Origin of the sequence: Pseudovibrio sp. M1P-2-3, assembly GCF_031501865.1 — a bacterium.
GTDB lineage: Bacteria > Pseudomonadota > Alphaproteobacteria > Rhizobiales > Stappiaceae > Pseudovibrio > Pseudovibrio corallicola.
The window spans coordinates 2,386,363-2,847,735 of record NZ_JARRCW010000001.1 but is presented as its reverse complement, the minus strand read 5'-3'; the positions used below and the strand labels follow the sequence as shown (position 1 = coordinate 2,847,735).

Genomic DNA, 461,373 nt, shown 5'->3' with positions numbered 1-461,373 from the left:
AAAACGGCGATCAAGCTGAGCGCCACCAGCGGAAACGCCAGAGACACCACAAGCATGATGAGCATGGCGGCAGGCCAGTGCGGCATGCCCTCCGGCGCTTTGGGGGCAAAGAGCCTGAGGCCACCTTGCTTGGGGCGGCGCACCCACCACATGATAATCCCGCTTATGGACAGGAATATAACCGCAAGGCATGTGAGAGTATTCACAATGACATTCCATCCGCCCATATCACCCTCATGGAACGCGATGCCAACGGCCATTGCTTTGGCCATAAGGGTATAGTCCTTGAACTGAACATCTGCCAGAACTTTTCCCGTGTATTGGTCAATATGAACGGTTCTGTCTGCGGTTGGATTTGGAGCGTCGTTGCTCATGCTATCTTGATTAACAGTCCAGACGCCCGCCTCTCCTTTAGGGAAAGAAACCCTGAAACGCCCCGTGTATCCAAGCTTTTGTGCAAAGTCCGAGACACTGTCAATGTCTACAGGCATCCCTGTGTCTATGCCCAAGCGCCCCGCATCTGAACCGGAGGCGGGGAGGGGCGTTTGTTCCAAAGACCAAGGAACATCTTTCACCGCTCCGTGGTTCATGGATGCATGGATGTCGTCAGATAAGGGAACGTTCTCCCATTTTTCAGCGGGAAACGTATTCCAGGCCTGCACAAACTTCTCTCCCCAAAAACCTGTCCACGAGAGGCCGGATAACAGGAAGAGAAAAAGCAAAATTGAAACGTAAAAACCAACGCTTCGGTGCAGGTTCTTCCATAGGCTACGCCCACCCGAGGAAAGAGTGGGAAAGAAAACGGTGGCAACGTTCTCCTGCCTTGGCCACCAAAGGTATAGGCCCGTCAAAATAAGAACCACCCCGAACCCTGCAGCAATCTCAAGCAGGCGGTCCCCTGTCGTGCCAATGAGTAAGGTGGCATGAATATCGGTTGCAAAGTCATACCAGCCATCTCTGCGAAGCCATGTATTCACTTCTGTGCCTTCAAAGGGGTCAATGGCAATCATGTAGTTTGTGCCCTCTGCGGACACCCGAAACACAGAGGCACCATCGGATGTGGTTGGCTTTACCCATTCAACGATTTTCCCTCCCGAGACAGCTTCAAGAGCCTTTGCAGTCTGCGCGGAAATTTTGAGAGCTTGAGCACCTTGGGGAACAGGAACAGTTATTTTCTCGCCATCGCGCCCCTCAATGAGCGCAATATACATCATAACAAGGCCGGTGACGGACAGTATGATCAGGAATGGGGCCACATACAGGCCGGCATAAAAATGCCAACGCCATGCGGCGGTATAAAATCGGCGTGCATCCCCGGATAGGGGTGTGTTGGCGAGTGCATTTAACTCGTGATTGATACTCGACACGAAAAACTCCAGCAATACTTACGGCTCAGAGCGTTGAAACAAGGCTTTGTCCGTAAAAAGATAATGAGATCTGATTTTTTAAAGAGTGATGGATGCTGGAGGCGCTCTTGCGCCAACGGGCAAGGTTTTCAGCTGATCGAAAATTGCCTCGAATGCATGGACTTGCGGTACTGATAAGCCTGAGGGAACCAAAAGCTTGAGGGGGTCGTTTATGCTGGCGTGCGCTCCAAGGACAGACGAATAGATGCAGGGGTTCCGCTCTTCTTCAGAAATGGGCGGAACTTCTTTGCCATCACTATTCATGGTAATGTGGCGAAGGCCGGAAGAGGTGCATAGTATAACGGTAAACGTTCCGTCCGTGTTGGATCCTGGCATCATGCCTGTGGGGATCAAAGAAGACAAAAGCAGCGCAAACAGCAACAGCCAGCTCACCCATAGCTTTCGCCATAGAGCTGCTTTGTCGCTCTTTGGTTGATATTGAATGCGCATGTCTCCCCCAACTGCACTCACTCCTAAGTCAGTTGAGAATGAGTTTCAATAGTAGCTGCCCACTGGATGATACTGGCGACGTACTCTTGAGCGCGTTACGCTTGATTGAGTTCAATATACTTTTGGTAAAACCTGTAGACAGCAATTTCCTGTCGCGGAACAAAATGACTTCCGGCTCTAATTCGGGACGATATTCAAGATTCTTTGCGAGGTTATACCGGCCACCGCGCCGGTATCCATAATTAATTCTATAGGTTCCCTTGAAGCCTGATTAGTATAAGTGGGCAGAAATATGGCGGATCTTCCCCTGATTTGCTGCCGCGGAAGCGCTTCAAAACATCTCATTACCCTTGAGAAATTAAATTATGGATATAAAATTTGAAGTTTCTCCAATCAAACATATTTGATTATTATTGTACAAGCCGCTGTAAGTACTCCAAATTTCAAAGTTTCCCTAAACGGCATATTATTTCAAAATTTAAGTAAATATTGGAATATTAATGATAGTTAATTTGAAATGTTAGCATGTTGAGCTCACCTTCCACTCGCAGCCCCGCTCTGTCCTGGCTACACTAAATGAAATAGAAGCATATAGGTTAAGCATGTCTACAAAAAATAAGACATTTGGCGATGGCGACAATAACTACACAATTAAAGGTGGTGGAATCGAAGCTCACAAGCAGGTTCACTATAACATTGATATGGGTGGCGGTGATGATACCGTTAATGTGACTTGGAGTAAGATGACGCATGACAGCTCACAGATCGCGGGCTTTAATACAAGGTTGGGCGATGGCAATGATACCATTAAATTTAATTTGCAACACGGTTCATACGCCACCGACTTGCAGTTAAATATTGATAGTGGCTCTGGCGATGATACAATTAATGTCAATAATATTCAGTATGCCCACCACGCAGACGATGTTGATGCTGTTCTGGAAGGTGGAACCGGCGACGACACTATAACGAAAAGTGATAAAAGTAATTTTGACGCAACGATCTATGGGGATGAAAACCCTGACAATCACTCTGCCTTCGACAGTTCTTTAAGCTACAATGATACAATTCATGCGGGAAATGGAAATAACACCATCTTTGGCGGCTTTGGCGATGATAACATTACTGCGGGAGACGGGAATAACATCATCTATGCGGGCTATAGTGACAATACCAGTGAAGCCCATACCGGTTCCAACACAATTACCGTAGGTGATGGAGACAATTCCATTTATGGCGGCAGTGGTGGTGATACAATTACCGCAGGCAACGGGAACGATTTCATTTTCGGTGGAGATGGGAATGACACCATTAATGCTGGTGGTGGCGATAATGTCGTCACCGGAGGTGCGGGGAGTGACACATTTGTCTTTTCCGATACCTGCGAGCCAAGCAGCACAGAGATTACTGACTATGACAGTGGCTCGGATACGCTGATGTTTTCCAGTTCTGATGTAAATTCCATGGATGACCTGACAATCTCTTATGATCAGGATCATGCGTATACCGCAGAGGACGGCTCCACCGCCCATGGAGCAACAACAATCACTGATACCGACGGTAATGCAGTCATCATTGACGGTGTTACACCTGATCACCTTGCTGCGAGCGACTTCATCTTCACATAAAATGTATCGCCGAAAAGTGGATGCCGGTTTCTGGTTAAAGATACGCGCCTAAACAATAGGCTAAAACAAACCGGCACTATCAAAGAATTGCTGCACGCCCTTCCCTTGCGCATATGCCTTGGGTTGGGTGTGCCGCAACTGTTTATAGGACTGGGTTAAAGCCCTGTTATTTTATGAGCATTGCATCTATGAACACGCTTCCTCCCATCACATAGGTGCTGTTTCCTGAACCAAATGCGATAGGCTTGTGATCGTGGCTGAAATGGATCGCCTGCGGGTGGGGTGCTCGTGGATTTTATCCCCTTCTTTATTGAGAGTAACGAACCATGATATTTGTAGAAGGGGACACGTATTTTTGCGAGTTGGTGAGCTACGGTGCCAACAAAAATAAGCGTGCCTGAATTGACTTCTAAGGTGTGGCTGGATATGAGCGCTGTGGCTAAAACTTATAAAGTCAAATGTGCAGGCATGAAGTATGCGGCGCATGGCCGGTTGGGCTATCTGAAAGCAATCCGGCTAAAAAATATTTTCCAGATGCTGCATATTTTTCCATTAAATTCCACAGTATTAAATTGTGTAAATCACACTATATATTGACCCATTCAAATCTAGATGCACTATATGGAGTGTGCTTGGTTCTTGCGGGGCGACTCGCAGGCGAAGAGGGAAGCCGGTGAAAATCTGGCACTGCCCCCGCAACTGTAAGCAGTGAACGGCCTTTTATTTGTACCACTGAAGGAAACTTCGGGAAGGTTAGAAGGGTGTGTTTGAGCTGTGCAGTCAGGAGACCTGCCAAGAGACAATTTGACAACCACGGGCGGAGGGTCCGGGAGCGTTGTGGCTTCGGTGTGCGCAAGTTTTGTGCCCGCAGCCTGCCGTCTCGATCTTCTCCCATGCTAGGCGGACGAAAGCATGAGCATTACCGTATATTCCAAACCTGCCTGTGTGCAGTGTACTGCAACCACGCGCGCGCTCGATAGTGCAGGTATTGCCTACAACGTGATTGACCTTACACAAGATGCGGATGCTCTGGCGCAAGTTGAATCGCTGGGCTATCGTCAGGTTCCTGTCGTCATTGCAGGAGATCAACACTGGGCAGGCTTTCGCCCGGACAAAATCGGCGGCCTCGCCTGATTAATTGAGCAGCCTCGTCTACTTCTCCAGCTCATCTGAAAATACACACCGCTTTGTTGAACGTCTCGGTCTTGAGGCCGAGCGCATTCCGGCCCGCGCATCCCAAAAGATGCTGCAGGTCACACAACCCTTTGTCCTTATCACCCCCACATATGCGGATGGTGAGGGCAGGGGAGCGGTGCACAAGCAAGTGATTGCTTTTTTGAATGATGTAGCAAACCGGTCTTTGCTCAGGGGCGTGATCGCTTCGGGTAACCGAAATTTCGGGGCATTTTTTGCCCATGCAGGCACTGTTATTGCCGCCAAATGTGACTGTCCATGCCTTTACAAGTTCGAACTTGCAGGCACCGACAGCGACGTTGCGCGGGTTCGTCAGGGACTAGATTTATTTTGGAAACAACAACTCTCGAAAAGTCTGTAGCCGCCTATCAGGGGCTGGACTATCACGCACTGAACGCCATGCTGAACCTCTACGATACAGAGGGAAAAATTCAGTTTGACGCGGATCGTCAGGCGGCACGCCAGTATTTTCTGGAGCATGTAAACCAGAATACTGTTTTCTTCCATTCGCTGGAGGAAAAGCTCTCCTATCTGGTGCGCGAGAACTACTATGAAGCCGAGGTTCTGGACCAGTATGATCCGGCCTTTGTGAAATCTATCTTCATCGCCGCCTATGACCGCAAGTTCCGCTTCCCAACCTTCCTCGGGGCCTTCAAGTTTTACACCAGCTACGCGCTGAAAACCTTTGACGGCAAGCGCTACCTTGAGCGCTATGAAGACCGTGTGGTTATGGTGGCCTTAGCTTTGGCGCGCGGCGATGAAAACCTTGCCATGCAGATGATGAATGAAACCATCTCCAACCGGTTTCAGCCAGCCACACCAACATTCTTGAATGCGGGTAAAAAGCAGCGCGGCGAGCTGATCTCCTGTTTCCTTCTGCGTCTTGAAGACAACATGGAATCCATTGGCCGGTCCATCAACTCTGCGCTGCAGCTTTCCAAGCGCGGCGGCGGTGTTGCTTTGCTGCTGACCAACCTGCGTGAAGCTGGCGCGCCGATCAAAGGCGTTGAGAACCAGTCCTCCGGTATTGTGCCGGTGATGAAGCTTTTGGAAGATAGCTTCAGCTATGCCAACCAGCTTGGCGCCCGTCAGGGTGCAGGCGCTGTGTACCTGAACGCCCATCACCCGGACATCCTCAGCTTCCTTGATACCAAGCGCGAGAATGCGGATGAGAAAATCCGTATTAAAACGCTGTCCCTTGGTGTTGTTATTCCCGATATCACGTTCCAGCTGGCCAAGCAGAACGAGGAAATGTACCTGTTCTCGCCGCATGACGTTGAGAAGGTCTACGGTGTTCCGTTCTCTGAAATCTCGGTCACCGAGAAATACCGCGAGATGGTGGACAACCCACAGATCCGCAAAACAAAACTGCGCGCCCGTGAGTTCTTCCAGTTACTGGCTGAAATCCAGTTCGAGAGCGGTTACCCTTATATTCTGTTTGAAGACACAGCCAATAAAGCGAACCCTGTTGAAGGGCGCATTAATATGTCGAACCTGTGCTCTGAGATCTTGCAGGTGAATGAGGCGAGTCTGTTCAATGATGATCTGTCCTATGAGCATCTGGGAGCCGATATCTCCTGTAATCTGGGTTCACTGAACATTGCCAAGGCAATGGATGGTGGTGATCTGGGCGGAACTGTTGAAACAGCCATCCGGTCTTTGACTGCAGTTTCTGAAATGAGTTCCATTGACTCAGTGCCATCCGTGCGCCGTGGCAATGAAGAAAGCCACGCCATTGGCCTTGGTCAAATGAACCTTCACGGGTTTCTCGCACGCGAACTCATTCATTATGGCAGCCCGGAAGCTGTTGATTTTACAAACATCTATTTCTGCACTGTGCTGTTCCATTGCCTGCGCGCCTCCAACGCACTGGCCATTGAGCGGGGCGCGAGCTTCAAAGGCTTTGAGAACTCCGAGTATGCCTCAGGTGTGTTCTTCGACAAGTACGTGGAGCAGGACTGGTTGCCGGAAACACAGCGGGCTACAAGCCTCTTTGAGAAGTTTGGAATTCACATTCCAACCCGTGAAGAGTGGGTGGCTTTGAAAGATGCTGTCATGAAAGACGGCCTGTTCAACCGCAACCTGCAAGCTGTGCCGCCAACAGGTTCAATCAGCTACATCAATAACTCCACCTCCTCGATCCACCCGATCGTGTCCAAAGTGGAAATCCGCAAAGAGGGCAAGATTGGCCGTGTGTACTACCCAGCGCCGTTTATGAATAACGACAATCTGGAATACTACCGCGATGCCTACGAGATTGGCCCGGAAGCGTTGATCGACACCTATGCAGCGGCAACGCAGCATGTGGACCAAGGCTTGTCTTTGACCCTGTTCTTCCCTGATACCGCCACAACGCGCGACATCAACAAGGCGCAGATTTATGCCTGGAAAAAGGGCATCAAGACAATTTATTATATCCGCCTGCGCCAGATGGCACTGGAAGGCACGGAAGTTGAAGGCTGCGTGGCCTGCTCCCTTTAAGTTTGAGGAATAACGATGACAACGAACAGTGCTACTAAGACCGTCGCGCGCGCCGTTAACTGGAACCGCCTGCAGGACGAAAAAGATCTGGAGATCTGGAACCGGCTGACATCCAATTTCTGGTTGCCGGAAAAGGTTCCTCTGTCCAACGACATTCAAAGCTGGGCCTCTTTGAAGCCGGAGGAGCAGCAGCTCACCATCCGTGTGTTCACTGGCCTGACTCTTCTGGATACGATCCAGAATACAGTTGGCGCTCCTACTTTGATGCCGGATGCTGTCACGCCCCATGAAGAAGCGGTGCTTACCAACATTGCGTTTATGGAAGCGGTGCATGCGCGCTCTTATTCCTCCGTGTTCTCGACTTTGTGCCGCACGGCAGAGGTGGATGATGCGTTCCGCTGGTCGGAAGAGAACGAGTTCCTGCAAGCCAAGTCTCGTATTATTCTGGATGAATATAAAGCCACCAGCAGCCCGCTGAAGAAGAAGATTGCCAGCGTGTTTTTGGAGAGCTTCCTGTTCTATTCAGGGTTCTACCTGCCAATGCACTGGTCTAGCCGCGCCAAGCTCACCAACACGGCAGACCTTATTCGTCTGATCATTCGTGATGAAGCGGTGCATGGCTATTACATCGGCTACAAGTTCCAGCGCGGTCTGGAGCGCCTGCCAGAGGCTGAGCGTAAGGAAATCAAAGACTTCGCCTTTTCTCTGCTGTTTGATCTTTATGATCTTGAGATCAAGTACACTGAAGATCTTTATGATCCGCTTGGGCTAACCGAGGATGTGAAGCACTTCTTGCATTACAATGCCAACAAGGCTTTGCAGAACCTTGGCTTTGAAGGTCTGTTCCCTGAAACCATCTGTCAGGTGAACCCGGCCATCATGGCGTCCTTGTCACCAAACGCCGACGAGAACCACGACTTCTTCTCCGGCTCCGGCTCTTCCTACGTCATCGGTAAAGCCGTTGCCACGGAAGATGAAGACTGGGACTTCTAAGAGTACGCTTTCCAGCCCCGCCTCCATTGGCTTCACAGTTACGCCCTTAGCCTCAAGCAAGGTCATCCCGGCCCCCGAGCCGGGATCCAGTTGAGGCTGTAGGTTCGGCAGATGCTGATTGGTGTCAAGGACTGGGAACTGCAAGAAAATAAAACAGGGACACGGCAGTTAAGGCCATGTCCCTGTTTATGCTGCCTTAAAACTTATCCCCCTCCCACAACTCATGCCCTATCATTTTCCCGTGCCCATAAAAACGAGCAGCGGCGGACCGTCCGTCGTCAAGTTATGGGTCGGGATGGGGTGCTTTGGAGAGGTAACGCATCTTCAACGCGCCCGGTGAAATATGTTCAGGCTTTGCTGTAGGGTCTGACGGATACAAGGAGCCCCCCCGGCTTTCGAGAGCAGCGGCAGGAAACTGCACTTTCGACTGCCGTTGGTTACCCCGATATTTCGCATAAAATAATCCCGGGCAAGGCGGAAATGCCGGAGCCGAAGAAATATTTACTTAGTCACTGCGCAGGCCCCAGCCTGCCCGCCTTGCCACTCTCGTTACTAACGAGACCCACCTCGCCCACTGCATGAACCCCGTGCGGTGCTGAAACTGCTTGGCAGTGGGGTAGAGTTGCACAAAGGGAGTAATTTTATAGGAGGAAATAGAAAAAGCGGCCTACACCCCAATGGAACGCAAGCCGCTTCAACGATTAGCAATAGGTCACAAAGCCTCTATCAGTACCACGATGGCTCAAAGCTCCATCAAAATTTATAGCTGAGAGATGCTTTGAAGTTTCGCCCTTTAGCGGGATAAAGGGACATGTAAGGAGTATACTCTTTGTCAAATACATTTTCTACAGAAGCACGTAGTTCAAGGTCTTTAAAGCGACCTTCCTGCGGGGTCCAGCTGGCAAAGATGTCGTGCACGCCGAAACCTTTCGCGTCATCATATCCATCAAAACCATAAACATGGTCAATATCGTCGACAAACTTTGCTTTCCATCCTGCTGTGATATCGTAGTCGGGAACTTTGAAACCAACTATTGTTGTAAGTGTCAGTGGCGATATTTCTGGAACTCTTTCGTTGTTGCTACTGAAAGTATCGTAGACTTCACCATTTATTTCGCCATCCATCCAAGAGAGTGCTAGGCTACCGAAAAGATATCTACTGTCATAATATGCTTCTAATTCAATGCCTTGGGTGTAATACCCTCTCGCGTTAAAGTAGTCTGGCTTAGAACCGTATTCGGCAAAAAAGGCGTTACGATTATCCCTACCATTTAGAAGCTCAATATTTTGCCGAATATCGTTATGGAAATACGAGATACGTGTTTTGAAGATATCCCCTTGTGTAAACAAATTGTCTTTAGTGAAAACCAAACCAACGCGCTTGGCAATGTTTCTTTCAGCTTCCAGTTGTTGCGAGGAGTAGGTGAGACTATCTACTGAGTAAACCTCATCGATAATGGGAGCCCGCATTTTATAGGCGATATCGGCGAATAAGCTTATGTTATTGTTGATCTTTAATAGAGTACTTAAAGAAGGTGACCAACCTGAATATGTTACCGAGCTATAATCGTGCATTCCAGGGAGGTTATAGGCTGGGCTTGGATTTCCGGTACCGTCTAGTTTTATATGGTCATAACGAATTCCAGGTGTGACTTGAAGCACATCATTGTAGTTTATCGAATATTCAGCCCATACGCTTTGACGTACTTCTTGCCCTCCTGGTGAGTAATACAAGGGGTAATTGCCATAGTTGAAGTAGGACAAGTTTTTGTAAGCTTCGGTAAAGGCCCAGCTGTCCCTTTTATGGTGACGCAGTTGAAGGCCGTAATTAATACTGTGCTCAAAATCACCGGTGTTGAATACAGAGGAGTTTTTTATATCTAGATTATAACTTTCATAGGACAACCAGCTTTTATCACCACCCAATGTTGGAGTGGTTACCGGTGCTTGGTATTCGCGGTCATCCTTTTGATCAGTAAGTGCCCAACCAGCATGAATAGACAAATTAACTAGGTCACTGTCGGGGTTGTAATTATATTTAGCGGAGAGTGTGGCATCCCTTGTCAAGCGATCAACGGAAAAGCGCCTAAGGGCCTCGTCCCATCCATATCTGTCGATAATAGAAGAAAGATCAAGTTGGCCGTTTTGATTGTCATAGGGTTCACGGTTATGATTGTAAGAATAGGCTCCGGAAAGTTCAAATGAGTGCGCTTCACGATCAATTGAACCTTTAAAATGGCCACTCCATAACTCTAAGTCTGAGAGTAGCAGTCTTTCACCATCTCCACTTACTAACTTTGCATTGGAGCGCCGAGTGGTGGATATTAGTAGATCAGATCCATACTCATCAGAACGCCCATAGACTGCACCTGTTGTAGACAGTGCATCACCATTTGTACCGTAACCTAACTTTACATAGCTCCCGTAATTTTTATCGCTATCCTCCAGCATATCGTTGGCGGATTTGGAGGTCATCTCCACGGAACCACCAAATGAACCGTACTTTTCTGCTGAAAAGGAGCCTTTGTCGACTTCGATTTTTTTCAGAAGCTCAGGTTCAATATAGATTGATCCTTGCTTGTACTTTTCAAAGTCTTTTTGGACACCATCGAAAGTAACCCGAACATCTTCTTGTTCAGCAAAACCCCAAATGCTGAAAGTCTGGCCTCCAAAGCGTATTCCACCCTCAAGGTTTACATTGGGTAAAGTTGAAAGTGCCTCGACAACGGATGATGACTGTAGGCGTTCTAGTGTTTCAGAGTCCACAGTCGACTTTGCTACGGTTTTTGCTGTGGTCTCCCCAACGATCACCACGACAGGGTCAAGCTCGACTTCTTCAACACTGCCATCTTGGGCGTAGGCGCTACTGGCTAAAAGAAGTGACAGGCCAGCACTGAGAGAACTGGAGGATTTTAATGTGTTTTTGATGCAGATCAGTACTGACCTGTGAGAAGTTCCCTGTGCCCACATAAATGGCCCCACTTACTTTGATTAGTTATTAATTCGTAATGTAAGGGTGGGGGTATTATTCCTGAGGATAATCTTCAAGTTTAAATCTGAGGATTAACTTCATATTATGTGGATAGTGACGTTTACGTTAGGGAATTGGCAGGTGGGAAAGAAAAGGGCATGCCTTAGCATGCCCTCTAAAAAGACGGTGAGTGAAGGAAGACCTTCCCTACAAACGGTGGGGGAGGAGGTTAAGCTTCACTCATAATAATATCAAAGCCTTCAAAATGAGGGCCTTCAAGATAGATGTGTGCTCGGGTCCGGGCGACTTTATGGGAGCGGATAAACTCGTCGGATTTGGTCCAGCCAATAAAGGCTTCTTCGCTCTCCCAAGTGGTGTGGGAGGCATACAAGGTATGGTCTTCGGCCTCTCCACCTTTCAGCATTTGAAATTTTTTGTAGCCGGGAACCTGAGAGAGTAAGCGCTCCCGGTTATCCCAGATGGCTTCAAACTCTTTCTCAGATCCACGCACAACTTTAAAGCGATTCATGGCAATATACATTGTCGGTCCTTATTTATTAACTTGAGTATGTATCTCATATTTAAATATGAAGATAAAAGTCAAGTTATGAGGCACTATCACCTGTTGAATCTATGGGGTTATGGAAAGATTTTGTGGCAGGAAGGCCTCAGTCCTCGCTCTCCAGCCAAACCGATAGAATTTTTGTCAGCTCATCGGGGGCATCTTGTTGCACAAAATGCCCGACATTGGGCAGGGTTTTGAGTGTCAGCGGAGCATTCACCCACTGCCAGAGCCCGTTAAGCCCGCTGGGCAGGGCATAAGGGTCTTCCAGACCATGGATGACCAGAGTTGGCGAGAGAACCGACTGCGGCGGTTCTGTCTTTTCCTCATAGGGCGGGGCAGGGAAACACTTGCGGTAGTAGTTCAGCATAGCATTTGGGTTTGAGCGGGACATGGCCAGCAGATGCCTTTCTTTAAACTCCGGATCTTTTATCCAAGTTGATAACTGGCTGAAATCGAGGCCCAGATGTGCCTGCTCCTGTTGGAACAAACGCACATATGCACTTGCTTGCTGTTGATCTGGATTATTTGCCAACTCGCGGTAAATGGCCCAAGGGTGAGGCATGTTGACGATGGCAAGTTTGGAAAGGTATTCCGGCCTCGTCATGGCAAGCTGCCATGCAACATGGCCGCCCCAGTCATGCCCGACGACAATCGCCTGTTTGTGACCACAATGCTCTATGACACTGAGCACGTCCTGAACCAGATGCCCGGCAGCATAACTTTCAAGTGCATCTGGTTGAGCACTCAGGTTATAGCCTCGCATATCCAGTGCAGCCGTTTGGTAGTTTTGGGAAAGCGCATCCATTTGCTTCCACCATGTTAACCAGTGGTCTGGGAAGCCATGCAGGAAAACGATCAAGGGCCCATCCCCGAGGCTGGCATAGTGAATGGACGTTCCATCTCCTTTAGCAAAGTGGTGGTCCACCTTGGCCTCAAATTGGTCCAAAGTTGTTGGTGTGTTTTGTGTTAACATAAAATATGCCTTATACAACAGCAGGTTGAGTGCGAGAATGGCGAAGAGTGAGAGAAAGAAGCAGACCAATAGCGGCAAGTGCGATGCCCATGAGGGGAGCTCTCTCAATTCCCCAAAGGTCCGCCGCAACACCACCCAAAATAATGCCCAAACCCTGCCCTAGGTAAGTGAATGAGGTGTTTACCGAAAAAGCCAAGGTGGCCTCGCGGGAGACGGATTGAGCGATTTGGGTTTGCATTGTCAGGCCAATGGCAAATTGTGAAGCAGGTCCAGCAAGCACACTTATCACGGTAACTATGAGCCCAACTGTTTCTGCTCTGTGCCAACTGAGGGAAGGAACAATGACAAGTAGTGCCAGTATCATAAGGGCAAAGTACGCGGGCACCTTATAGGGGGCGCCAAAGCTTGAAAGCTTGGCTGCACCGCGAATGCCGATCAAAGCGCTTATGCCCGCCAGAAGCTGTATTGCGGCAACTCCGCCACTGGAAAAACCGGTGAGCAGGCGAACCGTCGGCCCTATCAGGCCAACAAGGGTGAAGAAAGCGGCGGAACTGATAAACGTTATTGCAAAATATATGTAGAGGGAGGGGGCAAGGGCTCCAAGCCCTTTCCCAGTGCTCGCCACGTTCCCTAGCGCCTTTACAGGTGGAACGAAGAGGAAGACAAACAGCCACGCCATTGCGCAAAAAGCCGCCGCAAGCCCAAAGCTCGCCCGCCAGCCAAACATATCGCCAATAAGGGAGCCTGCGGGAATACCAAGAATTAATGCCAAAGGAATACCAGCATAAACTAGTGCGACGGATTTGGCCCGTTCCTCCGGTCTGCCGTTCATAACAGCAAGTGTTGTTGCAAGTGGCAAGGCAATGGATCCAATGCCACCCGTTAACAGGCGCAGTATGAACAGGTTCGAGAAACTTGGCGCTATGCTGGAGGCCCCATTCAACACAACCATAGTGGCGAGTATGGTGAGAATTAGAGTTCTAGGGGCAATTGAGCGCGTGAAATAGGCAAGAAACGGCCCCGCCAACGCGCAGGTTAAAGCAAAGATGGCTTGCAAAGCGGCGGCGGCCCCCAACGAGACCGCCAATTCTTCAGAGATAGGTGTCAGCAAGCCCGCAAACACGAACGCCCCAGTAGTAAAGGCAAAAGGGCAAAGGAGAAGTGCAAGTGATCTCATACCTTGGAAAGCCTGCTAATGAAGCAAGACGTCGTACCCGTGGCAAGCAATTTTCCTTCAAGGCTCTCAATGCGTCCGGTAGCCGTCGCCATGTTTTTTCCTCTGCTTTGGACCTCTGCATAAGCCTTGACCTGTTCAAGCTGAGGAAAGATTGGCCTGATAAATTTTGCATCAGTGGAATGAGTGGCAAATGTCTCTCCGGGATTAAGAGTTGTTTGTATGGCACAGCCTAAAACAGAATCGAGCAGTGTCATGGCCCAGCCGCCATGCACCAGCCCTAAAGGGTTCAGGAATTGTTCCGTCGGGTTGCCAAGAAAGACAGCCCAACCTTCGCCGATCTCATGAATCCACTGCTGTGTGGCCTTTGCAACAGGCGGCGCGGGGATCTCGCCTGTAAGTATAGACTGAAGAAACTGAAGGCCTGTAAGACCTGCGGCTTGTTGTGCCGTTGCCAGACCAAAATTAAAATCGGGAGGAGGAACGATAGATGTTTCCGGTTTCTTTTGTGCAACTGACATTAAACGATCTCCATAGCAATTGCGGTGGCCTCGCCACCTCCGATACACAAGGACGCCACACCGCGCTTTAATCCGCGGTGTTTCAAGGCATAAACAAGGGTTGTGATGATACGAGCGCCACTTGCGCCAATGGGGTGTCCCAGAGCACAGGCGCCGCCATTTACATTTAGCTTTTCTCTGGGAATATGAAGCTCTTTAGCCGCGGCCATGGCAACCACTGCAAAGGCCTCATTAATTTCAAATAGATCCACATCTGATACTTGCCAGCCAACTTCTTTCAGGAGCTTGGAAATGGCCGGAATGGGCGCAGTCGTAAACCATGCGGGGTCTTGACTATGGCCCGCATGTCCAACAATACGCGCTAGAATTGGCAATCCATCACGCAAAGCTGTTTCTTCACGCGCCAGCAGCAGCGCAGCAGCGCCGTCTGCGTTTGCAGAGGAACTGGCAGGTGTTATTGTACCGTTTTTTCCGAATGCTGCTTTGAGTTCCGGAATTTTGACAGGGTTGATCTGGTGGGGGCGCTCATCCCGATTGACTATAATGTCACCCTTGCGTGTACTCACTGTAACTGGTGTACATTCATTATCGAAGGCCCCTTCGCTCACTGCATATTGGGCTCTTCGTAAAGTCTCGGTAGCGTATTGATCTTGAGAGGTGCGATCAAACCCATACTTGGCAGCAGTAGCTTCGCCGAATTCACCCATTGGGCGCCCTTTGTCATAGGCGTCTTCAAGTCCATCGGTGAGCATATGGTCAAGAACTTCAGCGCTTCCTGTCTTCTTCCCCAAACGCAGGTGAGGGAGTAGGTGGGGGGCAGCTGACATAGACTCCATGCCGCCTGCGATAATTACTCCGTCATTGCCAGCTAAAAGGAGGTCATGGGCAAGCATAACCGCCTTCATGCCCGAACCGCAGACCTTATTGATTGTCGTGGCTCCGATACTATCGGGTAGCCCGGCCTTGCGGACGGCTTGTCGTGCTGGGGCTTGTCCTTGTCCTGCACTCAGCACACAGCCCATAAGAACTTCGGATATTTGCATTGGATCGACTTTGGGTTCTGTGAGGCAGGCCGCTATGGCTGCAGCGCCCAGCTGATGGGCTTGCATGTTGGAAAAGGAGCCAAGAAAAGCACCCAAGGGAGTACGTTTGGCGGTGCAGATAACGACAGAACTTGTTTGCATTGGCTTCGAATCTCCTAACAAAACTCAATATAGATTACGATCATAATCTTTATTGTCAATAAAAAGATTATGACTATAATCCTAGTTGGTCGAACAGAGAGAATAATGATGAGATCTTCAAAGGAAGAAGCTGCGCTTAACCGTGAACGTGTCGTTAAGATTGCTAGTGAGAAGTTTCGTGAATATGGCTATGATGGTATTGGAATCGCTGGGCTAATGAAAAGTTCTGGCCTGACCAACGGGGCATTTTATAAGCAGTTCACCAATAAGGAAGCACTCATTGCAGAGGCAACGGATTATGCTTTCAAAAGTAAAATTCAAGGATGGTCCAGACCCAAAAACAAAAATGTTGAAGACCCTAAAAAAGCTATCGCGCAATGGTATTTGAATGAGAAGCACATAGAACATGTCGAACTTGGATGCGCGATAGCCGCGCTGGCGGCAGAAGCCCCTCGTCACGGGAGCGAAGTGCAAACGGTTTTCACAAAAAATATCAAAGCTATTGTTGAAGCTATCAGTCAAAGCTTGAATCAAGATGGAGATGGAGAAGCTGAGGCAATAAAAATTCTTGCAACGCTCGTTGGAGCACTTGTCCTTGCACGGGCGACAGACGATAAAGAGCTCTCACAACGGGTAGTTGATGCGGTTCGACGATAAATAGGTGACTGGTGAATGCATCGTCTGAATTAGAAATCGGAGCAATCCATAACCTAAACTTGTTTCGGAAAGACCACATCACGGCCAAAGCGGAGGCATGCTTTTTTGGAACATTTCACCGCTTCAATCCGTTGTTTTTGAGCATGCCTCCATCTGACGACCGGAAGTCACTTTCGGGCGATGCGTTGCAAGATCGCTAGAGTTAACCAATAGCAAGCCGATTAGCCTTGCTCAAACGCCTGTGAAACCTCACTGCATTGCAAGAGTTCGGTGAGTGTACTGTGAATTCTTTGAGCGGTTTTTTCGCTGTCATACCACCAGTCTGGAGACCAGATACGAAGGATCTCCCACCCAAGGTTGCGCAGAACCTGCTCACGAACTTTGTCTCGGTCACGGGCTGTGGCTGAGCGGTGATAGGTTGCCCCGTCACATTCAATACCAGCTAAGAATGCCCCTGGCTTTGTGGGGTGGACCACACCAAGGTCTATGCGGAATCCGGAAACACCAACTTGTGGCACCACTGTCCACCCAAGTTTTTCAAGCGTGGAGGCAACTGCCTCTTCGAAGGGACTGTCATATCCGCCCATCGAACCTGAAACTGTGGCTGGCAGGGCTTTAGCCCCTTTTTGTGCATAGTCGAGAAATGCCTTCAAATGGCGAACACCCAAGGCCCTTGTTCGGCTGAGGTCAATATTATCGGCTGTAATACCGGAGTATATAACCAGCTCTTCGCGGGCTCTTGTAATGGCAACATTCAACCGCCGCTCACCGCCTTCTTGATTGAGGGCGCCAAAGGACATTGAGAGTTTACCGGCCTGATCGGGTGCGAAAGTGATTGAGAATATAAAAATATCCCGTTCTTCTCCCTGAACATTCTCGAGATTGCGAACGATGACAGGCTCTTCTCTTTCTTCAAGGAAGTACCACTCCAGTTCGGGGGAGCTTCGTAACTCAGCATCCAACAGATCTTGTATAAGGTCCTGCTGTTTTTGGTTGAATGTTATTATTCCAAGTGATGGGCGTTCATTTTGTGGCAAGGTTAACCAACTTCTAAGTCGCTCCGAGGCCGCTTTTACGACCTCTCTTGCTTCTGTTGGGTTGGTGCGGGATTTACCACGATCATAAAAGGCTTCGGGGTTATGTACTAATCGTACAGCATTATCTGTTGTTACGGGAGACGGGAAGGTGATCAATTTGTTCCCATAGTAATGCCAGTTTGAAAAAGCGATCAGGGATTCGTGACGACTGCGATAATGCCAATTGAGTTGTAACTGCGGCAATCCAGAGGCTTTAGCTTCCTCAAGAATACTCTCCAAATCCCGTTCATGCGCTTCCAGCTCTTCTTCGCCTTCCTCTTCGTTTCTTCCAAAGAAATTGGTCGGAGGAAGCTGTTTCGGATCTCCGACAATAATCGTCTGCCTTGCCCGTGCAATGGCCCCCACAGCATCCCATGTTGTGATTTGTGAGGCTTCATCGAAAATAACCACATCAAACTGGGCGTGATCCACCGGTAGGTATTGGGAAATGGAAAGGGGGGACATCAAAAGACATGGAGCAAGCTGGCTGAAAGTGCTTGGCATACCGGATATCATGTCCCGAATGGATTTACTTGGTCGTTTAAGGCCCATCTGATGGCGGAGGTGTCCAAGCTCGGAGCTTTTCGCGACCTCGTGGATCAAAGGCAGGTTATGACCCATTGCCTGCTGCACTTTGGAGGCAGACATCGCTCGTACCTGCTCATCCAACCTGCGAAACTCTTGCAAAAGTTCTTCGTGGTTGAAACGCTTGAATTTGCGTAGTGCAGGAGTGCGGTCTATGGCCGTAGGCAGCCACCAGTTTGCATAGGCTGCCTCAAAACTCTCCTGCAGTTTATCGTGGGAGACCCAGCCATTCTCCACAGCTTGGATGAAGGGCGAGAGGCCATGGTTGAGAGCTTGTTCTTTGACAGAGCACCACTCTGTCCATACTTGCAACTCAGATTTGTTTCGGGCGAGCTCTGCCAGAGTATCTTTAAGAACAGCAATAAAGTCTGGTTCCTCGCAGTTTAAAAGAGCCGGGCCAGCAAATCGGCAGAATACCTCAAGTCGGTCTTGGAAGAGCATGTAACAAGAATGAAATTCTGTTGCTTTTTCGTTTATCGCGGACCTTAAGGGATGGTTTGAGAAATACTCGAGAAGGCGGTTCTTTAAACCTGCTCGTCCTGTCTCGGGTATTCCCAAATTTAGAATTTGAGAGCGCAGATGGGCAGCCTTGGACAAATAATCGGATAGTTGGCCGAGATCAGTGTCAACTCCTCTCCACTCACTGTAGAGTGGTTTAAGGGGGTGCTGGTCTAATACGCTGATAGTTTGCTGCATGATCAGGAGGTGGTCAAGATCTTCAAGCTCCACCGCCCGTTGGGAACTTGCAAATGCCTCCAAACGCTTGCGTACCTTTGCTTTTGCAGAAGAAGATAAGGGCCACATTTTAGCCGTTGCCTGCTTCCAGTCTTGCAAAAGTTGCTGTATCGGGATTGCTGGAATATCTATAGCAAGATAAGCGGCTGCCAACCTTTGTTCCGCTCGGCGATAACGTGAAATCTGCTCTTCCAGTGAACCTGCGGATTTATATAAGGCAGGAAAGTCAGCCTCAAAAATAAGAGAGAAATTTTCTCCATTAAGGCTCGAAATAGCCTGAGCAAATTGAGATAACCGTTGCAAACCGGAGCGGTGCAGACCCGTACTCTGTGAAACGCCACTGGCTTCACGAAATTGAAGACAGAACTTTTCAAGGTTGACTGTCACCTCATGTAGGTCACGCGACCTGTTAAGAAGCTCCTCCTGCCAGCGAACAGACCAGTCTGTAATACTGATATACTCAAGAGCTGGTATGGGTGTAACGTGCTTATGAACCCGCGCAATATCTGTAATAATACTTCTCAGAAGCCGCATTCCCGCTTCACTATGTGTGCGATCTTCCTCCCAATCCAGTTTTGGAAGAGCCTTGTCTGCATTTTTGATTGAGAGCCCGAGTGCACGAAAAACAGATAAACCGTTAGGAGCCTTCTGGTGAAGGGTTTCCACATACTCATTCAAGTGGTCACGATGTATTTCAAGATGTTCGTTTATCAGGCTCCAATCTTCATCGTCATATGGTGGAGTATTGTCCCAAGCCGTTTTCAGCTGGCTGAGAAACTGTTTCCGGTCAGCTTTATTGGAATGCAACTCAAGGCAGTGGTTCCCAAGGCCGTTTTCTTTCAGGCGCCGGTAAACTACGTCCAGTGCTGCTGTTTTTTCCGCAACAAAGAGGACAGTTTTACCGTGAGACAAGCACTGGGCAATGATGTTTGTAATTGTTTGGCTTTTTCCCGTACCTGGAGGTCCAACCAAAATAAAATCCTTGCCCTCATGGGCCGCCATGACTGCTGTTAACTGCGAGGAATCCGTTGGCAAAGGAACAACAATATCATGTGGGCGGTAATACCTGTCGATTTCGCTGGCAACTGGAAGGGCGGTATCGCTGGAACTCTCAAAAGCTTGATCTGGATTGTCAATCAGGTGTTTAACCACTCTGTTTTGGCGAAGCTTCTTGGTACGCGCTACCATATCCTGCCACATGAGATATTTGGCAAACGAGAATGTTGAGAGTGCAGTTTCTTCCAAGACCTCAAACCCCGAAATATCCCGCACAACTCTTCTGATCATTTCCAGAATGAGCGGGACATCCAGAGTACCCTCACTATTGGACAGGTGTTTGTCGAAGGAAGGGAGTTGTAGGGCAAAGTCCCGTTTCAAAAATTCTGCCAAAGTGTCGTTGAAACGAACTTCATCCTCGTGGATTTCTAACGAAAATCGGTTTGTTGTACTTTTGCGCTCCAGCTTGATGGGGATGAGAAGAAGCGGAGCTTTATAGGTGATCTCATCGTCAGCTTGCCGTTTCCAACTCAAAAATCCCATCGCAAGAAAGAGGGTATTGGTTCCTCCCTCATTGATATCGCTTTTGGCGCGGCGAAATAGCTCAATGGTGCGAGCACTCAGTTCTGCTTGTTCCAGTGATGAGATCAGCTCTTTGCGAGTAAGGGCATCCCTTGCTTTGATTTTGTCAAACTTAGTTTCCGTATTGCCACGCCGTTGTTTTTCTCGAAAGGACTTAATCTGCAGTTTTATATTTTGAGTGAGCTGGCTCTCCAAAAGCGATAGGTCTGCACAGAAAAATGGTATGGTCTGCTTGGTTGCCTTGAAGTTCAGTAGCCGGTTTCTGAGTGATAAATCTAGGAGTTTATTTTGCCACCGGGCTACACGATCTTTTGGTGACTGAGTTGATACTTCAATCGTCTCGATTGGAAGATCAGCATAACCGGGTGGCTTCGGCAATGGCAAAGGATTTGCATTTTGCCTGTCATCTGCCTCCGAGGGCTGAGGATTACTGCTATTGGAGGCTTCAAGAGGCATAATCCCGTAGGATCTGGCCTGCGCAATGTCAATTGCGCCGACAAACGAATGTTCACCGTTTTCCTCCAAATACTTCTGGGCTTCAATAACTGCTTTAGGAAACGGCTCCGCGGGCCAATGGGAGACAAAGGATGGATCGAAAACTATTAGCTCTCTTGCGGAAAGAGCTTTCCTCAGTTCTAAGGGGTCCTTTTCCATAGCCCCGCTAAAACCGGTATCAAGTAACCAGAAACCGCAGTAACAGTGAGTATTAGTGAACAGAAGTAGGGGATTAAGACCTGTTGCTTCAAGAGCGGAAGCAAATAGTAATGAACTATCAAGTGGCGTAACCAGCCCTTGATTGTCTATCATTGAGGGAAGGCGGACAGGCTGGCCATTTTTGACAAAGTTCTTTGGTGTGGCTGTATGAAGAAGACCCATAGCAGATATTGCCGACCAAATAGAAGCACCAAGCATATAAGATAGTTTGGGGTCCTCACTTCTATACCCATCTAATGCGGGGGGGTAACCAAATTTTTTAAGTGTTTCGCTTGCGACCTGAAGAATACTTGAGAGCGCAGGGTCATTGGAAGTAACAAAACTAGCTGTTAAGTCGCCCATAGCCTCAAAGCCACCCCAGTGACAACGGGGCAGCAAGTCAATTTTCTTGAAATCTTCAAAAATGCATTCTCCGTCATCAGTCAATAAGCGAAAACATGCAGTTCCAAGTTCATTCTGACCAAGGTTCCTCCAAAAGTTTTGGTCAAAATGAACGAAAAGGTCAGTCAGTTCCAACTGGCCAAATGGCTCAATTTGGCTCACCAAAAAACCTTTAGGAATGGCAAAATCGGGAGAAAAAGATAATTCAACAGTGATGTTGAACACTGAATGGGGAGTGCTATTGATCAGGCAGATTGAGGAAAAAAGTGAGGGCGAATTTTGGAGAGCAGCAAAGTGGAGTGTACTCTCTACAACTGCATCAATAAAAACGGTTGGTTTTACACTTTTTACAGGCGCGGTGATTTGATCTAACACTCTTGTACCCCTTGGATGCAGCAGGCGAACTCTATGTTTTTATTTGATGTTTAGCAGGATCGGGGAAGGATACAAGATACTTTGTACCTATTTTGTTCTTTGAGTGTATGGGATGGAAAGTAGGGTATACAGTTTTAAGTTGGAGTGGATTCCCTTCCTTGTAGGTACTTTTGGTTTGCCTAATGAGTGAGGACTTTTTCGCGGGCTATCGTGGCTACGTGTTTCGCTACAGGCAAAGGGAACAAAAGAATTACAGCCGTCACATCCACCAATACTAATCGGTGCCGTGCAAAAGTTTGAGAGTGTAACTAGTTGAATATATGTAGCTTCTTCGTGATACTTACGGGCTTATGTGTCACTTTAAATATGCGTCAACGATATTCCTACGTGGTTTCTTAAAATGTCTCTGACATTCTTATAGCCTCATGTTGCCCACAGCGACATCTGAGTTTTAGAGAGTGTGGCTTGTGCATGCAGAAAAAAATCAGAAAGAAATCTGTAAAGCCTGCAGGAAACAAGAGTGTAGTTGCTGTTTTTTTTCAAAAAAACAGCAAGTTATGGCTTGTTCTCATGGCCGGATTTGTGGTTTTGATACTGGGAGCACAGTACTTCATCTATCACTCTCTGAGAGACTATGCATATGGGGAGCGCGTCTCCAACGTAGAGCGATCCTTGCATAACCAGCTTGAATTTCTTTTTCATTTGGAAGCTATTGAAGGACGCCTTCTTCCATTTCTTGAAGAGCTCCATGAAAGGTCAAACCTACGCATACCGGGCATACATGGAGACTACCAAGTTAATCGCATCTACATTGATAAAAATCATCTGTCGCGGATGGGGGAGCGTGTTTTTATCGGGGACAAAGCTTATGGGCCCATTCACGATGAGGAAAGGCACTACTCCGGCTTGGTGAGTAAAGTGCTTGGTAAGCACTTAGTTAGTGAAGAACATCATTCGCATGATAAGCATGTTGCCGTTGATGACTTTTTTGGCAATCAACAGAGTACACTTAGTCCAAGTGTCTTGCAAAAGCAGTTTGCAAATCGAAATTTTGACAGTGTTTTGTTTTTGATGAGAGAGCTGGAAAGCGACAGTCAAAGTATAATTGAAGAATTAGCCGTTTTGCCACTTGAGGGGTGGCCAATTATTATGGTGGAGGGTGAGGTTCCGCAAACTGGGCAGTTTGAAGCTATCCAGCAGCGGGCGGCAATTCTATTTGTTTTGTTGACGCTCCTTATTCTTGGGGCGTTGTGGGCTCTCCATTCACGGCGTGTCTCGCAGGCCAATGCGGACTTAAGTGCACTGGAAGAGAAAGAAAGGGCTCAACGACAACTGGTAGAAGAGGCTGTTATCCGCTCACAAGCAAAGGAAGCGCGCATCAATGCCATATTAATGAGTGCGGCAGATGGAATTATCACAACTGATCAAATCGGAAAAATTGATACGGCAAACTATGCGGCGGGCACACTATTTTCGACGAATGCGTCTCGTTTGATTGGAACCCAACTCTCCTCACTTTTTTTTCAATGGGACTATGAAGACCTTTTTAAGAAAAACTCAGGAGAGCTTCTAGGTACTGTGTTAACGGCGGAAGGACAAGCAGTGAATGGGGATACCTTTCCGGCGGAGCTGATTTTTTCCGAATTTATTGCCAATAAAACGCAGTCCTTTTCAGTAATTATTAGAGATATTTCCCAGCGACTGGCTGTTGAGCAAGAGGCTGTGTCTGCTCAGCAGCAGTTGGCCAGTGCAATTAATTATCTTCCCGATGCCTTTGTTTTGTTTGATCGGGAGGACAAACTCCTCATTTGTAACCGTCGTTATCAAGAACTTTACAAGACAAGTGCCGACCTTTTGGTTCCGGGCAATACATTTGAATTTATTATTCGGCAAGGGGCTTTGCGAGGACAATACAATACCAAGGGGATACCTTTGGGAGAATGGATAGAAAAACGACTGGAAGAACACCGCAATCAATCAGGTGAGATGCTTCAGGAGTTGGACGACGGAACCTGGATCCGAGTTTATGAGCGAAAAACTCCAGAAGGGCAAATTGTTGGGTATCGCAGGGATGTGACGGATTTACGCCTGCGTGAAATAGAGGTGGAGCAGCGTACTTCCGAATTGCAGTCGGTTTTTCAAACTGCCAATGATGCAGTTATTGGTGTTAATGTGCGAGATGAGATTGTTGAGTTCAACCCATCCGCCGAGCGTGTATTCGGCCTTAAAAGAGACGATGCGCTGGGCCAGCAAGCCCATACTCTGTTATTTAGGGAAAGTAGTGGAGACCAGTATCTCGAAAATTTGGATCGTTTGAAACGTGATCAGATTACTCAGGCAGGGTCGGAAAGGATGCAAGCCAAGGGGAATTCAATTAAAGGCGAAGAACTTATTATTGAATTCACCATGAGTGCGGCGGATACGATTGACGGTAGGCGTTTCTATTCTTTTATACGTGATATCACCAAGCAGACAAATGATACCCAAGCTTTGCTGATTGCCAGAGATCAAGCGGAAGCCGCCAGCAACGCAAAGGCAAGTTTCCTTGCAATGATGAGCCACGAAATACGTAATCCACTCAATGCGATCATTGGTCTTTTAAACATCATCAAAGAAGACCAGCTTAGCGAACAACATAATAATCTGATTAATACTTCCTTGAACTCTGCCTACGCGCTCCTACAGATTTTAAATGATATTTTAGACCTGTCAAAATTGGAGGCGGGAAAATTGGAGTTTAGGGAGGAGGCGATTTCCCTTCGCCATTTGGTGAATGGCGTTAGAGACCTCTTGATGCCTAAAGCTCGTGATCAAGGATTACAGCTACTGGTCAATATCAATGAGAGTTTACCGGAGTTTATTGCAACTGATGGTGGGAGGCTCAGGCAGGTTCTCATAAACCTTGTTGGCAATGCCCTTAAATTTACGCACGAAGGGTCTGTTACCATGCAGGCGGAAAGTCGTGGTGAAAATAAAGACGGCATAACAATTAGATTTGCAGTTGTTGATACGGGCATAGGAATTCCCTGGGAAAAACAAGCAAGTATTTTTCAAAAGTTTGAAACTATAGATAATTCTCAAGCTCGGAAAACGGATGGAATCGGGCTTGGTCTGGCTGTATCACAAGAGATTGTTGAAGGGATGGGAGGCGAGATCGGTATTCAATCCGTTCCGGGGGAGGGGAGTGTATTTTGGTTTGAGCTACCAATGGTCCATGCAGAGCAACTCCAGAAAGAGGAGAAAATGCAAGAGATTTCTGAGATGGACCGAGAGATTATTCGAGGAACACGTATCTTACTTGCAGAGGATAACAAGACCAATCAGTTGGTTGCTGTTGAGCTTTTGAAGAAAGTTTCCTGTCAGGTGGAGACTGCCAATAATGGGAAGGAGGCGGTTGAAGTGTTGGAGAAGGGGTACTTCCAACTTGTTCTAATGGACTCTACTATGCCGATAATGGGGGGCGAAGAAGCAATTAAGGCCATCCGTTCACGAAGTGATGATTTAGCGAGCGTTCCCATTATAGCCTTAACTGCTCATATTATGAAAGAGCAACATGAAAGGCTTTACAATGTGGGGGCGACCGCCATTTTAACCAAGCCGATAGCGCTGCAGCCCTTGGTCAGGGCGATCTCACAGGCTATTGTGGAGCAGGCCGCCAATACTCGGGGAGATGCAACGCTCGGGACTCTTACTAATGAAGCCAGCAAGTCTGCTTTTGTTGAAACGGAGCAGGGTCCTCATACCAGGCAGCAACGCGTTAATACTCTTAAAAAGTTAAGCAAGGAACATTTGGAATCACTGCAGGCGCAACAGATTTCCAATGAGGACTTTGGAATGAAAGTTCGGGAGATTGTCATGCAGATGAAAAATATATGCTCAGAAGGGCACTACCGACCGTTGTGGGAAAAATATCAAAGTTTACAACTGTTAGATCGGGATGCTCAAGAAAGCTTCCTAAAAGAGATTATTGAGACATGTAATTGCCTTACTTCCGGTTGGAAACGAGGGGTCACGAATGAACTATCGGTAATGGATAAAGACAAAATTTCCCCATCAGGCCAGCAAAAAACATCGTTGCTTTGAAGTGAGCGTCTCACAAAACTTAATGTGCGATCCGCTCGCCGTTTATTGCACTTCTATGAACCTCGGTTTGAAGACTGGTAGTCCGGTTTTGGATGCTCGTTGCCCTATGGTTTCAGTTGAATAACTGCGTCAAGGCCTAGGACGCCGCTGGGCAAGGCTCTGAGTGGGTTAATTTCTGCACTTTCAAGTTGGTTTCCTGCAGTTGCGATTAACTGGGAAAATGCGACAATTGCATCTACCAAGGCACCTTCATTTGCCGGAGGTTGTCCTCGAGCACCTTTTAAGAGAGGCGCGCCCTTTAAGCTTTTTATCATCTCTTTGGCTTCCTTTTGAGTTACAGGGGCCAAGCGGAATGCAACATCCTCTATAACTTCCGTGAATATGCCTCCAAGACCAAAAACAACCACTGGTCCGAAAACGGGGTCAAGTCGAGAGCCAAGAATGCAATCAACTCCATCCTCAATCATTGGGCTAAGTAGAATGCCTTCAATTGTTGCATTTGGTGCCTTGTGGGAGACAACCTCTATTAAGCTTCTACTGACTTCTTCTACTTGTTCAGGTGAGGTGTTTAGAGCAACTCCCCCCACATCGGATTTATGCACGATATCTGGAGAGACGATTTTAAGCGCTAGTACCCCCCCTAGTTCTTCTGCGGCTTTCCTCGCCTCTTTGGGCGTTTTCGCGAAGCGATCCTGAACCATTGGCACACCAGCTTCCGCAAGAATATTTTTTGCCTCTCTTTCTGAAATGGAACCGATAGGTAAAGAGACCTTGGAAGAGAGGTTTGCTTGTCGATCGTGCCACTTTGTTGTGGTTTGGTTGAAAGCCTCTCCAAACCGCATAAGGGTAGCCATGGCGTGAACGGCTCTGGTCGGGTCCTCAAAGACGGGGAAGTGCCCGTCTCCAATTATTTCCTCAAGAACATTGGCGGGATTAACATCATGGAATAACAAATGAGAGGCCTGACCGGCTAATCCTTTATCTACTTCCGCTATACATTTTTTGAGTTTCTCAGGGGTTAGGCTGATTGTAGACCAGTATGCAATGATGGCGTCGTAGGCGCCCTCATTGAACATTGCCCTTATGGTTGGCTCAATGGAGGAGGGATCATTAAGTATATGGGCTGTAACATCCACTGGGTTTCTTGGGGATGCCATCGGGTTCAGGTGTTTGAGCTGCTCTTGGACCGCCTCTGGAAGGGGGGGGACTTCCAACCCTTCATCTTCAGCTGTATCTGCCATGAGTACTCCGCCTCCGCCAGAGATCGTAAAGATTCCAAGGCGTCGGCCAGCTGGATATATTCGAGGAATGGCGGCTTTGGCCACGTCGACCATATGTTCGGTCGATGACATTCTTTGAGCACCAGTTTGCGCAAGGACTGCATCAAAGACGTTGTCCTCACCAGCTAGGGAAGCCGAGTGGGATGCAGCTGCTGTCGCACCAACATCGGAACGGCCAACTTTCATAAACAGAACCGGTTTACGTGCTTCCCGAGCCGCTTCCAATGCTCCTATTAGCTTTGGGCCATCTGAAATGCCCTCGGCATAGCAGCCGATAACATGTGTTAGTGGGTCATCTACAGCCATTTGGATGAAATCCGGAACGCCTAGGTCCGCTTCATTCCCCGTTGATAGCAGCATACCGGGGCGGGCACCATGCTTCAATGCGGCAACATAAGAGTGAGCCCCGTAAGCCCCAGATTGGCTGATTAATGTAAATCCTCCCGGGTTGTCATTGGGGAGAAGAGCAGCTCCTCCGAAGGTTCCCATAAGACCGTTGCGTGCGTTGATGATCCCTAAACAATTGGGCCCAACCAAACGGATGCCGGTTGAGCGACTGATTTGGATGAGTTCTTGCTGCATGTGAAGACCCTGCTCCCCTACTTCAGCAAAACCGGCAGCAAATATCACAGCAACGCGTGCACCTTTGTTGGCCACTTGCCGGACACTCTCGGCAACGAACGGGGCAGGAACGGTTATTATTGCTAGATCAATTGCAGTGTTGATGTCTTCAGCTGAACTATAGGCTTTGAGGCCCTGTACTGTGCTGCGTCTGGGGTTAATGGGTAATAACTCGCCGGAGAATTTGGAACGTAATGTGTAGGCAAGAGGCCGCCCGCCTATTCGGCTGGGATCATCGGACGCGCCAAAGAAAGCAACTTTCTGCGGGCTCGTTAAGGCTCTGAACAGTTCTGCATTTTCATGGTGACTGCTTATATTAGTCAGTGAACTATTCACGTCTTTCTCCTCGATAATACCAGATAAAATTATATTTCTGATACCAGAAAGACATGCTACATACAGAAAATAAATAGGTCTATAGCCTGATAGTTTTTGCCAAGCCTTCCTTTGAAGGATGGTAAACAAGAAAGCCGGAGCTTTTGCTCATCGCGTCTAATTGGGTAGTAGAGACACTTATTGTGCAAAACTATCCTATTGAGTGTTACGGATTTCCGCCGTTTTTCTCCCACTAGATTCTAGAAAATTGTAGTTGCTGTTTCATTGGTTCGATCTTATCGAACAATATGTGGTATGCATGCAACATATGCTAACGCACTATAATATATAGATATAAATATAATGCATGTAGGTTGCATTAATTCATGATCTTGACCTAGGTTCCGTGTCACGGGCGAGCGCTGATGTGAAGGTGCTTCTTAAGCGCATCAATAAACGCATTCAACGTGCATCTGTCCGATTTTTTTTAAAGGGCGTGACTGGTCCAAACAGCCTCGCTCAATCCCTGAATATTGAGAGCTTCTGAAAAGGTCAGGAACTATGAACTTTAAATCTATCGCGCTGGCTGCTGCCGCCGCTGCTGCTGCCACTTCTGCTTCTGCTGCAGACCTTCCTGTTGTTGCCGAGCCTGTAGACTACGTACAGGTTTGTGACGCATACGGTGCTGGTTACTTCATGCTGCCAGGCTCCGACACATGCGTTCGTGTTGGCGGCCGTATCCGTGCCCAAATCGTTTCCGGTAACCTGGATAACGATTCTGAGTACTCTGATCACGATTCTCTGGCTCGCGGTTACGTTCGTCTCTACTCTGCAACTCAGAGCGAAATTGGCCTGATCCGTACGTTCACCGAAATCCGCGGTGATTTTGATGAACAGGCCAACGATAGCGCGACAATTGGTGATGCATACATTCAGTTCTCCAATAACACTGGCGCTCTGACAATTGGTCGTACAACTTCTGCATTTGATGCGTTTACTGGCTACACTGTAGTTGGTGTTGTTGATCAGGCGCTGTCTGATAATGATACTTTGCAGATCTCCTACAACCGTTCTTTCGGTAACGGTGTAACTGCAACCTTGTCTGTAGAAGATTCTGATTACCGTGATGGTGCAAACAACTCTGCCAACGTAATTGCGGCAGTTGGCATTGAGCAGGGTTGGGGCTCTTTCCGTCTGGCCGGTGCGTTGCACAACACTGCAGATATTGCTGGTGAAAAAGCTGACAATGATTACGGTTACGCAATTCAGGGTACAGTAATTGCAAACTTGGATGCAATTGCCTCCGGTACTGAGTTTGCTTTCCAGGCAGCATATGTTGACTCTGCTGTTTCTTACGTGGGTGTAACTGGTGAAGAATACGCTGGCACCGACTATGATGCTGATATGCTGGACACATATGGCGCGAATGGTTTTGCTGTAGCAGCAGGTATCGAGCACAGCCTGACCGAGACTGTGACACTGGCTCTGGATGCTTCTTACCTTTCTCTGGAAACAGAAGAGCATGTTGATCTCGAGCTTGATCGCACAGCTATTGATGCATCAGTTGCTTGGTCTCCGGTATCCGGCCTCGTGCTTGGTGTAGATGCTGGTTGGGCTAACACTGATCTGGAAGTTTCTGGTGCAGATTCCGACGCTGACGACATCCGCGTTGGTACACGTGTTCAGTACACATTCTAATTCATGAGTGTCATTTAAGGCACTTTGGATTGGGAGCCCCGGCATTTTTGTTGGGGCTCTCTTTATTTTCCCTAGGAAGTTTCAAAGGAAATTCGAGATTGCGAGGATATATTTCCACATGCAGTTTTTAAGTATGCAGTATGCATAATAGGTATGCATAAATGTGATGGCTACTATGTATTTCTATAACTAACTGTATTTATTGAATATTTTAATTTGCGCAAATTGCCAATTTTGATGGTTTCCTACAAAAATACCGTGTTGCGATTTTGTTACACACAAAATAACCAGATGTTTTCAATGGGCTATAACAGACCCATTTCTATTGTCCCCTTTCAAAATATTAGTCACATATGGCGCATCGCTTAGGCAGGACTCGCTACTCATTTGAGTAACTGGAGACTGCAGAAGCGCTCGGGGAAAGGGCTCAACGGGTCCAAACCGTTGAATACGCTCTTGTTTGAGAGACTTTTTGGAAGGTCAGGATTTTATTATGAACTTGAAAACTATTGCACTTGCAGCCGCTGCCGCTGCTGCTGCCACATCTGCTTCTGCAGCAGATCTCCCAGTTGTTGCTGAACCAGTAGACTACGTACAGGTTTGTGACGCATACGGCGCTGGCTACTTCCAGCTGCCAGGCTCCGACACATGTATCCGTGTTGCTGGCCGTATTCGCGCAACAATCGTATCTGGCGATTTGGCAGAAGACAACAACGAAGGCTATGAAGATCACGCTTCATATGCCCGCGGTTACATCTACCTGCACTCCCGCACACAGTCTGAAATCGGCCTGATTTCCACATACACAGCTGTGATCGGTAACTACCGTGGTGATGCTTCCGACGATATCGCTCTGGATGACACATATGTTCAAATCTCCAACGATTTGGGTGCATTCACATTCGGTACAACTGAATCTGTATTCTACGGCTTCGATGGTTACTCCATCATCGCTCCAGCTGGCGTTAACGGTGAAGGCGAGAGCCCACTGCAGGTTTCCTACTCCAAAGCCTTCGGTAACGGCGTAACTGCTGCTATCGGTCTGGAAGATTCTTCTTACCGCGCTGGTGAAGACAACTCCATCGACGTAACAGCTGCTGTAACTATTGAGCAGGGTTGGGGTTCCTTCAAGTTGGCTGGTGCGTTGCATAACACAGCAGATCGCCCACTTGTTGACTCTGGTACGGACACAGATGTAGTAACAACGGCAGATGAGGATGATAATGGTGACCTTACCGGTACATATACTTCTGTAATCACGTCAACAGACTGGGAAACTCGTCAGGACAACGATCAAGACTACGGTTTCGCTCTGCAGGCAACTTTCACAACAGGTATGCTGGGCGAAGGTACACAAGTGGCCTTCCAAGCAGCGTATGCTGATAGCGCTCTGAGCTACCTCGGCTTTGGTGGCGGAATCTCCGGACTTGATCTTGGTGACGACGCTGACGAAACAGCAGTTCTTGATGCAGCCGGTACACACGGTTATGCACTCGCATTTGGTATCGAGCATGCGCTTACTGATACTGTAACTGGTACTATTGATGCCTCTTACATGGATCTGGATCTGGGTGACCTTGATGCAGACTACGATCGTACTGCTGTTGATGCTTCCGTATTCTGGACACCAGTTTCCGGTCTCCTGATCGGTGCTGCTGCTGGCTGGGTTAATCACGATTACGACGGTGGTGCTGACGAAGACGAACTCTACGTTGGTTCCCGCGTTCAGTTCTCCTTCTAATCTGATACTTCAGATTTAAAGGTTTCTGCTTTTGGCGGAAAGAGGGCTCCGGTGGCTTAGGCCATCGGGGCCTTTTTGTATTTTGATATAGGTGTTTACCCTGTCAGTGTATCAAAGGGCTGGCTCATAAAGATTACACTTTTCCCACCTGTTACAAATTGGTAAGGTATTGACTGTTGCAATTTTGCGTCATTATGCCTAAATTTGAGGAAGTGACAGACATTGATGTCACACGATATTCTAGCTCTGGTTGGTATGATTAGTCCTGATCTCCAATCAGTCTCTCAAACCCGGCGGCGTCCAACCCGTCGGGTTCCCCTTTTTCAGGGGCAAGCTTTTGCAGCTAACCAAAGAGCCCCCTTAAAAACTCCAATGCTAACTCCCCGCTTGAATTACATTGAGCGTAATCCCCCCGCTTTGTTCCACCTCCTTCAAACTCGTAAGTGTTTCTTATCCGCCAAACCACGGCAATTGCGCAAAAATTGCAATGGCATAATTGTCTAGGTTACGTAATGAGTGCCAGAAAAGACGAGAGCATATTTCCAGTGTTTCTTTAGCGTAATTTGTTTTCTGGGGCTCCAGTCGTGGGGATCAGCTTGGTGGCTTCATCAAGCTGGAGTGACTTTTGAGGAACATTTCATGAAAGCCAAGTTTCTAGCGATTTTCGGGTTGCCTCTGGGAATATCGGCAGGCCAAGCTGCTGACTTATCTACCAGTCCCGAGAGTTTTCAGTATGCAGAGCCAGCGAATTATGTGGAGGTTTGCGATGCTTTCGGGCAGGGGTTCTATTATATTCCCGGAACCAGTACCTGCTTACGGTTAGGGGGGCGGGTGCGTGTAGAGGCGCAAGCACTTAATTTCGGGTCAAAACCAAATAACTGGGATCAGCGCGAGCGAAATGGAATGCGCTTTCGGGCACGCTCCGACTTGATGCTTGAAACTTACACTGATAGTGAGTTTGGCCTAATAAAGGCCTATGCGGAGTTGCAGGCCACAGTGGATTCAACAGAGGCTTGGGCCGCAGGTAATGCAACGAACTCCGACCCAGATCTGCGCCGCGGAGAGCGCACGGATATGCATCTGGAAGCTGCCTACATTCAAATGAATGGGTTTACGTTTGGGCGAACTGCCTCGTTCTTTGACTTTTTTACCGGAGCTACCTACGGGTCGGTGGACCGGAATTGGTCCGATGAAAATACATGGGTAGCTGGCTATACAGCAGCTCTTGGTAATGGTCTGTCCCTGTCTTTATCTGCCGAGGATATGTCAGAGCGTACTAACGGTGTCTATGTTTGGAATGGAGTGAATGGGGCGGGGGGGAGCCGCGCACCTGCCGGAGTAATTGCCATGCGTCTCGATCAAGCGTGGGGTGCCATTCAATTATCTGGTGCGGTTCAGGACGTACGTCCACTTTCCCAAGGAAGACAAAGTAAAGCTGGCTGGGCGATTGGCGCTGGAACCATTATCAACCTGCCTATGTTGGGGGATGGCGACGCTATCGCCTTGCAAGTTCAATATGCGGATGCGGCTCTTCGCTATTTGAATGTGGATGATGTCTTTGATGTCTACTACCTCGATGACCACTCGGGAAAAACTCAGGGTATAGCGGTTTCAGGTGGATATACGCACTATTTCACGCCGGAAGTGCGGGTAGATTTTGATACCAGTTATGTGGATGTGGATACGCCGGAAGGGGCGCCGCAAAACGATTACTCCCGTTGGGCGTTTGACTGGGATGTCGCATGGGCACCGGTTAATGGTCTGGAATTCGGTGTTGATTTCGGAATCGCACGAACAGATGTAAAGCATGAGGACGACTACACCGAAGCCAGTGCTTTGCTCAGAGTTCAGCGTACATTCTAGTACATATAGCCTTCATCTAGAGAGCCGCCAAATCTGGCGGCTTTTTTATCGCCATTACTGAGTGCTTATGTGTGTTTTATCTTATCGATGAGACTTACTTTTATGGCGTTTAGCTAAGTTTTTGAAGAAAAGCTTCGACTCTTTCTTGCGTTTTTGCATCCCAAAGCAATGGGGCATGTCCCTCATCTGTAACAATATGTGTTTCCATATGGGGGTGAGCGTCCTGCTTGGCTGTGATGGCATCTTTTGACAGGAGTGGGGAGTTTGAGCCTGCAACTAACAGATGCTTTAGAGGTTTTAGGCCTGCAAACAGGGGCCAGAATTCTGTATTTAGCGATGGATCATAGGTCTCCCGGGTTGCATCGCCAAGTTTCCTATCATAAGCCAGCGTTACTTCACCCCTTCCATCAGTTGACGAATAGAGTTGCTGAGCAAATCTCACCCAGCCCCTATCGCATAAGCTGGTGAAATATTTTGAATGTAATGACTTTTGGTAGTGAGCTGCCTCGTCAATAGATGCGGCTGTCATATGTGTGCCCACATATTCTACAATATCCGCCAGTCCTAGAGGGTTTAAAACCGGGCCTATATCGTTGAGAATGACCCCCTTCAATTTCTCTGGCATTTTGAGGGAGAGAAGCATGGCGTGAAAGCCGCCCCGTGATGTTCCAAGAATCGAAAACTCATCAATACCCAGTTCTAGTAGTCCAGCTTCAATATCCGCGGATTCCTGCTCAAGAGAATAGCTCTTATAATCTTGAGCATACTGAGATTCTCCCCTTCCACGATAGTCCATGGCGATCACTGTTCTACCACGGGCCTGCAAATACTCTGCTATTGCACCGAAGTCGCGGGAATTTCGCGTCAAACCGCTCAGGCATAACAGGGGCGCGGCTGTCTCGTGTCTGGCTTTCCAAATACGAGCTGCCAACTGCAAACCATCCTCCGCCTTCCAAGTGAAAAGGCTTGGCTGCATAGTCACCAAAGCTTCACCATTGACAATGCGGTTCGTTCCAACATCGAGCCCTCCTGTAACTTTGAAATCCTATTGGCCCCATTGGGAGATCTAGGACTTCAGGAGTCAATCCCTAGGATTTAGAGGGGGGCCAACTCATCAAAATGCTAGCTGAGAGTAGAAAGAAAACTACTGAAGCTATCTAAGAGCTGACCCGTGTAATATCTTCAACAATTGTCAGAGGTTTTTGTTGAAGTTTATGCCTATAAACCTGCAGATTTTCAGTGATGCGTTGGACGTAGCTTCGTGTCTCCCCGTAGGGAATCATCTCTATCCAGTCAATAGGATCAACTTTCGGGTCCCGCGGGTCTCCAAAACGCCTGATCCATTCTTCCACCTTGCCTTTTCCGGCATTGTAGGCAGCAAATGTCAGAATGTAGGATCCATTAAACTTGGCGATAAGTTCATCGAGATGTTTGGCTCCAAGGGTGGCATTATAAGCCGGGTCATTTGTCAGCTTCGACTTTTGGTAGGTTACACCAATTGACTTGGCTGTTTCGCGTGCTGTCCCCGGCATGAGCTGAAGAAGGCCAAGGGCACCTGCGCTGCTTTTTGCTTTAGGGTCAAAAGCGCTTTCTTGCCGAGCAATAGCGTAGACCATAGGCTTTTCAACGCCATCGGTAATAACGGTTTTTGATGGAATTGCGGAGGTCGGATAGGCAAGGGAGTTTGCACTCAAGCGTTTCGCATAGGCCAACTTACCGATCATCAAGGACCAGTTGTAGCGGCCTTTTTCTTCAGCGAGTTGCGTGAGTAATTGAATTTGGCTGTTACTATTAAGCTTTTCAGCCAAGTGCTTATAGAGCAGCAATGTCTCTTGATGGAAGCCTGCTGCATCCATTCGGCGAATGGCCTGCACCAGCTCGTTTTGCTCAAACTGGACTTTTTCAGCAGCTGATGGCTTGGTGTGAACGACCAGAGGAATTGATGTCTCGCTCAATTTGGCAAGTGCCAGCTGACCATAAAATGCAGTACCAAATTTCCCTGCGCTCCTGTAGGCGGAAATCGCGCCATTCACATCTCCCGTAGCTTCCCTTGATCGGCCAATCCAATAATAAGCCTTGGAAAGGGTGATGGGAGTTTTGGCGCGCTTGGTGATATTTTTAAAGTGCTTTTCAGCTACTTGCGGATTGTTTAAGAACCGCAGCGCATACCAACCTGCGTGCCACTCAGCCTCCGTATAACTGCCTGCAGATTGTGCTGAGTGATTTGCTGCAATGGAATAGGCCCGCTTTGCCTCTCCTTTTTCCAAAAGCATACGGGAGACAACCCGTCTTTGAACCCACCATTCATCAGGGTTAACCAGCTTGTCAGGATTGGTTGGTGCTTGATCCAGGTACTTGGCAGCAGATAAATAATCAGAGCGGCTTCTTGCTCTCTTGATCAGTGCAAACAGATAACCGGGTTCAGATTGCATGGACCTCGGTACAGCCGCCAGCTGCTTTTCTGCGTTCTTTGCTTTGCGAATGGATGCAATGCGGGCTTTCATATAGCGCTGATGATTATGGGTGAGATGAGGTAACAACCGCTCAGCAGCTCTGGTTCTGTCCCGATACAGCAGCATTTCAGCCCTTAGGCGATGGTCTTCCTGTGTCAAAACTCTTCCAAAGTTTCGTAGAAAACCAGTTTCCTGCTTCTCGAGCGGGTTTGTTTTCCAAATAGGGGCGATCAGTTCACGCGCTTTAGTGTTTTGACCAGTTGTCACATACGCTTTTGCCAGTGCAATTTTTCCGCTAAAGCTTTCCGGCTGCGATCCTGCAAAAGCGGAAATAACTTGTTGAGGCCGTAAGTTTGCAGCGGCTAGAGATGCCTCTGCTCTTGTGCGAGCAATTTCCGGGGAAGGCCAGTAGGGAGCTTTACCCGCAAACTCAGTAATTAAAGCAATGGGAACCGATGGACCGCCATTCACCATCAGCTGCCACTCTAGAATACGGCGATCCAGCGTATCTGGAAGACTGGCGTGAACATTTAAAGCTTGTTGAATGCGGCCAGACTTCACATCGATAAGGCCTTTTTTCAAAGCTTCCAGTGTTGCGGGGGAACCAGATATAACCTCTTTCTGTGGAAAATAATTTTCGGTTAGCTGTTGTTGTGGGCTTTGATTGGAAACCGCGCCGTGGGCAGGCTCAGCGGCATAAGCAATGGCCTGCTTGGGAGATGCTGGGGCAGTTTCAAGGGCCGACTGTGTTGTTGGTGAGGTGGCTACAATGGGAGGCACTTGTGCCGGTTTGGCTTTTGGAAAATGTCCAGCCTTATCCAGAGAGAGCGTTTGGGATACTCTTTTTTTACTAGTCCCTAGAGGCTTGGAAATAGGCGTAACACTATGAAATTCATTGGTTAAATTTGCTAGTGCAGGATGTGAAGATATCCCAGATAAACAAAATGCTGAGGCTGCTGTGCCCAAATAAATTAACCGACGAATACGCATAGTGCTTAGCGCCCCTCATGTGAGAAGTTCTTTTTACCCGAATATGGAACAATGGGCTGGTCAGCTACTGTTCCATAGTGACTGCCATAGCAGTTATAAATGAACCTTTAGTTTCCCGATGCCGTTAAGTCCACAGGCGGAGTATGTGACAGCAAAAACTAACAGTAACTTATCGACCGAATCTTATGCGATAATATAGGTTGGCCGTTGCTGGATTGAAACAACATGACTATGGTGACGATCCAAGCTAATCACGGTTAGCATATTGTTATTTATAATCTGTCTTCCAATGAGGAACCTGAGATGTTTAAGGGATCTATCACCGCACTAGTCACGCCATTTAAAGGTGGAGTAGTGGATGAGAAAACCTTCCAGGATTTTGTGGACTGGCAGATAAAACAGGGCACCCATGGGCTTGTTCCCGTGGGTACAACTGGTGAAAGTCCAACTCTATCCCATGCAGAGCACAAGCGTGTTATTGAGCTGTGTATTGAAGTTGCGGCAGGGCGCGTCCCGGTAATGGCTGGTGCAGGATCGAATAATACGCAAGAGGCTCTCGACTTCGTTAAACATGCGGAGAATATGGGCGCAAACGGCCTGCTTATTGTAACGCCATATTATAACAAGCCTAATCAGGCTGGTCTAAAAGCGCATTATAAAGCTGTTGCCCAATCTGCAGAACTTCCTATCTATATCTATAACATTCCAGGCCGCTCAGTGATTGACATGACCAGTCAGACAATGGCTGAGCTGCACAAAGAGTGCCCGAATATTGTTGGTGTAAAAGATGCAACTGCCAACATGTCCCGTGTAAGTGAACAGCGCGAGTATTGCGGTAAAGACTTCATTCAATTGTCGGGTGAGGATATCACGGCACTTGGTTTCATGGCCCATGGTGGTCATGGTTGTATTTCAGTTACGGCAAATGTTGCTCCTAATCTGTGCAGCCGTTTTCAAGAGGCCTGTTTAGCAGGAGACTTTGCAACAGCGCTGGAATTGCAAGACAAGCTCGCTCCGCTTCATAATGCTCTGTTTTTGGAGCCAAACCCAACCGGCGTGAAGTATGCGCTTTCGCTTCTTGGGAAAATTGAAAACTCTGTCCGCTTGCCACTGGTTACAGTAAGCGAGGATACTCAGGCTGCTATTCAAAAAGCAATGAAGCATGCCGGTTTGTTGGACTAATTAGTTTAAGGGGCTGCGTGTCAGCAGCCCTGCGCCTATAAGGAAAGAAAATGGCTGCTAAAAAAACAGGCTCTCCAAATCGCAAGGTTGTTGCAGACAACCGGAAGGCCCGTTTCAACTTTGAAATTGAAACTGTGTATGAGGCTGGAATCGAGCTGAAAGGCACAGAAGTTAAATCCTTGCGCGAAGGCAAGGCGAACGTTGCTGAATCCTATGCAGCGGAGGAGGGCGGCGAACTCTGGATCTACAATTTCTATATTCCAGAGTACTTGCAGGGTAACCGCTTTAATCACGAACCTCGCAGACCACGTAAGCTTTTGATGCACAGACGTGAAATTGCGCGTCTCACAGCTGCCGTCCAAAAAGACGGTAAAACCATCGTTCCCTTGAAAGTGTACTTCAATGAAAAAGGGAGAGCGAAAATGGAAGTTGCGCTGGCCAAAGGTAAGAAGCTTCATGACAAACGGCAGACCGAGAAAAATCGGGACTGGGGACGTGAGAAGCAGCGGCTGCTAAAGACCGGTGGTTGATAGCACTTCAATGGGTGATGTTTTGAACTGGTACCTGTTTTGCGCACTGAGTTGAAGAGTGTTTGTCTGCTGGTCCTGTATGATTTGAAAGTATCCAAGGTTAGTCGATGAAAGTTGTTGTCGCCTCTCAAAATCCGGTGAAAGTATCAGCCGTTCAAAAGGCGTTTTCGCTGCAGTTCCCGGAATGTGAAATCCTCATAGATAGTGTCTCTGTGGCGTCTGATGTGCCGGATCAGCCTTTGGGTGAACAGCAAACCAGGCAAGGGGCAGTCAATAGGGTGCATAACGCTCGCGCCAGTACTGCCCAAGCTGACTTCTGGGTGGGGCTAGAAGGTGGCATCTCTACTGTAGAAGACGAAGCCTTCACCTTTGCTTGGATGGCTATTCTTGATAGGAGCGGCAAGTTGTCAACCAGCCGTTCGCTCGCTCTGCCACTGCCCGCAAAAGTAATGGAACGGGTGGGGCTTGGAGAAGAGCTGGGAAATGCTTTGGATACGGTTTTCGGCACCAAAAATATCAAGCACAAAGGTGGTGCCTTTGGCCTCTTGACCGATAATTATCTGACACGGCAATCTGTGTACATAGACACCGTATTTTGTGCCCTTCTTCCTTTCAAAAAAGAAGCCTACCTGTAATCTGATGGCAAGAACCACAGCAAGTAAATTTTAAAATAGAAATGCCATAGTTTCCCAACTATCTGCGGGAAAGGACCCTATGGCAGATCTCCTCAAAATTCTCTCGGTCATGTTTCCCGTTATCTTTGTGGCGAGCTGTGGATTCTTAATCGCAAAGCTGAAACTTCCTTTTGCAACTAATAACATCAACAATATCGTCAATAACTGGGCGATGCCGTCTCTGGTCGTCTCCCATATGGCTGCCCAACATATCTCGTTTGCTCAGTTCTATCATATGATGCTGGCAGCGCTGGTTGCGGTTACCTGCATGCTTCTCATTTCCGCATTTTTCCTCAAAGTGATGGGGTTATCAATTCAAGCATATGTGGGTGGGCTGAGCTTTTCCAATGTGGGGAATATCGGCCTACCTGTTGTTTATTTTGCATTTGGCTCGGTAGGAATGTCCTATGCACTGGCATTCTGGATAGTGGTTATGGTTGCCATCTTCACTGTTGGTATCTGGATTCAGGAGGGGATTTTCAGCTTTTCCAAACTACTCAGGACACCAAATATTTATGCAGCAGTCATTGGTATCTGCCTCATATCAACGGACCTTACTCTACCCAAGTACCTAGAAAATGCCCTCTCGCTTTTGGGAGGGGCCACCATCCCCCTAATGCTTCTGACACTTGGTTTCAGCTTGGCGCATTTACGATTCTTGAACTTGGTGCGGGGGTGCTACCTTTCGGTTTTTCACTTGAGTATGGCTCTGGCGCTTCTTCTCGTGCTTCTCCAGATTTTTACGTTTTCGCCGATAGAAAAGGGGGCGTTTATTCTGGAGATGCTTATGCCGACGTCCGTGTATGCCTATCTGCTGTCCGACAGGTACACGCCACAATATGCTGAGGACGTTGCCAGTATGGTTATGTTCTCAACACTCTTTTCTATTGTCACGTTGCCCATCGCACTTATCGTCGTTCTGTAAGCGCAAAAAACTACACCGAGTTTCCGCTGAATTTGTTTGATTTTGGGAAGCCGTTGGGAGGCAAGCGTCCTGCCTGACCGCGATCTCCAAGCCAGTCTGACATCTCTTCAAGGGTTCTGGTAAAGGTTCTTCCTGAACCATCGATCCAAGTGAGACCTTCTTCGGAATTGAAAATTTTGGCATCAGAAATTCCGCCATCACGATAGCGCTGCAAGCGCACACCTCGGCCACGTCCCATCTCCGCAATCTGAATGCGTGGGAAGATGAGTAGCTTGCGGTTCATTCCGATGACAGCAACATAATCCCCATCTGCAGGGACACATAGTTTTGCCGTTGCAGGAGCCACCACGTTCAGAACCTGCTTGCCTTTACGGGTATTGGCGACGATATCAGTTTCGCTCACAATAAAGCCCCGCGCTTCATTGTTGGAAATGAGCAATTTCCGGCCCGGCTTATGCACGAAGACAGTGATAATATCCTGCCCCTCGTCCATATCGAACATGAGACGGATAGGCTCTCCGTGTCCCCGTCCGCCCGGTAGTTTATCGGCAGTAAGAGTGTAGAACTTACCGCTCGTTGTGAATACCAGAAGCTTGTCTGTTGTCTCCGCATGGAACGAGAGCTTGAGCTTGTCGTCTTGTTTGAAAGTTAAGTTGCCGACGTCCTGTACATGTCCCTTAAGAGCCCGAATCCATCCCTTTTCAGAGATTACTACCGTGATTGGCTCTTTCTCAACCATAGCCTGATGGATCTGATCCAGATTATGCTCTTGTGCCTGACCGAAGTGACTACGGCGTTTTCCAAGCTCAGTTTCAGGGCCATAGGCCTTGCTGATTTCACTGAGCTGCTTGGAGACTCTAGTCCATAGCTTCCGTTCGGATGCCAGAAGGGAAATCAAGCCGTTACGTTCTTTGGAGAGTTTGTCATGCTCCTTGCGGATTTCAATCTCTTCCAGTTTGCGTAAGGAGCGCAGACGCATGTTGAGGACAGCTTCTGCTTGCACTTCGCTCAGCTCAAATGTTTGTATCAAGCATTGCTTTGCTTTGTCCTCTTCACGGATGATGCGGATAACCTCATCGAGATTGAGGAAAGCAATCAGATAGCCTTCAAGTACTTCCAAACGGTGGTTGATTTGATCCAAGCGATGGTTGGATCTGCGGACAAGAACTTCCTTTTGATGGTCAAGCCATTCTTGCAGAACGCTTTTTAGCCCCATAACCTTCGGTACTTTGCCGTGGGAAAGGACGTTCATGTTTAAGGAGAATCTGGATTCAAGGTCTGTTAGCTTGAACAGCGAGGCCATGAGCAGTTCAGGATCAACGTTCTTGTTGCGTGGAACCAGAACCACCCGAACATCTTCAGCAGATTCGTCGCGAATATCGTCCAGCAGAGGGAGCTTACGCGCCATAAGAAGTTCGGCTGTTTTCTCTATGAGGCGCGACTTTTGAACCTGATACGGAATTTCCGTTACAATAATGTTGTAGGAGCCCCGTGGTCCTTCTTCCTTGTGCCATTTAGCCTGTGTGCGGAAGCTGCCTCTTCCGGTTTCATAAGCTTCCAGCAGGCTCTTCTGGTCATTAACAATAATGCCGCCCGTGGGAAAATCGGGCCCCTTCACATACTCCAGCAGCTCCGCTGTTTGCGCATCGGGTTTTTCAATGAGAAACCGGCTGGCCTCGCACAGCTCATAGGCATTGTGCGGGGGAATGGATGTGGCCATGCCCACTGCAATGCCTGTGGAGCCATTTGCCAGAAGGTTTGGAAAATTGCCGGGAAGAACGACGGGCTCTTTGTCCAAACCATCATAGGTCTCGCGGAACTCAACCGCATCCTCGTCCAGCCCATCCAGCACGCGTTTGGCAATATCCGTCATGCGGGCCTCGGTATAACGCATGGCCGCAGCGCTATCGCCGTCGATATTGCCGAAGTTACCTTGCCCGTCCACCATGGGATAGCGAACGGAGAAGTCTTGTGCCAGTCGCACCAAAGCGTCGTAGATAGCTGCATCACCGTGAGGGTGATACTTACCCATCACATCACCGACAACACGTGCGCACTTCTTAAAGCCAGCTCCAGGGTCAAGCTTGAGCAATCGCATGCCATAAAGAATGCGCCGGTGAACTGGTTTGAGCCCATCACGAACATCTGGCAGAGCACGATGCATAATTGTGGTGAGAGCGTAAGAAAGGTAACGCTCTTCCAAAGCATCTTTAAGATTAACGGATTCAGACCCGTTGTTGTCGATCACTTCTTTTCCCATGTATATTTGGTTAGCGCGATGGTCAGCCAGTGGCAATGCTGGGGCGCAATCACATGCTACATTCCTACATGAAACCCACGGTTTTTTAGTCGCGCTCTTCCACAGTACTGCATTTCATTGGCAGAAAACCTCTTTGGCTTGTTTGGCGGCTAAAAAAAGGGGTTTATAGATGCTTGCAGCATACCCATAAAATATGGGGGATTATTTTTCATGTTGTTTATTGTAGTTTTTAGGGGTTACGTAGGGTAATATTGTGTGCGGTGAAAATAATATAGGCTGACATGACAAGAATTCCAAAAGAATGTCCCTATCATCTACCAGTTGCGCTATTTGTGTTTGTCTTGCCTCTTGCTGTCGTGATTCCGCTTGTTATGGGTGGTGGCTCTTTAAAAGGGACGGCATTAAAGGGAAGCAAAGAAAGCGCCGTCGTAACTAAAACTCAAGCGGCCAGAGTATCTGGTGGGCATCCTCTTTCTTTGAATAAAAACAGAAGTAATTCATCTACAAGTGAAGTGGCTATTGAGAACACCGCCTTATCCAAGAATACTAAGGAAAAGAAGGTTCAAGGGCTTAACTTTGAGCCTTTGAAAAACTAGGCTTGGGCTGATGTTTCTACCTGTTTTTTAAGTTCTTTTACGAAACTGTCTCGAGCTAGTGGCCAAGTAATATTACGTGGCTCGTAAATATGCCTGAACAAAAAGTACCCAGTTAAATGGAAGGCATCCTGTACATCTTTTGGCGTCGCATGAGTCCCTATCGTGCTTCGTGAATCGATGTTCCTAAGAAAACTCGGAAGAGGTAGGAGCTTGTCTTTCCATGGAGCCCCCGCTTCTTTATTGACTGCCCGTCCGGATTTTGGGGAAACCCATATAAGGTCTTCAACAGTACCAGTGGCGGCACACTCTGTGAGATCTAGACCGAAACCAAGTTCGTTGAGAAGCTGAAGCTCAAACCGTGCCATGAGGGCGGCAGCCAAATTGTAATCTTCCAGATGATCAAGAACCACATCAAGTGCACTATACAGGGAGGTGTGCGGATCTCTTTCAGGGAGAAGGTGCAGAAGTGCACAAATGGATTGCAGGCCATAAAGGGAGAGGGCGGACTGCATGAGGGTGGCAGCACGCAGATTAATTGGCTCGGCTGTAAAAAAGCCGAGCTGTTCGTGCAGGCGAGCCTTCCAAGTCAGGTGTAACTGGTTGCCCAGCTGCAGGGTAGGCTGTTTTTTTCGAGAGCGCCCACCACGAACGAGGCCAACCCACCGGCCTCTCTCTTTTGTTATAACTTCCAGTAGGAGGTTGGAATTTCCCTGCTTTTTGGTTGCTATAACAATCCCTTCTCCTGACCATTGCATTAAATCGCCTCGAATGCTCCTGCAGTGTACATTCCGCTTTAGAGCGCGTCGCGTTCATTGGCATTCACGCCTCGCACTCTAACTATTATCTTTTAAGCGAATTCTTGTCGTTTGATTGAACCCAATCAAGCGGAAAGTGCTTTAATGCGGGAAATCTAAGCCCATATTCTTGTAGCGTTCCGGATCGTCCGACCAGTTCTCGCGCACCTTAACAAAAACAAACAGGTGGATGTTCTGCTCAAACGCTTCCTTCATCTCTTCACGAGCTTTTTGGGAAATGTTCTTTATGGTCTGACCATTCTTACCTAGAACGATACTTTTCTGGCTGTCTCGCTCCACAAAAATGGTTTGCTCGATACGAACGGACCCATCCTTCTTTTCCTCCCACCTATCAGTCTCGACAGTAGAGATATAAGGAAGTTCCTGATGTAGCCGTAGATATAGTTTTTCACGGGTGATTTCTGCGGCCAGCATGCGTAAAGGGACGTCTGAGGCTTGGTCTTCAGGGTAAAGCCAAGGGCCCTGAGGCATTTTTTTAGCAAAATACTGCATGATGTCCTTGGTGCCGCTACCGTTCAGTGCAGAGACCATGAAGGTATCATCAAAGTTGGTGTATTCATTTGCCTTTTTGGCCAGGTCCAGAAGTTTCTCACGTTTGGTAATATCTACCTTATTGAGAATAAGAACCTTCGGCATTTTGATGTTTTGTAGTTCAACAAGGATCTTTTCTACGGATTCATCAATGCCTTTTTTTGCATCGATCAACACCGCAATGATATCCGCATCCTTGGCGCCGCCCCATGCAGAATCCACCATCGCCCGTTCCAGACGGCGTTTTGGCTGGAAGATTCCGGGGGTGTCGACAAAGATAATCTGGCTGTCGCCTTCAATGGCAACACCGCGAATTAAGGAGCGCGTCGTTTGCACCTTGTGCGTGACAATTGAAACTTTAAGGCCAACCAAGTGGTTAAGGAGGGTGGACTTTCCGGCATTGGGAGCCCCGATTAATGCGACGAAACCAGCACTGGAATTGTCATTGTCTTTAATCGTCGAACCGGGGATGTTGATCTGCCCCATGTTGTCTTTATCGTGATTGTCTTCTGTCATTATTTTTTTACTCGCTCCAAACGCCTTCCCGGCGCAGGATTGTTTCTGCTGCAGACTGCTCTGCGATTCTTTTGGAACTTCCTTCAGCCTCGCCGGGTGCAACACCTTCAACGGAGACTTTCATCCGGAAGCAGGGCGCATGGTCTGGGCCTGTGCGCGCGACAACTTCATAATAAGGTGTCGGGTGCCCTTTTGACTGTGCCCACTCTTGAAGTGTTGTTTTTGCGTCTCTCAGCGGTCCGCTATAGGACTTCATGCGCTCGGCAAAAAAGCGATCAATAAAAGCACTGGCTTCGTCATAGCCACCATCAAGGTAGATGGCGGCAATAATGCTCTCGCACATATCAGCTAGCAATGCACCTTTTTTCCGCCCGCCGCTCTGGCTTTCCGCATCCCCAAGGCGCATGTGGTCGCCCACCTGCAAGACCTTGGCGACCTCCGTGCAAGTTTCGCGTTTCACCAGTTGGTTCAACCGTCTTGCAAGTTCACCTTCATCTGCTTTGGGAAAGGCATTTTCCAGCATGGTTGCGATTGCAAGGCCAAGAACCCGGTCACCAAGAAACTCTAATCTTTGGTAACTTTCCTGGTTTGCACGAGAAGAAGACAGGGCACTTGCGTGTGTGAGTGCCCTGTCCAGCAGGGCTTTGTCTTTGAACTTGTAGCCGATCCGGGCTTCGAGGGAAGCATCGGATTTCTTTTTTGTTTTCTTAGCGTTCATCTAGTGGCTTACATACTGCGCAGCGTGTGCTGCCATAAAACTATAATGGGGTACCGATGCGCGACCAACGTACAGTCCAAGGCCATTTCCAGACCATCCATGCCCGTTGGCCCTCTTCAAGTGAGAAGAAAATAATATCAGCACGGCCAACGAAGTTTTCGAAAGGAACAGGACCTACAGAGCCGACACGACTATCAGCTGAATTATCCCTGTTGTCACCCATCATAAAGTAGTGATTGGCGGGAACCGTATACACCTTGGTATTATCCAAAGATCCTCTGGAAGTAAGATCCAGTGTATCATAGGAAACGCCGTTTGGCAGTGTCTCAACATAACGCGGAACACGGCGAACGTTTCCATAGCTGTCCTTCTCGATATAGTCATCGATACGGCGGCGCTCTACCTGTTCTCCGTTGATATAAAGAATACTGTCTCGAACCTGAATTTTGTCTCCGGGAAGACCAATAACGCGCTTTATATAATCTGTCTTGTTATCAGTGGGCAGTTTAAAGACGGCTACATCCCCCCGCTCGGGGGCGCTAGACCAGACCCGCCCGGAAAATAAGGGCAGTCCGAAGGGGAACGAATAACGGCTGTACCCGTAGCTGAACTTGGAAACAAACAGGTAATCGTTGATCAGAAGCGTGTCCTTCATGGATCCGGAAGGAATTGAAAACGGCTGGAACAAAAATGTTCGCACAACGAGCGCCAATAGAAGGGCCTGTACGATTACCTTTATGGTCTCGTACGTACCGCCTTCCTGTTTTGTCTTCTTTTTGTCAGCGCTCATAATAATCCTTTGTTTTCTAACTTCTTGGCTAACGTTTTAAATAAATCGTGAATCGGTTGAATTGCTTTAAATCCCAAGCACTCTTACCCTCTCAAGAAGCGGGAAGCAATCCATGCAAGACTGGTTTTATGGCTTGGTCAAGGTCTGGAAAGGGAGTTTCAAGGGTAACTTGAGTACATGAGTTCTAGTTTTTATCTGCGTTACACTCTGTCGTCTTTCTTGCGAGAAGCGCTCTTATTTACCCGATCCTTGTGCATGGTTGCCAGCTGTACCGCTTTGTGTCTCAACTGAATTCTGCGTTGACGGGTTTTTTGGTAGGCTTCAACGCCAAAGCGGATAATAAAATAAAAAACAACGCCCGCAATAATACCAAGGGGGATACTCCCCAGTATCATTGGTTTTATGATGGGCCACAGAGCATCGAAAGATTGCCGGATGAATTGGTGCCCGAGTTGTTCTGGCCGTGGGGGATGCCCCGCATATCCATAAAGAAAAAATGTGCCAAGCTTATAGGTGGACGCCCAGATAAAGGGGAACGTGAGTGGGTTACCCACCGAGGTTCCCAGCGCCGCCGCTAAAAAATTTCCGCGGATTATGTAGGCGAGTATGAATGAGAGAATAAAATGGAAGCCGATAAAAGGTGTGAATGAAACTGCAGCTCCGGCGGCAAATCCCAGCGCAATTGTGTGGGGACTCGCGGTAAGGCGCATTACTCTTTTGGCAAGGTATCGGTAGGAACGGGACCAGCTGTGGCGCGGCCAGACAGCGACGCGAAGTTTTTCTATATGTGTCGGTTTATGGCGGCGTTTAAAGAGCATCGTGTTGTGTTAATTTCATTTTCTTGCCTAGAGCAGACAAATCATCGTACCCCTGACGCCTTATCAGGGAGTTATCAAGCCTCTTTTACATGTATCCACCATGCACTGCGTTGACTTTCCTTCCCTGTGAGTAAAAATCCCGTCATTTCCAAGTCGCCATTAGCTCAAAAGCGTAAGTACGGGCCAGCTGAAACGATGATTAAACCGCCAAACGGCCATCATCGCTTCTTGAAACCCTGTTAGCCGTTTACGCGTTTTGCTTTGGAAACGTTTGGTTTGGCGCGTAGCTGGTTTGTTATCTGGTTTAAATGTTTAAGGTCCCAGACTTCCAGATCAATCAGCATTTCATGGAAGTCAGGCGCTTTCCCTACAATTTTTATATTGTCAATGTTTCCATGGCAATCACCGATAACACGGGTGATAGTTGCAAGGGAACCGGGCTCGTTAATGGCTGAAATGGCAATTTGTGCCGGAAAACGGGAGGGACTTTCAGGATCAATGTCCCAGCGGACATCCAGCCAGCGCTCCGGTTGGTCATCAAATTCTTTGAGGTCAGGAGAGTGTATGGGGTAAATAGTAATTCCGATGCCCGGCGTGAGAATGCCAATTATGCGATCACCAGGCACAGCGCCGCCGTTGGGGGCAAAGCGAACTGGTAAGGATCCGGACATTCCTCGTATTGGGAAAGAGGGGCTGTCACCGTCTGTGCCGGGGATTTTAAATTTAACCGAGCTCTCTTTATCTAGGTCGAACCAGCCTTCGGCCTCAGAACCGCTGGGGAGATTCGTCTTGGCTGGATCTGTAGCTGGGCCTGATTTCACATCCGGATAAAGGGCTGCCAGAATGTCGTTGGCTGTGGTTTCACCCTTCCCGACGCTGATCAAAAGGTCTGTGGTTGATGACATGGAAAAGCTATGCAGCAATGACTGTAGAATTGCTTCGTTAAACTCTTTCTCAGCCCTAATAAAAGCTCTATCCAGAAGGTGTCTGCCCAAGTCACTGTACTGCTGGCGAGCAGATGCGCGCGTAGCTCTGCGAATGGCAGCGCGTGCTTTGCCCGTGACGGCAATCTGCTCCCATGCGGGGGGTGGCGTTTGTGCTTCAGAGCGAACGATTTCCACTTCATCACCGTTATGAAGCTCTGTGAGTAGGGAGCTGATGTGCCCGTTGATCTTGCAGCCAACACAGGTGTTGCCCACATCCGTGTGTACGGAATAGGCAAAGTCAATTGGGGTTGCGCCGTTGGGTAGGGCTATCAACCGCCCTTTGGGGGTGAAGCAGAATACCTGATCGTGGAAAAGCTCGAGTTTGGTATGTTCCAGAAACTCTTCGGGTGTATCTCCGTGAGCAAGCAGGTCAATTGTGCCTCTCAGCCACGCGTAGGCGCGGGACTCGGAAGTGTGGCTGGTGATATTGCGCCCGCCTGTAACTCCATCCTTATAAAGAGCATGGGCCGCAATGCCATTTTCAGCAATCAAGTGCATTGCTTTGGTACGTATCTGCAGCTCTACACGCTGGCGTTTAGGGCCAACCACTGTAGTATGAATTGAGCGGTAATCGTTCTGTTTGGGTGTAGAAATATAGTCTTTAAACCGCCCTGGAACGCAAGGCCACATGGTGTGAATAAGGCCCAGAACACGGTAGCAGTTTTCTACCGTTGGCAAGATTACACGAAAGCCGTAGATATCTGATAGTTGTTCAAAGCCGAGGGATTTGCGCTGCATTTTCTTGAAAATGGAATAGGGGCGCTTTTGCCGTCCACTTACCGTAGCTTCAATGCCGCGCTCAGCCAGTCGTTCGGTCAGATCCGCCTCAATATCGGAAATGATGCCTTCATTTTTATGGTGTAACGTCTGGAGCCTTTGCTTGATTGTGTCACAAGCATCAGGATAGAGCGTGGTGAATGAAATATCCTCCAATTCCTCACGCATATCCTGCATACCCATGCGGCCAGCAAGGGGAGCATAGATCTCCATGGTTTCTTCAGCAATGCGTTGCCGCTTCTCGATAGGCATGTGATGAAGGGTGCGCATGTTGTGAAGGCGGTCGGCCAGCTTGACAAGCAATACCCGAACATCATCCGCGATAGCCAACAGGAGCTTACGGAAATTTTCTGCCTGCTTTGCTTTTCTTGAAACAAGATCAAGGCGGCTGATTTTCGTCAGGCCCTCAACAAGCTTGCCGATTTCCTCGCCAAATAGGTGGTCGATTTCAGCGCGGGTTGCATCTGTGTCTTCAATGGTGTCATGCAGAAGGGCAACGGCGATGGTTGCATCATCCAGATTGAGTTCAGTCAGGATTGCGGCAACTTCAAGCGGATGGGAGAAAAAGGGATCGCCAGAGGCACGGGTTTGGGTCCCGTGCTTTTGCATTGCGTATACATATGCTTTATTGAGTAAGGCTTCATCAGCCTGGGGGTTGTAGCGGGTAACCCGCTCAACAAGCTCATACTGGCGCATCATTTGCAGCCGCTCCAAACTTCCAGCAATATGTCTGGCCGGCGTTTAGCTTGAAGGGCGCCGACACTGCCGGCGCCGACCTCAATCTAAATTCAATCAGTAATCGTCGGAACGCTCTGGTGGAACCAGACCTTCAAGACCTTTCAGAAGGTCTTCTTCCGTCATGCGGTCAAATTCCACTTCAGAATCGTCGATCGCATTCATCTGTACAGCATTTGGATCTGAAGGAACCATTGGAGCTGTTTCAGCCTCAGGTTCATCCACTTCAACATATTTTTGCAATGAGTGAATGAGATCTTCTTTCAGATCTTCCGGGCTGACAGTTTCCTCGGCGATTTCACGCAGGGCAACTACTGGGTTTTTGTCATTGTCACGGTCTATCGTCAGCGGCGAGCCACTGGATATCATCCGGGCGCGATGGCTGGCAAGAAGAACCAGCTCGAACCGGTTTTCGACCTTGTCGATACAATCTTCGACGGTCACACGCGCCATACGAATACTCCATTTCTTGGAAACTAATAGGGGGAACTCTTAATTCGCTTTGATCTATAACGCAAGAATATTTGATAATCAATTACCCGCTCAAGGGGGGCAAGATATTTAATCCATTATTTAAACAGGGTATTCGAACTTCCATATATATTATAGTTTCTAGTATTCAGCAAAGAGTTGTGAGCTAAGCAATTTAACGAGGTTTATAGTGTTTACTCGGGAGATGAGGGCAATTTCGCATCATAGAACTTTCGAAATAGAGATCACATCTACTTAAAATTGTTAATTGCCAAGAAAAAAATTACGAAAACTAGTAGACTTTATATTGATTAAAAATATAGAAAGATTTGCGTTGTCGATTGTGTGAAACGCTTTTATTTCACGATTTTTATAGGGCGTTCGACAATTTTTAACGCGTATAGGTGAAAAATATTTAAGTAATGCACTGTGGGTGGAATAAAATGTGCCCATGTAACCAATCTCTCTCTGGGTTTGGGAGAGGTGTCACAAAAGAGCTTTATTTGCGTTCATTTGATGTTTCTACAAATAGCATTGAAAACGAACCCAATGGTTTCTTTCGGGTGACGACTGTTACTGTGCAGCGGAAAGGTAAATAAAATAATGTTTGATCCCCGCGAAAAAGTGGCATTGTTTATTGATGGCGCCAATTTATATTCTACGGCTAAGGCGATTGGTTTTGATATTGATTACAAACGCCTTCTGAAAGAGTTCCAGTCCAAGGGATACCTGTTAAGAGCCTATTATTACACAGCTCTGGTTGAAGAGCAGGAATACTCCTCCATCAGACCTTTAATCGACTGGCTGGATTATAACGGCTACAAAGTCGTGACTAAGCCGGTGAAGGAATTCGTAGATTCTGCGGGCAGACGCAAGGTCAAAGGGAATATGGATATCGAGCTGGCCGTGGATGCCATGCAGCTTGTTGATACCGTTGACCATATTGTTCTGTTTTCTGGAGATGGTGACTTCCGCTCCCTCGTTGAAGCGCTACAGCGGCGTGGTCGTAAGGTTTCTGTAGTATCCACGTTGCAAACCCAGCCCCCAATGATCGCAGATGATTTGCGCCGTCAGGCCGATCACTTTATTGAACTGGCAACCTTGATGTCTCGCGTTGGGCGTGATCCTAGCGAGCGTCCGCAGCGCCTTGAAGATGATCATGATAGCACATCTGGATACTAAATAGTGGGCTTTGAGTTTTACTTTATGGCGTGTTTTAAAGTGCTCAAAGTGTCAGCTGTTTGATAGTATCTTGATCCTGAATTAGATGGTTCCGGCAAATTGCCGGACCATTTTATTTTATAGACCTTTCCCAGCCTTGAGGGCCAAGATGTTCTTGAGGTTGGAAGCGCTGTTTATATGCCATTTTGGGAGACCCTTCCACCCAATAGCCAAGATAGACATAGGGAAGGCCCAAGTGCTGGGCGCGGACGATATGGTCGAGAATCATAAACGTTCCCAAGGCAATCCAATGATGATGTGGGTTGAAAAAAGAGTAAACCATTGAAAGTCCATCGCTGAGCCTGTCAGTCAAGGCAGTGGCAAGAAGCGGGCCTGATCCGGTTCCGGTCAAAAAACTGTCGACACCACGGCGGCGGTATTCGATAACAACGGTTTCCACGTGGGTGTCTTCAACCATCATGGCATAGTCAACAACAGACATCTCTGTCATTCCTCCGCCTTTGTGCCGTGTGCCCAGATACTCCTGAAATAAATCATACTGCTCTGAAGAAGGGCCGGGAGGAAACTCGGTGCCAATCAGATCGTGTCCCTTTTTCCACTGTCTCCTAAGAGATTTGGTCCATTGAAACTCATTGACACACACGCGCACAGATACGCAAGCTTTACAAGCTTCACAGGCGGGGCGGTAGGCAATGTTTTGTGAGCGCCTGAACCCTCCTTGTGTCAGAATATCATTCAGAGCAGCTGCATGATCTCCCACCAGATGGGTAAAGATTTTCCTCTCCTCTTTCCCCTTCAAGTAAGGGCAGGGAGAGGGGGCTGTAAGGTAAAACTGAGGATTTTCCATTGTCTGCTTTGTCACAGACGCATCTCCGTCGGGCTGGTTTGATCCGATAAACTACAATATCCCTATAAGTTATAATAGTAGGGTGCCAAAATTGAGAAGGTCAACCAGATGATAATGGCCAATGGTGTCCCTGCAATTAGAAAATCTCTGAATCGATAATGACCTGGCCCCATAACAATTAGGTTTGTTTGGTAACCAATAGGTGTAGCAAAAGAGCAGTTTGCCGCAAAAATGAGACAGATGATAAAGGGCTCTACGGGTGCGCCCATTCTATTGGCCAAGCTAATGGCAATAGGGGTGAAGAGAACAGCTGTAGCGTTGTTGGAAAGCAGATTTGTCAAAACTGCTATAAGAAGGAAAAATACTGAGAGGACAACAGGGACACTGAGCCCTTCAGTTGCCTCCAGAAGGGCCTGTGCCACAGTAACTGCCCCGCCTGTTGCCTCCAGTGCAACGGAGGCGGCGATTGCGGAGCCAATAAGCATGAATATTCGGCTATCTATTGTGCGAAGGGCTTGGCGCACATTCAAACATCCAGTGGCTACCAACCCAAAGCAGGCTGCAACTGCTGACACAACAATAGGAAGCACTCCTGAAACTGCTGTGATAATCATGAGTGCAAAGATGAGTAAGGCCCGATTGGCGTACTTTCTTTGAGGAACTTCCGTTGCGGACCAGTCCAGCAACAGGACATCTCGGTTGCCCCGTAAACTGTCAATATCTTCCCGGTCTCCCCCTATGAGTAGCACATCACCAGATTCCATTCTAATATCTGTCATTGGCATGCGTGGCATGCGGCTGCGTCGTTGCAAGCCGGTCACAACACATCCGGTATCTGCGTGAAAGCCTGCTTGCGCAATGGTGCGGCCAATAAGTCTGGAGCCGGGAGCAATAACTGCTTCCGCTAAGGTGATGGTGCCGGAGGGGGCAGTTGGTTCATGGGCCTCGGTGACAGTGCTGTGTTCTTCGCTCGTTTCCGTTGTAAGTAGTGGTTTTCTTCGGCTCAAGGCCTTGGTCAGTGTCGTGCGGGTAGCCGCGACGATAACAGTATCCCCGGGGCTGAGTGTAACGTTCTCGAAGGGTGGGAGCAGAGGGCGCTCACCACGCTGGACAAGTCGTACGGTCATGTCTTTTAGCGGAGGAAAAAGACCTGCAACGGCTTGAGTTCCCACCAAGGGGTGGCCATAGCCTATTTGAATTTGGGCTATAAACTGCCGTCCACTTTGCCCTGTAAATTCCTCCGCCATAGTTTTTCTAGGCTTCAGGAGGTAGGGCATTATGAAAATGACATAGAGCGCACCAACACTGGCGATCATCACGCCAAGTTTACTGAAGGTGAAAAAGCCAATGTACACCTCCCCTGTCTCGTTAGCCATGTTGGCCACAAGTAGGTTGGTAGAAGACCCTATCATTGTCGTCATACCACCTAAAATCGTGATAAAAGACAAGGGCATAAGTCGGCGAGCTGGAGATGTTCCATGAGCATGTGCAACGGCGGTCAGAATGGGCAAGGCCATGACGACCACCGGAGTGTTGTTCAAAAAAGCACTGAGCGCGGCAATAAGAAGGAGAAGCGGTGCTTGGGCGAGCCACTTTCGCTTTCTGCTTAAGCGAAGAGTGAGCTGCGAGGGTTTCTCAAGGGCATCGGTATGAAAAAGGGCCTGACCAACAATAAGTAGTGCTATGACGGTAATGAGAGCGGGGTTCGCGAAGCCACTGAGCAGGTCCGCCGGCGTTACCTGTTTTCCATCCAGCGTCTGCGGATAGAAAATAAAAAGCAGCATCAACGAGGTAACGGAACCCAAAGCAATAACTTCAATGGAAAAGCGCTCAGTCGCATAGAGTATAATGGTGGATCCGATGATCATAAATGTCACAATCATCGGAATATTTAAAAACTCCATGCGCTCCCCGTACTGTCTATAAGGTTTTCTCCCTGTTTAGATTGTTAGACAGCTATAGTCACGCGCGGCAATTGAAAATTTTAGAAAAACTAGCTTATTCTACAGGTTTGTTGATGACAACTGTCCCCAATACAAGGTCGTGAAGAAGGCGTTTTTGTCCGTTTAGAAGCGACACCAGCAAAACAAGGGGTGTGAGAAATGTAATGGAGATCCAGAAAAGGATGGCGTAGACGGCAGCTAGAAGAGGGTAAGGCTTGTCTCCATACCAAAGACGCATTTCGATGCCCATGGCTTTCATGCCCGGAGTTGCGGCGTCCGGACCGCCAAGCGTGAAGGCAGTGTAGGTAATGGCAACGGCCTGCCATAAAAACGCATAGAGGAAGAAACCCAGACCAAGGGTAAAGATTCCCAGAAAGAAAACAAAGACAGAGGCAATAACTGTCAAAATTAGTATAGCGATGACGTCAATAAAAAACGCAAAAATGCGTTTGGTGCGCACCCCGTCAAAAAGTGCGGGCTGTAAATAAGGGTCAAATGCGGTCCGTTTCCCTGTGTGCCGCGTTAATCCTTCGCTCATAATTTCTCTCTCCATTCACTTTAAGTGAGAGGTAGGTAATGTTACCCACAATTTCAATCAGATGGAAGTGTAGGCACCGGTTTGATACTGCCCATTGCCTCGCGGTTGAACTTTGATCCCTTTTTCCTCCAGAGTTTGAATAATGGAATGTGCGTGCTTGGTACCTCTGGTTTCGATGGTCACATCCAAGGTTGCCCCCTTGGCTGGAACTTCGAGAAACAGGCGGTGATGCGAGACATCAAGAATATTGCCGCCCAGCTGACCGATTAACGTGGAAATTTCCCCCAAAATTCCCGGCCTGTCGGGAATGGTACAGCGTATGGAGATGATATTTCCATCGCGCACGAGTTCGCGCAGTACGATGCCGGTTAAGAGCCGCTGGTCAATATTGCCGCCACATACAACAAGACCAACTTTTTTTCCCTCAAACTGTTCTTTGTGAGCCAAGAGCGCAGCGAGGCCCGAGGCTCCAGCCCCCTCCGCGATTGTCTTTTGTAATATTAGATAGGTATTGATTGCCTGTTCTATCTGGCTCTCATTTACGAGTACAATTTGGGAAACCAGCTTCTCTACGATTTTGCGTGTGTGTTCACCCACCTTTTGTACGGCAATCCCTTCTGCCACAGTATTGCCGCCACAAGGCAAACTGTGGGAATGCAGAATATTGTACATGGATGGATAAAGTTCTGTTTCTACGCCAATGATGTCGATCGAGGGATTTAAAGCTTTGGCCGCTACCGCGACCCCAGAAATCAAACCGCCACCGCCCACGGGGGTGATGATTGTATCCAGATCAGGCTGATCCTCCAGCATTTCGAGGGCAAGCGTGCCCTGTCCAGCTATAACCAACGGATCATCGAAGGGGTGAACCCAAGTGTAACCGTGGGTTTTCGAAAGGCGATCAGCTTCCCGTTTTGCCTCATCCACATCGGCCCCGGCCAGCACAACCTTGGCGCCGAACTCCTGAGTTGCTGTAATTTTCAAGAGAGGGGTATTTTCCGGCATGACGATAACCGCCAGTATGTCAAGGCGGGTGGCGTGACGGGCAACGGCTTGCGCATGGTTTCCCGCTGACATGGCAATGACGCCCTGCGCTTTTTCAGCTGGAGTTAGCGAGAGAAGTTTTGTCAGGGCGCCGCGTTCTTTAAACGCATTGGTCACCTGCATGTTTTCATATTTCACAAAAACATCAGCACCGGACAGGGCGCTGAGGCGAGGAGCCTCGAGAAAAGGCGTTCTTAAAACCGCGCCCTGAATCTGCCTTGCCGCTGCCCGGATATGCTCAATTGTTACAGTCAATCTATGTACTTTCATCTAGAGAACAGCGACAGGGGGCACTAGCGCCTAGCCAGAATTTTTGCAACTTCTGGCGCGAAATAGGTCAAAACCCCATCAGCACCGGCTCTTTTAAATGCTAAGATACTTTCCATCATGCTGCGGTCATGGTCCAGCCAGCCGTTTTGGGCGGCGGCGCAAATCATGGCATACTCTCCAGATACCTGATAGGCGAAGGTGGGCACCTTAAACTGGTCTTTGAGTTTGGAAACTATATCAAGGTACGGCATGCCGGGTTTAACCATGATCATATCGGCGCCTTCATTGATATCAAACTCCGCCTCACGCAGAGCTTCATCCGTATTGCCGCTGTCCATCTGGTATGTGCGTTTGTCGCCTTGCAAAACGGTGCCTGTGCCCACTGCATCGCGGAACGGGCCGTAAAAGGCAGAGGCATATTTGGCAGAGTATGCCATGATTTGAACAGACTGGTGCCCAGTCTCCTCAAGTGTTTGCCGTATAGCGCCTATGCGGCCGTCCATCATGTCAGAGGGGGCAATAATGTCGGCTCCGGCATCGGCCTGTATCTGAGCCTGCTTGGCCAGTTGGTTGACGGTCTCGTCATTGAGGATAACGTCACCGTCCAAAATTCCGTCGTGACCATGGGAGGTGTACGGGTCCAAGGCCACATCGGTCATCAGTCCAACGGGTATCCCTTCAGCCTTAATCGCCCTGAGAGCCTGACAGGTCAGGTTGTTCGGATTGAGAGCTTCCGAACCATTGTTGTCTTTTAAGGTCGGGTCGGTATTTGGAAAGAGCGCTATTGCGGGTATGCCCAAATTGGCAGCCTCTTCAGCAGCTTTTACAGCCAGATCAATGCTTAGGCGCTCGACGCCGGGCATAGAGGTGACGGCTTCTCTTTTATTGGCTCCATCCATCAAAAAAATAGGCCAGATCAAGTCATTCACGGTTAAGGAAGTTTCCCGCACCATACGGCGAGACCAGTCTGTAGATCTGTTGCGACGTAACCTGCGGCCATTAAGGATGCTGCTCATATCAATTTTTTCTACAGATTTGCTGATCTCTGTCATTTTTGTCCTACTTTCTTTCGTCAGCCGAATCTATTTAAGCTAACCTGACGTCTGGAGCTCGGATGTAAAGAGTTTGAGATCTGATAGCACGAGGGTTGCGGGTGGTTAAACTTAAAAAGTCAAGCACTAACGCTTTAACTACAATCATTTTTCTCAAGTGGCCTGTTTCGTTGGAAGGCCTATGAACTTAAGTTCAATTTTAGGTTCGCCAATGGGGCACTACGGTTTTACTTAGATGGTATTCACCGGTAAATAACAGATCTTGTTTCATAGATCGCAAGCAGTTGGGAGGCTGCGTCCGATGAACTTTGATTTAAATGAAGAACAATCTGCATTCCAGCAAATGGCAGCGAACTTTTCTAAAGATGAGCTGGAGCCCTGCGCAGCTGAATGGGATGAAAACTCCTATTTTCCTCTGGAGGTGATGCGGCGCGGGGCTGCCTTGGGTCTGGCTGGGCTCTATGTAAGCCCGAAATATGGCGGGGCGGGCTTGGGAAGACTGGATGGCACCATCATTTTTGAAGAGCTTTCAAAAGGATGTACCTCAACGGCTGCCTTCTTGACCATTCATAATATGGTTGCGCGATTGATAGAGCAAAACGGAAGCGAAGGCATCAAGGATAGATTTTTATCCAAGCTATGCTCGATGGAACTTGTGGCCAGCTATTGTCTTACAGAGCCCGGTTCCGGTTCTGATGCCGCATCCCTTACAACGAAGGCCGAGCGCACCCGTGATGGCTATGTTCTCAATGGAACAAAAGCTTTTATCTCTGGCGGCGGTGTTTCTGATGTTTATGTGGTTATGGTGCGCACTGGAGAAAGCGGCGCTTCAGGTATTAGCTGTGTACTGGTGGAAAAAGGAACTCCGGGCCTGAGTTTTGGGGCAAACGAAAGAAAAATGGGCTGGAAAAGCCAGCCTACTGCTCAGGTGGTTTTTGAAGACTGTCATATTCCACTGGCAAACTTGGTAGGACAAGAGGGCCAAGGGTTCAAGATTGCCATGCAAGGTCTGGACGGAGGGCGGCTTAATATTGGTGCCTGCTCTTTGGGAGCCGCAGAGGCATGTCTTTCTCAAAGTCTTCAATATATGCAAGAGCGAAAACAGTTTGGCAAAACCCTCTCGCAGTTTCAGGCTCTTCAGTTCAAATTGGCCGACATGACAACTGAGTTGGAAGCGGCACGTCTTTTGCTCCGCAAGGCTGCATCTTTAGTGGACAGGAAGGATGCTTCGGCAACCAAAATGGTGGCCATGGCGAAACTTTTGGCGACAGATACGGGTTTCAAGGTGGTTAATGATGCCCTGCAGCTGCATGGCGGCTATGGTTATTTGAAGGATTATCCACTGGAGCGGTATCTGCGGGATGTGCGGGTACACCAAATTCTGGAGGGAACAAATGAAGTGATGCGCCTGATCATAGCCCGTGAACTGCTAAAGTGACACTTGGAATGAAACAGTTGCAAAACATAAAAACTGACCAGTCCGTTGGTGGGGCAAGGAGAGTTCAGGAAATGAATGAAGCCGTAGTATTTGAAAAGACTGGATATGCCGGGATCATTACCCTTAATCGAGTTAAGGCTCTCAATGCTTTAACGCAGGAGATGGTTCAGGAAATTCAGCAATGCCTTTTGCGCTGGGAGCATGATGGGGATGTTCATCATGTCATCATTAAAAGTGCGAGTGAAAAGGCGTTTTGTGCAGGCGGAGATATCAGGAAAATCTATGATATCGGGCGTGAAAACAGCAAGGATGCTCTTAGTTTTTTCGCTGATGAATACCGCTTAAATGCCTATATGAAAGCCTACCCGAAGCCCCTTATTGCACTGATTGACGGTATTGTTATGGGTGGGGGTGTTGGAATTTCGGTACATGGGGGATACCGGGTTGGAACTGAGCGGACTTTGTTCTCCATGCCTGAAACCGGGATTGGCTTCTTTCCGGATGTAGGCGGAGGGTATTTTCTGCCAAGAATGCCTCATAATATTGGAATGTACTGCGCTTTAACAGCTGAACGCCTGCGGCAGGCGGATTGCTATTGGACCGGAATTTTAACGCACACAGTGCATTCGGATGATATTTCCCAGATTATCAAAGCTCTGGGTGAAGCTCATGATGTCGATGCGGTTCTGTCGCGCTTCACATATGACCCAGGCCCAGCCCCGTTAGCGGCGCAGGCTGATTTGATTGAAAAGTGCTTTCAAGCAGAAACTCCAAAAGAGATATTCAAGTTCCTTGAGAACGCTAGCAATGATGAAGGGAATGACTTTGCGGGTAAGGCCCTTGCCCAGTTGCGACGACGTTCGCCCTCAAGCATAGCGATTACCCATGAGCAATTGAAACGCGGCGCAGAACTGGATATGCCAGCCAACATGCGAATGGAATTCCGAATAGTCGCTAATATTTTGAAGGGGAATGACTTTTATGAGGGGGTTCGTGCTGTCTTGGTGGACAAGGATAATACTCCCCAGTGGCAGCCTTCTTCTCTGTCTGATATAGAAGCCATTAATTTGCAACAGTACTTTGCTGAACCAGATGGGGGAGATCTGAATTTAGCGATCCTCAACATTGTTTCTTAAGGTGGAACATGTGCTGCAATTGGAAAAGTAATAGATTGGTATGAGTTGATGCTTTGGACAGTCGTTGAGTTTTTGAAGAGCGGGTCGACCTTTACGCGCATACTGCATGTATACCTACGCGTTCTTGCTGCTGTTTCGATTGCCTCAGGCATTTACCAATGGTCCCACATTATCGGTCTGAGTAATTGGGATGGCTTGTTTTTTTCTCAAGTGCCAATCGAATTGCAAAGTGCAACAATTTTCTTTGCAGTCTTGAACTTGGTCGCCGCCGTGGGGTTGTGGTTGCTGGCGAACTGGGGGACAGTAATCTGGCTTTTTCTGGCTCTGAGTCAGGTTGTTATGCATACAATGTTTGCGGCAATCTATGGTCGCCAGCCTCTTGAGATTTCATTTTTTATCATAGCTGTGGCTCTATATCTTTTGTTGCTCTATCTTTCAGAAAGAGAGACAAGAGGGTGAGGAGAGCCAAATCTGTTGTCGGGCTCCGTTTTAAATACGCCGATGGAAAGGTGTGTGGAGCCAGATAAACAAGAATGTTTCGGCAAGTTTTAATATGTATGGGGAGAGAGCGATGAGTGGAGCGCCGTTAAAAATCGGATTTATTGGTCTTGGAAATATGGGCGGCCCCATGGCTGTCAACCTGGTCAACGCTGGCCATATTGTTTCTGGCTATGATCTAAGTGAGGAAGCGAGAGATCAGTTTTCTTTGGCGGGAGGAAAGGCTGCCCTTTCATTGGAAGAAACAGTTAAGGATGCCCAAGTGGTCATAACCATGCTGCCAGCTGGCAAGCATGTTAAAGCCGTATACTTAGGTGATAATGGCATTTTTGAGTTAGTGGGTGAGGGGACATTACTTATTGATTCGTCTACCATTGATGTCGAAAGTGCCCGCTATGTTTCGCAAAAGGCATCTGAAGTGGGGCATGATCTAATTGATGCTCCGGTTTCTGGCGGAGTAGCTGGGGCTAGCTCGGGCTCACTTACATTTATGGTGGGTGGTCATGTGCAGGCCGTTGAAAGGGCAAAGCCCATTTTAGAAATTATGGGTAAGTCAATTGTTCATGCGGGTGAGGCTGGCGCTGGGCAAGCTGCCAAAATCTGCAATAACATGCTACTTGGAGTTTCAATGATAGGAACCTGCGAAGCATTTTTGCTAGCAGACAAGTTGGGGCTGGACCGACAAAAGCTTTTTGACATCTCTTCGGCCTCCTCCGGGCAGTGCTGGGCATTGACTTCTTATTGCCCTGTTCCGGGCCCCGTTCCGTCCTCTCCAGCCAATAATGACTATCAAGCGGGATTTAGCGCAGCCATGATGCTTAAAGATTTGCTGTTGGCAAAAGAGGCCTTGGACAAATTAGAGGTGAGTGCTCCTATGGGGCAAAAAGCCGCCGAGACCTATGAAAAATTCTGTTTGGACCTAGGGGAAACTGCGGATTTTTCCGGAATTATAAATTTCTTGCGAAAAGAGGGTAAATAAATTATTAATCGGAAAAGTAGAAAAACTGTTGTGTATTAACTTGAAATTATACTTATATATTAAGTGCTTCTTAGATTCAGTCGTGTAAATTTGCATTAAGTGCTGAATAAAAATACGACTTGCACGGCAATAGGACATAAGGCGCAACCAGATGATCAATACAAATAGGGCAGTTGAGGTCCTGGCACAGGATGAGGATCAAGCAGAATTAAAGCCGGCTTACCTCGAAGCGCTCACACTAATTGAGCGGCTCCATCGCCGTCTCTTGGATGTGATTAAAGATGAATTCGACCGCATGGGTCGTTCAGATGTAAATAGCGTTCAAGCTCTTCTTCTTTTCAATATCGGAGATTCGGAGCTCACAGCAGGCGAACTTCGTACACGCGGATACTACTTGGGATCCAACGTGTCATACAACTTAAAGAAACTTGTCGAAACCGGCTATATCAATCACGAACGGTCCCGCATGGATCGTAGAAGTGTTCGTGTTAGCCTCACGGACAAGGGGCGTGAAATAGCCAAAATCGTAGATGATTTGTATTCAAGACATATTTTGTCTGTTGAGCAAGTCGGGGAAATGTCTGCCCAAAATTTGGTGGAACTCAACCGCAGCCTTCGCCGTCTGGAGCGTTTCTGGACAGATCAGATCCTTTACCGCCTATAGTCCAATCGACTTTACCCCATTTAAAAACACCGCATCTCAGGATTTGCGGTGTTTTTTTTGTATCTACTTCATTACTATAGGTTTTATATTAGTTTGTGTCCGGTGTGTGTAGTCATTTATAGTTAAATATAGGGGTTAGCATGTTTAGTTCTTGCCATATTAAGCTGTTTAATAACTTAAAATGAGTAATTCTATTTTATGGCATTAAAAAATATTTCATGAAAATAATCTATTCTTGATGATGTTATTTTTAATTGAGATGGTAAAGCATGATTAATTATGACAGGTTTAATCGGCAGAGTTCTGTGCTTAAGAGGCTAAATCTGCGAGGGGGAGGGGCTTTGGGGCATATCAGCAACTTATCTAGAGAGCGAGATATCAAACCAAACATAGGAATCTCGGGGTCGCTTGGTAGAGGGAACTATGGGGACGAGCTCTACCTCAAAAACTATCAGTACTGGTTTGGTTCGTGGGCTAGGGTTTTTCTTCTTACTGGCTTGCCTAGGCCCTATTATATGCGGCATTTTTCCGAGAATCTCGTTGATATGATGGATGCAGTCGTTGTAGGTGGCGGGGACTTAATTTGTCCTTACCGACCAAAAGTTGATCAAGATTTTGTCAATAAATTGTTTTTGCGTCGATCAGTACATATTGCAGGAGTGGGTGTGGAGCAAAATCGTTCGGATATTCATCCGGACGTACTTAGTAAGTGGAAGCAGTTTCTTTGCAATGCGAATATAAAGTCGATTTCAACGAGGGATCCGCTGTCTCAGGCTTGGATTGAAAAAAATGTAAAACCTGCTGTTGGTGTTAGAGCGCACTCAGACCTAGCTTGTGCTTTACCGCTGCCAAAAGTGGGTCGCATCCCAAAGGAGCCAATTGTTGGTTTGGTTACTAGGCACATCAAGCACCCTAAAGAGTATTTGTTAATGGCGGAAATCGCTAAGAGGTTAGCCGCTAAGGGCTGGAAGGTTCATCATATTATTGCAGGTGTAGGAAAGCATGGTGAAAAAGACTTTGAGAATGCAAAAGCTTTAAAAGTTCCGGGAAAAAAGACGAAATATACTCAAAGTCTTGACGAAATAAGCCGGAGTATAGGGCAGTGTTCACTTGTTTTGAGTATGAAATTACACGCAACTATTGTTGCGATGATGTATGATGTACCAACCATCAGCTTAAATCCGGTTGTAAAAGCGCGTGCCTTTATGGAATCAGTGGGCCGCGAGTCACTTGTTTTTAAGTGTGATGATAGACAGGTGCTGGAGTGTGTTGAGGCTGGTGTGCCAAGGGTTCCGACGGCTCTGATGCAGCAAAAAACGGCTGAAGCGTCCAGTTATATGCGTCAACTCTGTCAAAATATTTGGAGCGACTTTCTAGTGGCTAATCCCGAACTAAATGGTCACGTTAAGTGTGAGTTGTCATTGCCCTAGCCTTCTTGGTGAAGTCCTAGTTAAGTTGCTTTGCTGTATATAGCCTACTTTTATAGGGTGAGCTGTCAACAAGAGCATCTGTGCTGCCTTTGTTTAAGAACCGACTGCTGTCACAAGCTTGTTTGGCGGACTTAGGAAGTCAGCTCCACATGGCTGCCTACAAACATTCATTAAGTGTCTTTGGATAACGGGCTATAGTCATGTTCAGACACGAAACAGCCATAATAGAATGTGTTAAGCATGCCTCCTGTAGAATGAGGTATGGGTGGTGATATATACTCGTTGTGCTGCTTCGGGGAGTATCAGGCAAACAAGTTCGAATTGAACCTACTGAAGCCTTCGCTGAGAATTGGAAGTTTTGAACGTCCTCTTCCACAGCTAGAGAATACTGCTGGCTGGTTTGCAGTTTGGCAGATGTGAAAGAATTGAAACTAGGGGTACTGCGGTGTCTAAGCACTTTAACCGTTCTCATTTGTCCAGCGTTGCCGGCGCTTTGGCCGTTGGGTGTGCTGCAACAATGTCAACGGCAAGCGTTGCGCAAGTGTTGGTTCGGCCTCTAGCGCCGCTTGTGGAAAATGTTGCTCCGGAAACTCAGAGTATTCCAGCCGGTGTTCCAGCGCTGGATGGGCAGGTTTTTGAAGGGGCTGAATGGGAAGATGGCTTTGATAGCGGTGTACGCAGTGTCAGGGAAATTGACACAGTTTCTCCCATAATTTCTCTGCATACGCAGCTCTATATGGAGCAAGCTATTCCTCGATATCGTCAGATCGTTGCCAATGGTGGCTGGAATATGGTGAGCTATCCGGGAAAACCGCTGAGGATCGGTAAACAGCACGACAGCGTTGTTGAGTTGCGTCAACGTCTGATCATTTCCGGGGATCTGGATGCAGGTGCGGGTCTTTCCAAAATATTCGACAGCTATGTTGATACTGCTGTTCGCCGTTTTCAGTTGAGACATGGCTTGCTTGCAGATGGCATTGTGGGCAAGGGTACAATTGAAGCTTTGAATGTTCCGGCCATCGTGCGGCTGCGCCAGTTGGAAATCAATATGGGCCGGGTTGCAGAACTGGCAGATCAGTTGAACGATACATATGTCATGGTCAACGTTCCAGCTGCTCGAATTGAGGCAGTGGAAGCAGGTCGGGTTCGTTCCCGACATACGGCTGTTGTTGGAAAAATCGATCGCCAGACACCTATTTTGAACTCCAAAATTACAGAGGTGAATTTTAATCCTTACTGGACGGTTCCTGTCAGTATCATCCGCAAGGACTTGATTCCAAAGATGCAGGAGGATCCCAGTTACCTTGAGAAGAACAAGATCAAAATTTTTGATTGGTATGGGAACCAGAAACAGTGGCAGGACATTGACTGGAACACGCAGGAAGCAACCCAATATCGCTTTACGCAGGATCCGGGCGAAAAGAACTCCATGGGAAGTATTCGCATAAACTTTCATAACAAGTTTCAGGTGTATCTACATGACACGCCAGAGCAGTCCTTGTTCGGCAGTGGATACCGTTTTCACTCCTCTGGGTGTGTCCGGGTGCAGAATGTTCGTGAACTGGTTTCTTGGCTCTTGGGAGCAACCACGCCTGGTTGGGATCGGGCTAAGGTAGACGAATCGATTCGCGGTGGTGAGCGCCTTGATGCGAAATTGAAGACACGGATACCCATCTTTCTTTCGTATGTGACAGCTTGGGCGAGCAGTGATGGAGCAGTTCATTTCCGGGATGATATCTACAAAATGGATGGTCTGAGCGACTCTCTGCCCATTCTGTCCGAGGCCGTAAGCAGATAAAATATCCGCCAAATACCCCGATAGGATAGGGGGGTAACTTCGATATATCGTTGATTGCCCCCTTGGTTCAATCCATTGCCTGTGGTAATTGCGGGGCGCCTACCTGAAATATAGGTGGGGTTGCTTAGGAGCTTAGAGGGCTCCTAATTTCTTTTGGTTCCAATGTGAAGAGGCCTTGCCATGTCCCTGACGGATACAACGGTCACCACTCAGCTCTACCCAGAGTTTTTTACAGGTTCCCTCGCTCAGGTCGACCCTGAAATTACAGCTACGATCAAAAGCGAACTCACTCGCCAGCAAAATGAGATCGAACTGATTGCTTCGGAAAATATTGTTTCCAAAGCGGTTCTTGATGCTCAAGGGTCTATTATGACCAATAAGTACGCGGAGGGGTATCCAGGCCGTCGTTACTATGGTGGTTGTGAGCACGTGGATGTGGCAGAAGAGCTTGCCATTAAACGGGCCAAACAGCTCTTTGGGTGTGACTTTGCCAACGTGCAGCCCAATTCCGGTTCTCAGGCGAACCAGTCAGTGATGATGGCGCTTGCTAAACCGGGCGACACATTACTCGGCATGAGCCTTGACGCTGGTGGTCACTTGACACATGGCGCTAAACCGAACATGTCCGGTAAATGGTTCAATGCCATTCAATATGGTCTGGACACGGCAACCGGCCGCATTGATATGGATCAGGTTGCTCAGCTTGCACGCGAGCACAAACCAAAAGTTATTGTTGCTGGCGGTTCTGCATATTCCCGCGAAATCGATTTTGCAGCTTTCCGCGCAATTGCCGATGAAGTAGGTGCCTTCCTGTGGGTGGATATGGCGCACTTAGCAGGTCTGGTGGCCGGTGGTCAGCACCCGAGCCCATTCCCGTACGCCCATGTTGCGACCTCCACCACTCATAAGACTCTGCGTGGTCCGCGCGGTGGTTTGGTGCTCACAAACGATGAAGCTATAGCCAAGAAAATCAATTCTGCCATTTTCCCGGGGCTTCAGGGTGGCCCGTTGATGCATGTAATTGCGGCTAAGGCTGTGGCTTTTGGTGAAGCGCTGCGTCCAGAGTTCAAGATCTACGCAAAGAACGTGATTGAGAATGCAAAAGTCTTGGCTGAAACTCTTCGTGAGGGTGGCTTGGACATTGTGTCTGAAGGTACAGATACGCATTTGATGCTGGTTGATCTGCGTCCAAAGAACCTCACCGGTGTTTCTGCAGAAAAAGCTCTTGAGCGCGCCAATATCACCTGTAACAAAAATGGTGTGCCGCTTGATCCGCAAAAGCCGACAGTAACCTCTGGTATTCGTCTGGGAACTCCCGCGGGTACAACTCGTGGTTTCGGGCCCGCCGAATTCCGCGAAATCGGTTTGTTGATTAATGAAGTGATGGAAGGCTTGCGTGCTTCCAATACGGATGAAGGCAACGCGACCGTTGAAGCAGCTGTAAAAGAGAAAGTTCTCAAGCTAACAGCTCGTTTCCCAATCTATAAAGGCCTTTAAGGAGTTTTAACTCCTTAAAATAACAATAAAGGAGGCACACGCTTATGCGCTGTCCGTTTTGCGGCGGAGATGATACCCAGGTTAAGGACTCCCGTCCTACCGAGGATAACACAACGATCCGTCGTCGCAGGGTCTGCCAAACATGTGGCGGCCGCTTTACCACGTTTGAGCGGGTGCAACTGCGCGAGTTGACGGTAATCAAGCGCAACCAGCGGCGTGTGCCTTTTGATCGCGAGAAACTCATGCGCTCGGTGCTCATAGCAACCCGCAAGCGTCCGGTTGAGCCGGAGCGGGTTGAGCGCATGGTCAGCGGCATTGTGCGCCAGCTGGAAAGCTCGGGAGAGAGTGAAGTGGATGCGGAGGCTATCGGCCATCTGGTGATGGAAGGGCTTAAAGCTCTGGACGATGTTGCTTACGTGCGCTTTGCTTCCGTTTATAAAAATTTCCGCGAGGCGAAGGACTTTGAAGCCCTTCTGGATGAGCTGAGCGACGAAGAGCTGAATTCGCGGCTGGCGGCCCAAAAGAGCTAGTTGGTTTAAGTATGGCTGCATGTGATGAGTATTGGCATGCGCTGTGATCTGGTTGCAGTTGACAGCTTGAGCAAGGCTTTCGTGTTCGGCTGCACTAGATAAACTCATTATGTGTGTCCTGCGGAGCGAGAGGTGGGCTTTGTCTGGAAATCCAAGTTTAAGCTCTAAGCAAAGACATGAAGACGAACGGTTCATGGCGGCAGCGCTCTCATTTGGACAGCGCGCCCGTGGGCGGTCTTGGCCAAACCCTTCTGTTGGAGCGCTGCTCGTAAAAGATGAAGGCTCCGGGCCGGTTGTTGTCGGGCAAGGAGCAACTATGCCCGCAGGTGGAGCGCATGCAGAGGTTCAGGCTCTGGCAAAGGCAGGGGGAAGGGCGAATGGTGCAACGGCCTACGTCACTTTAGAGCCCTGTGCCCACTATGGGCGCACGGGGCCTTGTGCGCTGGCTTTGGTAAAAGCAGGTGTCGCCCGCGTTGTCTTTGGATGTTCTGACCCAAATCCGGAGGTCGGGGGCAAGGGTAAAAAGATTCTGGAAGAAGCTGGTGTTGAAGTTATCTCCGGTATTCTTGAAAGGGAGTGCCGCGCCAGCGTTATTGGCCATATAACGCGGCTGGTGCACGCTCGCCCTCATATCCAACTGAAAATGGCTCTCTCAAACGACGGGTTCATCGGGCAAAAGGGTAAGGGGCAGGTTGCTATAAGCTCCCCTGAAAGCCGCCGCCTTGTTCATGCCATGCGGGCACAGGTTGATGCCATTCTTGTTGGTATTGGTACGGTGCTAGAGGATGATCCGGAGCTGACCTGCCGTCTGGCAGGTCTGGAGCACCTCTCTCCGGTCCGTGTCGTTGTCGATAGTCATGCGCGTTTGCCGCTTAATTCAAAACTTGTGCAAACGAGTGCCTCTACCCCTCTTTGGGTGCTGGTTGGGCAAGGTGCTGTGCCCGAACGCTGCGCTACGCTGGAGGCAGCGGGCGCCAAAGTGCTACGGTGCCAGCAAAGAAACGGGCACGTACACCTACCACATGCCATGAAAGAGCTTGCCACTGCCGGTATTACCAAGGTGATGGTGGAGGGCGGAGCCCATGTGGCGCGGGCGCTTTTGAATGACCGGTTGATAGATGAGGCGATGATCTTTCAAGGCGCAAAAATCATTGGAGCAGATGGCCTTAAACCTTTTGTGGAAGGTAGCCTTGAACTCTTGAATAACAAGGGGCACTTTACCCACGAGCTACTTCGCCGCGTATCCGGCGATATTCTTTGGCGCTATTCTTTTAAGGAGACCTCATAGGTGTTTACTGGAATTGTAACCGATGTGGGCAAAATTGCATCTGTGGAGAAAATCCCGGCGGGCCTGCGAACGCGCATTTTGACCAAATATGACGCGAATGGCATTGATCTGGGCGCGTCCATCGCATGTGGGGGCGTGTGCCACACAGTCACCGCAAAAGGCATTGAGGACGGGCAGAACTGGTTTGAAGTAGAATCAGCTGCTGAAACCCTGCGTTTAACCACTGTTCGCGATTGGCAGGCAGGCATGCGTATCAATCTGGAGCGTTCCCTTGCAATGGGGGATGAGCTGGGCGGGCACCTTGTTCTGGGTCATGCGGATGGAACTGCAAAAATTATCGAATTTGTCCAGCATCCGGAAAGCGTTTACATCAAATTTGAATGTGCAGAGGAATTTGCCCGCTTTATACCAAAAAAAGGCAGTGTTGCGCTGGATGGGACATCCCTTACAGTGAACGAGGCGGAGGGGAATACGTTTTCAGTTTTCCTTATTCCTCATACTTTATCGGTGACAACTTGGTCAGATCGTACAGAAGGTGACCTTGTAAACCTTGAAGTCGATATGATGTCGCGTTATGTGGCGCGGCTAGCAGAATTTACAGGGTAACAGTTCTTTATAAGTTTCTGCTGTTTTGACTGGACAAATGGTGTCGGTCGTGGTTCCTGACGATCAATTAAACGAGTGAAAGAGATCCTGCTATGTCTACAGTTCCCCACATTCTTATCATTGAGGCACGTTTCTATGATGAGTTGGCTGATGCACTTTATGAAGGTGCCAACGAGGTTCTGAAAGATGCAGGTGCCAAGGTATCCCGTATGGAAGTCCCTGGCGTTCTAGAAATTCCTTCCGCGCTTTCCATGGCTTTGGCTGCAATGGAAAACGGCGATGCGGACTTCGACGGCTTCGTGCTTTTGGGCTGCGTTATCCGTGGCGAGACAACACACTACGATATTGTCTCCAATGAATCGGCACGCGCCATTGTGGAACTGACAACGGACGCCTGCATTGCAGTGGGCAATGGCATCCAGACAGTGGAAGATGACGAGCAGGCTTGGGCTCGTTGCGACAAAGACAAGAAGAACAAGGGCGGCGGCGCGGCTGAGGCTTGCCTTCGCATGATTGAAGTGCGCGATCACTTCGGAGTTTAAGATTTAGTATGACGCAAGAACAAAATAATAAGAACAAGGCTGGCGTGCGCCCCGCAAACAAGCGGGGCCTTTCACGTCTTGCTGCGGTTCAGGCGCTTTACCAGATGGAACTGGCTGGCACGGAACTGAGCGATATCGTCGGTGAGTTCAAGCTGTACCGTCTGGGCCAAGAGCTTGACGGCGAAACCTACCGCGAAGCGGACCCCGCATGGTTTCAAGATCTTGTCCATGCTGTTTTTGAAGAGCAAAAAATTATCGATGCCAAGATCCACAGTGGTCTTTCAGAGGATTGGCCGCTGCGCCGGGTCGATAGCACGGTTCGTGCCATTTTACGTGTGGGAGCAGCCGAACTCTTGCGTAAAAAAGATGTGCCTGCCAAGGTTATCATTAACGAATATATTGAGATCTCAAAAGCCTTCTATGAGAAGGATGAGACACGTTTGGTCAACGGTATTATGAACCGTCTGGCCCGCGATATTCGCGCTTCCGAATTCGACGGCTGATATGAGTGGGGGCAGGGCAGGCGAGTTCACTCTGATTGAGCGCTACTTTGCCCCACTGGCGACCCATGCGGGTGCAGCAGGTCTTACCGATGATGCTGCAACACTTACCCCACCAGAAGGGTGTGAGCTGGTTCTTACCAAAGATATGCTCGCCTCTGGTGTCCACTTCTTCCCAGAAGACCCTCCCCAGTCTGTCGCGCGAAAAGCGCTTGGGGTAAACCTCTCCGATTTAGCTGCCAAAGGGGCACGTCCTCTTGGTTACCTCCTCGGCCTTGGTCTTCCTAAGGACTTTGAGGAGGCGTGGGTTCGTGATTTTTGCAAAGGGTTGGAATTGAGCCAGAGGCAATATGGCTGGGCTTTGCTGGGAGGGGATACCATTAAATCACCAGATGGTATTCTCCTGTCTATTACAGCTATTGGATGTACGCCAACTGGCCGCGCTGTAAGGCGGAATACCGCTCCAGTGGGAGCTAGGCTCTATGTGACAGGTACAATTGGAGATGCCGCCTTAGGTTTGATGCTCCGTCTTGCGCCGGAAAATGCGCATAAATGGGGTCTTACTCCCACTGAAGAGGCATTTTTGCTGGAGAGGTACCTTCATCCAAAGCCAAGAGCTCAGGCGGCGCAGACGATTTTGGAGTATGGAGCGGCGTCTATGGATGTTTCCGACGGTCTGCTCGCAGACCTTGCCCATATGTGCCACACCTCCAAGGTTGATGCCCATGTGGATTTGGAAAAAGTACCCCTGAGTGCTGGCGTGCACAGGGCGTGCTCTGCTGAGCGGGAGCTGCTTCACCAAGCGGTCACAGGCGGCGATGATTATGAGATTTTGTGCGCCGTTCCAGAAAATGCATGTGAAGTCTTTGAAAAAGGCCTGAAGGCCTCAGGTTTGCCTTGCTCTCAAATTGGTTATTTCTCAGCGCCAGCGAATTCTGGTAGTGGCGTACCAAACCTGTACCTTCATGGTGAGAGGGTTCTTGGTCACTCATCAAAGGGCTTCGAGCACTTTTAGGGAATATATACCCCAAGGGCGGGTTTGCTCTTTGTCCGTAGGAACTAAAAGATCCAAGTATTGAGAATCGTTTACCTGTGATTCGTAGGTATTTATATTCGTGATGCCATGGGTTTGGGGCAAATTTCTATTTCATCTCCCCATATAACCCGTGAAAACTCACTAGGTGAAAACTATATGGAAGCGGAAACTATCTTTCCCTACAATGGTTTAAGTGATCTCTTGTTTTATGTGGAGATAAAACGCAGAGTACATTGCAGTCTAACCTCCTAAATCTCATGGATATTAGCCTTCTGGAAATAACCTTAAACAGAAAAGACAAATTTAAGGATTTTCGGGGGGGTCAATGACTGAGATTTTCGTAACCATTGCGTGTGGGGTGCTTTCTGTCATCTATGCCATATGGGCCATTCAAAATGTCATGGCTGCCGATAAAGGCACGGCCAAGATGCAGGAAATTGCCGGTGCCATACAAGAAGGGGCACAGGCTTACCTGTCGCGGCAATATACGACCATTGCCTTGGTCGGTATCGTTATATTTGCAATCATTGCCTATCTCCTGTCTGTCACCGTTGCCATTGGCTTTGCAATTGGTGCAATCCTGTCTGGGGCTGCTGGCTTCATCGGTATGCTGGTTTCAGTTCGCGCAAATGTGCGTACAGCGCAAGCGGCCAGCCAAAGCCTTGGAGCAGGGCTCAATATTGCGTTTCGCTCAGGTGCTGTAACGGGCATGTTTGTGGCAGGTCTCGCTCTTTTGGGGGTGGCCGTATATTTTTATATTCTAACGGCCCATCTTGGGTATAGCCCAACATCAAGAACAGTCATTGATGCCTTGGTCTCGTTGGGTTTCGGTGCTTCGCTCATTTCCATATTTGCCCGCCTTGGCGGAGGAATTTTTACCAAGGGAGCCGATGTTGGCGGCGATCTGGTTGGGAAGGTAGAGGCTGGTATTCCAGAGGATGATCCGCGCAACCCCGCCACTATTGCTGATAACGTTGGCGATAATGTGGGCGATTGTGCTGGCATGGCGGCTGATCTGTTTGAAACCTATGCTGTGACCCTTGTGGCAACCATGGTACTGGCATCCATTTACTTCAGAGCCTCACCAGACTTGGCTGCCGTCATGGTTTACCCCATGCTGATTTGCGGTGCATGTAGTGTTGCCTCCATCATTGGCAGTTTCTTCGTTCGCCTTGGCAGTTCAAACTCCATCATGGGAGCGCTCTATAAGGGCTTTATTGCCACTTCAATCATATCTTTGATTGTCCTCTATCCTTTGACCAGCTGGACATTTGGTGGCATGGACAAGGTTCTGGCAATTTCCGACGGTCTGACCTTCACCCCAATGAGCCTGTTTCTCTGCGGTGTCGTTGGCCTTGTGATCACCGGACTGATTATCTGGACAACGGAGTATTACACGGGAACCGGTTTCCGTCCGGTGCGTTCCATTGCGAAGGCCTCAGAAACTGGGCATGGGACCAATGTTATTCAAGGTCTGGCTGTGTCACTGGAGGCGACTGCCGTTCCTGCGTTGATTATTATTCTCGGGATCATCGTAACCTTTAATCTTGCAGGTCTGTTTGGAATTGCCATAGCGGTGACAACCATGTTGGCCTTGGCCGGAATGGTGGTTGCACTGGATGCCTTTGGGCCGGTGACAGACAATGCGGGCGGGATCGCGGAAATGTGTGATCTGCCGGAAGAGGTGAGAAACACCACAGATGCGTTGGATGCTGTTGGTAACACAACGAAAGCGGTCACAAAAGGATATGCGATAGGTTCCGCAGGCTTGGGTGCTCTGGTCCTTTTTGCCGCATACACTGAAGATCTTTTATTCTTCTCTTCCAACTCGGATCAATTCCCATACTTTTCGGGAATGGAAGCCGTCGGGCCAGACTTTTCTCTGTCTAATCCTTATGTTGTTGTCGGCCTGTTCTTTGGTGGCTTGCTCCCGTTCTTGTTTGGCGGAATAGCCATGACAGCCGTTGGCCGTGCTGCCGGATCGGTTGTTGAGGAGGTACGCCGCCAGTTCAAAGACAAGCCGGGTATCATGAAGGGAACGGAGCGCCCAGACTATGGACGTGCGGTGGACATGCTCACCAAAGCGGCCATACGTGAGATGATCATTCCGTCCCTGTTACCTGTTCTTTCTCCGTTGATCTGCTTTTATACCATCGAAGCGATTGCCGGTAAGGCCGATGCCTTTGCGGCACTGGGAGCCATGTTGCTCGGGGTGATCGTCACCGGCCTTTATGTGGCTTTGTCCATGACAGCCGGAGGTGGTGCATGGGACAATGCCAAGAAGCACATTGAAGATGGGAATCATGGCGGAAAAGGGTCCCACGCCCACAAGGCTGCGGTGACCGGAGATACGGTTGGAGATCCCTATAAGGATACTGCGGGGCCCGCAGTCAATCCGATGATTAAAATCACCAATATTGTGGCGCTCATGCTGCTGGCGGTTCTTGCCCACTAATCAAACTGTCCGGGAGGGGTAACCCTCCCGGTTATTATATGACTTCGGTTAGGGAGTGGGGGTCTTAGCCTAAGCCCACCTTGCAAGATGCTGGTTACCTTTAAGTTCATGGTCAGCTCTAGAAAGTTGGTGGAAGCAAAATTCATTGTCCTACTTTCACCCCCTACCATTGAAAGGAAGGATAAAAATGTCAGAAAACAATTTCAGGAGCTTAGTCTCTGTTGTACATGTCGCAGATTATGCAGAAGCTATTGAGTGGTACACGAAGTGGTTGGGGCGCGAACCTGATATCACGCCTACTGAGGGTGTTGGGGAATGGCAGTTGACCGACAATGCCTGGATTCAGATTTCGGTAGCGCCAGACCCAAGCCTTGTTGGTAAGTCGTCCGTCGTTTGCGGTGTCCTTGATCTGGAGGTGCAGTGCAGGGCCTGTCAACAAGCTGGAGTAGCGATTGGCGAAACTCAGGATTATGGGTTCATAAAGCTAGCGAGTGTGAGCGACCCTGCTGGGAATACGGTGGCTTTCGTTCAGGAAGTGGAGCAGGCGTAGATGGTTGTTGGAGGGCGAAGTGGGGCAGGTAAAGGAATAACTGGGTGTTTGAGAAAGTTTTTGAATTCGGACCTCCTTCTTGGAAGGTCCCATTGATGCATAGCTGTTTTGAAAACTAAACTATCTCATTTTTGGAGATGCAGTTTTGCTCATATCACGGTTTAGAATGTTGCTGTAATATATTGATATTAAATTGAAATATACTTCAAAGTAAAGCTACACATTAACTTTACGGGCTCTTTGAAAGCTTTGTGCGGAAAAATCCTATAATTTCATCCACGGCCTTGCGTGTGGGCTCATGTTCCTTGTCAATGAGGTTAATAGTCACCACACTATGAGGTGTTGGAACGTGAGCTTGGAAGAAGGGGGTAACGTTCTTGCCGGCTGCAGAGGTAGGCAAAGTACGCCCCTCAAACCGGTCTCCCAGTGCCTGGGCGTAAGCGGCGAAGCGCTGTGCTTGGCAAAAGTGATCTCCTTCAAATCTGTAGGCAAGGACTGATAGGTCTTCCGATTCCAGCCTTGCGCGCACCGCTGCCAGCTCCTCTGGTGAGCTCTCCAGAGCTTCAGGCTTGTCCAATGGCAGGCTAGGCTGTGAAAGGACCGATGCCAGAACGGATGAGTCCAGCATCATGGAAAGAGCGAAGTTTCCAGTAAAACACATACCAATAGCACCAACGCCAACCCCACCGCATTCTTCATGGGCAAAACGGGCAAGTGCTCTGAGCCATTGGGTTACAGGGCTGGAGCAGTTTCCGGCAAAGGCGCGAAATTCGGCACTGACACAGGCCCGTTTAAAAACTTCTGCTCCCTCATCAGCGTTTGGGGTCGCCCCGTCGTGCCCGAAAAGGGAGGGGATGTAGACGGTAAATCCGGCCTCACATAGCCATCGGGCAAACCGGAGCAATTGCGGGTTAATACCGGGCATTTCGGGCATAACAATCACAGCGGGCCCGGTTCCTGCCATATAAACCCGCTTGACCTGCTCTTGAAGGCATATATCGCGGGATTGAAAATCCTCGATACGCCCAATTGTTTCCGCTGTTTTCATTTTGTTACCTGAGTCTTTATTTTGAACCTAGATAAAATTAGAATATCTATGTCTGTATGTCAAACTCAGATAAGCCGCAGTGCATACGCAAAAGAGCATGGGTACCTAAAGAAGAGTGCCCCATGGCAACAGCCGTAGATACTCTGGGGGACCGCTGGGTCCTCCTGATACTTAGAGAAGCCTTTTATGGGGTTCAAAGGTTCGATGATATTTTACAGGACTTGAATATTCCCAAATCCGTATTGACCGACCGTCTCAAGCGCATGATCGAAAGTGGACTTATGGAGCGTTTCGAATATCAGGAGCCGGGAACCAGAAAGCGCGCCGCCTACGGATTAACGCAAAAGGGGCGGGAACTTGCGCCTGTTATGATTGCGCTAAAAGAGTGGGGGGAAAAACATGCGTTACACGCCCCATCACCCGTGGATATTCAAAGTACGGGTTCAGGAGACTGGCTGCGTCTTCATCCTGTTGACTCGCAAGGGCACCTTATTGCCTGGGAAGATGTGAGGCTTGTAAAAAGAACTGCTTGATTGGCGCTGCAGTGCCAAGAGGCAGCCTTTCTTGAGGTGCAAGCGATCGCATAAAAAAAATCCCGCCGGAATTAAGGCGGGATTTTGTATGTCACACTTGCACAAGCTATTTGGCTTGATGCGTTACAGCAACAAGCCGCTACTCTTGATTAGAGGCTGAACGAAGGTTTCTGCGCGCCTCTTAGGATTTGCGAGAGGAAGCTGTAGTCGGAACCACCGGTTCTTGTCTTACGGTTCAAGTAATCAACAACCCGGCCATCTTCATACCCATAGTTCGCCAAGGACTTCACGAAGCCTTCTTTGTCGAAATAGACGGCAACTACGCGCTGATCCACGATTTGCGGTTCAAGAAACGCCACTGTCTCCTTTTTCTGGGAGATGTAGTAGTAGGCTTCTCCATCAAAATCTGAGGTTGTAGAAGGGGAGCCCAACAAAAGCTCTACTTGTTCACGGCTTGATCCCACATGAATTTCTTCCAGAGTTTCTGGAGAAATTACGTGACCATGATTGATTGTCTGTGTAAAACAGCCACCAAGCGGCAACGATAAACAAAAAAGGAACGCTGTACGGCGCGCAAAAGCAAACATTCAGAATATCCCATTGGCTTGCAGATGCACAAAGCCCCATTGCAAGCGGTTTAATTTCTTCCCATATGTTTGTGCCTAGCCTTTTAGAGGGCACAACGCAACTCCGTATCGCAAAAAGAGGTGCCATGTTCTTTGGCTTTTTACGCAGACGAGGCAATTTTGCAGTCCACGAAATTTATCGTGATATCGTTTCTCAGGCCCGTCAACCTGTCTTCTATCAAAGCTTTGGTGTGCCTGATACCGCCGAAGGGCGCTTTGAAATGATAGTGTTCCACGCTTTTTGCCTGTTCCACCGTCTGCGGCATGAAAACAAACAGGCGGGCGAAGTGGCCCAAAAGGTTTTTGACCTCTTTTTTGTTGATATGGACCAAAGCTTGCGGGAGGCCGGTATTGGAGATGAAGGTGTCCGGCGGCGAATACGGAAAATGAGCGAATCTTTTTATGGTCGTTCTACAACCTATTCGCGAGCGTTGGAGGAGGGGGATAACGGGCAATTGGCTCAGGCCTTTGCCCGCAATTTTCTTTTCACGGCAGATGGGGGGCTTGCGGCAGACCGTTTGGTCGAATACATGCACGCAACACTACTAAAGTTAAACGAAACAAAGACCGAGTGCATTCTCAAAAATGAGTTTGACTGGGTTGAAGTTAAATGGAATGCAGTCGAGGAAGGTGTTGGCAATGGCGAACAGTGAATACCCCTACAGCTTTTTGTTTGATGTAACGCGCTTGGGTAATTCGGCTCACGATGTGACATTGGAACTGGGGCCTGAAGATCTGGTCAAAATGGCCAAACTCTATGATCTGGTGGAACTTGAAAGCCTTAGGGCCCAGTTGCATATCCGGCCATGGAGAAAAAATGGCGCGGCTGTTGAGGGAAGCTTCAAAGCCAAAGCACGGCAGAAATGCGTTGTGACACTGGAAACCATGCAAACCAAGATTGCTGACGAGTTTGAGCGCACCTATGCACCTGCACAAGGGCGCAGGCCAAAGCGCAATGAAGAGGAAACTCTTGAAATTGATCTGGATATGGATGCCAAGGACCCACCAGATGTCTTTGAAGGCAGTACAATTGACCTAGGTGCACTTATCTGCGAACAGTTCGCACTAGTGCTGGATCCATTTCCCCGCTCTCAAAAGGCCAAGGTCGACGAGATCTATCAGCAACAGGATGAAGAAGAGGTGGAGGAAAAACCCTCGCCATTCGCAGCACTTGCAGCCCTGAAAAAAGGTGAAAACCGTTAAAGGGTCAAAAGAGATGCTTATCTGCGGTTGATTGAGTATTGGAAACCTATATCTTCACTTTCGCTTTTTATATTTATACCGGTTAGATATCTCTACCGTATCTAACAGTGGGGCTGCGGACCAGCTGGAACAAGGTTTGATCAGGAATGTCTGAAACAATAAAAATATCTTTGGATGCAATGGGCGGTGACAATGGATTGGAAACAGTGCTGCCCGGTGCTGACCTTGTCTTGGAACGGTGCCCGAATATTGAGTTCTTACTTTTCGGCGATTCAACCCAGATCACTGCGGGGCTGGAAAAATATCCACGCCTGAAAGCTGCAAGCAGTATCATTCATACAGATGTTTCCATTGAAATGGATGAAAAGCCCAGCAAGGCGCTGCGCAAGGGACGTGGAAAGTCGTCCATGTGGCAAGCCATTGCTGCGGTGAAGGCAGGGGATGCGGACGTGGCGGTCTCCGCCGGAAATACCGGCGCGCTTATGGCTATGGCCAAGTTCTGTCTACGGATGATGTCTGGTGTGGAGCGTCCGGCGCTTGCAGCGATCTGGCCGACAATGCGCGGGGAATCAATTGTTCTGGATGTTGGTGCTACTGTTGGCGCGGACGCTCAGCAACTGATTGATTTTGCAATTCTTGGTGGGGCCATGGCTCGCTCCTTGCAAGGGGTTAAACAGCCAACCGTTGGACTTTTAAATATTGGTGTTGAAGAGGTTAAGGGTGTAGAGGAAGTCCGGACCGCAGGCAAAATGCTGCGCGAACTTTCTCCGCCCAACATGATGTATACCGGCTTCGTTGAAGGTGATGACATCGGCAAAGGAACTGTTGACGTTGTTGTTACGGAAGGTTTTGCCGGAAATATCGCACTAAAATCGGCTGAGGGTACTGCAAAACAGCTTGCAGGGTATCTGCGTGCTGCCATGAGCCGGACGTTGATGGCGAAAATTGGCTATCTGTTTGCACGTGGAGCATTTGACAGGCTTCGGGCAAAAATGGACCCGCGTAAAGTGAACGGCGGTGTCTTTCTTGGTCTTAATGGTATTGTGATAAAAAGCCATGGTGGCACAGATGCAGAAGGTTTTGCCTCTGCTGTCGAGCTTGCTCATGATATGGCAAAGAATAAACTTATAAAGAAAATCTCCGAGGATTTGGGCGATTACCATCGTGGTCGCTTTGGTCAAACTGGAGAAAGTGCGGAAGGTTAACACGTGAGTGAACTTCGTTCTGTTGTTTTGGGATCTGGTAGCTACCTGCCGGAAAAGGTCGTACCAAACAAGAAGCTGGAAGAGATTGTAGATACTTCTGACGAATGGATCGTACAACGTAGCGGCATCCATCAGCGTTATATTGCCGCTGACAATGAGGTCACTTCCGATCTGGCTCTTAAAGCCGCAAAAGCTGCTTTGGAGAATGCGGGCGTAGAGGCATCCAGTATTGATTTGATCATTCTGGCCACGGCTACACCGGACAATACTTTCCCGGCCTCCGCAGTAACTGTTCAAGCCGGCCTTGGTATTACTCATGGCGCGGCGTTTGATGTGCAGGCAGTGTGTTCCGGCTTTGTTTATGCGGTTACAACTGCCGATGCGTATTTGCGTGGCGGCTTGGCAAAGCGCGCGCTTGTAATTGGAGCCGAAACGTTCTCCCGCCTTCTGGACTGGGAAGACCGGACCACCTGCGTGCTGTTTGGTGACGGCGCCGGCGCCATTGTTATGGAAGCGCAGGAAGGCAAGCCGGAGATCAATGAAAGTGGCATTTTGACATGCCAGCTGCGTTCCGATGGCCGCCACAAAGAAAAACTCTATGTGGATGGCGGGCCGTCTTCTACCCAGACCACCGGTAAGATTCGCATGCAAGGCCGCGAAGTTTTCAAACATGCTGTAGGTATGGTGACAGATGTGATCATATCCGCATTCGAGGCGACTGGCACCAGCGCGCAGGATTTGGACTGGTTTGTTCCCCATCAGGCCAATGAGCGCATTATTGATGCTTCCGCCAGAAAATTGGGTATCGCTCCTGAAAAAGTTGTCAAGACGGTTGGAAAACACGGAAATACGTCTGCAGCATCGATTCCCCTGGCACTAGATAGTGTTGTACGTGAAGGTAAGGTCAAAAAAGGTGATCTGGTTATGCTGGAAGCCATGGGCGGCGGATTCACATGGGGGGCAGTGCTGCTACGTTGGTAGTAAACTGGGCATCAACAATTTAATGTTGACATAAGATTGCAATTGCCTGTTGACCGAAAAGCTTTAAGTGAATACCGTATCTCCTTGAGAATAATCCTTATTTCTTTGGAATGAAGCTCTCTAAATGGAGTGTGAAATGGGTAATCGTACTATCACACGCGCAGATTTGTGCGAAGCTGTCTATCAGAAGGTCGGTCTTTCAAGAACAGAATCAGCTGAGCTGGTGGAAAAGGTTCTTGGTGAGATTTCTGAAAGTCTTGTGAAAGGGGACACTGTAAAGCTGTCCTCTTTTGGTTCATTTGTTGTTCGTTCAAAAGGCGAGCGTATTGGACGGAACCCGAAGACAGGTGAAGAGGTTCCCATTTCTCCTCGCCGCGTTATGGTCTTCAAACCAAGTAATGTTTTGAAACAACGCATTAATGACGCCCTTGTCGAGGGTGCGTAAGGCACTTTTCCAAATTACATAGATATTAGGCAAGTTATTTCCAGTGACAAAGAGCCAAGACGCTTTCCGTACGATTAGTGAAGTGGCCAGTGATCTGGACCTTCCCCAGCATGTGTTGCGATTTTGGGAAACCAGATTTACACAGATCAGCCCTCTCAAGCGCGGCGGTGGTCGGCGTTACTATCGCCCGGATGACGTCGAGCTATTGAAAGGCATTCGTCACCTTCTTTATGGTGAAGGATATACGATCAAGGGTGTACAACGAATTTTGCGTGAACAGGGCGTAAAATTCGTGATGTCGGCGTCCAACGGAGTCATGCCTACCTTGCCAAAAGGGGTTGCCGGAGTGTCCTCCGACGATTCGTCTATGGAGGACGAGGACTACGGCAGTGAAACTATGACCCAAGCGGGCGTGATGAATGCGCACGTCGGTGAGGAGGGCGGCCATCTTGAGCTGGAAGCTGAAGATCTTTCCGCTGTAGCTGCTGCAATGGAAACCCAGCTGGCCGAGAATGACTATGAAACCGTTCAGGGCGACCCGGACGCTTTGCCGGAGGGGGTGCTGCCTGATGATGCGCCAACTGCCCAGCAAAGCCAATCATCCGGTCCGTTTCGGATCATGGACCGCTTGCGCGGCAATGAAAAGATCGTTGTTCCTACCAATGAGGAGAGCGGCCTTTCAAAAGACGAGGTGCGTAGCCTTCAGGCAACGCTCTTTGAGCTTTTGGAGTGCAAGCGCATGCTGGATCAGGCACGATAGAGACGCCTTAAAGTGTGCCGCCGTAAAGTTGGCACCGGTTTTTGCTTTAAAAACATTAAAGCAATGAGGCGCAACGCTGAATCGATTGGGGATTCCCAATCAGGTTGATTTGTGATTCACTCCTTTTAGGGAGGAGATCACATGGGCCGGCCACTTTCACTTGATTTACGCCTTCGCTTTAAAAGGCTCATTTTATCCGGGATGAGCGGGCGTGAAGCAGCACGCCGCCTGCTGATCTCTCCAGCATCAGGATCTCGCTTGGCCCGTAAAGTTCGGGAGGGGCAGAGTTTAATCCCGGTCAGGACAGGGCGCCCAAAGGGAGGCGGAAAATTGGAGCCCTACCTCTCCTTCTTGCGCGAGCTGGTCAATCAAGACGGAGATATCACGTTGATGGAGTTATGTGATGCACTTTTCATGGCTGAGGGAGTGAGGGTTCACCATACTTCCGTCTCCAAGGCTTTGCGCCGTCTTGGCTACACCTATAAAAAAAATCGTTGGTGGCAACCGAGCGTGGCAAACTCCATGTACAAAATGCCAGAGATGAATGGCGCCACACCCGTCAGCCTATAATGCGTGATCTGCCTGAGAGACTGGTGTTTCTCGATGAAACCAGTGTTAAAACGAATTTAACCCGGCTGCGAGGCCGAGCCTTTAAAGGGGAACGAGCCCTTGACACAGCGCCGTTTGGACGCTGGCAGAACCAGACCTTTATCGCCGGTTTGACCCACGAGGGACTCATTGCGCCCTGGGTTCTGGACGGGGCCATGAATGGCAAGGCATTCACCACTTATATCACGACACAACTGGCTCCATGCTTGCACCCTAAAACGGTGGTCATTCTGGATAACCTGTCCACACACAAAGTTCCAGAAGCCGCAAGGGCCCTCAGACAAAGCGGGTGTTGGTTCCTTTTTCTGCCGCCCTATTCTCCTGATCTCAATCCTATCGAAATGGCGTTTTCCAAGCTCAAAGCACACCTACGCAGAATGAAAGCCAGAACCTTTGAGACCTTGATAAAGGCTCTGGGTGACATATGCGATCTGTTCACACCCCAAGAGTGTTGGAATTACTTCAAGGCAGCTGGATATGTTTCAGTATAAAGGCTCAAGACTATAGGTTAAAGCGCTTATAATCAATGGCTGCCCGTGATATTCCAGATCACGGGCAGCTTTTTTTATTTCAGGCCAAGCTGGTCGGCTGGCCCAAGATTGATGAACTGGGTTTCCCCTGATGCATCATCTACCCCGTCATTGTCCGTTATGATGATCACGGCGCCGTCTATGGTGCGTGCCATGCCTTCAACCTTATCAGGTGTCCAGCCGTTGCTGCGGGACAGCGCGGGAAGCAGGTCCACAACGACATTCTTCTTGAGGACGGGAAGCTTTTGCCCATGGGGCATAAGATCGATACCATCAAGGGAGACTGTGGTGATCTGTTTGATTGCCGCTGCCTGACCGCCTTTGTTGTCTCTTTCAAGAAGTGCGAGGCGGTTATTTCCAAGTGAAATAATTTCAGAAAGACCAACCCAGCCTCCTGCTTTGCTGGCGGGCGTATCAAGTGGGTAGTGGGCAAATGCCCAGCTGTTGTCTTCTAGGGTATAAAAGCCCAGCTTAACAAGCCCTTTTTGATCGTCCTTCCATTCCCGCTGGAAAGCGACAGCGACTTTGGTTTGCCCGTTGTAGCTGAACTCCGCCACACCTTCCAAGGAATAGGAACTTTGCACCTCAAGAAGAGATTGAGGTAGTTGGACTTCTTTAAGAATGGATCCGTCACTTGCAACCTCCAGAAGAAGAGGAGGGCGGTCTTTCGCATTGCCTTCGCTGGCCAGCCAAAAGCCGCCATTGGTGCTTAGGGCAATACCTTCCAAGTCCAAATCAGCGGGCGAGGGAAGAGTGATGTACTCTATAATTTTTGCGGGGCTATGAGACCTGTCAATTTTTAAGATGCGGGCTTCATCATAAAAGCTGTCTGAAACTGCATACAAAATGTTCGGGTCTTGCTTGCTGGCGGTAAGGCCCGAGAGGGCACCCCAGCCTATGGGCGCGTTGGTGCGGTCATCCATGTCAGAGACAAGATGGGGGTAAAAAGGGGTCTTGGCCCCGAACTGATAAAGGCTCAGGTGTGAGCGGACATTGTCCTCAAGGGACTCGCCCTCATTTGCAACGACGAATAGGCCGCGCTTTGGCAGAGCCAGCAAGCCCTCTGGGGCAATATGGGTGGGGAGGAACTGGACAAACTCCGGCGTGCTGCCCGTATCCTTATAAACGGCGACGAAGTTGCCGCGCTCGGAGTTGACAAAAATATATGTCTGTTCGCCGAACTTACCTGTTGCGACACCTTCCGGCTCAACACCCTTCTTGTGAGCGCGTTTGGCTGGATAGTGCCCGTATGACATGGCCAAATGTTCCATGCTGCCACCGCTGTCAAAAAGGACGTCGCCTTTTTTATTCCAGATGGTGAAACCACGGGAACCACCCTTGTAATCGCCCTCATTGGCCGTAACAAAACGTTCGTCGTCGATCCAGGCTACCGCGTCGGGTTCACGGGCGATTGAGTTAATGGAGCCAGAGGCATCACTCATTTTCGCTTTTCTAACGGGGATATTCATAGCAGACGCGTGTCCGGCTGGAAAATGGTTTTGCACCCTACCAGTTTTTAAGTCTACGAGCGCCAGATGGTTGTTTTCCTGCAGCGTTACCACTACGGTATTGTCGTTGTTAATGGAAACAAATTCGGCTTCAGGGTCGGAAGGGGCCACGTGTGCCAACCCGCTCAAACTTGTGCGACGAACGCTATCGCAGTTTTGCAGTTGCCCATTTGTATCCAGATCAAAGGACGCAAGGTAACCGGCTGGAGCTTGCGGAATAACGCCCTCATTCAAATCCTCATCCCGCTCGTTCTCAATGGCCACAGTGAGAAACTTGCGGTCTGGCGAAAGGGCAACGGAATCCGGCTGCCCCCCAAGGTCACATTGGCCTGTTATTGCCAGTGTCTTCACGTCGACAATAGCAAGGTGACCGGAAGGCTGAGTGTAACTTTGGGAGGTATTTACGCCCACATAGGCATAGCCTCCGGCAACCGCGACTGAGGTGGGCTCACCGCTCAAGGCAACGCGCCCTTTGGGAGATGGCTGGTAGATGTCATCAATGCCAAGGAAAACCAGCGCGTGCGCGGGGCTATCGGTGAAAACCAGTGTTTTCTCATCATCAGTTGCGGCAATGATCTCGGCAGATGTCTTGGTGTCCAGCTGCGCGCTTTCCTCCAGAGTTTTATAAACGGGGTAGGTGGCGACACGCTCGAAATAAAGCTGGTCGGCAGCGAGCGTAACCGAGGTACTGCTCAGCGCCAGAGCCGTAAATGTAACTGCGCTGGAAAGCGTGATATATTGTTTTCGCATTCAAGAACTCCATTGGGAAAGCCGAAAAACGCGCTGACGCTAGCGGTGGCATATGGAGGCCCGATGACAGAATTTTGAAACTTATATGACTGGGAAGCTACGTGACGGGGCTGGACTGGGTTACCATGACTTTGTTGGCCTTGATTTTTTTTCTCCCCTAAAGTTTGTTGAGTTCAACTGTTAGATAGTTCGTAGTAGGCCTAAAGTGTAGGTGCGGTAGATAGTCCCCGCGCAACGCTTTTGTGACGTAATGGTCAGGTGAAGGACCTATATTTCTACTCTCTCTAGAATTTTTAGTTTTTAATTTCTTGCGGCGCTATGAACTAATACATGCGTAATTCAGCTTAAAGTCGAAGTATTCCCGCTTTGATTTCCTGTTATATTTTGTGGATCAACTAAAACTACCTACCCGAATGAGCATGTCTCAATTGACAATTCGGGGTGGTATGTGTCGAGTTATGCCATTGAGATTTGTTTGGCTATTATAACTTGGTTGTTATGGCTGACCGAACAATTTTAGGGGTATTGGGAATTCTACCCCGGCGTATTTAGGCTAGGCCCTTGTTTGATGTGTTCAGGTGAGGAGCCGGAAAAAAGGAATGACCATGATTATAGGAGCTCCAAAGGAGGTCCTTGAAGGGGAACAGCGCGTTGCTCTGACGCCTGAGAGTGCCAAGCAATTGGCAAAATTAGGGTATGAGTGCGTAGTTGAAAGTGGTGCCGGTAGTGCTGCTAACTTCTCCGATGAGGACTATGCCGCTGCGGGTGTTAAGGTTGTCGCCGATGCGAAAGCCCTATGGGAAACTGCGGATATTGTTGCCAAAGTCCGTCCGCCAGAAGAAAGTGAACTGGCGCTTTCTCGTTCCGGACAGATTCTAGTTTCCTTCTTCTGGCCTGCTCAAAATGAAGAGCTGTTAAAGAAGTTTGCTGACAAGAACGTCACTGTTCTGGCAATGGACATGGTGCCGCGCATCTCCCGAGCGCAGAAAATGGACGCACTGTCCTCCATGGCGAACATTGGCGGTTATCGTGCTGTCATCGAAGCGGGTAACAATTTCCCACGCTTCTTTACAGGTCAGATCACTGCTGCCGGTAAGGTACCGCCTGCGAAAGTTCTTGTTGTGGGTGCAGGTGTTGCAGGTCTTGCAGCCATTGGCGCCTCTACTTCTCTTGGTGCCATCACTCTTGCATTTGACGTTCGCCCGGAAGTGGCTGAGCAGGTCGAATCCATGGGGGCGGAGTTCGTCTATCTGGACTTTGAAGAAGAGCAGCAGGACGGCGCGTCTTCGGGCGGATATGCCTCCGTTTCTTCGCCAGAGTTCCGCGAGGCGCAGCTTGCCAAATTCCGCGAACTGGCTCCAGAGGTGGACATTGTTATCACCACTGCGCTGATTCCGGGCCGTGAGGCGCCGGAACTGTGGACCGAGGACATGGTTCAGTCCATGAAAGCCGGTTCGGTGATAGTGGATCTTGCCGCTGAAAAAGGCGGGAACTGTAAACTGACCAAACAGGACGAAAAAGTTGTCACTGATAATGGCGTGACCATTATCGGCTACACCGACTTCCCGTCCCGCATGGCCGCACAGTCCTCGACGCTTTATGCGACCAACATCCGCCATATGATGGACGACCTGACCCCTGAAAAAGACGGTCAGCCAAACGTCAACATGGAAGATGATGTGATCCGCGGTGCGACCGTGACGCACGAAGGGGCGGTTACATTCCCGCCACCTCCGCCAAAGATTGCAGCCATTGCCGCGCAAAAGCCAAAGGCACCTGAAAAGACTGCCGAAGAGCTGGCCGCGGAAGAAGCAGCTGCCCATAAAGCGGCAGGCCGTCGCCAGTTTGGCCTTCTGGCCACCGGCGCAGTTGTGATGGGTCTTATCGGCATGTATGCGCCGGCTGACTTCATGCAGCACTTCATCGTGTTTGTTCTGGCTGTGTTCGTGGGCTTTCAGGTTATCTGGGGCGTTGCCCACTCCTTGCACACACCGCTGATGGCGGTCACCAATGCCATTTCCGGCATTATCATTCTGGGCGCCTTGCTGCAGCTGGGATCGCCAAGTTGGATCGTCATGATCTTGGCTGGCATTTCGGTGCTCATTGCAACCATTAACATTGTCGGGGGCTTCATGGTGACACGCCGTATGCTCCAGATGTTCAACAAGTCTTAAGCGGGGAGCGAAGAACTATGTCTATCGGACTTCAAACCGCCGCTTATATTGCGGCCACCGTCCTGTTCATTCTGTCTCTTGGCGGACTTTCCAATCAAGAAAGCGCCAAGCGAGCCGTATGGTTCGGTATTGTCGGTATGGCTATTGCTGTGCTCGCCACCATTTTGGGCACTGGTGTTAATCTTGGCAGCGGCGCAGTTGTCACTGTTTTGATCATCACCATTGTGGTTGGCGCGGTTATCGGTGTCATTGTGGCGCAGCGCGTTGAAATGACGGGCATGCCGCAGCTTGTGGCGGCGCTGCACTCCTTCGTGGGTCTGGCTGCTGTTTTCATCGGCATCAACTCCGACATCAATCCGCCTGAGGGCCTTGTTGGCGCTGCTCAGGTTATTCACGAAGTGGAAATCTTCCTCGGCGTGTTCATCGGTGCGATTACCTTCACAGGTTCCATCATTGCCTATGGCAAGCTGGCTGGAAGCATTGGCGGTAAAGCCCTGATCCTGCCCGGTCGTCACCTGCTCAATGCGGCTATGGTAATCGTCTCTCTTATCCTTCTGGTCATGTATATGAACCATGCTGGATCCTGGACGCTTTACCTGATGACCTTGATCGCGTTTGTGATCGGTGTTCACATGGTTATGGCCATTGGCGGCGCGGATATGCCGGTTGTGGTTTCCATGCTCAACTCCTATTCGGGCTGGGCAGCTGCGGCAACAGGCTTCCTGCTTGGCAACGATCTGCTCATCGTGACAGGTGCTCTTGTAGGCTCTTCCGGTGCGATCCTTTCCTACATCATGTGTAAGGCTATGAACCGCCACTTCCTCTCGGTTATTCTGGGCGGCTTTGGCAACACCTCCGGTCCAGCACAAGAGATCGAAGGGGAAATGGTTCCAACGGACAGTGACTATGTTTCTGAAGCGTTGCACGATGCCGATAGTATCGTGATTGTTCCGGGCTACGGCATGGCTGTTGCGCAGGCACAGCAATCCGTTTCCGAGCTGACCAAACGTCTTCGTGCCAAGGGTAAAGACGTTCGCTTTGCAATCCATCCGGTTGCTGGCCGCTTGCCCGGACACATGAACGTTCTGCTGGCTGAAGCGAAGGTTCCCTACGATATCGTTCTGGAAATGGATGAGATCAACGACGATTTCCCAGAAACGGACGTTGTGATTATCATCGGTGCCAACGACATCGTGAACCCGGCAGCACAGGAAGATCCAAACTCCCCAATCGCCGGTATGCCGGTGCTGGAAGTTTGGAAAGCCAAGAACGTGTTCATCTCCAAGCGCGGTCAGGGCACCGGTTACTCCGGTATCGAAAACCCGCTGTTCTATAAAGAGAACTCCAAGATGTACTACGGCGATGCCAAAGGCTCCATCGACAAGCTGCTCCAGCTAATCGACTAAGTTTAGCATCCCTAGTGAAAATTAGAGGCCCCGCCTAGGATTTGGCGGGGCCTCTTTTATTGGTACGGACCTAAGTACATTTAAGAGATTTTCAGGTCCTACGATACTATTTATTTTGCTATTGCCAGAGACGGAATTATAGAAACACATAGCGGAACACCCCATGAATCTGAGAATCATTGGCGGAGGTATTGTTGGGCTTTGGGTCGCAACTGAGGCGGTTAAGGCAGGTTTTCGCCCTCAAATAGTTGAACAGTTTACCACAGGTCATGATCTGGGCTCCAGTCATGGAGATAGCCGCATTTTCCGCAGTGCCTATTGGGAGGGACTGGAGTATGTCCAGTTAGCCCGTACATCGCTTGATCTTTGGAAATGGCTGGAACACGTTAGTGGTGAAAAGGTTATTGATGAAGTGGGTGCCTATTACCTAGGGAACGAAGCTGGACCACTTATCAAAGGTGTAAAAGCTGCTGTTAAGGCATTCAATATACCGGCACATTGTTTTTCTCCTTTGCAGTTTCATATAAGAGGCGGGGAGAAAGCCAAAATAGTTCTGGAAGATCGGGCCTGTGTAATTCTGGCGAACGTCGCCATTAATGCTCTTAAACAATTTTGTTTGAATGCGGGAGTAGATCTTCTAGAGAACAGCCAGTTCGAAGTCGAAGATGATCACAATATTCCAACTATATATTGCTGTGGACCTTGGCTAGCAGATTGGCCCGAATATAAAGAAACTCTCACAAGCACTCGTGTGTATTGCCACTATTTTTCCTACGACACCCCTATTAAAATTTTTAATAAAATCATTATTATTGAGGGGCGTGACGGACGTATGCTCTACGGAATTCCAACTGGGCCTGATACTATGAAGGTTGGCTGGCATAATTATCTGGATATCCCCATGGCTCCGGGTGTTTGTGAGCGGAGCTGTTCCCGCGAACATATAGAGGAAATTTCCAAAGCTTTGTGTTCAGTGACAGGGGCAGGCTTGGCACATAAGCAAAGCCATGGCTGTTATTATACCAACAGCTTAGACGGAAATTATGTTATAGACCGCCTTGCACCCAAGAAGTGGGTTATTGGTGGTTTGTCAGGCCATGGCTTCAAATTCTCACCCGCTCTTGCCAAGCTGGTTATTGAGGGACTGGCTCGAAATATGATGCCGGAACCACTCCGCGTTTTCAGTTCTAGCCGCTTCAAAAAGGCTAGTGAAGACCCTATCCGAATGTCCAATAAGCCAGAACCGTTGTATTTGGGAGATAAATGGAAAGTTTAGTTGCAGTATGGCAATAGGATTCCCTTACCTTAAGGAAATAGACGTCCTCTTACCCTCCTTGACGAATTTACTGAGCCCATGATGGACGGGTGTGAATGTCTGCTCCCAGCATGGGGCCCGCCAGAAAGTAAACGGCCAGTGTAATTGTCAAAATTCCGACTACATTCATTAAAATACCGGCCCTGATGAAATGGCTGATCTTCAACCTGCCGCTCCCAAAAATAACAGCGTTGGGAGGTGTGGCAACCGGCATCATAAAAGCGTAGGAGGCAGCAAAAGTTGTGGGGAGCATGAGGAGGATCGGGTTTACATTGATGGACGAGCTCAGGCCCACAAGAATTGGCAGCATGACCAAGGTGGTTGCTGTGTTTGATGTAATTTCCGTAAGCAAAGTCATAGCAATGCAAATTACAATGATAATTGCAATGTTTGGCAGTTTGCTCAAAATGGCCAGATGATCCCCCAAATAGTCCGCAAGACCGGTGACAGAAAAACCTTCGGCAAGGGCGAACCCTCCGCCAAACAGAATAATCACGCCCCATGGCAATTTTGAAAAGCAGTTGGAATCCAAGAGGGTAGCGCTAATCCTTCTTGCTGGTTTTGATCTGGTTGGCACAATGAAGAGGATAGAGGCCATTAAAACAGCGACCGTGGCATCATTTATTAGTGCTATGACAGGAAAAGCCTCTGCCCAGCCTTTCAATGTTGCAAATCCAAACTCCAGATCCCTGCGTGTAACCCACAAGAGCGCTGTGATCGAGAAAATGGCGAGTACCCACCACTCTTCGGGGGAGCACTTTCCCAGCTTGAGATAATCCTGATCGATCTCTTCACGGGTCAGGCTGATCCCTTTTCCTGTAGGAAACAACAGTTTCACCAGTATGAGCCAGATAAAGGCTAGCATGACCACCGCAATGGGAAGTGCCATCAAAATCCAGTCAGCAAAGGCGAAGGCAGGGGCGTTGGGATAGTTTTTCTCATAAATACTGAGGAAGGCGAGGTTCGGGGTGGAGCCAATCAATGTGGCCATGCCGCCAACGGAAGCGGCATAGGCTATCGCCAGCATCAAGGCGATTGTAAACGGCTTGATCGCCTCTTTTCCAAATTTCTCCTCCAGTTTGTAGACCATTGAAAGACCAATGGGGAGCAGTAAGAGGGTTGTTGCTGTATTTGTGATCCACATGGACAGGAAGCCTGAACATAGAATAAACCCCAATATGATCCTGTCGGGATGGCCGCCAATGGAGCGGATAATAATAAGGGCGATGCGCTTATGCAGGCCCCATTGCTCCATAGCCAGAGCAATCAAAAATCCGCCGATGAATAAAAACACAATGGTGTTGAAATACTGCTGGGCAGCCTCTGCGGCGGACATGATCCCAAGGATCGGATAGAGGGCGAAGGGGAGAAGGGCTGTCATGGCAAGAGGGATAGCTTCGGTGAACCAGTAAACCCCCATGAACAGAGCAAGAGCCGACATGTTTCTGATTGGAACCATTTGCGGGTCCACAGGCATACAAAGCACACCAAAAAACAGGATTGGCCCGACAAAAAGGCCAATCCACTGCGATCGGTTTCTCTCCTGATACTCGCCGGGCATGTGGCTCCTCTGATTTTCTCCAGTTTTTATGGAGCTACTTGCAGAAAGGTGAACAGGTGCGGCAATCTCAATTAAAACAGTGCTGTGATGGGGCTCACTGTAGAGATTGGGTGAATAGACTCTGTATTTTTCTCCGCATAGTCCTGGGAAAAAAAATGGCTGCGAACAGAGCTGGAAAGCCGCATTTCCTGCCAGCTACAACTTGGAATTATGACTGCAATGATTACAAACTAATCAGTTTATCTACTTTTAGTTGCGCATATTTTGAGCATATTGTAATGCGAATTTTTTGTGCACTCCGTTCTGGCTCAACTTTAAATCATTAGCTTTATCAATGTTTTAACGAAACTTTTCGGCAAAATTTCTCAACTGGCACACCCCTTGCAATCTAATTCGAGGAATTTATTGAATGACAGGAGGGTGACGTGAAAATTTCAGCAGCGGTTAAAGGACTTGGTGTCTCGGTAGGACTTATGGCAGGTACGGTACTTGCTGGAGGTGCGGCAGCTGAAGAGACGATCAAAGTCGGCATCCTTCATTCCCTGTCCGGTACAATGGCAATTTCAGAAACCACTTTGAAAGATGCAATGCTCATGCTCATTGAAGAGCAGAATGAGAAGGGTGGTCTTCTAGGCAAAAAGCTGGAGCCTGTGGTGGTCGATCCCGCCTCCAACTGGCCGCTGTTTGCGGAAAAAGCCCGTGAGCTTCTGGCTGTTCACGAAGTGGATGCGGTGTTTGGAAACTGGACGTCGGTTTCGCGTAAATCCGTCCTTCCTGTTTTTGAAGAGCTGAACGGCATTCTGTTCTATCCCGTTCAATATGAAGGGGAAGAAAGCCAGCGTAATGTATTCTACACAGGTGCATCCCCAAACCAGCAGGCCATTCCGGCGGTAGATTATCTGCTTGAAAACGAAGAGGTGGAACGCTGGGTTCTGGCGGGCACCGACTATGTTTATCCGCGCACAACCAACAAGATTTTGGAGGCTTACCTTCAGTCTAAAGGCGTTGCTGCTGAAGATATCATGATCAACTACACCCCGTTCGGGCATAGTGACTGGCAGACAATTGTCTCTGACATCAAGGCCTTCGGTTCATCGGGCAAGAAAACCGCTGTGGTTTCCACCATCAATGGCGATGCTAATGTGCCTTTCTATAAGGAGCTGGGCAACCAAGGCGTTTCCGCTGAAGATATTCCCGTTGTCGCCTTCTCTGTAGGTGAAGAAGAGCTGGCAGGGCTGGATGCAGAGCCGCTTGTGGGCCACTTGGCAGCTTGGAACTATTTCCAGTCCGTCGATACCGACATTAATGCCGATTTCATCGATACATGGCGCGCTTTTGTTAAAGATGACGAGCGGGTCACCAACGATCCTATGGAAGCGCATTTCATCGGCTTTAACATGTGGGTGAAGGCCGTTGAAAAGGCTGGCACCACAGACGTGGACAGTGTGATTGATGAAATCGTTGGCGTGTCTGTGCCAAACCTTTCTGGCGGCTATTCTACCATGATGCCGAACCACCACATCACCAAGCCGGTGCTGATTGGCGAGATCCAGGAGGATGGCCAGTTTGATATTGTGGCTGAAACCGATGGTCTTGTAGCAGGTGATGCGTGGTCCGACTATCTGCCTGAATCTGCAAAGCTAATTTCCGATTGGCGTAAGCCCATGGAGTGCGGCAACTTCAATGTTGAAACCTCCAAATGTGGTGGTGGAATTTCTACCAATTAGTCATTTCAAATGGTCTGGCGGGTGGCATGGCCCGCCGGACTTTCCATCTTAAAACTGTCGAGTTTTCTATGAAAATTTTTCTCCGCTTCATAGTTGCCGTGACAGTGCTTTTTTCTGCCGGAATAACCTCCGGTAGGGCAGCGCAAAGCCTGCCTGAAATGATTGATGCATTGTCGACCGGAAAAATTAAAGATAGGGCAGGGCAGGTCGAAGCCCTTCTGAAAACGAAAGACCCGCGTCTTGTTCCAGTGTTCCAAGCCCTGACAGAGGGAACACTTTATTATAACCGTAAATCGGGCAAGGTTTATCAGGTCAAGGAGCAGGGAGACACAACGGTCCTGTTGGACCCGCTCTCAGGCGCTGCCACACAAGAGGCGTTCTCCAAGAAGACCTATAAAAAGGTCAAGGTCAACAACAAGCTGCGCCGTATGCTGCGCGGAGCTATGGCCGAGTTGACCTTGTTCAGCCCAGATGAAGCATTGCGCTTCACCGCTGCTCAGGCCCTTGGCAAAGGTGCAAACCCGGACAATTATGAGCTGGTGGCCAAGGCCTTGGCTGAGGAAACCTCAAAGGACGTCCGCCAAGCTCTCGTTATTGCGGGTGCCTCTATGGTGCTTAAAGGCGCCTCGCAAGAGGAAGATGTAATCCTTGCGGCGATCCAAAGCTTGAAAGACGAGGGCACACAGGAAGCCCTTGGCGCCTTGAACAGTTTCGAGGCAAAGGCGGAAGGTGCCCAAAAGCAAGCCGCCCTTGCAGCAATTACAAAAATTGAAAAGAACATCGCGTTCTGGAACAGCCTGCAAAATGTGTGGTACGGCCTGTCACTAGGCTCTGTCCTCCTGCTTGCGGCCATTGGCCTTGCCATCACCTTCGGCGTGATGGGTGTCATCAATATGGCTCATGGGGAAATGGTGATGCTGGGGGCGTACACCACCTATGTGGTGCAGGAGCTGATCCGTACATTTTATCCTGAAGCCTTCAACTACTCTTTGGCACTGGCCCTGCCACTTGCCTTTCTCGTTGCGGGCGCTGTGGGTCTCATCATGGAGCGGGGCATTATCCGCTTTCTTTATGGCAGGCCTTTGGAAACGCTGCTGGCTACATGGGGTGTTTCCCTAGTGCTGCAACAAAGCGTGCGGTCCATTTTTGGTCCAACCAACAAGGAAGTGGGCAACCCCGATTGGATGTCCGGTGCGTTTGAACTGGGCGGGCTTTCGCTCACCGCCAACCGCCTCTGGATCATGGCGTTCTCGCTGGTGGTGTTCGCGGTTCTGCTGTTCGTTCTGAGACGCTCTTTCTTTGGCCTCAAAATGCGCGCTGTGACCCAGAACAGGGCGATGGCCTCGTCTATGGGCATTCGCACCCCGTGGGTGGATGCCTTCACATTCGCTCTTGGCTCGGGCATTGCGGGTATGGCGGGCGTTGCACTTTCGCAAATCTCCAATGTTTCACCCAACTTAGGCCAGACCTACATCATCGACAGTTTCATGGTGGTGGTGTTTGGCGGTGTTGGAAACCTTTGGGGCACACTTGTGGGCGCCTTTACTTTGGGTGTGGCCAACAAGTTCCTAGAGCCCTATTCGGGTGCGGTTTTGGCCAAAATTCTCACACTGGTGTTCATTGTATTGTTTATCCAAAAAAGACCACGTGGCCTGTTTGCCCAAAAAGGGAGGGCCGTTGAGCAATGATCTCCTCCTATCTTTATAAAGCTTTGGATGGCAAAGCGCTTTGGGTAGTGGGCCTGTTGTGCCTTGCAGCGGTGTTTGTGCCTTTTGCCAATCTTGTGCTGCCGGTGGACCACCCTTTCCATATTCCAGATTATATGGTGGGCTTGCTCGGCAAATACCTCACCTATGCCATGCTGGCCTTGGCGCTGGATTTGGTCTGGGGGTACTGCGGCATTCTCTCGCTCGGCCACGGAGCATTCTTCGCGCTTGGTGGCTATGCCATGGGCATGTACCTCATGCGCCAGATTGGATCGCGCGGCGTTTATGCCAACCCCGTCCTGCCGGATTTCATGGTTTTCCTCAATTGGGAAGAGCTGCCGTGGTTCTGGTACGGATTTGACCAGTTCTGGTTTGCGGCCCTCATGGTGCTGTTTGTGCCCGGATGCCTTGCGTTCGTGTTCGGCTGGTTTGCCTTCCGCTCGCGGGTGACGGGAGTTTACCTTTCCATCATCACGCAGGCCATGACCTACGCTCTGTTGCTGGCGTTTTTCAGAAACGACATGGGCTTTGGCGGCAACAATGGCCTGACGGACTTTAAAGACATTCTGGGCTTTTCCCTGCAAAGCGGGGGCACGCGGGCAGCATTGTTTTCAGCCTCCGCCATAGCGCTGGCGCTCACCTTCCTGCTGTGTTCGTCTATCACCCGCTCCACGCTGGGCAAGGTGCTGGTGGCGGTTCGCGATGCGGAAAGCCGCACCCGTTTTATCGGCTACAAAGTGGAGCATGTGAAGCTGTTTGCCTTTGTGGTGTCCGCCATGATCGCGGGGCTTGCAGGCGCGCTTTATGTGCCGCAGGTGGGTATCATCAACCCCGGTGAATTTGCTCCGGCCAATTCCATCGAAGTGGTGATCTGGACCGCCGTCGGCGGGCGGGGAACTCTTGTTGGCCCCATCATCGGTGCACTTCTGGTCAATGGCGGTAAGAGCTATTTCACCGCAGCTTTTCCAGAGTTCTGGCTGTTTATGCTGGGGGCGCTGTTCGTGCTGGTGACCTTGTTTATGCCCAAAGGTATTGTGGGCGTGTTTGCTTCCCTCAAAACTAAGCTGATGACAAAACGGAACTCTGCACCTTCCACCGATGGTGGAAGGGTGCAGCCAGAGGCCGGAACGGGTGTTGCCGTGGCGGAGACGGTTTCCCTTGATCCGGCCTCTCCTTCGCAAGTCTCAGTAGACCAACCCAAGAAGGAGGCAGCAGGATGAGCGTGAAAGGTTTGAAGGACAGAAACCCCCTTCTTTATCTTGATGGTGTGTCCGTCAGCTTTGACGGGTTCAAGGCCATCAACAACCTCTCCCTCGTGGTGGAGAAGGGCGAGATGCGGGCCATCATTGGCCCAAATGGCGCGGGCAAAACCACCATGATGGACATCATCACCGGCAAAACCCGCCCTGATGAAGGAGCTGTGTTCTTTGACGGGGACATTGATCTTACCAAACATGATGAGGCGGACATTGCCCGCCTTGGCATTGGCCGCAAATTTCAAAAGCCCACTGTTTTTGAAAGCCACAGCGTGGAGGACAATCTTGTTCTCTCCCTCGATCGTCCAAGGGGCGTCTTTGCTACTCTGTTCTCGAGCTTGAGCGGGAGTGACCGTGACAAGATTGATGAAATTCTGGAGACCATTCGGCTTTCCCATCGGCGTTCAGAATTGGCCTCTGACCTTTCCCACGGGCAAAAACAGTGGCTGGAAATCGGCATGCTTTTGGCGCAGAACCCCAAGCTTTTGCTGGTGGACGAGCCGGTGGCGGGCATGACGGACGCTGAAACGGTGGAGACCGCTAAACTGCTGCGAAGATTGGCTGAAAAGCATTCGGTCATCGTGGTTGAACACGACATGAGCTTTATTCGTGATCTGGATGTGAAAGTCACCTGCCTTGCAGAAGGCTCGGTGCTTTCTGAAGGAACGCTGGATTTCGTTTCTTCTGATGAAAAGGTCATTGAAAGTTATTTGGGGAGATAACATGCTCACACTCAACGTTGAAAATGTTGACCTGTACTATGGGGCAGCTCAAGCGCTGCGCGGGGTCTCGCTGGAGGCAAAGGCGGGGGAAATTACCTGTGTTCTGGGCAGAAACGGCGTGGGTAAAACCTCCGTTTTGCGAGCGATCACCGGCCACCACGCGATCTCTTCGGGGCAAATTTGCGTGGATGGAAAGCCGCTCAAGGCAACGCCCGCCTATAATCGTGCAACCCAAGGTATAGCTTACGTTCCGCAAGGCCGTGAAATCTTTCCTCTGCTCACAGTCAAAGAGAATCTGGAAACAGGATATGCTTGCCTTAAACGGAAGGAGCGAGTAATACCGGAAGAGGTATATACGCTGTTTCCCGTACTAAAAGATATGCTGGGACGGCGCGGCGGAGACCTGTCTGGCGGGCAGCAACAGCAGCTTGCTATCGGGCGGGCCTTGGTCACAAAACCACGCCTCCTTGTACTAGATGAGCCGACCGAAGGTATTCAGCCTTCCATCATCAAGGATATCGGCAGGGCTATTCGCTACCTTCGCGATGAAACTGGCCTGTCTATCTTGCTGGTCGAGCAATATCTGGATTTTTGCCGTGAACTGGCGGATCAGGTTTATATTCTGGATCGCGGCGAAGTGGTGCACGAGGGGCCAGCAGAAGATTTGGACCGGGATGATGTACGCAAATACCTTACAGTTTGAGGAGGGCCAGAGCGCACCTTTAGGATATTCCAAAATGCAGCGCACCTATGGCAACGGGCGAGCCTCGTTCAAATGGGATGAGCGCAGCGGTATTTCGCGTCTGGATGGTCTTTATCAAGAAGGGGCGGCAAAGATCCGTTTTCCGAGAGTCTATGGCGAGCGGGCAGAGGCCGTACTCATCAATACCAGCGGTGGAATTACCGGAGGGGATGCGCTGCACTGGCAGCTGGAGGCAGGCGATAACACCTGTGTGGATGTGACCACGCAGGCCTGTGAGAAGCTTTATAAATCCAACGGCGGCGTGGCAACTGTCTCCACCGTTCTTAAAGTGGGCGAGGGGGCAGACCTTCACTGGCTGCCACAGGAAACCATCGCCTATAACAATTCCGCTCTCAAGCGAGAGTTGAGCGTCTATATGCACCCGAGCGCCCGCTTTCTGGCTGTTGAAGCCTTTCTTTTGGGAAGGCAAGCTATGGGGGAGACCGTGGAGCAGGGCTCTTTGAAGGATCGCTGGCGGATATTTAAGGGCGAGCGGTTGATCCATGGGGAAGATCTGGATTTGGGGGGAGCGATCTATGAAAGTTCCGGCAAGGCAGCCGTACTTGATGGCGCCCGTGCATTCGCCTCGGTTCTTTATGTAGGGCCTGAAGACGATGAGCAGATGGAAACGCTTCTTTCAAGCATAAAACCCAAGGCACCAGATCTCTCGTTTGGCGTGAGCGTGTTTAACGGAAAAACGACGGCGCGACTGGCGGCTGCAGACGGTATATCCCTCCGGCGAAGTCTTGTTCCTTTCCTGCAAGCAATGCGTGGTGGCACGCCCTTGCCCAAACTTTGGAATTCTTAAAAGCTGAGAAAATTTGCCGAAAGGCTTCATCGCATAACTGCATGATTGAGCGCAGTTTTTATAAATTGTGCTTTAGGAGTAAGAATGAATTTAACGCCAAGAGAAAAAGACAAGCTGCTTATTGCCATGGCGGCCATTGTCTCCCGTAACCGCCTGGAGCGCGGTGTGAAGCTGAACCACCCCGAAGCGATTGCCATCATTACAGACTTTGTCGTGGAAGGCGCGCGCGATGGGCGCACGGTTGCAGACCTCATGGAAGCCGGTGCCCATGTGATCACCAGAGATCAGGTGATGGAAGGCGTGCCGGAGATGATCCACGACATTCAGGTGGAAGCCACATTTCCCGACGGCGTAAAGCTGGTCACAGTTCATGAACCCATTCGCTAGGAAGGCCAACCATGATTCCAGGTGAAGTTATTACCGCCTCTGGCGATATTGAGCTCAACAAGGGCAGCAAAACTCTGGTACTCACCGTTGCCAACTGTGGCGACAGGCCCGTGCAGGTGGGCAGTCACTATCACTTCTTTGAGGTAAATGGTGCTTTGCAGTTTGACCGTGAAAAAGCAGAGGGGATGCGGCTGGATATTGCCGCGGGAACTGCTGTGCGGTTTGAACCGGGGCAAGCGCGGGAAGTGACCTTGATCCCCTTTGGCGGCACGCGAAACATCACAGGTTTCCAGATTAAACATCTTGACAAGGTGGAGGGGTAAACATGGCGAAAAACATTTCACGGGCAGCTTACGCTCACATGTTCGGCCCCACCGTGGGCGACAAAGTACGCCTTGCCGACACCGAACTTTTTATTGAGGTAGAACACGACCTGACCCACTACGGGGAAGAAGTGAAATTTGGTGGCGGCAAAGTCATTCGCGATGGCATGGGGCAAAGCCAGTTCTCAAGGGCAGATGGCGCAGTTGATACAGTCATCACCAACGCACTGATCGTGGACCACACGGGCATTTTTAAGGCTGATGTGGGCTTGCGGGATGGGCGCATTGCCGCCATCGGTAAGGCTGGAAATCCAGATACGCAGGACGACGTGAACATCGTCATCGGGCCGGGAACAGAGGCAATTGCAGCTGAGGGCAAAATTCTCACAGCTGGCGGCATGGATGCCCATATCCATTACATCTGCCCGCAGCAAATTGAAGAAGCTCTCACTTCGGGCATAACCACCATGCTTGGCGGCGGCACCGGCCCAGCCCACGGCACTTTGGCCACAACCTGCACACCGGGCCCGTGGCACATTGGCCGCATGATTCAGGCCGCAGATGCATTCCCCATGAATTTGGCATTCGCTGGCAAGGGAAATGCATCCCATCCAAAAGCACTTGAAGAAATGGTGCTGGGCGGGGCTAGCGCGTTGAAGCTCCATGAAGATTGGGGGACGACCCCCTCGGCCATTGATACGTGCTTGCGCGTTGCCGACCAGCATGATGTTCAGGTGATGATCCACACGGATACGCTCAATGAAAGCGGTTTCGTTGAAAACACCATAGAGGCTTTTGCAGGGCGCACCATCCATTCCTTCCATACTGAAGGAGCAGGGGGCGGCCATGCGCCGGACATCATCAAGATTTGCGGGCTCTCCAACGTCCTGCCATCTTCCACCAACCCAACACGTCCTTACACCAACAACACGGTTGCCGAGCACTTGGATATGCTCATGGTTTGCCACCATCTGGACGCTGACATTCCAGAGGACATAGCCTTTGCAGAAAGCCGTATCCGTAAGGAAACCATTGCGGCGGAAGACATTTTGCATGACATGGGGGCGTTTTCCATCATCTCCTCCGACAGTCAGGCCATGGGCCGTGTGGGCGAGGTGCTTATCCGCACTTGGCAGACAGCAGACAAGATGAAACGCCAGCGCGGCGCTTTACCGAGCGAGACGGGTGACAATGACAATGAGCGGGTGAAACGCTACATTGCCAAGTACACCATCAACCCTGCTATTGCTCACGGCCTTTCCAAGGAAATCGGCTCCATTGAAGTGGGTAAACGGGCTGATCTGGTATTGTGGTCTCCGGCATTCTTTGGCGTGAAACCGGATATGGTTCTGGTGGGCGGCACCATTGCAACGGCCGTGATGGGCGATCCCAATGCCTCGATCCCCACACCCCAACCCGTGCATTACCGTCCCATGTTTGGCGCATACGGCAAGAGCGTTTCAAACTCGTCGGTGACATTTGTCAGCAACGCAGCTTTGAATGACGGCCTTGCTGCAAAGCTCGGGGTTGAAAAGCAAATGGTGGCGGTCTCCAACACCCGCTCCGGCATTTCCAAGGCTTCCATGATCCATAACAATGCCATGCCGCATATGGAGGTGGATCCGGAAACCTATGAAGTGCGGGCCGATGGCGAGTTGCTCACCTGTGAACCGGCGGATGTGGTTCCCATGGCACAAAGGTACTTCTTGTTCTGATGCATGTATCACGAGACTATAAACGAGCGGAGGAGGCGCATGGCTTGAAAGTCATCGCCTCAATGGAACTGGCCTCCCATGAACGTCACTTGCGCCGCAAAGTTCTGATCGCGCAAAGCGGGGAAGAAGTGCTGGTGGAACTGGAACACGCGGCGGCGCTTGGGCACGGAGATGTACTGGTTCTTGAAGATGGTAGAGGTATCCGCATTGAAGCGGTTGTAGAACCTCTTTTTGAAGTGAAGGCAAAGGACACCCTGCACCACATGCAGCTGTGCTGGCACTTGGGAAACCGGCATTTGTCCGCGCAAATCGAGCCCGCTCGTATTCTCATTGTCCGCGATCATGTGATCAAGGATATGCTGGAGGGCCTAGGCGCGGCAGTGAATCCCGTTGAAGAGCGATTCACGCCGGTTCGCGGGGCCTATCATAAGCAAGGCCACCACCACGCCCACGGGCATACTCATGAGTGAGACGGGCCTCTCCCTCAATGCACTCTTGCAACTGCAAACGTGGCTTTCGCCAGCGTTTCCCATCGGTGCGTTTTCCTATAGTCACGGGCTGGAAACTGCTGTGCATTTGGGAAAGGTTCATGAGCGCACATCGGCAGAGGCATGGCTGGAAGCGTTGCTGTTTCACGGCAGCGGCCACAATGATGTGATCATGCTTTGCCAAACATGGCGGGCGGCTTCAAAAGGGGAGTGGGAGGAGGTCCGTCAGGTCAATGATCTGGCCCTTGCCATGGCCCCCAGCAAAGAGCGTTATCAGGAAACCGCGTTCCAAGGGTCTGCATTTTTGAGTGCGGCAGAAGCGTGGATAGACGAGCTTCCCCCTCTCTTAACGTCGGGGCCTGTGGCTTTGCCCGTTGCTGCGGGGGTGGTGACGGCGCACAAAGGCATACCGTTAGAGGCGGCAGCAGGGGCATTTGTACAAGCGTTCATTGCCAATCTGGTGTCCATGTTAGTGCGCCACATGCCGCTGGGCCAAAGTGAGGGGCTTAAACTTCTCCATGCGCTGGAGCCCAAAATTGCGAGGCTGGTGCAGGACACTAAAGACAAAACACTGGATGATCTGGGCGGGGCGGCGATTATTTCCGATATTGCCAGCATGGCCCACGAACTCCTAAGAACCAGGATCTATAAATCATGAGTGCATCATTCGGCCCCTTGCGCATTGGAATTGGCGGACCCGTTGGATCGGGTAAAACCACACTCACAGAGCAGCTTTGCAAAGCGTTGCGGGATGATTATTCCATCGCCGTGGTTACCAATGATATTTACACAAAAGAAGATGCCGAAGCGCTGGTGCGCTCTCAAGCACTCTCCGCTGATCGCATTGTAGGCGTGGAAACAGGTGGTTGCCCGCATACGGCGATCAGGGAAGACGCCAGCATCAATCTTCAAGCCATCGACACTTTGAACCAGCGGTTTCCCGATCTGGATATGGTCCTGATCGAATCTGGGGGCGATAATCTTGCCGCCACCTTTTCACCGGACCTAGCCGACCTCTCAGTCTATGTGATCTCGGTGTGTCAGGGAGAGGAAATTCCGCGCAAAGGCGGACCGGCTATCTCTCGCTCCGACTTCTTAGTGATCAATAAATCTGATCTAGCGCCGCATGTTGGTGCCGATCTTGATGTGATGAAGCGGGATGCAGAGCAGGCCCGCTCTGGAAAACCCTTCGAGTTTACAGACTTGAAGAGAGGCAGGGGGCTGAACGCCGTTATTGACTTCATCCTGAAAACCGGAGGGATAGCGCGCACCGCCTAAGGGTTCTAAAAGAATCCTTTGTGTCTATTTAGTGGCGATGATAGGAGGGGAATGCGGCAGGGCCGGTGTAGAACTGGGGCAAGAGGTTTATATTTCTTCAATTTCAGTGGAATTCCTCACAGATTGCACGGTGAACGCTTGTAAAGTCAGGCTGCTGCATTTTCTATCGGACCACTATTTATTCTTGCGGGCAGCCGGGGTATGGCGCTCGCCTCTCAATTGGTTTGAGTATAAAGGCTAGTAAAATGATAAGAGCGCTGCGCGTCCCTTCGGCCGCTGTTTTAATGCTATCGCTTGCAGCTTGCACAACGACGAACCCTTATACGGGTCAGTCCCAGATCTCCAAAACAGCCGGTGGTGCGGGTATTGGTGCGGCCACTGGTGCTGTTATTGGGGCAATTGCCGGTGGGTCTGACAAGCGTGTTGAAGGCGCTTTGATCGGCGCTGCCGCTGGTGGCCTTGTGGGCGGCGGTATCGGCAATTACATGGACCGTCAGGAAGCACAACTACGCCAGCAGTTGCAGGCCTCCGGCGTTTCCGTTCGCCGTGCCGGCAACCAGATTGTTCTGGTCATGCCCAATGAAATCACCTTCGGTGTGGATCAGGTGGCTCTCAGCCCACGCGCCATGCAGGTGCTCACCTCTGTTGCCTTGGTTGGTAAGAAGTTCGACCGTACTCGCTTGAACGTGGTCGGCCACACGGACAACACCGGTTCTGCCCAGCACAATCTGGAGCTTTCCCAGCGCCGCGCGCAAGTCGTCAGTGCTTACCTGATGAATCAGGGAATTGCACCGCAGCGCCTGTCGTCAGTTGGCTACGGTATGACAAACCCGATTGCCTCCAACAACACAGCAGCCGGACGTGCCGCAAACCGCCGCGTGGAAATCATCCTCACTCCTATGCAGTAGACCGAGGATCATCGTTTTTTGTATCCCAAATGCACGTTCATCTTTAAGCTGGGCGTGCATTTTTATTTATGTATTCGTGTTTTAGATTCCTTAGCACTTCATAAGTGGTCAGTTAATCAAGGGTTTGTAACTTTTTCATATTTTGGGGAGAATTTTATAGTGTGTGACGAGGCACAGAAATTTGAAAACAAACAGATCTGTGTTGGCTGTGTCAGTGAAATATTCCTGCGTGACCATATTGAAAAAGCGCAGTTAACGGGTCAATGCGAATATTGCGAAAGTCAGGATTTGGTCATTTCGATGGGAAATCTATCTGAATTCATTGGAGCGGCATTCACTAAACACTTTTTGCGCACAAACAATGAGCCCGAACCATGGGAGACTATACTGATCAATGATAAGGAGAGCACCTACGTATGGCACCGTGAAGGAGTACCTATAATTGATGCAATTATGGATGAGGCACAGGTTCCCAAAGAAGCTGCCATAGATATTCAGGGCATTTTGGCAGCAAAACACTATATTTCCTGCATGGAAGAAATAGGTGAAGAAGGTGAATTCTCTTCAGATGCTTACTATGAGCAAATAGCGCCGGGAGATAAAGAGTGGCAGGAAGAGTGGAGACGATTTGAAAAAACAATTAAAACTGAATCTCGTTTCTTCAGTCAATCTGCTACTAAGCAGCTCCGTAACTTGTTCGATACACTCGATGAAATGAGAACTTATAATGGGCACCCTCTCATTGTCGATGCAGGACCATGCACGAAGTATACTCATTTATTTCGTGCGCGCGTTTTTCAGAAAGAAGAAACCTTAATAAACTCCTTAAAACGGCCTGACCTAGAGCTGGGAGCCCCTCCCTCTCATTTGGCTAGTTCTGGACGAATGAATTCGCGAGGAATTGCAGTATTTTATGGGGCAACGAGTGTGGGAACAGCACTGGCCGAAGTTCGACCACCCGTTGGAAGTAAAACTACCGCTGCATGTTTTGACATAACTCGCCCTATAAAGTTATTGGACTTAACCGCTCTTGAAAATATCCAAGAGACAGGGAGTCTATTTGATCCAGATTACGCTTACCGAATAGGGCGAATGACGTTTCTGAAAAAGCTTTGCAAACGTATGACTATGCCCATAATGCCCGATGATCAAGAATCTGAGTACCTTACAACTCAAGCTATTGCGGACTTCTTGGCAACAGAAGGAAAAGTTGCCCTTGATGGAATTATATATCCATCAGCTCAAGTGACTAGTAGTGGAACGAACGTCGTTTTATTTCATAAAGCTTCCCGTTGCAAGAAACTGAATATTCCAAAAGGAACAGAGATTCGGGTGCGTACTCTACACGAAGGGGCAGGGGAAGACATTCAAGTGATTGAGGAGCTTCCAAGTGAATTTAAAATGAGTGACGAGATTGGAAATCAACTTGGAACTGCTGGGGTAAGACTAAGAATGTCAGTCAATCACGATATTGATGACCGTATTGAAACATTATCCTTAAATGCGGAAACAATAGAAGTTCATGTGGTAGAGGCAGTCAGGATTGAGACAAGGCCCACTCCAGTCGTACGCACGCATAATAAGAACGAAGAGAACCCATTTTTAAAGGGATTGGCAACTTTCATTTAGGCCAACTTTTCCATAAGTTCAATACGGTTGCCAAAGGGGTCTTCGGTAAACAAACGCCTATAACCCTTTATCTGTTTTTCATGGGCAAACTCGTAGCCCCCCGCTTCAAGCTTGGCCTCCATGTCGGAGAGGCTTTCCACCAGAAAACCGGGATGGGCCTTTCGGGCAGGAACGAAGTCCTCCTGAACACCAACGTGGAGGTTTACAGGCCCCGCCTGAAACCAGGCACCGCCGCGCCCGCGTATTTCCGCAGGCTTGTCCACCTCTTCAAAACCGAGAGTTTGGCCGTAAAAGTGGCGGGTCTTTTCTTCCTCACCCTTGGGCATTGCAATTTGTATATGGTCTAGGCCAATAATGGACATGAGCTTTCCCTCAAAAATTGTGTGTTTAAAGACGGCTCAAAGGCGTTGTTGCACGGTTGCTGTCAAAAGACCGGCACCAATCAGGAAAGAGCCCCCCACCTTGCCCACATAGCGCAGTGACTTGCCGCCGCCCATTTTTCCGCGCATGCCAGCTGCCATATGCGCCCAGATGAGACTGTTCAAAATGGCAAGCCCCACAAAAGTTGCCTCCAAAATGGCAAACTGGGTAAATAAATCCCCATGCGGATCAATGAACTGGGGCACGAATGCGGTAAAGAACATTATCGACTTGGGGTTCAGAGCCGTCACTACAAAAGTGCTGCGGAAAACACGATAGTTGGAGGTCTTTTGCGTGATCCCTTGAATATTTGAAAGAGCAAAGGACTGGGAGCGCCACATCTTGATCCCCAGCCACACAAGGTAAGCAGCGCCCAATAGCTTGAGAATGGTAAAGAGTGTGGCGGACGTTGCCAGAAGCGCACCAGCTCCCATAAGAGACACAGTCATGGCAACAAAGTCGCCAACGGCCGAGCCTGAAACACTTGCGGGGGCCGTTTGTTTTCCCTGTCCAAGTGCGTAGCTGATAATCATGATCACCGTTGGTCCGGGAATGATGAGAACGGCAATGCAGGACACTGCAAACGCTGACCAAAGCTCGAATGACATTCGTTTTCCCTAAAGTTATGCTTGTTTTGCAGGATAATACACGAATATGCGCAGAAGGCGAGATGGGGGATGGCAGGGCGATAAGTGCTGGAAACAACTTACGGAAATTGCATCTAAAAGATCTTGGTCAGAAACCTTTTTGAAGAGTGGCAATGATTACGCCTGCACAAATGAGAAAGCTCCCACCTATACGGTTTATGAGGTGTAAGGTGCTGATATTTTGAAGCTTTTTACGCATTGTTCCCGCTAAATAGGCCCAGCTGCAATTATTGATGACCGCCAAACTAATAAATGTCATTTCCAACAGGGAAAATTGCAGAAAAATATCGCCGGTCGGGTCAATGAACTGGGGCACAATGGTGGTAAAGAAGATGATTGATTTCGGGTTGAACGCCGTCACTAGAAATGAATTGGTGAAGATGTGAGAGCGTGTTGTTTTCAGTGTTATTCCTTGAATATCACCTGGAGAGATTGGCTTGATACGCCACATCCTAAGACCCAACCAGACAAGATAGGCAGCACCAACGAACTTGAGGAACATAAACAGATCAGGGGATGTCACCAAAATCGTACCGGCCCCCATAAGGGAAAGGGTCATCGCTAACAGGTCGCCAAGGGCCGTGCCCGTTACACAGAAAGAAGCCGTATGCCTTCCTTGCCCCAGCGCATAACTAATTATCATTATTACCGTTGGGCCGGGGATAACGAGTAGCACAATACTGGAGAGCGCAAACACCGCCCAAAGTTCCAAAGACATGATGGTTCAATAAGCTTTGTTGGTGGGTAGAAAGCCTATGTAGGTAGGTGGAGGTTAGGTGAATGCCTGAATTCCTACAAGGAGTATAGTCAACCTTATTTAGGAAATCGCTATAGCCAACTTCCTGTATTTGACCAAATTATAAAGAAAGGGGAGCAATGGCGTGAAGTCCGTTTTGGGGACAGTTGATTTGGCTTTTGGGATAGCAACGTAGGCATTTCCAGCTGGCTATAGGAGTTGCTGTGAGAATGCTGTCAGGAGGCCAGTGACAATCATTATGCTTCCACCGATTTTGCCGGCTAGCCGCATTGATGCGGGGTTTTTAAATTTGCGGCGCATGCCATCCGCCACATAAGCCCAGATAATACTGTTAATGGTCGCCAGCCCTACAAATGTTACTTCCAAAATCGTAAACTGCAGAAAAACATCCCCTTGATGAGGGCGCACAAATTGCGGAACAAACGCTGTGAAGAAAATGATGGACTTTGGATTCAGGGCTGTTATCACGAAGGCGCTTATAAAAATACGCGAGTTCGGTGTTTTCTTTTCCAGCACCTGAACGTCCTGAATTGTAACGGGCGTTGATCGCCACATGCTAACCCCGAGCAAGATCAGATAAACCGCACCGAGGGATTTTAGCAGTAAAAATAGCGTGGAAGAGGTTGCCAGTAATACACCTGCGCCCAAAAGTGACGCGCTCATAGCAACAATGTCTCCCAATGCGGTCCCCGAGACGCTGGCTGGGGCCGTTTGTCTGCCCTGCCCAAGAGAGTAGCTGATGATCAGCATGACAGTTGGGCCGGGTATTACGAGCATTGCTATGCAAGCCGTTGAGAACGCTATCCAAAGTTCAAATGACATTATTTGTGGTAGTTTCGTGCTGATTTACTCGGTGAAATATGACACAAAAAACGGTGCAAGGCGATGAGGATCGAAACCTCGTCTTAAAAACGGGAGGCCATATTGAGTGAGCTTTCAGATTCTCAATCTCCCATTTTGTGGTGTGCTATGCCTGCACGGATATGGCAATTACTCCCATGACGATGAGGCAGAACGCCCCAATTCGGTTTGCAACCCGAAGGGCTGTTGGGCTCCTGAGAACCTCAGAGAACTTACCGGACAGAAGGGCCCAAGCCGAATAAATAATAATAGATAATATTATGTAGGTAGCCTCCAGTATGAGTATCTGAAGCATTATATTTCCCGACTTATTCAAGAACTGGGGCGTGAAGCTGGTATAGAACATAAGCGTGTTGGGAGCAGCGATGGATATCAGTAGCGTCGACGAAAATATACCTAAATAACTCATAGGCTTATGTGGGGTGTTTAGTCCAGCGGTGGAGACAGGTCTGGCGCGCCACATTTTATAGCCAAGCCAGACAAGCACAATTGCACCCACAATCTGAAGAATTTCAAATAGGCGGTCTGAGGAGAGGATGAACATGTGAATGGCGAAAAGCGAAGCCGTCATGGCCAGCGCATTGCCCAGAACGGCTCCCACCACTGAGGGGAAAGCTGCGCCATAACCGTATCGAAGGGGAAAGCTTGTAACAACAATCAAGATGGGACCTGGTGCTACAAGCTCAATAATGCTTGCTAAAGCGAAAGCAGACCAAAGTTCGAAAGACATTTTATTGGACCTCAGCCGATATCTGACTTCCCGTTGGCAGGAGAGGTTTCCACTCATCAAACCAATATGGTTATTTAATGAATATGCTTGAGATCGTGAAAAGTGTTTACCGAATCTTTTAGATAAAATTTAAAAAAAACAAGGCTTTATGGAATTAAGGTAAAAATTGAGTCATAGCTGCAAGTGTCACTCGGGCACCATTTCCCGCTGAATGATGAACTGGGTATTGCCCCCGATTGGCTGAACATACCATGTACCACGGTTCACTTCGTAACCCTCCAGCTCGCAGATGAGATCTCGCCCCTCATAACCTATTGGCAGTGCTATGGTACCCGGTGCTGGGTCAATCGTGAATTCCTCTTCAGCTCCGGCAATAAAACAACGTGCTCCGATCGGGTCGGTCACGACTGTGAGGATATAGCCCCCGGGAGGAACCGTCATCAAGGTGGTGAACGCGGGTGTAAGCCGGTTGTCGCTGGACAAACAGCTACCAAGGCTTGCCAAGCCCCCAAGAAGCAAAATCCCTCGTAGCAGCGTCATGTGTCTGTCACCTTCTAGAGCGTATCTTTGAAAAGTGGATACCGGTTTTTGATAAGGATACGGGCAAAACAATAGGTTAAAGCAGTGAGCCGTTCCAATAAAATGCCTCATTGCTTTAGCCCCAGATGCATACACACTAAAAGCGCGGATAGGTGCCGTAATCCCGTGAAATTTTATGGAAACAGCGCGAAGTTTTAATCACCTTCGTCTTGATGGTGGGCGTGAAGGTCATCCAACTTACGCTCATAGGCGTAGTAATCCAGAAAACGATAGAGATCTTCCCGTGTTTGCATGCTTTCAAGCAGCGCTTTTTGTGTGCCGTTGTCCCGGATGCCCTGAAAAACCTCAAGAGCTGCCTTATTCATGGCTCTGAAAGCGGAAAGGGGGTAGAGCGCCAGTTTTATGCCAACCCCCGCCAGCTCTTTCGTTGTAAATAGAGGAGTGCGGCCAAACTCGGTAATGTTGGCCAGCACCGGCACGCGGCAAGAGCGGACAAATTCCTCATACTGCTTGAGTGTTTCCACCGCCTCGGGGAAAATCATATCTGCGCCAGCTTCCACATAGGCTTTTGCGCGGGTGAGTGCGCTCTCCATCCCTTCCACCGCCAAAGCATCCGTTCTGGCCATGATCACAAAATCAGGGTCTGTTCTGGCTTCAACGGCGGCTCTGACCCGCCCTACCATTTCCTTTTGGGAGACCAGAACTTTATGGGGACGGTGCCCGCAGCGTTTATCACTAGACTGATCTTCGATATGAACCGCCGCTGCTCCGGCTTTTTCCAGAGACTGGACCGCACGGGCGATGTTGAAGGGGCCGCCCCAACCACTGTCAATATCAACGAGCAGGGGTGTTTGGCACACACTGGTAATCCGGCGTGCATCCACCAGAACATCCTCAAGGCTGGTAATGCCCAGATCGGGAACCCCGCAAGAACATGCAGCAACGCCGCCGCCAGAAAGATAAAGAGCGCGAAAACCGGAGGACGTTGCCATCAGTGCATGATAGGCATTCACAGCTCCAACCACTTGAAGGGGAGTTTCCTGCTCCAAAGCCTGACGAAACCGCGTGCCTGCGCCCAACATACCGTGCCTTTCTCGCGCTATAATCTCAAGTATGGGTCTAACGCGGGGTGCTGTCAAACCGCACGGAGAAAGGTACTTTTAAAAGACAGTGTTGTCGGGGAAGAGGGGGATAAAAAGGAGCGCCGGGGGAAGACCAGCGCTCAAGTTGGATGCAGCCACTCGGTATGAAATGGCTACTTCAGGGGGAGTTAAACGTCTTCGAGCAAAACCAGCTGAACAGAGGAGAAGGCCTCGTCCCGATCTGGAATAAGGGCTTTGTAAGCCTCAGAGTTGAATACTTCCTCAGCAACTTCGCGTGAGGGGAACTGGGAAGCCATCACCACTTTTCCATCGAACTCGCCGTTTAGAACGTTAACGACTTTCCGCTTGAAAAGAGGAGTGATCCCAACGGCCCCCAAAACCTCCTTGGCGCCTTTTTGGTAGCGTTCCATTGCTGCCGCGCCAGCAGGGTTGGGACTGACAATTGTGAGAAGAGTTGCAGACATGTGTTTTCCTCGCACTCTGGAGCGTATCTTCGAAAAGTAGATATCGTTTCCGGTTCAAGATACGCGCCTAAACAATAAGTTAAAGCAGTGAGCTGTTTCACTAAAACGTCTCACTGCTTTAAGGCCTAGCTCTGTTTATCATCCAAGGCTTTCAGCCATTTGGCGATGCTCTGCCCAATCGCATCAGGTTGATCCTCTTGAATGTAATGAACACCAGGGCCCACACCCACGGTTTCCAAATTCTTCATGTTTCCTTCAAGAAAATCGACAATTGGTTTGGGGTTAATCGCGCCCGGTGTTGCGTAGAGTAACAGTTTTGGAATGTCGCTTTCCAGAACATAGTCCCCGTTTGCCTTGATGACTTCATAAACGTTGGCGGGCTCGCCAGCGACAGGGATCTCACGGGGCCACTGGAGAATTGGCTTGCGGCTCTCTGGAGTTGGGAACGGACGGCGATACTCGTTAAGGACTTCCTCTGAAAGCGGTGTGAACACAGCTTGCTTTGCCAGCGCCTGTTCAATGAATACGTTCTGGTTAAGGACCAGCTCCTCAGCCATTTCCTTGGACCGGACGGCCTGCATGAACTCTTTGTGCGGTCCAAAATCGTCCATGGAGGCAACAGGGAAGAATGGTGGCAACATTGATTCCATAAAGACAATGCCTGATACACGCTCAGGACGGGTGCGGGCATATTCCATTCCGAGGGTAGAGCCCCAGTCGTGAATTACCAGCACGGCATCTTGCAGATCGAGAGAGTCCAGAAGGCCAAACAGATGTGCACGCTGGTCTTCGTAATCGTAGTCGATGTTTGGCTTGCCGCTATCACCCATGCCGATCATGTCTGGTGCGATTGCACGGTAATTATCAGTCACATAGGGGATGATGTTGCGCCAAAGGTAGGATGAAGTCGGGTTGCCATGAAGAAAGACTACAGGGCGTCCTGAGCCTTGGTCCACATAAGCCATTTTGTGGCCTTCGATAGATCTATAGGTTTTGTCCATTGGCTCATTACTTCCAGCTGATACGCTCACAGGCAAAGCGAGTAATGCCACTGCGGTAATGGCAGATTTCATTAGATTTCGGCGGTTCATGATCGGTCCCTCATTTTGGTTGAGCAGACCGTATGTTTAAAAATTTCTTTTCGATAGCGTTCAGAATGCACATGGTGTACAAAATTTAATACATGCTAACGACTTGAAAAGAGACTGAGAATTGCTAAGCATCCGAGCGGCTGACTGGGAGCAGCTCCCGTATTTTCTTGCCGCTGCCAGAACCGGAAGCCTTCGCGCCGCGGCGGATCTGGTTCACACCAACCACGGAACAGTTGATCGCCACATTCGTGCTCTGGAAGCCTTGTATAAGGTGCAGCTGTTCAACCGCACTCGCAACGGAATGAGCCTGACAGAGGCAGGTGAGGCTCTGTTGCCAATGGCTGAAGAAGCAGAGATTCTGGTGCTTCGGGCACAGCGGCGTCTGGAGGGGCTGGATAAAACAGAGGCCGGTACGGTTCGCTTTTCCATGCCCAGTATTCTGGCGCATGATGTCATTGCCCCGATCCTTGCAAGGTTTTCAGAGCAGTACCCTGAAATCGATCTGGAAGTGCGCCTGACGGACCGTATGGAGAACATCAACCGTTTGGAGACGGATGTTTCTCTGCGGGTATCTTATGAGGTGAACGAGGATGTGATCGCCCGCAAACTCTATCAAGTGGTTACCGGCATCTATGCCCATGAAGACTACATAGAAAAGAACTTCAAAAATGCAGGAGAGGGCGGCGAAGGGCTGCGCTGGCTGGGGTGGGGGCCGCTTGCGCCCGCCTCTACATGGATACCCGGTTCCCCCTTTCCACGTGCCGAGGAAAGCCACTCAATTGAAGAGGGGTTGATGCACTTGAGTATGGTCCGCAATAAATGCGGTATGACTGCCTTGCCCGTCATTTTTGAAAAGCTCTATCCTGAACTTCAACGCGTTCCGGGCACCCCGCTCACCGCAAGTCGCCCTATCTGGATATTGCTCCATTCCGATCTCCGCCGGACCACCCGCATTCGCCGCTTTGTGGACTTTTTGGCCAGCGAGCTATTAAAAATTAAAAAGGACATGCAAGGCGAGTTGGTTCCTTAAGCGCCTTTTCATCTCTAAGTTTGAACGCCGGCAGGGGAGCCGGGCATACTTTGGTGCCCTGCTTTGGAGCCAGCCGTCGAGCCTTCGCGCTTAATAAACTGTTATTTTTGAAGCTTCTGCGAACTATATTAAATTTTGGTCAGGTTTAGGACACTTTTCATTACTACCAAACAGGTGGGCACACAGGCAAAAAACCTGTGACAACTGTTGTTTTTCGGCTTTGGGGAAGGTGTTTGAGAAGCGGCAATTGTTGCGTCAAAAATAATTGGACGTAGCAAACATGAATATATTTGGGAAGACTTGGCTGGGTGCATTTGCAGCGGCCTCTGCATTTTGGGCGGTTCCACAATCTGTGGCAGAGGAGAGCAGCAAGGAAGACTGGCGGCCCTTTGCAGCCTCCTATCAGCAAATGCAGTTTATGGCAGATCTGAAGCCTGTCCCGTGGGAGAAAATCAGCGCAGCTTTTAACGAGGACTTGCCGGCTACGCCTGAACATAAATCGGGCCTAGAGCATTTACATGAGATGCTTGGCAAAAATGCGCCGCAGTTGATCTTGGAAATTGAGGGCGCAATTGCGAACAAAGACAAACAAGCGCTGTATGAATCCCTTTCAAAAGCTTTGGTTTTGTCCATTGACACTCAGCTGAATAGCTTGGGCAAGGGAGAGGCTGAACAGATACAAACAGCAAGGCAGCTTTATCGGGCAGTTGAGGAGTTTGTGGTTTTTTCCGATGCGCAGACAGCCTTGAAGCTGTCTACCCTGTGGGATGCGCTGGGCACAAAGAAAGGGAAGGGCGCGAAGGAAGATATTCTGGCCTACCTCCATAGTAACTATGCGCCGCAAGCCTTTGCCTCCAGAGCGTTCAATACGCCTATACCGGAGAGCTCACTTTCAACGTTCAACGCCAAGATGTTACCAATCTGGATTCCGGCGGGCTCCAACTTGGAGGATCAGAACCCGCTTCCACTGCTCACCCTGAATTTCGAGGAAAAGGGCATTGATGAAGCGGATGTGCCATTGATCGCCTATGGAGACATGCTGTTTGATAGCCCGATGATTTTCGGGGAAGTTGCACAGGAGCTGGGCGTTTCCTGTTCCACCTGTCACAACCGCAGTGACGTAAACCGCGATTTCTTCATTCCCGGTGTCAGCGCTCGTCCGGGCGGCGCTGATGTGGATGGTGGATTCTTCAACGGTCATTTCAACGATTTTCGTGATGATGCGGTGGATACTCCATCCCTGCGCGGCATTCGCTTTACAGCGCCATATGGGCGCAATGGCCGTACCGCAAGCCTGCGCGAGTTCACCCGTGATGTGATCGTGCTGGAATTTGGTGGTCAAGAGCCTTCTCAGTTCGTGCTGGATGCTCTGGTTGCCTATCAGAACGAGTTCGATTTCCTACCAAACTCCAAAATCAATAGGTTCGGCCAGTTGGTAGATCGCAATGACGCTTCAGCAGTGCGGGGGGAAGAGCTGTTTAATAAAGCCTTTGCTCAGATGGGCGGAAAATCCTGCAGCTCCTGTCATGTGCCCTCCACGAATTTCACCGATAACCGTATTTATGACATCGGCTCTGAAACTGGTGGTTATGAGGGAAGCCGCGGCGAACAGTTCGAAACACCGACACTGATAAATGTGGCCTTCACGGCTCCATATTTCCACGATGGCTCCCTGCCCACTCTGGCATCGGTCGTCGAGTGGTTCGACAAGGAGTATGCGCTGGGTCTCGATAGGCAGCAAAAGGCAGATTTGAGCGCGTACATAACCGCAATTGGCAGCGCGGATGAGCCCTACGAGGTCTTTGAGGGCAAAAACACCCCGTTTGCACTGGCATTTGCCGAGTTGACCACCTTTGCTTCCACCCTTGAGTTGCTTATTCCCACTCAAGACACATTCCACGCCAATCTTATGTTGGATACGGTGATTGGGGATCTACGGGAAGAAGCTATTGAGCTGACCAATAAACCAATGGCACCCCATGTGGATGCATTGGTGAAGTCTCTCGAAGCGGTGCAAGACAGCGTTCACGCCTCAAATTGGCAAGCAGCAGCTGCACACTTTGAAGATTTTAAAACTATTAAAAAAGCCCACGCAGCCGAAATGTACTAGGTGAATGGAAACGTAAGGGGGCCACTCGTGGTTCCCTTACTATCTAAATCAGTGAGACGTTTAATTGAAATATCTCATTGTTCTGATTTTTTAAATAATTAATATTTATGTAAAGTATGGATTATATGAGCTAAATTGCTATTCTACTCAGTTAATAAAATAGTAATGTTGTATTACATAACTGTAATGATTGATTATTCTAAGTATATCTTTGTGATATATTCTTCACTTGGCTAGTAATATTCAATAAATGTGTAAATTGCTGGGAGGAGAATAAATGAAAACGGCACTGTGTTCAGCAGTATTGGCTCTTTTTCTTACGATGGGTTATACTGGTACAGCAAATGCTTGTGATGAGTATGGTATCGGTACTCCTGAATGTCCCGGAACGGTAGCGGATGCCCCAGTTGCACCAATTGCAGCGGGAATTGCTGGTCTGGCTGTTTTGGGTGGCGGCTTGTATGTTGGTTTGCGTCGCAGAAGAGACCATAAGAAATAAATAAAATACAATACAATGGTATTGGGGGAGCACAATAGGTGTGGCTCCCCATTTCTATGTGTGCTGCTGCTTTAACCTACTGTTTTGCCGCGTATCTTTAACTGAAAACCGGTATCCACGTCTCAAAGATAGGCTCTAAAATGTTAGGGCTAAGATTTCCCTTGGGGAAATTATGGGAGCTACTTCCTATAATAGTATGCGCTGTTGCTGGTAAGAGTTTTTAGTTGCTTGGGTAGCTATTTAAAAGGTAATTGTTACGAATCATTAATATATATTTTGTAATTTGCTTGAGTAAAATAGTATTTAATTCATAGTAATCTTTCGTGATATTTAATATCAATAATAATTGAAGGGAATGTCTTGATGTCTGCAGTTGTTCATATATCCACTGCTATGCTTGTTCTTCTTATAATTGTGGGATTTGTTCAAATGGTTGCTGCGTAGGGGGGGGCTACTTAAAAGATCGGTAGTTTGACTTTGATAGAACCCGTCAAATTTCAAGCTGCTGATAGAAGATATGCGCCATATTTCTACACATTGCATCAAGTGCTTTCCGGTCAATATAAATACCGTCGATGGTCAGGCGGCTGATGCCGTGCAGCGTCCCCCAACTTACTTGCGCATAGCGAAGCGGATCCACATCCTTGGAGATCAACCCCAATTTACGCCAGTGGGACACGCGGGTAACATATTGACGGAACGACTGGTGCGCTGCCTTTTGCAAAGATTCAGTCAGTGTTTTTGACTTCCACAAAGTACCGCCAAACATCAAATCATAGTACTCGGGATTGTTGGTCGCAAAGTCCACGTAGTTTTTAGCAAAGGTATAAATGGTGTCTTCGCTCACCGTATCCCCTTGCGTTTCTTCCCTAGTGTTGGTTGCTGCCATAAACTTGGCAAAGCCTTCCTCTGCTATGGCGCAAAGAAGGCCCTGTTTATCGGAAAAGTAGTGGTAGGCTGCCGTTCTGGAAACATCCACATTGGCCGCCAGCTTGCGCATGGAAAGGCCCGCTTCGCCGCCTTCTTTCAGCATGGTCGCCGCTTCGTCCAGTAATGCTGTACGCAGATCTCCGTGGTGGTAAGCTGATTTTTGTGGTTGTGTTTTTGCATCCATAAGCTGTTCTATATCACTCGATCTTGACACTGTCAAAATCTAGAGTTACAAACTTGACACTGTCTAGTTTTAGCCACTGTAATGGGAGCCAGTCGTGAACTATCCAAAACTAATGGAACCGCTTGACCTTGGGTTTACTACCCTTAAGAACCGTGTGCTCATGGGATCTATGCACACCGGGCTTGAGGAAGCCAAGAATGGTCACGAGCGGATGGCCGAGTTTTTCGCCGAGCGTGCGCGCGGCGGTGTTGGCCTGATTGTCACTGGCGGCTTTGGCCCCAACAAACGGGCGGCAACCCATCCGGGCACAAAGATGCTGTGGTCAGAAGAAGACTGTCCCGGCCACAAGCTCATTACGGACGCTGTTCACAAGGAAGGTGGCAAAATCTGTATGCAGATCCTGCATACGGGTCGTTACGCGTTCAACCCGAACCCAATCGCGCCTTCCGCAATTCAGGCGCCAATCAATCCATTCAAGCCAAAAGCTGCGACTGCAGATGAGGTTGAAGAGCAGATTGAAGACTTTGTGCGCACTTCGAAGCTTGCCCAGCTGGCAGGCTATGACGGCGTGGAGATCATGGGATCGGAAGGTTACTTCCTCAACCAGTTCCTTGCCAAGCGCACCAACCAGCGTGACGACGAATGGGGCGGCAGTTATGAAAACCGCATGCGCCTGCCTGTGGAAGTGGTGCGCCGTGTTCGCGAAGCTGTTGGCGAAAACTTCATCATCATCTACCGTCTGTCCATGCTGGATCTGGTGGAAGGTGGAAGCACCTCAGATGAAATCATCATGCTGGGTAAAGCCATTGAAAAAGCTGGCGCCACCATCATCAACACTGGCATTGGCTGGCACGAAGCGCGTATTCCGACAATTGCCACCAAGGTTCCACGCGCTGCCTTCACATGGGTAACTGCCAAATTCCGTAAAGAACTGTCCGTTCCTGTCATCACCTCCAACCGCATCAACACACCGGAAGTTGCGGAGGAAGTGCTGGAGCGGGGCGATGCGGACATGGTTTCCATGGCCCGTCCATTCCTTGCTGACGCAGAATTCGTGAAAAAGGCTGAAGAAGGCCGCGCGGATGAAATCAACACCTGTATCGGTTGTAACCAAGCTTGTCTCGATCATGTATTCCAAGGCAAGATGACCAGCTGTTTGGTGAACCCACGCGCCTGTCATGAAACCGAGTTGCTCATTGAAGCAACAGAACAGCCGAAAAAGTTTGCTGTTGTAGGCGCTGGCCCTGCCGGTCTTGCTTTTGCAACGACAGCTGCAGAGCGTGGTCACCATGTGACCTTGTTCGATGGTGCCTCCGAGATTGGTGGCCAGTTCAACGTAGCAAAGAAAATTCCGGGCAAAGAAGAGTTCTATGAAACTCTTCGTTACTTCAAGCGCAAGATTGAACTTACCGGTGTTGAACTGAAACTGGGCACCATGGTTGGTCTTGATGACCTGAACAATGGCGATTTCGACGAAGTTGTGCTGGCAACGGGTATCACACCACGTGTACCTCCAATCGCGGGTATCGAGCATAAGAAAGTACTGGGTTACCTTGATGTTCTGCGCGACAAAAAGCCGGTTGGCAAAAAAGTTGCGATCATCGGTGCGGGCGGTATCGGGTTCGATACGGCAGAATACCTCACCCATTCAGGCGAAGCCACCAGCCAGAATATTGAGGCCTTCATGAAAGAGTGGGGCGTTGATATGACCCTGCAGGCCAGAAGTGGTATCGAAGGCATTGAGCCTGTTGTTGAGCCATCCCCGCGTGAAGTTTATCTCCTGCAGCGCAAGAAAAGCAAAGTGGGCGCAAAACTTGGCAAGACAACCGGCTGGATTCACCGCCTTGGCCTGACCAAGAAGCACGTGAATATGATCCCGTCCTGCGAATACATCAAGATTGATGATGAGGGTCTTCATATTCAGGTTGGCGAAGAAACCAAGGTTCTGGACGTGGACAACGTTGTGATCTGTGCAGGGCAGGACCCGCGCCGTGATCTGGAAGAGGGGTTGTCCAAAAAGTACCATCTGATCGGTGGTGCGGATGTGGCATCCGAACTGGATGCCAAGCGGGCAATTGATCAAGGCACCCGATTGGCTGCCGCACTTTAAAACTGTTTGCCACTCTTCTCACTGGAGAGTGGCATTTTTAATTTCTTTGGGAGGAAAAAGCATGGCTGATGATAGACTTGAGAAGTGGCACAAAATCGTTTTTGAGCGGGACAACAAGCTGCTGAGCGAATTGTTGGACGACAACGTGGAGTTCCACTCTCCAACTGTGTGGAACCCCAAAGAAGGCAAACAGATCACCTTCTTTATTCTGACTTCCGTCATTCAAGTATTTCAGGACTTTGAGTACCACCGCGAGCTGGTGGTGGGCAACGACATGTTCCTCGAGTTCTCCGCCAAAGTGGGCGACAAGAACATCAAGGGCATCGACATGATCAAATGGGACGACAACGGCAAGATCGTCCACTTTGAAGTCATGGTCCGCCCGTTCAACGGCCTCAAAGACCTCTACGAAATCATGAATGCCAAAGTGCGTGATTTGATGGCTGGAAAAGTAAGCGCTGCTTAACTTGGAGGTGGGCAAAGAAGGTAGCTGGTTCTTTGCCCTTTTCCATTCGTGTTTTATTCGTTTACATAGAATTTACGTAGGGCAGAGGGCCCCTTGCGTACCATTATGGACAATTGCTTGCGGAAGCTTGGGTTAATGCGATTGCCGTTATAGACCCCGTAGGGTGTTTGCAAAGAGGAAGGGTCCTCCGGCTGCCCCTCGGGAATTCCGCCATAACTGTCTGCAGAGTAACGGCCCTTTAAAAACTCATAGTCATGACGGCAAAAGCGAAGCGCCGCATTGAGCGCCTCTTCTGAAAGGTCATCTGGAGTAACTTTGCGGCCACCGGTTTCTAACCTTGGTAGGCTAAAGTTTTCTCCTGTCAGGCTTTCTACAAGATCCTCAAATTCCGTAAGTTGCTCCTGTTTGAAGAGATGGGCGAACTTGGATAAGTCATTTCCCAAATACCATTGAAATCCCGCCACATGATGGGTGATGGGGCGGGAAGCCCTGCAGTAATCCTCAATGCGGAGCAAAAATGTATTCACATCCGGGTTATAGGGAAGGTTCAGCGCTTCGTGTACTGCGGAATTTGAAGCTCCCAAACTAAGCTCCCTATGGTGTAAAACGCGATTTGAATAGCAGGAAAGAAGCCGCTTTAGAGGGTCTCTGATGACTGCTACCCTTCCTATGCCATTGTCCCGCATGGGCTTGTCTGGTCTGAGGATACGGCTTTGGTAAAGGCGGTGAATGGTGGTTTCTTCTGGTAGGTGAGTGGATCCGGTGTTTAACTGGTGCAGCGCTGTTTTAATGGATGTACAGGCAACTTTTGGGACCGAGTAGTACAGTATTTTTGTATTTTTTATTGGAACAGGCATAAGTGTCCTTGAGTAGATGTAGACTTTAACCTGATTGCCTACTTGCAGTGGGGCACTGGAGTTTTGAAGTTGGGTTAGCGCCCTTCTGAATTAGAACAATCACCAGTCTTACCTTGCAGTACCCATTTAAGACTGGCTGAGATTCAGTTTGAGCTGATAAGTACGGCGCAGGTATGGCGCGTTGTCGGAAGGGGGGGCGCTAAAGCCTCTTGAATTCTCTCAGTTCACAGGAAAATCCTAAAGGGTGCCTCTGAAAAGTATGTGCCGCTTTTCTGCTAAAGATATGTGAAAGCAATATTTTATCGCCTTCGGCGTTTCAATAACACAACTCAAGATTTTGGGCTAAATGCCGATACTGACTGCTTGTCGTGCTATCCAGCAGTCGGCTCAAGGGATTGCTGTTGATCGGATACTGTTCAACCGAGCTTTCCAAGCAGAGCGGGCAATTTTCTGCCTTTAGCACTCAGCAATAAGAAATCGGTTCGGAGTCATAAGCCTTTCAGTTGAGGAGCATGAACCCCAAATATTTGCAGGCCCTGAAGTTATCTCCCTCTTCGCTTGCCCTAGGTGGGTGCTCGCTAGCTCACAGAGCCTCCGGCTTTACACTGCTTTTCCAAAGATTATTAAAACGTTGTCTGGCTTGCGGGTTGATATAGTGACTCCGATACACTTCATAGGGCGTCAAAAGAGAGGAAGGATCTTCAAGATCTCCATCAGGAATCCCTCCGTAGCGTTCCGGTGAATAGTAGTCCTTTAAAAATTCATAGTCATGGCGGCAAAAGCGCAGAGCGGCTTTTAAAGCGCGTTTTGACAGGTCTTCTACTGTCGACTTTGTTTTCACCTTCAAAAGCCAGGGAAGCTCAAGCTTCTGTTCCGTCAGGTCTTGGAAAAACTCTTTGAACTCCCCAAGGTTTTCCATTGTGAAAATATAGTCGAACCTAGAGAGGTCATTGCCTAAAAACCATCGAAAGCTTGAGGCGTGGTGGGTGAGGGGCTGGGAGGCAAGGCAGTACTCTGGTAACTGCAGGATAAAAAGATTGACTTTGGGGTTATAGGGCAGACCATAGTCCTCATGGACATCATTATTTGACAGTTTTCGCCCTAAATATTTATGGGAGTTAACTTTATTGGAGTAGCAGGACAAAAGCCTTTCAAGGGGGTCTCTGAGGATAGCGATTTTTTGAGTACCATCTAGCGGTACAGGTTGGTCTGGCCGGACAATTCGCGCCGGATAGATTTTATGAATGCCGCGTTCTTTTGTTGTCTCACCGCTGCCCATATTAAACAAATGCAGCGCGGTTTTTATGGAAGTACTCGCAACTTTAGGTACGGAATAGTAGAAGGCGCCGGTGTTCAATATGGGAATAGGCATAGCTCGCCCTCCGAAGATGCGTTAGGTATACGTAGATGGCTTATCTGCCTCCTGACATGAGGGAACCGCAGTATGTTTGGTGTCATTTTTAATCGAACCTACCGTCATTTGTTTCTCGCGCAAGTTATCGCGCAAGGGGGAACCGGGCTTGCGACTGTTGGCTTGAGCTTGCTTGCTTATGAGCTCGCGGGAAAAAATGCAGGTCTCGTCTTAGGCACAGCCCTTACTATTAAGATGGTAGCCTATGTGGGGTTGTCACCTGTACTCTCTGCCCTTTGCGTACATCTACCGCGAAAAAAACTGCTCGTCACCCTTGATATTCTGCGGGCAAGTGTTGCTGCATTCCTGCCTTTTGTCAGCGAGATTTGGCAGGTTTACCTCCTCATCTTTGTTCTTCAGTCAGCCTCAGCCGCCTATACTCCGGCCTTGCAGGCCACCATTCCATTGGTGTTGCCTAAGGAGAGTGAGTACACTCAGGCTCTCTCCCTTTCACGCCTTTCTTATGATCTGGAAAGCCTTCTCTCCCCTGGTCTTGCAGCTCTTCTTTTGATGGTGACGAGTTTTCATGGGTTGTTTGTAGGAACCATGCTGGGCTTTGTGGCGTCTGCGCTGCTTGTGGTGAGTGCGCTTGTGCCGAAAAGTGATGTGCCGGTAAAAAAGTTGAGCTGGCGACAGCTAGGGCAGGGGATGCGGGTGTACTTTGCCACACCGCGCTTGCGGGGGGCGCTGCCGCTGTTCTTGTCCGTGGCCGCAGGTGGGGCCATGGTGCTTGTGAATACGGTGGTTATTGTGAAAAGTGAGTTGAGATTAAGCAGTGGTGATGTGGCCCTTGCCCTTGCTGTATTTGGTGGGGGCTCGATGACCTGCGCTTTTCTAGTACCGCTACTTTTAAAGCATTTTCGCGAAAGAACGATCATGCTCAGCGGAGCGCTGTTTCTCTCCTTTGCCTTGTTGATTGGCGCTTTTTTTTCCAGTTTTCGGGGAGTTTTGGTTGTTTGGTTGCTTATGGGGCTTGGCTACTCTGCAGTGCAGACGCCTATGGGGCGTCTTTTGAAGAAATCTGCTGCTGCAGCAAGCTTACCGGATGTCTTTGCTGCCCAGTTTTCACTGTCGCACCTGTGCTGGTTGTTTGCTTATCCGGCTGCAGGGTGGCTGAGCAGTGCAATGGGAATGCAGACCAGCTTTATCATACTTGCCGCCGCTTCATTTGTGGGGCTCACTCTCTCAACTTTCCTGTGGCCAGTGCGAGAGGTGGACGTTCTGGAGCATTCTCATGAAGGCCTGCCCGAAGATCACCCCCATTTGCGGGAAGGCAGCCATTTGAGCGGCAAAAGCCACCAGCACGCCTTCAAGATAGATGAATACCATCCTCATTGGCCTAAGTCCCCATAAGCAAAAGAGGGCAGGAAAGCTTTTTGAGAGTTCACCCGCCTATATACGAAGATATAGGCGGGTTGTTTTGCTCACAGCTTATGGTGTCGTTCTTTGTGGGGCACTGGTGGCTGGCACAACATCGTCGATGAAGTACGGGCCATGCCAGAACAGTGTATAAAGCGGTGAGTAATCCGAGTAATTGGAAGGGTAGGTCTTTGCGGTAATGGGATCACTCCAAGCTGTGGGGATGGCATTACCACGCTCGGTGATGTTATGGCCAAGAGTTTGGAGGCTGCGCTCCAGCCCTACGTTTCCATTTCCGTCAATATACTCATTGTTTTCCACGATCACATCCCGTAACCCCTCAACAGTTCCACTTGATCCATCATCTTGCGGGGCGACTTGGACATGCCAGTCAATAGGGGAGTCGGGCCTGCCGAAAACATTATCATTAATACGCACATACCGTGTAGCGGGGAGAATACGCTCATTTGTTCCGGCGACAAAAAGAGAGTGGTCAGCGGGCCACTCGTCAAGGCCGTTTGCATGAACTTTCAAATCATGCTTACTGTCAAGAATTGCCGGGCCTGTAAGCTTATTATGGCTAACTACGGACTTGTAGGTTCCAAACAGTCTCACGGAATGTTCGCGCACAAGGCCAGAATAATTTCCAAGAACTGCCACGTGATGCGCAAGGCCTGCGATCCTGTTTTCTTGCTCTGGATTTCCCAAGCTGGAAAGGTGATTTTCAACCAAATATATGTGTCCGGGATGCTTCCAGTCTTCTGCGGAAGAATTTCCCCGGCGAGTTGGATCAGCAAACCATGATACCGCTCCTGCGAAGCTGATATAGGCGCTGTTTGAAATGAGCTCGTTTTCGTAAACAAGCAAGTCGTTGAACATGTTGTGTTGCAAAATACTCTCTGTCGCCAGATCTTGAATGACACCATTTTCAGCAGGATTGGCGGCATCATTCACATGCATTGCCAGCATCACCCGCTCAACTTTGGGCTTTGTACCGTCCCCGAAGCTGCCAATCTGGAAATTGCTGCGCCGGTTGACTCTCAATTGCCCAAGAGCTGTGAAATCATCTCCTGCTTTCAACAAGTAGCGCTTGTTGCTTTGAAAGTTCGGCCAGCTGGTCACATTTGCGAGCTGCTGGGCACCTGCTGGAGCGTCGGTGAAGTCTGACCCTGTAGAAAGGACAATCGTATTCGTACCGGCATACGTGATGTCGGGGTCTTCCACAGTGATAGTCACCCACGCGTCCGAGGTGCTGCCATTGGGGTTTTGTGCCCGCAATCCCACTTCATAGGTACCTGCCTCGTCAAAAACGTGGGCTGCCAAGGGGCCTCCTGTTTCAATATTCTTACTCTTGCCGCTGTACTGCCAAGTTCCACTGTTTGGGTCATCAAAATCAAAATAATAACCAAGCTGGCGAAATGGGTCGATAGAGGCATCGCTATCGGTGGTATCTGTGGCATCAAAAAAGACAGCCAGAGGAGCCGGACCGGAAAGGCGGCTTGCGGTAAGGGCGGCAGTGGGGTCTGCCATTGCAACGGAGGAGAGCAGCAGGCAGGCACCTGTGCCCAGCCCCAGACGGGCGATAAATGCCCTTGTTGAACCTAAAAGTTTCATAGGGTTTCCAATTTAATATGGTTAAGGATGTTATGAAGTTCTTTTTTTGTTCTTATATATTTGTAGAGTTATATAACTTTTTGGTTATCGACAATTACCTGAATATGAATGGTATGAATTACGAGGGGTAATGGAGACAAGATCTCCTATTGAAGTGGCGTAGGAATAGGGTGTGAATGAAGAAACCGTTGAAATGCTGCGGTTTAAGCGCTTGAAGCTATTAAAATCTGCACTCCTTACTGGCTAACTGCTTCATACCCAAAGCGTAAGCGCTGGCAATGTTGCGGCTGCAGGCGCGAATATTATCCTCTGCATTTTGTAGTGCAGTTTCCAAACTACATAAACGTGGGTTTACACTAAAGAGAGCGGAAAACCCGTAGGGGGACAAGGTTTGCAGGTCTGTCTCAATAGAGCCTGCTATGGCGATGACGGGTACGCCGTGCTTTTGGGCAAGTCTGGCCACTCCTACGGGGGTCTTTCCAAAAATGCTCTGGCTATCCAGACGTCCTTCACCGGTTATCACAAGATCTGCGGAGCTGATTGTCTCTTCCAGATTGGTGATCTGCGCAATGATATCAAAGCCCGCATACATGTGAGCGTTCAGCACACCAAGCAGCGCAGCGCCCATGCCGCCTGCGGCTCCCGCGCCGGACACATGCGCAATATCACGTTGGAGGTCCCGTGAAACAATCTCAGCAAAATGCAGGAGGTTTTTATCCAGTTTCAAAATATCTTCTTGGCTTGCTCCTTTTTGCGCGCCAAATACATGGGAGGCCCCTTCGGGGCCGCAGAGTGGGTTGGTTACATCACACGCTACTAGAAGTTCAGTTTGTTTCAGTCTCGGGTCCAGTCTCAAAGTATCAATACGCTCGAGCTGCGCCAGAGCTGCGCCGCCTCTTCCAATAGGCTGTCCACCCTTGTTCAGAAGCCTGAACCCCAATGCTTCCAGAAGACCGGCGCCCGCGTCATTGGTGGCGCTGCCTCCCAGACCAATAATCAGCTTTCTTGCACCAGCGTCCAGAGCGGCTTTAACCAGTTGGCCGCTCCCATAGCTGGTGGCGTTAAGGGGGCTTCTGTGTTCCGGCCTTACAAAATGCAGTCCGGAAGCCGCGGCAACTTCAATAATCGCAGTTTTATTGTCTGGTAATAGGGCAAAAAAGGATGGGACTGTTCTGCCAAGAGGATCCATCACTGTTGTGTGGTGAATTTGCCCGCCGACCGCCGAGACGATAGCGTCCACGGTTCCTTCTCCCCCATCAGCCACTGGCCGCAGATCACATTCAGCTTCAGGTAATGCGGGTCTGATACCGTCAGCAATAGCGCCCGCAACCTGCATCGCTGTCAGGCTTTCTTTAAAGGAGTCAGGTGCAACTACAATTTTCAATTCTATATTACCTGTCGCTTAAAGATAAATTGAAAGACTTGCGTAGATATAATGACGAAAAGTTCGAATTAATAGTATTTAAAGCGCAGTAAAAATCAATATAATTATACATAATTCTTGTAAAAAACATCATAAACTATTTTTTGCTTAATTTCAACTTTATGATTCTTGAAAAAACAACAGAAGGAAGGGCAAGGTGATGGCTAACGTGGATGCCCTTCTCATACCCTATGTCATGATTTAAAAGCGATTGATCGACATTTTAGAGACGCTCAGCTTGCTATCCCTAAAAGATTAGAGCGTCATACTCTGTGATTAAAGCGATTAATAAAGCAAATATAGAAAATCTATACTGCAGTTATTATGTTTAAATTGAGCTGAAATGGTGAGTTGAATAGTATTGATGAACTTAAGTTAATATATAAATTACATTCACCTATTTGTTACTTTGTTTGAGTTGAATATATTATGTTTTATATAAATATATTTATTAAAGTATTTGTTTACTTAAAAACTTGAAGTGAGAGGCGCTACTTCACGAAGAGAAGCGTTAAGGGTGAGCCTTTGCCTTCTGGAAAACCTCAAAGTCGAAAACCGGAGAGTATTTGAGGGAAGGGAATAAAAATGTCCAGAAACTGCAGTGTAATGAATCTTCGCCAAGACCTGAAAACTATTGATCGTGAGTTTAGAAAATCGCATTCTTGGTTGAAGTATCAATCCGCAATCGGTTTGACGATTTCGCTGGTATCTGCTGGTGTAATGATAGCTGTGGCCACGCTTTACTATTTTGGAATTGTTCCGGCATTGCTTGCAATTGTTTTAATTGCCTTCTTCCAGTCCTTTCTTCATGAAATCGAACATGACACCTTTCATAATCTCTATTTCAAAAACCAAAGAGGCAAGCAAGCTGCCCTGTTGACGTTTTGCTGGGTGTTCAAGCCAAACACCATGAACCCGTTTATGCGCAAAACTATTCACCTACATCATCATGTTCACTCGGGAACTCCTGAAGACATTGAAGAGAGGTTAATCAGCAATGGGTTGCCTTATAGGGTAAGACGGTTCCTGATCCTTGCCGATATTCTGTTTTGCTTCACCCAGTTTAGGACACTCATTCGAGAAGCCAAAGACTTCAAGCCTTTGACTATCATGACTTGCATTTATCCAATGCATGCCATTTTTACAGCTATCTGGGTGTTGTGGGCCTCGTTCTATGTTGTGGCAGGTCTCAATGCTACGTTCGGTCTGTCCCTTGCAACTTTTTCATTCGTCGCTGGGCATATCGCCATCTTTAACTTTCTGATGGTTGTGTATATTCTCCCTTCTCTGCTCAGGACTTTTAGTCTGCATTTTATGACGACCAGCCTGCACTATTATGGCGGTGTTGATAGTGTGCTGAAGCAAACTCAGGTCTTCGATAAATGGTATTTCTTGCCATTTCAGCTGTTTTGCTGTGCTTTCGGGCAATCCCATGCAATCCATCATATTTATGTTCCGCAGCCTTTCTATATCAGGCATTTAACTCGCAAGGCCAGTCTAGTTAAAATGAAAGAAGCCGGGGTCTGTTTCAATGATATGGGAACCTTTGTGCGGAATAATGCTTACCCTGAAATCGAAGGCACAGCTGCTGAAAGTGATGTGCATGATGGTCATGCAGCTCCCTCCCATTCCTAATGGGAAGATGTTGGCACTTTAATCTCTTCTTGGAGCTTCATCTTGTACTATGCGATAATCGCATGGAACAGGGTGAAGCTCTAGAATGTATGAGGTAAGCCAATGAAAACCAGAACTCTCATCATCGGCGGTGGCCCTGCCGGTTTAAGCGCGGCGCTTACGCTGTCACGCAGCCTTCACCCTTGCATCGTTCTGGATAGCGTTGCGCCCGCCAGAAACCACTCCTGCAAACACATGCATGGGGTTCCGGGGTTTGAAAATTCTTCCCCAACACAGTTCCGTGAGACGTTGCGGCGGGAAATTGATGCCTATGGCTTCACTATCTTTGCAGAGGGTCAGGCGGCGGGTGCTCAAAGAACGGCAGAGGGAGGCTTTTTTGTGAGCCTGACAAACGGAGAGACAATTGAGGCTGAAAGTCTTTTGCTTGCCTGCGGCAAGGAGGATTGTCTTCCTGAGGTGAACGGGTTTGAACAGTTTTGGGGCTCCAGCGTTTTTTACTGTCCGTTCTGTGATGGTTATGAAGTGCGTCACAAACCTTGGGGTGTTGTTGTTAATCGCCCTGAAATGCTGGATGCCGCAGAAATTTACCTGAAGTGGGCGTCTTCCCTTCGCTTCTTCATTGAGCCCCATATTGAGCTGGCGGCACAGCGGGAAGCTGAATTGGTTCAGTTGGGCGTAGACTTGCATCTCGCAAAACTACAGGCCCTCAAGGGCGATGGTGCACAGTTGAGGCAGGTGCGTTTGGTAGATGGAACCAGTGCGGCGTGCGATGCTCTTGTTTGGTGGCCGCAGCAGCAACACGTACCATTTGTACGTTCACTGGAGCTGGATCTCACAAGTACTGGAGATGTGGATGTGGGGTCGGATTACGAAACCACCCGAGCGGGCATCTATGCCACAGGGGACATGATCTACACTTTCCATCAAAATGTTCAAGGTGCACTGTTTCGCGGCGCTGAGGCCGCAGTTTCTATCACTGTAAACTCCTAGGCAATATCAGAGGGGAGAGTTATTCGCTCCCCTAAATCTATGATGGAAAGTCAAAGATACCCTTTGTTATTTTCGGGGGCATACTGAGCCAACTGTTTTTGACACGGGAGCTTCGCAACCCTTTGCCGTAGTCCGGGTGTCTTCATGGGGGAAGGGGTCATGAAAAAGGTGTGCTTGGTTGGTCTGGCGTCCAAGGGCAGGGAGCTGATGCTCTCACTTGTTCAGGCGGGCTATGAGGTTGTTGCCACTGATCTGGATCCAGAGCGGGTAGCCTGGATTAATGCCAGCCAGACGGAGGAGGGGCACTGGGGAAACCCAGAGCTTTTGGCCAAATACAAAGGCGTGATTCGAGCGACAACAGATATTCGCAGCTCTGTGGCCTCAAGTGATATGACGTTTATCACCATGCCCTCCAAACCTTCTGAAAAAAATCCGTTTCGTCTGGAAGAGCTGCTCCACTGCCTTACTGAAATTGGTAGGGGAATTAGTACCGGAGGCAGAGAGCATGTTGTTGTGAACTGTATGCCAGTTCCACCGGGCAGCTCGCAAAATGTTCTGCGCAAAACCTTGGAGCGCGAATCCAAGCGGTTCATCGGTCCAGACCTAGGCTTTTGCTTTTTACCGCTGCCGTCAGGGGCGGGAGACACACTTGCCATTTTAAATGGTGAACTGGCCTGCATTATCGGTTCGGGCCACGTTGACGGGTTTGAACGGACAAAAGGCGTTCTTGAGGCTTTAACGCCTGCAATGAGCCAGTTCACGTCTCTCTCGTTTGTGGATGCGGAACTCTACGCCATTGCGGTGGAGGCAGCCTTTGCACAGCGTCTTGCGTTTTCCAATATCCTTTCCGAAGTTTGCGAGGCGTACCCTGGAGCAGATGAATGGTGGATACAAAAGGCCCTGCAGGCGGATGAACGCTCTTCCTGGCCCGCACCTCTTGGGTTTGGACGTATGGAAACCAAGCAGGCCAATATGGGCTTTACTTTTTTGTGCAGTGCCAACGCCTGCCCGTCCCAGCTGCCCACTGCAGCCTCGTGTGTGGATCATCATCAAGTGGGGCGGCTGTATAGAACTGTCGTGGAACACACGCCCCCTAAAGGCTCCGTGGGAATTCTTGGCTTGGCAAATTGCGAGAGCCCAACCGATATCATGGCCAACAAGAGCATTAGTCTTGCCCAGATGTTGGAGGCTGCCAATTTTGAAGTGGAGCTTCTGGTCGAAAGTAAAGATTTGGTGCCCAGTAATGAAGCTCTCAAGGGTCTACGGTTTTCCAGTGAGCTGACGGAGCTGCTGCTCAAGGTACAGACGCTCATACTTATGGTGCCCACCCCTGAGTTCAGAGCCTTGCCGGTGTCATTTTGCAGGCCGGATACTGTGCTTATTGATCCTTGGCGCCTTTTGCATACGCACCGCCTGCCACAAGGCATGAAGCTCATCCAGTTCGGGGTTGGCCGTGAGCACCAAACCCAGAATAACACTCAAAGCCTTGCCAGCCTTTTTGGCAATGATCCCGCTCTGGAAGTTGGCTGAACGGGTGAGCAGGACTTTCTTCTGCAAAAGTCCCCCTCTTGAAAGGGGGGGGGGCTTTTCTTGTTCTCCCACAATTTGAGGGGGAGATATCTACAGCGCGTTCCGCTTGATTGGATTAAATCAAACGACAAGAATTCGCTTAAACTCTAGACCCCGAATTTGCGGGCGGCATCAACCGCCAGCCCCAAACCAACGGCCCCGAAAACATCCCCTTCCACCAGCTTGGCATGAGACAATGTTTGCTTGAAGCTTGCCCGAAGAGCGGGAACCCGTGTTGTTCCCCCTGTCAGGAAAACCGTGTGAATCTGGTCTGCACGCAGGCCTGCTTGGGAAAGTGCAGTTTTGATTTCCGCGTTGATCCGCGAAACGGAGCGTTCAATGCAGTTATGAAATCCCTGTGCGCTTAAGGGGATATTCAGATCCTCCGTATCCAGCGGCAGGGATAGCTGGGCTTGCTGTGCGCCGGATAGGTCAATTTTGCCCTGTTCCACATAGGTCGCCAGTGCGTGCCCCATACGCCCTTCAATCACTTGAGAGAGGCGGTCCACAAGCTCCGGGCTTGCAGCTTCCCGCCGCACGTCCCGCAGTTCCCTTAGTATCTTGGGGTCATAAAGCTGGTTAATGCAGTGCCATGTGGACAGGTCATGATAGTATTTTGAAGGCAGATTGCGCTTTTTGTCGGTGGTCTGGCTGCCATACCCTAGATGAGGCATCACTTGGGCCATGCTCAAGAGCCGGTCAAAGTCCGTTCCGCCAATGTGAACACCGGTGTTGGCCAGAATATCATCGGCGCGGTCCTGTTTTTTCCCGTTGTCAGGAGAAACACGAACCACGGAAAAATCCGAGGTGCCGCCTCCGATATCGACCACAAGCACCACTTCTTCTTGCGTAACGCTCTGCTCATAGGCTAGGGCTGCGGCAATTGGTTCGTACTGAAACGAAATATGGTCAAACCCCTGACCGCGTGCCATCTCCTCCAGCGTATTTTGTGCTGCCCTGTCAGCCTCTGGGTTATCATCAACAAAAAATACGGGACGGCCCAACACGACATTGGAAATTTCCCGGCCTGCTGCAGTTTCTGCCTGCTCTTTCACATGAGCCAGAAAGTTCCCGATAATTTCCTTAAAGGGCACACGGCGGCCCAAAATAGCAGTCCGCTCTTCCACCAGCGAGGAGCCCAGAACACTCTTGATGGATTGCATCAAGCGCCCTTCGTCACCGCGGATATATTCGGCCTTAGCACGCCTGCCAAAGCGGGTTTTCCTGTCTTCGAAATTGAAGAAAATGGCAGTGGGAATATCTGGGTGCTCTCCCTCCAGTGGAAGCAGACGTGGTCCATCTGCCCCCCAAATGCCGAGGGTGGAGTTGGAAGTGCCAAAGTCTAGGCCGGCTGCCTGAGCGGTAGAAACGGGTGCCATGGGTGAACTCGGATTTCATATATAAGAGAAGGCGCAACACGCGGGGTCGCCCCCTTTACAGGCTTGGCGTTAATACAGCTAGAGAAAACTCATCAATTTTCACAAAATAGTGCAGCTTTTCAACGAGTTTTAGTGGTAGATTAGTGCGGAAAATATAGTATTGGGATGAAAGTTATCCCAAAACAACTCCAGAGTGAGTTGTGAGAACCTGCACCTAATGTCTAAGTATTCTTAAGGGATGAAGCCTTGCTCTTATCTGTAAGGGTGACATAGGATACTTTAAAAATAAAAGTGAGTTATCATGAGCCGCTCAAACTTGTCTGAAAGCTATTGTAGTATTGCAAGAACCATCGCTACTGTGGGGGATGAGTGGTCCCTAATGATTATCCGTGAAATGTTTTTGGGAGGCCCACGGCGTTTTGACCATTTTCAAAAGCATTTGGATGCGTCCACCAACACCATTAGCCAGCGGCTGAAAAAGCTGGAGGTCGATGGGATCATTAGCAGGACTGTTTATAGGGAGCGGCCCGTTCGCCATGAATATTGGCTGACGGAAAAAGGTTTGGGTCTGTGGCCTGTCTTTGTAACAATGAAAAACTGGGGTGATCAGTGGTTGATGGAGGGTCCTCCACTGTTTGAAATAGAGCATAAGGAGTGCGGTCACCTAACTGTTCCGCAACTGTATTGCTCACATTGTTCCAAGCCCATGACGGCCAAAGATGCGAAAGCGAAGTTGAACACGCAGGTTCTGACATCAAAGTCATAATGGAGGAAGTACTATGAAAACACGCATTACCGAAATGTTTGGTATTGAGCATCCGATTATTCAAGGCGGGATGCATTTTGTTGGCTTTGCCGAACTTGCTGCGGCAGTTTCCAATGCGGGTGGTCTTGGCATCATTACCGGTTTGACGCAAAAAAGCCCAGAGGACCTTGCAAACGAGATTGCAAAGTGCCGGAAGCTGACCGACAAACCATTTGGTGTAAACCTGACGTTTCTTCCTGCAGTTTCCACGCCTGATTATCCCGGCTATGTGAAGGCGATCATTGAAGGGGGCGTGAAGGTGGTGGAAACCGCCGGGCGGAACCCTGCGCAGGTTATGCCGTTTTTAAAAGAGGCCGGTGTCAAAGTCATTCATAAATGCACAAGCGTGCGCCATGCCCTGAAAGCCCAAAGCATCGGCTGTGACGCAGCATCTGTAGACGGATTTGAGTGCGGTGGTCATCCGGGCGAAGATGATATTCCAAACATGATTTTGCTGCCACGCGCTGCTGATGAACTGGAAATTCCATTTGTTGCCTCCGGTGGTATGGCAGATGGCCGCTCGTTGGTTGCAGCTCTTTCCATGGGCGCTGAGGGCATGAACATGGGCACCCGCTTCATTGCCACCAAAGAGGCTCCCGTCCACCAGAACGTGAAGGACGCCATTGTTGCTGCGTCCGAGCTTGACACCCGCCTGATCATGCGCGGCCTTCGCAATACCGAGCGCGTTCTGGACAACCCTGCTGTCGATCGCATCTTGGCGAAAGAAAAAGAGATGGGCGATGAACTGCAGTTCCATCATATCCTGAAAGAGGTCGCAGGCGTTTATCCGCGTATCATGATGGAAGGTGATATGGATATTGGCGCTTGGTCCTGCGGCATGGTTGCGGGCCTGATACATGACATTCCAACATGTGAAGAGCTGATTAATAGTATCATGAGCGAAGCGGACACAATTATTCGCAAACGTCTTGAAGGAATGTTAAGCGCTTGAGTATGAATGAAATTGCCTCGTTGGAGGGCATTGGTCTTCCAAAGCATCTGGGATTGAAAACCCTAGACCTGGGCAAGGGGTGGCTGGAAATGGAAATGGAGATCAGCGAGGTGCACATGGCACCCAATGGCTATCTCCATGCCGGATCCGTGGTAACCCTTGCAGACACGGCTTGCGGGTTTGGAACCAGAACCAGTCTGCCGGAAGGTGCGAACGGGTTCACAACCATTGAGTTGAAAACCAACTTTCTGGGAACCGCGCTCAAAGGCACGCTGATTTGCCGCGCAGAAGCGGATCACTTGGGTGGTAAAACTCAAGTCTGGTCTGCAGAGGTTACGCATAAGGATACGGGCAAAGTGATTGCCATGTTCCGCTGCACTCAAATGGTTCTCTACCCCAAATAGGGGCGGATACCACGTGAAATTAAGCCCATCTGTCTTATAAAGGCGGGTGGGCTTTCCTACTATTTATCCAATATTGCTTTTTACAAATATACTCGGCAAGGTTCCCACAGAATTGGTGCGCCTTGTTGGGGCGGTGCCGCTTGTCTATTGCTGGCCATAAAGTTTCACATGCCCCTTTCTTTAAGTGCCTATCTGGTTCTTGGTCTTGCCATTGCGTGCACGCCGTTTATATCGTGGCGGTGGGTGCCTCTGGGCTTGTTTGCAGCCTCTCTTGTGTTGGCTCTCTCAGTGGGAGTGCTGGAGTGGGCAGGGCTTTTGTTTGTTCTATGCTGGGCCGTGGTGAGTGCTTATCTGTTCAAGCAGCACTTCCCCGTTTGGCTCTATTGCCTGATGGTGGGCCTGCTTGTGCTTGCCATACATCTGGTGATGACCCATACAGTGCCCGGCTTTAACAACCTGCAAGTGCTCAAGGGGGTAAAGACCAGCCCTGATGCCGTGCCTTATTCTCTTTACCTCAATTTTGACAAGGCCTCACTGGGCTTCCTGTTGTTCTTCTTTGCCGCTCCGCGCATCAGCTCGTTGAAAGAATGGCGTCGTTGTCTTGTCTGGACCCTGCTGATCTTCATTCCAACAGCAGCCGTACTTATAGGCACCACTTACGCCGCTGGGCTTGTTGTTTTTGAACCCAAGCTCGTGGCCTTCCTGCCAATTTGGATATTTGCAAACCTGTTGTTCACCTGCGTGGCAGAAGAGGTGTTTTTCCGCCAGTTTGTTATGGGGCAGATCATGGAAAAGCTTGGCAACAGTCTATGGGCTGGAGGTGTTGCTCTGGTTCTTTCATCCCTGTTTTTTGCCTACTACCACTTAAGCGGCGGCGTTGCCTATGCTGTGTTTGCCTTCATTGCCGGGCTATTCTATGGAACTGCATTTTGGAAAACAGGCCGCGTGGAGGCAGCCATTGGCGTTCACTTCCTTGTAAACCTCACCCATATTTTACTGTTCACCTATCCGGTGCTTGCAAAATAGAGTGATGGGAGGAACAGGTTCTTTTGAAAAAAGGACTTGGAGGAGACGTACCCCGCACACTGAAACGGCGCGGGGCACGGGTTTTTATGTGCTTTAGAAGCTCAGCTTGTAGCGCACGGAGCCGGAATAGCTCTGTGTGCCTTCAATGCCCAGAGTGCTGGATGCTGCAAGAGACAGTGTGCCGCCATGTGCAAAGGAACGGCTGGCCTGCGCGGAGACAGAGCCCCAAGTCTGTGATGGACGCTCGATGAGCAAACCGCCGGAGTCGAGGTTGATCGGCACTTCCAGATCATCATCATTCAGGTCATGCTCAATGCGTGCGTTGGCAGCGAAGTTCCATTCAGGCGCGCTCAGCGGAGAATAGAACACGGACAGAGATCCGGTCAGACGCTTGGACTCGTAAGATGTCTCGCCATAGGAAAGCGGGAATACATCGCCTTTTTCTGTGAAGGCATCAACCGTCACCTTTTCATAGGTGAAAGAGGCATACGGATTGATTTTCAAGCTGCCACCAACGGGAATCATCGAGCCAAGGCCGATGCGGGCAAAGCCGTAGGTGCCGCCTGTGTCAGATTCGTAGGAAATGGATGTGTTGGTCAGGTCGTATTCGCGGTTGATCTCGTAAAAATCAATGGTCGCACCGCCAACACTACCGTTCACATAGAGATAGTCGTTGTAGTTATAAAGACCGTAGACAGACCCTGAGAATATACGGCTGTAGAAGCTGCCCGCATCCCCTTCAAAGTCCATCTGCTGATGGTCAATAGCAGCACTCACACCAATAATAGCGCTGTCATACACCATCACATCGGCGCCAACGCTGACAGACTCGGTAAAGCCGTCCAGTTCGACACCTGCAACATCATCATCTGCACTGTAGTAGCCAACGTTTGCATCCCCGTAGAGATTAACGTTGCCGGACGCCCGCAAAACTCTCTGCCCCTGCTCATTCACAGTGTAAAGAGCATTGGGGTTCAAGCGGTTTTCCTGCACAATCGCCTGCTGACGCAATGTCTGCATAGTCGCCACAGACATAGCATTCACCTGATAGGCGGCTGGCAGGTAGTTGTAGATGATCTGACCGAGGAGCCTGTTGGCGGCGTCGGTCATGTGAACGCCATCGGCGAAGATGTACTCTTCACTGTTGGCTTCAGCATTGTATTCTTGCACGCAAACAAGGGATGTAGGATCTTCACCTGGTGTAGGGATAGCGTTTGGACAAGCAAAACCCGTATTGCTGACAGTAAAGCCAAATCTCTCAGGATCAGCAATTGCAGCTGACAATATGCTTCCAGTATCTACAAAGACTACATTTTTACCTTCTAAGGACTCTTTTAGGCGTGCATTGTAACTACTGGAAAGTGTACTCGTGACATATGATGATGTGGCGTCCGAGGCAAATCTAGGCGTTTCTCCAATGTCTGGTAGTGACATAACAAAGACTGTTGGTGACCCGGCAGAAAGGAGCCTGTCGACCTGATCAGATAAATTTGCAGCCGCAGTTTCAACTGTTGTTTTTCCAGCCGATAAACTCGTCATAGTACCCGCTGTGATCAAAACATCGTTAGCACCGCCCCATACCGTAATAAGATCGCTTTTGGAGAACGAAGTGTCACTTGCAAGTAGCCGGTCTATTTGTTCTTCCAGAGAGGTCATGGTGATGCCGGTTGAAGCTGTAGGATTATCACCTGTTACAAGAGCACCACCCTGTGCATAGTTTGTTCCACCATCAGGGTTTTCGATTTCGATCGTATTACCACCTGAATCAACTTCTGTATAATATGCTGGAGCAAGCTCTATGCCAAAGTTATCAGCCAAGTAATCGACATATACGCCGGATCCATCATTCGTTCTGCTATTGAGAACGTTCGTCGTGTATTGATAATAAGTTGTCACGGCATCCGGTGCTTGGCCACCTACTACAACCGAATACGTCCCCCCATCACTCAGACTGTCCCCAATCACGTACATATTATTGATGCCGAAGTCTTCGGCTTGTGCACCGGTGCTCATCATCACGGCGGCAATGGCCGTGGTTCCTAATAGTTTCCGCACTTAATCCCCCCATAGGACATTTTTAATTAAATAGGTAAATATACTAGTGGCAAATGTTACCATTTAGTCAACTAATTAAAATGTAGCTTGAAAGTTTTCAGTGGGCATCCATCACAGTAAGTTGTTTGGGGTTTGGTCCTGCCACTTGTTTTGTGTTTCCTTTATAAACCACTGGTTTTATTAGGGCACCTGAACTGCTTTGGCTGGTAGGCTTGGCCAAGGCAGGTTCGGCTTGGACAGGTCAGCGGGTATGCAAAGGGATAGTTTGATGAGCTCATATATTTTTGCCACAGAGCTTTTTGATGGCTCGGGCGCGGCCCCCAAGCTCAACCAGCTCATCGAGATCGATAGGGGGCTTATCTGCTCCTGTGCGCCAGCCACTAAAGAAGAGGCGGAGCGGCAGGGGGCGGTTTGTGCGCCTGTGGTGGCTCCGGGGTTTATCGACCTGCAAATCAACGGTGCCAACGATACATTGTTTAATGATGATCCCAGTGTACAGTCCATCTCGCGTATCGGGGAGGGAGCGCGGCGGGGCGGCACTGCCCATTTTCTTCCTACATTTATCACGGCGCCAGATAAAGCTTACCCCCAAGCCATTGAGGCGGCGGAGCAGGCTTTGGAGCAAGGAGTTACAGGAGTGCTAGGCATCCATCTGGAAGGGCCGTTCCTCAGTCCCGATCGGGCAGGGATACACCCCAAAAGCGCCATCTGCCCCTTGAATGAAGAAGACTTGGAAAATCTCACAGCTCCCTTCGCAGGGTGCATGCTGCTGACCCTTGCACCGGAGCAGCATGAACCACACCAGCTTGAGGCTTTGGTTGAGGCCGGTTTGGTGGTGTTCGCTGGCCATAGTGAGGCTGGAGCCGAGGCTATGAACACGGCACTAGCGGCGGGCCTTTCCGGTGTTACGCATTTATATAATGCCATGTCACAGATGAGTGGCCGTGAGCCGGGCGTGGTGGGCTCAGCTTTATCATCCACCGCCCTTTATGCAGGTATTATCGCCGATGGTATTCATGTTCATCCGGCCAATGTAGCGTTGGCCGCGCGTTTAAAGCCCGATCATCTGTGCCTTGTGAGCGATGCCATGCCCACGCTGGCAGGCACTTGCAAACAATTCAATCTGTATGGAACAAAAATCTACCTAAAGGGAAATAAGCTTTCCAACGGGGAAGGGGTTCTGGCAGGGGCGCACCTTGCCATGGATCAGGCCCTGCGCAACATGCTGGCGTTCTCGAACTGCACTCCCGCACAGGCTTTAAAAATGGCCTCCACCAATCCGGCCCACGCGCTGGGGCTGGAAGAGGAGCTGGGCTATATCAAGAAAGGCTACCGCGCCAGCATGACCTTGCTTGATGAGGATATGCAGGTGCGCGGTGTTATGGTGGATGGGACATTTTATGAGTGAGCCGTGAAACCGGATCACTTTTGCGCCGCACGGCCCAGCCGGTTTATCAACGGATGGGTGCTCAGGCCATGCAAGAAGACGCTCAAGGCAATGGTACAAACGGCGATGGAGGCAAGCGTTGGGCTATTGGGGAGGTTGGCGTCTAAAATGATCACCGTAAACACGATACTTGCCAAGCCACGCGGGCCGAACCAGCCCATAAACAGCTTGTCATAGGTGGAGAGTTTATGACCGGACAGGGAAATGAATACAGGCAGCATGCGCACCACGGTCAGGCTTAAAAGTGAATAGAGGAAAATCTGCCAGCTGAACTCTGTGAAAATCTTGCCCACCACCGAGGCCCCGAAAATGATCCAAGTGCCAAGGGCAAGCGTATCGCCAATTCCTTCCGCGGTGAATACGAGCTTTTTTTGATAGGTCGTGCTGTTCTCGCTCATTGGCATACTGCCAAATGTCAGCCCGCCCACAAAGGCGGCAATGAAACCGCTGCCACCGGAGAGCTGGGCAACTGAAAAACAGCAAATCGCAATCGCCACCACGATCAGTTGCTCCCAACTGCGGGTAATCCAGCCCTTGTGGTGGGCATATTCGATAGATTTTGCCGTAATCATGGCAAGCGAAATACCAATCACAATTCCCATACCGATTTGCTTGACAAAAAGAGTTGCGGCCAGCTGGCTCACGCTTTCAAACTCTGAGCTTTTCAGGGCAACGGCCAGAACTGTGAAAACAATGGGAACACATATGCCATCATTGAGGCCGCTTTCCACGGTTAGCGTCTCGCGGATCGTGGGGGGCACATGCTTATCGGTCACCACAGCTTTGCCAAGGGCCGCGTCAGTGGGTGCCAGCAGAGCCGCCAGTAGAACAATTTCCAAAATGGGGAGACTTGGAAACAAAAGCAGGCCAGCAAATGCACCCAAAATAATGGTCATGGGCAAGCCATAGAGCAAAAGAGATCTGGGGAGGGCAATGTTTTGCGCAAGTGTTTTAAGGTTTGTCTGCGCCGCATCCGTAAACAGCACCACCGCCAGAGCCAGCTCTGCCAGCAGGCGAATGGATTCGGTGGAGATATCCAGCTGCACCCAGCCCAGCCCGTAGGAGCCAAAGGCAAGCCCGACCAGACAAAACAGCAGCGCTCCATTAACGGGCTTTCGCTCCAGCGCCTTACTGGCAATGGAGTAGAAGAAAACCACTGCGAAGATGATAGTCAGGTCCTGATAGATCATGGAGCGTACCCTTTTTCCCAGCTCCACCCTAGCGGGAAAAGGTAAGGAAAACGGTAGCAACCGGCCTTGTCGGTGCTGTTAAAATAATTATAGTGATCACTATGGAAAAGAAAGAAAAACCCAAACGGGGCCGCCCGCGCCATTTTGCCAGAGATGATATGCTGGAAAAGGCCAGTGAACTTTTCTGGCAGCAAGGGTATGAGGGCACCTCCATCAGCGATCTGGTCAGCGCAATGGGCGTCACACCGCCCAGCCTGTATTCCGCGTTCAAATCAAAAGAAAGCCTTTATCTTGAAGTCCTTGATCGCTACGCCGAGCAATACGGCTCCCAAATACTGGCGGGTCTTTTTACGCAGGAGGATGCCTTCCAAAGCATGAAAGCTGTTCTTTACAGCAGCGCCAGAGTGTTCACCCACTCTCCCCATGCGGCAGGGTGTATGATTTCAACGGGCCTTGTCGAGCGGGCGGAAGCGGCAAAGGGCCTTTCTGAAAATTTGAAAGAGCGGCGTAACCAAACCACCGCCGCCATTCAGGCAAAGCTTGAAGATGGCAAAGAGCAGTTACAGCCGCACACGGATGTGCATGCCCTCGCCGCATTCCTCGCCGCAACCATTCAAGGCATGTCCATTCAGGCAAAAGATGGCGCCAGCGAAGCGGACCTGCAAAAACTGGCGGATTTGAGCTTGCAGGTAATCGCGCAGGCTTTAAAGGTCCCGAAGTGCTCTTGACGTTGTGAAATGAAAAGACCCCGGATCAAGTCCGGGGCGAGGGTCTAGATTCTTTGTGAGCTCATACCGGACAAGCCTGCGCTCATCCGGTATCCAGTTTTGGGGCATGCCTCGTGCTTTAGTCAGCAATTTTGACTGTGATTTTTCCCATATGCTGCGCACCGCTCAAAGCTTCATAGGCTTGTTCAATATGTTCCATTGGGAAGCTCTGGTGAATGACGGGTTTGAGATTATGGGAGTGCATAAACTGTGTCACCCGTTCCAGATAGGTTCTGGAACCCACAAGAACGCCGGATAAGCTTGAGTTGTTAAAGATAAGGTGGGAGATGTTTTCCGGCGCGGTGGCCCAGCCGGTGAGCACGCCCACCTGCGCGATGATCCCGTGCGCGGCGACCGCATCAATGGATTTTTCCAGTGTTTCCTTTCCGCCCAGATCAAGGATAATGTCGGCCCCTTTTCCACCGGTGAGCTCGCGTACCCTCTGGTCCCATGCGGGGAACTTTTTGTAGTTCACACCTAGATCAGCGCCCATTTGTCTGGTGCGTTCCAGCTTTTCATCGGATGAGCTGAGCATGATCACCTTTGCACCCGCCGCCTTGGCAAATTGCAGGGCAAAAAGGGCCACGCCGCCAGTTCCTTGTATCAAAACCGTATCTTCCTTTGAAAAGGGGCGGTGGGTTTCAAAAAGGGCGTGCCATGCGGTGACAGCTGCGCAAGGCAATGTGGCAGCCTCTTCAAAGGAAAGGTGTTCGGGAATGCGGACCAAAGTGTCTTCGTGAAAGTTTGCAAACTCGCGCAGCACACCGGCTCTGTCGTGAGAGCTGAGGGCGGATGCCATAAATTCGGGGGCAAAGCGCCCTTCACGCCAGTCTTGGAAAAAGCTTGGCATCACACGCTCGCCCACCTGCCAGCGGGTGACAGCCGAGCCGACTTCGACAATTTCGCCTGCGCCATCGGAAAGCACAACAAGGTCCGCTGGCATTTCGCCGTAACCACCGTTTTTAATCATTAAATCTCGAGAGTTAACCGAAGCTGCAACCATGCGTACACGCACATCCTTGGCCCCCAAGGGCTCTTGTGCTGCCTGCTTGAAGCTCAGCTGTGCGCCGTTCAATACGGCTTGGCGGTGACTGTTCAAAGTGTTTGCATGAATGTTCATAGTAAGTCTCTTAATTAATATAGCGATGACTATATAAATAGGCATCGCCGCCAATCTGTCAATATATAAATATAGTGATCACTATAATAAATAGTGAGGGGTGGTGAGAAATGGCCGTATTCTCCCGAATATCAGCCTTAAGAGAATCGTAATTTTTAGGGGAATAACTTTCCTTAGTCCTGTGACATGATTGTCCGGCTTATAAAAAGAGATGCAGGGGGATAAAATGCGTGAACTGACGGTTTTAACGTTTCAAAGTCTGGATGGGGTGATGCAAGCGCCCATGCAGCCGGAGGAGGATGTAAGTGGAGGCTTTGGACAAGGGGGGTGGGCTTCCCCTTACTTTGAAGAGGTCATGGGGCTCGTGGATGAGTACGCCATGAACCGTGACTACGATATGCTGCTTGGGCGTAAAACCTATGAGTCTTTTGCGCAGTTCTGGACATCGCCCCAAGCAGCAGGACCATATGCGGATAAGTTTACCAAAGCGCGCAAATATGTGGCCACCAACTCGCTCACGGACTCCAAGTGGAACAACTCGGTTTATCTGAAGGGTTCCATTCCTCAGGAAATCTCCCGCTTGAAAGGCGAGAGCGGCCCATTGCTGCAAGTTCACGGCAGCTGGCAGCTGATACAGAGCCTTTTACCCCATGATCTCGTTGATGAGTTTCGCATCTGGACTTTCCCCGTGGTTGTTGGGAAAGGCAAGCGGTTGTTCGGTGAGCAGGCTGTTCCCGCACAGTTGGAGCTTAAAAAACAAAAGGTCACGAAAAACGGGGTCATTATGAGTATTTACCGCCGCCCCGATACCAATCCAGCCGCGGGTTAGGGCCATTTCGGGACTGTCAATATTTGCTCAAGGAGCACCCTGGTGAAGGGCGCATCAATTAAATTTGATGGGTGGAGCACAGGAGCCGTTTTGCTATAATTTTGCCACAAGCTTGTGTCCAGCCTTGTGGCTCTCTTAGCGCGTATTTCGCGTAATGCGGCTCCGCTATACACGCGGAGATATGCGCGGCATACAGTGGAATCAAAGTTCCCTTGCGCTTCACACGACACCTTTCCGATCATGATTGGAACGCTCAATGACACCTGATGAATTTAAAAGTATTTCCTTCGCTGTTTTAGGGACAACTTTGGGGTGGGAGGCTAAGATTGCGGCGCAGCTGGGCAAGGATCCAAAGGTCATAAGGGGCTGGCTGACAAAAGAAATTTCCATTCCTGATGATATTGCCGCCAAACTTGAAGAACTCAAAGGCAAGGCCGATCCCCATTCATCGCCGGACTATGAATGGCTGGTTGGTGAATCCGTCAATAGCAACTGGACGCGAAGAGAATATATCTACCATATGCAGACCCCGCGTTTTACCGCGCGTATATTGACCTACGACTTTGAGGGAAAGCCGCGCTTTACGGAAAAGCCCAAGGGCAAAGTCTATCCAGTCAATAAAGTTGTCGCTCTTTGTGATGTAAACTGGATTGATGAACCTGAAAGCGATGAAGCCGAAGGGCTGATATCGGCAGCTGTGCACTATATCGATCTTGTACAGGCATTTGATTATGTCGGCTTGTAATGAAATTCCTGTGAAGTGCATTTAAAAATATAATTCCAGCTGGGAAGTGCTTTCAATAAGGAGGACATTTTCAGGTGAGGCGGCAAGCAACCAGATCTTAAGTCCCGCCGGTATTTCTATGTGCCTTCCCAGAGTTTTCCTCTTTCCGCCCTAAGAGTCTCAGTGGGATATAACTATGAAACAAGCCAACCCGATTAATATTAGGCACATCGACCATGTGGTGCTACGTGTGGCAAACTTGAACACTATGAGCGAGTTTTACTGCAATGTGCTTGGATGCCGGTTGGAGCGGGGGCCCGGAACCCTTGGGCTTGTGCAGCTTCGTGCCGGAAACGCTTTGATAGACCTTGCAGATATAAATGGCCCGCTTGGACAAAAAGGCGGGGGGGCGCCCGATCACTCGGCCCCTACAGTGGATCATTTTTGCCTGAGAATTTCCCCTTGGTGTGAAGAAGATATTATAGCGCACCTGAAACACCACAATGTAAAGATGGGCAGCGTGGAAGAGCGCTACGGCGCATCGGGCCGTGGTCCGTCTCTCTATATTGAGGATGTTGAAGGGAACAAGGTAGAGCTCAAAGGCTAAGTTCTGCTCGTTTGATTTTACTTTTCTATCCGGAAATTGTCGATCCATCTGCTTAGAATCTAATGGTATATAGTATAATTTATTTTAACCTAAAGTTGTATACCTTTTGGTTTAAGTATGAATGTTGCTAAAATGTGCTATAAGATAAACAATACTTAATATTTTTCCATCGTTTTTGAATAAAAGCTGCCTCATTTCGTCCAAAACCATCAGTTACTTTTAATTTAACACAAAAAGGACAGATCAAGTTTTGAAGTGAGTGCGAGTAAGACTTGGTCCGACTATCCTCTTGGTGTCACCCACATATAACCACATTGACTACTGGAGAGTAGAGACTATGGGAATTCACCCACCAGTTTACCCGTCAAAAAGTATAGTGTTTAAGCCCAAAAACTCTGAACATTCAGAGATCTTCCACCCAATGAAAGCTGCCGGAAAGCCCGCCCTTGAAATGCTGTGTATGGCAATGATGAATCCCTCAGAGCTTTCCAGAGGTGAGCGTGAACTCATTGCGACCTACGTGTCCACCTTGAACAATTGCCCAAGTGGAACACAGGTGCATGCGGATAACGCCAGACAGCAAGGGGTGAGAGATGAGATTGTAACCAATGTTATCGATGGACACTTGTTTGTGCTGTCTGACCGGCTTCTTGCCATGTTTGCCTTTGCTAAACAGGCAACAAAGGATGCCAACAAAATCTCGATGGAAGATGTGAAAACTGTCTCTGAAGCTGGTTGGGGTTATCAGGCCGCATTTGATACACTTTTCATTGTGGCATGCCTTGCCTTTATCAATCGTATTACATGCGGTTGCGGCAGTCCTCATTCATCCTATGAAGAATTGGAGTTCAGGCACTGATCACTCAAAAATGAACCCGAAGTTCTGAAGATTTCAAGCGTATGAGACTAAGTAAATCCCGCGGGTTACGCTTTTTGTTTTCAACATAACAAACTCAGAGGTGAGTATGGCGTCTTTAATACATGTAACCTAGCTAGCTAGGTCCAGCAGCTTCGTGTTGGTCAGTTGGCTGAGTACTCCAATAATGTGATAGAAGGAGCTTGCCGGAACAGGCTCTTGGGCAAATCTGCCGCTTTCATGGCGCCTGTCTTTCCAAAGCCCAGCTTTCATTCCCTCAAGATATGCAAGAAGTCCTTGTAGTGCTTGCTCCGAAGAACGGCGATAGTGCATTTGTGCAGTTCCGCGTGCAAGAGAGGATAGTAGTAATGAAGCCTTTAAGCGCTCCGCTTGCGCCCACAGCCGGGCCGTTGGGTCCATGGGTCTATAGCTTCGGTCCATAGCCATAATGGCAAATGTTTGTGTGGGGTCCAGACCATGGGTTTCGGCAATCGTGTGCAGCTGGGTTGCCACCTCAAACCCACTGGCATCTTTGTGCAGGCGGCCCCAGCGGGTAAGAAGCCAGGCCCACTCATAATGGTGTCCGGGCTCCAGTCGTTCGCCGTCACGTCCTTTAGCGCAGCGCCAGTCCTGCGTGAAATATTCCCCCAAGCCGGTGGCCCCGTCATAAAATCTGGCAAAGGCAAGGCCCGCGATGTCATCGGCCATACCCGCCCATGGGCCTTCCGGGTCCTCTTCTTCCCAGGCCAGCATGGCTTCCAACAGATGCATGTGCGGATTGGAGCGCAGGAAATAGGTGCTGCGGTTGGAGTGTTCTTTAAAGCCGCCTGATCTATGGGAGTAGTGGGTGGTCAGGTGTTCCAGAAGCTCAAGGGCGCGCTTGCGTATTGCGGGTTTTTCACGCTCATGAACCGCTTCATTTATGCGTGCAAACCCCAAAAGAGCGAAAGCCTGATTGTAAAGGTCAAAGCTCGGGTCCAGCATCTGGCCGCTCTGGGATACCAGATTGGCATAGTGCCCCTCGTTGGTTTGATAGTGGTCTATGAAATAGTGATAGGCGTGAAGGGCCGCATATCTCCAGTCTCCATTCCACCCCAGTTTGCCCGCTTCACAGAAAGCAAAGATCATGCGCGGGTGCAGGCGGCCACGTCTGGGGGAGTGTGTGCCACTGCCATCCCTGTTCAAGCTTTCAAAGCATCCGCCTCTCTTGTGGTCGAGGCCTTGCTTGAACCACAGGGGAAGCGCGCTCTCAAAAAGCCATGCTTGCAGGCGCTCTGCTTCTTTGTGTAGTGCTAAAGTTTCCATCCCTGCGCTGCCCCACGTCAAGAATTACGGTACAAACTCAAGGCTCACCAAACGGTGCGAGCATATGGTAGCCGGTTGAAACTCTAGCAATTTGGAAGGCGGGGCAGCATCCTCAGATCAAAGAGCAAGAAATCTCTGAGCTAGGAGAAGTAAGGGAAGAAACAGTCAGGCTACATGCATGCGGCACAAAAAAGGCCGCGCCCGAAGGTGCAGCCTTTGTCATCGTGTTCTGTCAGAACTATCAGGAGAACTGGGCTTTCACTTCCTCAATGTTCTTCAAGTCTGGCAGGGAATGCTCGTTGCCAAGGTGCTGGATGGCATGGGCGGAGGCAGCGCGGGCCAGCTTAAAGTGGTCTTCCCAAGAACCTTCAGGGTGAGCCAGGTAGGCATAAACATAGGCCCCGTGGAAGGTATCACCGGCACCGTTTGTATCCAGAACCCGCGTGGCAGGCACCTTCAAAGCTGGTAGGTGCTTGATTGGGCCGCTGCCTTCAAACCACAGCAGGCCGCGCTCGCCTTGTGTCACGCCGCCCACTTTAATGCCGCGCACCTGCAGGTAGTCCAGTGTTTCTTCGGGGGTCTTGCCCAGCTGTTCGCAAAACAGTTCAGAGACTATGGCCACATCAATGTAGTTCAGCAGTTCTTCGGTGTTCTCGCGCACTGCACCGCCATCCAGTGAGGTCAAAATTCCGTGTTTGCGGCACATTTTGGCGTAGTGAAGAGCGGCTTTTGGAAGGTGACCATCCACATGCAGCGCCTGACATCCGGCAAGGTTTAACTCAGGGAACGGGTGCAGGAAGTCGTTGTCACGGCAGCGTACAATGGCGCGTTTTCCGTCTTTAGGCATGATGAAGGACAAGGAGCTTTCCTTGACCTTGCAGCTGTGAATGGGAATGGAATACTTGGCGGCCATATCGCGGAACATACGGGCCAGCCAGTCATCGGCCATGGAGCAAAGCAAATCGGGCGCAATACCAAGCTTGGCACAAGCAAAAGCGGCAGTCACCGCATTGCCGCCGAAGCTTACGGCATAATCATTGGCGAGGGTTTTCTCATCTCCAGTTGGCAGCGTATCTGCCAAAAAAGTCACGTCAATGTAGGACTGCCCAATAAAAAGCGCTTTCATGCTTAGCTCCGTTTTATACGGGTGCTGAACGCCAACACCCTGTTATTTAAACTTGTTTTGCGAGAGGCATTGGCACTGAGCGAAGGTTCGGTTTAAGTGCACGTTTCTCTCGTATTTCAGCTTTTCCCTTTTGGCGGCGACTTTACGCCTGTTAAAGCCCTTCTAACAGAGGAGAGTTGTTGTCAGGGTGATTTTCCTGTTGGTTGTGCGCCTTTCCCAATGGGTATCTTATATTTTAGCTAAAGGTGCAGGTATTTTTCCTCACGGGAACGGAACTTACCATGAATAAAAATGGCAGTTATTTTCTCTTCCTAAGGGATCTTTATGGAAATATCCTTAGCCCCACCTTGAACCATTGACGCAGTGGACTTGAGCGTTAATTCTTTGTTTGTTCACTCTGGAATTTGTGATTGGGAGGAATGTTAGAAGATGATTGGCCGGTTGAACCATGTGGCGATAGCTGTTCCGGATATGGAAGAGGCCCTGAAGATATATCGTGATACCCTTGGCGGGGTAGTTTCCAAAAAGGAGCCCCAGCCTGATCACGGTGTTTCGACGGTTTTTGTTGAACTCCCCAATACGAAAATCGAGCTGTTGGAGCCCCTTGGTGAAAACTCTCCGATCAACGCCTTCTTGGAGCGCAATAGTGCAGGGGGCATCCACCACATCTGTTACGAGGTGGACGACATCATCGCAGCCCGTGATCAGCTGGTTTCCAAAGGTGCTCGTATTCTAGGGGACGGGGAGCCGAAAATTGGGGCCCACGGCAAGCCAGTTCTTTTCTTGCATCCTAAGGATTTTCTTGGCACTTTGACCGAGCTTGAACAGGCTTGATCGAAAAGCTTTGATAATCTGGGGGGATAGCGGGTGTCCATTGTATTAAGTGTGGCAGTGTTTTTTATGATGTGGTGGATCCTGTTTCTTGCCATTCTTCCCTTTGGGATCAAAACGCAGGCAGAAGAGGGGGAGACCGTTCATGGCTCCGCCGAAAGCGCTCCCGTTCACCCCTATATGCTGCGCAAAGTCATTGCCAATACGATCGTCACCGGCATCTTGTTTGCTATTGTCTACGTTGTCATAGACTCTGGCTTGGCGCGGGATCTTCTGCCCTTGGTGGACCGCTTTATGGGCAATTAGCTTCGGCCTGTTTTGCATAGGATGTACCGAAGAGCCTTCGGTACATAGGGGCTTTTGAGAGTAGGGAATTCTTTAAGCCTGTGGTTTATCCGTTGGCTCTAGATGAATGACAATATCAACGCTTTTGATGGTGTAGCCGGAAGGCGGATCTGCCAGCGTGCCAAGCTCCAGATTCCCTTCAGGACAGTCCATAATCCGGTCTTCCTCACCAATATAGTAGTGTCGGTGGTCGCCTGTGTCTGTATCATACCATGTGCGCTCGGCAGAAACGGCCACACGGCGGATAAGCTGGACACGCTCGAAATCATGCAGAATGTTGTAAATGGTTGCTAATGCAATGTTTTCACCGTAGCAGCATGCCTCTTCATGCAAAGTTGCCGCGTCTACATGCCGGTGCTGGCCTTTAAACAGATGATGCGCAATGGTGCGCCTTTGTTTTGTTGGTCGCAGGCCAGCCTTCCGCAAAAGTTCAACTGTATCAAAGTTAACTCTATCAAGCATTCTTACAGCCTTCTTCGGATAATGCGCGCATGTGGTCTTAGCTCATAGAAACTCATCTACTCCCAGTATTACTCAGCTTAATTGCAAATGCAAGTCATTCGCAATTAGGGGCAAGGGAAACCTGTTTTGCTTGCTATTATCTACGCCGTTGTAGAAACCGGTCTGGCCAGTGATCTGTTCCCACTGGTAGATAGGTTTATGGAGAATTAGAGCAGCTGCGTTTGTTTTTGTTCACGCCTACAGCCGTGAGATGCCGCTTGTTACACTTGAGCACTTGTCCAGCCCTAGGCAAATCCAACCGCTTTACACAGAGCAGCCCAGCCGCTGAGCTCAACACCGAAAGGCTCTTAGATGCTTGAGCATGGCTTGCACCTTCTCGGTTCGGTGCAGATCAACATGAGTGACTAGCCAAAGCGGGATTGCCCACTCTTTGTGACTTGGAAGAATAGCGCGCAGGTCATGCTTACCGGCCACATCGATATCGCTCAGAACCCCAAGCCCCAACCCTGCATAAACTGCTTCGCGCACGACGAGCGGGTCGTTCGTTGCCACGGCTACCTTTGGATCTGCGATGTGTTCGTCAATCCATGACCAAATTGCAAGGCGGCGTTCGTTCAGCGCAGGCATTACGAACTCATGGAAAGCCAAGTCCGCCACAGTGTTTGGCGTGCCGTTTCGAGAAAGATAACTGGTATGGGCATACAGATTCAGTCCGGTTTGGTCAAAAGACTGGACCACATAGTCAGGGTGTTCAGGCTTTGCTCCTGCCCGAACTGCGATATGCGCTTCACCATACTCGAGGCGTTGCAACTCATCGGTTGAAATGATTGTAATCTGGCAATCAGGATTCGCCCTCCGGAATGCCGAGATTGGCTCCATCAGCACATTAGTGACCGGAAGCAGCGACGTAATTTTGATCTCACCCTCGATGGGTCCATCCTGTGTCTTTGCGCGATTAACGAGGTCCTCAAATAGTTGGTCTGTCTTTTGCGCAACCTTGAGGAGCTCTTCGCCCAGTTCTGTTAGCGTGTAGCCCTTTGGATTGCGGATGAATATTCTCGCCCCGAGCTCTTCTTCCAGAGCATCGATATGCCGGTTGACGGTAGCTCTATGCGTACCCAAAGCACGAGATGCTGCGCTTACCGTACCAAGTTTGGCCACGTGAAAGGCTGTACGAAGCTCGGACCATCTCTCCATTTCACACCTGTACAATTTACGCGCATTCAGTGCGCTTTTGCGCTCGTTGACTTGCGTCTATGCAGCATACAATTTGGTGCATAGCAACAGAAAACATGAATTGGAACTAACATGACCTATCTTTCTATTGGACTACGTGTCCTGCTCACGCTCGTATTTGTAGGCTCTGGCGGTGCGAAGCTTATTGGTGTTCCCGAGATGGTTGAAGGCTTTGAGACCCTTGGATCCGGCCAGTGGTTTCGATACTTCACCGGTTTGGTCGAAGTTGTTGGAGCGACACTTCTATGGTGGCCAAACCGGCAAGCATTTGGTGCTTCGCTGCTTGGCGCAACAATGATCGGTGCAACCTTGATACATTGGTTTATCATTGGCCCATCAGCGGTTCCGGCAATCATACTCGGCTTGCTCTGCGCCGCCGTTCTCTACCTATATCGCGGCCAAGTCACAGCAATTCTGAGGAGCTCTTAGGTCTCATAATCGGCTATCAGCCAACTCTGATAGATTTTCCCAATTGACCCACCATGGCCGGATACGCGCCCTATGGAGGTTCGCCTAAAAAAGTCGGTCGGTATCCCCGACCACTTTCTTTTTGAGTGAACTCTTGGTTCCCTTTAGGAGCCTTTTTCTTTCACCGCCCCGTCCATGAAAATTTCTGTGACTTTTTTCATGTGAAGACGAATTTCATCATCACTTATGTGTGTGTCGGGGAGGAAAAGTGCACGGGCGTGCAGGTCCCCTTTAATCATGCTCAGCAGAACTCTTGCGGAAAGAGCGGGGTTCTCGATGGTGTAACGACCTTTGGCATTCAGTTGCTCCAGATACCGGGCAAACAGGGCATAGGCGCGGTTATGCCCGTTCTCATAGGCCGCTTTTGCCAGATCGGGAAAAATGGCCGCTTCGCTGATCACAGTTCTGATATTTGCATTCACATCGGCACTTAAAATCTTCTTGGCGGTGAGAATACTAACCTCTTCAATGACATCCCGAGGGTTTTTCTCTGAATCAAAGTGACGCTCAATTTCTTTGAACAGTTGGGCTTGCCGCTGCTTTATGGCGGCGGAAAACAAACCCTCCTTGTTTTGAAAGTGCCGGTATATCTCCCGTTTTGACCCGCCCACCTGTTCAATCACCATATCGAGCGACGTGTTCTTATAGCCATGTTCCAAAAACAGGTCCCGTGCAGCTGCTATCAGCTCGGATCGGCGTTTTTGGGACTTTGGGGAGAGGGTGGCATCTGGCGTGGTCATTGTGGTGTCCTGAAAAATGGTATTGACATTGGTACTGATTAGTACCATTTTGTCAACTGGTACTGAGTAGTACCAAAACGTTTATTTTGTCCGGTTCTATTTTCTAGCTCTTTGTGCATGGCTTTAAAGCAGATGCGGACAATAGCCATACTCTCCATAACAAGAAGTGCCTGATCGGCATTGGAAAAGGATCAGAGGCAGTGAAAAAGCTGAGTACGATTTCTGGTAGGAATTTATTCGCCGGTCTGCTTGTCACATTTAGCCTTGCAGCCTGTCAGCAAGAACAGGACGCCCCAAAACAGGATATTCGGCCCGTTTACTGGATGGAAGTGGAGCGCATTGGCGCAAGTTCCGTGCGTCATCTTTCCGGCAGTGCGCAGGCGTCCACACATGCTCCGTTAAGTTTTGAGGTTGCAGGTACTGTTGAAGACGTTTTGGTCCAAGTGGGAACTGTGGTCACAAAGGGGGAGCCGCTGGCGCGCATTAATACCCGCAATCTGGAGCTGGAACTGGAAGCACGGGAAAGCGAAATGGCCGAGGCGCAAGCAACTCTGGCCGAAGCTGATGCGGACTTTAAGCGTAAAGCAAAGCTTTTCTCTGATGGCTGGATTGCCAAGTCGGCGCTGGACAGCGTTAAAGCCCGCAAAGACAGCACTGCCAGCCGCGTGTCTTCCTTGTCATCACGAGTAGACAGGGTTCGCGAAGACTTAAAAGATGCGGTCCTTTATGCTCCCTATGACGGGGTGATTGATGAACGGTTGATCGAGCCTTCCCAGCAGATCACAGCGGGCCAGACAGTCTTCAACATTCAAGGCAATGACGGGGTGGAAGTTATAGTGGCTGTCCCTGAAACCCTTATCAAGGGGCTGAAACTGGGGTCCCAGCATCCCATTGTTTTACCGAACTACTCGGATGAGGATTATGAGGGCGTTGTCAGCGAAATCGCAACGCAAACCAGAGAGGGAAATGCCTTTCGGGTTGTGCTGCAATTGAAAAACTGGCCCGAGGGCCTGCGCATGGGGGCAACGGCGGAAGTCTCGTTGAATGTGGCAAACAAGTTTACCGCAACTGAAGCGGAAACAAGTTTCAGCTCTATTCCGCTCACCGCCTTTATTCCGGTGCCGCAAAAGGATGGTCTGGCCCACGCTTTCAAAATAGATCCGCAAACCAATGCGGTTGAACAGGTCGAAATCAAAGTGGCCGAGTTTACGTCAGAAACTGCGGTGGTTTCGGGAAACCTCACAGCGGGTGATCTGATCGTCACCAAGGGCGTGGCTTATCTGCATGATGGGCAGCAGGTAAAACGCATTGGCGTTGGCCCGCGCGTCTACAATCCATAATTCGGGCAAGTACTCATGAATCTCTCTAGCTTGGCTTTGCGATACAAGACAGTTGTTCTGTCCATTGTCGCTCTGTTGATGGTCGTAGGTGCGCGCAGTTATTTTACTCTGCCAGCGCAAGAAGATCCGCACGTCACTGTGCGTGAGGCTGTCATCACAACCCGATATCCGGGGCTCTCCCCCCAGCGCATGGAAATGCTGGTCACCAAGAAGCTTGAAGAAGCGGTCCGCCAGCTTCCCGAGCTGAAGGAAATCCGCTCTACAACACGCACGGGCGTTTCCATTATCCATGCGTCAATGGAAAGTAAGTACTTCGATCTTGAACAGATCTGGGACAAGCTGCGTGACAAGGTGGAAGAAGCAACACCCCAGTTGCCCCCCGGAACACAAAAGCCGGATATTAATGACAGTTTCGGGGATGTGGCCGTTCTCACCGTTGCCCTTACAGCCCCCGATTATACTATGGCGGAACAGTACAATATCGCCAAACATGTGAAGGACCAGCTGTATTCGATTACCGGCACCAAGAAAGTAGATCTGCACGGTGTCCAGAATGAACAGATCTCCATTGAAGTGTCCAACGCGCGCGTTGCGGAACTGGGGTTATCGGCAGAGCAGATCATCAATACTGTGCGCGCCCAGAACACCATTGAGCCGGGCGGTGAAGTGGACATTGGAGAGCGCACTTTCATTCTGGAGCCTTCTGGTAACTTTGACGGGGTGGCGCAAATTGGTGAAACGCAAATTGCATTGCCAAACGGGCGGGGCACAATTCCCTTGCGCGATATTGCCGAAATTTCCCGCGAGCCCATAGACCCACCCACTCCCAAAGCCTATTACAATGGTGAAAATGCCATTATTTTTGCTGTGGCCATGCGCGATGGTGTGCGGGTTCTGGATTATGCTCCGATCATGCGGGACAAGATCGAGGAAGTGGAGAGCACCCTTCCGGTTGGCTATAATCTGGACATTGTCACCTATCAGGCCGAACAGGTTGGGAATGCGGTCTACGGTGTCACAAGCAGCGTACTTCAAACACTGGTGATTGTGCTTGCCGTGGTTACCCTGTTCCTCGGGGTTCGTACCGGCTTGATCGTGGGGGCAATTGTTCCCTCTGTCATGCTGATTACATTGGCGATCATGAGCTTTACCGGCATTCCGCTGGAGCGCATGAGCCTTGCAACCATGGTGATCGCGCTGGGTCTTCTGGTGGACAACGGCATTGTGATTGCAGAAGATTTCAAGCGCCGGCTTGAACTGGGAACCAGCCGTGATGAAGCTTTGCGCCAGACAGGCGGCGAGCTGGCCATGCCGCTGCTCTCCTCCACTTTAACCACGGTTCTGGTCTTCCTGCCTTTGATGTTGGCGGACCATGAGGCCGGAGAGTTCACCCGTTCAATCTCCCTGATTGTTTTGATTTCTCTTTTCACGTCATGGGTTCTGGCGATTATGGTGACACCGGTTCTGTGTCACAAATTCATGAGGGTGAAGGTAAAGAGCGAAATAGGAGCTCCTGGTGAAAAGGCCGGCGCCTTTGATAGAATTGAAGGGAGCTATGAAAGCTTATTGCGGCATGTCTTGAAGCGCCGCGGTCTGTTCCTCATCTTGATGCTTATTATGCTGGTTGCAGGTGTTATGGGCATGCGTATGGTGCCCAAGAAGTTCTTTCCCGCAAGTGACCGCGCTCAGGTTCTGATTACACTGGACCTACCGGCGGAGACATCCTTGAAAGCAACAGACACCTTGCTAAAACGTGTCTTCCCCGTTCTCAAGGACCAGATACGTTTCCCGCACCTGCAAGATTTTGCAGCTTACGCTGGTTACGGCGGACCACGCTTTGTAATGTCGCTGTCGCCACTCGACCCCGCGCCCAATAAGGCATTCCTTGTTATCAATCTCGATGAGATTGGCTCGATGCAAAAGTCCCTTGAGGACTTGCGGGTGATGTTCAACGAGGAGTTTCCCGAGATCAATGCACGGGTTTCCGACATGTTCTTGGGACCAACGGATCCGGGCGTGTTCCAGCTTCAGGTTAAAGGGCCGGATATCGAGACAATCTATAGCAAGGCAAAGGAAATCGAAGTCGCACTCGCTCAAATTCCGGGAAACATTGATATCTGGCAGAACTGGGAGAACCCAATTCCAAAACTCGATGTGAATGTGAACCAGTCACTCGCGCGCCGTTCTCAAGTCTCATCAACTGGAGTTGCCAGCTCCTTGCAACGATACTTCAACGGCCAAACCATTTCCCAGCTTAGGGATGGGGATGATTTGTATCCAATCGTGACGCGGGGAACGGACCGCGAGCGCAACAATCTGGAGAGGCTTTATTCTCTAGGTGTCGAGACGGCGGATGGAATGGGGACGGTTCCTTTGGAGCAGGTGGCTGAAATCGAGCTGGATTCTGAATATGCTGTCATTCAGCGCGAAGACATGACCCGCACCGTGACCATTGAAACCCGTCCTCTTGGCGTTACGCCGGAAGATCTGGTGAAGCAAGTGGACCCGATCATTGAAAGGCTCAGTGCCGATCTGCCTCCCGGGCACTCCATCGAGTATGACGGGGTTATTGTGGACTCAACCAAGGGCAAGATGGCTCTTGCTGCCAATATGCCTTTGTGTCTGGCGGCCTTGTTCTTGTTATTGCTCGCGCAGTTCAACTCATTCCGCCGCCCACTCTTGATATTGGCCACCATTCCACTGCTTGCCTTCGGGGCGGCTGTGGGCCTTAACGTCATGGGGGCTACGTTCGGCTTTATGGTTGTTCTGGGCATCTTGGCTCTGGCAGGTATCATCATCAACAACGCTATTGTGTTGATTGACCGCATAGATATTGAGATGAAGAAAGACGGGGTGGAGCCGATCGAGGCCATTGTTGCTGCAGCCAAAACGCGCCTGCGTCCAATTATCATGACAACGGTCACCACAATTGTTGGCTTGATGCCACTGCTGATTGCGCAAGATAGGCTGTTTTATGGCATGGCAACCGTCATCGCCTTCGGTCTGGGGGTGGGAACCATTCTCACGCTGGGCCTTGTGCCTGTTCTTTATGCAATGCTCTTCAAGATTAAAGAAGCGCCGCAGCCGGACGGACTTCTTTCTTTGAAAGCAGGCTTAGCTGAGTGAGCAAAAGCCGCAGGGTGCCTCCCAAGCACCTTGCGGCTTTGATCTTGTGGCTTGCACGTATCCCGTTGAAAACGGACCGATGTTCACTTTTCAAAGCGCACCATGGCAAGGCCAACGCCTGAGATGAAGAAGAGCCCGCCAGCGAGCTTGTTGCGCAAGTGGTCCATGCCCTTCAATAGGGGAGTTGCAGAACGCGCCAATGCCGCCCAGCACAAATCTCCCACCATCATAACGAGCAGATAAATAAGCGCAGGCTGAATCAGTGCGAAAGATGTGTCTGGTCCCACCACGAACTGAGGCAGAAAAGCTGCGTTAAAGATAAGCGTTTTGGGGTTGACGATGGCAAACGCCATTCCCTGCCAGAATAGCTTATGCAAGGGGGTGGTGCTTGCCTTTGATGTCTCAAGGGTATCGGTCTGCTCTTGCCAGGTTTTAATGCCAAGGAAAATCAAATAGGCGGCTCCCACCCATTTCACCCATAAAAAAGCATCGGCAACAACAGCAAGGAGCGCAGAAAGCCCCAGAACCACGATGCTAAGCTGAATTGCAATTCCCAACGTGGTGCCAAATACGGTCACAGCCCCAAATCGAAATCCATGTTTCACCGTGTTTGCTGTAATGAGCGCCACATTTGGCCCAGGAATAGCAACAAGAGCTGTAGTTGCAATTATCAAGGCCATGATCATTTCCAGTGACATGCTGCTCTCCGCTAGGGTGTCTCTCCAAAAGGGGATGGCTGTTTTGAGAGAAATATAGTTCGCGCACAAACAAACGTGCTCAACATAGATTTGCCTATAGATTGTAAGGTGTCAATGTTCTGCGCCGGTTTGGCCGGCCCGAGTGCTTATAGCATTCAATTCGCAAGAGGGGGGGGTCCTTATCCTCGCGTTGCTAAAATGGAGTAAATGCAAAGACACAGTGCTCAAAAAAAAAGCAAGGCTAAAAGCCTTGCTAAATTAGTTAACGCGTCTACATGCTTTCATTAACGTCTCTGTGCAAACGTCGGCTGCGGCTCAATGGCGCGCCAGAAAGCGATCCTCCCAAGACTCAGACTGCGAAATCGCTAGTGTTTGAAACACCCTAGCCTTTGTTATTCAATCGACTTTAGACTAATAACACATCCTTGTCATTATTTAGTCACAAGCTGCCTAACATTTGGTCATGGTTAAAATATTATCTAATATTTAGTTTAAGTAGAGTTACATCCGCAATCAATCTCCAAGGTAGTTGCTGTCAAGTACTCGGTAATACTCAAAATGTATGCCTCTACGTCCTTTAAAGGCTCACGATGAAAAGGGTTGACTATTCCCGCTCAATAGATTTTTCATAGGTGAAAAATAAACAATCAGTATTTGTAGTAGACTTCTTGTCAGAGGCCTGTCGGGAGGCTCTATAAGAAAGTTTCAGATTAATATTGATGGAATATTTGGTCCTTTTTACTTTCCCCTAGTGTCTTTTGGAGCAACTATATTCTCCATAGCCTTCCTTTATTAACAGAACCTGCTCTCTTTCTGGGGCCCTCGTGTTCTAACGGCTGTTGAAATGTTCGCTATTTCTGCACTTGCGATTCGCTAGGCTCGCCGGAATCTCCTTTTGCAGGCAAAAATACAAGTGTATTTCAAAGGTGAAGCAGATGGGTGGACCTTAAGCGCTGCCAGAGCGCTTAAAATCGGGCTTTATCGGTGGCAGGGCTGCGCGCGTCTGAGCAGTCCTTCTCGTAAATGCTGTTATAAGGCACAAAATGGGGTATGAAGAGCCCCTTGCATTGACATCGCCGCTCGTAGTTTGTAGGCGAAATTCCAATCATTTTTTTATCGGACACAAGTCATAAGAGTCACACGCCCATGCGCTTATCCCGTTATTTCCTGCCAATCTTGAAGGAAACGCCTAAAGAGGCCGAGATTGTTTCCCATCGCCTCATGCTGCGGGCCGGTATGATCCGTCAGCAATCAGCAGGAATCTACGCGTGGTTGCCTCTGGGCCACCGTGTGCTGGGCAAGATCCAGAAGATCGTTGAGGAAGAGCAGAACCGTTCCGGAGCGGTAGAACTTCTCATGCCAACCTTGCAGCCTGCGGACCTGTGGAAGGAAAGCGGGCGCTATGATGCTTATGGCAAAGAGATGCTGCGCATTGAAGACCGTCACGAGCGTGCCATGCTGTTTGGCCCAACCAATGAGGAGATGATCACCGACATCTTCCGCAGCTCTGTACGCTCCTACAAGGATCTGCCGCTGAACCTCTATCACGTTCAGTGGAAATTCCGCGATGAAGTGCGACCGCGTTTTGGTGTAATGCGTGGCCGCGAATTCTTGATGAAAGATGCCTATTCTTTCGATCTGGATAAGGAGCGGGCAACCGAAGCCTATCGCCGTATGTTTGTGGCATACCTGCGCACGTTCTCCCGCATGGGCCTCACAGCTATTCCGATGAAGGCTGACACTGGCCCGATCGGTGGTGATTTGTCTCACGAATTCATCGTTCTAGCGTCCACGGGCGAGAGTGAAGTGTTCTTGAACAAAGACATTCTTGATCTGGATATCCCGGCCGAAGATGTGGACTTTAACGGAGACCTCTCCGGCATTATCGATGCGTGGACTACGCCTTATGCAGCCACCGACGAGATGCATGATGAAGCCGCATTTGCCGCAGTGCCGGAAGACAAGAAAGTCTCCGCCCGCGGTATCGAGGTTGGCCATATTTTCTACTTCGGCACCAAGTACTCCGAGCCAATGGGCGCGAAGGTGATGACAGCGGAAGGCACCGAACAGCCAGTGCATATGGGATCCTACGGCATCGGTGTGTCCCGTCTTCTTGGCGCGATTATCGAAGCGTTCCATGATGATGATGGTATCGTCTGGCCAAAGGCCGTGGCACCATTCCATGTAGGCCTCATCAACATGAAGCCGGGGGGCGAGTGTGATGGTGCATGTGAGGAAATCTATGCCCAGCTGGAAAAGGCCGGTGTGGAAGTTCTTTATGATGATCGTGACACGCGGGCAGGGGCCAAGTTTGCGGGCATGGACCTGATCGGTCTGCCTTGGCAGGTCATTGTTGGTCCGCGCGGTCTCAAGAGCGGTGAAGTTGAGCTGAAAAACCGCGCAACTGGCGAGCGTGTCACGCTCTCACCGGAAGCTGCTGTTTCCAAGCTCATAGCTGATATCAACGGGTAAACCTGTTAAATATCTATGGATAATTGATTCGACAGAAATTTCTGTCGAATCTGTCATGATTTCGCTGCTTCTATCCCTATTGTGGGCTGAAACAGGTGGGGCTTTGGTGTTGCATTAAAGCTTTAAGCGGAGTGAAAGCAAGAATGACAACTGACGTACAGGCGGCCCCTTTGGGAAAAACGAGGCCGTTTGCATCTTTTGAATGGTTGCTTGCGGGGCGTTATCTGCGCTCTAAGAGAAAAGAAACCTTCATTTCAATTATTGCCGGTCTTTCGTTTCTGGGAATAACCTTGGGCGTCGCAACCTTGATCATCGTCATGGCGGTGATGAACGGGTTCCGTACCGAGCTTCTTTCTAAAATTCTTGGTATCAACGGCCATATTCTGGTGCAGCCCATCGAAAGTCAGTTTGATGACTATGATGCGGTCACCGCCCGCCTTCAAAGCGTGGACGGGGTGACCTTTGCTCTGCCCTTTGTGGAAGGGCAGGCCATGGTCTCCGGTCCCTCCAGTGACTTGGGGGCGCTGTTTCGCGGCATTCGCAAGGCGGATCTGGACCGCTTGCCGCTGATCTCCCAAAACATCAAGGCCGGTACGCTCGAGGGCTTTGACAGCTCTCAAGGAATCGCACTTGGTACACGGCTGGCCCGTCAGCTTGGTGTGACTATTGGCGATAGTGTTCGGGTTATCACCCCTCGTGGTAGTATTACCCCCATGGGCATGACCCCGCGCGTCAAGGCCTATCCCGTTCAGGCTATTTTCGAAATCGGCATGAGCGAATATGATGGCACCATTGCCTTTATGCCGTTCGAGGAAGCGCAGCTCTACTTTAACAAAGAAGGTCTTGCTACCGGTGTCGAGCTTTATGCGGGGGACCCTGATGAAGTAGGCGAAATTCGTCCGTTTGTGGAAGAGGCTGCCGAACGACCTGTTTTTGTGACAGACTGGCGCCAGCGCAACGCCACATTCTTCTCTGCCCTTGAGGTGGAGCGTAATGTGATGTTCATCATCCTCACCTTGATTGTGCTTGTGGCCGCCTTGAATATTATCTCCGGTATGACCATGCTGGTGAAAGACAAGGGCAGGGACATTGCGGTGCTGCGCACCATGGGTGCCACAAGAGGTGCTATTATGCGCATTTTTGTTATCACCGGTGCCAGTATTGGGTCTCTTGGTACTGTGGCTGGGGTTATCCTCGGCACCGTTGTGTGTCTTAATATTGAAAGCATCCGCCAGTTTATTTCCTGGTTCACGCGCACAGAACTGTTTTCGCCAGAACTGTACTTCCTGTCCAAGCTGCCTGCAGAAATGGATATGGGGGAAACGGTGATGGTGGTTGTTATGGCGCTCACCTTGAGTTTTCTGGCAACCCTTTACCCAGCGTGGCGCGCAGCGCGTCTCGATCCGGTTGAAGCGCTGAGGTACGAATAATGAATGCGCCGTTAAAAAATAAGGCCGCAGGCAAAAATCACGAGCCTCGCAAGGAAACAATCTCCATGCGCGGCGTTTGCCGGTCCTTCATGGAAGCGCATGGCCGCCTCGAAATCCTTAAAGGAGCCGATCTGGACCTTTATGAAGGTGAGATGGTTGCCTTGGTGGCCCCGTCCGGTACGGGTAAATCCACCTTGATGCACATCGCCGGCTTGCTGGAGCGCCCCGATGAGGGCGAGATCTATATTGGAGGTAAAGCCTGCTCCAAACTTTCCGATGACGAGCGCACATATATCCGCCGGAATGAAGTGGGCTTTGTCTATCAGTTCCATCACTTGCTGCCGGAGTTCACCGCGCTGGAGAACATTGCCCTGCCTCAGATGATCAGGGGGCTGTCTCGTCCAGTTGCGGAAAAGCGGGCCCATGAGCTGCTACAATATATGCGCCTTGATGACCGCGATACGCATCGTCCGGCGGAACTGTCCGGCGGCGAGCAGCAGCGCGTTGCCATTGCCCGTGCCGTTGCTAATGCCCCTCGGGTGCTGCTGGCCGATGAACCCACGGGAAATCTTGATCCGAAAACGTCCCATTATGTCTTTGATGCCCTGCAGGCACTGGTGCGCGCTTCCCGCGTCTCGGCATTGCTGGCAACGCACAATATGGAGCTTGCCGGACGGATGGACCGGCGGATCACTCTGCGCGATGGCAAGGTTGTCGAGCTGTAAAGCTGGTTTGATATTTTAGCTACACAAAGAGCGTCGGAAATTTTTCCGGCGCTTTTTTGTATGCGGCAAGCATATTTAATGCTGCTGGTAAAAACATATGCAGGCAGTGCGCATATAATGACAATAAATTGGGAGAAGTTCCATTTTCCAAAGCGGGAGCCGCATTTTAGTTATTTCAATACTGAGGGTGTGTGGTCAATGGATGAGATATATTCACCTGTTCTTGCAAAAGTGTACTGATGCCTGCGCACAAAACCAGTCGGCGAGCACGCAAAAAACATACAGTTTCGGATAAATTGCACGAAGCGACCATTTACGGCGAATAGTCTAGGAAATTCAAAAGGATATGATTGCTCAAAAAAGAAAAAACTCACCATTCCGGGGAGGAATGGTGAGCCCGCACGGGTTCGAACCGTGGACCTACTGATTAAAAGTCAGTTGCTCTACCAGCTGAGCTACGGGCTCTTTCTTTTTCCTTGTCGGCGGCGACTTGGTCGCTGCCTGTGAGGGGTCTTCTAAGGATCTCATGGGGTTAGCGCAACCCCTTTTTTTCATTTTCCACACAGGCTTCAAAAGTGTTTCCAAAAACAGCTTATTTTTAAGTAATTTTAACGCTGAACGGGGATAACCCCTATTTCTGTTGGGATAAAAGCGATTGCGCCGCCTAGTTTCCCTGCTCGGCAATATGCTCAAGCCGTGTGGCGCGCTCCTGTGTTATACTGGTCAGGCAAGAGATACGCAAAATCGGATAAAGCGAGCCGCCATAAACCGTAAAGGCTTCTGCATCGCATGTGCTGTCTCTAACTGTTATCCAGGCTCTTTGCGCATTTTTTAATGCGTTTGCGCCTTTGTCTCGATCTACAGCATCAAGAAACTTCCCTTCCAGCTCCAAAGCACTCATGGCGCGTTTATAGGCGTGGTTCAGCCTTATATCCGCAGCATCAAAGTCCTTTGCTGCACATTCAATCATGTCAGCGGTTGTCTGCGGGGCATCACACATGTCAGCTGCATAAGCTGGTAGATACAGCAGGCTTTGAAAAACAGTACTGATCAAAGCTACAGGTAAGTAACGGCGATTTATAGACATATGCTCCCCCAAACCGCTGCGCGTGGTTGCGCAAAATTACTTAGAGTGATATGCGGGAAAAGTATACAGGTTTCCAGAAAATACTGCATTCCCTAAAGGTAAAGTTGAATGTTTGAATGCAAACAAGCAGTTTTACATACCAAATAATTTTCTTTAGGAGTTAGTGGGAACTAGTTCGGGTTTGTAATTTTAAATTTGCTGGATTTTAGCGAATCCTGTAGTTCAATATACGTATATATTGGTTGTCTATTAGTAGTTTCCCTCTGTTAAACTACTTTAATTTGTGGCAGCAGTATGCCTCGTTTGCGAAAGATCAAATTGATTGCGTTTACTTAGAACGTGGTTAACTTTCTTTTGTGACGCAATGATTAAATAATGGGAGAAAACGCATGAAAGTAAGCAGTTTTGCACTTGGAGCAGCCTTGGCTCTAGGCAGCGTTTCGTCTGTTTCTGCGGCTGATCAGCAGTTTATTTCTATCGGTACGGGCGGTGTGACCGGTGTTTACTATCCAACTGGCGGTGCAATTTGTCGTCTGGTGAACAAGGAACGTCGTGACCATGGTATCCGGTGTTCTGCAGAATCAACAGGTGGTTCTGTTTACAACATCAACACCATCCAGAGCGGTGAGCTGGAGTTCGGTGTCGCTCAGTCTGATGTTCAAGCCAATGCTTTCAATGGTAAATCCCAGTGGGAAGGTAAGCCATTTGAAAACCTGCGCGCTGTATTCTCCGTACACCCAGAGCCTGTGACAATGCTTGCTACAAAAGACAGCGGCATTAAAAACCTAGGCGATCTGAAGGGTAAAAAAGTTAATATCGGCAACCCGGGTTCCGGCCAGTACGCAACTTGGAAGCTGCTCGAGCAGGAAGGCATTGTTGATACAGCTGACCTCGCGCTGGCTGCAGAGCTGAAATCCGCAGAAGCCGGTCAGGCACTTTGCGATGGCAAAATCGATGCGTACTACTGGCTTGTCGGTCACCCATCTGCGTCCACTCAGGAAACAATTTCCACCTGTGATGCGCAGCTGGTGAACGTTGAAGGCCCTGAAATCGACGAACTACTCAACAAATACTCCTACTACCGTACAGCTGAAATTCCAGCTGGCATGTACAACAATGATGAGCCAATCAAAACATTTGGTGTTGGCGCAACTTTTGTTACATCTGCGGATGTTCCTGAAGAAGTTGTTTATGTTGTTGTGAAAGGCGTGTTTGAGAACTTTGACGATTTCAAAAAGCTGCACCCGGCTTTTGCTAATCTGAAAGAGGAAGAAATGATCAAAGATTCTTTGACAGCTCCTCTGCACCCTGGCGCAGTTAAATACTACAAAGAACGTGGCTGGATGTAAGTCTCAGTATTCCAGTTTGTTTGTGGGGTCGATTGCGGCCCCACAAGCGTTTTAAGAATAAAAACAATCATAAAAATGAGTAATTGCTAGGGACGGGCTTGCCCGGGGCGGGGAGAATACTTGAATGAGCGAGCAGCAACACAAAGTAGAGGTGGAGGCGCAGGAGTTGGTCGCGCAGGCCGACACCGGAGCGCGTAATTTAACAGGTAGTTTAGGCATATTGGTCGCGACCATAGCTTTTATATGGTCAGCGTTTCAGCTCTATGTCGCGTCCAATGTACCTTTTTGGCTTGTTGATTATGCGAATATCAATCTTATTTTCAACAACTCGGAAATCCGGTTCATCCACCTCGCATTCGGATTGATTTTAGCCGCCTTCGCCTATCCGCTGTTTTCAAATAGCAGACGAGATATAATTCCCTGGTATGACTGGCTCCTTGCGGGTGCTGGCGCTTTTGCTTGTCTGTATCTGGTTGTCATGCGCGCAGGCATCGCGGACCGTGCTGGGTTGCCAACAGACATGGACCTTTATGTCTCTACAGTCGGTCTGATTATACTCGGAATATCAGTCTACAGAACCCTTGGGCTTCCTTTGGTTATTGTTGCTGGCGCGTTCATGTTCTACGTGTTCTTTGGCAACGAAAACTTCATGCCCGAAGCAATCCAGTGGAAAGGTGCCTCCTATGGCAAGGCCATGTGGCACTACTGGATGCAGTTGGAAGGCGTCTTTGGGGTCGCCATAGGCGTTTCCGCTTCTATGATTTTCTTGTTTGTGCTCTTTGGTTCACTTCTAGAACAGGCAGGAGCTGGTAACTACTTTATCAAGCTCGCTTTTGCGGTCCTAGGTCACTTGCGCGGCGGCCCAGCCAAAGCTGCTGTGGTGGCATCCGCCATGAGTGGTCTTTACTCAGGGTCTTCCATCGCGAATGTTGTAACTACCGGAACTTTCACCATCCCGTTGATGAAACGGACAGGCTTCCCGGCTGAAAAGGCGGGCGCTGTGGAAGTTGCCTCTTCGGTGAACGGGCAGTTGATGCCACCGGTGATGGGCGCGGCCGCCTTCCTGATTGCCGAGTTTACTGGCGTCGGCTATCATGAAGTGGTTATTCATGCGTTCATTCCAGCGGTAATTTCATATATCGCTCTTGTTTACATTGTGCATCTGGAAGCGCTGAAAATGAACCTGAAGGGCTTGCCGAAGCCTCCTGTTCATTTGACAATGATGCGCCGCCTTCTGGGTGTTCTTTCCGGCTTCCTTGGTATCACTATTTTGGGCTTTGCCGTCTATTACGGTCTGGGCTGGATCAAAATGGTCGTGCCGGATTACACGCTATCTGTGGTACTTTTGCTCTTCTTGGTTGCCTATGTGGTACTGGTTGGGATTGCGGCCCAAGCTCCAGATCTGGAAGTGGATGATCCGAACGCTCCGATTAAAGAGCTTCCAAAGGCAGGTGATGTCGGGCGGACCGGTTACTACTTTGTTCTGCCAATCGTGGTTCTAATCTGGTGCATCTTGCTGGAGCGCTTGTCTCCATCCCTTTCCGCGTTCTACGCAATCATGGCGATGCTGTTTATCGTGTTGACACAACACCCGCTGAAAGCTCTGTTCCGTAAACAAGGGCTTGGTGAGCATATCAAACGAGGCATCAGCGACTTTATTCAAGGGATGATTGGCGGCGCGCGCAATATGATTGGTATTGCCGTTGCAACAGCTGCTGCCGGCATTATTGTGGGCACTGTATCACTCACTGGTGCGCACCAGATGATTGGGGAGCTGGTTGAGTTCCTTTCAGGGGGAAGCCTGCTATTGATGTTGGTACTGGTTGCGATTATGAGCCTCATTCTTGGAATGGGTCTTCCGACCACTGCCAACTACCTTGTGGTTTCGTCCCTAATGGCTCCGGTTATTGTCGAGCTGGGTGCGCAAACTGGTTTCCTTGTGCCGCTGATCGCGGTTCACTTCTTCGTGTTCTACTTCGGAATATTGGCGGATGTGACGCCGCCCGTGGGGCTTGCGGCTTTCGCAGCAGCAGCCATTAGCCGTGGAGATCCGATCAAAACAGGGGTTCAGGGCTTCCTCTATTCCATGAGAACAGTGCTTCTGCCCTTCCTGTTTATCTTCAATACGGACCTTCTCCTTATCAATGTGGATGCCGGTCCCGCCGTTATTGTGTTTATCGTTGCTGTCATAGCCATGATGCTATTTGCGGCGGCGACGCAAGGCTACTTCTTTGCCAAATCACGTCTTTGGGAAACTGTAGTTCTTCTGGTTGTAGCCTTCACGTTGTTCCGTCCGGGCTTTTGGCTGGACATAGTTCAAGATCCAAAAGAAACGGCGACCGGCTCTCAAATTGTCCAGATGGTTGGAAATGCTCCAGAAGGGGGCATCGTCTATCTGAACCTGAGAGGTTCTGACTTTGATGACCCTGACAAAGTTATATCACGTACAATCCAGTTTAAAGTTGGCGGTGAGCAAGGTGAGGAAAGACTTGCGGCAAATGGTCTGACGATTATGCCGGAAGATGGAAAAATTCTTCTGGACGAACCGTTCCCGGGAACTGCATTTTCCAGTGAACTTCAAACCTTCGATTTCTATGGTGATGTACCAGTAGAAATCGTCAGCAGCCAAGTGGATGCGGAGCGCGTGTGGAAAGAGATCTTCTATATTCCAGCGCTTCTTCTGCTCGCTATTGTGGTGATTTCGCAGCGTCGCCGTCAGACGCAACCTGCGTTCTAAATTGTTGATTGGAAAAGAGTATGTACAAAAATATCCTTCTTCCGCTTGATCTTAACGAGGATAGTTCGTGGAAACGGTGCCTGCCTGTTGCGGTTGATATGGCAAAACACTATGGAGCCAAACTCCATATTGTGACTGTCCTGCCCGATTTCGGAAAATCGATTGTGGGTGGCTACTTTGATAAGAAGTTCGAGACCCGTGCGCTGGAAAAAGCCAAACAAGCATTGGAAGAGCTTCTGGATAGAGAGCTGGCAGATGTGGATGGTCTGGATGCGAAGGGTCATATTGCTCACGGCACCATCTATGAAGAAATTAACAATGCTGCCGATAAGTTAAAATGTGATCTCATCATTATTTCTTCTCATCGCCCTGAGCTGAAAGATTATTTGTTGGGGCCCAATGCCGCTCGCGTGGTTCGTCATGCCTCACAATCCGTCCTGGTTGTCCGCGACGAGACATAATCACATATAAGTGTGCGGGAAAGGTACCTTTCCCGCACATTCTTTTAGCATTCCGACCCATTTATTGTTATTTCTCGGGGGCTTTTTAGCTTTGATGTAGAAGATAACTGGGCAGAGCACATTTGCTCTCGGGGAATAATTATGCTTCAAACTGTTACTATCTGGGGTGCTTTTTTTGCGGGGTTGCTATCCTTTGTCTCCCCTTGTGTTTTGCCGCTTGTCCCACCTTACCTTGGCTATATCGCTGGCCTGTCTCTTGATGAGCTGAGTGCCAATAAAAATACGGTACGAGGTGCGCAGAAAATTCTTTCCTCAGCTTTGTTCTTTGTAGCCGGATTTTCTACCGTTTTCGTTTTGCTAGGGGCAAGTGCCTCGTTCCTTGGGCAGTTGGTTCTGCAATATTCTCAAATACTTGGATATATTGCTGGAGCACTGATCATTGTCATGGGGCTCCATTTTTTAGGTGTGTTCCGTATTTCGCTTCTTTATAGGGAAGCGCGCGTAAATATGGAGCGTAAACCTGCAGGTTTTGCGGGTGCCTATGTAATGGGATTGGCCTTCGGGTTTGGCTGGACCCCATGTATTGGGCCTGTACTTGCTTCTATTCTTCTAATTGCTGGCACAGAATCGTCGGTCGGGCAGGGGTCTTTGTTGTTGGCTGCCTATTCACTTGGTATTGGGGTTCCTTTCTTACTTGCGGCTGCATTTGCTGGCTCTTTCATGAACTTTATGGTTAGGTTCCGCCGTCATTTAGGAAAAGTTGAAAAGGTGATGGGCGCGTTCTTGATCGTGACTGGCCTCGCATTTTTGACAGGCTACATGCAGGCGTTCTCTTTCAAGCTTTTAGAGTGGTTCCCGGCATTTAGCCAAATTGGCTAGCTATAGATAGTTCCCTGGGATTTAGTCTCAATTTCAGGAGGTGTGGTTTTTCTTAGGAAACCCTACTGATTGAAGGGCTACAACTCAGGGAATATTGGTGATAGGGAAAAGCCATACTTTTCTTTCTATAGCTGTTGAGGCAGTGTGCATTTCAAACTTGTAAGCGCATAAATGAAAGAGAGCTAGAAATGGACAGCAGCTGCCTCGCAATCGTCTTGGCTGCAGGCCTTGGAACGCGAATGCGTTCTTCACTGCCGAAAGTAATGCACGAAGTTGGTAATCTGCCCCTCGTTGGTCATGTGTTGCGCGCCGTGAATGAGGCCGGTGCCGACAAGATAGCTGTTGTCGTTGGCCCCAATATGCCTGTGGTAGAAGAAGCCGTCGTTCGCATTGCTCCAAACGCAAGTAACTATACGCAGGTTGATCGTCTTGGTACCGCTCACGCTGTCAAAGCTGCTGAGAGTGCTTATCTGGAAGGGCACGATCATGTTCTGGTCCTTTTTGGCGATACGCCACTGGTAACCGCGCAGACTTTCAACAAACTACGTCATAAACTTCACCAAGGAGCCGATATTGCCGTTCTGGGTTTTTCTGCAAAGAATCCTTTTGGCTATGGCCGGCTTCTAGTTGAAAACGGGCAACTGAAAGCCATTCGCGAAGAAAAGGATGCCAGCGAACAGGAACGGAAAGTTCAGTTCTGCAATGCTGGCATAATGGCCTTTAAGGGCAAACACCTTCAAAGTATCGTTGCTGCCATTGGTAATTCTAATGCAAAGGGTGAGTACTACCTGACGGATGCAGTGGAAATTGGCCGAGATCTGGGGTTGAAAGTTGTTGCTGAGGAAGCGGAAGAACTTGAAGTTCAGGGAATTAATAACCGTGAACAGCTGGCAAATTGTGAGCGAGTTTTTCAGGAGGCTATGCGCAGTTCGGCAATGGAGCAGGGGGTTACCCTCAAGGCGCCGGAAACGGTTTTCTTCTCCTATGATACTGAAATTGCAAATGATGTGGTTATTGAGCCGAACGTTGTGTTTGGCCCCGGGGTTCAAATAGAGACCGGTGCTCAAATTCGTGCATTCTCACATTTGGAACAGGCCGTTGTCAGGAAGAATGCCATTGTCGGACCGTACGCGAGACTGCGACCCAATTCTGATATAGGCTCCAACGCTCGTATCGGGAATTTCGTAGAAATTAAAAATACTCGGGTGGAAACGGGCGCCAAGGTCAACCATCTATCGTACATAGGCGATGCGACAATTGGCGAGAAGTCCAATATTGGCGCTGGCGCCATCACTTGTAATTATGATGGTTTTCTAAAACATAAAACAACTATCGGTTCGGGTGTATTTGTCGGATCCGATAGCGTTTTGGTTGCCCCCGTCTCAATAGCAGATGGCGCATATGTTGCCGCAGGTTCAGTTATAACTGAAAATATTAGTGAAAATGATTTAGCGTTGGCGAGGTCTCGCCAGACTGTCAAACCCGGACGGGCAAGCGAAATAAGAGAACGTCTCTCTAAGGCGAAAAAAGAACAAAAAAACAGCTAAGATGATGGCCTTTTAGAGATAACTGACCTCAGTTGTAACCTTGCGAAATATCAATTGATTTAACAGCGGGGAGGCGAGTGGGCTAAGGAAATTCTAAGATCATATGGCCGTGTTTCACACTGGCTGCAAAAGGAGAGATCACATGTGTGGTATCGTAGGTATTTTAGGGCAAACGCCTGTTGCACCAGCTCTTGTCGATGCACTGAAACGACTGGAATATCGCGGTTATGATTCCGCAGGTGTCGCCACACTAGAAAATGGAAAGTTGGCTCGTAAACGCGCCAAAGGGAAGCTGCGTAATCTGGAAGCGCTTTTGCAAAATGAACCCTTGCAAGGAACGTCTGGTATTGGCCACACTCGGTGGGCAACGCACGGGAGCCCCACAGTTCGCAATGCCCACCCGCATATGTCTGAGGGTGTTTGCGTTGTTCACAATGGCATTATCGAGAACTTCTTGGAGTTGCGTGAAGAAATTCTGGAAAGTGGCGTAACCCCTGAGACGGAAACAGACACTGAGGTTGTTGCCCACCTGATTTCCATTGCACTTCGCTCTGGAAAGACACCGCAGCAAGCGGTTAATGAAGTTCTTGGAAAATTGAAAGGTGCTTTTGCACTGGCCATTTTATTTGAGGGCGAGCAGGATCTTATGATCGGGGCGCGCAAAGGATCTCCACTTGCAGTTGGCTATGGTGAGGGAGAGATGTTCCTTGGGTCAGATGCGATAGCCCTGTCTCCTTTTACAGATATGATCAGCTATTTGGAAGAAGGCGACTGGGTTGTCTTATCCAGAGAAAGCGCTCAGCTATTTGATGAGAATGGTAACTCTGTATCCCGACCCATTCAGCGCTCAACAGTAAGCGCTGCAATGATGGACAAAGGGAACTACCGTCACTTTATGGCCAAGGAGATTCATGAGCAGCCACACGTCGTCGGACATGCTCTTTCTCAGTATCTGGATTTGGCTAACCGTAAGGCAACGCTGCCCGACGAGCAGACATTGGCCTTCGATAAAATCGATCGACTGGTTATTTCTGCCTGCGGAACAGCTTATTATGCAGGACTGGTAGCGAAATACTGGTTCGAGAAAATTGCAAAACTCCCCGTTGATATCGATATCGCATCCGAATTCAGATATCGGGAAATGCCGGTGAAGGCGGGAGATCTTGCACTGTTCATTTCCCAATCTGGTGAAACAGCGGATACTTTGGCATCCTTGCGCTACTGTAAGGAGCAGGGAATGCAAATAGGTGCAGTGGTAAATGTTAGTGAATCTACCATTGCGAGAGAATCCAATTTTGTATTTCCGATTCTTGCGGGTCCTGAAATTGGTGTGGCTTCAACCAAAGCCTTCACATGTCAACTAACCGTCTTAGCCAGTTTGGCAATTTATGCGGCTAAGCAGCGTGGGCACCTGACAGATGAGCAAGAGGCTGGGCTGGTACATAGCCTTTCAGAGCTCCCCAGCTATCTCGTTCAGGCAATGAAGCTGGAAACTCAAATTGAGAAAATGGCTCACTGGACTTCGGGCATGAAGGATGCGCTATATTTGGGGCGCGGAACGAGCTACCCTCTTGCCATGGAAGGGGCTTTAAAGCTTAAAGAGCTTTCATATATCCATGCGGAAGGGTACGGTGCTGGTGAGTTAAAGCATGGTCCGATTGCTTTGATTGATGAGGATATGCCGGTGTTTGTTGTCGCACCATTTGACAACATTTATGAGAAAACAGTCTCCAACGTGCAAGAGGTTGCAGCCCGCGGGGGTAAAATAGTCCTGATTACTGATGAGGAAGGCGCTCGCGCTGCAGGAGTAGATGCATCAGAAGTTCTGGTTCTTCCAAAAGTCGGAGAGTTGGTAGCACCAATCATATACGCCATCCCGCTTCAGATGATTTCCTATCATACTGCAGTTTTCATGGGTACAGACGTGGATCAGCCACGTAATCTGGCCAAGTCAGTTACAGTTGAATAAATAGAACCTCTATTCAAATTGGGATTTGTGGGATGAAAATAAAGTTTCATCCCACAGTTTTGCGGTCGCGAATTTCAAGTTATTTGCTGAGTTTTGCGACCAAACTTCTATCCATAAAGTTAGTTTGATCTGTTGATGGATATACCTAGTCGAAGCTTGATCAGATCAATCTCTACACAAACATGAAGTCGTCGTTTTGTAGCACTGCAAGGCTAGTATCTGTCAAAGTCACCTGCCCATCGTCACTATAGTTGATGATCACATTGCCATCCAGTTCTGAGGAGGCTGTTAGGACGTCTTCGAAACTCGAGAAAATATCCGATGCAAACTGTAGAACATCAGCAGTAGAAAAGTCGCTGATGACATCAGAGCCGCCGCTCTCTCGCGTAAAGATAAATGTATCATTACCTTCTCCGCCTAAAAGAACATCATCTCCTGCTCCGCCTAGGAGTGTGTCGTTGCCATGACGTCCCTGAAGGATGTTATTGGAAGAATTGCCGATTATGGTATCTTGACCACTGCTTCCTTCGACGTTCTCAATACTGATATAGGTATCACCAATGGAAGTTCCTTGAGTTCCTTTACCCGTCTCAAGGTCGATATGTGATGTTGAGTTGGGATCCTTGTACTTCTTATAGCTGACCCAGTCTACGCCATCCCCACCATCAAGAAGATCTTCTCCCGATCCACCTCGTAGATAATCATCACCATCCCCACCTTTAAGGTGGTCATCACCGCCTCCTCCGATTAATTTATCATTACCGTGGTGCCCGAAAATTATGTTATTTGCATCATTTCCATAAATAATGTCCTGACCGTAGCTGCCTTTGACGTTTTCAATATTGATATACGTGTCGCCTGCTGCAACTCCTTGAGTCCCCTTGCCCTTCTCATCACCAATAAATATGCGTGATGTTGAGGTTGGATCCTTGTAGTCGGTGTAACTGACCCAGTCTATGCCATCGCCGCCGTCGAGAATGTCGGCTCCATCTCCACCTTTTAGGTAGTCATTTCCATCCCCACCTATTAGGTGATCGTCTCCTGCGCGGCCGACGAGTGTATCATCACCTTTATGCCCATCTAGAATATTGGCAGCACTATTTCCAAAAATGGTGTCCTGTCCGTAACTTCCCTTGACGTTTTCAATATCGATATATGTATCGCCCGATGCAACTCCTTGGGTTCCTTTGCCCTTACTGTCGCCAATATATATGCGTGAAGTTGAGGTCGGGTCCTTGTAGTCGGTGTAGCTGACCCAGTCTACGCCATCGCCGCCGTCGAGAATGTCGGCTCCATCTCCACCTTTTAAGTAGTCATTGCCATCCCCACCTATTAGGTGATCATTTCCAGCGTAGCCGACGAGTGTATCATCACCTCTATGTCCATCGAGAGTATTGGCAGCACTACTTCCAAAAATGGTGTCCTGCCCATAGCTTCCTTTGACGTTTTCAATATCAATATATGTATCTCCCGCCGCAACTCCCTGAGTTCCTTTGCCCTTTTCATCACTAATAAATATGCGTGATGTTGAGGTGGGGTCCTTGTAATCGGTGTAACTGATCCAATCTACACCATCGCCGCCGTCGAGAATATCGGCTCCATCTCCACCTTTTAGGTAGTCATTGCCATCCCCACCTATTAGGTGGTCGTTTCCAGAGTGGCCGACGAGTGTATCATCACCTTTATGCCCATCTAGAATATTGGCAGCACTACTTCCAAAAATGGTGTCCTGCCCGTGGCTTCCTTTGACGTTTTCTATATCAATATATGTATCGCCTGCCGCAACGCCCTGAGTGCCTTTGCCAGCTTCCAGATAGATACGTGAGGAAATGGAGGGGTTTATGTACTTAACATAACTCACCCAGTCAGACCCGCTACCACCGTGTAATAGATCGGCGCCAGAGCCTCCACTGAGTACATCGTTGCCAGCCCCTCCATATAATTTATCATTTCCCTTGAAACCAAAAAGGGAATTGTCTGCTTGGTTTCCTCGTATTGTATCGTGGCCCCTTCCTCCTCTGGCATTCTCTATCAAGGAGCGTTCATCCCCATCAAAGAGCAACGCGTTATAGACGTTTGCGCGAGCATACTCATCTTTGTCGTTCGTTGAGTATTTTCCAAGGTGGGAAAGCTGATCTTTTGATAGCAAAGACCAGCTACCAGGTGCCAAATTTATGTTTAGGTTTGTGGTATAATTGGTAAAGTCGTAGGTATCCTTACCGCCCCCATCCCAAATAGTAAGAAAGATTCGGTTGTCATCAACGGTGCCTTGTCCAATGCCATCAATGAACATTTCACCTGTTTTTTCGGAAAATCGGTAGGTGGTGTTACCACTATTGGTTTGGAAGTTCGCGCCATAAAGCTCTTGGATGGCGGCAATATCGTACATCATCAGGCTTTGGGCAAAATCGTTTTCCCCGACTCTGTAACCACTTTGATATCCTGTTGTCGCCTGACCCACATACCCACGATAAGTCATGACAGAAAATTCCATGGAATCGCGATCATACTCTAGGGTACTTCCAGTTGGAGAATATCCTTGATACGGATTCCAGTCGTCGGGTGAATGCGCATGTGACAAGCCTAACGTATGTCCAGTTTCATGCATAATTGTTGCCCAAGTATATGTACCTTTATTGGGCTCGGCGTCGTAGGTACTGGCTTTGTACATTTGATAGGAGGGGGCGTCGCTGGGGAAATACCCATAAGCAGTGTTCAGATCTGGGTTATTCGTTCTGGATAAAACCAGAGTAGCGTCATCCCAACGATCCTGCTTCGTAAAAGTAAGCTCACTTACAGCTTCGTACATGTCAAAAACGCTTCGCATGGCGTCTTGCCAGGCGCTATTCATTGGAGTAGCGGTTGCGACTGACATTTCGTCTTGATTAGGGAAATCGTAGCGAGATGTTGGAAACTTATAGCTGATTTCAGTACTATCCCATTTAGTACCAATCAGGAGTGCATCAATATTTCTGTCACCTGTTTTAGATACAAGACGGAAGGTGTCAGCGAAATTCGTTGGCATTAAAAACTCGAATGTGTTGGTTCACTTGATAGCGAAATTATTATTATTCTGCGTAGCCCTTTCGAATTCTGATTTTTAAAAGAGAACTTTCAGGTCAATACAGTGTATGGAGAAGCGGGTTTGCAGGAGGGCGATGTATACTTAAATAACTGTTGGGTGCCACAATCTCAGGTTATAATCACCAGATTGATGGGGTGCTTTATAAAACTGCGACTATATTGTCCTAAAGGAACGGGCTCAAATGAGACTAGAGCTGCATCGAGGTGCTATAGCCCTATCAGATGCAGAAAGTGCTTGCTGTGGCAAAATGTGCTTTGAAATCCTGGCCATCGGGTTGATGGGCCTAAAAGGCAGGTGGCTTTGAGGGGCGGGTACCAACATAGTAGGCACTGGCCAGCATAAAAAGGGCTACAACCACTGCAGAAACAAGGGAAGGGCTAACGAAGTAATAAAAGCTGCAGTAGCCTAGCAGCATTCCGAGAAAGGCCATTGTTTTGGCTTTTAGTGAAATGACACCATGTGCCCGCCACTGGATTACACTTGGGCCGAAAACAGGGTGCTCCAAAAGCCATAGTTCAAAACGTTTGCTGGATTTAGCAAAGCAGCCTGCAGCCAGAATAAAAAAGATTGTTGAGGGCAGGAGGGGTAATACGATGCCGACCAGTCCTATTCCAATGAACAGGAAGCCTGAGGAAAAGTAGAAGGCTCGAATCATCTAATGCTCTCTCCGAAGCGGGCGTACTCTGGCTGGTGAAATTAAACAAGAGTATTAAACTCAGGAATTAATTTAGGGCAAGACAAGGGCTCTTTCAAGAGCGTGTTATCTGTTGTTAGACTATCTACAGACCATTTTAAGAGTATCTGTCAATGAACCACGAAAATCAACAAAAACAGTTTGAAGCAAAAGCGAAGAAAACGATCAGGCCGAGCCTCATGATGCGGGTGCGAAATTACTTCTTAACGGGTTTGGTCATAACTGGGCCTATTGGCATAACCATTTATTTGAGTTGGTCTTTGATTCAGTGGGTAGATAAATGGGTGAAACCGCTTATTCCGCACCGGTATAACCCTGACACTTATGTTCCAATTGAAGTTCCAGGCGTCGGACTCATTGCTGCATTCATTGGTCTCACTATTATCGGTTTTTTGACTGCGAATATAGCAGGGCGCGGCTTTATCCGTATGGGAGAGGGAATTCTCGTACGAATGCCTCTTGTTAGAAATGTATACGCTGCATTGAAACAAATCTTTGAGACAGTTCTACAAGAGCGTGGAGAGAGTTTTACAAAAGCGGCTTTGATTGAATATCCAAGAAAAGGATTGTGGGCGATCGTTTTCATTTCAGCGGACACCAAAGGAGAGGTTGCCGCAAAACTTGAAGGTGGCGAGAAAACCGTGGCAGTATTTTTGCCCACAACTCCAAATCCAACCTCTGGCTTTTTACTTTTTGTTCCAAAAGATGAAGTGAGGGAGTTGTCCATGAGTGTGGAGGATGCGGCAAAGCTGGTTATTTCGGCGGGACTGGTCAGCCCTGACTATCCAGAATTAATTGAAGCGGATAGAAAATCGGGCATATACAAAGGGTTTGGCAAAAGAAAAGCAGCCAATACTCAAGAAGAGCCAAGAAATCCTGAAGTTGAGGGTTGCTGTTCGGCTGCTGCTGTTGAAAAAGACTGACCAGATTTTCGAGGGCAACTGTTTCTATCCAGCCTGCAGCAGTTTCATAGCTTCATTTTTTGAAAATAGGTAGAGGAGGGAGCGAAGGGCTTCTCCTCGCGGTGATTTTAACATGGGATCGTTAGCTACTATCAGTTTTGCATCATCTCGCGCTGTTTCCATTAACTGCGCGTGAATTTGAATATCTCCAACTTTGAAACCAGGCAAACCGGATTGTCGGGTGCCGAGCAACTCTCCCTCTCCACGTAGGCGCAGGTCTTCTTCTGCAATAAGAAACCCGTCGTTTGTCTGACGAAGAATATTGAGCCTTGCAGCGGCTGTCTTACTAAGAGGGGGTTTAAAGAGAAGCAGGCAGGTAGAGGCAGCGCTGCCTCTGCCTACGCGTCCCCTTAACTGGTGTAGTTGTGCAAGGCCAAAGCGCTCAGCGTGTTCTATCACAATTATGGTTGCGTCAGGAATATCAACCCCCACCTCAATGACTGTCGTGGCGACTAACAAGCGGGCTCTGCCTTTTTTAAAGGCGTCCATCGCAGCGTGCTTTTCCTCGGCGCTTTGTCGCCCATGAACGAGGGCAACCACATCGCCAAACGCACTTTGAAGGTCCGTAAATCTTTCTTGCGCTGCCGCCAGATCTACTTTCTCAGAATCTTCCACCAAGGGGCATACCCAATAGACTTTCTGTCCAGCTGCGATTGCCGATTTTAATCTTTCAACGGTTTCCCCAAGTCTGTCCAGTGAGACGCTGACTGTTTTAATGGGTTGGCGGCCAACTGGTTTATCAGTTAAGCGGGAGACATCCATATCTCCAAAATATGATAGAACCAAAGTGCGGGGGATGGGGGTTGCAGTCATAACAAGGACATCAACGTCCGGTCCCTTGGCAGATAATGCAAGACGCTGATGAACCCCGAAACGATGCTGCTCATCGACAACCGCAAGACCTATATTTTTAAATTTCACTGTACTTTGGAAAAGGGCGTGGGTGCCCACAATGAGGTCAATCTCGCCTTGCTCAAGAGCTTGATTGATCTCCCGCTTCGTCTTGGCTGTATCTTTGCCGCTTAAAGCTGCGATGCGTATTCCTGCAGCTTTGCACAGCGGTTCCATGGAGGCGAAATGCTGCCTTGCTAAAATGTCTGTTGGGGCCATTAAGGCAGCTTGTGCACCATCTTCGATGACTTGCGCCATCGCCATCAAGCCAACAATTGTTTTCCCCGCCCCCACATCTCCTTGAAGAAGGCGTAGCATTCGCGCAGGCTCCCCCAAGTCCTTTGAAATCTCCAAGAAAGCCTGTTCTTGCCCTTTCGTTAAAGAGAAGGGAAGGGCTGTCAGAATTTTCTGACGCAGCAGCCCCGTCCCTTTTCTCGAAGCCCCACCCTTGTGCCGAAGTGAGTTACGAACCAGAGCCAGAGCAAGCTGGCTGGCGAGAAACTCATCATAGGCCAGACGTTGCCGCTCTGGACTGTCTTCTAGAAGCTGTTCAGGAGTTTCCGGCTTATGCAAAGACAGGAGCGCCTCTCTAAAGCTTGGAAAACCGCGACGTTTCACAAACTCTGAGTCCTGCCATTCTTCGAGGTCAGGAATAAGAGCCAGAGCAGTGACCATTGCTTTTTGGAGCATCTTGGAAGAAAGACCAGCGGTCATTGGGTAGACAGGTTCAATAAGGGGAAGTGAATGGCTGTCTGCTTCACTAACAACGTGGTCAGGGTGCACCATTTGAGTACGATTATTGAAACGCTCTACCTTTCCAGAGACCAGTCTTACCTCTCCAACGGGAAGAATTTTCTCCAGATAATCCCGTCGGGCATGAAAGAAGGTAATTTCGATTTCACTGCTGTCGTCATGGGCAAGAACTTTATAGGGAGCCCGGCTATTACGCGGCGGGGCGCGGTGTGCATCTATATGCAAGCGAAGGGTCACAATTGTATCTTCTGGGCTTTCCGCGATGCTAGGTCTCAAGCTGCGATCGATGACATTGTTTGGAATATGGAACAGGAGATCAGCAATGCGAGCTTCTCGCTCAGAGTTGGCAACAAACAGATTTCCAATGGTTTTGGCAGTCTTGGGACCAATCCCGTTGAGTTGAGTAACAGGAGCAAAGAGCGGATCAAGCCGAGCTGGGCGCATAAATCTTTTCGGACCATAACGTGAACAGATACTTGATCTGTGGCATGTCTTGTTGTTTTGTGCAACGAAAGATTGGAAATGACTGACAGGTGTCTTTATACGGGCTGTGCTCCCCAGTCCTTTTTGAGCAAAATTACTGTCAAAAGTAAAGGAATTTGAAGTTATGGCCTCAATTGAACAGAGACAGGAACCATCAGCGCTGTATGAGCTGGATAATCGCCGCAAGCGTATTATTTTCCGTTGTTCCCATCGCGGTATGAAGGAAATGGATATTCTATTGGGCGGTTATGTTGAAGATCATATCTCACGGTTAAGCGAGGAACGGCTGAGTGAACTCGAAACATTGCTGCAAATCAATGACCAGGATTTATTCGCTTGGTTTGTAGGCTCCAAGCCAGTTCCAGCCGAACGTGATACCCAGCTTTTCAAAGATATTCTGAATTACCAGAACAATAAGTTTTCAGCTTAAGTAGATAGAATATCCCGAGTAAAGGATGCGTCAAGTGCAAAATAGCCCCCTCTATAATGGCGGTAATATGGTCTTCTCATCTGTGCCAGATGGCGCTGAGGCTTATGCTCTTGCAAAAGCAATAGAAGGCCATAAAGAGACGGGATTGGCTTTAACATTTATTGCACGTGATGCAACGCGGATGGCTGCCATTGCGGAGGGGGTGAGCTTCTTTGCTCCTCATGTTGAAGTTGTTCAGCTTCCTTCGTGGGACTGTCTGCCATATGATCGGGTGTCGCCCCATGCAGGTGTGGTCGCAAGGCGGTTGATGACTTTGGGTCGTCTCGCCAGAGGCATGAAATCTAAAAAGCCGGTTGTGCTTCTTACAACGGTCAACGCTGCCCTTCAAAAACTGCCTGTTCGTAAGTGGATTTCGGAGCATATTCGTGTTCTGGCTCCCGGTAACAGAGTACCACTTAAAAGTGTTATTGGTTGGCTGGAGCTAAATGGATTTTTACGCACGCCTACAGTGCGGGAAACCGGCGAATATGCGGTGCGAGGGGGGATAGTGGATCTGTTTGCGCCAGGGCGCGAAGAGCCGGTCCGGTTGGATTTCTTTGGTGATACGCTGGAATCTATCCGCACATTCGACACTGCGACCCAGATGACAGTTGCTCAAAAAAAGCGCTTGGCTTTGGTACCAATGAGTGAAGTCGTACTCGATAAGGAGAGTATATCTCGCTTCCGCAGCCGCTATGTTTCACAATTCGGGGCAGCGTCTAGGGAGGACGTACTTTACCAGTCAATATCTGAGGGACGGCGCTACGCTGGAATGGAACACTGGCTACCTCTTTTCCATGAGAAGGTGGAAACATTTTTTGATTATATTGGAGATACCCCCGTCTTGCTGGATTCGGCAGACGATGATGTGACCAAACAGCGGTTGGAACAAGTAAATGAACATTATGAAGCCCGTGAAGAGGGCTTAAATAACAAAGCACTTGCATCCGGTGTTCCCTATCTGCCGATAAAACCGGCAAGCTTATATTTAACGCAGGAAGAGTGGACTGTTACGCTGGCCGAAAGGGCAACAGCGCGCCTAAATCCTTTTTCCATTCCCCCAGGAACTGGACAAATTGTAGAGGATTTCGGAGGAAAACAGGGGCGCAACTTTGCCGCTGAACGATCAGCTGGGGATGTAAATATTTTCGAGGCGTTTACCAATCATGCCGCGCAGTTGCGCTCAGAAGGTAAGACTGTGGTCATTGCTTGCTGGAGTGAGGGGACCAGAGAGCGTTTGGCCCAAATTCTATCTGACCATGGTCTGGATCGAACTGGGTATGCCGGGAATGTCTCTGAACTGGTTCAGCTTCCAAAGGGAATGAGCGCACTGGTCATTCTTGGGCTTGAACAAGGGTTTGAAGTCGGGGATTACGCCTTTGTTGGAGAGCAGGACATTCTTGGCGATCGAATGGTTCGCCAAAAACGGCGCAAGTCGAAAAGTGCGAACGTACTCACAGAGGCCTCCAGCCTTCATGAAGGTGATCTTGTTGTTCATGCAGACCATGGTATTGGCCGGTTTCTTGGTTTGAAAACCATCGAAGCCATGGGTGCACCCCATGATTGCTTGGAATTACAATATGCAAAGGGCGATAAACTCTACCTTCCAGTTGAGAATATTGATCTCCTAACCCGTTACGGGTCGGAGGACCAAGAAGCGCAACTTGACAAGCTGGGTGGTGGCGCCTGGCAGGCCCGCAAAGCGAGAATGAAAAAACGCATTCTTGAAATTGCGGATGGTCTCATCAAAACAGCTGCAGAAAGGGAGCTGCGCTCCGCGCCTTCAATTGATGTGCCAGCTGGAACATACGATGAGTTTGCAGCCCGTTTTGTCTATGATGAAACGGATGACCAATTGAATGCTATAGAGGCCATATTCGAGGACTTGAGTTCTGGTCGCCCTATGGATCGCCTCGTTTGTGGGGATGTGGGGTTTGGCAAAACAGAAGTGGCCTTGCGGGCGGCATTTCTAGCTGCAATGTCAGGCAGGCAGGTAGCTGTTGTTGTTCCAACGACGCTACTCTCCCGCCAGCATTTTAAAACTTTTTCAGAGCGTTTCAAGGGGCTCCCGATAAACGTCAGGCAGGCTTCCCGTTTGGTTCCCTCGAAGGAGTTAAACCAAACCAAGAAGGGACTAACGGACGGCTCTGTGGATGTGGTTATTGGAACGCATGCACTCTTGGGCAAGTCTATTGAGTTTCGTGATCTTGGGCTTTTGATAATTGATGAAGAGCAGCACTTTGGGGTGAAGCATAAGGAGCGCCTTAAGGAGCTGAAAAGTGATGTTCATGTGCTAACACTCTCTGCAACGCCCATACCCCGAACACTCCAGTTGGCCCTAACAGGTGTTCGCGAGCTTTCCTTAATTGCAACGCCTCCGGTTGATCGATTGGCTGTCCGGACGTTTGTGTCTCCTTTTGATGCAATGGTGATTCGTGAGTCTCTTCTTAGGGAGCATTACCGTGGTGGGCAGAGTTTTTATGTTTGTCCGCGCCTTTCAGACCTTGCCGGGATGCGGGAATTTCTTGAGACCTCTGTTCCTGAGGTGAAGGTTGCCACGGCCCATGGGCAAATGGGGGCAGGCGAGCTTGAAGACATTATGAATGCCTTTTATGAGGGGCAATATGATGTGCTTTTGTCAACCACGATTGTTGAATCAGGGCTTGATATACCAAATGCAAATACGCTGATTGTACATCGCGCTGATATGTTTGGCCTTGCTCAGCTCTATCAAATTAGAGGAAGGGTTGGGCGCTCAAAGACACGGGCATATGCGCTGTTTACTGTTCCTGCAAATAAGGTTTTGACATCAGCGGCAGAGCGAAGGTTGAAGGTGCTTCAGTCCTTGGAGAATTTGGGAGCGGGATTTCAGCTCGCCAGTCACGATCTGGATATTCGCGGCGCAGGGAATTTGCTTGGGGAAGAGCAGTCCGGGCATGTGAAAGAGGTTGGGTTTGAACTTTATCAGCAAATGCTGGAGGAGGCCGTTGCTCAACTGAAATCTGGAGGAGAAGTTTTTGAAAAAGAAAAGTGGTCACCTCAAATTTCGGTAGGTACTGCTGTTCTTATACCTGAGGCCTACATACCGGATCTTCAACTTCGGCTGGACCTTTACCGTCGCCTTTCAGATTTAACGGAACCAAACGACATTGACCGGTTTGCGGCAGAGTTGATTGACCGCTTCGGGAAGCTTCCTTCTGAGGTCAATCACTTGCTGAAGATCGTCTACATTAAAGGGCTGTGCCGCCGTGCCAATGTTGAAAAAATAGATGCGGGTTCCAAAGGGGTTGTCATTGGATTTAAAGATAATGAATTTCCAAACCCAGCTGGACTTGTAGCTTATATTGCAGAACAGGGATTTCTTGCGAAAATTCGTCCAGATCAGAAGATATCTCTAACAAGGGACTGGCCTGAAGCCAATGACAGGCTTAAAGGTTGCGCTGCAATTCTTCTAAAACTTGTCGCACTGGTTGATGCGGGGTCATAATTTGGTGGGCTGCCTGCGGCGCACTGCAGATTATGAGTATATAATTTGGTAGGAAGCGTGTGAAAGAAATGATTCATTAACGCTGTATCTTCATACTCCCAATGTTTGATGGGCATGTAAGTTTGAGTAGGTTCGTCCAGTGGTTGCTACAACGCGTCAAAAAAAACAATCACAGATTAAGGGATTGTTTGTTCCGGTCCTCGCGATTGGCCTTTTAGGGTACTTTGGGTACCATGCGCTGAATGGTGAATTGGGAATAGTTGGCAAAGCTCTTATTGAGCGACAGGTTCGGGAACTGGAGACGCAGCTGTCAGAGCTTAGCGAGGATAGGATCGTTCTCGAACGAAGGGTTATGCTTCTCATGCCCCACAACCTTCATCCTGATATGGTGGATGAGCGTGCCCGTGCTGCACTGAATTTGGTGCACAGTGACGAGGTCGCAATTTTTCGTCGATAAGCTCCAGATAAGTGAGTTAACCAGTTTTTAGTTTACTATCAGTAGTTAACTTAATATTAGTTAATGACAAAATATCTTTTAAATACAATAGTTTATTCTTTTTGTCTCCCTAATTTGAGAGCTTGGAAAAGTGCTGTTTAGACGTTAGTGTTAGCTTTGAAAATTCAATTATACGTCACGAGAGACGAGGGTCATGGCTGGAACTCAAACCAAGTCTACGGGAGCGCGAAAGAGCGCATCTAAAGCCCGCGGTGCAATGAAAAATTCGCCTGCAATTTCCGAATTCAATAAAGAGGAAGAACTGCAAGCCTATCGAGAAATGCTTCGCATCCGCCGTTTTGAAGAAAAGGCTGGGCAGCTTTACGGAATGGGGTTGATTGGCGGTTTTTGCCACCTCTATATCGGGCAGGAAGCCGTTGTTGTTGGCATTGAAATGGCCAAGAAGCAGGGTGATCAAATGGTAACAAGTTACCGTGATCACGGTCACATGCTTGCTTGTGGTATGTGCCCCGATGGCGTTATGGCTGAATTGACTGGACGTGAGGGCGGCCTTTCTAAAGGTAAGGGCGGTTCCATGCATATGTTCTCCAAAGAGCAGGAGTTCTACGGAGGTCATGGGATCGTTGGCGCTCAGGTAGCTATTGGTACAGGTCTGGCATTCACTAATAAATATAAAGAAAACGGCCAGGTATCTCTGACTTTCTTTGGTGATGGCGCTGCCAACCAGGGGCAGGTCTATGAAAGCTTCAATATGGCAAAACTCTGGAACCTGCCCGTTATTTATATCATTGAAAATAACAAGTATGGCATGGGAACCAGTGTAGAACGGGCCTCTTCAACAACTGATCTGTCTCAGCGCGGTGTATCGTTTGGTATTCCCGGTGTTCAAGTTGACGGCATGGATGTTCGTGCTGTTAAAGCCGCAACTGACTACGCAATGGATTGGTGCCGAGAAGGAAATGGTCCTTACATTCTCGAAATGGTAACCTATCGTTATCGCGGGCATTCCATGTCCGACCCCGCGAAATACCGCTCAAAAGATGAAGTGCAGAAAATGCGGTCTGAGCATGATCCGCTAGAGCAAGTTCGAGCTCGCCTTCTTGAGAAAAAGTGGGCTGATGAGGAGGAGTTGAAGGCAATTGATAAGGAAGTGCGCGCTGTTGTTGCTGCTGCTGCCGAATTTGCCCAAGCCTCACCTGAGCCTCAGCCATCCGAACTTTACACTGACATTCTACTTTGAGGGCGGAGTACAAAAACAATGCCGATAGAAATTTTGATGCCCGCTCTTTCACCAACAATGGAAGAGGGAAACCTCTCTAAGTGGGTTAAAAAAGAAGGTGATAGTGTCTCTGCTGGAGATGTTATTGCAGAAATTGAAACCGATAAGGCCACAATGGAAGTTGAAGCTGTTGATGAGGGTGTTATCGGAAAAGTTCTAGTTGCCGAAGGAACTGAAGGCGTAAAGGTCAACAGTCCAATTGCTGTTTTGTTGGAAGAAGGTGAAGACGCCTCCGCGCTGGATGGTAAACGTGAGGAACCTAACACTCCTGCAGCTCAGCCGGAGCAGGTTTCTGAACCAGCGCAGCCAGTTCCTGCAGTTGCAGCCCCTGTGGAGGTGATCGTTCCGAGTGATCCGGAGGTCCCTGCGGGGACAGAGATGGTGTCCACGACTGTTCGTGAAGCACTTCGCGATGCCATGGCTGAAGAAATGCGCCGTGATGAAAATGTGTTCCTTATGGGTGAAGAAGTCGCTCAGTACCAAGGTGCATATAAAATTTCTCAGGGCCTTTTGGATGAGTTCGGTGAAAAGCGGGTCATTGATACGCCAATCACAGAGCATGGGTTTACTGGCCTTGCTGTTGGCGCAGCCATGTCAGGTCTCCGCCCTATTGTGGAATATATGACTTTCAATTTTGCCATGCAGGCAATTGACCATATCATTAACTCCGCAGCCAAAACTCTCTACATGTCCGGCGGTCAAATGGGCGCACCAATGGTGTTTCGTGGTGCCAATGGTGCAGCTGCTCGTGTCGGTGCGCAGCACTCTCAAGATTATGCCGCATGGTATGCAAGCATTCCGGGCTTGAAAGTTGTTCAGCCTTATTCTGCGGCAGATGCTAAAGGCCTTCTCAAGGCGGCAATCCGGGATCCCAATCCTGTTATCTTCCTTGAAAACGAGTTGCTTTACGGCCACAGCTTTGATGTGCCTAAGCTGGATGACTACGTACTGCCTATTGGTAAGGCGAAGGTCGTTCGCGAAGGAACGGATGTGACCATTGTATCATGGAGCATCGGAATGACATATGCGCTCAAAGCTGTTGAAGAACTGGCGCAGATGGGCATCTCTGCTGAATTGATTGATCTTCGTACAATTCGCCCACTGGATATGGAAACTATCCTGACCTCTGTTAGAAAAACAGGGCGCCTTGTGACCGTTGAGGAAGCTTTCCCGATCTGTTCAGTGTCCTCCGAAATTGCCTATCAGGTTCAGGAGCAGGCATTCGATTGGCTGGATGCTCCGGTGCTTCGCATTACTGGCAAGGATGTTCCAATGCCATACGCAGCAAACCTTGAAAAGCTGGCACTTCCAAATGTTCAGGAAGTCATTGATGCGGTTAAAGCCGTAACATACACCGCATAAGGCGAAGGGCTCGATCATGGCGATTAAGATATTGATGCCAGCGCTTTCTCCGACCATGGAAGAAGGTAATCTGGCCAAGTGGTTGGTTAAAGAAGGTGATAACGTTTCTGCCGGTGATGTGATCGCGGAAATTGAAACTGATAAGGCCACCATGGAAGTTGAATCTATTGATGATGGCGTTGTTGGTAAGATTTTAGTGGCTGAGGGAACGGAAGCCGTTAAGGTGAACGAGCTGATTGCTGTCCTACTAGAGGATGGAGAAGATGCTTCTGCCGTAGATGCTATGATGAGTAGTGATGCTCAGCCTGCCCAGCCGCAGATTGAAGCTAAAGGTGAGGACACTCCTGCCTCCGTACAAGTATCTAGCAACACTCAAGAGCCTCAGCAAAAAGATCGAATATTTTCTTCACCGCTGGCTCGGCGCATTGCAAAGCAAAACGAGTTGGACATCGCTCAAGTCAGTGGTAGTGGCCCCCGAGGGCGCGTGGTGAAAAGAGATGTTGAAGCAGTTCTTGCTGCCGGCGCTACTAAACTGGCTACAGCTCCTGCACCGACACCGGTTGTTGCGGTTGCTCCTGCAGCTCCGCAAGGCCAGTCAGATGAGCAAATATTCAAGCTGTTTGATGAAGGCTCCTATGAGCTGATCCCGCATGATGGGATGCGTAAGACGATTGCAAAGCGTCTCACAGAATCCAAGCAAACAGTCCCGCACTTCTATCTAACTGTAGAATGTCAGCTGGACGAATTGCTGGCTCTGCGCTCTCAGCTTAACAAATCGGCTCCTGTCGATAAAGAAGGCAACGCGAAGTATAAGCTCTCCGTTAACGATATGATCATTAAGGCACATGCGCTGGCCCTCAAGGCCGTGCCAGCTGCCAATGCATCATGGAGTGATAACGGCATGTTAATGCACAAGCATTCTGATGTCGGTGTCGCAGTTTCTGTTGATGGTGGGTTGATTACGCCAATTATCCGCCGCGCTGAAGAAAAGACACTTTCTACAATTTCTCTTGAAATGAAAGATCTTGCAAAGCGTGCGCGTGAACGGAAGTTGAAACCGCTGGAATATCAGGGCGGCACCAGTGCTGTTTCCAACTTGGGAATGTTTGGCATCAAAGAGTTCTCGGCAGTTATTAACCCGCCGCATGCCACCATTCTTGCCGTTGGTGCGGGTATTAAGCAGCCTATTGTCAAAAAAGATGAGATCTCTGTTGGTACTGTTATGTCAGTGACATTGTCTACTGACCACAGAGCTGTGGATGGCGTTTTGGGTGCGCAGCTTCTACAGGCCTTCAAGCGGTTTATTGAACATCCAATGAGCATGTTGGTTTAACGCTAACGGCTCCCGTAGCTTTCATAGCCTCAAGGAAATGGCGGATTTATTAGGCCGCCATTTCCCTTCAAGATCCTCAGGATTTTATTTTGAGGAATTGGATAATGAAAGTTATTGACGGGTTTACATTTTTCAATGAACTGGACGTTCTGGAACTTCGGTTGGGTGAACTGTACGACTATGTTGATCAGTTTGTTTTGGTGGAGGCCACTAAAACGTTCACAGGAAAAGATAAGCCCCTTTACTTTGAGGGAAATAGAAAAAGGTTTGCTCAGTTCGAGGATAAAATCACCCATGTGATTGTCGATGATTTTCCAGAGGGCAAAAATAATCCATGGTCTCGGGAATATCATCAAAGACGCGCTATTAAGCACGGCCTTCCGCAATTGCAGGGAAGTGATCTCATTATTGTAGGTGATGTGGACGAGATTCCTAAGCCGCAAGCTTTGAAGAAGGCTATTGAGAGTGCAAAAACGAGATACTGTATCACGTTTTTTGGTGCAGATATCATGCGCTACCGGCTGAATTTCAAAGATGACATCAATGACCTAACCTCTTGCCCTCGAATGATTTCTGCGCGGTATTTTCAAGATGCTCAAGACCTGCGAGAGGTGAGGGCATTGAAAAGCCGGTCAGCCCCCAAGGGGATTGAGTGGTTTATGTGGCATATGAATGCTATCGCAAACTACCGAAACTTCTTGGGTCGCCAAATTGTCAATTCTGGCAGTTGGCATTTTAGTTATATCGGTGACATGGAAAAGGTTTTGACGAAAATAGCCGCCTATTCCCACACCGAGCATATGAATGAAACGTATCTGGGCCGGGCCAGACGGACTCTGGACAGGCTGGATGCGGGAATTGGTAGGGGCAAGTTGGTTCCAACGGACAGCAACGAACTACCTGTTTATTTTAGAACAAACCTTAGCAGGTTTTCGCACCTATATGTGGAACCCCGTTCGTGAAACGGGGCATGAACACGAGGATTGACTTATGAGTGGAACTGCCTACGACGTGATTATTATAGGCTCAGGTCCAGGTGGCTATGTAACAGCCATACGTTCGGCGCAACTTGGGTTTAAAACCGCCATTGTTGAGCGGGAACACATGGGTGGTATCTGCTTGAACTGGGGGTGCATTCCCACAAAAGCCCTGCTGCGATCCGCTGAAATTTATCACTACATGCAGCATGCAAAAGATTATGGCTTATCCGCTGAAAAAATTGACTTTGATGCCGCCGCTGTGGTCAAGCGTTCCAGAGGCGTCTCAGGGCAGCTGAACGGCGGTGTCGGTTACCTGATGAAGAAGAACAAGGTTGATATCATCTGGGGTGAGGCCAAAGTTACGAAACCCAATGAAATTAGCGTTGGGGCACCTTCCCGCAGCGCCTACGAGCCTCAGCATCCGACACCAAAGGGTGTGAAGGGCCATGGAAGCTACTCAGCCAAGCACATCATCATTGCAACAGGCGCCCGCCCTCGTGTGCTGCCGGGTATTGAGCCAGATAAAGAAAATATCTGGACATACTTTGAAGCGATGGTGCCGCCGAAGATGCCGAAGTCACTGCTTGTTATGGGCTCAGGTGCTATTGGGATCGAATTCGCATCCTTCTATAAGACAATGGGGGTAGATGTTACTGTTGTCGAAATGATGCCGACCATTATGCCTGTCGAAGATCCGGAAATCTCTGCAATCGCCAAAAAGCAAATGGAAAAGCAGGGCATTAAGTTCATCATGGAGGCGAAAGTCTCCAAGGTTGAAAAAGGCAATGGTCAGGTTACAGCTACTGTCGAAACCAAAGATGGCAAGAAACAGAATATCGTCGCTGAGAAAATGATTTCTGCTGTTGGGGTTGTGGGAAATATCGAGAACATTGGCTTGGAAACTCTTGGCGTCAAGACAGACCGGGGCTGCGTTGTCACTGATGGATATGGCCGCACTAATATTCCCGGAATTTATGCAATTGGTGATGTGGCTGGTCCCCCAATGCTTGCGCACAAAGCAGAGCATGAAGGTGTTATCTGCATCGAGAAAATTGCAGGCAAAGATGTTCACGCAATGGACAAAAATCAAATTCCAGGCTGTACCTACTGTAATCCTCAGGTTGCCTCAGTAGGCTTGAATGAACCGATGGCTAAAGAAGCAGGCTATGATATTCGTGTTGGGCGCTTCCCGTTTATGGGTAACGGCAAGGCGATTGCGTTGGGTGAGCCCGAGGGGCTCGTTAAAACTATCTTTGATCGTAAAACCGGACAGCTCCTTGGTGCGCATATGGTAGGAGCTGAAGTGACGGAGCTAATTCAGGGCTTTGTTGTCGCTATGGGTCTGGAAACAACGGAAGAAGATCTGATGCATACGATTTTCCCTCATCCAACTCTGTCGGAGATGATGAAGGAAAGTGTATTGGATGCTTATGATCGTGCTCTCAATATCTGATTGGGAAGGCTAGGATGTAAGATCTAGAAGTTCTGGGTTTTATGGTCTGTAGTTGGGGTTTTACACCAAATGGAGAGTATGAAAATACGTCTCCATTTGGTCTCCTACCAAAAGTGCTAGTATGCCCTAGTTTTGTTCGTAGGGGATGCCGAGGGAAGTTAAGCGTATAACGTTCGAACTTTTGTGTAAATCTTGAAAGGAATGACTTTGAGTTGGCTTCTTTGGATTATTATCGGTTTGGTAGCTGGAACAATAGCGCATCGCGTTTTTGATAGTCGAGGTGGGTTGTTTGGTAACCTTATTCTCGGACTTGTTGGGGCGTTGGTCGGCGGTTATCTCGGCAAGCTTCTAAATCTTAATCTGTCGGGCGGGATTGTGGACAGTCTTGTTGTAGCCACAGTCGGAGCTATTTTACTGCTGTTTCTGAAGCGCAAGGTGCTCTAAAACGACATTGAATAGGACGCATATACAACGGTGATTGATGTGCATGTCCAATAAAAACTGAGAATGTGGGTGTCATGGTCACGATTGTAAATACTTTGGATCGAAGCAAAGAAACGGGTTCTGATAGCGCTTCAGCGCAGGCAGTAAATGAGGCTGCGTCTGTCGAGCGCATTCGTCATCCCGAAAAAGCGCACCGGCCCGACAATCCTGTGGCCCGCAAGCCAAAATGGATTCGTGTGAAGGCCCCCACATCGCCAGTTTACCGCGAGACACAGGACCTGGTAAGAAAAAATAATTTGGTCACTGTTTGCGAAGAGGCTGGTTGCCCTAACATTGGTGAATGCTGGTCTAAAAAACACGCCAGTTTTATGATTTTGGGTGATACTTGTACAAGGGCCTGTGCCTTTTGTAACGTTCGAACTGGTATGCCGGGCCCTGTAGACACAAGTGAGCCTGAAAGCGTTGCTAAAGCTGTTAAGTCTATGGGACTTGAGCATGTGGTTATTACGTCCGTTGACCGGGATGACTTGGAAGATGGCGGGGCTACGCACTTTGCCAATGTTATAGCAGCAATTCGTGAAGCCTCACCCAAAACAACCATTGAAGTACTGACGCCTGATTTTTTACGTAAGGATGGCGCTCTTGAAATTGTTGTGAAAGCTCGCCCTGACGTATTTAATCACAATATGGAAACAGTGCCTTCCAATTACCTTAAAGTACGCCCTGGTGCCCGTTATTTCCATTCCATCCGTCTCTTGCAACGGGTTAAGGAGTTGGATTCCTCCATGTTTACTAAATCAGGTATCATGGTCGGCTTGGGCGAGGAGCGAAATGAGGTACTGCAGCTGATGGATGACCTGCGGACAGCAGATGTTGATTTTCTCACAATTGGCCAGTATTTACAGCCCACCAAAAAGCATCATCCTGTGCTATCATTCCCAACCCCTGAGGAATTTAAAGCATATGAGCGAATTGCTTATACAAAGGGCTTCTTGAAGGTATCCTCAAGTCCTCTGACCCGCTCTTCACACCATGCTGGAGAGGACTTTGCAGACCTCAAAGCCGCACGCGCCGCAAAAGTGCAAGGCTAGGATACTTCAGGGATGAAAGTGGCTTCCGAGCAAAGATCTTCTGAAGTCATTTTCAATCATTAAGTAAAGGTTCCTTGCTGGACAAAATAGATGGGGTTCTCTGATAGACTGATGTTTATTGGACAGGTGTCATAATCCCTGATGAATCGAGATAACAAAAAAGATATGCCAACCTTTGATACCAAGCACACTGTTAAACATAGTGCTGATGATATGTTTCAACTTGTCGCGGATATTGAAAAATACCCAAAGTTTGTCCCGTTATGTCACCAGTTGCAAATACGGGGGCGAAGGCCGCTGAGTGATGAACGTGAAGTGATAGTTGCCGATATGACGGTTGCCTACAAGTTTATCCGTGAGACTTTTACGAGCAGAGTAACCTTGGATAAAGAGGCAAAAGAAATCTTTGTTGAGTATCTTGATGGCCCTTTTAAACATCTCGAAAATCGTTGGAGTTTTCTCGCAATTGATGAGCAAAAGAGTACTGTAGGCTTTTACATAGATTATGAATTTAAAAGCAGAGCCCTATCAGCTCTCATGGGGAGCATGTTTGATAGGGCTTTTCGCAAGTTCTCTAGAGCTTTCGAAAATCGTGCCGACGAAGTTTATGGGGCAGCTTAAGTATTTGGCGCAAGAGAGTCGGCTGTTGCTGTGGCTTGGATTAGCAAATCAAGTGCATTTTCTGTTGCGTCGGATCTGATGCTGTTTCGTCCTTCGGATGTAAAAATTTTGTGATCCGAGCTGAACCCTGATTGGGTGGAGGCCACACAAAAGTGCACTAGTCCGACAGGTTTTTGACTTGTGCCGCCATCAGGTCCGGCAATGCCGGTAATCGAAATGGCTATATTTGCTCTAGAACGTAAAAGTGCCCCCTCGGCCATTGCATGGGCAACTTGCTCGCTTACCGCTCCGTGCGCTTCAATCAGATCTGTGGGAACGCCAAGCATTTCATGCTTTGCTTCATTGGAATAAGTAACAGCTCCCCTTTCGAAAACCTGAGAGGAGCCAGGTATTCCTGTCAGTACGGCTGACAGGAGACCGCCAGTGCAAGATTCTGCCGTTGAAATTTTAATTTTGTTCTGCCGGCAGTGGAGGATGAGATGTTCCGCTTTACTGTGTAGTTGTTCAAGATCAATCATCCCATGTCCTCCTCATAACTTATTGGAAGGTTTAGCGTTGCACATGCCATGGCAGCAATTCCTTCCTTTCTTCCGGTAAACCCCAGTTTTTCGGAGGTAGTCGCTTTAACAGCGATTCTCCCTTTGGGGAGTTGGCAAATTCTTGCGATTGCCTCTCTCATAGCATCGCGATTCGGGCCGATCTTAGGAGTTTCACAGATAATCGTTAAATCTAAGTGGTTTATGCGGCCTCCAGTTTTATATACCTTTTCAACGGCGTATTTAAGAAACTGGTCGCTAGCCGCGCCTTTCCATTGAGGGTCGGAGGGAGGGAAGTGTGAGCCGATATCACCATCTGCCAAGGCTCCGAAAATTGCATCTGTTAAAGCGTGAAGTGCAACGTCTGCATCAGAATGGCCTTTTAATTTTTGGTTATGGGGGATGCTTATCCCGCCAAGTGTAACTGCATCTCCATCTTCGAAAGCGTGTACGTCGTAGCCGGTTCCAACACGAATGTCGCCTAGTTTTTCAGTGCCCACCATTGCGATTACTCTTCGAGCATTTACGAGATCTTCTGGGTTAGTAATTTTTATATTATCTTTCTGACCGGGGATTATCTGTACGGATGCTCCAGCCCATTCCATCAAGGCTGTGTCATCTGTGAAGTGATCCAATCCCTGATTAAAAGCAGTTTGGTGTGCCTCCAAAATGTTCTTGTAGAGAAAACCTTGAGGGGTTTGAGCTGCCCAAAGACCTTTACGGTCAACGGTTTGCGCCACACATTGATTTTCGTCCTGCCGCTTGAGAGTGTCTGTTATTGGAATGGCTGGTAAAACAGTATCGTGATGGTCTGTAAGGCTGTTCACAATGGCTTCAATTGTGCTTTTGGATACAAAGGGTCTTACGCCATCATGAATGAGAACGTAGTCAGGGTTCACCTTGCGTAGTGCGCTTAGGCCATTTCTGACTGAGTGTTGCCTTTCACTTCCTCCAAGAACGGGTTGCATGAGTTTATCTGTTTCAAGGTCTTTTATGCAGGCAGTATAGGTTTGCCGGTCTTGTTCGCGGATAATCGGAATGATGTAATTTATCTCGGGATGCTCTGAGAAACACTCTAAAGTATGCCGTAGAATACTTTTACCACCCAGATCCAGATACTGCTTTGGTAGAGGGGTATTCTTGTGGTGCATGCGGGTACCACTACCTCCCGCAACGATGATGACAGCTACAGTTTGTCGTTTTTGGTAAATCTCTTCGCCCATGACCTAAACTTTCTACCAAATTAATTCTGTCGGGGCGTAGCGTACCGCCCCGTGACAATCTTGGACTTTTGGCTTATTTGGCAGAAAACTACAATGTTCTTGGCACTCAAAAGTGATTTAATGCTTGTTTGTTAAGGGGATGTGGTTACAATATAGGCATGTAGTTAACTGCACATTCGATGTGCAGTACTTTAAGGGCAAGATGCGTAAGCATGATTAAAATTGGCGAAATTCCTGTTCCGAACAAAGTGATTCTGGCCCCAATGTCAGGCGTAACCGATTTACCCTTCAGAAAACTGGCTTTGAGGTATGGGGCTGGTTTGGTTGTGAGCGAGATGGTCGCAAGCGCCTCACTCGTGACGGGCAGCGAAGAAAGTCGTATGCGCTCCGAAGGGGCGGGGATTCGCCCACATATTGTGCAGCTTGCAGGGCGAGAGCCTCATTGGATGGCTGAAGGTGCGCGCATGGCCGAAGCCGCAGGAGCCCATATTATTGATATAAATATGGGCTGCCCCGCCAAGAAAGTTACAAGTGGGTACTCTGGCTCTGCTCTTATGAAAGATTTGGGCCTTGCCATGTCTTTGATTGAAGCAACCGTAGCTGCTGTTGATATCCCCGTCACATTAAAGATGCGACTTGGGTGGGATGAAGCTTCGATCAATGCTCCGGTGTTGGCCAAGCAGGCTGAAGATGCAGGGATTAAGATGATCACTGTACATGGGCGGACACGGAGCCAATTCTATAAAGGAAAAGCTGATTGGAAAGCCATTCGCTCTGTTCGGGAAGTTGTTTCTGTTCCATTAGTTGCAAACGGGGACTGTACTGGATTTGAAGAAGCGGATTTGATGCTGGAGCAATCTGGCGCCGACTTGGTTATGGTTGGGCGAGGGGCTTATGGTCGACCCTGGTTACCTGGATTTATTGCGCATTACTTGGAGACAGGTGAAAAACGTGTAGCACCTTCGGGAAGGGCGTTGGCTGAGCTGATTATAGAGCACTATGAAGCGATACTGGAGCTTTATGGGGAGCATATTGGTGTTCGGGCAGCCCGTAAACATTTGGGGTGGTATCTGGAGGCAAGCGGTACTCTGCATCTCGCCCCAGAAGGCTTTGTAAAATCAATAATGACAAATACTGAGCCTGAAACAGTAAAATCTCAAATTTATGCATGGTTTGTTGAAAGTGAAAGTCGGAGAGCTGCTTAAATGAGTGGTGACAATGCAGTGAAATTAGTCGAAGTTGCAGGAGAGGGGCAGTTGGTTCTGGATTCTCTTCCTCATCCAGTTCTGGTTCTCGATGAAGATAATCACATTTTTAGAGCCAATAGTGCGGCTGAAGGCTTTTTCCAAGCTAGTCTTTCTGTATTGCGGCGGCATTCCATTTCGCATTTCGTTCCTTTTGGGAGCCCGCTTCTGGCACTTGTTTCACAGGTTCGCTCGCGCAATGCATCTATAAACGAATATAAAGTTGATATTAGCTCGCCGCGCATTGGCGTGGAAAAGCTGGTTGATATTAACGCGTCTCCCATGAGTGATCGGCCGGGTGCTGTAGTCCTTCTCTTTCAAGAACGAACAATGGCTGAAAAGCTGGACAAGCAGCTGACGTCCAGAGGTGCCGCGCGTACAGTAACCGGTTTGGCGGCCATGCTTGCCCATGAAATCAAAAATCCTCTTTCAGGAATAAGAGGTGCCGCCCAACTTCTGGAGCAGGCCGTTGAAAATGAGGATAAAGCGCTTACACGTTTGATTACTGATGAGACAGATCGAATAGTTAAGCTTGTGGACCGAATGGAGGTATTCTCCGATGAGAGGCCAATAGATAGGGAACCTGTCAACATTCATTTGGTTCTTGATCATGTTAAGCGAGTTGCAGAAAACGGCTTCGCCAAGAATGTCAGGATTGTTGAGAACTATGATCCTTCCTTACCGTCAGTTTATGCAAATAGGGATCAGTTGGTTCAGGTCTTTATTAATCTTTTGAAGAATGCAGCGGAGGTGTTGGAGGTGAAAGGTGATGCGGAAATCACTCTATCGACAGCCTTTCGACCTGGAGTTCGCCTATCCATTCCAGGGGCTCGTGAACGAGTGAGCTTGCCTCTTGAGTTCTGCGTAAAAGATAATGGGGGAGGGGTACCTGAGGACCTTCTTCCGCACCTGTTTGAACCATTTATTACAACAAAGACAAACGGCTCTGGGCTAGGGCTTGCGCTTGTCGCAAAGATTATTGGTGACCATGGCGGTGTAATTGAATGCGATAGTTCTAGAACGGGTACGACTTTTCGTATCCTGATGCCAACCTTTTCTCCACTTGAAACTAATATTTCGTCATAGGACAGATTTCCGATGCCTCTTGGAACAATTCTTGTTGCAGATGATGATGCTGCGATCCGCACGGTGCTCAATCAAGCTCTCTCAAGGGCTGGATATACAGTTCGTTTGACATCCAACGCCACAACGCTTTGGCGGTGGGTTAGTTCTGGTGAAGGGGATCTTGTAATTTCCGATGTTGTGATGCCCGACGAAAACGCGTTTGATGTCCTGCCGCGTATAAGAAAACTGCGCCCGGATTTGCCTGTTGTCATTATGAGCGCGCAGAATACATTTATGACTGCGATTAAAGCATCGGAACAAGGAGCCTATGAATATCTGCCCAAGCCTTTCGACCTGAAGGAGTTGATCGGAATTGTCGGTCGGGCACTTTCTGAGCCCAAAGCCCATAGTGTAAATGCAGCAGCGGAGAATCAAGAGAATATCCCCCTTGTTGGGCGCTCCCCTGCTATGCAGGAAATTTACAGGGTTCTTGCCCGATTAATGCAGACTGATCTGACGGTCATGATCAATGGTGAAAGTGGAACGGGAAAAGAACTCGTTGCAAGAGCTCTTCACGATTATGGTAAGCGTCGAAATGGTCCCTTTGTTGCGGTAAATATGGCTGCAATTCCTCGGGATTTGATCGAATCTGAGCTGTTCGGACACGAAAAGGGCGCGTTTACTGGTGCGCAAGTACGCTCTTCAGGGCGCTTTGAGCAGGCAGATGGCGGAACTCTGTTTCTTGATGAAATTGGAGATATGCCAATGGAGGCGCAAACGCGGCTTCTCAGGGTTCTTCAGCAAGGTGAATATACAACAGTTGGTGGGCGAACGCCTATTCAGACTGATGTTCGAATCATTGCAGCGACTAATAAAGATTTGCGACAACTAATAAATCAGGGGTTGTTTAGAGAAGATCTTTACTTCCGGTTGAATGTTGTTCCTATTCGCCTTCCACCTTTAAGAGAACGTACGGAAGATGTTCCTGACCTTGTGAGGCACTTCTTCTCTTTAGCTGAAAAAGAAGGGTTGCCTTCCAAGCAAATTGAAGTAGCAGCTCTTGACAAGTTGCGCCGCTACAGATGGCCAGGTAACGTAAGGGAGCTGGAGAACTTAGTCCGACGGCTCTCCGCCCTCTACCCGCAGGAGGTTATTACTGCAGGGCTGGTTGACATGGAGCTCAGCCAACCTGTTGTGTCAACGGTAGAAGAAGAGGCACCGGCCAGTAAGGACTTGAGTGGAGCCGTAGAGCGGTTTTTGGGCGCGTATTTTTCTGAGTTCGGGGATACATTGCCGCCTCCAGGTCTATACCACCGGATTTTGAAAGAGGTGGAATATCCGCTCATCAGCGCCTCATTAGCTGCGACGCGTGGAAATCAAATAAAAGCGGCAGAGCTTTTGGGGGTAAATAGGAACACCCTTCGGAAGAAAATCAGAGACCTCGATGTGCAGGTAATTCGGAGCTCCAGATAGGAAGCCGTCTGTTGGCCGTTAGGTGACGTTCATTCACCTTCCGATGTTGTGTTATCCCCATAGGGAATGGAAATCGGTTTGATATGTGGCATATTAACAACAAGGTGTGGTAATGATGCCATAGTGCTCTGTCGGGCAGTTCATTTTAAATTCCAAGTTCGGGCTTCATGAACGCAAACAGTAAAAGTGATGGGGACGTCAAGGTCACCAGTCTTGGCGGTCGCAAGGCGCGAATTTTCGGTCTTGTTGTCGTGTGTTGTTCTCTCATATCTATTGGGGCTTCCTTTGCGGTACTGACCGGCCTAACGCCGATTACCCCAACTGAGAATGTGATCTATATAGCTTTGGCTGCCAATGGAGTTTTGGTTGCCACACTTACAATTCTTATTCTTTGGGAGTTTGGTAAGCTCCTGAAAGCCCGAAAACGCGGAAAAGCTGCAGCAAGGTTGCATGTCCGTATTGTGACTATGTTCAGCCTAGTTGCGGCACTGCCTGCGATCTTGGTTGCTGGAGTGGCAACGATTACCTTGGATCAGGGACTTGATCGATGGTTTGAGAAGCGAACACGCCAGATTATTGGCAATGCTCAGTCCGTAGCTGCAGCTTATGTACAAGAGCATGGAAATATTCTGCGTAGTTCGCTGATAGCTATGGCTAAGGATGTAGATCTAAATAGAAGCGCCTATCACTACGAGCCTTCCCGCTTTGACCGCTTTTTTGAAACCCAGACATGGGTGCGAGGGCTACTTGGAGCCTACATTTTAAAAAATGATGGTACAGTTGTATTGAAGGTGTTGCGTGATCCAAATATTGTGCCGCTTTTACCGCCAAAAGTTGCTATGGAGCAAGCTGCAGACGGGAATCCGATCCTGATCCATCCAGGGGTTTCCAACTTGGTTGGTGGTGTGATCAAACTATCTGCCTATGATGACTTATATTTGTACGTCACACGAGCACTTGATCCTCGTGTTGTTGAATATCAAAGACTTGCTGAAGCGGGGGTGACCGAATACGCCGAGTTAGAGCAGCGGCGCTTTGGTGTCCAGCTTGCCTTTGCTCTGGTTTATGTGGGTGTTTCGCTGGTCCTTCTGCTTTCCTCAATTTGGGTAGGGTTTGGTTTTGCCGATAAATTGGTCAAGCCTATACGAAATCTGATTGGGGCTGCTGATCAAGTTTCAAAAGGAAACTATTATGTTGAGGTTGAGACAGATCGCTCGGGTGGTGATTTGGTTAATCTTGGAAAAACCTTCAACAATATGACAGGGCAATTGCGTGGGCAAAGGGATGCTTTACTGGCTGCAAGTGACCAAATTGATAAACGCAGACGCTTTACTGAAGCCGTACTTTCAGGTGTCTCCTCTGGCGTCATTGGTATAGATGATGACGGTCTAATTACTCTGGTAAACCGCTCGGCTATCCAACTGCTGGGGCAGGACGAAAATGAGCTGCTTAATCGTCCGATTCAAGAAGCTGTTCGAGAATTTGCGGATCCTCTTTCCAAACTTATGGAAGTTGGAAATGGAAGAAGTCGCTATTTTCAGGTTCAACTGGTTAGGAAGGGGCGCGAACGAACCGTTAATGTTCAGGTAACAACGGAAGAAGCCACGCGCAGCGAGCATGGTTTTGTGGTGACCCTAGATGATATAACGGATCTTGTTGCGGCGCAGAGGAATACGGCTTGGGCAGATGTTGCACGCCGAATTGCCCATGAAATCAAGAACCCCTTAACGCCGATTCAATTATCCGCTGAGCGAATTCGCCGAAGGTACGCAAAGAAAATTGAAGAAGGGGATCGTAAGGTCTTTGATCAATGTGTGGATACAATTGTACGCCAAGTGGGTGATATTGGCCACATGGTTGATGAATTTTCCTCGTTTGCACGAATGCCAAAACCTCGCATCAGTACTTCGGACCTACGCAATACAGTCCGGGAGGCTGCTTTTTTGCAGTCTGTCGCCAATACTGAGCTGAAAATAGAAACGGATCTTCCTCCAGAGGCTATTCCAACCCGATTTGATAATCGATTGGTGGGGCAGGCCATTGGCAACGTTATAAAAAATGCAACAGAGGCAGTTACAGCGTATTTAGCAACATCGGCGACCGAAGAAACCGGAGTGGTCAATGTTAAATTGATCGTCGATGGGGACTTGAGGATAATTGAGATCACAGACAATGGGATTGGTCTGCCCAACGAACAGCGGCATAGGCTGCTGGAGCCATACATGACTACCCGAGAAAAGGGGACTGGGCTTGGGCTGGCAATTGTTCGTAAGATTATGGAGGACCATGGTGGAGGCATTGAGTTGCTTGATGCTCCAGATGTCGCATGCGGTGGCCATGGGGCTATGGTCAGACTAATGCTGCGTGATAATACGCAAGAAAATACAACTGGAATTCAAACTGAAGAAGTGGTGGTGGCTAGCAATGGCAGCGGACATTCTGATCGTTGATGATGAAGTCGATATTCGAGAGCTGATCGCTGGAATTCTTGAGGATGACGGATTTACGGCACGTACAGCAGGAGACAGTGACAGTGCATTAGCCGCTATTGCGGACCGGCGGCCATCTCTTATTATTCTTGATATCTGGCTTCAAGGCAGCAAGCTGGACGGGCTTGAGCTTCTTGACGTCATTCGGAAGCAAAATCCGGATTTACCAGTCGTTATTATTTCTGGACACGGGAATATCGAAACGGCCGTCTCTGCTATCAAGAAGGGGGCTTATGATTATATTGAAAAGCCATTCAAAGCGGACAGGTTGGTTTTAGTCGCTGAACGTGCTCTGGAAGCTTCTAGTATGAAGCGTGAAATCCGTGACTTGAAGCAGCGCAGTGCCGATGCCTCCCAGCTCATTGGCAGCTCAAGTGCTATGAATCACCTGCGGCAGACGATTGAACGTATCTCTTTAACAAATAGCCGTGTGCTCGTTAGTGGCCCTTCCGGGGCTGGAAAAGAGCTCGTAGCGCGGACTATTCATGAGGCATCTTCTCGCTCCAAAGCACCCTTTGTTATTTTAAGTGCTGCAAATATTACTCCTGAACGCATGGCGGAAGAGTTGTTTGGGATTGAGGAAACAGAAGGTGTCCCTAGGAAAATCGGGGCACTGGAGCAAGCGCATGGCGGTACTCTTTATTTAGATGAAATTGCCGATATGCCTCGAGAAACCCAGAATAAGATTTTGCGAGTTCTGACCGAGCAGAGATTTAACCGTGTGGGCGGAGCAAACACTGTTGAAGTGGATGTTAGAGTTTTATCCTCAAGCAGCTGCAACATGGAAGAAGAAGTCAATAACGGGAATTTCCGCGAAGATCTATATCACCGTTTAAGTGTTGTTCCGCTGCGTGTTCCCGCTCTCTCTGAACGACGTGAAGATATTCCGCAGCTCATACATTTCTTTATGCAGCAGATTTCTGCGGCTTCAGGCTTACCAATGCGCCGGATTGGTGAAGATGCAATGGCTGTTCTGCAAACCCATGATTGGCCTGGAAATATCCGTCAGCTTAGAAATAATGTAGAGCGCCTACTAATTTTAACTAGAGCAGATCAAGAGGCAGTAATTTCTGCCGACCTATTGCCTTCTGAGGTTGCATCCACACTACCGACTATGCCGGGAGATACTGGAGCGGATGAGCTTATGTCGTTGCCACTACGAGATGCGCGGGAGCAGTTTGAGCGTGCCTATCTTCAAGCTCAGGTGAAACGTTTTGGTGGTAACATCTCCCGTACCGCCGAATATATCGGAATGGAAAGATCGGCATTACACCGGAAGCTCAAGTCCCTTGGTCTGTCGTAGGTTGTTTTCTTTGTGATAAAAGGATTTTTATCCATATATGTAGGTATCTGGCCCCGTATTGTATTTGATCGATATAAGCTGTAGTGATTCTGTGCTTTAAAATGGATAATTAAGTCCTTGTACTGTGTTCACTATGGCCTTGACGCTCGCTGTGCGCTTGAGCTGTAATTTGCCTTTAAGGAACAAAAATGAAAGTTGTGATTTGTGGGGCAGGGCAAGTTGGCTATGGCATTGCCGAAAAACTTGCATTGGAGCAAAATGATGTATCTGTTATTGACTCCTCACCACAGCTCGTAAATGTCATTCGTGATACACTGGATGTCCGTGGATTTGTCGGGCATGGTGCGCACCCTGACGTGCTGGCTCAAGCTGGCGCGGATCAGGCGGATATGATCATTGCTGTCACTCTTTATGATGAAGTTAATATGGTGGCCTGTCAGGTTGCCCATTCACTCTTCAATGTTCCAACTAAAGTTGCGCGGGTAAGAGCTCAAAGTTACCTCATCTCGGATAATCGTAATTTGTTCTCTCGGGATAACATGCCTATTGATGTTATTATTTCTCCTGAGATTGAGGTAGGGGACATGGTGTTACGGCGTCTTTTGCTGCCTGGAGCCATGGAAACAGTCCGTTTTGGAGACGATAATATTATTGTTGTTGGCATCGACTGTAGAGCAGATTGTCCCGTTCTCAACACCCCCTTGCGTCAGTTAACGGGTCTGTTTCCTGATTTGAACTCGGTAGTGGTTGGAATTGCCCGTCAGGGAAAAATATTTGTTCCTCGAAGCGGTGATATGATTCGAGAAGGAGACTTGGCCTACGTCTGCTGCAAGAAGGATCAAGTTCGCAGAACGCTGAGTATTTTTGGGCATGAAGAGCCTGAAGCCAAGCGGGTACTTATTGCTGGTGGAGGGAATATCGGCTCGTATGTTGCTCGGCATCTGGAAAGTCGGCAAATCAGGACCAAGGTCAAGATTATTGAACAATCCAGAGAAAGGGCTGTTCGCATTGCTGATGAAATGAGGCGCACCGTTGTATTGCATGGCAGTGCTCTTGATCAGGTTGTATTACAAGAGGCGGATGTTCAAGATTGTGATATCGCAGTCGCGCTTACAAATGTTGATGAAGTCAACGTCCTATCCTGTGTGATGGCAAAGAAAATGGGATGCGAAAGGAATTTGGCTTTGCTGAACAACTCCAGCTACCCTGCATTTGCAAATGCTTTGGGGATTGATACATTTGTGAACCCTCGTCAAGTCACAATTTCCAAAATACTGCAACATGTGAGGCGTGGACGTATTCGTTCCGTTCATGCACTTCAAAACGGTGCGGCGGAGGTGATTGAAGCCGAAGCCTTGGAGACCTCCCCTCTAGTTGGTCGGCCTTTACGTGAAATTGACCTATCTGAAGGCATTAGAATTGGGGCAATTTATCGGAGGGGCGAGGTGATCAGTCCGACTGGCGATGATCGTGTAATGGCCAATGACCGAGTGGTAATTTTTGCAGTAGCAGATAAAGTTCGCCAAGTTGAGCAAATGTTCCGCGTATCACTGGAGTTCTTCTAGTATTTTCTATGACAATCAAGCACTCAGGAGAAGTGTATGTCTCGTGTTGCCTATGTTAATGGACGCTATCTTCCCCACGCGACTGCAGCCGTGCATATTGAAGATCGCGGCTACCAGTTTGCCGACGGTGTCTATGAAGTCTGTGAGGTTTTGCAGGGCCACTTGGTAGATCTGACGGCACACCTAAACCGACTTGACCGCTCTTTGCGTGAGTTGAACATTCAGTTCTCAATGAGTCGCAATGCCTTGAAGAGGATCTTGGAGGAGGTTCTACGGAAAAATCTGGTTAAAAATGGTATAATTTACCTTCAAGTCACCAGAGGCGTATCTTCAAGGAACCATTTTTTTCCAAGTTCCGAAGTTAAGCCCTCTCTCGTTGTAACAGCGCGTTCTGTTCCTCAGTTGAAGAAGTTAAAAGCTCAGCAAAATGGTATCGCCGTCATAACGACACCGGAGAATCGTTGGGAGAGGGTAGATATTAAGACAATTGGGTTACTCCCCAACGTTTTAGCTAAGCAAAAAGCAAGGGATGCAGGGGCCGGCGAAGCATGGTTTGTGGATAAAGAGGGCTTTATTACAGAGGGCAGTTCAACGAACGCTTGGATAGTAACTAAAGACAACGTGTTGTTAACTCGGCCCGATGATCATGGAATTCTGAAAGGAGTCACAAGGAGTGGTGTTGTGAAACTCGCGGAAATGCTGGGGTTTCAGCTAGAGGAAAGACCGTTCACAGTTTATGAAGCCCAAAATGCTACGGAGGCATTTGTTACTTCTGCTTCCGGGCCGATTGTACCAGTAGTGAAAGTAGATGGAACTTTAGTTGGAGATGGTTCCGTCGGGTTAATTACGCATGAATTAATAAAAACATTTCACGAAAGGTCTGAGTTGACTAAACTAGCAGTTGCCTAAACAATGTATATTCGGTTCGGGCCTTTGTAGGGGCAACAATCTGTGTTTGTTGAAATCGGGCAGGATCGCATCAGATAGGAACATTAAACTGGGCGGATGCCGCGGCCGCGTCCGCTAAAATAGGAAAAAAAGAGTTATGGCTGACCGCGCTCAAAATCTTCAAGATACTTTCTTAAATCATGTTCGGAAGCAAAAAACGCCTCTGACAATTTTCTTAATTAATGGGGTGAAGCTACAGGGCGTCGTCACTTGGTTTGATAATTTCTGTGTACTGTTGCGTCGTGATGGGCATTCACAGCTCGTTTATAAGCACGCAATCTCTACAATTATGCCAAATAGTCCTGTACAATTGTTTGAACCATCAGATGATGAAGGCGAAAAGACAGGAAGCTGATTGAAGCTACAAGATAAGAAGGAAGCCGGTCTCAAACGTCTCGAAAGAGATGCAAATATTGAGGCTGGCGAAGTCGAGGTTACGCGGGGAACCCGTTCTCTCGTTCTAGTCCCAATAATAAACAGCCGTGTACTTGCTCAACCAAAAAGCGGCGCAGAAAGACCCTTTGGTAACCAACGTAGTCCAGAAGCTCGTTTGGAAGAGGCTGTAGGGTTGGCCGCCGCCATTGAGCTTAGCGTAATCGAAACTGGTATTATCCGTCTTTCGAATGTAAAACCCGGAACTCTTATCGGGGCGGGTAAGCTTGAGGAAATTAAAAGTCAAATTCTCCTCAATGAGATTGAGTTGGTTGTCGTTGATCATCCCCTTTCCCCCATTCAGCAGAGAAATCTTGAAAAAGAATGGAATACAAAGGTAATCGATCGCACTGGCTTGATACTGGAAATTTTTGGTGAGCGAGCTCAGACAAAAGAAGGTCGCTTGCAGGTGGAACTTGCCCACCTGACTTGGCAGAAAAGTCGCTTGGTGCGATCATGGACACATCTTGAACGACAAAGGGGTGGCCTTGGCTTTATTGGGGGCCCCGGGGAAACTCAGATCGAAGCTGATAGACGCATTATTCAAGAGCGTATTTCCAGACTTGAACGGGAACTGAGAAAAGTCGAGAGAACACGCGCGCTCCATCGTAAACAACGTAAAAAAGTTCCCCATCCTGTTGTTGCATTTGTCGGATATACAAACGCTGGCAAGTCAACGCTCTTTAATAAGATGACAAAGTCAGAAGTGTTCGCAAAAGATCTGTTATTTGCAACACTTGATCCAACTTTGCGCAGACTAAAGTTACCTCATGGCAGCGAGGTCATTCTTTCCGATACTGTAGGGTTTATATCCGAGTTACCGCATAATCTTGTCGCGGCGTTTCGTGCAACGCTTGAGGAAGTTATAGAAGCGGACATTATACTTCATGTCAGAGATATCGCCCATGAAGATACGCGGGCTCAAGCTGAGGATGTAAATGAAACCTTGGAGCTTCTGGGGCTTAAAGTTTCTGAGAACGACCGCGTTATTGAAGTCTGGAATAAAATAGATCTGCTCGAAGAAGGTTACAGAGATCGACTTCTTGCGGAAACTAAAGAGGAAAGTGGCCCGGTGGCTCTATCAGCCTTAACGGGTGAGGGGATGGGAGCTCTCCTTATGCGTATTGAACACCAGTTGGCTGAGAAACGAGATACAGTTGAGATTATCCTACCTGCAAGTGAGGGCGCCGGACTTGCGTGGCTCTATCAGCACTGTGAAGTTTTGAAGCGTGCTGATGAGGAAGATGGAATGCACCTACATGTGAGAGTACCCGCAGCCCATCAGGAGCGGGTAAGAAATAAGTTCTCACATCACTTTGTTCAAAGTGATGCTTTGAAGTCTGCCAAAGAAGATGGGAATGGAAATTTCTCTCCTATTTAGAGGCGTGCTTTGCCTGTACCCAAAAGGCTTCCATTTCATCCAAGGTGAGGTCGTCCAATGGGCGGCCTTCTTTGTGTGCGCCTTTTTCTATGCACTGGAAACGGTATCTAAACTTCCTGTTTGAACGTTTCAAAGCTTGTTCAGGAGATACTCCCAAGTGGCGCGCCAGATTGGTTACCGCAAATAAGACATCACCGAGTTCGTCTTCAACCCGATCCAGATCGATTTCATCGGAGAATACCTCCTCTGACAGCTCCCTAACTTCTTCATGGACTTTATCCAGTACCGGAGCAGTTGCCCCCCAATCAAAACCCACCAGAGCAGCTCTTTGTTGCAGTTTTTCTGCTTCTACTAAAGCCGGAAAGAGTGAGGGGATGCTATCCAGATGATAGGAGGAGGCTTCTACTGCTCCTTGCGCCATCCGGCGGGTGTTGCGCTCTTCTCGCTCTTTTTGCTTGATTTGATCCCACACACCTTTAGCCATACCAGTGTTTCGCGCTTTTTCATCCCCGTAGACATGGGGGTGGCGACGGATCATTTTGTGACATATGGCCTCCACCACATCGCCAAAATTGAAGTGGCTCACCTCTTCAGCCATTCTAGCATGGTATACAACTTGCAAAAGAAGGTCACCCAACTCTTCCTTTAAATCTTCCATATCACCTTTTTCGATAGCATCAGCGACTTCGTAAGCTTCTTCAATTGTATATGGAGCAATGGATTTAAAGTTCTGTTCAAGGTCCCATGGGCACCCGCTTACTGGCGTGCGGAGGTCCTTCATGATTTCTATAAGCGTCGAAATATCTTTTGATGGTTTCATTGGGTGAATACGGTCTACTGCTGGAGTGTGTACAAGTTGGTGAGGTAGTATCTAACTATAAGCGGAAAGGCAATGAGTTACAGGTTTGAGTTTATGTCTACAAAGTTCTTATTGTGAAGTAGATTATATTGGAAGCGCTATGGCGATAAGTGGAACTCACATACAAAGCTTAATAAACGGAGTTGTGACTAGTTACGAATCCGCGAACTATGAAAAGAGCAAATTGTTACCTGTTTGGTGGAAGGGCAAACGTCCAATTCTTTATTGTTACCTTGGTGAAAGTTGAAAGTTGAAAGTAGGAACTGGATAGTAGGAGGAGCTGCCCCTCCTACTCAATAGACTTCTAAACACCGGCTGGCATATTTTCTTTTTTGCGTTCTACCTTTCGTGGTGCAGTAATTTCCTTCCACTTTGAAAGGGCTTGTCCGACGGGTGCATTGGGTTTTCTTGCAACAAACTCTCCATGCCCGGGTCTTGTTTGGACCGTACTCTCTTCAATTGCCACGTCCCCGCGGGTGAGAGTATAGCGCGGCATTCCCAATATTTCTTTACCTTCAAAGACGTTGTAATCGATACTGGATTGCTGAGAGGATGCTTGAATGGTCTTGCCTCTTTTAGGGTCCCAAACCACGAGATCGGCATCCGAGCCAACAAGAATAGCTCCTTTTTTGGGGTACATATTCAAAATTTTTGCAATATTGGTCGAGGTGAGGGCCACAAACTCGTTCATCGTCAAGCGGCCAGTTGCTACTCCGTAAGTCCAAAGAAGGGGCATTCGATCTTCCAAACCACCTGTTCCATTCGGTATTTTTGTAAAATCACCAAGTCCGAACTTTTTCTGTTTGGAAGTAAAAGCGCAGTGGTCAGTTGCAACAACAGATAGAGAGCCAGCCTGCAAGCCTGCCCATAGACTATCTTGATGCTGTTTGTTTCTAAAGGGGGGGGACATGACACGCTGAGCAGCATGCAGCCAATCTTTATTGGCGTATTCACTCTCATCAAGAAGAAGATGCTGAATTAAGGGTTCCCCGTAAACGCGCATGCCTTTTTGGCGAGCTCGGCGAATAGCTTCGTGAGCCTGCTCGCAAGAAGTATGTACGACATAAAGAGGAACGCCTGCCATATCAGCAATCATGATTGCGCGATTGGTCGCTTCACCTTCAACCTCTGGGGGGCGTGAATAGGCGTGGGCCTCTGGACCCAAGTTTCCTTCTGCGAGCAGCTTTTGCTGCATAGTTGCAACCACATCACCGTTTTCTGCGTGAACCAGAGGCATAGCGCCAAGAGCCGCACAGCGCTGGAAGGATGCGAACATTTCGTCGTCATCCACCATGAGAGCGCCTTTGTAGGCCATGAAGTGCTTAAAGGTATTTATGCCGCGGTCAACGACTTCCTTCATTTCATCAAAAACTTGTTCACTCCACCAGGTAACGGCCATGTGATAGGAATAATCTGAGCAGGCAAGCGAAGACTTCTGCTGCCAAATCGCCAAAGCCTCAAGTAGAGATTGATCAGGGTCGGGTAGGCAAAAGTCCACCACCATTGTGGTTCCGCCAGCAAGGCCAGCACGTGTGCCGCTTTCGAAGTTATCGGTAGAATGTGTGCCCATAAATGGCATTTCCAAATGCACATGTGGGTCAATGCCACCGGGTATCACATAGCAGTCGGTTGCATCTAGAGTTTCATCACCTTTCAGGTTTGGACCGATGGCGGAAATTTTGCCATCTTCTATTAGAATATCGGCTTCATAGCTAAGGTCGGCAGTAACAACTGTGCCACCTTTAATAACTTTGCTAGCCATTATATTACCTCTACTTGTAGCATAATTATGGTTTTTTCGGTCTTCTAGGTGGTTTCAAAACTTACGGTTTCATCCATCTCAGCAGTTTCTAGAACAGCCTGGTAAAGAACATTGGCCCCAGCTTCTGCCCATTCAGGTGAGATTTCTTCATCTTCATTGTGGGACAAGCCATCAACGCACGGACACATAATCATGGAAGTGGGAGCAACTTGATTGATCCAGCACGCATCATGACCTGCGCCGGAGACAATATTCCGGTGCTTATAGCAAAGACGTTCCGCAGCTAACCGAACTTTCTCCACGCAGCCTTCATCGAACTTCACAGGGTCGAACGCACCAACACACTCAATTTCCATCGATAGTTTAAGGTCATCAACGATCTTTTGCCCTTCAAAACGAAGCGCTTGCTCCATTGCAGTAATGACGTCTTTTTCTGGGTGCCTAAAATCTACGGTGAAGATAGCTTTGCCGGGGATGATATTGCGAGAGTTAGGGTAGACATTCATTTGACCGACAGCCCCAACAGCCAAAGGAGCGTACCGCAATGCTATATCATTTACTAGGTTAGTTAGTTGTGCTGCACCTAGTCCTGCGTTGACACGCATAGGCATTGGTGTGGAGCCTGTATGGCTTTCTTTTCCTGTTAATGTGATTTGCAGCCAGCGCAGGCCTTGCCCGTGAGTAACGACGCCAATCTGACAGTCTTCCTGTTCTAATATTGGGCCTTGCTCAATATGTAATTCATACATGGCGTGCAGCTTGCGGGCACCGCAGGTCAGTTCCCCCTTATAGCCTATCCGGCTTAGCTCGTTACCAACTGTTTTGCCTTGGCTGTCCTGTCTAGCATACGCCCACTCCTGTGAATGGACACCTGCGAACACGCCTGAGGAAAGCATTGCAGGGGCGAACCGTGTTCCTTCTTCGTTTGTCCAGTTTACAATTTCAATTGGGCGTTTGGTTTTGATACCCTGATCATGAATTGAGCGCATAACCTCCAGTCCAGCAAGTACGCCCAAAACCCCATCATATTTCCCTCCGGTGGGCTGTGTATCCAAATGAGATCCGATCATAACCGGATCCAGACTCGGGTCAGTACCTTCCTTGCGGGCAAACATATTCCCCATGGTATCGACGGTTAGTGTAAGCCCTAGGTCATCACACCACTTTGCAAATAAGTCACGACCTTGTTTGTCTTCATCCGTTAAGGTCTGGCGGTTGTTACCACCGCGTACACCTGGGCCAATTTGAGCCATGTCCATAAGTGATTGCCATAGGCGATCACCGTTAATTCTGTGATTGGTACCTATCCCTGCCATATGCTTCTCCCCTTAGGAATCTGAGTAGATTTCTCAAGACTCATTTAATTGAAATTGGAATTCTGTGCAAAGCTTAGGTGGTATCCATTCGTCTATGGTTGTTGAAGCAAATACTCATAGTTGAGAGTACTACATGTTACTTGCATTAACAGGTTCTGTAGTAAGCAGATTACGCCACCTATTCGGCCTTTATATGGATAAATGTCAAGTTAGAAGCCGCTGAATATAAAGCGGCTTTATTGGATCGAGTTTGTCTTTCCCAAAGTGCCTTTGGTGAACAAATTGGGTTCAGGCGATAACCTCTTGGCTTATTTTAAGTGCAATAAAATGTTGCGTAGTTTGCCAAAAAGCTCATCAATTTGATTCTTTTGGATAATTAAGGGTGGAGAAAGGGCGATTATGTCTCCCGTTGTGCGAATGAGAATTCCTTCTTCATAAGCTTGCAGAAAAGCTGAAAATGCACGCTTAGTTGGTTCATCGGTCAATGGGGCAAGCTCAATGGCGCCGATAAGGCCTAGATTGCGTATGTCGATAACATGAGGGCAGTCTCGCAGAGTGTGTAGCCCTTCCTGCCAATAGTCGCCTAGTTCACTTGCTCTTGTAAGCAAGCCTTCTTCCTCATAGGTATCAAGTGTTGCAAGGGCTGCAGCACATGCAACAGGGTGCCCTGAATAGGTGTAGCCGTGGAATAGCTCTATGAGGTGGTTTGGCCCTTCCATAAAGGCATCGTAAATTTTTGAAGAACAATAGACTGCTCCCATGGGGATAGTCCCGTTTGTGAGGCCTTTTGCTGTCGTAACGAGATCCGGAATCACATCAAAGTAGTCTACCGCAAAGGGGGCTCCCAAACGACCAAATCCGGTTATAACCTCATCAAAAATCAGAAGTATCCCATGTAAGGAGCAGATTTCACGAAGCTTTTTTAGATAACCTTTAGGGGGAAGGAGTACGCCTGTTGAACCAGCAACGGGCTCAACTATCACAGCAGCAATTGTCGAAGGGTCGTGCAGCTGAATGAGACGAATGAGGTCGTCTGCAAGTTCAGCACCGTGCTGAGGCTGGCCTTTAGTAAAAGCGTTTCTTTCCAAGTCATGGGTGTGGCATATGTGGTCTACTCCTGAGAGTAGTGTCCCAAACTGCTTTCGATTTGCAGAAATGCCGCCGACGGAGATCCCACCAAAATTAACACCATGATAGGCTCGTTCTCGGCCGATTAGTCGAGTTCTGCTTCCCTGTCCAATAGACTTTTGATAGGCAAGGGCAATTTTTAAGGCTGTATCAACACTCTCAGAGCCTGAATTTGTGAAAAACAGGTGATCTAGAGGTGAGGGCATAATTGCCGATAAACGGGCTGCAAGCTCGAATGATTTAGGGTGCCCAATTTGAAAGGTGGGAGCGAAGTCCAGTTGTTCGACCTGTTTTTGAACAGCTTCAACAATAAGTGGGCGCGAGTGTCCTGCATTACAACACCACAGTCCGGCAGTTCCATCTAGAATCTCTCGGCCATCTTGTGCTGTGTAGTACATATCTTTCGCCGCAACCAAAAGGCGTGGGTTTTCCTTGAATTGCCGATTTGCTGTAAAGGGCATCCAGAAGGCATCCATATTATTGGTCTTAGGCCATTTTTCATGATCACTTAGTGACTGGCTCATCACTGCCTCCCTTCAACTCTTGTACAAAAACGTTCTGCTTTATTTATTGAAGTCAAAGTGCGGCCTAAAACTCACGGTGGAATTAGAATCTTGGTTGGAGTCTAACAATTATTCTCACCTACAAATAAGTTACACTAATTCGCATGCCTGTACTCTGACTGTTTAATCTCACCTGACGGTATTTGCGGTTTTAAACTTCGTCAAGATGATTATTGAGTGAGGCTGGATCAAGTGTTGGTGCTATCAGGTACTGCTAACGCTGCCCAAATGAAGCGAATGCATTCAGGAAATACACTTTTGGTTTGTGGATGGATTTTCTTGTTCTGGTTTAAGTATTTGATTAAAACGGGTGGAGGAGTGGGTAATGCCTCATTACTCCCAATCTCCATTTTCGGTTATGCTGCGGATAATGGCGGTCACTGTCTCTTTGTATTATGCAGGGTGCAGATAAGTGAAATCTAAAAGATGAACGGGCGACATGATTTTTACAAATAACTGGGCATTAGCGCTCCATAATTGGGGGCGTGATTGATGAGTGAACGCCTACGAATTTCGGTGACTGATAGCATTTACATTGAACGTTCCGACATCCACGAGACATTCATTCGTTCTTCAGGTCCGGGGGGCCAAAATGTCAACAAAGTGGCAACTGCCGTACAGCTTCGTTTCAATTTACGCCAGAACACGAGCCTACCTTCGGCTGTGAAAGTTCGGGTGAGGGCTCTTGCTGGCAGTCGTCTGACGCTTGCGGAAGAAGTGGTGTTCAATGCTGACCGGTTTCGGACCCAGGAGCGGAACCGTCAGGATGCTCTCGAACGTTTGGTAGAGCTTATTCGAAAAGCGACACTTGTCCCCAAAGCCCGTAAAGCAACACGGCCTACACTTGCGTCGAAAAAGCGCCGTTTAGAAGCTAAAAAACGGCGCAGTAGCATAAAAAAAGGAAGAGGTGGGCGCTCTACGGATTGGCAATGAGTTTTTGTGAAGAGGGCCCCGTAAGTCTCTTTTTCTCATCTTCCAGTATTCTGGAAATAGCTTCAATGGCCAAGATATAGCCTTGAGCTCCTAGGCCACATATCATGCCTACCGCGACCTTGGATACATACGAGGTATGCCGATAACTTTCCCTTTTATGAATGTTGGAAAGATGGACCTCTATCACTGGGCGCTCTGCACTGCTTATGGCGTCCATAATTGCAATGGAGGAATGGGAATAAGCGCCTGCATTTAGTATTATACCCGCTTTGAGTTCTCGTGCCTCATGTATCCAGTCAATGATCTCTCCTTCATGGTTTGACTGGCGGCACTCAACTGCCAAGCCTCTTTGTGTACCATGAAGTTTGCACATTTCATCAATCTCTGCCAAAGTGATCGTGCCATAAATCTCCGGTTGCCGTTTCCCCAGAAGATTTAGATTTGGACCATTCAGGATTAGGACTTTATCAGCCATCTTAGACTTCTACCCGTGCTTCAAGATTAATGTTGAAGATGATAATGTGAAATTTTCTTCAGAATTTCAAGGGAGTATACGACAGCTCACATTATGGTATATGTCAGAAGCTGCAGTAACTTGATGTGAAGTTGAATTACTCTCCGTGTTGGATATTTTCCATTTACTTAATAGTGGAAGGCCGTCGTGCCCCTTTAAATTTAATGGGTTATCACTTTTCTTCTTGAGTTTTGAATATAGCGCGCCAGTCTATGAAAAAACGATAAGGGTAAGGAGGGGTCAATGGAACCGCGAATGATTATGGCTGCGCCTAATGGTGCTCGGCTGCAAAAAAGTAATATTCAGGCGATACCAGTTACAATTGAAGAGTTGTGCATTTGCGCTCGCGCAGTTTCTGCAGCAGGTGCAAACGCCCTGCATGCTCATGTGCGCAATAAAGCAGGTGAGCATGTACTGGATGCTGGCCTATATAAAGAACTCAAAGCGCAGTTATCTTTTGATGCTCCCAATCTGGTTTTACAAATTACGACTGAAGCCGTTGGGAAGTACAGCCCTAGAGAACAGGCCAAATTGGTTGAGGAGGTTGTACCTGAAGCTGTTTCGGTGGCTTTGCGTGAAATGATGCCGCTAAATGGAGACGAGACAACAGGTAAATGGTTCTATCAGTTTGCGAAAGAAGCGGGAATAGCTGTTCAACACATCCTTTATGATGTGGACGACTTGATTCGGCTATCCCAGCTTCAAAGTGAAGGCGTGATACCTCAAAACTTTGGTAGCCATTTATATGTTCTTGGACGATATTCGGAGAAACAAGAGGGTAGACCTTTGGAACTTCTGAAATTCTTTGATGCTCAGCAGAAAAAGAAGGAAAGTTCTAAAACCAGCTTTACTGTTGCAGCATTCGGAGAGTCTGAAACGACTTGTCTGGGAGCAACTCTTACACTTGGCGGTCATGTGCGTGTTGGCTTTGAAAACAATCAAATCCACGCGGATGGAAGGCCAGCAAGGGATAACGCAGAGCGGGTGGGTGCCCTTCATCAGCTCAGGAGCTTACTGGGAAAATTCACATCTCCAACGAAGGCAGAAACACTTAAGATTTTAGGGAAACATCTGTAAGGTCAGCTTTCTTTACACCCTAGGAAACTGTTAATCCGTAGTGTCTAAAAATTTGGCGAGCAGCCTCAGTCTCTTCTGGGGTTGCTTCGCGTGTATTTGCAAGCTGGTACTCTCTACCCGTCTCTGTCCACTTATACTCACCCATCTTGTGAAATGGTAACACTTCTACCCGAGACACATTTGAAAGCTGAGAGACGAACTTGGCTATTCCTTCAATGTTTTCTTTGTCGTCAGTCAGCTCAGGCACCAGAACGAAGCGTATCCATGCTTCCTTGTTTAATTTGTCTAGCCGCCTAGCAAATTCCAAAGTAGGTTCAATATCAACTCCTGTTACTTTCTTATATGTAGCAGGTAAAAATGATTTAATATCAAGAAGGTATAGGCTCGCTAGGGAAAGAGTGTCATCATCTAGATTCTTATGTAGATATCCAGAGGTATCAACAGCACTATGAATGCCCATTTGCTTCGCGCCCAAAAGAATTGTTTTGAGAAATTCTTTTTGAGCCATGGGCTCTCCGCCGCTAATTGTTAAGCCTCCACCGCTGGTTTTAAAGTACTCCTTATAGGAATGAATATCTTTTAAAAGCGAGAATGCGGAGGTTAGTTTCCCATGCTTCATTTTGAGGGCGTCGGGATTGTGGCAGTACATGCAGCGCAGCGGACATCCAGTTGTAAATACAACATATCGAATTCCTGGTCCGTCTACTGTACCTCCGGTTTCGATGGAATGTATGTAACCTTGGACGTCTTCCATACTCTACCTTTTAAACTGGGCAAGTCTATAAAAGGAACGCAGATCAGCCCTGCGTTCCCGTGCTTCCACAAGTACTCTTGAAACTTACCTGCGACCGTGGAATGTCCTGCTAATAACGTCAAGTTGTTGCTCGCGTGACAACTTGATGAAGTTAACTGCGTAGCCAGATACCCGTACCGTTAGTTGAGGGTAAAGCTCGGGCTTTGCCATAGCATCCTCTAGAGTTTCCCGGTTAAACACGTTTACGTTGATGTGATGTCCTTGGTCATTAAAGTATCCATCTAACAGGCTGCAAAGATTACCTATTTGCTCACTTCCATTTTTTCCCAAGGTTGTAGGAATAATGGAAAATGTATAGGAGATGCCATCCTGACTATGCTGATAGGGGATTTTTGCAAGAGACTTCATGGAAGCTATGGCCCCTTTTTTGTCCCGTCCGTGCATAGGATTAGCTCCTGGTGCAAATGGCTCACCTGATTTACGCCCATCCGGTGTAGAGCCTGTTTTCTTGCCATAAACTACATTGGAAGTGATGGTGAGGACTGATTGAGTTGGCGTTGCATTCCGGTAGATTGTTTGATTCCGTATCTTGTCCATAAAAGTCTTTACGAGACCGGAGGCGATAGTATCTACTTCATCATCGTTGTTACCAAAACAAGGGAATTCACCATCGGTTTCATAATCAATGGCAAGCCCTTCACTGTTCCTGATAACTTTGACTTTTGCGTTTTTGATAGCGGATATGGAATCTGCTACCACTGACAGTCCAGCAATTCCACATGCCATTGTTCTTATAACATCACGGTCATGGAGAGCCATTTCTAGACGTTCATAGTTATATTTGTCATGGCTGTAGTGGATGCAGTTGAGTGCCTCTACATAAACCTTGGCGAGCCAGTTCAGCATCTGATCATAAAGAGGAGCAAGCTCGTTCCAATCCAAGATATCACCGGTGAAAGGTTTGAGGTGTGGCCCAACCTGTTTGCCGGTTTTTTCATCAACGCCGCCGTTTATGGCATACAATAGTGCTTTGGCAAGGTTTGCGCGAGCGCCAAAGAACTGCATCTGCTTACCAATAGCCATTGCGGAGACGCAGCAAGCAATGCCGTAATCATCTCCCCAATAAGGGCGCATCAGATCGTCATTTTCGTACTGGATTGAAGACGTTTCTATAGATATATGCGCACAGAATTCTTTAAAGCCTTTTGGCAAATTCTCGGACCAGAGCACAGTCAGGTTTGGTTCCGGGGCAGGGCCAAGATTTATTAAGGAATGCAGAACCCGAAATGAGTTTTTGGTAACCAGAGTACGGCCATCATTCCCCATTCCGCCAATGGCCTCAGTAACCCAAACAGGGTCACCAGAGAAGAGCTGATCATAGTCTGGGGTGCGCATAAACCGAACCATCCGCAACTTCATGACGAAGTGGTCCATTAACTCTTGGGCTTCTTGCTCAGTGAGACTGCCTTCGTCGAGATCGCGTTGAATGTAGATATCAAGGAATGTTGATGTACGCCCCAAAGACATGGCAGCACCATTTTGCTCCTTAATTGCAGCAAGATATGCCAAATAGAGCCATTGGACGGCTTCTTTTGCGTTTTCTGCGGGCCGCGTAATGTCAAAGCCGTAGCTTTTAGCCATTTCCTTGAGTTCCAGCAATGAGCGAGCTTGCTCATTTAACTCTTCTCTCAAACGTAGAGTTTCCTCATTGAGGATACTGCCATCAGTTGAGGCAAGCTGTTCTTTTTTGTCTTTTACAAGACTGTCAATTCCATAAAGAGCGACGCGGCGATAGTCACCTATAATTCGCCCGCGACCATAGGCATCTGGTAAGCCCGTTACAATTCCAGCGGACCGTGCCCTGCGAATTTCCGGTGTGTATAGGTCGTAAACGCCATCATTGTGGGTTTTACGATACTTGGAATAAATTTCTTTTATGATCGGTGAGATTTCATAGCCATTACTTTCCAGCGAAGCGGTCGCCATCTTCAACCCGCCATTAGGCATTAGAGCGCGCTTCAGAGGCTTTTCGGTTTGAAGTCCGACAATTTTTTCCAGTTCACTGTCGATGTATCCAGGCGCATGGGATGTTATAGAGGAAACGACTTCCGTATCAGCATCCAGAACGCCTTTTCGGTTTTCCTCTTTCATGAGCTCCAGAACTTTCTTCCACAATTTGGTGGTGTCTGAAGTCGGGTCCGTTAGAAAATCCCGTTTTCCTTCGTAGGGAGTATAGTTGAGTTGGATGAAACTACGTAGGTTGATTTCTTCATTCCATTCGCCCTTCACAAAACCACGGTGACATGTCGGGGTACTATCCACCAGAAATGGAAGTTTGCTGGCATGTGTGTTTGTAAACTTTTCTTGAATACCCATAGGATTATTCCTCCAGTGGCGATGGTCTATGTTCCGTCGAACTCTGCTAGATAACGGTGGTAATTATTTGTCTGATCTAAGCAGTTTGTCGTTGTTAACTTTCTTGAGTTGCAGATTACCCGCTTTGTGCTTGATACTATTGATTTAACGCAAATATTGACTGGGAAGCAGATATGCATTTTGGGAATGTATGGTGTTGTGACTACTGGGAAAAATAGGCTGAGCTGGTTGTTTTTTGCGGAGGGATATAAGGGAGAAACTCATCGCAGTCGCTCTTTGAAGAGAGTAAATGAAGGTAGAGAAATTTGTTCGAAAACTGTCTGTTTAGGTACGTGCCTTGTTAAGAAGGGTTTTTCTTAGAATACCAGCGGCCTGACTTTGTGAGGCCGCTAGATTGTTATGGTATTAATCTGCAAGTTCTACCCAAACAGGGACATGGTCCGACGGTTTTTCTCTGCCGCGAACAAACTTGTCGATACCTACAGATGTCATAATGTCTGTTGCCTCCGGGGAGAGGAGCAGGTGGTCGATCCGAATACCATTATTCCTCTGCCAGGCGCCCGCTTGATAATCCCAAAAGCTGTAGGTTTCAGGAGCATCTTGAGTAGCTCTCACAGCCTCTGTAAACCCAAGATTTAGAAGAGAACGAAATGCTCTGCGGCTTTCTGGTTGGAACAGGGCGTCATTAGTCCATTTTTCTGGGTTTCTTGCATCAATAGGGTCTGGAATGACGTTATAATCACCCACCAGAAGAAATGCCTCTTCATTCTCAAGTTGTTTTTGAGCATGAGTATTTAAGCGTTCCATCCACGATAATTTATAGGGAAACTTCTCCGTATCAATTGGGTTGCCATTGGGTAGGTACAAACACCCTACGCGGATAGGTTGGCTGTTACCTGCAATAACGGCCTCAATGTAACGGGCCTGTTCGTCTGTCTCATCGCCCGGTAGACGGCGGTTTACTTCCTCAAAAGGTCGTTTTGATAGGATTGCAACTCCATTGAAACCCTTTTGACCATGTGTTTCCAAATTGTAGCCAAGATCTTCAAAAGGCGTTCGAGGAAAGTTCTCATCGACCGATTTTATTTCCTGAAAACAGGCAACATCTGGATCAGTTTCCTTCAACCAAGTAAGGACGGTTTCAATACGGGCCTTGACACCATTTATGTTCCAGCTGGCAACTCTCATTTAAACCTCTTCCCAGGATGACGTAGTTTCTGCTGCATTACTACGGCGAGATACTTTGAAAAAACTACAGGAAAATTACTTCGGAGAAAAATTGTTCACCAAATTGATAAAAGGATACATGCGAGAGTTTTACAGAGTAAAACTCGTTCCGCACCCGCAGCCTGCAGTGGCCTGAGGATTGTTGATTTGAAATGCTTGACCGATAATGTCGTTTACAAAATCAATTTGAGATCCTGCCATGTATTGAAGAGACATACTGTCGATAACAACTTTAGCACCATCTCTTTCGATGATCAGATCATCCTCATCTATGGTTTTAACCAGATCATACTTGTACTGAAAACCTGAGCAGCCACCGCCTTCAACGCTGACGCGCAAGACTGTTCCTTGCTCTTCTTTTGTCAGGATTTGCAGCACACGCGCAGCGGCTGCAGATGATAGTGTAACGGTATTGGGGGAGTTGTCTACCATCGTTCTGGAGTTCCGTTTATAGTTAGCTTATCTATTGTTTGGGGTTGAGAGCATTTTGAAGTTTTTACAACCTGTATTATTATGCGCTTTCAAAGAACCCTTTAATTTAACAAGTTTAGTATAAATATGTGCGGTAGGGGTGAAGGTCAATGCTTTCCCTAGGGCGGACATGAAAAGGAACGGATATGGCGGTTACTCTTGGCTACGGGGCTCAACCTCGTGCAGCATACGCAGTTGATCCGCAAAACTCTCGTGGCCGTTTGTTTCAAGAGGAGGGGAGCCCGACACGTACCCCATACCAGCGCGACAGGGATCGAATCATTCATTCCACAGCTTTTCGGCGTCTTAAGCATAAAACTCAGGTTTTTGTATACCACGAAGGCGATCACTATCGTACGCGCCTGACACATACATTGGAAGTCGCCCAGATAGCTCGCTCTTTAGCCAGAGCGTTGCGACTTGATGAAGATCTTGCTGAGTGTTTGGCATTGGCCCATGACTTAGGGCATACTCCGTTCGGTCATGAAGGAGAAGATGTTCTTGACGCCTGTATGCAAGCCTATGGTGGCTTTGATCATAACGCGCAATCCCTTCGTATTGTGACCGAATTAGAGTGTCGATACGCGGAGTTCGATGGTCTGAACCTCACCTGGGAGACGCTTGAGGGGCTCGCAAAACACAATGGGCCTTTGACTGACAAGCAAGGGCGAGCGCTTGGGAAATTTGCAGGTAAGGACTTGCCGTTTGCATTGGAAACCTATGCAAAACAACAGGATTTACAGTTGTGGAGTTGGCCGAGTTCGGAGGCTCAAGTTGCAGCTATCGCTGATGACATTGCTTATGATGCCCATGATATCGATGATGGACTTCGTGCAGGACTTTTAAATTTTGAAGATATGCGATCAGTTCCGTTTCTTCGACAGATTTTGGAGGAAATTGATCAACGTTACCCAAACTTGGAGGACGGACGGCGTGTACATGAGGTAGTCCGTCGCTGTATTACGAATATGGTTGTAGATGTGATCGAGGAGTCAGTAAGACGGCTGGAAACACTCGCGCCATATAATTGTGGGGATATTCGGCGCTCGAATAAAGCCGTAGTGTCCTTCAGTTCTGATATGTCCGTTAGAGAGCGGGAATTAAAAGAGTTTTTGTTTGCCAACCTTTATAGACACCCAAATGTCTTGGCTGTGCGTAAGGATGTTGCGCAAATAATACAAGATTTGTTCTCTACGTACTTTAAATCCCCTAGTTTGATGCCTGGTCCTTGGAATGAAGGTCTTGAAAATAAAGGTGAAACGTTTAAAGCTCGCCGTGTTTGTGATTTTATTGCTGGCATGACAGACCGATATGCCATTGATGAGCACAGGCGTTTATTTGACGATACGCCCGAATTGAGGTAGTGCCGCCAAACACAAACAAGAGGTTTGCATTTGCCATTACGGGCCAAGAAGGCATGGCGAATGCGTTAAAATGATAGTCAGGCTGTAAACAATGAACATCTTTGCAGATTTTGCTAAAAGGGTCCAAGTGGTGATAGAGGGAGCAATCCTCTCTCCAGCAGGCGGAGAGTTGGACTTCTCCCGCGTGACTGTTGAACCACCCCGAGATAGCGCGCACGGTGATCTGGCGACGAATGCTGCAATGGTTCTGGCAAAACAGCTTAAAATGAAGCCACGGGATCTTGCCGAGAAAATTTCCGCAGGTCTAAGTCATGATAAAGACGTGGATGCGGTGGAAGTTGCAGGACCGGGTTTCATTAATATTCGGGTGAAACCTGCCGTATGGCACAAAGTTCTGGCAAATGTTGTTGAAAGCGGAAACCAATTTGGTGGCTCCGATGTGGGTAAGGGTACGAAAGTCAATGTGGAATACGTTTCTGCCAACCCTACAGGACCATTGCATGTAGGGCATACGCGCGGCGCAGTATTTGGAGATGCGCTGGCAAACCTTTTGGACTTTGTTGGCTATGACGTAACGCGAGAATACATCATTAACGATGCTGGCTCGCAGATTGATACTCTCGCACGTTCCGTTTACTTGCGTTATTGCGAAGCACTTGGTGAGAATATAGGTAAGATTCCCGAAGGACTTTATCCTGGAGAATACCTTATTCCTGTTGCTAAAGCGCTGGTAGAAGAGAAGGGAGATATTCTCAAGTCAATGCCTGAGGTTGAACGGCATGAGTTTTTAAGAGCTTATGCTGTTGATAAGATGATGGACTTGGTACGGGAAGATCTTACTGAGCTCAACGTGACACATGATGTGTTCTTTTCAGAAAGAACCATGCATGGTCAGGGTAACTCCATTGAGAAAACTCTGGAGGACTTGCGAAATCGTAACTTGGTGTATGAGGGAACACTTCCTCCACCCAAGGGTGAACTGCCAGACGATTGGGAAGACAGGGAGCAGACATTGTTCCGGTCCTCTGATTATGGCGATGATATAGATCGCCCATTGGTCAAGTCCGATGGAAGCTATACCTACTTTGCTGCCGATGTTGCTTACATGCGCGACAAAATCGAACGTGACTTTAAACAGATAATATTTGTTTTGGGTGCAGACCACGCTGGTTATGTAAAACGCCTTGAAGCTGTAGGAGACGCTGTCTCTGGTGGTACAGTAGATGTTATCGTACGCCTGTGCCAACTTGTGAAACTCTTCAAGGGTGGTGAACCCTTCAAAATGTCCAAGCGTTCAGGAAATTTTGTCACTCTCAGAGATGTTGTAGATGCTGTGGGTGTTGATGCTGTTCGTTTTATGATGCTGTACCGGAAAAATGATGCGCACTTGGATTTCGACTTCGAGAAAGTAACCGAGCAATCCAAAGATAATCCTGTATTTTATGTGCAGTACGGTCATGCTCGCTGTAAGTCGGTTTTACGTCAAGCAGAAGTAGAAGTTGCGGATCTGAAACTTTCTCCTTCAGATCTAGAGAAGGCAGATTTGTCACTATTGGAGGACGCTGGTGAACTGGCCTTGATCGCAAAGCTTGCGCAGTGGCCACGTATTGTAAAGGGCGCTGGGGAAACACACGAGCCGCACCGGATAGCATTTTATTTGTATGAGCTTGCCAGCTCACTTCATGGACATTGGTCTCGGGGCAAGGAAAAGCCTCAATTACGGTTTATTAATGATAAAAAGCCACAATTGAGTGAAGCAAGGCTTGCGCTTGTTTATGCGGTTTCGCAGGTTCTCGCATCCGGCCTGAATATTTTGGGCGTGGAAGCTCCTGACGAAATGCGATAGTGCAAGTCTAGATTGAAGAGTAATGATTTATCAGGGAGTCGCCGGGGCAATGAGGCGATCCCTGAATTGAGGAAAGATTGCGCTGCTATGTCCAAACGTGCCAACTATCCAATGTCAGGCGGTACAGAAACTGCGAAAAGGCTGCACAGTACTGAGCCGCAGGATTGGGCATCCGATGAAGACCCATTGGTTGAACTAGCGAGAATTGTTGGTGAAACAACCAACAATTATCGAGGGGAAGTGCCTCAAGCTCAAACCCCGCAAGAGCCAGTAGAACTTGATCACGTTGTGCCAGAGGATGAAATGGCAAAGCCATTCGTGCCGGACCTCTCTGAATTGCTCCCAAATCCATATGATGATGTCGAGAATCAACAGACAGGTATAGCCAATGTCGCGGATACTCCATCTCGTAGAGTTTCGCTTCCCCAGTCTGTGGGAAACGGTGCTGACTTGGCCACGGCAATCAGCGATACTCTGTCTTCGGAAACAATGAAAGAACCGGTCAGTCAGCCGCACTCTGAATTGGTACCTGAATGGGACGTTCAATCGCATCAGGTAGAATTAACTCGAAGTGAAAGTAGACGGGCTTTGCCAAAAGAACCCGACTATGTGAGTGATCTCCCGCCAGTACCTGCGCTGGTTAAGCATGAAAACTCAGAAGAGTTACCGTCTGAATTACAAAGAACTGAAGATTTTGGTAGTTTGGAACTAGAACTGGGCCAAAATCTAGCGGCAGCTCTGGAAGAGCAACCTCCGGCAATAAAGAGTTCGCTTGAGGAACAGGAAAAGAAGTCCGAGCGTAATACGGATTTTTCTGGGTTTCAGCCGCAAGTGACATCGACTACAGAGAGAGAGAGCGTTCCTCCAAGCGCAGCTATGCAAGCAAGCTTCCCGAATGATACGGGAAGAGAGGCTATGATACGGCCTTCGTTGGAAACGCAAAAACCTCAGAGCATCAGTGAGTTTATTCCTGATTTTGGGGCGCTCGCAGAGGTCATGCCTGAAAATAAGCATATTGCTTCTGAAAGTACTTATAAAACACCAGTAAGTGATGTGCGGGTACCTCAAGCCCCCGTAAGTTCTCATACTAGAAACTTTGAAGAAGATATAGAGCGCGAACTGCTGGCTGAAATTGAAGCCTCTCACTTTTCTCCATCAAGCTCAAACGAGGGGAGAGCGAGTGCTTCCCAACAAAAAACGTTTGCAGAGGAACTTGCTGAACTTGAAAAGAGAATGCGTCCGAGCGAGGAGGTTCAAGTTGCGGTTGAGCCGGAATTAAGAACGGACTTCATATCTGAGGAGCAACTTCTCGCTGATATTGGGGGAGTTGAGGGAGAGGACATACCTACAGATTTGCGGGATACACAGCATCGTACAGAACCTGAAACACCTTTAATAGATGAAATGAGCTGGCCGGCTGCCGCAGATTTGATCTCAATGGAGGAAGAGCAGGAAGGCGATAATGAGGCTCGCAATGATTTGCTGGAGCAAGAAAAGTCCTACAACTCCAGTAGTTATGATCTAGATGCAGTTGCAAATGCCATGCGCGATGGTGACGAAGAGCTCGGCAGCGCTAATGGTACTGTTTCATCTGACTCGCTTGAGCAAATTCCGGTTGTTAATCAAGGCAGTGAACAAGAGCAGGAAACCTTGGAAAGGACAGGAAGATCTGGACTTCGCAAGGCCCTTCTGGCTGCTGCGTCTCTTCTTGTTGTTGGAGGTGTTGCTGCTGGCGGCTATATTTATTTGGATTTAGGGCAGGAAGCCACCACACAAGGCCCCGCTCGCGTTATACGGGCCGATACTTCCCCTATGAAGGAAGTGCCGACTATAGAAATCAAGTCCGATAGTAGCCAAAAACAGATACTCACGGCAGAGGAAAGCGCAGCTGGCCCTGAAGGCGAGATTATGCTGCCACGGGATATGGCGCAAGTAAAACCGCTTCCACCAGCTCCTGCCGAGCTCGATACGGCAGGTTCAAGCGGGCCGCTTATAATTAGCCGAGCTAAGAAGGTTCGGACAGTGATTGTGAAGCCGGATGGAACCATAGTCTCTAGAAATGAGGCACCAGCTGCGACACTAGAAGAGAGTAGTACGGAATTAGCTTCTTTATTACCATCTTCGCAAGAGGGACAATTGGAAGGGACTGTGTCAGCAGTACCTGTAATTGAGAGTGCAAGCCAAGTGCCAAGCCTTGCCCTTTCTTCACCGACTGAGCAAAGCGCCGAAAGCGGAATAGTTACAACACCGTCCACGCCGACCAGTGTGGCGGACTCTCGTGAGAGTGCATCAAGTGTTCCAGTTTTTATTGCCAAAACTCCAGTTGGAAAACCGGATAGCTTTTTTGTGGATACGTCTGCTGTTTCTTCTCTTCCAACTGGGCAGAGAGCATCAGTACCGACGCTCATACAGCAATCTAACCGTACTCATGTAAGCACTACCAGACAAAATGGTTCCAATGCTTCCCAAGGCTCATTAGCTAGCGGTGGTTATATCGTGCAGGTTTCTTCTGTTCGCTCTGAAGAGATGGCAGAAAATGAAATTCGCGCCCTACAAAGGAAGCATCCTCAGCTGATGCGTTCTGTAGATCCTGCAATTATTCGCGCAGACTTGGGGGATCGTGGAATTTTCTATCGTGTTCGAATGAGGTTTGCAGAAGCTTATGAAGCGAACACGTTTTGTGACACTTTGAAAAATGCTGGAAGCGACTGCTTTGTTCGCAGAGATTAATAAGCAAATAAGAATTGCCCCTTTCTTTGGAAGGGATAATTGAAGCCATGTCTATCAAAGCCTTTATATGTGGCTGTGAAGGTACACAGCTAAATGCAGATGAGCGCGAGTTCTTGTACTCATATAAGCCTGCAGGGCTTATTTTATTTTCCCGTAATGTGGAAAGCAAAGAGCAGCTCAAGAGACTTTGTGCTGATTTTAGAAAGGCCGTAGGCCGACTGGATGCACCTGTTCTTGTGGATCAGGAAGGTGGGCGTGTTCAAAGGCTAAAACCGCCCGTTTGGGAAAAGTACCCACCTGCGGGATTATATGGAAAACTATTTGAGTATGATCAAGACCTTGCAAAAAGAGGAGCATTCCTTGGTGCCTACCTCATAGGTAGGGATTTGGCGGAAGTTGGGATTTCTATGAATTGCCTGCCCGTCCTTGACGTTCCGATTAAAGGTGCCAGCAATGTTATTGGTGATCGCGCTTATTCTGACCTGCCGGAGACCATTTCTACGTTGGGGAATGAGGTTATTCGCGGCTCACTTGCTGCGGGAATAACTCCTGTTATGAAGCATATGCCAGGGCATGGCAAAGCACTGGTTGATAGTCATGAGCACTTGCCTATTGTCGAGGCAACTCGCTCCGAGCTGGAAAAAAGTGATTTTATCCCTTTTACTCGTTTGAATAATTGCCCATTCGCTATGACTGCGCATATTGTATATAAATCACTGGACTCCGAAAGACCTGCCACGCAGTCAAAAACCATAATCTCCGAAGTAATTCGAGGTTATCTTGGCTTTGAAGGGTGTTTGATGAGTGATGATGTGTCAATGAAAGCATTAGGGTCAAACATGAAAGATCGTGTTGGGAAATTGTTTGATGCCGGTTGTGATCTTGCTCTCCATTGTAATGGAAATATGGGGGAGATGCAGGCCGTTGCGGAGGCTTCTCCAGAGCTAACTGGTCAGTCTCTTCAGCGTTTTCAAGCGGGTATTAAATCCGACAATAGTACTCCTGCTATGGAGCTTGATGTGTTATTCAATGAATATAACAATATCCTTTCAGTAGCAAAGAGCTACTCTTCTTGAGCAATGTAATGGCTGCCCATTTCCCTGACATAGAGTCCGCACAAGGTGGTGTGGATGAGGAAATGGAACTACATGTCAATGTCGATGGGTTTGAAGGGCCTCTAGATCTCTTGTTGGCCTTGGCGCAGAAGCAAAAAGTTGACCTAATAAATATATCAATACTTGCACTAGTTGAGCAATATCTGAGCTTTATTGCGCAGATGCGACGCTTGAGGCTGGAGGTCGCCGCAGATTACTTGGTCATGGCATCGTGGCTAACATATTTGAAATCCCGATTGCTTATACCACAATACGAAGAGGCCGATGAACCCTCAGGAGATGAACTGGCAGAGATTCTCGCCCTCCGATTGAAAAAGCTTGAAGCTATGCGACAAGCGGCAGATGCCTTGTTTCAAAAAAAACGGTTGGGCAAGGATTTTTTTGCACGGGGGGCTCCTGAAACGGTTTCCACACTAAAGAGAACTGTCTGGCAAGCCTCTCTCTATGATGTTTTGATGGGCTATGCTTCGCAAAGGCAACGTTCCGACGTACCGTCAGTAGAAATAAAAAAAAGAGATGTTTTATCTCTTCAAGAAGCCCGTGAAATATTAGAACGCCTTCTTGGTTCTGTTGCAGGTTGGGCACCGATAGAAAACTTCTTGAAGGAATATGGTGCAAGTCGTCAGACACGGGCGACAGTAGTCGCATCGACACTTTCTGCAAGTTTGGAGATGGCAAAGGAGGGGAAGCTGGAAATTCAACAGACGCAACCTTTTGGTCAAATATTACTCCGTACTCGTGATAGAGAATACACTCCATAGTAGGCAATTGAACACGGAATTGCGATGTCAAAATGCTAGACCTGAATTCTGAAAAAGAACTTGTTCGTGCTGTTGAAGCTCTACTGTTTGCTGCAAGTGAGCCGTTAAGTCAGGCTGAGCTGGCTGAGCGGTTGACTATCCCCTCTAAGCAACTAAAGAAAGTACTCCTTGAGTTACAGATCTTCTATGAAGAGCGTGGTGTTCAGCTCGTCAGAATGGAAGACCATTGGGCATTTCGTACTGCCGATGACTTAAGTCATCTTATGCAGAAAAACGTGACTGAGATGAGACGTCTTTCTCGAGCAGCAATGGAAACGCTTGCTATAATCGCGTTCCACCAGCCAGTAACGCGTACGGAAATCGAGGATATTAGAGGCGTTTCTACTTCTAAAGGAACGCTTGATCTTTTGCTTCAAACTGGCTGGGTAAAACTTAAAGGAAGACGTAAAGTACCAGGCCGCCCGGTCACTTATGGTACTACGCTTGAATTTCTTGATCATTTCGGGTTAGAGAGCATTGACGATCTTCCAGGAGTGGAGGAAATGAAAGGGGCGGGTTTGCTCGATCACGGCATTTCCACCGGATCCCGCGTTTCCTTTGGGCTGGATTATGGTGCGCTGCATGTAAATGAAGAGGAGGGGGCTTTGTGAAGGACTACACCCCAAACGGTATAGATGAGGCTGCTGCTAGTTTGTATGTCGTTGGTGTGGATGTGGTTACACATAGAGCCCGTATACTAAAATTACTGACCCCGAAAACATGACAAAAAAATATGGACAAAGCACACCCCGCTTAAAGTTTGACAATATTTACCACTCTTATGGAGGGTTAAGTGCGGTTGAAGGAGTGTCGTTAAGCGTTGCTGCAGGCGAAGTTCTGTGTTTGCTGGGGCACTCCGGGTGTGGCAAGACAACTTTACTACGGATTGCAGCCGGTGTTGTAAAAGGGAAGTCTGGAGCGGTTTCCATTAATGGACGTGTCGTCTGTGATGGCAATATAAGCCTTCCCCCTGAACAGCGCGGGATCGGCTTAATGTTTCAAGACTATGCCTTATTTCCCCATCTATCTATTTTAGACAATGTATTGTTTGGGTTGTCCCACTTGGAACGTGCAGAAGCCGGACGGGTGGGTATCGACGCATTGGAGAAAGTTGGGCTCGAAAGGCATATCGACAGCTTTCCCCATAACTTATCTGGCGGGGAACAACAACGCGTGGCTCTAGCTCGGGCAATGGCTCCTAAGCCGCATACTTTGTTAATGGATGAGCCCTTTTCCGGGTTGGACAGCAGACTACGCGACAATGTGCGCCACGCAACCCTTTCTGCTATTCGGGCTCAAGGTGCCTCTGCTATTGTTGTAACACATGATCCTGAGGAAGCCCTTCTGGTTGGTGATCGCATTGCCTTGATGCGCCAAGGGCGCGTGGTTCAGGAAGGTGCTCCAGAAGCCATTTATTTTCATCCGCGCGATTTGTTTACAGCACGATTCTTCTCTCCACTAAATGAGGTTTCTGCCATAGCGCATAAGGAATATATCGATTGCGGCTTTTGGAAAATTCCTAAAAATGACAGGTGGCAGTGTATGGTTGGCTCCGTAACGGTATGTATCCGCCCGCATCACTTGGAAATTAATACAGATAATCCAATAGGTAAGGGCGTTATTAAGGAACGGCGACTGGCAGGGGATATGGACCTTCTCACAGTAGAAATGGAAGGGACGGAGCAAGCTCTACGAGTGCGTACACCAAAAATTTTAAAATATTTAGTAGGGGACGAAGTGTCAATTAGCATTAATCCCTCCGATCTTTTTGTGTTTAATCAGGAATCTTAACATCATATCGTGGTACTGAGATGTTAAGGAATAGGTGTGCCCATATTTAGTCAATGCGGCAGGCCTTGGTCATACGTGCCACAACAGGAGTTCAACGCATGGGTTCAATTGGAATTTGGCAAATCGTTATTATTGCGGTTGTTATAGTTTTACTTTTCGGTCGTGGAAAAATCTCCGATTTGATGGGTGATGTTGCGAAAGGCATCAATAGCTTCAAAAAAGGGTTGAAGGAAGAACCTGCTTCAGAAGGCGAAAAAAAGGATGATGATGCGAAAGTGATCGATCATAAGCCTGCTGATGTTATGTCTTCCCAAAAGACAGCTGAGAAAAGTGAAAAGTAGTTCTGACCTGTTGTCTCTATTTCAATAGTTTGTACAGAGGGAGCAGAAGCTCCCTCCTGATAACGGGTGATGGTCAATTCAATGGCGGGATGAATGTTTGATATATCTTGGACTGAGCTTCTTTTAGTTGCTGTTGTTGCGATCATTGTGGTCGGGCCAAAGGAGTTGCCAGGAATGCTGCGTACTCTGGGGCGGACTATTAGCAGTGTACGTAAAATGGCCGGAGAGTTTCAATCCACGTTTAATGAGGCAATAAAAGAAGCGGAGCAACAGGTTGGAATCGACGAAATGCGCCGACAAGCTGACGCTGCGCAGAACTTTGACCCTCTTGGAGATTTGAAGAAATCTTTGGCAGAGGAGCAGAGCGGTCTGCAAAAAGCAATGGATAGCTCTGATGAGGTGAGTACAAGTTCTTCTCAGTCCAAAGATCAAGAAAAGCCTGTGTCCCTACTGAAAGAACCGGCCAAACATGACAGTTCTAAGCAAAAGCCTTCATTAGACAAAACCGATTTGCCTAGCAGTACCGCCTTGAAAGAAGGCACCCAGAAGTCTCGCGGAGTTCAAGACTGATGAGCGATAATGAAATTGAAGAATCCAGAGCTCCGTTAATCGACCATTTAATCGAGTTGCGAGCAAGGCTGGTCAAGTCGGTTATCGCCCTTGCGGTGTGCTTTGTTGTTTGTTTTATCTTTGCTTCGGATGTTTTTAACATCCTTATCTGGCCCTATGAGCGGGCAGGGGGAGAAGGAAAGACAATCGAGCTGATTTTTACTGCGCCACAAGAGTATTTCTTTACGCAAATGAAACTGGCACTGTTTGGGGCATTGTTTATTTCATTTCCAGTGGTCGCCAATCAGATCTATATGTTTGTTGCGCCCGGCCTTTACAAACATGAACGCAAAGCGTTTCTTCCATATTTAGTAGCAACTCCAATTTTGTTTTTGATGGGGGCTGCACTTGTCTATTTTCTCGTAATGCCAATGGCAATGGGATTTTTCCTGTCCATGGAACAAGAGGGAGGCAACGGGCAGGCTGCAATTCACCTTCTACCTCGCGTGAGTGAATATCTCAGCTTGATTATGGTGCTAATTTTTGCCTTTGGGCTGGTATTTCAGTTGCCTGTCGTTCTTACCCTACTCGGTAGGGCGGGCATAGTAAGCGCGGACGCTCTTAAGTTGAAGCGAAAATATGCAGTTGTGGGTGCATTCGCCGCTGCTGCAATTTTAACACCCCCAGACCCAATTTCTCAGATCGGTCTTGCACTTCCCACTTTGCTTCTCTACGAAGTCTCCATCTATTGTGTTCGGCTTGTGGAGCAAAAGCGGGCATTAAGTGAAGGTACAGAGGCTGAGGAAGCTTCAAATTAATATCTCTCTTAGTATCGCTGGGTTCCAAGGCCCTTAAATTATGACTTGCTGGGATTCAGTATAATGCTCGATATCAGATGGATTCGTGACAATCAGGAGAGCTTTGATAAAGCTCTCGCCAAGCGTGGTGTAGAGCCGCATGCAGCGGCTCTTGTAAAGCTGGACGATGCACGTCGCTCTCATGTCACTAAACTTCAAGAAGCTCAGCAACGTCGCAACTCGGCATCCAAGGAAATAGGCAAGGCGAAAGCCAGCGGTGATGAGGACGGGGCGCAAGCGCTGATGAAGGAAGTCGCCGAAATCAAAGCCTTTATCCAAAATGGAGAAGAAGAAGAGCGCCGTTTAAGTGCTGCATTGGAAGAAGCACTGTGCGTTATCCCCAACTTGCCTCTGGATGATGTTCCCGAGGGCGAGGATGAGAATGATAACGTTCTACTTCATGTCTACGGTGAAAAGCCTGAGATGGCATTTGAACCTAAGGAGCACTTCGAACTTGGTAAGGACTTGAAGCAGATGGACTTTGAGGCAGCTGCTAAACTGTCAGGGTCTCGTTTTGTGGTTCTTAAAGACAAAATTGCCCGTCTAGAGCGTGCTCTGGGTCAGTTCATGATTGATATGCACACAGATGAGCATGGGTACACAGAAGTATCTCCTCCATTATTGGTTCGTGATGATGCAATGCATGGAACGGGTCAGCTTCCTAAGTTTTCAGAGGAATCGTTCAAAACACGAGAAGGTCACTGGCTTATTCCAACCGCAGAAGTTCCTCTTACAAACCTTGTCGCAGGTGAAATTGTTGAGGAAAGCCAGCTACCAATCCGTATGACAGGGCTAACATATTGCTTCCGTTCAGAAGCAGGTTCTGCTGGCCGTGATGTGGCTGGAATGCTTCGCCAACACCAGTTCCAGAAATGTGAAATGGTATCCATTACGGATGAGGATAACTCACTTGCTGAGCTTGAACGCATGCGTGAATGCGCTGAAAATGTTCTCAAGAAGTTAAACCTACATTTTAGAACAATGACTTTGTGTGCTGGGGATATGGGATTTGGTGCCCGTAAAACCTATGATATTGAAGTATGGTTGCCCGGGCAAAATAGCTATCGCGAAATTTCTTCTTGTTCAGTTTGTGGCGAGTTCCAGGGGCGCCGAATGAATGCACGTTATAGAATTGAGGGTGAAAAGAGCCTGAAATTCGTGCACACTCTCAACGGGTCAGGTCTTGCTGTTGGGCGTTGCCTCATTGCGGTTTTAGAAAATTATCAGAATGAGGATGGTTCTATTACAGTTCCTGAGGCCCTTCGTTCTTATATGGGTGGACTAGAGGTTCTTAAATAGTATGCGTATCCTGATCACGAATGATGATGGCATTCACGCAGAGGGTATTGAAGTTCTTGAGCGTATTGCCCGCACAATCTCTGATGATGTGTGGATTGTTGCTCCGGAAACGGACCAGAGTGGAGTCGCACACTCATTAACTCTCAACGACCCTTTGCGTTTGCGAAAGGTAAGTGAGAAGCGCTATGCCTTGCGCGGAACGCCTACAGATTGCGTGATTATGGGTATTCGCAGCCTAATGGATACACCGCCCGATCTGGTGCTTTCCGGCATCAATAAAGGCTGTAATATTGCAGATGATGTAACCTACTCTGGAACAGTCGCAGGTGCTATGGAAGGGACATTGTTGGGAGTGCGCTCAATTGCGCTTTCCCAGCACTACAGATGGGGCGTAGATGAAGGTCCTGACTACTCTACAGCGGAAGCTCATGGCTCGGGTGTTTTGCGTGAGCTGCTCAAATTTGACTTGCCGGAGGGTGTTTTGCTGAATGTGAACTTTCCAGCGGTTGCAGCTGATATGGTTCGTGGTATGCGCGTGGTGTCGCAAGGCCAGCGTGGAACAGATGCGATGTACGTGGATTCGCGTAAGGATGGCCGTGGAAATCCTTATCATTGGCTAGCGTTTACTGATAAGCCGCCCAAAGCGGATGAAGGGACGGATATTCTCGCTCTCAAGGAGGGGTATATCTCGGTAACACCGCTTCATTTGAATCTAACGGCGCGAGAAGTTATCTCTGACTTGGAAAGCGCACTGAGTTGACTTTATTCTGCCCTTTTGCACAGGTTTGTAAAAGGGCAGGAACATTCTTACTTTGCAGGGCACAGAATGATGGATGCTTTAGTCGATCAGTATGAAAGTGAAGAGACGCAAGAGCGCACTGCTCGTGCAGGGTGGATAATGGGACTTCGTACAGCCGGCGTGCTTGATCGCAATGTGCTAAAAGCTCTGGAAAATGTCCCGCGAAAGCTATTTCTAAATGCCTCCCAGCAAAGGTATCTTTATGAAGACCGCGCCTTTCCTATTGATTGCGGGCAGATGAGTACAGCCCCTTCAACAATCGGGAAAACTGCTGCATTTTTGAAGTTAGGTAACAATCATAGTCTTTTGGAAATTGGAACGGGCTCTGGCTACCAGACAGCGGTACTTTCTTGCATTGCAGGATCGATTTTGAGCATGGAGCGGTACAAGTCCCTTGTTTTGCTCGCACGGGACCGTGTGGACGCCTGTAAGCTTTCTAATGTCAAGATTGTTCAGGGAGATGGTCTTAGCCAAATGCCTTCCTTTGAAGATGATGATACGATTTATGATCGTATTTTGCTCAATGGGGCTGTGGAGCGCGTACCTGATTTTCTATTTGGGCGGCTTTCTTATGGCGGGCGTTTAATCGCACCAATAAAAGATGAGGAGCATATGTGCAGTTTGATTGCCTATGAGAAAGAGGGGGAGAATTTGCAGGAGGAGCACTTGGGTAAATTTCGGTTTATTTCCTTAACTCCGGGCACAGCTGTTAAACTTTAGACAGAGTTGAATGTTGTTTTTAAGTAATTATCAATCTTCTTCTTGATATTTTATACTCCAATACCCTTGTATTTCGGGTCGGGCTCCATGGTACGTCATAGAAAACTTTTTGAATCTAGCAGTCTTAATGTGATTTGTAGCGCCGTCGTGGTTAGTGCTCTAACAGCGTGTAGCTCTGATCTAAATCGCTTTGGTGAAACCAATGACCCGTATGGTCATAGGACTGTTCTGTATGCTGACAATACCCTTGAGCAAAATTCAAGCTCAGAACCTGCTGTAAAACTTCCTCCCAGAGCAACAATGGATGAAAGTACGCAGTTGAGTTACGCCCCTGTTGAAAGAACAGCGTTGAATCCTCTCGCAGGAGATAGAGTTCCGGCGCGTCTCACTAAATCGCCTCAACAGAATTCCGGCTGGACCTCTGTTGGAGGCCAGACTGTGCGGGTTGGGCCGGAAGAGAACGTTTATACTCTCTCCTATAAATATAACGTGCCTGTTGATGCTTTAATGATGGTGAACAGGGTAACAGTTCCGTCCGCAATTCAACCAAATGATACGATAGTCATTCCAGTGCGAGCAGAGCCTAAGGCGCCTGTTTATAACGCAAATTCCGAGGGGAGGGTCGTTCGAAATGCACCACATATCCCCAAAACAGCGTCAGCACCGCTCCAAGCTCAAATTTTGCCAGAACAAACCAAAAGTAGCGCGAATGAAGTTGACGTTGCTGTTGTAACCTTACCGCCAGCACCTATTGGCGGTGCTCGGCCAATTGTTACTGACAGTATACCCCAAACAACACCGGTTTATGTTCGCCCAGCAGCAGTACAGACGAAGCAACTGCCAGTTTATGACGGACTGAGGCAAAATGCTGTTCGCATTACTCCCAGCGCCAAACCGAAAAAACAGGTCTCGCTAGGCACACAGCAACTTGCCTTTGTTAGCCTGCTGCCGCAGCCAAAGAGTATCTCCTATGATACCAGTCCAATTATAGCAGTGCCTGTTTCTGAAGTAACTCAAACTACGGCCCCAACTCCACTGGCAACGCACAGTACTCCTGAAGTTATCGTTACTGAGAAACCTCAAAGCGAGACTGTAAAAGAGGTTGTAGTTGCCTCAATCGAACCTAAAGCTCCTATCTTGGCTCAAGAAGCTAAGAAAAGTGAAGATTTGAATACCACTAATACCTCCAAAGGGGAGAAGTACTTCCGCTGGCCGGTGAGGGGCCGGATCATATCTGAGTTTGGACCCAAACCTGGAGGATCGAAGAATGATGGTATTAATCTTGCGGTTCCAGAAGGTACACAAGTCAAAGCCGTGGAAGCAGGGTCGATCGTTTATGCTGGAAATGAGCTGAAGGGCTTTGGAAACCTGATCTTAATTCGACATGCAGATGGGTGGGTATCTGCTTATGCCCACAACAAGGATCTTTCTGTCCGGCGTGGTGATATTGTTAAGAGGGGGCAGGTAATTGCCACGACCGGAGCAACTGGCTCGGTAACTCAGCCACAATTGCACTTTGAGTTACGGAAGGATAATCGTCCGGTCGATCCAATGTTGCATCTGCCGCAGTCTTAGCGAGTTAGAGCGCTGGGCGTGAATGAAAATGAACGCAGCGCGCTTTAATTAATCAGTAGATGGTTCCCAAACATTTGTTAAAGTTTTACTTCCAAGCGACCAGCAAGGTCCTGAATAAACTGCCATGCCACGCGCCCTGAACGTGAACCGCGGGTAATTGACCACTCTAACGCTTCCTGTTTCAGGGCGGATGCATCATAGTCTAGGCCAAAATGGTTGGCGTAAGTGGAGACCATTTGGAGATAATCTTCCTGTGAACAGTTATGAAAACCAATCCATAGGCCAAAACGGTCTGAAAGGGAGATTTTTTCCTCAATAGCCTCTGAGGGATGAATGGCGGTTGAGCGTTCATTTTCGATCATGTCACGTGGAATAAGGTGACGTCGATTTGATGTCGCATAGAATAGGACATTCTCTGGTCGCCCTTCAATTCCGCCTTCCAACGCGGCTTTCAGGCTTTTGTAACTACTATCTTCACCATCGAAAGACAGGTCATCGCAAAAAACTATAAACCGATAGGGTGATGAGCGAAGAAGGTCCATGAGAATTGGAAGGTCCTCAATATCCTCACGGTGAATTTCCACCAGCTTTAAAAGCTGGTTAGTGGAAGAGCACGAGAGTGTTTGATTTATATGGGTATGGCACGCTTTAATTAGGGAGGATTTCCCCATGCCTCTGGCGCCCCAAAGTAAAACATTATTAGCTGAATATCCGTTTGCAAAGCGCGTGGTGTTGGCTAAAAGCTGCGTTTTGCAGTGCTCTACTGCACATAAGAGGTCAATAGGAGTTTGATTAACATTTGGAATGCTTTTCAGAGAATGATCTGATTTCATCCACAAAAAGGCATTGCATTCGGAAAATATTGGAGCCTTGGGTTTAGTGGGTAAAGCCAGTATTGCTAAATCCACCAGTTTATTCAGCTTTGTAATAAGCTCTTTAAACGTTTTATCTGATTGCAAGGGGCTGGTCATTGATACCTTCATACCTAAATAACAGTTGACTGTAGAGCTGTTGACCAGAGATTGTAGTTATTCGACTATGCAGATCAAGGGGATTACGCCTCTGTCTTTTTCAAGACACTTGGGGAAAGTGTTTGTATTGACGGCAATCCCTTGAAAACGGTGGGATGACTTGTATAGTCCAGCGCCAAGCCACGGTTTTAAGGTTGAACAGGTGTTTCACCCGATTATTGGCCTAAATTGCCCATGCTGTAAATTCCAGAAGGGGCTCAAGGAGAACTAAATGTTTATCACACCTGCGTTCGCGCAATCTGCTGCTGGAAGCAGTGACCCGACTACAATGGTTATGCAGTTTTTGCCATTTGTCCTGATTTTTGTGATCATGTGGTTTTTAATCATCCGTCCACAACGTCAGCGGGCGAAGAGCCATCAAGAGATGGTTAATAATGTTCGCCGCGGCGATACTGTTGTCACCTCAGGTGGACTAATTGGTAAAGTTTCCAAAGTCGTAGACGAGAGTGAAGTGCAGGTTGAAATTTCAGAGGGCACTCGCATTCGCCTCGTACGCTCCATGATTCAAGAAGTCAGGTCTAAAACTGAACCTGTAAAAGAAGGCAAGTAAGCTTTTATTTTAACTTTCTTACATCTGCTCGCGTAGAGAATACTTTTCCACGCGGGTAGATCTGAAATGGGCAGAGCAACTATGCTGTATTTTGCACGTTGGAAGATCATCCTGATCTCCCTCGTAGTTTTAAGTGGTGTGCTAGCAACACTTCCAAACTTCTTTCCCCAATCCGTTGTCCAATCTTGGCCGGACTGGTTACCTAAGAAACAAGTGGTTCTAGGGTTGGACCTTCAAGGCGGTGCTTATCTGCTGTATGAGATTGATGAGGCAGATTACAAGAACAAGCAGTTACGTACGTTGACAGGCAGCGTTCGTAATGCGTTGCGTGACAAGCCTCGCATTGGGTATACGGGGCTTAGTGCCAAAGGGGATAGCGTTCAGGTTCGCATTCGTGATGCTGCCCGTATTGATGAAGCGCAACAGCGTCTTTCTGGTTTGCTTAATCCGCTAAATACGGGAGTTTTTGCTGGGCAGCCCGTTAATGAGTATCAACTGGAAGACTTGGGAGACGGACTTTTCCGCTTCACATTCACAGAGGATGGCTTAAATCAGCGCCTTTCATCCGTTGTAAAACAATCTATCGAAGTGATCCGACGCCGCGTGGACGAGCTCGGAACGACAGAGCCTAGTATCCAACGGCAAGGCAGTGATCGGATTTTGGTGGAGGCTCCAGGTGAAAGTAATCCTCAAAGACTCAAAGATCTAATCGGGCAGACAGCTCAGTTGACGTTCCATTTGGTTGACTATGCTATGTCTCCCACGCAAGCACTCCAAAGTAGGCCACCGGCAGGAACGGAAGTGGTTTATGGCACGGACGGTCAAACACCCTATTTACTGGATTCTACACCTTTGCTAACTGGAGAAGACCTTCAGGATGCTCAGGTAAGCTTTGACCAGCGCACAAATGAACCGGTGGTGAGCTTTCGCTTTAATACGGCAGGAGCAAGGACTTTTGCTGATGTCACGCGGAAAAATGTAAACAAGCAATTTGCAATTGTTTTGGATAATGAGGTTATTACAGCACCCTCTATTAATGAGCCAATTACTGGCGGCTCAGGTCAAATATCGGGAAACTTTACAGTTCAATCAGCCGATGATCTTGCCGTTCTCATGCGTGCCGGTGCCTTACCTGCCCGTTTGAATGTATTGGAGGAGCGGTCTATTGGTCCGGGTCTCGGTCAAGATTCAATTGATGCCGGTAAGTTTGCCTCCGTAGTTGCTGCAGTTCTAGTTATTATCTTCATGATTGCCGCTTATGGCAGCTTTGGCGTGATTGCAAACCTCGCTCTAATAACAAACGTGTTTTTGTTGTTTGGGGCGCTGACGACATTGCAGGCAACCCTCACACTTCCAGGTATTGCTGGGATTGTTCTAACTATTGGTATGGCTGTTGATGCCAATGTTTTGATTTTCGAACGAATTCGTGAAGAAAAGCGGGCAGGGCGTTCTGCAATTGGTGCCATCGACGCTGGCTACAGCCGGGCACTGGGGACAATCCTTGATGCAAATATCACTACATTGATTGTAGCTGTTATTTTGTTCATGATTGGTTCTGGCCCTGTAAAAGGCTTCGCAGTGACCTTGATGATCGGTATCTTCTCTACTGTTTTCTCGGCATTTACGGTTTCCCGTTTCTTGATTTCAGTTTGGGTGCGCCGTCGTAAAATGACACAACTACCGATTTAATCCGGAGAGGCTACGATGAAACTTCTAAGACTTGTTCCGGAGAAAACTAACTTCCGGTTTATGAAATGGCGACGGATAACTTTTCCCGCAGCTGTTGTAATGGCCATTGCAGCTGTTGCTATGTTCTTCACAATTGGACTGAATTTTGGTGTCGATTTTGAAGGTGGAACCTTAATCGAAATTAAAACAACGAATGGTCCCGCCGATATCTCACAGATTCGAGCGGACCTAAGTCAGTTGGACTTGGGAGACGTTCAAGTTCAAGAATTTGGAAATCCTTCTGATGTTCTTATTCGTATAGAACAGCAGGGTGAAGGTGGCGGTCAAGAACAACTGGTTCTTGATAAAGTGAAATCTGTACTGTCAGATAATGTTGAGATACGGCGTACGGAAGTTGTTGGACCCAGAGTGTCTGGTGAGTTAGCGGTTTCTGGAGTAACGGCAGTAGTGTCGTCACTCGTTCTCATAATGTTTTACATCTGGTTTCGCTTCGAATGGCAGTTTGCTTTGGGTGCCATCATCACCACGTTTAACGATATTTTGCTGACAGCTGGTCTATTTGTGATCCTGCAATTAGACTTCTCGTTATCCAGTATAGCTGCAGTGCTGACGATCATCGGTTATTCATTGAATGATACGGTGGTGGTTTATGATCGCATTCGTGAAAATATGCGCCGCTATAAAAAGATGACTTTGGAAGATCTGCTTGATCGTTCGATCAACGAGACATTGTCCCGTACAACAATGACGTCTTTCACTACCTTGCTGGCACTCTTTGCGCTAGCGATATTCGGCGGTGAAGTTATCAGGTCGTTTGTCTTGGCGATGATCTTTGGTGTGGTCATTGGAACTTACTCCTCCATCTTCTTAGCAGCTCCTTTGCTGTTGCTGATGCGTTTGCGCCGTTCTGCATTCGATAAGTCGTCGGAAAATGGGGACCATAAACAAGGCGGGGCGGCCGCTTAAGAGGTCGCATAACGAGGATGTAAAAGTGGCAAAGCGTGGCCAGAAAACTATTATAAGAGATGCTCACTTCCCACAAAGAGCTCCAATTGAAGCCTATGGAAATGGCGGGTTTCGCTTTGCCGATATGTCGCACAGGGGATCCCTGATCTGTGTACCCGACGGTATGCATGGATGGGACCTTGTGTCTTCAACAGACTTCAATTTGGATTGTTTTCAGCAGGTTCTGGACCAAAGTGATGAGATTGAAATTCTCATCATTGGAACAGGTACGAGTTTAGTGCCGTTGCCCGATGAAATTCGTAGTGTTTTCCGTGAACATGGCATCATGGCTGATGTTATGGCGACAGGCCATGCCGTACGTACTTTCAATGTTCTACTTGATGAAAACCGGGCAGTTGCAGCTGCTATTCTTGCAGTTGAATAAGTCACCCATTTAATTTGGAAGAAACTATGAGCGATAATAGCGCTTATTGCAGGGAGCAGGTAACTAAAATTGATCGTGATCGCTACCTGAGCTGTTTGTATGCGCCTGAAGACAAAAGGCGAGGGTTATTTGCACTCTACGCGTTTAACTTGGAAATTTCCCGCATTCGAGAAATGGTGAAGGATCCTCTCCCAGGAGAGGTTCGATTGCAATGGTGGCTGGATGCTATTTCGGGGCAAAGTCACGGGAGCGTGCAGGATAACCCTGTCGCAGCTGAGCTTATTTATGCAATTAATCAATTTGGGTTACCCGCAACCGCGCTGGAGTCCATGATCAAAGCGCGGCAGTTCGACCTCTACAACGATCCCATGCCGTCACTAGCGGATTTGGAGGGGTATACTGGAGAAACGCAGTCTCTCCTTATGCAAATGGCAGTTATCATTCTTGTAGGGTATGAGCGGGCGTCAAACTATAGTGAAGCCTGCGGGCATGGAGGAGTTTCCAACGGCATTACAGATCTTCTTGTCTCCCTGCCCTGGCAAGCCAGTCGCCGCCAGCAGTTTATTCCGATGGATGTAATGCGTCGGAACAATGTTGATCAGGAACGTCTGTTTAGTGGCGATTATAATGAGCGTTTGGAATCTGCCGTTGCAGAGATGGTGGAGCATGCCGAGTTTCATCAGAACAAAGCCTTTAAATCCTTGAGCGGAAATGTAGGAGAGGTGGCTCCGGCATTCCTACCGATGATGCTGAACCAGCAATACTGGAAGCGGTTTAGGAGGCCTAAAAATGGGAAGTTGCATCCTATTCACCCTCTGCCCGAATTGAAGCGACAGTGGGCTATGTGGAATGCAGCCCGGCTTTTGTCACGTAAGGAGGTGACAAGAGTACTTAAGTAAGACGGGCCTTTGAAAACTGGTATCAGCTTTGGGGGGATATATGCACTGACAATGAGCTGAAGCGGTCGCGTGGGTTTTGTTGTTTGAGACTTTGTATAAAGAGTTAAAGTAAATATCGTATGCGAAAAAATTTGCCCCGCTGTGCAATTGAGGTCTCAGCGGGGCTTATTTGTATCAGATGCTCTTGTCAGACATCCACGCTTTGAAATCTTCCAAGCCGCGGCGGGCCATTGCTTGCTTTTTGGCGCGGGATTTGTCCTTGCCTCTTAACCGCTTTCCATCTTCTGCTTTTGGCATTTCGTCCAAGGGTGGGAGTAAGCCAAAATTAATATTCATTGGCTGGAACGAACGTGGTTTGCCGCTTTCCTCATGCACCAAGTGGCCACCTGTAATGTGCTCGATAAGCGCTCCACATGCACTTGTGACTGGAGGAATATCAAAGCTCTTTTCCAAAGCCTCGTGTGCCGCAAAAATACCGGTCATGCATCCAATCGCTGTGGATTCAACATAGCCTTCACAGCCGGTAATTTGCCCGGCAAAGCGAATATGTGGTGCAGCTTTCAGGCGAAGAGTTTCGTCCAGAACTTTAGGGGAGTTCAAGAACGTGTTGCGATGCAGTCCACCAAGGCGCGCAAATTGCGCATTTTCCAAGCCCGGGATCATTTTCAATATTTCGGATTGGGCTCCGTATTTCAGCTTTGTCTGAAACCCGACCATATTGTAGAGGGTCCCAAGAGCGTTGTCCTGCCGGAGCTGAACAACGGCGTAGGCTTTGATATCAGGCTGATGAGCGTTGGTGAGCCCCATGGGTTTCATTGGACCATGGCGAAGCGTTTCTCGGCCTCTTTCTGCCATAACCTCGATGGGAAGACAGCCATCGAAGTAGGGGGTGTTTTGTTCCCATTCCTTAAAGTCCGTTTTTTCTCCAGATATAAGAGCATCAATGAATGCTTCATACTGCTCCTTGTCTAACGGACAGTTGATGTAGTCCTTACCATTGCCGCCGGGGCCAACTTTATCATAGCGCGATTGGAACCATGCCACATCCATATTTATGGAGTCTGTATGGATAATTGGAGCGATTGCATCGAAGAAGGCCAAGGAATCTTCACCGGTAACCCGTAGAATGTCTTCACTTAGGCTGGGAGAGGTTAGCGGGCCAGTTGCCAGAATGACTTTTCCCCATTCCTGCGGTGGAATGCCAGAAACTTCTTCTCGGCGAATTTCTACATTCGGGTGCTCTTCAAGTGCTGCTTGTACGCTGTTGGAAAACCCATCTCTGTCAACGGCAAGGGCACTGCCCGCTGGAACTTTGTTTGCATCGGCACTTTTCATGATCAAAGAGCCAGCATTACGTAACTCTTCGTGCAATAAGCCTACAGCATTGTTTTCAGCATCGTCAGAACGGAATGAGTTGGAACAAACCAGCTCTGCCAGACCGTCACTTTTGTGCGCATCAGTTTTTCTTTGTGGGCGCATTTCATGAAGTACAACGTTGAGGCCTCGTTGGGCAATCTGCCAAGCTGCTTCACTTCCGGCTAGTCCGCCGCCAACCACATGGATAGGCTTTTGTGTCATAGAAGATCCTATTTTAAATGTTCTTTTCGGCCTGCATGTCGTCATACTTCGTGGTGCAAAAAAACGTCAGCCGCATGAAAAATACAGGTAGTTGGCTCCTGCTTACCCTGAGAGCTTGATGCATTCAATCATCGGCTCCATTAATTCCCAAGTCTGACCAGTTTGAGCGGGGTCTATTTGGCTTATCGAATCCTAAAAAGTGGGTTGCCAGTCCTCTTATTTGCTTTGGGCTGCGCTGGATGTTCCATAACGTCAGAACAAGAAATTGCAGCGTGGTATGGTCAAATGGGCGCGCGGGAAGGCAAGCAGGACAGAGTTTATATATGTCACGGGTTCGGCTGCACTTATCACTCTTCTGTACATTTTTCAAAAGGCGATATGGCGCAATTGCGTACGATTTTTGCTAAAGGAGGGGAAACTCCCGAATTGGAGCGGCAAGCAATATCGAATGCAGTCAGTTGGCAAGAAAAGCGGGTTGGCAAATTGATTGGTTCTTCAGATGATTTAGGTGGACTGGATATCTACAATGCTGGGGTTCCTGGACAAATGGACTGTATAGATGAAGCTGCAAATACGACAAGTTTACTCGTCTTTTTGCAGTCCAAGAGTTTGTTAAGGCACCATATTGTTGAAAGGCCGCAAACCAGAGGGTATTTTTTTGATGGCAAATATCCTCATGCCACGGCTGTTGTTCGCGAGAAAATGTCTGGTCAAAAGTATGTCATTGATAGCTGGCGGCTACCAAACGGTAATCCGCCAGATATTATGCTGCTCACTGTTTGGTCAAAAATAAAGGCTTCGGACCTAGAATAAATAATGAGCCGTGCCCTAGACGTTCTGAAACAGTAAAATGTTGCGGTTACTTAGAAAACGTGTGCGTGCAGGCTTGATGTCTGCTGTGGGAAGACCAAGTAAGAGTGAACCTTATTTTAACTTGAAAATAAAGAATGCCTTCAAGGCTCAAAATTATAAAAAGGCACTTACACTTCATGGCAAAGCCTAAAAGTCTTCCCGCTGTTCTTGCTGGTCCGATATTGAGAAGGCTCCAACCAAAACGTCTCACATTTTGGCTCGCCACTCGCGCAAGGGCAAAGGTTCGGATTGAATTGTTTCCAACTGAAGCACGAGAGCAAGTCTATGAAATCTTACCGGAAGAGGAGGGGGGCTGCTGCATCGCAGCTGGTAGAAATCTTTATTATATTCTTATTGATTTGCCGTTGGACGCCGCATTGCCTACAGAAAAGTGGATTGCCTATCGACTTTCTCTCTTCTTGGAGGATGATCAGGAAGGTGGCTGGCAAGATCACACCAATTGGGCACCAGACTTATGTTACGAACAGCAGACGTTGCCGGGTTTTATCCTTAGTCAAAATGTTAGAGCCCTGCTCCACGGCTCCTGTCGTAAGCCTCATCACGATTCCACGGATGGGTTGGTTCTTGCCGATGACTATCTTGCAAATAGGGTAGATGGTGTTGTTCAAGAAGGGCCAACACATTGTCAATGGCCTGCGGCTCTGGTGATGAGCGGTGACCAGATCTACGCTGATGATGTAGCGGGACCTGTGCTTAGAGCAATTCACGGTCTTATACAGTGGCTTGGTTTTGAAGATGAAGACTTGTCTCAGCTGGACAGTAAGGCCCCAATAACGGGTACTGACTTATATAAGCATAAAGATACCTATTTTAACCGCGAGAGCTTTCTTCCGAATTCTAAAGCTGGAAAAGCACTTGGTTTGGTTCTTTTTAAAGGTGCCGAAAAGCCAATTTTTACATCAGTTCATGCGCGTAACCATCTGATCACCCTCGCAGAGTTCTTTTGTATGTACTTATTAGTCTGGTCACCAGCTGCATGGGAAGTTTTATCGCCTGATGAACCTGAGGGGTTAAGTCCCGCGGACCTTGAACTATACAGAAATGAGCAAGGTATCTTACAAAACTTTATTGAAGGATTACCAGCTGTACGCCGACTTATGGCGCACTTGCCTGTGGCCATGATCTTTGATGATCATGATGTTACGGATGACTGGAATTTAAACCGCAATTGGGAGGACGCAGCGTATGGGCATCCCTTTTCAAACCGTATTATTGGAAATGCACTAGCTGCCTACTTTCTCCATCAAGGTTGGGGAAACCGTCCAGAAGCCTTTTCCATGACAGAGATATCAGGCTTACAGCACTCCCTCGCAAACCCAGGGGGGCAGGACCATACAAATTTTGAGAGGCATTTGTTTGCATTTGAAAACTGGGATTATCATTGGGCTACAAAGCCGCCTCTTGTGGTTCTGGATACACGAACCCGCCGGTGGCGCTCAGAGCGTTCTGGAGACAACCCGTCAGGCCTGCTGGATTGGGAAGCTATAACGGACTTACAAAGGGAATTGAGGGGGCAGGAAAGTGTCCTATTGGTTTCCGCCGCTCCCATCTTTGGAGTGAAGCTCATTGAAACCCTACAAAAGCTAATGACGTATTTGGGAAAGCCCCTTGCTGTAGACGCGGAATACTGGATGGCCCATCCTGGCACTGCGGAGGGTATTTTGAATGTATTCCGTCATAGAAAAACTCCAGAACGGTTCACGATCTTATCTGGCGATGTGCATTATTCGTTCGTTTACGATGTGGAGTTGAGGGGGCATTCCGGTGGACCGACAATATGGCAGGTTTGCAGTAGTGGTATTAAAAATGAGTTTCCCAAGAAGCTTCTTAACCGGCTGGATCACTTGAACCGATGGCTTTATGCACCTCGCTCTCCCTTGAACTGGTTTACACGTAGGCGCAGAATGCGGGTCATACCCCGAAAGCCGGTTGGGACACCTCATGGACAAAGATTGCTCAATCAAAGCGGAATCGGAGTTATTGAGTTTGATAAAAAGGGCGGACCAATAAAAATTGCCCAACTGGTCGCAAAAGGGGAAGAGGTTGAGTTTTCGAGACGTGAAAATGAGGCTCGTTGGGATTAGACCGCATTACAATTATTAGTAGAATACTCGACTTTATCTGACACCGTCCCCTTTCAGCTGAACTAAAAGAGGACGGTGTTATCTCTATCTGGTTACCTAGAAACGTACTCTCAGCTCGGCTTGTACACCATTATCCGTGGTTCCATCTCCAAACCGGCCATCATATGCAACGCCAAGGCTCCAGTTCTCACGGATCTCACCCTCAAAGCCTGCACTTATCCAGACAACGTCGCGAGCAAGCGGTACCCCTTCGATGATTTGTTCTGCACTTGTATCATGACGGTAGGAGTTGCGGGTTTTCGAAGTGTCTTGTCCCGCCGTATGCTGCCAACCTGCTTCGGCAAAAATACTCAGAGCGTGATCGGAGATTTCAAACTCCCTTTGTATCCGGGCTCCTAGAGTTGTGAAGAAAGCAGTTTGCGTATCTGGATTAACAACTTGAGAAGTGTTACCTCCGCCTCCCTCTGTGAAGCTGTTTGCTGATTGGGCAACAAAGGCTCCACTAACGAATGGAATAAAGACTGCGTATGGTGTCTCAAACAAGTAGAACACATCACCATAAACCTGAATGGTATTGGCTATATAGGAGCCACTATCTTTTTCATAAATAGTGTTAACATCGACTGTTCGGTCAACATCAAGGAAGTTAGCAGTGTAAGCCGTTCCCAATCCAAGACGCAGGTTATTATAGCTGTATTTTCCGTAGCTACCCAAGTGCAGCATATTGTTGTCAGCATTAGAGCGGCGCGCATCCACGTCATAACTGGCATAGCCATACCCAGCTAATAGACCAATGCTTAAGTCCTCAGAAACACTGCCATCGACACCTACAAAAAAACCACCTGTATTCCGGGAAATTTTAGCGGCGTTTCCATTTCCGTCCCATTCACCCCAGGAGCCATAACCTCGTGCCCAGGACGTTGCTTCTCCCTCTCTAGCATTACTTTGAGCAGCTAAGCGAACAAAGCGGCTGTCTTGCAGCATTACAGAAGTTAAGGACGCATAAATTTCACCGCTTACATCATTAAGTGCGTCGCGGGCTTCACTCTCAGGCAAAGTGTGTATAGCAATATAGACTGGATCATCTGTTCCCAGCTCATCGACTGCTTCTGCTGCCTGATACTCGTTTGAAGTGCGGGCAACATACGTAACCGGAATATCAAAGTTATAAATTGAGAGATCTGTTCTGGTATCGCCGTAGGCGACCACTGGATATAGTGAATCTTGGTTTATGTATATATCACCAAACTCTCCAGAAATTGATTCACCTTCCAGTATTGTATAGTTCTCTTCCCACCCGTAATCTGAACCGATCGCAGAAATAGCGAGATTGGAATATGTTCCAATATCAATCTCCCCCCCTGCATCAACCAAGCTTTTCCGCCCAGCTGAATTTATATTGATTTCATATATACTTCCGGCCCCTAAAGTAAGATCTCCACTCACTCCTAACGAACCGAATACGCGTCCGGGTGATAGTACGCCACCGTCAAAAACTGTCGCTTCCCCAATAGTTCCTGTTCCAGACAAACGGCCTTCGTTTAGAACATAAAATTGCCCTTCAGCTTCTCCTCTTATATCCAGTTCCCCTCCTTCGATATAGGTCGTAACAGTCTCGTCCCAGATGTTCCCTTGTTTTGTTTTTCCATTTTGTACAAGAACTTGCCCAGTTCCCTCAATAGCGAATCCCAACTCATAGTTTCGTCTATTGTGATTTAAGAGGATTTGGCCACTTCCGTCCCCAAAAACTACTCTTGCGACATTAAGGTCACCGGGGGCAACTGCTGTAGCTCCTTCAAAACTACCCAAGTTGAGAAGTCCTGTACTGCCTTCCATCTTGGCCAAATAAAGAGTGCCCTCTCCGTCACCAACGGAAACAGTAGCCTTATTGCTGATGGTGAGTTCGCCTAAACCATATTGTCCGACAGTTAGACTGTCACTACTTTCCCAATGGGTACCTGCATCAGTTACACGTACTGGTGCCATGCCGTAGTTACCAATAATTGAAGTAACACTGTTTACGCGTGCGCGGTCTTCAATGGTTAAGAAGCCATTCCCTTCATCTCCCACCACAAAGAAACCTGTTGTTTTCCAGGATCCGCCAGAGATTAAAGCATTCCCTTCATTATCTATGATACCATCATCACTGGATACGTCACCCGTAATAGTCAGAGTAGAGAAGCCTTCCGCTAGTAGGTCCCCTGTAATGTCAATTGAACCACTTAGCGTGGTGTATCCGAAGGTAGTAAAGATATCGCCATAACCTGTTATATCCAGATCAAAGCTATAGTTATCAGATGTATGATTGAAGTATAAAGCTTGGTAGCCATTTTGAGAGAAAACAATATTCTTAGCATTAATCTCGCCTGGAGCGAAGGGAACATCGTAGTCATTCGAGCCAATAAAAATGGCTCCTTCGGAATCCATGCCACTACCTGAGTAAATGGTTCCATCTCCATCTTCAACAGTAAGAGTTGCACCATTTCCAAGTATGAAACTTCCTTCCCAAACTTGAGCAATCTCTACCGGACCATCCACATTAATATTTGTGTTCTCAGTAGTGGCGTTGAATACTCCGGCGTCCATACCGAAGTAACCTATGCTTATGTCACTTTCAGCATTGATGGTGCCCCCGTTGCCAGTCATGTAGAGGGAGCCTGTGGTGTTTATACTTCCAAGTATGTTTGTTGTACCGTTGATGTGTGTAACGGACCCTTGCCCCGTTATTTCTGGGTCAAAGTCATAGGAGCGGTTTAGGTGGTTGAAATTAATGGATGAGTCTACTGAGGCGAGTTTCACTTTCTCAGCATTGATATGGCCCGCTCTGCGGGGGACGAGGTCTATAGAAGATCCAATGTAGACTGTACCGACCCCATTGGTTCTCCCGCCGACCTGTAGTGTTCCAGTTCCGTTTTCAACTGTAACTTCACCGCCTTCATAGATCGCGAGGGTTCCTTCCCCCCTTTTTCCTACGGCAAAATCAAACCGGCTGTTCAGTTCGGAATTTCTGCCGTACACATCCACATGACCGGCGGAGTGTCTGGAGTTGCTTATATAAATATTATCTGCGGAGACAGTCGCCCCATCGGAAACTATAAGGGTTCCCCTGCCTTTTTCACCAACAGTGAGGTCAAACCGGGTGTTCCAATTGGCATCCTTTCCAGTTGCCTCCACATATGCATGCTTGAAGCGCTCAAGTGAAATGGTACTCGTGTCGTTGACCAACTCTTCAACCAATATCATTCTGCCGCCGTAGACATCTACATCCCCCGTAATACTGCTGTCGCCCGAAAAGAATGTTCGACCTGAATGATGAGCGATGTCACCACTACCAAGTATATTTGTGTAGATGTAGGCGAGTTCCGAGGTGTGGTTGAAATTGAGTAAGGCATCGCCTGAGCCCATAACTAAGTTTTCAGCGTCCAGATAGCCAGCAGCAGCCGGACTGTCTCCAACAGCGCTACCTATGTTCACTGTGCCCGTTGATCCTTCAAACTCTGCGACATTGATTGTACCTGCACCTCCATCGACTTCGAGTTCAGCACCATTCCCGAGTGTGAAGGTACCATTTGCGAACTGAGCAATATGCACGGAGCTGGCTACTTCAATTTTAGTATCTTCAGTGGTCGCATTGAATACTCCAGCCTCCATAGCAAAATAGTCTATACTTATGTCACTTTCAGCATTGATAGTTCCCCCATTGCCAGTCATGTAGAGAGAGCCTGTGGTGTTTATACCTCCAAGTATGTTTGTGGTTCCGTTGAGGTGCATAACGGATCCTTGCCCAGTTATTTCTGGATCAAAGTCATAGGAGTGGTTCAGGTGATTGAAAACGAGGGATGAATTAACTGAGGCAAGTTCCACTTCTGCAGCATTGATGTGGCCTGCTCTACGAGGGAAGAGGTCTGTAGATGAACCAATATAGACGGTGCCGACCCCATTGGTTCTCCCTCCGACCTGTAATGTTCCAGTGCCGTTTTTGACTGTAACGGTACCATCTTCGTAGACCGCGAGGCTTCCTTCGCCCCTTTTGCCTACGATTAAGTCAAATCGACTGTTCAGTTCGGATCTTCTGCCGTACACGTCCACATGACCAGCTGAATTTCTGGAGTTGCTAATGTAAATATTATCTGCACTGACAGTTGCCCTATCGGAAACTTTAAGTTCCCCTGTGCCTTTATCACCAACAGTTAGGTCAAATCGGGTGTTCCAATTGGCGTCCTCGCCAGTTGCCTCTACAGACGCATGCTTGAAGTGCTCAAGTGAGATGGTACTCGTGTCGTTGACCAACTCCTCAACCAATATCATCCTGCCGCCGTAGACATCCACATCCCCCGTAATGCTGCTGTCGCCCGAAAAGAATGTTCGACCGGCATGGTGAGTAATATCACCACTACCTAGGATATTTGTATAGAGATAGTAGAGTTCCGAGATGTGATTGAAATTGAGTAAGGCATCACCGGCGCCCATAACCAAGTTTTCAGCGTCCAGGAAGCCAGCAACGACAGGATTATCGCCCACAGGGTTACCTATATTCACGATACCTGTTGAGCCAGCATACTCTGCGACATTGACGGTACCATTTCCGCCATCGACAATTGTTGTGCTCTTATCCAATAAAGTGAGAGTTCCTGCCCCTTCAACCCCAACGAAAACACCTTCATTGTTAGTCCAGACAGTATCTTGTCCTAGGGTTACAATTGTACCGTTAGAACCTTCGGTTAGACCGATATAGGCATTGTCGTCCTCAAAGTTGTGGTTGATGACGAATGTTCCACTGTCGACGATAATATCGGAGGTCGCGAAGGGGGCGGATATAAGCGTATGTGGAGTAATAGTGGAGTATGAAGTCCCTGTATTACCAATAGATATTGAGCTTCCTCTGTTCACCGTTAGTGTCCCGCCCCCTCCATAGACACTCCCGACACTATATGGGCGTCCAGAACCGTAAGAGCCTCCACCGATCATAAGTGTGCCTGTGTTACTGAAAGTACTTCCATGACTAAGGTTAAGTTGCTGCGACCAAGTGTAACTGGTGTAAGAAAAGAAAGATGCAGTTAAAGCAATCAGAAACTTGCAGCCGAACTTCGGAGTAAGCGAATTGCTTATGGGAGGGAGGGGAGGTCTTGTAATTGGGTGCATAGTGTTCACTTTACTGTCAGTGTGTGATCCTACGGAGAATTACAATGAGTTTGATTGTGTTGTTTTGTTGTAATCAACTGATCTATATTATTTGAATTAAATAACATTAGTATAATACGTCATATTTCTTGAAGTTGAATCTTGTATTTATTGGTATAATTGACGGTTATATTTAATTTGGTGTTATTTAATTTTGTGGTTATAACAATGCTAAGTGAACTAGTACCCTGTTTTTTAATCTGGTTACGATGTTTGGGAGAGTTATTGTCTGTTTTGAAAAGGAGACTGTGGATAGCTGCTACAACAATGTAAGGTATCTTTGATGAACTGTCGGTTGACGGAGGTTGTGAAGTTCGAAATTGAGTCTCACGAGGATGTACGCCTATCACAGCAGTCGTCTGGACTTGGTCAGTGCTTTGATAATTCAGTAATTGCTATAGCTAATAATAGGCTGCCCGCCGGTTACTATCTCACCGGGTTGGACTAGTATGTGTTCCACCAAACCGTCACATGGAGCCGATACTTTAATTTCCATTTTCATGGACTCTAAAATCGCCACGGGCTGCCCTTCACAGACGACCTCTCCCTTACGCACCAGCATTCTCCATAGAACACCAGAAATTTGCGCTTTTGTGGCAATTCCAGCGGGTAGAGTTTGGTTGTTTAGGGGCGCAGTTAGTTTTTGTGGTTTGTCATCATTTATGGTGCTGTTCTGGCCCCAGCGTCGTCTTTCTTTTTTAAAGGCTTTTCGCCTTTTGTGTTCGAAGGCTCCAATGGCTTGCTTATTTTCCTCAGTAAAACGATTGTAATCTGTTAAGTTAAAGTGGCTGTGTTCAATCTTGATCGAATAGTCTCCATAGGGAAACCCAGCCCTTGCGTCCTTCAGCTCCGCCTCATCAACTTTGAAGAACTTAACTTGGTCAAAAAAACGAAGTAACCAGGGTTTACCCTTTTCGAATGCAGTTGTTGCTCGCCACTTATTCCATACCTGAATTGTTCTCCCAACGAGTTGATAGCCTCCAGGCCCTTCCATTCCATAAATACACATATAAGCGCCTCCAATTCCAACAGCATTCTTGGGGGTGGAAATACGGGCGGGGTTATATTTGGTTGTGACCAACCGGTGGCGTGGGTCCAGTGGAACAGAGAGGGGAGAGCCAAGATAAACGTCACCGAGCCCCAACACGAGATAGGTTGCCGCAAGAACTGTGTTCTGTACCTCATCTTGATCTACAAGCCCATTTATTCGTCTGATAAACTCAATGTTTGAGGGACACCAAGGAGTGTTTGCTCTCACTCCTTCTTCGTATTTGCGGATTGAGTGCTGAATGCTTGTGTCATTCCAGCTCATAGGTAAATGGATGATGCGGCTGGGTATTTGCGAAAAGACTTCTTCACCGAAAGCCTCGTTGGCGCAAGAGAGTGTATCCACTAACTGGGAAGTACTAATCTGTGTTGAATCGAAATGGATCAAGAGAGTTCGTACGCCAGGAGCTAAGTCAATTATCCCGGGAATCTTGGATACTCGCAGCCACTCTTCAAGAATATGGATCTGAAAACGATAGTTTAGGTCTAGGGAGCTATCCCCAACGGAGACCAATATATTTTCATCACCAGCGAGCCGTATCTTCCATATATATCCATACACCTCCAACTCTTTGAGAATGGGCGACGGGTCCTTATTTGTGCTTGCTATGCTTACTGTTTTTCTTTGCTTTTGCAGAAGCTCAATCTCTTGGTTTTGTTGTCGTAGGAGCTCATTTGCTTGAGTACAGTCGAGCCTGTGAAAGGACACCTTGTCTCCTGCCTTGAGTTGTCCAAGCTTCCACATGTCAGCTTTTATGACGGTAATGGGACAAACAAAGCCTCCTAAGCTGGGTCCGTCCGGCCCAAGGATGATCGGTAAATCTCCGGTAAAGTTGACGGCCCCAACGGCATAGGCGTTGTCATGAATATTGGACGGATGAAGGCCTGCGTCTCCTCCGTCTTTTCGAGCCCACTCAGGCTTAGGCCCAATGAGCCTTATTCCAGTACGAGCGTTATTGTAGTGCACTTCATAGGAAGACTTAAACAAGCACTTGATTGCTTCTTCGCTAAAATAGTCCGGAGCTCCCTGAGGGCCATAAGTTACAAACAAATCCCACTTATTTACCAGTTTTGGTATGAGTTCGAAGTTGAGGGGAGTACATGTTTTCTCTACTTTATCAGCATTCAGGCTAGCCAATTTTAAGATGGTGCCAGCCTCTAAAGGTGAACCCGTATCACCACCAATATTACCAAGAGGAAAACAGGTGGCACTCCCCAAATAGCGCGGGAGATCGAGGCCCCCCTTTAAAGCAATATAAGTCCTTTGCCCTTGTCCAGTAATACCTCCCATTTTCAGCAGTTGGCCAGCATTGACATAGATGGGTTGCCAAAAAAGGAGGGGGGTATTATCCAGCATTGCTTTCATAGGGGCACCGCCAATGGCGATAATGCAGTCACATCTAAATAGCAGAGTTGGGCCCTCTAGAGTGCACTCTAATCCTGCTGTTCCTTCATCGTTGCCAAGTATTTGGTTGAGCAAGCGAAAGGACAAATTGTCCATGGGGCCGCTAGGGGGAACTCCCACGTTCCATAGGCCCAGACGCCCAGGCCATTCCTGCACCGTTGTCTGTGTTCCCGCCTCAATCACTTCAATCGACTGACTGTGGAACTTGTAGTTCTTTATTGTTTGCGTGGAGAAATTCGCCGCCTTAAAATTCTTGGAAGCCAGAATTTTCTTGAGGTAGGAAAGGTTTGTTTCGAGGCCGTGTAGACGACAGTTTGCTAGGTATTTCAGCATATTGGCAATCGCTGTATCTCGCGTCTTCCCACTGCAAATAACCTTGGCCAATAAACTGTCATAGTATGGGGTGATCACAGTGCCGGTTTCTATCCAGCTGTCTATGCGCGCACTTTTTGGAAAATGCGTTTCAGAAATCTGGCCTGAACTCGGGGCAAAATGATCAGCAGGATCCTCTGCATTTATTCTCACCTCGATAACGTTACCTACTGGGTCCTTAGGTAGCTCATTTAAGGGGAGAGGTGCGCCAAGGGAGTTCAGTATCATCCATTCTATGAGGTCAATACGGTAAAGCTCCTCAGTAATTCCATGTTCAACTTGAATTCGTGTATTTATTTCAATGAAGAAGTATTCATTAGTTGTTGGGGAATAAAGGAATTCAACTGTTCCAATAGAATTGTAATTGATGCTCTTCCCAAGATCAGCAGCAGCTTTTTTTATTGCGGATCGAACTCGCGAAGGCAAATCTGGTGCTGGTGTCTCTTCAACGATTTTTTGTTTTTTTCGCTGGAGCGAACAATCCCGCTCGGCAAAAGTGATGATATTACCTTTTCCATCTCCGAAAATCTGGACTTCTAAATGGCGCAGGTCCGACTTAAATTTTTCCAGAAAAACACGGCTGTCTCCAAAACTGCGTTTTCCTAGTTCCAGTAATGAGGAATAGTTGGAGGCTAGCTCGGTTGGTGTCCGGCAAATACGTAGTCCATGCCCTCCACCTCCAGCTGTACATTTGAGCATGACGGGATAGCCAATCTGACTGGCTGCCAGAGTTGTTTGCTTCAGGTCATGGAGAAGACCAGATCCCTCCAGGACTGGTATTTCTAGACTTTTTGCTATTTCCCGTGCACGGTGTTTTTGACCGCATATTCGGATATGCTCGGGATCAGGGCCGATAAATTTAATTCCATTTTCATTCAGGAGCTGGGCGAAATTCGTATTCTCGCTTAAAAAGCCATAGCCAGGTAAAACCGCTTGAGCCCCCGTCTCTTTGCACGCATGCAGTAAGGAATGCATATTAAGATAGCTTTGGGAAGCGGGGGCAGCACCAATACAATACGAGCTATCTGCATTTCGCACATGTAAGTTGAACCTATCTACCTCGGAATAAACAGCGATAGAGTGGATTCCCAGTTTACGAAGAGTTTTAATTATGCGTACTGCGATTTCGCCCCGGTTTGCAATTAGTATACTTTTATACATATCTGGAGCTGTCCATACTGGAAGTAAATATTTTTACTGGCAAATACAAACATAGTTATGGTTCGTGGGCATGTTAAATCAGTCTATAGTAATAATAAATATAGATAGATTATTCGTGTGTTTTTACATGAATTATATTTTAATTATACGATTTGTTTCGTGATTATCAGTTGTAAGTTCAATTGTGATAAATATTTATGCATAATTTTATCAACTAACTTGTTGTAATCGTAATTTATATATCTGCGTTTATTTCTCCTAAAGAGCATCGGAATACTTTTCTTCCAGTTATTCTGGAGGGTTGAACGTTGCGCATTGTTTTTGAGGTCCCAAAGTTTATTCTTATAGTTGTTGCAATTTTACTGACATCTACTGTTGCTTACGGACAACAACAAAAGACTGTCGTAGTTTCCAGTTGGTCTGGGTATCCTGACAATGTGAAGGGCTTTAAAGATGCGCTTGCTCAGGCAGGGCTGATCGAGGGGCAGACAGTCCAGTTCATAAACCTAACAAGTGGGCCAAACAGTGATAGGCTGCGTCAGGAATTGGAAGCATTGGATGGCGCCAATATTGACCTAGTCTATTCGTTGACCACACCGGGGACTTCGGTTGTTAAAGAAGTCATTCCGAGCTCGGTTCCTATTGTGTTTTCAATTGTCACATATCCAGCAGATTCTGGCCTCATTGAATCTTTCGATTACTCGGGGAATAATCTAGTTGGTACGAGTAACTATGTCCCACTGCGGTATTATGTTGAGTTACTGAACCAAATTCTTCCCGATGCGAGCGAAGCTGCAATCTTTCATAGAACAGGGGAGCCAAACTCAAAAATACAAGCAAGCAACTTAGTGCGGCTTCTAAAAAGAAAAGGCGTAAATGCGGTTGACATTGAAGCTGCCAATGTTGGTGAGTTAAAAAATAAAGCTACTGAAATAGCTCCGGATGTTGATGTCTTTATCACAACGACGGACACCCTCATGCAAAGTGGGGGAGAAGATGCGCTTATTCAGATTTCGCTGGATGAGGGAGTTCCAATTCTCAGTTCAAATAAGTCAGGAATTCAAGCCGGTTCAACTTTTGGACCTGTTGTGGATTTTTACTTCCTCGGGAAAATGGCGGGGGATATGGCTGTTTCAATCTTGAATGAGGGGGTCAGGCCTTCTGACTTGCAATCGCAGCTTCAGGAGCCTCCGCTTACACTATTAAACCGCGATAGTATTCAAAAGCTTGATGTGCAAATAGAGCCAAGTTTGCATGGCCTGATCTATATCGATCAGAACTCATCTAGAAAATAAAGCCCGGAAGTGGACTGATATGCGTCTTGTTCCCAAAATTGTACTTCTTACCACATCGGTCATAGTTGCATCCATGGTTGTCATTGGTTTGTTGTCCTATTCGCGCTCTCGTGATCGAATTTTGGAGCAAACAAAGCTGACTTACAAATTGGAGGCTGACTTTGTAGTACAACGGCTTAAAGATCAGCTTCACTCTATCGAACAAATTGCGGAAGTGATCTCGAAAAACCGAGTTATTCGTCGTGCTTTGGATACAGGGAATAGTCGGGGAGTAAACCAGCAGCTCAATGAAATAATAAAGATATATCCGTTTTTTTCCTATGCTTTGATTGTCGGTTATGATGATGGGGTTTTCGCCGTAAGTACCAGAGATGCTAATGGAAAAGTTGTCGGGAATGAATATCTTCTGGGAGAAAGTATGCCACTTCCTTCTGCCGATGACACACAGGACAGGGGAGTGATTGTTGAGCCGCCGGGCTATAGCTCTTTGAAGAATGACATCAATAAAGACAATATGTTAGTTCAGTGGTTTTATGTTCCTGTATCTGTAGGGAGCCGTACAGTTGGTTGGGTCATACTCAGCTACAGATGGGAGCAGGAAATTGAGAGCTTCCTTCAACAGGCAATGTCCAGCCTGAAGTCCCTAGGACTTCCCGTCAACCAGATCTACATTGAAGAGGGAAGTGGTACTTCACTGGTATCATCATTAAACGGGGCGGGAACAACTTCAGACAGTAGCGAGCTTTTAGTAACCTCCACCCAATTTTTACTAGGCAGCAAGAAGTTCACTCTTGTGCTTACAAGTGAAAGACAAACAGTTCTTCAAGCTCTGCAGAAAGAAGCGCAAGTCACGCTGATTATAACTTTGTTCAGTATTCTACTTGTGGTTACTGCACTAGCACTTCTCTTAAAGAAGATGCTCGTAGAGAGAATTAAAGTACTGGAGCACGGCCACGCGGTTTTGGCCGAAGGGAAGCTGGATACCAGTATTCCTTCCCTAGGTTCAGATGAGATTGGGAGGCTGGGCACTTCATTCAATCATCTTGTTCAATCTTTAAATGAGGCTACTGTCTCAAAGGAGTACGTAAACAACATCATAGATAGTACAGAGGATGGGATCTTAACGGTCACATCAAACAACAAAATTGAGATTTTTAATCCGGCCGCCCAACAGATATTCGGGTATTCACGAGAAGAAGCAAGGGGAATGGACCTGTCTGTTTTGATGCCTGATACGCAGGTGGATGCCTATAAAGTTCTTGGGAATTGGCGAAATAGAGATGATTTGGATGAACCTGAACTCGGTATGCGGAAAGATGGCCTAAAGTTTCCAATGCAGTTTAGCCTTTCCGCTCTAGATGAATCTATTACGACTTCCTATGTGGGTGTGGTTACAGATATCACAGAGCAAATAAAATCCAGAGATCGACTTAATCGCAGTAAGGATGAACTACAGAAGAAAATTCTTGATCTCGATCTTGCGTATCAGGCTCTTGAAAAGAAAACGGTAGAACTAAAGGAAATGGCTGAGAAGCAGACCGTTTTGGCAGTTAAGGCGGAAGCGGGAGAGAAAAGTAAATCAGAATTTCTTGCAACTATGAGCCATGAAATCAGGACCCCGATTTCAGGAATAATTGGATTATCTGAAGTGTTACTTGATGAAATTGTAGATACCGAAGATAAGAATAAAATAAAGATGATTAATTCATCTGGTCATACTCTACTGCGGTTACTTAATGACATACTAGATTATTCAAAAATTGAGGCGAGAAAACTAAAAATCGAGGCTATTGATTTTAGTCTGGAGGATGAGGTCGATCAAACACTCCATATGCTCATGCCGGTTGCCCGTGAGAAAAGGCTTAGTTTGGAGTACTTCTTTGTAGGAGATGTACCAAGACAAATTAATAGTGATCCAGCACGTATTCGGCAAATTATTTACAATTTAGTGGGAAATGCCCTCAAATTTACGAGTAAAGGGGGTGTTCAGGTTAAACTGAGTGCCCGTTTGGAGCAGCAGTTATTAAAAGTTGAAGTTATTGATGAGGGGATCGGAATTGATAGTGAAACTCAGGCGACTTTATTTCAACGATTTCAGCAGGCTGATTCATCCATCGCGCGCAAATTTGGGGGATCAGGGCTTGGTCTTGCTATTTGTAAAAACCTTGCAGAATTAATGTCTGGCGAGATTGGCGTACATAGTGAACTTGGAAAAGGTTCTACGTTCTGGTTCACACTCAAGTATGCCGATGTATCGAAGAATTTCCAAAAAAGTAAAGACCCTAAAGGGAAAACAAAATTCTTTAACCGTCGGACATTGGACGTTTTGATTGCTGAAGACAACTTTGTAATTCAGCAGGTCCTAAAAGAACTACTAAAACCCTTCCACCACAAAATTACGATGGTTGAGAATGGAAGACAGGCAATAGAGTCAGTTCAGTCAAATCACTATGATGTTGTCATAATGGATCGTCGGATGCCGGAAATGGACGGGATGGAGGCTGTGCGGCAGCTACGGAAACTGGGTTATACATCGGATCGCCTACCGGTAGTTGGCTGCACAGCAGATGCAATGAACATACATAAGCAAGAATTTGTGGAGGCGGGTGTCGACTATTGCATATCAAAGCCTATAAAGCTCCCAGAATTGCTATTAGCTATAAATAAAGTACTGGAAGAAGAAGTGCATGTGGCTCTCCAGCCTCCGGAGGAGGGATCTTCCAAAGGGTTGTCTGGAACACTTCACTAGATTTCATAGGGGCCTGTTTTACAGCAGCCACTTCGAAAAGTGGATGTTGGCTTTTGGACAAAAAAGGTGCATACAAACAACTAAGGCGGTGAGTGCTTCTATTGAAACACTCACCGCCTTAGTTGTTAAGTCCCGAGAAAATAACGTTGACCTAGCCTGTACCCATCATTCGGCGGCGGGGGGCACACTGCTGGAGCAAGAAAGGCTTTGCCGCCCTTGTTCGGCTATTTCTTCGGCTGTGTGACTTGGATTGCGATGCCAGCGGTCAGGAATTTGGTCCCAATCTCTATAGATTGTAAAGGGGTTGGTCTTAACCCCATCGGGTGGAACGCCTGTATAACCGCGATGTTTGAGCTGATATAAGTAGTTGTTGGATAGCCTCTTGTCTCTGGCCTCTTCGACAAGGGCGGGGTATAGGTCTGCTTTGGTCATGCCCTCAGCTTCTCCGAGCTGGCATATTATGTTGCCGTCAAAATCGCAGGCCATTGAGCCGCCAAAATATGAGTAGGAGTGGTCTTCTCCAGTGTGATTTACTGCAACCACATAACTTTGATTTTCATAGGCGCGAACTTGGTTGGTAATGCCCCAGATATGATCCCAAGGATACATGTATTTTGCCGTGCGTATAATTACGTTAGCACCTTTCCAAGCGGCTTCCCGTGCGATTTCTGGATAATCAAAATCTGAGCATATGGCGATGGCTAGTTTCGAGCCTTTAGGGCCATCACACACGTTCATTGTTTCACCGGGCGTCCAAGGCTCTTTGGGGCACCATGGGAACATCTTTCTGTATGTCAGAACGACTTCTCCGCCACTATTGATAATTACCATGGAATTATATGGCTGAAGTGCTGGGTCATGGGCTTTTTCAACGATTGAGACGCATAACCAAACGTCTTTTTCCTGAGCGATTTTGGAATACCTATCAGTTTCCGGACCTGGAATTGTGGTAGCTAATTTTAGATGGGATGCATAAGGATCAAAACCGAAGCCATGGGTGCTGTATTCAGGAAAGACAATTAAATCCACACCTGGAAAGCTGGCACAGGCTCGATCAATATAGTCCTTTATGGTGTCTATATTCTGCTGAACTTCTTCACTGTTAGTAGCCGCTTTGGGGGAAAATTGCACCAGAACAACACTCATTGCATCAGGAAGGGGATTAATTGCAGGCATGGTTGGCTCCAATGCTTCTTACGTAACGTTATTTACATACTATCTAGTCCTTATTAAGTTGTATTTCAATGTATTTGGCTGAACTGTTAGTCTTGAGGTGAAGCAGAGGTGAACAAGAGTGTTCTGGTACTTGCGTCTTTTTATCCCAAAAAAGGAATGGAAGAAGCTGTCGGGAAGGTTCTCAATGGAATGATCATTCCATCCCGTGCTGAACGTGGGAATGAAATATATGACCTTTTCAGTGAAACCGGTGAGGATGAGCAAGTTCTATCTTATCATCTTCTCGAAAAATATGTGAGCGCGGCAGCTCTAGTGGAGCATCAAAAAAGTGATCACTATTGTGACTATCGAAAAGCAATTGGCTCACTGCTTGAAAGCCCGATTGGGGTGACCAGATTGAACCCCATTGATGCCCGTATTTGAGCGTCAAAGTGAACCCCTCAAAGTCTTTAGATTATTAGCTGGTAGGAGTTGGTTTGCTAAAACTGTCGCTTCTGTTGGCCTTATTTAAAGGCCTATTGGTATAGTGAAAGCAAACAAGTATAGAAAAGGGCATTGAAGTGTCATGGACCTGCAAATCAAAGGACGTACTGCGATAATATCGGGCAGCAGCCGCGGGATTGGCTTCGCGATTGCCGAGGAGCTTGTTGCCAATGGTGTATCTGTTGTTTTGGTTGCTAGGGGAGCAAAGCCTCTGGAGGAAGCGAAATCCGAGTTACAAAGCCGAAATCAAGCGCAAGTTGAGAGCTTTGCCATCGACATAACTGCTCGGGATGCGGCAGATAAGATTGTTTCTTTTGCCTTAAAGAAGTTTGGTAGTATTGGCATTCTCGTAAACAACGCTGGGCGAGCCCATGCGGGTGGTGTGATGAGTTCTACGGAAGAGGATTGGGAGGGTATGACTGCTTTGAAACTCTCTTCCATGCGACGAATGTGCAAGGCAGTGATCCCAATCATGCAAGCAAATGGATGGGGACGTATTATCAATATGTCCTCAATTGGCGGGATCTACCCGAACCCGAAGCTCCTGATTTCCCACGTGCTGAGTGCTGCCATAAATAACTTAACCAAATCACTTGCATTGGAAGTTGCTAAGGATGGAATTTTGGTCAATGCAATTGGGGTTGGCGCTGTTGCAACTGAGAACTGGGCACATAACATGTTGCCGGCTGTGCGTGCATCAAGGCCCGAGTTGGCGCATCTTTCCGATGATGAGCTGCTTTCACAGGTGTCTTTGGAACTTACTCCGATTGGGCGCCCTGGAAAACCTGAGGAAATTGCATCTATTGCAGCTTACCTATGCTCCAATCGCAATGGCTTCGTAACTGGAGATACGATTGAAGCCTCCGGCGGTGCAGACCGGTTTATGTAGGAACGATCTACTTGGTGACGTAGTATAACCAATGATATGAGCCTTTAAAGTGTAGAAGACAAACAGTTACCATGCAGATGACCTTGAAAAGAGGTCTGGGCTCACATCACTGGAGCCCCATGTTTATAGCCGGGAGGCGGGAGATAAGGCTGCACCTAAGTCAGAGAGTCTACTATCTATTGAACTAGCGAGTATTCGTGCGGTGGTTGGCCCTAGAGTAAACCCTTGGTGGCCATGGCCAAAATTCAAGAATAGGCCGTGATGGTTGGGCACGGGGCCAACGAGTGGCAGCATATCTGGTAAGCAGGGGCGTGTTCCAAACCACTGAGGCTCTTTAATTCGGGGGCCTATTTCGAGCAAGTCAGACAAGCCCGATACCCCGCGCACCAGTTGTTGTGGGTTTGCATGGTCCTCTCGCGAAACAAGAGCTGCGCCGGTTGAAACCCTTAAGCCCTTGCTCATTGTTGCCGCCACGACACCATTATCAACATCCAGAATTGGGCGTTGCAGGGGAACTGGCGCTTTATAATGACCATGATAGCCCCGCTTATATACCATAGAAATACGGTAACCGAGCGGCTTGAGCAGAGCAGGTGACCAAGGCCCCAAAGCAACAACAACGTATTCCGAAGTAAACTCTCCTTCACTCGTCAATACGCGCCAGCCCCTTGTGGACTTTACAAGCTGCTGTACTTGGCAAGTCGCAACTGTTCCGCCTCGCTGAGTGAATAACTCTGCATATTGGCGGGTTAATTGTGCAGGGTTTGAACAACTCCAGCTTTGTTGCCAATGAATTGCACCGGCGGGAGTGTGGGTTAATGCGGGTTCTTCTGTTCGGCATGCTTGGCCATCAAGAACGCGGGACTGGACCCCATATGCGTGGTTCATGCGTTCCAAATCCAAGGCGGCTTTTTCCAGGTCCCGTTCATGGCGATACATGTACCATAAGCCCTGCCGTGTAATTAGATTGTCTGCATGTACAGCCTCAATAAGCGGAGCATGGTCTTTGCACGCGGCTGAAATGAGTTGAGAATAGTTTTGGGCGATTGCAGTGAGGCGTTTGGGAGAGGAGTTGTGAAAATATCGTATTAGAGCTGGTGCCTGTGTAACCACCCCCTTGAGTGTCCAGCTCACATCATTGCTGAGGCCTAGTACGTACCGGGTTAGGGTTGCCAAATCTCGTGGCAGGGCATATGGCTCGGCAGCCTCGGCCTGAATGATGCCGGCATTGCCATAACTGGTTTCCATTCCAGGTTCTCTTCGATCCAGAACAGTAACATGATGACCTCGTTCTTGGAGTGCTAAAGCGCTCGAAATTCCAACCATTCCGGCGCCCAAAACCAGTATATCCGCCAAGGCGATTCCTCTCAGTCCATGCAGATGCTATCTCATGGCTTAGATAAATACGTGCTAATATGCCTTAGGTCCAATTGAGGCTCTAGAAGTTTTGCAAAAGTCCTTATCATTGATTCAATAAATTGCGGAGAGTTTCCAAACTGCTGTTGTAAAATGAGCCCTCGAATAAAGCTACGCAGAATAGTGGAAACGATAACCATTTGGTCTTCTTGGTCGGTTCCCTCCATGTTTTCAGGTACAAAAAACTGGCCTAATTCTTGATCCCACCGAGCCAGTTTATCTTCTATCCGCTGAGCAAGGTTGCTATCAGTGCGACTGGCTAGAATTATCTCTGAAAAGGCCCGCCCTTCTGGCGTATCAACGATTTTGCGCCAATAAGTAATCAGGAGATCTGGCAACTTGCCCGTATCGTTTTCTTGGGGGGGGGCAATTATTTTTCTTGGCTCGCTTTTACGTAGTATTCGCGACAATAGAAAATCGATGGTGCTAATAATCAAGTCCTCTTTGGTCGGAAAGTGGTGCATTAGCGCCCCGCGGCTCACGTCCACACCTTCAAGAACTCGGTTAATAGAAGTCTCCGAATACCCTCGCTTATCCAGAGAATTGATAGTTGATTCAATCAATAACTTACGAGTGGCCATGCCTTTTTGGCGCTTTAAATCGGTTTTTTGTTTCATTGGCACTGTCTCTGTTTGGACATGATCTGAAAAGAATCTCTTGACGTTTATATGCATCTAACAATACCGTACGTATGGTATGTTAAATTAGATTGCAAGGTGGAGATTATGGTAACTCAGTCCAGTCCACATACGAGTGAAGAAAATGGTCATCCTGCAAAAACACTGCGCATTGGCGGCGCCAGTGGTTTTTGGGGGGATTGGCAAGGCGCTACTCAGCAGCTGCTTGCCAATGATCGTTTGGAATTCATCGTTTACGATTATCTGGCTGAAGTAACCATGTCCATAATGGCGAGGGCGCGGGAGAAGGATCCCAAACTTGGGTACGCCGTTGACTTTGTTGATACGGTCCTTGCTCAAAATCTCAAAAAAATTGCAGAATCAAATACCAAGATATTGAGCAATGCTGGGGGAATGAATCCTCTCAGCTGCGGTGAGAAAATTCAGAGGCTGGTTGATCGTGCGGGACTGGATTTAAAAATTGCAGTGGTCACCGGAGATGATCTAACTGCAAATGCCCAAGAATTCTCGGAGGCGGGGACCTTGGAGATGTTTTCGAAAGCTGAGTTCCCCAACCCCAAAAATGTAGTCGGAATTAACGCCTATCTGGGGGCAGAGCCGGTTGTCGCCGCTCTAGAGGCTGGTGCCGATATTGTGATTACCGGCAGGTGCGCCGACAGTGCGTTAACTCTGGCTGCCTGCATTTACTCTTTTGGCTGGGGAGCTCAAGATTATGATCTTCTAGCTGCTGGTAGTCTGGCGGGGCATTTGCTGGAGTGTGGCCTACAGGCCACCGGTGGCAATTTTACCGACTGGGAGAGTGTTCCTGATGCCGTGAATATGGGGTATCCCATTGCCGATATAAAGCCAGATGGCACTATGTTCCTGACCAAAGCGGCCAATACGGGTGGTCTGGTCAGCTTTGGTACTGTTGCCGAACAGTTAATCTATGAAATTGGTGATCCCGCCGCATATCTGCTACCAGATGTCACCTGCGATTTTACATGTGTTCAAATTGAACAGGCAGGAGAAAATAGAGTCCACATTAAAGGTGCCAAAGGGAAACCCGCGCCGAAGGATTTAAAGGTCTCTCTTGTTTCAGCGGATGGCTGGCGTTTGGGTGTACTTTTGGCCTTTGCAGGTTTGGATGCCGCAAAAAAGGCAGATCACTTTGCAAGCTGTGTTTTAGAGCGGGCGAACAATGTACTGAAGAAACTCGGAGCTCCTCCCTATATTGAAATCTCTAAGGAGATTATTGGTGCTGGCAGCCAGCTAGGCACAAAAAATGTCAGCGCAAGTGAAGAGGTAGTTTTAAAACTAGCGGTGCACCATGCTGACCAGCGAGCTACTCAGTTACTACTCAGAGAAGTATCCGGCTTTGCCCTCGGCGGACCTCCGGGCCTACTGCCTTTTAATGGAGGCAGAGCACGTCCGACGCCCGTTATAGGCCTTTTCTCGTTTTTAATTGACCGGAAAGATGTATCTCCCACTGTCACTATGGATGGAGAGACCGTCCCGTTTACCCCACAAGTAAGTGATCTGGAACCTTGCGAAAAGAACGAATCACCTCAGGTGGATATTCTTCCTGAGATAGTGGTGAGGGAACCATATATTTCAGTTCCTCTCGTCGAGCTGGCGTATGCACGCAGTGGCGACAAGGGCAATAAGGTCAATATTGGCATCATTGCCAGAAAACCTGAGTATCTACCATGGATAGCTAAAGGGCTTAGTACTGAAGGTATCTTGGAAGCCTTCGCTCATTTTAGGCCGGAAAGTGCGGAGGTATTCCATCTATCTGGGGTTCATGCACTTAACATTGTCCTCAATGACGTGCTTGCTGGCGGTGGTATATCCAGCTTGCGAATGGATCCTCAAGGGAAGGCCTACGCGCAGGTGTTGCTACATCAATCGATTGTTGTTCCTGAAAAACTGGTTTCCTTGAAGACTATCTCACAATCCCCCTTCGAGATTGAGGAGTTAACCTGATGCTGGATTTGCGTGAGTTTGAAACTATTTTGGCTGAGGTTGAGGATGGTATTCTGACCATTTACTTAAATCAGCCCAAAAAACGGAATGCCTTGTCTCAGACCATGATTGCCGAAATAACATCTGTGTTGGATGAGGTTTCAGATAATAACCGCATACGCGCTATTGTATTCAAAGGGAAGGGCGGTGTCTTCAGCGCCGGGGCTGATCTTGCCAGTTTCCAGAAAATACTCTCGGCAAAAGAGGGACAAAAACCGGCAGCCTTTGAAGCAAACAAAGAAGGTGGACAGTTTTTCTTGAAAGTCCATAGTATGCCCCAATTGACCATTGCCCATGTAGAGGGCGCTGCCATGGCTGGAGGGTTGGGGCTGGCTTGCGCCTGTGACTATATCCTTGCTGAAGAAACCGCGAAGTTTGCTTTTACCGAGACTAGGATTGGCTTACCCCCCGCTCAGATAGCCCCTTATGTTCTTAAGAGGTTGGGGTATCAAGCGGCTAAGAAAATGCTGCTGATGGGGGCTTCAATCCGAGCAAATGAGGCACAAAAAACCGGCTTGGTTGATGACGTCTATGACAGTGAAGCATCTGCGGGAGAAAAGCTGGAAGTCCTGAAAGGGCAAATTATAGCATGCGCCCCTAATGCTTTTGCTGCCACCAAAGCCCTCATAGATAAGGCCGAGAGCCACCGTGCCTCCGCCTTTATTGATGTCGCAGCAGAGTGCTTTGCGAGCGCATTTGCGGGCGATGAAGCGGGAGAGGGAATACGTTCTTTTTTTGAGAAACGAAAGCCCGTGTGGTCATAGATAAAGGGTGAAACGATTGGTCTCTAAAATTTAAGGGATGAGAAAGCGTAGATAAAAAGCAATGCTCTGACTTGGGAGCGAACGGAGCGCTGTGGGGAGGTGAAAATGGAATTAAGTAATCTGTTGCCTGTAGAGGTCTTGAGGAAATGGGCTAATGAAATGCCCGATGCCGTTTATTTACGTCAACCCACAGCCAACGGCACGCGTGATTATACATGGTCACAGTCGCTCGATACTGTTGCAAGAATGGCAACTGCGCTAAAAAAGTTGGGCCTGCCAAAGGGATCAACCATTGGCCTCATGGGACAAAATACAGCTGAATGGTTCTTGGCCGATTATGCGGCTCAAGCCGTAGGTCTGGTTACAATTCCTGTTATTGACAGTGCAACCCCGGATACAATCCAAGCGGTGCTGGAGAACAGTAGAGCGCAAGTAATTTTTATCGGCAAACTAAAAGCGCAAGGGGCAGCTGAAACAATCATCGCGCAAGGCATTATGCGAATTGGATTGCCCGGTCATGAAACACAAGTGGACCATGAATGGGATCAACTTGTTGAAGCCTCTGAACCATTGAGCGAAGCAGAGTTTGTTGTTGGTGATTTGGATGATCTGTTTTCTGTATTTTACACGTCCGGCTCGACGGGCAAGCCCAAAGGCGTAGAAATAACATTTCGCAACATTATCTACTCGGCACTGATTACAGCAAAGATTTTTGATTCAAAGCAGGGAGAGTGGTTTTTTTCTTACCTGCCTCTCGCTCATGTGGCAGAGCGCTCTGCAATTCAGTACCACAGCCTCTACAGCTACCACAGTGTGTTTTTCAATGACAATCTGGATGGGTTCATCGATAACCTGCGCAAGCTGGCTCCAAAGGTGTTCTTTTCTGTCCCGCGCTTATGGATGAAGTTTCAAGCCGGTTTGCTTGCCAAGTTTCCCCAAGAGCAACTGGACAAGGTTCTCCAAGATCCAAAGTCAGCTGAACTCTTTAAAAAGCAAATCAAAATGATGATGGGCTTGCAGAACGCACAAATTATTGGAAGTGGCACAGCGCCAATCTCACGCGCGGTTCTAGACTGGTATGGGAAGCTCGGCATTAACATCAGTGAAGGCTGGGGTATGACTGAGACCTCAGGAATTATAACTGCCCAGGTTCCATTTCGCGCCGACAAACTTGGCAGTGTAGGAAAACTTCTTGAAGGCTTTGAGGGGCGTCTTGCTGAAAACGGTGAGTTGCTTGTTAAAGGACCTGGGGTCATGCGCGGATATCATCGGGACCCCGACAGTACAGCTCAAGTGCTTTCAGAAGATGGCTGGCTGCGAACAGGCGATAAAGCCCGAATTGATGAAGATGGATACATCAGCATTTCAGGCCGTGTGACTGATATTTTCAAGTCCTCGAAGGGCAAATATGTTGCCCCTGTCCCAATTGAATCATTAATTTTTGAAAACCCGTTTGTGGAGCAAGCCTGCGTCATGGGTTCTCATCTTCACCAGCCAGCAGCCGTTATTTTTCTGACACAAGAAGCACGAGAAAAAACAACGAAAGAGGAAATATCAACTTCCTTTGAGAAGATGCTGGATTCTGTCAACGAACGAGTGGAGGGGCATGAAAAACTATGCGCCGTACTCCTTGTGAAAGACGAATGGTCCGCTGAAAATGGCCTTTTGACGGCAACTTTGAAAATCAAAAGAGCTCTTCTTGAGAAAAAGTATGCGGACATGATCAACGGCCTCGGAGAGGAGAGGGTGGTTTGGGAACAAGATACCCTGACCGAGGCCTAGACCACTGGGTGGCGGATAACCGAACGGACATTAAGAGCATCAGCCAGAAAATGGCGCGAGGATTAATAGATGGATAATGCGGCGACAAACTATAACTCTATTTTCAAGCAGGATCTCTTCAAAGGTCAAACGATCATTGTCACGGGTGGAGGCAGCGGTATCGGTCGGTGTATTGCATCCGAGCTGGCATCTTTGGGCGCCCATACGGTGCTTATTGGCCGGAGCCTGGAGAAGCTTGAAACGACTAGTGCGGAGATTGTCGAGGATGGTGGCTCCGTGTCTTTCCATAGACTGGATATTCGTGATGAAGAAGCTGTCAGAGAAACTGTGGCTGTCATCGTCAAAGAGCAGGGGCAGATTCACGGCTTGGTAAACAATGCCGGAGGGCAATACCCAAGTCCTGCCTCCATGATCAAAAAGCGGGGGTTCAACGCCGTCGTTGAAACCAATGTTACCGGCGGTTTCCTTATGTCTCGCGAAGTTTTTCTCCAGTCCATGAGCAAAAAAAAACAAGGGGCTATCGTCAATATTGTTGCTGATATGTGGCGCGGAATGCCGGGCATGGCGCATTCGGGAGTGGCACGGGCAGGTATGCAGAACCTGACAAAGTCTTTGGCTGTGGAATGGGCAAGTGCGGGTGTGCGCGTTAATGCCGTTGCTCCTGGATGGATCGCGTCTTCTGGCTTTGATGCTTACGATAGCAGCTTTATATCGAGCATGTTTTCTCTCATGACTCAAAACAATCTGGCCCGCAGACTGGGGACCGAAGCAGAAGTTTCGGCACAGGTGACTTTCCTCTTGTCTCCAGCTGCTGCCTTCACAACTGGGCAGTGTATAGGGGTCGATGGCGGTGCACCACTTTATACGCAACTCCTACCAGTGCCAGATCATAGGAACATGAAAGAGTTCCAAGGGTTCCATCGATATCAGAAGCCGAAATCTTTGCGCACTTGGGAGGAAAGTCAATGACGCAGTTGATAACTTCCCTTGTGAAGGAGAGTCCGTCATTTCAAGCAAATGTTGAGGCGATGGAGAAGCAGGTCGCCGAGTTTCGTATGTATGAAGCGCGAGTACGGGCAAACTCGGAAAGAAAACGCGAAAAGTTTATCAAACGGGGCCAGCTTATGCCGGTCGACAGAGTTTCTGTACTGCTTGATAAAGGTTCTCCATTTTTGGAGATCTCCACGCTTGCAGGTCTCCATATGCATGATGATGATGGCAAAAAAAATGCTGCTGGAGGTGGCAGCATTGCCGGAATTGGCTATGTGAGTGGCAAACGGTGCATGGTTCTCGCAACAGACTCCGCTATCAAAGGCGGGTCAGTTTCACCTATGGGACTGAAGAAAAGTCTTCGCCTTCAGGAAATTGCACTGAAACAGAAACTACCAATAATCAACCTTGCAGAAAGTGCCGGGGCAAACCTGAAGTATCAATCAGAACTTTTTGTCGAGGGAGGGCGGAATTTCGCCAATCAGGCGCGGTTATCGGCAGCAGGTATTCCGCAAATTACGGTTGTACATGGGTCATCGACTGCTGGAGGGGCTTATTTGCCGGGGCTCTCTGATTATACGGTGGTTATTCGTGGCCGCACGAAAATATTTTTGGCAGGCCCGCCATTGCTAAAGGCGGCTACGGGCGAAATTGCGACGGATGAGGATTTGGGCGGGGCCTCAATGCACTTCGAAAAAGTCGGTACCGCAGAATACATGGGTGAAGATGATGCTCATGGAATTGAAATTGCCCGTGACATTGTGGGAAGCATTCCATGGAGTGCTCCTAAGGAACTACCCGAAAAATGTGACCCGATCTATAGCGTGGAAGAGTTAATGGGCGTCGTCCCTGATGATTCCAAAAAGCCCTACGATGTGCGTGAAATTATCATGCGGATTACGGACCATTCGAAGTTTCTGGAATTCAAGGCGAGCTTTGGAGCCAGTACTGTGTGTGGCCACGGGGCGATCAATGGGCAGCGGCTTGGGATCTTGGGGAATAATGGACCCATTACTGCTGACGGAGCGGTAAAGGCTGCGCAGTTTATTCAACTATGCAGCCAAAGTAATACGCCTCTTTTGTTTTTGATGAACACAACCGGTTTCATGGTTGGGTCGGAAGCTGAATCCAGCGGGATGGTTAAGCATGGCTCAAAGATGATTCAAGCCGTTGCAAATACACAAGTTCCCAAAATCACCATTGTTATCGGTGGGGCGTGGGGGGCAGGATACTACGGCATGTGCGGCCGCGGGTTTGATCCTGATTTTATCTTCTCCTGGCCTACGGCAAGAATTGGCGTTATGGGGCCGGAACAGGCGGCAACCGTTATGAAGATCATCACAGAACAGAAGTTTTCTGCCATGGGACAAGACGTTCCAGAGGAAGCGATTGAAGCGATGAAGCAGAGCCTTTTGAAACAAATGGAACCTGAGACGACTGCGCTTTTTGGAACTGCAAGGCTTTGGGATGACGGTATTATTGACCCAAGAGACACCAGAAAAGTTGTCTCATTGGCTCTAAGTGTGTGCGAAGACGGACGTTCACGGCAAGTACAGACTAATAGTTTTGGAATTGCGAGAGGCTAAGGCGTGGTTCCGAGTATCCATTTGTATTTATACATGAAAATGCAACGCGAACTTAGTAATTAGTTGCTGTGAAAAGGGATGAAAATCGAAATTGCTGATGATTGAGGTGCGTATTTTTTAAAGAGGAGGGAACTTGATGGAATATACCGAAGAACATCGTAAGATGAAAAGTGCCATGGTTAAATTTGTGGAAACGGAGATAAATCCGCATGTGCCAGAATGGGAGAAAGCCGGTATTTTTCCAGCCCGTGAGCTCTTTAAGAAAATGGGTAAGCTTGGCTTTCTAGGCGTTAATAAACCGGAGAAATTCGGTGGTATGGGGCTGGATTACTCTTATCACGCCATGACAGTTGAGGGACTGGGAGCCTGTGATTGTGGCGGGATTCCCATGGCTATTGGTGTTCAAACCGATATGGCAACACCTGCACTGGCAAAATTTGGCAATGATGAGCTTCGCTATGAATATCTGGTTCCTGCGATTACTGGTGAGAAGGTGGCCTGTATTGGCGTTTCGGAGCCCCATGCTGGGTCTGATGTTGCCAGCATAAGAACCACAGCAGAAAAGCGGGGCGGCGATTACGTCATCAATGGTACAAAAATGTGGATCACCAATTCCACACAAGCGGACTTTATGTGCTTGCTGGCGACAACCAGTGAGGGAAATAGGCATAGAAACAAGTCCCTTATAGTTGTTCCTATGAACCTTCCGGGAGTAAGTACATCCGAACGCCTCGACAAATTGGGGCAGCGCTCCTCTGATACCGCTCAGGTTTTCTTTGATAATGTACGCGTTCCCAAGCGCTACTTGATAGGAGAAGAGGGCATGGGGTTCCCCTATCAAATGGTGCAGTTTCAGGAAGAAAGACTCTGGGCTGTTTTGTCCAATCTGGATAGCTTCGATCGTCTTATAAAAAAGACTGAGGACTATTGCCGTGATCGTGCGGCCTTTGGTCAGACCATACTTGATTTTCAGGTTGTACACTTCCGTTTGGCCGAGCTTAGAACCGAAGTTGAAGCCCTTCGTGCAATGGGTGAAAAGTGTGTCGAGTCTATGGTGCGAGGTAAAGACATGACGCGCCTTGCCTCTATGGCTAAGCTCAAAACCGGGCGCTTGGCAAGAGAAATCACCGACAGCTGCTTGCAGTACTGGGGTGCTATGGGCTTCATGTGGGATAACCCGATCAGCCAGTTTTATAGGGACTTCAGACTCGCCTCCATTGGCGGGGGTGCTGATGAAGTGATGCTTTCCATTATATCCAAAATTGATGGCACCCTGCCGTCTTTTAAGAAAAAGTAACATGCATGCTGCGGGTCCTTTCCAGCTTGGGCCCGCTCACGCTCATTTACAAAATAATGGCGCAATGAGGTCAAAATGTTTGAGAGTATTCTGGTCGCAAACCGCGGAGAAATCGCTTGCCGAGTTTTTCGCAGTGCTCGTGAAAGAGGGTACGAATGCATTGCTGTATATTCGGATGCAGACGCAAACGCACTTCATGTAAAGCAAGCGGACAGAGCCGTTCATATTGGTCCATCGCAGTCCAGTAAGTCCTATCTGAATATTTCAAGAATTATCGAATGTGCATTGCGCTCCGGTGCGCAAGCAATTCACCCCGGTTATGGCTTTTTGTCGGAAAATGCTGAATTTGCGAAAGCTTGCGCTGCAGTAGGCCTTGTTTTTATCGGCCCACCGGCCGACGCAATTGAAATCATGGGCTCCAAGAGGCTTTCAAAGCTGAAAATGCAGGCTGCCGGTGTACCGTGTGTTCCCGGTTATAGTGGTGCAGACCAGTCAATTGAAACACTGATGAGGGAAGCCAGGTTAATCGGGGCACCATTGATGATCAAGGCATCTGCAGGTGGAGGCGGACGTGGCCTACGACTGGTGAGGGATTTTTCAAGTCTGGAGGAGAACCTTACTCAAGCTACAAACGAAGGCAAAAGTGTTTTTGGCAGCGGAGAGCTAATTCTGGAAAAGGCTATTCAAAATCCACGACATATTGAAATCCAGATTTTTGCGGATAGTCATGGCAACGTAATTCACTTAGGCGAACGTGATTGTTCGGTTCAACGCCGTCATCAAAAAGTTATCGAGGAAGCACCCGGCCCTTCTGTCTCCCCTGAAACAAGGGAGATGATGGGGAAAGCTGCGGTGGATGCTGCCAAGGCCATTGGCTACACTAGCGCAGGAACAGTCGAATTTCTTTTGGAAGAAAACGGTGGGTTTTATTTCATGGAAATGAATACCCGATTACAGGTGGAGCATCCGGTAACCGAGGAGATCACGGGGATTGATCTTGTGGGCCTTCAATTGGATGTCTCCGCTGGAAAATCCCTGCCAATTACACAAAAAACCGTGCGAACCAATGGTCACGCAATGGAGGTTCGCCTTTATGCAGAGGACCCTGCACAAGACTTTCTACCGCAAACCGGAGAGGTTCTGGAATGGAACCCGCAGGATCTTGGAGTTCGTGTAGATGCAGCCATTGAACGAGGAAGTGAAATCTCGTCGTTCTATGACCCAATGGTAGCGAAACTCATTGCCCATGGCAGTGACAGGGAAGAAGCGCGGCGTAAATTGCTTCGTGCTTTGGATCGTGCAGCGTTACACGGCATTAAACACAATGGTGCCTTTCTAAGCTCAATTCTTCGTCACCCTGATTTTATTGATGGGCATGCCACAACGGCTTTTCTGGAGGATCATAAGTTAGCTTCTATTGAAAGGGAGCCAGAACCGGAACTAATTGCTTTAGCCGCTCATTTACTGTCAGGGCAAATTAGCAAGGAATGCTGGACATCAGCGGCGGCCTCGGCAAGGCCAATGAAGATTTCCGTTGAGGGGAAAGATCCGGTTACGCTCAAAGTTACCCAAACTGCAATCACACTGAATAATGACAGTTTTACGGTTAAAGTTGTTTCCACTTCCAGAGGTAGTGATCTGGTTTTTGAAATTAACGGTCTGCGACGTAAGGCGGTTGCGACGGTTGCTGCAGACGGTGTGCTCTGGCTCACATGTGAGGGGCAGACCTACCAGTTTGTGGAGTGCACCTTAAGTCAGCGGAAAGTGACGGAGGACATAGGGGGCGACGTTATCGTTGCGCCAATGCCCGGTGAGGTTATTGAGCTTCGTGCAAAAGAAGGAGATGTGGTCTCCAAAGGTGACGTCCTGCTTATTCTGGAGGCTATGAAAATGCAACATGAGCTGATTGCACCGCGCGATGGGACCGTTTGTCTGTTGGGGGCTAAAATGGGGGCTCAAGTGAGCAGCCGTGATGTTCTCGTTACATTGGAAACCGAGAGTGCTTAACCCCAATTTCCTATTAATTTTCAAGGATTAGTTCTATGCAATTACAGTTGCCTGACTTCGGTTTAACTCGCAAAGTATCCCGGTTTTCTCCAGAGCATGAGGCCTTTCGTGAAACCGTTGCACGCTTTGTCTCCAAAGAGATTGCCCCTAACGCTACTGAATGGGATGAGGCTGGAGAGTTTCCGCTAGAGCTTTATGGCAAAGCAGCAGAGATCGGACTTATGGGGGTTATGTTTCCTGAAAGTGTGGGGGGGAGCGGGACTGACTATGCCATGTCGTATATTGGGGCGACCGAACTTGGCCGTGCTGGCTGCGGCGGAATTAGCGCTAGTCTGATGAGCCATAGCATTGGTGCGCCTCCAATTGCAAAACTTGGCAGTAAAGAGCTGAAATCACGTGTTCTGGCTCCAATTCTGATGGGTGAAAAAATTTCGGCCCTTGCAATTACCGAACCCGGCGGCGGATCAGATGTTCAGTCCTTAAAAACAACAGCGAAGCGGGTGGGTGAGACTTATGTTGTGAATGGCGAGAAAACCTTCATTACCTCGGGTATGCGGGCGGACTACTACACTACTGCTGTCAGGACAGGTGAAAAAGGACTACAGGGTATCTCCCTGCTTCTGATTGAAAAGGGAATGAAAGGGTTTACCCAGACACCATTGAAGAAAATGGGCTGGTGGGCCTCAGATACTGCCACCCTTCATTTTGATAATGTTGAAGTTCCGGCTCAAAACCTTATCGGAGCAGAAAATGCTGGATTTCTTGGAATCATGCAGAATTTCAATGCCGAGCGCGTTTTCCTAGCCTCAGGTTGTTATGGTCACATGCTTGCGGTGTTCGAAGAGGCTTTGGAGTGGGCGCAAACAAGGGAAACATTTGACAAACCACTTATTAAGCGTCAGGTCATCCGGCATAAGTTTGTTGATATGGCAATGAAAATTCAGGCAGTTCGGTGTACAATTGAGGATCTGGTTCTGCGTCTTAATGCAGGAGAGAACCCCATTGCTGAAATATGCATGCTGAAGAACCTTGCTACCAGTACACTTGAATGGGTCGCCAATGAAGCGCTTCAGGTTTTAGGAGGCGCAGGCTATATGCGTGGCACCAAAGTAGAACGTATCTATAGGGAAACCAAGGTTATGAGCATTGGTGGCGGTGCGACTGAGATCATGAAAGATCTGGCTGCACGTCAACTTGGGTTCGATAACTACGCCAGATAAACAGGAAAATACATCCTGCACACTATTTCTCTCGCATACAGAGCTTTGTATTTACTGTTTGATTTTCAAAAGGCGCCTAGTGAGGCGCCTTCTGGATGTAGAGAGTTTCTATCCCTGTTACTTGGTCTTGTCGTATACCTTTGAAATGTTTTCTTTATAAGCATCCATTGCGCCAGCCGGAAGATCGTGTGCGATGCCTTGATGGCAATCGATACAGGTTTTACCGGTATCCAAGGCGTCACTGTGAGCCACTGATGCCCGTGTTTCTTGAAGAACAAAGTCCATAGACGCCATTTCGTGGCAATTCCGGCACTCACGGCTATCTGTGCTCTTCATTGCCTTCCACACGTTGGTGGCCAGTTCCAAGCGTTTGGCTTCGAACTTCTCAGGTGTGTTTATAGATCCAAGGACCTTATGATAAACTTCTCTCGAGGCTTGGATCTTTCGCACGACCTTGTGGGTCCACTCATCGGGAACATGACAGTTGGAGCAGGATGCCCGTACGCCACTTGCATTGGAGTAGTGAGGAGATTCAATATATTCTTGATAAACCGTATTCTCCATTTCGTGGCATCCGATACAAAAAGATTCCGTATTGGTCATTTCCATGGACCAGTTAAGCCCGCCCCAGAACACAACTCCGGTGATGAGCCCTGCAAACAGCAAAAGTCCGGCTGAAATTGTTGTGGCTGGTCGGCTCAATAGCCGCCATATCTTTTTGAGAAAGGAGTCTTTCCCCGCACTGTGAATGGTACCAGATTGATTGCTCATAATAATTTTCCCCCGTCTGCAAACAGTACCTAGCGTTTGCTAGATGGAGTGAAGTTGTTTTCCACCAATGGCTGTGCGTCTACTTGAGGTACATGGCACTGTGTACAGAACCAACGTGTTCCGGCAACCTGATCAAGTTGGTGGCCATCACGGTCCGTGTAGTGAGTCATGGAAAGAGTTGGTGCCTTGCGACTTCCCGCATTAGACCAGTCGTGGCAGTTGAGGCATTCATTGGCCCTCAAGTCAACTTGATATTGGCCTGTACTATGAGGAACCAAAGGAGGTTGCTGACGAAATTCACGGTTGAGGCGAACATTCTTGGGTTGGGCACTTGGCTCCATAACCACAGGCTCATCTACCTGTGCACCGCGCAGAGTTTTGACTTCATCGGCAAAAGCGTTGTGACCGGTAAGGCCTGAACCCATCAAAAATGCCAGTACTAATACTGATTTCCAAGGCGCTCTTAATTTCATCTGAGACCTCCCTTAGCTTGAACGGAAACCGGCTGGATTTGCTCCGGTTCCTTTGAGGTTGACTGAACAGTTTTAGTGTCGAAACGGTGAGTGAAACGAAAGACATCCAGATCGCAAATATCAATACAGCGACCGCAGGATGTGCAATCTCGATTTAAAATGAGGGGGCTATCCTTTTTCTTGCCACGCAGGGCAGGGGAGATGACGTGATTTTCCGGACATACATCAAAGCAGTCCATGCAATTATCACAGGCTTGCCTGTTATGTGCCGTAATTCGCAGGAGAGCTGCCGTATTAAGCAGACCATAGAACGCTCCCATGGGGCACAAGTGCCCACACCAACCCCTGCGTGCTACGAACGTATCAAAGGCGAACACCAGAAAAACAACTGACCAGACAAACCCCATGCCGAAAACCAGTGCCCTGTGCAATAGAGTGACGGGATTGACCAGCTCATAAGCGAGTGTGCCTGTGAGAACAGCCACACACAGGGTCATAGCAAGCAGCCAATATCGGGTGGCACGTTTTGGTTGCCAACCTTTTTTGATATTCAGTTTTCGGTGCACCCAGCTTGCCGTGTCTGTCACCATGTTCATGGGGCAAACCCAGGAGCAGTAAACCCGTCCACCAATCAGGGCGTAGAACAGCACGATAATTGCCGCGCCAATCAGGGCCGTGAATTCTGGAAGGTGGCCACTAAAGAGCGTTTGCGTGAAAATATACGGATCCGTCAGAGGGAGGACCTCAAGTGTCAGGCTGGATGTTAAAGTGCCTTTGACAATCCATAGGCCAGCCCAAGGCCCCGCAAGAAATAAGGCTATGATAGAAAGCTGGGTCAAGCGGCGTACCAGTAAGTAACGGTTTTGAGAAACCCAGCTCCGTCCGCTCTCGATTTGGTGTTCGTGTAGAGCTCTTGGTGTTGTCATAGCCCTGTCTTTCCTGAATTGAACAGTGGCTTAAACTGTGCTGGGTCCTCTGGCATTCTATCGGGCAAATCGATGATATCGGGGACGAGGGCATTACCTTTTCTGGCTTTTTCCTGCCATCCAAGGAGGTAGTGCCCCGCGTTCTCGGCCCTTGCCAAACGCTTTGGAAGAACTTTGATCGCCGCTTCTGGCAAAACGCAGGAATGCTCGCACTTGCCGCAGCCCGTACAATACTCTGCATAAACCGTTGGTGAGAATACTGCGTGGCTTCCAGTACGTGTGTTGGGCGTCATGATAAGCTTGATGGCATCATCAATGAGTGGGCACACCCGATAACAAACCTCACAGCGCAGCCCCAGAAAGTTCAGGCAGTTCTCCTGATCCACCATAACCGCAACGCCCATATCTGCATCATCTATATTGGTGAGGGCCTTGTCCAAAGCCCCTGTTGGGCACGCCTCAATACAAGGAATGTCCTCGCACATTTCGCAGGGAATCTCTCTGGCTGTGAAGTAGGGCGTTCCCGTTACTGGGCCTGCTTCACCAAAAGAAGACAGAACCAAAGTGTCATAGGGACAATCACGAACACACAATCCGCAGCGCACACACGCTCCCAGGAACTTGTCTTCCGACAGTGCTCCAGGTGGCCTTAGAGCTTCAGCGGGCAGTGCTTTTACGCTCACCTGATAGACACTAAGAAATGTTGCCGTAATGGCGCAGCCGCTCAGGACCTTTGCCGCATCGCCTAGGAACTGGCGACGCTTTGCATTTGTAAGACCTGTTTTGACTGTATTAGCCATAACACTTATCCGGTTTCTTTCATTGGTAACTGTTTGGGATAGCCAACTCCAGTTGAAGGTGTTGGCTTCCCCGTTCCATTTGTCGTTAAACGGCCTGTACCTTACAGGCACACTTCTTGAAGTCCGTTTCCTTGGAAATAGGGCAGGTAGCATCAAGGGTGAGTTTATTGGTCAACTTACTTTCATCAAAGAACGGCATGTAAACCAACCCCTTAGGCACCTTGTTACGGCCACGGGTTTCCACCCGTGTCACAACGTCACCACGGCGGGTGGAAATCTTGATCTCCTGCCCCCTGCGCAGGCCACGTTCGCGTGCATCTTGCGGGTGCATGAATAAGACAGCGGAAGGGAAGGCTCTGTGAAGTTCAGGAACACGGCGTGTCATGGAGCCCGTATGCCAGTGCTCAAGCACGCGTCCGGTGCAAAGCCATAGGTCGAACTCTTCATCCGGTGCTTCAGCTGCTGGTTCATATGGTGCAAAGATGATATTTGCGCGTCCATCGGGTTTGCCATAGAATTTCACGCCAGCACCCTTTGGTACATAGGGGTCATAGCCCTCGCGGAACCGATAGAGTGTTTCCTTGCCGTCCACCACAGGCCAGCGCAAACCGCGCGCCTTGTGGTAAGTGTCGAATGGTGCCAGATCGTGCGCGTGGCCGCGGCCAAACTGGGCATATTCTTCAAAAAGACCTTTTTGCACGTAGAAGCCGAAATCTTCTGACTCGTGGTTTTCAAATCCATCAGTAATCTGTGAAACTGGGAATTTGTCGACCACACCGTTGGCATAGAGAACTTCAAAGAGTGTTTTGCCACGCAGCTCCGGCTTTTTGGTAAGCAGTTCTTCCGGCCAAACTTCTTCCGTCTTGAAGTATTTGGAGAATTCCATCACCTGCCAAACATCTGACATGGCGTCGCCCGGAGCTTGGACCTGCTGCCGCCAGAACTGGGTCCTACGTTCCGCGTTGCCATAGGCCCCTTCTTTTTCTACCCACATGGCTGTTGGCAGAATAAGGTCAGCGGCCATTGCGGTGACTGTTGGATAGGGGTCAGAGACAACTATGAAGTTATCAGGATTGCGGTAACCGGGCCAACCTTCCTCGTTTATGTTCGGAGCGGCCTGCATGTTGTTTGTGCACTGCACCCAATAGGCATTCAGCTTGCCATCTTTAAGCATGCGGTGCTGAAGAACTGCGTGATAACCCAGTTTGCTTGGAATTGTTCCGTCAGGAAGGCCCCAAGCCTTCTCACAGATCTCGCGGTGCTTTGGATTCTTAATCACCATGTCCGCAGGCAGACGGTGCACAAAGGTTCCAACCTCACGGGCTGTGCCACAGGCAGATGGCTGACCCGTCAGAGAGAACGGGCCATTGCCGGGCTCGGAGATCTTGCCGGTGAGCAAGTGAACGTTATAGCAAAGACTGTTCACCCAAGTGCCGCGTGAGTGCTGGTTAAAGCCCATTGTCCAAAGAGACATAACCTTGCGGTTTGGATCTGCATACGCCTGCGCCAACCTCAGAAGCTTTTCAGCGGGAACACCGGACATTTCTTCTGTATACTCAAGCGTATACTTGGAAACGAGCTGCTTATACTCCTCAAAGTCTATCTTACTCAGCTTACCTGAACCGGAATTCTCGGCGTTCTGCTCACGTGGATCATTTGGACGTAATCCGTAGCCAATATCTGTTTCGGTCTTGGTAATATTGACGTGTTTTTCAACAAACTCCCAGTTTACCGCGTCGTTTTGAATGATGTAATTGGCGATGAAGTTCAAAATTACCAGATCAGTCTGGGGTTCAAATACCATGCCGTTGTCAGCAAGTTCATAGCAGCGGTGCTCATAAGTGGACAGAACCTGAACTTCACATCCCGGCTTAGTCAGGCGGGTGTCCGTAATACGGGACCACAAGATGGGGTGCATCTCTGCCATGTTGGCACCCCACAGCACAAACGTATCCGCTTTTTCCAGGTCATCATAGCAGCCCATAGGCTCATCAATACCAAAGGTGCGGATGAATGCCGCCACAGCAGAGGCCATACAATGGCGGGCATTGGGGTCGATGTTATTGGAGCGCAAGCCAGCTTTCATGAACTTGGCGGCCGCATAGCCTTCCCAGATAGTCCACTGACCCGAACCAAACATACCAACGCCGTTTGAGCCATTCTTCTTAAGAGCGTCCTTGAATTTTTCGGACATAATAGTAAAGGCTTCGTCCCATGAGACGGGCTCAAAATCGCCATTCTTATCGTAAACACCATTCGATTTACGCAACAATGGCTTGGTTAGACGGTCCTCACCATACATAATTTTCGAGAGGAAATAGCCCTTTATGCAGTTCAGACCACGGTTCACTGGAGCATCCGGGTCACCTTGTGTTGCGACGACGCGGCCATCTTTCACACCAACTAGAACTGAACAGCCGGTTCCGCAGAAGCGGCATGCGGCCTTGTCCCAGCGAATGTCTGTGGCATGAGGCTGCGCCTCCACGCTTGCAGGCAATGTGATCCCTGCGGCAGATGCTGTTGCCGTAACTGCTGCTGATTTAATAAAACTTCTGCGAGATGCCGTGATTGTCATGGGTTATCTCCCGTTACGCTGCTTGCACGCTGGTGTTGAGTTCTGGTTCAAATTGGTGATAGGTAAGCGCTGCCGAAGTCACACCCGGCGTTCGGTGAATAGCAATAACCTGATCGTCCGCACGGGTCTTTTCGGTGTCTTCAGCTGTTACTATGAGTTGATTGGTCTTTTCATGGACCAGATGGACTTCCACCCCATCAAGAGCGGTAAGCGCTGCTTTCACTTCTTCGGTCCGGTCTGCCAAACAGGTGACAAGAATGCCGCAAATATTCATGGAGCGCCTCCCGGCCGCTTGGATTGGGTTATTTCAATTGAAGTGCTTGGACAGGACGAAACACAGGCCCCGCACCCAGTGCAGACGTGTGCGTCCAAGACGGGAATGTGCCGTCCAGAAGGTGCCAGTGAAAAACGAATGGCCCCGTGCTCGCAAAAATCAGCACACGAGCGGCAAGAAACACCTAAATAGGACAAGCAGGATGGATTGATTTGAACTCTATAGGCTTTTTGAGGATCTATCTGCTGTGAAAGCGCGTCAGTTTTACATGCTTCAACACAGGCACCACAGAAGGTGCAGGCTCCAGCCTGAAAGTCTATGCTGGGACGCCCATCTTCTGCTGAAAATAAAATTCGTTCAGGGCATGCTGGAATACAGTCTCCACAGGAATTGCAGTCCAGCTTACTGTTTGCTGGACCAGCCCAGTAAGGTGGGCGTAACCCTTCATCGGTGCGCAAAAAAGCGCTCAGAAACTGTCTTCTGTGCATTTGCATTTTGATTTGCTCTACTTTAACTTTACTTAGGTTAGCAGCGGATATGGTGTCTTTTATTGATTAGCATCAATAAAATAGCCTAATTATATTATACTTTAGAATATTTGCGGGATAATACATATTACACAACCTTGAATGAGTAGGCCTTGGTATTATCTCCGAATTTATAATAGTGAAAGTTGTAGAGGTCTCCACGCAGGAATGGTCAAGGAATCGGTTACAAATTTTTAATATTGTGCTAGGTGTGGCATACACGCGTTTGTAGTTTTTTGTGCAAACTATCTATTTTGTTTTGTTCGTTACTTGAAGAGCCTGCATGACCCTAACCGCGACACCAAATAACCCTGTGCCAGATGGGCATACGATTACTTATATAAAAGGTAAGGGTGGTGTTGAACTCCGTTGCGCTCACTGGAGGCCAAAAAGTAAAGCCTGCAAGGGTACGGTAACAATCGTGCAAGGCTTTGCGGAATATATCGAGAAGTACTTCGAGGTAGTCGAAGAACTCCGGCAGCGTGGATTTTATGTAGTTATTTTTGACTTGCGGGGGCAAGGCGGGTCTGGTCGCCTGCTAAAGGATCCCATGAAGGGGCATGTTGATAGTTTTGACGATTTTGTAGAAGATTTACATATTGTCCTCGATGAAGTGTCTCTTCCTAATTTCCCCGGGCCTCATTTCATTTTGTCTCATTCCACCGGCGGGGCCATAACTCTGTTGGCCCATGAACAACTGAGAACCAAAGTTGACAGAATTATTATGTCTTCTCCCTTGGTTGAAATTGCAATGCCTCGGCCTCTACTGAGGGCAAGCCGGATCTTATCAAGCTTTCTCTCTCTGATTGGCTTAAAGGGTTCGTATGTTCCCGGAGGAGCCCCTAGTTTGCAGGCCCCCTATGAGGTCAACAAGCTCACTTCTTGCCCTGAACGCTTTGCCCGCATGGGCGAGATTATGAGTGAAAGGCCCAAACTGGGTCTAAGTGCGCCCACTATCGGTTGGTTTCAGGCGGCTGCCCGCTCGCTACCTTTGTTCAGAACTCCCCTGTTTGGAAAAGCACTTTCCATACCGTCCCTAGTGGTTGCAGCAGGTTCTGACCAAATTGTCTCCACAGCAGCTACCGAAGAACTTTGCAGGAAGATTCCCACTGTAGGTTATGTGGAAATTAAAGGGGCAAAGCACGAAATCCTGATGGAGGCGGATCATGTCCGGCATCAGTTCTGGGCAGCGTTTGACGAGTTTATTCTAGGATAAACGTGACCTAAGAGAAGCTATGCTGTGGCAACGTTAGTTATCGCTTGGCGCAGCACGTACTTATTTGTCCGCTATACCTGTTTTTGTACTATCTGCGGAACCTTCAGGTGAGGGCCTTCCAAATTGGCTCTATGAATTATATTGTGCCAGATAGCTTTCTCCTTACCAAAACCTAAAAGTAACAATGTCATCATTTGAAGGTATCACCGAGTTCATTGCCGTTGCAGAGACGCATGGTTTTACATCTGCCGCCAAACGCCTTTCAGTTTCCACATCTCACGTTAGCCGTCGCATTGCTGAGCTTGAAGCACGCTTAGGAGTGACCCTTGTTTCAAGAACAACAAGAAGTGTCCGGCTCACACAGGCGGGGCAATTGTATTTTGAAAGGTGCATCGAGTTGGTCAACGGGCTTGAGCAGGCCAACCAGTTAGTTACAGATGAGCAGATTGAGTTGTCTGGTGTCTTGCGTGTCTCAGCAGCGGGGGAGTTTGCTGAAACCCATATTAGCCCGGCTCTGGTCGAGTTTGCAGCCAAGCATCCAAAGCTCAAGCTGCAAATGCACTTTAGTACCCGTATCGTCAATTTTGTCGAGGATCGTTTTGACTTCGCCATTCGTTACGGTGAGCTTTCGGATTCAGGGCTCATTGCCAGAAAGCTCATTGATCATGAAGTAGTTGCTGCGGCAAGCCCTGCGTATCTTGAGAGGGAAGGGGTTCCTGAAACTCCTGAGCAGTTGCGCTTCCATTCGTGCTTGGTCACTAATAATAATCGCTGGCGTTTTCAAAGGAATAACGAAATGGTTACTGTGAGCGTAAATGGCAGTTGGCGCTCAAATGGTGTACGCAGCATTTTACATGCTTGCACTGCGGGGCTTGGAATAACCTATATGCCCCGCACCAGTTACGGTAAGCTGTTGCACGATGGTACCTTAAAGCCGGTATTAGAGCCCTATTGGCGGCCTGCCGCTTCAACTTGGATTGTTTATGCGAACAGGCGCTATTTGCCGACACGTGCAAGGGCTGCAATAGAGTTTCTGCTTAAGCGATTTTAAGGGGAGCGTTAGAGCTTCATCACCATCATTTTGTCGATTTGGAGGTCATGGATAGTGTGGTCAATCCCGCCAACTCCAAACCCAGAGTGTTTCAAGCCAGCAAAGGGCATACCGTCTTCCCTGAAAGCGGTGTGATCATTAATCATAATAGCGGAAGCATCCAGTTCAAAGTATAGGCGATTGATTTCATCTATATCTCTAGCAAATACGGCGGCTTGAAATGCGAATGGCAGTGCGTTCGCCTGCTCTATGGCACCTGACAAATCCTCATAGGGTTGGATGACTGCGACAGGACCGAATACTTCCTCACGTGATACTTTGGAGTGCCGTGGAGCATTGAGCAGCAAAGTGGGTTTGTAAAACCGCGTTGTGATGGCTTGCCCACCTGTGATGAGTTCTGCGCCCTCTGAAACTGCATCATTAACCCATTGAGCAACTCTGTGCACTTCACTTTCTCGGATTAAGGGCCCGACTTCGGTTTCCTCCAGTATCGCATCGCCTACCTTCAGGCTCTCTACACGGTCTTTAAGTGTCTGGGTAAACTCATGGCTTACCTGCCCGTCTACGAAAATACGTTGAGTTGATACACAGACCTGACCAGCATGATAGAATGCACCCTTAGCCAACGTCTCCACAGCTGCCGGGAGGTCCGCAGTTCCTGTTACAAATGCAGGAGCGGCTCCTCCATGCTCGAGTGCAAACCTTACACCGGGCTTGAGCTTGCTACGTAGTGCCCACCCCACTCGAGCACTGCCAATAAAGCTGAAAAATGAGATTCTATCATCCGTCACCAACATCTCTGCGAGATCCAAAGTCTCAGGTAATACGGCGGTTGCCCAACCTTTCGGTAGTCCTGCTGCCTTCAACATCTCAATGAATCTGATGCAGGTGAGTGGTGTATCGGGTGAAGGCTTCACTATAACCGGGGCACCAACTGCAACGGCTGTCGCGACTTGATGCACTATGAGATTCAATGGGTGATTAAATGCGCTTATGGCGAGAGCGACCCCAATCGGTTGTTTGCTGGTGAAGGCTCTGCGACTTGCGGAAAAAGCATGTGCGCCTAATGGCACAACTGAACCTTGATCTGATGATATGACTTCCACACACCGCTTTACTCCAAGAACCGCGCGGTCAACTTCAACCAAAGCATCCGTTAGGGGCTTGCCGCCTTCGCGAGCTATGAGAATAGCCAAATCTCTCCTGCTGTCCCTTATTGAAACTGCAAGCTTTTCCAATATCTCTACGCGCTGGTGTAGAGCTAGCCAATTTTTCTTATTTTTGAATAATGCATATGCACGCTCAAGAACCTCTTCCAGTTCAGCTTGGAGCGTGAAAGCAACTTGTGCAAGAACTTTGCCTGTAGAGGGGTTTTTAACATCTACCCAATTTTTGATAGGATCACGACTGGTGATATGGGATGTTTCTTGCTTCATGAGGAAACTCCGCGCCTTTGGTGCTTAGAATGTAGAGTTTAGGTTTTACGCCCCTCTTTGAGTGCACAACCCGATTTGAGCTCATAAATGCGCTCTAAGCATGGAAGTTGGGGCAAAATTGTAAATGATAAAATCAAGGGGAAGCCAGCTCCCAAAACTGGCTTCCCCTTCAGCATGGCTGGCTATTTTTATTTTTAGCTTAGAGCCTTAACCATTGCTTTCCCAACACCACCGGCAGAGCCCGGGTTCTGACCGGAAATGATGTTATCCTGCACGATGACATTTTCAATCCACGGTTGAACTTTTTCAAAGCGAGTTGCTTTTCTTGTCAAAGCTTCTTCCAGCAGGAACGGAATTTTGTCGATTGTTCCGTAGTCAATTTCTTCTTCACGAGTAAAACCGGTGACTGTCAAACCTTCCAGCATGGACCTGCCATCGGAGTATTTAACGGGCAGGAAGCCCGCAGGGCCATGACATACAGCTCCTACAACGCCGCCCTTTTCTAGGAAACGACCGGTTTTTGCACCAACTGTTTCATCCTCTGCCAAATCGTAAAGAAGACCAAAACCACCTGGATAAAAGACAGCGTCATAATCTTCAAAGTTAACCTGAGAGGTCGGCAGTGTGTTGTTGAGCCGAGTGCGGAAATCATCTCTAGCCAGAACATCAGCGTTTACCTGATCATCTGGGTTATCGTTTTCTCCGTAAATCGGGGCCTCGCCACCCTTAATGCTTGCGAAGTCATAGGTGTAACCAGCATCGTCAAATACATGAACCGCGTGAGTAAGCTCAGGAGAATAAGTACCGTTCTTTTCACCGTTTGCTAAACTAGGAACGTTTGTAAGTAGAACCAAAATCTTTTTCATTTATTTCTCCATTGGTGTCTTCGTAGTTATCTCGTCCGGTGAGCAATATTTAGAAAATTTCTTTAGAAATGATAATATACTATTTTGGCAAATGATTGTTGCAGCTGAGGGATAATAGGGAAAGGCCCCTTTTAGTTTCAAAAGACGGGTAACATGAAGTTTATCGCAGGTCTGTGATGTTTAGGGGGGAGTGCCTATCGTACCCCTGCAATGGATAGGAAGGACAAGTAACGTTAGGAGTATAATGGTTTCACATAGTGATTTCATTATGTTCTATTGATTAGTACTGGATTGAAACATCTGTTTTTTCGAAACCAAAATTGTCAATTCTGAGTTTTAACTGCCTTCGATAATAAAGAAGACGAGAAAGCCGCAGATGAACATACTTTAAATAACTGTATTTCATAATCAAATCACTTAGCTATATATATTCAGAATAGTTATATTGTTTTTTTTTGATAGTAATAACCCCGAATTACTTGGGGTAGCTAGTAACGACAAAATGGGGCTCTGGTGGGTTGGTTTGGTGCTTGCCTTCTCCGACGGGAGGGGGGGAGGTGTATAAGCCGTAGAAAAATATGCCAGTGTATGAAAGGCTACGCCACTTCTGAGTATTTCACTCTAAATAAATAAGTTCGAGCGCAAAGCGTAAATACAATTGAACGCTACGTGCTCCACCTTCTGCGATAAGTCATAAAGGGCTGGAGAAGCGCCGCATGGCAATGTACCAGTAAGGTGAAATCCACTAAATGAGCTTTTTTTGCTCAAGCTCCAAGTTGGGAGTGGTGACAGTGGCCGTACTGTTGTTTTGTGGTTGTAAATTCACGCCTCGGTACCGTTACGAAGCAAAAAAGAGTTTATGAAACTGCTTTTCTCCAGTCCTCGTAAAGCGGACAATACGTGTGTCTGGGACGCGCTTTGCCCATCCCAGGCCTTCCATGTGAGACAGAAGGGCACGGCCAAGGCTGCCAGAGAGGTGGGTGCGCCGCTCGCTCCAGTCCAGACACTCCCGGCACACAGGGGCCTTTTTATGCTGTAAGGCATCCAAATCAATACCAAAACTATCGAGGAATCGGGTTCCGTTTTGAGAGATTGTTATGCCGCTCTCTCCAAGTGCCAGATGGCCTTGGCGCAAAAGGCTCTCATACATCTTAATGCCCATTTGGCCGGCCAGATGATTGTAGCATACACGAGCATTGCGCAGCTCTTGGTTCTTTGGTCCGGTGCGTGTCCGCAGATGTCCGGTACCTGCGGCAAGCCCCATGAGGCTCTCTAAAGTGTGGGCCACATCATCACTGGCAAGAGTAAAGTACTTGTGTCGCCCTTGCTTGCGTGGAGCTAGCAGGCCGCCTTCACTCAGCTTTGAAAGGTGAGCACTGGCCGTTTGCAAGGTTATGCCTGCTTCATGCGAGAGCTCTGTCGCAGTTAGGGCTTTGCCACTCATGAGCGCTGTAAGCATGTTCGCGCGTGCAGGATCACCAATCAAGGTTGCGATACGGGCAATGTCAGGACCATCTTTCATAGTTCGTTTCTAAGCGAAGCATTTAATTCAAGCAATGATATATATCAAAAGCCACATACCTATAAGGGAGAACAACCATGTTGACTTGTATTATTCGCTATCAAATAGACCCAGTGAAAAGGGACCAGTTTGTTCAGTATTCGCGTAACTGGGGAGAAGCGATACCGCGCTGCGGGGCGGACCTTATTGGCTATTTCGCTCCCCATGAAGGTTCCAGTACTCTGGCCTATGGCATCTACAATATTCCCTCTCTAGCGGAATATGAAGCGTATCGGGCAAGGCTTGCCTATGATCCGCTGGGCCGAGAGAACTATGCGTTCGCGCAAAAAGAAAAGTTCTTACTACGAGAGGAACGCACTTTTCTTCAGCTTGTCTCTACACCGCACGGGAGAGCAAAATGATTGCTGTAATCTTTGAACTGGAACCTGCTGATGGGCAGTTTGATCGCTACCTTGATATGGCAAAGGAATTACGACCGCTTTTAGAGAAAGTTGATGGGTTTATCTCAGTTGAACGCTTTCAATCTCTTGGAGATCCCAATCGTTTCATGTCCCTTTCTTTTTGGCGTGATGAAGCAGCGGTGCATCAATGGCGTACACTTGAGCAGCATAGGAAAGTACAATCAGAAGGACGATTCAGTGTATTTGATGACTATCGCTTGCGAGTGGCAAAGGTTCAGCGAGACTATGGCATGTGGAGGCGTGGTGAAGCCCCTGAGGATTCCAAAATCAGGCATAGAGCAAAGGAGAGGGATATCTCCTGAAAAAACATAACAACGCCCACTTATTGGTGCTTGGGCTGCGTAAGGAGCTTTGGTGATTGATCTGCAAGAGGTTTTACTTTTTTTCAGAAGGCTTGCGGAAAAAAGTAACCTGCCTCTTATATCCTAGTGGACAACTTCATTTATGGGCTACGAAATTATACGTAGCACCCTAAAGTCATCCGGTTAAATAAGAACGCAATAAAAGACAATATTGGGAGATAACTTTCATGCGTTTAATCCGTAGCGCAGCACTTGGTCTCATGGCAGGTGCAAGTTTTACAGTTGCCGCACAAGCCGTTCAATTGGGTCCGCGCCCCGCCTTTCTCGTAGAGCAAATGCAAGAGGGGCCGTTAAAGGACAAGTTACGTGCCTGTGTGAATGCCACTGCAAAACCCTCTAGCTTTTCCATTGGGCACAGGGGAGCACCACTACAATTTCCTGAACATACAAAACAGTCTTATCGTGCTGGTGCCCTTATGGGGGCAGGTGTTCTGGAATGTGACGTCACTTTCACCAAGGATAAAGAGTTGGTTTGCCGCCACTCGCAAAATGATCTGGCTACGACGACCAATATTCTTGCAACTGATCTGGCCAGTACCTGTGTGACCCCATTTACACCTGCGACTGACGGGAAAGATGCGGCGGCCGAATGTCGAACCTCTGAGATTACTCTTGAAGAATTTCAAGGCCTATACGGCAAAATGGACGCTTCAGACAAGGCGGCAACAACCGTTGCGGCCTTCATGAAAGGAACGGCGAGCTGGCGTACGGATCTTTATTCCGGAGCTGGGGCGGGTGGAACACTCATGACGCATGCGCAGTCCATTGCGCTTTTCAAGGAACTCGGTGTCAAGTTTACACCGGAGTTGAAGGCCCCAAGTGTGGACATGCCTTTTGACGGGTTTAGCCAGCAGGACTATGCCCAGAAAATGATTGATGAGTACAAAGCGGCAGGTATTCCTGCTTCTGATGTTTACGCTCAATCCTTTTCTTTAGATGATGTTCTTTACTGGATTAAAGCGGAGCCAGAGTTTGGCAAGCAGGCGGTTTACTTGGATGGACGTTATGATGATCCAAGTTTCGACCCCTCAACCCTGTCCAGCTTTAAGCCTTCTATGACTGAGCTCAAGGAAATGGGTGTCAACTACATTGCTCCGCCGCTCTGGGTGCTTGTGGCAAGCGAAGATGGCAAGATTGTACCCTCTGCTTACGCAAAAGCGGCAAATGAAGCAGGGCTTAATATCATCACTTGGTCCTTGGAGCGTTCCGGGTTGATCTCCCATAACAAGGGTGGCTGGTATTATCAGAGCATTGCGGAAGATGTCACTAGCGAAGGCACTGTCTTCGATCTTCTCCATGTTCTAGCGCAAGACGTTGGGGTTGAGAAAGTCTTCTCTGACTGGCCTGCTACAACTACTTTTTACGCCAACTGCATGGGTATTGAGTAGATTATACCTAATTACTTATTAGAATCTGCGAATTCTAGGTAGGTTTCTTTTATCAAAGAAAGGCGCTGGAACTCCTCTAGCGCCTTTTCGCGTTTTGCTAGTAAAGAGCTGTAAGCCAGGTTGTCAAAATGGCCTCTACTCCTACAGGATGCTGCCGGACGCATGTAAACAAAAAGTGCTCAGCTATATGGTCACATGTTGCCGGGAAATAGACTTCATATTTGCACAGAGTAGTTATGTCATTTTGGCCCATCCCACATCAGGTCAAGGTGAGCCTGTATAGAAGGCACCGGATATCAGTCTGTTGAAAGTTAATAGCTTTACAGGAATGAGTAGCCAACAGAACTTAATGGCTCTTATCATGCTCCGTGTAACAGCTCTGGGTCTTTGCTTTCAGTATTTTCATTTTTAATAGGTAATTCCAAATATGTTCGAAATTTACCCAATAATTCAAGGGTTGTTCGCTAATCGTTAGAGGATAAATATCTGGCACCGGTTCAAATGTTCACCTCTCCGGAGCCAGCCCCGATGAAACATCTTGAGAATTTTCTGAGTGTCAGCGCCATTAAAGGTACCGTTGAAACCTATGAAAAAGAGGTAGCTGTTCTTGTCGATCAATTGCGAGATACGCCCCCTTCAAAGGGGGATGGTAAATCCCGCGAACGGTTGGCCCGAATTCGGCTGCAACTTGCAAAGGCAAACAGGGCTTTTGCCAAGAGAAATTACCAGAAGGCTCTGGACGAATACAAAAAGCTTCAGGGGTTGATTTACAACCTGATCCAGCCAAGTTTCATACCAATTCTGGCAACAAATCCGATTTTTGCGGCTCCACTGGAAGCTGAACTTTTTGAACCACTTTTAAACCGCTCTCTTGAAATGGTCGCCAAAATAGAGCCCGAACCAAAAACAACGGGCTTTGGTGGTGGGTCTTTTCTTTTGCCGGATGCCGTTAAGAAATCGATGGAACCACTTTCTGACCTTGGAGTAAAAACCGAGCATGGGTTTTCATCTGAACTTACGGAAATAGCCGAGGCCGGCACCGACTATCTTGAACAAGGGGATCATCAACGAGCCCTAGAGTTTTTCGAGTTGGCGGCAAAGTCTCTTGATGGAAATGACAGCGAAGAGGGCAAGCTTGCAGCAGCTTCCATGCAAATGAATATTGGCGTGGCGCTTTTGCAGGCAGGGCGTACTGAGGAGTCTTTGGAGACATTAAACGCCGCTGCCAAAGGTTATAGCGTTCTTGGTGATCTTGTCGGGCAAGCGCAGGTTAAAACCAATCAGGCGGCGCTTGCGCAAAAAACAGGAAATCCCAAGGAAGCCGAAGTACTTTTAATGGAGGCGGACCAGCTTCTTGCCCGCGCCGAGGGGTTGCCGGAACAAGATGGCTTTTCATCGTCAAACGGAACGCCAGAAGGAACACCTTCTGAGCCCGGCGGCTATACCAGAACGCCTTTTACCCGTAGTTTTTTAAGTGGCATATCCCGTCCTATTATTTCCAGACCTGTCATGTCTGTGGGCTCGTCTGATGGGGGTTCGTCGCTTTCACTTGCCGGTACAACCATGACAGTTGCAACACCCGTTGCAGAGGCTTTTGTGGCAAGGCCTGCAGTGGACCCTGAAGCCCTTACTCAGGCAACGCAGGCGGAAGGGCAAGCCGTTGTTCTGCGCCAGCCCGGTAAATCAGAGGGTTGGGTAGTTCAAGCTCTTGTTGGCAATATTGAGAACGCCAATAAGGCCGAGAACAAAGTGTTTTCAATGGAAATTGCGGGAGAGAAAATTAACGTCCCCTGGAAGGTCTCCAAGGGCATTGATAATGCTACTATCAAGAGTAAGCTCTATGAGAAACGCATTGACGCCCAGACACTGAATCTCGTCAACTTCCGCTTTGATCTGGACAGTGATCTTTCTGCTCGCCTACCGCACCTCTATTACTTCTCAATCCCCGTCAAAATGGGGGACTGCTATAAGGAACTGGGGGAATATGATCTGGCGATAACCTCATACAAAAAGGCGTCGGATTACCAGTACATAAATAAGAAAATCGAGATACCCAGTGTCTGGATCCGCATCGCTGAGACAGCCCTTGATCATGGTGATTTACTGTTCAGACAGGGCGATCCAACGGAGGCGTTAAAACACTACGGTCTGGTAATGACGCTGGAAGAAGAAGTGCCGGATTCTGATCTTTATAAGGGCCCGTTAAAAATTTATGGCGATAAGGTTGAGGCCCTCATTGATAATATGGATGATGCAGATAACTCTGTTCTCAATCCGAAACTGATCGGGCTCGTGTTCAATATCCGCAGTAAAACACGGATGATCAAGGCGGGGCTGAACTTTTGGGGCTTGCCTGCCAATTACTTCCCAATCTTCAAATTTGACTATCTGCACAGTGTGGCAACCCACTTTGCCCAGCAAGCCGTTCAGGCCGAGCGCGAGTATATCAACTTCACCGCGCGGGGCGAAGATGAAGAACTGACCCGCCAGCAAATCGAACAATCGGTGGAAGCTGGGAAAGCGGAAGTCAAACTGGCTGAGGAGCAACTGGAATACGCCAAGGCAGAAGAGAAGGTGACGCAGGAAAACAAAGAGCTGGCAGAACTGCGTCGCCATAATGCCATTGATCATAAACAGGATGTGGCAGATGCCGCCTATGAGCAGGCAGCGCTTGATGCGGCCATGCAGTTTGCAGGTGGGCCAGAGGGCTATGAAGTCAACTACACTTATTACAGCCCTTCCGAAGGGAAGAATGTCACCCTTTCCGGCAGTGACGCCTATAAGGTCATGTCAGAGGCAGCCTACCGGCGCGGAATGATTTCCCGTGATCTGGAGCTTGCCAATATTCAGCGCCAGATTGACGAGTTGCAGCAGAACATTGATCTGGCTGAAGCCCAGAATGAAGCAGCGCAAGCGCGGACCGACATCAGCGAACAGCAGTTGGAAATGGCGAAGATGAACCAGCGCCATTCGGAAGACTTGCTAGAGACCTTTAACGACCAGATTTTCACACCAGAAGTCTGGTACCAGCTTGGCAATCATATGCGCTATATCTCCGCATCCTATATGAACCGAGCTCTCAATACTGCGCGCAAGATGGAGATGGCCTACGAGCTGGAAACCGGCTTTGATATGAGTGTGATCAAGAGCAGTTATACTACCAATATTGCTTCCGGTTTGCTCAGCGCTGATTACCTACTCAAGGATATTGAGTATTTCACATATCACCGGATTATGCAGTCCAAAGCCAAGGATATTGCGGTTAAACAGGAGTTCTCACTCAATTCCATCAACCCCACGGGTTTTGCCAGCAAATTCAAGGAAACTGGTATCTTGGAATTTGATACCTCCCTTGCCGAATTTGACCGCGCTTTTCCCGGAACATACTTACGCAAGATAAAGAAAGTTGAGGTTGTCGTGGAAGGACTGCTGCCACCTGGCGGCATTGTTGGAACTTTGAAAAATTCCGGCATCTCTCGTGATCGTAAGAAAAACGGAAATGAGTTCTTCCGTCTCCAACCCCGCGAAGCGCTTCTTCTTTCAGAGTTTAGTCCGCGCAATGATCTGGCGATCTTTCAGCCAAACCCTTCTGTTTTGGGTGTGTTTGAACATTGCGGCACTGCAACCAGCTGGACGCTGGAAATACCGCCCAGTGCGAATGACATCGACTTCAACAGTATCTCCGATGTGCGGATGATTGTTTATTATACCGCCCAACATAACCCTATTTTGGAAACCCAGATAAAAGGAAGTCTGCCAACAGCAGGGAAAGAGGGTGTTGCCTTGCCATTCAGGCTACTCTACCCCGATGCCTATTATAAGTTTATCGATGGTGGCGAGATGGAGTTTGATCTTCGCACCTCTGATTTTGCTTATAATCAGGAGGACTTGCAACTCAATGACTTGGCAGTGCGCATTGTACGTCATGATGGTCTTGACCCGGCTGGAATTACGCTCAAGGTTGAAACCGATGGCAAACAAGCCTCTGGCATTACAGATGAAAAAGGGACGGTAAAATCGGATCCCCACAATCCTGCGCCTCTTGATCTGCTACAGGGTGTCCCTGTTACTGGCAACTGGCGGATCAGTGCACCTGAGGCAGATAATGTGGATCTGGAGCGTAGCAGTATTCGCGATATCTTCCTCTTTGTTGATTACAGCTTCAAATATCGTGGGGTATAAGTCATGGCCGCCCCGTCGGGAACAGAGAGCTCAATCCTCCCCCTTCCAAAAGGGGGAGGAGCACAAAGCTCTATTGATGAGAGTTTTCAGACCAACCTGAACACGGGATCAGGCTTCTACCAGATCCCGATCAAACTGCCTAAGGGAGTGAATGACCACACCCCCAGCCTTGCTCTAAAATACACCAGTGGGCATGGTATGGGCCCCTATGGTTTGGGTTGGAGCCTTCGCCTTCCATCTATCACCGCGAGTTTTGACCGCAGACTGCCAGACCCTTCGGATAGCGGAGATCCGGATTTTCTCATGGATGGGCGCGAGTTGGTGGCAATCGGCGGTGGGCTTTATCGACCGCTTGCCGAGGCAGAGTTCTCACGTATCAAAAAACTTCCCGCAGATGCTGGCTGGGAAGTGAATACGAAGCAGGGGCAGACCCTGACCTTCGGAATAAGCGCCACGTCTCGTAGTGGACGAGATGGAAAGGTGCGTGAATGGCACCTTGATGCAATAGAAGATATTAATGGCAATACAATCACATTTTCATGGGAGAATGATAAGGGACAAGCCTACCTGAAGTCAGTAGACTACGCGATTTATCAATTGGTGCTTAAATACGAAGAGCGCCCTGATCCCTTCTCCACGTTCCGTTCTGGCTATGAAATTCGCACAACCATGCGCTGCCGTTCAATCGACCTTTTCCTGAATGAGCCTCACCGACAGGCCGTTAAGACCTATCGCCTTCACTATAGTCAAGCCGAACACAGCGGGCTTTCGTTGCTCACAAAAGTACAGCTGGTGGCGCAGGATCAGCCCATTTCGGCAGGCCCGATCTCCGAAATGCCATTGCCGCCTGTTGAGCTATCCTATGCCTCCTTTAAGCCCGATGCCCGTCAGTTAGAAACTCTAGATGATGGCCTTGCATTGCCTCCCTCGCTCTCGCGCTCCGACACGACCCTGCTGGATTATGCAGGGACGGGGCGCCCTGGGATTATTCAGATGAATGACGGCAAGGCCAGATTCTGGCCAAATAACGGTCGGGATGGGTGGGGAGCCCCCAAAACGCTGGATGAACTGCCGCCCTTTGCAGATCTTGCCAGTGGTGGAATGCTGTTTGCAGATATGGATGGCAATGGAACTGCGGACCTTGTTGAAGCCCAAGGACCTTTGACAGGTTACTATGCCAATAAACCGGGAGAAGGCTGGGGGCAGCGCACGCGGTACCGTCACGGCCCTTCTAGCGGACTTGCCGGTGCGCAAAATAGATTGCTTGATCTTGATGGTGACGCGCGGGTTGATTTGCTAAGTGCGGACCGGACAAGCTTTTATCATTATTACAACAAAGGTGCAGGAGGCTGGGAGCAAAACCCAACCGTGACCTTGCGCAAACATGATCTGGAAGTGTTTCCAGATGTTGACTTGGCAGACCCTCACATTCGTTTTGCAGATGTCGTTGGCGATGGACGTTCCCATCTCGTAGCTGTCTATAGTCGGTCGGTTTTCTACTATCCCAATTTGGGGTACGGCCGGTGGGGAGAACGGCGGCGGATGACAAATGCTCCGGTCCTCCCACGTGGATATGACCCTGCGCGGTTGTTTCTGGCTGATGTGGATGGTTCGGGGGCAGCAGATATCCTCTATGTGGATTATGACCGGATTTATATCTGGATCAATCGTTCCGGTAATGGGTTCAGCGATCCAGTGATTGTTGCCGGCACTCCGCCGTTGGCTGATGCGGCAATCCTCATTGCGGATATGAAGGGCACCGGCACGCAAGGGGTGCTGTGGAGTTATGAGGCCAGTTTACGCAAGTCACAAGCCTATCGCTATCTGGATCTATGTGCTGGTAGTAAACCCTATTTGCTCAAATCTATCCGCAATAATGTAGGCGTTGAAACGCAGCTGAGTTATGCAAGTTCCTGCGATTGGCAACGAGATCAGGATGATCCGGATATAGAAGGATCTGGTTTCCTGCCATTTCCTGTGCCCGTTGTGCGGGCTCTTGAAGTGTCCGACCCCCATACGGGTGTGACTTCCCGCAGTGAGTTTTCTTACTGGAATGGCCACTTTGATGGTAAAACACGCCGTTTTGCGGGGTTTGGTAAAGGAGAGCGGCGCGACATAGGTGATGATACGGTCCCCACGCTCCGCACAACCAGTTATTTCCATACGCAAGATATTGCGCTGCGCCACCGCTCGTTTCTGACCCGCGTATTTGGCGAGGATGATACCCCCAATGCCCATCGACCGTTTTCAGAAGAAGAGGTCACTTATGCGGTGTCCGAGGTTGGCCAGTCGGCAGATGGGCAGAGTATTCGCCATGTGGCTGAGACTGAAAAAGTCAGCCGTAAGATTGAGCGCTCGGCGACCGCCAATGAGATACGGATTGAGCAAAGCTATGATGCTTTTGGCAACGTCTCGCTTGCCCGGAAGACATCGTCTTGGGTGGATGATGAAGGTACACCGCAGCAATCTGTTCTTGTAACGTCCACGACCCATACCAGCAATGAGGCCGAGTGGCTTGTAGGCCTACCTGTCCGCACTGTGGTTCGCGATGGCAACGGGGCGATCCTGTCTGCATCCATTACCTACTATGACGGGCCGGATTTTTTCGGTCTGCCAGAGGGACACGCCTCAAATGGAAATATTAGCCGCGAGCGCAAACTGGCTCTGCTGCCTGCCCACAATACATTGGGGCTGGATGATGCGGGTCTGGCAGCTCATGGGTATATAAAGGAGAACGATCCAGAGCTTGGTCTGGTTTTCTTTGTAGACGATAATGCACAAAGCTTTGGTGCGGGCGGCATTCTAACCCGCAGAAAAGACGCGAGAGGTTTTGAAACACACATTACCTTTGACGCACATGGCCTTTATCCTGCAATGGTATCTCTGGCCAACAACAGCAGTGTGAGCGCTGAGTATGAGTATAAGTACGGCTCCATGACCAGTTACCGTGATCAAAACGGTATTGATCAGTTGTTTGACTATGATATCGCTGGGCGTTTGATTACTGCAATACGGTATGATGACCTTTCCGGCCAACCTTATCTGGAACACCAATATGGAGAAGGTGCCAGTCCGCCCCACACTGTTACGTTAACACGCAGCCAGCCGGGGGGAGCGCAGCACACGAAGGTTGAATATTTTGATGGTGTTGGTGAAGTCCTGCAAACCCGCTCCGAGGCGGAGGATGGCAAAATTCTGGTCAGTGGTCGCAAGGATTACAATGTACGCGGCCTGCCTATTCGAGAGTTCGAGCCCTATTTTGGCATTGGTATGGATTTTTCTCTTGCAGATCAAACCAACCCCAACCTGTTTACCAGTTACAGGTATGATGCACTGGGCCGCAGTACGCAACGCTTAGACTGGGAAGGTCTCCCTTATCGCTCACAGTACACTCTTGGGGAAACCAGACATTTTGACCCAAGCGATCTGGGCCTTACGCCAAATGCAAATGCCAGTGATACCCCTCGCTCTGACTGGATGGACCCGGAAGAGCAAGTGGTGGCCGTTCTTGAAAGAACCGAGACGGGCACTTATGCAACCCGCAATCAGTTCGATCCGGCAGGTCAACGGGTGCAGGTGAGTGTAAACGGTGATGTTCACACACAAAATACTTATGACTGTTTGGGCCGGCGGATTAAATCCGTATATCGGGATGCAGGCACCCAGCTTTATTTTTATGATGCTGCGGGAAATCTGGTTGAGCGGGTTGACGGCAACGGGGCAAGGGTACACCGCACCTTCGATGCCTTGGGCCGCATTTTGGAGCTGCGCCATGGGGGTCCAGCAGGAACGCTGGAAGAAACCTACCATTATGATCAAGGGGAACCTGGAGAGGAACATACCAAGGGGCAACTGACAAAAGTAACAGGCCCCTTTGGGGAAGTGCGCTACACTTATGGGCGATGTGGCTGTATCAAAACCAAAACGCGGATCTTTCCCGGCTTAGCTCAAGAGCAGACTGTCACCTATAAAACAGATAGTTTGAAACGCTTTACCAAGATTATTTACCCCGATGGTTTCGAGCAGGACTTTGCCTATAACGATGGTGGTTTGATAACTTCCATTGTCGGGGTTATTGACAGAATTGACTATACAGCCACCGGCAGGCGTAAACGCATAGAATATACCTCCGGTGTAATTACCGAATATGAATATGCGGCGGGTTCTCAGTATCTCTTGCGCATAAAAACCAGCTCTCCCGATGGCACCATAACCTATCAAGATACGACAAATACCTATGATGCCTTGGGACGCTTGAGCGCTATCACGGATAGTGCAAATGTGCCGGGGCATCTCTCAACAGCGCGCGACTTTACCTATGATTCCCTCTCTCAACTTCTTCAGGAAAACGGAGTGGACGAGAATGGCGCCTATACCCATGATTACAGTTATGACGCAAATGGAAATATTACCAGTTACCCGGAAAGTTTCGGGCACCTAGCTTTAGAGCATGATGACCCCGCCCACCCTTACAGACTTTCTGCCATAGATGGAATACCTGCGGGATACACGTATGATAACGCTGGAAATATAACAGCAACACCAGATTGCCAGTTTACCTTTGATGCAAGAAATCGCTTGATACGGGTAGAGCACACCAACGGAACGGTTGTGACACATTTATATGATCACAACAGCAATCGGGTTGTAACCCGTGTCACGGTTGGCGCGGTCACGGATAGTCAGTTCAACTTTGATGATATCTATCTGATTGAGGGTATGACAGCCACTAAGATGGTATTTGATGAAAACAAGCAGATTGCTTTGATCCGGCAAAATGGCAGCGGGGTAGTCTATCACAAGGATCATCTGGGTTCCCATGTGGCTAGCTCGGAGTTGCAGACAGGAGCGTTTATCGCCCAAACCTCCTATTACGCATTTGGTAAGATATCCAAGTCTGGTGCGATCGAAGGTCCGTTCCGCTATAACGGCAAAAAATTTGATGAACTCCCAAAACTGGTTTTCTTTGGAGGGCGCTACTACCTTCCAGAACTGGGGCGGTTCCTGACGCCTGATCCCTATTATCTTGAGGAGCAGCCGGATAAGTTCTTTAATGAGCCGCGCAGTCTGCAGCTATATACTTATGTATTGAACAACCCGTTGAACATGATAGATCCTTATGGGCTGTGGTTTGGCATTGATGATGCCATAGTTGCAGTTGTCGGGTTTGTGGTGGGCGCTGTTTCCTACGTTATTAACTGGGCCGTTTCTGGTGGAGACTTTCAGTGGAGCGAGTTCATTATGTCCGGCCTTATGGGGGCGGCCACTATTTGGGCTGCGTGGACACTCACGGGGCCTGTGGGGGCTTTAATCGTGGGCGCTGCCATGCTGGCAAAACCGGCGATAACAGGCGCTCTGGATCAAGCTTCCATGGGAAATGGGGCAGGGGACAGGTTCCTCGGTTTCTTAAGCTTTGCCATTAAATTTGCGAGCGCGCCCTTAACAACCACCATCGGCCTGTTAATAGGATTTTTCGGTATTGGATTTGGTCTGTGGGGACGGGTTGAATGGTTCCGCGGCGGTGTTATCGCTTTTGAGCATAATGCGGGCGGGGCAGGGTTCTCAGCGGTGACGCTGGGTGGTTCGGTTAATATCTGGAGCGGCAACACAAACGATCCACTTTTCGCACACGAGCTCTATCATTCCCGTCAATATACCTATTTTGGAGATGCGTTTATTCCCATGTGGATTTTGGGAGGTATCTACGGGTTGCTTAGCTCCGCTATAGCTGGAAATCCGCAGTGGTCGTGTTTCAACTCCGGCAACCCCAACGCTCCCTATGGAAACCCGTTGGAAGATGGTGCTCATGCAGCTGCCCGAGGAGGAGGGTGCACATAAGCACATAACTTTTTCTGTCGGCCACTCTTTCGAGTGGAAGAGTACCTGCCAATGTGCGAGCGGATAGAGAGCTTGCTGTTTTGGCTATTTTGGAGTCGAGTATAATACCAACGGCACCTGTTTTTGACTCGGGATGAGGATTCCCAAATCACTTGAATTGTGATTCAACATTGGGAAAGGAGATTCCCAATGTCAGCGATCCCATTGCGCCGAGACTATGATGCTTCTTCGTTACGAACTCTTGCTTGTCAAAGTAAGGATGTCAGGCAGAGCCGCCGCCTTCTTGCTCTTGCTGCTGTTTATGATGGGTTGTCGCGCTTGGAGGCGGCACGCATGGGCGGCATGGACCGCCAAACACTGCGAGACTGGGTGCATCGGTTTAACGCAGAAGGGCCGCACGGCCTGTACAATCGTAAGAGCCCGGGCCGTGTCCGGTGGTTAAATAAAGAGCAAATGGCTGAATTTGCAGATCTGGTTGAGGCTGGGCCTGATTTACAACAACACGGCGTAATTCGCTGGCGTCGGCGGGATCTGCAAGGTGTGATCGAGCAGAAGTTTGGGGTCAGCTATAGCGAAAGGGCTATTTCAAGCCTCCTCAGAGTTCTGGGATTTTCTCGGGTCAGCGTTCGGCCACAGCACCCGGCACAGGACGAGCAAGTTATGGAGACATATAAAAAAACTTCCATGCCCAGCTTAAAGAAATAAAAGCGCGCTTGCCCTCACAAACATCCATGGAAATCTGGTGGCAGGACGAAGCCCGCATTGGTCAAAAAAATGGGCTCACCAGAAGGTGGGCAAAAAAAGGAACGAGACCACGGGCTCCCAGCGACGGGCGCTATCAATCAACTTATGTATTCGGGGCCATCTGCCCCGCCCACGGCAAAGGGGCAGCACTTGTTTTGCCCAAAGCCAATACCAATTCCATGCAGCTTCACCTTAAAGAAATCAGCCGAACCGTCGCCAAAGGGGCGCACGCAGTGGTCCTGATGGATCAAGCGGGTTGGCATACAACGGCAAAACTGAAGTTGCCTGATAATATAACCATCTTGCTGCTCCCACCCCGTTCTCCGGAGCTCAACCCGGTTGAAAATGTTTGGCAGTACTTACGGCAAAACTGGCTCTCTAACCGAACCTTTCAAGACTACCAGGAAATTGTCGATGCCGCCTGTTCCGCTTGGAATAAGCTTATTCAACAACCCCACACAATCACATCAATCGGTAGACGAAATTGGGCGCATACAGGTCAATTATAAGTGCCGTTGGTATAAGTCAGCTGCATGAAAACTGCAGCTGATCTTTGCGGCTTTCAAGGAGATACTAAAAGCGCTGGGAACTCGTAGACTTTCCCTTTTTGGGCGGAGGTACACTGTCAATCAATGATAGGATCGCTAATCCAGTATCAAGTGGGGGACAAAGCGCGAGGTGTCACGGGTAATTAAGGAATGATCTTCTCTGATTCCAATCCCTGCGGCCTCTTCACCAATAATCCAGGAACCTATGACGGTATGGTCCTGTCCAAATTTGGGGACCTCCTTGAACTGCTGAAGGATATAGCCTTCCTGCCCATAGGGGCCCTTTTCGGATTCTGATAAAGCGCCATTGCGAAAAATTTCCACATTGGCCCCTTCACGGCTGAAGAGGGGCTTGCGGACGTAGGCATTCGTTAGATCAACGCCGCCATCTTTATTTTCAAAGGATGAGGGTAAAAGGTTTGGGTGCCCCTCATACATTTGCCAAAGAAGTGGCAGTATGCCTTTGTTAGAGAGAATTGCCTTCCAAGCGGGCTCAAAAATCTGCGTTGGTGTTTTGGGTAGAAGTGGGCCATAGCTTTCCCGGAACATGTCTTCCAGCGGGTAAAGCTTGAACCAGTTATCAATGACAGTATTGTCCAGATCGGCAAACCGGTACTGATCATCTGCCCCCACATCTTCCAGATAAACAAAGTGGGTCAAAAGCCCGGCCTGCCTTGCACAGTCCTCCAGATATTGCAAGGTCGCCCGATCTTCGATGGTGTCCTTGCAGCAGGAGAAGTGCAGATGGCAGCCCTTTTCAAAAATCTGGGAGAAACGGGCAATCAACTTGTCTTGTACGGAGTTGAACTGGTCACTGTTGGCAGGCAGATCACCTGCTGCGCGCATATCTTCCAGCCACATCCATTGGAAAAAACCGGTCTCATAGAGTGAGGTGGGTGTATCTGCATTAAATTCCAGCAGTTTGGCCGGTCCAGAACCATCGTAGAGGAAGTCAAACCGGCCATAAAGGGACGGGTCTCCAGATTTCCATGAATTCCTGATCCAGTCCCAGTAGGCCTGCGGGATCATGAGCTTTGACAGAAGCTCTTCACTTTCAACCACCCGATCGACAAGCTGGAGGCAGCAGCCATATAGCTCCTGCGTAACGTCCTCTAGATCACTTTCAACTTGATCCATTGTAAAGACATAGGCTCTCGTTTCATCCCAGTATGGCTCTTGGTTCATACTATGAAAGATAAACCCAAGTTCTTTTGCCTGTTGTCGCCAGTTCTTCCGCTCGGGTAGTTGAATGCGTTTCATTATTTGATTGTCGTTCTGTTAAAGGCTGGCAAGAAGGGCTTGGACATCACCTTGATTTGGGCTTTCAAGCTTGCGCAGCTTTTCTTCTAGATCAACGCCAGCTTCCACTCGTGCATCTTGTTCTGCGGCTTCCAGCAATGCTTGCTGATGGGCCTGACGTTTCTCAAGTCGGTCCAGACTGTCGACAGCGCTGGCCAGTTTTCCATTTGACGCCGTTGTGTTCAAAGAAGCTGCTTTTTGCGCGGAAATCAAAGCTTCATTGGCTTTGGCACTTTCAATTTTACGCTTCAGGTTGTCGATGTTATTTTGAGCCTGCCGAATGGAGGCTTCCATCTTCTCAACTGTTTGCTGATACTGCTGCCTCTGTTTGTCTTCATCCAGAGACTTTTCCCGCAGCTTGATGATGCTTTGTATGATTTCAACGGCCAGGGGTTCGTCACCCATGCCTTTGGCTTTGCGGGCAGCTTCCGTCCTGCGCTCCACTTCAGTTTCAATTTCCGTGATGGCCTTTTCCTTTATGACCATGTTGGCAGTCATGCGGGCTTTTTCATCCTTGGCTTTTGCCAAGGCTTGTTTTGCTTCGCGAATTTCCTGATCCAGAATGGTCATCAGGTTGGCATCTTGAATGGCTTCTGCCGCATCATTGGCGCGGCCCTTGAAGGCTGTAAATAGTTTGCCCCAAACACTCATAGTTTATCTCCCTGCAATCTTTAAGCAACGGTGGCTTTTGGTCCCACTTCATTGGCAAGTTCGATGGCATTGTTTGCCAGTGTGCGCATTTCCGTTATCACGGAATGTAAAGAGGAACGAGCAGACATGGATCCGAACAGCTCATAGTATTCCCTATCTCCAACACGGTCGATGGACAGAGCACACAGCGGCAGTAAATTCTTGTGGCTACGCAGCATCATGGCCTCAAATGCGGCAGGGTCATCGATGGCATCACGGGGCCATAAGACGGTTGACGTGATAACCTGTTCACCATTGATCGCCACAAACAACCGTGTGCCTCCGGCAGCTTCCACAATAACTTCCAGAACAGCTTCTGCCCCTTCGTTGATAGTTAGCTCAAACTCGCCATCCAAAAGGTCTTCGCTGCGTTCCAAAGCTTCCTTCAAGCTGAAGATATTCCAAGGAGAGGATACGGCTTCCATTTCATATAACTCCATATATTGTTTCCCGGGGAACGGGTCAGTATTAAGTTGTCCAGGGCTGATAGTAATCACCGCGTGATCCCGTAGGCGAGATGCCACAAAATGCATTAGGGGAATATGTTGGGATGGGACCCACAGTTCCACTCTGCCTAGGCCTTTGGAGTGCAGGAAATTTCTTCTTTCCGTTGCACGCTGTTTAGCTGTTAACTTTGGCCTAGTTATTGCTTTCTCCCTATTCATTGCCGGACAAAATCACTTCGTGTTGCATCTGCAATTTCTAATAGTTCTTAAAGAACTCAAAGACTAATCAAGATCAGTGGTTGTTGCTACCTTTAAATCATAGACCGGTATGCCGCTTTTTCTAAACCGGTTCACATTGACAAGATTGGACGGAATATGGTTACAGTTCGTTCATTATACAAGATGCAGTAGATAAATCCCCGTAGGAACTCCCAGTAACTTTTGTGCCCAGTGGTGAATGAATGGCTTGCCGATGATTCTAAGACTATTTTCAAGACTTTATGAGCACATGGTACAGGTGAGAGGGTGGACACTCTTCGCTCTGGTTCTTGGTTATCTGGTTTTATCCTGGTTTTTGTTCTACATATCTGGTGAGCAGGCTCTTACATCAAACCTGATTGATTATCTGTATTTTGCTGCAACAACAGCCTCAACAGTGGGCTATGGAGATATGTCTCCCGTAACAACCAATGGCAAGCTGGTGGCAGCCATATGGTTTTTTCCGGGGGCTTTGCTTGTATTTACAGCGATGCTCAGCAAGATAACCAGCAAAATTGTTCAAGGAGTACGTCTTATGGTTGATGGCCACGGGAACTTTGAAAGGGTGAATGCAGCTACCGTCATCATTGGCTACCACCCCGAAAAGACAGAGGTCATGATCAATGATCTTCTGGCAGGGCAGGCAAGTCCAGGCGCGATCATCCTTCTAGCCAATAGAACGGGAATACCTGTTCCCGATGGCGTGCGTTATGTTCGCGCTGAACGTCTGGACACCATCGCCACCCTAAAGCGTGCGGGCGTAACTAACGCAAGTAAAGTGCTTATTTATACAGATGAAGACGCACAAACCTTCAATATCTGTTTGGCCATACGGGAGCTTAACCCAGATGTCCACGTTGCAGCATATTTTGATGATCGTGACACGGCCCGGCGGGCTTCCCATCTAGCCCATATTGAAGCGGTGGTTTCACGGGCAACCGAATCTCTGGTTCGTGCCGCACAAGACCCAGGTTCAAGCCGTGTCCTTATGGCGCTGAGCTCTGCAACACTCAACTCGACAATATATTCCAAGAAGATCGAAGGTTCAAACGCCGTACCCCTGCCTGCTATCGAGCTGGCCCTCAATAAACTGGATACGACGTTATTGGCCGTCTCAAAGGCAGAAACAAGCGATATTTGCTTCAGGCCATTTCCCGAAGAAATGCCTCATGGATCTGTGCTCTATTATGTCGCAGAAAAGCGCATCAATTCAAAGCTTTGGGAAAATATAATGGGGGATCTCAATGTTCAAGTGGCTTAATCGTAAACCCACGCCAACGCTGCCGGAAATTTCGGAGCTGACTATAGGGCGCACAGTCAAGGTAGATCCACTGACTCTCAAAATGTGGCCAAGTGACTGTCTGATAGCGGCTCCCAAAAATGCCATGTCCATTGTGGCTCAGGGACACTGCGACCTTGGAGAGCAGTCCCACCTGCATAGGTTTTACCCTGATGACGATAGTGTCCTGTTGCAAATTCAGGGCGGCGACGGACGCGAAGACACGCGCATCGATGAAATTATGCTCTGGAGCTACTATGATGTGCAATACCCTTCAACGCAGGTGCAATGGGACGAGTTCGGCAAACGAATAAAGCAGACTTCGTATCGCCTTCCCTGTGAAGACGGTGAGCTCTTATATGAGCGTGCTTGGTTTGACAGCTCCTCCCAGCCAGAAGACCCGATGTCGTATTGGGAGAGTGTTTACAGTGATCGCCAAATGACTGACAAAAAGGCGATCTTTCAATCTGCAATGTTGTTCGCACGCCGTTTGAGTGATGGGGAAGACGAAATGCTGCTGGTCAATATGGAAGAACCGGAAGGCGGGGAACGCTGTGTAACCCACATGGTGGGCCGGGCTCTCACAAAGCATTCTTTAATCATCTAGTGCGCATTGGCTTTGGCTGGGTTCAATCCGGCAACAAAAGTTTGCAAAATAAAGAGTTGGGGCATGGCGTGAGTTCAAATGGATATATCATGCCTAAGATATTATAAATATGGAGTTTCTTTTGACTGACTTACAAGGCTCATTGATGGGCGTTATTCCTTTTCTGGCGTATTTTGCAAGCGCCCTTATTCTACTTTTTGGTTTTTGTATAATTTATACGCGTATAACTCCCCATCGGGAAATGGCGCTCATTAAGCAAAATAATATCAGTGCTGCATTGTCCTTTTCAGGGGCGATGCTGGGCTTTTCCCTTCCCATTGCAAGTGCTGCCGCCAACTCTGTGGACCTCGTTGATTTTCTGGTCTGGGGCGTAATTGCCGGTATTGTACAAATTATAACCTATCTCGTTTTCAGGCTGTTTTACCCGAAAGTGTCACAGCGGATTGAAGATGGTGAAATCGCAATCGGTATCCATTTGGCGACCGTTTCCTTGGCTGTTGGCTGGCTGAATGCTGCCTCAATGACGTATTGAGGGGCGATCATGAGAAAACGTTCAGGCCAACTAAAGCTGGTCATGATGGCCACCACCACGATGGCAATTGCTGGGTGTGGTGCGGAGCCACAAGAGGAAGGACACTTTTATACCTCCCTTGGGCAATGCCAAAGAGATGAAGTGTTTACAAAAGCACAGTGTGAGCAGGCTTTTGCTGAGGGCGAAGCGCGGCATGAGAAAACTGCGCCGCGCTATGAGAGTAACGGTTTATGTGAGGAACAGCACGGTAGTAATCAGTGCTCGCCTCATAAACCAGAAGGATCAATCCGAACAGACTATTATACGCCAAATGTAGGTGGCTACTTTCTTGCCGGTATGATTACGTCTGCAGTGATTGATGGAATAGGGGATTTGGCACGCCCTGCATATAGAAACCGCAGAGGGGGCTACTATACATCCTCCGGCTACAAACTGGGGCCAGTGACATCGGGTTATAAGACAAAGGTCTCCACAAAAGCTGTTACCAAAAAGGTCATTCGACCCAAGGTCCAAACACGAACATCAGTTGCCTCACGTGGCGGCTTTGGCTCCCGCTCTGGTGGCTTCAGTTTCGGCGGCTAAAGCTACGCGGCTAAATAGGAGGTTAAAGCAGTGAGACGTTTTATTGAAATAGCTCACTGCTTTAACCTCTTTCTCCTGTTTCCTTCGATAATTCAAACGGGGGTAGGAGAGAGTAACTTTTAAAAAAGGCCCTAGCCTTGTTTGAAGATTGGAGCGAGCCTCGGGAATGCTCGGTTTACTCAAGAGGTTATCCATCAGTGGTGCCTGCGTGCAGTACTTGAGGGCCGGGTTGATCCGCTGGTCGAATAAAGCGCAGTTGGACCCTCTATCTGTGATTTGCGCGGCGGCTCCGTCATTGGGTCCATGTAGGCCACCCTCCAGCAAAATCTTGATGCCATTGATCCGCTCCATAGGCCTGACTGACTCCTCGATGATTTCTGGTAGGGTTTCACTCAGAGCCATTTAACCTGCATGGCAATCTGGTCGGGAGTTAGAAAGCTAGCAGCCTCGTTGAGGCTACGTTTGCCTTAAGCTTCAGTAGACAGGCGCAGCTTGTCGGCTTCGGCACGGTTGTGCATGGCGCGGTATTCCCTCCTTTAATGGAGTGGGACTGATGTTCCTGTTTAATCATTTTTCCATTGTTAGGTTCAAGCAATATAAATAATATAACAATATAAAATGATGATAAGCAGAAATATAACAAATCTAATATTAATATAGAATTATATTTCATTGTAATATTATAAGTATGTCTTGATTTTAAATGTGATATATACATTTAAATGGAGTGGTATACATGAGTGTGCGCCATTTTAAAAGTAAGTTAATCTATGAAATTCCGTTAGTAATTATAACAAGTACCTGTTTCGCTCCTGTGAGTGGTAAGGCTACTGACCTTGTTGTCAACAGTGGAACAACCGATATTTCAGGATCAGAGACTTACTCCAATGTTTATATTTCCCAATCAGCAGAAGATACCGCCACGATTGATGTAGCTGAGGCAGATGCTTTCCTTAAGTCCACCAACCTATTTTATGTTGGGGAAAATGGAAGCGGGACCTTGAATGTAACAAGTGGGGGGCAAACCGAAACAGATGTTTTGGAGGCGGGGCAGGCATCCGGTTCAAGTGGCATTATAACGGTTGAAGGCAGCGGCTCCCTACTTAAAAGCAGTGGGTATACTTATATAGGAAATTCAGGAACGGGAAGTCTTAGTGTTACCGATTCCGGGGAGTACGCAGCGGATTTATTCGAAGTTGGGCATTCGTCTGACGGAAGCGGCACAGTAGAGGTCGATGGTAGCGGTTCCCTACTTAAAAGCAGTGGTTATACTTATATAGGAAATTCAGGAACAGCCAGTCTTAGTATTACCGATTCCGGGGAGTACTCAGCGGGTTCATTCGATGTTGGGTATTCCTCCAACGGAAGCGGCACAGTAGAGGTCGATGGCAGCAGCTCCCTCTTAAACAGTAATGGCGATACCTATGTAGGAACTTCAGGAACGGGAAGTCTTACAGTCAGCAATGCTGGAGCTGTGACTGCTGGCAGCCTCACGGTAGGGCGTTATCTTGCGTCAGAGGGAACAGTCACTATAACCGATAGCGGCTCCACTGTAACTGTCGACAAAGGACTTGTTATTGGCAGCGCCTCAGTAGGAGAGTTTACAATAAGTGATGGCGCTGCTGTAACGGCGTCAAGTCTTGTACTCTCACAGCATGCAACCGGCGTTGGAACTCTCCATATTGAAGATGAAGGATCATCTTTAACCATAAATAACTCTGCTGTTATTGGTAATTCCAAACCTGCTAGGCTCATTGTGAGAAATGGGGCTAGCGCATCTTTGGGTTCTTTGACTGCGGACAATACTTCCGCCGTCAGAGTTTCTGGGCTGGACGCAGAATCCGAGAGCGTATCTACGTTAAATGTAAGTGGCAAGACAATTATAGGAAATTCAGGTTCAGCGTCCCTGACAATCGAGAAAGGAGCATCCTTTTCGACAAATAACCTGTTTGTAGGAAACACCTCGACGGGTTCAGGAAAAGTAACAGTATCCGGATTGAACTCAGAAGTCACCGTTGACAGCGAACTCAATATAGGAGCTGCGGGAGCCTCTGAGTTTGAACTCTCAAATCGGGCAGCTCTTATCACGGGCAGTTTGAACGTGGACAACGATTCAACAATAACGATTGACGGAAATAACTATAGTAGGCTTCCAACTAATATGTTTGTCAAGAACCAGACCTCTGTGGGGGAAACTGCTACAGCAACTCTAAATTTAATCAATGGAGCTAGATACGTAACCAATAATGTTGTTGCCGCCAACGGCTCTAAAAGTACTGTGACCCTAAACATAACGGGTACTGAAACGTCATTTTTTGCTGATGAGGATTTCAATTTGGCAGCATCTGGAACGGGGAACCTTAACCTGAATTCCAGTGCATTATTGTCAGTAAAGAAAGTCGAAATTGCAAATAATAGGGACGGACATGGCACTGTCACCTTATCCGGATCATCCACAAAGTTTAATGTTACAAATAACTTCATTATTACGTCAAAGGGAACGGGAACGGTTGTTCTGTCTGAGGGTGCCCTTTTGGATATTGGTGGGAATGTGATTATGGGAGCGAACTCAAACTCTACCGGAACGCTTGTGTTTGGGGCGAGTGAAGGCACTACCCCCGTAGGCGCTGGTAAACTTATTTCCGAAGAAATCCAAATTGGCGGGGGCAGTCATGTAATTCTCTTTAATCACTCCGATGAGGATTATGATTTCGATAACGTGATTGATGCAACAGTACCTACTGGAAGACCGACGGTTTTTCTGCAGACTTTGTCTGGCACGACCAATTTAACACAGGACATGTCTATTGGCTCATTTGACTTCCAAATCAATGGTGGGACCCTCGCTCCAAAAGCAACCGTCGAGATAGATGGAGACGCGACAGTAGATAAAACCGGCAGTTTGGATGCACTTTTGCAAATTGAAGGTAGTGGAAGCAGTTTAGAGGCTGATACCGTAACTGTAGGGGATGCGGGCACGGGAACACTCACTGTCGATCAGTCAGGCATAGCGACCTTTGATAGCTTGATAATTGGGTCACAAGAAGACTCTTCTGGCGTCGTAGAGTTCCTTAATAGCGCAAGTGGAACAATTAGCAGCACCACGGTGGGAGATTCTGGAACCGGAGAATATAGCGTCAAATCAGCGGCTCAAGTGACAACTAACAACTTAGATCTTGGGAATTTAAGTGGCTCAAAAGGAACGTTTATTGTCGAGGGCGCAGGCACTGAAGTTACTATTTCCAATAGTTTGAGTATTGGTGTTTCTGGCTCTGGGACTTTAAAAATTCAAGATGGTTCCGCGCTTTCTTTCACTAAAAATTCCTCGTCAATTGAGTTGGCAAAAAACTCAGGGTCAACCGGCATACTGACTATGGGGGCAGCAAGTGGTGATGCGGCTGTTGCCTCTGGTACACTTTCAGCTTCAGAAATAAAATTTGGGAGTGGAACAGGAACCGTCGTCTTCAATCATACAGCTCCCACCGATGACGCCCTCGAATTCAGTACGGATATTTCCGAAACCGGGACCGTCAAGGTGGAAGCAGGCAACACACACATGACCGGTAACTGGGGGAGCAATGTGATATCAACCATTTCACCGAACAGTGGTGATGGCGGGGTATGGCTGTTTGCAAATGGTACCGCCAGCGGTGGCTTTGAAGTTAATAAAGGTGGTTATTTGGGGGGCAGCGGAACCATTGGCTCGGCAAGTTTTGCAGCTGGTTCGCAAGTGGCTCCAGGAGATGACTTTGGTACCAGAGGCACGCTTACGGTTTCTGGTGACCTAACTTTAGGGGACAGCAGCGGTGGCGCGGTCTACAATGTGCACATCATTGGCACTGGTGATAGCGATTTTATCAGCGTAGGAGGCACAGCCAACTTCTCAGAAAGCTCCAGTGTGGTGCTGTTTGCCAATCAAAGTGAGCCCTATGCCAAGACCACAAGCTATGACATTCTGCAGGCCGGAGCCCTGTCTGGAACCATAAGCACGGTTACCAATGGCAACTATCCCAGCTACCTCGTCCCGGCCCTGAGCCAGACCAGTACCGTCCTCACCTTGACTGTCGCCAACACCCAAGCCTCGGTGGCCAGTGTGGCGCAGACAGCCAATCAGTATCAAGTGGCCAAAGCGGTGGACGCGCTGCGATTGCAATCCTTGGATGAGCAGCTGGCTGCTGCCGAGGCCGGGGCCAGTGTGGGGGAGCTGATCGCCACCTATTCGCCGGTCTACTCCGGAATGATGTTTCTGGACCCCGCCGACACCCGGCAGGCGCTGGACCTGCTGGGCGGGGACGTTTACGCCTCGATCACCAGTGTGATGCTGGAGGACAGTCGCTTCTTAAGGGATGCGGTCTGGGCGCAGGAGGCTACCGATGAGGGGCGCTACAGCTGGGCGCAAGGCTTTGGCTCATGGGCCGAATGGGACGGCTCCAGCAACGCAGCCGCGTTCACGCGCAACACCGGCGGCTTCTTTGCCGGTGTTGATGGGCAGGTCGCCGAGCGCCTCCGCGTAGGGCTGCTGGCCGGCTACAGCTACGCCAGCTATGATGTGAGCCGGCGCAACTCGTCAGCCAATACCAACTCTCTCCACCTTGGCTCCTATGGGAAGCTGCAGGCTGATTGGGCGGAGTTGCAATTGGGCGCAGCTTACTCACTCGCCTTTGTGGATGCGGAGCGTACCGTTGCCTATGGAGACTTTTATGATGATCCTGATGGCAATTACACCACCAGCACCTTCCAGCTGTTCGGACAGGTATCTCACAGTTTCGAAACGCCTCTCGCCAAGCTGACACCCTTTGTCGGCGGCGCCTTTGTAGCGCAGACTGCCACCTCGTTTCAGGAGGGCGGCGGGGATGCGCTCCTTCAGGTGTCGCCGGACGCGGAGGCGGTGTACTTTTCCAACATTGGAGCCCGGGTTAAAAAGGACTTTCACGCCTCAGGCTACACCGTTGCCCTGAACCTTGGCGCCTCTTGGCAGCATCTTTTTGGTGATGATACCGCCGGAACCCAGAATATTCTAGCGAACCAGAACTATACTTCCAACATCAAAGGCATTTCACTTTCCCGCGACACTGCCCTAGTCGAGGCAGGGCTCTCTATTGACCTGAATGCAAATGTGCGAGCCACGCTGAGCTATGACGGGCTGTTCAGTGAGAACACCACGGATAACGGTCTGAACGGTGGGCTCAGGATCAGGTTTTAAGGAACTTGTGGAACCAAAGTCTTCTGAACACGACACTTAGAATTATGCAGACAGCAAACACCTGTTATTTGGTAAGAGATGCTTTTCTCAAAATCAGCAGGGTGCTGAATAATTTTTCATTAAAGCCAGCAGTTTACACATCTTTCAAGGCCTGTTTGTCAAGCTCTTGACCTCTCAGGGGTTTGGTGTTCGTGAATGCGGAATAAAGGTGTGCTATGCAATTTCCAACAGCTTAAGATTGTACTTGCTTACATAGTTCTTGGATGAATGAGATAAGATTGCGTGAACGGATCGCGGTGCAGTCTAGGTTTGCTATGCTATGTTCTGTTTAGATAACGCGCGGAATTTGAGCTTTTGTTTTTCTCATTTCCTTATTGTGTTCGGCAACGTACCTGTCTATTACAACGCCGAGAGTGCCGCGTGGAATTTTAATTTGCCCAATAGTGTCGGGCTTTTCTAACTCTTCCTCGCGTAGTGCCAGCCGTGCACTTGTCGGCCGTTTTGTGTCGAATGTCTTGGCTTCAAGGTGCACCGCAGTTCCTTTAGGTTTGATGGAAATGAGAGCATTGCAAGCAATTGCGCCATCTTTTCTTTAACGTTTCCTAACGGTTCCCATGGTGCCCAAAGTGGTATGACATGTCATACTTTATGTTTATATAAATGCTAGATAATGCATAACAAAGCACCGGAAATGCACAGGGGGCAAGAGGGCTAACCGATGGAAAATAAACAAAAACTCTACGAAGTCGGCCAACCCGTATTTTCCGTGGCGCCCATGTTGGATTGGACTGATCGTCACTGTAGGGCCTTTCACCGTCAGTTTTCCAGAAAAGCGCTGCTTTATACGGAAATGATTACCACTGGAGCTTTGCTTTATGGGGATGCACCGCGCCATTTGGACTTTGGCAAGAGTGAGCATCCTGTGGCCTGCCAGTTGGGGGGATCGGACCCGAAGGACCTGATGAAGGCTGCCCGCATGGTTGCCGAGTGGGGGTATGACGAGATTAACCTGAATGTTGGGTGCCCCTCTGACAGAGTGCAAAATGGCCGCTTTGGCGCCTGTTTGATGTTGGAGCCCAAGCTGGTTGGCGAGTGTATTGCTGCCATGAAGGAGGTGGTTGATATTCCTGTCACCACCAAATGCCGCATCGGAGTTGACGATCAGAATGAAGAGGAAGCTCTGGCCGCACTGGTGGAAGAGGTTCTTGACGCTGGTACCGATGCCATCTGGGTTCATGCGCGCAAAGCGTGGCTCAAGGGGCTGAGCCCCAAGGAAAACCGTGATATTCCGCCGCTGAATTACGAACTGGTCTATGCTCTCAAGAAGCAGAACCCTGATGTATTCATCGGAGTGAATGGCGGTATCAAGACCTTGGAGGAGTGCGAGCAACATCTGAAGCATCTGGATGGGGTTATGGTGGGGCGTGCAGCCTATCAATCTCCTGCCATGATGGCCCATGTTGATGAGCGTATCTACGAAGCCTGCCCAAATGAGAACAGCACGGCGCAATCCATTCGCGAGTATATTCCCTATATTGAAGCCGAGCTGGCCAGAGGTACGCGCCTGTCCCATATAACCCGCCATATGCTTGGCTCCTATCAAGGAGTTCCCGGTGCCCGTCACTTCCGAAGAATTCTGACAGTGGGTGCCAACAAGGCGGGGGCTGGTCTTGAAGTGCTTGAGGAAGCACTGGAAGCGGTGGAGCGCCCGGCTTCAATCGGGTATGGGGTAGAAGAACAGGAAGACATTCTGGCAACCCTATAATATACCGCAGTTTATTGGAATTTTTGGGCGCAGGCCCACACCCTTTGGGGGATGGAAATAATGGATATTGTCTGGAGTGAGGCGCTGGTACTTGCAAGCTCTTTGTTGGTGGCGGGCGCTGTTTCAGGGTTTCTGGCGGGGTTGTTTGGAATAGGTGGCGGTGCGGTTCTGGTTCCGGTACTGGTGAGCGTACTGGGGTTTGTTGGAGTGGACCCCTCAGTTATCATGCATGTGTCCGTTGCATCATCCCTTGGTGTGATTGTTCCCACCTCCATCCGCTCTTTCATGACCCACCGTGCAAAGGGGGCTGTAGATAAGGACCTTTTAAAAAGCTGGGTCATTGCGGTGCCAATCGGCGTTGTGCTGGCCTCTTGGTTTGCGTCAAAAGCTTCTGATAGCGAGCTGAAAATAGTGTTTGTCGTGATTGCGTTTGCGGTTGCTCTTCGCATGCTTTTAAACAGGGACAACTGGAGCTTGGCAAGTGACGTCCCCACCAATCCGTTGCGGGCGTTTATTGGCGCACTTATTGGCTTTTTCAGCACGCTCATGGGCATTGGCGGCGGTGTTTTAACCAACACATTTATGACGCTATGTGGCAGGCCGATCCATCAGGCCGTGGCGACATCTTCAGGGGTTGGTCTTCTCATTTCTGTGCCGGGTTTTTTTGGAATGGTTGCAGCAGGCTGGGGAAGCGCCAACTTACCCCCGTTTTCTCTGGGCTATGTGAACCTTCTGGCTGTCGCCATCATCATCCCAACCTCCATAACCCTCGCCCCATGGGGGGCGCAAGTGGCTCATAAGATGCCAAAACGTAAACTGGAAATAGGCTTCGGCGTCTTCCTGCTCATTGTGTGCGGGCGCTTTATTTACGGCCTTGTTTGAACGTAACCGGCCTTGGGAGTTAAAATCATGGTGTCACCTTCCACACGCCAGCTTGCGAAGTGATTGAGGGCGCTCATGCCCAGCAAGCTGGTGCTTAACATATCTGGCTGTGCCACAAAGGCTTTTACGTCCGGAACCTGAACCGAACCAATTCTCAAGCTCTGCAGGCGAACCGGTGCAATATATCCAACACCGTTGGCGGTGGAGACAGGCACGTTAAAGTTCAAGGTGCGGGTGTCGATTCCGGCGGCTCTGGCGTCGGCTTCGGTCAGTGTCAGGTAGCTTGCGCCAGTATCCACCACAAGGGTGACGGGGGCATTATTTATTTCCGAATTGATGTCGAACCGCCCGCTTATATCCCTGTTTATGGTGATCTCTCCTTGGGAGTTTTCTACGACTGTTCCGGGCACCAGTGCGGCGATCACCCTATTGGAAACCACTTCAAAATCGGCGCGAAATGCATAAAGAGTTACCAAAACAAGGCCGAGGGCAATCCAGATAAAAGCAGAACGCAGCATAACAGAAACCCCCGGTCGCCTTGCCAGTAGTCCAGCACTGACCACAAGCGTAATGGCAAGCAGTGAGACTATTTGCGGTCCATTGGACTGGACGTCCAGCTTGGAGAAGTCAGATCCCCCCATGTATCCATAGATCACACCCACAATCATAGCGATTACAAGAATGAAAAAACCTATTAAATATATCGATGGTCTTCTCATTGCGTGTCTAAGCCTTTTGCTGTTCGTGCGAGCGTCTGGATGAAACCTCCTCAAGCACCGATCGCTTTTGCTGGTTAGTCATTTTACCCCACATGGTAATTTCAGCCAGAGTTCTGAGACAAACACTGCACATGTTCCGTTCTTTATCAAGTGTGCATTGGTTCTGGCAGGGGCTTTCAATGTTTTGTTCCAGGTCACTCTCCTTTTTTTGGACTTTGTAACGAATTAAGCGAGAGATGATAATTCTACATAGGCATCACTGGGATACACACCCCATTTATATTCAAAATGCAGCGATAACTTTCCATCATCATTTATGTATTGGTTGCAATCAGTATTCTCAGGAACAAGAAAATGGATATCCGTCCAATCTTGGCCAAAGACTGCTAAGCGGGCTTTTATAGTATAGGATTCTTTGACAACCAGTGTCCAAGTAAGTCGTCCGCCACTGACACTCGCAAGAGGGTACTTTTCTCGTAACTTCGCAATTATGGAATTAAGGGGAACAGTCTTTTCTATAGATATATTATACCAACGGCACCTGTTTTTGACTCGGGATGAGGATTCCCAAATCACTTGAATTGTGATTCAACATTGGGAAAGGAGATTCCCAATGTCAGCGATCCCATTGCGCCGAGACTATGATGCTTCTTCGTTACGAACTCTTGCTTGTCAAAGTAAGGATGTCAGGCAGAGCCGCCGCCTTCTTGCTCTTGCTGCTGTTTATGATGGGTTGTCGCGCTTGGAGGCGGCACGCATGGGCGGCATGGACCGCCAAACACTGCGAGACTGGGTGCATCGGTTTAACGCAGAAGGGCCGCACGGCCTGTACAATCGTAAGAGCCCGGGCCGTGTCCGGTGGTTAAATAAAGAGCAAATGGCTGAATTTGCAGATCTGGTTGAGGCTGGGCCTGATTTACAACAACACGGCGTAATTCGCTGGCGTCGGCGGGATCTGCAAGGTGTGATCGAGCAGAAGTTTGGGGTCAGCTATAGCGAAAGGGCTATTTCAAGCCTCCTCAGAGTTCTGGGATTTTCTCGGGTCAGCGTTCGGCCACAGCACCCGGCACAGGACGAGCAAGTTATGGAGACATATAAAAAAACTTCCATGCCCAGCTTAAAGAAATAAAAGCGCGCTTGCCCTCACAAACATCCATGGAAATCTGGTGGCAGGACGAAGCCCGCATTGGTCAAAAAAATGGGCTCACCAGAAGGTGGGCAAAAAAAGGAACGAGACCACGGGCTCCCAGCGACGGGCGCTATCAATCAACTTATGTATTCGGGGCCATCTGCCCCGCCCACGGCAAAGGGGCAGCACTTGTTTTGCCCAAAGCCAATACCAATTCCATGCAGCTTCACCTTAAAGAAATCAGCCGAACCGTCGCCAAAGGGGCGCACGCAGTGGTCCTGATGGATCAAGCGGGTTGGCATACAACGGCAAAACTGAAGTTGCCTGATAATATAACCATCTTGCTGCTCCCACCCCGTTCTCCGGAGCTCAACCCGGTTGAAAATGTTTGGCAGTACTTACGGCAAAACTGGCTCTCTAACCGAACCTTTCAAGACTACCAGGAAATTGTCGATGCCGCCTGTTCCGCTTGGAATAAGCTTATTCAACAACCCCACACAATCACATCAATCGGTAGACGAAATTGGGCGCATACAGGTCAATTATAAGTGCCGTTGGTATTAGCGGTATGTGGAGCCCAGACATCATCACCCGCACAAACACTATCCCTCGTAATCACAACTTCCATCACGGCCAATATATTTGCTCCTTAGTTGTACTTCTTAATCAAACCTTCCATACTTGATCAGCTCACGCAATAGTTGCTTTGCGAATGCCTGAGGAGGGCCTAATTAGTGGCTATGATTGGAAATTAGTTCGCCTTGTTCCGGCATAGCGGTGATGATAACCGTTCCATTTTGCTGTTCTATCGATGCACTGTATTTCTTCCCGTTATAGTCTAATTCAACTATTTCAAAATAACTCATTACACGTGCAGACCTTTTCTAGCCAATAATTTCTCAGGATGGGCTGCTCTAACTTGAACTATTTTCAATAATTGTTCGTAGCTATTGCAATCCGGATCGTATGCTACATATTCTCATTCGGGTTGAAGTGCAGTCATTACAAGGTTGTTACAGTCGAGATGTTTTTTTAGAGCTTACAATGCGTTACTTGAGTTTGATGCTCCGGTTGCAGGAAACCAGCATCTGCGTTCTTGTTCAAATTCCATACAGAAATTTGGATTTATTACCCGCAATTCATAACAGTTCTCTTTGAGATAGTTTCGATAGTTAGCCCCATAGGTGCCTTTACTTATATTAGTCTAACGTGCGAACCATGTTGGGCAGGATTTGAGGTAACTATCTGCTTCACGCATTGTGATGCGCATTCCCGTGCTTGAATACTCGTGTAAGTATTTTTCCTTCAAGTCAGGGTCCGATGCCAATGCTACTGAGTTACTTAGTTCGGACAATCCAAAGAAACTCTTCTTGTTTTGTAAGCATAACTCACCTCCTGAGTGAAACAAACTGTTAGAGTTTCTTGGAGTGCCGAGGACAAACGGGCCATCCCTCAAGAGGAAATTTCGGCCAGCGTTTCTCTTGTTCAGGTCTCCCGCCGCCGACACGATTAGCTATTGATCCCGACGGGTTTTCAGGCGGATAGGCGGCATTTTTAAAATAAGTGCGGCCAGCAGAAGCCCGATCATTAAACCATTGAGCAGATGCCACATAAAGTGTGTTCCAAAGGGGAAATAACTGCAAATGATCAGGTCGATGGTCCTAAAGGTTAGCGAAATGAAAAAAGTCATGGTGGCCAGCGCGAAATAATGGCGGGCAGGATGTTTGCGGATATACATCAGCATAGTCGTCACCAGCAGAGCAACGACTGCGGGCAAATATTGCAGGGACCCATTGAACGGATCAGGGCCTGCGTCAGTCTCAGTCAGCACCGCGTTGGAGGTAAACCAAAAAATAATTGCGGTAAGCCCCAGTGCAACAAAACTGTCTCTCAACGTGCGATACAGGTTTTCGCCTGTTGCGCGATAAATCAGCGTGACGATGTAAAACGCAACAAAAGTCCAGATCGGGATGACATCCGCAACCTCAGACCAAGCGTTCGCCAGTGTGTGAAAAAGGAACGATCCGACCCCAATAGAAGCTGCGAGCACAATAAGGATAAGCTCCGCAAAGTCTGGGTGTCGTCCTCTTTGCTGTACCAGATAAAGCGCAAAGAGTGCTGCGGCAATGAAGCTCAGATTGGTCAGTGCGTTGAGAGGCTCGTTCCAGAAGCCTGGTGCAGTCCGTTCACAATAAAGGTCAATATAGTCAGCTGAGAGCATGGCGACGCCTCGTGAAGTCCGGGACTGCTAGGAGTTTAGAGGTTGGGATATATTAATCAAGGCATGATCATTGTGGACTGGCTTAAGAAAAGTGGAGAGACACTGCCTCAATATTTCTGTGCCGTCTCTCGAACACAGTTAGCGACTGATAGTCCAACGGTGAATGTCTCCTTTGTTGGACTTCGCTCAGTTTTGCCAGACAGAAAACTAAATCCTTATTAGGTCATTATTCAAACATTCGACGACTTCTACTCGAGCTGGATCTCGCAAAATTTTTGCGTACTTATATTTGAAATTGCCACTGGAAAGATCTACGATTTGGTCTGCCACCCATTGTGGATCAAGCATTGTTTTCGTGTCTTCGTCCGTGCTCTTCCAAAAAGGTGTTTGGATGCCAGAAGGAGCTGCGACAAGAACCTTGCCAAGTCCTTTATCTCTAACTAGTGACGCTCCAAGCATACCCATTGCAGATTTTGCAGCACAATATGCAGGCTCGAACTCTCTTGGAGTGTACTGTGAACTGGATGTTATGAGCATAATTTTGAGAGGGTGGTTCGTTCTGTTCTTTAAGCGTTGAATTAACATCATTGGAGCCAATAGACCGACATTCACCATAGACCCCAAGTCGTCATCGTTAAGTTCATCAATATGGCCCCGCTGAAGAAAACCAGCTGCATAAACAAGCGTATGTACATTTTCAAAACGGTCCAAAATACGATCTAAGTCCTGCGGTAATTGCGCCGAATCTTGCGTTATCGAAAGCTCTTGATAGGTCGCTTCTGGTAGACTAGGGGACTTGCGCCCAGTGATGCAGACATTATGTCCGTCAGTCGTGTAGTGTCTTGCGAGTTCAAGGCCAACGCCTGATGTTCCACCAACAATTAAAATGTTTTTTTTCAAAATATCTCCATTCTCGACTTCATCGCTTTTTGTCTTTACTTCACTAGGTGAAGCTTCTCCTTTTCTGGACTAGCCCCATGCCCCAAACGCTGATTTACCACCATGAGCCTATCCAGCAAGAATAGATAAAACTTTATATTTAATTAATCCTATCGAGAGATAAACGATCTCAAACAAATACAAGTATTTTTATGCGCAGGGAAAGTCAACGAAACCAATTTTTGTAGCTCTTCTTAGGAGGATGACATCGTGGATAAGAGAATTATACAAAATAGGTATCAAGGTGAGATTGCGCGTGGGGTGGACTATAGCCCCACATGGAAAGGTTGGGTTGTTGGAGTTCCAGACACCCAAACCAATGACTCTGATTTTGCTAACGATGCCTTCCAATCATTATGGGGAGACCAATTCCAGTTGGCTCCTGACGGAAGCAAAAGTAATCCTTACAACAATGGGGCACATTACCGAGGCGACTTGCGAACGCTCGGAAAAAATCGATTTAATGTGGTACGCCTCTACAATTGGAACGGGGCAAGAGGAGCGACGCCAAAAAATAAATTCTATGGTCGTGCGCATCTTAACTTTCTCGATTATGCCGAGAAGCAAGGGCTTAAAGTAATTATCCCGGTTTCAGACTATTTTTTGAGTGATTCTGAATATGCTTGGAACCACGCGACACTTCCCGACTATTCCTTTGAAAGTGCTCCAGGCAGTATCCAGGTCTGTTTTCGGCAAATTGTGAACAGCATAATTGATCCAAAGACTGGCAATGTTCATAAAGCAGTTCATTCCATAAGTGTTGGTAATGAAGGCGATATTGGCGAAGGGCTCATGTCCCCACCAACAAGTGCAGCTAATTTTCTGGCACGGACTATTTGGTGGATTTATAACTTACGAAATAGCTCTTGGAGTCAAAATATAAAGAATACAAACACTCCGATATCTGCAACCTTCTCTAACGCTGATCAGGGCGGAAACGGCAAAACAAGTTGGTTCGGATGCGTGGTAAATGGCGTATCCACAAAAACGCCTTTGCCCAATGGCTGCGCACTTCATAGTGCGCTGGGAGGTTACTTTGATGTACAGGTGAAGGGTTTGGCGACAGTGGACCCCGAATACATGGATTACTACTATAATAGCATAAACGTTAGCCAAATCGGTACATCGAAGCCATTTAAATGCAGTTTATCTGAGACTTTGAATGCCTACGACAATTGGCAATCTGGCTGGCCTTTTGAGCAATTTGAAGTACCCCTGTTATTCATGGAAGTGTTCACGGCCAACCGATATGACTTTAACCCGCCAAACTTGCAGGTCGAGGCCGCGCTGACACAAATTGCGATACTTGAAAGCTACTTAAAAAAGCATGACGCGGGAACGTCAAACAGTACAACTTTCTTTATGGGATACAACTATTTCGAGTTCAATGATGAATACAACGGAGACACGTTGAACAAGGCTATGGGACTGTTCCAATATGAGGGCAGTCCCGAAGCTACGGTTCACACCGGGACCACAAGTTATCCGTATGGACCGTTTAGTGAGCTTTCAAACATGCCATATCCTTACTACAACTTGACTGCTACTAAGGGGCCAGACGGTGCTTCTTTGATTGCACAGATGCGCGCACTGTTTCCTAAAGTCACGGTCCCTAGCAGATAGCCGTCGCCGTACTAATTTGACAAGTCGCATTCAAAATGGGAGTGCGACTTGATACCAATTGACTGCTGAATATTGAAAGTCAATTTGACAAATTTGAAGTTTTCAGATTTGACTACATCCGCGTGCCGACAGCTGAGAACCTCTCCTTTGTTGGATTGTTCAGGCTGTCCCTGATGTTTGTCATCGACCGGCATGGTAAAGGTCCTTCAAATCTACCCACTAAGTAAATAATTATCTGCATAGATATGTTATTTTGGTCAAATTTATCGCTATGAATTTTCGAGCATTCTGTGGTGGCTTCCGTTGAAAATTGCACGGGGGTAGATTACCGCGCTACTATAAAATGAAGTTCTAACCGAAAATGCCTACACAACGAAGGAGCCGCGGATGTTTCCTGTTCCGTTGGACGCTGTAATATTTGATATGGATGGGTTGCTGCTAGACACAGAAAGGCTTTATCGGTCGGCTATCTTCGGTGCCTGCGAGGACCTTGGTCATATCATGCATGATACTCTTCATCTCAGCTTGATCGGCACTCCCAAAGAAATAGGGGACGCGAAGCTGAAGGCGCACTTCGGCGATGAATTCGCAATCGATAAGTACCATGAAAATTGTCGGGATCGGTTTCGTGCCTTATGCGCGAAAAATATTCCATTGCGTCAGGGTGCGAGCGAAATACTTGATTGGTTGAAGGATTTTAACATTCCGAGGGCCGTAGCTACCTCCACCCCTCGGGCGCTGGCTCTGGATCGTCTGGACAAAGCGGGGATCATTGATCGAATTGATGCTGTCGTAACCCGAACGGATGTAGAATTCGGCAAGCCTCATCCTGAGACTTTCTTAAAGGCTGCCGCCGCGGTGGGCGGCCGTCCTTCACAATGCCTTGCTTTGGAGGATTCCCATACTGGTATCCGTGCGGCTACGGCCGCAGGTATGGTCACGGTCATGGTACCAGATTTATTGAAGCCAACGGAGGAAATTCGATGTCTGGGCGTTTCTGTCGTTCAAGGCCTTGGTTGCTTGCTTTCGCAATTGCAGTCCAGCGTCGACCAGTCTGAACGAGCTAGTTTAATGGAAAGTTGACTACGCTGTCATCATCCAAGAATACTGCCATCCCTTCTTCAGCAACCGTCTTTTGAAACTCTTCATAAGCGGCAGTGTCAGATTTAAAAGTGTCATCCCAGACGGTTGATGTACCATTTGAATTTACTACCTCGAGGGTCCAATCAGGGCAGTCTTCAAGTCGATAAATACAAAGTTCAACGCTTACACCGCCCTCTGTGAGATGCTTTGAAAGGTCGGATGTTACAAGGTCCGGTTCTTTTTCTTGCATTGCTATTTTTCTCCTACTTTGGACTTTTACAAGCAAAGCTCCGGTTTGCAAATTAAAGCCTGTACTTATGAAGGTGCTCTATCTGTAATCAGCTTGCATATTATTAGATGTTACGTCAGGTTGATATACAACTAATTGTACATGAAAGCAGCAAGATGTCGAATGAGATAGAGCAGTCCCTTTTTAAAGCAGCTATACAGTTGATTGAACGGCGCTACCCTATCGGATGGGGAGGAGCTGCGGCGATCAGAACTGCGAGCGGGAAAATACTGACCAGTGTTGCCCCCGATACCAAGAATGACGGGTTGTCGCTGTGTATGGAGGTCGGCTCTATTCTTGAGGCGCACAAACTCGATGAGGACGTGACCCACTCCCTATGTATTTGCAGGGAAAGTGAACATGAACCCTACCTCATCCTGACTCCCTGCGGGATTTGTCAGGAGCGACTGGTGCACTGGGGTGGGGGTGTTATGGCTGCAATTTCCAATGCGGATAATAAGCTGGTTTTCAAATCATTACGCGAATTGCAGCCACATCACTGGTCGATTGTAAATGGGAAAGCCCTCTAAGGAGTTGTTGCGGAACCTAAGGATACTCCAATGTAATCTTTGAGTTTTATGCTGGTGTGCGAACCTTATCGCGTCGTATTGGGGGTGAGCAAGGTGCGCGGTAGGGTAATCACCACATCAGTCGCTCTTCCAATTATCGTGCCCACACCTTGTCCGGCGGTGGCAAAGGTGCTGGAGAATGTGCGGTCCTTTGCTCTTCTACCTATGCTGTTTTTACGGATTAACTGCCTGATCTGGGGGATGTCACTGGCTATTTCCGCAAATTTCGTGTGGCGGGACGCATCGTTACTTTGAACATCTGTAAGATCAAGGACTATAACACCCAGATCGGCAAGTTCCTCATCATTTACATAGGCCCCGACACGGTCTTTGCCACCAGCAATGCGGCGGGAAAGACGCAGGGCGCGGTCATCGCGTGATAACATCACAACGAACGGGTTCGCAGTTGGTCCTATGCGTTTGAGCTGCTGTTTAAACACATCCACATCCACATCAGGTGCTGCCAGAACAACAAATACCCTCTTGTTTTCTAGGATGTTGTTGCCATCTATCTTCATTTGCCGCAGGGTTTCCAGCAAGGTCCAGTTTCCCATGGAGTGGGCGACAATATAAACGGAATCCGGTGTGTTATTTGAAACCGTTAATAAAAGCTCCTCAAGGCCGTCCCTCGCAATTGTAGCGCTGTTGCTGTCGTAAACATAATTGGTTACATCCCCGCGCGAAGCCCATGTGAATAAGACAGGAACCCCTGCAAATTCGGAGTCATGCGAGAATTGGGCATAACGAAAAATGGCCTCGGCAAACAAGGTGTTATACCCGTGAATAAAGACCATGGATGAGCGTTGTTCAAAAGGCCGTTTTGCTATCTGCCGTCGCAATGCACCTGTAAACTGCGCGCTGCCATCTATGAAATCTGCATTGCGAACTACAAAGTCTGTCTCGGGGTCACCGGGCGGCGAAGAAGGCCATTCGATCTCACCGGGAACATGAGTGGGGGGAATGGAAACGGTAACAGAGGCAAAATCCAGTACGCTGTTGCCCCGTTCCCCTCCGTAAAGAGTATTTTCCTGTTCAGAGCGTTCCCGTGTTGTGGCAATTAAAATGGTTTCCTCGCTCGTTCCGGCCGCTGGCTCTAAAGAAATGGCCAAGGCTCCTGTTCTTGGGCGCGAAGAACAAGAGGCCAGCAAAGTGCACACGAGTAAAAGAAAGATCCATTGCCTCATAAAAGTCTTTGCCCGTAAATTGCAGCTCCCACTAGAAATAGAGGAAAAACGTGAAGAGCTTCTAAACCATTTTGCATCAGCGTTGAAAGAAATAGGCGGATGCCTTGATATTCAGTCAAATCAATAACCAGCCAATTAGAAAGCCTAGGGAAGAAAGCTGCTGAGCGGCCCCCAAAACGTCTCCGGTGACACCGCCGATTTTTTTCATAGTCAATCGTGCCAGACACCAAGTGGTTATTCCACCAACCACTAGCGAGGCTATTAGATTTCCGCCTGAGGGGGAAAACAAAAACAGCAAGAGGGGTAGGACGGTTATGAGACCGGCTTGCAGCACCCCGCTTGCATCCGGCTTGCCAAATTTTTGAGAGAGCCCACCTTCATAGGCAGCGGGCAGCTTTTGCCAAAGGGCGACAAAGGCAAAGCGGCTGAAGAGTTCGGAAGCAAGAAAAACAAGAATGGCGAAAAGGGGAGAATAGCGTTCCAGAAGCGCCGTCAGCAGTCCCCACCGTAGCCCAAGGGATAAGATAAGTGCGGCGGCTCCAAAGGCTCCAATGCGGCTGTCCTTCATGATTTCAAGGCGCAGCTCCTTTGTATGCCCGCCAAAAAAACCGTCACAAACATCGGAAAGCCCGTCTTCGTGCAGGCAGCCCATGCTGGCAACGCTCACACTCACCACAACACCGGCAATAACAAAGCTTGGCAGGTTGCTGGCACTTAGAAGCAGCATGAAGAGAGCAGGCAGAAGGGCGATAACCACACCGGCAATGGGAATTACTTTGGCAAGGCGCTGAAAATCCGGTGCTCTGCACGGGTCATCCGCTTTTCCAAGCGCTGGTACAGGAATACGGGAGAAGAACCGTATGCAGGCCGCCACGTCTTGGGTGAGGCCTTGAACAATCCCCAAACCTTTACTGTCGTTCATTGATCTTCACATGCCCCTTTTTAATTTTTTGCCCGGAAAATCGAGGAAATTATTATTTAAGCGTTTGTCCAAATTGTAAAATTCGCGCGTTGGTTATAGAGCAGGGGGTGAGTTAGCGCAAAATCTGTTTTGCAACGTATAGTTTTTGGGGAACCCTTCATGTCTTTATCCACGACTGGCCTACCGTTTGATGATATTCGCAATCTGGTGGAGGCAATGCCGGGGCCGGATTTGGAAGCAGTTGCGGCGGTTAAGGCCCGCGACGCTCAATTGACCAAGCCTGCGGGATCGCTGGGCCGTCTGGAGAAAATTGTTGAATGGCTTGCCGCTTGGCAGGGGCAGCCAAAGCCAAGGGTAACACGGCCACTGGTTGCGGTGTTTGCAGGTAACCACGGCATCGCTAAAAAAGGCGTTTCTGCATTTCCGCCGGAAGTCACAGCGCAAATGGTGGAGAACTTTGCAGCGGGCGGCGCGGCAGTTAACCAGCTTTGCATTGCCTATGATCTTGGCTTGAAAGTGTTTGAGCTGGCCTTGGAAATGCCAACTGGAGATATTTCCGAAGAAGATGCTTTTGATGAAGCCGCCTGCGCGGCCACAATGGCCTTTGGAATGGAAGCGATATCCGGAGGAACCGACCTTTTGTGCATCGGTGAGATGGGCATTGCCAACACTACGGTCGCCTCTGCCATCTACTATGCGCTGTTCGGCGGAACCGCCGCAGACTGGGTTGGCCCCGGTACTGGCGTTGCAGGCGCTGCACTTGAAAAGAAACGTCAGCTGGTAGAGCAGGCCGTTCAGCGCTGCGGTGGTCCCGGAGTCATGGACCCCTTGGAAGTTCTACGCCGTTTGGGCGGGCGCGAAATTGCCGCCATGGCCGGTGTTATTCTTGCAGCCCGCATGCAGCAGGTTCCAGTGATTATCGACGGATTTGTTGCATCCTCCGCTGCAGCAATTTTGTATTCAATGGATGAGAGCGCTCTTGATCATTGTCTGTTTGCGCATGGATCTGCCGAGCCTTCCCACCAGCGGGCTGTCGAATTGATGGCAGGTGACCCGCTTCTGAACTTGGGAATGCGCCTTGGTGAGGGCTCCGGTGCCGCCATTGCGGCAGGCATCGTGAAAGCTGCCGCCCTGACCCATTCGGGTATGGCAACATTTGGGGATGCGGGTGTGAGTGGGCAAGATTCCGCTGAATAAGCAAGAGAGGCCCGCGAGAAGCGGGCCACCCTCGGCTTTTCTTTAAAAACATCCCTTTGAAAAATGAGCGCCTGTCTTCAAAATCTGCGTGAAGATGTTACGCTAAAATATTGAATTAACTAAGTAAAATCTATCATATCTATGAAGTGAATCCCGCCGGTTTCTCTTTGAGAACAAGAACTCCATAGTCCTGCGTATACTGCTCCAACTCTCCAAGTGGTATCCATTTGAGATCGTTGGATTCCTCTGAAATCACTGTTTCTTGATGCTCATCTGCGTAAAAAATATACCGGATATCATAGTGGTAGTGCGCCGGATCTCCCTTGATTGAGGGGATCAAATGAATGTCGATGTCAAATATCTGGCGGCTTGGTGCTTCAATTCGCAAAAGCCCACTTTCTTCATAGGCTTCTTTGAGCGCACTGAAAAATGGATCTTTAATACCATCACAATGCCCGCCTAGCTGAAACCATTTACCAAGTTTGGCATGGTGGGTTAAAAGCACTTTGGAGCGTTCTTCATTGAGTATAAAAGCTGATGCTGTCACATGGTCATAGGCAGGGTCGCGCGAGAAGGCGTTGCCACGCCCGTTAATCAGCTTTGTCATCTTTTCCGCGTTCACTTGGTCGCGTTGGGTGTGAACCTCAAAGAGGCCGGAAAGCGGAATGGTCACAGTTTTCATCTTGCGTCCTTAATGACAGTGGGTTTGAAGAGGAGGGGCCCGTTAAAAGGAGTTGGCCTACTAGCACAATATGGCCTAGGGTTTACCGCAGATTATGGGAGCAGACACAACTTATAGAGTGATTTGTTGTGTACCTTGCCAAATTGGGGGGCGGAATGACCAAGACATATCAAGGCTCATGCCTTTGTAAGAGTGTGCGCTATGAAGTGCATGGAGAGTTTGAGAGTTTTTTCCTCTGCCACTGCGCGCATTGCCGGAAGGATACGGGGTCTGCCCATGCGGCAAACTTGTTTTCAACCAGTGCCAGTGTGGAGTGGATTTGCGGGCAAGAGGTCATTGCAACCTACCAGCTGCCTGAAACACGGCACGCCAGAAGCTTTTGTAAATCCTGTGGCTCTGCCTTGCCCAATCAGCAAATGGGTGGAAAGTTGTTGGTCGTTCCAGCGGGCTCCCTTGATACAACCGTGAAGATGGAACCCAATGCCCATATCTTTATGGCAAGTAAAGCGGAGTGGGACGAGGAGCTGGAGCACCTCCCAAAACTTGAAGGGCTGCCCGCTTAAAGCACGCTGCGTTCATTGGCATTCACGCTCCGCACTCTAACTTTTATATTTTAAACGGACGAAGCCGCAGATGGGTTCCTCCAAGAGGATATCTGCGGCTCATCCTACATTTTCTGCACGGCTAGTTGGAGTAGAGCTTTTGTACGGCGGCTTGCAGCTGTGAGTCTAATTCCCCTTTGCGCAAGCTACCTGCTTCCATGTCAAAATTATCGTAGAAGCTTGGAATGGACAGGCTTGCTTTCAGGTCCACACCAAAGAAGGGCGCGGAGCCTACAGCTGCCTGAAGGACACTTTTTGCACCACCAGGGCCAGGGGAGGTGGCAAGATAAACGGTTGGCTTATCTTGAAAGACCTTCTGGTCAATACGTGAAACCCAGTCGAAAAGGTTTTTGTAAGCGGCGGAATAACTCCCGTTGTGCTCCGCAAAAGAGGCGATAACCGCATCCGCTCCTTTGATTTTTTCAAAGAAAGCTTTGGCAAGTTCTGGCTGGCCAAGCTCTTTTTCCCTTTGCTCACTGAAAAGGGGAAGTTCAAAATCATTCAGATCAAGGACTTCCACCTCGCCGCCCTCAACCAGTGAGGCAGCGTAACCAGCTAGCTTTTTATTGATGGAGGTTGCGCTACTGCTTGCACCAAATGCGATAATTTTCATGGGGTTTCTCCGTAACTGTGATTCTAGGAATTTTCAGTAAAGTGAATTACTACCAAGCCGAGGCTTTCGTGAGACGTGAGCTCCAAAGAGTTTCCCTCGATTAAGTCGCCGGCTTTTACTGGAATACCGTTTGCGATGGCAGTTCCGTCCGTAACGAGGACAATGAAAGGCCCATCAAGACTGAGAATCTCGTGGTCGTTCAGGTATCCTATTTTGCAAGTCATTGTATTGTGGAATGTATCAGCCTCATTTCCACCCAATACGGTGGTGAGACCGTTTTTTTCCAGTTTGAAATCCCTATAGGCGGGTTCCAGATCTTTTTCTGGCGGGTTAAACCAAATTTGCACGAGGTCGGCGGTTTCTCCATTCAGGCTAAACTCGGAGTGCTGGATGCCAGTTCCTGCCCGCTGAACCTGTACGCCGGGGCCCGTGATAGTTGTGCCATGCCCCATGGATCCGGTATGTCCTACTGCGCCTTTGGGAATGAAACTAACAATGTCCACATTAGAATGTGGGTGCATTGGGGCACCGTCGTCCGCTTTAAAATAACCGTTGGCAAGGTAGATAAAATCACCTAGACCATGGCTGATGTCGGTTCTGTTTTTTGCAGATGCCCACAGGCTCGGATTCATGACCATTCTTGTTTCAACAATCCCTGCAAAACCGCCCAAAGGTAGATCGTCTTTATGAATGATGCGAAATTCGTTAGTGTTCATAATCAGTTCCCTCAATCTGTGATGTTTGACTGAAGCGAACCTACCGAGAAAAATTATCTATTAATAATATTGTTTTTTCACTATAATAATCGAAATATTAGATCATCTTTGGCGAGGCATTTTGTGACACATGAACAACTAGTTGTCTTGAAGGCGATTGTTACCCAAGGAACGTTCCGCGCTGCAGCTGAACACCTGAATAAATCTCAAAGCGCTTTAAGCCATATGCTGAAGAAGCTTGAGGACGAAGTTGGCGTTGAGCTTTTGTCCCGCGCTGAATACAGGCCCAAACTCACGCCAGAAGGGGAAGTATTCTACCGTAATGCCACCCGGGTTCTGTTTAGCATGCAGGAATTGAAAAACGTCGCCAACTGCCTGAGTGCAAAGCAAGAAGCCGAAGTGGTGGTTGCGGTTGACGGAATCTATCCGCTCTCACCTCTTTTGGGATTGGTGAGTGAAATGGCAAAAAGCTATCCGGCGACCCATATTCGCTTGACCCGTGAGAGTATGGGCGGCGTCATTGAAAGGTTGTATCGTGAAGAAGCGGACATCATCATTACGACGATTCATGGTGTTGCTGCGGACATGATCGAGGCGCTTCCCCATGCATCCACAACCATGATTCCTGTGGCACACCGTGACTTCGAACCCGCTAAAACCAGCTATCTGAAGTCCACCAGTGAAATGCAAAATTACACGCAGATTATTGTGGCTGACAGCAGTCAGGGAGATTCCAAACAGACCAGAGGGCTCTTGCCCGGTGGATTGAAGTGGACTGTATCCGATTTTCCAACGAAGAAGGAAATACTCTTAAAAGGTATGGGGTGGGGCGGAATGCCGGATCACTATGTGCAAGACGAATTGGAGCAAGGTGAGTTGGTGGCCCTCAATGTGGAAGGGTATCCAGATGTTCATGTACCTCTTTTCCAAATGCGCAAACGTGGTAGTTCCGTTGGAATTGTTGCCCAAGCCATTTGGGAAAAGCTGTTACAGATAGAAGGCTATAATTAAGTTTGAAAAATTCCTCATTGGGAAGGATAGGATTTCAAATCATCGCGCGGCTGAGATGCGTGGTATGGGCTTTCATCCAAGGTTTGATTGCTTTTTAGTATGCGTTTTGCAGGTAGGCTGATGGTTACAGTCGTACCACAGTGGGGCGTGGAGGAAATGTGGAACTCGCCATCGTGCATGACCGTGAGGGCCTGTACAATGGAAAACCCAAGGCCGGTGCCTTGTTCCGCACTTTTAATGGCCTGCGAACCTTGCCCGAACGCCTGAAGAACAGTGGGCATCTCTTTTTCAGGAATGCCCGGTCCGTTGTCCTTGATAGAAATGAACTGTCCGCCTGTTACGGTAGATCCCACTGATACCCTGACTTCTCCGCGCTTGGGAGTGAACTTGATAGCGTTCGTCAGCAGGTTCAGGATAATCTGGCGGATGGCACGCGAATCTGCCCACACTTTCGGCAGGCTGGCTTCATGCTCTTCATGCAAATCAATTGATTTATAGGCCGCTCGCATTGTGAGCATCTGGGTGCATTGGTCGCTTATCTCCGCAAGGGAAACGGCCTCCTCGTGCAGTTCATAACGGCCCGCCTCAATTCGGGAGAGATCTAGAATTTCGTTTATGAGGTTCAAAAGGTGTTGGCCGGAACTATGAATATCATTGCTATATTCCGCATAGCGTTGGTTGCCTATCTTGCCCAGAAGTTCGTCTTTCATAACCTCGGAGAAGCCAAGAATCGCATTGAGCGGCGTGCGAAGCTCATGGCTGACGGCGGCCAGAAATCTGGATTTTGCCAAGTTGGCTTCCTCGGCGCGGCGGCGAGATTCCAAGGAGATAGCATTGAGCTGCTCCAGCTCCACGATCAAATCGTCTTTTTCTGCCCGATACTCCAGCATGGTCAGGGCCGATGCGTGCACCTGCCGGGATAGTATGAGAAAAAAACCTTGTGCGCCAACAGCCATGGCCGCCATAGCGTAATGAATGGGTGTTGCGTAGGTCATAAAGCAGTAAATGAGGGTGAAGGTAATGGGAACGGTTCCCAGAATCAGGGCATTGGGCATGGGGGCAGACAGCATGGCAGCCATGGCAATAACAATCAGCATGGTTGCAAACTGGAAAACCTCAAAGCCCTCCGTAGGTGTGTGGGCAATGTTTAACAGGAAGAAACTGGACCAGCTCAGGCCATAAAGTGCTTCACCAAGCAACAGCTCCCGCCTTACGTTCCTCAGGTTTGGCGAGGCTTCTACCGCCTTTTCAAGCTGGTGGGTTGAAATATAAACCAACAGATGAATGCTCAAGGCAAACAGAAGCCATACACTTACCCAAGCGATTTTAATCCAGATGCTGGATATTGCCGCCACAACCACCACAAACAACGGCATTGCAAATATTGCACTGAGCCGGTTGCGAATGAACATCAGCGTCAAGTCCACTTCAAAGCTGGGCCGCACTTCCTCGTCTTTTTTGAAGCGTTTACGGGCAGCCTTAAGCGCCTTAACAACCTCATGGCGTTTTCTGAATCGGTCGCGATTTATGGGTGTGTCGTTCATACTTGAGCGTATTTTCACCCGCCTACACCTAGATTACGTCAGTTGGATTACAGTTGCTTTCAAGGGAAGCTATGCTTTCGATTAGGATGAATACATAATGTTAAGATTGCTCTGACTTCTATGGTAAGTAAATAATTAAAATAATTAGGATAGATGTACGGAGTTGCTTCATGCTGAGGAAATGATTTCCATGCATAAGAAGCAACCAATTATAACTATCAGGAGAGGGGTATGAAATTATACACACACGAGATGGCGCCCAATCCGCTTAGGGTCAACATTTTCGTTCGCGAAAAAAACATCAAACTGGAAACTGTGGAATTGGAGTTCATGGAAGGAGAGTTGAAAACCGATGAGTTTTCAGCGCGAAATCCCATGCAGCGTATTCCAGTGTTAGAGCTTGCTGACGGGACGTATATTTCTGAATCTCATGCAATTTGCCGTTATCTTGAACAAATGTACCCCCTTCATCCGCTTATGGGCCTTTTGGCAAAGGAACAGGCACTAATTGAAATGTGGAACAGGCGCGCCGAGTTCAATATTTTGGGGCCTGCCCAGCATTGCCTGCGCCATACCAGTTTAGCCATGGCTAAACTTGAAGTTCCGCAGATAGAGCAATGGGGGGAGGCGAACCGGCAACGCGCTTTGGAGGCTCTCAACGTATTTGATAGCCAGCTGGCACAAAATGAGTTTGTCGCGGGTGATCGCTTTACAATTGCCGATATCACAACTTATGTTGCAGTGAATTTTTTGAAACCCAGCAAAATTCCAGTCCCCGAGAAACTGGAAAATCTGAATAAATGGTTCCAGAGAGTAAAGAAACGCGAGAGCATATCGACGAAACGGACGTTGGCTGCCTAAAACAGCAAATAGCGCGGTGCCGTGTGTGTGTTGATAGACCAAAGCGCGCACCCTTACCCCATACGCCCCGCCCTGTGGTTGTTATGTCTGCAACCGCCCGTTTGCGTATTGCCGGACAAGCTCCTGGAACCCGTGTTCATGCCTCGGGCCGTCCTTTTACCGACCCCTCGGGGGACAGGCTCAGGGATTGGCTGTCCATGGATAAAGAAGTCTTTTATAATTCTGATTTATTGGCAATCGTGCCCATGGGGCTTTGTTTTCCCGGTCTTGATAAACACGGTGGCGACAAGCCTCCACGGCCTGAATGCCGCGCCACGTGGCATGATAGAATTTTCTCCGCGATGCCCCAATTGGAAACCGTTATTGCCATTGGTCAGTATGCCCAAGCATATCACCTTGGGGATCTTAAGGGCCGGTCCATGCGGGAGACAGTCGAAAACTGGCGGTTTATTTGGCACGTTACCGGCGAGCGGTTTGAGCGCGGGGAGGGGCCGCGTATTCTTCCTCTCCCTCATCCTTCATGGCGAAACAATGCGTGGCTATCCAGGAACCCATGGTTTTCTGAGGAGGTTCTGCCAACCTTGCGGGTACATGTTAAAAAGTTAATCCAAGAATCTTGATGTTAGATTCGACCATCTTTAAGACGTCTGCAGCTCTTTAGCCAATACAAGTGCGTGCATCTGGGTACGGTTGCTCAACCTCAATTGAATATTGAAAAAAAATACTACAATGAGAGATAACTACGCGTAGTATCTGGTAGATTTTTTCCCTAATCCAGATACAATCTACGGTGTTTAACATAAGAACCAAGAAAAATATTTGGGGGGCGAAACATGATTGATCGCATTGATAGGCGGATCCTAGCGATTTTACAGGAAGACAGCACAATACCGGTCGCGGAAATCGGACGTCGTGTCGGTCTGTCTACGACCCCTTGCTGGCGACGGATTCAAAAGCTGGAAGAAGATGGCGTTATCACCCGCCGTGTGGCCATTCTTGATCCCAAAAAAGTCAATGCCCGTGTCACTGCCTTTGTGTCCATTACAACAAACCGGCACAACGATGACTGGCTGCGCAAATTTGCGGACGTGATCAAAGAGTTTCCCGAGGTTGTGGAGTTTTACCGCATGGCCGGGCAAGTGGATTATTTGCTGCGCGTGGCGGTTCCGGATATCGAAGCCTATGATAACTTCTATCAAAGGCTAATTGCCAAGATCGAAATCTCTGATGTTTCTACCACCTTCGCCATGGAGCAGATCAAGTACACAACAGAGTTGCCTTTGAGCTATGTTCCCGCTGAAAAGCCCAAGGTTCCCGGCATGTAGCCCAATTGGATAGCCGTGGATGCTTTCGTGTGGCAGCCCCTCGCAAGGGGCTGCTAATTTTTATTGGTCAGCTTTGTTCATACGCGCAAGCAGTGCAGAGGTGTCCCAGCGGCTGCCACCCATGGCCTGAACCTCCGCATAAAACTGGTCAACAAGTGCGGTGACAGGCAAACGAGCGCCGACGCGGTCCGCGGTGTCGAGGCAGCTCTTCAGGTCCTTGCGCATCCAGTCCACCGCAAAGCCGTGCTCAAACTCACCTTCAACCATGGTTTTCCAGCGGTTCTCCATCTGCCATGACTGGGCAGCGCCGCCGGATATGGCCGAGATGACCTTTTCAATATCCAGATCAGCCTTTTGGGCAAAATGAATGGCTTCAGACAGGCCCTGTACCAGTCCGGCGATACAGATCTGGTTGACCATCTTGGCTTTCTGGCCAGCGCCAGTACCGCCCATTAGGCCAACGAACTTTGCAAAGTTTTCAATGACTGGCTTGGCAAGATTGAACGCGTCTTCATCGCCGCCCAGCATTACTGTCAGAACACCGTTTTCTGCGCCTGCCTGCCCGCCTGATACAGGGGCGTCAAGGAAGCTGAAGCCTTTTTCCTGAGCCAGAGCATAAAGTTCCTCGGCCAGCTGCGCGGAGGCGGTGGTGTTGTCGATAAACACAGCGCCTTCCTTCATGGCATGAAATGCTCCGTCAGGACCGGTCGTCACAGATCGCAGGTCATCATCATTTCCAACGCAGCAAAATACGAAGTCACAATCCTTTGCAGCCTCTTGTGGAGTAGGGGCATACGTGCCGCCAAATTCCGTGGCCCACTTTTGTGCTTTTGCGGTTGTGCGGTTGTAGACCGTCACCTCATGGCCGCCGCGTTTAGCCAGATGTCCAGCCATAGGATAGCCCATAACCCCAAGACCAATAAAAGCAACTTTTGCCATCGTGTCATACTCCAACAATACAGGCGGATGTCTATGATAGGTGCTACCGACCACCAGACAACATGCAAAAAATAAAAGGCATCCAAATGGATGCCTTATTCTATTATCGTTTGAGGTGCCGTGTCAGCCGGTTTTCCAGTTTATCCCAGAGTCTTCTAAGTGTTTCCACCATTATGAGATAAAGAACCGCTGCCCACACATACGCCTGAAAGTCATAGGTGCGCGAGAAGGCCCGCCGTGTTTCACCCATAAGATCCAAAATGGTGATGATAGCCACAATGGCGGACCCTTTAATCAGCAGAACGATTTCGTTACCGTAGGGGCGCAGGGATACAATGAGTGCTTGCGGGAGAATGATCTTCCAGAAGGTCACCCATTTTGGCAGGCCAAGCGCGGCAGCAGCTTCCCATTGGCCTTTCGGCATGTTTTCAATTGAACCGCGCAGGATTTCAACCTGATAGGCACTGGTATTCAAGGTAAAGGCGAGAATGGCACAGAACCACGCCTCGCGCAGTATCCACCACACGCCAATGGCTTTCAGTTCCGCCTGAAAGGAACCTGCCCCATAATAGATGAGGAAGACCTGAGCCAGCAGGGGCGTTCCGCGGAAGAAGTAGACATACCCATAGGCAATGGTCGAAAGAACTTTGTTCTTAGACAGGCGCATGGCGGTGAGCGGGGCGGAAAGCAGGGCGCCCAGCACAAGAGAAATAGCCAGTAGCTGAAGGGTAATCAGCAGGCCGCTCAACAGTTTGGGACCGTATTTCGTCAAGAACTTGGGGTTTGCCGAAATCTCAACGGAATTTTGAAAGGGAACCCATCCAGACCAGCCAAGGTCAAAGACAACATGGTTGCTTTGAGCAAGAAACAGAAGGATGCCAACTGCGCCCAGTGCCCAGGCTGCCAGCCATAAGCTGCCAAAAGCGCGGGCTATGGACCAAGTGCGTTTCAAGGCTGCGGGAGCGGGGCGTGCCTCAATTTGCTGTGGACTTACATAGGTGGAATAGCTGCTCATCTTTGCACCTCACCCCGTTTGGTCCAGTTTTCAATGCGTTTTATAACACCGGAAGAAAGGGCCGCCAGAACAAGGTAGATCACGCAAGCAACGCTGAAAAACAAGAAGGGCTCCTTCGTTGTCCGGGCTGCCATATTGGAATACCTGATGATATCTGCCAGACCGATAATGGAGACAAGGGAAGTCTCTTTCAACAAAATCAGCCAAAGGTTGCCAAGGGCAGGCAAGGACAGGCGCAGAAGTTGCGGCCAGATAATAAGGCGCAAGGTTTGCACTTGGCTTAACCCGAGAGCATGAGCTCCTTCGTACTGGCCGATGGAGATGGCGCGGAACGCGGACAGGAAAGCTTCGGATGCATAGGACGAGAATACGAGCGAGAGTGCGATCATCCCGGCCAGAAAGGCATTCACTTCAAAATACCCAATTCCGAAGTAGCTCAAAATTTTCTGGATGAGAATTTGGCCACCGTAATAAACGAGGAATAGGGTCAAAAGTTCAGGTAGACCGCGAAACAGTGTGGTGTAGATATTCGCGGCGGTTCGGATACTTGGTTCATTTGAGTTTTTTGCAAGGGCTATGAGAAAACCGGTGACCAGCCCAAAAGGCAGGCTGGCAAGCGCAAGACCGACGGTCATCATGATGCCGGTTGCTATTTCATCTCCCCAACCTGTGGGCCCAAACCCCAACAGCATTATTATTTGATCCATTCCGAAGGGAATCCCTTTCGTAGATATGCGGAACGGCGGGAGGGGTTCCCGCCGCTCTGGTTATCAATTAGTTAATGGGATATTACTCGCCATAAACGTCGAAGGTAAAGTACTTGTCGTTAATTTCCTTGTACTTTCCGTTGGCGCGGATTGCAGCAATGGCAGCTGTGAGCTTTTCTGCCAACTCTTCATCGCCTTTGCGAACGCCAATACCAGCACCTGCGCCATGAATTTCTTCAACAGACTTCATAGTACCAAGAATTTCACAGCACGCGCCCTCATCGGATTTAACCCACTCTGTCAGCACCATAACATCGTCAACCACAGCATCAACGCGGCCGTTTTCAAGGTCCAGCTTGTACTCTTCAGAGGTCGGGTAGAGGCTTACATTGGAGTCAGGATAGAACTGCTCGGAATAAATGGAGTGCGTTGTGGAAGACTGTGCACCAATTTTCTTGTCAGCCAAGTCAGCAGGGCTTGTACTCTTCAGGTCAGAGCCCTTTTGTACAGCCATGCCCGGAGGTGTATTGTAATATTTCTCGGAGAAACTGATCTTTTCTTCACGCTCGGGCGTGATGGACATGGATGCGATGATTGTGTCGTATTTTCCTGCAATCAAGCCGGGGATGATGCCATCCCAATCCTGTGTTACCCACTCGCACTCAACTTGCATTTCCTCACACAGCGCATTGCCGATTTCCACGTCAAAGCCGGTGAGTGTGCCGTCAGCCGTTGTGTAGTTGAATGGAGGGTAGGCGCCTTCGGTGCCCATACGGATCTTTGTCCATTCTTTTGCTTCCGCTCCCCCGATAGCTGAAAGTGCAACGGCAGCAATCGCTGCAAAACGCATAAAACGCATACTAAAAATCCCCTTGGTCTTTATTGCAGAGTTCTCTGGAAGGCTCTCTGTCTTTAGCCGAATTAATCGAACATTAATTTTCGTTAAAACTCAACTCTTTTTAACGGCTTTGTGAAGTAAAATGTGTTGTTTTAACTGCTTGAGGCTTCAAAAAATTGCAAATATGACGGTGTCTGGGGATTATTTTCCCTCAGCCATGCTTAGCCCTCAATAGTGCCAAATCTTCAATTCCTAATGGGTTCTTTGAAATCTACGTGATTCTGCGCAGGAGTGAAGCTATAGAGCCATGACTATTTGGCATAATCTTGTGAGATGACGACTACAGGCGTTCCAGATGGATAAAGTTATGGACGCCGCTTACATTGTACTGCTCTGGGGTTTCGGCAATGCGTTGTTGCAGCCGGGAAAACAAAAGCTCAACAGTGCTTGGGTCACCGCCGGTTTGTTGAACTGCACTCATAAAGGAATGTCGACACCAGCTGCGAACTGCCTTCATGACTTTACTTGCGTAAATGGAAATATCACCGTCCTGCGCAAATTGAGTGCGACTGGGACCGGAGATTGTTTTTGTAGAAAGAGAATGGACCTTCCAGTTTTTCTTGGAGTGGGGAAGATCGAGAATCCGCTGAACCTCGTCTGCGGTCTTATAATAGTTTTCTATGAGTGTGTACTCAAAGGTTTCTTTGGAAATCAGCTTCTCGTTCAAGAGCGCCTTCCAAATGTCGTGGAGCGTATCAAACAGGTCCGGGTCTGTACCGTTATGTCCCAAAAACTCGCCGTCCGGTGTTTGTGCAAGATCCACCAGAATAAAGTGCCCACCCCTGCGAAATTCGCAGGCCCGCAATTTGAGGAGACGGTCGAAATCCGTAAGGGCCTGCGCCCGAAACTGTTCGCGAATGTCACCTTCGACCCTGTTTGGATGTAAATGGCCGATGGCGCGGCGGGGAACCTGTGAAAGCCAGTGCATGGTTGTCGCAGCGAAGCCAATGTCCACACTGTCCTCTCGCGCTATAAGGTTGTAGAAACTAGTTGGCTGAATGAAGACGCACAGCCCCTCGAATTCTGATCGCAGTATTTCCAGATTTGGAGCAAGCCCGTTGAAGTTGTTCTGGGGGAGATCGTTGGAGGTGAAATAGATCCTTTTCCCCTTCAGCTCTTCAAAAATTCTTCTGAAGTAATCCATGGAGGTTCCACCATCGGCGGCACCATAATTCAGTATCTCGTAGGAGGAGCGGGCGGGCAAATGCGAAAGAGCTTGATCCATGAGTGGCCAGCTTTTATCTATCGCGAACTGCGCCCCTTTTGTATCTTGAGAGTAATTTTCCGCCATCTGTATTGGCATGGGAGCTATCCAAGAATTAGTGCCTAGACCATGCTCATAGATACACGAGGCAGGCCCGCTAAGCAACGCAGGTCATGCGTTGCAAGATAGTATCCTTTACAATGAAGTTAATGGACGCTCTTTCAAAATATGCTTTAAAAACCGTAGGCACTGAAAGGAATAAACTCTATGAGGTCCCCCTCATGTATTTGTGAGGTCTGCTCATCAATGATAATAAGGCCGCTTGCGTAGGTCAGGGACGAGATGAGGGCGGAACCATCATTTTTGTACTTCTCTACCTGTGTTTGACCATTGCTTTGAATGGAAAGTCTTCCACGTAAAAATTCCCTCCGTCCAGTGCGCTTGCGGGACCAGTTGAAGGCAGCGGGCACACGGTGGGCAGTGGGGGAAACCTCTTCAACTCCTGATCTTTTCAAGATGAATGGCCGGGCAAAACTCAAGAAGCTCACCATTGCGGCGACAGGGTTTCCCGGAAGCCCCAGAAAGTCACAGTTGCCAATGCGGCCATGCATAAAGGGTCGTCCGGGTTTGATAGCAAGTTCCCAGAACTGGGCGGAGCCAAGGGTTTGAACAACATGGCCGATCAGATCCGCTTCCCCCTGTCCGGCTCCTCCGGAGGACAAAACCAGATCACACTCTTCAGCGGCTTTTTCGAGGGCCTTTTGCGTGACCAGCGTATCATCCGGCAAAATCCCAAGATCAATAATTTCCACTGGTAGTGTGGAGAGCAGGGCGTGGAGAAGGTAGTGGTTGCTATCGTAAATCTGCCCCTCCTTTAACGGATGGGGTGGCCGTACCAGCTCATTGCCGGTGGAGACCAGAGCAACTTTCAAAGGGGCGAAGGTACTGACTTGGTCGCGCCCACTGGAGGCCAGTGCTGCGATGTCTTGCGGGCGAAGCTGTTGGCCTTTGGAGAGAATTTTATCACCGCATTTCACATCCTCTCCTTTAAGGCGTATGTTAGAACCTTCTTTTAATGGACTGAAAACATTGATAAATTCAATTCCGTTCTGAAAAATCTCCTCGCACTCTTCCTGCATGGCAACAGCGGTGGTGCCAGGCGGAATGGAGGCTCCGGTAAAAATGCGAAGGGCATGGCCGGGTTGTAGCTGCGGCGCACATTTATCCCCTGCAAGCGTTTTGCCCATCACCGTATATGTTGCGGGAGGAATGCTGCTGGTACCTGCAGCTGCACAAATCGCGTAGCCATCCATTGCGGAGTTGTTTGCATTTGGCACGTTTGCGGTGCTGATAAGGTCCTCGTTGAGAACCCTGCCTCCGGCGCTGTCGAGCGGAATTGATAGGGATGTGGCAGGAGCTGTAGCGTTTGCTAAGAGTTCTTCGAGGGCTTGCGTATAGGAGAGGCTTTTAAATGTCTTTTGCATTATGTTTCCAAATAGTGGGAGGCGCTTTGGCTGCCATATCTATGGGTTACAGAAGCGATACCCTGTTACCACTCAGGTAGGATCGGGCCATCTCCAGATCCTCGGGATTGTTAATATTGAAAAAGGGATCAAGCGGGCCTTCTTGGCTCTGCACTATGGAGAACGAGACCACGGCGGGTTTAAAGTCCTTGGAAAAACCCATGAGGGATCGTCCCCCGTTTTGCAGGTAGGCCCGAAGGTCTTGTTCAAGTGCCAGCGGCCAGAGGCTGCATGTGGGGTGCGTTTTGCCTTGCGAGGCGCTCATGGCAAAGGCGTGAGGGTGGCTTTCGGCAGCTTGTGAAAGAACGTGCGCAAGGTCCAGCGGAAAAAAAGGCGTGTCACACGAAACGGATAGCACCCACTTTGCGCTCGCGCTGTTCTTGCGTGTCCATTCCATTGCACTCAAGATACCCGCCAGTGGACCAAGGTGGCCTTCCAAAGTGTCCTTCAGGATTGGATAACCGAGTGTGGCATGAAACTGTGTGGGGGCATTGCAACTTAAAACGGTTGTATGCACCTGCTTACTCAGCCGGTCCGCAGTGTGTTGAGCCAGTGCCGCGCCCGCCAGAAAAATCTGAGACTTATCTTCCCCGCCCATGCGGCTGGAGTGGCCTCCCGCCAGAATGCAGCCAACCGTATGAGGGCTATGTGTAGGCGGGCATATGCCTGAACTGTCTTGAATGCTTTGCTGCATTGGTTATGTCCGCAGAAAATTGATCTACTGACCAATCTTGTGGGCGAAGTTCTACGTAATTACAAGGGGAAGAGGCCGTGTGGGCCTGCGACACTTTGTGCTTTCACGCAAGAGTGCGAGCTGCGTTTCCCAGTTCCGGGCGGATGGAACATGGGAAACGCGCTCAGCGTAACAGGGAGGAGGGGGCCCTGCTACATCAGTGAAAGGTGGTTGGTAATCGCGTTTTCTTTCAAGCCGATTGATAATAGGATGAGGACTTCCTTAAACTCTTCATGGCTGGTGTATTCGCTGTGGGTCGCCAGCGCCCTTATGAATCTAGGATACTCTTCAAGAGCTCCCTCACGAAGGTCGCAAAAATGCATCCAGCTGCAGTTGAACAGGCGGTATTGTACTTTTTCGTTACAAAGGACCGTCAGGTCGCTATGGCGCTTGTCGGAAAGGGCACACTCAAATGTGATCTTCACGGCATCCCACGGCCCTTCCAGCATTTGGAACACGTGTGAATCCGTCAAAACAAGGGCACCCGTTACACCTGAGCGGGCATTAATGCGGCGAATTCGTCCCAATGTCAGCGCCACCTCGTCATCAAGATTGCGCTTAATCGCTGGCCAATGAATTTTACTTCGGTAGGAAAGCTGCGTGATAAGCATTTTGAACTCCTTCCTAAGAAAGAGTTTGATTAATAAGTCTTTTGAAATAGTAAAGACTAAAGATAATTGAATAAATATATTTGTTATTAATAGATAATAATAATTTTACTTAAGTATAAGTGAGTATTTGTATATGTTGTTATGTAAATAACCTGCGCCTGCAAAGTGAATGCAGGCGCAGGTGCGGATACTAAAGGGTTATGCGGTAACGGGCAAAGCCATCCGCACCATCTCCAGCCGCCTCAATGGACACGCCTTTGACATCCTTCATGAAGCCTGTTGCCTTTGGACCAGTATCGAACAGAAGGGTGGTTCCTTCAGTTGGTACAAATGTCCAGTTGGCGTCTGCGGACGGGTTGATGGTGCCTTGCTCCACAATATAGCGCACCAGCACATCGCGGTTGGTGTCGGGGCCAACAAACACGATTACATCCTCGGAAATGCCGGGGAAGTGGCCACCGCCGCCGGCGCGGTAATTGTTTGTTGCAATGATGAACTCCTGCTCGGGGTCGATGGGCTTACCTTCGAACTGGAGGTTTTTAATGCGGTTTGCATTTTCATTGAGCAACTTGCCCTTGGGACCATATTTGGCGGGCTCTGTGACATCAATCTGGTATGTAACTCCGTCCATAACATCGAAGTTGTAGCTCTTGTATTGAGGATTGATGAGGATCTGGTCCTTCTCACCCGCCTTGATCTGGTTGAAGATACCGGCGGAGCGCTCCAGCCATTCCTTGACACCGGCCCCGTTTACTTTCACAGCCCGCACTGTGTTGGGGTAGAGATAAAGGTCGGAGACATTTTTAATGGCCACATCACCAACAGGTACATCGGTATAATAATCCGGCCCGCCCCGTCCGCCTGCCTTGAATGGCGCGGCTGCAGAAAGGACAGGAAGATCGGCATACTCGCCCCCTTTAAGCATTTGCTTGATATACCAAGTCTGGGCTTGAGAGACGATCTGCACGGATGGATCATCTGCGACAAGAGCAAAATAGGAGTGTAGGGGCGCTGATGTTTTTCCTACAGGGCGCCGCACGTAGGCAAGGGTCGCCTCGTGGTCCTCTTGAACAGAATCCAGCACTTTTTGAAGGCTTTCAACATCGGCAATGCTCTTGCGGCCTTCCTTGTGGTAGATGCTCGGCGCTTCACTCATGAAATTGGCAATGCGCCAGCTGTTGCCATCGCGCTCCAGCATCAGGTCGATCACCCCAAGGTTCGAGCCCCAGAAGCCGCCCATGGCAGCGGGTTTGCCGCGCAAGGTTCCTTTTTTTGTGTCTACGCCGGGCAGCCCCTCATAGGCAGGGCCGGGGAAGACAAGATGGTGGTGGCCTGTAAACAGGGCATCAATTCCCTCAACGCCTGCAAGGTGCAAGGAGGCGTTTTCCATGTTCTCATGGAACTGGCCCGCATCAATTCCCGAGTGGGACAGGGCAACGATAATGTCACAGCCCTTTTCCTTCATTTCTGGCACCCACGCTTTTGCCGCATCCACTATGCCGCGTACGCCCGCCTTGCCAACAAGGTGGCGTTGATCCCAGTTCATGATTTGCGGTGGAACAAAGCCGATAAAGCCCACTTTAATGGGGTGGGTCTTGCCAGCACCGTCCGTTATCGTCTTTTCAACGATAACGTAGGGCTTCATGAATAAATCGTCCCCGCGGCCAGTGGCGCCCAGCTGCCCTTTGTTGAAGTTGGCGCACACAAAGGGAAAGTTCGCCCTTGCCAGCGTTTTGAACAGGAAGTCCAGACCGTAGTTGAATTCGTGGTTTCCTAGAGTGGCCGCGTCATAGCCGAGGGTATTCATGCCGGCAATGACCGGATGCATATCCCCTTCCTTCATGCCTCGCTCATAGGCGATATAATCGCCCATGGGGTTGCCCTGCAAAAAGTCGCCGTTGTCCACCAGCATGGTGTTGCTGGCTTCACCGCGGATGCGCTTGATAATGGAGGCGGTGCGCGCAAGGCCTGCTGTATCAATTGGCTGGTCACGGTAGTAATCATAGGGGAAGACGTGAACATGCAAGTCGGTGGTTTCCATAAGGCGCAGGTGCGCTGTACCTGCGCTGGCGAGAACGGAATATGGATGCATGATGCTTGCAGCGCCAGCGGCGGCTACACCGCCCAAGAATGCCCTGCGTGAAAGAGAAAACGGATCTGCCATTATGTACCCCAAAAGTTATAGTGCAGCGGTCGCTCTCTTGGTCCCCCCAAAAGGCGATGGCTTAGTCTTGAATAAACCTTCCCACTTTGACAATAGGAGAAGTTCATAGGGATACATATCTAATTTGAGATACAAACACCTTTAGGAGCCCAAACCACGCGATTGTGGCAATACCTGCGACAGCATGGGCAATTGACCGAAAACCCTCGCTGGTTTAGGCAGTTATCAGCAATGTGCTATATGAATGAGGAGGATGGGACAAAATGGCAAACCTCACCAATGAGAGGGTTCTGGATGTCCTGCGACAGATTAAGGGCCCCGAAGGGACTGGTAATATCGTCGATCTGGGTCTGGTTGCAGACCTGTTTATCTCCAGCGGAAAAGTCGTGTTTTCTGTTAGGGTGCCTCAAGAGCGGGCGGCGCAGCTGGACGGGCTGCGGCAGGCTGCTGAAAAGGTAGTCTCGGTTCTTCCGGGCGTGGAAAAGGTGATGGTGGCGCTGACGGCGGAAAAAACGCCAGGTTCCCCGCAGGCGAGTCCGCCGCGCCCGCAAGGCGCAAAGCCTGCACCTGCAAGCGGTGGTCTGCAAAAGCTCGGAGTGCCGGGCATCAAGTCCATTATTGCGGTTGCCTCCGGCAAGGGCGGTGTTGGAAAGTCCACCACCAGCGCCAATCTTGCGCTGGCCCTGTCGCAACAGGGGCTGAAAGTCGGCCTTTTGGATGCAGATATCTACGGGCCTTCCATCCCCAAACTGATGGGTGCCCACGGCAAGCCAGAGGCACTTGAGGGGCGTTTGATGAAGCCCCTGGAAGCTCATGGCATCAAGCTTATGTCCATTGGTTTTCTGGTGGAAGAAGAAACGGCCATGATCTGGCGCGGCCCTATGGTGGTCTCCGCCCTCAACCAGATGCTGCGTGAAGTCACATGGGGCGAGCTGGATGTTCTGGTGGTGGATATGCCCCCTGGAACAGGCGACGTGCAGCTTACTATGGCGCAGAAAGTGCCACTGGAAGGGGCGGTAATTGTCTCCACCCCGCAGGATCTGGCACTGCTGGATGCGCGGCGCGGCGTGAGCATGTTTGAAAAGGTTGCGATCCCTGTCATGGGTATCGTTGAAAATATGAGCCACTTTGTGTGTCCTGATTGTGGTGGCCGTCACGAGATCTTCGGCAATGGCGGTGCGCGTAAGGAGGCGGAAAAACTGGGTGTTCCTTTCCTTGGTGAAGTTCCGCTCACCATGGAAGTGCGCGAACAATCTGATGCCGGTACGCCAGTGGTGGCCAGCCATCCGCAGGGCACTGCGGCCAAAGCCTATCAAGGCATCGCTAGCCAAATCGCCCAGAGCTTAAGCGGCGGTGAGGGGCATCAGGCAGCTCCCAAGCTGGTGTTTGAATAGAGCATAAAATTGACGGCCAGTTGAGCGCTTCAGCTGGCCGTCCGACACGCTGCACCTGCCAATATGGTGGCTGCATATAACAAGCCTGCCGCTGGGCGTCCCTTTCCTCCCTTCCTTAACTCTTACCCCCCTTAAAATTGTCAATTGCGGAAACGGGGTAAAAAACCGATAGTTATCTGTGATGGTCTCGAGTTTTGGGGGCAGGTCGCATGGTTAAGGGCATTAACGAAATTACGGCTATAGCGGGGTCTATCTTTGAACAGGCCGGAACATTCTGGGTTGCCATCGGTGGCTTTAGCATTCTTATTTTGTGGTGGCGGTTTGATCGGATAATCACTGCCATCTCCAAGTGTGTCACGGCCTATCGGGTCACGACCATGAAGATTAAGGAAAGCGACCACAAGCTGAAAAACACTCCGACAGAAGAGGAGGGTGAACAAAAGCCGGAGTACCCAATGGAGGATGTGCAATGATGGTTCTTGCAAGTCTGCTCTTTTCGGCTCTGGTCTTCTTTCTGACAGCAGAGCAATTGGCTTTAGCGGTTCAGCGGCAAATGGAAATTCTTCAAAAAGAAAGTGAAGAGTTCTATCGCCTATCAAGTGGTGTTATGCGAAATGTTAATATCCCCAATGACTTAAGTGAGTATGTTAAACTATTAAGTTCGCTTGTTAATGTGTCAGCTTCATCCCTTATTGTTCTCATTGCCTTGCTTCCCAAGCGGGTTTCCAAACAAAAGGCGCACTCACAACAGGCGCTGGAGTTCTTGCAAAACCACCCTGATATAGAAGCGCAATTGCTTGAGCTGTCTTCTGCTGCACTTCTTGCCGCAGCTGTTCGCACGCCGCTGGTGGGCGCAATCGTCTTTGCCTTGGTCAGGAGGAAAATGGAAAAGCGTGGCAAGTCTGCCGTTGTTAATCTGGGTGCCCTGCACCTGCTTCACACCAGACATATGTCAGCATAGGTGAGGGGGTGCTTTTCTCCCTTGCAACAGAAGGGCAGAAAATTCCATCTCCTCGCGGGACTGGGCAGAAAATAGGTGAGCGCATAATTGGAATTTTTGCAGAAAATTATCACAGTACTTACACGAAACTGTTATTTGAAGTTTTGTCAAATTAAATTAAAGTAATATTTAGTAAATGCTGACGAGTGTTGAAGGTAACAACAAGAATAACGCTATCAAAATAGGCGCCGCTGACATCTGAGCAGTACCCTATGACAACTTGTCAATATGCTTTCTCTTCAGTGAAGGTTTACGCAGCGTGTAGAGAAGAACAACTCTGACAAGTGGTAGGAAGTGCGCCAGAAAAGAGTACCGCATGTCCGGGCCTACAAGCAATCGCACTTGTCCCAACCTTCGACCTCCACCACCGGCCAGATGCTATCTTTTGCCGGACCTATGCGGCTTATTACCCGCTGTGTCTTCGATTCAAATCACCTCAATAACTACCAAAACAAGAATGGGTTTGCACTTACATGCAATCTTAAATGAGGAGGCTACCCCCAGTGGCTAAAGTTAATGGAAACAACAATAACAACCTGATCATTACTGGCGATAGTGATGATCAGGTTTATGGCAATGGTGGAAACGACTATATCGAGACCAAGGGTGGCGATGATTATATCCATGGCGGCGGTAATGATGACACCATTAAAGCCGGGGATGGAGAAGACGAGATCTGGGGCGGCAATGGCAGTGATTTGATTTACGGCAATAAAGGAGACGATCTCGTCTATGGCGGCAACGGAAATGATAACATCTATGGTGGAAAGGGGAACGATACCATTGATGGGGGCGCCAAAGACGACACTATTAATGGTGGCAACGGAGCCGACACTATCATAGGTGGAAGTGGCAATGACATAATTAACGCTGGGAATGGAAACGATACGGTTATTCACGATGAGGAGAGTAACCTCACGTCAACTGACGTCTATTCTGGTGGGTCGGGAACGGACACTCTGCGCTTAATCGTTTCCAGTAGTACATTTTATTCAACCTTGTTCCAGTCGGAGCTTGCCAATTTTGAGAGTACTCTGAGTGCAATGGGTAGTGTTTCCGGCACATTCTCCAGCCTTGGTGTACAGTTCGACTCCTTTGAGAATATTGTCATTGAAACGACAGGCAACACCGCGCCAACCGCCACCTCAGTTGATCTTGGGTCTGTTAATGAGGATGGCAGCCGCCTGATCAGGGCCCAAGACCTGTTAGTGGGGGCAAACGATGGAGATAGCGATACGCTGACACTGACCAGCTTGAGCATTCAATTTGGCAGCGGCATATTGACCAACAATCAAGATGGTACGTGGACCTATAATCCCGCAGAAAATGATGATAGGGGTGTGACCTTTTCCTACACGGTTTCCGATGGAGCACTTCAGGCATCCAGTACAGCTACGCTGGACATCACCCCCGTCAATGATGCGCCTGAGGCAAACTCTGTCGATTTAGGAAGCTCTGAAGGTGATGGAACCCGCATAATTGCTGCATCTGAACTTCTTGCAGGCGCTTTTGATGTGGATGGTGACACTCTGTCCGTTTCTGACGTCTCTATTTTGTCCGGTGCTGGCACCCTTTCCGATAATCCAGATGGAACCTGGTCTTACGTATCCGACGGGAACCAAGGGGAAACGGTAACTTTTTCCTACACAGTAACCGATGGAGAGCTGACAGATACATCCACAGCAGACTTGGAAATTCTCGCGCAAAACAGTCCTGTTGAGGGCGAGGTTGAAGTTGCTGGCTTCGCGATTGCTGGGCCTTCGGGACAAAGCGGGACGCACCATGGTGCAGCTACGCTTTTTGCGGATACATCAAGGTTGATAGATTCAAATGGACTAGGAGCGTTCTCATACCAATGGCAGCAATCGCTCGACAACGGGTCTAGTTGGAGCTCCCTTGCCAACGGAGATGGTATAAACCTCACCCTTCAGCCATCATCTGTTGGTTCTCTTGTTCGGGTGAATGTCACCCATACTGATGGCAACGGGTTTGCTGAAACACTCACCAGCGCAGCCTCGGAAGTTGTGGAGCAGATTGATACAGGAGAGTTACACTCAGAGTTCGGCTTTGTTATTCAAGGCGGCGAAGCTGGGATCAGCTCCGGTTATGATGTGTCAGGTGCAGGGGACATCAATAATGATGGCTATGATGATATCATTATTGGCAGCAATCAAGGATTTGATAGTGCACCTGAAGCCTACGTTGTCTTTGGAGGGGCTGATGGTTTTGGCACATCTGACGCAAGTGGTCAGGATGTTATAGACCTCGGTTCTTTGAGCCCTTCAGATGGCTTCATAATTCGCGGTGAGCAAAACTATTATGACCTTTTTCTTGATGACTTCATGTCTGGAACTACTGTTTCGGCAGCAGGAGATCTGAATGGAGACAATATTGATGACCTGCTCTTTGCAGTTTCGGGTGTTGGAAATGCTCAAAATGGTACAATCTACGCTCTATACGGCTCAGAAAGTACGTTCGGCACAACGGCTGGAGATGGACGGCAAGTTGTAGATGCGTCAACGTTCAATGGCAGCTCTGGTTTCAAGATGAAAGGCGCATCCGGAGAGTTTGCCGGAATCGATATATCGGATGCCGGAGATATGAATGGTGATGGTGTCGATGATGTGATTATCGGCACAGGCATCCCTGGTACAGGAAACACTAAGGTCTATGTTGTATATGGCGACACCCAAGGGCATGGAAACCTCAACCTGAACAACCTTTCCACCTCACAAGGTTTCGTTATAGAGTCCAATGCCGCGAATGATGGTCATGGCCAAATCATTTCCAGTGCTGGCGATGTCAACGGAGATGGCTTTGATGATATTATCATGGGAGCACCTTTTGGTGCGGGTCGTGGAGGCCTTTCGGGTGATCCTTACTCAGCAGGTGAAGCCTATGTGGTCTTCGGGTCACAAACCGTCACTGGTGATCTCAATCTATCCAGTCTTACACCAAATCAAGGGTTTGTAATTCAAGGCTCCAGAGCAGACGATACTGTGGGATACAGCGTATCCGGTGCAGGGGATGTTAATGGCGATGGCTTTGATGACATGGTTGTGAGCGCGCCACTTTTCACTCTTGATCCGAACCGAATTGAAGACAGCAAATCAATAACACACGTCCTTTTTGGTACAGATCAAGGGTTTGGTGTGCGCTCGAATGGACAGAGAATTGTGAACGCTGACGAGATCACGTTCGACAAAGGTTTTTCAATCGTAGATGAATTCGACAGTGGCCGAATATACACTCAGGAAAATGGGAGTGGCTCAGAACGTACGGAAGTAGGAGGCATAACGGGCTGGAGTGTCTCAGATGCCGGAGACTTTAATGGCGACGGATTTGACGACCTGGTCCTTTCTTCCGTAAAGGATTATGATAGCGATATGTCAAACGAAGCTTACATTGTGTTTGGAACGGACGGCCTGTTTGGAGTAAAGGACAAAGGCCAACAAACATTGAACCTCTATAATGCTGACTCTCATGAAGCTCTGAAGATTTTCGGTAGCTCCCCAGATTCTTCACTCGATTTTTTTGAAACCGACGAATTTGGAGCAACCGTGTCGTCCGCCGGAGATATCAATGGTGATGGTTATGATGATGTCCTCATATCCGCCAGCCGGAATGATGATGGCGGCACAGATGCTGGTGAAACCTACGTCATCTACGGCAGGGCGACTTCAATAGACTTGGGTCTGCAAGCTAATGACGACTTTGCAACAGCTACATCCGGCACACCAGTCGTTGTCGACGTACTTGCCAATGACATTGATCCAGACGACAACGTGTTTATCTTCGACGTGTCCGGCGTGGACAACGGCTCGGCGACCATAGACCCTCTTGACGCGGAATTTCTAACATTCACTCCCGATGAGGGGTTCATTGGTACAGAGACATTCGAATATCAAGTGGAGGATGAAAACGGCGACAGATCCTCAGCCACCATTACAGTTGAAGTCTCTGAAATGCTTTAGGTAAACTATGATAGCTTTTAGCCGAAATAAGGCAGCAAGTTGGGAAAGCGGCGGTCTGTCAGTCTATCAGTAGATGCAGTAGCTTTTCCAACCCGATGAGTTTTTGGTGTTGAGTACTCATTTTGAGGGTCATTCAGCGGTATATGGATGCCACTACCAGTCTTCAATAGGTTGACACCTAGCAAATTGATGTAAGTAGTTGTCGCGGGCGGCAGGATGTCACCTCGCTAACCCTATGCCTGCTTTGATATAAAGCCTTCAGAAATGATTGGAGCCACGTCAACACGTGCACAGGACGTTCCCCCGTTCAGCAAGCTGCGCCGCTCCCTCGTCTTCATGGAGCAAAATTAATGGGTATCGGAATGAATGGCCGCGCTATGCTGGCCATGTTCGTGTCCACCGCAGCCTTTATATTCAACAGTGCCATTTTCAAATACGCCGCACATTACATGCCAACCGGACAGTTCATTTTTCTGGAAGGGGTTGTCACTTGTGCCTTTATGGGCGTGCTGAGCCTGTTCTGCGGCAACTTTCGGGTGGGCTGGCAATTGCTACACCCAACAGTTCTGGCCCGCTGCGTTCTGGAGGTGGCCAGTACCCTCATGTATATGACAGCGCTCACCAAGATGCCTATGGCCAATGTGTCAGCGGTGTTGCAGGCCATGCCGCTCATGGTGACAGCGGGAGCTGCAGTGTTTTATGGAGAGGTGGTTGGCTGGCGGCGCTGGAGTGCCATTGCTCTGGGGTTTGTTGGCGTCTTGCTGGTGTTGCAGCCCGATGCTGGTGGCTTTGACCTTTGGTCTACGCTGGCACTGGGGTCGGTGCTGTGCCGCGCCCTGCGCGATCTGGTCACACGGGCCATGCCCAAAGGCCTGCCGTGCCTGTCTGTCTGTTTCGTTGTGTGTGTATCGGTCACACTTATGGGCCTTGGGGTCGGGGTTGCTGAGGAATGGGTAGTGTTGGAGGGCTGGCACGCACTACCTGTTATTTCCGGATCGTTTTTCCAGATAGCAGCCTACATTCTGGCGCTTATTGCCGTTCGTTTTGGGGATATGGTGGCGGTTGCTCCTGTGCGCTATACGGGGCTGTTGTGGGCTGCGGGTCTTGGGGTGCTCATATGGGGGCATGTGCCCGATATGCTCACCGGTGCCGGCATGGGCATTATCGTGGCCTCTGGCCTTTATATGGTCTACCGCGAGCATGTGCGGGCAAGCGAGGGGCGCAAGATGGTGCGGGCGTTAAAAGAGAGCTCTGCGGAAAGTGCGGCAGGGCTTGAGCAGGCAGGGGTAACATAAAAACTTATCCCCCTCCACTCGTGGGCCTCTACACTTGGTCTCGTGCTCATAAAAACGGGCAGCGGCGGACCGTCCGTCGCCAAGTTATGAGCCGGGATGGGGTTGTTTGGGGAGGTAACGCATCTTCAAGGGGCCCGGTGAGATATTGTTCGGGTTTCGCTGTAAAGGCCCGGCGGATTCAAGGAGCCCCTCCAGAGTCGCGAGCAGCTGCGGGCAACCGCATTTTTCGACTGCTGTTGGTTACCCCAGTATTTTGCATAAAATAATCCCGGGCAAGGCGGAATGCCAAAGCCGAAGAAACATTTTATTAGTCACTGCGCAGGCTCTTGGCCTGCCCGCCTTGCCACACCCGCTATTCGGGTTCTCTATTTCCAACCTGCTCGGGAAACCGCGTGGTGCTATCTGCGTATACCTGCACACTTCCCGCTCCCGCTGGATGATATCGGAGGTGTTTTCTGAGGCCCACCCCACGCTCACACGTCATCCCCGACCTGATCGGGGATCCAGAGGTGGGGCGCCAAATAGATGGAGGTTGGGCATCCACTGCAGTTCAAAAGGCATGGTGTTACCACCACAGCAACCTCTGTCTGGATCCCGCGTCAAGCGCGGGATGACTTCGGAGGTGACTTGAAGCCCCATCCCACCCACAGGCGTCATCCCCGACTTGATCGGGGATCCAGAGGTGGGGCACCAAATAGATGGAGGCTGGGCATCCACTACAGATCAAAAACGCATGGAGTTACCACCACAGCAACCTCAGTCTGGATCCCGCGTCAAGCGCGGGATGACTTCGGAGGTGTTTTTAAGGCCCCGTCCCACCCACAGGCTTCATCCCCGACCTGATCGGGGATCCAAAGGTAGGGCACCAAATAGATGGGAGGCTGGGCAGCCACTACAGTTCAAAAACGCATGGTGTTACCACCACAGCAACCTCAGTCTGGATCCCGCGTCAAGCGCGGGATGACCTTGGAGGTGTTTTAAGGCGCCGCCCCACCCACGGACGTCATCCCCGACCTGATCGGGGATCCATTTTCGAAAGCTGGTAAATTGATCAGTCAATAGGAAAGTAACTGAACAGTGCTGAAGGAATAAACTGTCCATAGTAATGAGAGGAATAGTTAAAGAGTGATTCTAATTACTTACTCAGATGATCTCTAGTACTAAGAATCTATATAGAAAAATCCTTAGGGGCATCCACGAAAATAACATTCCTAGAAACTTAGGTTAATAAAGGGTTAATATAAAAATTACAAAAACGATATAAATTTATCTAATATTTATAGGTAGTTATCGCAGCGCAAACTATAAGTACACATAAACGTAAGGGTAGTTATGGGATGTACAGTTAAATTACGTAAATATCGAAAATATATATTAACCTATTGTTAATATTCTTAACTCGAAGTTGTGCTTGAGGTGTATGTATAGTGCCTCTGGTTTTAGTGGAGTAAGGCGATGACTTTGATTAGGAATTTTTTAAAAGATGAATTCGGTACAACTGCAATTGAGTATGGGATAATTGCTAGTTTGATTTCAATTACAATTATTGCAACTGTCAGACTAATCGGTCCAAAAGTATTAGCCTTGTTTACGACAATTAACGCCGGCCTTTGATTTGCGTGAAACGTTAAGACATATTTTGAGCTAATTTAGTTTCACCCGCCGGTTACGCTCATGTGGCGTGAGACGGCGGGTGTTTTTGTGGTGCGGTCGATGACGAAGTCGTGGCCTTTGGGTTTGCGGCTGATGGCCTCCTCAATGGCTTGGTCCAGCACTTCGTTGCCTTCAGAGGCACGGATGGCGGCGCGCAGGTCAGCGCTGTCGTCTTGGCCAAGGCACATGTAGAGCATGCCGGTGCAGGTGACGCGCACCCGGTTGCAGCTCTCGCAAAAATTATGGGTCATGGGGGTGATGAAGCCAAGGCGCCCGCCGGTTTCTTCCACCTTAACATAAGTGGCAGGGCCGCCAGTTTTATAGGGAATGGGGCTCAAGGTGAACTGCTCTTCCAGCCGCTGGCGCACGGTGGAAAGGGGCAGATACTGGTCCAGCCGCTCGCCGTCAATCTCGCCAAGGGGCATGGTTTCAATCAAGGTAAGGTCGTGGCCGTTTTCATGGCACCACGCCAGCATGGAGGTGATTTCGTCCTCGTTAAACCCTTTCAAGGCAACCGCGTTGATCTTGATCTGCAATCCGGCTTTCTTGGCAGCCTCAATGCCTGCCATAACCTTGTTGAGATCTCCCCAACGGGTGATCTCGCGGAACTTGCCATAGTCCATGGTGTCCATGGAGACATTAATGCGCCGTACGCCTGCTGCATACAATTCATCGGCAAAGCGGGTGAGCTGGGAGCCATTTGTGGTCAGCGTCAGCTCTTCCAAAGCGCCGCTTTCCAAGTGACGGGAAAGCCCGCGAATAAAGCCCATGATGTTCTTGCGCACCAAAGGCTCACCGCCGGTCAAGCGTAGCTTGCGCACGCCCTTTTCAATGAACGCGGTGCACAGGCGGTCCAGCTCTTCCAGCGAGAGAACTTCCTTTTTGGGCAAGAAGCTCATGTTCTCCGCCATGCAGTAGGTGCAGCGGAAATCGCAGCGGTCTGTCACGGAAACGCGCAGGTATGAGACGGGGCGACCAAACGGGTCAATCAGTTGAGGCTGCACAGGGCTCGTCACTCCTTGATTGTTCTCACTCATTTGCCACCTCCTGTAGCATATGCCCGACGCTTGCTACCTTTTTGATACTATGACCTATTATTGCACAGGGTCTTTACCCGTGAAAGAGTGTGTATATATAAACAAGAATTCATCAAGTGCCAGTGTGGCAATTGTAAAAAAATATGAACGAGATGAAATATGAGCAAAACCAAGGCCCCGTGGCCCTCTGAAATCCGGTTGAAGAAAGATCGCAGGTCACTGGTTGTCTCGTTTGAGCAGGGGCAAAGCTTTGAACTTTCCGCCGAATTCTTGCGGGTCAGCTCTCCCAGTGCGGAAGTGCAGGGGCACTCGCCAGAGCAGCGCAAAACCGTGCCGGGCAAGCGGAATGTGGAAATTATCGGTGTGGACCCTGTTGGCAATTATGCCGTGAAGCTGACTTTTGATGATCTGCATAACACGGGCATCTATACATGGGCCTATTTTCTGGAGCTGGGCCAGAACCATGATGCCCTGTGGCAGCGCTATCTGGATGAGCTGGCAGAAAAAGGTCTTTCCAGAGACGGCTGACAAAAAAGCGGCCACAAACTTGTGACCGCTCCAGCTCAAGCTGCTAGGCTTTACCTAAGGACGACAACTTTGGCGCCGACGCTCACATTCTCATAGAGGTGGATTACGTCCTCATTTGCAAGACGGATACATCCCGAAGAGACGGCGGAGCCAATGGTCCATGGCTCATTGGAGCCGTGGATGCGGTAGATGGTACTACCGATATACATGGCGCGGGCACCCAGAGGGTTGTTGGGGCCGCCTTCCATGAAGGCTGGCAGAATGCGCCCCTTGCGGGCTTCGCGTGCGCGCATAACTGCTGGTGGCCTCCAGTCCGGCCATTCAGCCTTGCGGGTGATGCGGTGGGTGCCGGACCACTGGAAGCCATCACGGCCCACCCCAACGCCGTACACCATTGCCTTGCCGCCGGGGCGGATATGATAGAGACGGCGCTCCGGAGTGCTGATCACAATGGTTCCCACTGAATAGGAGCCGTTGTAGTTTACCATTTTGCGTTTGATGGGAGATTTACCAACGCGGGCGGAGCCATAGGTGACCCATTGTTTGGTCGCATGATCAAAAAACTTGCCCGAGCCGTATGCACTTGCGGACGTGCTAAAGGCGCACGCAGCCAGCACCATGGCCGCAATCGCGATTATTTTACGCATAACTGTTCCCCGTATGCTTTCATTATTATTGCTTGACATTGATTAGAAATATTAAGCGTCAAGTGTCATCAGTTTGTTGGTTTTGTGTTGCAAAGCCCTTAACGCTCGTTATGCGTGTTACATTTTAAACGCATCAAGGTATTGTTATGGAAAAGAAATTGGTGGTGCTGAGGCAACAAGTTGGGTTAAGTTTAGCTCTGATTTTCAGTAGATTGTAGTCAAGCACTATTCAAATTTTGTGGTCATGAATTTGAGGCAAGATGAAAAATATTTATCTAAAACTCGTTTCAAAATGCCTTCACCGCTTAAGAGCGGCTTTTAGGATGGCTCTGGATTTTTTGGGAACAAAATGTAACAAGTTCTTTTTATCTAAGTGGAATTAAAATGCTCGAACAAACTCTTAAACACACTGCTGCCCCCACCATTGAAACAGAGCGCCTTATTCTTCGCGCGCACACCAAGCAAGACCATGCTGGTACCCAGCGCTTATGGAATTACCCCGAGGTCTATGAGGGGATCTCAGGCGCCCCCGCCACCCCGAAGGAAGCTTGGTCTCGCCTGCTCTCCTTTTCAGGCCTGTGGCCTCTGCTGGGATACGGAAGCTGGGTTGTGGAGTTGAAAGAGAGCGACGAGTATGTGGGTGAAGTCGGTTTTATGGATTATCACCGGATAATTGAGCCCTGCATCCACGGCACACCGGAAATGGGCTGGGTGCTCGCCCCGCAAGTCCACGGAAAAGGCATCGGCAAGGAAGCCGTGGGCGCGGCGCTTGAATGGGGAAGTCGCAATATAGAGAGCCCCAAGGTTGTGTGCATCATTGCAAAGAGTAATAGGGCATCCCTCGCACTTGCCAAATCACAGGGCTTTACCGTGCAAACGGAAACAGAGTTCAAGGAAAGTACCGTCTTTATTCTGGAGCGTTTGCTCCGTTAATTCGCCCTCTTTGAATTGTTGCTTGCGCTTTTTCCTTGTGTGCCTATAGGTACAGGCAAATGCGGAACCTACGGAATTTTCGATGCAAAAATACGATAAGATTTACGGCAAAAACCCGGACTACTTTGGTCACACATCCAAGCAGTTCACCACAATCTTCAGCAATCTGGACTTTGAAGCCGGTACGGTTTTGGACCTTGGGGCCGGGCAGGGGCGAGATGCCCTTTATCTGGCAAACCGTGGGCACACTGTCATTGCTGTCGACACGTCCTCCGTTGGCCTTGAGCAGCTGAAAGAGCGGGTGGAGGCAAACAATCTTCCCATTGAGATCGTTCATGGGGATGCGCAGCGCTATGAGCCGGACACCGAGGTGGACGCCATTGTATGCGACCGCTTCTTTCACGAGTTGCCATCCAACGGGCGGGTCAAGTGCCTGCAGCGCCTGATAGGCTTCCTCAAGCCCGATGGCTACATGTTGATTGCCGACGATAAAAGCGTGCTGCCACAGCTGCGTGATGAGTTGAAGAAGGCAGACTTTGATTTCTTGAGAGACAAAAACGGTATCATGTTTGCTTTAAAACCTTTGTAAGCCCTTGAAGCTTTGATGTTGGCTTCATAAGTGTTGGAAGGGCATACACAATCTATGGTTCTATGGGGTTCACAATAAGTTGGGTTGAAATATCCGGTTTTGAATGAAACATGTACTATGGGCACAACTCCTGATCTGGATAGTTTGAAAGGTATACTTATGAAGCCGTTTTCCATTGCAGCGCTGGCTTTGACAGCGTCCCTGATGACGAGCGTGGCACAAGCGGAGCCGCAAGACTTTGTCTTTGACATGTCTCACTCCAACATTGCGTTCAGCTACAATCACCTGGGGTATTCGACCACGGACGGCCGTTTTGCAGATTGGTCGGGCACTCTGGTAATTGATGAAGAAAAGCCGGAGAACTCCAAGGTTGATATTACAATCAGCACCAACAGTCTGGATACCTTTTCCCAAAAAAGGGACGAGCACTTGAAGGGTGCCGATTTCTTCAATGTCGAGAAATACCCAGAAGCAACCTTCCGCTCTACCAAGGTGATGAAAACAGCGGAAAATATGCTGGAAGTTACGGGGGATTTAACCCTCCACGGTGTCACCAAGCCAACCACCCTTGAAGTGACTGTGAACCGGCTGGCAGAGCACCCAATGTCTAAGAAAATGGTTGCTGGTCTAACCGCCACCACAATGATCAAGCGCAGTGAGTTTGGTATTGATAAATATGTCCCCTACGTGGGAGACGAGGTGACGATTACAATTAACAGCGAAGCTTCCCTCGCTCAATAAAAGCAGTGCATGCAAACGGATAGTGTTGGGGTCACCTTTGTGTGATCCCACGTTTTTATTGGGGCTCCATGTTTAAAAATACTAAAGAATCCTACGGGCTTATTACAATAGTGTTTCACTGGCTAATGGCCGCTTTGATCTTGTTCATGCTGGGCCTTGGTCTGTATATGACACGGCAACCCCTTACAGATCCCATGACATTCAAGTTGTTTCAGCTTCATAAGTCTGTGGGGTTTATTGTTCTCGGCCTTGCAGTCCTCAGGCTGGCGTGGGGTTTTGCCAACTTGAAACCTGCATACCCTGTCACCATGAAACTCTGGGAAAAGGTTGCGGCTATTTTAACGCATAAAAGTCTCTACCTGCTCATGTTCTTGATACCGCTTAGCGGGTGGCTCGTCGTCTCCGCTTCGCCATTTGGTATTCCTACGCGTTTCTTCGATCTTTTCACCATTCCTCACCTTGCAGTCCCTTCGTTTTTGGGGGGCAAGCAACAAGCCACAGAGCTTTTAGGAGAAATGCACGAATTTTTGGCATACATTCTAATGGGACTTGTTGTCTTGCATGTGTCGGCGGCCTTGAAACACCACTTTATTGATAGGGATGGGGTGTTGCGCCGTATGACTTCACTCAAGCGTTCTCAGTCCAACCTGTAGTTTTGGAGACTTCAACTTGTTGAGTTTAAGATACCTCAGCCTTCTTACAGCTTTCGGCATGGGGTTACTCGTTTCCGGCCAGCAAGCTTTTGCAACTGTCTGGAATGTGAATGCCGGTCGCAGCCGTATTGGCTTTGAAGTGCTCCAAAGCGGAAGCATGCTGAAAGGAACTTTTGGCACTTGGAATGCTGCGATTGATTTCAATCCTGATGACTTGGCCAATTCTACCATTCAAGCCACCATTATAACGGGAAGTGTCAAGACTTCGGATAAACAGATAGCCTCGACCTTGGAGGGAACGGACTGGTTCAATATAGGCCAGTTTCCGGAAGCTGTTTTTAAAACGACCCGTATTACGAGAGTAAGTGATGGGACCTATAGGGCGGAAGGTACTCTTTCCATGAAAGGTATCAGTCTGCCGGTTTCCTTTCCCTTTACCCTCGATCTGGAGGGAACAAAGGCCTACGCGAAAGCAGAGGTCGTATTGCTACGCAAAAATTTCCAGTTGGGGAAGGATGTTCCAAATGGAGCTGTTGCGGACAACGTGACCGTTGATATAGAAATTTTCGCAACCCGATAAGTGAAAAGGCGCCGGAACTGGCGCCTTCTCCTAGGTAAATGGGCTTGATTTTTGTAGAACTTTTCTAAGAAAGGTTTACGCAGCCCAAAACTTCCCGTTAAAAGCAACGATACACCAGTTTCCGCTCAGACTTGAAACACCAGAGTACTTTGAAGATGTCAGAACAAACACCCCCTCCTTATGTGCACACCTCGTTGTTTCCACTAGGGGCAGATGAAACGCCCTATAGAAAGCTGACTGATAAATATGTCAGTGAAGTCGAGTTTGATGGCACCTCTGTTCTAAAAGTAGAACAGGAAGGCCTACGCCTTTTGGCTGAAGAAGCGTTTAAAGACATCAACCACTACCTGCGTGCAAGCCATCTGGAACAGCTACGCAAAATTCTGGATGATCCGGAAGCAACTGAAAACGATAAATTCGTTGCATTTGATCTTTTGAAAAACGCTAATATTTCCTCTGCTGGCGTACTGCCTATGTGTCAAGATACTGGCACGGCGATTGTGCTGGGGAAAAAGGGGCGTAAGGTCTGGACAAAAGGCGAAGATGAGGCGGCCCTTGGAGAAGGGGCACGCGATGCATACTTCAAAAAGAACCTGCGCTATTCCCAGTTGGCTCCCCTGTCCATGTTTGAGGAAAAGAACACCAAGAACAATATGCCCGCTCAAATTGACCTGATGAGTGAGGGCGAGGACGCCTATAAGTTCCTGTTCATGGCCAAGGGTGGCGGTTCCGCGAACAAAACGTTTTTGTTCCAAGGTACGCCGAGCCTTTTGACGCCTGAGCGGATGAGCGAATTCTTGAAGGAAAAAATCCTGACACTGGGAACGGCAGCCTGTCCTCCCTATCACCTTTCCATAGTGATTGGCGGCACGTCTGCCGAGCTGAACCTGAAAACAGTAAAGCTTGCCTCCGCCCGCTATCTGGACGCCCTGCCAACAGAAGGGTCAGAAGCTGGTCATGCCTTCCGTGATCTGGAGATGGAGCAGGAAATTCACAAACTCACACAGGCAACAGGTGTCGGCGCCCAGTTCGGCGGCAAATACTTCTGCCATGATGTGCGGGTGATCAGACTGCCAAGGCATGGTGCATCTCTACCAATCGGGCTGGGAGTATCGTGTTCGGCCGACCGTCAGGCTCTGGGCAAAATCACCAAGGACGGGGTGTTCCTTGAAGCGCTTGAACGTAATCCGGAAAAATATATGCCGGAAGTTGAAGAAGGCGATTTGACCGACAAGGTGGTGAAGATAGACCTGACCCGACCTATGCCGGAAATTCTGGAGGAGTTGAACAGGCATCCTATTAAGACGCGCCTGTCTCTGTCCGGTCCTTTGATTGTTGCCCGTGATCTGGCCCACTCCAAGCTTCGTGATAGGCTGGAAGCTGGGGAGCCTTTGCCGGATTATTTCAAAAACCATCCGATCTACTACGCTGGCCCCGCCAAAACCCCAGAGGGTATGCCATCGGGTTCCTTTGGACCAACGACCGCTGGGCGTATGGATGCCTATGTTGACCAGTTTCAGGCAGCAGGTGGTTCCATGGTCATGCTGGCCAAAGGAAACCGCTCAGCTCAGGTTCGCCGTGCCTGTCAGGCACATGGAGGCTTCTACCTTGGCTCCATTGGCGGTCCAGCAGCGCGCCTTGCGCAAGACTGCATCAAAAATGTCGAGGTGGTCGAGTTCGAAGAGTTGGGCATGGAAGCTGTCTGGAAGATTGAAGTGGAAGACTTCCCAGCCTTTATTGTTGTCGACAACAAAGGGAATGACTTCTTTAAGGAACTTAATCTAGGATAATTTATAGAGAAGTGCAGGCTCTGCGTGTTGAAATTCCTGAAGCCTGCACTCCTCAAAATAAATACATTCGAGTGCAAAGCGTGAATGCTAATGAACGCGATGTACTTTAAAACATCTCACTGCTTTAATACTCTTTCTCATAGTAGATGCCGGATTTGGTGCTGCCTTCGCTTCCCGCGCCCAGCCGTAAGCGGAGCTGTTTTGTTATATCAATGTCAACCGTAACTTCACTGCCTTCCTCTTCTGTTCCTTGCGAGGCACTTAGATAAATATTGTCATTGATGTAGGTGCCTGCGGAAACGACGGGATTACCGGAACTGTCAACACTTACATTGAAGTCAGAGGCTCCCAACAAGTTTCTGAAGCGGGAAAACGAAGTATCCGCCGCGCCGCCGGAAAGGGTAGAGAGCGTGGAGGCAAGTTGGGCCAGTTGCACAGGCGATAAGTCTGTTGCTGACTTTCCAAAAAGCAACTGAGTAATAATTTCGTCTTCAGGGAGCTCGGGTACTGAACTGAATTTCACCACGGGGTTGTTGGCGGGCCCTGTGATAGAGACTGTAATTGTTGTTGATGAGGAACGCGTGGAAATCGCCTCGAAGTTGAGGTTTGGAATCAAACTTCCAGTGAAGTTCACTTGTCCTTTGTTGAAGGATAAACGCTCGTTAAGAATGTCGAATTGCCCGCGCTGTAAATCAAAGCTGCCTACTGTTTCAGGCTCTTTGGTTGTACCGCCAAGATGAATGGAGCCGCCCAATTCAGCGTAAAGCCCGCGCCCGCGAACAAATACCTTGCCCGGTGCTTTGAGGGTGACATCCAGTTTCAAGGGTTCACGCGGTTTGGAGGAGGCCTCCTGTTTCCCTTCATCTTTCTGTAAAAGGGCAATCTGTTTGGCAACCGGTATTGGCGTTTCTATATGTGTAACCTGAACAGGGTTTATCGAGGAGTTAAAGGAACGCGGTATTCCGATATCGGCCTCTTGTATCTGCACTTCTCCAGATAGAACAGGGGCTTCATCTGGCGCGGTTAATGGTCCCTTAAGTGAGATATCCGCATTTATGAGCGCGTTTACCAAGCTGCTGTCAATGTAGCGGCCATTTGAAAGCTTCACCGTCAGATCAGCTGGCATATGGTCTTTTAAAAGAATTTGGCCGCCAGCGCTTATCGAACCACCTTTGCGCAGTTTGGCGCTTAAGCCATTGAGTGAGATGGCACCTTTATCTGCCGTAATTGTCCCCGTAAATTCTTCAAGTGTTACATTATGCTTGAGGTCAATTATTACCAGATCCTGGGGGGTGGCAGTGAACTTGATATTAGGAGTGGGTAGTGGACCGTTTACACTACCAGATATGCCGACTTTGCCAGCTGCGTTTACGCTTTGGCGGGTTAGGGCAGTGTTGAAAACCTGCATGGGAACGTTGCCTGTTGCCTGAAGAGCAACCGTAATGGGAGAGGTAAGTTCGATATGTCCTTGGGATTGGAAGTCGAGGCCATCTGGGTTGGACAGCTCTAGTGTCCCTTGCACTCTCCTTCCTTCAAAACGACCGGAACTGGTCGAGGCTACAGGCGAAACACCTTGTTTAGTTAGGGCTACAGTGCTTATGCCGGTTCCCTTCAAGGCCCATGTGGCAAGGGGAGACGTAAGTGTCCCTTGAAGGGAGGCCGTTCCCGAAACTTCGCCTTTGAGGCCCAGATTGGGAGAAAAAGCATTGGCAATCGCTAGTGGAAAACGATCAATACCCGCGTTAATTGCCAATTGGGTTCCAATATTTCCGGAAAGGCTTAAACGACCTTGTCCTATGGAAAAGACGAGTTTTTCGATGTTTGTTTGAGAACTGCCTATGGACAAAAGCGAAGGTTGGCTCAGATTTATTTTAAGTTGGTCATAGACACCGGAAACCTGATCAAGGCGGATATCATAGGTGTCATCCACCGCTTCAAAACTACCTGAAGCTTTTAGTAGTTGGCCTTTATTGGCAAGCTCTACCGAAGAATTAAACTGGGTGATGTGGTTGTCGGCTTCTGCAGAGAGCCGAACTTCGTTGGCTATAAACTTGCCGCTTGTGATACCTTCACCCAGCATTTTGGCGGAAAGTGTGGGGTAATTGAAAATATCAAAAAGATCTCCTTGTAGAGAAAAGCTTGCAACCTTGGCATCTTCTACTTGGATTTCTTGCGCCCGCGCCAGAAACTGCGCGTTGACCTTGCCCCCATGGTTTACAAGAAAAAGGGTTCCTTCAGCTTCTCCTTGCATGGACAGCTGCATGATCGTTCCGATCTTGGATAGGTCCTTGGCATCTACTTGCAACTCTCCGGTTACACCAGCTGGAATGGAGTGAAGATCAGGAAAGGAGAAAAAGCCGGAGATACGATTATCCCCCATAATGAAGGAGAGGTTATTTGCACTGACCTGTTTGCCTTGGCTTTCAATTTGGCCTGACATATTAAATTCTTGTTTGGCAAGGTTCCCTGTAATTTGAAAGTTGCCGCTGGGTTGTTCGGGGTTTGCTGTCAAGGAAGCTGTCAAAGACAACATGCTGTTTGTTTTTCCATCTAACATGAGCCCTTGTGTGGCCCCATCGACAGAAATTTCCATTGCATTCAAGGGGCCAGTAACTTTTGCTTCCAAGTGGGCATTGCCCGTTAATTTTTTATCCAGTGCCCCAAGAGCCAGCTTTTGAAGGGCTATCTGTGCCCCAACAACTCCCTTTTTGAGGAAGCCCGTGCCAGCAGCACTCAGATTATTGGAAGTGATCGTAACCTCGGTGTTGTCAAGACTCAAAGCACTAAGTGTTGGCTCAAGCAGGCTATAGTTCGTCTTTAACTTGACCTGAATGGTCCTTGAAAGCAGGTTGTCCAATACCTTTTCGTTAAGCTGGACATTGTAACCTTCTATAGATGCTGTCACCTTTCCGGTAGAGTTATTCTGTTCGCTGATCAGGGAAAAGCTGGCTGAGATATCTCCACCCAGTGCTCTTCCCGCAAGGCCGGAAAACTGGCTCAAGTCAGAAACTTGAAGATAACCATTGAGGTTTGTGCTCGCGTTTGAAACTATGCCACTGTTTGAACGAAGAGCCAGTCCATCTGAAACGAGTGCAAAACGCCTAATTGAAAGCGATTGTTGCTGAAGGTCCAGCTGAGCCTCCATATTGGCAAAATAGTCCTGCGGAAGGCCTTTCAGCTTAGGTGCGGAAGAGGTAAGCGCCTTGACCTCCAACTGCGTTGTGAGATCTGATGCAAAATTGCCTTCGGCCATTGAAGCATTTTGACCGCTCGCTTTGAGGAATATGCTCTCAAAAGCTGTCGGCCCGCGGGCAACCTTGCTGGTACTCGTGGAGAGGTCCCACTGGAAGTTACTCAATGGTCCTGACGCACTGAATGTTATTTCTGGAGATACAATACTAAGAATTTCACCATTGGCACTGGGGAAGGTTAGTGGTTCTTCTGTTTTCGTTTTTGCAACAAGGAAGGTGTCAAGTGCGGGTTTCTCCCCATTTTCAATAGTCCTTGTTTTGCCCTCAACGGTGATGGCATCACTGTCGAGCTCAAAATCGACTTTAACTGGTAAAAAGCCGTTATCCAAAACACCATTGGTATTGAATGTAGTTTCTCCTTCAAAAATATTTGAAAGGGAGGCTGGAAGGAGATCTTTTATTTCGCCTGTAAATTTAGCTTGAAACTGTCTTTGTCCGCCTGTTTCCCTAAAACGGGCAAATCCTGTGGCTGCGGCCCTATCATCAATTAAGAGAGAGAGGTCAGATTTCCAATCGGCAATAGGGCCGCCACCTTTAAAAGAGAAGGTGAGAGAGGGAGAGTTTGGCAATGCTGTGACCTTGGAAAAAAGCCCCCCTCCAGCTTCGCGGACATAAACGTTAAAGTCCAGTGTGCTCCCATCAGGTTTAAAGAGAACGCTGGCTTCAAGCTGGCCACTGACCTGATCTGTTCGAGTAAGGTTCAAGCCCAGTTTTGTGTAAAGGGTACTGGGGTGGAATGTACCATCGGCTTTAACTGAAAACTGTGCGGCAGCACCTAGTATTTCAGGGGCAAGGGATAGATCGTTGATTGAAAGATTTTGCAAAGAAACGTTGAAAGGGAGCCTCGAACGACTTTGGCGATGTTGGGACTGAGATGAACTTTCTGACGGCTCTATTGGAAGCCGTCTAACATTCATAGAAGACACATCGAACTCTTTAACGAAGATAGTTCCATTGAAAAGCTTGAGCGGAGAAGTATCGATCGTTATCTGATTAACATTTAGCCACGGTCCTTGGTTATCTGACAGTTCAAGCTGCTGAATATTAAAATTGAAGTTCCAAGTAAGCTGTGGAGAGGTAATTTCCACATCAGGTAAAAATGTACTGAGAAGTTTGCCGCTTAAGTCGCGACCACCTTGCCATAACCCCACGCCAACAAGCAGGACATACGCAAAAGTAGCGAGGGCAGTAATTCCTAGAACGAGAGTTGTCACAGACCTCAAAAGAAATTGCATTATGTTATCCGCTTGTATTTATTATCAAGTACTATCCCAGTGATCAGAAAGATTGGCTTAGTCCAATATATACAGCAACTGGCGGGTCGTCTTTTTCGGGAGAAAGAGGAACTCCCACATCCAGCCGCAAGGGGCCAACAGGTGTGAAGTACCGCAAACCAAGGCCAACCCCTATTTGGAATGAGCTGCTAAAGTCAGGAAGTATGGAATCATAAACAGACCCGGCATCCAAAAATCCAACCGCTCCAATAGAGGATGTCAGTTTTACGCGCAATTCTCCGTTTACTAGGAAAAAGCTCCGCCCACCCGTGACTTCATCATCCACTCGTGGGCCGATATTATTATAGGCATATCCGCGCACGGTACCGCCGCCGCCAAGGTAAAACCTGCGGGAAGGGGGAATTTTGGTCAGACCATTAGAAACTTCCACTCCAGTAGAGACCCTTGTGGCGATTACCCATCTGTCTTTTTTATCCAAGGATACGTAATTGGAAAAACTGGCTTTTGAGAAAAGAAGGGCCTCACTAATGCGCAGATCCGCAGCGGGCTCAAAATAAAGGATACCCTCATACCCGCGGGTAGGGTTAAGCTTATTGTTTCGCTTATCGTAGGTTAAGTAGGCTGGAGCGCCAATAAAGAAGTAATCTTGCGCTCCTAATACATCCTCTTCGGAGCCATAAAAAGCTTCACCTCCGACTTTCATTTTCAGGTGCTCATTGATCTTTCTATGATAAAAGGCATCAGCGGTTATGGACCGGCTTTCATAACTATCGGGCCGTTCTCTTGCGGCATTTATACTGCTTGTAAACTTTGTTGCAGGTCCAAACGCGCCAGGCTTTTCGAAGGCTAAGCCGGCTGCATACTCCAGATCATCACCTGCAATGTCGCTTATTTGACCCAACGACCCGGAAAGCGTTAGTTTTTCGGCGGACCCGAACAGGTTTCTATGTGTCCAATACCCTTCTAGCCCAAGCCCTTCATTGCTTGACCAGTTGGCCCCCAACCCGAAAACTCTGGAGGCTCTTTCTGAAACTTCAATGGTGATAGGTTGACTGCCGTTTTCTTTAATAATTGGGCTCGGCTTTATAGAAATACTGGAAAATACACCAAGATCCCGCAGGCGATCCTCGGTCTTTCTGATAGTTGTATCGGAGTATGTCTCGCCTTCCGGTATATTGGCATAGGTTTTAATAAAGTCCGCGCTGACAGACTTGGAGCCTTTCACCGTAACAGGTCCAAATCGGGCTTTGGGACCAGCATTAAAGGCTAGATGCACTTTGAGAGAGTGTGTCGCATGGTTGGCTAGCAGTTTTCTCGGTCCCACCTTTGCATGGGGGTAGCCCAAGTCTGCAAGAGCTATAAGAGCCTTGCTCTCTGCCTTGAAGATTTTGTCTGACAAGGCGGGAGCACCACTGGTGATCCCCAAGGCCATTACATCCGGTAGCTTTGTCCTGTCTGCATCTTCCAAATGACTGTAGGACACTGAAGTTTGACCAAAGTGAAAGAGTGGGCCGGGTGAGATTGAGAGAGAAACAGGGACTGGCCGAACGGTAATCTGACTATTATCTTCTATGGACTGTTCGAGTGGAATACCATTGATCTTGATATCCACAAGTCCAGAATAATAGCCCTTTGTATAAAGAACAGCGACCAACTGTTCAAAATCACTCAAAGCTCTAGCTTTTAGGCCATTCAGCCCTGAGGGGGGCTTATGCTCTTCACTTATGAGAGAACTTGCCTTTTTCAGGGTTTTCTCAAGTTTTTTATCTTTCTCCCCTGAAGGGGGGTGAAACAGGAAATCGACCTTATATGGTGTTGGATCCAATAGGGTTGTATCTAGTTCGCTTTTCTCCGGCTTTGCCCCCCAAAGGTGGAAGCCAAATAGGTCAAAAGCTACTGCTGGTATCACGCCTATGCAGGTCACGAAGAGAGTTGCCAAGGCCAATATCGTTAGCTGTCTAGGTTTGAAGGTGAAATAGATTGATTTCTTATTGAGTTGAAAATTCACGTCTCACACCGAATCTCTGTACGGCACTAATAGGATTTATCAATAACCTTATAATATCCAACATAACGATAAACGTGCAGTTCGTTAACCCGTATTGAGAGATAATTGAAATAAGTAACAGGTGAAGTATTTTAGCTAGAATTTGTGTACCAGCTACCGTGTTTTCAGTTGAGCACGCTCGCCTTGGAAAGCAGGTTACGACAATAGTCTTTTACAGGTAGCTCGAGTTATAATTTTGAATAGCAAGTACTTTTAGCGGTTAATTTATTTAATGCTAATGCAAGGGTTCTTTTTGTGGGAGTGCACCAAATAGAGAAATCGGCAAAGTAACAACCCAAGAGAATATTCAAGGAATGTGAAGCCGGAGTTTCGATGCGTTGGATTTGGGTACTTTTTATATGGGTTAGCATAATAGGCTGTACCAAACTTCCATCTGGTGGGCCAAGTGCCTACGCGATTTCATCAACACAGGTTCAGGAAGATGCTTATACCGCAAAAATATCGGTCGTAGACTTGGATCATGAGGTGATTTCAATACTGAACAATTATAGGCCGCAAATCTTTTCGGATAAGTTTTCTGCAGTTCAAAGCGGGAGTCACGGCACTGTATTGGGAGTAGGGGATGTCCTATCTGTTCTCATATGGGAGGCGGCTCCAGATGGCTTATTTTCCACCTTAAGTTCCAAGCAGTCCAAGGTGGATGTTGTTGTGAACGCGAATGGAAATATCTTTATTCCTTATGCGGGGCGTCTGCGCGCAAAAGGGTTGACGTTGGAGCAGATCCGTCAGGCAATTCAGCATCAATTATTGGGAAAAGCCATCGAACCACAAGTTATAGTTCATTTGACAGATAATCGCAGCAACAGCGTCGTGGTAGTGGGAGATGTAAAGAGCCCGGGACGGTACTCGCTGCCAATTGGAGGGGCGAAACTTCTTGAGGTTGTAGCAGATGCAGGGGGGGCGAGGGAAGCATCCTATGAAACTGTGATTACATTGAAACGAGGGAACCGTTCCGGGACAGCACGGTTTGAAGACTTAATTGAAAACCCTAGAAATAACATCAATGTTGCATCAGGCGATAATATCCTTCTATCTTATCACCCGCGCAGCTTTTCAGCTTTTGGTGCAGTGGGAGAGCAAAAGCTTGTTCCCTTTAAAACCCAGTCTTTATCTCTTTCTGAAGCTCTGGCATTGGTGGGGGGGATTGAGGATACTCGTGCAGATCCTAAAGGGGTTTTCATCTTCCGTTATGAAGAACGTCAACTGGTAGGGCGGTTGGCACCCAAGGCCTTGGAGCGCAATCCAAATCGTATGTTGCCTGTTGTATATAGATTGAATGTACTTCACGCTGATGGTTACTTGCGGGCACAAGCAGTTGAAATGGAGGATAAGGATATTTTGTATGTAGCCAATCATCCAACAGCAGAGTTAGGCAAGTTTCTACAGATCCTTTCACCACTTATCTCCAGTTATGCTGCCGTTTATCGCTTAGAAGTTTTATAAGGTTGTCTACTTTTGGTTTCCTTGCACACTAGAAGTACAAAGCTGAAAAATTATACAAACAGTTGAGGAGGGAGCATGGATGAGAGGGCGGAACGGGTTTTCTTATTCTTGCAAGGGCCCCCTTCTGTATTTGCTAAGGAATTGGCCGATGAAATAGAGAAGCGTGGATCAAAAACTTATCGCATAAATTTTTGTTTCGGAGATTGGCTTTTTTGGCGTGGTAAACGTTCTAGGTCTTATCGCGGCTCACTGTTGGAATGGCCCAAGTACTTAAGTCGCTTTATTCAAACTTATGCCGTTACAGATGTCGTTTATTATCAGGATCGCTTTCCATATCATGCGGCGGCATTGGAGCTTTGCCGAACACTTGGTGTACAATGTTACACCTATGAGTTTGGGTATTTAAGACCTGACTGGATCACACTGGAACGTGACGGTATGGGGGCCTATTCATTAATACCATCAAGTCCGGAAGCAATCAGGGCACTGGCTATAGATGCAGGTCCGGTAGAGAGGGAGGTTATCTACCCCTATCCGTTTTGGTTGGAGGCAGTTGGCGAAGTAATTTACAACCTCTCAAATCTGTTTGTGCCTTGGGGCTATCTACGCTTTGATAGGGATAAGTTTTATAATCCCCTTGCTGAGTATTTAAGTATTCTGCCTCGCTTGCTGCTATCTGGACGTAAAAATAAAGCAGCCAATATGATTATTGAAGATGTGGTTGAAAGTGGTTCCAGATTCTTTGTTTTTCCTCTGCAATTGCAAAGTGATTATCAGCTTAGATACAATTCACGTTTCATCCATCTTGGTGAAGCAATTGATCTTGTTTTGGAGAGCTTTGCAAAAGCTGCTCCTAAAGCAGTGAGATTGGTTTTTAAAATTCATCCACTTGATAACGGTATTGAGCCTTGGGTTAAGCTGATCAAGAAGGCAGCTAAAAAGTATGGCGTAAAACGTCGCATTCATGTGATTGACGGAGGGAACCTCGTTGACCTTCTGGAAAAAGCGTCAGGCGCTATCATGGTAAACAGCACCACGGGGTTACACGCTTTGCGATTGGGGTGCCCTGTCAAAATTTTGGGAATTGCTGTCTTTGATATGAAGGGGATAACCTACCAGCAGTCTTTGGATGAGTTCTGGGTAAGCCCAACGCCACCCGATCAAAAGCTACTAACGAAGTTTGAGAGGGTATTGGCTGCAACTTCGCAGGTGAGGGGAAACTTTTACACCAAAGAGGGCAGAAAGGCTGCCGCGTCGATAGCCGCTGATCGATTGCTTGATGGTTCAGATAAAAGTTTCGGTAGTTTTTCCAAGGAACCGCCGCGTCTGAAACAAGCACGGAAAATGGGAATTCCAATTTCATTTTTGGAGCAAATAACAACTCGTGACCGAGGTGGGCGTGTTCGAAGTAGCTGGAAGGTAGAAAAGTCAGACCAAGAGATTTAGGGAGAGGGGAACTAGATGCAGAATAACAGCAAGAGAACCGTGTTGTTTTTGCAAGGACCACTTTCACCTCTCTATCGGATGATCGGCCGGCAGTTAAAGGTTCAGGGTGTCGGGGTTTATCGTATTAACTTATGTCTTGGTGATTTATGGCACTGGTGGGGGAAAGAGGCTTACAGCTATAAAGGGGATTTGAATGCTTGGGCGCGCTATGTTGGCTCTTTTTTGGATGCATACAGGATTACAGACCTTGTCTTGCATTCGGATCAACGCGAGTATCACCGGATTGCCATTCAAGAAGCACAGAAAAGAGATATTTTTGTTGTTGTAACCGAGATGGGAATTATTCGGCCCGGATATATGACAATTCAAGCAGGGGGATTAACCTGTAACAGCTGGATTCCGGATGATGCGAAGAGTCTATATAAGCGAACAAGTCAAACGCCTCCAATTAGAATTCACTCCGATTTCCCCAGCCAGTTTTATTTGGTTGCGCTTCCAGATATTTTTTACAATGGCCTCAATATTTTCGGCAAAGTCCTATTTCCAAATTATCGCCGCCATACACTTTATCACCCTTTTTTGGAGTATAGTTTATGGGCATGGCGTTTTCTTAAAGCACCGCTTAGGAAATTGAGTATGCGAAAAACTCTTGGGCAACTTCGTGAAAATGACCACTCCGTGTTTCTCTTTCCTTTACAGCTGGAGGGAGATTTATCAATTCGGCGCTATTCTCAATACGCTGATCAGTTGGAAGCGGTTCAAGAAGTGATCAAGTCCTTTAAAAATAATGCAACTTCCAACCAAGCCCTCATCTTCAAGAGCCATCCGCTGGACTGTGGGTATATAAATTGGGAAAAGGTAGTTCGAAGAATTTCCACTGAATTCGGCGTCCAGAATAGAGTAGCCTTCATTGATGATGGTAATCTGGAAAATATTCTAGAGCTATGTGCCGGTGTTGTAACAATCAACTCGACGGCCGGTTTAGATGCATTGCGAGCGAATGTACCTGTCAAATGCTTGTCACCAGCAATCTACGATGTTGAAGGTCTAACCTTTGATGGACCTCTTGATAGGTTCTGGAGGTCAGGCATGCTACCGAATAATGAACTCCTAGTATCTTTCCTAAGAGTTTTAATGGAAGAGACACAAGTGAAGGGGACTATACATAACCGGCTTGGTGTTTCAGTCGCGGCTATCAATATGGCTCATAAAATAGTGCAACGCAGTTTCAAGTTTACTCCAAAACCGGGGCAAGTACCTCCAAGGCTGGAGAAGGCGAGGAAAATGGGGGTTCTTGTGTGAACTTCATACACAATCAAGAAACGCTCTCTCCAAAGCGGAAACTTGCTGTCAAGCATGCTTTGAATGCATCCGCAACTTCTCATATACCTCGTTTTTTCTGCGATACCATACTTTGTAGCTTTGAGGCTAAGGATAGAGAAGAAATCTTTCAAGAAGCGAAGGGGAGCGGGAAAAATCTGCTTCTGATGTGTGATGGGCCCCTCAGCGCTCTAAGTTTTAACAGTGAAGTGCCGCGACTGGAAAGCTTCAGCTGGGTCCGGCTGGAGTTTAAACAGCTTACTAGTGCGAACAGTTTAAGGGAGGCTCTTGCTCATAAGCTAATGTTACTGAGGCCCTCTATTGAGGGAAAACAGCCGTACTTCGTTCTCAAGTTTCGAGAGCTCGGCGGGCATGCTGACCAAATTCCATTACTCAAATGCCTAGATTCTCTAGGCTGTACTCCTAGGTTCGATTATCCTCTCCCCGCGATCTTGAGTGAGCTTTCTACCTACTTTCTTGTATCCGAAAGAAGGTGTATTTCAGTCACAGATGCTCTTCATTTGATGGAAGAACTGCCGCGTATCGAGAAACTAAGGTTAAAAACCTACGTATGCTACGGGGTAAAATTCTGGAATAGAAAAACTGTTACTTCCATTTTCGGGGGAAAGGCCCCCGTTGTCTTCTCAGGTAACATTCAGAGCGCAATTACAACTGCAAAGAAACGGAATGCAGAACTTCTTTGCTGGGCATCATTAAACAATGATGAAGTCCTGTCTCTCACTGATAAAGCCCAAATCCCACTGCTAAATATAGAGGATGGTTTTATTCGTTCTGTTGGTCTGGGAGCAGGGTTGGCAAGGGGGGGCGCTCTTTCTTTGGATGATCAGGGTATTTATTATAGTGCCGCAAAAGCAAGCCGTTTGGAGGTTCTGCTTAATACCTACTGCCTCAGTCCGTTAGAGGTTACTCGTGCAAAAGGCATGGTTGAGCTTTTAAGGAGTACAAAACTAACAAAATATAACTGGGACAGGCGAACAAACCCAATAAGAATTGAAGAGAGTAAAAGGCAAGTTATTCTGGTTGCTGGTCAGGTTTCAGATGATCAGGGTGTTATACAGTCCATATCCGGTCTTCCAAAAGGTAGCAGAGCAAAAAACATTAATGAGGCCCTGTTGAGAGCAGTTCGAAATGACTTCCCGGATGCTTTTATTGTTTACAAGCCTCATCCGGACGTACAAGCGGGGCTCAGGAAAGGACAAATACGAGAACAAGTATGCTCCGATCTTTGTGATTCCGTCGTTAGTTCGGGCAGTGTGGTAGATCATTTTAAAAAAGTAGACAGAGTAGCCACTTTTTCGTCCTTAACAGGGTTTGAAGCTCTTATTCGGGGTGTTTCAGTTACCACATACGGGCTCCCCTTTTATTCGGGGTGGGGACTAACGAATGATCGGGTTAGTATTGCACGGCGTCAGAAGAAACGAGAGCTTCATGAGCTCGTATATATTTGTCTTGCCAAGTATATGTACTGCATTGATATAAATAGTCTTAGGGAGACAACGCCGGAACTGTTGATACAAAGTCTTGCTCAGCAAAAGCAAAGCCGAATACATAGATTGACCACCAGCTGGACCCAACACATTTCATGGGCGGGTCGCAGGGCCGGCCTATAGAAGGACATTTGAATACAGTAGTTTGAATAGCCTCTAGATTTGTAGACGCCTTGTCTCCTAAATTTGAGGCAAGGAGGTCAGTATGGGTAATAGTAATTTCAGCGATGATTTCAAACGAGATGCGGTGATGCAAATCACCAAGTGAGGCTATCCGGTTGCGGAGAACAGGCGACTGAAGCAGGCGCCGGCTCGTGTCACCGAGGAGCGTGATATCCTAAAAAAGGCAACCGCGTACTTCGCCAAGGATGCAAAGTGAGGTACGCCTTCGTTGCTGAGCATCACTCCGTTTTTTCGGTGCGGTCGAAGTGCCGCTGCCTGTGCATCCATCCAAGCGGCTTTTATGCTTGGCTGAAGAACCTGACAAAGCCCTCTTATGGCGGGATCCGTTCTGTTAAAACGCCTTATTTTAATTTGGCTGGATGGGAAAGGAGCGGTCGCTGCTCCAATGGGAGCAGCGAGATTACCTAAAGTAGTTAGTCAATAATTTTTTGCTCAGGACGCCCAACGCAGTGGTATTGGAAGCCATGACGCTCCATTTCGTCCTTACCGTAGATGTTTCGAAGATCAATCAACACTGGTTTTGCCATGGTCTCCTTGAGACGGGTAAAATCCAGCGCGCGGAAGGCGTTCCATTCGGTGATGATTACGAGTGCAGAGGCATCTTTTGCTACCTCATAGGAATTGCTGCCGTATTGGACACCCTCAAGCAACTGGGAAGCACTTTCTATTCCTTCTGGGTCGTAGGCCGCGATGTGGGCACCCCGGTCTTGTAGGGCCTGAATAATTGAAAGTGAGGGGCTGTCGCGCATGTCATCCGTATTCGGCTTGAACGTGAGACCGAGCACGGCGATTTTCTTCCCTCGCACGTCTCCACCCAAAGCCGCAATCACTTTCTTTGCCATTGACCTCTTGCGCAAATCATTAATAGCACAAGTTGTTTCAATAAGGCGCATCGGCGAAGAGTAATCTTGAGCTGTTTTTACCAGTGCTAGGGTATCTTTCGGAAAACAAGAGCCACCATATCCAGGGCCTGCATGTAAGAACTTTGAGCCTATACGATTATCCAAGCCAATTCCGTGGGCAATGTCTTGTACATCTGCTCCAACAGCTTCGCTCAGGTCTGCAATTTCATTGATGAAGGTAATTTTCATCGCCAAAAATGCGTTCGCTGCGTATTTTATGAGCTCGGAAGACCGACGCGAAGTAAACACCAAAGGAGACTGATTCAAATACAAAGGCCGGTAGACTTCAGTCATAACCTCTTCAGCTCTTTTGCTGGAAAGCCCTACGACAATTCGATCTGGCCGTTTGAAGTCTTCAATTGCGGCGCCTTCCCTCAAAAATTCGGGGTTGGATACCACTTCCACATCAGCGGAGGGGTTTGCTTCGCGTATGATACGTTCAACTTCGTCACCGGTCCCCACAGGAACCGTGGATTTGGTTACAACAACAGTGAAGCCCTTAATTGATTGAGCAATTTCCTTTGAGGCTTGGTAGACGTAACGCAAGTCCGCATGCCCATCGCCGCGTCTGGACGGAGTGCCAACGGCGATAAAGATGACATCCGCTTTTTCAGTCGCGCTGGCCAAGTCCGTTGTAAATGTCAAACGTCCGGCTTCCCGGTTTCTTTTAACCAGATCATCTAAACCGGGTTCATATATGGGAATACCGCCGCTCTTAAGCGTTTCGATCTTATCTGCTTGTTTATCTACGCATATTACCGTGTGACCAAAGTCGGCAAAACAGGCCCCGGAAACAAGGCCCACATACCCAGAACCAATAACTGTAATTATCATTGCAGCACTACTCCATGACCGTGCGGTCTCATTGAGGTTCTCTTAACTAGTTTAAGCTTGTCATAGTCCTTTGTAACTCAGTTGGAAAGGGGGGAGAGTTGAGAAGTTGAGGGAATACTTTTGTATGCATATTTTTCCTTATATAATACAAAAGTACTACGAAGGTTTACTAGGTTACGGCTAGAATATCCTATCATTTGACCCCTCATAACTCTGTTCGCACTAACATTTCCAAAAATACTTTAGGGTGAAAAGGCTCTGTTTCGGGCCTCTCTCTGAGTTATTCCCAACTAAAATTGATAGAAATTATTTTCGTAATTCCTCTGAATATATTCAAAAGGAACAGATGTTCTTAATTCATGCTGTTTCTTGTATTGATTGATTTGCCCGAAAATATGAGAGTAAGTCCCCGAAATAATATAGTTTTTTGAAAATTCCCGAGAGTTTACTAAAAATGAAACAATTCAAAAATGGTGTGCTGGGATAAAAAAAATTTAAAATTGAATTTGTTTAGGCGTGTAATTTTATGTGCTACTCGTTTGACAGGTGGTGATTTCTCGTAATACTTCAAGGCAGAATAAATGGGATTATCGGGTGGGGTAGATGTATCTAATTGTAGATGAGCAACAGCTTGTTACAGAGGGTTATGCATCTGGTTTTGAGAGGGAAGGCATTTCAACAAGTGGCTTTACTCCAGATGATTTTTTGGAATGGATCGAGACAGCTCCTGACACTGACTTTGATGCCGTTGAGGCGATCCTAGTTGGAGATTGTGGCGAAAAACAGTTCTTCCCGGCGACTATCCGTAGGCGATGTCAAAAAAAGCCTATTATTGTTTTGGAAAGTGCGCCGAACCTTGATTTAACATTAAAATGGTTTGCAGCAGGCGTCGATGATGTTTTGAGGAAGCCTGTACACGTTCAGGAAATTTTGGCGCGCGTAAATGCAATTCGTCGCCGCTCAACTTCACAGTCCATGTGCGTCTCCATTGGAGACCTGACAGTGTTCTTTGATGGTCGTGATCCGGAGGCAGCTGGCAGCTCCTTAGCTTTACCAAGGAGAGAGAGAAGGATACTGGAGTATTTAGCTCGCAATAACGGGCGGCGGTTGACCAAGACGCAAATATACAATTTCGTGTATGGTATTTTTGAAAGCGAAGTAGATGAGAATGTGATTGAAAGTCACATTAGTAAGTTGCGGAAAAAATTACGCGCAAGAATGGGATATGATCCTATCGATTCCAAGCGATACCTTGGCTATATTATAAATGCCAATACGTAAGTTTCGAATATGCTGATAAAATGATGGCGAAGGGGCATACGATTGCCCCTTTATTATTTGGAATATTCTTTTCTATAGATCTGCTTTTTAAATGAGCTTTAAGCTTAATCCATTCAGCGCTCGCATGTTTGGCGTTCCATGCTTGTGCTCTCACAGAGCCAAATAACAACTTCCTAGCAGTCTTTATTCAGTTGTGTGTGATTAATTATCTGGAAGCTTTATCAGTAATAGGTACTGGCTGTAATCATGGTGGCCAAAAACAAAACAGGAGCGTAGCGCGTGAACGCTACGAGCTCCTGTCTTTTGTACGTGTCCACAATTTCCTCAGGGCACTCTATCCTAGACGAGCTCTAAAGCATTTTGGCAAGTTCCCCGAAAGGGTCCGTGCTGCTCGGCGCGTTTTGACCTTGGGAGACGGCCTCATATAACTTGGGAACCAAGTCTATAGACTTATCAAGTAGGGGGTCTACTCCCTCTTTATAGCCTCCCATCATTCGAAGGTCTTTTGTATCTTCAAATTTTGCTACCATTGAGCGTAGTTTTAAAATGAGCTCGCGCTCTTGGGGGGACCAAGCGTTATGTGCCAGCCTCGAAACGGAGGACAGAAGGTTAACCGCAGGATAACGCCCTTCCTCCGCTATATGGCGGTCTAGAACGATATGCCCATCCAAAAGGCCTCGGATATTGTCCGCCACGGGGTCGTTATGATCGTCTCCGTCAACTAGAACAGAGAATACGGCAGTAATCATGCCGCATCCCTCTTGCCCAGGGCCTGTTCTTTCCAAAAGTGCAGGTAAGTCAGAAAATACACTAGGTGGATAGCCTCGTGAGAGGGCAGGCTCACCAGCGGCTAGCGCGACATCGCGCAGCGCGTGGGCATACCGGGTAACGCTGTCAACGACCAAGAGTACTGAATCGCCTTGATCCCGAAAAAACTCAGCCATAGTTACAGCAGTTTTCGGGGCAAGTCGCCGCATCATAGGGCTTTCGTCTCCGGTCGCGACAACCACAACTGACTTCTTTAACTGATCACCAAGAGTTTCCTCAATAAACTCTCGTACTTCCCTGCCGCGTTCCCCAATAAGGCCGATAACAACGGTATCAAAAGAGTTACTACGTGCAATCATTGACAAAATTGTAGACTTACCGACGCCTGATCCGGCGAAAACCCCTATGCGTTGTCCGTGACATAGTGGGGTAAAGAGGTCCAAGACCCGCACACCTGTGGGCGCAGCCTTTGTTACGCGGGCTCTGGAAATCGCGCTTGGGGGTAGGGCGTCAAATGAGACTTTTTTGAAGCCTTTGGTCAGAGGCTCCTTTTCGTCAATGGGTTGCCCCAGCGCATTGATTATTCTTCCGCGCCAGCTCTCATGGGGAGAGACCTTTAATTCACCACATCTCGTAACTCGCGTCCCCAACCCAAGATCGATACGAGGTGCGTAGGGTTTAATAACTACGCTATCTTTATCAATACGAATGACTTCCCCGTAATGGGTGCCATCATCGGTGGGGTAGGAAACTTGCTCCCCTAGATTTACTTCACTGGAAAGGCCTTTAACCCTCAAGAAGCTGGGGGTAACTTCGTTCACTGTGCCGCTTAGCTCCACGTCCCAGCCAGTTTTAGGGACTTGGTGAGCAATTGCCTTTAGCGTATCAAGAGGATTCATTATCGAAAAATTCTAAGTGTTTGCTATGAAGGGCTTCGAGAACTTCGAGAGGAAGTACGTTCCGTGGGTCGCTTACAGCTGCTGACAATTTAAGACTTTTAACGCGAGAAAGATCTGTTTGTTCCTCATTAGCTTTCGGCTCATTTTGTGGCGTATTGTCGGTTTCCAGCATTACCTTAGAAAGAAGCTGGGCTGCCGCTGTTGTGCTACTTTCTTCCACAGAGGAAAACTGTAGATCACCATCGTCTGTATTTACTGTACTGGTTAGAGTCCCAGATGCATTCGAAGCATCACTCGGTTCGTTGGATTTACCCAATGCGAGTTGCCCCGTTAAAGCCATCTCACCAAAATTGGCGCTCATCAGGCCAATTGCACCGATAGCGCCGCCAGCCGCCAAGCCATACACAACACTTCCTGCGGCGCGCGCTCGTGTTGAAGCCTCGTCACCTGTGATTTGCCTGTAGAGTGTATTTACTCCTGGGATGTGTTGGAGTGGGTTTATAATATCAATAAACTCTGAGAAGGTGAGTGCTGTGGTTGAAGTCTTAGTAGAACTTGATCTTCCTACACCACCATTAGTACCTTCAAGTGTCGTTGAGGGGCTGTTGGAGCTGACTTCTTGAACAAGCATTAAGCTTCTCCCAGATCACGGATAGCAGTTTGCCGTGTTGTCTCCATTTTCTGAATGGCTGAATTGGCGCTCTCAAATGCTCTGGTAATTGTAATGAGTTTCGTCATTTCCATAAGTGGGTTAACATTGGACCCTTCGATGTAACCTTGGCGAAACCCGTTATCTGTAAATTCAAATATAGGATTCGCAGTTTTATCGGAAAGGACGCCAGAGCTTCCAACCCTGCTGAGGTTCGCGTCCTCTGGAATTTCAAAGAGCCCCAAAACAGCAACCTGCGCGCCATCTTGTGAAACTGTTCCGTCTTTAGAGATGCTTGGAGCACCTCCCAGAGGGTCGAGCGCGATGAGCGAACCGCCAGCATCCATAATTGGATTTCCAGAGATAGTCCGCAAGATTCCGTCTGCGGACATTTGCATACGTCCATCTCGGGTATATCCGGTGCCGTTTCCAGTCTCCATTGCCAGCCATCCATCACCGTCAATTGCGACATCAAGCGCATTGCCGGTTTGCTGAACGCTGCCTGCACCTCTAGAAATGTAGGTATCGCCAGTTGAAGCGAAAGCAACTGGATCTGAGCCAGCTTTTGACAGAATTGTCGAAAACTTCACCGCATCTGCTTTGTAACCAGCAGTATTCATGTTGGCCACATTGCGGGCAACCGTGTCTATGCGGCGCTCTAGAGATAGCTGTGCGGACAAAGAAACGTAAAGACCTGATTCCATAATATTATCCGCCTAGTTTGTTTGAATTAATTTGGTGAAAAGGAACTTTGATAAATCTCTTAATTCTCTGAGGGGTAAGGCGGAAATGGAATTATCGGCCGTATTTTTGATCGAAGTAACCAAAGCGTATTGAATACTAATATTCCGCATATTGAAACATCCCGCAGACAAAGAAGAGACCTAGAAGGTCATATTCGGCTGGAGTATCCGTTTTTTGCCTTGCCTGAAGCTGTAGTTTTAATCGCCAGTTTCGGACAAGCAATGATCGATAAATACCCTAGTTCAGTAGTTAACCTTCCAGTAGCGATGGGGTGTATTTTGAATTTTTTAGTTGGATTTGCGATTATCGTCGTATCGATGCTGGGTGGTTACGTGGCAATGGGGGGGTATCTCTCTGTTTTGTGGCAGCCTTTCGAGTTTGTGATCATTGCAGGAACTGCGCTGGGTACCTTTATTGTCGCTAACTCATTTAAAGTCATAAAAGATACAGGTGTGGGGATACGTGAAGCCCTGACCGGTAAGGCGCCTACCAAGCGTGATCACTTGGATACTCTTACAGTTCTCTATGATTTGATGCGGGTGATGCGGGCCAAGGGACGTAATGATGTTGAGGTAATCATCGATAACCCAACGGAATCGGATTTGTTCCAGCGTTTCCCTAGAGTTTTGTCTAATAAGCATTTGACGAGCTTTATCTGTGACTATTTCCGTTTGATTGTTATTGGGAATGTGCGTCCTCATGAAATTGAATCGTTGATGGATGAAGAGCTTCATACGCTCGGACGGGAAGAATTGAAGCCTTATGCTGCGCTGAATATTGTTGCGGAAGCGCTTCCGGCGCTCGGAATTGTTGCGGCAGTTCTGGGGATCATTAAGGCAATGGGCGCAATCGATCAGGAGCCTGAAATTCTGGGTGCGCTGATTGGTTCGGCTCTGGTTGGTACATTCCTTGGAATTTTTCTTTCTTATGGCGTTGTTAGCCCAATTGCTAACAAGATTAAGTCTGTTCGCGAACGTCGTTTTCATTTGTACGTTGAAGTGAAGCAAACGCTCCTCGCGTTTATGAATGGGGCCGCGCCACAGATTGCTTTGGAATATGGCCGCAAGACAATTGCAGACGAAGACCGTCCAACCATTGATGAAGTTGAACAAGAAACTATGAACGCTGGTGCGGGGGCGAAATAATGCAACAGGTACTCGATGATTCAGCCGTTGACGATGGTGGAATGAAGTTTGATCTGCCTTCTCGCTTGCTTGACGCTGGTGGTATTGGTGTTGACCGTCTGCCGATGCTGCATGTGGTTTTCGATAGAATGGCGAGGCAGTATATTGATACACTCCGCCAGATGGCAGCATCAGCCCCTTATATCGCGGTGCAATCGGTCTCAAATGAGCGGATTGGTGATGCGCTGGACAAGTATGAGGATAAGGCTGTTATAGCAGTTATCCACGCTCCCGAATGGGATGCGCGTATTATGCTTGGTTTTGATAAGTCTTTTATTCACTCCATGATTGAGCTGCTGTTGGGCGGAGATGGAGAAGAAGAAGACTATATGGAAGACAGGGCGCTCACAAACGTAGAACATCGTTTGGCGCGCCGGATGTTTGAAGAAGCAGCTTCTGCACTTGAAAATGCTTTCAGTGCAATCGTTGATGCAACCTTGATCGTTGAGCGTTTGGAAACGCGCATGGAATTTGCGCAGACTGGTCGCCGTAGTAATCCTTGCGTTTTGTGCCAGATGAATGCAGAAGTTATCGGCAGGGAAGGGGAGATCTTCGTAATTCTTCCGCAAGCTGCTCTTAACCCGCTTCGCCAGAATCTTACACAAGTTCTTTCTGGGGAGGTTTCTGGCCGTGATACACGCTGGACAAAGCAGTTCCAGAGCGAAATCCAACGTACAGAAGTTAACCTTACTGCCGTTCTTGAGGAACAGCGCCTAACTTTGAATGAAGTTGCGCAGTTCGAAGTGGGGCTTGTACTTGAATTGAATGCAACCCCTAAAACCCCTGTACGTATTGATTGTAATGGTCAGCCGCTGTTTAACTGCAAACTTGGGCAGGTTTCCGGTTCATACACTGTAAGAGTGGATGAATTGGTGCAGCAGGAAGGGGAACTATTAGATGACATCCTATCTAATTGATGGATTTGTATTATTCGCATTGGCAATAACCACATGGCGCGTTGTTGTTATGTATCGACAGCTGAAGATTCTCTCTAGTCACCATGAGGACTACAAGCGAATCTTTGATCAAACGTCGGATGCGATGGAGCAGATTGGTGTTAGTCTTCAAGAGCTGAAGGTTCGTGGTGAGGAAATTATCACAACCTTGGGTAAGAGGATTGATGAAGCCAATCAGACCAAAGCCGATATGAATACGATCATCGCTCAGGCGCAAGCAGAGATGAGAGATGTGCAGGCAGGTATCGAAGCCTTGAAGCGGGAAGCTCGTAAGGCTGGAGGTATGACTGGTCGTCTTAAAAATACAGAGGGGCAGTCCTATCATATTCCGGATGAACTGGGCGGTGAGAAAGACGAAAAAGGGCGTAAGAAGCAGGTTAAGTCCGTAGCGCAAATGCTTGCATCTACTCCGAAAAAAACCGCACAGAATGAAGCTGTATCAGCTGTTGATAATCAAAGTTTGCGCGTGCGCAAAGTTTCCTTTGGGCAGGGCGTTGGATTTCGTTCCGTTAATAAAAACGATTAATATCTAAGACTTATGAAAGGCAGATCATGTCAAACTCCAACGATATGAGTGATGAGGCCCTTGCTGCCCAGTGGGAAGCAGCAGCAGCTGAGGCAGATATGTCCATGGAAGATGCAATGGCCGCCGAGCCTGCGCAGCAATCTTCCTCCAGTAATCATTCTGGGCTGAGTGATGCCAATGTTGATCGGAATCTGGAAGCTGTTCTTGGTATTCCTGTTGATATGCAGGTCGTTCTAGGCTCTGCAACCATGCCGGTTGCCAGCCTTCTCAAGTTAGGCCGCGGCGCTGTTATTCCTCTTGATCACCGTGTGGGTGAGCCGGTGAATATTGTGGTGAATGGCCGCACTGTTGCACGCGGAGAAATCGTTGTTGTTGAAGATGATAACTCACGCTTTGGCGTTTCTTTGACAGAGATTGTAGGCGCAAAAGGCAGCTACGCCTAAACGAGAGATAAAGAGATAAAAGATGGTTGAGGTTCTACCGGCTGTGTCCGATAATTTTACATTCTCCCATAAGTCTGGGACTCAGAAGGCTGCTGCGCTTTTGCTGGCCATGGGAAATGAAAAAGCTGGACGGGTACTTTCGCATTTCGATAATGACGAAATGCGGATGATCATTCGGGCGGCTGCTGAATTGGGTACTGTGCCTGCCGGAGAACTGGATCATCTTATTGACGAGTTTATCGACCTTTTCACAGGTGGTGTGAACTTGTTCGGTACGGTTGAGGGGGCGGAGAGCCTCATTAAGGGTGTTTTGCCTGAAGATCAGGTAGACGAAATCATGTCTGATGTGATGGGGTACTCCAAACGCTCCATCTGGGATAAAGTTTCCCAAATCTCAGAACTGGTACTGTCTACATACTTGCAAAAAGAGCATCCGCAAACCGCCGCCTTTATTCTTTCAAAAATCAGTCCCGCAGGTTCTGCGGGAGTGCTTTCTCAAATTCCTAGGCGCAAGCGCAATGAGATTGTGCGTAGAATGCTGACGCTCAAACCGATCGTTGAGGACGTTGCAGAAGAAGTTCAAAAGACGCTCCACGAAGACTTTATGGTGAACTTTGCCCGTACTGTCGGGTCTGATGCCCATGCCCGCATGGCAGATATCCTCAATAAAATGGAACGTGATGACCTTGAGGATACGTTGACAAACCTACGCGAGGTTCTTCCAAAATCTGCCGAACAGTTGGCAGGTCTCCTGTTTACCTTCGAAGATATTGTCAATCTGGATCCACGTACACGTATGATCATCTTCGACGATGTGACAACCGAGCAGGTAACTACTGCACTGAAGGGCACACGCGAAGACTTCCGCTCTGCTATTTTGCAGTCCATGTCTGGCCGTGCGCGCCGTATTGTTGAAAATGATCTGGCTGGCGGGGAGCCGGTTGCGCAGCGTGAAGTTCTTGATGCACGCAGACAAATTACTGACCTTGCTCTTGAAAAAGCAAATGCCGGTGAAATTGATCTTGAGATTGGTCGCAGTGATGAAGTCTACATCTAACGTGGCCCTTCCTCATTCGGCCTTGGTGTAAAGCGATAGAAGGCTATGTCTGAAGATCAGGACGAGGAAAGTAAAACCGAAGAGGCGACCGAGAAAAAGATTAGGGATTCTGTCGAGAAAGGCAATATCCCAGTCTCAAAAGAGGCATCAGTTCTTGCCTCTTTTATCGGTCTCCTTTTTATTATGGTCTTCTTGTTGGCCGATGGGGCGAGTGATCTTGTAGATTATCTACGGTGGTTTCTCGATAACCCTGGTGAAATTAGACTGAATAGTCGCAGCGATGCCGTTCAACTTTTGAATGTATCTGCAGGCAGCTTGACACGGTTTATGATTCCGATCGCTGCCCTGTTGATTCTATTGGGTTTATCTTCTTCATTCTTGCAAAATAGCCCTAGAATGGTGGGGGATAGGATTATGCCAAAGCTCAACCGAATCTCCATTAAGAAGGGCTTTGGGCGTATCTTTAGCCTTAAAGGTTCAATGGAATTCATAAAGTCCCTATTTAAGCTTGCTACGGTTGCTTTTGTCGCACTGCTTGTGCTGCGTTCCCAGCAGGCGACGGCTCTTACCACTATGTATTCCGACCCTCAGATTCTTCCTGCAACTATTTTGGCTATTGCGATCAAACTGCTTTCTGCAATTTGCGTTGCTACTATTGCTTTGGTTGGCTTTGATCTGGCTCTTGCCAGATTCCAATGGCGCAAAGATATGCGTATGACGAAGCAGGATGTGAAAGATGAGCATAAGCAGGCGGAAGGGGATCCGATTCTCAAGGCCCGTATGCGCTCCTTGGCGCGTGACAGGGCGCGTAAGCGGATGATGGCCAGTGTTCCTTCTGCAACCGTTGTTGTCACCAACCCGACTCACTTCGCTGTTGCTCTTTATTACAGCAGGGATGGATCTGCTGCGCCGCAGGTTGTTGCAAAGGGGCAGGACATAGTTGCTCTAAAGATAAAAGAAATTGCTTACTTGAACGATGTTCCGGTGGTCGAGGATAAGTTGTTGGCCCGTTCATTATACGCTGCGGTTGCAATTGATCAGTATATTCCCTCCGAATATTACAGGGCGGTTGCAGAAATAATTTCCTACGTATACATTTCCAGTAAGAAATAATTAAAAATATTTATTAAGTCTCTCTCATATATGTGAAATCTACGGGGAATTGTTTAGTGGTTGGCGATTCTGATGATTTTGCTCTAGAGGAAAAAGTTCGTGAAGAGATGCTTGCAAAAGCACTCCAACCGATCGCCTCGGAGCTTCGATGTATAGACTTGGCGTCTTTGGCTCGGCATATTCTGGGCGAAGAGACCGCAAATCTTTCTGATCTGGTCAATTCGGCAAGTGAGTTGTTTTTCAAGGAAGGCACACTCTCTTATGCGGGCAACTCGTCCATAGACTTGGCTTGGGAAGGTGAGATTGCTGTCCAGATTGATCTCGAATTCAAGTGCGAGACAGTATCTGTTTTACTGAGTCTATTCCTTTTGCCTTATAATTCGGCTGTTTCAGTCAAATATATTGCGTTTGATAATCCGTATTCGGTCTCCTTCAAGAATACTGAGTTCCTTAAAAGTGCGCTGGAGACTGCGCTTTTATAAGTACATTTCCAAGTGATTTGTGCCGTTTTGCATGCATTACACCCGTCAGCTACGGACAAGATTGTATTGATAGTCTTGTGGTTAATAGTTGTAGTGTGGGGTAAAATTCTTGGAACCCGTTTATTTATTTGATCTTACATCCCGTCAATCGTCGTGGCTGTCCGTTCGGCAGTCGGCGATTGCGGAGAATGTGGCGAATGCTGATACACCTGGCTTTGCTTCAAAGGATGTGGAGCCGTTCAAAGATATTCTCGATCAGACACATCTGACTATGGCAGCTACTCACGGCTCGCACATTGGTGCTTCCGGCGAGGCTGGCGGCCAGTTCGAGGTGAAAGAGGCAAATGCCTGGCAGGTGTTTGATTCTAAGAACTCTGTATCTTTGGAGCAGGAAATGATTAAGGCCGGTGAAGTTTCCCGTGCTCACAATCTCAATGTTTCAATTGTGCAGTCGTTTCATGGTTTAATGCTATCTGGAATAGGGAAGTAATAGAGAATGATTGATCCTTTAAGTGCTTCTCTTAAAATCTCCGGGTCTGGTCTTCATGCACAATCTCAGCGAATGAGGGTTGTCTCTGAAAACCTTGCCAATGCCAATTCAACTGCAGATGTTGAAGGTGCCAATCCTTATCGCCGTAAGACGATTACTTTCCATAGTGAAATGGATCGCTTGTTGGGTGCTGATCTGGTCGCCGTTAAAGGTGTCGGTACTGATCGAAGTGATTTTAAGGTTGAATATGACCCTTCTCATCCGGCTGCGGATAAGGACGGTAATGTGAAGCTTCCAAACGTTAATATGCTCGTTGAGCTGGCTGATATGAGAGAGACCACACGCTCTTATGAGGCTGGTTTGCAGGTTATGAAGCAAACGAGTGCAATGATTAATAGAACAATTGATTTGTTGAGGTCGCGTTAATGGTTGATCCGGTTTCAGGGCTTGGTGCTGTTTCCAGTGCTCGGGGTGTCGATAGCTTGGGTGGTGTTAATCGTACCCGTCAGTATGTTGTTGGTGGTGGGGCAGAGGTTGCTGCGCCAACCGAGAGTTTCGCCGATACTATGGCTGCTGCTTTGGAAAATACTGCGGGCGACTTGAAGAACGCTGAAGTTTCTTCGATTGGCGGTGTTAAGGGTGAAGTTTCAGCTCAAAACGTTGTTGAGGCTGTTATGAAGGCCGAGCTTTCGCTGAAAAGTGCTTTGGCTGTGCGCGACAAGGTTGTTGACGCGTACATGGAATTTTCAAGAATGTCTATTTAAGGGTTTATCATGAAAGCGCTAGCGATCGCAGCCACAGGTATGTCGGCTCAGCAAACTAATTTGGAAGTAATTTCGAACAACGTTGCCAACATGGGAACAACAGGCTTTAAGGCCTCCCGTGCGGAATTTACCGATCTTCTATACCAAACCGACCGTGTTGCAGGTGTTGCAAACCGTGGCGGTGAAGCTCCTGTTCCTGAGGGTATCGAGCTTGGTTTGGGTGTGCGCACTGCTGCTGTGAGAAAGCTTCACACGCAAGGCTCGCTGACCCAGACCAATAACGATTTTGATATGGCGATTGACGGGGAGGGCTGGTTCCGTATTGCAGGTCCTGATGGCGAAAGCCTATACACCCGGGCTGGCTCATTTAATAAAAATGGTGAGGGGACACTGGTTACTCTTGATGGGTACGAAGTGGAACCCGGTATTGTTGTGCCAGAAGAAGCAATCAAGATCGAAGTGAATGAGAGCGGCGAAATTTACGCAATTTTTGATGGAGATCAGGCCCCGGAAGAATTGGGGCAAATAACTCTTACCAACTTTGTTAATGATGCAGGTATGAAGGCGCTTGGTGGTAACCTGTTCCGTGAAACGGAAGCTTCTGGCGCTGGTATCGAAGGTGCTCCCGGGGATCCGGGTTTTGGCGTTGTGCGTCAGCGCTATCTTGAATCTTCAAATGTTGATTCGGTTAAAGAAATTACAAACCTGATTAGTGCGCAGCGCGCCTATGAAATGAACTCCAAGGTTATTCAGGCCGCCGATGATATGGCTGGTACTGTTTCCAAGGGCATTCGCTAGTAAATTTTAAAGTGCAGGTGTTCCGTGTCTAAGCTTAAATTTGGGCTGCTGAGTGCCTGCCTTTTTTTCTCTCCGCTTGTTGCAGGTGCCTCTTTTGCCCAGTCTCAGGTCCAGGAAATCCCTGTTCCGGTCTTGGTCATTTATCCCGGTGATTACATTGATAGCGGGATGATCCGTTCTCAAAAATTCTTGACGCGAAAAATTAGCGGAATGGCTGTTTTTCGCAATAGTGAGGGACTTTTGGGGATGGAGGCAAAACGGACATTGGTTCCTGGTAGGCCTATTCCCTTGAATGGTGTTCAAAGTCCCACTTTGGTGAAACGTGGAACCCCTGCAACTCTTGTTTTTGAAGAGGGCGGCTTGAAAATTGTCGCAATTGTAGAGCCGCTTCAGTCTGGCGGAGTTGGTGACACCATTAAAGCGAAGAATATTGATACCGGTCTGCAGGTTGTTGGCATCGTGCAGGAAGACGGGACCTTGAAGGTCGAAGGTGGAAATTAAAAGCATGGGTATTCAAGTGCGCGTTCTGCAGTTTTTTAGCGCTGCTTTCATTTTAGTCGCTGTTTTATCTGGTAGTGCCTCTGCTCTGGTCAGAATTAAAGATATCGCAGAGTTGCGCGGGGTGCGCGATAATCAGCTCGTTGGTTACGGACTGGTTGTCGGGCTAGATGGAACCGGCGATACCATGCGTAATTCTCCTTTCACGGAACAATCCCTTCAGTCCATGCTGGAGCGAATGGGTGTGAATGTTCGCGATTCCAAGCTGCGAGCACAAAATGTTGCAGCTGTTGTCGTGACTGCAGAGCTGCCCCCATTTGCCGGTAACGGCTCCCGAATTGATGTGTCCGTAGGCTCACTTGGGGATGCAACCTCTTTGAAAGGCGGAACACTTCTGGTAACGCCGCTACTGGGCGCCGATGGAAATGTTTACTCCGTTGCTCAAGGGTCGATTTCGGTCTCCGGTTTTACTGTAGATGGTGAAGCGGCGAGTATCACGCAAGGCGTGCCAACGGCTGGCGTTATCGCCAACGGCGGTTTGGTGGAGAAAACTCTGCCCGAACGTTTCTCCAGAATGAGAAACCTGACATTTGAATTGAAGAATGCCGACTTCAAAACGGCTATTCGTGTTACCGATGCCATTAATGCATTCACCTTGAACCGCTACGGTAAGAAGCTTGCCGTGGAAAAGGATTACAGATCCATTGAGGTGCAGCGTCCTTTGGGGCTTAGTGCGGTTCGTTTTATCTCCGAGATTGAAGGCTTGATGGTTCAGCCCGATACTCCTGCTCGTGTTGTTATCGATGAAAAGAGCGGTACCGTAGTTATTGGCCAGAACGTGCGCATCTCTACAGTTGCGGTGACGCATGGCAATCTCACTGTACAAATCGCCGAGACGCCAGTGGTGTCACAGCCCTCTCCATTCACCCGTGGTGGCAATGCAGAGACGGTGGTTGTTCCGCGTACAAATATTGAAGTTTTTGAAGATGATGGGCAGCTCCAGATTGTGGAAGGCACCGACCTTCGAACGCTGGTGCGTGGGCTGAACCGTATTGGCCTTAAACCATCCGGTATTATCTCCATTTTGCAGTCGATCAAGCGGGCAGGGGCCTTGCAGGCAACGCTAGTGGTGAAGTGAGTGTTCGTAGGAGCACTTGCATAAGCCACGGGCAAGCTTGTCTGACCATACTGGATGAAATGAAAACTCAGGGATTATCGTCTGTGATGAAGGCTTTTGGATCAGCTGCTTTAGTGCAGTGCGTTGGTGGTGCTGTGCTGGCAGCAAGCCTTGTGTTCGGCTCATCGGCTCTGGCTGCTGGGGGTGAGGCGGAAGCGATTAGCCCGCAAGACCTGCAAAAAGCGGTTGATGATGCCAAGGCGTACTGCGTAGCTACGGCAGAACAAGCATCCGATGCCCGCAACCAGTGGCAAATGCGCGCCATATTCGATGCGCAGGCTAAAATGGATCGCAAAGTCGAAGAGCTGGAAGTCAAGATCAGTGAATTGAAGCAGTGGGTTCAAAAGCGCGACGAAATTTTACGGCGTGCTGAAGGCCACGTGGTGTCCATTTACTCGAATATGCGTTCAGACGCTGCTGCAGAGCAGCTGTCCACACTGGATGACGTCACCGCTGTTTCGGTTCTTTTACAAATGAAACCCCGTCAGGCCGGGGGCATACTTGCGGAAATGCCAGCGGAGCGGGCGGCCTATTTGGCTGACAGTATGGCTTTGCTAACTCAAAGAAACGCCAGGGGAGCTGGGCTATGAAACTTGTTGTTGCGCTCTGTGGATTAGGATTGCTCGCTGGGTGTAGCGGGTTGAAAGAAGTACGGCGAGAGCCTGCACTAACCCCGCTTGGGCATGGTTTGGCGCCGCAGGTGGGTGCATTGCCAGCGACTGCTGACGCTAAAAAATCCGGTCATCGGCGCGCCTTTAACGGCCTTTGGGGAGATGGAAAGCAAGACTTTTTCCGCGATCCTCGCGCCAAAAATGTCGGTGATGTACTGACTGTTCATATTGAGATCGATGATAAGGCTGAGTTGGACAACACCTCCGAGCGCAATCGCGATTCTGAATCTGGCAGTTCCGGCTCTGCAAGCGCCTCTATCGGAACCTTGTTCACCGATGAGGCCAGTGGCAGCATTTCAGGCGGGGCGAGCACCGCGTTTAAAGGTGATGGGGCTATTGACCGGTCAGAGGAAATTGAACTTTCCATCGCGGCGATTGTGACCAAAGTACTTCCCAACGGGAACCTGATTATTAGCGGCCAACAGGAAGTGCGTGTGAACTACGAAGTTCGCGTTCTGTCCGTGGCAGGAATTGTGCGTCCGGAAGATATCACCGGTCGAAACACAATCGAATACAATAAAATAGCCGAGGCGCGCGTATCTTACGGTGGGCGTGGCCGTATCACCGAAGTTCAACAGCCTGCATGGGGGCAGCAAGTTCTTGACCAAGTCTGGCCATTCTGAGGATACTATGAAACTAGGTTCAGCTTTGCCTCCATCTGGAAGTGCATTCCTGCCACTTATCGGCATCTTGTTCCTGCTAACGTTGGTGAGTGCTGGCGCAGGGTTTATCTTCGGTAATACGTTGGTTGAAAAGGTTCATCTGCAAATTGTGGAGGACCGGAAGAGCGAGGCGCAGGAAGGCGCGGTAAATCCCGTCTATGCAAGCGGCAGTCAGATTATCGCTCTGAAACCGATTGTTACCAACTTGTTGTCTTCCTCTCAAACGTGGATCCGTATTGAGACCTCCATTATCCTTGCAGACAGTGTGTTGGGGTATGACGAGAATTCGGTTCTTGTGAAGGAAATCGAGCAAGATCTTCTAATTTATGCGCGCACCCTTGGTCCGCGCCAGTTGGAAGGATCTCGCGGTTTGCTGCGTCTGCGCGATGACTTGAACGAACGCGCTAAAATTCGCGGGGGCGATTCGGTTCGAGAACTCATCATTGAATCGGTGGTGATTCAGTGATTAGAAGCTTCCTCTTACTCTTTGTTGTTGCGACCTTCTCCTTTGTTGGCGCGGCTGGGGCGCAGGAGTTGAACCTGTCCAGCCTGCTGCCGGCAGGGCAGGCGACAGCATCCGGTCAGATCATTCAGATTGTCTTGATCTTGACTGTGTTGTCTGTGGCGCCGGGTATTTTGATTATGGTCACCTCATTCACACGCTTTGTGGTGGCCTTTTCGTTTTTGCGCTCCGGCATGGGCCTGCAAACAACGCCTGCCAACATCATTCTCATTTCACTGGCGCTGTTCATGACCTTTTACGTCATGGCGCCGACCTTTGATAAGGCGTGGCAAGACGGCTTGAAGCCGCTCATTGACAACGAGATCAGCGAGCAGGAAGCCTACGGCAAAATCACCGAACCGTTCCGCGAGTTCATGTTGAACAATGTGCGGGAAAAAGATCTGGTGCTGTTTGATGATCTGGCGGTGGGCTCATTTGACTATGATCCCGATGTGCCGCTGGAAAAAATAGACCTTCGTGTTCTTATTCCGGCTTTCATGATCTCCGAACTGCGCCGCGGGTTTGAAATCGGCTTCCTCATCGCCCTGCCGTTCATCGTCATCGACATGATCGTCGCCACCCTCACCATGTCCATGGGCATGATGATGCTGCCACCTACGGTGATTTCCCTACCGTTCAAGGTCCTGTTCTTCGTCCTGATCGACGGTTGGCATTTGCTCACTGCGGGTCTGATAAGGTCATTCGCCTAGTTAAAAAGTATAACCCAACATGTATAGCTGGCATTTTTGCCAGCTTTTTTGTTAGGTGTTAAGCTTCACGTAAGTTTCAAGTGAAATTCTATCATTGTTCCGAGCTGCTCACTGAGTAGAATATGATGTTTTCTCGGAAACGCTGGTTTTAATCCAGCCTGTCCCAAATGTTATTCTTGAAAGGGACTTTATTATGTCTAGTCTTTTGACAAACTCCTCCTCCATGGTTGCCCTGCAGACAATGCGCAGCATTGCTTCAGATCTGAGCGAAACACAGAGCCGTATTTCTACAGGCCTGCGTGTTCAGGATGCGTCTGACAACGCCGCTTACTGGTCAATTGCAACCACAATGCGTTCAGACAATAACTCTTTGTCTACTGTACAAGATTCCTTGGGTCTTGGCGCTGCGACAGTTGATGTTGCCTTTACAGCTATGGAAGATTCTCTTGATTATGTTGACCAGATCAAGCAGAAAGTAGAAGCTGCGAAAAACGGCACAATCGACAAAAACAAGGCTCAGTCTGATATTGATGCTCTGCAGGAGCAGCTGAAGACTATTGCTGAATCTGCAAGTTTCTCCGGTGAGAACTGGCTGCAGCAGGACATGTCTTCTGCCAACATGACCAAGCAGGTTGTTGGTAGTTTTACACGTGATACTGACGGCAATATCTCACTTGGCAACATTGAGGTTGACACCAGTGTAACAACTCTGGTTGATACCCGTGCCACTACCGCTGGCGCCAATACGGGTATCCTGACTGAAGATTTAGCTGGTGATATTACCATAGATATTGGTACCACGGGTACTATAAGTACTCTTACTGTAGTCAATGGCACCACGGATGTGGAAGGCTTTAAAGCTGATATTTATGAGCAGGCCATCATAGACCATTATAATAGTTTGGATTCAACTGCACAAGGCAACTTTTCTACTGCGCACGCAGTTACAGCGATGGCTGATCTGGATGATACCTTTGATGCATTGGGTTCTTCAGTTCTGGAGTTTGATATTTCAGGTCTGGGCGATACCGAGACTGACCGCACAATAATGGATGCTGTTATTAGAGCTGTCGACACTCAGTACGATAAAATGACCGATGCTGCGACTGCACTTGGTTCCGCAAAATCTCGCGTTGATATGCAGATGGAATTCTCCAAGAACCTGTCTGATGCTATTGAGCGTGGTGTAGGTCAGCTGGTAGATGCTGACATGAACGAAGAGTCCACTCGTCTGTCTGCCCTGCAGACACAGGAGCAGCTCGGCATTCAGGCGCTGTCTATTGCCAACTCTTCTTCCCAGAACATCCTCAGCCTTTTCCGTTAATCCAAGTTAACTGAACAGCTGACCAGTCTTTTTCAAAGGGCTGGAATGGAGAACCCTCCCGCAGATGTGGGAGGGTTTTTTGTTGTTGGATGATCCATAGTTTACGCGGATTTGGATATTCAAAACTTGCTAACTGATTTTGTGAAGGAAGGGCTGGCGGCAAGTTCTTCAAGTTTTACGGTCTGTATAACGGGCAATTCATTGTCCATTTATTGCCTGTTCAGCTTCACGTAAGTTTCAAATGGAACTCTACTCCTGTTCTGGGCTGCTCTTTGAGTAGAATATGATGTTTTCCCGGAAACGCTGGTTTCAATCCAGCCTGTCCCAAATGTTTTTTTGAAAGGGACTTTCTTATGTCTAGTCTTTTAACAAACTCCTCCTCCATGGTTGCGCTGCAGACTATGCGCAGCATTTCTGCAGATCTAAGCGAAACACAGAGCCGTATTTCTACCGGCCTGCGTGTTCAAGATGCTTCTGATAACGCTGCATACTGGTCCATCGCGACGACTATGCGTTCAGACAACAACTCTCTGTCTACAGTTCAGGATTCCTTGGGTCTTGGCGCTGCGACAGTTGATGTTGCCTTTACAGCTATGGAAGATTCTCTTGATTATGTTGATCAGATCAAGCAGAAAATTGAAGCTGCGAAAAACGGCACAATCGACAAAAACAAAGCTCAGTCTGATATTGATGCTCTGCAGGAGCAGCTGCAGACTATCGCTGAATCTGCCAGCTTCTCTGGTGAGAACTGGCTGCAGCAGGATATGTCTTCTGCCAACATGACCAAACAGGTTGTTGGTAGTTTTACACGTGATACTGACGGCAATATCTCACTTGGCAACATTGAGGTTGACACCAGTGTAACAACTCTGGTTGATACCCGTGCCACTACCGCTGGCGCCAATACGGGTATCCTGACTGAAGATCTTGTCGGTACGCTTGGTAACGATCCGACTACCTTTGATAATTATAACCCAACTGGTAATGTAGCCCCTGTACTCAATTTCGATACAGACGCCACTAATGGTGAAGTTGCAACTAGTGGTATTGCTATGGCTGCTTATCAATCGTCATTTGACGCATTGTTGAACGACGGACGTGACGTGACGCAGCTTTTGCAAGTTACTCCTCCGGGTGGTGGTGCTCTGGTCGATTCCGATGAACTCACACAGTTTAAAGCTGATTGGGATGCTGCTAAACTCGCAATCGATACAGGTTTATCGACTCTGGGTACATCAGTTCTGGACTTTGATATCTCTGCGCTGGGTGATACTGTAGGCGACCGTACTCTTATGGATGCTGTAATTGTGGCGGTTGACCAGCAGTACGACAAAATGACAGATGCTGCGACTGCGCTTGGTTCTGCCAAGTCTCGTGTTGATATGCAGATGGAATTCTCCAAGAACCTGTCTGATGCTATTGAGCGTGGTATTGGTCAGCTGGTGGATGCGGACATGAACGAAGAGTCCACTCGTCTGTCTGCCCTGCAGACACAGGAGCAGCTCGGTATTCAGGCGCTGTCTATTGCCAACTCTTCTTCCCAGAACATCCTCAGCCTTTTCCGTTAATCCAGATTAACTGAACAGCTGACCAGTCTTTTTCAAAGGGCTGGAATGGAGAACCCTCCCGCAGATGTGGGAGGGTTTTTTTTGTTGTTGGATGATCCGTAGTTTACGCGGATTTGGATATTCAAAACTTGCTAACTGATTTTGTGAAGGAAGGGCTGGCGGCAAGTTCTTCAAGTTTTACGGTCTGTATAACGGGTAATTCATTGTCCATTTATTGCCTGTTCAGCTTCACGTAAGTTTCAAATGGAATTCTACTCCTGTTCTGGGCTGCTCTTTGAGTAGAATATGATGTTTTCCCGGAAACGCTGGTTTCAATCCAGCATGTCCCAATGTTTTTTTTGAAAGGGACTTTCTTATGTCTAGTCTTTTAACAAACTCTTCCTCCATGGTTGCGCTGCAGACTATGCGCAGCATTGCTTCAGATCTGAGTGAAACACAGAGCCGTATTTCTACAGGTCTGCGTGTTCAAGATGCTTCTGATAACGCTGCTTACTGGTCCATCGCAACAACCATGCGTTCAGACAACAACTCCTTGTCTACAGTACAAGATTCTTTGGGTCTTGGCGCTGCGACAGTTGATGTTGCCTTTACAGCCATGGAAGATTCTCTTGATTATGTTGATCAGATCAAGCAGAAAATTGAAGCTGCGAAAAACGGCACGATCGACAAAAATAAGGCTCAGTCAGATATTGATGCTCTGCAGGAGCAGCTGAAGACTATCGCTGAATCTGCAAGTTTCTCCGGTGAGAACTGGCTGCAGCAGGACATGTCTTCTGCCAACATGACCAAGCAGGTTGTTGGTAGTTTTACACGTGATACTGACGGCAATATCTCACTTGGCAACATTGAGGTTGACACCAGTGTAACAACTCTGGTTGATACCCGTGCCACTACCGCTGGCGCCAATACGGGTATCCTGACTGAAGATCTTTTGGGTTCTAAAGGTACGGCTGCTGTTACTGTCGATGCATTTGTAGCTGGAACTGGTGGTGGAGCAGATACGCCTGCTGCATTGAACTTCGACACTGATGCGGTTGATGGACTTATTAAAGATGCTTATCAAGCTGCTTTCGATGAGTTGGCGTCAGATTATGCTGCGGCAGATCTTGACTCACCAGGCGGTGTTGATTCTACTGAGTTGTCTACGTTGAAAAATGATGTCTCTGCGGCATTCGCTGAAATCGATGCTTCTTTTGCCAAACTGAGTGGGAAGTCAGTCCTTGATTTTGATATCTCTGGACTGGGGGACACTGAAGGCGATCGTGCTGTCATGGATGCTGTAATCGTTGCTGTTGATAAACAGTACGACAAAATGACAGATGCTGCGACTGCACTTGGTTCCGCAAAATCTCGTGTAGACATGCAGATGGAATTCTCCAAGAACCTGTCTGATGCTATTGAGCGTGGTGTAGGCCAGCTGGTAGATGCTGACATGAACGAAGAGTCCACTCGTCTGTCTGCCCTGCAGACACAGGAGCAGCTCGGTATTCAGGCGCTGTCTATTGCGAACTCTTCTTCCCAGAACATCCTCAGCCTTTTCCGTTAATCCAGGTTAACTGAACAGCTGACCAGTCTTTTTCAAAGGGCTGGAATGGAGAACCCTCCCGCAGATGTGGGAGGGTTTTTTCTTGTTGGATGATCCATAGTTTACGCGGATTTGGATATCCAAAACTTGCTAACTGATTTTGTGAAGGAAGGGCTGGCGGCAAGTTCTTCAAGTTTTACGGTCTGTATAACGGGTAATTCATTGTCCATTTATTGCCTGTTCAGCTTCACGTAAGTTTCAAATGGAACTCTACTCCTGTTCTGGGCTGCTCTTTGAGTAGAATATGATGTTTTCCCGGAAACGCTGGTTTCAATCCAGCATGTCCCAAATGTTTTTTTTGAAAGGGACTTTCTTATGTCTAGTCTTTTAACAAACTCTTCCTCCATGGTTGCGCTGCAGACTATGCGCAGCATTGCTTCAGATCTGAGTGAAACACAGAGCCGTATTTCTACAGGTCTGCGTGTTCAAGATGCTTCTGATAACGCTGCTTACTGGTCCATCGCAACAACCATGCGTTCAGACAACAACTCCTTGTCTACAGTACAAGATTCTTTGGGTCTTGGCGCTGCGACAGTTGATGTTGCCTTTACAGCCATGGAAGATTCTCTTGATTATGTTGATCAGATCAAGCAGAAGATTGAAGCTGCGAAAAACGGCACAATCGACAAAAACAAAGCTCAGTCTGATATTGATGCTCTGCAGGAGCAGCTACAGACAATTGCTGAATCTGCAAGCTTCTCCGGTGAGAACTGGCTGCAGCAGGACATGTCTTCTGCCAACATGACCAAGCAGGTTGTTGGTAGCTTCACGCGCGATACTGACGGCAATATCTCACTTGGCAACATTGAGGTTGACACCAGTGTTACGACACTTGTTGATACGCGTGCGACTGCTGCTGACAATACAGGTATCCTGACTGAGGATCTTGTTGGCGCGATCGGAACGGGCGCGGGTGACGTTAGCTATAGCGAATATAATGCTACAGCAGGAACTGATCCTGTGTTGACTCTCAATAATGGCGTGGACGGCCTAGCTAAAGAGGCTTATCAGGCTGCCTTTGATGCGCTTCTGTATGACGGACGCGACATTACTCAGCTTTATAGTACAGGTGGAACGAACACTGCCGAGCTTGATGCATTTGACGATGAGTTAACCGCTGCGTTCGCCGCAATCGATACAGGTTTGACGACTTTGGGTACGTCAGTCCTGGACTTTGATATCTCTGCGCTGGGTGATACTGTAGGCGATCGTGCGCTCATGGACTCTGTGATTGTGGCAGTTGACCAACAGTACGACAAGATGACAGATGCGGCGACTGCTTTGGGTTCCGCAAAATCCCGTGTTGATATGCAGATGGAATTCTCCAAGAACCTGTCTGATGCGATTGAGCGTGGTATCGGCCAGCTGGTGGATGCTGACATGAACGAAGAGTCTACTCGTCTGTCTGCCCTGCAGACACAGGAGCAGCTCGGCATTCAGGCGCTGTCCATCGCCAACTCCTCTTCCCAGAATATCCTCAGCCTCTTCCGTTAATATTCATTAACTGAAGTGCTGATCAGTCTTCATTTTTGAAGGCTGGGAAGGATTGCCCTCCCGTTTTTGCGGGAGGGCTTTTTGTTGTTAAGTCGTGTTTGAAATCATGCGGGAGCTCTTTTCCCGTAAAATTTTAATAAAGTCAGGTTTGGACAAGCTCGACTTGGTTATCTCCTAATTACTTCAAGTTTTCATCAAAACTATATCTATGTGTCATACAGCACATATATGGTGGTGGGTTTTTAGTTTGTCGTTGGGGAGACAATCATGGGATCTACAGTACATACTCTTATAGAGAAACAGGACCTGATCTGTTTGGAAGCTCTTGGATATGCTCCAGCTCAAGCTTCAGTTAAAACGCCGAGAATTGCTTTTTGTGCCACCTTCGATAATCGTGGGGGTGGGGCGGTGCATCACTGTCAACGGATGGATGTCGGTCCTTTAATGCATGTTATTCGCGAGCAGGCGAATGAGGTGCGTTTGGCATTGCTATCCTGCCGCGACCAGATTGCCGGTGGCCGCCTGCCGCAGTTGCAGGATATCTAAGCGGTTTTACGTTACTGCTATCTTGGATAGAGTGGGGTGTTTTCACTCTACTCCTCATTTTATCCTCCTATAATTCTCCAGTGGATACTTTCGCGCAAGGTTACTCGGCAAAGGTTAGGCCTTATTTGACTCTGTCCCGAGGTCCGAATGGCTGCTCGCGAAAATGCTGAAAAATTATATTCCAACCTGGCACAACTGGGCACACAGCGCCTGATTGCACTTGCTGTTGTTGGTCTTCTTACTTTTACTGCTATTGGTGTGGCGGCTTATCTGCTATCCCGTCCTGATCAGGAAATACTCTACGCAAACCTGGAAAGGGATGATGTCAGCCAGATTGGTATGGCACTTCAGACCGCCGGTATTCCGTTTGACGTAAGCTCCGATGGCTCCTCTGTCACTGTTAATGTGGGTTCTACTGCGCGGGCACGTATGCTGCTGGCAGAAAAAGGCCTGCCGCGTGGATCAGGCGCAGGTTATGAGCTGTTTGACGAGATGGGCTCTCTCGGCCTGACCTCCTTCATGCAGGGCGTGACAAAAATCCGCGCCCTTGAAGGGGAGGTGGCTCGCACAATCCAGTCCATGAGCGGTGTGAAAGCGGCGCGTGTTCATCTTGTTCTGCCGGAAAAAGCCACGTTCCGCAGGGATACGCAAAAGCCGACCGCTTCTGTTGTGATCCGCACCGAGGGCGGTGCGAACTCATCCCTAGCGCAATCGATCCGCCATATGGTGTCCGCCGCGGTTCCGGGCTTGTCAGCCGATGCTGTCACCGTTCTGGATACGGATGGCACTTTGCTGGCCGCAGGCGATGACGCGTCCACTGCATCCACAGGCCGCAAGGCGGTTCTGGAAGACACAATGGCCGCCCGCGTGCAGACTTCCATCCGTCGTTCCTTGGCGCCTTATCTTGGCATAGGTAACTTTGAGGTCAGCGTTGCTGCCACGCTGGATACGGATAACAAGCGGGTATCTGAGACAACGTATGATCCAGAATCCCGTGTTGAGCGCTCGTTCCGTGTGATTCGTGAAAACGAGAAGTCGCAGAATTCCAGTTTGGAAACTCCGACCACTGTTGAGCAGAATCTTCCAGAGGAAGATGTGAGCGGGCAGGGCGGTGAGCGCTCCTTGGAAGAAAATGATCGGCGCGAAGAGCTGACCAACTACGAGATCTCTTCCCGTACGATTGAGACTTTGTTTGACGATTATAAAGTTGACCGCCTGACAATTGCGGTTGTTATCAATCAAGAACGTATCAACGCAGCGATTACCAAGACTGGAGCTGAGGTTACCCCTGAGGCAATCGATCAGCGTCTTTCAGAGGTGCGTGAAATTATTGCAGCAGCGTCAGGCTTCAGTGCTACTCGCGGCGATACAATCAACGTGTCATCTGTCGAGTTCCTGTCTCCAGAAGGTCAGCTGGCTTCCATTCCGCAAGGCACATTTACCGAAGCTCTCATGCGCAATATGGGCAGTGTCGTTAATGCACTGGCAATTTTGATCGTAACCTTAATGATCATCTGGTTTGGTCTGCGCCCAGCTGTTGCGTTCCTTCTGCCTGTTCAAAAGCCTGAGGCAAATGAGCTGGTGGGTGCAGGTGTCGCTGGATCGGCGACTGGTGCTGTTGGTGAAAACGGAGAAGTTACCGAAGAGAACTTCGAGGATGTTGAAGCTATTGAGCGTTTGATTGTGAACGAGGAAGACGGCAACACCATCGTTAACCGCGTAGCGCTCAAGAAACTGGAGCGTGCTGTTGATCTTGATGATGTTCAGGCAGCCATCATTCTTAAGCAGTGGATGTATAACGAGGAGGCCGCATAGTGTCGAAGGCATTAGCGGATTATCTGTCCGACTTTGGAAATGATGGGGCGTCCTCTGATAGCAGTGGACCCGAGTTTCAAGAAGTCGTCTCCATGCTCCCCAAGGGGTACGGTGAAGGCGGCGACTGGGTAACCCGCGTCTTTGAAGCCTATGAGAACGGTTTTTCCGAAGGGCAGGAAGCTGTTAAGGCGGAAACTGAAGCAACAATTGCTGCCATGAAAGAGGAACTTGCGCAAAAACTGGTCGACGGTGAAAAAGCGTGGAAGGAATCTCAAGGGGCAGAATTAAAAGCGGAAGTGGACAAGGCCCTTAAGGACGTGGAGGAGCGCGTTGCTGCTTCTGTTTCGCAAATCCTTGTTCCTTTTCTTGAAAGTCAGGCGCGGGAGAGAGCAGTCTCTACCCTTGCTGATGTGCTGAAGCGTTATGTCTCTACGAACCCGCTGCCTATTATTGAGGTTTTGGGGCCGAAGACATTGCAGGACCTGTTTGCAGGTCATGTGGACGAACAAGAGCTGAATATAACCTACAAAGAAATACCAAGCGAAGACCTGACAGTGAAAATCGGAGAGATGCACCTCTCCAGTGGTCTTGGGGGCTGGGTAGATCAACTGCATAAACTGGTGAGTGAGATCGCGTAGAATGTCCAAGCTGGAATCAAAAGAACTGATCATTATTCGCCGTCGGCAAAACGCGTTCAGCGAAAAGCCTCATGGTGGTGTCTGGAAAATCGCCTATGCTGATTTTGCGACCGCCATGATGGCCTTTTTCTTGGTAATGTGGTTGATCAGTGCGGCTGATGAAAAAGCCCGCTCCAGTATGGTTCGATATTTCAACCCCATGCGGATTGTTGAAACCGCTGCGCAACCCAAAGGTCTTCGCGATCCACTTGACGAAAGTGCACCTGCAAAGGGTGATGAAGGGGTAACTCACGGAAAACCTGCAGGTGTAGGTGGTTCTGAGCTGACCGGCCCGACACAAGGTGGCGGGACAGATAAGATTGCACCACTGACAGAAAATGAGGAGCTTCTTGAGCCACGTGATAGAAGCCAGACAAAAATGACTCAAAAGGGAGATGGGCGTAAACGGCTTATCTCCGATGACGTTGAGCCGTCAAAATACACGGAAAAAGAACTCTTCGATAATCCTTACGCAATTCTTGCGGCACTTATTGCTGAAGCGGAAGCTAAAGAAACCACAGATGGTTCCCCGGGTATTGGTGGTCTTGGCTCATTAATGCCAGCGGATACGCCAGTTCTGTTTGCAGCGCCAAACCGCGACCCTAAAGGTGAGGGGCTGGCTGATGGCAGCAGTTTCCGCGATCCTTTTGATCCTCAAGGCTGGCAGAATGATCCCCTGCCAGGAAATGCACCGTTGCTGGCAACTATTCCTGCTTTGGAAGAAGGTGGTGAGGGGCTGAAAGTCTCCGAGTTGACCAAGCAACAGTTGGACCTGCTACAAAAAGCCGGTGACCTTGCAAGAGGTGGTAAGACTGTGACGGGCGTGGAGTTTGATGGTACTTCAGAAAATCCTGAGACCGCAAAGTTTGATGCCTCTTTGTTCGAAAAACATGCGGATGACGTGGATGTAAAGAAAGAGCTTATTGAAGCTAATGAGACATTCACCGTGGCTTCCATTCTTGATACTCAAGAAAGTGAAAATGGAAGTTCTTCGGACAAATTCAATGGGCGTACCTCTCAGGCTTTGAGTGGAACAAGTGATCAGAAGTTCTCTGGTAAAACCTCTCAGCGTGAAGAAGAAAAACCCTTACTGAGCGAAGAGGAACGCAAGAAAGTTCTTCAGCAAACACAGCTTGAAAACATTGAAAGAGCCATTGGTAATGCTCTGGAAGGTGTTGCGTCTGGTGCGAGTATCGACTTCTCCTCCAACAGCGATGGCGTTGTAATCCAGATCACGGACAATGAGAAGTTCGGAATGTTCAATGTGGGATCTGCCCAGCCTCGTCCCGAGATTATCGTGGCGATGGAACGGATCGCGAAGGTTCTTATGGCTCAAGAGGGCGAAGTTGTTATTCGCGGGCATACGGATGGCAGACCGTTCCGCTCCAAGAACTATGACAACTGGCGCTTGTCTACCGCACGTGCCCACATGGCCTACTTTATGCTGGTGCGCGGGGGGCTGGATGAAAAACGCATCGTTGGTATTGAAGGGTATGCGGACCGCCGCCTGAAACTCCACAAAGATGCTTTTGCTCCGCAAAACCGCCGTATCGAAATTATGCTTTTGAATGGGTCGGATAACAATGTTTAGTCGGTTCAAAAGTTCCGTAGCTGGCATCTGTACATTGGCGATGGGTGGGCTCATGTCCACCACAGCGTCTGCACAAGTGGATGTTGCCAGTGATCCGGACGTGATGGTCTTGGAGCTGCAAATTTTGCAGGACGAAATCATCGAGGGCAATCTGGAGGCCTATAAGCTCTTGCAACCCTCCTTGCTTGTTGTTGGGCGCCGGTTTCTCAGTCTTGATCTGAAGACATGGGAACAGGCGCGTAACGCGCGTGCAGCTGTGGCGTTCATGCTCAGCGGCGGGTCCGGCAGTGTGTTTCAGGAAATTGCCAGCAAGGGTGCTGCATTCAATATTGATGCGAACTTATTTGCAGGTGCCATGGCCTACTCTCAAGGGAACAGGGTCGCCGCAAAAAATCTGCTGCAGAAAGTGGACCCACGGCAACTGCCTACGGGGCTGGCTGGCCAAGTCGCTCTGGCTCAAGGTATTCTAATTGCGGAAGATGATCCCGCGCGGGCGAGCTTTTATTTCGATTTGGCACGCTTGTTTATGCCTGGTACTTTGGTGGAGGAGAGTGCTCTGCGCCGCCAGGTTCCTATTATTGCAGGGAATGGAGATCACTCAAAATTCCAGCGCCTCGCACGGCGCTATCTTTTCCAGTACACCGATTCTGTGTTCGCCGATGAGTTTAGGAAGGAAGTTGCCTCTATTCTGATCGGGCCCGATTATCTGACAGCGGAAAACGAGTGGGATAAAATCTATCAAATCGTTACGGAATTTGATCTTCGTTCTCAAACAACGGTACTGCAAGACGTTGCACGCGCATCGCTAATTGGTGGCAATACGGAATTTGCCGGTTTGGCGAGTGATATGCTGCTTGAAAATGCCTATTCTGGAGATTTGCAAATTCAACTCGCAAAGCTCTATAGGGGCGGCGCCGAGGCTTCGGGAGAAAACTGGCAGGCAGGGCTTGAAAGTGCTCTTTCTGTTTCAGCTAAGGACTTGCCGATTAAAGAGCAGATTATGCAATCCGCAATTATCGATGTGGCCAACAGTATACGGGCATGGCCTGCTCCTCGAATGGCGGCAGCCTCGGAGTTTTCGGCTTATGTGCCTGCCTATGATTTAGAAGAAAAGATGAAAGATCCGCATGCTCTGGATGGCTTTAAGAGCGCTATGGAAAATGCAGATAAGGTAATAGGGGAAGCTGAGTTTTGATGGGAAATGCGAATGTTACTGCTGCCTCTGCAAATGCGGGCAATGCAAGTGCAAAGTCCGAACCAGCCGCCACTGCTGATAATTCCAAAGAGTTCTCGCGGGCTATGGATGAGGTTTCAAAGACTGATACTGGTAAAGGTGAGGGCGAGCGGCGTAGTCAGGCAGATGAGACTGCTGGCGATGAGGCAAAGTCCAATTCTGAAGCAGAGAAGGTTCCAGCCAAAAATAATGGTGAGCCAACCACCACGACCGAAGCTTCAGCAAAAACAAGCGACTTGTTAAAAGCTCTTGTTGGCGAGGCGAGTGATGCTGGGGCCGGCGAGGAGCAGCAAGTGGCTACTTCCACCCAGACAGGTGATGCGGAACAGGGGTCAAACCAGGACGAAGCCCAGTCAGTTGAAGCGATTGTTGCGAAGCTGGAAAACGCTGGAAAGAATGAAGGCGTTTCGGTTTTGATTCGTCCATCGCAAATTGCCACGTTGGGGGCAGCCAGTCACGGAGCTGCGTCAGGTCTTGTCAATTATAGCGGTCCCTTGAAAAGTGCTCGCGGGGCTGAGTTGCAGCAAACATTATCTTCCTTGGGAACTCGAGGTGATGGCATTAAAACCGTTGAGACGACAGGTGTACAGCCTGCGTCCTTGAGTGTTGATCAAAGCACAAAGTCCGCCATTAGCCCAAAACAGGGTGAGGCCATGATGCCTGTCTCGTCAAATGTGAAGACGGAGTTGGCAACCAATACGACAGCCTCTTTGGATAAAGCATCAGATCCGCTGATGAGTTCGGCCCCGATCTCTGATGGAGAAACGGTGGACGTTAAAGTTATAAAAAGTGAAAGCCATCTGCCGCCGACCTTGGAAACACGTAGTCCCATCCGGCAAATTTCTGAGGGAATTTTAAAGACTTTCACTCAAGGCGCCGAGGCCAGTCGGGCATCTAACTCAAATTTTGCTTTAGATAATCCTGCTAAATCCCTTGAAACTATGAAGAGTTTAGAAATTCAGCTCCGCCCTGATAATCTGGGGACTGTTCGGGTTTCCATGCAGCTACGCGGTGGTGAACTTGAAATTACCATGATGGCGAGCAGCAGGGAGACAGCTGATCTTTTGCAGCGGGATCAAAATACCCTTACGAAAATTTTGCGTGAGGCCGGCTACAGAACCGAAACGGCAACGGTAACGGTTAGTAGCAGTGATAACGGCTCGGACCTTGCTCGCCAACAGCAAAACGGTGATCGGGCGTCCTCTGGTCAGGGTGAGCGAGGGCAGTTAAGCGAAGAAGGCGAGCAGTCTTCCTCTCATCAAAGGGACGAGCAGGCAAGTTACGGCAATGAGGAACAACAGGCAGGTGGGCGTGACGAGACTGAAGATACTTCTAGTCTGCGTGACGGCCTGTATCTTTAGTCTTACACAGCCGGCTGAGGTTGGCGCCGCGCAAAAGACGGGCGTCCGCCTTTGTGAAAGGGAAATGGAGCACGCTTCGAAAGTTCATGGCGTTCCTCTGGGTATTTTGTATGCGGTCGGTCTCACGGAGACGGGCCGTAGGTATTCCCTGCACCCTTATGCCATTAATTTTGAGGGTAAATCCGCATTTGCGGGAACCTTGAAGCAAGGCGTGAGTGCGGTGCGCAAGGCCCAGAGGCGCGGTATAAAGTTGATCGATGTAGGTTGCATGCAGATAAACACCTATTATCACAGCGAAAACTTTTCGTCCCTAGCCAGCATGTTTAATCCGCGGCGAAACGTCGATTACGCTGCGCGTTTTTTAAAAAGACTTCGCGTGAAGGAAGGCAGTTGGACCATGGCCGTGGCGCGATACCATGCAGGTCCCAACAATAATCCGGCGCAAAAGCGGTATGTGTGCAAGGTCATCACAAATATGGTGGCAAGTGGTTTCGGGGAATGGACTCCGCAATCAAAGAAATTCTGTAATTAATACAGTTATTTATGAAATAAGAGGCACTGTTGGGGCCGGTCAGGCTCAGACAAGTTTAATTGTCTCTACTACACTTAAGAAAACCTCTATTGGAAATCTAGGAGTAAGCCGATGGGTCTTTACGGAATCATGAACACCAGCGTCTCAGGAATGAACGCTCAGGCGAATAAGCTTTCCACCGTTGCAGACAACATCGCAAACGTGAATACCACTGGATACAAGAGTGTTAATACCTCTTTCTCTTCCATGGTTGTGAGCAATGCTGGCGGCGGAAGTTACAATTCCGGTTCCGTAAGAACGACTGTTACTCAATCCGTGTCATTTGGCGGGCCTATTGACCCAACAAGTAGTGGTACCGATTTGGCAATCGGTGGTTCCGGCTTCTTTATTGTAAATGACGCGAATAATGCCTCCTATCTAACACGGGCAGGAGACTTTGTGATTAATGCAAATGGTGATCTGATTAATACATCCGGATACTATCTGCAGGGTTACCCGATTGATAGCAGTGGCAATATCTCTACATCAGTTAACAGCACTGCCGGTCTTGAAAACGTAAATGTCTCCACGACCACAATGGAAGCTGTTGCAACGACAGAGGCGCTATTGCAGGTTAACTTGGATTCCAATGCAAATTATAGTGATGTGGAAGCCACTACATTTACCATTTTTGACAATGTCGGAAATGAGGTGCTGCTTGATGTTACCTACACTAAGGATGCAGCTATTGACAATCAATGGGATATGACCGTATCAGAACCTTCTCCTGGTACTGGTACTTCTACTGTTACGCTTACGTTTGATCCATTGGATGGTAGTTTACTTACTCCTTCGCCCGCTTCTTTGAGTCTGACAACTTCCGGTTCATCGCCGCAAACCATTGACTTTGACTTATCCGGTACCACCGAGCTTGCAGAGTCCTTTAAAACAACAGATACCGCTAGAAATGGTAGTGCACCTTCTTCAATTGAGAGTGTTCGAATTGATGTTGATGGCACACTCTACGGCATTTTTGGAAATGGTCAGGAAGAGGCGCTCTATAAGATACCTCTAGCTGATGTTCCTAGCCCAGATAGTCTTTCTTTGCAGAGCGGTAATATCTACTCGGTAAACAACGAATCAGGCTCCATGAGGATTGGTTTTCCCGGTGACTCTGGCTTTGGTGATATGTATAGCGGGCGTTTGGAAGCATCAAACGTCGATTTGGCTAGCCAGTTGACCGAAATGATCCAGTCTCAGCGTTCCTACAGCGCAAACTCTAAAGTCTTCAGCGCAGGTTCTGACCTCCTCCAAGAACTTGTGAACCTGCGTTAAGGATAAGCTGTTATGTCATTAACCGCAGCTATGATTACAGCGCGTTCGTCTCTGGCGACGCGCTCCGCGGAAATCGCAGTCACCTCAGAAAACGTAGCGAATGTCAATAATAGAAACTACAGCCGCCAGACGGCAGTAGTTTCCAGTACGACGACGGCCAGTGGGTCTACGGTTTATGTCTCCGATGTGACACGTGCTACCAACCAAGCTGCGACTACGGAAGTCATGCGCTCCGGGAGTGTTGCTGTCGCATCTGGTTCATATGCAACTCTTCTGGATTCAATTGGAAGTATTGAGGGAAGCCCTTTGTATGGGGGAATCGCTACCTCTTTGGGGCAACTGGAGTCAGATCTTCAAGCCTATGCGAATGATCCGGCAAACCAGGTTATGGGGCAAAAAGTCCTTGAGACCGCGTATGCATCGGTCAATGAGATTAATACGGCTTCGCAAAATATTCAGGATGCTCGGGCGGAAGCCGATGCGTCCATGGCGAATGCAGTAACAAATATCAATGACATTCTGGAACGTTTTGATAGCTTAAACCGGGAGATCATTAGTGGTACCGCCAGCGGTGAAAATGTAAACGCTCAGCTTGATGAGCGTGAGCAGCTTATTCGCGAACTTTCCGAGGAAATAGGTATTGATGTTCAGTATCGTGATAATAACGATGCTGTCATTTATACCGATAGTGGTGTTACTCTCTATGAAACCTCGCCACGGGAAGTGACTTTCACAGCTCAGCCGTTTTATGCCGCCTCTACTGTTGGTAACGCCATCTATGTTGACGGTATTTCGGTCGCTGGCCCCGGTGCCCTCAAGCCTGTTGAGGGCGGGGCGATTGCCGGTTATGCGAAGATGCGCGACGATACCGGTGTAACACTTCAAGAGCAGCTGGATGAACTGGCGTTCGCCTTGATTGATGCGTTCAAGGAAGTGGATCAAACCAGTTCGGGTCTACCTGATCAGGCTGGATTGTTTACGGATGGCCCAAATGCAGCAATTCCCACAAGTACTGTGGGGCTTGCTGCCACATTATCCGTTAATACAGCAGCTGCCAGTAATGTTGAGACCATTCGTGATGGCGGCATGAATATTGGTGGTACTGCTGGTGATGCCTACGTCGTTAACCGCGATAGCGTAGATGGATATACCGATCACCTGAACGGGCTGGTGAGGGCGTTGAGTGAGCCCGATCTAACTGCAACGGGTTTTAATACAGATATTAGTATTGTGGACTTTGCCACCAACTCTGCAAGCTGGTACTCAGCTGAACGCTCCCGCGCCACAGAAGCTGCGATCTTGAATTCCTCTGCCTATAACGTTTCACTCGACACACTCTCCAATTCAACGGGTGTGAATATTGATCTGGAAATGTCCAGATTGCTCGATATTGAGAACGCGTATTCAGCTTCGGCGCAATTGATGACGACAGTTGACAGTATGTTTAAAGAACTACTCTCAGTGGTAAGGTAAGATCATGACTTATTATTCAATTTCTACGATCTCCATGACCAATCGCATGAATGGTTATATTACGAGTGAAACTAAAAAACTTAATGATGCGCTCGTGGAAACAGGAACCCAAAGACATGCCGATATGGGTCTTGAATTGGGCGGTCAATATGGCACCACCATTTCCCTGAGAAACGAATTTAATTACCTTAATCAACTTCAAACGGCCAACGGGCAGACAGATGTGCAATTGTCCGTTGCAGATGCGGCGATGGAAATTAGCAGAACCACCGCCGAGAGCTTGAGGGATGATCTGATTGGTCTTCGTGATACCACGGATACTGTGTCTACTCAGGCGGGGCCGGCTATGGAGTCCCTGTCATTCTTGTTGGGTCAGTTGAATACAACAACAGCCGGTGTCTCGGTCTTTGGTGGAACGGAAGTTGGCAGCCCGCCGATGAATGAGTTCAATAGCAATAATCCTGCTACAAACTATGAACTGGCTGCAAAAGATATTTTGAATGATTATTTGATAAGTGTGGGCCTCGTGGATGCGTCTGGCGACCCAGACGAGACACTTATGACTGCTGCGGACATGGAAGACTTTGCTTCCAATGTTTTTCCTACTGCATTCTCTGATCTTTGGAACAATGGGGGCACTATAAACGGGAATACGTATGATCCGATTTCCTCCGCTACAGATGACACCATTGATTCGACTATTGGTGACTTTATGCCAGCGCAAGGCTCGGTTTCTGCGAATGAGCAAGCCTTCATTGATATGGCGACCGGCTATGTTCTGGTTGGCGTTTTTGGAGCAATGGATCTGGGGGAAGAAGCTCAAAAAGAGCTGGTTAACCAGTCAGTAACCAAGTTAAGCGCGGGAATTGACGGGACGGTTGAGGTGCAAAGTACGGTTGGTGTGGTTCGGGACCGTATTGAGAAATCTGATGAGCGTATTCAAGTTGAAATGAACGCGCTTAATCAGCGTGTGATCGATTTGGAAAATGTTGATCCAAATCAGGTTGCTGTTGAGTTGTCTCAGGCAGAGGCACAGCTTGAGATCAACTATGCAGTCACATCTCGTATTAAAAACTTGAGCTTGCTCAATTACCTCTAGTTTAGATCTCTCTATAAGCCCTTAAAGTGGGAAATAACGTATGTATCAAATGTCCTATGCCGAAACTCTTGAAGATTCTGGCACCGAAAAAAGATCACAGGAGAAAGAGGTTTTTACCTTGGCTATCGTTCAATTGCGAGCGGCGAAGGATGAGGGCGTCAATTCGGAAGCTGCCGCCAAGGCGTTAACCACTGTGAGAAAGCTTTGGGGTTTTTTGATAGAGGATCTTGGTAGTGATCAAAATGCTCTTCCAGAAGAGATGCGGGCGCGCTTGATCTCGATCGGTTTATGGTGCCTCAAGCAGGCAGACCTGATCCGTACTGGCGCCAGCGAGGATTTCAACGGACTTATTGAAATTAATCAGATCGTGCGGGATGGGCTCGGTTGATAAGGAGGCTTTAATGCGAATACATCTTAAAGCAGGTGATAAACTCTTTATTAATGGGGCTGTCCTGTCTGTTGATCAGAAGACCTCAATAAATGTCTTGAACGATGTGCGCTTTTTATTGGGGAGTCATGTTCTCCAGCCGGATAAAACAGATACTCCGCTAAAACAGCTGTATTTTGTGATCCAAAGTGCACTTATTGAACCGTCTTCAGAAAGTTTGAGCCTCGAGCATTATCTCCGGTTGATTAGCCGAATTCGCAAGGCTGTCTCCAATCAGGACATTCACAGTGGTTTGGATCGTGTTGAGACTCTCGTGGATGCGAAGAAATACTTTGATGCATTAAAGGTGCTTCGCGGACTTTTCTCGGTTGAGAAGGCTGTACTGGAGGGGGAAGATCATTTGGTTGATCCTCTTGTTGGTAACCCTGATCAGGATAAAGCGGCTTAAGAAGGAATAGCTATTATGGCAGTGACTGCAGTAACAAACGATACGCAATCAACCCCCACTCAAAACACAACGACATCCAGTTCGGCGCAAGGTAGTGAATACCTTGATTATGACGCTTTCTTGATGCTGTTCATGGAATCTTTGAAGAATCAAGATCCTACAGAACCTATGGATACTGCGGAATACATGGGGCAGCTTGCTCAGTTTTCCAATGTTGAGCAGACGATGAAGATGAACACCAATCTGACGACTATGCTCCAGCAAGATTCCATCCATCAAGCGTCAAACATTGTAGGTGCAACGATCACGCTTCAGGACGGAACCTCCGGCGTGGTTGAATCTGTTCAGATTTATACCGATGGCAACGTAGCTGTATTGGAAGACGGTACTCCGATTCTCTTGGAGCCGGGCATCAGTATTTCTTATCCAGAAGCCGCTGCCAGTGACGATAGTTCAGCAGATTCATCTGATGAAGATGCTTCTGCCTAGGGGCCCTTATGAACGAAGCTGATGCTCTGGACATAGCGCGTAATGCTGTTTGGACTGTAATTGTGGCAACCGGCCCAGCTGTTGCGGTTGCCATGGCAGTCGGTCTCATCATCGCGCTCTTTCAGGCCTTGACCCAAATTCAGGAAATGACGCTAACGTTCATTCCTAAAATCGTTGCGATTCTCATTGTTGTCGCCGTGACTGGCCCGTTCATCGGAAGCCAGATGTTGACTTTTACCGAGATCCTCTACGGGCGTATTGAGAACGGGTTTTAGCGTTACTGTGTGAATGCGTGTGTAAGATATTTTTCTTCCATGCTCACACAAGTTTGTAAAATGATACTCGCCGCAGGGAAGGGCTGGCCTTTCCTGCGGTTTTTGTTTGATATATGGAACGGAGATTCATGCTAGGCTCTGGAAGTCGCGATATAAGCTTCGCAGTAGGAATAATTTTTATCCTTTCCGTATTATTCCTGCCGATGCCGACCTTTATGATCGATTTCGGTTTGGCTGTTTCTGTTGCATTTTCGATACTAATTCTCATGGTGGCGCTGTGGATCAAACGCCCGCTAGAGTTCTCATCGTTTCCGACAATTTTGCTGATCGCGACAATGTTGCGATTGTCACTCAATATCGCCACCACCCGCGCTATTTTGGCCAACGGGTCTGAAGGACCACTTGCCGCTGGCTACGTGATTCACGGGTTTTCCCAGTTTGTGATGAGCGGTGATTTCGTAATTGGTTTGATCGTCTTCGCCATTCTGGTCACTGTTAACTTCCTTGTAATTACAAAAGGCGCTACGCGTATTGCGGAAGTGGGCGCTCGCTTCACGTTGGATGCCATTCCTGGTAAGCAAATGGCTATTGATGCCGACCTTTCCGCGGGCATGATTGATGACAAGGAGGCTCAGCGCCGTCGACACGAGCTGGAAGAAGAAAGCTCCTTCTTTGGGGCCATGGATGGTGCGTCCAAGTTCGTTCGCGGCGATGCTGTTGCTGGTTTGATTATTACTGCAGTGAATATCTTGGGCGGTATCATTATCGGCGTTACACGCTACGATATGGGTTTGGCCGAAGCTGCAGATGTGTTTACGAAACTGTCGGTTGGTGATGGTCTTGTTTCCCAAATTCCAGCCCTTGTTGTTTCGCTTGCAGCCGGTTTACTTGTCTCCAAAGGGGGAACCCGGGGGTCAGCAGAAGAAGCCGTCATGGGGCAGCTTGCAGGTTATCCTCGCGCTCTATGGGTAGCCGGTTCTTTGATGCTTATTGTGGGCGTGTTACCCGGTCTGCCGTTTTTGCCGTTTACCTTCCTTGGCGGCGTATTGTTGTTTGCTGCCTATGTCATTCCAAAGCAAATTGCTGAGAAGAAGGCAGAGGAAGTTAAAGTACAAAAAGCTCAGGCTGAGCGGATGCTGGAAGACAAAAAGGAATCAGTAAAAGAGAGCCTGGAACTGGCAGACATTGAGGTGCGTCTGGGTAAGCAGCTTACGTCGAAACTTCTGACCGCCAAACCTGAAATCAGCAACCGCATTAATAAAATGCGCAAGAAGTTTGCTGAGCAATACGGGTTCGTGGTGCCGGAGATCAAGCTTTCTGACAATATAGACCTTACACCCAAAACCTATGAGTTTCGGATTCATGGAACGGCGGTAGCCTCGCAAACCATGAAGGTTGGGGAGCTGATGGTTATTGCCGGTGAAAAGGAACTTCCCAAACTGCCAGGCACGGAAACGCGTGAGCCTGCCTTTGGCATGAAGGCCATGTGGATTCCAAAGGCATTCGAGCATGAAGTCAAGCGCGGTGGATATACGACCGTCGACAACCTGTCTGTTGTTTTGACCCACTTGAGCGAGGTTATTCGCAACAACCTCGCGCAGTTGCTGTCCTATAAGGATATGCGGGCGCTGCTGGACCGGCTCGACCCTGCCTATAAACGCCTCTTGGACGATATTTGTCCGCAACACATTTCCTATTCTGGCCTTCAGGCTGTGCTCAAACTACTGCTTGCCGAGCGAGTGTCTATTCGGAACCTTGCTTTGATCATGGAAGCGGTTGCGGAGATCGCACCGCATGCTCGCAGGCCAGAGCAGATCGCGGATCATGTGCGTGTGCGCATGGCACCGCAGCTTTGCGGTGATATCAGCGATAATGGTACCTTGAAGGTCTTGCGTCTTGGGAACCGCTGGGATCTGGCGTTCCATCAAGCTCTACGCCGTGATGCGAGCGGTGAGGCGGTTGAGTTTGATATGGAGCCGAAGCAGGTGGAAGAATTTGCCAAGGAAAGTGCTCAGGTTATCAAGAGCAAGGTCTCTGCTGGTCATCGCTTTGTTCTGGTTGTCTCGCCAGAAGCCCGTCAGTATGTACGCATGATTACTGAGCGGATGTTCCCTGCGCTTCCGGTTCTCTCACATCTGGAAGTTGCGCGCGGAGTGGATGTTGAGGCTTTGGGATCAGTTTCATGACGCTTGAAACCTTGCCGGAATATTTGCTTTCCGCGTTCTTGGTTTTTTGCCGAATTGGCGCATGCATGATGACAATGCCGGGGTTTTCATCTCCGCGTGTTGCCATGCGTGTGCGGCTGTTTCTAGCTATTGCCATTTCACTGTCTCTCGCCCCGCTGCTCATGCAGTTTGTTTATCCGGTGGTGAGCGGGGCCAGCCGCTCGGATCTTCTTTCAATGGTTGCTATTGAAGTCCTCATTGGAGCACTTATTGGATTATTCGGGCGTGCATTTTTTGCCATGTTGCAGATGTTAGCTGGCGCGGCGGCCAATGCCACCAGTTTCAATATGGCGGGGCCTATTGTTGAGGAGAGGGAACAGCTTCCGGCACTTGCCTCTTTGATCTCGTTTGTTGCGATGGGGGTTCTGTTTATTTCCGGCACTTACCGTGAAGTTTTTGTGGCGCTTGCCGAATCTTATCTGACTGCCCCGGTGGGAGTTTTTTTTGCTGCAGATGCTGCGTTCTCGCAACTTGTAGAAAAGGTGGGGCAGGGGACGTTTCTGGCTTTACGTATTACGGGTCCGTTCCTGATTTACGGTATTATAGTGAACCTGTCATTGGGCCTCACAAACCGTTTGATGCAGCAGATGCCGGTATATTTTGTGGGTTTGCCTGCAGTTGTCTTTGGCGGGCTGTTTGTTTTGTGGCTTACCATTTCGGAAATAATTTCCCTGTTCTATCAAGGTCTGGGCGATTGGTTAACCTTAAGGTGAAGTATGGATAGAAAGCGGGTCCAGCGGCTTTCCAGAATTTTGAAGGTTCAAGAGCAGCGCGAACGGCTTATCAAGTACGATGTCGCCGCGCTTGATCAAAAACTCAATGACCTAGAGGGAAACTCCGAGGAGCTTCAGGGTTATTGGGGTAGCCATGACGGACAGCTCAGGGAGCTGATGAATCAGGTTATATCACGCAAACTCAAATCCAATGAACGGGATAAGGCGCGATTGACCAGCCAAAAAGAAGGCAAATTGCAGGAACTGCAAGAGTACCAGAGACAAACCAAGGTTACCGAGAAAAAACACAAGGTCGCCAACAGGGATTTTCAACGGGAACAGGAAAAAGGTCAACTAGCTGATATGGCGGAACTGCAGGTTTTGAAGCACTGGTCAGGTCCGGATAAGACTCGCTAGATAACTCTATAGGCTGATTTAACTGTGTGAATATGACTTGGGATAAGGAGCGTTTCGTATGGCGATAGCACCCGTAGGCGATTTAGTCTTGGATGTTCTCAAGAATGCCGACCCGCTAGAGCGGGCACAGGCTCAACGTGCGCTTAAAAATCCGGCTCGTGTTTCCGCCGACACGCCTGTGGTGGGGGATGTGGGCAGCTTTTCCAACATCTTTGCCAAATCCGTTGCAAATATTACAGGCTCGCAAGTTCAAGGCGGTTTGGATACGGATACACCGGTGGAGTCTTTGACTGCCATGCGCGATACGATCAGCGCGGCGAAGGGACCCAAGGATCTGGGCCAGCAACTGGAAGCAGCGTTTCTTCATACGCTTGTGGAAGCCATGATGCCTAAGGAAATGAGCGAGGTTTATGGCGGTGGTACCTCTGGAGACATGTATAAATCCATGATGGCGGAACAGCTCGCAAACCAGATCGCAGAGAGCGGTGGTATTGGTCTTGCCGAGAAGCTGATGCCGGAGAGTTTAACTAAACAAAATCTTAAGGAACAGGCCTGATGTCGAGCGACAGCCATCAACAGCTGCAGGAAATTGAGCCTCGTGATCTGATTGAAGAGATTGCGCAGAACTCTGGCGGAGATACTATCTCCGATCAGGAAGTCTCTATTATCAACGCGGCGTTGACCCGGATCGAAGCGCTAATAGATGCGGAAAATGAAGCGCTGGCCCACAACAAGCCAGTTGACCTGGAAGAAACAGCGTTTCGCAAGAACAATGCAATGTTGGAATTGGAGCGGGCAGGGGAAATGGTAACTCCTGATAATCTTCCTACACAGATTGCGGATCGTCTGGCGAAACTGCGTGACAGTGTCGAGATGAACTTGAAGCTTCTGTCAGCGCAGTTGGACGCTGTTCGGTCTGTTTCCGACAGAATATCCAGCAAAATTCGCGAGCTGGAGTCCGATGGAACATATGGGCTTGATGATGGAAAGTTTTAGGAAACACCCATGTTGAAAATTGGTTTGACTGGAATCTGGATTTGTCTTGTCACATTGGGTGTTAGCTATGTGACTGTAAACTACCGCACGCAAAGGGATCCTTTGCTGCAGCAAGAAGCGCGACTTGAAGGTCTCGATTATCAAAAAACACCGATTCTCAATATACCAGTTCTGGAAGATGGGGAGATCCACGGTTACATCGTTGCCAAGTTCGTGTTTACGGTTGAGAGCGATACGCTCAAGCGCCTTGCCGTGCCGCCAAATGCCTTCGTTCTTGATGAAGCCTTTCGCCTCATTTACGCTCGCGCGGACAAAAAGTTTGCGAAGATTACTAAATCTGACCTTGGTGAGTTGACGGAAGAGATCCGGACAAAAGTCAATGAACGTTTCGGCGTTGAAATTGTTCAGCATGTGCTGGTGCAGGATTTCGGCTTCCATTTGCAGCGGGAAACAGCGCCGGGAGAAGAGGGTGAAGAGACAACGCAAGGATAGGTATGCAGACTGACTTTACACTTGTTCATCGGGCAACCGGGCGTATAGATCAAGAGATTGAGGGTATTGACATTCGTGCCAATGCCCTTCTTGTTGTGCGGCCTTCAAAAGCACCCAGATCCTATGAAATCCTTTATGCCCCTGTTGAGCTGAAAGAGATTGCTGGCGGTATGTACAGCTTTCAAACGCCGCACGGCGAGGGGCGCATTAGAACAACAACCCTCTACCGTGGGTCACGGGTGGAAATCCTTCCCTACCAGCCATATATGGTGCTCATTGGTGCCAGTGGACGCACGGCCCGCATTGACAGGATGTAGATCTCTTAGTTGATGAATGAGGCGGGGTTTATGCGGAGATACTGTCGAGCACCTGACCACTTGCAAAGGCTGTGAGATGGTCAATTAGCTGGCAGGTTGCCTGATCCGCCATTTTTACATCCTGCTTGGCAATAGCATCTGCGAGTGCGTGGTGCAGCATAGCTGAATCTATGATGCGCTCTGGCCCTCTGAAAGCACTCCACGCCCGTCTGCTGATAGTTTGTAAAGGTGCAACAGAACGTGCGGTGAATGGGTTGCGCGATACGGCGCATAGAACCTCATCAAACGCCCAGTCGGCTTTCAAAAATCCCTTCACATCTCCCAGTTTGGCCAGACGCATCATTTCCTGGCCGCATAAGCTAAGGTGGGCGCGCTCTTCATTGGTGGCCCTTAGAACGACAGATTCCACCAGCAGCCGTTCCAGTGGGCGACGTGTCTCCAGCACAAGAACGTATTCAGCAGGCTCAATGTGAGAAACAAACAACCCTTTTCGCGGCTGGACAATGATCAAGCCTTCGGTCGAGAGGCGCTTAATGGCTTCGCGTACGGGTGTGCGGCCAATATTTAAGTGTTCGCAAAGGTCACCCTCCGTCACGGGCATGCCGGGGGAGAGGTCAAGGTTGACAATGAGTTCTTCAAGGAGGCGATAAGCCTTGTCGGCTAGACTTTCCTTCCCTCTTATGGGCAGGTTGCTTTCCTGTGCCATTTGCGAACTTTCTTTTTTTGGTGCCGCCTTTACCAGCGTCCAAGGTAGGCGCACTCATTGGAAACAGTGTTCTTAAGGAGAATAGGGAAGTTTTCCTTAAAGGCATAGTTGTGTTTGTGACGCAGTTGTTGATGTAAGCCTGCTGTGCAGACCAAAATTTGTGCAGTCCTTAATAGTGGGGCGGACGCTGGTTTTCAGGGACTTGATCCAAAAGGTCTTGCAGATCGAGAACCTGATCTTTCATCTGACGGATCGAGTTTACAAGTCTATCAATGATTTGGCCCTGCTGTGTAACAACCGAGTTCAAACTATCAATTGTATCGGATTGGTGGGCGACGTGTATTTCAAGGTCGATTATCCGCTGTTCCAGTTCGGGATCCATTTCAGCTCCAATGCTTTTTCTTAACGAAAGTTCTAGCACTCCCTAGCCCCTCTCAACAAGCAGGAGATAGGAAAACGAAATGTTCTCAAGTGGATATACCCCAATTTGTTTTATGCGAAACCGGAAAACTCTAGGAACGGTTTTTTGAGATCTAAAAAGTTTCGCTAATTCAAACTCGTTTTAGAATTTCTTTCTTGGTGGGTTGAAAGGGATAGGAGCAATTATCGAGTTTATGTGCCGCCCGGATTTGGCATAGCTTCACTGAGATCCTAAAGCGGGAAGTGCAGCGTTATAGACGTATTTCCTATGTGGTTGGGGGTGAAATTCACAATAAAATTAGTGGGTTACAGCTGGCTAAAGCATGGAGTAACGATGACGAAGACCTAGGGGAGGCTGCGAGAAGCTCTATCTGTCTGCTTTGTGGCCATGTAAGCGTCGATCATATGGAAGGCATCCGTTAAGCCGGAATTTTCCCTCCCTGTGCATAGTGGGAGGCAGATGGATCGCCCTGTCTGCGTGTGGGGTGATTGCCTTTGTTACGAAGGGCTGCAAAGTCAAAAAGTCCAGAGTGAGGAAAAACCATGCCAATAAAGAGTCCGCTTCTGCTGGGTGCTGCAACTGTTTTATTGATGATGTCCACCCACGTTTCGGCCAAAACACTGGTTTATTGTTCTGAGGGCTCGCCAGAAGGATTTACGCCCTCCCTTTATACTGCCGGGACGACTTTTGATGCCAGTTCCCGACAGATTTACAACCGGCTGATCGAGTTCAAGCGGGGCGAAACAGAAATTACACCGGCTCTTGCTGAAAGCTGGGAAATCTCTCCCGATGGTAAGGAGTACACTTTCAAGCTCCGCAAAGGTGTCAAGTTCCAGACAACGCCTTGGTTTACGCCAACCCGTGATTTCAATGCGGATGATGTCATCTTCACATTTGACAGGCAAAAGAACCCCGATAACCCCTACCATAATGTTTCAGGCGGTACCTATGAGTATTTTGATGCCATGGACATGCCCAACCTAATTCAAAGTATTGATAAGGTTGATGATTACACCGTAAAATTTACATTGAGCCGGCCGGAGGCTCCGATGTTGGCGAATTTGGCCATGGACTTTGCGTCCATTCAGTCCGCCGAATATGCCGATAAAATGAAGGCGACTCCAGATACTTTTGATCAAAAGCCGGTCGGGACGGGGCCGTTCCAGTTGGTGGGGTATCAAAAGGACGCGATCATTCGCTACAAGGCGCATCCAGAGTATTGGAGCGGGAAGGCTCCCATTGATACCTTGGTCTTTGCCATCACACCGGATGCATCGGTGCGCTATCAAAAGCTGGTTGCGGGGGAATGCCATGTGATGGCCTATCCAAACCCCGCCGATATTGATGCCATGAAGGCAAATGCTGACATCAATGTTTTGGAGCAGGAAGGGCTGAATGTTGGATACATGGCCTATAACACGCTGACCCCTCCTTTTGATAATGTGAAAGTGAGAAAAGCGCTGAATATGGCTATGGATAAGAAGGCCATTGTTGCCGCCGTATTCCAAGGTGCTGGAAAGCCCGCCAAAAATCCCATTCCACCCACTATGTGGTCTTATAATGACGCCGTAAAGGATGATCCCTTCGATCCCAAAGCAGCTCGCGCCATATTGGAGGCGGAAGGCGTGAAAGACCTTTCCATGAAGATTTGGGCCATGCCTGTCCAGCGCCCCTACAATCCCAATGCACGGCGAATGGCAGAAATGATTCAGGCTGATTTTGGCAATATTGGTGTGGATGTTGAAATCGTAACCTATGAGTGGGGAGAGTATCTCAAGCGTTCCTCCGACAAAGATAGGGATGGAGCTGTTCTGCTTGGCTGGACAGGAGACAACGGGGACCCCGACAACTTCCTCTCGGTTCTATTAAGCTGTGAAGGTGTGGGAGGAGCCAACAGGTCTCAGTGGTGCAATGAGGACTTTGAAAAGATCATAGACACAGCAAGGTCCACATCCGACCATCAGGAGCGGGTCAAACTTTATGAACAGGCGCAAGTTGTATTTAAACAAAATGCTCCGTGGGCAACAATAGCCAACTCTATTGTCACTGAACCCATCAGTGTTAAGGTCGAAAACTACAAGATTGACCCGTTTGGGGGGCATATATTCTATGGTGTCGACCTGAACTAAAATTAATTTTTCACTGGACTTTATGTATCTTGGCGATTATTCGCCGAGATACATTTGCGTTTTGGGGGGGAATATGCACCCTAGACTGCATTAAATCTAACATAACGAAAAGTGTGACTGAAGTATGCTTCGTCTCATATTAAAAAAGCTAGGGTTACTCCTTCCGACTTTTATCGGCGTAACTCTAACATCATTCTTTTTTATCCGCCTATTGCCAGGGGACCCCATTTTGCTTCTGGCTGGCGAACGGGGAGTCAGTGCCGAGCGCTATCAGGAATTGATGGTGCAATTCGGTTACGACAAACCTATATGGCAACAATACTTGGAATTTCTTGGTAAGATTTTTCAGGGCGATCTGGGCACATCCATTGTGACCAAACAGCCGGTACTGACTGAGTTTTTTGCACTGTTCCCAGCAACAGTCGAGCTGTCGCTTTGTGCAATCATCTTTGCAATTGTACTGGGCTTGCCTGCCGGTATTATCGCTGCGGTCAAACGCGGTAAGACACTTGATCATACAGTTATGTCCACAGCACTTGTAGGCTACTCCATGCCTATTTTCTGGTGGGGATTGCTTTTGATCATCCTGTTTTCCGGTATGCTGCAGTGGACACCTGTATCAGGCCGAATTTCGTTCCTTTACTGGATTGAACCGGTCACTGGCTTCATGTTGATAGATACGTTGCTTTCCGGGGAGAAAGGCGCATTTTTGTCAGCAGTTCAGCACCTGATACTGCCAACAATCGTTCTTGGAACCATTCCACTGGCGGTGATTGCACGTCAAACCCGCTCGGCCATGCTGGAAGTGCTGGACGAGGACTATGTGCGTACTGCGCGAGCTAAAGGGCTCTCAAAGTTTGCCGTAGTTGGCGTGCATGCGCTTCGCAACGCACTTATTCCCGTAATAACCATCATTGGTTTGCAAATCGGGGTTATGTTTGCTGGCGCAATTCTGACAGAGACTATTTTCTCTTGGCCGGGAATTGGCAAGTGGATGGTGGACAGTATTTTCCGCCGCGATTATCCAGTTGTTCAAGGTGGCCTGCTGATGATTGCGATCATCATTATGGTCGTGAACTTGGTTGTTGATCTGACTTATGGTCTTATCAATCCTAAAATTCGGCATACGGGGTAAATATGGCTGATACTATTCAAGATACCGGCCCGGATACGCGCTTCGAGTTGCTGCTGAATTTCTGGCGCCATTTTAAAACCAACCGCGGTGCAGTTGCAGGACTGATATTCTTTGTCTGTCTTGTTTTTATTGCTGCATTTGCATGGGTGTTGGCACCGCATGATCCAACAGAGCAGTACAGGCAAGCGCTTCTGGTCCCGCCTGTGTGGCAAGATGGTGGCTCATGGGCACATATTCTTGGCACGGATGCTGTAGGCCGTGATCTCCTTTCCAGGTTGATCTACGGAAGCCAGTACTCTCTGTTCATCGGGGTAGTGGTGGTTTCAGTTGCTTTGGTCTCGGGGATTTGCCTTGGGCTGGTTGCAGGAACATTCCGTGGCTGGGTTGATACCATCATCATGCGAATCATGGACATCATCCTGGCGTTTCCATCCTTGCTTCTTGCTTTGGTTCTGGTTGCCATTCTTGGTCCGTCCCTCATCAATGCCATGATCGCCATCGCGATTGTGCAGCAGCCCCACTATGTTCGGTTGACCCGTGCGGCAGTTATGTCTGAAATGGGCCGCGAATACGTGATGGCTGCCAAAGTGTCCGGTGTGGGCACTGTGCGTTTGATGTTTGTGACTGTTCTGCCAAACTGTATGGCTCCGCTCATTGTACAGGCAGCTCTGTCCTTTTCGACTGCGATTCTCGATGCGGCGGCACTTGGCTTCCTCGGTATGGGAGCTCAACCTCCCACGCCTGAATGGGGAACAATTCTTGCCGAATCGCGTGAGTTTATTCTGCGTGCACCGTGGATTGTAACCTTCCCGGGTCTTGCAATTCTCACAACCGTTCTTGCTATTAACCTGATTGGTGATGGCCTGCGCGACGCACTTGATCCAAAGCTGAAGAGGAGCTGATTGGGATGGCTCTGCTTGAAATTGAAAACCTGACCGTTGAATTTGATACGGTGAACGGCCGCTTCCGCGCTTTGGATAATGTGAGCTACTCCATCGATAGTGGTGAAGTTCTGGCGATTGTTGGGGAAAGTGGCTCCGGTAAATCCGTCTCCATGTTGGCTGTTATGGGGTTGCTTGCAAACAACTCCCATGTCAGCGCTGATAAGCTCATGTTTGAAGGTATTGACCTGATGACTATGAGTTCGCGTCAGCGTCGCCAGATCATCGGGAAAGACATTTCCATGATCTTTCAGGAGCCTATTGCAAGCTTGAACCCGTGCTTCACGGTGGGATACCAGCTGGGCGAAACCTTGAAAGAGCATACGGATCTGAACCGCAAGCAACGCAAAGAGCGTATGCTTGAACTCATGCGTGATGTGGGGATGCCTGAGCCTGAAAAGGCTATCAAGAAGTTCCCGCACCAGATGTCTGGCGGTCAGTGCCAGCGTGTGATGATTGCCATGGCCATTGCCTGTAAGCCAAAGCTCCTTATTGCAGATGAGCCTACAACCGCTCTTGATGTGACGATCCAGAAACAGATTCTCGATCTGCTTTTGAACCTGCAGCATGAAAGCGGTATGGGCCTTATTATGATCACCCACGATATGGGCGTTGTTGCAGAAACAGCCGACCGTGTGGTTGTTCAGTATAAGGGCAAGAAAATGGAAGAAGCAGGTGTGCTGGACCTCTTTGAAAACCCGCAGAGCGGGTACACAAAAGCTCTTTTATCTGCGCTTCCTGAAAACGCCACGGGAGATCGTTTGCCAACGGTTTCGGACTTTCACCTTGGGGATGGGGGCGTTGCATAATGGCTGGTAACATAATTCTTGAAGCACGCAACCTTGTGCGCGAGTATCACACCAAGGAGGGGATGTTCGGCAAGCCGGTCATTACCCGCGCTCTCAAGGGCATCAGCTTTAAGTTGGAGCGTGGTAAGACCTTGGCTGTTGTTGGGGAAAGTGGTTGCGGCAAGTCTACCCTTGCGCGCATTCTCACTCTCATTGATCCGGCAACCTCGGGTGATCTGTTGATTGAAGGGCAGAAGATCGATATTGGCACACAGCGCCTTTCAAAGGAAATGCGCGCCAAAGTGCAGATTGTCTTCCAGAACCCCTATGGCTCTCTCAATCCGCGTCAGAAAATCGGTGATGTGCTCACAGAACCATTGATGCTGAACACAGACATGCCAGCGAGTGAGCGCCGCGAAAAAGCGATGCAGATGCTGGTGAAGGTGGGGTTGGGGCCTGAGCACTTTAACCGTTACCCGCATATGTTCTCGGGCGGTCAGCGTCAGCGTGTTGCCATTGCAAGAGCGCTCATGCTCAACCCGTCCCTGCTTATTCTGGATGAACCGGTCTCGGCGCTGGATCTTTCGGTACAAGCGCAAATCCTGAACCTGCTTGCAGACCTGCAGGAGGAGTTCAACCTCACATACCTGTTCATCTCCCACGATTTATCCGTTGTGCGTTACATCGCGGACAAAGTTATGGTGATGTACTTTGGTGAGGTGGTGGAATATGGCGAACAGGAAACCGTCTTTGGCAATCCGCAGCACGATTATACAAAGACCTTGTTCAACGCGACGCCGCAGGCCGAGATTTCCCATATCAAGGAGCGTTTGGCCAAAGCCCACTCGAAATAAGGCTGTTAACCATAACAGTAAAAAAGCTGGCCAAAAGGCCAGCTTTTTTCGTTTTTGGGGATCAACTTTGCGTTGTTTGGGGGAAACGAGCAGGATTTTTGGGATATTTCAAAAATTTAGGGAGAATATTCTATAAAATACGTTTAGCTTACTCAGGTGGTTTTAATAGGAAAACCTCTCGTGATGTTTTTTTATAAGTGTTGGTCGGGGGTAACAGGAGGTGCGACAAGCGCAACTCTTGGTTATAGTAGTCCAGTACTCTACTAAGATATCGTGGGTAAACCACTTGAAGGGGGACAGGTGCTGAGGAGAGGTATGATTCGTCATACAGGGATGCAGCTGGCTTTCTTCGGGTGTAATTATAAACCAACCTTGTTGGGGGCTAAGTTATTATGAAGAAGTCTTTGCTGCTCGGCGGTGTTTTTGCCGCTACCGTTGCATTTGCTGCGCCAGCCATGGCCAAAACACTTGTATACTGTTCTGAGGGTTCACCTGAGGGCTTCACACCAGCTCTTTACACAGCTGGTACAACATTTGACGCGTCTTCCCGTCAGATCTTCAACAAACTGATCGAATTCGAGCGCGGCGGAACAAACATTGTTCCAGCTCTTGCCGAAAGCTGGGAAGTTTCCGAAGACGGTAAAGAATACACTTTCTACCTGCGTAAGGGTGTTAAGTTCCACACAACAAAGGGTTTCACACCTACGCGTGACATGAACGCAGACGATGTGATCTTCTCTTTCGAGCGTCAGCGCAATAAAGAGCATCCTTACCACATGGTTTCCGGCGGTACCTACGAGTACTTCGGTTACATGGATCTGGCGAACATTCTGGAAAAAATCGAGCGCGTTGACGATTACACAGTCAAGTTCGTTCTGACCCGTCCAGAAGCTCCAATGCTTGCAAACCTTGCAATGGACTTTGCTTCCATCCACTCTGCAGAATATGCAGAAAAAATGATGGACAACAAAGACGCGTTTGACCAGAACCCTGTTGGTACAGGTCCTTTCCAGCTGGTTGGTTATCAAAAAGATGCCATCATCCGCTATTCAGCGAACCCTGACTACTGGGCAGGTAAGGCGCCGATCGATAACCTCGTGTTTGCGATTACACCTGACGCATCTGTTCGCTACCAGAAGATGAAGGCCGGTGAGTGTCATGTAATGCCATTCCCGAACCCAGCTGATCTGGAAGCAATGAAGGCTGATGAAAACATCAACCTGATGCAGCAGGAAGGTCTGAACGTTGGCTACATGGCCTACAACACCAAGATGGCTCCGTTTGACAATCCGAAGGTTCGCCGCGCGCTGAACTCTGGGATCAACAAACAGGCTATCCTTGATGCTGTGTTCCAAGGTGCCGGTAAAGTTGCTAAAAACCCGCTTCCACCAACAATCTGGTCCTACAACGATCAAGTTGAAGACGATGTGTTCGACCCGGAAGCTGCAAAAGCTGCTCTTGCGGCAGAAGGCGTTACAGATCTGAAAATGAAGATCTGGGCGATGCCTGTTCAGCGTCCATACAACCCGAATGCTCGTCGTATGGCTGAAGTTATCCAGTCCGACTTCGACAAAATCGGTGTTGACGTTGAAATCGTCACATACGAGTGGGGTGAGTACCTGAAGCGCTCTAAAGAGGAAGACCGTGACGGTGCTGTTCTTCTGGGCTGGACAGGTGACAATGGTGACCCGGACAACTTCCTTGCAGCTCTGCTCAGCTGTGAAGGCGTTGGTGGTTCCAACCGCGCTCAGTGGTGTAACGAAGAGTTCCAGGACCTGATCACAAAGGCCAAGCTGACTGCAGATGTTGCAGAGCGTACAGCTCTTTATGAGCAGGCACAGGTTGTGTTCAAGCGTGAAGCACCATGGGCGACAATTGCTCACTCTGTTGTTTCCGAGCCTGTCAGCGTTAAGGTTGAAAACTACAAGGTTGACCCATTCGGTGGTCACATCTTCTACGGTGTAGACCTGAAGTAAGGTTTACCGCTTTATCTTTGAAGATGAGGGCCCCGCGATCTTGGTTGCGGGGTCCTTTTTTGTTTTTAATGGCCTAAACGGATTGCCATGGAAAATGTGACCGGATTGGGTTGTGTAAATTAAAGCTAATAAATTCAGTGAGTAGTGGGGGATAGATGAAGAATTACTTGAAACAGTTTCCAAATCGGGAAGGGTATTTCGGGGAATACGGCGGCGCGTTCCTGCCACCCCAGTTGGAGCCGCACTTCAAGGCTATTGGCGAAGCCTACGACCAAATTTCAGGGGATGCCTCCTATATCAACGAGCTGCGTTACATTCGCAAGCACTATCAGGGCAGGCCAACACCCGTTTCCCACGCGCGCAATCTTTCCGCCAAAATTGGCGGTGCGAATATCTACCTCAAGCGTGAGGATTTGAATCACTCGGGGGCCCATAAACTGAACCACTGCATGGCTGAGGCTCTCCTTGCCAAGCATATGGGCAAAAAGAAACTAATTGCCGAAACAGGTGCTGGTCAACACGGTGTTGCCCTAGCAACGGCAGCGGCTTATTTTGGGCTGGAATGCGAAATTCATATGGGCGAGGTGGATATCGCTAAAGAGCACCCCAATGTGGTCCGCATGAAGATATTGGGTGCGACGGTTGTTCCCGTGACCTTTGGTGCCAGAACCCTCAAGGAGGCGGTTGATTCTGCGTTTGAATCCTATCTCTCTCAAGGCGAAGAAGCCATCTATGCCATTGGTTCCGTTGTGGGGCCACACCCGTTTCCTAAAATGGTCCGCGACTTCCAGCGTATTATTGGCGAGGAAGCCCGCGAGCAGTTTGTGGAGATGACGGGCGAGCTGCCAGATCATGCGGTTGCCTGTGTGGGTGGTGGTTCCAATGCTATGGGACTTTTCTCGGGCTTCATTGAAGATGAAGGCGTCGCGCTTCACGGTGTTGAGCCTATGGGAAGGGGCGAGGAGCTCGGTCAGCATGCTGCAACCATGACCTTCGGTAAACCCGGCGAGATACACGGCTTCCGTTGCATTGTTCTGGAAGATGAAGAGGGAAACCCGGCACCCGTTCACTCCATTGCCTCCGGTTTGGATTATCCCGGTGTAGGTCCGGAGCATTCCTACCTGCATGATATCGGCCGTGTGTCCTATGGTTCAGCTACCGATGAGGAGACTTTGAAGGCGTTCTGGGCCCTTTCGCGGTATGAGGGGATTATTCCGGCGCTAGAAAGCTCTCATGCGGTGGCCTTTGCCATGAAACTGGCCAAAGACCGTCCGGGTCAGACAATTCTGGTGAATCTGTCCGGCCGCGGTGATAAGGATATCGACTATGTTGCCGACAACTTCGGACATGGGGATGATCTGGAGCTTTAGGGAAATTCGGTGCATGCGAGGATTTGGCGGGATCTGTAGATACAGGTCTTGCCAAGTGCGCCGATTGAAGTATTTGCTTTATAGAGAGAATGGTGGGCGATGAGAGACTCGAACTCCCGACATCTTCGGTGTAAACGAAGCGCTCTACCAACTGAGCTAATCGCCCTTCTATGAAGGTCCGCCGTTTGGCGTGAGCAGGTATCTATGGAAAATGTGGGCTACTGACAAGAGGGGAAAATTAGTTTTCCCAAGAATTGGATAGCTTTTTGAAAATTATCCAATTCTTGGGCTTGTTTCTCGTGTCAGGTGAACAGGTTACTATTTGGATATGCCAAGGCCCGCACTGGGATACATCATATAGGGCAGGGCAATAACTGTGGCAGCCGGTGGCTGCTGGTGAAGGCGCCACAGGGTAAAGAGTGTGAGAACAAGACACAAGCCGCCTATCACATAGGAACTGGAGTGTTTTTCCATCAGTATCGAAGTGAAACTGATAAGTAGGGGGCCCGCCACGCTGCCAACAGCCCACATGAGAAGAAGGGATGTGCTGATGGAGACACCACTGCAAACCTTACGTTCAAATGCATGCCCAACACATAAAGAATAGAGTGGGAAACACAGGCCGCCAACAACAATAAGAAGTGTTCCAATGGCAAACAGGAAGCCGGTAAACTGTAAAGGCTGCGATTCAAAACTCTGGAAGGGATCCAGAAGAATTGTTGTGATTGAAATGAGCGCAATACTCCCCGCGCATGCAGCAATGAGCCAGCGTCGGTCCCACTTGTCAGACAAGGAGCCGATAGGCCATTGGAACAACAGGCGTCCTGTATAAAGGCAGGCGATCAATCCTGCTGTAAGAGAGGGGCTGGCCCCTGCTTGAGAAAATGTGAAGGGAATAATGGTCAGTAAGCTGGAAGTCACAGCGCCGGATACAAACGCCCCAAGGACTGCAATGGGAGAGGCGCGCCAAACTTTCAATGGAGACATCTTACTATCTGTGTCAATGCGCGGCGGCATGGAATGGGTCATGCACAAGATAACCACGGCAAAAAGCAGAATTGCAATGAGTACCTCAAAGGCTCTGTCCGGTGTCTGGCTCATATTTGCCACCATGAGCTGGGAGGCAATTGCCATGACCCCGACAGCGATGGAGTTCACCGAGAGTATACGCCCGCGCATGTGGTCCGGAGCGCTGATGGAAAGCCACGCATCGGCTGTGGTGAAAAGCATGGCAAGGGCCATACCCATTATGAACCGCAGGATGGCCCACAACCACGGGCTCGAAACGCCGGTAAGCACCATGATGATTAGGGCACTTGTTCCGGCGGCGGCTGCAAAGGCGCGGATATATCCAACACGGCCAATCAGGGGCAGGCTTCTCAGGCAACCAAACATAAACCCAAGGGCGTAAGTTGCGGCCACAAGACCCGTGTGCATGGCCGTTCCCCCGTTCTCCGCAAGAAGAAGCGGGGTATATGTCAGCATGGCAGAACTCGTAATCTGCGCGCAGGCATTGGACACCATGATCGCCAAAAGGGGTATAAAATGAAGCTTAAACATGCTCTGCTGTTCTGTGCAGAGATAAGTTTCTGAAATAGTGGTCTATTACAAAAACTTACCCTGCAAACTGTCCGTGTTGAGGATAATTTACTAGCAGTGCATCCTGTTTAGGAATGAGGAAGTTTCTAAGAGATAACCAAGGCGATTTGGTGAAACCGGTGATATTCCCTCGGTAATTCCAAGGCATTTTTATGGTAAAGCATTGATGAGTTAGTTTGTATTAATTATATGATTTATATCAATGCTTTATACTATTTATCTGATGTGGGTTCTAAGGTTTTAGGCTTCGCTTCTTGTGCGCTCAATAGCGCTTTCAAGCTCATTGAAGTGGGAAATGATGACGTCTGGTCGCAGTTCTTTGACAGGGACTGTGGAATAACCAAAATTCACAGCGATTACAGGAAGAGCGGCGTTGCGGGCTGCGTCCACATCCGGCTTGGAATCGCCCACGAATACGGATCCGCTTCGTATTCCCCCCGCTTTGTCGATAGCCCCGTAAACAGGCATGGCGTCCGGCTTGTTTCTGGAAAAGGTGTCGCCGCCAACAACTGCGTCAAACAGATCCCGAATGTCCAGAGCCTTGAGCAGGGAGAGGGCCAGATTCTCAAGCTTGTTGGTGCACACTGCGGTCTTCCAGCCTTGTTCACGCAAGGACTTTACGGTCTCGATAACACCTTCATAGGGGTGGGAATGCTCGGCAATGTGGTTTTCATAGTAGGCGATGAACTTCTTCATGAGCGGTTCAATGAGTTCGGGTGTGGGCGTCACTTTATTGGCTTTTAACCCTTTGGAAAGCAAGACCTTTACGCCTGCTCCAACCATATGGCGGACGCTCTCGGGCTCAATGGCCTCATAGCCAGCTTCAACCAGAACATGATTGAGTGCTACCGTGAGATCTCCCATAGAGTCCACAAGAGTACCGTCAAGGTCAAAAACCAGAACTGGAGTTGTCATAGTAAGATGCCCGATGTGTTTTAATTAAGTTTAAATTGTGGTCGTAACTTATCGGAAACATTCGTCCTGTCAAATTGCGCTGATTTGCCCCGCCAATATTAATCTGGATGCTTGGAGCTTGGTGCGTGCCATGTTATTGGCTAGGGCCTGAATAGATTTTTGGGTGTTGGCCATGTGGTCAGCCCTGCTTCAGCGGGTGAAAACGGTTGCGCTGGTTCGCGCAATTGTTCTGAATATGCTTGGAATTTGAGCAGGTTGGGCGCAAGGTCTCCCACGCCGGGCCAGAGACTGGAATAAAACATGAATGCGAATTTGAAGGCGGAAGCAGCTGCTGCTGCACTGAGCGAAGTCAAAAGCGGAATGCGGATTGGCATCGGGTCTGGATCAACTGTGAATGAAATGATCCGTATTCTGGCTGATCTGGTTGGAAATGGTCTGGACATTATTGGCGTGCCTTGCTCAACAACCAGCGAACAGCTCTGCCGCGAGCTGGGCGTTCCGCTAACAACTCTTGAAGAAACTCCCGAGCTTGATGTGGTGATCGACGGAGCAGACGAGTTTGATCCGCGCCTACAATTAATCAAGGGCGGCGGGGCAGCTTTGCTGCGCGAAAAAACCGTTGCTTTTGCCTCCGCGAGAATGCTGGTGATAGCGGACGAATCTAAACAAGTGGAAACGCTGGGTAAATTTCCTCTCCCTATTGAGGTGAACCAGTTTGGTCTGGCTGCAACGCGGCGGGCGATTTTAAAACATTTCAACAAGTCAAATGTGTCTGGAGAGCTAATTTTACGTGAAAGTGAGCAAAAACCTTTGCTAACTGACAACGGAAATTTTATTCTGGATGCACATCTTGAAACCATCCCTGACCCTGAAGCCCTTGCAAAAGGTCTCAATGATATACCGGGGGTGATGGAACACGGGCTATTTATAAACATGGCGCAGCGCGCTTATGTGGCGGGCAAAAACGGAATTCGGGTTGTTGAGCCTGCCGCGTAAGGGATACGGCATTTTATAACCTAACTATAAGCGTATGAGGGGAGAGCTGTGAATATGCTCGCAAGAATGAAAACTCTATTGGGAACCAGTGTTGCCGCCGCAATGCTTGCAGGTGCTGTTATGGTGAGCCCTGTTACGGCGCAAGAAACCATTGCCCCAAGTCATCTGCAGGCAGCGAAAACAGCTATCAAGGCGACTAAGTCCACAGATGGCTTTGATAATATCCTGCCAGATATTGCAGAGCGCACCCGGACCCTGTTCATTCGCAATAATCCATCTTTGGGCGTGGAAATTGACACTGTGGTCACGGATGTAGCGATGCAGCTGGTTAGTCGTCGTGCCGAGCTGGACAAGGTGATTGCGGAAGTTTGGGCGCGCCGTTTTTCTGAAGAGGAACTGAGCCAAATCACCGCATTCTATCGCACAGAGGCGGGAAGCAAGCTGGCAGACCTGACCAAAGAACTTTCTGCTCTGTCCATCGGTGCTGCAAAGCAGTGGAGTGATGCGATCAGCACGGAAATGGTGACGCTGGCCCGTAAGGAAATTAGCGTAAAAGCAAATCAGTAAGAGGTGGGATACTCTGGTTCTTCAAGGGGATGTTTTGAATGCCCCTTGAAAAACAAAGATATCCATACCACTTCGCTCTTACACCGTTCAAAAGGCCGACCGAGCTTATGGGGTCGGCCTTTCTTCGTTTGGCGCTTTATTGGTAGACAAGCTAATGGAAAACTTTGATTACGACCTCTTTGTTATTGGTGCTGGCTCTGGCGGCGTACGTGCGGCCAGAATAGCGGCAACTCATGGTGCCCGTGTGGGCATTGCGGAAGAATACCGCTACGGGGGAACCTGCGTCATTCGTGGATGTGTTCCCAAAAAACTCTTCGTTTATGCCTCCAAGTTTTCTGAGGAATTTGAGGATGCAGCCGGTTTTGGCTGGTCCCTCAACGGTGAGCCGAGCTTTGATTTTCAAAAACTCGTTTCTGCCAAGGAAAAGGAAATCACGCGCCTTGAAGGCATCTACCGCCGCAATCTTGACCTGAAAGACGTTGAATTGCACGATTCCCGTGCAGTTGTGGAAGGCCCGAACACTGTACGCCTGCTGTCTACAGATAAGGTTATCACTGCCAAGCGCATTTTGATTGCAACTGGCGCTGCACCTTTCGTGGATTCGCGCATTGACGGGGCCGAGCTTGGTATTACGTCCAATGAAGCTTTTGACTTGAAAGAGTTCCCGAAGCGGATAATCGTAGTTGGTGGCGGATACATTGCCGTTGAGTTTGCCGGAATTTTCAATGGTTTGGGTGCCGAGACCACGCTGCTTTATCGCGGTGAGGAAATTCTTCGCGGCTTTGATGCAGACGTGCGCAGTGCTTTACACGGGGAAATGAGTGAAAAAGGCATCACAGTTTCAACAAACAGCAACGTTGAAAGCATTCGTAAGACCGATGAAGGCTTGGAAGTTATCACAACAGCTGGTGCAACGCTCACAGTAGATCAGGTGCTGTTTGCCACGGGACGTCACCCCAACACAGCCGGTCTTGGGCTTGAAGCTGCTGGCGTTGAGCTGGATGCAGCCGGTGCAATCAAGGTTACAGCGGATTCGCAGACCAGCGTTGAAAGCATCTACGCAGTAGGCGATGTCACAAACCGTGCCAATCTGACGCCGGTTGCCATTCGTGAAGGCCATGCTTTTGCCGATAGTGTTTATGGTGGTAAGGTCTGGAGCGTGGACCACTCGCTCATTCCAACCGCCGTTTTCTCTCAGCCGGAAATCGGCACTGCGGGAATGACACAGGAACAGGCTCTGGATGCCCACAAGAATGTAGATATCTATAAGACGTCCTTCCGTCCAATGAAGAACACCCTTTCAGGAAGCTCCGAGAAGGTCTTCATGAAATTGATTGTGGACGCGGATACGGATAAGCTGCTCGGGGCTCATATCATGGGTCATGATGCGGGCGAGCTGATTCAAATCATTGGTATCACCTTGTCCATGGGTGCAACCAAAGCTGATTATGATCGCACAATAGCCGTTCATCCTACAGCTGCGGAAGAATTGGTGACAATGCGTGAGCCGAGCGAGAGAATTCGTCAATAGTCCTGTTGCATCACACCTACTATAAAACACGGAAAGCGGCTCTTTAGGGCCGCTTTTCCTGTGAATATTGAAATAATGTCACCTAAATGACTGCAGAACAAAAATGACAGCAGAACAAATTTGCTATTTCGGATACGGCTCGCTGGTTAACGAGCGCACTCTTCCAAAAGAAACCACGGTCATTGCGGGCACCCTGCGCGGCTGGGTGCGCGAATGGCGCGGTTGCTCGCGCTGGAGAGACGGGAGCGTGGATGAAACTTCAGGTCTTTGTGTGCTCACAGTACGCCGCGAGCCAGCCAGTCTTATTAAAGGTGCAATGGTTTTGGATGTGGCCGCCAACTTGCCCAAGCTGGATGAGCGCGAGTGGCATTATTCCAGAATAGCTTTAAACCACGGGGATTTCAGAGCTGATAGTGCGGAAAATATTCCTCAAGGTAGTTTTCTCTATGAGGTGACAGACCCCTACTATGAATGGGGAAATGACGAGTTTCCAGTTTTGCTCAGCTATGTAGACTGCGTGCTTGCCGGCTTTTATCGTCTTTGGGGTGAAAGTGGCCTCGAACACTTTATGGAAACTACGCTGGGCTGGGATCATGTACCGGTTCTCAATGACAGGGCCGCGCCGCTTTATCCGCGTGCGCAGGTGCTTTCACCTGAGTTGCAGCAAAGAATCGACTGGCACCTGGAAAAGAATAGCGTAAGGGTAATCCACCGCTGAGGCCTTTCTCCCTTGGGCAGATGTAATCAAATGATGAGAAAAGCGCAACAATCAACACTGCATGGGAACCTGCTGTTTTCACTGGTGGGATGTGTTAAATTGGCCGTGAAATTGAGAAAAATATGCCAAGTACTCCCGTAGATGGCATCAAATTCTTCTGTTTCCGCTAGGGTGTCTGCGTTTAAGTGGCATTTACGTGCCAGCTTCAGCTTTTGGGGCTCTAGCCATATATGCGTAAGATGTGTATAAGCACCGCTTGCCTTTCAGTTAAAATTGACTGAATTGTGTGCTAAAACGAGACAGTTGAAGATCCAGAAAAGCTGGGCCAACACGTGAGTTTAAATTGGAGTTTTTGAAATGGCGGAAAAGTGGACACCGGATTCCTGGAGATCAAAGCCGATCTTGCAGGTGCCGGACTATCCAGATAAGGGAGCACTGGTAGACGTAGAGCGTCGTCTTGCTTCTTATCCGCCGCTCGTGTTTGCAGGTGAGGCGCGCTCGTTGAAAGCGCAACTTGCTGATGTTGCCGAGGGGCGTGGATTCCTCTTGCAAGGTGGTGATTGCGCGGAGAGCTTTGCCGAGCATCACGCCGATCATATTCGCGACTTTTTTAGAGTCTTCCTGCAAATGTCTGTGGTCTTGACCTATGCCTCCAAGCTTCCCGTGGTGAAGGTGGGGCGTATTGCCGGGCAGTTTGCAAAACCCCGGTCCTCAGACTTTGAGACGATTAACGATGTAAAACTGCCAAGTTACCGCGGTGACATCATCAACGGCATCGACTTCAACGAAAAAAGCCGTATTCCGGACCCGCATCGTCAGGTCATGGCTTACCGCCAGTCTGCGGCCACTTTGAACCTGCTGCGCGCCTTTGCACAAGGTGGCTTTGCCAACCTTGAGCATGTGCACGAGTGGATGCTCGGCTTCGTGAAGGACAGCCCGCAAGGTCATCGCTACCAGGAAATTGCCAACCGTATTTCTGAGGCTCTTGCCTTTATGCGCGCTTGTGGCGTGGATGCCAGCAGTAGCCAGTCTTTGCGTTCCACTGACTTCTTCACCAGTCATGAAGCACTGCTTCTGGGCTATGAGGAAGCGCTCACACGCATCGATTCCACCAGCGGCGAGCACTATGCAACATCCGGCCATATGATCTGGATCGGCGACCGTACCCGTCAGCCGGACCATGCCCATGTTGAGTTCTTCCGCGGTGTGAAAAATCCAATTGGCCTCAAGTGTGGTCCATCCATGACACCCGATGGCTTGATGGAGCTGATCGACATCCTGAATCCGGATAATGAGGCAGGTCGCTTGACCCTGATTGCCCGTTTTGGTTCGGAAAAAGTGTTCGATCACCTGCCGGAGCTGGTGCGCCGCGTGAAGCAGGAAGGCCGCAAGGTTGTGTGGTCCTGTGATCCAATGCATGGCAACACCATTACGGCCAACGGCTATAAGACACGCCCGTTCGAGCGCGTGTTGAAGGAAGTTGAGAGCTTCTTTGCTGTTCACCGTGCTGAAGGCACCCATGCAGGTGGTGTGCATGTGGAAATGACGGGCCGCAATGTGACAGAATGTACCGGCGGTGCCCGTGAGGTTTCCCCTGAGAATCTGGGCGACCGTTACCACACCCACTGTGACCCACGCCTTAACGCCGATCAGGCCATCGAACTTGCCTTCATGATTGCGGAAAATATCCGCAACAATGAAGCAGAGGAACGGGCCGTCGTGAACGGTTAAAAAGACCAAGCAAGCACTTGTTTTGTTCAGCGCTTGGACTACGAAGAATATATGGGCTGCCTGATCTGGGCGGCCCATTTTCATTTGTGCGATGAATACCAGTCAGTCTACGGGGAACCAATAGGTTCCAAATAATGCAGATCGCTATAAAAAGGCAGGTTACCCCTAGAAAAGGCGAGGGCTGTTTTTGAATAGAGATTGTAAAGGGACGAGGTTTGCGGCTAGATAAGGGCATAGTGGCCACCAGTTCAAGTTAAGCGCGTATTCATGAGCATAGATAGTTTCCGTCTCGCCGTCGTTCAGGCAAATCCTCGCCTTGGAGATATTCAAGGAAATCTGGCGCTTGCCAGCCAGTACCATGCTAAGGCTGCCGAGCAAGGTGCCCAGCTGGTGCTGTACTCCGAGCTTTTTATCTGCGGTTATCCCCCTGAAGATCTGGTTCTAAAGCCTTCGTTTGTGGAAGCTTGCCAAAGTGCGGTGGAAGAGCTTGCCAAGCTCACAGCACAGGGAGCGCCGGCAATTCTCGTTGGAACCCCGTGGAAACAGGGCGACAAGCTGCACAACGCTGTGGCGCTTCTGGATGAGGGCAAGGTTCAGGATCTGCGGTTTAAAGTGGATCTACCAAACTACTCCGTTTTTGACGAGAAACGTGTCTTCCAACCCGGCCCGCTACCGGGGCCGATGAACTTTCGCGGCGTACGCATTGGTGTTCCCATCTGTGAGGACATCTGGACCGATGAGGTCTGCGAGTGCCTTGAGGAAACAGGCACGCAGATGTTTTTGGTGCCCAACGCTTCCCCCTATAATCGGGAAAAATTTGACGAGCGCATGCAGGTCGCCGTTCAGCGCGTGGTTGAAACGGGTTTGCCATTGGTCTACGGCAACCAGTTGGGCGGACAGGACGAGCTGGTGTTTGATGGCGGTTCTTTTGCTCTCAATGCAGATCGCTCACTGGCCTTGCAAATGGGGCAGATGGAAGAGGGCTTGGCCGTTCTCGACTTCTCACGCGGGGCCGATGAAGAGTGGCTGATTGCAAAAAGTGAAGTGAAGCCCTTGCTTTCCACCGATGAAGCAGATTGGAAAGCCTGCGTGCTGGGTCTGCGTGATTATGTGAACAAGAACGGCTTTCCCGGTGTGGTTCTGGGCCTTTCCGGCGGCATCGACAGCGCTATTTGCGCGGCAATGGCCGTGGATGCACTGGGTGCAGATAGGGTTCATTGCATCATGCTGCCCTATAAATACACGTCGGAAGAAAGCCTCGTAGATGCAAAGGCTTGCGCAGAAGCTCTGGGCGTGCGTTATGATATTGTCCCCATCGAACCGCCTGTGAGCGGTTTCCTTGAGGTGCTTGGCCCTGTGTTTGCGGGGACCGAAAGCGGCGTTACAGAAGAAAACCTGCAATCGCGCACGCGCGGAACCATTCTTATGGCGGTTTCCAACAAGTTCGGCGCAATGGTGGTCACCACCGGTAACAAGTCTGAAATGTCGGTGGGTTACGCCACTTTGTATGGTGACATGAACGGCGGCTTCAACCCCATTAAAGACCTTTATAAAACACAGGTTTACCACCTGTCCGCATGGCGTAACGAAAACCACCCGTCAGGCGTCATGGGCCCATCTGGCGAAGTGATCCCCAACAACATTATTGTAAAAGAGCCCACAGCGGAACTGCGCGAAAACCAGAGGGATCAGGATAGTCTTCCCGAGTACCACGTGCTGGATTCAATCCTCAACGGCTTGGTTGAAGAAGAACTCTCCATCAAAGACATCGCCAACCGAGGTCACCCGCTGGATACGATCAAACGGGTAGAGCACCTCCTCTACATAGCCGAATACAAACGCCGCCAAGCCGCCCCTGGCGTAAAAATCACCCAAAAGAACTTCGGCCGCGACCGCCGGTATCCGATCACGAACAGGTTTCGGGATACAAAGTGATAATGAGAGTGAAATTATAAAACAAAAGGCCCGTGAAGTATTTCACGGGCCTTTTGTTTGAAAGGTAACTCTTTAAAAACCGACGAAGAGTTTTTCTACAGCATACTTAGAGCCCGCAGGGTTTAAATGGTCATCATCGTAATACAGGATAGTGTCTTTATAAATGGCTGAGCAACTTTGTTTTGAACAGAAGGCTTCTTTTAAATTGATCGCAGACGTATTCTCATGTTTTTTAATTACTGCTGAAATTTGTTTATCTAATGTGAACTGCCTTGTAATGGTCGATAATTGAATAGTACATTTTGCATAGTTGTCTTGTTGTGTTTGTCCAGCATACTCCGCTCGACAACTTGTGAACGTTGATTCGGTCGGGAACTCAGGTGCCTGCATAATAAAAACGACTTTAGTATCTGTAGGGTTTAACTGGTTTAGGGTCTTATCCAACTCGGAAATCAAGTTTGGTTGCCCCTGAATTTGACTGTTTTCAAACAGCAACTTATTGTTTTCTTCATTATATAGAGACCATCTTGCTGCCAGGATAATGGACTGTACTTCACTGTGTGATTGAATATAACTCAGAGCTTTGGCATTACTTTCACTGCATTTCATTTGTGATGAAATATTTCCTGTTCGAGTAATACCAATGAGGGGAGGGCAGCCACCATTCGTAAAGAGGGCAGCTCTCAAGTTTATCTCTTTGAGCTTTTGATGCAGTCCAAAGGTTAAGTGGCGTGCATGTGAGTCACCCCAAAGAACAATTGTTTTATCAGAGTTTGTATTTCCAAAAATACATGGTTGCCTATTGGTTTTATGACAAATTGAATAGAGGTCTTTTTTGTAAGCCGCTTCTAATTCTATAAGTTTGATAAATTGCTCTCTAAAAAATATGGACTGTATTTTGTTACTGCTAAGAACAACGTATCCAGAGGAAATCAGCAGGACTGCGCAAACCGGAGTCGTATAGTAGCGTAGTTTCGTTCTCTCGGCTCCTATCTTTCGAATCCGATCCTCTATGAATGCATAGAGTGCAAGAGCAATAAACAGAGAGGCTAGAACAAAACAGCTTCTGATTAGCTGACTTTCTGTATAGTTTTCTAAGGCAGCGTTGCCAAGAACGACCATGGGCCAGTGAATGAGGTACAGGCTGTATGATATTTTGCCCAGCCATCTCAGAGGCGCTATACAGAGTATTGAATTTGTAGTAGTTGCGTGGTTAGTGCCGCCGATAATAAGTGCCGTACAAGCAATAGTTGGTAACAGGGCAAATATGCTGGGCCACTCAGTTTTAGGCATAAACCAAGCTACACCCAATATAACAGCAATAGAGAATGATTGTACAAACGCTACGGTTCTGGGAGAAAACTGTAAGTGCTGGCTTCTCAATACAAGCGCAGCCAGCGCCCCAAAGCCAAATTGCCAAAGGCGGGTGAATACCAAGTAGTAAGCCACCTCGGGGTCTTTGATGACTAGAACTTGGGACAAAATAAAGGAGACTGCTGTAATTGCCGTGATTGCTGCAATCTGAGCTTTATAGCTCCTTCCTTTCAAGCAAAGAAGTACAATTGGCCAAATTAGATAAAACTGAATCTCTACGCCTAATGACCAAAGGTGCAGAACCGGATTGTTGACAGCTTCAGTGCCAAAATACCCTGTGTCCGAGGGGGCAACGATATTGTAAGCAAAAAATGCAGATGAAAGTAGCCCAGTGGAAAGCTTATCAAAGTCGAATTGCCAAGGGTAGGCAAAGATGAGGCCGAGGACCCCAAGCAGGACTACATAGTAGGCTGGGGCAAGGCGCCAGAAACGTTTTCTATAAAATGATAGAATACCAGTTTTGGTCCATTCAAACTTCGGGCTCGTTAATATTTGTGTCATCAAGAAGCCCGAGATGACAAAGAAAATATCAACTCCGATAAACCCAGCTTGCAATCCGAGCAATTTGAAGTGAAACAAAATAACAAGAAGAACGGCAAGGCCCCGCAGTCCTTCAATATCAGGGCGAAAGCCCTGATGACCAGTATTTAACATGTGTGCCCCGATAAAACTATCTATCATAAATTATGATTAGAATTGATCGGGCTTTTACCTTTACTGAAAGGGAAAGTCCAGTTGGCCGTAGTTGGTAAGATGAGCACTTGGGGTAGATTTTATAAAGGTATCTTGGCTGTTGGTTCTTTACGCTGAAGTGGTCTGTAGCAGCTTGGGGTAATAGAGGTTACTTCTTCGTCTTCGTAGGACAGCAACTCCAGATACTGCAATCAGGATGGCCCCTCCAAGAACTCCTTCAGCCACAGCAGGTGCGGGGGCATCCTTTACTTTTGGTAGGTTACAGTGTGGGTTACCCACTTTCTTTCCTATTGAGCAGTCTACCTTTGCCAGTGAAGGAGAAGATAAAAATAGAGTTAAGCTAATTAAAAAGATTCCTCTTCCTAGCATTGTATGCTCCTCTATTAAGAATAGGTAATATAATACATTATATTTTATTTAATAATATATATAAACTGGTTAAATTTGAAGAATAACTTTAAAAGGAAGTGCCTAGATATGAGTATGTGCAAAAGTTTAGTATACTCGGCAGCACTCGGATAAACTTGCCTGTGTCAGCAAATAGCTGTTTCGTTTTAGACTTGGGTCGCAAAAGATCTTCTTGAACGCTAAGCCTGTCAAAAGTGACGTAGGGAATACTGTAGCGGTAATGGCTCTTTTGCGAATGGATCGCGATAAGTTGGAGTTACCGTTTTAAGACTTTAACTTGGTGCCCCAGTTAACATCCTCGCACGAAAAAACCTTATATGGTCTTGCGATGGTTGACCCGCGCCTGACGACAGGGTACCCGATCCCCTAAAGATTTTTTGTTTTCAAAGAAGGTGTTTTCTATGGGTGTAACTGTTCGTTTCGCTCCCTCTCCAACGGGGCAGATTCACATTGGTAACTGTCGTCCGGCACTGTTTAACTGGCTTTACGCCAAAAAGCAGGGCGGCACCTACATTCTGCGTTATGATGACACCGATCAGGAGCGCTCTACACAGGCGTTTGCTGAAGGTATTGCGCGCGATCTTGAATGGCTTGGCATTGTGCCGGACCGTGTCGAGCGTCAGTCCGAGCGATTTGGTCTTTATGATGAAGCGGCAAAGGTTCTCAAAGAGGCAGGCCTGCTTTATGCATGTTATGAGACCGGCGAAGAGCTGGAGCGTCGCCGCAACCGTGCCCGTGCCTTGGGCCGCCCACCAGTTTATGACCGTGCTGGGCTGAAATATACGCCAGAGCAGATCGAGAAATTTCAGGCAGAGGGGCGCAAACCCCATTGGCGGTTCAAGCTTCCAAACCATGTGGAGGGCGATCCGTTCAGTTTCCAGCGCACCGAAGTTCATTGGGATGACGTGATCCGGGGCCGCCAGACCGTTGACTTGGCTTCTCTTTCCGATCCAGTCCTGATCCGCGGCGATGGCACCTACCTCTATACTCTACCGTCCATCGTGGATGATGCGGATATGGGCGTAACCCATGTGATCCGCGGTGAAGACCACGTGGCAAATACCGGCGTACAGATTGCGATCTTCGAAGCGCTGGGCAGACCTGTGCCAATTTTTGGCCACCACAATCTACTGACCACCGCAAGCGGTGAAGGCCTTTCCAAGCGCACTGGAGCGCTCTCCATCGCGTCCTTGCGTGATGCGGGCTATGAGCCGATGGCTGTAAATTCGTTGGCGGTTCTCACCGGCACAAGCCATGCGGTCGAGCCCGCAAGCGATCTGGAAGCTCTCGCCCAGATGGTTGACTTTACCGGCATTTCAAAAAGCGCTGCCAAGTTTGATCCAGAAGACGTGGGGACGCTGACTGCAAAAATCACCCATGCCTTGTCCTATGATACTGTGAAGGACCGTTTAGAGGCGCTGGGCGTTGGCGGCGGCGAGGCGTTTTGGGATATTATCCGTGAAAACTGCTCTACACTTGCAGATGCCGCGAACTGGTGGAAAGTGGTGACAGGTCCAGTTGAAGCCCAGATCGAAGAAGACGATCAGGAGTTTATTGCCAAAGCGAAAGAGCTGCTGCCGGCCGAGCCTTGGGATGAAACCACGTGGGGCGTTTGGACGAAGGCTGTGAAAGGCGAGACAGGCCGCAAAGGCAAGGGTTTGTTCATGCCTTTGCGTAGGGCGGTAACAGGCCTTGGCCACGGGCCAGACCTGAAATCCATGCTACCGTTTATTGGTCGGCAAAATACTTTGGACCGACTTGACGGATAGGGCCTGTTCTTGGCTCTACCTTGATAGGGAATTGAATGTTGTCCTCGGCTGCCATTGGCGCTGAGGCGACATTCCCCTGCTGCATAAACTCATCTTCAGTTGGAATTGCCGGGAAAGTTTGCGGCAGCGTACCGTTTACGCCAAAATTATCTGTGCCCTCCACAGGAGGCAAGGAACCTGTTTGAACATCCGGGGCGCTTGTTGTGCCTTCCAGTGCAGGCAGGGGCGAACTCTCTATGCCAGCAGGTGCGGCGAACCCGCCACTTCCGGAGGAAGAGGGTGCAGAAGCTGTTTGCGGAGTGCCGGAGCAGGTGCAGCTGCTATCACTGCCAGTGTTAAACTTGTAGGCCGTTGGCAAGGCAGAATAGGGAGCACCGGAGAGGGAGTGCATTTGCTGAATATTGCCGCCAATTTGCTTGAAAACATAAAGCTCGGTCGCTTGGCCGGGGCACATGCTTTGGCAAATCTGTTCGTCGTCCGCAAAGTCCTGTGGTGTGCTGTTGGAGCTGATAGGGAAATAGAGCCCGTCACAGGTGCGCACGCACATGGTCTTGTAGGTTTGGCCGGACTGACTAAGGCTGGCGCTGGACTGGCTACCCGAACCGCTGCTGGTAGAAAACTGTCCGCTTTGCGGAACGTTGGCGGGGGGAGATAACGGATCATACAGCTTTTGCGGCTGTGTGAAGGCCGCAGCTGCTGCCGAACAGTTCAGGTCATAAAGCGCCTGTTCAACCTGTTTCAAACGGGCGGTTGGCGAATTGGTGACAGCACTGCGGCGGGCCCGCTCCAGTTTATCCAGATTGGCATACATTTGCTGCTTGGTGCGGGCAAAGCTGGCGCATTGCTGGCGTGGAGCCTGTGCGGTGTGGCAGCCCAACCGGTATTCTTCGCGCTCCACCAAGCGGATATCTTCCTGCTGGCGCTCATAGGCACCGTTCATGGAGTTGCCTGCCGGCGTATTCCTGACAGTTTGCGTCAGGCGTATGAACTCCTCTTCCAGTGTTGTACAGGCCGGATTACGGCTTTGGGCCTGTGCGCTCACACTGCCCAAGACGATAAGCAGTGCCGCAACACCGGTTTTTTTCGCGAAGCTTTTCTGGAGAAGAGGTCTCCAGCGGCTGGATGCATTAAAAGAGTTCATAGAAAGTCAGTTCTTGTTTGTCAGAGCACAAATGGTAGCCTCTACAATAAATGAGTTAAGGCCAATCTCAATTGAGAATGGAGAAAAATACTCCACCCGGCAGCATTGTGAGACTTGTCAGACACTAAATAAATGCGAAGGTCAAGCCACACACTCACCAAGCGTTTCGCGGACAATAACACTAAATGGGGCATTACTGTGAGCCTTGAGATAAAAACACTTGTAAAAGATGACCTTAGAGCCGTGATCGGTGATCTTGCCAAATTACGGATATCGGTTTTCAGAGAATGGCCTTACCTCTATGACGGTTCGGTGGAATATGAGGAAAACTATCTTTCCCGCTATGTGGAATCAGATAGTTGCGTTCTTGTTGCGGCAATAGACCAAGGAAGACTTGTGGGTGCGGCGACTGCGCAACCTTTGAAAATGGAAACGGAAGAGTTCCGGCGCCCCTTTGAAGAAAAGGGGATAGATATCTCAAAGGTCTTCTATCTGGCTGAATCCGTTCTGGAACCGGACTACCGTCATCATGGAATCGGCCATCGCTTTTTTGACGAAAGAGAGGCATTTGCCAGTAGGGCAGGATATAAAACGGCAACGTTTTGCGCAGTTGTTCGGGATGTAGCCGACCCACGCAAGCCTGAGGAATATTTTTCCCTTGAACCTTTCTGGCAAAAACGGGGATATACAAAAAGAGAGGGCTTGATGACCACCTTTCCTTGGAAAGAGCTGGGTGAAGATAAGGAGAGCGATAAGCCCATGCAGTTTTGGCTGCATGATTTTTAAAGTCATTATGATTTTTCAGTTTTCACTCACAAATTGCACCGCTTCGTATTTAAAATTTTGATTGCAATACCTTTATAAAGCCATATGTACACAGCTGGATTATAACATTTAATTGGTAAAGTAATGAAGTATTCTTATATTGCAGTTGTAGCTGCGGTTACTCTTTCTGCTGCAGGCTATTTTATATTTCAAAATATGCCACCTTCAGCGGAAAAGGTATCTCATGCAATTAAGGCTGCACATGTCTCAAACGGGGTAGATGTCACTTTAAAAGAGTGCCAGTTAACTTTTAAAACCGAGCAGGAGGATAAGCAGTCATCCAGCCCTGTAACCACAACTGAGACGTATCAGACTGCAGATATTTCTGAACTTAACTATTATCGGGCACGCTTGTTCTTTCCCAATAATAGTCAAAGCGTGGTAATACAACTAAGGTGGAGCAGTGTAGCAAATAGTCCAGTAGAACTGGCTTTGGCTTTAAACCAGTTGGCGGAGCCTCTTATGCAGAAGACTGAAGATAGCCAAGAACTCACCTTATTTAATTCAGGGCTCCTCTGAAAAACAGTTTTTCTAGAATTTTTGCACGACTAAAGAACGCCCGCTCTTTTCCAAGGGCCGGCCATTCGCGTTGAGCTTTCCCGTTGCGGGGGTGTACAGGGTGTTTCTTCAGGGAACAGGCAGCTATTGCTGCCGTGGTCCTAGGATGTAGCGCGAGAATAGGCAGTATTTTGCTCAAGCTGCACCAGACGTCGCATGTTATAGCTCAGGTTTTTCAGTCCAATATGGGCTTTGGCCCTGATCAAGCCGATGGATCGAACCAGTGTCCCGCCCATGTCATTGCTTTGTGCGCCAAAGACATGCTCAACACGAACTCTGACCGATGAGCGGGTTTTATTGCCCTGCTGCTGCCTTTTGTTCAGCGGCTTGTTGCGCTTGCCTTTGCGGTGTATCTGGCTTTTCAAGCCTTTGTCTGCCAGCTTTTGCTCAACCTCAGCTGAGCGGTAGGCGCTGTCAGCCCACACTTGCGAAGAGGTATTATTCTCATCCAGAAGCGCGTCCAGAGTTTGGCTATCATGCAGCGCTGCATCGCTCACCTCGTACCGACGCACCAACTTATGTCGACGATCAATGTTTATGTGGTTCTTGTAGCCAAAATGGTTTTGGCCTCGCTTTTTCGTCCAGCGGGCATCCGTATCTTTTTGGCGAAGCTTAGAGGTTTTGTCGGCCCAGTCCTTGGGAGTTTCTCCAGACTTGATCGTTGCGTTTTCCTCCCGCAGGTTGCGCTGCTTTGGGACTGGAACGATTGAAGCATCAATAATCTGGCCGCCCATGGCCAGATACCCTTGCCCTTTCAAGTAGCTGTCAAAATCATCGAACAACGCCTTGATGGCACCCGCCTGAGCCAGCTGCTCCCGGTACATCCAAATGGTTTTGGCGTCGGGAACACGATCCTCTAGTCCCAACCCTAAAAAGCGGATGAATGACAAGCGATCACGCAGCTGATATTCAGCCTGATCATCTGACAGGTTATACAGGGCACACAAGATGATCGCCTTGAACATTAAGACCGCATCCCAGGGTTTACGCCCCGCTTTGGACTTGCGACCTTCTGAGCGCTGACGCCAGATGCTTTCAAGTCGAGCGCGAAAACTCTCCCATGGAACGAGTGTATCGATCTTTGCCAGCGGATCATTGCTTGCGTCGAGATCCTTATAGCGAGTGGCAATATCAAAAAATCCAAGCTGCCCCATGAACCCTCAAATTCGTCGTTTCAAGTCATTGACTATACAACAAAAAAGCAGAATTGGAATTTTTAGAGGTGCCCTTCAGATGGTTCTGAACGTTCAAAGCAAGTGTATAAGTATAAGGAAATGGACCGTGAGGCCCTACAAAAGATGTTTGAAAGGCCGCAGGGAACACTGAGTTATGCCGTCGGAAGTGTCATGAACTTTGACGCCTCTGGAGAGTTTGAGTCGATCAGCCCTCATAAGGACGCTCCAAAATTCTTCCAGTTTGCGGAGGCTGCAAAGAAACTGGTTAATCCTCAATCATTATTTGTTTCTCAATCTTACCTTGGAAATGGACGTAGTGAAATTTCCCTGTTTGGGGGAACAGTTTCCATTCCGCGTGATCTGCAATTGAACATTAAGACGGAAAAAGAAGCAAGGAATCTGGTAGAACTTCTAATAAAATACGCGCAAAGCAACTGCGCGTGAGCGGAAAACTGCTATTGGTAGGGACTTGGTTAGTTTCGAACTTTTTTGCGCTTTAAGGATATTAAGATGAAGCAAGTTTTTAGTGTGGCCGCCCTTGCTCTTGGTTTGGCGCTGGGCGGTGGGGCTTTGGCGCAGGAGCCGGATTTGATTTTTAAAAAGTCAACTGTTTGGAAGTTTATGAGCCCGGATCATAAACTGGCCACCTATGCCATTGATGATCCTTTGGTCAAGGGCGTGTCCTGTCACTTTACGGTGCCGGAAAAGGGCGGATTCTCTGGCTGGTTGGGCCTTGCGGAAGAAACTTCCGATGTTTCCCTTGCCTGCCGTCAGGTAGGACCGGTGTCCTTTGAAGGCGAGTTTGAGCAGGGGGATGAAGTCTACCGTGAAAGCCGCAGTGTGTTTTTCAAGAAAATGCGGATTGTACGTGGATGTGACACCAAGCGAAATACGCTCGTCTATCTGGTTTACTCCGATAAACTCATTGAAGGCAGCCCGAAAAACTCCACCTCCACAGTGCCAATTATGCCGTGGGGAAAGACGGAGGCCGTAAAGTGCAAAGATTATCTGGATGACTAAAACCGAAGGCTGAAATTTTTGCCGGAAATAAAAACGGTGCCACATTGGCACCGTTTTTTGTTTGGAGATGTGGATCAGACCGCCCGCGTATTCATGAAGCCTTCAAGGGTGGCTTAATCACGATCAGGGCGAGGGCAGTGAGAACGGTGCCTGCGAGAATTGAAAGGCCGTACATTGCCACGTGGGTGACAGCATTTGGAATTGCCAATACAAAAATCCCCCCATGGGGTGCCAGAAGCTGGCAACCGAACGCCATAGACATGCCGCCAGCGATTGCCGAGCCAATAATGCAGGCGGGAATGACACGGGCAGGATCCTTTGCCGCAAAGGGAATAGCCCCTTCGGTGATGAATGACAGGCCCAGAACGGCCGCCGCTTTGCCCGCATTTTGCTCGTCCTTGGTAAAGCGGTTTTTTGCAATCACCGTGGCCAGTGAAATGCCAAGGGGCGGTGTCATGCCTGCGGCCATCACGGCGGCCATGGGGCCATAGGTGGATGTGGTGAGCAAACCCACCGCAAAGGCATAGGCCGCCTTGTTGACCGGCCCGCCCATATCAACCGCCATCATGCCGCCGATAACCAGCCCCAGCAAAATGGCGTTCTGAGTTCCCATACCTTGCAAGAAAGTGGTCATTGCCGCGAGAATTGCTGCAACAGGCTCTCCAATGACATAGACCATCAGCAGGCCAACAACGAGTGTCGACAGGAGCGGAATAACCAGTACCGGTTTCAAACCCTCCAGATTTTGCGGCAGGTGCAACTTGTCACGCATCCATAAAGCCACATAACCGGCCAGAAACCCTGCAAGAATACCGCCAAGAAATCCCGCGCCAATTGTATTGGCCAGCATTCCCCCCACTAGGCCGGGGGCAAGGCCCGGTCTGTCGGCAATGGAAAAGGCAATATAGCCGGCAAGGACGGGCACCATGAGGCCAAAAGCCGCTTGACCAATGCTCATCAGGCCTGCGGCCAGAGATTCAGGTTGCTGCGCGGCATCAATCCCGAAAATGAAGGAGATCGCAATAATTAGGCCACCGGCCACCACCATGGGCAGCATAAAGGAGACACCGGTCAGAAGATGCTTATAGGGGCCGGAGCGCTGGGCACTGCGCTCTTCCTTGCCAGCTTTTATAGCGGATGAATATTCGTCCCCATCCTGCGGGTTGATAACTGCCGCTTTTTGTATCGCCTCATCCAGAACCTGCTCCGGCTGTTTAACTGCGTCTCCAACTCCGGTTCTATATACTTTTTTGCCTGCAAAGCGGCTGGTATTTACGTGGGTATCTGCTGCAATAACAACGTAATCGGCGTTGGCGATCTGCTCACTGGTTAACGGCGTTTTGCTTCCAACCGAGCCTTGGGTCTCCACGAATATCTCATAGTTCTTTTTAGCAGCTGTTTTCTTCAGGGCATCAGCGGCCATAAATGTATGCGCAATACCTGTTGGGCAGGCAGTAATAGCAACAAAGCTGAGAGTTTCGGGTTTATCCTCCTCTGTCATTGCCAGCGCGTCATTTTCAAGTGGCAGCTCCGGTACTTCTTTTGGACTAATGAGTTTCATGGCACTACTCAAAACAGTATCTGTGTGCCGGATAACTTTGCTTGTGGTTGTTTTATATACGTGCTTGCCTTCAAAGCGGTCCATGTCCACCTGAATATCAGCGGCAATAATAATAAGATCGGCTTCTTCGATTGTGCTTGCACTCAGCTGGTTTTCCGTGCCATGCGCCCCCTGACGCTCCACTGATATGTGCATTCCTTGATGGACTGCAGTGGCCTGCAAGGCTTCTGCCGCAAGGTGCGTGTGTGCTATACCGGTTGGACATGCCGTTACCGCAGCAATTTTAATCATGAATATTTCCTCCTAAAGCAGGACCGTCAGCTCAGGACAGGTCTGTTAGGGTTACTGTTTGCTCCAGGCCATCAATGGCGCTGATTTCCGGCAGGTACGGGCCAAGCTCGGCTAGGCAGGCCAGAGAAAATGCGGTTGCGGTGGTGGCCGTGCGGGCAAGGGAGTAGCCTTGCAGCTGGGCATGCAAAATGCCCGAGACCATGGCATCTCCCGCACCCACTGTGCTTGCAAGGGAGAGCGGCTTTCCAACTGCGTGGACACAGCCATGCTCACTGCAAAATACCGAGCCTTCCTCACCCATGGAAACCGCTGCAAGACCAATGCCTTGTGTCACCAGCTCCCGCGCGGCATCCCTTACATCGGGCAAGGAGGTGAGGGGGCGTTTCAAGGCGTCTTCCAGCTCGTGTATATTGGGCTTCACCACATGGGGCTTACAGGCAAGCGCGAGGTTGAACGGGGCACCACTTGTATCCAGAACTGTTTTGCAGTTATTGTTTTTTGCCCATTTAATCAAATCCGCATAGGCACCCTCAAAAAGCCCGGGGGGCAGGCTGCCGCAAAGGCACAGCCAGTCCGGCGTCCCATCTGCCAGTGCATCCAGCCGGTTAATGACAGCGCTGTGGTCGTTCTCTCTTACTGTGAAACCGGGGAAGTTGAGATCGGTTATCTCTTTGTTGCCCGGATCGATAATCTTGATGTTGGTGCGGCTGGAGCCTTCGACTTTCTCAAAGGCATCCGCAATGCCAAGGTTTGCAAAGTGGTACATAAACGCGCGCTTGTTTTCCAGCCCCAAGAACCCTGTGGCGAGTACCTTGTGGCCGCAACGGGCCAGATTACTTGCAACGTTAATTCCCTTTCCGCCCACATGCGAGTGGATGCTTTCCACCCGATTTACGGAGTTTTGTGTGAAGTTCGGAACGCTGACCGCCTGATCAATTGCAGGGTTGAATGTTATTGTTGCAACTTGCCTGTTATTTTTCACTGAAGTGCCTCATTTCATCAATGCGCGCACTGCCGCAGCGCTCGAGCATTTAAGGGCATTTGCGGCAATCCTGCGGTTTTCCGCCATGGATTGGTCTCGCAGCTGTGCCTTGATGGAGGCAATGCTTGGAATGGACATGCTGAGCTCCTTGAGGCCCAGCCCGCTAAGGATGGTCGCACCAAGCGGATCTCCGGCAATGCCTCCACAAGCTCCCGTCCAGATACCTGCAGCATCCGCCGCCTCCACCGTTTTGGCAATCATGCGCAATACGGAAGGCTCCAGTGCATCGGCCTGCGATGCTAGAACAGGGTGCATACGGTCCATTGCCAGCGTATACTGGGTGAGATCATTGGTGCCGATTGAGAAGAAATCCACCAGCTCAGCAAGTTCGGGTGCCATGAGAACTGCGGAGGGGACCTCGATCATAATTCCGATTTCAACGGGATCGGCCCCCAGTTCCAAGCGTATGTCCTCGGTTATCCTCTTCGCCTTCTCCAGCTCCAGAACCGTTGAGATCATGGGAAACATGATGCGAACAGGGCCGCCTTTTGCCGCTCGGAAAATGGCTCGCAGCTGGGTTCGAAACAGGTCTTCACGGGCAAAGCAAAACCGGATGCCGCGCTCCCCAAGAAAAGGGTTCTCCTCCTTGGGCATGGCAAGGTAGGGAACTTCCTTGTCGCCGCCGATATCCAGAGTTCGAATGATGATGGGAAGGCCGTTCAGTGCCTGAATCATACCGGCGTAGGTTTGAAACTGTTCCTCTTCGCTGGGAGCTTCCTCACGGCCAACAAAAAGAAATTCCGTGCGCAGCAGACCCACGCCTTCGCCGCCAGCCTCCACCGTCTTTGCAGCCTCCTCCAGCGCGCTGATATTGCCGGCAACTTCAATTCTAATCCCATCCTTTGTGAGGGCAGGTTTGTAGCAATCCCGCTTTTCTTGTGTTCTGCGCGCGGCGAGGTCATGCATTTTACGTTGTGCTTGGTCCCTGTCACTTTGGGTGGGGTTGGTGACCAGCAGCCCATGCGTTCCATCCAGCAAAATAGGAGTGCCGGGCTGGATTTCCAGAACCCCGTTTCCAGCGCCCACAACCGCGGGAATATCAAGGGAGCGGGCGATGATGGAGGTGTGTGAGGTGGGGCCGCCCTGCGCCGTACAGATACCAAGAATAAGAGAGGGATCCAGCTGCGCCGTATCCGATGGGCTCAAATCATCTGCAACCAGTACACTGGGTTCCTTCGGCAGTTCGTTTTGCATCTCTATAGATTTGGCCAGAAGCCGCAACACACGCCGCCCAACATCGCGCAAGTCAACAGCGCGGCCAGCTAAAACAGGGTCCTCCAGCCCTTCGAGGGCCAGAGCGCGTTTGGTATAGGCATGCTCCCATGCGGCAGGGGCACTTTGCCCGTTGCTAATATTGGCAATCGCTTCCTCTACCAGCTCGGGGTCCTGCAAGAACTCCTGATGGGCCTTAAAGATTGTGGCCTTTGCACGTCCGGCTTTTGCTCGTACCTCTTCATAGAGGCTTTCAAGCTGGCGCAGGGCAGTTTCGTGAGCGGTTTGAAGTTCTTTGGTTTCCAGAGCCACATCCTTGGCGGTTGCTTCAAAAACAAGCCGCTCCCTTCCAAATATTGCAAGGGGCCCGATGGCATATCCGGGGGACGACGAGATACCAGCAATGGTCTGTCCCTCGAATTCTATGGGCTCATCTCCAGCAAGGGCCGTTAAGGGGGCGTCCTCCTCCTCTTCCTCACCAAATCTGTCTTGTTCTGCTTGAAGAATTGCCTTGAGCGCCTCTTTGGATTGGGGCCCCGAAGCGCTGAAGGCCACCTGAGAACCTTCTTTTGCACCAAGTTTCAATAGGGAAATCATACTCTTTGCATCGACCACCCTATCATTGAAGGCGGCGTGAACGTGGCAGTCAAATCCCTTGATACTATCAATAATATAAGAGGCAGGGCGGGCATGCAGGCCGTGACCTTCCCCCAAGGTCACGGTCACTTGATCGTCAAATACTTCAAGAGCTTGGGGCTCCTTCTGATCCTTTGACGTTGCCTGCCCCGACAGCCTTGAAACAATCAGGCTCCTATCGTTTGTAGATATAAGTCGGTTAGCCTCTTCACCATCACCAACAACCTCAGTCAGGTTCGATAGTATTGAAAGGTGCTCATCCGATTTGGCGGCGATCGCCACAACCAGCTTTGCAGTGTTCCCCCCACCCCAATCAACGCCTTGAGGCACCTGAACAACAGAAATCGCCGTTTCAAAAATAAGCTCCCTGTCTTTGGGCAGGCCATGGGGAATTGCGATGCCATTTCCCAAAAAGGTATTGGCAACCTTTTCGCGTCCTAACATGCTTTTCTTGTAGTTTGGGCTGATTTTTCCAGCTCTCACCAAAAGGGCGACGGCTTCATCAATCACCTCGGATTTCTTTGAGGCCACAAATCCGGTGGTAATAAGTTGAGAAGTAATAATAGACACCAAAAACTCCTCTGGCTTTTCGTAAGTGTCGTTAAAACTCTAAGTTTATCGCGCTCACTTTAGTTAGCTAAGAATGTGTCATCTAGTGTATTAACTCGTATTACTAAAATGTAATAGTTTCCAAGTTCCCTAATGGTTACCTATGCATATAATTACTTAAATATACTGAAATGTACTCTTGGCTTTGGACTGTTGTTTGGAAGAAGGTATACAGCAGTATCTTGATGCTTACCCATTCAGAGTTGGGTTACTATAGGATTTCCTCCCTCCAAACTCCCACACGAAGGTTCTATTAGTCATGTTTTCGCATGATGGCTGTACGCGCGCGCGCTCCTATCTCAATTTAGAGAACCAAGCATCCCAGTGAAGACCCAAGAAGGGGAAGGTTGTGAGCGATCATCAAAAAGAAGCAATTGTCACAAAGCTCAATAGTTTTCCAAAGACCCGGAAGATAGAAATTGGACAACCGCAAAAAGAGCAAGGCTACTTTCATTTTGAAGTAAACCTTGCCGCTCAGGCCAGCATGGATGGTGGTTATGTAAAGCAGGGGGCGGTACAGGCCAGTGTTCCAGGTTGCAGCGCCTTTGAAATACGCTGTGATGAAGGCGGCACAATAGGGGGAACCGACAGCGCGCCTCCTCCTTTAAGCTATCTGGCTGCAGGAATAGCGTTTTGTTTCCTCAGTCACGTATCCATTTATATCAAGGAAACCAAACTTGATATTAAATCCATAAAAATCGAGCAGCAAATGCGCTTTACTGCTGCCGTGTACAAAATGAAGGAGGCTACAGACGCACCTCCCAAAGGGCTTTGTGATGGTGTTGAAACCTACGTTTTTATTGAGAGCGATGAACCGCGTGAAAAAATTGAGCGCATGATGGAAGTCTGCAAAGCCGCCTGCATGGGCCTTCAGACGGTCACAAACGCAGTCCCCGCGTCCATGACCCTTGTGCTTTGTAACCAACTTGAGGCTTGAGCCTTCTTCAGCGGAATTGACTCAAAAGCCTTGAGGTCTCTGGAACACACCTCAAGGCTTTTGCAACCAGAGACCACGCTGGTTGGGTGGGCGGTTAGAACACGAAGTCATTCGAACTTAAGTCGGATTTGCTCATATTTTCGATTGTGAGAATGTCGTCATTGCCAAAGTCGATAACCACATCACCAGAGGTGTTTTGTGCGACAGCCATGATCTCATCGAAGCTGTTGAGGTTGCTACCAAACCACCGGATTTCAATAGTGTCGTTGCCATTATTGAAATCCGTTATAGTTGCTTGCTCATAATCAACCCAGAACCTGAAGGTGTCGTCGCCGGTACCTCCTGTTAAGGTGTCATTACCATTATGTGCATCAATAAGGTCATTGCCTGACCCGCCGTGGAGCGTATCGTCTCCCTCCAAACCGAACAGGAGGTCATCGTCTTCTGCGCCGTCAAGCCGGTCATTTCCAAGACTACCGGAAAGATAGTCGTTCCCGACGCTGCCAAAGAGATAATCGTCTCCTTCGCCGCCATAAAGGGTGTCATCGCCAAATCCTGCACTCAGGAAGTCATTTCCTTCTTCGCCGTAGAGTAGATCATTTCCATTTCTCCCGTAGAGTTCATCATGACCATGCCCGCCTCTGATCGTGTTACTTCCATCATCCCCATGGAGGATGTCATCGTGGCTTGAGCCGATCAGGTTCTCAATGAACTCAAAAGTGTCTCCTTTCGCTTCACCTTGCGTCCCCTTGCCTTGATATAGGGTAGCGGTTACAGCCTCAAAGGCGCCTGCATATGTGACAGTGTCTACCCCATTTCCTCCACTGAAACTGTCGGCACCCAGCCTCCCATTCAAAGTGTCATTGCCATCGCCACCTTCAAGAACATTCTCTCCGTCATCGCCCGTTAAGTTATCGCCATAGGCGCTGCCTAGAATGTTCTCGATAGAGGTCAGGCTGTCCCCTTGTGCGTCTCCGCCGCTGTATATGCCGGTAGAAAGGTTGATTGTGACGGAGGAAGAAGAGCTATCATAGGAGGCTGTGTCACTGCCTTCTCCCCCGATGAGCGTATCAGCACCAGCACTTCCGGAAAGAGTGTCGTTTCCCGCGCCACCTTCCAGCGTATTTGCATTGTCATCGCCGTAAAGACTGTCGTTAAAGCCGGAGCCAACGAGCCACTCTATACCGGTCAGGGTGTCCCCTTGTGCGTCGCTACCAGAGCCTAAGGTGCCATTGAGGTAGGCAATAACAGCGGCAAGGGAGGCGCTGTAAAGTACTTTGTCGCTTCCGCTTCCTCCATCAATAGTGTCTGCCCCCGCGCTGCCCACAAAAGTGTCAGCCCCGCCCATACCAGAGAGAGTATTAGCTCCGCTGTCACCGGTTAACGTGTCGTTATAATTTGTTCCTGTAACTCCCTCAATCGAGAGAAGCGTATCTCCCGCAGCGTCGCCATTTGAAACGGTGCCGGTTTGGAGGTTGATGCTTACGCCGCGCGATGATTGTGCATAGCTTGCAATATCATGGCCGTCTCCGCCATTGAGGGTGTCTTTACCAGTACCGCCAATCAGGGTGTCGTCGTTAGCGCCGCCATTAAGGCTGTCATCGCCACCATTGCCAGTGAGTATATCATTACCGGAGCCGCCATTGAGGGTGTTATGGGTGCTATCACCAAACAGGCTGTCTGCGTGGTTGCTGCCGCTCAGCTCTTCAATGGAAGTTAGAGTATCCCCCGCGCTATCACCGCCAACGCCTGCAGTCCCGTCCATGTAGGCCGTAATACCGCTGGCGGAATTGGCGTAACTCATGGTGTCGTAATCGTCGCCGCCATCAATACTATCCGCGCCCGCGTCTCCGCTAAAGCTGTCATTGCCTGTCCCTCCTGACAGAGTATCGTTTCCGTCTCCTCCTTGAAGAACGTCATTTCCAGCAGCGCCTTGAAGGTTGTCGGCTCCAATGCCTCCGGTGAGCGTGTTGGCATTGCCGTCACCGATGAGTGTATCGTTGAAGGCTGAGCCGGTTATATTCTCGATATGGGAAAGAATATCTCCTTGAGCATGGCCACCGGAGCCGCTTCGCCCATCCAGATAGGCCGTGACGCCGGAGTTTGAGGCAGAATAGTTCACCAGATCGATATTGCCTCCGCCATTTAGCGTGTCGCTGCCGCTGCTGCCGTGAAACGTATCATTGCCGTCTTTTCCCAAAAATGTTTCTGCTCCGCCACTTCCATAAAAATGGTCCGCATGACTGGAGCCGGAAACCTCTTCTATGGAGCTCAAGATATCCCCCGATGCATCACCACCAGCACTAATTTGGCCATCTAGGAAAACGGTTACACCGGAACTTGAGAAAGTATAGAGGGCTTTGTCCGTTCCACTTCCGCCATCAAGGACGTCCGCCCCAGTTCCACCTGTCAGGATGTCATTATTATTCCCTCCATAAAGTAGATCGTTCCCACTACCGCCATCCAACGTATCATTGCCAGATTCCCCGTAAAGCGTATCGTTTCCCCCTTCTCCAAAGATCCGGTCATTGCCACCGTGGCCATACAGCACGTTGTTGACACTGTTGCCGTGGATGTTGTCGATCTGGTTTGAACCAATAACATTCTCGATGGAAACGAGTGTGTCATTGTATCCGTCATAGCCAGTTGCATGTCCTGAATTCAAATAAATGCCTGTGGTATGTTGGGCACCTTCGTAGGAGAGGGTATCGATGCCACTGCCGCCATGAATGTAGTCTTGCCCATTGCCGCCGTGGAGGAGATCATTTCCACCGTCGCCGTAAAGTGAGTCTGTCCCGTTTTCGCCGTAGATCGTGTCGTTGTTCTCCCCGCCATGGATCTCATCTTTCTTGTCTCCACCGTAAATGGTGTCATCACCTGCCTGACCATAAATGACATCTTCGCCATTCTTGCCATAGATAGAGTCATTGCCGGTTCCCCCGTCGATGTAGTCATCGCCAGATCCGCCATCCAGATAATCGCTGCCGCCATTCCCATAGAGCTTGTCATCCTTGTCGCCGCCATAAAGTCTGTCAGCAAACCGGCTCCCGTAAAGTTTGTCCTGCCCGCCTTTGCCATAGAGGGTCCACGCCTCATTAGAGTCGGATTTGTCTTTGGTGTTGTTCTTGGAGTTACCTGACCATGTAGCCATGAGATTGTATCCCTATTCCTGTTCGGCTTTGATCAGTTTTTGTCGTGTTTGGGGCAGTCCTACGTACAATATTCTACGCTTTATTCTGATCGCTCAGCCGTTAATCGCGCCGTCTAGAGATACATGGTACATACATATATTAAATATTTTTAATAAAATGAAAGTGATAGAGAGTTCAGAATTTAGAGTAGCTTGTTGTAAGTTGAAAAATATATATAAAACAAATATTTATAAAGGTATGAAGATGTAACTTTTAAAATTGTATCTATATAACTCCTCAACATTAAATATAATTTAGCTTTCATGGGATTGGGCGTTGTCTCTTTATCTGAACATTACGTGAGGTGTTACGAACTCCCTGATAAGGGGATCTGATAGCAAGCAAAATTTAGAGTATCCGTCTTGGTCAAGCCGTTTTTGGTTGCCATTGCCGGTCCGCTTTTATGAGAGCGTTTGCCAGTTCGATTAGCTTACGCATGAGAGCTATTATGGCGATTTTGGGAGGCTTACCAGCCGCTCGCATCTGGTTGTATTTGGCTTTCAGGTCTGGATTATAACGGCTGGCAACAACGGCAGGCATGTAGAGTGCATCGCGTACCGGCTTGCGCCCTGCTTGAATAAAAGCAGCGCCCCGCCAGCGTCCTGACTGGCGGGTCATGGGGGCCAGCCCCGCCAGAGCAGCGGCCTGTTTACGGGATAATTGTCCAAGCTCTGGCATTTCAATCACCAGCGCCGCGACGGCGACCTGTCCCAGCCCGGGAATAGAGTGTAAAATCTTTGCTGCCCGCGCCCTTTGAGGGCTCTGCTCAATTTGCTTTTGAGTTTCGGCGTTAAGGGCCTCCAATTGCTTTCGCACGAGTTTCAGGCGTTGCTGTGTCTGTTTGCGAACCAGGTTCACCCGTTGTGTTTTCAACCGGTTCTCCAGTTGCGTGGCTTCTTTTACAAGAGCTTGACGTGCAACGCGTATCTCTTTGAGATGACATAGGCTTGCATCGACTGGCTTGTCTGGTTCCAACTGGAAATCCTGCCCCATTTGGGCCAGCAGGCGCGCATCAATCCGGTCCGTCTTCGCCCTCTTGCCTTTGGCCTGTGCAAACCGGCGTGCTTGCCATGGGTTAACTTTGCTCAGAGGATAGGAACCCGACAATGCCAACTCAAAAGCGCCGTGATAAGAACCTGTGGGTTCAAAAATAATTCGAGCGACAGGCAGGCCTTTCAGCCAGCTTTTTAACTGTCTGTACCCTGCAGCTGTATTGGTAAACTGCTTGCTCTGCTCATCCGGCAGGCAGTACACATCAAGATGGTCTTTCGAAATATCGACACCAATGGTAACCTCAGACATCTTCGCAAGTATCCTATGCTTGTCGTGCAGAGCTTTGGGCTGCTGCGTATCCGTTCAGGCCTGTTGCGAAGACGGTGGCCGATCATACTCTAAAACGGTCCCTTGTGACCTAGCGCGTCCCGATCCGACCACCGCCACTGCCCTCCCGACTCAATACGGTGGCCATTGGCCTATATTCGCAGAAGACACTAAAAAGCATAAGACAAGCGCTGGGCTGGTATAATTTCCCGATAATTGAGTACTAAGGTATACATTGAATACCGCCCATTGGTTCTCTTGGTCTTAGTAGAGGTGGGTGCATAAGCTATTGGGACTGAAAACCATCGGGATTAATAATGTGAGGTATTGGAACTTATCAAATATTTGATGCTAGATTATTGATAGATCTGCATCTGAAGCGTGCATGAGCATTACTGCCGCGCTTTACTAGCAATCTTAACCACATAACTGAGACCGTTTTGAACAGGTTTCACGCCCATATGGATTGTATATGCACATTCCTTCCTACGCAGTTATTTATAGGCAGGCCTTTCCGGTATTTATTGCCTCTAGTGCGGCACTTTTCAGCAGTTGGACTGATACTTTTCTAGCAGGTTTTTGGGGAACGGATGCTGTTGCGGCTGTTGGGTTATGCTCTATAGCGTTTTTTTTCCTCTCTTCATTTGCAACAGGTTTTTCGTTGTCGGTTCAGTCATTTACTGCCGAGCTGATTGGAAAAGGCAGGCAAAGACACTTGCTCGCCCCCTATTGCATCTGTCTTTTGCTAGGCGGAACGCTTGCTTCAATTTTTATGGTGGTGGACCTTGCGGAACCTGAAAGGTACATGCGTACTTTGACAAACGACAGTGCAGTTATTCAAATTGCAAGAAGGTATATGGAGCCTTTGATTATTGCTCTGCCATTTTATTATTTTAACAGCGCCAGTAAAGGATTCTTAATTGCGTTAGGTATGCCATGGCTGGCAAGCAGACTGTCACTCTTTACTCAGGCGGCCAATGTTGTTTTGAGTGTAATACTTGCCTTTGGTTACTTGGGGGCACCGCGCCTTGGAGTTTTTGGTATCGGGTTGGCGACGCTTCTGGCATATTTAAGCGGTTCAGTCTTGTATTTTAGTGTCGTGGTCTACATGATATGCAAGAGGTCATTGCGTATAGGAAGCATAACCAAAGGCAATGTCCGGCGCATTATAAAGAAGACCGCAATTTCCGGCTCCAATCAAAATTTATATGCACTCACCTTAACACTGGGATTTGCCATTGTTGGCCATATCGGGGCTGCAGAGACCGCGATCTATCAAATTATAAATCAAATTACATTACTGCAGGTGTTCATTTCCAGCAGTTTAGGATCTGTGGCCATATCACACATAGGGCGGGCAATCGGGGACGGTCAATTAAACAATGCGGGGGCAATCGGGCGCAAAGTCACCAAGGCTGCAATTATACCTGTTACTATCTATGCAGTAGTAATGGCGGGTTTGTCCGACATTATCGTGGGCTGGTTTCTTAGTGATAGAGCCGTAAATACGGGTCTTATTCTCTTGTTTTCGGCAGCCTGCCTGATACTTCCAATTACTGTTGCAGGGAACCTGATCAATTTTTCCCTTATGGGTGTCCAAAGATTCGAGCGCGTTTGGCTTGTATCTTTTTGCTGCCAGTATTTAATTTTTCTTCCAGTAGGATTCACACTTGGAATCCTATTGGGTTTTGATTTTGCAGGTATTATTATAGCCGAACTGGTCTACAGAGTTACCCTATTAGCAGTGCAATATCACGGCTGGACGGCCTTTCAAAAAACTTAGGTGTGGTTTGCATTCCATAACAAAGGAGTTCCATGCAGTCCAAAGTGCAAAGAGTTTCCACTTTGACTGATTTGTGACCCACGTTCAAAATAAATAAGTTAGAGTGCACAGCGTGAATGCGAATGAACGCGATGTACTTGTCTTATGCTTTTTCTGTGCCTTCAGTAATTATGGAGCCCGGCCCACCCTACTGAGTCGGGTGGGCCGTGGTGGGGGTCGGATCGGGATGTGCTGGGTCGTAAAGGGCCGTTTTAGAGTAGGATCGACCACCGTCTTCGCAAAAGGCCTGAACGGATACACAGCAGCTTAAAGCTCTGCACGACAAGCAAAGTAGGAAAACAGTGCGGAGATTAAAGTCGCTCAGTTGGACACAGTTTTTTCTTACTGCTCTTTGTGCAACCTATCAAAATTAAGTTGGCAATACCGTTCCAAAGTAAAGAGTGAGGGCCCAAGTCGGGCCCTCTGAGTGTTTTAAAGTGCGCTTTCAAGCACTGAGGAAAGGCGTCTGCCAAATTCCAGCGGGTCAGCAGGGGCTTCTCCATCGGCAATGCGGGCTTGGTCCAGCAGCAGGTGCGCTGCGTCCTTAACCAGATTGTCGTCGTTGGAGCCTTTCACACGGTCCGCCAGTTTCTTAACAATGGCGTGGTCAGGGTTCAGCTCCAGAACACGCGGCCTCGCCATGTGCAAATGGCCCTGCATCTTTAAGATACGCTCCATGTGCAGATCCATGCCGCCCTCATCGGCAACAAGGCAGACGGGGCTGTCTGTCAGGCGCTTGGATGCGCGAACGTCTTTCACTGTCTCGCCCAGCTCCAGCTTGATGGCGGCAATCAGCTCGTCAAGCACTGGAGATTCGGGCTTGTCTTTTTTCTCTTCCGTGTCGTCCTCGGACTTGATCTCATCAAGGTCTGCGGAGCCACGGGTTACAGATTTCAAGCTCTTGCCTTCATACTCCATGACATGTTGCAGCCAGAAGTCGTCCACGTGGTCGGTAAGAAGAAGAACCTCGATCCCCTTTGCCTTGAACCCTTCCAGGTGTGGAGAGCCGGCCAGCATGTCAGCTTTCTCACCGGTGATGTAGTAGATTGCGTCCTGTCCCTCTTTCATACGGGAGACGTAGTCGGCTAGGCTGGTGAGCCTGTCACCATGGGTGGAAGAGAAACGGCAGATTTCCAGAATGCGCTCGCGCAGACCCGCATCCTCTATCATACCTTCTTTGAGCACAGCGCCAAAATTGCTCCAGAACGAAGCATAGTTTTCCTCGTCCTTCTTGGCCTTTTTCTTCAGCTCGTTCAAGACTTTCTTCGTTAGACCGGAGCGGATTTTTGCAAGCTTTGGATCATGCTGCAGCATTTCACGCGAAACGTTGAGGGACAGATCCTCAGAATCCACGACGCCGCGCAGGAAGCGCAGGAAAGTAGGCAATAGCCCCTTGGCATCTTCTGTAATAAAGACGCGATTCACATAAAGCTTCACATGACCCTTGCGCTCCGGCTCATTCAGGTCCATGGGCTTCATGGTGGGCACATAGAGCAGGTTTGTATAATTCACCAAGCCTTCCACGTGGTTATGGATGGTCAGCCACGGGTCGTCATAGGCATGGGCAATGTGGTGGTAGAACTCTTTGTGCTGTTCTTCGTCCACATCCTTGGTAGGACGCGTCCACAGGGCAGAGGCAGCGTTCAGCGCATCTTCGCCCAGCTTCACAGGGAAGTTGATGTGATCGGAGTAAGTCTTGATGATATGGCGAATACGGCTGTCTTCAAGAAACTCTTCTGCGTCTTCCTTCAGGTGCAGTTTAACGGTTGTACCGCAACTTTCCCGCTCCGTCTCTTCAATCGTAAACTCGCCCTTGCCGTCGGAAGACCAAAGCCACGCTTTGTCTTCACCAGCCCTGCGGGTAATCACGTCCACATGATCAGAAACCATAAAGGCGGAATAAAAGCCAACGCCGAACTGGCCAATCAACCCAACATCGCCCTTCTTGCCGTCTTCCAAATGCTCAAGAAATGCCTGCGTGCCGGATTTTGCGATGGTGCCAAGGGTGTCCAGAAGATCGGCATGGTTCATACCAATGCCGTTATCGGAAATAGACAGGAACTTGTTGTCCTTGTCTACCGTAATGTCCACTTGGAACTCCGCATTGCCCTCGGTCAGCTCAGGCTTGATCAGCGCGTCATAGCGCAGCTTGTCGCAGGCATCGGAAGCATTGGAGACGAGCTCGCGAAGAAATATCTCGCGATTGGAATATAGGGAGCTGGCGACGATATCCAGCAGGCGTCCTACTTCTGTCTGAAACGAAAAGGTTTCCTTATTGACACTGTTCATGAAGTTCAAACCCCTTAGGCTTTGTAGTATAGGATCTTGTTCAATGCTATGATGTATATAGTTGGCAAACCGGAGTTGCCAAGTCTGAGTTTCCTGTCACTGGCTGAATATGTCAAAAATCTACAACTACTGGGCAAGGCAGCACAAAATTTTGGTTTCGGTTGCACAAATAAGGATGCGCAGTGCCGATACATGGCAAATCTAACAGTTTAAAACCTTGGATAAAGGAAAGTACCGGTCTTTTATGGCTCGGTTTTCCATTGGTTAGTACCGAACTTTCCGGCCTTATTAGCAGTCTTGCGAATACTCTTATGGTTGGCAGGTTAGGAACACATGATCTGGCATCACTTGTATTGGCAACCGGTATAGTCATGCTCATTTATATATGGGGGTTCGGAGTTTACGGTGCCGTATCAGCACTTACTTCTGAGGCGGAAGGCAGAGGGGAATTTGAAGAGGTTGGGCATACTGCCCGTATGGGTGTGTGGTGTTGCTTGATAATTTCTGTGTGTGCAATTCCAGTTATGGGGATGAGCGCCGATATTCTTATCTTTTTGGGCCAAAATAACTCGGCCTCTCGGCTCGCAGAGCAATATCTACTCATTTATCAGTGGTCGATCTATTTCAGCTTAATTGCAATCATAATAATTGCCTTTCTATGCTCGATCGATAGAGCTGCTATGATTTTCTGGTTTGGTGCTGTTGCGGCACTGATGAAAGTAACTTTGAACTTTCTCCTGATCTTCGGTTGGTTTGGCTTTCCAGCTCTTGGATTAATAGGTGCAGCGATTGCCTCTGTTTGTGCTGATGCCAGCATGTGCTTTTTGTTAATATTCTATAGTTTTTGGGATAAGAAAGCGCGTAGGTGTGCGGTTTATTCGCGCTTCTGGAGACCGGACTTGACTAGAATTATCCAAGTTTTCAAGTTCGCCTTTCCAATCTCTCTTCTTTATTTAGGGGAGGCGGTCATACTTTATACAGCTGCAATTTATATGGGGTGGATTGGTATAGTCGCAGTCGCCTCTCACGGAATAGCGATGCAAATACTGGGTGTGCTTTATATCTTCCCATCTGGTATTACAAGTGCTGGTGTTGTGCGGGTTGCTCAAGCGTTTGGTCGCGGAGACAGGGAAGCAATCGCCTATTCCGGGTGGACATTATTAGGGGTTTCAATTGTAATTGCCCTACTCCTGTCGCCAATTCTTATTGTCTATTCAAAACCAATGGCAAGCTTTTTCATTTCCACCCAAAACCCGCATTACAGCCAGATAATATCTCTCACCTCAAGCCTGCTGTTGATTGGTGCCCTGATACTATTACCTGAATACCTTCAACTGGCGGCTGCCAGTGCGCTTCGAGGGCTGTCGGATACACGTATGCCCATGCTTTTGAGTTTGCTGTGTTATATTGGAGTGAGTATCCCGCTTGCGTACATTCTTGGGTTTTGGTTGGGCATGGGGCCTGTAGGTATATGGATAGGATTGGGATCAGGCTTCGCTCTGGCCGCAGCATTATTAGTTCACAGGTTCATTCGGCGGGAAAAGCTGAACTTGGTCAAAGGTGATAAAGTAGGTGAGTAACACTTTGGGGTGCTGCTTCATATTCGCTGAAGGCATGGGCAAACCATAAGTTTGGCACGCCGCGCTCCAACGTTATTATATTCAACGAGTTCCTGCCGTTTGATTGAAGCCAATCAAACGGAACACGCCCGTAGAACGAGGAACCACTTTAAAGGCCCGCAGTAAGCCGGTAAGCGGCCAGAAGGAAAAGTGGACTGGAAATCGCGGTGCCCATTAAAACAATGCAAAAAGCTAAACGCGCCATTGTAACCCCAACTTTTTTGCCTATCCGGCCACCGAACTGCCACAGCTGGTGCACAGATAAGGTACGCTACTTTACCACAGAAGAGAGCGTGAGCGCATACATGAAATAGAAGCCCTTAACTCTAACAACCTATGAAGCATACTAAGCAAAATTAGTTGAAAATTTCCTGATAAACGCGTTCATCTCCCATTCATAGCTCCAAAAAGTAGAGCGGTCTCCTCTAGGAGGTTGTTTTATAGGCTCTTTCCAGAGCCTTGTTGAGTTTTTTATCTTTGCCGTAAATGTCTTTGCGCACCTGAAGTTGGCCGTTGTCGTCTTCCCAAGCGGTGATATAACGCAGGTAAACAGGGATCTTGTTTTGAAGGCGAATGACTTTGTTCTTCTGCTGTCTCCAAGTGCTGTAAAGGCGGGTTTGTGCCGCCGGCTCTCCGGTAAACAGCACTTCTCCAAAGGTGAAGGGGTCCTTCAAGCGGATACACCCGTGGCTGAATGCACGAACATCCCTGTTAAACAAGCTCTTTGAAGGCGTATCATGCAGGTATATGCTGTGCTTGTTGGGAAACATATACTTTACTTTTCCAAGGGCATTTCCCCGGCCCGGATCTTGACGGAAGAAGTAATTAAACTTTTTAGGCTGCAGCTGGTTCCATGCAACCGAGCGCGGGTCAATCTCTTTTTTACCGCGAAAGACCCGAATGCCCTTTCTGGCAAGGCTTAATGGGTCTTGTTGCAGTGTTGGCAAATGCTCATTTACCGCAATGGAGCGGGGCACATTCCAGTAAGGGTTTACTTCCGCATAGGAGATCTGATCGGAGAAGATCGGGGTTGAGAACTTAGGCTTACCCACCACCGCACGGGTCTGGTAAATAGTGAGGCCGTCTTGAACAATGGAGGCTGTTTGCGCGGCAATGTTCACATCCACATATTTGCGGCCCAATGGCTTGTTGTACCAGCGAAGGCGCTCAAGGTTGTTGCGGATGAGTTCAACGTGTTGCTGCGGCCCTGTGTTGAGAGCGGCAAGGGTTGCCTTGCCCACAACGCCGTCGTCAGCAAGGCCGTTGCGCCGCTGGAATTCTTTCACAGCTTCAATAATGTCGCCGGTATAAACGGTTTGCTCCAGCCCGTCATAAACATAGTACTTCTCTTGCCCCAACCGCTTTCGAACCAGCTCCACACGGCTGCTTGTCATGCCCGGCTTTAAGGATTTTCCAGAGGGAATCTGGATTTGCTCTTCAGGCTGACGGGATAAATGCAAGGCCAGTTGTCGCTGTAGTCCCTTATATGCCGGATCCTGCGGGGCAAGGTCCGCAAGTATCTGGTCCATGGATGCATCACTGGCAAGGGGGGCAAGCAGCTGCTCGGGTGATCGGTAAGCGGGTGAAAGATCGTTTTCTCTGTCCACCTTGCGCGGGTTCACGCGCCCGCTGGTCAGGTGTTTGGCAAAGCGAAGGTAAGCTTTGGTTAGAAGCAGCTCCAGTTCTCCGGCTTGCTCCAATGCGCCCGCTTGGTTAAGCGCGCCTTCCAGATCATCAATATAGCTGACAGCATAATCGGCGGGAGATAGGCCGTGAGTGCCCGCTGAGCGCAAAGCTTCCCTGAGTTCCTGCGCATTTTGCGTCAAACTTCCGTCTTGCAGCCAAACTGCTGTATATCCGTGGTCTTGGTAGAAAGCAGCAGTTTCTTTCAAGAAGGCTTTGGACAGGGGAAGCAGCTGCTGCGGGACGCCGTTGGTTAAGGCGGTAAGCTTACGCTTCAAAACTTCTTGAATGGGGGTGAGCTTTGGGGTTTGCACTACAAGTGCATAGCCTTCGCCCTCGCTGCTTTGGGTGGAAAGTGTGGATTGCTCTTGAGAGGGAGTAGCACTGCCCTCCAGCGAGGCTTCCTCTTCTGTCTTGCTATCGGGTGAAGGGGGCACGTACCCTTCACCGCTGATAGACTGGGCGTCAAGCTCCTGCGAATCAACTGGCGCATTTATGTTGTTGCTATGAGAGGTTTCTTGCTCGGAAAACCCAAGTGGGTCCACTGGAATAATGGTCTCGATTTCCTGCGCAAAAACTGGCGCAATAGTCACCGCCAGCGCCGGAAACACCGCGCTTTTCCTAATAAACTTACGCAACACGTCTCTAGATCTCCCCGTCTACCCCGAGCACTAACAGGGGGTAGGTAATAGTCGCCGCCCGTATATTCAATGAAACTTGGTTGAGGATTAATACTCGTACTTGACCTCTATTCACAATTGAGCGAAAAGCAAGACTATGAAAACGGCGATGCACATATCTTCATCCATCACCATTTGTATTTGCAGCTAGCGACCCCGCTGGCTGTGGCCGTTTCCTTCTGCCTTGATTAATCATAAGTAGGATGGACGCCCTGCCAGCAGGCAAGGAGAACACGACTTATGAGCGCTGACAAGGGCCTGATGCTCACCAACACCTTAACCCGCACCAAGGAACAGTTCGTTCCGATGGATGAAACCAATGTGCGTATGTATGTGTGTGGACCCACCGTTTATGATTATGCCCATATAGGAAATGCCCGTCCCGAAGTTATTTTCGATCTTCTGGCCCGCCTTCTGCGCCATCTTTATGGCAAAAATCACGTCACCTTCGTGCGCAATATTACGGACGTGGAAGACAAGATCAACGAACGTGCTGCACAAGAAGGCATTACTATTCGTGAGCTGACCGAAAAGACAGCGGAGCAGTACCGCAAGGATATGCGGGCGCTGGGCACCAAGGGGCCGGATATCGAACCGCGCGCCACAGACCACATTGAAGAGATGAAGGAAATCATCGAGAAGCTGGTGGCAAAGGGGTTTGCCTATGTGTCCGATGAACATGTTCTGTTCAATGTGCCGTCCATGAAGGAATATGGAGAGCTCTCCGGCCGCTCGCTGGACGAGATGATCGCCGGTGCCCGTGTGGAAGTGGCCACCTATAAGAAAGACCCGACCGACTTCGTTTTGTGGAAGCCCTCTCGTAACGGCGAGCCGGGCTGGGATAGCCCATGCGCTATTGAAACCCAAGGCCGTCCGGGTTGGCATATCGAATGTTCTGCTATGTCCGCAAAGCATCTGGGGGAGACCTTCGATATTCATGGCGGCGGGATCGACCTCACATTCCCGCATCATGAGAATGAGATTGCCCAGTCCCGCTGTGCTCATGGCACCAGTCATATGGCTAAATACTGGCTCCATAACGGCTTCTTGCAGGTGGAAGGCGAGAAGATGTCCAAATCCCTTGGCAACTTCTACACCGTTCATGAGCTTCTGGACACGGACCGCTTTGGTGGTCGCAAGTGGTCAGGCGATGTGCTGCGCTATGCCCTGCTGCAAACCCAGTACCGCCAACCAATCGATTTCACCGAAAAGAGCCTGCTGGAAGGCGAGAAACTGTTCAAACGCTGGGGTGAGTGGTTCCGCAAAAACAATGTGAAGCCTTCAGCTGAGCCTGTACCGTCAGAGGCCGTTCTTGCAGGCCTTCTGGACGACATCAACACCCCGCGCGCTATCGCGGCTCTTCATCAACTTGCAAAGGCTGCCAGAGGCGGGGATGTACCTGCACTGCAGCAGCTTGCTGACTCCCTCGCATTCCTCGGCTTCGACCCAGAAAGCTGGACGGCGCAACAAGAGCAGGCTGCGGAAAAAGGTGATGTGGACCCTGAGCTGAAACAACGTGTAGAGGCAAAGATACAGGAGCGTCTGGAAGCTCGTAAAAACAAGGACTTCGCCACATCCGACCGGATCCGCGACGAGCTTGCCCAAGAGGGAATATTGCTGAAAGATAGTAAGAGT

General features: G+C 48.8%; 388 protein-coding genes, 2 tRNA genes, 1 pseudogene and 1 riboswitch (2 of these 392 cut by a window edge). Of the genes and pseudogenes, 256 read left to right on the top strand and 135 right to left on the bottom strand.

Annotated elements, in window-relative coordinates; genetic code table 11:
• A protein-coding gene (locus P6574_RS12315; RefSeq protein WP_310620574.1) for a PepSY-associated TM helix domain-containing protein crosses the window boundary here: on the bottom strand, positions 1 to 1,367 show its 5' portion. 58 nt of this gene lie to the left of the window's left edge; the window shows 1,367 of its 1,425 coding nt (coding positions 1-1,367); the start codon lies at positions 1,365 to 1,367; its stop codon lies off the left edge, out of view.
• Between the two features lie 78 nt (positions 1,368 to 1,445).
• Complete coding sequence (locus P6574_RS12310) at positions 1,446 to 1,877, bottom strand: DUF2946 family protein (protein ID WP_310620573.1); 432 nt, start codon at positions 1,875 to 1,877, stop codon at positions 1,446 to 1,448.
• A 581-nt stretch (positions 1,878 to 2,458) separates the two neighbouring features.
• Here P6574_RS12310 and P6574_RS12305 point away from each other — a divergent pair.
• The 5 genes from P6574_RS12305 (at position 2,459) to nrdF (ending at position 8,152) form a co-directional block, all read left to right on the top strand.
• Positions 2,459 to 3,484 (top strand): calcium-binding protein, encoded by a 1,026-nt coding sequence (locus P6574_RS12305; RefSeq protein ID WP_310620572.1) that lies wholly within the window; start codon positions 2,459 to 2,461, stop codon positions 3,482 to 3,484.
• Positions 3,485 to 4,100: 616 nt separating this feature from the next.
• Positions 4,101 to 4,295, top strand: a riboswitch (cobalamin riboswitch).
• 101 nt (positions 4,296 to 4,396) lie between these two features.
• Positions 4,397 to 4,618, top strand: a complete 222-nt coding sequence (nrdH, locus tag P6574_RS12300; RefSeq protein ID WP_310620571.1) for a glutaredoxin-like protein NrdH — start codon at positions 4,397 to 4,399, stop codon at positions 4,616 to 4,618.
• Positions 4,619 to 4,622: 4 nt separating this feature from the next.
• Positions 4,623 to 5,039: a class Ib ribonucleoside-diphosphate reductase assembly flavoprotein NrdI gene (gene nrdI, locus P6574_RS12295; protein WP_310620570.1), complete on the top strand. Its 417-nt coding sequence runs from the start codon at positions 4,623 to 4,625 to the stop codon at positions 5,037 to 5,039.
• On the top strand, positions 5,009 to 7,159 hold the full coding sequence (nrdE, locus tag P6574_RS12290) for a class 1b ribonucleoside-diphosphate reductase subunit alpha (RefSeq protein WP_310620569.1): 2,151 nt from the start codon (positions 5,009 to 5,011) through the stop codon (positions 7,157 to 7,159). The genes nrdI and nrdE overlap by 31 nt, the downstream gene beginning before the upstream one ends.
• 15 nt (positions 7,160 to 7,174) lie before the next feature.
• Positions 7,175 to 8,152, top strand: a complete 978-nt coding sequence (gene nrdF / locus P6574_RS12285; protein WP_310620568.1) for a class 1b ribonucleoside-diphosphate reductase subunit beta — start codon at positions 7,175 to 7,177, stop codon at positions 8,150 to 8,152.
• A gap of 753 nt (positions 8,153 to 8,905) precedes the next feature.
• On the opposite strand, the gene P6574_RS12280 is transcribed toward nrdF, so the two are convergent.
• From P6574_RS12280 to P6574_RS12255, 6 genes are all read right to left on the bottom strand, one after another.
• The gene (locus P6574_RS12280; RefSeq protein WP_310620567.1) at positions 8,906 to 11,122 is read right to left on the bottom strand and encodes a TonB-dependent receptor domain-containing protein; all 2,217 of its coding nucleotides are present in this window, start codon (positions 11,120 to 11,122) and stop codon (positions 8,906 to 8,908) included.
• A 230-nt stretch (positions 11,123 to 11,352) separates the two neighbouring features.
• Positions 11,353 to 11,664: an antibiotic biosynthesis monooxygenase family protein gene (locus tag P6574_RS12275; protein ID WP_310620566.1), complete on the bottom strand. Its 312-nt coding sequence runs from the start codon at positions 11,662 to 11,664 to the stop codon at positions 11,353 to 11,355.
• A 127-nt stretch (positions 11,665 to 11,791) separates the two neighbouring features.
• Positions 11,792 to 12,661, bottom strand: coding sequence for an alpha/beta fold hydrolase (locus tag P6574_RS12270; RefSeq protein WP_310620565.1), 870 nt, complete (start codon positions 12,659 to 12,661; stop codon positions 11,792 to 11,794).
• Between the two features lie 10 nt (positions 12,662 to 12,671).
• Positions 12,672 to 13,838 carry an MFS transporter gene (locus tag P6574_RS12265; RefSeq protein WP_310620564.1) on the bottom strand — a complete coding sequence of 389 codons (1,167 nt, stop codon included), beginning with the start codon at positions 13,836 to 13,838 and terminating at the stop codon, positions 12,672 to 12,674.
• Positions 13,835 to 14,356: a PaaI family thioesterase gene (locus P6574_RS12260; protein WP_310620563.1), complete on the bottom strand. Its 522-nt coding sequence runs from the start codon at positions 14,354 to 14,356 to the stop codon at positions 13,835 to 13,837. The genes P6574_RS12265 and P6574_RS12260 overlap by 4 nt, the downstream gene beginning before the upstream one ends.
• Entirely contained in the window at positions 14,356 to 15,540 is a 1,185-nt protein-coding gene (locus P6574_RS12255) for an acetyl-CoA C-acyltransferase (protein ID WP_310620562.1), read from the bottom strand. Before P6574_RS12255 ends, P6574_RS12260 begins: the two co-directional genes overlap by 1 nt.
• A 105-nt stretch (positions 15,541 to 15,645) precedes the next feature.
• Between P6574_RS12255 and P6574_RS12250 the strand changes: the two genes are divergently transcribed.
• Positions 15,646 to 16,197, top strand: coding sequence for a TetR/AcrR family transcriptional regulator (locus P6574_RS12250; RefSeq protein WP_310620561.1), 552 nt, complete (start codon positions 15,646 to 15,648; stop codon positions 16,195 to 16,197).
• 221 nt (positions 16,198 to 16,418) lie between these two features.
• Here P6574_RS12250 and P6574_RS12245 read toward each other — a convergent pair whose 3' ends face one another.
• Positions 16,419 to 21,641 carry a DUF4011 domain-containing protein gene (locus P6574_RS12245; RefSeq protein WP_310620560.1) on the bottom strand — a complete coding sequence of 1,741 codons (5,223 nt, stop codon included), beginning with the start codon at positions 21,639 to 21,641 and terminating at the stop codon, positions 16,419 to 16,421.
• Between the two features lie 471 nt (positions 21,642 to 22,112).
• Here P6574_RS12245 and P6574_RS12240 point away from each other — a divergent pair, with 471 nt between their 5' ends.
• Positions 22,113 to 25,724 carry a PAS domain S-box protein gene (locus P6574_RS12240; protein ID WP_310620559.1) on the top strand — a complete coding sequence of 1,204 codons (3,612 nt, stop codon included), beginning with the start codon at positions 22,113 to 22,115 and terminating at the stop codon, positions 25,722 to 25,724.
• 104 nt (positions 25,725 to 25,828) lie between these two features.
• Here the strand turns inward: P6574_RS12240 and P6574_RS12235 are convergent, their stop codons facing one another.
• Complete coding sequence (locus P6574_RS12235) at positions 25,829 to 27,961, bottom strand: acetate--CoA ligase family protein (RefSeq protein WP_310620558.1); 2,133 nt, start codon at positions 27,959 to 27,961, stop codon at positions 25,829 to 25,831.
• A gap of 540 nt (positions 27,962 to 28,501) precedes the next feature.
• Between P6574_RS12235 and P6574_RS12230 the strand changes: the two genes are divergently transcribed.
• From P6574_RS12230 to P6574_RS12220, 3 genes are all read left to right on the top strand, one after another.
• Positions 28,502 to 29,638: a porin gene (locus P6574_RS12230; protein WP_310620557.1), complete on the top strand. Its 1,137-nt coding sequence runs from the start codon at positions 28,502 to 28,504 to the stop codon at positions 29,636 to 29,638.
• Between the two features lie 493 nt (positions 29,639 to 30,131).
• On the top strand, positions 30,132 to 31,379 hold the full coding sequence (locus P6574_RS12225) for a porin (RefSeq protein ID WP_310620556.1): 1,248 nt from the start codon (positions 30,132 to 30,134) through the stop codon (positions 31,377 to 31,379).
• Between the two features lie 639 nt (positions 31,380 to 32,018).
• On the top strand, positions 32,019 to 33,242 hold the full coding sequence (locus tag P6574_RS12220) for a porin (protein WP_310620555.1): 1,224 nt from the start codon (positions 32,019 to 32,021) through the stop codon (positions 33,240 to 33,242).
• Positions 33,243 to 33,351: 109 nt separating this feature from the next.
• Here P6574_RS12220 and P6574_RS12215 read toward each other — a convergent pair whose 3' ends face one another.
• Both P6574_RS12215 and P6574_RS12210 read right to left on the bottom strand, forming a co-directional pair.
• A complete protein-coding gene (locus P6574_RS12215) occupies positions 33,352 to 34,218 on the bottom strand; it encodes an alpha/beta fold hydrolase (protein WP_310622159.1) in 867 nt (288 codons plus the stop codon).
• 181 nt (positions 34,219 to 34,399) lie between these two features.
• Positions 34,400 to 36,475 (bottom strand): lytic transglycosylase domain-containing protein, encoded by a 2,076-nt coding sequence (locus P6574_RS12210; protein WP_310620554.1) that lies wholly within the window; start codon positions 36,473 to 36,475, stop codon positions 34,400 to 34,402.
• Between the two features lie 513 nt (positions 36,476 to 36,988).
• Between P6574_RS12210 and dapA the strand changes: the two genes are divergently transcribed.
• The 4 genes from dapA to P6574_RS12190 all read left to right on the top strand — a co-directional run bounded on the left by dapA (position 36,989) and on the right by P6574_RS12190 (position 39,996).
• Positions 36,989 to 37,867, top strand: coding sequence for a 4-hydroxy-tetrahydrodipicolinate synthase (gene dapA, locus P6574_RS12205; protein WP_310620553.1), 879 nt, complete (start codon positions 36,989 to 36,991; stop codon positions 37,865 to 37,867).
• A gap of 50 nt (positions 37,868 to 37,917) precedes the next feature.
• Positions 37,918 to 38,397, top strand: a complete 480-nt coding sequence (gene smpB, locus P6574_RS12200; RefSeq protein WP_310620552.1) for an SsrA-binding protein SmpB — start codon at positions 37,918 to 37,920, stop codon at positions 38,395 to 38,397.
• A gap of 107 nt (positions 38,398 to 38,504) precedes the next feature.
• Positions 38,505 to 39,032, top strand: coding sequence for an inosine/xanthosine triphosphatase (gene yjjX / locus P6574_RS12195; RefSeq protein WP_310620551.1), 528 nt, complete (start codon positions 38,505 to 38,507; stop codon positions 39,030 to 39,032).
• Positions 39,033 to 39,111: 79 nt separating this feature from the next.
• Positions 39,112 to 39,996 carry an AEC family transporter gene (locus P6574_RS12190; RefSeq protein WP_310620550.1) on the top strand — a complete coding sequence of 295 codons (885 nt, stop codon included), beginning with the start codon at positions 39,112 to 39,114 and terminating at the stop codon, positions 39,994 to 39,996.
• A 10-nt stretch (positions 39,997 to 40,006) separates the two neighbouring features.
• On the opposite strand, the gene parC is transcribed toward P6574_RS12190, so the two are convergent.
• Positions 40,007 to 42,256, bottom strand: a complete 2,250-nt coding sequence (parC, locus tag P6574_RS12185) for a DNA topoisomerase IV subunit A (protein ID WP_310620549.1) — start codon at positions 42,254 to 42,256, stop codon at positions 40,007 to 40,009.
• Between the two features lie 281 nt (positions 42,257 to 42,537).
• Between parC and P6574_RS12180 the strand changes: the two genes are divergently transcribed.
• Positions 42,538 to 42,852 (top strand): hypothetical protein, encoded by a 315-nt coding sequence (locus P6574_RS12180; RefSeq protein WP_310620548.1) that lies wholly within the window; start codon positions 42,538 to 42,540, stop codon positions 42,850 to 42,852.
• Here P6574_RS12180 and recO read toward each other — a convergent pair.
• From recO to rpoZ, 7 genes are all read right to left on the bottom strand, one after another.
• Complete coding sequence (gene recO, locus P6574_RS12175) at positions 42,849 to 43,607, bottom strand: DNA repair protein RecO (RefSeq protein ID WP_310620547.1); 759 nt, start codon at positions 43,605 to 43,607, stop codon at positions 42,849 to 42,851. The two genes, P6574_RS12180 and recO, sit on opposite strands and share 4 nt — an antisense overlap.
• Positions 43,608 to 43,748: 141 nt before the next feature.
• Positions 43,749 to 44,684, bottom strand: coding sequence for a GTPase Era (era, locus tag P6574_RS12170; protein WP_310622158.1), 936 nt, complete (start codon positions 44,682 to 44,684; stop codon positions 43,749 to 43,751).
• A 37-nt stretch (positions 44,685 to 44,721) separates the two neighbouring features.
• Positions 44,722 to 45,432 carry a ribonuclease III gene (rnc, locus tag P6574_RS12165; protein WP_310620546.1) on the bottom strand — a complete coding sequence of 237 codons (711 nt, stop codon included), beginning with the start codon at positions 45,430 to 45,432 and terminating at the stop codon, positions 44,722 to 44,724.
• Positions 45,433 to 45,472: 40 nt separating this feature from the next.
• Positions 45,473 to 46,222 (bottom strand): signal peptidase I, encoded by a 750-nt coding sequence (gene lepB / locus P6574_RS12160; protein ID WP_310620545.1) that lies wholly within the window; start codon positions 46,220 to 46,222, stop codon positions 45,473 to 45,475.
• Between the two features lie 200 nt (positions 46,223 to 46,422).
• Positions 46,423 to 47,040 (bottom strand): DUF2062 domain-containing protein, encoded by a 618-nt coding sequence (locus tag P6574_RS12155; RefSeq protein ID WP_310620544.1) that lies wholly within the window; start codon positions 47,038 to 47,040, stop codon positions 46,423 to 46,425.
• A 239-nt stretch (positions 47,041 to 47,279) separates the two neighbouring features.
• A complete protein-coding gene (locus P6574_RS12150) occupies positions 47,280 to 49,502 on the bottom strand; it encodes a RelA/SpoT family protein (protein WP_310620543.1) in 2,223 nt (740 codons plus the stop codon).
• A gap of 93 nt (positions 49,503 to 49,595) precedes the next feature.
• Positions 49,596 to 49,991 carry a DNA-directed RNA polymerase subunit omega gene (gene rpoZ / locus P6574_RS12145; protein ID WP_310620542.1) on the bottom strand — a complete coding sequence of 132 codons (396 nt, stop codon included), beginning with the start codon at positions 49,989 to 49,991 and terminating at the stop codon, positions 49,596 to 49,598.
• Between the two features lie 621 nt (positions 49,992 to 50,612).
• Here rpoZ and P6574_RS12140 point away from each other — a divergent pair.
• Positions 50,613 to 51,191, top strand: a complete 579-nt coding sequence (locus tag P6574_RS12140) for a LabA-like NYN domain-containing protein (protein WP_310620541.1) — start codon at positions 50,613 to 50,615, stop codon at positions 51,189 to 51,191.
• A gap of 112 nt (positions 51,192 to 51,303) precedes the next feature.
• Here the strand turns inward: P6574_RS12140 and P6574_RS12135 are convergent, their stop codons facing one another.
• The 5 genes from P6574_RS12135 to hemB all read right to left on the bottom strand — a co-directional run bounded on the left by P6574_RS12135 (position 51,304) and on the right by hemB (position 56,849).
• Positions 51,304 to 52,038: an arginyltransferase gene (locus tag P6574_RS12135; protein WP_405048145.1), complete on the bottom strand. Its 735-nt coding sequence runs from the start codon at positions 52,036 to 52,038 to the stop codon at positions 51,304 to 51,306.
• 62 nt (positions 52,039 to 52,100) lie between these two features.
• Entirely contained in the window at positions 52,101 to 53,942 is a 1,842-nt protein-coding gene (locus P6574_RS12130) for an SLC13 family permease (RefSeq protein ID WP_310620539.1), read from the bottom strand.
• Between the two features lie 94 nt (positions 53,943 to 54,036).
• Entirely contained in the window at positions 54,037 to 54,519 is a 483-nt protein-coding gene (locus P6574_RS12125; RefSeq protein WP_310620538.1) for an RDD family protein, read from the bottom strand.
• A 57-nt stretch (positions 54,520 to 54,576) separates the two neighbouring features.
• A complete protein-coding gene (locus tag P6574_RS12120) occupies positions 54,577 to 55,833 on the bottom strand; it encodes a threonine ammonia-lyase (RefSeq protein WP_405048098.1) in 1,257 nt (418 codons plus the stop codon).
• Between the two features lie 23 nt (positions 55,834 to 55,856).
• Positions 55,857 to 56,849: a porphobilinogen synthase gene (gene hemB / locus P6574_RS12115; RefSeq protein WP_310620536.1), complete on the bottom strand. Its 993-nt coding sequence runs from the start codon at positions 56,847 to 56,849 to the stop codon at positions 55,857 to 55,859.
• Between the two features lie 337 nt (positions 56,850 to 57,186).
• Between hemB and P6574_RS12110 the strand changes: the two genes are divergently transcribed.
• The 16 genes from P6574_RS12110 to P6574_RS12035 all read left to right on the top strand — a co-directional run bounded on the left by P6574_RS12110 (position 57,187) and on the right by P6574_RS12035 (position 73,832).
• The gene (locus P6574_RS12110) at positions 57,187 to 58,323 is read left to right on the top strand and encodes an acyl-CoA dehydrogenase family protein (protein ID WP_310620535.1); all 1,137 of its coding nucleotides are present in this window, start codon (positions 57,187 to 57,189) and stop codon (positions 58,321 to 58,323) included.
• Between the two features lie 71 nt (positions 58,324 to 58,394).
• A complete protein-coding gene (locus tag P6574_RS12105) occupies positions 58,395 to 59,459 on the top strand; it encodes an enoyl-CoA hydratase/isomerase family protein (RefSeq protein WP_310620534.1) in 1,065 nt (354 codons plus the stop codon).
• A gap of 48 nt (positions 59,460 to 59,507) precedes the next feature.
• Positions 59,508 to 59,918: a DUF6163 family protein gene (locus P6574_RS12100; RefSeq protein WP_310620533.1), complete on the top strand. Its 411-nt coding sequence runs from the start codon at positions 59,508 to 59,510 to the stop codon at positions 59,916 to 59,918.
• 112 nt (positions 59,919 to 60,030) lie between these two features.
• Positions 60,031 to 60,936 (top strand): 3-hydroxyisobutyrate dehydrogenase, encoded by a 906-nt coding sequence (gene mmsB, locus P6574_RS12095; RefSeq protein WP_310620532.1) that lies wholly within the window; start codon positions 60,031 to 60,033, stop codon positions 60,934 to 60,936.
• A 151-nt stretch (positions 60,937 to 61,087) separates the two neighbouring features.
• Complete coding sequence (ldtR, locus tag P6574_RS12090) at positions 61,088 to 61,600, top strand: transcriptional regulator LdtR (protein ID WP_310620531.1); 513 nt, start codon at positions 61,088 to 61,090, stop codon at positions 61,598 to 61,600.
• Positions 61,601 to 61,941: 341 nt separating this feature from the next.
• On the top strand, positions 61,942 to 63,030 hold the full coding sequence (locus P6574_RS12085) for a polysaccharide pyruvyl transferase family protein (RefSeq protein ID WP_310620530.1): 1,089 nt from the start codon (positions 61,942 to 61,944) through the stop codon (positions 63,028 to 63,030).
• 445 nt (positions 63,031 to 63,475) lie between these two features.
• Positions 63,476 to 64,828 carry a L,D-transpeptidase family protein gene (locus tag P6574_RS12080; protein ID WP_310620529.1) on the top strand — a complete coding sequence of 451 codons (1,353 nt, stop codon included), beginning with the start codon at positions 63,476 to 63,478 and terminating at the stop codon, positions 64,826 to 64,828.
• A 180-nt stretch (positions 64,829 to 65,008) separates the two neighbouring features.
• Entirely contained in the window at positions 65,009 to 66,325 is a 1,317-nt protein-coding gene (gene glyA / locus P6574_RS12075; RefSeq protein WP_310620528.1) for a serine hydroxymethyltransferase, read from the top strand.
• 44 nt (positions 66,326 to 66,369) lie between these two features.
• Positions 66,370 to 66,855 (top strand): transcriptional regulator NrdR, encoded by a 486-nt coding sequence (nrdR, locus tag P6574_RS12070; protein ID WP_310620527.1) that lies wholly within the window; start codon positions 66,370 to 66,372, stop codon positions 66,853 to 66,855.
• Positions 66,856 to 66,994: 139 nt separating this feature from the next.
• Positions 66,995 to 68,143: a bifunctional diaminohydroxyphosphoribosylaminopyrimidine deaminase/5-amino-6-(5-phosphoribosylamino)uracil reductase RibD gene (ribD, locus tag P6574_RS12065; protein ID WP_310620526.1), complete on the top strand. Its 1,149-nt coding sequence runs from the start codon at positions 66,995 to 66,997 to the stop codon at positions 68,141 to 68,143.
• Positions 68,144 to 68,749 carry a riboflavin synthase gene (locus P6574_RS12060; protein ID WP_310620525.1) on the top strand — a complete coding sequence of 202 codons (606 nt, stop codon included), beginning with the start codon at positions 68,144 to 68,146 and terminating at the stop codon, positions 68,747 to 68,749. It begins immediately after the preceding gene.
• A gap of 92 nt (positions 68,750 to 68,841) precedes the next feature.
• Complete coding sequence (gene ribH, locus P6574_RS12055; protein ID WP_310620524.1) at positions 68,842 to 69,291, top strand: 6,7-dimethyl-8-ribityllumazine synthase; 450 nt, start codon at positions 68,842 to 68,844, stop codon at positions 69,289 to 69,291.
• Between the two features lie 8 nt (positions 69,292 to 69,299).
• Positions 69,300 to 69,794: a transcription antitermination factor NusB gene (gene nusB / locus P6574_RS12050; RefSeq protein ID WP_310620523.1), complete on the top strand. Its 495-nt coding sequence runs from the start codon at positions 69,300 to 69,302 to the stop codon at positions 69,792 to 69,794.
• Position 69,795: 1 nt separating this feature from the next.
• On the top strand, positions 69,796 to 70,806 hold the full coding sequence (gene thiL / locus P6574_RS12045; RefSeq protein WP_310620522.1) for a thiamine-phosphate kinase: 1,011 nt from the start codon (positions 69,796 to 69,798) through the stop codon (positions 70,804 to 70,806).
• A gap of 346 nt (positions 70,807 to 71,152) precedes the next feature.
• Entirely contained in the window at positions 71,153 to 73,282 is a 2,130-nt protein-coding gene (locus tag P6574_RS12040; RefSeq protein WP_310620521.1) for a sodium-translocating pyrophosphatase, read from the top strand.
• A 187-nt stretch (positions 73,283 to 73,469) separates the two neighbouring features.
• Positions 73,470 to 73,832: a VOC family protein gene (locus tag P6574_RS12035; RefSeq protein ID WP_310620520.1), complete on the top strand. Its 363-nt coding sequence runs from the start codon at positions 73,470 to 73,472 to the stop codon at positions 73,830 to 73,832.
• 229 nt (positions 73,833 to 74,061) lie between these two features.
• On the opposite strand, the gene P6574_RS12030 is transcribed toward P6574_RS12035, so the two are convergent.
• Complete coding sequence (locus tag P6574_RS12030; protein ID WP_310620519.1) at positions 74,062 to 74,880, bottom strand: dienelactone hydrolase family protein; 819 nt, start codon at positions 74,878 to 74,880, stop codon at positions 74,062 to 74,064.
• 122 nt (positions 74,881 to 75,002) lie between these two features.
• On the opposite strand from P6574_RS12030, the gene P6574_RS12025 reads away from it, so the two are divergent.
• Entirely contained in the window at positions 75,003 to 75,413 is a 411-nt protein-coding gene (locus P6574_RS12025; RefSeq protein ID WP_310620518.1) for a winged helix-turn-helix transcriptional regulator, read from the top strand.
• A gap of 149 nt (positions 75,414 to 75,562) precedes the next feature.
• Here the strand turns inward: P6574_RS12025 and P6574_RS12020 are convergent, their stop codons facing one another.
• Positions 75,563 to 76,000 carry an outer membrane protein assembly factor BamE gene (locus P6574_RS12020; protein ID WP_310620517.1) on the bottom strand — a complete coding sequence of 146 codons (438 nt, stop codon included), beginning with the start codon at positions 75,998 to 76,000 and terminating at the stop codon, positions 75,563 to 75,565.
• Between the two features lie 65 nt (positions 76,001 to 76,065).
• Here P6574_RS12020 and P6574_RS12015 point away from each other — a divergent pair, with 65 nt between their 5' ends.
• The 7 genes from P6574_RS12015 to P6574_RS11985 all read left to right on the top strand — a co-directional run bounded on the left by P6574_RS12015 (position 76,066) and on the right by P6574_RS11985 (position 81,733).
• Positions 76,066 to 76,692 carry a ubiquinol-cytochrome C chaperone family protein gene (locus P6574_RS12015; protein ID WP_310620516.1) on the top strand — a complete coding sequence of 209 codons (627 nt, stop codon included), beginning with the start codon at positions 76,066 to 76,068 and terminating at the stop codon, positions 76,690 to 76,692.
• Positions 76,679 to 77,242, top strand: a complete 564-nt coding sequence (locus tag P6574_RS12010; protein WP_310620515.1) for a YceD family protein — start codon at positions 76,679 to 76,681, stop codon at positions 77,240 to 77,242. The genes P6574_RS12015 and P6574_RS12010 overlap by 14 nt, the downstream gene beginning before the upstream one ends.
• Before the next feature lie 146 nt (positions 77,243 to 77,388).
• Positions 77,389 to 78,447, top strand: a complete 1,059-nt coding sequence (gene plsX / locus P6574_RS12005; RefSeq protein WP_310620514.1) for a phosphate acyltransferase PlsX — start codon at positions 77,389 to 77,391, stop codon at positions 78,445 to 78,447.
• Positions 78,448 to 78,450: 3 nt separating this feature from the next.
• Positions 78,451 to 79,428 carry a beta-ketoacyl-ACP synthase III gene (locus P6574_RS12000; protein WP_310620513.1) on the top strand — a complete coding sequence of 326 codons (978 nt, stop codon included), beginning with the start codon at positions 78,451 to 78,453 and terminating at the stop codon, positions 79,426 to 79,428.
• Positions 79,429 to 79,564: 136 nt separating this feature from the next.
• Positions 79,565 to 79,873, top strand: a complete 309-nt coding sequence (locus P6574_RS11995) for an integration host factor subunit alpha (protein ID WP_310620512.1) — start codon at positions 79,565 to 79,567, stop codon at positions 79,871 to 79,873.
• A 43-nt stretch (positions 79,874 to 79,916) separates the two neighbouring features.
• Positions 79,917 to 80,633: a MerR family transcriptional regulator gene (locus tag P6574_RS11990; RefSeq protein WP_310620511.1), complete on the top strand. Its 717-nt coding sequence runs from the start codon at positions 79,917 to 79,919 to the stop codon at positions 80,631 to 80,633.
• A gap of 141 nt (positions 80,634 to 80,774) precedes the next feature.
• Positions 80,775 to 81,733 (top strand): IS630 family transposase gene (locus P6574_RS11985; protein ID WP_310619020.1). Its coding sequence is split into 2 segments (ribosomal slippage): positions 80,775 to 81,116 and positions 81,119 to 81,733, totalling 957 coding nucleotides; the frame shifts between segments, so codons are not numbered across the junction.
• Positions 81,734 to 81,807: 74 nt separating this feature from the next.
• Here P6574_RS11985 and P6574_RS11980 read toward each other — a convergent pair.
• Positions 81,808 to 84,030: an esterase-like activity of phytase family protein gene (locus P6574_RS11980; protein WP_310620510.1), complete on the bottom strand. Its 2,223-nt coding sequence runs from the start codon at positions 84,028 to 84,030 to the stop codon at positions 81,808 to 81,810.
• A gap of 605 nt (positions 84,031 to 84,635) precedes the next feature.
• Between P6574_RS11980 and P6574_RS11975 the strand changes: the two genes are divergently transcribed.
• The 3 genes from P6574_RS11975 (at position 84,636) to P6574_RS11965 (ending at position 88,886) form a co-directional block, all read left to right on the top strand.
• A complete protein-coding gene (locus P6574_RS11975) occupies positions 84,636 to 86,204 on the top strand; it encodes a Re/Si-specific NAD(P)(+) transhydrogenase subunit alpha (RefSeq protein WP_310622157.1) in 1,569 nt (522 codons plus the stop codon).
• A 17-nt stretch (positions 86,205 to 86,221) separates the two neighbouring features.
• Positions 86,222 to 87,610 (top strand): Re/Si-specific NAD(P)(+) transhydrogenase subunit beta, encoded by a 1,389-nt coding sequence (gene pntB, locus P6574_RS11970; protein WP_310620509.1) that lies wholly within the window; start codon positions 86,222 to 86,224, stop codon positions 87,608 to 87,610.
• A 163-nt stretch (positions 87,611 to 87,773) separates the two neighbouring features.
• The gene (locus P6574_RS11965) at positions 87,774 to 88,886 is read left to right on the top strand and encodes an FAD-dependent oxidoreductase (protein ID WP_310620508.1); all 1,113 of its coding nucleotides are present in this window, start codon (positions 87,774 to 87,776) and stop codon (positions 88,884 to 88,886) included.
• Positions 88,887 to 88,953: 67 nt separating this feature from the next.
• Here the strand turns inward: P6574_RS11965 and P6574_RS11960 are convergent, their stop codons facing one another.
• The gene (locus P6574_RS11960; protein WP_310620507.1) at positions 88,954 to 90,486 is read right to left on the bottom strand and encodes an SLC13 family permease; all 1,533 of its coding nucleotides are present in this window, start codon (positions 90,484 to 90,486) and stop codon (positions 88,954 to 88,956) included.
• A gap of 425 nt (positions 90,487 to 90,911) precedes the next feature.
• On the opposite strand from P6574_RS11960, the gene urtA reads away from it, so the two are divergent.
• The 14 genes from urtA to P6574_RS11890 all read left to right on the top strand — a co-directional run bounded on the left by urtA (position 90,912) and on the right by P6574_RS11890 (position 104,175).
• Positions 90,912 to 92,213: an urea ABC transporter substrate-binding protein gene (urtA, locus tag P6574_RS11955; protein ID WP_405048097.1), complete on the top strand. Its 1,302-nt coding sequence runs from the start codon at positions 90,912 to 90,914 to the stop codon at positions 92,211 to 92,213.
• 68 nt (positions 92,214 to 92,281) lie between these two features.
• Entirely contained in the window at positions 92,282 to 93,901 is a 1,620-nt protein-coding gene (gene urtB, locus P6574_RS11950; RefSeq protein ID WP_405048096.1) for an urea ABC transporter permease subunit UrtB, read from the top strand.
• Positions 93,898 to 95,139: an urea ABC transporter permease subunit UrtC gene (gene urtC / locus P6574_RS11945; RefSeq protein ID WP_310620506.1), complete on the top strand. Its 1,242-nt coding sequence runs from the start codon at positions 93,898 to 93,900 to the stop codon at positions 95,137 to 95,139. The genes urtB and urtC overlap by 4 nt, the downstream gene beginning before the upstream one ends.
• On the top strand, positions 95,136 to 95,897 hold the full coding sequence (urtD, locus tag P6574_RS11940) for an urea ABC transporter ATP-binding protein UrtD (protein ID WP_310620505.1): 762 nt from the start codon (positions 95,136 to 95,138) through the stop codon (positions 95,895 to 95,897). Before urtC ends, urtD begins: the two co-directional genes overlap by 4 nt.
• A gap of 1 nt (position 95,898) precedes the next feature.
• Complete coding sequence (gene urtE / locus P6574_RS11935) at positions 95,899 to 96,600, top strand: urea ABC transporter ATP-binding subunit UrtE (RefSeq protein WP_310620504.1); 702 nt, start codon at positions 95,899 to 95,901, stop codon at positions 96,598 to 96,600.
• A gap of 34 nt (positions 96,601 to 96,634) precedes the next feature.
• On the top strand, positions 96,635 to 97,447 hold the full coding sequence (locus P6574_RS11930) for an urease accessory protein UreD (protein WP_310620503.1): 813 nt from the start codon (positions 96,635 to 96,637) through the stop codon (positions 97,445 to 97,447).
• Between the two features lie 84 nt (positions 97,448 to 97,531).
• Positions 97,532 to 97,834 (top strand): urease subunit gamma, encoded by a 303-nt coding sequence (locus tag P6574_RS11925; RefSeq protein ID WP_310620502.1) that lies wholly within the window; start codon positions 97,532 to 97,534, stop codon positions 97,832 to 97,834.
• Between the two features lie 11 nt (positions 97,835 to 97,845).
• A complete protein-coding gene (locus P6574_RS11920; protein ID WP_310620501.1) occupies positions 97,846 to 98,157 on the top strand; it encodes an urease subunit beta in 312 nt (103 codons plus the stop codon).
• A gap of 2 nt (positions 98,158 to 98,159) precedes the next feature.
• Positions 98,160 to 99,872, top strand: coding sequence for an urease subunit alpha (gene ureC / locus P6574_RS11915; protein WP_310620500.1), 1,713 nt, complete (start codon positions 98,160 to 98,162; stop codon positions 99,870 to 99,872).
• Positions 99,872 to 100,342, top strand: a complete 471-nt coding sequence (locus P6574_RS11910) for an urease accessory protein UreE (protein ID WP_310620499.1) — start codon at positions 99,872 to 99,874, stop codon at positions 100,340 to 100,342. The genes ureC and P6574_RS11910 overlap by 1 nt, the downstream gene beginning before the upstream one ends.
• Entirely contained in the window at positions 100,335 to 101,018 is a 684-nt protein-coding gene (locus P6574_RS11905) for an urease accessory protein UreF (RefSeq protein WP_310620498.1), read from the top strand. Before P6574_RS11910 ends, P6574_RS11905 begins: the two co-directional genes overlap by 8 nt.
• Entirely contained in the window at positions 101,015 to 101,638 is a 624-nt protein-coding gene (gene ureG, locus P6574_RS11900) for an urease accessory protein UreG (RefSeq protein WP_310620497.1), read from the top strand. The genes P6574_RS11905 and ureG overlap by 4 nt, the downstream gene beginning before the upstream one ends.
• 245 nt (positions 101,639 to 101,883) lie before the next feature.
• On the top strand, positions 101,884 to 102,546 hold the full coding sequence (locus P6574_RS11895; protein ID WP_310620496.1) for an OmpA family protein: 663 nt from the start codon (positions 101,884 to 101,886) through the stop codon (positions 102,544 to 102,546).
• A 159-nt stretch (positions 102,547 to 102,705) separates the two neighbouring features.
• Positions 102,706 to 104,175, top strand: a complete 1,470-nt coding sequence (locus tag P6574_RS11890) for an RES family NAD+ phosphorylase (RefSeq protein ID WP_310620495.1) — start codon at positions 102,706 to 102,708, stop codon at positions 104,173 to 104,175.
• Here the strand turns inward: P6574_RS11890 and P6574_RS11885 are convergent.
• From P6574_RS11885 to P6574_RS11845, 9 genes are all read right to left on the bottom strand, one after another.
• Positions 104,172 to 104,537 carry a VOC family protein gene (locus tag P6574_RS11885; RefSeq protein ID WP_310620494.1) on the bottom strand — a complete coding sequence of 122 codons (366 nt, stop codon included), beginning with the start codon at positions 104,535 to 104,537 and terminating at the stop codon, positions 104,172 to 104,174. The genes P6574_RS11890 and P6574_RS11885 overlap by 4 nt on opposite strands.
• 36 nt (positions 104,538 to 104,573) lie before the next feature.
• Positions 104,574 to 105,203 (bottom strand): LysE family translocator, encoded by a 630-nt coding sequence (locus P6574_RS11880; RefSeq protein WP_310620493.1) that lies wholly within the window; start codon positions 105,201 to 105,203, stop codon positions 104,574 to 104,576.
• Between the two features lie 127 nt (positions 105,204 to 105,330).
• Positions 105,331 to 105,960, bottom strand: a complete 630-nt coding sequence (locus P6574_RS11875) for a LysE family translocator (RefSeq protein WP_310620492.1) — start codon at positions 105,958 to 105,960, stop codon at positions 105,331 to 105,333.
• A 228-nt stretch (positions 105,961 to 106,188) separates the two neighbouring features.
• A complete protein-coding gene (locus P6574_RS11870; protein WP_310620491.1) occupies positions 106,189 to 106,821 on the bottom strand; it encodes a LysE family translocator in 633 nt (210 codons plus the stop codon).
• Between the two features lie 145 nt (positions 106,822 to 106,966).
• A complete protein-coding gene (locus tag P6574_RS11865) occupies positions 106,967 to 107,590 on the bottom strand; it encodes a LysE family translocator (RefSeq protein WP_310620490.1) in 624 nt (207 codons plus the stop codon).
• A gap of 186 nt (positions 107,591 to 107,776) precedes the next feature.
• Positions 107,777 to 108,130 carry a hypothetical protein gene (locus P6574_RS11860; RefSeq protein WP_310620489.1) on the bottom strand — a complete coding sequence of 118 codons (354 nt, stop codon included), beginning with the start codon at positions 108,128 to 108,130 and terminating at the stop codon, positions 107,777 to 107,779.
• 194 nt (positions 108,131 to 108,324) lie between these two features.
• Entirely contained in the window at positions 108,325 to 109,212 is an 888-nt protein-coding gene (gene prpB, locus P6574_RS11855; RefSeq protein WP_310620488.1) for a methylisocitrate lyase, read from the bottom strand.
• 188 nt (positions 109,213 to 109,400) lie between these two features.
• Entirely contained in the window at positions 109,401 to 109,697 is a 297-nt protein-coding gene (locus P6574_RS11850) for a DUF1330 domain-containing protein (RefSeq protein ID WP_310620487.1), read from the bottom strand.
• Between the two features lie 125 nt (positions 109,698 to 109,822).
• On the bottom strand, positions 109,823 to 110,788 hold the full coding sequence (locus P6574_RS11845) for a haloalkane dehalogenase (protein ID WP_310620486.1): 966 nt from the start codon (positions 110,786 to 110,788) through the stop codon (positions 109,823 to 109,825).
• Between the two features lie 121 nt (positions 110,789 to 110,909).
• On the opposite strand from P6574_RS11845, the gene P6574_RS11840 reads away from it, so the two are divergent.
• The 3 genes from P6574_RS11840 to P6574_RS11830 all read left to right on the top strand — a co-directional run bounded on the left by P6574_RS11840 (position 110,910) and on the right by P6574_RS11830 (position 114,427).
• Positions 110,910 to 111,818, top strand: a complete 909-nt coding sequence (locus P6574_RS11840; protein WP_310620485.1) for a LysR family transcriptional regulator — start codon at positions 110,910 to 110,912, stop codon at positions 111,816 to 111,818.
• 280 nt (positions 111,819 to 112,098) lie between these two features.
• A complete protein-coding gene (locus P6574_RS11835) occupies positions 112,099 to 113,928 on the top strand; it encodes a cytochrome c peroxidase (protein WP_310620484.1) in 1,830 nt (609 codons plus the stop codon).
• 277 nt (positions 113,929 to 114,205) lie between these two features.
• The gene (locus tag P6574_RS11830; protein ID WP_310620483.1) at positions 114,206 to 114,427 is read left to right on the top strand and encodes an LPXTG cell wall anchor domain-containing protein; all 222 of its coding nucleotides are present in this window, start codon (positions 114,206 to 114,208) and stop codon (positions 114,425 to 114,427) included.
• Positions 114,428 to 114,917: 490 nt separating this feature from the next.
• Here the strand turns inward: P6574_RS11830 and P6574_RS11825 are convergent, their stop codons facing one another.
• The gene (locus P6574_RS11825; RefSeq protein ID WP_310620482.1) at positions 114,918 to 115,541 is read right to left on the bottom strand and encodes a TetR/AcrR family transcriptional regulator; all 624 of its coding nucleotides are present in this window, start codon (positions 115,539 to 115,541) and stop codon (positions 114,918 to 114,920) included.
• 94 nt (positions 115,542 to 115,635) lie between these two features.
• Between P6574_RS11825 and P6574_RS11820 the strand changes: the two genes are divergently transcribed.
• Positions 115,636 to 117,651, top strand: a complete 2,016-nt coding sequence (locus P6574_RS11820; RefSeq protein WP_310620481.1) for an NADPH-dependent 2,4-dienoyl-CoA reductase — start codon at positions 115,636 to 115,638, stop codon at positions 117,649 to 117,651.
• Positions 117,652 to 117,712: 61 nt separating this feature from the next.
• On the top strand, positions 117,713 to 118,117 hold the full coding sequence (locus tag P6574_RS11815; RefSeq protein WP_310620480.1) for a nuclear transport factor 2 family protein: 405 nt from the start codon (positions 117,713 to 117,715) through the stop codon (positions 118,115 to 118,117).
• A 53-nt stretch (positions 118,118 to 118,170) separates the two neighbouring features.
• Here P6574_RS11815 and P6574_RS11810 read toward each other — a convergent pair whose 3' ends face one another.
• Together P6574_RS11810 and P6574_RS11805 are read right to left on the bottom strand one after the other, a co-directional pair.
• Entirely contained in the window at positions 118,171 to 118,974 is an 804-nt protein-coding gene (locus tag P6574_RS11810) for a sulfotransferase family 2 domain-containing protein (protein ID WP_310620479.1), read from the bottom strand.
• A 583-nt stretch (positions 118,975 to 119,557) separates the two neighbouring features.
• Positions 119,558 to 120,346 (bottom strand): sulfotransferase family 2 domain-containing protein, encoded by a 789-nt coding sequence (locus P6574_RS11805; protein ID WP_310620478.1) that lies wholly within the window; start codon positions 120,344 to 120,346, stop codon positions 119,558 to 119,560.
• Between the two features lie 72 nt (positions 120,347 to 120,418).
• On the opposite strand from P6574_RS11805, the gene P6574_RS11800 reads away from it, so the two are divergent.
• Positions 120,419 to 121,738, top strand: coding sequence for an MFS transporter (locus tag P6574_RS11800; RefSeq protein ID WP_310620477.1), 1,320 nt, complete (start codon positions 120,419 to 120,421; stop codon positions 121,736 to 121,738).
• A 78-nt stretch (positions 121,739 to 121,816) separates the two neighbouring features.
• Here P6574_RS11800 and P6574_RS11795 read toward each other — a convergent pair whose 3' ends face one another.
• On the bottom strand, positions 121,817 to 123,358 hold the full coding sequence (locus P6574_RS11795; RefSeq protein WP_310620476.1) for a PKD domain-containing protein: 1,542 nt from the start codon (positions 123,356 to 123,358) through the stop codon (positions 121,817 to 121,819).
• A 220-nt stretch (positions 123,359 to 123,578) separates the two neighbouring features.
• Positions 123,579 to 124,742, bottom strand: coding sequence for a glycerate kinase (locus tag P6574_RS11790; protein ID WP_310620475.1), 1,164 nt, complete (start codon positions 124,740 to 124,742; stop codon positions 123,579 to 123,581).
• A 624-nt stretch (positions 124,743 to 125,366) separates the two neighbouring features.
• Here P6574_RS11790 and P6574_RS11785 point away from each other — a divergent pair.
• The 3 genes from P6574_RS11785 to P6574_RS11775 all read left to right on the top strand — a co-directional run bounded on the left by P6574_RS11785 (position 125,367) and on the right by P6574_RS11775 (position 128,936).
• A complete protein-coding gene (locus P6574_RS11785; protein ID WP_310620474.1) occupies positions 125,367 to 126,416 on the top strand; it encodes a fatty acid desaturase in 1,050 nt (349 codons plus the stop codon).
• A gap of 102 nt (positions 126,417 to 126,518) precedes the next feature.
• Positions 126,519 to 127,406, top strand: coding sequence for an NAD(P)/FAD-dependent oxidoreductase (locus P6574_RS11780; protein WP_310620473.1), 888 nt, complete (start codon positions 126,519 to 126,521; stop codon positions 127,404 to 127,406).
• A 159-nt stretch (positions 127,407 to 127,565) separates the two neighbouring features.
• Positions 127,566 to 128,936, top strand: a complete 1,371-nt coding sequence (locus tag P6574_RS11775; RefSeq protein ID WP_310620472.1) for a Rossmann-fold NAD(P)-binding domain-containing protein — start codon at positions 127,566 to 127,568, stop codon at positions 128,934 to 128,936.
• 146 nt (positions 128,937 to 129,082) lie between these two features.
• Here P6574_RS11775 and P6574_RS11770 read toward each other — a convergent pair whose 3' ends face one another.
• Complete coding sequence (locus tag P6574_RS11770; RefSeq protein ID WP_310620471.1) at positions 129,083 to 130,354, bottom strand: Hsp70 family protein; 1,272 nt, start codon at positions 130,352 to 130,354, stop codon at positions 129,083 to 129,085.
• A gap of 301 nt (positions 130,355 to 130,655) precedes the next feature.
• On the opposite strand from P6574_RS11770, the gene P6574_RS11765 reads away from it, so the two are divergent.
• The 4 genes from P6574_RS11765 (at position 130,656) to P6574_RS11750 (ending at position 133,541) form a co-directional block, all read left to right on the top strand.
• Positions 130,656 to 131,120, top strand: coding sequence for a winged helix-turn-helix transcriptional regulator (locus P6574_RS11765; protein ID WP_310620470.1), 465 nt, complete (start codon positions 130,656 to 130,658; stop codon positions 131,118 to 131,120).
• Positions 131,121 to 131,133: 13 nt separating this feature from the next.
• On the top strand, positions 131,134 to 132,111 hold the full coding sequence (locus tag P6574_RS11760; protein ID WP_310620469.1) for an NAD(P)H-dependent flavin oxidoreductase: 978 nt from the start codon (positions 131,134 to 131,136) through the stop codon (positions 132,109 to 132,111).
• Between the two features lie 2 nt (positions 132,112 to 132,113).
• Positions 132,114 to 132,515: a PaaI family thioesterase gene (locus P6574_RS11755; protein WP_310620468.1), complete on the top strand. Its 402-nt coding sequence runs from the start codon at positions 132,114 to 132,116 to the stop codon at positions 132,513 to 132,515.
• Between the two features lie 168 nt (positions 132,516 to 132,683).
• Positions 132,684 to 133,541: a CPBP family intramembrane glutamic endopeptidase gene (locus P6574_RS11750; protein ID WP_310620467.1), complete on the top strand. Its 858-nt coding sequence runs from the start codon at positions 132,684 to 132,686 to the stop codon at positions 133,539 to 133,541.
• 93 nt (positions 133,542 to 133,634) lie between these two features.
• On the opposite strand, the gene P6574_RS11745 is transcribed toward P6574_RS11750, so the two are convergent.
• A complete protein-coding gene (locus P6574_RS11745; protein ID WP_310620466.1) occupies positions 133,635 to 135,596 on the bottom strand; it encodes an autotransporter domain-containing protein in 1,962 nt (653 codons plus the stop codon).
• Positions 135,597 to 135,864: 268 nt separating this feature from the next.
• On the opposite strand from P6574_RS11745, the gene nagA reads away from it, so the two are divergent.
• Positions 135,865 to 137,004 carry an N-acetylglucosamine-6-phosphate deacetylase gene (nagA, locus tag P6574_RS11740; protein ID WP_310620465.1) on the top strand — a complete coding sequence of 380 codons (1,140 nt, stop codon included), beginning with the start codon at positions 135,865 to 135,867 and terminating at the stop codon, positions 137,002 to 137,004.
• 14 nt (positions 137,005 to 137,018) lie between these two features.
• Here nagA and P6574_RS11735 read toward each other — a convergent pair whose 3' ends face one another.
• Positions 137,019 to 138,233: a cation:proton antiporter gene (locus P6574_RS11735; RefSeq protein ID WP_310620464.1), complete on the bottom strand. Its 1,215-nt coding sequence runs from the start codon at positions 138,231 to 138,233 to the stop codon at positions 137,019 to 137,021.
• A gap of 101 nt (positions 138,234 to 138,334) precedes the next feature.
• Here P6574_RS11735 and P6574_RS11730 point away from each other — a divergent pair, with 101 nt between their 5' ends.
• On the top strand, positions 138,335 to 138,961 hold the full coding sequence (locus tag P6574_RS11730) for a TetR/AcrR family transcriptional regulator (RefSeq protein WP_310620463.1): 627 nt from the start codon (positions 138,335 to 138,337) through the stop codon (positions 138,959 to 138,961).
• Positions 138,962 to 139,079: 118 nt separating this feature from the next.
• Here the strand turns inward: P6574_RS11730 and P6574_RS11725 are convergent, their stop codons facing one another.
• Positions 139,080 to 140,120 carry a zinc-dependent alcohol dehydrogenase family protein gene (locus P6574_RS11725; protein ID WP_310620462.1) on the bottom strand — a complete coding sequence of 347 codons (1,041 nt, stop codon included), beginning with the start codon at positions 140,118 to 140,120 and terminating at the stop codon, positions 139,080 to 139,082.
• Between the two features lie 226 nt (positions 140,121 to 140,346).
• Here P6574_RS11725 and P6574_RS11720 point away from each other — a divergent pair, with 226 nt between their 5' ends.
• The 4 genes from P6574_RS11720 (at position 140,347) to P6574_RS11705 (ending at position 143,139) form a co-directional block, all read left to right on the top strand.
• A complete protein-coding gene (locus P6574_RS11720; RefSeq protein ID WP_310620461.1) occupies positions 140,347 to 140,949 on the top strand; it encodes a dihydrofolate reductase family protein in 603 nt (200 codons plus the stop codon).
• A 256-nt stretch (positions 140,950 to 141,205) separates the two neighbouring features.
• Positions 141,206 to 141,694 carry a hypothetical protein gene (locus P6574_RS11715; protein WP_310620460.1) on the top strand — a complete coding sequence of 163 codons (489 nt, stop codon included), beginning with the start codon at positions 141,206 to 141,208 and terminating at the stop codon, positions 141,692 to 141,694.
• Positions 141,695 to 141,869: 175 nt separating this feature from the next.
• Positions 141,870 to 142,280: a VOC family protein gene (locus P6574_RS11710; protein WP_310620459.1), complete on the top strand. Its 411-nt coding sequence runs from the start codon at positions 141,870 to 141,872 to the stop codon at positions 142,278 to 142,280.
• Positions 142,281 to 142,617: 337 nt separating this feature from the next.
• Positions 142,618 to 143,139: a carboxymuconolactone decarboxylase family protein gene (locus tag P6574_RS11705; protein ID WP_310620458.1), complete on the top strand. Its 522-nt coding sequence runs from the start codon at positions 142,618 to 142,620 to the stop codon at positions 143,137 to 143,139.
• Positions 143,140 to 143,268: 129 nt separating this feature from the next.
• Here the strand turns inward: P6574_RS11705 and P6574_RS11700 are convergent, their stop codons facing one another.
• Complete coding sequence (locus tag P6574_RS11700; RefSeq protein ID WP_310620457.1) at positions 143,269 to 144,441, bottom strand: AGE family epimerase/isomerase; 1,173 nt, start codon at positions 144,439 to 144,441, stop codon at positions 143,269 to 143,271.
• Positions 144,442 to 144,682: 241 nt separating this feature from the next.
• The gene (locus P6574_RS11695; protein ID WP_310620456.1) at positions 144,683 to 145,567 is read right to left on the bottom strand and encodes a sugar kinase; all 885 of its coding nucleotides are present in this window, start codon (positions 145,565 to 145,567) and stop codon (positions 144,683 to 144,685) included.
• A gap of 429 nt (positions 145,568 to 145,996) precedes the next feature.
• Here P6574_RS11695 and mce point away from each other — a divergent pair, with 429 nt between their 5' ends.
• Both mce and P6574_RS11685 read left to right on the top strand, forming a co-directional pair.
• Entirely contained in the window at positions 145,997 to 146,401 is a 405-nt protein-coding gene (mce, locus tag P6574_RS11690; protein ID WP_310620455.1) for a methylmalonyl-CoA epimerase, read from the top strand.
• A 33-nt stretch (positions 146,402 to 146,434) separates the two neighbouring features.
• Positions 146,435 to 146,704 carry a DUF1467 family protein gene (locus P6574_RS11685; RefSeq protein ID WP_310620454.1) on the top strand — a complete coding sequence of 90 codons (270 nt, stop codon included), beginning with the start codon at positions 146,435 to 146,437 and terminating at the stop codon, positions 146,702 to 146,704.
• Between the two features lie 72 nt (positions 146,705 to 146,776).
• On the opposite strand, the gene P6574_RS11680 is transcribed toward P6574_RS11685, so the two are convergent.
• Positions 146,777 to 147,205: a Fur family transcriptional regulator gene (locus tag P6574_RS11680; RefSeq protein WP_310620453.1), complete on the bottom strand. Its 429-nt coding sequence runs from the start codon at positions 147,203 to 147,205 to the stop codon at positions 146,777 to 146,779.
• 330 nt (positions 147,206 to 147,535) lie between these two features.
• Entirely contained in the window at positions 147,536 to 148,402 is an 867-nt protein-coding gene (locus P6574_RS11675) for a LysR family transcriptional regulator (protein WP_310620452.1), read from the bottom strand.
• A 111-nt stretch (positions 148,403 to 148,513) separates the two neighbouring features.
• On the opposite strand from P6574_RS11675, the gene P6574_RS11670 reads away from it, so the two are divergent.
• Positions 148,514 to 148,870, top strand: coding sequence for a DoxX family protein (locus P6574_RS11670; protein ID WP_310620451.1), 357 nt, complete (start codon positions 148,514 to 148,516; stop codon positions 148,868 to 148,870).
• Positions 148,871 to 149,013: 143 nt separating this feature from the next.
• On the opposite strand, the gene P6574_RS11665 is transcribed toward P6574_RS11670, so the two are convergent.
• A complete protein-coding gene (locus P6574_RS11665) occupies positions 149,014 to 149,649 on the bottom strand; it encodes a TetR/AcrR family transcriptional regulator (RefSeq protein WP_310620450.1) in 636 nt (211 codons plus the stop codon).
• A gap of 200 nt (positions 149,650 to 149,849) precedes the next feature.
• Here P6574_RS11665 and P6574_RS11660 point away from each other — a divergent pair, with 200 nt between their 5' ends.
• Together P6574_RS11660 and P6574_RS11655 are read left to right on the top strand one after the other, a co-directional pair.
• Positions 149,850 to 150,989: an efflux RND transporter periplasmic adaptor subunit gene (locus P6574_RS11660; RefSeq protein ID WP_310620449.1), complete on the top strand. Its 1,140-nt coding sequence runs from the start codon at positions 149,850 to 149,852 to the stop codon at positions 150,987 to 150,989.
• Between the two features lie 15 nt (positions 150,990 to 151,004).
• On the top strand, positions 151,005 to 154,115 hold the full coding sequence (locus P6574_RS11655; protein ID WP_310620448.1) for an efflux RND transporter permease subunit: 3,111 nt from the start codon (positions 151,005 to 151,007) through the stop codon (positions 154,113 to 154,115).
• An 83-nt stretch (positions 154,116 to 154,198) separates the two neighbouring features.
• Here the strand turns inward: P6574_RS11655 and P6574_RS11650 are convergent, their stop codons facing one another.
• Positions 154,199 to 154,813, bottom strand: coding sequence for a LysE family translocator (locus P6574_RS11650; RefSeq protein ID WP_310620447.1), 615 nt, complete (start codon positions 154,811 to 154,813; stop codon positions 154,199 to 154,201).
• A 1,146-nt stretch (positions 154,814 to 155,959) separates the two neighbouring features.
• Here P6574_RS11650 and proS point away from each other — a divergent pair.
• The 3 genes from proS (at position 155,960) to P6574_RS11635 (ending at position 159,440) form a co-directional block, all read left to right on the top strand.
• Positions 155,960 to 157,285, top strand: a complete 1,326-nt coding sequence (gene proS, locus P6574_RS11645; RefSeq protein ID WP_310620446.1) for a proline--tRNA ligase — start codon at positions 155,960 to 155,962, stop codon at positions 157,283 to 157,285.
• Between the two features lie 143 nt (positions 157,286 to 157,428).
• Positions 157,429 to 158,715 carry a lipoprotein-releasing ABC transporter permease subunit gene (locus P6574_RS11640; protein WP_310620445.1) on the top strand — a complete coding sequence of 429 codons (1,287 nt, stop codon included), beginning with the start codon at positions 157,429 to 157,431 and terminating at the stop codon, positions 158,713 to 158,715.
• A 65-nt stretch (positions 158,716 to 158,780) separates the two neighbouring features.
• Positions 158,781 to 159,440 carry an ABC transporter ATP-binding protein gene (locus tag P6574_RS11635; protein ID WP_310622154.1) on the top strand — a complete coding sequence of 220 codons (660 nt, stop codon included), beginning with the start codon at positions 158,781 to 158,783 and terminating at the stop codon, positions 159,438 to 159,440.
• Between the two features lie 389 nt (positions 159,441 to 159,829).
• Here P6574_RS11635 and P6574_RS11630 read toward each other — a convergent pair.
• Both P6574_RS11630 and P6574_RS11625 read right to left on the bottom strand, forming a co-directional pair.
• Positions 159,830 to 159,905 (bottom strand) — tRNA-Lys (locus P6574_RS11630).
• Between the two features lie 199 nt (positions 159,906 to 160,104).
• Positions 160,105 to 160,527 (bottom strand): lysozyme inhibitor LprI family protein, encoded by a 423-nt coding sequence (locus P6574_RS11625; RefSeq protein ID WP_310620444.1) that lies wholly within the window; start codon positions 160,525 to 160,527, stop codon positions 160,105 to 160,107.
• Positions 160,528 to 160,916: 389 nt separating this feature from the next.
• On the opposite strand from P6574_RS11625, the gene P6574_RS11620 reads away from it, so the two are divergent.
• The 6 genes from P6574_RS11620 (at position 160,917) to glmS (ending at position 169,469) form a co-directional block, all read left to right on the top strand.
• Positions 160,917 to 161,876, top strand: a complete 960-nt coding sequence (locus tag P6574_RS11620; protein WP_310620443.1) for a TAXI family TRAP transporter solute-binding subunit — start codon at positions 160,917 to 160,919, stop codon at positions 161,874 to 161,876.
• 124 nt (positions 161,877 to 162,000) lie between these two features.
• On the top strand, positions 162,001 to 164,613 hold the full coding sequence (locus P6574_RS11615) for a TRAP transporter permease (protein WP_310620442.1): 2,613 nt from the start codon (positions 162,001 to 162,003) through the stop codon (positions 164,611 to 164,613).
• A 20-nt stretch (positions 164,614 to 164,633) separates the two neighbouring features.
• The gene (locus P6574_RS11610; protein ID WP_310620441.1) at positions 164,634 to 165,074 is read left to right on the top strand and encodes a universal stress protein; all 441 of its coding nucleotides are present in this window, start codon (positions 164,634 to 164,636) and stop codon (positions 165,072 to 165,074) included.
• Positions 165,075 to 165,215: 141 nt separating this feature from the next.
• Complete coding sequence (locus P6574_RS11605; protein ID WP_310620440.1) at positions 165,216 to 165,953, top strand: cytochrome c biogenesis CcdA family protein; 738 nt, start codon at positions 165,216 to 165,218, stop codon at positions 165,951 to 165,953.
• A gap of 188 nt (positions 165,954 to 166,141) precedes the next feature.
• Complete coding sequence (gene glmU, locus P6574_RS11600; protein WP_310620439.1) at positions 166,142 to 167,500, top strand: bifunctional UDP-N-acetylglucosamine diphosphorylase/glucosamine-1-phosphate N-acetyltransferase GlmU; 1,359 nt, start codon at positions 166,142 to 166,144, stop codon at positions 167,498 to 167,500.
• A gap of 142 nt (positions 167,501 to 167,642) precedes the next feature.
• Positions 167,643 to 169,469, top strand: a complete 1,827-nt coding sequence (glmS, locus tag P6574_RS11595; RefSeq protein ID WP_310620438.1) for a glutamine--fructose-6-phosphate transaminase (isomerizing) — start codon at positions 167,643 to 167,645, stop codon at positions 169,467 to 169,469.
• A gap of 172 nt (positions 169,470 to 169,641) precedes the next feature.
• Here glmS and P6574_RS11590 read toward each other — a convergent pair whose 3' ends face one another.
• Positions 169,642 to 172,494 (bottom strand): M10 family metallopeptidase, encoded by a 2,853-nt coding sequence (locus P6574_RS11590; RefSeq protein WP_310620437.1) that lies wholly within the window; start codon positions 172,492 to 172,494, stop codon positions 169,642 to 169,644.
• A 343-nt stretch (positions 172,495 to 172,837) separates the two neighbouring features.
• Positions 172,838 to 173,209, bottom strand: coding sequence for a YbaN family protein (locus P6574_RS11585; RefSeq protein WP_310620436.1), 372 nt, complete (start codon positions 173,207 to 173,209; stop codon positions 172,838 to 172,840).
• Between the two features lie 218 nt (positions 173,210 to 173,427).
• Between P6574_RS11585 and P6574_RS11580 the strand changes: the two genes are divergently transcribed.
• Positions 173,428 to 174,171 (top strand): DUF502 domain-containing protein, encoded by a 744-nt coding sequence (locus tag P6574_RS11580; protein WP_310622153.1) that lies wholly within the window; start codon positions 173,428 to 173,430, stop codon positions 174,169 to 174,171.
• A gap of 24 nt (positions 174,172 to 174,195) precedes the next feature.
• Here the strand turns inward: P6574_RS11580 and recG are convergent, their stop codons facing one another.
• Entirely contained in the window at positions 174,196 to 176,298 is a 2,103-nt protein-coding gene (gene recG, locus P6574_RS11575) for an ATP-dependent DNA helicase RecG (protein WP_310620435.1), read from the bottom strand.
• A gap of 163 nt (positions 176,299 to 176,461) precedes the next feature.
• On the opposite strand from recG, the gene P6574_RS11570 reads away from it, so the two are divergent.
• The 11 genes from P6574_RS11570 to P6574_RS11520 all read left to right on the top strand — a co-directional run bounded on the left by P6574_RS11570 (position 176,462) and on the right by P6574_RS11520 (position 189,313).
• Positions 176,462 to 176,767: an FAD assembly factor SdhE gene (locus tag P6574_RS11570; RefSeq protein WP_310620434.1), complete on the top strand. Its 306-nt coding sequence runs from the start codon at positions 176,462 to 176,464 to the stop codon at positions 176,765 to 176,767.
• Positions 176,768 to 176,792: 25 nt separating this feature from the next.
• Positions 176,793 to 180,293 (top strand): transcription-repair coupling factor, encoded by a 3,501-nt coding sequence (gene mfd / locus P6574_RS11565; RefSeq protein WP_405048095.1) that lies wholly within the window; start codon positions 176,793 to 176,795, stop codon positions 180,291 to 180,293.
• 184 nt (positions 180,294 to 180,477) lie between these two features.
• Positions 180,478 to 180,750, top strand: coding sequence for an FtsB family cell division protein (locus tag P6574_RS11560; RefSeq protein ID WP_310620433.1), 273 nt, complete (start codon positions 180,478 to 180,480; stop codon positions 180,748 to 180,750).
• A gap of 256 nt (positions 180,751 to 181,006) precedes the next feature.
• Complete coding sequence (gene pdhA, locus P6574_RS11555; protein WP_310622151.1) at positions 181,007 to 181,990, top strand: pyruvate dehydrogenase (acetyl-transferring) E1 component subunit alpha; 984 nt, start codon at positions 181,007 to 181,009, stop codon at positions 181,988 to 181,990.
• Positions 181,991 to 182,008: 18 nt separating this feature from the next.
• Positions 182,009 to 183,391 (top strand): pyruvate dehydrogenase complex E1 component subunit beta, encoded by a 1,383-nt coding sequence (locus P6574_RS11550; RefSeq protein ID WP_310620432.1) that lies wholly within the window; start codon positions 182,009 to 182,011, stop codon positions 183,389 to 183,391.
• Between the two features lie 16 nt (positions 183,392 to 183,407).
• Positions 183,408 to 184,724, top strand: coding sequence for a pyruvate dehydrogenase complex dihydrolipoamide acetyltransferase (locus tag P6574_RS11545; RefSeq protein ID WP_310620431.1), 1,317 nt, complete (start codon positions 183,408 to 183,410; stop codon positions 184,722 to 184,724).
• Positions 184,725 to 184,828: 104 nt separating this feature from the next.
• Complete coding sequence (locus P6574_RS11540) at positions 184,829 to 185,686, top strand: glycosyltransferase family 17 protein (RefSeq protein ID WP_310620430.1); 858 nt, start codon at positions 184,829 to 184,831, stop codon at positions 185,684 to 185,686.
• Positions 185,687 to 185,714: 28 nt separating this feature from the next.
• Positions 185,715 to 187,157 (top strand): dihydrolipoyl dehydrogenase, encoded by a 1,443-nt coding sequence (lpdA, locus tag P6574_RS11535; RefSeq protein WP_310620429.1) that lies wholly within the window; start codon positions 185,715 to 185,717, stop codon positions 187,155 to 187,157.
• A 201-nt stretch (positions 187,158 to 187,358) separates the two neighbouring features.
• Positions 187,359 to 187,601 (top strand): GlsB/YeaQ/YmgE family stress response membrane protein, encoded by a 243-nt coding sequence (locus P6574_RS11530; RefSeq protein ID WP_405048094.1) that lies wholly within the window; start codon positions 187,359 to 187,361, stop codon positions 187,599 to 187,601.
• A 74-nt stretch (positions 187,602 to 187,675) separates the two neighbouring features.
• Complete coding sequence (gene lipA, locus P6574_RS11525; RefSeq protein WP_310620427.1) at positions 187,676 to 188,692, top strand: lipoyl synthase; 1,017 nt, start codon at positions 187,676 to 187,678, stop codon at positions 188,690 to 188,692.
• 165 nt (positions 188,693 to 188,857) lie between these two features.
• Entirely contained in the window at positions 188,858 to 189,313 is a 456-nt protein-coding gene (locus P6574_RS11520; protein ID WP_310620426.1) for a type II toxin-antitoxin system RatA family toxin, read from the top strand.
• Here the strand turns inward: P6574_RS11520 and P6574_RS11515 are convergent.
• Together P6574_RS11515 and P6574_RS11510 are read right to left on the bottom strand one after the other, a co-directional pair.
• Entirely contained in the window at positions 189,310 to 189,831 is a 522-nt protein-coding gene (locus tag P6574_RS11515) for a CinA family protein (protein WP_310620425.1), read from the bottom strand. The genes P6574_RS11520 and P6574_RS11515 overlap by 4 nt on opposite strands.
• Positions 189,828 to 191,072: a bifunctional 2-C-methyl-D-erythritol 4-phosphate cytidylyltransferase/2-C-methyl-D-erythritol 2,4-cyclodiphosphate synthase gene (locus P6574_RS11510; protein WP_310620424.1), complete on the bottom strand. Its 1,245-nt coding sequence runs from the start codon at positions 191,070 to 191,072 to the stop codon at positions 189,828 to 189,830. The genes P6574_RS11515 and P6574_RS11510 overlap by 4 nt, the downstream gene beginning before the upstream one ends.
• A gap of 212 nt (positions 191,073 to 191,284) precedes the next feature.
• On the opposite strand from P6574_RS11510, the gene dusB reads away from it, so the two are divergent.
• The 9 genes from dusB to hflX all read left to right on the top strand — a co-directional run bounded on the left by dusB (position 191,285) and on the right by hflX (position 202,972).
• The gene (gene dusB, locus P6574_RS11505; RefSeq protein ID WP_310620423.1) at positions 191,285 to 192,277 is read left to right on the top strand and encodes a tRNA dihydrouridine synthase DusB; all 993 of its coding nucleotides are present in this window, start codon (positions 191,285 to 191,287) and stop codon (positions 192,275 to 192,277) included.
• Positions 192,278 to 193,402 (top strand): two-component system sensor histidine kinase NtrB, encoded by a 1,125-nt coding sequence (locus P6574_RS11500; protein ID WP_310620422.1) that lies wholly within the window; start codon positions 192,278 to 192,280, stop codon positions 193,400 to 193,402.
• A 12-nt stretch (positions 193,403 to 193,414) separates the two neighbouring features.
• The gene (gene ntrC / locus P6574_RS11495; protein WP_310620421.1) at positions 193,415 to 194,854 is read left to right on the top strand and encodes a nitrogen regulation protein NR(I); all 1,440 of its coding nucleotides are present in this window, start codon (positions 193,415 to 193,417) and stop codon (positions 194,852 to 194,854) included.
• 167 nt (positions 194,855 to 195,021) lie between these two features.
• A complete protein-coding gene (locus P6574_RS11490; protein ID WP_310620420.1) occupies positions 195,022 to 197,304 on the top strand; it encodes a sensor histidine kinase NtrY-like in 2,283 nt (760 codons plus the stop codon).
• On the top strand, positions 197,279 to 198,646 hold the full coding sequence (gene ntrX, locus P6574_RS11485) for a nitrogen assimilation response regulator NtrX (protein ID WP_310620419.1): 1,368 nt from the start codon (positions 197,279 to 197,281) through the stop codon (positions 198,644 to 198,646). The genes P6574_RS11490 and ntrX overlap by 26 nt, the downstream gene beginning before the upstream one ends.
• 188 nt (positions 198,647 to 198,834) lie before the next feature.
• A complete protein-coding gene (gene trkA / locus P6574_RS11480; protein WP_310620418.1) occupies positions 198,835 to 200,211 on the top strand; it encodes a Trk system potassium transporter TrkA in 1,377 nt (458 codons plus the stop codon).
• Positions 200,212 to 200,247: 36 nt separating this feature from the next.
• Positions 200,248 to 201,120, top strand: a complete 873-nt coding sequence (locus P6574_RS11475; RefSeq protein ID WP_310620417.1) for a D-amino-acid transaminase — start codon at positions 200,248 to 200,250, stop codon at positions 201,118 to 201,120.
• A 136-nt stretch (positions 201,121 to 201,256) separates the two neighbouring features.
• On the top strand, positions 201,257 to 201,514 hold the full coding sequence (gene hfq / locus P6574_RS11470) for an RNA chaperone Hfq (protein WP_310620416.1): 258 nt from the start codon (positions 201,257 to 201,259) through the stop codon (positions 201,512 to 201,514).
• Positions 201,515 to 202,972, top strand: a complete 1,458-nt coding sequence (gene hflX / locus P6574_RS11465; protein WP_405048093.1) for a GTPase HflX — start codon at positions 201,515 to 201,517, stop codon at positions 202,970 to 202,972.
• Here hflX and mazG read toward each other — a convergent pair.
• The 4 genes from mazG to P6574_RS11445 all read right to left on the bottom strand — a co-directional run bounded on the left by mazG (position 202,965) and on the right by P6574_RS11445 (position 208,561).
• Entirely contained in the window at positions 202,965 to 203,792 is an 828-nt protein-coding gene (mazG, locus tag P6574_RS11460; protein ID WP_310620415.1) for a nucleoside triphosphate pyrophosphohydrolase, read from the bottom strand. The two genes, hflX and mazG, sit on opposite strands and share 8 nt — an antisense overlap.
• A 343-nt stretch (positions 203,793 to 204,135) precedes the next feature.
• A complete protein-coding gene (gene hydA, locus P6574_RS11455) occupies positions 204,136 to 205,593 on the bottom strand; it encodes a dihydropyrimidinase (RefSeq protein ID WP_310620414.1) in 1,458 nt (485 codons plus the stop codon).
• Between the two features lie 44 nt (positions 205,594 to 205,637).
• Positions 205,638 to 206,909: a Zn-dependent hydrolase gene (locus P6574_RS11450; protein ID WP_310620413.1), complete on the bottom strand. Its 1,272-nt coding sequence runs from the start codon at positions 206,907 to 206,909 to the stop codon at positions 205,638 to 205,640.
• A gap of 308 nt (positions 206,910 to 207,217) precedes the next feature.
• Positions 207,218 to 208,561 carry an aspartate aminotransferase family protein gene (locus P6574_RS11445; RefSeq protein WP_310620412.1) on the bottom strand — a complete coding sequence of 448 codons (1,344 nt, stop codon included), beginning with the start codon at positions 208,559 to 208,561 and terminating at the stop codon, positions 207,218 to 207,220.
• A gap of 531 nt (positions 208,562 to 209,092) precedes the next feature.
• Between P6574_RS11445 and arfB the strand changes: the two genes are divergently transcribed.
• Positions 209,093 to 209,533 carry an alternative ribosome rescue aminoacyl-tRNA hydrolase ArfB gene (gene arfB, locus P6574_RS11440; protein WP_310620411.1) on the top strand — a complete coding sequence of 147 codons (441 nt, stop codon included), beginning with the start codon at positions 209,093 to 209,095 and terminating at the stop codon, positions 209,531 to 209,533.
• On the opposite strand, the gene aroQ is transcribed toward arfB, so the two are convergent.
• Positions 209,517 to 210,008 carry a type II 3-dehydroquinate dehydratase gene (aroQ, locus tag P6574_RS11435; protein WP_310620410.1) on the bottom strand — a complete coding sequence of 164 codons (492 nt, stop codon included), beginning with the start codon at positions 210,006 to 210,008 and terminating at the stop codon, positions 209,517 to 209,519. The two genes, arfB and aroQ, sit on opposite strands and share 17 nt — an antisense overlap.
• Positions 210,009 to 210,290: 282 nt before the next feature.
• Between aroQ and P6574_RS11430 the strand changes: the two genes are divergently transcribed.
• Complete coding sequence (locus P6574_RS11430; protein WP_310620409.1) at positions 210,291 to 211,124, top strand: BKACE family enzyme; 834 nt, start codon at positions 210,291 to 210,293, stop codon at positions 211,122 to 211,124.
• A 19-nt stretch (positions 211,125 to 211,143) separates the two neighbouring features.
• On the opposite strand, the gene pflA is transcribed toward P6574_RS11430, so the two are convergent.
• The 4 genes from pflA to erpA all read right to left on the bottom strand — a co-directional run bounded on the left by pflA (position 211,144) and on the right by erpA (position 215,913).
• Positions 211,144 to 211,878 carry a pyruvate formate-lyase-activating protein gene (gene pflA / locus P6574_RS11425; protein WP_310620408.1) on the bottom strand — a complete coding sequence of 245 codons (735 nt, stop codon included), beginning with the start codon at positions 211,876 to 211,878 and terminating at the stop codon, positions 211,144 to 211,146.
• A gap of 84 nt (positions 211,879 to 211,962) precedes the next feature.
• On the bottom strand, positions 211,963 to 214,254 hold the full coding sequence (gene pflB / locus P6574_RS11420) for a formate C-acetyltransferase (protein WP_310620407.1): 2,292 nt from the start codon (positions 214,252 to 214,254) through the stop codon (positions 211,963 to 211,965).
• A gap of 405 nt (positions 214,255 to 214,659) precedes the next feature.
• Complete coding sequence (gene xth / locus P6574_RS11415) at positions 214,660 to 215,442, bottom strand: exodeoxyribonuclease III (protein ID WP_310620406.1); 783 nt, start codon at positions 215,440 to 215,442, stop codon at positions 214,660 to 214,662.
• Between the two features lie 129 nt (positions 215,443 to 215,571).
• Positions 215,572 to 215,913 (bottom strand): iron-sulfur cluster insertion protein ErpA, encoded by a 342-nt coding sequence (erpA, locus tag P6574_RS11410; RefSeq protein ID WP_310620405.1) that lies wholly within the window; start codon positions 215,911 to 215,913, stop codon positions 215,572 to 215,574.
• A 185-nt stretch (positions 215,914 to 216,098) separates the two neighbouring features.
• Here erpA and P6574_RS11405 point away from each other — a divergent pair, with 185 nt between their 5' ends.
• From P6574_RS11405 to P6574_RS11340, 14 genes are all read left to right on the top strand, one after another.
• Entirely contained in the window at positions 216,099 to 217,316 is a 1,218-nt protein-coding gene (locus P6574_RS11405; protein ID WP_310620404.1) for a deoxyguanosinetriphosphate triphosphohydrolase, read from the top strand.
• 91 nt (positions 217,317 to 217,407) lie between these two features.
• A complete protein-coding gene (gene argS, locus P6574_RS11400; protein WP_310620403.1) occupies positions 217,408 to 219,162 on the top strand; it encodes an arginine--tRNA ligase in 1,755 nt (584 codons plus the stop codon).
• 87 nt (positions 219,163 to 219,249) lie between these two features.
• Positions 219,250 to 221,892, top strand: coding sequence for an SPOR domain-containing protein (locus P6574_RS11395; protein WP_310620402.1), 2,643 nt, complete (start codon positions 219,250 to 219,252; stop codon positions 221,890 to 221,892).
• A 14-nt stretch (positions 221,893 to 221,906) separates the two neighbouring features.
• Entirely contained in the window at positions 221,907 to 222,968 is a 1,062-nt protein-coding gene (nagZ, locus tag P6574_RS11390) for a beta-N-acetylhexosaminidase (RefSeq protein ID WP_310620401.1), read from the top strand.
• Positions 222,965 to 223,768, top strand: a complete 804-nt coding sequence (locus P6574_RS11385) for a segregation and condensation protein A (protein ID WP_310620400.1) — start codon at positions 222,965 to 222,967, stop codon at positions 223,766 to 223,768. Before nagZ ends, P6574_RS11385 begins: the two co-directional genes overlap by 4 nt.
• Before the next feature lie 32 nt (positions 223,769 to 223,800).
• The gene (scpB, locus tag P6574_RS11380; protein WP_310620399.1) at positions 223,801 to 224,418 is read left to right on the top strand and encodes an SMC-Scp complex subunit ScpB; all 618 of its coding nucleotides are present in this window, start codon (positions 223,801 to 223,803) and stop codon (positions 224,416 to 224,418) included.
• Positions 224,419 to 224,527: 109 nt separating this feature from the next.
• On the top strand, positions 224,528 to 225,598 hold the full coding sequence (locus P6574_RS11375) for an ABC transporter ATP-binding protein (RefSeq protein ID WP_310620398.1): 1,071 nt from the start codon (positions 224,528 to 224,530) through the stop codon (positions 225,596 to 225,598).
• Between the two features lie 98 nt (positions 225,599 to 225,696).
• On the top strand, positions 225,697 to 225,939 hold the full coding sequence (locus P6574_RS11370; protein ID WP_310620397.1) for a twin-arginine translocase TatA/TatE family subunit: 243 nt from the start codon (positions 225,697 to 225,699) through the stop codon (positions 225,937 to 225,939).
• A 93-nt stretch (positions 225,940 to 226,032) separates the two neighbouring features.
• On the top strand, positions 226,033 to 226,509 hold the full coding sequence (gene tatB / locus P6574_RS11365) for a Sec-independent protein translocase protein TatB (protein ID WP_310620396.1): 477 nt from the start codon (positions 226,033 to 226,035) through the stop codon (positions 226,507 to 226,509).
• Positions 226,509 to 227,306: a twin-arginine translocase subunit TatC gene (gene tatC / locus P6574_RS11360; protein ID WP_310620395.1), complete on the top strand. Its 798-nt coding sequence runs from the start codon at positions 226,509 to 226,511 to the stop codon at positions 227,304 to 227,306. The genes tatB and tatC overlap by 1 nt, the downstream gene beginning before the upstream one ends.
• A 63-nt stretch (positions 227,307 to 227,369) precedes the next feature.
• Positions 227,370 to 228,644, top strand: a complete 1,275-nt coding sequence (gene serS / locus P6574_RS11355) for a serine--tRNA ligase (protein ID WP_310620394.1) — start codon at positions 227,370 to 227,372, stop codon at positions 228,642 to 228,644.
• 1 nt (position 228,645) lies between these two features.
• Positions 228,646 to 229,404: a 5'/3'-nucleotidase SurE gene (gene surE / locus P6574_RS11350; RefSeq protein WP_310620393.1), complete on the top strand. Its 759-nt coding sequence runs from the start codon at positions 228,646 to 228,648 to the stop codon at positions 229,402 to 229,404.
• 66 nt (positions 229,405 to 229,470) lie between these two features.
• The gene (locus tag P6574_RS11345) at positions 229,471 to 230,163 is read left to right on the top strand and encodes a protein-L-isoaspartate O-methyltransferase family protein (protein WP_310620392.1); all 693 of its coding nucleotides are present in this window, start codon (positions 229,471 to 229,473) and stop codon (positions 230,161 to 230,163) included.
• A gap of 300 nt (positions 230,164 to 230,463) precedes the next feature.
• A complete protein-coding gene (locus P6574_RS11340; RefSeq protein WP_310620391.1) occupies positions 230,464 to 231,738 on the top strand; it encodes a peptidoglycan DD-metalloendopeptidase family protein in 1,275 nt (424 codons plus the stop codon).
• Between the two features lie 77 nt (positions 231,739 to 231,815).
• Here P6574_RS11340 and P6574_RS11335 read toward each other — a convergent pair whose 3' ends face one another.
• Positions 231,816 to 232,709, bottom strand: a complete 894-nt coding sequence (locus P6574_RS11335) for an ATP-binding protein (protein ID WP_310620390.1) — start codon at positions 232,707 to 232,709, stop codon at positions 231,816 to 231,818.
• Between the two features lie 271 nt (positions 232,710 to 232,980).
• Here P6574_RS11335 and yajC point away from each other — a divergent pair, with 271 nt between their 5' ends.
• The 5 genes from yajC to P6574_RS11310 all read left to right on the top strand — a co-directional run bounded on the left by yajC (position 232,981) and on the right by P6574_RS11310 (position 237,297).
• Positions 232,981 to 233,319, top strand: a complete 339-nt coding sequence (gene yajC / locus P6574_RS11330) for a preprotein translocase subunit YajC (RefSeq protein ID WP_310620389.1) — start codon at positions 232,981 to 232,983, stop codon at positions 233,317 to 233,319.
• A gap of 81 nt (positions 233,320 to 233,400) precedes the next feature.
• Positions 233,401 to 235,008, top strand: coding sequence for a protein translocase subunit SecD (secD, locus tag P6574_RS11325; protein WP_310620388.1), 1,608 nt, complete (start codon positions 233,401 to 233,403; stop codon positions 235,006 to 235,008).
• 15 nt (positions 235,009 to 235,023) lie between these two features.
• Positions 235,024 to 235,974 carry a protein translocase subunit SecF gene (gene secF, locus P6574_RS11320; RefSeq protein WP_310620387.1) on the top strand — a complete coding sequence of 317 codons (951 nt, stop codon included), beginning with the start codon at positions 235,024 to 235,026 and terminating at the stop codon, positions 235,972 to 235,974.
• 25 nt (positions 235,975 to 235,999) lie between these two features.
• Complete coding sequence (locus P6574_RS11315) at positions 236,000 to 236,398, top strand: Mth938-like domain-containing protein (protein ID WP_310620386.1); 399 nt, start codon at positions 236,000 to 236,002, stop codon at positions 236,396 to 236,398.
• Between the two features lie 26 nt (positions 236,399 to 236,424).
• Complete coding sequence (locus P6574_RS11310) at positions 236,425 to 237,297, top strand: phytoene/squalene synthase family protein (protein ID WP_310620385.1); 873 nt, start codon at positions 236,425 to 236,427, stop codon at positions 237,295 to 237,297.
• A gap of 174 nt (positions 237,298 to 237,471) precedes the next feature.
• On the opposite strand, the gene trmFO is transcribed toward P6574_RS11310, so the two are convergent.
• Positions 237,472 to 238,875, bottom strand: coding sequence for a methylenetetrahydrofolate--tRNA-(uracil(54)-C(5))-methyltransferase (FADH(2)-oxidizing) TrmFO (gene trmFO, locus P6574_RS11305; RefSeq protein WP_310620384.1), 1,404 nt, complete (start codon positions 238,873 to 238,875; stop codon positions 237,472 to 237,474).
• Between the two features lie 378 nt (positions 238,876 to 239,253).
• Between trmFO and P6574_RS11300 the strand changes: the two genes are divergently transcribed.
• From P6574_RS11300 to P6574_RS11290, 3 genes are read left to right on the top strand one after another with little or no spacing between them, the layout of a single operon-like run.
• The gene (locus P6574_RS11300) at positions 239,254 to 239,688 is read left to right on the top strand and encodes a hypothetical protein (protein ID WP_310620383.1); all 435 of its coding nucleotides are present in this window, start codon (positions 239,254 to 239,256) and stop codon (positions 239,686 to 239,688) included.
• Positions 239,689 to 239,725: 37 nt separating this feature from the next.
• The gene (locus P6574_RS11295; RefSeq protein WP_310620382.1) at positions 239,726 to 239,878 is read left to right on the top strand and encodes a hypothetical protein; all 153 of its coding nucleotides are present in this window, start codon (positions 239,726 to 239,728) and stop codon (positions 239,876 to 239,878) included.
• On the top strand, positions 239,865 to 241,832 hold the full coding sequence (locus P6574_RS11290) for an alkaline phosphatase D family protein (RefSeq protein WP_310620381.1): 1,968 nt from the start codon (positions 239,865 to 239,867) through the stop codon (positions 241,830 to 241,832). Before P6574_RS11295 ends, P6574_RS11290 begins: the two co-directional genes overlap by 14 nt.
• 96 nt (positions 241,833 to 241,928) lie before the next feature.
• On the opposite strand, the gene P6574_RS11285 is transcribed toward P6574_RS11290, so the two are convergent.
• Together P6574_RS11285 and uca are read right to left on the bottom strand one after the other, a co-directional pair.
• Positions 241,929 to 246,722: an autotransporter domain-containing protein gene (locus P6574_RS11285; RefSeq protein WP_310620380.1), complete on the bottom strand. Its 4,794-nt coding sequence runs from the start codon at positions 246,720 to 246,722 to the stop codon at positions 241,929 to 241,931.
• A gap of 676 nt (positions 246,723 to 247,398) precedes the next feature.
• Positions 247,399 to 250,998, bottom strand: a complete 3,600-nt coding sequence (gene uca, locus P6574_RS11280; RefSeq protein WP_310620379.1) for an urea carboxylase — start codon at positions 250,996 to 250,998, stop codon at positions 247,399 to 247,401.
• 308 nt (positions 250,999 to 251,306) lie between these two features.
• On the opposite strand from uca, the gene P6574_RS11275 reads away from it, so the two are divergent.
• Positions 251,307 to 252,293 carry an ABC transporter substrate-binding protein gene (locus P6574_RS11275; protein ID WP_310620378.1) on the top strand — a complete coding sequence of 329 codons (987 nt, stop codon included), beginning with the start codon at positions 251,307 to 251,309 and terminating at the stop codon, positions 252,291 to 252,293.
• A gap of 19 nt (positions 252,294 to 252,312) precedes the next feature.
• A complete protein-coding gene (locus P6574_RS11270; protein WP_310620377.1) occupies positions 252,313 to 255,042 on the top strand; it encodes an ATP-binding protein in 2,730 nt (909 codons plus the stop codon).
• 165 nt (positions 255,043 to 255,207) lie between these two features.
• Here P6574_RS11270 and P6574_RS11265 read toward each other — a convergent pair whose 3' ends face one another.
• A complete protein-coding gene (locus tag P6574_RS11265) occupies positions 255,208 to 256,218 on the bottom strand; it encodes a nitrilase-related carbon-nitrogen hydrolase (RefSeq protein ID WP_310620376.1) in 1,011 nt (336 codons plus the stop codon).
• Between the two features lie 108 nt (positions 256,219 to 256,326).
• Between P6574_RS11265 and P6574_RS11260 the strand changes: the two genes are divergently transcribed.
• The gene (locus P6574_RS11260; protein WP_310620375.1) at positions 256,327 to 256,641 is read left to right on the top strand and encodes a putative quinol monooxygenase; all 315 of its coding nucleotides are present in this window, start codon (positions 256,327 to 256,329) and stop codon (positions 256,639 to 256,641) included.
• A gap of 142 nt (positions 256,642 to 256,783) precedes the next feature.
• On the top strand, positions 256,784 to 257,590 hold the full coding sequence (locus tag P6574_RS11255; RefSeq protein ID WP_310620374.1) for an SDR family NAD(P)-dependent oxidoreductase: 807 nt from the start codon (positions 256,784 to 256,786) through the stop codon (positions 257,588 to 257,590).
• Positions 257,591 to 257,713: 123 nt separating this feature from the next.
• Here P6574_RS11255 and P6574_RS11250 read toward each other — a convergent pair whose 3' ends face one another.
• On the bottom strand, positions 257,714 to 258,946 hold the full coding sequence (locus P6574_RS11250) for an NAD(P)/FAD-dependent oxidoreductase (protein ID WP_310620373.1): 1,233 nt from the start codon (positions 258,944 to 258,946) through the stop codon (positions 257,714 to 257,716).
• Positions 258,947 to 258,978: 32 nt separating this feature from the next.
• Positions 258,979 to 259,623: a TetR/AcrR family transcriptional regulator gene (locus P6574_RS11245; protein WP_310620372.1), complete on the bottom strand. Its 645-nt coding sequence runs from the start codon at positions 259,621 to 259,623 to the stop codon at positions 258,979 to 258,981.
• 108 nt (positions 259,624 to 259,731) lie between these two features.
• On the opposite strand from P6574_RS11245, the gene P6574_RS11240 reads away from it, so the two are divergent.
• The 8 genes from P6574_RS11240 to P6574_RS11205 all read left to right on the top strand — a co-directional run bounded on the left by P6574_RS11240 (position 259,732) and on the right by P6574_RS11205 (position 271,294).
• Positions 259,732 to 261,609, top strand: a complete 1,878-nt coding sequence (locus P6574_RS11240) for an acyclic terpene utilization AtuA family protein (protein WP_310620371.1) — start codon at positions 259,732 to 259,734, stop codon at positions 261,607 to 261,609.
• Positions 261,609 to 262,412: an enoyl-CoA hydratase/isomerase family protein gene (locus tag P6574_RS11235; protein ID WP_310620370.1), complete on the top strand. Its 804-nt coding sequence runs from the start codon at positions 261,609 to 261,611 to the stop codon at positions 262,410 to 262,412. Before P6574_RS11240 ends, P6574_RS11235 begins: the two co-directional genes overlap by 1 nt.
• A 105-nt stretch (positions 262,413 to 262,517) precedes the next feature.
• Positions 262,518 to 264,194, top strand: a complete 1,677-nt coding sequence (locus tag P6574_RS11230) for an AMP-binding protein (RefSeq protein ID WP_310620369.1) — start codon at positions 262,518 to 262,520, stop codon at positions 264,192 to 264,194.
• Between the two features lie 69 nt (positions 264,195 to 264,263).
• Positions 264,264 to 265,163 (top strand): SDR family oxidoreductase, encoded by a 900-nt coding sequence (locus P6574_RS11225; RefSeq protein ID WP_310620368.1) that lies wholly within the window; start codon positions 264,264 to 264,266, stop codon positions 265,161 to 265,163.
• A complete protein-coding gene (locus tag P6574_RS11220; protein WP_310620367.1) occupies positions 265,160 to 266,770 on the top strand; it encodes an acyl-CoA carboxylase subunit beta in 1,611 nt (536 codons plus the stop codon). Before P6574_RS11225 ends, P6574_RS11220 begins: the two co-directional genes overlap by 4 nt.
• A gap of 136 nt (positions 266,771 to 266,906) precedes the next feature.
• Positions 266,907 to 268,067, top strand: a complete 1,161-nt coding sequence (locus tag P6574_RS11215) for an acyl-CoA dehydrogenase family protein (RefSeq protein ID WP_310620366.1) — start codon at positions 266,907 to 266,909, stop codon at positions 268,065 to 268,067.
• Between the two features lie 75 nt (positions 268,068 to 268,142).
• Positions 268,143 to 270,074: an ATP-binding protein gene (locus P6574_RS11210; RefSeq protein WP_310620365.1), complete on the top strand. Its 1,932-nt coding sequence runs from the start codon at positions 268,143 to 268,145 to the stop codon at positions 270,072 to 270,074.
• A gap of 35 nt (positions 270,075 to 270,109) precedes the next feature.
• Positions 270,110 to 271,294, top strand: coding sequence for an acyl-CoA dehydrogenase family protein (locus tag P6574_RS11205; protein WP_310620364.1), 1,185 nt, complete (start codon positions 270,110 to 270,112; stop codon positions 271,292 to 271,294).
• A 117-nt stretch (positions 271,295 to 271,411) separates the two neighbouring features.
• Here P6574_RS11205 and P6574_RS11200 read toward each other — a convergent pair whose 3' ends face one another.
• The 7 genes from P6574_RS11200 to napF all read right to left on the bottom strand — a co-directional run bounded on the left by P6574_RS11200 (position 271,412) and on the right by napF (position 277,601).
• Positions 271,412 to 272,065, bottom strand: coding sequence for a NapC/NirT family cytochrome c (locus tag P6574_RS11200; protein WP_310620363.1), 654 nt, complete (start codon positions 272,063 to 272,065; stop codon positions 271,412 to 271,414).
• A gap of 29 nt (positions 272,066 to 272,094) precedes the next feature.
• Positions 272,095 to 272,538 carry a nitrate reductase cytochrome c-type subunit gene (locus P6574_RS11195; RefSeq protein ID WP_310620362.1) on the bottom strand — a complete coding sequence of 148 codons (444 nt, stop codon included), beginning with the start codon at positions 272,536 to 272,538 and terminating at the stop codon, positions 272,095 to 272,097.
• Complete coding sequence (napH, locus tag P6574_RS11190; protein ID WP_310620361.1) at positions 272,535 to 273,464, bottom strand: quinol dehydrogenase ferredoxin subunit NapH; 930 nt, start codon at positions 273,462 to 273,464, stop codon at positions 272,535 to 272,537. Before napH ends, P6574_RS11195 begins: the two co-directional genes overlap by 4 nt.
• Complete coding sequence (napG, locus tag P6574_RS11185; protein ID WP_310620360.1) at positions 273,461 to 274,264, bottom strand: ferredoxin-type protein NapG; 804 nt, start codon at positions 274,262 to 274,264, stop codon at positions 273,461 to 273,463. Before napG ends, napH begins: the two co-directional genes overlap by 4 nt.
• 85 nt (positions 274,265 to 274,349) lie before the next feature.
• Positions 274,350 to 276,839 (bottom strand): nitrate reductase catalytic subunit NapA, encoded by a 2,490-nt coding sequence (napA, locus tag P6574_RS11180; protein ID WP_310620359.1) that lies wholly within the window; start codon positions 276,837 to 276,839, stop codon positions 274,350 to 274,352.
• A 13-nt stretch (positions 276,840 to 276,852) separates the two neighbouring features.
• Complete coding sequence (locus P6574_RS11175; RefSeq protein ID WP_310620358.1) at positions 276,853 to 277,113, bottom strand: chaperone NapD; 261 nt, start codon at positions 277,111 to 277,113, stop codon at positions 276,853 to 276,855.
• Positions 277,110 to 277,601 (bottom strand): ferredoxin-type protein NapF, encoded by a 492-nt coding sequence (gene napF, locus P6574_RS22120; RefSeq protein WP_405048144.1) that lies wholly within the window; start codon positions 277,599 to 277,601, stop codon positions 277,110 to 277,112. The genes P6574_RS11175 and napF overlap by 4 nt, the downstream gene beginning before the upstream one ends.
• Positions 277,602 to 277,923: 322 nt before the next feature.
• On the opposite strand from napF, the gene P6574_RS11170 reads away from it, so the two are divergent.
• Together P6574_RS11170 and P6574_RS11165 are read left to right on the top strand one after the other, a co-directional pair.
• Complete coding sequence (locus P6574_RS11170) at positions 277,924 to 278,856, top strand: alpha/beta hydrolase (protein WP_310620357.1); 933 nt, start codon at positions 277,924 to 277,926, stop codon at positions 278,854 to 278,856.
• A gap of 184 nt (positions 278,857 to 279,040) precedes the next feature.
• Complete coding sequence (locus tag P6574_RS11165) at positions 279,041 to 279,907, top strand: LysR family transcriptional regulator (protein WP_310620356.1); 867 nt, start codon at positions 279,041 to 279,043, stop codon at positions 279,905 to 279,907.
• 8 nt (positions 279,908 to 279,915) lie between these two features.
• Here P6574_RS11165 and P6574_RS11160 read toward each other — a convergent pair whose 3' ends face one another.
• From P6574_RS11160 to P6574_RS11150, 3 genes are all read right to left on the bottom strand, one after another.
• A complete protein-coding gene (locus P6574_RS11160; protein ID WP_310620355.1) occupies positions 279,916 to 281,343 on the bottom strand; it encodes an aldehyde dehydrogenase family protein in 1,428 nt (475 codons plus the stop codon).
• A 194-nt stretch (positions 281,344 to 281,537) separates the two neighbouring features.
• Entirely contained in the window at positions 281,538 to 282,209 is a 672-nt protein-coding gene (locus tag P6574_RS11155; RefSeq protein ID WP_310620354.1) for a type 1 glutamine amidotransferase domain-containing protein, read from the bottom strand.
• An 838-nt stretch (positions 282,210 to 283,047) separates the two neighbouring features.
• Positions 283,048 to 283,731 (bottom strand): ArsR/SmtB family transcription factor, encoded by a 684-nt coding sequence (locus P6574_RS11150; protein ID WP_310620353.1) that lies wholly within the window; start codon positions 283,729 to 283,731, stop codon positions 283,048 to 283,050.
• Between the two features lie 77 nt (positions 283,732 to 283,808).
• Between P6574_RS11150 and P6574_RS11145 the strand changes: the two genes are divergently transcribed.
• The 6 genes from P6574_RS11145 (at position 283,809) to P6574_RS11120 (ending at position 297,215) form a co-directional block, all read left to right on the top strand.
• On the top strand, positions 283,809 to 284,132 hold the full coding sequence (locus tag P6574_RS11145) for an NIPSNAP family protein (protein WP_310620352.1): 324 nt from the start codon (positions 283,809 to 283,811) through the stop codon (positions 284,130 to 284,132).
• Complete coding sequence (locus P6574_RS11140; RefSeq protein WP_310620351.1) at positions 284,129 to 284,494, top strand: antibiotic biosynthesis monooxygenase family protein; 366 nt, start codon at positions 284,129 to 284,131, stop codon at positions 284,492 to 284,494. The genes P6574_RS11145 and P6574_RS11140 overlap by 4 nt, the downstream gene beginning before the upstream one ends.
• 227 nt (positions 284,495 to 284,721) lie before the next feature.
• Positions 284,722 to 285,942 (top strand): glycerophosphodiester phosphodiesterase family protein, encoded by a 1,221-nt coding sequence (locus P6574_RS11135; protein ID WP_310620350.1) that lies wholly within the window; start codon positions 284,722 to 284,724, stop codon positions 285,940 to 285,942.
• A 528-nt stretch (positions 285,943 to 286,470) separates the two neighbouring features.
• The gene (locus tag P6574_RS11130) at positions 286,471 to 290,124 is read left to right on the top strand and encodes a Tc toxin subunit A-related protein (protein WP_310620349.1); all 3,654 of its coding nucleotides are present in this window, start codon (positions 286,471 to 286,473) and stop codon (positions 290,122 to 290,124) included.
• 3 nt (positions 290,125 to 290,127) lie between these two features.
• Positions 290,128 to 295,962 carry a toxin TcdB middle/N-terminal domain-containing protein gene (locus P6574_RS11125; RefSeq protein ID WP_310620348.1) on the top strand — a complete coding sequence of 1,945 codons (5,835 nt, stop codon included), beginning with the start codon at positions 290,128 to 290,130 and terminating at the stop codon, positions 295,960 to 295,962.
• A 189-nt stretch (positions 295,963 to 296,151) separates the two neighbouring features.
• Positions 296,152 to 297,215, top strand: a protein-coding gene (locus tag P6574_RS11120; RefSeq protein WP_310618446.1) for an IS630 family transposase whose coding sequence is annotated in 2 segments (ribosomal slippage) — positions 296,152 to 296,635 and positions 296,635 to 297,215 — 1,065 coding nt in all. Because the reading frame shifts where the segments join, the coding sequence is not laid out codon by codon here.
• A gap of 135 nt (positions 297,216 to 297,350) precedes the next feature.
• Here the strand turns inward: P6574_RS11120 and P6574_RS11115 are convergent.
• The 3 genes from P6574_RS11115 to P6574_RS11105 are packed head-to-tail and all read right to left on the bottom strand — an operon-like array spanning position 297,351 to position 299,683.
• Positions 297,351 to 298,514, bottom strand: coding sequence for a glutathionylspermidine synthase family protein (locus P6574_RS11115; RefSeq protein ID WP_310620347.1), 1,164 nt, complete (start codon positions 298,512 to 298,514; stop codon positions 297,351 to 297,353).
• Between the two features lie 18 nt (positions 298,515 to 298,532).
• Complete coding sequence (locus tag P6574_RS11110) at positions 298,533 to 299,204, bottom strand: PspA/IM30 family protein (RefSeq protein ID WP_310620346.1); 672 nt, start codon at positions 299,202 to 299,204, stop codon at positions 298,533 to 298,535.
• A 20-nt stretch (positions 299,205 to 299,224) separates the two neighbouring features.
• The gene (locus P6574_RS11105) at positions 299,225 to 299,683 is read right to left on the bottom strand and encodes a YjfI family protein (RefSeq protein ID WP_310620345.1); all 459 of its coding nucleotides are present in this window, start codon (positions 299,681 to 299,683) and stop codon (positions 299,225 to 299,227) included.
• Between the two features lie 514 nt (positions 299,684 to 300,197).
• On the opposite strand from P6574_RS11105, the gene P6574_RS11100 reads away from it, so the two are divergent.
• The 4 genes from P6574_RS11100 (at position 300,198) to P6574_RS11085 (ending at position 302,947) form a co-directional block, all read left to right on the top strand.
• On the top strand, positions 300,198 to 301,208 hold the full coding sequence (locus P6574_RS11100; RefSeq protein WP_310620344.1) for a potassium channel family protein: 1,011 nt from the start codon (positions 300,198 to 300,200) through the stop codon (positions 301,206 to 301,208).
• Positions 301,192 to 301,833 carry a DUF2491 family protein gene (locus tag P6574_RS11095; RefSeq protein WP_310620343.1) on the top strand — a complete coding sequence of 214 codons (642 nt, stop codon included), beginning with the start codon at positions 301,192 to 301,194 and terminating at the stop codon, positions 301,831 to 301,833. The genes P6574_RS11100 and P6574_RS11095 overlap by 17 nt, the downstream gene beginning before the upstream one ends.
• Positions 301,834 to 301,954: 121 nt before the next feature.
• Positions 301,955 to 302,365, top strand: a complete 411-nt coding sequence (locus P6574_RS11090; RefSeq protein ID WP_310620342.1) for a DUF350 domain-containing protein — start codon at positions 301,955 to 301,957, stop codon at positions 302,363 to 302,365.
• A 9-nt stretch (positions 302,366 to 302,374) separates the two neighbouring features.
• Complete coding sequence (locus P6574_RS11085; RefSeq protein WP_310620341.1) at positions 302,375 to 302,947, top strand: DUF1190 domain-containing protein; 573 nt, start codon at positions 302,375 to 302,377, stop codon at positions 302,945 to 302,947.
• On the opposite strand, the gene P6574_RS11080 is transcribed toward P6574_RS11085, so the two are convergent.
• Complete coding sequence (locus P6574_RS11080) at positions 302,897 to 303,349, bottom strand: flotillin domain-containing protein (RefSeq protein ID WP_310620340.1); 453 nt, start codon at positions 303,347 to 303,349, stop codon at positions 302,897 to 302,899. The genes P6574_RS11085 and P6574_RS11080 overlap by 51 nt on opposite strands.
• A 334-nt stretch (positions 303,350 to 303,683) precedes the next feature.
• On the opposite strand from P6574_RS11080, the gene P6574_RS11075 reads away from it, so the two are divergent.
• Positions 303,684 to 308,150, top strand: coding sequence for an autotransporter domain-containing protein (locus P6574_RS11075; RefSeq protein WP_310620339.1), 4,467 nt, complete (start codon positions 303,684 to 303,686; stop codon positions 308,148 to 308,150).
• Positions 308,151 to 308,478: 328 nt separating this feature from the next.
• On the opposite strand, the gene P6574_RS11070 is transcribed toward P6574_RS11075, so the two are convergent.
• Positions 308,479 to 308,682: a hypothetical protein gene (locus P6574_RS11070; RefSeq protein ID WP_310620338.1), complete on the bottom strand. Its 204-nt coding sequence runs from the start codon at positions 308,680 to 308,682 to the stop codon at positions 308,479 to 308,481.
• Between the two features lie 186 nt (positions 308,683 to 308,868).
• Here P6574_RS11070 and dusA point away from each other — a divergent pair, with 186 nt between their 5' ends.
• The gene (gene dusA / locus P6574_RS11065) at positions 308,869 to 309,915 is read left to right on the top strand and encodes a tRNA dihydrouridine(20/20a) synthase DusA (RefSeq protein WP_310620337.1); all 1,047 of its coding nucleotides are present in this window, start codon (positions 308,869 to 308,871) and stop codon (positions 309,913 to 309,915) included.
• A 60-nt stretch (positions 309,916 to 309,975) separates the two neighbouring features.
• The gene (locus P6574_RS11060; RefSeq protein ID WP_310620336.1) at positions 309,976 to 310,797 is read left to right on the top strand and encodes a sulfite exporter TauE/SafE family protein; all 822 of its coding nucleotides are present in this window, start codon (positions 309,976 to 309,978) and stop codon (positions 310,795 to 310,797) included.
• Here the strand turns inward: P6574_RS11060 and P6574_RS11055 are convergent.
• Positions 310,782 to 311,465, bottom strand: a complete 684-nt coding sequence (locus P6574_RS11055) for a retropepsin-like aspartic protease family protein (protein ID WP_310620335.1) — start codon at positions 311,463 to 311,465, stop codon at positions 310,782 to 310,784. The genes P6574_RS11060 and P6574_RS11055 overlap by 16 nt on opposite strands.
• Positions 311,466 to 311,523: 58 nt before the next feature.
• Positions 311,524 to 311,697 carry a DUF1289 domain-containing protein gene (locus tag P6574_RS22115; RefSeq protein ID WP_405048143.1) on the bottom strand — a complete coding sequence of 58 codons (174 nt, stop codon included), beginning with the start codon at positions 311,695 to 311,697 and terminating at the stop codon, positions 311,524 to 311,526.
• A gap of 432 nt (positions 311,698 to 312,129) precedes the next feature.
• Between P6574_RS22115 and P6574_RS11050 the strand changes: the two genes are divergently transcribed.
• Positions 312,130 to 313,193 (top strand): IS630 family transposase gene (locus tag P6574_RS11050; protein WP_310618446.1). Its coding sequence is split into 2 segments (ribosomal slippage): positions 312,130 to 312,613 and positions 312,613 to 313,193, totalling 1,065 coding nucleotides; the frame shifts between segments, so codons are not numbered across the junction.
• Between the two features lie 965 nt (positions 313,194 to 314,158).
• Here the strand turns inward: P6574_RS11050 and P6574_RS11045 are convergent.
• A complete protein-coding gene (locus tag P6574_RS11045; protein WP_310620334.1) occupies positions 314,159 to 314,866 on the bottom strand; it encodes a ceramidase domain-containing protein in 708 nt (235 codons plus the stop codon).
• 207 nt (positions 314,867 to 315,073) lie between these two features.
• A complete protein-coding gene (locus P6574_RS11040; RefSeq protein WP_310620333.1) occupies positions 315,074 to 315,766 on the bottom strand; it encodes an SDR family NAD(P)-dependent oxidoreductase in 693 nt (230 codons plus the stop codon).
• Positions 315,767 to 316,015: 249 nt separating this feature from the next.
• Here P6574_RS11040 and P6574_RS11035 point away from each other — a divergent pair, with 249 nt between their 5' ends.
• Positions 316,016 to 317,428 (top strand): hypothetical protein, encoded by a 1,413-nt coding sequence (locus P6574_RS11035; RefSeq protein WP_310620332.1) that lies wholly within the window; start codon positions 316,016 to 316,018, stop codon positions 317,426 to 317,428.
• Positions 317,429 to 317,815: 387 nt separating this feature from the next.
• On the top strand, positions 317,816 to 318,511 hold the full coding sequence (locus tag P6574_RS11030; RefSeq protein WP_310620331.1) for an HAD family hydrolase: 696 nt from the start codon (positions 317,816 to 317,818) through the stop codon (positions 318,509 to 318,511).
• Here P6574_RS11030 and P6574_RS11025 read toward each other — a convergent pair.
• On the bottom strand, positions 318,492 to 318,761 hold the full coding sequence (locus P6574_RS11025; RefSeq protein WP_310620330.1) for a hypothetical protein: 270 nt from the start codon (positions 318,759 to 318,761) through the stop codon (positions 318,492 to 318,494). The genes P6574_RS11030 and P6574_RS11025 overlap by 20 nt on opposite strands.
• 155 nt (positions 318,762 to 318,916) lie before the next feature.
• Between P6574_RS11025 and P6574_RS11020 the strand changes: the two genes are divergently transcribed.
• Positions 318,917 to 319,330 (top strand): cytidine deaminase, encoded by a 414-nt coding sequence (locus tag P6574_RS11020; RefSeq protein WP_310620329.1) that lies wholly within the window; start codon positions 318,917 to 318,919, stop codon positions 319,328 to 319,330.
• Between the two features lie 65 nt (positions 319,331 to 319,395).
• Here P6574_RS11020 and P6574_RS11015 read toward each other — a convergent pair whose 3' ends face one another.
• The gene (locus tag P6574_RS11015; protein WP_310620328.1) at positions 319,396 to 320,478 is read right to left on the bottom strand and encodes an alpha/beta hydrolase; all 1,083 of its coding nucleotides are present in this window, start codon (positions 320,476 to 320,478) and stop codon (positions 319,396 to 319,398) included.
• Here P6574_RS11015 and P6574_RS11010 point away from each other — a divergent pair.
• A complete protein-coding gene (locus P6574_RS11010; RefSeq protein ID WP_310620327.1) occupies positions 320,471 to 320,680 on the top strand; it encodes a hypothetical protein in 210 nt (69 codons plus the stop codon). The genes P6574_RS11015 and P6574_RS11010 overlap by 8 nt on opposite strands.
• Here P6574_RS11010 and cobS read toward each other — a convergent pair.
• On the bottom strand, positions 320,669 to 321,475 hold the full coding sequence (gene cobS, locus P6574_RS11005; RefSeq protein WP_310620326.1) for an adenosylcobinamide-GDP ribazoletransferase: 807 nt from the start codon (positions 321,473 to 321,475) through the stop codon (positions 320,669 to 320,671). The genes P6574_RS11010 and cobS overlap by 12 nt on opposite strands.
• 159 nt (positions 321,476 to 321,634) lie before the next feature.
• Between cobS and cobT the strand changes: the two genes are divergently transcribed.
• Positions 321,635 to 322,672 (top strand): nicotinate-nucleotide--dimethylbenzimidazole phosphoribosyltransferase, encoded by a 1,038-nt coding sequence (gene cobT / locus P6574_RS11000; protein WP_310620325.1) that lies wholly within the window; start codon positions 321,635 to 321,637, stop codon positions 322,670 to 322,672.
• A gap of 139 nt (positions 322,673 to 322,811) precedes the next feature.
• Here cobT and P6574_RS10995 read toward each other — a convergent pair whose 3' ends face one another.
• Positions 322,812 to 323,354 (bottom strand): NUDIX hydrolase, encoded by a 543-nt coding sequence (locus tag P6574_RS10995; RefSeq protein WP_310620324.1) that lies wholly within the window; start codon positions 323,352 to 323,354, stop codon positions 322,812 to 322,814.
• Between the two features lie 155 nt (positions 323,355 to 323,509).
• Here P6574_RS10995 and P6574_RS10990 point away from each other — a divergent pair, with 155 nt between their 5' ends.
• Positions 323,510 to 323,917, top strand: coding sequence for a GFA family protein (locus tag P6574_RS10990; protein WP_310620323.1), 408 nt, complete (start codon positions 323,510 to 323,512; stop codon positions 323,915 to 323,917).
• 121 nt (positions 323,918 to 324,038) lie between these two features.
• Here the strand turns inward: P6574_RS10990 and P6574_RS10985 are convergent, their stop codons facing one another.
• Together P6574_RS10985 and P6574_RS10980 are read right to left on the bottom strand one after the other, a co-directional pair.
• On the bottom strand, positions 324,039 to 324,569 hold the full coding sequence (locus tag P6574_RS10985; RefSeq protein ID WP_310620322.1) for an NADPH-dependent FMN reductase: 531 nt from the start codon (positions 324,567 to 324,569) through the stop codon (positions 324,039 to 324,041).
• Between the two features lie 23 nt (positions 324,570 to 324,592).
• Positions 324,593 to 325,285 (bottom strand): pirin family protein, encoded by a 693-nt coding sequence (locus tag P6574_RS10980; protein ID WP_310620321.1) that lies wholly within the window; start codon positions 325,283 to 325,285, stop codon positions 324,593 to 324,595.
• Positions 325,286 to 325,408: 123 nt separating this feature from the next.
• On the opposite strand from P6574_RS10980, the gene P6574_RS10975 reads away from it, so the two are divergent.
• On the top strand, positions 325,409 to 326,296 hold the full coding sequence (locus tag P6574_RS10975) for a LysR family transcriptional regulator (protein WP_310620320.1): 888 nt from the start codon (positions 325,409 to 325,411) through the stop codon (positions 326,294 to 326,296).
• 14 nt (positions 326,297 to 326,310) lie between these two features.
• Here the strand turns inward: P6574_RS10975 and P6574_RS10970 are convergent, their stop codons facing one another.
• Positions 326,311 to 327,858, bottom strand: coding sequence for a sensor histidine kinase (locus tag P6574_RS10970; RefSeq protein WP_310620319.1), 1,548 nt, complete (start codon positions 327,856 to 327,858; stop codon positions 326,311 to 326,313).
• Between the two features lie 213 nt (positions 327,859 to 328,071).
• On the opposite strand from P6574_RS10970, the gene P6574_RS10965 reads away from it, so the two are divergent.
• From P6574_RS10965 to P6574_RS10955, 3 genes are all read left to right on the top strand, one after another.
• Entirely contained in the window at positions 328,072 to 328,701 is a 630-nt protein-coding gene (locus P6574_RS10965) for a glutathione S-transferase family protein (RefSeq protein ID WP_310620318.1), read from the top strand.
• The gene (locus P6574_RS10960; protein ID WP_310620317.1) at positions 328,641 to 329,321 is read left to right on the top strand and encodes a uracil-DNA glycosylase family protein; all 681 of its coding nucleotides are present in this window, start codon (positions 328,641 to 328,643) and stop codon (positions 329,319 to 329,321) included. The genes P6574_RS10965 and P6574_RS10960 overlap by 61 nt, the downstream gene beginning before the upstream one ends.
• Positions 329,322 to 329,534: 213 nt before the next feature.
• Positions 329,535 to 330,026 (top strand): Lrp/AsnC family transcriptional regulator, encoded by a 492-nt coding sequence (locus P6574_RS10955; RefSeq protein WP_310620316.1) that lies wholly within the window; start codon positions 329,535 to 329,537, stop codon positions 330,024 to 330,026.
• A 60-nt stretch (positions 330,027 to 330,086) separates the two neighbouring features.
• Here the strand turns inward: P6574_RS10955 and P6574_RS10950 are convergent, their stop codons facing one another.
• The 9 genes from P6574_RS10950 to P6574_RS10910 all read right to left on the bottom strand — a co-directional run bounded on the left by P6574_RS10950 (position 330,087) and on the right by P6574_RS10910 (position 339,820).
• On the bottom strand, positions 330,087 to 330,965 hold the full coding sequence (locus P6574_RS10950; RefSeq protein ID WP_310620315.1) for an NAD(P)-dependent oxidoreductase: 879 nt from the start codon (positions 330,963 to 330,965) through the stop codon (positions 330,087 to 330,089).
• Between the two features lie 103 nt (positions 330,966 to 331,068).
• Positions 331,069 to 331,980 (bottom strand): ABC transporter permease, encoded by a 912-nt coding sequence (locus P6574_RS10945; RefSeq protein WP_310620314.1) that lies wholly within the window; start codon positions 331,978 to 331,980, stop codon positions 331,069 to 331,071.
• Complete coding sequence (locus tag P6574_RS10940) at positions 331,977 to 332,687, bottom strand: ABC transporter permease (protein WP_310620313.1); 711 nt, start codon at positions 332,685 to 332,687, stop codon at positions 331,977 to 331,979. The genes P6574_RS10945 and P6574_RS10940 overlap by 4 nt, the downstream gene beginning before the upstream one ends.
• A gap of 82 nt (positions 332,688 to 332,769) precedes the next feature.
• Entirely contained in the window at positions 332,770 to 333,546 is a 777-nt protein-coding gene (locus tag P6574_RS10935; RefSeq protein ID WP_310620312.1) for an ABC transporter substrate-binding protein, read from the bottom strand.
• 319 nt (positions 333,547 to 333,865) lie between these two features.
• Positions 333,866 to 334,876, bottom strand: coding sequence for a class I SAM-dependent methyltransferase (locus P6574_RS10930; protein ID WP_310620311.1), 1,011 nt, complete (start codon positions 334,874 to 334,876; stop codon positions 333,866 to 333,868).
• Between the two features lie 146 nt (positions 334,877 to 335,022).
• A complete protein-coding gene (locus P6574_RS10925) occupies positions 335,023 to 336,273 on the bottom strand; it encodes a molybdopterin molybdotransferase MoeA (protein WP_310620310.1) in 1,251 nt (416 codons plus the stop codon).
• Positions 336,274 to 336,319: 46 nt separating this feature from the next.
• Positions 336,320 to 337,006, bottom strand: coding sequence for a molybdenum cofactor guanylyltransferase MobA (gene mobA / locus P6574_RS10920; protein ID WP_310620309.1), 687 nt, complete (start codon positions 337,004 to 337,006; stop codon positions 336,320 to 336,322).
• A 191-nt stretch (positions 337,007 to 337,197) separates the two neighbouring features.
• Positions 337,198 to 337,656: a BLUF domain-containing protein gene (locus P6574_RS10915; protein WP_310620308.1), complete on the bottom strand. Its 459-nt coding sequence runs from the start codon at positions 337,654 to 337,656 to the stop codon at positions 337,198 to 337,200.
• A gap of 190 nt (positions 337,657 to 337,846) precedes the next feature.
• Positions 337,847 to 339,820, bottom strand: a complete 1,974-nt coding sequence (locus P6574_RS10910; RefSeq protein WP_310620307.1) for a bifunctional 2',3'-cyclic-nucleotide 2'-phosphodiesterase/3'-nucleotidase — start codon at positions 339,818 to 339,820, stop codon at positions 337,847 to 337,849.
• 263 nt (positions 339,821 to 340,083) lie between these two features.
• Here P6574_RS10910 and apbC point away from each other — a divergent pair, with 263 nt between their 5' ends.
• The 6 genes from apbC (at position 340,084) to P6574_RS10880 (ending at position 349,097) form a co-directional block, all read left to right on the top strand.
• Positions 340,084 to 341,214, top strand: coding sequence for an iron-sulfur cluster carrier protein ApbC (gene apbC / locus P6574_RS10905; protein ID WP_310620306.1), 1,131 nt, complete (start codon positions 340,084 to 340,086; stop codon positions 341,212 to 341,214).
• A gap of 209 nt (positions 341,215 to 341,423) precedes the next feature.
• Positions 341,424 to 341,687 (top strand): hypothetical protein, encoded by a 264-nt coding sequence (locus tag P6574_RS10900; protein WP_310620305.1) that lies wholly within the window; start codon positions 341,424 to 341,426, stop codon positions 341,685 to 341,687.
• Entirely contained in the window at positions 341,684 to 342,175 is a 492-nt protein-coding gene (locus tag P6574_RS10895) for a hypothetical protein (protein WP_310620304.1), read from the top strand. Before P6574_RS10900 ends, P6574_RS10895 begins: the two co-directional genes overlap by 4 nt.
• Before the next feature lie 542 nt (positions 342,176 to 342,717).
• On the top strand, positions 342,718 to 346,188 hold the full coding sequence (locus P6574_RS10890; RefSeq protein WP_310620303.1) for a cadherin-like domain-containing protein: 3,471 nt from the start codon (positions 342,718 to 342,720) through the stop codon (positions 346,186 to 346,188).
• A 350-nt stretch (positions 346,189 to 346,538) separates the two neighbouring features.
• On the top strand, positions 346,539 to 347,483 hold the full coding sequence (locus P6574_RS10885; RefSeq protein WP_310620302.1) for a DMT family transporter: 945 nt from the start codon (positions 346,539 to 346,541) through the stop codon (positions 347,481 to 347,483).
• Positions 347,484 to 348,938: 1,455 nt separating this feature from the next.
• Positions 348,939 to 349,097, top strand: coding sequence for a Flp family type IVb pilin (locus tag P6574_RS10880; RefSeq protein WP_310620301.1), 159 nt, complete (start codon positions 348,939 to 348,941; stop codon positions 349,095 to 349,097).
• A gap of 41 nt (positions 349,098 to 349,138) precedes the next feature.
• Here the strand turns inward: P6574_RS10880 and moaA are convergent, their stop codons facing one another.
• Complete coding sequence (moaA, locus tag P6574_RS10875) at positions 349,139 to 350,173, bottom strand: GTP 3',8-cyclase MoaA (RefSeq protein ID WP_310620300.1); 1,035 nt, start codon at positions 350,171 to 350,173, stop codon at positions 349,139 to 349,141.
• A 159-nt stretch (positions 350,174 to 350,332) separates the two neighbouring features.
• Here moaA and P6574_RS10870 point away from each other — a divergent pair, with 159 nt between their 5' ends.
• A complete protein-coding gene (locus P6574_RS10870) occupies positions 350,333 to 350,701 on the top strand; it encodes a DUF971 domain-containing protein (RefSeq protein WP_310620299.1) in 369 nt (122 codons plus the stop codon).
• Positions 350,702 to 350,751: 50 nt separating this feature from the next.
• Here P6574_RS10870 and P6574_RS10865 read toward each other — a convergent pair whose 3' ends face one another.
• Positions 350,752 to 351,348, bottom strand: coding sequence for a L,D-transpeptidase (locus P6574_RS10865; RefSeq protein WP_310620298.1), 597 nt, complete (start codon positions 351,346 to 351,348; stop codon positions 350,752 to 350,754).
• A gap of 384 nt (positions 351,349 to 351,732) precedes the next feature.
• Between P6574_RS10865 and P6574_RS10860 the strand changes: the two genes are divergently transcribed.
• From P6574_RS10860 to P6574_RS10835, 6 genes are all read left to right on the top strand, one after another.
• A complete protein-coding gene (locus P6574_RS10860) occupies positions 351,733 to 352,281 on the top strand; it encodes a GNAT family N-acetyltransferase (protein WP_310620297.1) in 549 nt (182 codons plus the stop codon).
• Between the two features lie 82 nt (positions 352,282 to 352,363).
• The gene (locus P6574_RS10855) at positions 352,364 to 352,870 is read left to right on the top strand and encodes a class I SAM-dependent methyltransferase (RefSeq protein WP_310620296.1); all 507 of its coding nucleotides are present in this window, start codon (positions 352,364 to 352,366) and stop codon (positions 352,868 to 352,870) included.
• Positions 352,871 to 352,987: 117 nt separating this feature from the next.
• Positions 352,988 to 353,611 (top strand): YceI family protein, encoded by a 624-nt coding sequence (locus tag P6574_RS10850; RefSeq protein ID WP_310620295.1) that lies wholly within the window; start codon positions 352,988 to 352,990, stop codon positions 353,609 to 353,611.
• Positions 353,612 to 353,679: 68 nt separating this feature from the next.
• Complete coding sequence (locus tag P6574_RS10845) at positions 353,680 to 354,264, top strand: cytochrome b (RefSeq protein ID WP_310620294.1); 585 nt, start codon at positions 353,680 to 353,682, stop codon at positions 354,262 to 354,264.
• 16 nt (positions 354,265 to 354,280) lie between these two features.
• Positions 354,281 to 354,844 carry a YceI family protein gene (locus P6574_RS10840; protein ID WP_310620293.1) on the top strand — a complete coding sequence of 188 codons (564 nt, stop codon included), beginning with the start codon at positions 354,281 to 354,283 and terminating at the stop codon, positions 354,842 to 354,844.
• 155 nt (positions 354,845 to 354,999) lie between these two features.
• Positions 355,000 to 356,634: a fumarate hydratase gene (locus tag P6574_RS10835; RefSeq protein WP_310620292.1), complete on the top strand. Its 1,635-nt coding sequence runs from the start codon at positions 355,000 to 355,002 to the stop codon at positions 356,632 to 356,634.
• Positions 356,635 to 356,758: 124 nt separating this feature from the next.
• Here P6574_RS10835 and P6574_RS10830 read toward each other — a convergent pair whose 3' ends face one another.
• Positions 356,759 to 361,120, bottom strand: a complete 4,362-nt coding sequence (locus P6574_RS10830) for a translocation/assembly module TamB domain-containing protein (protein WP_310620291.1) — start codon at positions 361,118 to 361,120, stop codon at positions 356,759 to 356,761.
• 43 nt (positions 361,121 to 361,163) lie between these two features.
• Positions 361,164 to 362,792, bottom strand: a complete 1,629-nt coding sequence (locus tag P6574_RS10825) for an autotransporter assembly complex protein TamA (protein ID WP_310620290.1) — start codon at positions 362,790 to 362,792, stop codon at positions 361,164 to 361,166.
• 708 nt (positions 362,793 to 363,500) lie between these two features.
• Between P6574_RS10825 and P6574_RS10820 the strand changes: the two genes are divergently transcribed.
• The 5 genes and pseudogenes from P6574_RS10820 to P6574_RS10800 form a co-directional block, all read left to right on the top strand.
• Positions 363,501 to 364,631 carry a polysaccharide biosynthesis/export family protein gene (locus P6574_RS10820; protein WP_310620289.1) on the top strand — a complete coding sequence of 377 codons (1,131 nt, stop codon included), beginning with the start codon at positions 363,501 to 363,503 and terminating at the stop codon, positions 364,629 to 364,631.
• A gap of 141 nt (positions 364,632 to 364,772) precedes the next feature.
• Positions 364,773 to 366,077, top strand: a complete 1,305-nt coding sequence (locus tag P6574_RS10815) for a capsule biosynthesis protein (RefSeq protein WP_310620288.1) — start codon at positions 364,773 to 364,775, stop codon at positions 366,075 to 366,077.
• Positions 366,078 to 366,092: 15 nt separating this feature from the next.
• Positions 366,093 to 367,379, top strand: a complete 1,287-nt coding sequence (locus P6574_RS10810; protein ID WP_310620287.1) for a capsule biosynthesis protein — start codon at positions 366,093 to 366,095, stop codon at positions 367,377 to 367,379.
• 542 nt (positions 367,380 to 367,921) lie between these two features.
• Positions 367,922 to 369,028 carry a capsular polysaccharide export protein, LipB/KpsS family gene (locus tag P6574_RS10805; RefSeq protein WP_310620286.1) on the top strand — a complete coding sequence of 369 codons (1,107 nt, stop codon included), beginning with the start codon at positions 367,922 to 367,924 and terminating at the stop codon, positions 369,026 to 369,028.
• 82 nt (positions 369,029 to 369,110) lie between these two features.
• Positions 369,111 to 369,385: pseudogene (locus tag P6574_RS10800) on the top strand (IS3 family transposase); the annotation flags it as partial.
• Between the two features lie 116 nt (positions 369,386 to 369,501).
• Here the strand turns inward: P6574_RS10800 and P6574_RS10795 are convergent.
• A complete protein-coding gene (locus P6574_RS10795; RefSeq protein ID WP_310620285.1) occupies positions 369,502 to 370,824 on the bottom strand; it encodes a UDP-glucose dehydrogenase family protein in 1,323 nt (440 codons plus the stop codon).
• A gap of 603 nt (positions 370,825 to 371,427) precedes the next feature.
• Between P6574_RS10795 and P6574_RS10790 the strand changes: the two genes are divergently transcribed.
• Positions 371,428 to 372,105: a response regulator transcription factor gene (locus P6574_RS10790; RefSeq protein ID WP_310620284.1), complete on the top strand. Its 678-nt coding sequence runs from the start codon at positions 371,428 to 371,430 to the stop codon at positions 372,103 to 372,105.
• Between the two features lie 350 nt (positions 372,106 to 372,455).
• Here P6574_RS10790 and fliI read toward each other — a convergent pair whose 3' ends face one another.
• From fliI to flgF, 3 genes are read right to left on the bottom strand one after another with little or no spacing between them, the layout of a single operon-like run.
• On the bottom strand, positions 372,456 to 373,772 hold the full coding sequence (gene fliI / locus P6574_RS10785) for a flagellar protein export ATPase FliI (protein WP_310620283.1): 1,317 nt from the start codon (positions 373,770 to 373,772) through the stop codon (positions 372,456 to 372,458).
• A complete protein-coding gene (locus tag P6574_RS10780; RefSeq protein ID WP_310620282.1) occupies positions 373,759 to 374,403 on the bottom strand; it encodes a hypothetical protein in 645 nt (214 codons plus the stop codon). Before P6574_RS10780 ends, fliI begins: the two co-directional genes overlap by 14 nt.
• Complete coding sequence (gene flgF, locus P6574_RS10775; protein WP_310620281.1) at positions 374,403 to 375,125, bottom strand: flagellar basal-body rod protein FlgF; 723 nt, start codon at positions 375,123 to 375,125, stop codon at positions 374,403 to 374,405. The genes P6574_RS10780 and flgF overlap by 1 nt, the downstream gene beginning before the upstream one ends.
• A gap of 318 nt (positions 375,126 to 375,443) precedes the next feature.
• Between flgF and motA the strand changes: the two genes are divergently transcribed.
• From motA to P6574_RS10565, 42 genes are all read left to right on the top strand, one after another.
• Entirely contained in the window at positions 375,444 to 376,310 is an 867-nt protein-coding gene (gene motA / locus P6574_RS10770; RefSeq protein ID WP_405048142.1) for a flagellar motor stator protein MotA, read from the top strand.
• Complete coding sequence (locus P6574_RS10765; protein WP_310620280.1) at positions 376,310 to 377,266, top strand: flagellar motor switch protein FliM; 957 nt, start codon at positions 376,310 to 376,312, stop codon at positions 377,264 to 377,266. Before motA ends, P6574_RS10765 begins: the two co-directional genes overlap by 1 nt.
• A complete protein-coding gene (locus P6574_RS10760) occupies positions 377,247 to 377,831 on the top strand; it encodes a hypothetical protein (RefSeq protein WP_310620279.1) in 585 nt (194 codons plus the stop codon). The genes P6574_RS10765 and P6574_RS10760 overlap by 20 nt, the downstream gene beginning before the upstream one ends.
• A 26-nt stretch (positions 377,832 to 377,857) precedes the next feature.
• Positions 377,858 to 378,274 (top strand): flagellar motor switch protein FliN, encoded by a 417-nt coding sequence (gene fliN / locus P6574_RS10755; RefSeq protein ID WP_310620278.1) that lies wholly within the window; start codon positions 377,858 to 377,860, stop codon positions 378,272 to 378,274.
• A gap of 22 nt (positions 378,275 to 378,296) precedes the next feature.
• The gene (locus P6574_RS10750) at positions 378,297 to 379,331 is read left to right on the top strand and encodes a flagellar motor switch protein FliG (protein WP_310620277.1); all 1,035 of its coding nucleotides are present in this window, start codon (positions 378,297 to 378,299) and stop codon (positions 379,329 to 379,331) included.
• A 45-nt stretch (positions 379,332 to 379,376) separates the two neighbouring features.
• A complete protein-coding gene (flhB, locus tag P6574_RS10745) occupies positions 379,377 to 380,444 on the top strand; it encodes a flagellar biosynthesis protein FlhB (protein ID WP_310620276.1) in 1,068 nt (355 codons plus the stop codon).
• Positions 380,445 to 380,500: 56 nt separating this feature from the next.
• Positions 380,501 to 380,926, top strand: coding sequence for a hypothetical protein (locus tag P6574_RS10740; protein ID WP_310620275.1), 426 nt, complete (start codon positions 380,501 to 380,503; stop codon positions 380,924 to 380,926).
• Between the two features lie 109 nt (positions 380,927 to 381,035).
• Positions 381,036 to 381,416 carry a flagellar basal body rod protein FlgB gene (flgB, locus tag P6574_RS10735; protein ID WP_310620274.1) on the top strand — a complete coding sequence of 127 codons (381 nt, stop codon included), beginning with the start codon at positions 381,036 to 381,038 and terminating at the stop codon, positions 381,414 to 381,416.
• Positions 381,417 to 381,422: 6 nt separating this feature from the next.
• The gene (gene flgC / locus P6574_RS10730; protein WP_310620273.1) at positions 381,423 to 381,842 is read left to right on the top strand and encodes a flagellar basal body rod protein FlgC; all 420 of its coding nucleotides are present in this window, start codon (positions 381,423 to 381,425) and stop codon (positions 381,840 to 381,842) included.
• Positions 381,842 to 382,180 carry a flagellar hook-basal body complex protein FliE gene (locus tag P6574_RS10725; RefSeq protein ID WP_310620272.1) on the top strand — a complete coding sequence of 113 codons (339 nt, stop codon included), beginning with the start codon at positions 381,842 to 381,844 and terminating at the stop codon, positions 382,178 to 382,180. The genes flgC and P6574_RS10725 overlap by 1 nt, the downstream gene beginning before the upstream one ends.
• A gap of 9 nt (positions 382,181 to 382,189) precedes the next feature.
• Positions 382,190 to 382,978 carry a flagellar basal-body rod protein FlgG gene (gene flgG, locus P6574_RS10720; RefSeq protein WP_310620271.1) on the top strand — a complete coding sequence of 263 codons (789 nt, stop codon included), beginning with the start codon at positions 382,190 to 382,192 and terminating at the stop codon, positions 382,976 to 382,978.
• A gap of 24 nt (positions 382,979 to 383,002) precedes the next feature.
• On the top strand, positions 383,003 to 383,479 hold the full coding sequence (flgA, locus tag P6574_RS10715; protein WP_310620270.1) for a flagellar basal body P-ring formation chaperone FlgA: 477 nt from the start codon (positions 383,003 to 383,005) through the stop codon (positions 383,477 to 383,479).
• A 4-nt stretch (positions 383,480 to 383,483) separates the two neighbouring features.
• Entirely contained in the window at positions 383,484 to 384,614 is a 1,131-nt protein-coding gene (gene flgI, locus P6574_RS10710) for a flagellar basal body P-ring protein FlgI (RefSeq protein WP_310622148.1), read from the top strand.
• Positions 384,615 to 384,700: 86 nt separating this feature from the next.
• Entirely contained in the window at positions 384,701 to 385,243 is a 543-nt protein-coding gene (locus P6574_RS10705; protein WP_310620269.1) for a MotE family protein, read from the top strand.
• Positions 385,240 to 385,947: a flagellar basal body L-ring protein FlgH gene (gene flgH / locus P6574_RS10700; RefSeq protein ID WP_310620268.1), complete on the top strand. Its 708-nt coding sequence runs from the start codon at positions 385,240 to 385,242 to the stop codon at positions 385,945 to 385,947. The genes P6574_RS10705 and flgH overlap by 4 nt, the downstream gene beginning before the upstream one ends.
• Positions 385,948 to 385,954: 7 nt before the next feature.
• Entirely contained in the window at positions 385,955 to 386,452 is a 498-nt protein-coding gene (locus P6574_RS10695) for a flagellar basal body-associated FliL family protein (protein WP_310620267.1), read from the top strand.
• On the top strand, positions 386,452 to 387,198 hold the full coding sequence (gene fliP, locus P6574_RS10690; RefSeq protein ID WP_310622147.1) for a flagellar type III secretion system pore protein FliP: 747 nt from the start codon (positions 386,452 to 386,454) through the stop codon (positions 387,196 to 387,198). The genes P6574_RS10695 and fliP overlap by 1 nt, the downstream gene beginning before the upstream one ends.
• A 193-nt stretch (positions 387,199 to 387,391) precedes the next feature.
• Positions 387,392 to 388,522: a flagellin N-terminal helical domain-containing protein gene (locus P6574_RS10685; RefSeq protein ID WP_310620266.1), complete on the top strand. Its 1,131-nt coding sequence runs from the start codon at positions 387,392 to 387,394 to the stop codon at positions 388,520 to 388,522.
• 353 nt (positions 388,523 to 388,875) lie between these two features.
• Positions 388,876 to 390,090 carry a flagellin N-terminal helical domain-containing protein gene (locus P6574_RS10680; protein WP_310620265.1) on the top strand — a complete coding sequence of 405 codons (1,215 nt, stop codon included), beginning with the start codon at positions 388,876 to 388,878 and terminating at the stop codon, positions 390,088 to 390,090.
• Between the two features lie 355 nt (positions 390,091 to 390,445).
• Positions 390,446 to 391,636: a flagellin N-terminal helical domain-containing protein gene (locus P6574_RS10675; RefSeq protein ID WP_310620264.1), complete on the top strand. Its 1,191-nt coding sequence runs from the start codon at positions 390,446 to 390,448 to the stop codon at positions 391,634 to 391,636.
• A 354-nt stretch (positions 391,637 to 391,990) separates the two neighbouring features.
• The gene (locus P6574_RS10670) at positions 391,991 to 393,169 is read left to right on the top strand and encodes a flagellin N-terminal helical domain-containing protein (protein WP_310620263.1); all 1,179 of its coding nucleotides are present in this window, start codon (positions 391,991 to 391,993) and stop codon (positions 393,167 to 393,169) included.
• Between the two features lie 267 nt (positions 393,170 to 393,436).
• Positions 393,437 to 393,715: a hypothetical protein gene (locus P6574_RS10665; protein WP_310620262.1), complete on the top strand. Its 279-nt coding sequence runs from the start codon at positions 393,437 to 393,439 to the stop codon at positions 393,713 to 393,715.
• A gap of 147 nt (positions 393,716 to 393,862) precedes the next feature.
• Positions 393,863 to 395,530, top strand: coding sequence for a flagellar basal-body MS-ring/collar protein FliF (gene fliF, locus P6574_RS10660; RefSeq protein ID WP_310620261.1), 1,668 nt, complete (start codon positions 393,863 to 393,865; stop codon positions 395,528 to 395,530).
• Complete coding sequence (locus P6574_RS10655) at positions 395,530 to 396,168, top strand: hypothetical protein (RefSeq protein ID WP_310620260.1); 639 nt, start codon at positions 395,530 to 395,532, stop codon at positions 396,166 to 396,168. Before fliF ends, P6574_RS10655 begins: the two co-directional genes overlap by 1 nt.
• A 1-nt stretch (position 396,169) precedes the next feature.
• Positions 396,170 to 397,798, top strand: coding sequence for a MotB family protein (locus P6574_RS10650; RefSeq protein WP_310620259.1), 1,629 nt, complete (start codon positions 396,170 to 396,172; stop codon positions 397,796 to 397,798).
• Positions 397,776 to 398,993 (top strand): hypothetical protein, encoded by a 1,218-nt coding sequence (locus P6574_RS10645; protein WP_310620258.1) that lies wholly within the window; start codon positions 397,776 to 397,778, stop codon positions 398,991 to 398,993. Before P6574_RS10650 ends, P6574_RS10645 begins: the two co-directional genes overlap by 23 nt.
• A complete protein-coding gene (locus tag P6574_RS10640) occupies positions 398,993 to 400,393 on the top strand; it encodes a flagellar hook-length control protein FliK (protein ID WP_310620257.1) in 1,401 nt (466 codons plus the stop codon). Before P6574_RS10645 ends, P6574_RS10640 begins: the two co-directional genes overlap by 1 nt.
• A gap of 64 nt (positions 400,394 to 400,457) precedes the next feature.
• Positions 400,458 to 400,925: a lytic transglycosylase domain-containing protein gene (locus P6574_RS10635; RefSeq protein ID WP_310620256.1), complete on the top strand. Its 468-nt coding sequence runs from the start codon at positions 400,458 to 400,460 to the stop codon at positions 400,923 to 400,925.
• Between the two features lie 111 nt (positions 400,926 to 401,036).
• A complete protein-coding gene (locus P6574_RS10630) occupies positions 401,037 to 402,239 on the top strand; it encodes a flagellar hook protein FlgE (RefSeq protein WP_310620255.1) in 1,203 nt (400 codons plus the stop codon).
• 12 nt (positions 402,240 to 402,251) lie between these two features.
• Positions 402,252 to 403,712 (top strand): flagellar hook-associated protein FlgK, encoded by a 1,461-nt coding sequence (gene flgK / locus P6574_RS10625; RefSeq protein WP_310620254.1) that lies wholly within the window; start codon positions 402,252 to 402,254, stop codon positions 403,710 to 403,712.
• Positions 403,713 to 403,716: 4 nt separating this feature from the next.
• Positions 403,717 to 404,811 carry a flagellin gene (locus P6574_RS10620; protein WP_310620253.1) on the top strand — a complete coding sequence of 365 codons (1,095 nt, stop codon included), beginning with the start codon at positions 403,717 to 403,719 and terminating at the stop codon, positions 404,809 to 404,811.
• 40 nt (positions 404,812 to 404,851) lie between these two features.
• On the top strand, positions 404,852 to 405,199 hold the full coding sequence (flaF, locus tag P6574_RS10615; RefSeq protein WP_310620252.1) for a flagellar biosynthesis regulator FlaF: 348 nt from the start codon (positions 404,852 to 404,854) through the stop codon (positions 405,197 to 405,199).
• A gap of 13 nt (positions 405,200 to 405,212) precedes the next feature.
• Positions 405,213 to 405,647: a flagellar biosynthesis repressor FlbT gene (locus tag P6574_RS10610; RefSeq protein ID WP_310620251.1), complete on the top strand. Its 435-nt coding sequence runs from the start codon at positions 405,213 to 405,215 to the stop codon at positions 405,645 to 405,647.
• Positions 405,648 to 405,662: 15 nt separating this feature from the next.
• Positions 405,663 to 406,136 carry a flagellar hook assembly protein FlgD gene (flgD, locus tag P6574_RS10605; protein WP_310620250.1) on the top strand — a complete coding sequence of 158 codons (474 nt, stop codon included), beginning with the start codon at positions 405,663 to 405,665 and terminating at the stop codon, positions 406,134 to 406,136.
• 8 nt (positions 406,137 to 406,144) lie between these two features.
• Positions 406,145 to 406,411: a flagellar biosynthesis protein FliQ gene (gene fliQ, locus P6574_RS10600; protein WP_310620249.1), complete on the top strand. Its 267-nt coding sequence runs from the start codon at positions 406,145 to 406,147 to the stop codon at positions 406,409 to 406,411.
• A 113-nt stretch (positions 406,412 to 406,524) separates the two neighbouring features.
• Positions 406,525 to 408,597, top strand: coding sequence for a flagellar biosynthesis protein FlhA (flhA, locus tag P6574_RS10595; protein WP_310620248.1), 2,073 nt, complete (start codon positions 406,525 to 406,527; stop codon positions 408,595 to 408,597).
• Entirely contained in the window at positions 408,594 to 409,349 is a 756-nt protein-coding gene (locus P6574_RS10590; RefSeq protein ID WP_310620247.1) for a flagellar biosynthetic protein FliR, read from the top strand. The genes flhA and P6574_RS10590 overlap by 4 nt, the downstream gene beginning before the upstream one ends.
• A gap of 3 nt (positions 409,350 to 409,352) precedes the next feature.
• Positions 409,353 to 409,766, top strand: coding sequence for a hypothetical protein (locus P6574_RS10585; protein WP_310620246.1), 414 nt, complete (start codon positions 409,353 to 409,355; stop codon positions 409,764 to 409,766).
• A 58-nt stretch (positions 409,767 to 409,824) separates the two neighbouring features.
• Positions 409,825 to 410,322, top strand: coding sequence for a rod-binding protein (locus P6574_RS10580; RefSeq protein ID WP_310620245.1), 498 nt, complete (start codon positions 409,825 to 409,827; stop codon positions 410,320 to 410,322).
• Positions 410,322 to 410,762, top strand: coding sequence for a hypothetical protein (locus P6574_RS10575; protein ID WP_310620244.1), 441 nt, complete (start codon positions 410,322 to 410,324; stop codon positions 410,760 to 410,762). Before P6574_RS10580 ends, P6574_RS10575 begins: the two co-directional genes overlap by 1 nt.
• A gap of 9 nt (positions 410,763 to 410,771) precedes the next feature.
• Entirely contained in the window at positions 410,772 to 411,254 is a 483-nt protein-coding gene (locus tag P6574_RS10570) for a hypothetical protein (RefSeq protein WP_310620243.1), read from the top strand.
• A 2-nt stretch (positions 411,255 to 411,256) separates the two neighbouring features.
• A complete protein-coding gene (locus P6574_RS10565) occupies positions 411,257 to 411,571 on the top strand; it encodes a hypothetical protein (RefSeq protein ID WP_310620242.1) in 315 nt (104 codons plus the stop codon).
• Between the two features lie 28 nt (positions 411,572 to 411,599).
• Here P6574_RS10565 and P6574_RS10560 read toward each other — a convergent pair whose 3' ends face one another.
• Complete coding sequence (locus tag P6574_RS10560; RefSeq protein ID WP_310620241.1) at positions 411,600 to 412,277, bottom strand: GntR family transcriptional regulator; 678 nt, start codon at positions 412,275 to 412,277, stop codon at positions 411,600 to 411,602.
• A 169-nt stretch (positions 412,278 to 412,446) separates the two neighbouring features.
• Positions 412,447 to 412,698 (bottom strand): SlyX family protein, encoded by a 252-nt coding sequence (locus P6574_RS10555; RefSeq protein ID WP_310620240.1) that lies wholly within the window; start codon positions 412,696 to 412,698, stop codon positions 412,447 to 412,449.
• A gap of 542 nt (positions 412,699 to 413,240) precedes the next feature.
• On the opposite strand from P6574_RS10555, the gene P6574_RS10550 reads away from it, so the two are divergent.
• The 7 genes from P6574_RS10550 to trpB all read left to right on the top strand — a co-directional run bounded on the left by P6574_RS10550 (position 413,241) and on the right by trpB (position 421,891).
• Complete coding sequence (locus tag P6574_RS10550) at positions 413,241 to 414,827, top strand: ABC transporter substrate-binding protein (RefSeq protein WP_405048092.1); 1,587 nt, start codon at positions 413,241 to 413,243, stop codon at positions 414,825 to 414,827.
• A 124-nt stretch (positions 414,828 to 414,951) separates the two neighbouring features.
• Positions 414,952 to 415,962, top strand: coding sequence for an ABC transporter permease subunit (locus P6574_RS10545; protein ID WP_310620239.1), 1,011 nt, complete (start codon positions 414,952 to 414,954; stop codon positions 415,960 to 415,962).
• 2 nt (positions 415,963 to 415,964) lie between these two features.
• Complete coding sequence (locus tag P6574_RS10540; RefSeq protein ID WP_310620238.1) at positions 415,965 to 416,864, top strand: ABC transporter permease subunit; 900 nt, start codon at positions 415,965 to 415,967, stop codon at positions 416,862 to 416,864.
• Between the two features lie 5 nt (positions 416,865 to 416,869).
• The gene (locus tag P6574_RS10535; protein ID WP_310620237.1) at positions 416,870 to 417,712 is read left to right on the top strand and encodes an ABC transporter ATP-binding protein; all 843 of its coding nucleotides are present in this window, start codon (positions 416,870 to 416,872) and stop codon (positions 417,710 to 417,712) included.
• Positions 417,712 to 418,545: a dipeptide ABC transporter ATP-binding protein gene (locus tag P6574_RS10530; RefSeq protein ID WP_310620236.1), complete on the top strand. Its 834-nt coding sequence runs from the start codon at positions 417,712 to 417,714 to the stop codon at positions 418,543 to 418,545. The genes P6574_RS10535 and P6574_RS10530 overlap by 1 nt, the downstream gene beginning before the upstream one ends.
• Before the next feature lie 392 nt (positions 418,546 to 418,937).
• Positions 418,938 to 420,521 (top strand): ABC transporter substrate-binding protein, encoded by a 1,584-nt coding sequence (locus P6574_RS10525; protein WP_310620235.1) that lies wholly within the window; start codon positions 418,938 to 418,940, stop codon positions 420,519 to 420,521.
• 155 nt (positions 420,522 to 420,676) lie between these two features.
• Positions 420,677 to 421,891 (top strand): tryptophan synthase subunit beta, encoded by a 1,215-nt coding sequence (trpB, locus tag P6574_RS10520; protein ID WP_310620234.1) that lies wholly within the window; start codon positions 420,677 to 420,679, stop codon positions 421,889 to 421,891.
• A gap of 90 nt (positions 421,892 to 421,981) precedes the next feature.
• Here the strand turns inward: trpB and P6574_RS10515 are convergent.
• From P6574_RS10515 to P6574_RS10505, 3 genes are all read right to left on the bottom strand, one after another.
• Positions 421,982 to 422,057 (bottom strand) — tRNA-Val (locus tag P6574_RS10515).
• A gap of 152 nt (positions 422,058 to 422,209) precedes the next feature.
• Positions 422,210 to 423,451, bottom strand: coding sequence for an MFS transporter (locus tag P6574_RS10510; RefSeq protein ID WP_310620233.1), 1,242 nt, complete (start codon positions 423,449 to 423,451; stop codon positions 422,210 to 422,212).
• A gap of 279 nt (positions 423,452 to 423,730) precedes the next feature.
• Entirely contained in the window at positions 423,731 to 424,405 is a 675-nt protein-coding gene (locus tag P6574_RS10505) for an HAD family hydrolase (protein WP_310620232.1), read from the bottom strand.
• A 300-nt stretch (positions 424,406 to 424,705) separates the two neighbouring features.
• On the opposite strand from P6574_RS10505, the gene rpiA reads away from it, so the two are divergent.
• The 6 genes from rpiA (at position 424,706) to P6574_RS10475 (ending at position 431,883) form a co-directional block, all read left to right on the top strand.
• Entirely contained in the window at positions 424,706 to 425,401 is a 696-nt protein-coding gene (rpiA, locus tag P6574_RS10500) for a ribose-5-phosphate isomerase RpiA (RefSeq protein ID WP_310620231.1), read from the top strand.
• Between the two features lie 54 nt (positions 425,402 to 425,455).
• Positions 425,456 to 425,968 (top strand): DUF2059 domain-containing protein, encoded by a 513-nt coding sequence (locus P6574_RS10495; RefSeq protein ID WP_310622145.1) that lies wholly within the window; start codon positions 425,456 to 425,458, stop codon positions 425,966 to 425,968.
• A 154-nt stretch (positions 425,969 to 426,122) separates the two neighbouring features.
• Positions 426,123 to 427,499, top strand: a complete 1,377-nt coding sequence (gene gor, locus P6574_RS10490) for a glutathione-disulfide reductase (RefSeq protein ID WP_310620230.1) — start codon at positions 426,123 to 426,125, stop codon at positions 427,497 to 427,499.
• A 103-nt stretch (positions 427,500 to 427,602) separates the two neighbouring features.
• Positions 427,603 to 428,217 carry a gamma-glutamylcyclotransferase family protein gene (locus P6574_RS10485; protein WP_310620229.1) on the top strand — a complete coding sequence of 205 codons (615 nt, stop codon included), beginning with the start codon at positions 427,603 to 427,605 and terminating at the stop codon, positions 428,215 to 428,217.
• Between the two features lie 357 nt (positions 428,218 to 428,574).
• Positions 428,575 to 429,948: a class II 3-deoxy-7-phosphoheptulonate synthase gene (locus P6574_RS10480; RefSeq protein WP_310620228.1), complete on the top strand. Its 1,374-nt coding sequence runs from the start codon at positions 428,575 to 428,577 to the stop codon at positions 429,946 to 429,948.
• A 267-nt stretch (positions 429,949 to 430,215) separates the two neighbouring features.
• Positions 430,216 to 431,883, top strand: a complete 1,668-nt coding sequence (locus tag P6574_RS10475) for an NAD+ synthase (protein WP_310620227.1) — start codon at positions 430,216 to 430,218, stop codon at positions 431,881 to 431,883.
• 72 nt (positions 431,884 to 431,955) lie between these two features.
• Here P6574_RS10475 and P6574_RS10470 read toward each other — a convergent pair whose 3' ends face one another.
• Positions 431,956 to 433,911 carry an acyltransferase family protein gene (locus P6574_RS10470; protein ID WP_310620226.1) on the bottom strand — a complete coding sequence of 652 codons (1,956 nt, stop codon included), beginning with the start codon at positions 433,909 to 433,911 and terminating at the stop codon, positions 431,956 to 431,958.
• A gap of 147 nt (positions 433,912 to 434,058) precedes the next feature.
• A complete protein-coding gene (locus P6574_RS10465) occupies positions 434,059 to 434,229 on the bottom strand; it encodes a hypothetical protein (protein WP_310620225.1) in 171 nt (56 codons plus the stop codon).
• Between the two features lie 530 nt (positions 434,230 to 434,759).
• Here P6574_RS10465 and gltX point away from each other — a divergent pair.
• Positions 434,760 to 436,127: a glutamate--tRNA ligase gene (gene gltX, locus P6574_RS10460; protein WP_310620224.1), complete on the top strand. Its 1,368-nt coding sequence runs from the start codon at positions 434,760 to 434,762 to the stop codon at positions 436,125 to 436,127.
• Here the strand turns inward: gltX and P6574_RS10455 are convergent.
• A complete protein-coding gene (locus P6574_RS10455; protein ID WP_310620223.1) occupies positions 436,087 to 437,268 on the bottom strand; it encodes a DUF2865 domain-containing protein in 1,182 nt (393 codons plus the stop codon). The genes gltX and P6574_RS10455 overlap by 41 nt on opposite strands.
• Positions 437,269 to 437,400: 132 nt before the next feature.
• Between P6574_RS10455 and P6574_RS10450 the strand changes: the two genes are divergently transcribed.
• On the top strand, positions 437,401 to 438,054 hold the full coding sequence (locus tag P6574_RS10450; RefSeq protein ID WP_310620222.1) for a GNAT family N-acetyltransferase: 654 nt from the start codon (positions 437,401 to 437,403) through the stop codon (positions 438,052 to 438,054).
• A 123-nt stretch (positions 438,055 to 438,177) separates the two neighbouring features.
• Positions 438,178 to 438,612 (top strand): hypothetical protein, encoded by a 435-nt coding sequence (locus P6574_RS10445; RefSeq protein WP_310620221.1) that lies wholly within the window; start codon positions 438,178 to 438,180, stop codon positions 438,610 to 438,612.
• A 140-nt stretch (positions 438,613 to 438,752) separates the two neighbouring features.
• Here P6574_RS10445 and P6574_RS10440 read toward each other — a convergent pair whose 3' ends face one another.
• Positions 438,753 to 439,805 carry an IS5 family transposase gene (locus tag P6574_RS10440; protein WP_310620220.1) on the bottom strand — a complete coding sequence of 351 codons (1,053 nt, stop codon included), beginning with the start codon at positions 439,803 to 439,805 and terminating at the stop codon, positions 438,753 to 438,755.
• Between the two features lie 120 nt (positions 439,806 to 439,925).
• Here P6574_RS10440 and P6574_RS10435 point away from each other — a divergent pair, with 120 nt between their 5' ends.
• Together P6574_RS10435 and P6574_RS10430 are read left to right on the top strand one after the other, a co-directional pair.
• The gene (locus P6574_RS10435; protein ID WP_310620219.1) at positions 439,926 to 440,270 is read left to right on the top strand and encodes a hypothetical protein; all 345 of its coding nucleotides are present in this window, start codon (positions 439,926 to 439,928) and stop codon (positions 440,268 to 440,270) included.
• A 66-nt stretch (positions 440,271 to 440,336) separates the two neighbouring features.
• Positions 440,337 to 440,846 carry a CreA family protein gene (locus P6574_RS10430; protein ID WP_310620218.1) on the top strand — a complete coding sequence of 170 codons (510 nt, stop codon included), beginning with the start codon at positions 440,337 to 440,339 and terminating at the stop codon, positions 440,844 to 440,846.
• Between the two features lie 91 nt (positions 440,847 to 440,937).
• Here the strand turns inward: P6574_RS10430 and P6574_RS10425 are convergent, their stop codons facing one another.
• Genes P6574_RS10425 through ptsP form a run of 3 tightly spaced genes read right to left on the bottom strand, consistent with a single transcriptional unit; the run spans position 440,938 to position 446,158 of the window.
• Positions 440,938 to 442,698: a PTS fructose-like transporter subunit IIB gene (locus P6574_RS10425; protein ID WP_310620217.1), complete on the bottom strand. Its 1,761-nt coding sequence runs from the start codon at positions 442,696 to 442,698 to the stop codon at positions 440,938 to 440,940.
• Positions 442,699 to 442,729: 31 nt separating this feature from the next.
• Entirely contained in the window at positions 442,730 to 443,680 is a 951-nt protein-coding gene (gene pfkB / locus P6574_RS10420) for a 1-phosphofructokinase (protein WP_310620216.1), read from the bottom strand.
• 9 nt (positions 443,681 to 443,689) lie between these two features.
• The gene (gene ptsP / locus P6574_RS10415) at positions 443,690 to 446,158 is read right to left on the bottom strand and encodes a phosphoenolpyruvate--protein phosphotransferase (RefSeq protein ID WP_310620215.1); all 2,469 of its coding nucleotides are present in this window, start codon (positions 446,156 to 446,158) and stop codon (positions 443,690 to 443,692) included.
• Positions 446,159 to 446,546: 388 nt separating this feature from the next.
• On the opposite strand from ptsP, the gene P6574_RS10410 reads away from it, so the two are divergent.
• Complete coding sequence (locus tag P6574_RS10410) at positions 446,547 to 447,134, top strand: OsmC family protein (RefSeq protein WP_310620214.1); 588 nt, start codon at positions 446,547 to 446,549, stop codon at positions 447,132 to 447,134.
• 94 nt (positions 447,135 to 447,228) lie between these two features.
• Here P6574_RS10410 and P6574_RS10405 read toward each other — a convergent pair whose 3' ends face one another.
• On the bottom strand, positions 447,229 to 450,285 hold the full coding sequence (locus P6574_RS10405; protein WP_310620213.1) for a calcium-binding protein: 3,057 nt from the start codon (positions 450,283 to 450,285) through the stop codon (positions 447,229 to 447,231).
• Between the two features lie 406 nt (positions 450,286 to 450,691).
• Entirely contained in the window at positions 450,692 to 451,627 is a 936-nt protein-coding gene (locus P6574_RS10400; protein WP_310618894.1) for an IS110 family RNA-guided transposase, read from the bottom strand.
• 490 nt (positions 451,628 to 452,117) lie between these two features.
• On the opposite strand from P6574_RS10400, the gene P6574_RS10395 reads away from it, so the two are divergent.
• Positions 452,118 to 453,428 carry an MATE family efflux transporter gene (locus P6574_RS10395; protein WP_310620212.1) on the top strand — a complete coding sequence of 437 codons (1,311 nt, stop codon included), beginning with the start codon at positions 452,118 to 452,120 and terminating at the stop codon, positions 453,426 to 453,428.
• A gap of 471 nt (positions 453,429 to 453,899) precedes the next feature.
• Here P6574_RS10395 and htpG read toward each other — a convergent pair whose 3' ends face one another.
• A complete protein-coding gene (htpG, locus tag P6574_RS10390; RefSeq protein WP_310620211.1) occupies positions 453,900 to 455,756 on the bottom strand; it encodes a molecular chaperone HtpG in 1,857 nt (618 codons plus the stop codon).
• A 260-nt stretch (positions 455,757 to 456,016) separates the two neighbouring features.
• Here htpG and P6574_RS10385 point away from each other — a divergent pair, with 260 nt between their 5' ends.
• Complete coding sequence (locus P6574_RS10385; protein ID WP_310620210.1) at positions 456,017 to 457,336, top strand: MATE family efflux transporter; 1,320 nt, start codon at positions 456,017 to 456,019, stop codon at positions 457,334 to 457,336.
• A gap of 464 nt (positions 457,337 to 457,800) precedes the next feature.
• Here the strand turns inward: P6574_RS10385 and P6574_RS10380 are convergent, their stop codons facing one another.
• Positions 457,801 to 459,696: a L,D-transpeptidase family protein gene (locus P6574_RS10380; protein ID WP_310620209.1), complete on the bottom strand. Its 1,896-nt coding sequence runs from the start codon at positions 459,694 to 459,696 to the stop codon at positions 457,801 to 457,803.
• Positions 459,697 to 459,978: 282 nt separating this feature from the next.
• Here P6574_RS10380 and cysS point away from each other — a divergent pair, with 282 nt between their 5' ends.
• Positions 459,979 to 461,373, top strand: the 5' portion of a protein-coding gene (gene cysS, locus P6574_RS10375; RefSeq protein ID WP_310620208.1) for a cysteine--tRNA ligase. 42 nt of this gene lie beyond the right edge of the window; the window shows 1,395 of its 1,437 coding nt (coding positions 1-1,395); the start codon lies at positions 459,979 to 459,981; its stop codon lies beyond the right edge, outside the window.

What these genes read in the sequence shown, in the direction of transcription:
- P6574_RS12305 (WP_310620572.1), top strand. Translation starts at nt 2,459, where the DNA reads ATGTCTACAAAAAATAAGACATTTGGCGATGGCGACAATAACTACACA.
- nrdH (WP_310620571.1), top strand. Translation starts at nt 4,397, where the DNA reads ATGAGCATTACCGTATATTCCAAACCTGCCTGTGTGCAGTGTACTGCA.
- nrdF (WP_310620568.1), top strand. Translation starts at nt 7,175, where the DNA reads ATGACAACGAACAGTGCTACTAAGACCGTCGCGCGCGCCGTTAACTGG.
- P6574_RS12280 (WP_310620567.1), bottom strand. Translation starts at nt 11,122, where the DNA reads ATGTGGGCACAGGGAACTTCTCACAGGTCAGTACTGATCTGCATCAAA.
- P6574_RS12275 (WP_310620566.1), bottom strand. Translation starts at nt 11,664, where the DNA reads ATGTATATTGCCATGAATCGCTTTAAAGTTGTGCGTGGATCTGAGAAA.
- P6574_RS12270 (WP_310620565.1), bottom strand. Translation starts at nt 12,661, where the DNA reads ATGTTAACACAAAACACACCAACAACTTTGGACCAATTTGAGGCCAAG.
- P6574_RS12265 (WP_310620564.1), bottom strand. Translation starts at nt 13,838, where the DNA reads ATGAGATCACTTGCACTTCTCCTTTGCCCTTTTGCCTTTACTACTGGG.
- P6574_RS12260 (WP_310620563.1), bottom strand. Translation starts at nt 14,356, where the DNA reads ATGTCAGTTGCACAAAAGAAACCGGAAACATCTATCGTTCCTCCTCCC.
- P6574_RS12255 (WP_310620562.1), bottom strand. Translation starts at nt 15,540, where the DNA reads ATGCAAACAAGTTCTGTCGTTATCTGCACCGCCAAACGTACTCCCTTG.
- P6574_RS12250 (WP_310620561.1), top strand. Translation starts at nt 15,646, where the DNA reads ATGATGAGATCTTCAAAGGAAGAAGCTGCGCTTAACCGTGAACGTGTC.
- P6574_RS12240 (WP_310620559.1), top strand. Translation starts at nt 22,113, where the DNA reads ATGCAGAAAAAAATCAGAAAGAAATCTGTAAAGCCTGCAGGAAACAAG.
- P6574_RS12230 (WP_310620557.1), top strand. Translation starts at nt 28,502, where the DNA reads ATGAACTTTAAATCTATCGCGCTGGCTGCTGCCGCCGCTGCTGCTGCC.
- P6574_RS12225 (WP_310620556.1), top strand. Translation starts at nt 30,132, where the DNA reads ATGAACTTGAAAACTATTGCACTTGCAGCCGCTGCCGCTGCTGCTGCC.
- P6574_RS12220 (WP_310620555.1), top strand. Translation starts at nt 32,019, where the DNA reads ATGAAAGCCAAGTTTCTAGCGATTTTCGGGTTGCCTCTGGGAATATCG.
- P6574_RS12215 (WP_310622159.1), bottom strand. Translation starts at nt 34,218, where the DNA reads ATGCAGCCAAGCCTTTTCACTTGGAAGGCGGAGGATGGTTTGCAGTTG.
- dapA (WP_310620553.1), top strand. Translation starts at nt 36,989, where the DNA reads ATGTTTAAGGGATCTATCACCGCACTAGTCACGCCATTTAAAGGTGGA.
- smpB (WP_310620552.1), top strand. Translation starts at nt 37,918, where the DNA reads ATGGCTGCTAAAAAAACAGGCTCTCCAAATCGCAAGGTTGTTGCAGAC.
- yjjX (WP_310620551.1), top strand. Translation starts at nt 38,505, where the DNA reads ATGAAAGTTGTTGTCGCCTCTCAAAATCCGGTGAAAGTATCAGCCGTT.
- P6574_RS12190 (WP_310620550.1), top strand. Translation starts at nt 39,112, where the DNA reads ATGGCAGATCTCCTCAAAATTCTCTCGGTCATGTTTCCCGTTATCTTT.
- parC (WP_310620549.1), bottom strand. Translation starts at nt 42,256, where the DNA reads ATGGGAAAAGAAGTGATCGACAACAACGGGTCTGAATCCGTTAATCTT.
- P6574_RS12180 (WP_310620548.1), top strand. Translation starts at nt 42,538, where the DNA reads ATGACAAGAATTCCAAAAGAATGTCCCTATCATCTACCAGTTGCGCTA.
- recO (WP_310620547.1), bottom strand. Translation starts at nt 43,607, where the DNA reads ATGCAATGGTCAGGAGAAGGGATTGTTATAGCAACCAAAAAGCAGGGA.
- era (WP_310622158.1), bottom strand. Translation starts at nt 44,684, where the DNA reads ATGGGGCAGATCAACATCCCCGGTTCGACGATTAAAGACAATGACAAT.
- rnc (WP_310620546.1), bottom strand. Translation starts at nt 45,432, where the DNA reads ATGAACGCTAAGAAAACAAAAAAGAAATCCGATGCTTCCCTCGAAGCC.
- lepB (WP_310620545.1), bottom strand. Translation starts at nt 46,222, where the DNA reads ATGAGCGCTGACAAAAAGAAGACAAAACAGGAAGGCGGTACGTACGAG.
- P6574_RS12155 (WP_310620544.1), bottom strand. Translation starts at nt 47,040, where the DNA reads ATGCTCTTTAAACGCCGCCATAAACCGACACATATAGAAAAACTTCGC.
- P6574_RS12150 (WP_310620543.1), bottom strand. Translation starts at nt 49,502, where the DNA reads ATGATGCGCCAGTATGAGCTTGTTGAGCGGGTTACCCGCTACAACCCC.
- rpoZ (WP_310620542.1), bottom strand. Translation starts at nt 49,991, where the DNA reads ATGGCGCGTGTGACCGTCGAAGATTGTATCGACAAGGTCGAAAACCGG.
- P6574_RS12140 (WP_310620541.1), top strand. Translation starts at nt 50,613, where the DNA reads ATGTTTGATCCCCGCGAAAAAGTGGCATTGTTTATTGATGGCGCCAAT.
- P6574_RS12135 (WP_405048145.1), bottom strand. Translation starts at nt 52,038, where the DNA reads ATGGAAAATCCTCAGTTTTACCTTACAGCCCCCTCTCCCTGCCCTTAC.
- P6574_RS12130 (WP_310620539.1), bottom strand. Translation starts at nt 53,942, where the DNA reads ATGGAGTTTTTAAATATTCCGATGATTGTGACATTTATGATCATCGGA.
- P6574_RS12125 (WP_310620538.1), bottom strand. Translation starts at nt 54,519, where the DNA reads ATGAGCGAAGGATTAACGCGGCACACAGGGAAACGGACCGCATTTGAC.
- P6574_RS12120 (WP_405048098.1), bottom strand. Translation starts at nt 55,833, where the DNA reads ATGAAAGTACATAGATTGACTGTAACAATTGAGCATATCCGGGCAGCG.
- hemB (WP_310620536.1), bottom strand. Translation starts at nt 56,849, where the DNA reads ATGAGCAGCATCCTTAATGGCCGCAGGTTACGTCGCAACAGATCTACA.
- P6574_RS12110 (WP_310620535.1), top strand. Translation starts at nt 57,187, where the DNA reads ATGAACTTTGATTTAAATGAAGAACAATCTGCATTCCAGCAAATGGCA.
- P6574_RS12105 (WP_310620534.1), top strand. Translation starts at nt 58,395, where the DNA reads ATGAATGAAGCCGTAGTATTTGAAAAGACTGGATATGCCGGGATCATT.
- P6574_RS12100 (WP_310620533.1), top strand. Translation starts at nt 59,508, where the DNA reads ATGCTTTGGACAGTCGTTGAGTTTTTGAAGAGCGGGTCGACCTTTACG.
- mmsB (WP_310620532.1), top strand. Translation starts at nt 60,031, where the DNA reads ATGAGTGGAGCGCCGTTAAAAATCGGATTTATTGGTCTTGGAAATATG.
- ldtR (WP_310620531.1), top strand. Translation starts at nt 61,088, where the DNA reads ATGATCAATACAAATAGGGCAGTTGAGGTCCTGGCACAGGATGAGGAT.
- glyA (WP_310620528.1), top strand. Translation starts at nt 65,009, where the DNA reads ATGTCCCTGACGGATACAACGGTCACCACTCAGCTCTACCCAGAGTTT.
- nrdR (WP_310620527.1), top strand. Translation starts at nt 66,370, where the DNA reads ATGCGCTGTCCGTTTTGCGGCGGAGATGATACCCAGGTTAAGGACTCC.
- ribH (WP_310620524.1), top strand. Translation starts at nt 68,842, where the DNA reads ATGTCTACAGTTCCCCACATTCTTATCATTGAGGCACGTTTCTATGAT.
- nusB (WP_310620523.1), top strand. Translation starts at nt 69,300, where the DNA reads ATGACGCAAGAACAAAATAATAAGAACAAGGCTGGCGTGCGCCCCGCA.
- thiL (WP_310620522.1), top strand. Translation starts at nt 69,796, where the DNA reads ATGAGTGGGGGCAGGGCAGGCGAGTTCACTCTGATTGAGCGCTACTTT.
- P6574_RS12040 (WP_310620521.1), top strand. Translation starts at nt 71,153, where the DNA reads ATGACTGAGATTTTCGTAACCATTGCGTGTGGGGTGCTTTCTGTCATC.
- P6574_RS12035 (WP_310620520.1), top strand. Translation starts at nt 73,470, where the DNA reads ATGTCAGAAAACAATTTCAGGAGCTTAGTCTCTGTTGTACATGTCGCA.
- P6574_RS12030 (WP_310620519.1), bottom strand. Translation starts at nt 74,880, where the DNA reads ATGAAAACAGCGGAAACAATTGGGCGTATCGAGGATTTTCAATCCCGC.
- P6574_RS12025 (WP_310620518.1), top strand. Translation starts at nt 75,003, where the DNA reads ATGGCAACAGCCGTAGATACTCTGGGGGACCGCTGGGTCCTCCTGATA.
- P6574_RS12020 (WP_310620517.1), bottom strand. Translation starts at nt 76,000, where the DNA reads ATGTTTGCTTTTGCGCGCCGTACAGCGTTCCTTTTTTGTTTATCGTTG.
- P6574_RS12015 (WP_310620516.1), top strand. Translation starts at nt 76,066, where the DNA reads ATGTTTGTGCCTAGCCTTTTAGAGGGCACAACGCAACTCCGTATCGCA.
- P6574_RS12010 (WP_310620515.1), top strand. Translation starts at nt 76,679, where the DNA reads ATGGCGAACAGTGAATACCCCTACAGCTTTTTGTTTGATGTAACGCGC.
- plsX (WP_310620514.1), top strand. Translation starts at nt 77,389, where the DNA reads ATGTCTGAAACAATAAAAATATCTTTGGATGCAATGGGCGGTGACAAT.
- P6574_RS11995 (WP_310620512.1), top strand. Translation starts at nt 79,565, where the DNA reads ATGGGTAATCGTACTATCACACGCGCAGATTTGTGCGAAGCTGTCTAT.
- P6574_RS11980 (WP_310620510.1), bottom strand. Translation starts at nt 84,030, where the DNA reads ATGCGAAAACAATATATCACGCTTTCCAGCGCAGTTACATTTACGGCT.
- P6574_RS11975 (WP_310622157.1), top strand. Translation starts at nt 84,636, where the DNA reads ATGATTATAGGAGCTCCAAAGGAGGTCCTTGAAGGGGAACAGCGCGTT.
- pntB (WP_310620509.1), top strand. Translation starts at nt 86,222, where the DNA reads ATGTCTATCGGACTTCAAACCGCCGCTTATATTGCGGCCACCGTCCTG.
- P6574_RS11965 (WP_310620508.1), top strand. Translation starts at nt 87,774, where the DNA reads ATGAATCTGAGAATCATTGGCGGAGGTATTGTTGGGCTTTGGGTCGCA.
- P6574_RS11960 (WP_310620507.1), bottom strand. Translation starts at nt 90,486, where the DNA reads ATGCCCGGCGAGTATCAGGAGAGAAACCGATCGCAGTGGATTGGCCTT.
- urtB (WP_405048096.1), top strand. Translation starts at nt 92,282, where the DNA reads ATGAAAATTTTTCTCCGCTTCATAGTTGCCGTGACAGTGCTTTTTTCT.
- urtC (WP_310620506.1), top strand. Translation starts at nt 93,898, where the DNA reads ATGATCTCCTCCTATCTTTATAAAGCTTTGGATGGCAAAGCGCTTTGG.
- urtD (WP_310620505.1), top strand. Translation starts at nt 95,136, where the DNA reads ATGAGCGTGAAAGGTTTGAAGGACAGAAACCCCCTTCTTTATCTTGAT.
- urtE (WP_310620504.1), top strand. Translation starts at nt 95,899, where the DNA reads ATGCTCACACTCAACGTTGAAAATGTTGACCTGTACTATGGGGCAGCT.
- P6574_RS11930 (WP_310620503.1), top strand. Translation starts at nt 96,635, where the DNA reads ATGCAGCGCACCTATGGCAACGGGCGAGCCTCGTTCAAATGGGATGAG.
- P6574_RS11925 (WP_310620502.1), top strand. Translation starts at nt 97,532, where the DNA reads ATGAATTTAACGCCAAGAGAAAAAGACAAGCTGCTTATTGCCATGGCG.
- P6574_RS11920 (WP_310620501.1), top strand. Translation starts at nt 97,846, where the DNA reads ATGATTCCAGGTGAAGTTATTACCGCCTCTGGCGATATTGAGCTCAAC.
- ureC (WP_310620500.1), top strand. Translation starts at nt 98,160, where the DNA reads ATGGCGAAAAACATTTCACGGGCAGCTTACGCTCACATGTTCGGCCCC.
- P6574_RS11910 (WP_310620499.1), top strand. Translation starts at nt 99,872, where the DNA reads ATGCATGTATCACGAGACTATAAACGAGCGGAGGAGGCGCATGGCTTG.
- P6574_RS11905 (WP_310620498.1), top strand. Translation starts at nt 100,335, where the DNA reads ATGAGTGAGACGGGCCTCTCCCTCAATGCACTCTTGCAACTGCAAACG.
- ureG (WP_310620497.1), top strand. Translation starts at nt 101,015, where the DNA reads ATGAGTGCATCATTCGGCCCCTTGCGCATTGGAATTGGCGGACCCGTT.
- P6574_RS11895 (WP_310620496.1), top strand. Translation starts at nt 101,884, where the DNA reads ATGATAAGAGCGCTGCGCGTCCCTTCGGCCGCTGTTTTAATGCTATCG.
- P6574_RS11885 (WP_310620494.1), bottom strand. Translation starts at nt 104,537, where the DNA reads ATGTCCATTATTGGCCTAGACCATATACAAATTGCAATGCCCAAGGGT.
- P6574_RS11880 (WP_310620493.1), bottom strand. Translation starts at nt 105,203, where the DNA reads ATGTCATTCGAGCTTTGGTCAGCGTTTGCAGTGTCCTGCATTGCCGTT.
- P6574_RS11875 (WP_310620492.1), bottom strand. Translation starts at nt 105,960, where the DNA reads ATGTCTTTGGAACTTTGGGCGGTGTTTGCGCTCTCCAGTATTGTGCTA.
- P6574_RS11870 (WP_310620491.1), bottom strand. Translation starts at nt 106,821, where the DNA reads ATGTCATTTGAACTTTGGATAGCGTTCTCAACGGCTTGCATAGCAATG.
- P6574_RS11865 (WP_310620490.1), bottom strand. Translation starts at nt 107,590, where the DNA reads ATGTCTTTCGAACTTTGGTCTGCTTTCGCTTTAGCAAGCATTATTGAG.
- P6574_RS11860 (WP_310620489.1), bottom strand. Translation starts at nt 108,130, where the DNA reads ATGACGCTGCTACGAGGGATTTTGCTTCTTGGGGGCTTGGCAAGCCTT.
- prpB (WP_310620488.1), bottom strand. Translation starts at nt 109,212, where the DNA reads ATGTTGGGCGCAGGCACGCGGTTTCGTCAGGCTTTGGAGCAGGAAACT.
- P6574_RS11850 (WP_310620487.1), bottom strand. Translation starts at nt 109,697, where the DNA reads ATGTCTGCAACTCTTCTCACAATTGTCAGTCCCAACCCTGCTGGCGCG.
- P6574_RS11845 (WP_310620486.1), bottom strand. Translation starts at nt 110,788, where the DNA reads ATGAACCGCCGAAATCTAATGAAATCTGCCATTACCGCAGTGGCATTA.
- P6574_RS11835 (WP_310620484.1), top strand. Translation starts at nt 112,099, where the DNA reads ATGAATATATTTGGGAAGACTTGGCTGGGTGCATTTGCAGCGGCCTCT.
- P6574_RS11830 (WP_310620483.1), top strand. Translation starts at nt 114,206, where the DNA reads ATGAAAACGGCACTGTGTTCAGCAGTATTGGCTCTTTTTCTTACGATG.
- P6574_RS11825 (WP_310620482.1), bottom strand. Translation starts at nt 115,541, where the DNA reads ATGGATGCAAAAACACAACCACAAAAATCAGCTTACCACCACGGAGAT.
- P6574_RS11815 (WP_310620480.1), top strand. Translation starts at nt 117,713, where the DNA reads ATGGCTGATGATAGACTTGAGAAGTGGCACAAAATCGTTTTTGAGCGG.
- P6574_RS11810 (WP_310620479.1), bottom strand. Translation starts at nt 118,974, where the DNA reads ATGCCTGTTCCAATAAAAAATACAAAAATACTGTACTACTCGGTCCCA.
- P6574_RS11805 (WP_310620478.1), bottom strand. Translation starts at nt 120,346, where the DNA reads ATGCCTATTCCCATATTGAACACCGGCGCCTTCTACTATTCCGTACCT.
- P6574_RS11800 (WP_310620477.1), top strand. Translation starts at nt 120,419, where the DNA reads ATGTTTGGTGTCATTTTTAATCGAACCTACCGTCATTTGTTTCTCGCG.
- P6574_RS11795 (WP_310620476.1), bottom strand. Translation starts at nt 123,358, where the DNA reads ATGAAACTTTTAGGTTCAACAAGGGCATTTATCGCCCGTCTGGGGCTG.
- P6574_RS11785 (WP_310620474.1), top strand. Translation starts at nt 125,367, where the DNA reads ATGTCCAGAAACTGCAGTGTAATGAATCTTCGCCAAGACCTGAAAACT.
- P6574_RS11780 (WP_310620473.1), top strand. Translation starts at nt 126,519, where the DNA reads ATGAAAACCAGAACTCTCATCATCGGCGGTGGCCCTGCCGGTTTAAGC.
- P6574_RS11775 (WP_310620472.1), top strand. Translation starts at nt 127,566, where the DNA reads ATGAAAAAGGTGTGCTTGGTTGGTCTGGCGTCCAAGGGCAGGGAGCTG.
- P6574_RS11770 (WP_310620471.1), bottom strand. Translation starts at nt 130,354, where the DNA reads ATGGCACCCGTTTCTACCGCTCAGGCAGCCGGCCTAGACTTTGGCACT.
- P6574_RS11765 (WP_310620470.1), top strand. Translation starts at nt 130,656, where the DNA reads ATGAGCCGCTCAAACTTGTCTGAAAGCTATTGTAGTATTGCAAGAACC.
- P6574_RS11760 (WP_310620469.1), top strand. Translation starts at nt 131,134, where the DNA reads ATGAAAACACGCATTACCGAAATGTTTGGTATTGAGCATCCGATTATT.
- P6574_RS11755 (WP_310620468.1), top strand. Translation starts at nt 132,114, where the DNA reads ATGAATGAAATTGCCTCGTTGGAGGGCATTGGTCTTCCAAAGCATCTG.
- P6574_RS11750 (WP_310620467.1), top strand. Translation starts at nt 132,684, where the DNA reads ATGCCCCTTTCTTTAAGTGCCTATCTGGTTCTTGGTCTTGCCATTGCG.
- nagA (WP_310620465.1), top strand. Translation starts at nt 135,865, where the DNA reads ATGAGCTCATATATTTTTGCCACAGAGCTTTTTGATGGCTCGGGCGCG.
- P6574_RS11735 (WP_310620464.1), bottom strand. Translation starts at nt 138,233, where the DNA reads ATGATCTATCAGGACCTGACTATCATCTTCGCAGTGGTTTTCTTCTAC.
- P6574_RS11730 (WP_310620463.1), top strand. Translation starts at nt 138,335, where the DNA reads ATGGAAAAGAAAGAAAAACCCAAACGGGGCCGCCCGCGCCATTTTGCC.
- P6574_RS11725 (WP_310620462.1), bottom strand. Translation starts at nt 140,120, where the DNA reads ATGAACATTCATGCAAACACTTTGAACAGTCACCGCCAAGCCGTATTG.
- P6574_RS11720 (WP_310620461.1), top strand. Translation starts at nt 140,347, where the DNA reads ATGCGTGAACTGACGGTTTTAACGTTTCAAAGTCTGGATGGGGTGATG.
- P6574_RS11715 (WP_310620460.1), top strand. Translation starts at nt 141,206, where the DNA reads ATGACACCTGATGAATTTAAAAGTATTTCCTTCGCTGTTTTAGGGACA.
- P6574_RS11710 (WP_310620459.1), top strand. Translation starts at nt 141,870, where the DNA reads ATGAAACAAGCCAACCCGATTAATATTAGGCACATCGACCATGTGGTG.
- P6574_RS11705 (WP_310620458.1), top strand. Translation starts at nt 142,618, where the DNA reads ATGGGAATTCACCCACCAGTTTACCCGTCAAAAAGTATAGTGTTTAAG.
- P6574_RS11700 (WP_310620457.1), bottom strand. Translation starts at nt 144,441, where the DNA reads ATGGAAACTTTAGCACTACACAAAGAAGCAGAGCGCCTGCAAGCATGG.
- P6574_RS11695 (WP_310620456.1), bottom strand. Translation starts at nt 145,567, where the DNA reads ATGAAAGCGCTTTTTATTGGGCAGTCCTACATTGACGTGACTTTTTTG.
- mce (WP_310620455.1), top strand. Translation starts at nt 145,997, where the DNA reads ATGATTGGCCGGTTGAACCATGTGGCGATAGCTGTTCCGGATATGGAA.
- P6574_RS11680 (WP_310620453.1), bottom strand. Translation starts at nt 147,205, where the DNA reads ATGCTTGATAGAGTTAACTTTGATACAGTTGAACTTTTGCGGAAGGCT.
- P6574_RS11675 (WP_310620452.1), bottom strand. Translation starts at nt 148,402, where the DNA reads ATGGAGAGATGGTCCGAGCTTCGTACAGCCTTTCACGTGGCCAAACTT.
- P6574_RS11670 (WP_310620451.1), top strand. Translation starts at nt 148,514, where the DNA reads ATGACCTATCTTTCTATTGGACTACGTGTCCTGCTCACGCTCGTATTT.
- P6574_RS11665 (WP_310620450.1), bottom strand. Translation starts at nt 149,649, where the DNA reads ATGACCACGCCAGATGCCACCCTCTCCCCAAAGTCCCAAAAACGCCGA.
- P6574_RS11655 (WP_310620448.1), top strand. Translation starts at nt 151,005, where the DNA reads ATGAATCTCTCTAGCTTGGCTTTGCGATACAAGACAGTTGTTCTGTCC.
- P6574_RS11650 (WP_310620447.1), bottom strand. Translation starts at nt 154,813, where the DNA reads ATGTCACTGGAAATGATCATGGCCTTGATAATTGCAACTACAGCTCTT.
- proS (WP_310620446.1), top strand. Translation starts at nt 155,960, where the DNA reads ATGCGCTTATCCCGTTATTTCCTGCCAATCTTGAAGGAAACGCCTAAA.
- P6574_RS11640 (WP_310620445.1), top strand. Translation starts at nt 157,429, where the DNA reads ATGACAACTGACGTACAGGCGGCCCCTTTGGGAAAAACGAGGCCGTTT.
- P6574_RS11635 (WP_310622154.1), top strand. Translation starts at nt 158,781, where the DNA reads ATGCGCGGCGTTTGCCGGTCCTTCATGGAAGCGCATGGCCGCCTCGAA.
- P6574_RS11625 (WP_310620444.1), bottom strand. Translation starts at nt 160,527, where the DNA reads ATGTCTATAAATCGCCGTTACTTACCTGTAGCTTTGATCAGTACTGTT.
- P6574_RS11620 (WP_310620443.1), top strand. Translation starts at nt 160,917, where the DNA reads ATGAAAGTAAGCAGTTTTGCACTTGGAGCAGCCTTGGCTCTAGGCAGC.
- P6574_RS11615 (WP_310620442.1), top strand. Translation starts at nt 162,001, where the DNA reads ATGAGCGAGCAGCAACACAAAGTAGAGGTGGAGGCGCAGGAGTTGGTC.
- P6574_RS11610 (WP_310620441.1), top strand. Translation starts at nt 164,634, where the DNA reads ATGTACAAAAATATCCTTCTTCCGCTTGATCTTAACGAGGATAGTTCG.
- P6574_RS11605 (WP_310620440.1), top strand. Translation starts at nt 165,216, where the DNA reads ATGCTTCAAACTGTTACTATCTGGGGTGCTTTTTTTGCGGGGTTGCTA.
- glmU (WP_310620439.1), top strand. Translation starts at nt 166,142, where the DNA reads ATGGACAGCAGCTGCCTCGCAATCGTCTTGGCTGCAGGCCTTGGAACG.
- glmS (WP_310620438.1), top strand. Translation starts at nt 167,643, where the DNA reads ATGTGTGGTATCGTAGGTATTTTAGGGCAAACGCCTGTTGCACCAGCT.
- P6574_RS11590 (WP_310620437.1), bottom strand. Translation starts at nt 172,494, where the DNA reads ATGCCAACGAATTTCGCTGACACCTTCCGTCTTGTATCTAAAACAGGT.
- P6574_RS11585 (WP_310620436.1), bottom strand. Translation starts at nt 173,209, where the DNA reads ATGATTCGAGCCTTCTACTTTTCCTCAGGCTTCCTGTTCATTGGAATA.
- P6574_RS11580 (WP_310622153.1), top strand. Translation starts at nt 173,428, where the DNA reads ATGATGCGGGTGCGAAATTACTTCTTAACGGGTTTGGTCATAACTGGG.
- recG (WP_310620435.1), bottom strand. Translation starts at nt 176,298, where the DNA reads ATGCGCCCAGCTCGGCTTGATCCGCTCTTTGCTCCTGTTACTCAACTC.
- P6574_RS11570 (WP_310620434.1), top strand. Translation starts at nt 176,462, where the DNA reads ATGGCCTCAATTGAACAGAGACAGGAACCATCAGCGCTGTATGAGCTG.
- mfd (WP_405048095.1), top strand. Translation starts at nt 176,793, where the DNA reads ATGCGTCAAGTGCAAAATAGCCCCCTCTATAATGGCGGTAATATGGTC.
- pdhA (WP_310622151.1), top strand. Translation starts at nt 181,007, where the DNA reads ATGAAAAATTCGCCTGCAATTTCCGAATTCAATAAAGAGGAAGAACTG.
- P6574_RS11550 (WP_310620432.1), top strand. Translation starts at nt 182,009, where the DNA reads ATGCCGATAGAAATTTTGATGCCCGCTCTTTCACCAACAATGGAAGAG.
- P6574_RS11545 (WP_310620431.1), top strand. Translation starts at nt 183,408, where the DNA reads ATGGCGATTAAGATATTGATGCCAGCGCTTTCTCCGACCATGGAAGAA.
- P6574_RS11540 (WP_310620430.1), top strand. Translation starts at nt 184,829, where the DNA reads ATGAAAGTTATTGACGGGTTTACATTTTTCAATGAACTGGACGTTCTG.
- lpdA (WP_310620429.1), top strand. Translation starts at nt 185,715, where the DNA reads ATGAGTGGAACTGCCTACGACGTGATTATTATAGGCTCAGGTCCAGGT.
- P6574_RS11530 (WP_405048094.1), top strand. Translation starts at nt 187,359, where the DNA reads ATGACTTTGAGTTGGCTTCTTTGGATTATTATCGGTTTGGTAGCTGGA.
- lipA (WP_310620427.1), top strand. Translation starts at nt 187,676, where the DNA reads ATGGTCACGATTGTAAATACTTTGGATCGAAGCAAAGAAACGGGTTCT.
- P6574_RS11520 (WP_310620426.1), top strand. Translation starts at nt 188,858, where the DNA reads ATGCCAACCTTTGATACCAAGCACACTGTTAAACATAGTGCTGATGAT.
- P6574_RS11515 (WP_310620425.1), bottom strand. Translation starts at nt 189,831, where the DNA reads ATGATTGATCTTGAACAACTACACAGTAAAGCGGAACATCTCATCCTC.
- P6574_RS11510 (WP_310620424.1), bottom strand. Translation starts at nt 191,072, where the DNA reads ATGGGCGAAGAGATTTACCAAAAACGACAAACTGTAGCTGTCATCATC.
- dusB (WP_310620423.1), top strand. Translation starts at nt 191,285, where the DNA reads ATGATTAAAATTGGCGAAATTCCTGTTCCGAACAAAGTGATTCTGGCC.
- P6574_RS11500 (WP_310620422.1), top strand. Translation starts at nt 192,278, where the DNA reads ATGAGTGGTGACAATGCAGTGAAATTAGTCGAAGTTGCAGGAGAGGGG.
- ntrC (WP_310620421.1), top strand. Translation starts at nt 193,415, where the DNA reads ATGCCTCTTGGAACAATTCTTGTTGCAGATGATGATGCTGCGATCCGC.
- P6574_RS11490 (WP_310620420.1), top strand. Translation starts at nt 195,022, where the DNA reads ATGAACGCAAACAGTAAAAGTGATGGGGACGTCAAGGTCACCAGTCTT.
- ntrX (WP_310620419.1), top strand. Translation starts at nt 197,279, where the DNA reads ATGGCAGCGGACATTCTGATCGTTGATGATGAAGTCGATATTCGAGAG.
- trkA (WP_310620418.1), top strand. Translation starts at nt 198,835, where the DNA reads ATGAAAGTTGTGATTTGTGGGGCAGGGCAAGTTGGCTATGGCATTGCC.
- P6574_RS11475 (WP_310620417.1), top strand. Translation starts at nt 200,248, where the DNA reads ATGTCTCGTGTTGCCTATGTTAATGGACGCTATCTTCCCCACGCGACT.
- hfq (WP_310620416.1), top strand. Translation starts at nt 201,257, where the DNA reads ATGGCTGACCGCGCTCAAAATCTTCAAGATACTTTCTTAAATCATGTT.
- mazG (WP_310620415.1), bottom strand. Translation starts at nt 203,792, where the DNA reads ATGAAACCATCAAAAGATATTTCGACGCTTATAGAAATCATGAAGGAC.
- hydA (WP_310620414.1), bottom strand. Translation starts at nt 205,593, where the DNA reads ATGGCTAGCAAAGTTATTAAAGGTGGCACAGTTGTTACTGCCGACCTT.
- P6574_RS11450 (WP_310620413.1), bottom strand. Translation starts at nt 206,909, where the DNA reads ATGGCAGGGATAGGTACCAATCACAGAATTAACGGTGATCGCCTATGG.
- P6574_RS11445 (WP_310620412.1), bottom strand. Translation starts at nt 208,561, where the DNA reads ATGAGCCAGTCACTAAGTGATCATGAAAAATGGCCTAAGACCAATAAT.
- arfB (WP_310620411.1), top strand. Translation starts at nt 209,093, where the DNA reads ATGAGTGAACGCCTACGAATTTCGGTGACTGATAGCATTTACATTGAA.
- aroQ (WP_310620410.1), bottom strand. Translation starts at nt 210,008, where the DNA reads ATGGCTGATAAAGTCCTAATCCTGAATGGTCCAAATCTAAATCTTCTG.
- P6574_RS11430 (WP_310620409.1), top strand. Translation starts at nt 210,291, where the DNA reads ATGGAACCGCGAATGATTATGGCTGCGCCTAATGGTGCTCGGCTGCAA.
- pflA (WP_310620408.1), bottom strand. Translation starts at nt 211,878, where the DNA reads ATGGAAGACGTCCAAGGTTACATACATTCCATCGAAACCGGAGGTACA.
- pflB (WP_310620407.1), bottom strand. Translation starts at nt 214,254, where the DNA reads ATGGGTATTCAAGAAAAGTTTACAAACACACATGCCAGCAAACTTCCA.
- xth (WP_310620406.1), bottom strand. Translation starts at nt 215,442, where the DNA reads ATGAGAGTTGCCAGCTGGAACATAAATGGTGTCAAGGCCCGTATTGAA.
- erpA (WP_310620405.1), bottom strand. Translation starts at nt 215,913, where the DNA reads ATGGTAGACAACTCCCCCAATACCGTTACACTATCATCTGCAGCCGCT.
- P6574_RS11405 (WP_310620404.1), top strand. Translation starts at nt 216,099, where the DNA reads ATGGCGGTTACTCTTGGCTACGGGGCTCAACCTCGTGCAGCATACGCA.
- argS (WP_310620403.1), top strand. Translation starts at nt 217,408, where the DNA reads ATGAACATCTTTGCAGATTTTGCTAAAAGGGTCCAAGTGGTGATAGAG.
- P6574_RS11395 (WP_310620402.1), top strand. Translation starts at nt 219,250, where the DNA reads ATGTCCAAACGTGCCAACTATCCAATGTCAGGCGGTACAGAAACTGCG.
- scpB (WP_310620399.1), top strand. Translation starts at nt 223,801, where the DNA reads ATGCTAGACCTGAATTCTGAAAAAGAACTTGTTCGTGCTGTTGAAGCT.
- P6574_RS11375 (WP_310620398.1), top strand. Translation starts at nt 224,528, where the DNA reads ATGACAAAAAAATATGGACAAAGCACACCCCGCTTAAAGTTTGACAAT.
- P6574_RS11370 (WP_310620397.1), top strand. Translation starts at nt 225,697, where the DNA reads ATGGGTTCAATTGGAATTTGGCAAATCGTTATTATTGCGGTTGTTATA.
- tatB (WP_310620396.1), top strand. Translation starts at nt 226,033, where the DNA reads ATGTTTGATATATCTTGGACTGAGCTTCTTTTAGTTGCTGTTGTTGCG.
- tatC (WP_310620395.1), top strand. Translation starts at nt 226,509, where the DNA reads ATGAGCGATAATGAAATTGAAGAATCCAGAGCTCCGTTAATCGACCAT.
- serS (WP_310620394.1), top strand. Translation starts at nt 227,370, where the DNA reads ATGCTCGATATCAGATGGATTCGTGACAATCAGGAGAGCTTTGATAAA.
- surE (WP_310620393.1), top strand. Translation starts at nt 228,646, where the DNA reads ATGCGTATCCTGATCACGAATGATGATGGCATTCACGCAGAGGGTATT.
- P6574_RS11345 (WP_310620392.1), top strand. Translation starts at nt 229,471, where the DNA reads ATGATGGATGCTTTAGTCGATCAGTATGAAAGTGAAGAGACGCAAGAG.
- P6574_RS11340 (WP_310620391.1), top strand. Translation starts at nt 230,464, where the DNA reads ATGGATGAAAGTACGCAGTTGAGTTACGCCCCTGTTGAAAGAACAGCG.
- P6574_RS11335 (WP_310620390.1), bottom strand. Translation starts at nt 232,709, where the DNA reads ATGACCAGCCCCTTGCAATCAGATAAAACGTTTAAAGAGCTTATTACA.
- yajC (WP_310620389.1), top strand. Translation starts at nt 232,981, where the DNA reads ATGTTTATCACACCTGCGTTCGCGCAATCTGCTGCTGGAAGCAGTGAC.
- secD (WP_310620388.1), top strand. Translation starts at nt 233,401, where the DNA reads ATGCTGTATTTTGCACGTTGGAAGATCATCCTGATCTCCCTCGTAGTT.
- secF (WP_310620387.1), top strand. Translation starts at nt 235,024, where the DNA reads ATGAAACTTCTAAGACTTGTTCCGGAGAAAACTAACTTCCGGTTTATG.
- P6574_RS11310 (WP_310620385.1), top strand. Translation starts at nt 236,425, where the DNA reads ATGAGCGATAATAGCGCTTATTGCAGGGAGCAGGTAACTAAAATTGAT.
- trmFO (WP_310620384.1), bottom strand. Translation starts at nt 238,875, where the DNA reads ATGACACAAAAGCCTATCCATGTGGTTGGCGGCGGACTAGCCGGAAGT.
- P6574_RS11300 (WP_310620383.1), top strand. Translation starts at nt 239,254, where the DNA reads ATGGCGCAATTGCGTACGATTTTTGCTAAAGGAGGGGAAACTCCCGAA.
- P6574_RS11295 (WP_310620382.1), top strand. Translation starts at nt 239,726, where the DNA reads ATGTTGCGGTTACTTAGAAAACGTGTGCGTGCAGGCTTGATGTCTGCT.
- P6574_RS11290 (WP_310620381.1), top strand. Translation starts at nt 239,865, where the DNA reads ATGGCAAAGCCTAAAAGTCTTCCCGCTGTTCTTGCTGGTCCGATATTG.
- uca (WP_310620379.1), bottom strand. Translation starts at nt 250,998, where the DNA reads ATGTATAAAAGTATACTAATTGCAAACCGGGGCGAAATCGCAGTACGC.
- P6574_RS11270 (WP_310620377.1), top strand. Translation starts at nt 252,313, where the DNA reads ATGCGTCTTGTTCCCAAAATTGTACTTCTTACCACATCGGTCATAGTT.
- P6574_RS11265 (WP_310620376.1), bottom strand. Translation starts at nt 256,218, where the DNA reads ATGCCTGCAATTAATCCCCTTCCTGATGCAATGAGTGTTGTTCTGGTG.
- P6574_RS11255 (WP_310620374.1), top strand. Translation starts at nt 256,784, where the DNA reads ATGGACCTGCAAATCAAAGGACGTACTGCGATAATATCGGGCAGCAGC.
- P6574_RS11245 (WP_310620372.1), bottom strand. Translation starts at nt 259,623, where the DNA reads ATGAAACAAAAAACCGATTTAAAGCGCCAAAAAGGCATGGCCACTCGT.
- P6574_RS11240 (WP_310620371.1), top strand. Translation starts at nt 259,732, where the DNA reads ATGGTAACTCAGTCCAGTCCACATACGAGTGAAGAAAATGGTCATCCT.
- P6574_RS11235 (WP_310620370.1), top strand. Translation starts at nt 261,609, where the DNA reads ATGCTGGATTTGCGTGAGTTTGAAACTATTTTGGCTGAGGTTGAGGAT.
- P6574_RS11230 (WP_310620369.1), top strand. Translation starts at nt 262,518, where the DNA reads ATGGAATTAAGTAATCTGTTGCCTGTAGAGGTCTTGAGGAAATGGGCT.
- P6574_RS11225 (WP_310620368.1), top strand. Translation starts at nt 264,264, where the DNA reads ATGGATAATGCGGCGACAAACTATAACTCTATTTTCAAGCAGGATCTC.
- P6574_RS11220 (WP_310620367.1), top strand. Translation starts at nt 265,160, where the DNA reads ATGACGCAGTTGATAACTTCCCTTGTGAAGGAGAGTCCGTCATTTCAA.
- P6574_RS11215 (WP_310620366.1), top strand. Translation starts at nt 266,907, where the DNA reads ATGGAATATACCGAAGAACATCGTAAGATGAAAAGTGCCATGGTTAAA.
- P6574_RS11210 (WP_310620365.1), top strand. Translation starts at nt 268,143, where the DNA reads ATGTTTGAGAGTATTCTGGTCGCAAACCGCGGAGAAATCGCTTGCCGA.
- P6574_RS11205 (WP_310620364.1), top strand. Translation starts at nt 270,110, where the DNA reads ATGCAATTACAGTTGCCTGACTTCGGTTTAACTCGCAAAGTATCCCGG.
- P6574_RS11200 (WP_310620363.1), bottom strand. Translation starts at nt 272,065, where the DNA reads ATGAGCAATCAATCTGGTACCATTCACAGTGCGGGGAAAGACTCCTTT.
- P6574_RS11195 (WP_310620362.1), bottom strand. Translation starts at nt 272,538, where the DNA reads ATGAAATTAAGAGCGCCTTGGAAATCAGTATTAGTACTGGCATTTTTG.
- napH (WP_310620361.1), bottom strand. Translation starts at nt 273,464, where the DNA reads ATGACAACACCAAGAGCTCTACACGAACACCAAATCGAGAGCGGACGG.
- napG (WP_310620360.1), bottom strand. Translation starts at nt 274,264, where the DNA reads ATGGCTAATACAGTCAAAACAGGTCTTACAAATGCAAAGCGTCGCCAG.
- napA (WP_310620359.1), bottom strand. Translation starts at nt 276,839, where the DNA reads ATGACAATCACGGCATCTCGCAGAAGTTTTATTAAATCAGCAGCAGTT.
- P6574_RS11175 (WP_310620358.1), bottom strand. Translation starts at nt 277,113, where the DNA reads ATGAATATTTGCGGCATTCTTGTCACCTGTTTGGCAGACCGGACCGAA.
- napF (WP_405048144.1), bottom strand. Translation starts at nt 277,601, where the DNA reads ATGCACAGAAGACAGTTTCTGAGCGCTTTTTTGCGCACCGATGAAGGG.
- P6574_RS11170 (WP_310620357.1), top strand. Translation starts at nt 277,924, where the DNA reads ATGACCCTAACCGCGACACCAAATAACCCTGTGCCAGATGGGCATACG.
- P6574_RS11165 (WP_310620356.1), top strand. Translation starts at nt 279,041, where the DNA reads ATGTCATCATTTGAAGGTATCACCGAGTTCATTGCCGTTGCAGAGACG.
- P6574_RS11160 (WP_310620355.1), bottom strand. Translation starts at nt 281,343, where the DNA reads ATGAAGCAAGAAACATCCCATATCACCAGTCGTGATCCTATCAAAAAT.
- P6574_RS11155 (WP_310620354.1), bottom strand. Translation starts at nt 282,209, where the DNA reads ATGAAAAAGATTTTGGTTCTACTTACAAACGTTCCTAGTTTAGCAAAC.
- P6574_RS11150 (WP_310620353.1), bottom strand. Translation starts at nt 283,731, where the DNA reads ATGAAAGATGGTCCTGACATTGCCCGTATCGCAACCTTGATTGGTGAT.
- P6574_RS11145 (WP_310620352.1), top strand. Translation starts at nt 283,809, where the DNA reads ATGTTGACTTGTATTATTCGCTATCAAATAGACCCAGTGAAAAGGGAC.
- P6574_RS11140 (WP_310620351.1), top strand. Translation starts at nt 284,129, where the DNA reads ATGATTGCTGTAATCTTTGAACTGGAACCTGCTGATGGGCAGTTTGAT.
- P6574_RS11135 (WP_310620350.1), top strand. Translation starts at nt 284,722, where the DNA reads ATGCGTTTAATCCGTAGCGCAGCACTTGGTCTCATGGCAGGTGCAAGT.
- P6574_RS11130 (WP_310620349.1), top strand. Translation starts at nt 286,471, where the DNA reads ATGAAACATCTTGAGAATTTTCTGAGTGTCAGCGCCATTAAAGGTACC.
- P6574_RS11125 (WP_310620348.1), top strand. Translation starts at nt 290,128, where the DNA reads ATGGCCGCCCCGTCGGGAACAGAGAGCTCAATCCTCCCCCTTCCAAAA.
- P6574_RS11115 (WP_310620347.1), bottom strand. Translation starts at nt 298,514, where the DNA reads ATGAAACGCATTCAACTACCCGAGCGGAAGAACTGGCGACAACAGGCA.
- P6574_RS11110 (WP_310620346.1), bottom strand. Translation starts at nt 299,204, where the DNA reads ATGAGTGTTTGGGGCAAACTATTTACAGCCTTCAAGGGCCGCGCCAAT.
- P6574_RS11105 (WP_310620345.1), bottom strand. Translation starts at nt 299,683, where the DNA reads ATGGAGTTATATGAAATGGAAGCCGTATCCTCTCCTTGGAATATCTTC.
- P6574_RS11100 (WP_310620344.1), top strand. Translation starts at nt 300,198, where the DNA reads ATGGTACAGGTGAGAGGGTGGACACTCTTCGCTCTGGTTCTTGGTTAT.
- P6574_RS11095 (WP_310620343.1), top strand. Translation starts at nt 301,192, where the DNA reads ATGTTCAAGTGGCTTAATCGTAAACCCACGCCAACGCTGCCGGAAATT.
- P6574_RS11085 (WP_310620341.1), top strand. Translation starts at nt 302,375, where the DNA reads ATGAGAAAACGTTCAGGCCAACTAAAGCTGGTCATGATGGCCACCACC.
- P6574_RS11080 (WP_310620340.1), bottom strand. Translation starts at nt 303,349, where the DNA reads ATGGCTCTGAGTGAAACCCTACCAGAAATCATCGAGGAGTCAGTCAGG.
- P6574_RS11075 (WP_310620339.1), top strand. Translation starts at nt 303,684, where the DNA reads ATGAGTGTGCGCCATTTTAAAAGTAAGTTAATCTATGAAATTCCGTTA.
- dusA (WP_310620337.1), top strand. Translation starts at nt 308,869, where the DNA reads ATGGAAAATAAACAAAAACTCTACGAAGTCGGCCAACCCGTATTTTCC.
- P6574_RS11060 (WP_310620336.1), top strand. Translation starts at nt 309,976, where the DNA reads ATGGATATTGTCTGGAGTGAGGCGCTGGTACTTGCAAGCTCTTTGTTG.
- P6574_RS11055 (WP_310620335.1), bottom strand. Translation starts at nt 311,465, where the DNA reads ATGATTGTGGGTGTGATCTATGGATACATGGGGGGATCTGACTTCTCC.
- P6574_RS11045 (WP_310620334.1), bottom strand. Translation starts at nt 314,866, where the DNA reads ATGCTCTCAGCTGACTATATTGACCTTTATTGTGAACGGACTGCACCA.
- P6574_RS11030 (WP_310620331.1), top strand. Translation starts at nt 317,816, where the DNA reads ATGTTTCCTGTTCCGTTGGACGCTGTAATATTTGATATGGATGGGTTG.
- P6574_RS11025 (WP_310620330.1), bottom strand. Translation starts at nt 318,761, where the DNA reads ATGCAAGAAAAAGAACCGGACCTTGTAACATCCGACCTTTCAAAGCAT.
- P6574_RS11020 (WP_310620329.1), top strand. Translation starts at nt 318,917, where the DNA reads ATGTCGAATGAGATAGAGCAGTCCCTTTTTAAAGCAGCTATACAGTTG.
- P6574_RS11010 (WP_310620327.1), top strand. Translation starts at nt 320,471, where the DNA reads ATGGCCAAGGCTCCTGTTCTTGGGCGCGAAGAACAAGAGGCCAGCAAA.
- cobS (WP_310620326.1), bottom strand. Translation starts at nt 321,475, where the DNA reads ATGAACGACAGTAAAGGTTTGGGGATTGTTCAAGGCCTCACCCAAGAC.
- cobT (WP_310620325.1), top strand. Translation starts at nt 321,635, where the DNA reads ATGTCTTTATCCACGACTGGCCTACCGTTTGATGATATTCGCAATCTG.
- P6574_RS10995 (WP_310620324.1), bottom strand. Translation starts at nt 323,354, where the DNA reads ATGAAAACTGTGACCATTCCGCTTTCCGGCCTCTTTGAGGTTCACACC.
- P6574_RS10990 (WP_310620323.1), top strand. Translation starts at nt 323,510, where the DNA reads ATGACCAAGACATATCAAGGCTCATGCCTTTGTAAGAGTGTGCGCTAT.
- P6574_RS10985 (WP_310620322.1), bottom strand. Translation starts at nt 324,569, where the DNA reads ATGAAAATTATCGCATTTGGTGCAAGCAGTAGCGCAACCTCCATCAAT.
- P6574_RS10980 (WP_310620321.1), bottom strand. Translation starts at nt 325,285, where the DNA reads ATGAACACTAACGAATTTCGCATCATTCATAAAGACGATCTACCTTTG.
- P6574_RS10965 (WP_310620318.1), top strand. Translation starts at nt 328,072, where the DNA reads ATGAAATTATACACACACGAGATGGCGCCCAATCCGCTTAGGGTCAAC.
- P6574_RS10960 (WP_310620317.1), top strand. Translation starts at nt 328,641, where the DNA reads ATGGTTCCAGAGAGTAAAGAAACGCGAGAGCATATCGACGAAACGGAC.
- P6574_RS10955 (WP_310620316.1), top strand. Translation starts at nt 329,535, where the DNA reads ATGATTGATCGCATTGATAGGCGGATCCTAGCGATTTTACAGGAAGAC.
- P6574_RS10950 (WP_310620315.1), bottom strand. Translation starts at nt 330,965, where the DNA reads ATGGCAAAAGTTGCTTTTATTGGTCTTGGGGTTATGGGCTATCCTATG.
- P6574_RS10945 (WP_310620314.1), bottom strand. Translation starts at nt 331,980, where the DNA reads ATGAGCAGCTATTCCACCTATGTAAGTCCACAGCAAATTGAGGCACGC.
- P6574_RS10940 (WP_310620313.1), bottom strand. Translation starts at nt 332,687, where the DNA reads ATGGATCAAATAATAATGCTGTTGGGGTTTGGGCCCACAGGTTGGGGA.
- P6574_RS10935 (WP_310620312.1), bottom strand. Translation starts at nt 333,546, where the DNA reads ATGCGTTTTATGCGTTTTGCAGCGATTGCTGCCGTTGCACTTTCAGCT.
- P6574_RS10930 (WP_310620311.1), bottom strand. Translation starts at nt 334,876, where the DNA reads ATGGCGGAAAATTACTCTCAAGATACAAAAGGGGCGCAGTTCGCGATA.
- P6574_RS10925 (WP_310620310.1), bottom strand. Translation starts at nt 336,273, where the DNA reads ATGCAAAAGACATTTAAAAGCCTCTCCTATACGCAAGCCCTCGAAGAA.
- mobA (WP_310620309.1), bottom strand. Translation starts at nt 337,006, where the DNA reads ATGCAGCAAAGCATTCAAGACAGTTCAGGCATATGCCCGCCTACACAT.
- P6574_RS10915 (WP_310620308.1), bottom strand. Translation starts at nt 337,656, where the DNA reads ATGCTTATCACGCAGCTTTCCTACCGAAGTAAAATTCATTGGCCAGCG.
- P6574_RS10910 (WP_310620307.1), bottom strand. Translation starts at nt 339,820, where the DNA reads ATGGCAGATCCGTTTTCTCTTTCACGCAGGGCATTCTTGGGCGGTGTA.
- apbC (WP_310620306.1), top strand. Translation starts at nt 340,084, where the DNA reads ATGGCAAACCTCACCAATGAGAGGGTTCTGGATGTCCTGCGACAGATT.
- P6574_RS10900 (WP_310620305.1), top strand. Translation starts at nt 341,424, where the DNA reads ATGGTTAAGGGCATTAACGAAATTACGGCTATAGCGGGGTCTATCTTT.
- P6574_RS10895 (WP_310620304.1), top strand. Translation starts at nt 341,684, where the DNA reads ATGATGGTTCTTGCAAGTCTGCTCTTTTCGGCTCTGGTCTTCTTTCTG.
- P6574_RS10885 (WP_310620302.1), top strand. Translation starts at nt 346,539, where the DNA reads ATGGGTATCGGAATGAATGGCCGCGCTATGCTGGCCATGTTCGTGTCC.
- P6574_RS10880 (WP_310620301.1), top strand. Translation starts at nt 348,939, where the DNA reads ATGACTTTGATTAGGAATTTTTTAAAAGATGAATTCGGTACAACTGCA.
- moaA (WP_310620300.1), bottom strand. Translation starts at nt 350,173, where the DNA reads ATGAGTGAGAACAATCAAGGAGTGACGAGCCCTGTGCAGCCTCAACTG.
- P6574_RS10870 (WP_310620299.1), top strand. Translation starts at nt 350,333, where the DNA reads ATGAGCAAAACCAAGGCCCCGTGGCCCTCTGAAATCCGGTTGAAGAAA.
- P6574_RS10865 (WP_310620298.1), bottom strand. Translation starts at nt 351,348, where the DNA reads ATGCGTAAAATAATCGCGATTGCGGCCATGGTGCTGGCTGCGTGCGCC.
- P6574_RS10860 (WP_310620297.1), top strand. Translation starts at nt 351,733, where the DNA reads ATGCTCGAACAAACTCTTAAACACACTGCTGCCCCCACCATTGAAACA.
- P6574_RS10855 (WP_310620296.1), top strand. Translation starts at nt 352,364, where the DNA reads ATGCAAAAATACGATAAGATTTACGGCAAAAACCCGGACTACTTTGGT.
- P6574_RS10850 (WP_310620295.1), top strand. Translation starts at nt 352,988, where the DNA reads ATGGGCACAACTCCTGATCTGGATAGTTTGAAAGGTATACTTATGAAG.
- P6574_RS10845 (WP_310620294.1), top strand. Translation starts at nt 353,680, where the DNA reads ATGTTTAAAAATACTAAAGAATCCTACGGGCTTATTACAATAGTGTTT.
- P6574_RS10835 (WP_310620292.1), top strand. Translation starts at nt 355,000, where the DNA reads ATGTCAGAACAAACACCCCCTCCTTATGTGCACACCTCGTTGTTTCCA.
- P6574_RS10830 (WP_310620291.1), bottom strand. Translation starts at nt 361,120, where the DNA reads ATGCAATTTCTTTTGAGGTCTGTGACAACTCTCGTTCTAGGAATTACT.
- P6574_RS10820 (WP_310620289.1), top strand. Translation starts at nt 363,501, where the DNA reads ATGCGTTGGATTTGGGTACTTTTTATATGGGTTAGCATAATAGGCTGT.
- P6574_RS10810 (WP_310620287.1), top strand. Translation starts at nt 366,093, where the DNA reads ATGCAGAATAACAGCAAGAGAACCGTGTTGTTTTTGCAAGGACCACTT.
- P6574_RS10805 (WP_310620286.1), top strand. Translation starts at nt 367,922, where the DNA reads ATGGAAGAACTGCCGCGTATCGAGAAACTAAGGTTAAAAACCTACGTA.
- P6574_RS10795 (WP_310620285.1), bottom strand. Translation starts at nt 370,824, where the DNA reads ATGATAATTACAGTTATTGGTTCTGGGTATGTGGGCCTTGTTTCCGGG.
- P6574_RS10790 (WP_310620284.1), top strand. Translation starts at nt 371,428, where the DNA reads ATGTATCTAATTGTAGATGAGCAACAGCTTGTTACAGAGGGTTATGCA.
- fliI (WP_310620283.1), bottom strand. Translation starts at nt 373,772, where the DNA reads ATGAATCCTCTTGATACGCTAAAGGCAATTGCTCACCAAGTCCCTAAA.
- P6574_RS10780 (WP_310620282.1), bottom strand. Translation starts at nt 374,403, where the DNA reads ATGCTTGTTCAAGAAGTCAGCTCCAACAGCCCCTCAACGACACTTGAA.
- flgF (WP_310620281.1), bottom strand. Translation starts at nt 375,125, where the DNA reads ATGGAATCAGGTCTTTACGTTTCTTTGTCCGCACAGCTATCTCTAGAG.
- P6574_RS10765 (WP_310620280.1), top strand. Translation starts at nt 376,310, where the DNA reads ATGCAACAGGTACTCGATGATTCAGCCGTTGACGATGGTGGAATGAAG.
- P6574_RS10760 (WP_310620279.1), top strand. Translation starts at nt 377,247, where the DNA reads ATGACATCCTATCTAATTGATGGATTTGTATTATTCGCATTGGCAATA.
- fliN (WP_310620278.1), top strand. Translation starts at nt 377,858, where the DNA reads ATGTCAAACTCCAACGATATGAGTGATGAGGCCCTTGCTGCCCAGTGG.
- P6574_RS10750 (WP_310620277.1), top strand. Translation starts at nt 378,297, where the DNA reads ATGGTTGAGGTTCTACCGGCTGTGTCCGATAATTTTACATTCTCCCAT.
- flhB (WP_310620276.1), top strand. Translation starts at nt 379,377, where the DNA reads ATGTCTGAAGATCAGGACGAGGAAAGTAAAACCGAAGAGGCGACCGAG.
- flgC (WP_310620273.1), top strand. Translation starts at nt 381,423, where the DNA reads ATGATTGATCCTTTAAGTGCTTCTCTTAAAATCTCCGGGTCTGGTCTT.
- P6574_RS10725 (WP_310620272.1), top strand. Translation starts at nt 381,842, where the DNA reads ATGGTTGATCCGGTTTCAGGGCTTGGTGCTGTTTCCAGTGCTCGGGGT.
- flgG (WP_310620271.1), top strand. Translation starts at nt 382,190, where the DNA reads ATGAAAGCGCTAGCGATCGCAGCCACAGGTATGTCGGCTCAGCAAACT.
- flgI (WP_310622148.1), top strand. Translation starts at nt 383,484, where the DNA reads ATGGGTATTCAAGTGCGCGTTCTGCAGTTTTTTAGCGCTGCTTTCATT.
- P6574_RS10705 (WP_310620269.1), top strand. Translation starts at nt 384,701, where the DNA reads ATGAAGGCTTTTGGATCAGCTGCTTTAGTGCAGTGCGTTGGTGGTGCT.
- flgH (WP_310620268.1), top strand. Translation starts at nt 385,240, where the DNA reads ATGAAACTTGTTGTTGCGCTCTGTGGATTAGGATTGCTCGCTGGGTGT.
- P6574_RS10695 (WP_310620267.1), top strand. Translation starts at nt 385,955, where the DNA reads ATGAAACTAGGTTCAGCTTTGCCTCCATCTGGAAGTGCATTCCTGCCA.
- P6574_RS10685 (WP_310620266.1), top strand. Translation starts at nt 387,392, where the DNA reads ATGTCTAGTCTTTTGACAAACTCCTCCTCCATGGTTGCCCTGCAGACA.
- P6574_RS10680 (WP_310620265.1), top strand. Translation starts at nt 388,876, where the DNA reads ATGTCTAGTCTTTTAACAAACTCCTCCTCCATGGTTGCGCTGCAGACT.
- P6574_RS10675 (WP_310620264.1), top strand. Translation starts at nt 390,446, where the DNA reads ATGTCTAGTCTTTTAACAAACTCTTCCTCCATGGTTGCGCTGCAGACT.
- P6574_RS10670 (WP_310620263.1), top strand. Translation starts at nt 391,991, where the DNA reads ATGTCTAGTCTTTTAACAAACTCTTCCTCCATGGTTGCGCTGCAGACT.
- P6574_RS10665 (WP_310620262.1), top strand. Translation starts at nt 393,437, where the DNA reads ATGGGATCTACAGTACATACTCTTATAGAGAAACAGGACCTGATCTGT.
- fliF (WP_310620261.1), top strand. Translation starts at nt 393,863, where the DNA reads ATGGCTGCTCGCGAAAATGCTGAAAAATTATATTCCAACCTGGCACAA.
- P6574_RS10650 (WP_310620259.1), top strand. Translation starts at nt 396,170, where the DNA reads ATGTCCAAGCTGGAATCAAAAGAACTGATCATTATTCGCCGTCGGCAA.
- P6574_RS10645 (WP_310620258.1), top strand. Translation starts at nt 397,776, where the DNA reads ATGGGTCGGATAACAATGTTTAGTCGGTTCAAAAGTTCCGTAGCTGGC.
- P6574_RS10640 (WP_310620257.1), top strand. Translation starts at nt 398,993, where the DNA reads ATGGGAAATGCGAATGTTACTGCTGCCTCTGCAAATGCGGGCAATGCA.
- P6574_RS10635 (WP_310620256.1), top strand. Translation starts at nt 400,458, where the DNA reads ATGGAGCACGCTTCGAAAGTTCATGGCGTTCCTCTGGGTATTTTGTAT.
- P6574_RS10630 (WP_310620255.1), top strand. Translation starts at nt 401,037, where the DNA reads ATGGGTCTTTACGGAATCATGAACACCAGCGTCTCAGGAATGAACGCT.
- flgK (WP_310620254.1), top strand. Translation starts at nt 402,252, where the DNA reads ATGTCATTAACCGCAGCTATGATTACAGCGCGTTCGTCTCTGGCGACG.
- P6574_RS10620 (WP_310620253.1), top strand. Translation starts at nt 403,717, where the DNA reads ATGACTTATTATTCAATTTCTACGATCTCCATGACCAATCGCATGAAT.
- flaF (WP_310620252.1), top strand. Translation starts at nt 404,852, where the DNA reads ATGTATCAAATGTCCTATGCCGAAACTCTTGAAGATTCTGGCACCGAA.
- P6574_RS10610 (WP_310620251.1), top strand. Translation starts at nt 405,213, where the DNA reads ATGCGAATACATCTTAAAGCAGGTGATAAACTCTTTATTAATGGGGCT.
- flgD (WP_310620250.1), top strand. Translation starts at nt 405,663, where the DNA reads ATGGCAGTGACTGCAGTAACAAACGATACGCAATCAACCCCCACTCAA.
- fliQ (WP_310620249.1), top strand. Translation starts at nt 406,145, where the DNA reads ATGAACGAAGCTGATGCTCTGGACATAGCGCGTAATGCTGTTTGGACT.
- flhA (WP_310620248.1), top strand. Translation starts at nt 406,525, where the DNA reads ATGGAACGGAGATTCATGCTAGGCTCTGGAAGTCGCGATATAAGCTTC.
- P6574_RS10590 (WP_310620247.1), top strand. Translation starts at nt 408,594, where the DNA reads ATGACGCTTGAAACCTTGCCGGAATATTTGCTTTCCGCGTTCTTGGTT.
- P6574_RS10585 (WP_310620246.1), top strand. Translation starts at nt 409,353, where the DNA reads ATGGATAGAAAGCGGGTCCAGCGGCTTTCCAGAATTTTGAAGGTTCAA.
- P6574_RS10580 (WP_310620245.1), top strand. Translation starts at nt 409,825, where the DNA reads ATGGCGATAGCACCCGTAGGCGATTTAGTCTTGGATGTTCTCAAGAAT.
- P6574_RS10575 (WP_310620244.1), top strand. Translation starts at nt 410,322, where the DNA reads ATGTCGAGCGACAGCCATCAACAGCTGCAGGAAATTGAGCCTCGTGAT.
- P6574_RS10570 (WP_310620243.1), top strand. Translation starts at nt 410,772, where the DNA reads ATGTTGAAAATTGGTTTGACTGGAATCTGGATTTGTCTTGTCACATTG.
- P6574_RS10565 (WP_310620242.1), top strand. Translation starts at nt 411,257, where the DNA reads ATGCAGACTGACTTTACACTTGTTCATCGGGCAACCGGGCGTATAGAT.
- P6574_RS10560 (WP_310620241.1), bottom strand. Translation starts at nt 412,277, where the DNA reads ATGGCACAGGAAAGCAACCTGCCCATAAGAGGGAAGGAAAGTCTAGCC.
- P6574_RS10550 (WP_405048092.1), top strand. Translation starts at nt 413,241, where the DNA reads ATGCCAATAAAGAGTCCGCTTCTGCTGGGTGCTGCAACTGTTTTATTG.
- P6574_RS10545 (WP_310620239.1), top strand. Translation starts at nt 414,952, where the DNA reads ATGCTTCGTCTCATATTAAAAAAGCTAGGGTTACTCCTTCCGACTTTT.
- P6574_RS10540 (WP_310620238.1), top strand. Translation starts at nt 415,965, where the DNA reads ATGGCTGATACTATTCAAGATACCGGCCCGGATACGCGCTTCGAGTTG.
- P6574_RS10535 (WP_310620237.1), top strand. Translation starts at nt 416,870, where the DNA reads ATGGCTCTGCTTGAAATTGAAAACCTGACCGTTGAATTTGATACGGTG.
- P6574_RS10530 (WP_310620236.1), top strand. Translation starts at nt 417,712, where the DNA reads ATGGCTGGTAACATAATTCTTGAAGCACGCAACCTTGTGCGCGAGTAT.
- P6574_RS10525 (WP_310620235.1), top strand. Translation starts at nt 418,938, where the DNA reads ATGAAGAAGTCTTTGCTGCTCGGCGGTGTTTTTGCCGCTACCGTTGCA.
- trpB (WP_310620234.1), top strand. Translation starts at nt 420,677, where the DNA reads ATGAAGAATTACTTGAAACAGTTTCCAAATCGGGAAGGGTATTTCGGG.
- P6574_RS10510 (WP_310620233.1), bottom strand. Translation starts at nt 423,451, where the DNA reads ATGTTTAAGCTTCATTTTATACCCCTTTTGGCGATCATGGTGTCCAAT.
- P6574_RS10505 (WP_310620232.1), bottom strand. Translation starts at nt 424,405, where the DNA reads ATGACAACTCCAGTTCTGGTTTTTGACCTTGACGGTACTCTTGTGGAC.
- rpiA (WP_310620231.1), top strand. Translation starts at nt 424,706, where the DNA reads ATGAATGCGAATTTGAAGGCGGAAGCAGCTGCTGCTGCACTGAGCGAA.
- P6574_RS10495 (WP_310622145.1), top strand. Translation starts at nt 425,456, where the DNA reads ATGCTCGCAAGAATGAAAACTCTATTGGGAACCAGTGTTGCCGCCGCA.
- gor (WP_310620230.1), top strand. Translation starts at nt 426,123, where the DNA reads ATGGAAAACTTTGATTACGACCTCTTTGTTATTGGTGCTGGCTCTGGC.
- P6574_RS10485 (WP_310620229.1), top strand. Translation starts at nt 427,603, where the DNA reads ATGACAGCAGAACAAATTTGCTATTTCGGATACGGCTCGCTGGTTAAC.
- P6574_RS10480 (WP_310620228.1), top strand. Translation starts at nt 428,575, where the DNA reads ATGGCGGAAAAGTGGACACCGGATTCCTGGAGATCAAAGCCGATCTTG.
- P6574_RS10475 (WP_310620227.1), top strand. Translation starts at nt 430,216, where the DNA reads ATGAGCATAGATAGTTTCCGTCTCGCCGTCGTTCAGGCAAATCCTCGC.
- P6574_RS10470 (WP_310620226.1), bottom strand. Translation starts at nt 433,911, where the DNA reads ATGTTAAATACTGGTCATCAGGGCTTTCGCCCTGATATTGAAGGACTG.
- gltX (WP_310620224.1), top strand. Translation starts at nt 434,760, where the DNA reads ATGGGTGTAACTGTTCGTTTCGCTCCCTCTCCAACGGGGCAGATTCAC.
- P6574_RS10455 (WP_310620223.1), bottom strand. Translation starts at nt 437,268, where the DNA reads ATGAACTCTTTTAATGCATCCAGCCGCTGGAGACCTCTTCTCCAGAAA.
- P6574_RS10450 (WP_310620222.1), top strand. Translation starts at nt 437,401, where the DNA reads ATGCGAAGGTCAAGCCACACACTCACCAAGCGTTTCGCGGACAATAAC.
- P6574_RS10445 (WP_310620221.1), top strand. Translation starts at nt 438,178, where the DNA reads ATGAAGTATTCTTATATTGCAGTTGTAGCTGCGGTTACTCTTTCTGCT.
- P6574_RS10440 (WP_310620220.1), bottom strand. Translation starts at nt 439,805, where the DNA reads ATGGGGCAGCTTGGATTTTTTGATATTGCCACTCGCTATAAGGATCTC.
- P6574_RS10435 (WP_310620219.1), top strand. Translation starts at nt 439,926, where the DNA reads ATGGACCGTGAGGCCCTACAAAAGATGTTTGAAAGGCCGCAGGGAACA.
- P6574_RS10430 (WP_310620218.1), top strand. Translation starts at nt 440,337, where the DNA reads ATGAAGCAAGTTTTTAGTGTGGCCGCCCTTGCTCTTGGTTTGGCGCTG.
- P6574_RS10425 (WP_310620217.1), bottom strand. Translation starts at nt 442,698, where the DNA reads ATGATTAAAATTGCTGCGGTAACGGCATGTCCAACCGGTATAGCACAC.
- P6574_RS10405 (WP_310620213.1), bottom strand. Translation starts at nt 450,285, where the DNA reads ATGGCTACATGGTCAGGTAACTCCAAGAACAACACCAAAGACAAATCC.
- P6574_RS10400 (WP_310618894.1), bottom strand. Translation starts at nt 451,627, where the DNA reads ATGTCTGAGGTTACCATTGGTGTCGATATTTCGAAAGACCATCTTGAT.
- P6574_RS10395 (WP_310620212.1), top strand. Translation starts at nt 452,118, where the DNA reads ATGCACATTCCTTCCTACGCAGTTATTTATAGGCAGGCCTTTCCGGTA.
- htpG (WP_310620211.1), bottom strand. Translation starts at nt 455,756, where the DNA reads ATGAACAGTGTCAATAAGGAAACCTTTTCGTTTCAGACAGAAGTAGGA.